Origin of the sequence: Buttiauxella sp. BIGb0552 (assembly GCF_004366275.1) — a bacterium.
GTDB lineage: Bacteria > Pseudomonadota > Gammaproteobacteria > Enterobacterales > Enterobacteriaceae > Buttiauxella > Buttiauxella gaviniae.
Map to the genome: position 1 here is coordinate 115,343 of NZ_SODY01000004.1, position 461,373 is coordinate 576,715.

Annotated in this window: 398 protein-coding genes, 14 tRNA genes, 3 other RNA genes, 7 pseudogenes and 1 riboswitch (2 of these 423 only partly in view); of the genes and pseudogenes, 278 read left to right on the forward strand and 144 right to left on the reverse strand. The window is 49.5% G+C overall.

Annotation, left to right across the window (positions count from 1 at the left end; all coding sequences use genetic code 11):
* The 3 genes from ppk1 to purM form a co-directional block, all read right to left on the reverse strand.
* Window positions 1-243: the 5' end (the start) of a polyphosphate kinase 1 gene (ppk1, locus tag EDF88_RS12640; protein ID WP_134184983.1), read on the reverse strand. It extends 1,818 nt beyond the left edge of the window; only the first 243 of its 2,061 coding nucleotides appear in the window; the start codon lies at window positions 241-243; its stop codon lies beyond the left edge, outside the window.
* Window positions 244-412: 169 nt separating this feature from the next.
* A complete protein-coding gene (purN, locus tag EDF88_RS12645) occupies window positions 413-1,054 on the reverse strand; it encodes a phosphoribosylglycinamide formyltransferase (protein ID WP_134184986.1) in 642 nt (213 codons plus the stop codon).
* Window positions 1,054-2,091, reverse strand: coding sequence for a phosphoribosylformylglycinamidine cyclo-ligase (purM, locus tag EDF88_RS12650; protein WP_134184988.1), 1,038 nt, complete (start codon window positions 2,089-2,091; stop codon window positions 1,054-1,056). The genes purN and purM overlap by 1 nt, the downstream gene beginning before the upstream one ends.
* 214 nt (window positions 2,092-2,305) lie before the next feature.
* Here purM and upp point away from each other — a divergent pair, with 214 nt between their 5' ends.
* The 3 genes from upp to EDF88_RS12665 all read left to right on the forward strand — a co-directional run bounded on the left by upp (window position 2,306) and on the right by EDF88_RS12665 (window position 5,103).
* Window positions 2,306-2,932 (forward strand): uracil phosphoribosyltransferase, encoded by a 627-nt coding sequence (gene upp / locus EDF88_RS12655; protein ID WP_034459132.1) that lies wholly within the window; start codon window positions 2,306-2,308, stop codon window positions 2,930-2,932.
* A gap of 83 nt (window positions 2,933-3,015) precedes the next feature.
* Complete coding sequence (gene uraA / locus EDF88_RS12660; protein ID WP_064512992.1) at window positions 3,016-4,302, forward strand: uracil permease; 1,287 nt, start codon at window positions 3,016-3,018, stop codon at window positions 4,300-4,302.
* Window positions 4,303-4,401: 99 nt separating this feature from the next.
* On the forward strand, window positions 4,402-5,103 hold the full coding sequence (locus tag EDF88_RS12665; protein ID WP_226812157.1) for a DnaA inactivator Hda: 702 nt from the start codon (window positions 4,402-4,404) through the stop codon (window positions 5,101-5,103).
* Between the two features lie 37 nt (window positions 5,104-5,140).
* Here EDF88_RS12665 and arsC read toward each other — a convergent pair whose 3' ends face one another.
* Window positions 5,141-5,500 carry an arsenate reductase (glutaredoxin) gene (arsC, locus tag EDF88_RS12670; RefSeq protein ID WP_134184992.1) on the reverse strand — a complete coding sequence of 120 codons (360 nt, stop codon included), beginning with the start codon at window positions 5,498-5,500 and terminating at the stop codon, window positions 5,141-5,143.
* An 11-nt stretch (window positions 5,501-5,511) separates the two neighbouring features.
* Window positions 5,512-6,975 (reverse strand): beta-barrel assembly-enhancing protease, encoded by a 1,464-nt coding sequence (gene bepA, locus EDF88_RS12675; protein ID WP_134184994.1) that lies wholly within the window; start codon window positions 6,973-6,975, stop codon window positions 5,512-5,514.
* Window positions 6,976-7,186: 211 nt separating this feature from the next.
* Between bepA and EDF88_RS12680 the strand changes: the two genes are divergently transcribed.
* On the forward strand, window positions 7,187-8,257 hold the full coding sequence (locus tag EDF88_RS12680) for an AI-2E family transporter (protein WP_064512984.1): 1,071 nt from the start codon (window positions 7,187-7,189) through the stop codon (window positions 8,255-8,257).
* Window positions 8,258-8,311: 54 nt separating this feature from the next.
* Here the strand turns inward: EDF88_RS12680 and bcp are convergent, their stop codons facing one another.
* Window positions 8,312-8,782 (reverse strand): thioredoxin-dependent thiol peroxidase, encoded by a 471-nt coding sequence (gene bcp / locus EDF88_RS12685; RefSeq protein WP_064512983.1) that lies wholly within the window; start codon window positions 8,780-8,782, stop codon window positions 8,312-8,314.
* Window positions 8,783-8,796: 14 nt separating this feature from the next.
* A complete protein-coding gene (locus EDF88_RS12690; RefSeq protein WP_064512981.1) occupies window positions 8,797-9,354 on the reverse strand; it encodes a glycine cleavage system transcriptional repressor in 558 nt (185 codons plus the stop codon).
* A 145-nt stretch (window positions 9,355-9,499) separates the two neighbouring features.
* On the opposite strand from EDF88_RS12690, the gene dapA reads away from it, so the two are divergent.
* The 7 genes from dapA to EDF88_RS12725 all read left to right on the forward strand — a co-directional run bounded on the left by dapA (window position 9,500) and on the right by EDF88_RS12725 (window position 17,057).
* Window positions 9,500-10,378, forward strand: coding sequence for a 4-hydroxy-tetrahydrodipicolinate synthase (dapA, locus tag EDF88_RS12695; protein ID WP_034459109.1), 879 nt, complete (start codon window positions 9,500-9,502; stop codon window positions 10,376-10,378).
* Between the two features lie 16 nt (window positions 10,379-10,394).
* The gene (gene bamC, locus EDF88_RS12700; protein ID WP_064512979.1) at window positions 10,395-11,429 is read left to right on the forward strand and encodes an outer membrane protein assembly factor BamC; all 1,035 of its coding nucleotides are present in this window, start codon (window positions 10,395-10,397) and stop codon (window positions 11,427-11,429) included.
* Between the two features lie 108 nt (window positions 11,430-11,537).
* Complete coding sequence (gene purC / locus EDF88_RS12705) at window positions 11,538-12,251, forward strand: phosphoribosylaminoimidazolesuccinocarboxamide synthase (protein WP_034459103.1); 714 nt, start codon at window positions 11,538-11,540, stop codon at window positions 12,249-12,251.
* 197 nt (window positions 12,252-12,448) lie between these two features.
* Entirely contained in the window at window positions 12,449-13,327 is an 879-nt protein-coding gene (locus tag EDF88_RS12710; RefSeq protein ID WP_134184996.1) for a neutral zinc metallopeptidase, read from the forward strand.
* A 24-nt stretch (window positions 13,328-13,351) separates the two neighbouring features.
* Entirely contained in the window at window positions 13,352-15,367 is a 2,016-nt protein-coding gene (locus tag EDF88_RS12715; protein ID WP_166671973.1) for a GNAT family N-acetyltransferase, read from the forward strand.
* 74 nt (window positions 15,368-15,441) lie between these two features.
* Window positions 15,442-16,140 carry an esterase gene (gene ypfH, locus EDF88_RS12720; RefSeq protein ID WP_134184998.1) on the forward strand — a complete coding sequence of 233 codons (699 nt, stop codon included), beginning with the start codon at window positions 15,442-15,444 and terminating at the stop codon, window positions 16,138-16,140.
* A gap of 152 nt (window positions 16,141-16,292) precedes the next feature.
* On the forward strand, window positions 16,293-17,057 hold the full coding sequence (locus EDF88_RS12725; RefSeq protein ID WP_064512971.1) for a DeoR/GlpR family DNA-binding transcription regulator: 765 nt from the start codon (window positions 16,293-16,295) through the stop codon (window positions 17,055-17,057).
* Between the two features lie 62 nt (window positions 17,058-17,119).
* Here EDF88_RS12725 and EDF88_RS12730 read toward each other — a convergent pair whose 3' ends face one another.
* A complete protein-coding gene (locus tag EDF88_RS12730) occupies window positions 17,120-17,920 on the reverse strand; it encodes an HAD family hydrolase (protein ID WP_134185000.1) in 801 nt (266 codons plus the stop codon).
* Between the two features lie 319 nt (window positions 17,921-18,239).
* Here EDF88_RS12730 and EDF88_RS12735 point away from each other — a divergent pair, with 319 nt between their 5' ends.
* A complete protein-coding gene (locus EDF88_RS12735; protein ID WP_208326142.1) occupies window positions 18,240-18,758 on the forward strand; it encodes a phosphoribosyltransferase family protein in 519 nt (172 codons plus the stop codon).
* A gap of 95 nt (window positions 18,759-18,853) precedes the next feature.
* Here the strand turns inward: EDF88_RS12735 and EDF88_RS12740 are convergent, their stop codons facing one another.
* The 3 genes from EDF88_RS12740 to EDF88_RS12750 form a co-directional block, all read right to left on the reverse strand.
* Window positions 18,854-19,045 carry a YpfN family protein gene (locus EDF88_RS12740; protein WP_034459091.1) on the reverse strand — a complete coding sequence of 64 codons (192 nt, stop codon included), beginning with the start codon at window positions 19,043-19,045 and terminating at the stop codon, window positions 18,854-18,856.
* A gap of 160 nt (window positions 19,046-19,205) precedes the next feature.
* Window positions 19,206-20,333, reverse strand: coding sequence for a succinyl-diaminopimelate desuccinylase (dapE, locus tag EDF88_RS12745; protein ID WP_134185002.1), 1,128 nt, complete (start codon window positions 20,331-20,333; stop codon window positions 19,206-19,208).
* 4 nt (window positions 20,334-20,337) lie between these two features.
* Entirely contained in the window at window positions 20,338-20,694 is a 357-nt protein-coding gene (locus tag EDF88_RS12750) for an ArsC family reductase (protein WP_064512967.1), read from the reverse strand.
* Between the two features lie 411 nt (window positions 20,695-21,105).
* Between EDF88_RS12750 and ypfM the strand changes: the two genes are divergently transcribed.
* The gene (ypfM, locus tag EDF88_RS12755) at window positions 21,106-21,165 is read left to right on the forward strand and encodes a protein YpfM (RefSeq protein WP_087867655.1); all 60 of its coding nucleotides are present in this window, start codon (window positions 21,106-21,108) and stop codon (window positions 21,163-21,165) included.
* A 99-nt stretch (window positions 21,166-21,264) separates the two neighbouring features.
* Here ypfM and acrD read toward each other — a convergent pair whose 3' ends face one another.
* From acrD to narQ, 3 genes are all read right to left on the reverse strand, one after another.
* Entirely contained in the window at window positions 21,265-24,381 is a 3,117-nt protein-coding gene (gene acrD / locus EDF88_RS12760) for a multidrug efflux RND transporter permease AcrD (RefSeq protein ID WP_134185004.1), read from the reverse strand.
* Between the two features lie 149 nt (window positions 24,382-24,530).
* Window positions 24,531-25,175 (reverse strand): nitrate/nitrite response regulator protein NarP, encoded by a 645-nt coding sequence (gene narP, locus EDF88_RS12765; RefSeq protein WP_134185006.1) that lies wholly within the window; start codon window positions 25,173-25,175, stop codon window positions 24,531-24,533.
* A 32-nt stretch (window positions 25,176-25,207) separates the two neighbouring features.
* Window positions 25,208-26,923 carry a nitrate/nitrite two-component system sensor histidine kinase NarQ gene (narQ, locus tag EDF88_RS12770; protein ID WP_134185008.1) on the reverse strand — a complete coding sequence of 572 codons (1,716 nt, stop codon included), beginning with the start codon at window positions 26,921-26,923 and terminating at the stop codon, window positions 25,208-25,210.
* A gap of 324 nt (window positions 26,924-27,247) precedes the next feature.
* Here narQ and aegA point away from each other — a divergent pair, with 324 nt between their 5' ends.
* The 8 genes from aegA (at window position 27,248) to EDF88_RS12810 (ending at window position 35,871) form a co-directional block, all read left to right on the forward strand.
* A complete protein-coding gene (gene aegA, locus EDF88_RS12775; RefSeq protein ID WP_134185010.1) occupies window positions 27,248-29,245 on the forward strand; it encodes a formate-dependent uric acid utilization protein AegA in 1,998 nt (665 codons plus the stop codon).
* A gap of 229 nt (window positions 29,246-29,474) precedes the next feature.
* Complete coding sequence (gene napF, locus EDF88_RS12780; RefSeq protein ID WP_134185012.1) at window positions 29,475-29,966, forward strand: ferredoxin-type protein NapF; 492 nt, start codon at window positions 29,475-29,477, stop codon at window positions 29,964-29,966.
* On the forward strand, window positions 29,956-30,219 hold the full coding sequence (gene napD, locus EDF88_RS12785) for a chaperone NapD (RefSeq protein WP_134185014.1): 264 nt from the start codon (window positions 29,956-29,958) through the stop codon (window positions 30,217-30,219). The genes napF and napD overlap by 11 nt, the downstream gene beginning before the upstream one ends.
* Entirely contained in the window at window positions 30,216-32,702 is a 2,487-nt protein-coding gene (napA, locus tag EDF88_RS12790; protein WP_134185016.1) for a nitrate reductase catalytic subunit NapA, read from the forward strand. The genes napD and napA overlap by 4 nt, the downstream gene beginning before the upstream one ends.
* 13 nt (window positions 32,703-32,715) lie before the next feature.
* Window positions 32,716-33,165 (forward strand): nitrate reductase cytochrome c-type subunit, encoded by a 450-nt coding sequence (napB, locus tag EDF88_RS12795; protein ID WP_064512946.1) that lies wholly within the window; start codon window positions 32,716-32,718, stop codon window positions 33,163-33,165.
* A gap of 8 nt (window positions 33,166-33,173) precedes the next feature.
* The gene (gene napC / locus EDF88_RS12800; protein WP_134185018.1) at window positions 33,174-33,776 is read left to right on the forward strand and encodes a cytochrome c-type protein NapC; all 603 of its coding nucleotides are present in this window, start codon (window positions 33,174-33,176) and stop codon (window positions 33,774-33,776) included.
* Window positions 33,777-33,979: 203 nt separating this feature from the next.
* On the forward strand, window positions 33,980-34,555 hold the full coding sequence (gene nudK / locus EDF88_RS12805; protein ID WP_134185020.1) for a GDP-mannose pyrophosphatase NudK: 576 nt from the start codon (window positions 33,980-33,982) through the stop codon (window positions 34,553-34,555).
* A gap of 272 nt (window positions 34,556-34,827) precedes the next feature.
* Window positions 34,828-35,871 (forward strand): DUF1176 domain-containing protein, encoded by a 1,044-nt coding sequence (locus EDF88_RS12810; RefSeq protein WP_134185022.1) that lies wholly within the window; start codon window positions 34,828-34,830, stop codon window positions 35,869-35,871.
* 99 nt (window positions 35,872-35,970) lie between these two features.
* On the opposite strand, the gene tkt is transcribed toward EDF88_RS12810, so the two are convergent.
* Entirely contained in the window at window positions 35,971-37,968 is a 1,998-nt protein-coding gene (gene tkt / locus EDF88_RS12815; RefSeq protein WP_134185024.1) for a transketolase, read from the reverse strand.
* A 21-nt stretch (window positions 37,969-37,989) separates the two neighbouring features.
* Window positions 37,990-38,940 (reverse strand): transaldolase, encoded by a 951-nt coding sequence (gene tal, locus EDF88_RS12820; protein ID WP_134185026.1) that lies wholly within the window; start codon window positions 38,938-38,940, stop codon window positions 37,990-37,992.
* A 280-nt stretch (window positions 38,941-39,220) separates the two neighbouring features.
* Between tal and maeB the strand changes: the two genes are divergently transcribed.
* The gene (gene maeB / locus EDF88_RS12825) at window positions 39,221-41,500 is read left to right on the forward strand and encodes an NADP-dependent oxaloacetate-decarboxylating malate dehydrogenase (RefSeq protein WP_034459057.1); all 2,280 of its coding nucleotides are present in this window, start codon (window positions 39,221-39,223) and stop codon (window positions 41,498-41,500) included.
* A 1-nt stretch (window position 41,501) separates the two neighbouring features.
* On the opposite strand, the gene hemF is transcribed toward maeB, so the two are convergent.
* Together hemF and amiA are read right to left on the reverse strand one after the other, a co-directional pair.
* A complete protein-coding gene (gene hemF, locus EDF88_RS12830; protein ID WP_064512932.1) occupies window positions 41,502-42,407 on the reverse strand; it encodes an oxygen-dependent coproporphyrinogen oxidase in 906 nt (301 codons plus the stop codon).
* A 5-nt stretch (window positions 42,408-42,412) separates the two neighbouring features.
* Window positions 42,413-43,285: an N-acetylmuramoyl-L-alanine amidase AmiA gene (gene amiA / locus EDF88_RS12835; protein ID WP_064513158.1), complete on the reverse strand. Its 873-nt coding sequence runs from the start codon at window positions 43,283-43,285 to the stop codon at window positions 42,413-42,415.
* 206 nt (window positions 43,286-43,491) lie between these two features.
* Between amiA and EDF88_RS12840 the strand changes: the two genes are divergently transcribed.
* The 12 genes from EDF88_RS12840 to EDF88_RS12895 all read left to right on the forward strand — a co-directional run bounded on the left by EDF88_RS12840 (window position 43,492) and on the right by EDF88_RS12895 (window position 56,264).
* Window positions 43,492-43,917: a GNAT family acetyltransferase gene (locus tag EDF88_RS12840; RefSeq protein WP_064512930.1), complete on the forward strand. Its 426-nt coding sequence runs from the start codon at window positions 43,492-43,494 to the stop codon at window positions 43,915-43,917.
* Complete coding sequence (locus tag EDF88_RS12845; RefSeq protein ID WP_134185030.1) at window positions 43,917-44,363, forward strand: DUF2919 domain-containing protein; 447 nt, start codon at window positions 43,917-43,919, stop codon at window positions 44,361-44,363. The genes EDF88_RS12840 and EDF88_RS12845 overlap by 1 nt, the downstream gene beginning before the upstream one ends.
* A gap of 63 nt (window positions 44,364-44,426) precedes the next feature.
* Window positions 44,427-45,002 (forward strand): RpoE-regulated lipoprotein, encoded by a 576-nt coding sequence (locus EDF88_RS12850; RefSeq protein ID WP_134185033.1) that lies wholly within the window; start codon window positions 44,427-44,429, stop codon window positions 45,000-45,002.
* A 103-nt stretch (window positions 45,003-45,105) separates the two neighbouring features.
* Window positions 45,106-46,005: a Dyp-type peroxidase gene (locus tag EDF88_RS12855; RefSeq protein ID WP_134185035.1), complete on the forward strand. Its 900-nt coding sequence runs from the start codon at window positions 45,106-45,108 to the stop codon at window positions 46,003-46,005.
* A gap of 297 nt (window positions 46,006-46,302) precedes the next feature.
* Window positions 46,303-47,319 carry a sulfate ABC transporter substrate-binding protein gene (locus EDF88_RS12860; protein ID WP_134185037.1) on the forward strand — a complete coding sequence of 339 codons (1,017 nt, stop codon included), beginning with the start codon at window positions 46,303-46,305 and terminating at the stop codon, window positions 47,317-47,319.
* A complete protein-coding gene (gene cysT / locus EDF88_RS12865) occupies window positions 47,319-48,152 on the forward strand; it encodes a sulfate/thiosulfate ABC transporter permease CysT (RefSeq protein ID WP_064512920.1) in 834 nt (277 codons plus the stop codon). The genes EDF88_RS12860 and cysT overlap by 1 nt, the downstream gene beginning before the upstream one ends.
* Window positions 48,152-49,027, forward strand: a complete 876-nt coding sequence (gene cysW / locus EDF88_RS12870; RefSeq protein WP_064512918.1) for a sulfate/thiosulfate ABC transporter permease CysW — start codon at window positions 48,152-48,154, stop codon at window positions 49,025-49,027. Before cysT ends, cysW begins: the two co-directional genes overlap by 1 nt.
* A complete protein-coding gene (gene cysA, locus EDF88_RS12875; protein ID WP_064512916.1) occupies window positions 49,017-50,117 on the forward strand; it encodes a sulfate/thiosulfate ABC transporter ATP-binding protein CysA in 1,101 nt (366 codons plus the stop codon). The genes cysW and cysA overlap by 11 nt, the downstream gene beginning before the upstream one ends.
* A 71-nt stretch (window positions 50,118-50,188) precedes the next feature.
* Window positions 50,189-51,100, forward strand: coding sequence for a cysteine synthase CysM (gene cysM, locus EDF88_RS12880; RefSeq protein ID WP_134185039.1), 912 nt, complete (start codon window positions 50,189-50,191; stop codon window positions 51,098-51,100).
* 211 nt (window positions 51,101-51,311) lie between these two features.
* Complete coding sequence (locus tag EDF88_RS12885) at window positions 51,312-52,169, forward strand: helix-turn-helix domain-containing protein (protein ID WP_134185041.1); 858 nt, start codon at window positions 51,312-51,314, stop codon at window positions 52,167-52,169.
* A 78-nt stretch (window positions 52,170-52,247) separates the two neighbouring features.
* The gene (locus EDF88_RS12890) at window positions 52,248-53,552 is read left to right on the forward strand and encodes an MFS transporter (protein ID WP_134185043.1); all 1,305 of its coding nucleotides are present in this window, start codon (window positions 52,248-52,250) and stop codon (window positions 53,550-53,552) included.
* A 45-nt stretch (window positions 53,553-53,597) separates the two neighbouring features.
* A complete protein-coding gene (locus EDF88_RS12895; RefSeq protein WP_134185045.1) occupies window positions 53,598-56,264 on the forward strand; it encodes a glycoside hydrolase family 78 protein in 2,667 nt (888 codons plus the stop codon).
* 91 nt (window positions 56,265-56,355) lie between these two features.
* Here the strand turns inward: EDF88_RS12895 and crr are convergent, their stop codons facing one another.
* From crr to cysZ, 5 genes are all read right to left on the reverse strand, one after another.
* Window positions 56,356-56,865, reverse strand: a complete 510-nt coding sequence (gene crr / locus EDF88_RS12900; protein ID WP_034459029.1) for a PTS glucose transporter subunit IIA — start codon at window positions 56,863-56,865, stop codon at window positions 56,356-56,358.
* 40 nt (window positions 56,866-56,905) lie between these two features.
* Entirely contained in the window at window positions 56,906-58,633 is a 1,728-nt protein-coding gene (gene ptsI / locus EDF88_RS12905; RefSeq protein WP_064512905.1) for a phosphoenolpyruvate-protein phosphotransferase PtsI, read from the reverse strand.
* 44 nt (window positions 58,634-58,677) lie between these two features.
* Window positions 58,678-58,935 carry a phosphocarrier protein Hpr gene (ptsH, locus tag EDF88_RS12910; RefSeq protein WP_034459025.1) on the reverse strand — a complete coding sequence of 86 codons (258 nt, stop codon included), beginning with the start codon at window positions 58,933-58,935 and terminating at the stop codon, window positions 58,678-58,680.
* Between the two features lie 395 nt (window positions 58,936-59,330).
* The gene (gene cysK / locus EDF88_RS12915) at window positions 59,331-60,302 is read right to left on the reverse strand and encodes a cysteine synthase A (protein WP_064560169.1); all 972 of its coding nucleotides are present in this window, start codon (window positions 60,300-60,302) and stop codon (window positions 59,331-59,333) included.
* Window positions 60,303-60,454: 152 nt separating this feature from the next.
* Window positions 60,455-61,216 (reverse strand): sulfate transporter CysZ, encoded by a 762-nt coding sequence (gene cysZ, locus EDF88_RS12925; protein ID WP_064512901.1) that lies wholly within the window; start codon window positions 61,214-61,216, stop codon window positions 60,455-60,457.
* Window positions 61,217-61,446: 230 nt separating this feature from the next.
* Here cysZ and zipA point away from each other — a divergent pair, with 230 nt between their 5' ends.
* From zipA to EDF88_RS12940, 3 genes are all read left to right on the forward strand, one after another.
* Complete coding sequence (gene zipA, locus EDF88_RS12930) at window positions 61,447-62,433, forward strand: cell division protein ZipA (protein ID WP_208326143.1); 987 nt, start codon at window positions 61,447-61,449, stop codon at window positions 62,431-62,433.
* 68 nt (window positions 62,434-62,501) lie between these two features.
* A complete protein-coding gene (gene ligA / locus EDF88_RS12935; protein WP_134185049.1) occupies window positions 62,502-64,520 on the forward strand; it encodes an NAD-dependent DNA ligase LigA in 2,019 nt (672 codons plus the stop codon).
* A gap of 1 nt (window position 64,521) precedes the next feature.
* A complete protein-coding gene (locus EDF88_RS12940) occupies window positions 64,522-64,737 on the forward strand; it encodes a DUF3820 family protein (protein ID WP_034459012.1) in 216 nt (71 codons plus the stop codon).
* Here the strand turns inward: EDF88_RS12940 and EDF88_RS12945 are convergent, their stop codons facing one another.
* The gene (locus EDF88_RS12945; RefSeq protein WP_064512895.1) at window positions 64,738-65,727 is read right to left on the reverse strand and encodes a bile acid:sodium symporter family protein; all 990 of its coding nucleotides are present in this window, start codon (window positions 65,725-65,727) and stop codon (window positions 64,738-64,740) included.
* A gap of 90 nt (window positions 65,728-65,817) precedes the next feature.
* Here EDF88_RS12945 and EDF88_RS12950 point away from each other — a divergent pair, with 90 nt between their 5' ends.
* Window positions 65,818-66,747 carry a LysR family transcriptional regulator gene (locus EDF88_RS12950; protein WP_134185051.1) on the forward strand — a complete coding sequence of 310 codons (930 nt, stop codon included), beginning with the start codon at window positions 65,818-65,820 and terminating at the stop codon, window positions 66,745-66,747.
* On the opposite strand, the gene EDF88_RS12955 is transcribed toward EDF88_RS12950, so the two are convergent.
* From EDF88_RS12955 to EDF88_RS12975, 5 genes are all read right to left on the reverse strand, one after another.
* A complete protein-coding gene (locus EDF88_RS12955) occupies window positions 66,744-67,088 on the reverse strand; it encodes a FlxA-like family protein (protein WP_064512890.1) in 345 nt (114 codons plus the stop codon). The two genes, EDF88_RS12950 and EDF88_RS12955, sit on opposite strands and share 4 nt — an antisense overlap.
* A 324-nt stretch (window positions 67,089-67,412) precedes the next feature.
* A tRNA-Lys gene (locus EDF88_RS12960) sits at window positions 67,413-67,488 on the reverse strand.
* A gap of 3 nt (window positions 67,489-67,491) precedes the next feature.
* Window positions 67,492-67,567: transfer RNA gene (locus tag EDF88_RS12965), tRNA-Val, on the reverse strand.
* Between the two features lie 33 nt (window positions 67,568-67,600).
* Window positions 67,601-67,676: transfer RNA gene (locus EDF88_RS12970), tRNA-Val, on the reverse strand.
* 43 nt (window positions 67,677-67,719) lie between these two features.
* Window positions 67,720-67,795: transfer RNA gene (locus tag EDF88_RS12975), tRNA-Val, on the reverse strand.
* A 260-nt stretch (window positions 67,796-68,055) separates the two neighbouring features.
* Here EDF88_RS12975 and gltX point away from each other — a divergent pair.
* A complete protein-coding gene (gene gltX / locus EDF88_RS12980; protein WP_064512888.1) occupies window positions 68,056-69,471 on the forward strand; it encodes a glutamate--tRNA ligase in 1,416 nt (471 codons plus the stop codon).
* A 63-nt stretch (window positions 69,472-69,534) separates the two neighbouring features.
* Here the strand turns inward: gltX and EDF88_RS12985 are convergent, their stop codons facing one another.
* Entirely contained in the window at window positions 69,535-69,888 is a 354-nt protein-coding gene (locus tag EDF88_RS12985) for a YfeC-like transcriptional regulator (protein WP_064512886.1), read from the reverse strand.
* A gap of 221 nt (window positions 69,889-70,109) precedes the next feature.
* Between EDF88_RS12985 and EDF88_RS12990 the strand changes: the two genes are divergently transcribed.
* From EDF88_RS12990 to EDF88_RS13005, 4 genes are all read left to right on the forward strand, one after another.
* Window positions 70,110-70,185 (forward strand) — tRNA-Ala (locus tag EDF88_RS12990).
* A 46-nt stretch (window positions 70,186-70,231) separates the two neighbouring features.
* Window positions 70,232-70,307: transfer RNA gene (locus tag EDF88_RS12995), tRNA-Ala, on the forward strand.
* Between the two features lie 286 nt (window positions 70,308-70,593).
* The gene (locus EDF88_RS13000; protein ID WP_134185053.1) at window positions 70,594-72,789 is read left to right on the forward strand and encodes an EAL domain-containing protein; all 2,196 of its coding nucleotides are present in this window, start codon (window positions 70,594-70,596) and stop codon (window positions 72,787-72,789) included.
* Window positions 72,790-72,825: 36 nt separating this feature from the next.
* The gene (locus EDF88_RS13005) at window positions 72,826-74,466 is read left to right on the forward strand and encodes a diguanylate cyclase (protein ID WP_243839616.1); all 1,641 of its coding nucleotides are present in this window, start codon (window positions 72,826-72,828) and stop codon (window positions 74,464-74,466) included.
* A 54-nt stretch (window positions 74,467-74,520) separates the two neighbouring features.
* Here the strand turns inward: EDF88_RS13005 and EDF88_RS13010 are convergent, their stop codons facing one another.
* Window positions 74,521-75,708, reverse strand: a complete 1,188-nt coding sequence (locus tag EDF88_RS13010; protein WP_034458999.1) for a NupC/NupG family nucleoside CNT transporter — start codon at window positions 75,706-75,708, stop codon at window positions 74,521-74,523.
* Between the two features lie 359 nt (window positions 75,709-76,067).
* Here EDF88_RS13010 and EDF88_RS13015 point away from each other — a divergent pair, with 359 nt between their 5' ends.
* The 4 genes from EDF88_RS13015 (at window position 76,068) to EDF88_RS13030 (ending at window position 80,073) form a co-directional block, all read left to right on the forward strand.
* A complete protein-coding gene (locus tag EDF88_RS13015; RefSeq protein WP_134185055.1) occupies window positions 76,068-77,306 on the forward strand; it encodes an Nramp family divalent metal transporter in 1,239 nt (412 codons plus the stop codon).
* Window positions 77,307-77,784: 478 nt separating this feature from the next.
* Window positions 77,785-78,690 (forward strand): LysR family transcriptional regulator, encoded by a 906-nt coding sequence (locus tag EDF88_RS13020; protein ID WP_134185058.1) that lies wholly within the window; start codon window positions 77,785-77,787, stop codon window positions 78,688-78,690.
* A gap of 67 nt (window positions 78,691-78,757) precedes the next feature.
* Window positions 78,758-79,177 (forward strand): hypothetical protein, encoded by a 420-nt coding sequence (locus EDF88_RS13025; protein ID WP_134185060.1) that lies wholly within the window; start codon window positions 78,758-78,760, stop codon window positions 79,175-79,177.
* A gap of 56 nt (window positions 79,178-79,233) precedes the next feature.
* Complete coding sequence (locus EDF88_RS13030) at window positions 79,234-80,073, forward strand: bestrophin family ion channel (RefSeq protein WP_243839617.1); 840 nt, start codon at window positions 79,234-79,236, stop codon at window positions 80,071-80,073.
* A 41-nt stretch (window positions 80,074-80,114) separates the two neighbouring features.
* Here EDF88_RS13030 and EDF88_RS13035 read toward each other — a convergent pair whose 3' ends face one another.
* Entirely contained in the window at window positions 80,115-80,471 is a 357-nt protein-coding gene (locus EDF88_RS13035) for a DUF2502 domain-containing protein (protein WP_064512870.1), read from the reverse strand.
* 152 nt (window positions 80,472-80,623) lie between these two features.
* The gene (gene mgrA / locus EDF88_RS13040; protein ID WP_064512868.1) at window positions 80,624-81,613 is read right to left on the reverse strand and encodes an L-glyceraldehyde 3-phosphate reductase; all 990 of its coding nucleotides are present in this window, start codon (window positions 81,611-81,613) and stop codon (window positions 80,624-80,626) included.
* A gap of 181 nt (window positions 81,614-81,794) precedes the next feature.
* On the opposite strand from mgrA, the gene EDF88_RS13045 reads away from it, so the two are divergent.
* Window positions 81,795-83,453, forward strand: coding sequence for a thiamine pyrophosphate-binding protein (locus EDF88_RS13045; protein ID WP_134185064.1), 1,659 nt, complete (start codon window positions 81,795-81,797; stop codon window positions 83,451-83,453).
* Here the strand turns inward: EDF88_RS13045 and EDF88_RS13050 are convergent.
* A complete protein-coding gene (locus tag EDF88_RS13050; RefSeq protein WP_064512865.1) occupies window positions 83,450-84,685 on the reverse strand; it encodes an ion channel protein in 1,236 nt (411 codons plus the stop codon). The two genes, EDF88_RS13045 and EDF88_RS13050, sit on opposite strands and share 4 nt — an antisense overlap.
* Window positions 84,686-84,907: 222 nt before the next feature.
* Between EDF88_RS13050 and glk the strand changes: the two genes are divergently transcribed.
* The gene (gene glk, locus EDF88_RS13055) at window positions 84,908-85,873 is read left to right on the forward strand and encodes a glucokinase (protein ID WP_134185066.1); all 966 of its coding nucleotides are present in this window, start codon (window positions 84,908-84,910) and stop codon (window positions 85,871-85,873) included.
* A gap of 47 nt (window positions 85,874-85,920) precedes the next feature.
* Here glk and EDF88_RS13060 read toward each other — a convergent pair whose 3' ends face one another.
* From EDF88_RS13060 to EDF88_RS13070, 3 genes are all read right to left on the reverse strand, one after another.
* Window positions 85,921-86,652 (reverse strand): LytTR family DNA-binding domain-containing protein, encoded by a 732-nt coding sequence (locus tag EDF88_RS13060; RefSeq protein ID WP_134185068.1) that lies wholly within the window; start codon window positions 86,650-86,652, stop codon window positions 85,921-85,923.
* A complete protein-coding gene (locus EDF88_RS13065) occupies window positions 86,649-88,355 on the reverse strand; it encodes a sensor histidine kinase (RefSeq protein WP_134185070.1) in 1,707 nt (568 codons plus the stop codon). Before EDF88_RS13065 ends, EDF88_RS13060 begins: the two co-directional genes overlap by 4 nt.
* Window positions 88,356-88,534: 179 nt before the next feature.
* Window positions 88,535-89,776: a DUF1479 domain-containing protein gene (locus EDF88_RS13070; RefSeq protein ID WP_134185072.1), complete on the reverse strand. Its 1,242-nt coding sequence runs from the start codon at window positions 89,774-89,776 to the stop codon at window positions 88,535-88,537.
* Window positions 89,777-90,019: 243 nt separating this feature from the next.
* Between EDF88_RS13070 and alaC the strand changes: the two genes are divergently transcribed.
* The gene (gene alaC, locus EDF88_RS13075; protein WP_134185074.1) at window positions 90,020-91,258 is read left to right on the forward strand and encodes an alanine transaminase; all 1,239 of its coding nucleotides are present in this window, start codon (window positions 90,020-90,022) and stop codon (window positions 91,256-91,258) included.
* A 479-nt stretch (window positions 91,259-91,737) separates the two neighbouring features.
* Here the strand turns inward: alaC and EDF88_RS13085 are convergent, their stop codons facing one another.
* Both EDF88_RS13085 and EDF88_RS13090 read right to left on the reverse strand, forming a co-directional pair.
* The gene (locus EDF88_RS13085) at window positions 91,738-91,935 is read right to left on the reverse strand and encodes a hypothetical protein (protein WP_134185076.1); all 198 of its coding nucleotides are present in this window, start codon (window positions 91,933-91,935) and stop codon (window positions 91,738-91,740) included.
* Window positions 91,936-92,083: 148 nt separating this feature from the next.
* Window positions 92,084-92,779, reverse strand: a complete 696-nt coding sequence (locus EDF88_RS13090; protein WP_064512851.1) for a TetR/AcrR family transcriptional regulator — start codon at window positions 92,777-92,779, stop codon at window positions 92,084-92,086.
* 81 nt (window positions 92,780-92,860) lie between these two features.
* On the opposite strand from EDF88_RS13090, the gene EDF88_RS13095 reads away from it, so the two are divergent.
* From EDF88_RS13095 to EDF88_RS13110, 4 genes are all read left to right on the forward strand, one after another.
* A complete protein-coding gene (locus tag EDF88_RS13095) occupies window positions 92,861-94,360 on the forward strand; it encodes an MDR family MFS transporter (RefSeq protein WP_064512849.1) in 1,500 nt (499 codons plus the stop codon).
* Between the two features lie 47 nt (window positions 94,361-94,407).
* On the forward strand, window positions 94,408-95,175 hold the full coding sequence (locus EDF88_RS13100; RefSeq protein ID WP_134185078.1) for a 5-oxoprolinase subunit PxpA: 768 nt from the start codon (window positions 94,408-94,410) through the stop codon (window positions 95,173-95,175).
* A gap of 101 nt (window positions 95,176-95,276) precedes the next feature.
* Window positions 95,277-95,783, forward strand: coding sequence for a hypothetical protein (locus EDF88_RS13105; RefSeq protein WP_134185080.1), 507 nt, complete (start codon window positions 95,277-95,279; stop codon window positions 95,781-95,783).
* A gap of 12 nt (window positions 95,784-95,795) precedes the next feature.
* A complete protein-coding gene (locus EDF88_RS13110; protein ID WP_064512841.1) occupies window positions 95,796-96,242 on the forward strand; it encodes a YetF domain-containing protein in 447 nt (148 codons plus the stop codon).
* A 43-nt stretch (window positions 96,243-96,285) separates the two neighbouring features.
* Here EDF88_RS13110 and EDF88_RS13115 read toward each other — a convergent pair whose 3' ends face one another.
* Complete coding sequence (locus tag EDF88_RS13115) at window positions 96,286-97,194, reverse strand: SDR family oxidoreductase (protein WP_134185082.1); 909 nt, start codon at window positions 97,192-97,194, stop codon at window positions 96,286-96,288.
* A gap of 196 nt (window positions 97,195-97,390) precedes the next feature.
* Here EDF88_RS13115 and EDF88_RS13120 point away from each other — a divergent pair, with 196 nt between their 5' ends.
* Window positions 97,391-98,593, forward strand: a complete 1,203-nt coding sequence (locus EDF88_RS13120; RefSeq protein WP_134185084.1) for a multidrug effflux MFS transporter — start codon at window positions 97,391-97,393, stop codon at window positions 98,591-98,593.
* 199 nt (window positions 98,594-98,792) lie between these two features.
* On the opposite strand, the gene EDF88_RS13125 is transcribed toward EDF88_RS13120, so the two are convergent.
* The gene (locus EDF88_RS13125) at window positions 98,793-99,590 is read right to left on the reverse strand and encodes a MipA/OmpV family protein (RefSeq protein WP_166671974.1); all 798 of its coding nucleotides are present in this window, start codon (window positions 99,588-99,590) and stop codon (window positions 98,793-98,795) included.
* Window positions 99,591-100,537: 947 nt separating this feature from the next.
* On the opposite strand from EDF88_RS13125, the gene EDF88_RS24815 reads away from it, so the two are divergent.
* The 5 genes from EDF88_RS24815 to EDF88_RS13150 all read left to right on the forward strand — a co-directional run bounded on the left by EDF88_RS24815 (window position 100,538) and on the right by EDF88_RS13150 (window position 109,558).
* Complete coding sequence (locus EDF88_RS24815; RefSeq protein ID WP_134185086.1) at window positions 100,538-104,131, forward strand: retention module-containing protein; 3,594 nt, start codon at window positions 100,538-100,540, stop codon at window positions 104,129-104,131.
* A 184-nt stretch (window positions 104,132-104,315) separates the two neighbouring features.
* A complete protein-coding gene (gene alr / locus EDF88_RS13135; protein WP_134185088.1) occupies window positions 104,316-105,551 on the forward strand; it encodes an alanine racemase in 1,236 nt (411 codons plus the stop codon).
* Between the two features lie 210 nt (window positions 105,552-105,761).
* Entirely contained in the window at window positions 105,762-106,796 is a 1,035-nt protein-coding gene (locus EDF88_RS13140; RefSeq protein ID WP_134185090.1) for a LacI family DNA-binding transcriptional regulator, read from the forward strand.
* Between the two features lie 117 nt (window positions 106,797-106,913).
* Complete coding sequence (gene nhaC, locus EDF88_RS13145) at window positions 106,914-108,380, forward strand: Na+/H+ antiporter NhaC (RefSeq protein ID WP_064512814.1); 1,467 nt, start codon at window positions 106,914-106,916, stop codon at window positions 108,378-108,380.
* Complete coding sequence (locus EDF88_RS13150; protein WP_134185092.1) at window positions 108,377-109,558, forward strand: MalY/PatB family protein; 1,182 nt, start codon at window positions 108,377-108,379, stop codon at window positions 109,556-109,558. Before nhaC (EDF88_RS13145) ends, EDF88_RS13150 begins: the two co-directional genes overlap by 4 nt.
* Window positions 109,559-109,633: 75 nt before the next feature.
* Here EDF88_RS13150 and EDF88_RS13155 read toward each other — a convergent pair whose 3' ends face one another.
* Window positions 109,634-110,173, reverse strand: a complete 540-nt coding sequence (locus EDF88_RS13155; protein ID WP_064512831.1) for a DUF2058 domain-containing protein — start codon at window positions 110,171-110,173, stop codon at window positions 109,634-109,636.
* Between the two features lie 419 nt (window positions 110,174-110,592).
* Here EDF88_RS13155 and melR point away from each other — a divergent pair, with 419 nt between their 5' ends.
* The 3 genes from melR (at window position 110,593) to EDF88_RS13170 (ending at window position 114,502) form a co-directional block, all read left to right on the forward strand.
* Window positions 110,593-111,531 carry a transcriptional regulator MelR gene (melR, locus tag EDF88_RS13160; protein WP_064512810.1) on the forward strand — a complete coding sequence of 313 codons (939 nt, stop codon included), beginning with the start codon at window positions 110,593-110,595 and terminating at the stop codon, window positions 111,529-111,531.
* 172 nt (window positions 111,532-111,703) lie between these two features.
* Entirely contained in the window at window positions 111,704-113,164 is a 1,461-nt protein-coding gene (nhaC, locus tag EDF88_RS13165) for a Na+/H+ antiporter NhaC (protein WP_134185096.1), read from the forward strand.
* A gap of 165 nt (window positions 113,165-113,329) precedes the next feature.
* Window positions 113,330-114,502, forward strand: a complete 1,173-nt coding sequence (locus EDF88_RS13170; RefSeq protein ID WP_134185098.1) for a PatB family C-S lyase — start codon at window positions 113,330-113,332, stop codon at window positions 114,500-114,502.
* Between the two features lie 275 nt (window positions 114,503-114,777).
* Here the strand turns inward: EDF88_RS13170 and EDF88_RS13175 are convergent.
* Both EDF88_RS13175 and EDF88_RS13180 read right to left on the reverse strand, forming a co-directional pair.
* Window positions 114,778-114,852: transfer RNA gene (locus EDF88_RS13175), tRNA-Arg, on the reverse strand.
* A gap of 203 nt (window positions 114,853-115,055) precedes the next feature.
* Window positions 115,056-116,021 carry a formate/nitrite transporter family protein gene (locus tag EDF88_RS13180; RefSeq protein WP_134185100.1) on the reverse strand — a complete coding sequence of 322 codons (966 nt, stop codon included), beginning with the start codon at window positions 116,019-116,021 and terminating at the stop codon, window positions 115,056-115,058.
* Between the two features lie 204 nt (window positions 116,022-116,225).
* Here EDF88_RS13180 and ccmA point away from each other — a divergent pair, with 204 nt between their 5' ends.
* The 9 genes from ccmA to mlaA all read left to right on the forward strand — a co-directional run bounded on the left by ccmA (window position 116,226) and on the right by mlaA (window position 123,374).
* On the forward strand, window positions 116,226-116,834 hold the full coding sequence (gene ccmA, locus EDF88_RS13185; RefSeq protein ID WP_134185102.1) for a cytochrome c biogenesis heme-transporting ATPase CcmA: 609 nt from the start codon (window positions 116,226-116,228) through the stop codon (window positions 116,832-116,834).
* A complete protein-coding gene (ccmB, locus tag EDF88_RS13190; protein ID WP_064512799.1) occupies window positions 116,831-117,490 on the forward strand; it encodes a heme exporter protein CcmB in 660 nt (219 codons plus the stop codon). Before ccmA ends, ccmB begins: the two co-directional genes overlap by 4 nt.
* Before the next feature lie 107 nt (window positions 117,491-117,597).
* Window positions 117,598-118,335 (forward strand): heme ABC transporter permease, encoded by a 738-nt coding sequence (locus tag EDF88_RS13195; protein ID WP_064512797.1) that lies wholly within the window; start codon window positions 117,598-117,600, stop codon window positions 118,333-118,335.
* Window positions 118,332-118,544, forward strand: coding sequence for a heme exporter protein CcmD (gene ccmD, locus EDF88_RS13200; RefSeq protein ID WP_134185104.1), 213 nt, complete (start codon window positions 118,332-118,334; stop codon window positions 118,542-118,544). Before EDF88_RS13195 ends, ccmD begins: the two co-directional genes overlap by 4 nt.
* Window positions 118,541-119,020 (forward strand): cytochrome c maturation protein CcmE, encoded by a 480-nt coding sequence (gene ccmE, locus EDF88_RS13205; RefSeq protein WP_064512792.1) that lies wholly within the window; start codon window positions 118,541-118,543, stop codon window positions 119,018-119,020. Before ccmD ends, ccmE begins: the two co-directional genes overlap by 4 nt.
* The gene (locus EDF88_RS13210) at window positions 119,017-120,969 is read left to right on the forward strand and encodes a heme lyase CcmF/NrfE family subunit (protein ID WP_134185106.1); all 1,953 of its coding nucleotides are present in this window, start codon (window positions 119,017-119,019) and stop codon (window positions 120,967-120,969) included. Before ccmE ends, EDF88_RS13210 begins: the two co-directional genes overlap by 4 nt.
* Complete coding sequence (gene dsbE, locus EDF88_RS13215) at window positions 120,966-121,523, forward strand: thiol:disulfide interchange protein DsbE (RefSeq protein WP_064512788.1); 558 nt, start codon at window positions 120,966-120,968, stop codon at window positions 121,521-121,523. Before EDF88_RS13210 ends, dsbE begins: the two co-directional genes overlap by 4 nt.
* Complete coding sequence (locus tag EDF88_RS13220; RefSeq protein ID WP_134185108.1) at window positions 121,520-122,599, forward strand: cytochrome c-type biogenesis protein CcmH; 1,080 nt, start codon at window positions 121,520-121,522, stop codon at window positions 122,597-122,599. The genes dsbE and EDF88_RS13220 overlap by 4 nt, the downstream gene beginning before the upstream one ends.
* Window positions 122,600-122,615: 16 nt before the next feature.
* A complete protein-coding gene (gene mlaA, locus EDF88_RS13225) occupies window positions 122,616-123,374 on the forward strand; it encodes a phospholipid-binding lipoprotein MlaA (protein WP_134185110.1) in 759 nt (252 codons plus the stop codon).
* A 68-nt stretch (window positions 123,375-123,442) separates the two neighbouring features.
* On the opposite strand, the gene fadL is transcribed toward mlaA, so the two are convergent.
* On the reverse strand, window positions 123,443-124,729 hold the full coding sequence (gene fadL, locus EDF88_RS13230) for a long-chain fatty acid transporter FadL (RefSeq protein ID WP_134185112.1): 1,287 nt from the start codon (window positions 124,727-124,729) through the stop codon (window positions 123,443-123,445).
* Window positions 124,730-125,105: 376 nt separating this feature from the next.
* On the opposite strand from fadL, the gene EDF88_RS13240 reads away from it, so the two are divergent.
* The 4 genes from EDF88_RS13240 to sixA all read left to right on the forward strand — a co-directional run bounded on the left by EDF88_RS13240 (window position 125,106) and on the right by sixA (window position 129,757).
* Entirely contained in the window at window positions 125,106-125,390 is a 285-nt protein-coding gene (locus tag EDF88_RS13240; protein ID WP_064512780.1) for a YfcZ/YiiS family protein, read from the forward strand.
* Between the two features lie 221 nt (window positions 125,391-125,611).
* On the forward strand, window positions 125,612-126,922 hold the full coding sequence (fadI, locus tag EDF88_RS13245; RefSeq protein WP_064512777.1) for an acetyl-CoA C-acyltransferase FadI: 1,311 nt from the start codon (window positions 125,612-125,614) through the stop codon (window positions 126,920-126,922).
* The gene (gene fadJ / locus EDF88_RS13250; protein WP_134185116.1) at window positions 126,922-129,081 is read left to right on the forward strand and encodes a fatty acid oxidation complex subunit alpha FadJ; all 2,160 of its coding nucleotides are present in this window, start codon (window positions 126,922-126,924) and stop codon (window positions 129,079-129,081) included. Before fadI ends, fadJ begins: the two co-directional genes overlap by 1 nt.
* A 187-nt stretch (window positions 129,082-129,268) precedes the next feature.
* Window positions 129,269-129,757, forward strand: a complete 489-nt coding sequence (gene sixA / locus EDF88_RS13255; protein WP_064512773.1) for a phosphohistidine phosphatase SixA — start codon at window positions 129,269-129,271, stop codon at window positions 129,755-129,757.
* Between the two features lie 77 nt (window positions 129,758-129,834).
* On the opposite strand, the gene smrB is transcribed toward sixA, so the two are convergent.
* Entirely contained in the window at window positions 129,835-130,386 is a 552-nt protein-coding gene (gene smrB, locus EDF88_RS13260; protein WP_064559976.1) for an endonuclease SmrB, read from the reverse strand.
* A gap of 185 nt (window positions 130,387-130,571) precedes the next feature.
* Here smrB and prmB point away from each other — a divergent pair, with 185 nt between their 5' ends.
* The 6 genes from prmB (at window position 130,572) to EDF88_RS13290 (ending at window position 135,305) form a co-directional block, all read left to right on the forward strand.
* Entirely contained in the window at window positions 130,572-131,504 is a 933-nt protein-coding gene (prmB, locus tag EDF88_RS13265) for a 50S ribosomal protein L3 N(5)-glutamine methyltransferase (RefSeq protein ID WP_064512769.1), read from the forward strand.
* Between the two features lie 79 nt (window positions 131,505-131,583).
* Window positions 131,584-132,669 carry a chorismate synthase gene (gene aroC, locus EDF88_RS13270; RefSeq protein ID WP_064512767.1) on the forward strand — a complete coding sequence of 362 codons (1,086 nt, stop codon included), beginning with the start codon at window positions 131,584-131,586 and terminating at the stop codon, window positions 132,667-132,669.
* 4 nt (window positions 132,670-132,673) lie between these two features.
* Complete coding sequence (gene mepA / locus EDF88_RS13275) at window positions 132,674-133,498, forward strand: penicillin-insensitive murein endopeptidase (RefSeq protein ID WP_134185118.1); 825 nt, start codon at window positions 132,674-132,676, stop codon at window positions 133,496-133,498.
* Window positions 133,499-133,509: 11 nt separating this feature from the next.
* The gene (locus EDF88_RS13280; RefSeq protein WP_134185121.1) at window positions 133,510-134,307 is read left to right on the forward strand and encodes a sulfite exporter TauE/SafE family protein; all 798 of its coding nucleotides are present in this window, start codon (window positions 133,510-133,512) and stop codon (window positions 134,305-134,307) included.
* Window positions 134,308-134,329: 22 nt separating this feature from the next.
* The gene (locus EDF88_RS13285; protein ID WP_134185595.1) at window positions 134,330-134,875 is read left to right on the forward strand and encodes an elongation factor P hydroxylase; all 546 of its coding nucleotides are present in this window, start codon (window positions 134,330-134,332) and stop codon (window positions 134,873-134,875) included.
* A gap of 154 nt (window positions 134,876-135,029) precedes the next feature.
* The gene (locus EDF88_RS13290; protein ID WP_064512761.1) at window positions 135,030-135,305 is read left to right on the forward strand and encodes a YfcL family protein; all 276 of its coding nucleotides are present in this window, start codon (window positions 135,030-135,032) and stop codon (window positions 135,303-135,305) included.
* A gap of 44 nt (window positions 135,306-135,349) precedes the next feature.
* Here the strand turns inward: EDF88_RS13290 and mnmC are convergent, their stop codons facing one another.
* Window positions 135,350-137,350 carry a bifunctional tRNA (5-methylaminomethyl-2-thiouridine)(34)-methyltransferase MnmD/FAD-dependent 5-carboxymethylaminomethyl-2-thiouridine(34) oxidoreductase MnmC gene (gene mnmC, locus EDF88_RS13295; protein ID WP_208326144.1) on the reverse strand — a complete coding sequence of 667 codons (2,001 nt, stop codon included), beginning with the start codon at window positions 137,348-137,350 and terminating at the stop codon, window positions 135,350-135,352.
* Window positions 137,351-137,506: 156 nt separating this feature from the next.
* Here mnmC and fabB point away from each other — a divergent pair, with 156 nt between their 5' ends.
* The gene (gene fabB / locus EDF88_RS13300; RefSeq protein WP_034458876.1) at window positions 137,507-138,724 is read left to right on the forward strand and encodes a beta-ketoacyl-ACP synthase I; all 1,218 of its coding nucleotides are present in this window, start codon (window positions 137,507-137,509) and stop codon (window positions 138,722-138,724) included.
* A 234-nt stretch (window positions 138,725-138,958) separates the two neighbouring features.
* Window positions 138,959-140,140, forward strand: a complete 1,182-nt coding sequence (locus EDF88_RS13305) for an MFS transporter (RefSeq protein WP_134185125.1) — start codon at window positions 138,959-138,961, stop codon at window positions 140,138-140,140.
* A gap of 31 nt (window positions 140,141-140,171) precedes the next feature.
* On the opposite strand, the gene flk is transcribed toward EDF88_RS13305, so the two are convergent.
* Window positions 140,172-141,176, reverse strand: a complete 1,005-nt coding sequence (gene flk, locus EDF88_RS13310) for a flagella biosynthesis regulator Flk (RefSeq protein WP_064512755.1) — start codon at window positions 141,174-141,176, stop codon at window positions 140,172-140,174.
* Window positions 141,177-141,279: 103 nt separating this feature from the next.
* Between flk and pdxB the strand changes: the two genes are divergently transcribed.
* The 15 genes from pdxB (at window position 141,280) to hisP (ending at window position 155,482) form a co-directional block, all read left to right on the forward strand.
* The gene (pdxB, locus tag EDF88_RS13315) at window positions 141,280-142,416 is read left to right on the forward strand and encodes a 4-phosphoerythronate dehydrogenase PdxB (RefSeq protein WP_064512753.1); all 1,137 of its coding nucleotides are present in this window, start codon (window positions 141,280-141,282) and stop codon (window positions 142,414-142,416) included.
* A gap of 68 nt (window positions 142,417-142,484) precedes the next feature.
* Window positions 142,485-143,498 carry an aspartate-semialdehyde dehydrogenase gene (locus EDF88_RS13320; RefSeq protein ID WP_134185127.1) on the forward strand — a complete coding sequence of 338 codons (1,014 nt, stop codon included), beginning with the start codon at window positions 142,485-142,487 and terminating at the stop codon, window positions 143,496-143,498.
* Window positions 143,498-144,313, forward strand: a complete 816-nt coding sequence (gene truA, locus EDF88_RS13325; RefSeq protein WP_064512749.1) for a tRNA pseudouridine(38-40) synthase TruA — start codon at window positions 143,498-143,500, stop codon at window positions 144,311-144,313. Before EDF88_RS13320 ends, truA begins: the two co-directional genes overlap by 1 nt.
* Window positions 144,314-144,338: 25 nt before the next feature.
* The gene (locus tag EDF88_RS13330) at window positions 144,339-144,998 is read left to right on the forward strand and encodes a DedA family protein (RefSeq protein WP_034458864.1); all 660 of its coding nucleotides are present in this window, start codon (window positions 144,339-144,341) and stop codon (window positions 144,996-144,998) included.
* 138 nt (window positions 144,999-145,136) lie between these two features.
* Window positions 145,137-146,057, forward strand: a complete 921-nt coding sequence (accD, locus tag EDF88_RS13335) for an acetyl-CoA carboxylase, carboxyltransferase subunit beta (protein WP_064512747.1) — start codon at window positions 145,137-145,139, stop codon at window positions 146,055-146,057.
* A gap of 77 nt (window positions 146,058-146,134) precedes the next feature.
* Window positions 146,135-147,403, forward strand: coding sequence for a bifunctional tetrahydrofolate synthase/dihydrofolate synthase (folC, locus tag EDF88_RS13340; protein WP_134185129.1), 1,269 nt, complete (start codon window positions 146,135-146,137; stop codon window positions 147,401-147,403).
* Entirely contained in the window at window positions 147,393-148,121 is a 729-nt protein-coding gene (gene dedD, locus EDF88_RS13345; RefSeq protein ID WP_064512743.1) for a cell division protein DedD, read from the forward strand. The genes folC and dedD overlap by 11 nt, the downstream gene beginning before the upstream one ends.
* Window positions 148,122-148,288: 167 nt before the next feature.
* A complete protein-coding gene (cvpA, locus tag EDF88_RS13350; protein ID WP_034458856.1) occupies window positions 148,289-148,777 on the forward strand; it encodes a colicin V production protein in 489 nt (162 codons plus the stop codon).
* A gap of 91 nt (window positions 148,778-148,868) precedes the next feature.
* A complete protein-coding gene (purF, locus tag EDF88_RS13355; RefSeq protein WP_064512741.1) occupies window positions 148,869-150,386 on the forward strand; it encodes an amidophosphoribosyltransferase in 1,518 nt (505 codons plus the stop codon).
* Window positions 150,387-150,496: 110 nt separating this feature from the next.
* Complete coding sequence (locus EDF88_RS13360) at window positions 150,497-151,066, forward strand: UbiX family flavin prenyltransferase (protein WP_134185131.1); 570 nt, start codon at window positions 150,497-150,499, stop codon at window positions 151,064-151,066.
* Window positions 151,067-151,361: 295 nt separating this feature from the next.
* A complete protein-coding gene (gene argT / locus EDF88_RS13365; protein WP_064512740.1) occupies window positions 151,362-152,144 on the forward strand; it encodes a lysine/arginine/ornithine ABC transporter substrate-binding protein ArgT in 783 nt (260 codons plus the stop codon).
* A 297-nt stretch (window positions 152,145-152,441) separates the two neighbouring features.
* The gene (gene hisJ / locus EDF88_RS13370; protein WP_034458847.1) at window positions 152,442-153,224 is read left to right on the forward strand and encodes a histidine ABC transporter substrate-binding protein HisJ; all 783 of its coding nucleotides are present in this window, start codon (window positions 152,442-152,444) and stop codon (window positions 153,222-153,224) included.
* A gap of 74 nt (window positions 153,225-153,298) precedes the next feature.
* Window positions 153,299-153,985, forward strand: a complete 687-nt coding sequence (locus tag EDF88_RS13375; protein ID WP_134185133.1) for a histidine ABC transporter permease HisQ — start codon at window positions 153,299-153,301, stop codon at window positions 153,983-153,985.
* Window positions 153,982-154,698 carry an ABC transporter permease gene (locus EDF88_RS13380; RefSeq protein WP_064512733.1) on the forward strand — a complete coding sequence of 239 codons (717 nt, stop codon included), beginning with the start codon at window positions 153,982-153,984 and terminating at the stop codon, window positions 154,696-154,698. The genes EDF88_RS13375 and EDF88_RS13380 overlap by 4 nt, the downstream gene beginning before the upstream one ends.
* A 10-nt stretch (window positions 154,699-154,708) precedes the next feature.
* Complete coding sequence (gene hisP / locus EDF88_RS13385) at window positions 154,709-155,482, forward strand: histidine ABC transporter ATP-binding protein HisP (RefSeq protein WP_034458841.1); 774 nt, start codon at window positions 154,709-154,711, stop codon at window positions 155,480-155,482.
* A 36-nt stretch (window positions 155,483-155,518) separates the two neighbouring features.
* Here hisP and EDF88_RS13390 read toward each other — a convergent pair whose 3' ends face one another.
* The 3 genes from EDF88_RS13390 to yfcG all read right to left on the reverse strand — a co-directional run bounded on the left by EDF88_RS13390 (window position 155,519) and on the right by yfcG (window position 157,522).
* Window positions 155,519-156,412, reverse strand: a complete 894-nt coding sequence (locus tag EDF88_RS13390; protein ID WP_134185135.1) for a TIGR01777 family oxidoreductase — start codon at window positions 156,410-156,412, stop codon at window positions 155,519-155,521.
* A gap of 22 nt (window positions 156,413-156,434) precedes the next feature.
* Window positions 156,435-156,800 (reverse strand): dihydroneopterin triphosphate 2'-epimerase, encoded by a 366-nt coding sequence (gene folX, locus EDF88_RS13395; RefSeq protein ID WP_064512730.1) that lies wholly within the window; start codon window positions 156,798-156,800, stop codon window positions 156,435-156,437.
* 92 nt (window positions 156,801-156,892) lie between these two features.
* Window positions 156,893-157,522, reverse strand: coding sequence for a GSH-dependent disulfide bond oxidoreductase (gene yfcG, locus EDF88_RS13400; RefSeq protein WP_134185137.1), 630 nt, complete (start codon window positions 157,520-157,522; stop codon window positions 156,893-156,895).
* Window positions 157,523-157,673: 151 nt separating this feature from the next.
* On the opposite strand from yfcG, the gene yfcF reads away from it, so the two are divergent.
* From yfcF to yfcD, 3 genes are read left to right on the forward strand one after another with little or no spacing between them, the layout of a single operon-like run.
* Window positions 157,674-158,318: a glutathione transferase gene (yfcF, locus tag EDF88_RS13405; protein WP_134185139.1), complete on the forward strand. Its 645-nt coding sequence runs from the start codon at window positions 157,674-157,676 to the stop codon at window positions 158,316-158,318.
* Window positions 158,319-158,374: 56 nt separating this feature from the next.
* Window positions 158,375-158,926, forward strand: a complete 552-nt coding sequence (gene yfcE / locus EDF88_RS13410) for a phosphodiesterase (RefSeq protein WP_134185141.1) — start codon at window positions 158,375-158,377, stop codon at window positions 158,924-158,926.
* A 57-nt stretch (window positions 158,927-158,983) separates the two neighbouring features.
* Window positions 158,984-159,529 carry an NUDIX hydrolase YfcD gene (gene yfcD / locus EDF88_RS13415; protein ID WP_064512722.1) on the forward strand — a complete coding sequence of 182 codons (546 nt, stop codon included), beginning with the start codon at window positions 158,984-158,986 and terminating at the stop codon, window positions 159,527-159,529.
* A 70-nt stretch (window positions 159,530-159,599) separates the two neighbouring features.
* On the opposite strand, the gene EDF88_RS13420 is transcribed toward yfcD, so the two are convergent.
* Window positions 159,600-161,219, reverse strand: coding sequence for an FGGY-family carbohydrate kinase (locus tag EDF88_RS13420; RefSeq protein ID WP_064512720.1), 1,620 nt, complete (start codon window positions 161,217-161,219; stop codon window positions 159,600-159,602).
* Window positions 161,220-161,242: 23 nt separating this feature from the next.
* Window positions 161,243-161,992 carry an SDR family oxidoreductase gene (locus EDF88_RS13425; RefSeq protein WP_166671975.1) on the reverse strand — a complete coding sequence of 250 codons (750 nt, stop codon included), beginning with the start codon at window positions 161,990-161,992 and terminating at the stop codon, window positions 161,243-161,245.
* 122 nt (window positions 161,993-162,114) lie between these two features.
* Here EDF88_RS13425 and EDF88_RS13430 point away from each other — a divergent pair, with 122 nt between their 5' ends.
* Window positions 162,115-163,137 carry a LacI family DNA-binding transcriptional regulator gene (locus EDF88_RS13430; protein ID WP_064512717.1) on the forward strand — a complete coding sequence of 341 codons (1,023 nt, stop codon included), beginning with the start codon at window positions 162,115-162,117 and terminating at the stop codon, window positions 163,135-163,137.
* A gap of 8 nt (window positions 163,138-163,145) precedes the next feature.
* On the opposite strand, the gene EDF88_RS13435 is transcribed toward EDF88_RS13430, so the two are convergent.
* On the reverse strand, window positions 163,146-164,087 hold the full coding sequence (locus EDF88_RS13435) for a sugar-binding transcriptional regulator (RefSeq protein WP_134185143.1): 942 nt from the start codon (window positions 164,085-164,087) through the stop codon (window positions 163,146-163,148).
* Between the two features lie 214 nt (window positions 164,088-164,301).
* On the opposite strand from EDF88_RS13435, the gene dalD reads away from it, so the two are divergent.
* The 4 genes from dalD (at window position 164,302) to EDF88_RS13455 (ending at window position 169,213) form a co-directional block, all read left to right on the forward strand.
* Window positions 164,302-165,669, forward strand: a complete 1,368-nt coding sequence (gene dalD, locus EDF88_RS13440; protein WP_064512715.1) for a D-arabinitol 4-dehydrogenase — start codon at window positions 164,302-164,304, stop codon at window positions 165,667-165,669.
* Window positions 165,670-165,679: 10 nt separating this feature from the next.
* Window positions 165,680-167,143, forward strand: a complete 1,464-nt coding sequence (gene xylB / locus EDF88_RS13445; RefSeq protein WP_064559923.1) for a xylulokinase — start codon at window positions 165,680-165,682, stop codon at window positions 167,141-167,143.
* Window positions 167,144-167,209: 66 nt separating this feature from the next.
* Window positions 167,210-168,490, forward strand: coding sequence for an RbtT/DalT/CsbX family MFS transporter (locus EDF88_RS13450; protein WP_064512710.1), 1,281 nt, complete (start codon window positions 167,210-167,212; stop codon window positions 168,488-168,490).
* Window positions 168,491-168,538: 48 nt separating this feature from the next.
* Window positions 168,539-169,213, forward strand: coding sequence for an HAD-IA family hydrolase (locus tag EDF88_RS13455; RefSeq protein WP_134185145.1), 675 nt, complete (start codon window positions 168,539-168,541; stop codon window positions 169,211-169,213).
* 91 nt (window positions 169,214-169,304) lie between these two features.
* Here the strand turns inward: EDF88_RS13455 and EDF88_RS13460 are convergent, their stop codons facing one another.
* The 5 genes from EDF88_RS13460 to ackA form a co-directional block, all read right to left on the reverse strand.
* Window positions 169,305-170,558, reverse strand: a complete 1,254-nt coding sequence (locus tag EDF88_RS13460) for an ABC transporter permease (RefSeq protein WP_064512706.1) — start codon at window positions 170,556-170,558, stop codon at window positions 169,305-169,307.
* Between the two features lie 3 nt (window positions 170,559-170,561).
* Window positions 170,562-171,374: an ATP-binding cassette domain-containing protein gene (locus tag EDF88_RS13465; RefSeq protein ID WP_064512704.1), complete on the reverse strand. Its 813-nt coding sequence runs from the start codon at window positions 171,372-171,374 to the stop codon at window positions 170,562-170,564.
* A 62-nt stretch (window positions 171,375-171,436) separates the two neighbouring features.
* On the reverse strand, window positions 171,437-172,483 hold the full coding sequence (locus EDF88_RS13470) for a sugar ABC transporter substrate-binding protein (RefSeq protein ID WP_134185148.1): 1,047 nt from the start codon (window positions 172,481-172,483) through the stop codon (window positions 171,437-171,439).
* A gap of 387 nt (window positions 172,484-172,870) precedes the next feature.
* On the reverse strand, window positions 172,871-175,012 hold the full coding sequence (gene pta / locus EDF88_RS13475; protein WP_064512699.1) for a phosphate acetyltransferase: 2,142 nt from the start codon (window positions 175,010-175,012) through the stop codon (window positions 172,871-172,873).
* A 132-nt stretch (window positions 175,013-175,144) separates the two neighbouring features.
* A complete protein-coding gene (ackA, locus tag EDF88_RS13480) occupies window positions 175,145-176,347 on the reverse strand; it encodes an acetate kinase (protein WP_064512697.1) in 1,203 nt (400 codons plus the stop codon).
* Window positions 176,348-176,683: 336 nt separating this feature from the next.
* Between ackA and yfbV the strand changes: the two genes are divergently transcribed.
* The 4 genes from yfbV (at window position 176,684) to EDF88_RS13500 (ending at window position 180,291) form a co-directional block, all read left to right on the forward strand.
* Window positions 176,684-177,139, forward strand: coding sequence for a terminus macrodomain insulation protein YfbV (yfbV, locus tag EDF88_RS13485; RefSeq protein WP_134185150.1), 456 nt, complete (start codon window positions 176,684-176,686; stop codon window positions 177,137-177,139).
* 72 nt (window positions 177,140-177,211) lie between these two features.
* Window positions 177,212-177,706: a YfbU family protein gene (locus EDF88_RS13490; protein ID WP_034458818.1), complete on the forward strand. Its 495-nt coding sequence runs from the start codon at window positions 177,212-177,214 to the stop codon at window positions 177,704-177,706.
* The gene (locus tag EDF88_RS13495) at window positions 177,699-178,379 is read left to right on the forward strand and encodes a sugar phosphatase (RefSeq protein ID WP_134185153.1); all 681 of its coding nucleotides are present in this window, start codon (window positions 177,699-177,701) and stop codon (window positions 178,377-178,379) included. The genes EDF88_RS13490 and EDF88_RS13495 overlap by 8 nt, the downstream gene beginning before the upstream one ends.
* Before the next feature lie 79 nt (window positions 178,380-178,458).
* Window positions 178,459-180,291, forward strand: coding sequence for an SLC13 family permease (locus EDF88_RS13500; protein ID WP_134185155.1), 1,833 nt, complete (start codon window positions 178,459-178,461; stop codon window positions 180,289-180,291).
* 127 nt (window positions 180,292-180,418) lie between these two features.
* Here EDF88_RS13500 and yfbR read toward each other — a convergent pair whose 3' ends face one another.
* Together yfbR and alaA are read right to left on the reverse strand one after the other, a co-directional pair.
* Window positions 180,419-181,018, reverse strand: a complete 600-nt coding sequence (yfbR, locus tag EDF88_RS13505) for a 5'-deoxynucleotidase (RefSeq protein ID WP_064512688.1) — start codon at window positions 181,016-181,018, stop codon at window positions 180,419-180,421.
* A gap of 78 nt (window positions 181,019-181,096) precedes the next feature.
* Complete coding sequence (gene alaA / locus EDF88_RS13510; protein WP_134185157.1) at window positions 181,097-182,311, reverse strand: alanine transaminase AlaA; 1,215 nt, start codon at window positions 182,309-182,311, stop codon at window positions 181,097-181,099.
* Window positions 182,312-183,324: 1,013 nt separating this feature from the next.
* On the opposite strand from alaA, the gene lrhA reads away from it, so the two are divergent.
* The 20 genes from lrhA to EDF88_RS13610 all read left to right on the forward strand — a co-directional run bounded on the left by lrhA (window position 183,325) and on the right by EDF88_RS13610 (window position 205,659).
* Window positions 183,325-184,260 carry a transcriptional regulator LrhA gene (lrhA, locus tag EDF88_RS13515; RefSeq protein WP_064512684.1) on the forward strand — a complete coding sequence of 312 codons (936 nt, stop codon included), beginning with the start codon at window positions 183,325-183,327 and terminating at the stop codon, window positions 184,258-184,260.
* Between the two features lie 628 nt (window positions 184,261-184,888).
* Window positions 184,889-185,377, forward strand: a complete 489-nt coding sequence (nuoA, locus tag EDF88_RS13520) for an NADH-quinone oxidoreductase subunit NuoA (protein WP_064512682.1) — start codon at window positions 184,889-184,891, stop codon at window positions 185,375-185,377.
* A gap of 96 nt (window positions 185,378-185,473) precedes the next feature.
* A complete protein-coding gene (locus EDF88_RS13525) occupies window positions 185,474-186,148 on the forward strand; it encodes an NADH-quinone oxidoreductase subunit B (RefSeq protein ID WP_064512680.1) in 675 nt (224 codons plus the stop codon).
* 89 nt (window positions 186,149-186,237) lie between these two features.
* Window positions 186,238-188,049 (forward strand): NADH-quinone oxidoreductase subunit C/D, encoded by a 1,812-nt coding sequence (gene nuoC, locus EDF88_RS13530; protein ID WP_134185159.1) that lies wholly within the window; start codon window positions 186,238-186,240, stop codon window positions 188,047-188,049.
* 2 nt (window positions 188,050-188,051) lie between these two features.
* A complete protein-coding gene (nuoE, locus tag EDF88_RS13535) occupies window positions 188,052-188,552 on the forward strand; it encodes an NADH-quinone oxidoreductase subunit NuoE (protein ID WP_064512676.1) in 501 nt (166 codons plus the stop codon).
* Entirely contained in the window at window positions 188,549-189,889 is a 1,341-nt protein-coding gene (nuoF, locus tag EDF88_RS13540; protein ID WP_134185161.1) for an NADH-quinone oxidoreductase subunit NuoF, read from the forward strand. Before nuoE ends, nuoF begins: the two co-directional genes overlap by 4 nt.
* Window positions 189,890-189,948: 59 nt before the next feature.
* Complete coding sequence (gene nuoG, locus EDF88_RS13545) at window positions 189,949-192,672, forward strand: NADH-quinone oxidoreductase subunit NuoG (RefSeq protein ID WP_134185163.1); 2,724 nt, start codon at window positions 189,949-189,951, stop codon at window positions 192,670-192,672.
* Window positions 192,669-193,646: an NADH-quinone oxidoreductase subunit NuoH gene (nuoH, locus tag EDF88_RS13550; protein ID WP_064512669.1), complete on the forward strand. Its 978-nt coding sequence runs from the start codon at window positions 192,669-192,671 to the stop codon at window positions 193,644-193,646. The genes nuoG and nuoH overlap by 4 nt, the downstream gene beginning before the upstream one ends.
* A gap of 14 nt (window positions 193,647-193,660) precedes the next feature.
* On the forward strand, window positions 193,661-194,203 hold the full coding sequence (gene nuoI, locus EDF88_RS13555; protein ID WP_064512666.1) for an NADH-quinone oxidoreductase subunit NuoI: 543 nt from the start codon (window positions 193,661-193,663) through the stop codon (window positions 194,201-194,203).
* Between the two features lie 12 nt (window positions 194,204-194,215).
* A complete protein-coding gene (gene nuoJ, locus EDF88_RS13560; RefSeq protein ID WP_064512664.1) occupies window positions 194,216-194,773 on the forward strand; it encodes an NADH-quinone oxidoreductase subunit J in 558 nt (185 codons plus the stop codon).
* Window positions 194,770-195,072, forward strand: coding sequence for an NADH-quinone oxidoreductase subunit NuoK (nuoK, locus tag EDF88_RS13565; protein WP_034458791.1), 303 nt, complete (start codon window positions 194,770-194,772; stop codon window positions 195,070-195,072). The genes nuoJ and nuoK overlap by 4 nt, the downstream gene beginning before the upstream one ends.
* Complete coding sequence (nuoL, locus tag EDF88_RS13570; RefSeq protein WP_134185165.1) at window positions 195,069-196,910, forward strand: NADH-quinone oxidoreductase subunit L; 1,842 nt, start codon at window positions 195,069-195,071, stop codon at window positions 196,908-196,910. The genes nuoK and nuoL overlap by 4 nt, the downstream gene beginning before the upstream one ends.
* A 206-nt stretch (window positions 196,911-197,116) precedes the next feature.
* A complete protein-coding gene (nuoM, locus tag EDF88_RS13575) occupies window positions 197,117-198,646 on the forward strand; it encodes an NADH-quinone oxidoreductase subunit M (protein WP_064512657.1) in 1,530 nt (509 codons plus the stop codon).
* Window positions 198,647-198,652: 6 nt separating this feature from the next.
* Entirely contained in the window at window positions 198,653-200,110 is a 1,458-nt protein-coding gene (gene nuoN, locus EDF88_RS13580) for an NADH-quinone oxidoreductase subunit NuoN (RefSeq protein ID WP_064512655.1), read from the forward strand.
* A gap of 145 nt (window positions 200,111-200,255) precedes the next feature.
* Window positions 200,256-201,695 (forward strand): deoxyribodipyrimidine photo-lyase, encoded by a 1,440-nt coding sequence (phrB, locus tag EDF88_RS13585; RefSeq protein WP_134185167.1) that lies wholly within the window; start codon window positions 200,256-200,258, stop codon window positions 201,693-201,695.
* Window positions 201,685-202,428: a type 2 GTP cyclohydrolase I gene (locus EDF88_RS13590; protein ID WP_134185169.1), complete on the forward strand. Its 744-nt coding sequence runs from the start codon at window positions 201,685-201,687 to the stop codon at window positions 202,426-202,428. The genes phrB and EDF88_RS13590 overlap by 11 nt, the downstream gene beginning before the upstream one ends.
* Before the next feature lie 20 nt (window positions 202,429-202,448).
* The gene (pxpB, locus tag EDF88_RS13595) at window positions 202,449-203,105 is read left to right on the forward strand and encodes a 5-oxoprolinase subunit PxpB (protein WP_134185171.1); all 657 of its coding nucleotides are present in this window, start codon (window positions 202,449-202,451) and stop codon (window positions 203,103-203,105) included.
* On the forward strand, window positions 203,099-204,031 hold the full coding sequence (gene pxpC / locus EDF88_RS13600) for a 5-oxoprolinase subunit PxpC (protein WP_134185173.1): 933 nt from the start codon (window positions 203,099-203,101) through the stop codon (window positions 204,029-204,031). The genes pxpB and pxpC overlap by 7 nt, the downstream gene beginning before the upstream one ends.
* 17 nt (window positions 204,032-204,048) lie before the next feature.
* Window positions 204,049-204,840 carry an endonuclease VIII gene (nei, locus tag EDF88_RS13605; RefSeq protein ID WP_134185175.1) on the forward strand — a complete coding sequence of 264 codons (792 nt, stop codon included), beginning with the start codon at window positions 204,049-204,051 and terminating at the stop codon, window positions 204,838-204,840.
* Between the two features lie 90 nt (window positions 204,841-204,930).
* Entirely contained in the window at window positions 204,931-205,659 is a 729-nt protein-coding gene (locus tag EDF88_RS13610) for a hypothetical protein (protein WP_243839618.1), read from the forward strand.
* 56 nt (window positions 205,660-205,715) lie between these two features.
* On the opposite strand, the gene EDF88_RS13615 is transcribed toward EDF88_RS13610, so the two are convergent.
* Complete coding sequence (locus tag EDF88_RS13615) at window positions 205,716-207,002, reverse strand: citrate synthase (protein WP_064512639.1); 1,287 nt, start codon at window positions 207,000-207,002, stop codon at window positions 205,716-205,718.
* A 776-nt stretch (window positions 207,003-207,778) separates the two neighbouring features.
* Between EDF88_RS13615 and sdhC the strand changes: the two genes are divergently transcribed.
* From sdhC to pnuC, 30 genes are all read left to right on the forward strand, one after another.
* The gene (gene sdhC / locus EDF88_RS13620) at window positions 207,779-208,183 is read left to right on the forward strand and encodes a succinate dehydrogenase cytochrome b556 subunit (protein ID WP_064512637.1); all 405 of its coding nucleotides are present in this window, start codon (window positions 207,779-207,781) and stop codon (window positions 208,181-208,183) included.
* Window positions 208,177-208,524 carry a succinate dehydrogenase membrane anchor subunit gene (gene sdhD, locus EDF88_RS13625; RefSeq protein ID WP_034458774.1) on the forward strand — a complete coding sequence of 116 codons (348 nt, stop codon included), beginning with the start codon at window positions 208,177-208,179 and terminating at the stop codon, window positions 208,522-208,524. Before sdhC ends, sdhD begins: the two co-directional genes overlap by 7 nt.
* Entirely contained in the window at window positions 208,524-210,290 is a 1,767-nt protein-coding gene (sdhA, locus tag EDF88_RS13630) for a succinate dehydrogenase flavoprotein subunit (RefSeq protein WP_064512634.1), read from the forward strand. Before sdhD ends, sdhA begins: the two co-directional genes overlap by 1 nt.
* A 15-nt stretch (window positions 210,291-210,305) precedes the next feature.
* The gene (locus tag EDF88_RS13635; protein WP_064512632.1) at window positions 210,306-211,022 is read left to right on the forward strand and encodes a succinate dehydrogenase iron-sulfur subunit; all 717 of its coding nucleotides are present in this window, start codon (window positions 210,306-210,308) and stop codon (window positions 211,020-211,022) included.
* Between the two features lie 205 nt (window positions 211,023-211,227).
* The gene (sucA, locus tag EDF88_RS13640; protein WP_064512627.1) at window positions 211,228-214,035 is read left to right on the forward strand and encodes a 2-oxoglutarate dehydrogenase E1 component; all 2,808 of its coding nucleotides are present in this window, start codon (window positions 211,228-211,230) and stop codon (window positions 214,033-214,035) included.
* A gap of 14 nt (window positions 214,036-214,049) precedes the next feature.
* Window positions 214,050-215,276, forward strand: coding sequence for a 2-oxoglutarate dehydrogenase complex dihydrolipoyllysine-residue succinyltransferase (odhB, locus tag EDF88_RS13645; RefSeq protein ID WP_064512625.1), 1,227 nt, complete (start codon window positions 214,050-214,052; stop codon window positions 215,274-215,276).
* 108 nt (window positions 215,277-215,384) lie between these two features.
* Window positions 215,385-216,551 (forward strand): ADP-forming succinate--CoA ligase subunit beta, encoded by a 1,167-nt coding sequence (sucC, locus tag EDF88_RS13650; protein WP_064512623.1) that lies wholly within the window; start codon window positions 215,385-215,387, stop codon window positions 216,549-216,551.
* Entirely contained in the window at window positions 216,551-217,423 is an 873-nt protein-coding gene (sucD, locus tag EDF88_RS13655; RefSeq protein WP_034458762.1) for a succinate--CoA ligase subunit alpha, read from the forward strand. Before sucC ends, sucD begins: the two co-directional genes overlap by 1 nt.
* Window positions 217,424-218,461: 1,038 nt before the next feature.
* A complete protein-coding gene (gene cydA, locus EDF88_RS13660) occupies window positions 218,462-220,030 on the forward strand; it encodes a cytochrome ubiquinol oxidase subunit I (protein ID WP_064512621.1) in 1,569 nt (522 codons plus the stop codon).
* Window positions 220,031-220,045: 15 nt separating this feature from the next.
* The gene (gene cydB / locus EDF88_RS13665; RefSeq protein ID WP_064512618.1) at window positions 220,046-221,185 is read left to right on the forward strand and encodes a cytochrome d ubiquinol oxidase subunit II; all 1,140 of its coding nucleotides are present in this window, start codon (window positions 220,046-220,048) and stop codon (window positions 221,183-221,185) included.
* A gap of 14 nt (window positions 221,186-221,199) precedes the next feature.
* The gene (gene cydX, locus EDF88_RS13670) at window positions 221,200-221,313 is read left to right on the forward strand and encodes a cytochrome bd-I oxidase subunit CydX (RefSeq protein ID WP_064512614.1); all 114 of its coding nucleotides are present in this window, start codon (window positions 221,200-221,202) and stop codon (window positions 221,311-221,313) included.
* Complete coding sequence (ybgE, locus tag EDF88_RS13675) at window positions 221,313-221,606, forward strand: cyd operon protein YbgE (RefSeq protein ID WP_034458756.1); 294 nt, start codon at window positions 221,313-221,315, stop codon at window positions 221,604-221,606. Before cydX ends, ybgE begins: the two co-directional genes overlap by 1 nt.
* Before the next feature lie 147 nt (window positions 221,607-221,753).
* Window positions 221,754-222,158: a tol-pal system-associated acyl-CoA thioesterase gene (gene ybgC / locus EDF88_RS13680; protein ID WP_034458754.1), complete on the forward strand. Its 405-nt coding sequence runs from the start codon at window positions 221,754-221,756 to the stop codon at window positions 222,156-222,158.
* Window positions 222,155-222,841, forward strand: a complete 687-nt coding sequence (tolQ, locus tag EDF88_RS13685) for a Tol-Pal system protein TolQ (RefSeq protein ID WP_074391983.1) — start codon at window positions 222,155-222,157, stop codon at window positions 222,839-222,841. Before ybgC ends, tolQ begins: the two co-directional genes overlap by 4 nt.
* Window positions 222,842-222,851: 10 nt before the next feature.
* Window positions 222,852-223,283, forward strand: a complete 432-nt coding sequence (gene tolR, locus EDF88_RS13690) for a colicin uptake protein TolR (protein WP_034497142.1) — start codon at window positions 222,852-222,854, stop codon at window positions 223,281-223,283.
* 28 nt (window positions 223,284-223,311) lie between these two features.
* Window positions 223,312-224,613 carry a cell envelope integrity protein TolA gene (gene tolA, locus EDF88_RS13695; protein WP_134185179.1) on the forward strand — a complete coding sequence of 434 codons (1,302 nt, stop codon included), beginning with the start codon at window positions 223,312-223,314 and terminating at the stop codon, window positions 224,611-224,613.
* A gap of 127 nt (window positions 224,614-224,740) precedes the next feature.
* Window positions 224,741-226,033 carry a Tol-Pal system beta propeller repeat protein TolB gene (gene tolB / locus EDF88_RS13700; protein WP_034458746.1) on the forward strand — a complete coding sequence of 431 codons (1,293 nt, stop codon included), beginning with the start codon at window positions 224,741-224,743 and terminating at the stop codon, window positions 226,031-226,033.
* Between the two features lie 26 nt (window positions 226,034-226,059).
* Complete coding sequence (gene pal, locus EDF88_RS13705) at window positions 226,060-226,581, forward strand: peptidoglycan-associated lipoprotein Pal (RefSeq protein ID WP_064512605.1); 522 nt, start codon at window positions 226,060-226,062, stop codon at window positions 226,579-226,581.
* A gap of 9 nt (window positions 226,582-226,590) precedes the next feature.
* Window positions 226,591-227,385 (forward strand): cell division protein CpoB, encoded by a 795-nt coding sequence (gene cpoB / locus EDF88_RS13710; protein WP_134185181.1) that lies wholly within the window; start codon window positions 226,591-226,593, stop codon window positions 227,383-227,385.
* Window positions 227,386-227,549: 164 nt separating this feature from the next.
* Window positions 227,550-227,625 (forward strand) — tRNA-Lys (locus EDF88_RS13715).
* Between the two features lie 15 nt (window positions 227,626-227,640).
* Window positions 227,641-227,766, forward strand: a non-coding RNA gene (locus EDF88_RS13720) — RtT sRNA.
* 44 nt (window positions 227,767-227,810) lie between these two features.
* Window positions 227,811-227,886, forward strand: a tRNA-Lys gene (locus EDF88_RS13725).
* 42 nt (window positions 227,887-227,928) lie between these two features.
* Window positions 227,929-228,004 (forward strand) — tRNA-Lys (locus EDF88_RS13730).
* A gap of 195 nt (window positions 228,005-228,199) precedes the next feature.
* A tRNA-Lys gene (locus EDF88_RS13735) sits at window positions 228,200-228,275 on the forward strand.
* Between the two features lie 15 nt (window positions 228,276-228,290).
* Window positions 228,291-228,416, forward strand: a non-coding RNA gene (locus EDF88_RS13740) — RtT sRNA.
* A 33-nt stretch (window positions 228,417-228,449) separates the two neighbouring features.
* Window positions 228,450-228,525 (forward strand) — tRNA-Val (locus EDF88_RS13745).
* A 3-nt stretch (window positions 228,526-228,528) separates the two neighbouring features.
* Window positions 228,529-228,604 (forward strand) — tRNA-Lys (locus tag EDF88_RS13750).
* Window positions 228,605-228,619: 15 nt separating this feature from the next.
* Window positions 228,620-228,745: non-coding RNA, RtT sRNA (locus EDF88_RS13755), on the forward strand.
* Between the two features lie 225 nt (window positions 228,746-228,970).
* Complete coding sequence (gene nadA / locus EDF88_RS13760; RefSeq protein ID WP_134185183.1) at window positions 228,971-230,032, forward strand: quinolinate synthase NadA; 1,062 nt, start codon at window positions 228,971-228,973, stop codon at window positions 230,030-230,032.
* Window positions 230,033-230,136: 104 nt separating this feature from the next.
* Window positions 230,137-230,853, forward strand: coding sequence for a nicotinamide riboside transporter PnuC (pnuC, locus tag EDF88_RS13765; protein WP_064512594.1), 717 nt, complete (start codon window positions 230,137-230,139; stop codon window positions 230,851-230,853).
* On the opposite strand, the gene zitB is transcribed toward pnuC, so the two are convergent.
* Entirely contained in the window at window positions 230,854-231,786 is a 933-nt protein-coding gene (gene zitB / locus EDF88_RS13770) for a CDF family zinc transporter ZitB (protein WP_134185185.1), read from the reverse strand.
* Between the two features lie 119 nt (window positions 231,787-231,905).
* Window positions 231,906-232,277 carry a YbgS-like family protein gene (locus EDF88_RS13775; protein WP_134185187.1) on the reverse strand — a complete coding sequence of 124 codons (372 nt, stop codon included), beginning with the start codon at window positions 232,275-232,277 and terminating at the stop codon, window positions 231,906-231,908.
* A 325-nt stretch (window positions 232,278-232,602) separates the two neighbouring features.
* Here EDF88_RS13775 and aroG point away from each other — a divergent pair, with 325 nt between their 5' ends.
* A complete protein-coding gene (gene aroG / locus EDF88_RS13780) occupies window positions 232,603-233,655 on the forward strand; it encodes a 3-deoxy-7-phosphoheptulonate synthase AroG (RefSeq protein ID WP_134185189.1) in 1,053 nt (350 codons plus the stop codon).
* 63 nt (window positions 233,656-233,718) lie between these two features.
* On the opposite strand, the gene gpmA is transcribed toward aroG, so the two are convergent.
* From gpmA to modE, 7 genes are all read right to left on the reverse strand, one after another.
* Window positions 233,719-234,471, reverse strand: coding sequence for a 2,3-diphosphoglycerate-dependent phosphoglycerate mutase (gene gpmA, locus EDF88_RS13785; protein WP_064512586.1), 753 nt, complete (start codon window positions 234,469-234,471; stop codon window positions 233,719-233,721).
* A 209-nt stretch (window positions 234,472-234,680) separates the two neighbouring features.
* Window positions 234,681-235,721, reverse strand: a complete 1,041-nt coding sequence (gene galM, locus EDF88_RS13790; protein ID WP_134185191.1) for a galactose-1-epimerase — start codon at window positions 235,719-235,721, stop codon at window positions 234,681-234,683.
* The gene (gene galK, locus EDF88_RS13795) at window positions 235,715-236,863 is read right to left on the reverse strand and encodes a galactokinase (RefSeq protein ID WP_134185192.1); all 1,149 of its coding nucleotides are present in this window, start codon (window positions 236,861-236,863) and stop codon (window positions 235,715-235,717) included. Before galK ends, galM begins: the two co-directional genes overlap by 7 nt.
* A gap of 3 nt (window positions 236,864-236,866) precedes the next feature.
* Window positions 236,867-237,913: a galactose-1-phosphate uridylyltransferase gene (galT, locus tag EDF88_RS13800; RefSeq protein WP_134185194.1), complete on the reverse strand. Its 1,047-nt coding sequence runs from the start codon at window positions 237,911-237,913 to the stop codon at window positions 236,867-236,869.
* 9 nt (window positions 237,914-237,922) lie between these two features.
* A complete protein-coding gene (gene galE / locus EDF88_RS13805) occupies window positions 237,923-238,939 on the reverse strand; it encodes a UDP-glucose 4-epimerase GalE (protein ID WP_134185196.1) in 1,017 nt (338 codons plus the stop codon).
* 235 nt (window positions 238,940-239,174) lie between these two features.
* A complete protein-coding gene (modF, locus tag EDF88_RS13810; protein ID WP_134185198.1) occupies window positions 239,175-240,644 on the reverse strand; it encodes a molybdate ABC transporter ATP-binding protein ModF in 1,470 nt (489 codons plus the stop codon).
* A gap of 76 nt (window positions 240,645-240,720) precedes the next feature.
* Window positions 240,721-241,512, reverse strand: coding sequence for a molybdenum-dependent transcriptional regulator (gene modE, locus EDF88_RS13815; RefSeq protein ID WP_134185200.1), 792 nt, complete (start codon window positions 241,510-241,512; stop codon window positions 240,721-240,723).
* Between the two features lie 128 nt (window positions 241,513-241,640).
* Here modE and EDF88_RS13820 point away from each other — a divergent pair, with 128 nt between their 5' ends.
* The gene (locus tag EDF88_RS13820) at window positions 241,641-241,790 is read left to right on the forward strand and encodes an AcrZ family multidrug efflux pump-associated protein (protein WP_064512573.1); all 150 of its coding nucleotides are present in this window, start codon (window positions 241,641-241,643) and stop codon (window positions 241,788-241,790) included.
* A gap of 32 nt (window positions 241,791-241,822) precedes the next feature.
* On the opposite strand, the gene EDF88_RS13825 is transcribed toward EDF88_RS13820, so the two are convergent.
* Window positions 241,823-243,103, reverse strand: a complete 1,281-nt coding sequence (locus tag EDF88_RS13825; RefSeq protein ID WP_134185202.1) for a DUF445 domain-containing protein — start codon at window positions 243,101-243,103, stop codon at window positions 241,823-241,825.
* A gap of 256 nt (window positions 243,104-243,359) precedes the next feature.
* Here EDF88_RS13825 and umuD point away from each other — a divergent pair.
* Together umuD and EDF88_RS13835 are read left to right on the forward strand one after the other, a co-directional pair.
* Window positions 243,360-243,704: pseudogene (gene umuD, locus EDF88_RS13830) on the forward strand (translesion error-prone DNA polymerase V autoproteolytic subunit); the annotation flags it as partial.
* Window positions 243,705-243,706: 2 nt separating this feature from the next.
* On the forward strand, window positions 243,707-245,011 hold the full coding sequence (locus EDF88_RS13835; protein WP_064512568.1) for a Y-family DNA polymerase: 1,305 nt from the start codon (window positions 243,707-243,709) through the stop codon (window positions 245,009-245,011).
* Window positions 245,012-245,049: 38 nt separating this feature from the next.
* On the opposite strand, the gene EDF88_RS13840 is transcribed toward EDF88_RS13835, so the two are convergent.
* The 3 genes from EDF88_RS13840 to EDF88_RS13850 form a co-directional block, all read right to left on the reverse strand.
* Window positions 245,050-245,126, reverse strand: a tRNA-Pro gene (locus tag EDF88_RS13840).
* A gap of 77 nt (window positions 245,127-245,203) precedes the next feature.
* Window positions 245,204-246,970: an LPS biosynthesis-modulating metalloenzyme YejM gene (gene yejM / locus EDF88_RS13845; RefSeq protein ID WP_064512566.1), complete on the reverse strand. Its 1,767-nt coding sequence runs from the start codon at window positions 246,968-246,970 to the stop codon at window positions 245,204-245,206.
* 19 nt (window positions 246,971-246,989) lie between these two features.
* Window positions 246,990-247,217, reverse strand: coding sequence for a YejL family protein (locus EDF88_RS13850; RefSeq protein WP_034458713.1), 228 nt, complete (start codon window positions 247,215-247,217; stop codon window positions 246,990-246,992).
* A gap of 200 nt (window positions 247,218-247,417) precedes the next feature.
* Here EDF88_RS13850 and yejK point away from each other — a divergent pair, with 200 nt between their 5' ends.
* Entirely contained in the window at window positions 247,418-248,425 is a 1,008-nt protein-coding gene (gene yejK / locus EDF88_RS13855) for a nucleoid-associated protein YejK (protein ID WP_064512564.1), read from the forward strand.
* Window positions 248,426-248,474: 49 nt separating this feature from the next.
* Here yejK and rplY read toward each other — a convergent pair whose 3' ends face one another.
* Entirely contained in the window at window positions 248,475-248,759 is a 285-nt protein-coding gene (gene rplY / locus EDF88_RS13860; RefSeq protein WP_034497069.1) for a 50S ribosomal protein L25, read from the reverse strand.
* A gap of 125 nt (window positions 248,760-248,884) precedes the next feature.
* Window positions 248,885-250,645 carry a DEAD/DEAH box helicase gene (locus EDF88_RS13865; protein ID WP_134185204.1) on the reverse strand — a complete coding sequence of 587 codons (1,761 nt, stop codon included), beginning with the start codon at window positions 250,643-250,645 and terminating at the stop codon, window positions 248,885-248,887.
* Between the two features lie 185 nt (window positions 250,646-250,830).
* On the opposite strand from EDF88_RS13865, the gene rsuA reads away from it, so the two are divergent.
* The 3 genes from rsuA to EDF88_RS13880 all read left to right on the forward strand — a co-directional run bounded on the left by rsuA (window position 250,831) and on the right by EDF88_RS13880 (window position 253,442).
* On the forward strand, window positions 250,831-251,538 hold the full coding sequence (gene rsuA, locus EDF88_RS13870; RefSeq protein ID WP_064512560.1) for a 16S rRNA pseudouridine(516) synthase RsuA: 708 nt from the start codon (window positions 250,831-250,833) through the stop codon (window positions 251,536-251,538).
* Window positions 251,539-251,552: 14 nt separating this feature from the next.
* Window positions 251,553-252,749: a Bcr/CflA family multidrug efflux MFS transporter gene (locus EDF88_RS13875; RefSeq protein WP_134185206.1), complete on the forward strand. Its 1,197-nt coding sequence runs from the start codon at window positions 251,553-251,555 to the stop codon at window positions 252,747-252,749.
* Between the two features lie 345 nt (window positions 252,750-253,094).
* Complete coding sequence (locus EDF88_RS13880) at window positions 253,095-253,442, forward strand: YejG family protein (protein WP_134185208.1); 348 nt, start codon at window positions 253,095-253,097, stop codon at window positions 253,440-253,442.
* A 16-nt stretch (window positions 253,443-253,458) separates the two neighbouring features.
* On the opposite strand, the gene yejF is transcribed toward EDF88_RS13880, so the two are convergent.
* The 9 genes from yejF to EDF88_RS13925 form a co-directional block, all read right to left on the reverse strand.
* Window positions 253,459-255,048 carry a microcin C ABC transporter ATP-binding protein YejF gene (yejF, locus tag EDF88_RS13885; RefSeq protein WP_134185210.1) on the reverse strand — a complete coding sequence of 530 codons (1,590 nt, stop codon included), beginning with the start codon at window positions 255,046-255,048 and terminating at the stop codon, window positions 253,459-253,461.
* A 1-nt stretch (window position 255,049) separates the two neighbouring features.
* Window positions 255,050-256,075, reverse strand: a complete 1,026-nt coding sequence (locus EDF88_RS13890) for a microcin C ABC transporter permease (protein ID WP_134185212.1) — start codon at window positions 256,073-256,075, stop codon at window positions 255,050-255,052.
* Complete coding sequence (locus tag EDF88_RS13895) at window positions 256,072-257,169, reverse strand: microcin C ABC transporter permease YejB (RefSeq protein WP_064512552.1); 1,098 nt, start codon at window positions 257,167-257,169, stop codon at window positions 256,072-256,074. The genes EDF88_RS13890 and EDF88_RS13895 overlap by 4 nt, the downstream gene beginning before the upstream one ends.
* A gap of 8 nt (window positions 257,170-257,177) precedes the next feature.
* Window positions 257,178-258,986, reverse strand: a complete 1,809-nt coding sequence (locus EDF88_RS13900; RefSeq protein WP_134185214.1) for an extracellular solute-binding protein — start codon at window positions 258,984-258,986, stop codon at window positions 257,178-257,180.
* A 155-nt stretch (window positions 258,987-259,141) separates the two neighbouring features.
* Entirely contained in the window at window positions 259,142-260,719 is a 1,578-nt protein-coding gene (locus EDF88_RS13905) for a cyclic di-GMP phosphodiesterase (RefSeq protein ID WP_083962903.1), read from the reverse strand.
* A gap of 236 nt (window positions 260,720-260,955) precedes the next feature.
* A complete protein-coding gene (mepS, locus tag EDF88_RS13910) occupies window positions 260,956-261,522 on the reverse strand; it encodes a bifunctional murein DD-endopeptidase/murein LD-carboxypeptidase (protein ID WP_034458689.1) in 567 nt (188 codons plus the stop codon).
* A gap of 422 nt (window positions 261,523-261,944) precedes the next feature.
* The gene (locus tag EDF88_RS13915) at window positions 261,945-262,652 is read right to left on the reverse strand and encodes a phosphatase PAP2 family protein (RefSeq protein WP_134185216.1); all 708 of its coding nucleotides are present in this window, start codon (window positions 262,650-262,652) and stop codon (window positions 261,945-261,947) included.
* Window positions 262,653-262,693: 41 nt separating this feature from the next.
* Entirely contained in the window at window positions 262,694-263,674 is a 981-nt protein-coding gene (locus EDF88_RS13920; protein ID WP_134185218.1) for a GTP-binding protein, read from the reverse strand.
* A gap of 133 nt (window positions 263,675-263,807) precedes the next feature.
* Window positions 263,808-265,271 (reverse strand): mannitol dehydrogenase family protein, encoded by a 1,464-nt coding sequence (locus EDF88_RS13925; RefSeq protein ID WP_134185220.1) that lies wholly within the window; start codon window positions 265,269-265,271, stop codon window positions 263,808-263,810.
* Window positions 265,272-265,482: 211 nt separating this feature from the next.
* On the opposite strand from EDF88_RS13925, the gene uxuA reads away from it, so the two are divergent.
* A complete protein-coding gene (gene uxuA / locus EDF88_RS13930) occupies window positions 265,483-266,676 on the forward strand; it encodes a mannonate dehydratase (protein ID WP_064512545.1) in 1,194 nt (397 codons plus the stop codon).
* 77 nt (window positions 266,677-266,753) lie between these two features.
* Here uxuA and EDF88_RS13935 read toward each other — a convergent pair whose 3' ends face one another.
* Entirely contained in the window at window positions 266,754-267,176 is a 423-nt protein-coding gene (locus tag EDF88_RS13935) for a DUF2000 domain-containing protein (RefSeq protein WP_134185222.1), read from the reverse strand.
* A gap of 164 nt (window positions 267,177-267,340) precedes the next feature.
* On the opposite strand from EDF88_RS13935, the gene EDF88_RS13940 reads away from it, so the two are divergent.
* Window positions 267,341-267,805 (forward strand): Lrp/AsnC family transcriptional regulator, encoded by a 465-nt coding sequence (locus EDF88_RS13940; protein WP_064512542.1) that lies wholly within the window; start codon window positions 267,341-267,343, stop codon window positions 267,803-267,805.
* A gap of 75 nt (window positions 267,806-267,880) precedes the next feature.
* Here the strand turns inward: EDF88_RS13940 and yeiP are convergent, their stop codons facing one another.
* On the reverse strand, window positions 267,881-268,453 hold the full coding sequence (yeiP, locus tag EDF88_RS13945) for an elongation factor P-like protein YeiP (RefSeq protein ID WP_064512540.1): 573 nt from the start codon (window positions 268,451-268,453) through the stop codon (window positions 267,881-267,883).
* Window positions 268,454-268,620: 167 nt separating this feature from the next.
* On the opposite strand from yeiP, the gene EDF88_RS13950 reads away from it, so the two are divergent.
* Complete coding sequence (locus EDF88_RS13950; protein WP_074391982.1) at window positions 268,621-268,875, forward strand: YkgJ family cysteine cluster protein; 255 nt, start codon at window positions 268,621-268,623, stop codon at window positions 268,873-268,875.
* Here the strand turns inward: EDF88_RS13950 and setB are convergent.
* Window positions 268,872-270,053: a sugar efflux transporter SetB gene (setB, locus tag EDF88_RS13955; protein WP_064512539.1), complete on the reverse strand. Its 1,182-nt coding sequence runs from the start codon at window positions 270,051-270,053 to the stop codon at window positions 268,872-268,874. The genes EDF88_RS13950 and setB overlap by 4 nt on opposite strands.
* A 371-nt stretch (window positions 270,054-270,424) precedes the next feature.
* Between setB and fruB the strand changes: the two genes are divergently transcribed.
* From fruB to fruA, 3 genes are read left to right on the forward strand one after another with little or no spacing between them, the layout of a single operon-like run.
* The gene (fruB, locus tag EDF88_RS13960; RefSeq protein WP_134185224.1) at window positions 270,425-271,558 is read left to right on the forward strand and encodes a fused PTS fructose transporter subunit IIA/HPr protein; all 1,134 of its coding nucleotides are present in this window, start codon (window positions 270,425-270,427) and stop codon (window positions 271,556-271,558) included.
* Window positions 271,555-272,493 carry a 1-phosphofructokinase gene (fruK, locus tag EDF88_RS13965; protein ID WP_064554903.1) on the forward strand — a complete coding sequence of 313 codons (939 nt, stop codon included), beginning with the start codon at window positions 271,555-271,557 and terminating at the stop codon, window positions 272,491-272,493. The genes fruB and fruK overlap by 4 nt, the downstream gene beginning before the upstream one ends.
* Before the next feature lie 16 nt (window positions 272,494-272,509).
* Window positions 272,510-274,204: a PTS fructose transporter subunit IIBC gene (gene fruA / locus EDF88_RS13970; RefSeq protein ID WP_134185226.1), complete on the forward strand. Its 1,695-nt coding sequence runs from the start codon at window positions 272,510-272,512 to the stop codon at window positions 274,202-274,204.
* An 89-nt stretch (window positions 274,205-274,293) separates the two neighbouring features.
* Here fruA and nfo read toward each other — a convergent pair whose 3' ends face one another.
* Both nfo and EDF88_RS13980 read right to left on the reverse strand, forming a co-directional pair.
* On the reverse strand, window positions 274,294-275,151 hold the full coding sequence (nfo, locus tag EDF88_RS13975; protein WP_134185599.1) for a deoxyribonuclease IV: 858 nt from the start codon (window positions 275,149-275,151) through the stop codon (window positions 274,294-274,296).
* Between the two features lie 77 nt (window positions 275,152-275,228).
* On the reverse strand, window positions 275,229-276,278 hold the full coding sequence (locus tag EDF88_RS13980; protein ID WP_134185228.1) for a YeiH family protein: 1,050 nt from the start codon (window positions 276,276-276,278) through the stop codon (window positions 275,229-275,231).
* A 157-nt stretch (window positions 276,279-276,435) separates the two neighbouring features.
* Between EDF88_RS13980 and yieE the strand changes: the two genes are divergently transcribed.
* The 5 genes from yieE to cirA all read left to right on the forward strand — a co-directional run bounded on the left by yieE (window position 276,436) and on the right by cirA (window position 283,179).
* On the forward strand, window positions 276,436-277,302 hold the full coding sequence (gene yieE, locus EDF88_RS13985) for a DNA-binding transcriptional regulator YeiE (protein ID WP_134185229.1): 867 nt from the start codon (window positions 276,436-276,438) through the stop codon (window positions 277,300-277,302).
* 70 nt (window positions 277,303-277,372) lie between these two features.
* Window positions 277,373-277,924, forward strand: coding sequence for a hypothetical protein (locus EDF88_RS13990; RefSeq protein ID WP_134185231.1), 552 nt, complete (start codon window positions 277,373-277,375; stop codon window positions 277,922-277,924).
* Between the two features lie 239 nt (window positions 277,925-278,163).
* Window positions 278,164-279,273 (forward strand): SDR family oxidoreductase, encoded by a 1,110-nt coding sequence (locus EDF88_RS13995; protein ID WP_134185233.1) that lies wholly within the window; start codon window positions 278,164-278,166, stop codon window positions 279,271-279,273.
* A 207-nt stretch (window positions 279,274-279,480) separates the two neighbouring features.
* Entirely contained in the window at window positions 279,481-280,950 is a 1,470-nt protein-coding gene (locus tag EDF88_RS14000; protein WP_134185235.1) for an amino acid permease, read from the forward strand.
* Window positions 280,951-281,208: 258 nt separating this feature from the next.
* Complete coding sequence (cirA, locus tag EDF88_RS14005; protein ID WP_134185237.1) at window positions 281,209-283,179, forward strand: catecholate siderophore receptor CirA; 1,971 nt, start codon at window positions 281,209-281,211, stop codon at window positions 283,177-283,179.
* Window positions 283,180-283,854: 675 nt separating this feature from the next.
* Here the strand turns inward: cirA and fghA are convergent.
* The gene (gene fghA, locus EDF88_RS14010) at window positions 283,855-284,685 is read right to left on the reverse strand and encodes an S-formylglutathione hydrolase (RefSeq protein ID WP_134185239.1); all 831 of its coding nucleotides are present in this window, start codon (window positions 284,683-284,685) and stop codon (window positions 283,855-283,857) included.
* Between the two features lie 230 nt (window positions 284,686-284,915).
* Here fghA and EDF88_RS14015 point away from each other — a divergent pair, with 230 nt between their 5' ends.
* The 7 genes from EDF88_RS14015 (at window position 284,916) to mglC (ending at window position 293,229) form a co-directional block, all read left to right on the forward strand.
* The gene (locus tag EDF88_RS14015) at window positions 284,916-286,040 is read left to right on the forward strand and encodes a YbfB/YjiJ family MFS transporter (RefSeq protein WP_064512488.1); all 1,125 of its coding nucleotides are present in this window, start codon (window positions 284,916-284,918) and stop codon (window positions 286,038-286,040) included.
* Window positions 286,041-286,165: 125 nt separating this feature from the next.
* Entirely contained in the window at window positions 286,166-286,831 is a 666-nt protein-coding gene (folE, locus tag EDF88_RS14020; RefSeq protein WP_064512467.1) for a GTP cyclohydrolase I FolE, read from the forward strand.
* Between the two features lie 19 nt (window positions 286,832-286,850).
* The gene (gene yeiB / locus EDF88_RS14025) at window positions 286,851-288,008 is read left to right on the forward strand and encodes a DUF418 domain-containing protein YeiB (RefSeq protein WP_134185241.1); all 1,158 of its coding nucleotides are present in this window, start codon (window positions 286,851-286,853) and stop codon (window positions 288,006-288,008) included.
* Window positions 288,009-288,163: 155 nt separating this feature from the next.
* The gene (gene galS, locus EDF88_RS14030) at window positions 288,164-289,186 is read left to right on the forward strand and encodes an HTH-type transcriptional regulator GalS (RefSeq protein ID WP_134185243.1); all 1,023 of its coding nucleotides are present in this window, start codon (window positions 288,164-288,166) and stop codon (window positions 289,184-289,186) included.
* Between the two features lie 292 nt (window positions 289,187-289,478).
* Window positions 289,479-290,477 carry a galactose/glucose ABC transporter substrate-binding protein MglB gene (gene mglB, locus EDF88_RS14035; RefSeq protein ID WP_064512459.1) on the forward strand — a complete coding sequence of 333 codons (999 nt, stop codon included), beginning with the start codon at window positions 289,479-289,481 and terminating at the stop codon, window positions 290,475-290,477.
* A gap of 200 nt (window positions 290,478-290,677) precedes the next feature.
* Window positions 290,678-292,198, forward strand: a complete 1,521-nt coding sequence (gene mglA, locus EDF88_RS14040) for a galactose/methyl galactoside ABC transporter ATP-binding protein MglA (RefSeq protein WP_134185245.1) — start codon at window positions 290,678-290,680, stop codon at window positions 292,196-292,198.
* A 20-nt stretch (window positions 292,199-292,218) separates the two neighbouring features.
* The gene (mglC, locus tag EDF88_RS14045) at window positions 292,219-293,229 is read left to right on the forward strand and encodes a galactose/methyl galactoside ABC transporter permease MglC (RefSeq protein WP_134185247.1); all 1,011 of its coding nucleotides are present in this window, start codon (window positions 292,219-292,221) and stop codon (window positions 293,227-293,229) included.
* Between the two features lie 68 nt (window positions 293,230-293,297).
* Here the strand turns inward: mglC and sanA are convergent, their stop codons facing one another.
* The 5 genes from sanA to ldtB all read right to left on the reverse strand — a co-directional run bounded on the left by sanA (window position 293,298) and on the right by ldtB (window position 297,373).
* On the reverse strand, window positions 293,298-294,017 hold the full coding sequence (sanA, locus tag EDF88_RS14050) for an outer membrane permeability protein SanA (protein ID WP_134185249.1): 720 nt from the start codon (window positions 294,015-294,017) through the stop codon (window positions 293,298-293,300).
* A 131-nt stretch (window positions 294,018-294,148) separates the two neighbouring features.
* Window positions 294,149-295,033, reverse strand: a complete 885-nt coding sequence (cdd, locus tag EDF88_RS14055) for a cytidine deaminase (RefSeq protein ID WP_034458639.1) — start codon at window positions 295,031-295,033, stop codon at window positions 294,149-294,151.
* A gap of 130 nt (window positions 295,034-295,163) precedes the next feature.
* Complete coding sequence (locus EDF88_RS14060; RefSeq protein ID WP_064512453.1) at window positions 295,164-295,859, reverse strand: CidB/LrgB family autolysis modulator; 696 nt, start codon at window positions 295,857-295,859, stop codon at window positions 295,164-295,166.
* A complete protein-coding gene (locus tag EDF88_RS14065; RefSeq protein WP_064512448.1) occupies window positions 295,856-296,257 on the reverse strand; it encodes a CidA/LrgA family protein in 402 nt (133 codons plus the stop codon). Before EDF88_RS14065 ends, EDF88_RS14060 begins: the two co-directional genes overlap by 4 nt.
* 195 nt (window positions 296,258-296,452) lie before the next feature.
* Window positions 296,453-297,373 carry a L,D-transpeptidase gene (ldtB, locus tag EDF88_RS14070; protein WP_134185251.1) on the reverse strand — a complete coding sequence of 307 codons (921 nt, stop codon included), beginning with the start codon at window positions 297,371-297,373 and terminating at the stop codon, window positions 296,453-296,455.
* 234 nt (window positions 297,374-297,607) lie between these two features.
* Here ldtB and EDF88_RS14075 point away from each other — a divergent pair, with 234 nt between their 5' ends.
* Complete coding sequence (locus EDF88_RS14075) at window positions 297,608-299,203, forward strand: ABC-F family ATPase (protein WP_064512445.1); 1,596 nt, start codon at window positions 297,608-297,610, stop codon at window positions 299,201-299,203.
* Window positions 299,204-299,252: 49 nt separating this feature from the next.
* Here EDF88_RS14075 and EDF88_RS14080 read toward each other — a convergent pair whose 3' ends face one another.
* Together EDF88_RS14080 and EDF88_RS14085 are read right to left on the reverse strand one after the other, a co-directional pair.
* Window positions 299,253-301,616 carry a glycoside hydrolase family 31 protein gene (locus tag EDF88_RS14080; protein ID WP_134185253.1) on the reverse strand — a complete coding sequence of 788 codons (2,364 nt, stop codon included), beginning with the start codon at window positions 301,614-301,616 and terminating at the stop codon, window positions 299,253-299,255.
* A gap of 15 nt (window positions 301,617-301,631) precedes the next feature.
* On the reverse strand, window positions 301,632-302,933 hold the full coding sequence (locus EDF88_RS14085; protein ID WP_064512442.1) for an MFS transporter: 1,302 nt from the start codon (window positions 302,931-302,933) through the stop codon (window positions 301,632-301,634).
* Window positions 302,934-303,228: 295 nt separating this feature from the next.
* On the opposite strand from EDF88_RS14085, the gene EDF88_RS14090 reads away from it, so the two are divergent.
* The gene (locus EDF88_RS14090; RefSeq protein WP_134185255.1) at window positions 303,229-304,302 is read left to right on the forward strand and encodes a LacI family DNA-binding transcriptional regulator; all 1,074 of its coding nucleotides are present in this window, start codon (window positions 303,229-303,231) and stop codon (window positions 304,300-304,302) included.
* Here EDF88_RS14090 and EDF88_RS14095 read toward each other — a convergent pair whose 3' ends face one another.
* The 5 genes from EDF88_RS14095 to EDF88_RS14115 are packed head-to-tail and all read right to left on the reverse strand — an operon-like array spanning window position 304,303 to window position 308,084.
* The gene (locus tag EDF88_RS14095; RefSeq protein WP_134185257.1) at window positions 304,303-304,737 is read right to left on the reverse strand and encodes a PTS sugar transporter subunit IIA; all 435 of its coding nucleotides are present in this window, start codon (window positions 304,735-304,737) and stop codon (window positions 304,303-304,305) included.
* 48 nt (window positions 304,738-304,785) lie between these two features.
* Window positions 304,786-305,709 (reverse strand): transketolase C-terminal domain-containing protein, encoded by a 924-nt coding sequence (locus tag EDF88_RS14100; RefSeq protein WP_134185259.1) that lies wholly within the window; start codon window positions 305,707-305,709, stop codon window positions 304,786-304,788.
* The gene (locus EDF88_RS14105) at window positions 305,706-306,506 is read right to left on the reverse strand and encodes a transketolase (RefSeq protein ID WP_134185261.1); all 801 of its coding nucleotides are present in this window, start codon (window positions 306,504-306,506) and stop codon (window positions 305,706-305,708) included. The genes EDF88_RS14100 and EDF88_RS14105 overlap by 4 nt, the downstream gene beginning before the upstream one ends.
* Before the next feature lie 12 nt (window positions 306,507-306,518).
* Entirely contained in the window at window positions 306,519-307,784 is a 1,266-nt protein-coding gene (locus EDF88_RS14110; RefSeq protein WP_134185263.1) for a PTS ascorbate transporter subunit IIC, read from the reverse strand.
* 12 nt (window positions 307,785-307,796) lie between these two features.
* Window positions 307,797-308,084: a PTS sugar transporter subunit IIB gene (locus EDF88_RS14115; RefSeq protein ID WP_134185265.1), complete on the reverse strand. Its 288-nt coding sequence runs from the start codon at window positions 308,082-308,084 to the stop codon at window positions 307,797-307,799.
* 114 nt (window positions 308,085-308,198) lie between these two features.
* Between EDF88_RS14115 and EDF88_RS14120 the strand changes: the two genes are divergently transcribed.
* Entirely contained in the window at window positions 308,199-309,029 is an 831-nt protein-coding gene (locus EDF88_RS14120) for a MurR/RpiR family transcriptional regulator (RefSeq protein WP_134185267.1), read from the forward strand.
* Here EDF88_RS14120 and moeB read toward each other — a convergent pair.
* Entirely contained in the window at window positions 309,019-309,780 is a 762-nt protein-coding gene (moeB, locus tag EDF88_RS14125; RefSeq protein WP_134185269.1) for a molybdopterin-synthase adenylyltransferase MoeB, read from the reverse strand. The genes EDF88_RS14120 and moeB overlap by 11 nt on opposite strands.
* Before the next feature lie 2 nt (window positions 309,781-309,782).
* The gene (gene moeA, locus EDF88_RS14130) at window positions 309,783-311,015 is read right to left on the reverse strand and encodes a molybdopterin molybdotransferase MoeA (protein WP_134185271.1); all 1,233 of its coding nucleotides are present in this window, start codon (window positions 311,013-311,015) and stop codon (window positions 309,783-309,785) included.
* 265 nt (window positions 311,016-311,280) lie between these two features.
* On the opposite strand from moeA, the gene EDF88_RS14135 reads away from it, so the two are divergent.
* The 5 genes from EDF88_RS14135 (at window position 311,281) to gsiD (ending at window position 317,569) form a co-directional block, all read left to right on the forward strand.
* Window positions 311,281-312,234, forward strand: a complete 954-nt coding sequence (locus tag EDF88_RS14135; RefSeq protein WP_064512435.1) for an isoaspartyl peptidase/L-asparaginase — start codon at window positions 311,281-311,283, stop codon at window positions 312,232-312,234.
* Window positions 312,234-314,084: a glutathione ABC transporter ATP-binding protein GsiA gene (gene gsiA, locus EDF88_RS14140; protein ID WP_134185273.1), complete on the forward strand. Its 1,851-nt coding sequence runs from the start codon at window positions 312,234-312,236 to the stop codon at window positions 314,082-314,084. Before EDF88_RS14135 ends, gsiA begins: the two co-directional genes overlap by 1 nt.
* A gap of 37 nt (window positions 314,085-314,121) precedes the next feature.
* A complete protein-coding gene (gsiB, locus tag EDF88_RS14145) occupies window positions 314,122-315,660 on the forward strand; it encodes a glutathione ABC transporter substrate-binding protein GsiB (protein WP_064512432.1) in 1,539 nt (512 codons plus the stop codon).
* 74 nt (window positions 315,661-315,734) lie between these two features.
* Window positions 315,735-316,655 carry a glutathione ABC transporter permease GsiC gene (gene gsiC, locus EDF88_RS14150; RefSeq protein ID WP_134185275.1) on the forward strand — a complete coding sequence of 307 codons (921 nt, stop codon included), beginning with the start codon at window positions 315,735-315,737 and terminating at the stop codon, window positions 316,653-316,655.
* Window positions 316,656-316,657: 2 nt separating this feature from the next.
* The gene (gsiD, locus tag EDF88_RS14155) at window positions 316,658-317,569 is read left to right on the forward strand and encodes a glutathione ABC transporter permease GsiD (protein ID WP_134185277.1); all 912 of its coding nucleotides are present in this window, start codon (window positions 316,658-316,660) and stop codon (window positions 317,567-317,569) included.
* On the opposite strand, the gene EDF88_RS14160 is transcribed toward gsiD, so the two are convergent.
* Window positions 317,566-318,570 carry a LacI family DNA-binding transcriptional regulator gene (locus EDF88_RS14160; RefSeq protein ID WP_134185279.1) on the reverse strand — a complete coding sequence of 335 codons (1,005 nt, stop codon included), beginning with the start codon at window positions 318,568-318,570 and terminating at the stop codon, window positions 317,566-317,568. The genes gsiD and EDF88_RS14160 overlap by 4 nt on opposite strands.
* Before the next feature lie 258 nt (window positions 318,571-318,828).
* Between EDF88_RS14160 and EDF88_RS14165 the strand changes: the two genes are divergently transcribed.
* Window positions 318,829-320,877, forward strand: coding sequence for a glycoside hydrolase family 31 protein (locus tag EDF88_RS14165; protein WP_134185281.1), 2,049 nt, complete (start codon window positions 318,829-318,831; stop codon window positions 320,875-320,877).
* A 23-nt stretch (window positions 320,878-320,900) separates the two neighbouring features.
* Window positions 320,901-322,280, forward strand: a complete 1,380-nt coding sequence (locus EDF88_RS14170; RefSeq protein ID WP_243839620.1) for an MFS transporter — start codon at window positions 320,901-320,903, stop codon at window positions 322,278-322,280.
* A gap of 77 nt (window positions 322,281-322,357) precedes the next feature.
* Here EDF88_RS14170 and rimO read toward each other — a convergent pair whose 3' ends face one another.
* Window positions 322,358-323,671: a 30S ribosomal protein S12 methylthiotransferase RimO gene (gene rimO / locus EDF88_RS14175; RefSeq protein WP_134185283.1), complete on the reverse strand. Its 1,314-nt coding sequence runs from the start codon at window positions 323,669-323,671 to the stop codon at window positions 322,358-322,360.
* Between the two features lie 209 nt (window positions 323,672-323,880).
* Here rimO and EDF88_RS14180 point away from each other — a divergent pair, with 209 nt between their 5' ends.
* The 4 genes from EDF88_RS14180 (at window position 323,881) to EDF88_RS14195 (ending at window position 327,145) form a co-directional block, all read left to right on the forward strand.
* Window positions 323,881-324,186: a hypothetical protein gene (locus tag EDF88_RS14180; RefSeq protein ID WP_064559627.1), complete on the forward strand. Its 306-nt coding sequence runs from the start codon at window positions 323,881-323,883 to the stop codon at window positions 324,184-324,186.
* A gap of 3 nt (window positions 324,187-324,189) precedes the next feature.
* Window positions 324,190-325,398 carry a serine hydrolase domain-containing protein gene (locus EDF88_RS14185; RefSeq protein ID WP_134185285.1) on the forward strand — a complete coding sequence of 403 codons (1,209 nt, stop codon included), beginning with the start codon at window positions 324,190-324,192 and terminating at the stop codon, window positions 325,396-325,398.
* Between the two features lie 142 nt (window positions 325,399-325,540).
* Window positions 325,541-325,924 (forward strand): biofilm formation regulator BssR, encoded by a 384-nt coding sequence (locus tag EDF88_RS14190; protein ID WP_134185287.1) that lies wholly within the window; start codon window positions 325,541-325,543, stop codon window positions 325,922-325,924.
* Between the two features lie 102 nt (window positions 325,925-326,026).
* Entirely contained in the window at window positions 326,027-327,145 is a 1,119-nt protein-coding gene (locus tag EDF88_RS14195; RefSeq protein ID WP_134185289.1) for a PQQ-dependent sugar dehydrogenase, read from the forward strand.
* Between the two features lie 4 nt (window positions 327,146-327,149).
* Here EDF88_RS14195 and EDF88_RS14200 read toward each other — a convergent pair whose 3' ends face one another.
* Window positions 327,150-327,776, reverse strand: coding sequence for a glutathione S-transferase family protein (locus EDF88_RS14200; RefSeq protein ID WP_134185291.1), 627 nt, complete (start codon window positions 327,774-327,776; stop codon window positions 327,150-327,152).
* Between the two features lie 249 nt (window positions 327,777-328,025).
* Between EDF88_RS14200 and dacC the strand changes: the two genes are divergently transcribed.
* Window positions 328,026-329,228 (forward strand): serine-type D-Ala-D-Ala carboxypeptidase, encoded by a 1,203-nt coding sequence (gene dacC / locus EDF88_RS14205; RefSeq protein ID WP_134185293.1) that lies wholly within the window; start codon window positions 328,026-328,028, stop codon window positions 329,226-329,228.
* Between the two features lie 135 nt (window positions 329,229-329,363).
* On the opposite strand, the gene deoR is transcribed toward dacC, so the two are convergent.
* A complete protein-coding gene (gene deoR / locus EDF88_RS14210) occupies window positions 329,364-330,128 on the reverse strand; it encodes a DNA-binding transcriptional repressor DeoR (protein WP_134185295.1) in 765 nt (254 codons plus the stop codon).
* 71 nt (window positions 330,129-330,199) lie between these two features.
* Window positions 330,200-330,808, reverse strand: a complete 609-nt coding sequence (gene ybjG / locus EDF88_RS14215) for an undecaprenyl-diphosphate phosphatase (RefSeq protein WP_134185297.1) — start codon at window positions 330,806-330,808, stop codon at window positions 330,200-330,202.
* A 199-nt stretch (window positions 330,809-331,007) separates the two neighbouring features.
* Between ybjG and EDF88_RS14220 the strand changes: the two genes are divergently transcribed.
* Window positions 331,008-332,228, forward strand: a complete 1,221-nt coding sequence (locus EDF88_RS14220; RefSeq protein ID WP_064512406.1) for an MFS transporter — start codon at window positions 331,008-331,010, stop codon at window positions 332,226-332,228.
* 83 nt (window positions 332,229-332,311) lie between these two features.
* Here EDF88_RS14220 and ugpC read toward each other — a convergent pair whose 3' ends face one another.
* The 6 genes from ugpC to metG form a co-directional block, all read right to left on the reverse strand.
* Window positions 332,312-333,370: a sn-glycerol-3-phosphate ABC transporter ATP-binding protein UgpC gene (gene ugpC / locus EDF88_RS14225; RefSeq protein WP_134185299.1), complete on the reverse strand. Its 1,059-nt coding sequence runs from the start codon at window positions 333,368-333,370 to the stop codon at window positions 332,312-332,314.
* Window positions 333,371-333,373: 3 nt separating this feature from the next.
* Window positions 333,374-334,234 (reverse strand): carbohydrate ABC transporter permease, encoded by an 861-nt coding sequence (locus EDF88_RS14230; protein ID WP_134185301.1) that lies wholly within the window; start codon window positions 334,232-334,234, stop codon window positions 333,374-333,376.
* Window positions 334,212-335,117, reverse strand: coding sequence for a sugar ABC transporter permease (locus EDF88_RS14235; protein WP_134185303.1), 906 nt, complete (start codon window positions 335,115-335,117; stop codon window positions 334,212-334,214). The genes EDF88_RS14230 and EDF88_RS14235 overlap by 23 nt, the downstream gene beginning before the upstream one ends.
* Window positions 335,118-335,126: 9 nt before the next feature.
* Window positions 335,127-336,458, reverse strand: a complete 1,332-nt coding sequence (locus EDF88_RS14240; RefSeq protein ID WP_134185305.1) for an extracellular solute-binding protein — start codon at window positions 336,456-336,458, stop codon at window positions 335,127-335,129.
* A 23-nt stretch (window positions 336,459-336,481) separates the two neighbouring features.
* Window positions 336,482-337,417: a TauD/TfdA family dioxygenase gene (locus tag EDF88_RS14245; RefSeq protein ID WP_134185307.1), complete on the reverse strand. Its 936-nt coding sequence runs from the start codon at window positions 337,415-337,417 to the stop codon at window positions 336,482-336,484.
* Between the two features lie 329 nt (window positions 337,418-337,746).
* Window positions 337,747-339,780, reverse strand: a complete 2,034-nt coding sequence (metG, locus tag EDF88_RS14250; protein WP_134185309.1) for a methionine--tRNA ligase — start codon at window positions 339,778-339,780, stop codon at window positions 337,747-337,749.
* 163 nt (window positions 339,781-339,943) lie between these two features.
* Here metG and apbC point away from each other — a divergent pair, with 163 nt between their 5' ends.
* The 5 genes and pseudogenes from apbC to EDF88_RS14270 all read left to right on the forward strand — a co-directional run bounded on the left by apbC (window position 339,944) and on the right by EDF88_RS14270 (window position 342,307).
* Window positions 339,944-341,056 carry an iron-sulfur cluster carrier protein ApbC gene (gene apbC, locus EDF88_RS14255; protein WP_134185311.1) on the forward strand — a complete coding sequence of 371 codons (1,113 nt, stop codon included), beginning with the start codon at window positions 339,944-339,946 and terminating at the stop codon, window positions 341,054-341,056.
* 173 nt (window positions 341,057-341,229) lie between these two features.
* Window positions 341,230-341,331, forward strand: a pseudogene (locus EDF88_RS24945) (hypothetical protein); the annotation flags it as partial.
* Window positions 341,330-341,485, forward strand: a pseudogene (locus EDF88_RS14260) (LytTR family transcriptional regulator DNA-binding domain-containing protein); the annotation flags it as partial. The pseudogenes EDF88_RS24945 and EDF88_RS14260, both read left to right, overlap by 2 nt.
* A 95-nt stretch (window positions 341,486-341,580) precedes the next feature.
* Window positions 341,581-341,688: pseudogene (locus EDF88_RS14265) on the forward strand (type II toxin-antitoxin system YoeB family toxin); the annotation flags it as partial.
* 148 nt (window positions 341,689-341,836) lie between these two features.
* Window positions 341,837-342,307 carry a DUF1456 family protein gene (locus EDF88_RS14270; RefSeq protein WP_064512387.1) on the forward strand — a complete coding sequence of 157 codons (471 nt, stop codon included), beginning with the start codon at window positions 341,837-341,839 and terminating at the stop codon, window positions 342,305-342,307.
* Between the two features lie 89 nt (window positions 342,308-342,396).
* Here the strand turns inward: EDF88_RS14270 and EDF88_RS14275 are convergent, their stop codons facing one another.
* Both EDF88_RS14275 and EDF88_RS14280 read right to left on the reverse strand, forming a co-directional pair.
* Window positions 342,397-343,365 (reverse strand): XdhC family protein, encoded by a 969-nt coding sequence (locus EDF88_RS14275; protein ID WP_134185315.1) that lies wholly within the window; start codon window positions 343,363-343,365, stop codon window positions 342,397-342,399.
* 2 nt (window positions 343,366-343,367) lie between these two features.
* On the reverse strand, window positions 343,368-343,940 hold the full coding sequence (locus tag EDF88_RS14280; protein ID WP_134185603.1) for a nucleotidyltransferase family protein: 573 nt from the start codon (window positions 343,938-343,940) through the stop codon (window positions 343,368-343,370).
* A gap of 202 nt (window positions 343,941-344,142) precedes the next feature.
* Here EDF88_RS14280 and EDF88_RS14285 point away from each other — a divergent pair, with 202 nt between their 5' ends.
* From EDF88_RS14285 to EDF88_RS14300, 5 genes and pseudogenes are all read left to right on the forward strand, one after another.
* Window positions 344,143-346,932 (forward strand): molybdopterin cofactor-binding domain-containing protein, encoded by a 2,790-nt coding sequence (locus EDF88_RS14285; RefSeq protein WP_134185317.1) that lies wholly within the window; start codon window positions 344,143-344,145, stop codon window positions 346,930-346,932.
* Window positions 346,929-347,483 (forward strand): (2Fe-2S)-binding protein, encoded by a 555-nt coding sequence (locus EDF88_RS14290; protein ID WP_064512379.1) that lies wholly within the window; start codon window positions 346,929-346,931, stop codon window positions 347,481-347,483. The genes EDF88_RS14285 and EDF88_RS14290 overlap by 4 nt, the downstream gene beginning before the upstream one ends.
* On the forward strand, window positions 347,480-348,721 hold the full coding sequence (locus EDF88_RS14295) for a cytochrome c (protein ID WP_134185319.1): 1,242 nt from the start codon (window positions 347,480-347,482) through the stop codon (window positions 348,719-348,721). Before EDF88_RS14290 ends, EDF88_RS14295 begins: the two co-directional genes overlap by 4 nt.
* 520 nt (window positions 348,722-349,241) lie before the next feature.
* Window positions 349,242-349,454, forward strand: a pseudogene (locus tag EDF88_RS25055) (carbon starvation CstA family protein).
* Between the two features lie 14 nt (window positions 349,455-349,468).
* Window positions 349,469-349,969 carry a carbon starvation CstA family protein gene (locus EDF88_RS14300; protein ID WP_279586342.1) on the forward strand — a complete coding sequence of 167 codons (501 nt, stop codon included), beginning with the start codon at window positions 349,469-349,471 and terminating at the stop codon, window positions 349,967-349,969.
* Between the two features lie 96 nt (window positions 349,970-350,065).
* Here the strand turns inward: EDF88_RS14300 and EDF88_RS14305 are convergent, their stop codons facing one another.
* Both EDF88_RS14305 and EDF88_RS14310 read right to left on the reverse strand, forming a co-directional pair.
* On the reverse strand, window positions 350,066-350,554 hold the full coding sequence (locus EDF88_RS14305; RefSeq protein ID WP_208326145.1) for a hypothetical protein: 489 nt from the start codon (window positions 350,552-350,554) through the stop codon (window positions 350,066-350,068).
* A 239-nt stretch (window positions 350,555-350,793) separates the two neighbouring features.
* Complete coding sequence (locus EDF88_RS14310) at window positions 350,794-353,214, reverse strand: DUF3772 domain-containing protein (RefSeq protein WP_134185605.1); 2,421 nt, start codon at window positions 353,212-353,214, stop codon at window positions 350,794-350,796.
* A gap of 429 nt (window positions 353,215-353,643) precedes the next feature.
* Here EDF88_RS14310 and fimA point away from each other — a divergent pair, with 429 nt between their 5' ends.
* The 5 genes from fimA (at window position 353,644) to sfmF (ending at window position 359,143) form a co-directional block, all read left to right on the forward strand.
* Window positions 353,644-354,195 (forward strand): type 1 fimbrial major subunit FimA, encoded by a 552-nt coding sequence (gene fimA, locus EDF88_RS14315; RefSeq protein ID WP_134185323.1) that lies wholly within the window; start codon window positions 353,644-353,646, stop codon window positions 354,193-354,195.
* A gap of 150 nt (window positions 354,196-354,345) precedes the next feature.
* The gene (gene fimC / locus EDF88_RS14320) at window positions 354,346-355,008 is read left to right on the forward strand and encodes a type 1 fimbria chaperone FimC (RefSeq protein ID WP_243839623.1); all 663 of its coding nucleotides are present in this window, start codon (window positions 354,346-354,348) and stop codon (window positions 355,006-355,008) included.
* Between the two features lie 34 nt (window positions 355,009-355,042).
* Entirely contained in the window at window positions 355,043-357,610 is a 2,568-nt protein-coding gene (locus EDF88_RS14325; RefSeq protein WP_134185327.1) for a fimbrial biogenesis usher protein, read from the forward strand.
* Window positions 357,611-357,627: 17 nt separating this feature from the next.
* Window positions 357,628-358,632 (forward strand): type 1 fimbria D-mannose specific adhesin FimH, encoded by a 1,005-nt coding sequence (fimH, locus tag EDF88_RS14330; protein WP_134185329.1) that lies wholly within the window; start codon window positions 357,628-357,630, stop codon window positions 358,630-358,632.
* A complete protein-coding gene (sfmF, locus tag EDF88_RS14335; protein ID WP_064512363.1) occupies window positions 358,625-359,143 on the forward strand; it encodes a fimbria assembly protein in 519 nt (172 codons plus the stop codon). Before fimH ends, sfmF begins: the two co-directional genes overlap by 8 nt.
* An 83-nt stretch (window positions 359,144-359,226) precedes the next feature.
* Here sfmF and fimZ read toward each other — a convergent pair whose 3' ends face one another.
* The 5 genes from fimZ to EDF88_RS14360 all read right to left on the reverse strand — a co-directional run bounded on the left by fimZ (window position 359,227) and on the right by EDF88_RS14360 (window position 366,661).
* Window positions 359,227-359,859, reverse strand: a complete 633-nt coding sequence (gene fimZ / locus EDF88_RS14340; protein ID WP_134185331.1) for a fimbria biosynthesis transcriptional regulator FimZ — start codon at window positions 359,857-359,859, stop codon at window positions 359,227-359,229.
* A gap of 593 nt (window positions 359,860-360,452) precedes the next feature.
* On the reverse strand, window positions 360,453-361,199 hold the full coding sequence (locus tag EDF88_RS14345; RefSeq protein WP_134185333.1) for a LuxR C-terminal-related transcriptional regulator: 747 nt from the start codon (window positions 361,197-361,199) through the stop codon (window positions 360,453-360,455).
* Between the two features lie 322 nt (window positions 361,200-361,521).
* Entirely contained in the window at window positions 361,522-362,961 is a 1,440-nt protein-coding gene (locus EDF88_RS14350; protein ID WP_134185335.1) for a GGDEF domain-containing protein, read from the reverse strand.
* 66 nt (window positions 362,962-363,027) lie between these two features.
* Entirely contained in the window at window positions 363,028-365,334 is a 2,307-nt protein-coding gene (locus EDF88_RS14355) for an EAL domain-containing protein (protein WP_134185337.1), read from the reverse strand.
* A 376-nt stretch (window positions 365,335-365,710) separates the two neighbouring features.
* Window positions 365,711-366,661 (reverse strand): transporter substrate-binding domain-containing protein, encoded by a 951-nt coding sequence (locus EDF88_RS14360; protein ID WP_134185338.1) that lies wholly within the window; start codon window positions 366,659-366,661, stop codon window positions 365,711-365,713.
* 470 nt (window positions 366,662-367,131) lie between these two features.
* Window positions 367,132-367,228: riboswitch (TPP riboswitch) on the forward strand.
* A 36-nt stretch (window positions 367,229-367,264) separates the two neighbouring features.
* Here EDF88_RS14360 and thiM point away from each other — a divergent pair.
* From thiM to EDF88_RS14440, 16 genes are all read left to right on the forward strand, one after another.
* Window positions 367,265-368,053: a hydroxyethylthiazole kinase gene (thiM, locus tag EDF88_RS14365; protein ID WP_134185340.1), complete on the forward strand. Its 789-nt coding sequence runs from the start codon at window positions 367,265-367,267 to the stop codon at window positions 368,051-368,053.
* Window positions 368,050-368,859 carry a bifunctional hydroxymethylpyrimidine kinase/phosphomethylpyrimidine kinase gene (thiD, locus tag EDF88_RS14370; RefSeq protein ID WP_134185342.1) on the forward strand — a complete coding sequence of 270 codons (810 nt, stop codon included), beginning with the start codon at window positions 368,050-368,052 and terminating at the stop codon, window positions 368,857-368,859. Before thiM ends, thiD begins: the two co-directional genes overlap by 4 nt.
* Window positions 368,860-369,037: 178 nt before the next feature.
* Window positions 369,038-370,090 carry a class I fructose-bisphosphate aldolase gene (fbaB, locus tag EDF88_RS14375; RefSeq protein WP_134185344.1) on the forward strand — a complete coding sequence of 351 codons (1,053 nt, stop codon included), beginning with the start codon at window positions 369,038-369,040 and terminating at the stop codon, window positions 370,088-370,090.
* Window positions 370,091-370,326: 236 nt separating this feature from the next.
* On the forward strand, window positions 370,327-371,481 hold the full coding sequence (locus tag EDF88_RS14380; RefSeq protein WP_064512349.1) for a mandelate racemase family protein: 1,155 nt from the start codon (window positions 370,327-370,329) through the stop codon (window positions 371,479-371,481).
* Between the two features lie 70 nt (window positions 371,482-371,551).
* Window positions 371,552-373,186, forward strand: a complete 1,635-nt coding sequence (locus EDF88_RS14385) for an ABC transporter substrate-binding protein (protein WP_134185346.1) — start codon at window positions 371,552-371,554, stop codon at window positions 373,184-373,186.
* Window positions 373,183-374,220, forward strand: coding sequence for an ABC transporter permease (locus tag EDF88_RS14390; protein WP_064512345.1), 1,038 nt, complete (start codon window positions 373,183-373,185; stop codon window positions 374,218-374,220). The genes EDF88_RS14385 and EDF88_RS14390 overlap by 4 nt, the downstream gene beginning before the upstream one ends.
* Complete coding sequence (locus tag EDF88_RS14395) at window positions 374,217-375,122, forward strand: ABC transporter permease (RefSeq protein WP_064512343.1); 906 nt, start codon at window positions 374,217-374,219, stop codon at window positions 375,120-375,122. The genes EDF88_RS14390 and EDF88_RS14395 overlap by 4 nt, the downstream gene beginning before the upstream one ends.
* Window positions 375,094-375,960: an ABC transporter ATP-binding protein gene (locus EDF88_RS14400; protein WP_134185348.1), complete on the forward strand. Its 867-nt coding sequence runs from the start codon at window positions 375,094-375,096 to the stop codon at window positions 375,958-375,960. The genes EDF88_RS14395 and EDF88_RS14400 overlap by 29 nt, the downstream gene beginning before the upstream one ends.
* A 19-nt stretch (window positions 375,961-375,979) precedes the next feature.
* Window positions 375,980-376,753 carry an ABC transporter ATP-binding protein gene (locus EDF88_RS14405; RefSeq protein ID WP_134185607.1) on the forward strand — a complete coding sequence of 258 codons (774 nt, stop codon included), beginning with the start codon at window positions 375,980-375,982 and terminating at the stop codon, window positions 376,751-376,753.
* 388 nt (window positions 376,754-377,141) lie between these two features.
* Window positions 377,142-377,678 carry a fimbrial protein gene (locus tag EDF88_RS14410; RefSeq protein WP_134185350.1) on the forward strand — a complete coding sequence of 179 codons (537 nt, stop codon included), beginning with the start codon at window positions 377,142-377,144 and terminating at the stop codon, window positions 377,676-377,678.
* A 25-nt stretch (window positions 377,679-377,703) separates the two neighbouring features.
* Window positions 377,704-378,408: a molecular chaperone gene (locus tag EDF88_RS14415; RefSeq protein ID WP_134185352.1), complete on the forward strand. Its 705-nt coding sequence runs from the start codon at window positions 377,704-377,706 to the stop codon at window positions 378,406-378,408.
* 25 nt (window positions 378,409-378,433) lie between these two features.
* Window positions 378,434-380,953, forward strand: coding sequence for a fimbria/pilus outer membrane usher protein (locus tag EDF88_RS14420; protein WP_134185354.1), 2,520 nt, complete (start codon window positions 378,434-378,436; stop codon window positions 380,951-380,953).
* Window positions 380,954-380,965: 12 nt separating this feature from the next.
* Complete coding sequence (locus EDF88_RS14425; protein ID WP_243839621.1) at window positions 380,966-382,312, forward strand: fimbrial protein; 1,347 nt, start codon at window positions 380,966-380,968, stop codon at window positions 382,310-382,312.
* Window positions 382,284-382,985 (forward strand): molecular chaperone, encoded by a 702-nt coding sequence (locus EDF88_RS14430; protein WP_134185356.1) that lies wholly within the window; start codon window positions 382,284-382,286, stop codon window positions 382,983-382,985. Before EDF88_RS14425 ends, EDF88_RS14430 begins: the two co-directional genes overlap by 29 nt.
* 53 nt (window positions 382,986-383,038) lie before the next feature.
* Entirely contained in the window at window positions 383,039-383,827 is a 789-nt protein-coding gene (locus EDF88_RS14435) for a winged helix-turn-helix domain-containing protein (RefSeq protein ID WP_166671978.1), read from the forward strand.
* Window positions 383,817-384,284, forward strand: coding sequence for a hypothetical protein (locus tag EDF88_RS14440; protein ID WP_134185360.1), 468 nt, complete (start codon window positions 383,817-383,819; stop codon window positions 384,282-384,284). The genes EDF88_RS14435 and EDF88_RS14440 overlap by 11 nt, the downstream gene beginning before the upstream one ends.
* 4 nt (window positions 384,285-384,288) lie before the next feature.
* Here the strand turns inward: EDF88_RS14440 and yegS are convergent, their stop codons facing one another.
* Complete coding sequence (gene yegS, locus EDF88_RS14445) at window positions 384,289-385,188, reverse strand: lipid kinase YegS (RefSeq protein WP_134185362.1); 900 nt, start codon at window positions 385,186-385,188, stop codon at window positions 384,289-384,291.
* 233 nt (window positions 385,189-385,421) lie between these two features.
* On the opposite strand from yegS, the gene EDF88_RS14450 reads away from it, so the two are divergent.
* A complete protein-coding gene (locus EDF88_RS14450; protein WP_208326147.1) occupies window positions 385,422-386,528 on the forward strand; it encodes a beta-eliminating lyase-related protein in 1,107 nt (368 codons plus the stop codon).
* Between the two features lie 231 nt (window positions 386,529-386,759).
* Here the strand turns inward: EDF88_RS14450 and yegQ are convergent, their stop codons facing one another.
* The 7 genes from yegQ to EDF88_RS14485 form a co-directional block, all read right to left on the reverse strand.
* Complete coding sequence (yegQ, locus tag EDF88_RS14455; RefSeq protein ID WP_064512274.1) at window positions 386,760-388,106, reverse strand: tRNA 5-hydroxyuridine modification protein YegQ; 1,347 nt, start codon at window positions 388,104-388,106, stop codon at window positions 386,760-386,762.
* 121 nt (window positions 388,107-388,227) lie between these two features.
* On the reverse strand, window positions 388,228-388,950 hold the full coding sequence (gene baeR / locus EDF88_RS14460; RefSeq protein WP_064512272.1) for a two-component system response regulator BaeR: 723 nt from the start codon (window positions 388,948-388,950) through the stop codon (window positions 388,228-388,230).
* The gene (baeS, locus tag EDF88_RS14465; protein ID WP_134185366.1) at window positions 388,947-390,341 is read right to left on the reverse strand and encodes a two-component system sensor histidine kinase BaeS; all 1,395 of its coding nucleotides are present in this window, start codon (window positions 390,339-390,341) and stop codon (window positions 388,947-388,949) included. Before baeS ends, baeR begins: the two co-directional genes overlap by 4 nt.
* Entirely contained in the window at window positions 390,338-391,753 is a 1,416-nt protein-coding gene (locus EDF88_RS14470) for an MFS transporter (protein ID WP_134185368.1), read from the reverse strand. Before EDF88_RS14470 ends, baeS begins: the two co-directional genes overlap by 4 nt.
* Before the next feature lie 146 nt (window positions 391,754-391,899).
* Complete coding sequence (gene mdtC / locus EDF88_RS14475) at window positions 391,900-394,980, reverse strand: multidrug efflux RND transporter permease subunit MdtC (protein WP_134185370.1); 3,081 nt, start codon at window positions 394,978-394,980, stop codon at window positions 391,900-391,902.
* Window positions 394,977-398,102: an MdtB/MuxB family multidrug efflux RND transporter permease subunit gene (locus EDF88_RS14480; protein WP_134185372.1), complete on the reverse strand. Its 3,126-nt coding sequence runs from the start codon at window positions 398,100-398,102 to the stop codon at window positions 394,977-394,979. The genes mdtC and EDF88_RS14480 overlap by 4 nt, the downstream gene beginning before the upstream one ends.
* Window positions 398,102-399,352, reverse strand: a complete 1,251-nt coding sequence (locus tag EDF88_RS14485; RefSeq protein ID WP_134185374.1) for an MdtA/MuxA family multidrug efflux RND transporter periplasmic adaptor subunit — start codon at window positions 399,350-399,352, stop codon at window positions 398,102-398,104. Before EDF88_RS14485 ends, EDF88_RS14480 begins: the two co-directional genes overlap by 1 nt.
* 172 nt (window positions 399,353-399,524) lie before the next feature.
* Here EDF88_RS14485 and EDF88_RS24950 point away from each other — a divergent pair.
* A pseudogene (locus EDF88_RS24950) lies at window positions 399,525-399,671 on the forward strand (transcriptional regulator); the annotation flags it as partial.
* Window positions 399,672-399,701: 30 nt separating this feature from the next.
* On the opposite strand, the gene yegD reads toward EDF88_RS24950, so the two are convergent.
* Window positions 399,702-401,060, reverse strand: a complete 1,359-nt coding sequence (gene yegD / locus EDF88_RS14490; RefSeq protein ID WP_134185376.1) for a molecular chaperone — start codon at window positions 401,058-401,060, stop codon at window positions 399,702-399,704.
* Between the two features lie 133 nt (window positions 401,061-401,193).
* On the opposite strand from yegD, the gene alkA reads away from it, so the two are divergent.
* Window positions 401,194-402,039, forward strand: coding sequence for a DNA-3-methyladenine glycosylase 2 (alkA, locus tag EDF88_RS14495; protein ID WP_134185378.1), 846 nt, complete (start codon window positions 401,194-401,196; stop codon window positions 402,037-402,039).
* A 7-nt stretch (window positions 402,040-402,046) separates the two neighbouring features.
* Here alkA and EDF88_RS14500 read toward each other — a convergent pair whose 3' ends face one another.
* On the reverse strand, window positions 402,047-405,379 hold the full coding sequence (locus EDF88_RS14500; RefSeq protein WP_134185380.1) for a diguanylate cyclase: 3,333 nt from the start codon (window positions 405,377-405,379) through the stop codon (window positions 402,047-402,049).
* 356 nt (window positions 405,380-405,735) lie between these two features.
* Here EDF88_RS14500 and udk point away from each other — a divergent pair, with 356 nt between their 5' ends.
* From udk to asmA, 3 genes are all read left to right on the forward strand, one after another.
* Window positions 405,736-406,377, forward strand: a complete 642-nt coding sequence (gene udk, locus EDF88_RS14505) for a uridine kinase (RefSeq protein WP_064512250.1) — start codon at window positions 405,736-405,738, stop codon at window positions 406,375-406,377.
* Window positions 406,378-406,529: 152 nt separating this feature from the next.
* Entirely contained in the window at window positions 406,530-407,111 is a 582-nt protein-coding gene (gene dcd / locus EDF88_RS14510) for a dCTP deaminase (RefSeq protein ID WP_064512248.1), read from the forward strand.
* 22 nt (window positions 407,112-407,133) lie between these two features.
* Entirely contained in the window at window positions 407,134-408,978 is a 1,845-nt protein-coding gene (gene asmA / locus EDF88_RS14515; protein WP_064512246.1) for an outer membrane assembly protein AsmA, read from the forward strand.
* Between the two features lie 98 nt (window positions 408,979-409,076).
* Here asmA and EDF88_RS14520 read toward each other — a convergent pair whose 3' ends face one another.
* On the reverse strand, window positions 409,077-410,657 hold the full coding sequence (locus tag EDF88_RS14520; RefSeq protein ID WP_134185382.1) for a TerC family protein: 1,581 nt from the start codon (window positions 410,655-410,657) through the stop codon (window positions 409,077-409,079).
* A 735-nt stretch (window positions 410,658-411,392) separates the two neighbouring features.
* On the opposite strand from EDF88_RS14520, the gene EDF88_RS14525 reads away from it, so the two are divergent.
* The 38 genes and pseudogenes from EDF88_RS14525 (at window position 411,393) to wzzB (ending at window position 455,434) form a co-directional block, all read left to right on the forward strand.
* Window positions 411,393-412,526: a polysaccharide export protein gene (locus EDF88_RS14525; protein WP_134185384.1), complete on the forward strand. Its 1,134-nt coding sequence runs from the start codon at window positions 411,393-411,395 to the stop codon at window positions 412,524-412,526.
* A 6-nt stretch (window positions 412,527-412,532) separates the two neighbouring features.
* The gene (gene wzb, locus EDF88_RS14530; RefSeq protein ID WP_064512241.1) at window positions 412,533-412,976 is read left to right on the forward strand and encodes a low molecular weight protein-tyrosine-phosphatase Wzb; all 444 of its coding nucleotides are present in this window, start codon (window positions 412,533-412,535) and stop codon (window positions 412,974-412,976) included.
* Between the two features lie 2 nt (window positions 412,977-412,978).
* Window positions 412,979-415,147 (forward strand): tyrosine-protein kinase Wzc, encoded by a 2,169-nt coding sequence (gene wzc / locus EDF88_RS14535; RefSeq protein WP_134185386.1) that lies wholly within the window; start codon window positions 412,979-412,981, stop codon window positions 415,145-415,147.
* Between the two features lie 115 nt (window positions 415,148-415,262).
* Window positions 415,263-416,099 carry a colanic acid biosynthesis glycosyltransferase WcaA gene (gene wcaA / locus EDF88_RS14540; RefSeq protein WP_064512236.1) on the forward strand — a complete coding sequence of 279 codons (837 nt, stop codon included), beginning with the start codon at window positions 415,263-415,265 and terminating at the stop codon, window positions 416,097-416,099.
* Window positions 416,100-416,101: 2 nt separating this feature from the next.
* Window positions 416,102-416,587, forward strand: coding sequence for a colanic acid biosynthesis acetyltransferase WcaB (wcaB, locus tag EDF88_RS14545; RefSeq protein ID WP_134185388.1), 486 nt, complete (start codon window positions 416,102-416,104; stop codon window positions 416,585-416,587).
* Window positions 416,584-417,801, forward strand: coding sequence for a glycosyltransferase (locus EDF88_RS14550; protein WP_134185390.1), 1,218 nt, complete (start codon window positions 416,584-416,586; stop codon window positions 417,799-417,801). The genes wcaB and EDF88_RS14550 overlap by 4 nt, the downstream gene beginning before the upstream one ends.
* Window positions 417,776-418,996 (forward strand): colanic acid polymerase WcaD, encoded by a 1,221-nt coding sequence (gene wcaD / locus EDF88_RS14555; RefSeq protein ID WP_134185392.1) that lies wholly within the window; start codon window positions 417,776-417,778, stop codon window positions 418,994-418,996. The genes EDF88_RS14550 and wcaD overlap by 26 nt, the downstream gene beginning before the upstream one ends.
* An 11-nt stretch (window positions 418,997-419,007) precedes the next feature.
* Complete coding sequence (gene wcaE, locus EDF88_RS14560; protein WP_134185394.1) at window positions 419,008-419,760, forward strand: colanic acid biosynthesis glycosyltransferase WcaE; 753 nt, start codon at window positions 419,008-419,010, stop codon at window positions 419,758-419,760.
* Window positions 419,761-419,813: 53 nt separating this feature from the next.
* The gene (gene wcaF, locus EDF88_RS14565) at window positions 419,814-420,353 is read left to right on the forward strand and encodes a colanic acid biosynthesis acetyltransferase WcaF (protein ID WP_134185396.1); all 540 of its coding nucleotides are present in this window, start codon (window positions 419,814-419,816) and stop codon (window positions 420,351-420,353) included.
* Window positions 420,354-420,406: 53 nt separating this feature from the next.
* The gene (gmd, locus tag EDF88_RS14570; protein ID WP_134185398.1) at window positions 420,407-421,528 is read left to right on the forward strand and encodes a GDP-mannose 4,6-dehydratase; all 1,122 of its coding nucleotides are present in this window, start codon (window positions 420,407-420,409) and stop codon (window positions 421,526-421,528) included.
* A gap of 2 nt (window positions 421,529-421,530) precedes the next feature.
* Window positions 421,531-422,496, forward strand: a complete 966-nt coding sequence (locus EDF88_RS14575; RefSeq protein WP_134185400.1) for a GDP-L-fucose synthase — start codon at window positions 421,531-421,533, stop codon at window positions 422,494-422,496.
* A 2-nt stretch (window positions 422,497-422,498) separates the two neighbouring features.
* Window positions 422,499-422,978: a GDP-mannose mannosyl hydrolase gene (locus EDF88_RS14580; RefSeq protein ID WP_134185402.1), complete on the forward strand. Its 480-nt coding sequence runs from the start codon at window positions 422,499-422,501 to the stop codon at window positions 422,976-422,978.
* A complete protein-coding gene (wcaI, locus tag EDF88_RS14585; protein WP_134185404.1) occupies window positions 422,975-424,195 on the forward strand; it encodes a colanic acid biosynthesis fucosyltransferase WcaI in 1,221 nt (406 codons plus the stop codon). Before EDF88_RS14580 ends, wcaI begins: the two co-directional genes overlap by 4 nt.
* Window positions 424,196-424,197: 2 nt before the next feature.
* Window positions 424,198-425,643 carry a mannose-1-phosphate guanyltransferase gene (gene cpsB, locus EDF88_RS14590; protein ID WP_134185406.1) on the forward strand — a complete coding sequence of 482 codons (1,446 nt, stop codon included), beginning with the start codon at window positions 424,198-424,200 and terminating at the stop codon, window positions 425,641-425,643.
* A gap of 185 nt (window positions 425,644-425,828) precedes the next feature.
* On the forward strand, window positions 425,829-427,199 hold the full coding sequence (cpsG, locus tag EDF88_RS14595) for a colanic acid biosynthesis phosphomannomutase CpsG (RefSeq protein WP_134185408.1): 1,371 nt from the start codon (window positions 425,829-425,831) through the stop codon (window positions 427,197-427,199).
* 67 nt (window positions 427,200-427,266) lie between these two features.
* A complete protein-coding gene (gene wcaJ, locus EDF88_RS14600; protein WP_064512211.1) occupies window positions 427,267-428,661 on the forward strand; it encodes an undecaprenyl-phosphate glucose phosphotransferase in 1,395 nt (464 codons plus the stop codon).
* Window positions 428,662-428,672: 11 nt separating this feature from the next.
* The gene (locus EDF88_RS14605; protein ID WP_134185410.1) at window positions 428,673-430,151 is read left to right on the forward strand and encodes an MOP flippase family protein; all 1,479 of its coding nucleotides are present in this window, start codon (window positions 428,673-428,675) and stop codon (window positions 430,149-430,151) included.
* 27 nt (window positions 430,152-430,178) lie between these two features.
* Window positions 430,179-431,459, forward strand: coding sequence for a colanic acid biosynthesis pyruvyl transferase WcaK (gene wcaK, locus EDF88_RS14610; protein ID WP_134185412.1), 1,281 nt, complete (start codon window positions 430,179-430,181; stop codon window positions 431,457-431,459).
* On the forward strand, window positions 431,456-432,676 hold the full coding sequence (gene wcaL, locus EDF88_RS14615) for a colanic acid biosynthesis glycosyltransferase WcaL (RefSeq protein WP_134185415.1): 1,221 nt from the start codon (window positions 431,456-431,458) through the stop codon (window positions 432,674-432,676). The genes wcaK and wcaL overlap by 4 nt, the downstream gene beginning before the upstream one ends.
* 29 nt (window positions 432,677-432,705) lie before the next feature.
* Window positions 432,706-434,133, forward strand: coding sequence for a colanic acid biosynthesis protein WcaM (wcaM, locus tag EDF88_RS14620; RefSeq protein ID WP_134185417.1), 1,428 nt, complete (start codon window positions 432,706-432,708; stop codon window positions 434,131-434,133).
* A gap of 230 nt (window positions 434,134-434,363) precedes the next feature.
* Window positions 434,364-435,359: an NAD-dependent epimerase/dehydratase family protein gene (locus tag EDF88_RS14625; protein ID WP_134185419.1), complete on the forward strand. Its 996-nt coding sequence runs from the start codon at window positions 434,364-434,366 to the stop codon at window positions 435,357-435,359.
* Between the two features lie 210 nt (window positions 435,360-435,569).
* Entirely contained in the window at window positions 435,570-436,466 is an 897-nt protein-coding gene (gene galF, locus EDF88_RS14630; protein WP_134185421.1) for a UTP--glucose-1-phosphate uridylyltransferase GalF, read from the forward strand.
* Window positions 436,467-436,807: 341 nt separating this feature from the next.
* Window positions 436,808-438,037: a flippase gene (locus EDF88_RS14635; protein WP_134185423.1), complete on the forward strand. Its 1,230-nt coding sequence runs from the start codon at window positions 436,808-436,810 to the stop codon at window positions 438,035-438,037.
* 12 nt (window positions 438,038-438,049) lie between these two features.
* Window positions 438,050-439,192: a UDP-galactopyranose mutase gene (gene glf / locus EDF88_RS14640; protein ID WP_134185425.1), complete on the forward strand. Its 1,143-nt coding sequence runs from the start codon at window positions 438,050-438,052 to the stop codon at window positions 439,190-439,192.
* On the forward strand, window positions 439,182-440,345 hold the full coding sequence (locus tag EDF88_RS14645) for a glycosyltransferase family 4 protein (RefSeq protein ID WP_166671979.1): 1,164 nt from the start codon (window positions 439,182-439,184) through the stop codon (window positions 440,343-440,345). The genes glf and EDF88_RS14645 overlap by 11 nt, the downstream gene beginning before the upstream one ends.
* Complete coding sequence (locus tag EDF88_RS14650; protein WP_134185429.1) at window positions 440,342-441,439, forward strand: glycosyltransferase; 1,098 nt, start codon at window positions 440,342-440,344, stop codon at window positions 441,437-441,439. Before EDF88_RS14645 ends, EDF88_RS14650 begins: the two co-directional genes overlap by 4 nt.
* Window positions 441,436-442,281 (forward strand): glycosyltransferase family 2 protein, encoded by an 846-nt coding sequence (locus tag EDF88_RS14655; protein WP_166671980.1) that lies wholly within the window; start codon window positions 441,436-441,438, stop codon window positions 442,279-442,281. Before EDF88_RS14650 ends, EDF88_RS14655 begins: the two co-directional genes overlap by 4 nt.
* On the forward strand, window positions 442,278-443,519 hold the full coding sequence (locus EDF88_RS14660; protein WP_134185433.1) for a hypothetical protein: 1,242 nt from the start codon (window positions 442,278-442,280) through the stop codon (window positions 443,517-443,519). The genes EDF88_RS14655 and EDF88_RS14660 overlap by 4 nt, the downstream gene beginning before the upstream one ends.
* A 102-nt stretch (window positions 443,520-443,621) precedes the next feature.
* Window positions 443,622-444,698, forward strand: coding sequence for a glycosyltransferase family 1 protein (locus EDF88_RS14665; RefSeq protein WP_134185435.1), 1,077 nt, complete (start codon window positions 443,622-443,624; stop codon window positions 444,696-444,698).
* Between the two features lie 22 nt (window positions 444,699-444,720).
* On the forward strand, window positions 444,721-445,830 hold the full coding sequence (locus tag EDF88_RS14670) for a glycosyltransferase (RefSeq protein ID WP_134185437.1): 1,110 nt from the start codon (window positions 444,721-444,723) through the stop codon (window positions 445,828-445,830).
* Window positions 445,831-445,856: 26 nt separating this feature from the next.
* Window positions 445,857-447,290: a mannose-1-phosphate guanyltransferase gene (cpsB, locus tag EDF88_RS14675; protein ID WP_134185439.1), complete on the forward strand. Its 1,434-nt coding sequence runs from the start codon at window positions 445,857-445,859 to the stop codon at window positions 447,288-447,290.
* Between the two features lie 7 nt (window positions 447,291-447,297).
* Window positions 447,298-448,668 carry a phosphomannomutase CpsG gene (gene cpsG / locus EDF88_RS14680; protein WP_134185441.1) on the forward strand — a complete coding sequence of 457 codons (1,371 nt, stop codon included), beginning with the start codon at window positions 447,298-447,300 and terminating at the stop codon, window positions 448,666-448,668.
* Window positions 448,669-448,814: 146 nt separating this feature from the next.
* Window positions 448,815-450,227, forward strand: coding sequence for an NADP-dependent phosphogluconate dehydrogenase (gene gndA, locus EDF88_RS14685; protein WP_134185443.1), 1,413 nt, complete (start codon window positions 448,815-448,817; stop codon window positions 450,225-450,227).
* Between the two features lie 224 nt (window positions 450,228-450,451).
* Window positions 450,452-451,468 (forward strand): UDP-glucose 4-epimerase GalE, encoded by a 1,017-nt coding sequence (galE, locus tag EDF88_RS14690; protein WP_134185445.1) that lies wholly within the window; start codon window positions 450,452-450,454, stop codon window positions 451,466-451,468.
* A gap of 188 nt (window positions 451,469-451,656) precedes the next feature.
* A pseudogene (locus tag EDF88_RS24955) lies at window positions 451,657-452,115 on the forward strand (integrase core domain-containing protein); the annotation flags it as partial.
* 84 nt (window positions 452,116-452,199) lie between these two features.
* Entirely contained in the window at window positions 452,200-453,264 is a 1,065-nt protein-coding gene (gene rfbB, locus EDF88_RS14695; protein ID WP_134185447.1) for a dTDP-glucose 4,6-dehydratase, read from the forward strand.
* A 22-nt stretch (window positions 453,265-453,286) separates the two neighbouring features.
* On the forward strand, window positions 453,287-454,153 hold the full coding sequence (gene rfbA / locus EDF88_RS14700; RefSeq protein ID WP_134185449.1) for a glucose-1-phosphate thymidylyltransferase RfbA: 867 nt from the start codon (window positions 453,287-453,289) through the stop codon (window positions 454,151-454,153).
* 285 nt (window positions 454,154-454,438) lie between these two features.
* On the forward strand, window positions 454,439-455,434 hold the full coding sequence (wzzB, locus tag EDF88_RS14705) for an LPS O-antigen chain length determinant protein WzzB (protein ID WP_134185451.1): 996 nt from the start codon (window positions 454,439-454,441) through the stop codon (window positions 455,432-455,434).
* Between the two features lie 56 nt (window positions 455,435-455,490).
* Here the strand turns inward: wzzB and hisIE are convergent, their stop codons facing one another.
* The 7 genes in view from hisIE to hisD are tightly spaced (at most 5 nt apart) and all read right to left on the reverse strand, a layout consistent with a single transcriptional unit that may run on beyond the window.
* A complete protein-coding gene (gene hisIE, locus EDF88_RS14710) occupies window positions 455,491-456,102 on the reverse strand; it encodes a bifunctional phosphoribosyl-AMP cyclohydrolase/phosphoribosyl-ATP diphosphatase HisIE (protein ID WP_134185453.1) in 612 nt (203 codons plus the stop codon).
* Window positions 456,096-456,872 (reverse strand): imidazole glycerol phosphate synthase subunit HisF, encoded by a 777-nt coding sequence (gene hisF / locus EDF88_RS14715; protein ID WP_134185455.1) that lies wholly within the window; start codon window positions 456,870-456,872, stop codon window positions 456,096-456,098. The genes hisIE and hisF overlap by 7 nt, the downstream gene beginning before the upstream one ends.
* Window positions 456,854-457,591, reverse strand: coding sequence for a 1-(5-phosphoribosyl)-5-[(5-phosphoribosylamino)methylideneamino]imidazole-4-carboxamide isomerase (gene hisA / locus EDF88_RS14720; RefSeq protein WP_134185457.1), 738 nt, complete (start codon window positions 457,589-457,591; stop codon window positions 456,854-456,856). Before hisA ends, hisF begins: the two co-directional genes overlap by 19 nt.
* A gap of 5 nt (window positions 457,592-457,596) precedes the next feature.
* A complete protein-coding gene (gene hisH, locus EDF88_RS14725; RefSeq protein ID WP_134185459.1) occupies window positions 457,597-458,187 on the reverse strand; it encodes an imidazole glycerol phosphate synthase subunit HisH in 591 nt (196 codons plus the stop codon).
* Entirely contained in the window at window positions 458,187-459,254 is a 1,068-nt protein-coding gene (gene hisB / locus EDF88_RS14730) for a bifunctional histidinol-phosphatase/imidazoleglycerol-phosphate dehydratase HisB (protein ID WP_134185461.1), read from the reverse strand. The genes hisH and hisB overlap by 1 nt, the downstream gene beginning before the upstream one ends.
* Window positions 459,251-460,333: a histidinol-phosphate transaminase gene (gene hisC, locus EDF88_RS14735; RefSeq protein WP_134185463.1), complete on the reverse strand. Its 1,083-nt coding sequence runs from the start codon at window positions 460,331-460,333 to the stop codon at window positions 459,251-459,253. The genes hisB and hisC overlap by 4 nt, the downstream gene beginning before the upstream one ends.
* Window positions 460,330-461,373: the 3' portion of a histidinol dehydrogenase gene (hisD, locus tag EDF88_RS14740; protein ID WP_134185465.1), read on the reverse strand. The gene runs 264 nt beyond the window's last position; only the last 1,044 of its 1,308 coding nucleotides appear in the window; its start codon lies off the right edge, out of view — the gene reads right to left on this strand; it ends in the stop codon at window positions 460,330-460,332. The genes hisC and hisD overlap by 4 nt, the downstream gene beginning before the upstream one ends.

Sequence of the window (461,373 nt, forward strand, 5' to 3'; positions counted from 1 at the left end):
CTGAATTTTGTTGAGTAAATGGCGCGAGTTAGGAGCCGTACCTTGTTCTTCGCTGATCAGAATGCGCCGTTTTAGCTCGGCGAAACGAACTTTGTAAAATTCATCAAGGTTATTCGAATAGATGCCGAGAAAACGCATTCTCTCAATCAGCGGGTTAATTTTATCCGCTGCTTCCTGGAGCACACGTTCGTTAAAAGATAACCAGCTCAGTTCTTTTTCGATATACAGCTTATCCTGACCCATTAGCCCTCACACTCCGTTTTCGTGGACGTTAAAATGCCGTCACGTTTGTCATTATGGCGAGCTTTGCCGTGGAATGTCCAACGATGGTCGTAAAGTATGACAAATCATGATGAAGTTTAGTAAGCGTTGTAGGGTGGAGGCGTGAAAAAGGGGCCGTAGCCCCTAAGTTTTATTCGTCTGCAGCATGACCCTGCGGTGGCAATTTGTTGCCATCCAGCCAGGCGCTATTTTCACGCATTTCCAGGCGTCCTTCGACAAACCAGGAGACAACTAGCGGATAAATAGCGTGTTCCTGATTCTGTACGCGGGCGGTGATGTCTTCTTCATCATCACCTTCAAAAACCGGTACTTTGGCCTGCAGAATAACCGGCCCACCGTCGAGTTCTTCAGTGACAAAATGCACGGATGTTCCATGCACCTCGTCGCCGTTTTCCAACACCTGACTATGAGTATTGAGACCGGGATATTTTGGCAGCAGAGAAGGGTGGATGTTTATCAGTCTCCCTGCGTAATGACCGACAAACTCCGGGCTAAGAATGCGCATATAACCGGCTAGCACCACCAGATCCGGCGCGTAGGCGTCAATCTCAAGTATTAACTCACGATCGAACGCAGCGCGATCAGCGAATTGGCTAGCCGTTAACGCGTGAGCAGGAATTTCTGCTTCACGCGCACGTTCCAGGCCAAAGGCATCGGTTTTATTACTGAATACAGCCGCCACGGTGGCATTAATCTTTTTCAGCTTACAGGCATCGATAATTGCCTGAAGATTGCTTCCGTTTCCGGAAATTAGCACCACTATACGTCTCATTACTCAATAACCACGCGCTCGGAGGAATCAGAAGCTTTGATACTACCGATTTTCCAGGCGTTTTCACCTTTTGCGTTCAAAAATTCTATCGCTTTTTCAGCTTCTGACGCAGGCAGGGCAATCAGCATGCCGACACCGCAGTTAAAGGTGCGGTACATTTCGTGACGGCTGATATTGCCGGCTTTTTGCAACCAGTTGAATACCGCAGGCCACTGCCATGAAGATTCAGCAATAATCGCCTGTGTGTTGTCTGGCAGAACGCGAGGGATATTTTCCCAGAAACCACCACCGGTCAGGTGTGCAATCGCATGAACGTCAACATTTTCAATCAATTCCAGAATGGACTTCACATAAATGCGAGTCGGTTCCAGTAAATGATCTGCCAGCGGTTTACCTTCAAGCTCTGTAGTTAGCGGGTCAGTACCGCTCACTTCCAGCACTTTACGAACCAAAGAATAACCGTTGGAATGCGGGCCACTTGATGCCAGGGCAATCAGCACATCACCGTCGGTGACTTTAGAACCATCGATGATTTCAGATTTCTCGACCACGCCAACACAGAAGCCAGCAACGTCGTAATCTTCGCCATGGTACATGCCAGGCATTTCAGCCGTTTCACCGCCAACTAATGCACAGCCAGATTGCAGACAACCTTCGGCAATACCAGAAATAACGCTCGCAGCCGTTTCGACTTCAAGTTTGCCAGTTGCATAATAATCAAGGAAAAACAGCGGCTCAGCACCTTGAACAATCAGGTCATTCACACACATCGCGACCAGATCGATGCCGATACTGTCGTGGCGCTTTAAATCCATCGCCAGACGTAATTTAGTACCCACACCGTCGGTGCCAGAAACCAGCACAGGCTCACGATACTTTTGAGGTAACGCGCACAACGCACCGAAACCGCCCAGCCCACCCATGACTTCCGGGCGGCGAGTCTTTTTCACTACACCTTTGATTTTATCGACCAGAGCGTTACCAGCATCAATATCAACACCGGCATCTTTATAGCTAAGAGAGGTTTTGTCGGTCACTGCTTAGTCCCCGCGGATGGGTTAGAAATAAAAAACGCCGCAATTCTAACAGTGCAGGCAAACGTTTGCGAGCCTCTTATTTAGCGGGATGCAATTATTGTTGATATATACTCATTTCACCCTGGTTGATCTCGAAGCGGTGGCGCGGTGTTAAAAAAGCGGTATAATCCGGCGATTTTTTTTGTGCTGGCCAACTATCTCTGGGAGAAAGAGTATGAAGATCGTGGAAGTCAAACACCCACTCGTCAAACACAAGCTAGGTCTGATGCGTGAGAACGACATCAGCACCAAACGCTTTCGTGAACTCGCCTCAGAAGTTGGCAGCTTGCTGACTTACGAAGCCACGGCGGATCTGGAAACTGAAAAAGTCACTATCGAAGGCTGGAACGGCCCGGTAGAGATTGATCAAATCAAAGGTAAGAAGATTACCGTTGTGCCAATTCTGCGTGCCGGTCTGGGCATGATGGAAGGCGTGCTGGAAAACGTTCCAAGTGCGCGTATCAGTGTTGTTGGTATCTACCGTAATGAAGAAACTCTGGAGCCAGTTCCTTACTTCCAGAAACTTGTTTCTAACATTGAAGAACGTATGGCGCTGGTGGTTGACCCTATGCTGGCAACCGGCGGTTCTATGATTGCGACCATCGACCTGCTGAAAAATGCCGGTTGCACCAGCATCAAAGTGTTGGTTCTGGTCGCAGCACCTGAAGGTATCGCCGCGCTGGAAAAAGCGCACCCGGACGTAGAGCTGTTCACCGCTTCTATCGATCAGGGTCTGAACGAGCACGGATACATTATTCCGGGCCTCGGCGATGCCGGGGACAAAATATTTGGTACTAAGTAAAAATTGAGCCGACTTCGAAAGTCGGCTTTTTTTTGATTTGTTCGAGCCGTTATTTCTAAAAACAATACTCAGAGGAAAACACAATGACACGCCGCGCCATTGGAGTGAGCGAAAGACCACCCCTGCTGCAAACGATACCGTTAAGTTTGCAACATCTGTTCGCGATGTTTGGTGCCACCGTTCTGGTACCAATCCTGTTCCACATTAACCCGGCGACGGTGCTGCTGTTTAACGGGATTGGGACACTGCTGTATCTCTTTATCTGTAAAGGTAAAATCCCGGCTTATCTCGGTTCGAGCTTTGCGTTTATTTCACCTGTGCTGCTGCTTCTGCCGCTGGGTTATGAAGTGGCGTTGGGCGGGTTTATCATGTGTGGCGTGTTGTTCTGTATCGTGGCGTTGATTGTCAAAAAGGCCGGTACTGGCTGGCTGGATGTGATGTTCCCTCCAGCGGCGATGGGCGCGATTGTGGCAGTTATCGGTCTTGAACTGGCGGGTGTGGCTGCGAATATGGCCGGTCTTCTACCTGCTGATGGCACTTCTCCTGACTCAACCACAATCATTATTTCGCTGGTTACGCTTGGGGTAACCATCTTTGGTTCAGTTCTGTTCCGTGGCTTCCTGGCGATTATCCCGATTCTTATCGGTGTGCTGGTGGGTTATGCACTCTCCTTCGCCATGGGTGTGGTTGATGTCACACCAATTATTAACGCGCACTGGTTTGCACTGCCAACCTTCTATACCCCGCGTTTTGAGTGGTTTGCCATCTTAACTATTCTGCCTGCGGCGTTGGTCGTTATTGCGGAACACGTTGGTCACCTGGTGGTAACGGCAAACATTGTTAAGAAAGATTTGCTTCGTGACCCAGGCCTGCATCGTTCCATGTTTGCCAACGGCATTTCGACGATTTTCTCCGGTTTCTTTGGTTCGACGCCAAACACCACTTATGGTGAGAACATCGGCGTTATGGCGATAACTCGTGTTTATTCCACCTGGGTTATTGGTGGCGCGGCGATTCTGGCGATTCTGCTTTCCTGCGTAGGCAAACTTGCCGCAGCGATCCAGATTATCCCGGTTCCAGTGATTGGTGGTGTTTCTCTGCTGCTGTACGGCGTGATCGGCGCATCCGGTATTCGAGTGCTGATCGAATCAAAAGTCGATTACAACAAAACTCAAAACCTGATCCTGACCTCCGTTATCTTGATCATCGGGGTGAGTGGCGCAAAAGTGCACATTGGTGCTGCTGAGATAAAAGGGATGGCGCTAGCGACTATCGTAGGCGTAGGTCTGAGCCTGATCTTTAAACTTATCAGTGTGCTGCGTCCGGAAGAAGTGGTGCTGGATGCTAAAGAAAACGACGTAAATTCGTAGTTTTTCCTCAAGCCGGGCGGCGCGTTCGCCCGGTTCTATTGATCCTCATTTCTGTGTTAGACTCTCTGCGTTTTTCTGCCTGTTATGGTTGAGGTAATTCTGAATACGCCGGCACAGCTATCACTGCCACTCTATTTGCCTGATGACGAAACTTTTGCGAGTTTCTGGCCGGGTGATAACCCTTCTTTACTCGCCGCACTCCAGTCCGTGCTCCGTCAGGATCACAGCGGATATATCTATTTCTGGTCGCGAGAGGGAGGAGGGCGCAGCCATTTGCTGCATGCCGCCTGTGCGGAACTGTCACAACGTGGCGAAGCTGTTGGCTACGTGCCGCTTGATAAGCGCACCTGGTTTGTCCCGGAAGTATTGGACGGTATGGAACAGCTTTCGCTTGTGTGTATCGACAATATCGAGTGTGTAGCGGGCGACGAACTGTGGGAAATGGCGATTTTTAATCTCTATAACCGCATCCTTGAATCAGGAAAAACCCGTCTGCTGATTACCGGCGATCGTCCTCCGCGCCAGCTCAATTTGCAACTTCCCGACCTCGCATCGCGCCTTGACTGGGGCCAAATATATAAGCTGCAACCGCTTTCCGACGAAGACAAACTTCAGGCCCTGCAACTGCGTTCACGACTGCGCGGTTTTGAACTGCCAGAAGATGTGGGCCGCTTCCTGTTAAAACGTTTGGATCGCGAAATGCGTACGCTGTTTATGACGCTCGATCAGCTGGATCATGCTTCTATCACGGCGCAACGTAAACTGACGATCCCGTTTGTGAAAGAGATTCTGAGTCTTTAATTCGTTTGGCGGATACACAGCGCGGCATCCGCCATTATCAATACAAAATTTCTAGCACCGACTCAGGCGGGCGGCCAATACGGGCTTGGCCATTAGCCAGCACTATCGGACGCTCAATTAGCTTTGGATTTTCGACCATCGCCTGAATCAATTGCTCTTCGCTTAATGCACTATCTGCCAGATTCAACTCCTTGTACAAATCCTCTTTCTGACGCATTAACTCGCGTGCACTGGCAAAACCCAATTGGCTGAGCAACATTTTGATGGTTGCCGCATCCGGAGGAGTTTCCAGGTACAGCACCACTTCGGGTTCTACGCCATTTGCTTTTAGCAGGCTTAACGTTTCACGGCTCTTAGAGCAGCGCGGATTGTGATAAATAGAAACGGCTGTAGACATCGTAACTCCTGTTACATCTTAGAATACGGAAGGAAGCGTTTTTGCAGTTCGCGGAACTGATCGATTCGCGCATCATAACGGGCTTGCTGCAAGCTACCCAATTTCACTTGAGCGCTGGCACTACTGAGCAGCGAAATAGCCTGGTCAAGACGCCCAACGAGTGCCATCACCTCTGCGCGTGCAGCGAGCTCTTGATCACGATTGCCTAAGTCAGCCTCGGTTTGCGCTAACAAATCCCAGGCATTGCTATCATCAGGGTGAGTGAAGGTATAACGATTGAGAATTGCTGCCGCCTGCTCTGGCTGTTTTGCCTGAACATAGGCGTTGGCAAGGTTAAGCTGTAACACCGGGTTCTGTTTCAAATCAGGCGCGTTTTTCAGTCGATTGATAGCGTCCGCGAATTTATTTTGCCCAAGGTCAATATCGGTAGATAAATCGAGATACCACACATTTGTAGGTTGTGCGGTAAGCAGTGGTTGTAAAAGCTTACGGGCTTCATCCCATTTATTACCACCCATCGCCTGAAGCGCACGACCATATGCCGCTGCGTGCTGTTCGCGAATATTTCCCTTAGACCAGCTATCCAATAAATCACTGGTTAGTTGGTTACGTCCGGAGTTGTACATACCCAACGTACGGGCTTTTGCCATGTAAAAATCTTCTGAAGATTGTGTCACCACCGGCCGCATTTGGTTGGCTCGGTTGCGTGCATCTGCTAAACGGCTTTCAGGTAATGGGTGGGTGAGCAAAATTTCTGGTGGGCGAGATGAATAACGCGACTGGTCGAGCAGTTTCTCAAGGAAGGTTGGCATCGCTTGTGGATCGAAACCGGAGCGCTGCAACACCTGAATACCGATACGGTCTGCTTCCTGCTCGTTTTGTTGCGTGAAGCTGATCATGCCCTGTTGTGTACCGGCGAGTGTTCCGCTTAACGCTGCCATACCCGCTTGAGGGCTGGCCATCGCCAGTAAAATAGAACCTAATGCACCCACCCAGGTTAGTGGAGCATTTTTTTTCTGATCTTCCATGGCTCGCGCCAGGTGACGTTGTGTGACGTGAGAGATTTCGTGCGCCATAACCGAGGCGAGTTGGCTTTCATTATCGGCATAACGAAATAGCGCCGAGTGCAGCACCACATTGCCGCCGAAGAAAGCAAAGGCGTTGATTTCGTCGTTATTGATCAGAAAGAAATGGAAAGGGGTCTTAACGGAGTTGGCATGGCTAACCAGACGCATACCCAGTTTGTTGATGTACTGCACGAGCAAAGGGTCATTGATTAATGGGGCGCTGCCTCGCAGTTGACGAACATAAAAGTCGCCCATCTGCATTTCCTGGCCAATTGACAGAGTATTACCTGCTGAAGTTCCCATATCTGGCAGTTGGTCGCTAACGTCCGCAAAGGCTGGAGTTACTGGACCCGCAAGCAAAGCTGCCATCAGTGTTGCAACCAGCGATTTTTTCAACTGCTTGAACATACGTCCTGTCCTGTTTAATCAAAGTTAATCTTCGACATGTATTACGTGAATTTGTTCGCATACAAAGATGAACTGTAGCCCACCGCATGACTGAGACCTATCTTATCTGCGACAATTTTAAACCGCCATTGAACAGACATAAAAAGCAAAGTCTTTACAGTGACATTTAGATACAATCTCTCCTCGCACAATACTGTCAGGGAAGGGATGTATGCTTGAAATGTTGTTGCAATGGTATCGACGACGGTTTAGCGATCCGGAGGCTATCGCACTGCTAGTCATTCTGGTTGCAGGATTTGTCATTCTATTCTTCTTCCACGGACTGTTAGCGCCGCTATTGGTGGCGATTGTGCTGGCTTATTTACTGGAGTGGCCAACCGCACGGCTTCAGCGTATCGGATGTTCACGAACCTGGGCTGCAACGATTGTATTGGTGCTGTTTGTCGGCATTTTGCTGCTGATGGTCCTGGTAGTTGCGCCAGTTGCCTGGCAACAAGGTATCTATCTGATACGTGACATGCCGGGAATGCTGAATAAACTTTCTGATTATGCCGCCACACTGCCAAGACGTTATCCGGCACTGGTTGATGCAGGCATCATTGATGCCATCGCCGAGAACATGCGTGGGCGCATGATGGGGATGGGCGATCAAGTGGTGAAATATTCACTGGCTTCATTAGTTGGGCTGTTAACGCTGGCAATTTATCTGGTGCTAGTGCCGCTGATGGTGTTCTTCCTCGTCAAAGACAAAGAACAGATGCTTAATGCTGTTCGCCGGGTTTTACCTCGAAACCGTGGGCTTGCGGGGCAGGTATGGCTGGAGATGAATCAGCAAATTACGAACTACATTCGCGGCAAAGTGCTGGAAATGCTGGTTGTGGGTGTGGTGACCTATATTGGTTTTGTGATTTTTGGCTTGAACTACTCTCTGCTACTGGCAGTGCTGGTCGGATTCTCTGTGCTGATTCCATATATTGGCGCGTTTGTCGTGACAATCCCGGTAGTATGCGTGGCGTTATTCCAGTTTGGCATTGGCCCTGAATTCTGGACGCTTTTCGCGGTGTATCTCATCATTCAGGCGCTGGACGGTAACTTGCTCGTACCGGTGTTATTCTCTGAAGCGGTGAATTTGCATCCGTTGGTGATTATTCTGTCAGTTGTGATTTTTGGCGGGTTGTGGGGATTCTGGGGCGTCTTCTTCGCGATTCCACTTGCTACGCTGATTAAAGCGGTGGTGCATGCCTGGCCGGATAGTGTGTTGATAGACGATAAGCTAAATTAGAGAAAGTAAAAAGCCGACGTGAAGTCGGCTTTTTTAATATTTTTAGCGTAGCTATTAAGCGTTTTCTTTCAGCCAGTTCACCACAATGTCGTGATGGTTGCTGGTTTTGAAATCATCAAACACTTTTTCAACTTTCCCTTCACCATCTAGCAGGAAGCTAATACGGTGGATGCCATCGTAGGTTTTGCCCATAAAAGATTTCTCGCCCCACACCCCAAATTGCTCGCAGACCTGATGGTCTTCATCAGAAAGCAGGGTGAAGTTCAGTAACTCTTTTTCAGCAAAACGTGAAAGTTTCTCTGGTTTGTCGGTGCTAATACCCAGCACTTCCACACCGCTTTTTTTCAACGCATCCATGTTGTCGCGCAAGCCACATGCTTGCACGGTGCAGCCTGGCGTCATCGCTTTAGGATAGAAATAAACCAGAACGCGCTGTCCCTGGAAGTCGGTTAAATTTATTTGCTCGCCGTCTTGATCAGGCAAGCTAAATTTCGGTGCGCTATCACCGGCTTTCAGTGGGCTCATTACAACTCTCCGTCTTAATCATCTTGCTGTGGATAATTCACAACGTTAATACTGCCTTGTGCTTTAAGTTCTGTACAGAGGACCTTGAATTCATCTTCGATAACATTCGCATCCTGACCTGCCGGACTATGAGCTGTTATCTGAATATACAGCTGGGGTGGATTGCCATCCTGAGCCGGCTGGGTACGAGAACTCAATTCCGCAATATTCATGTGATGGGCATCAAACAGATGGGTGAAACGCTCGATTAAATGAGGCGAGTCGGTGACTTCTACCTGTACCCAGACTGTTGCTGGCATTGCCGGGCGCTCTTGCGCGGCTGTACGTTTCATAACGATTAATAAATCGAGCTCAGCACCTTTCAGCGGTAGCGTTGATTCAATCAGGGTTATGGCATTCCAACTGCCAGAAAGCAGCATGATAAACGTGAACTCTTCACCGAGCATAGCGAGGCGACTGTCTTCAATATTACAGCCGCAACTGCTCACATGGCGGGTGATGGTATTAACAATACCAGGTCTGTCCGCCCCAAGGGCCGTAATGACCAAATAATGGTGTGGTGAGAGTGTCAAACGTGTTCTTCCTGTGAATCGGTGAGATATCATAAGGAAAGCATAAAAAAAAGTTGCGTACAACCGTGTAGCGTCACCTGGTGACTTGCTTTTGATCCTGCACCAAACGTACCATTGAGACACTTGTTAGCACAGAGGATGGCCAATGTTCACTGGAAGTATTGTCGCGCTTGTGACGCCGATGGATGAGAAAGGTAATGTCTGCCGGTCAAGCCTGAAAAAACTGATTGATTACCATGTCGCCAGCGGGACCTCGGCGATTGTCTCGGTAGGTACTACCGGAGAGTCTGCTACGTTGAGCCATGACGAGCACGGTGATGTGGTACTGATGACGCTGGAACTGGCCGATGGCCGTATTCCGGTTATCGCAGGGACTGGCGCGAATGCCACCTCTGAAGCTATCTCGCTGACAAAGCGTTTTGAAAACAGCGGAATTGTGGGCTGCCTGACGGTAACGCCATACTACAACCGCCCAACCCAGGAAGGGCTATATCAGCACTTCAAAGCTATCGCCGGAAGCACCGACCTGCCGCAGATGCTGTACAATGTGCCATCTCGTACCGGTTGCGACATGCTGCCTGAAACAGTAGGCCGTTTGGCGAAGATTAAAAATATTATTGGTATCAAAGAAGCTACCGGGAACTTAACACGAGTAAACCAGATCAAAGAGCTGGTTGAAGATGACTTCATCCTGGTTAGCGGCGATGACGCGAGTGCGCTGGACTTTATGCAATTGGGTGGCCACGGTGTGATTTCTGTGACGGCAAACGTAGCCGCGCGAGAAATGGCAGAAGTGTGTAAACTGGCCGCCAATGGGCAATATGCGCAAGCGCGCGTTATCAACGAACGTTTGATGCCGCTGCACAATAAATTATTTGTTGAACCCAATCCTATCCCGGTCAAATGGGCTTGTAGAGAGTTGGGACTTGTGGCGACCGATACCTTACGCCTGCCAATGACACCGCTGACTGAAGCCAGTCGTCCGGTGATTGTTAGCGCGCTCAAGCATGCCGGTTTGCTGTAAAGTTTAGGGAGATTTGATGGCTTACTCAGTACAGAAGTCGACGGTGGCGAAAGTTGCAGTGGTTTCGTTAGCCATGCTGTTAGCAGCATGTAGCACCGACCAGCGTTATAAGCGCCAGGTTAGTGGTGATGAATCCTATCTGGATGCAGCACCCCTCGCGGAAATCCACTCCCCGGCGGGGATGATCCTCCCGGTGCAGAATGGTGAATACAATATTCCGGTCACCAACGGCAGCGGCGCAGTAGGCAAACAGCTGGATATCCGTCCGCCGGCTCAACCTCTGGCATTGGTCAGTGGCGCACGTACTCAGTTTACTGGGGACACCGCAACTCTGATGGTTGAAAGTGCGCGTAGTGCAACGCTGTGGCCACAGGTCGTAAGCGCTGTACAGGCGAAAAATTACGGTATTGATAAACGTGATGACGCAAGCCAAACGCTGACCACTGACTGGGTCCAATGGAACCGTGCTGATGAAGATCAGCAGTACCGTGGGCGCTATCAAATCAGTGTGAAACCTCAGGGCTATCAACAAGCTGTGGTGGTTAAGCTGCTGAATCTGGAACAGGCTGGCAAGCCAATTTCTGATGCGGCATCTATGCAACGTTATAGTGCAGAAATGCTTAACAGCATCAGTGCGGCACTGGATAAAACCCAGACCGATCTGCAAAACGCGAAAGAAAGTCGTGCAGCAACGCAGCTTGATGTTCAAAGTGCCGCTGACGACACTGGCCTGCCAATGCTGGTGGTGCGTGGTCCATTCAACGTCGTATGGAACCGTTTACCGGCAACGCTTGAGAAAGTGGGCATGAAAGTCACCGACTCTACGCGTTCAACAGGCAGCATGGCTGTAACTTACAAACCATTGTCTGACAGCGCATGGCAAGATTTAGGGGCGAAAGACCCGGGTCTGTCCAGTGGCGATTATAAACTGCAAGTGGGCGACCTCGATAACCGCAGTAGTCTGCAGTTCATCGATCCGAAAGGTCACACGCTGACGCAGTCTCAGAACGATGCTCTGGTAGCTGCATTCCAGGCAGCATTCAGCAAGTAACATTTTAAAGGCCAGAGCTCTCTGGCCTTTTTTCTGTTAGGCTACGCAAACGTGTGCGTAGACACAGATAGCGGAATTTTTAGTTAAATCACACCTGGAGTAAGAAAGATGCAAAAGCAAGCTGAGTTGTATCGTGGCAAAGCGAAAACCGTATACAGCACGGAAAATCCGGATCTGTTGGTGCTCGAATTCCGCAATGATACTTCAGCAGGAGACGGTGCTCGTATTGAACAGTTTGACCGTAAAGGCATGGTGAACAATAAGTTCAACCATTTCATTATGACTAAACTGGAAGAGGCGGGCATTCCTACGCAAATGGAAGCTCTGCTCTCCGACAACGAAGTGCTGGTGAAAAAGCTGGATATGGTGCCGGTTGAGTGTGTAATTCGTAACCGCGCGGCGGGCTCACTGGTTAAACGCCTCGGTATTGAAGAAGGCATTGAGCTAAATCCACCGCTGTTTGACCTGTTCCTGAAAAACGATGCGATGCATGACCCGATGGTCAACGAATCTTACTGTGAAACCTTTGGATGGGTGAACAAAGAGAATTTGGCTCGTATGCGTGAGTTAAGCTACAAAGCTAACGATGTTCTGAGCAAACTGTTTGATGACGCGGGTCTGATCCTGGTCGATTTCAAGCTGGAATTTGGTTTGTTCAACGGCGAGGTTGTACTGGGTGATGAGTTTTCCCCAGACGGTAGCCGTCTTTGGGACAAAGAAACCCTCGACAAGATGGACAAAGACCGTTTCCGCCAGAGCCTTGGTGGCCTGATTGAAGCTTATGAAGAAGTCGCTCGTCGTCTTGGCGTTCAATTAGACTAAGTTTACCCGTCATACTTCGAGCTGCAGTGGCGTAGCCGCATTACTGCAACTCGAATTATTTTAGGTATTACAGCAAGATTTCCTTTAAAGCCGGATGTGTTTTACATCCGGCTTTTTCACATCTTGTTTCCTATGGTAATCCTGGAATTAACCACCTACGATCTACTTATTACAAGTTATGAATAATGAGGTCGACTATGCGCTGGCAAGGTCGTCGCGAAAGCGACAATGTTGAAGACAGACGAAACAACTCTTCTGGCCCAAGCTTCGGGGGCGGCGGCGGTGGTGGATTCCGCTTACCTGGCGGTAAAGGCGGTATCATCTTATTAATAGTGGTCGTTGTGGCGAGCTATTATGGTGTCGATCTCACTTCAATGCTCGGTGGGCAGCCCGTTCCGCAACAGCAATCTACGCAACGATCCATTAGCCCTAACGATGATGAGGCCGCTAAATTTACCCGGGTTATTCTGGCAACGACCGAGGACTCCTGGGGAGAAGTTTTCCAGAAGATGGGGCGCACTTATCAACCACCAAAACTGGTGATGTACCGTGGCAGTACACGTACTGGCTGTGGCACAGGTCAGTCAATCATGGGGCCTTTCTACTGCCCGGCTGACAGCACGGTGTATATCGATCTCTCTTTCTACGATGAAATGAAAAGCAAACTGGGCGCTGATGGTGATTTCGCTCAAGGCTACGTCATTGCTCATGAAGTCGGCCACCACGTGCAGAAATTGTTAGGGATTGAACCTAAAGTCCGCCAGCTCCAGCAGGGTGTAAGCCAGGCGGAGGGCAATCGTCTTTCTGTAAAAATGGAATTGCAGGCCGATTGCTTCGCGGGTGTCTGGGGCAACAGCATGCAAAAACAAGAAGTGTTGGATGCCGGAGATTTGCAGGAAGCGTTGAATGCAGCTGAAGCGATTGGCGATGATAAACTGCAACAACAGAGTCAGGGACGCGTTGTTCCCGACAGCTTCACCCATGGTACTTCAGAACAGCGCTATACCTGGTTCAAACGCGGTTTCGATAGCGGTGACCCGGCGCAGTGCAATACCTTCGGTAATACCGCCAAATAACGAGATGTGACAAGGACGCAAGCCATGGAGCAGCTAAGGCAAGCAACCGCCAGTATGGCTGATGCTGGTATTCGCCGTATGATTATCATGGCGGGTGAGAAAACCTGGAGTAGTCAGCAAGTACAATCTCTTACCCGGCAATTACCCGGTGACTGGCTATGGGTTGGTGCAGCCCCGGAATTGCCGCTTCATTGTGCAACGTCGGCAATGCGCACTCTATTGGGCCGTGAGTTTCTCCATGCGGTCTTTGATGCAAGAGAAGGGCTTGATGCTGAAGCGCTGGCAGCCCTCGCGGGAACGCTTAAAGCGGGCAGTTGGTTGGTTCTGCTGGTTCCCGACTGGGACAATTGGCCGATGCAGCCCGATTGCGATTCAAGCCGCTGGAGTGAGCAGCCGGAAGCGATTCCTACTCCGCATTTTATCGCTCATCTACAGCACTGTATCAGTGCAGATAGCGAATGCGTGCTTTGGCAGCAGTATCAGCCGCTGCAAATCCCTGCTTTCTCGCCACGTCCACAATGGCATGCAGCCAATGGTGCACCTTTTGCAGAGCAGGCCGCTATTCTGGATAAGCTTTTGAATATGCCTGCGGGCGTTGCGGTGGTGACTGCTCCCCGCGGGCGTGGTAAATCTGCGCTGGCGGGGATGTTATTGCAAAGGATTCCAGTCAAAGGGCTGGTAACCGCTCCGGGAAAAGCGGCGACGGATGTGCTCGCTGAGCATGCAGGCGAGCGTTTCAATTTTGTCGCACCTGACGCACTGCTTGCCAACCCCGATGCATTTCAGGCCGACTGGCTCATCATTGATGAAGCCGCAGCGCTTCCGGCACCCCAGCTACGCCAACTAATATCCCATTTCCCGCGGGCTTTACTCACCACCACGGTTCAGGGTTATGAAGGGACAGGGCGCGGGTTTGTACTCAAGTTCTGCGCCAGTCTCGACGCACTGACGCGCTACACTCTTTCAACACCCATCCGTTGGGCTGCAAATGATCCGCTGGAAAAGTTAATCGACGCGGTTTTGCTATTTGATGAAATCGACATAACGACAGCCCCGCAAGGTACGATTTCTTTGCAGGTCATTGAACGCGACAGCGAGTTACAACCATCGCAACAACTACAACAGATGTACCGCTTACTTTCTGGCGCGCATTACCGCACTTCACCACTGGACTGGCGTCGAATGCTGGATGCTCCGGGGCAGCATTTTATTGCTGCAATCAGTCGTGGAGAAACGATTGGAGCAACCTGGCTTGTGGAGGAGGGTGGGCTTCATGAGGATCTCAGTCGAGCGGTGTGGGCCGGATTTCGGCGTCCACGTGGTAATTTAGTGGCGCAATCGTTGGCAGCACATGGCGGTAGTCCATTAGCTGCGACACTTAAAGGATTGCGCGTCAGCCGTATTGCTGTGCATCCTCTGCGCCAGCGTCAGCAAAGCGGCCAACAGATGATTGCCAAAGTGAAAGATCATGCAATGTTTGTTGCTGATTATCTTTCGGTGAGTTTTGGTTTTACTAACGAGTTATGGCGCTTTTGGGAAAGCTGTGGCTTCCGGTTGGTGCGCGTAGGTAGTCACCGGGAGGCCAGCAGTGGCTGCTATACGGCGATGGCGTTATTGCCGTTAACCGAGCAAGGTGAAGCTTTGACTGGCCATGAGCAGCAGAGGCTACAGCGCGATATTAAGTGGCTGCAACCGTGGATTGACCAATCCTTACCTGTTATTCCTGATGAAAAGGCTGCGCTAAACAGTGATGACTGGCTGGAGTTGGCAGGATTTGCCTTTGGACATCGCCCTGTGGAGGCCTGTCTGGGCTCTCTGAACCGTTTGTTGCTCACCAGCGATTTACCCCTTAACGCACTACGTGGCCGGGTACAACAGCGTTTAAGTGTTGAGTTTCTTTGCCAGCAATTACGCATGTCCGGACGCAAAGCATTGTTAATTGCGATGCGGCAGGAAGTGCAAAAGGCGCTGGAAAAACTTGATGAGCAACAGTGCATTGAGCTGAAAAATACGCTTTTGCAATTGCAATTTTTCCACTAACTCGTTCAGTCAAACGGTATGGTCATCATGGAATCCCGGCGTATAGTCATCTCCAGAAACTAAAGGAGAACACCATGAAACACGACCATTTTGTAGTTCAAAGCCCTGCCACCCCGGCTAAGCAACTGATTCTGTTATTTCATGGTGTTGGCGATAATCCGGTAGCAATGGGGGAAATTGGTAGCTGGTTTGCGCCACATTTCCCCGACGCGCTGGTGGTCAGCGTAGGTGGCCCGGCACCCAACGGCCCGTATCAAGGCCGTGAGTGGTTTTCCGTTGCGGGAGTCACGGAAGAAAACCGCCAGGCACGAGTTGATGCCATCATGCCAACATTTGTCCAGGTGGTGCGTGACTTGCAAAAAGACAGTGGCGTTCCTGCGAATGCCACAGCTCTGATTGGTTTCTCGCAAGGGGCGATCATGGCGCTTGAGGGAGTGAAAGCACAGTCAGAACTGGCTTCACGCGTGGTAGCTTTTAATGGCCGTTATGCACAACTTCCGCAAAGTGCCTCAACTTCAACCACTATTCATTTGATTCATGGTGACGTTGATAAAGTGATTGATGTGAAGCATGCCTTTGATGCTCAAGAACAGTTAATGCAACTGGGCGGTGATGTGACGCTGGATGTGATTGACGATTTGGGCCATGCAATTGATGAGCGCAGCATTCAGATTGCGCTCGATCACCTGCGTTATACCGTGCCGAAGCACTATTTCGATGAGGCTCTCAGCGGCGGTAAGCCAAACGACGATGATATTGTCGAGTTTCTTTGACCCCCCGGTCTGAGTGAAGCTCCCAACTCATAGACTCCTTCTGTATTTTGAACACAGCAGGATTCTATGGGCACACCAGAACAGCACGTTCCTGCTGAGATAATTCATCCATGTTATGCTTCATGCAATATTGTGTTTGATTGAGGTTTTTTGTGATCGATTATGATGCTTTCCCTGAGCAGCGGCAGGATCTTATCCATCAAATGCTTACTGAAACTGGCAGGGTGATTGGCGCCGACATTGCCCGCCAACTCGGTGTTTCAGAACATACTATTCGCCGTGATCTTCAGGTTCTGGCTCGCAAAGGTTTATGTAAAAAAGTCTACGGAGGGGCTGTCAGTCAGCTTCAGAAATCAGCGAGCTTTGAAACCCGTGTGGCGCAAAGTGTTTCTGAAAAGTCAGATGTAGCCAGACGATGCGCTGAGTTGATAAAGCCGGATACCTGTATTTTCATCGACGCTGGTTCAACGTATCTGGCGATGGTGGATTTTATCCCTGAGTCGTTTGAACTTACCATCGTGACAAATTCGCCACAAATTGCCTCTGCATTAAGCAGTAGACAGTCAGGGGAGTTGATTCTGTTGGGAGGAAAAGTGAGTCCCAAAACAGGGAGCACTCTGGGTTTAGATACCGTAAACCAGGTCCGTAATATGATTTTTGACCAGACGTTTATCGGTGTTTGTGGCCTCGACCCACAGGCTGGGCTCACAGCCGTATACTATGAAGATGCCTGTTTTAAAAAAGAAGTCATCGCTCAGAGTAACGAAGTTATTGCCGCTGTCATTGCAGATAAGATGTGTCAGGTGGCGAGATATAAAGTTGCTACCTGTGATGCTATTGATATTGTCGTGGTGAGCCGTGAAACCCGAATGCAGGATTTCAGTAGCGAAAATCTTCGCATCGAGATTGTTGATTAGCCACATATCTACCTCAGTGAAGGCTGGAATGAACCTTCACTGATGGTTTGCGCAAGCAGACGTTAGGACTGAAGAGCCAACATCCGTTTGATCGTTTCCTGGACTGCATTTGCGTCATTGTATCCAGTGATAAAATTTGCAACCGCCTTGGTTTCCTCGAAGGCATTGCGCATTGCAAAACTGTATTCGGCCATTGCGAGCAACTCAATATCGTTGTAGCCATCGCCGAAAGCCATGGTTTCGTGCTTACTGACACCAAGCAGTTCCTGGAGCTTTTGTATGGTGGTTCCTTTGTGAACACCATAGTCCGCAATATCAATCCATGCCGCTTCTGACACCACAATGTAAACTTCATTTTCGAAAGTGGACAGGTGAGGCCGGGTCTGTGGGCAGTTACCTTCCTCGTCATACACTGTAATTTTAACAAAATCAGATGTCAGCGCGCCCAGGTCGTCTACTTCAACCATACTGGAATACGAATTTCGTATCTTATCCTTCAGCCTTTGCGCAAGGTCGGCGCGGATCACTGCCCCCTCCGAAGTACAGGCGATGATGACATGTTGAGAATTAACTTCCTGAAGGGTATTAATGATGCGTAAGCCCAACTCATTTTTGATCAGTGACTGATAAACAAATTTCCCGTCGTATTTGATTCGGGTTGCACTGTCTCCCACAATCCACAGGTTCCTGCTGTAGTCTCCAAACAACTCCTCAACCCTGTCGCACTGTTTTCCGGTACAGGCTGCGAAGTGAACACCCTTTTCGGCCATTATTGCGCTGACTTCCATGAATAACGCCCTGTCATAATCTCCGTTACTATTTAGAAATGTGCCATCCAGGTCAGTAATAATAAGTTTAATCATCAGGTCAGAGCCTCTATGTGGTGGAGTGTTTGACGACGTCAGGTGATATTCGAATCGCACAAAGCATGTTGATTTGTGCGACATTACGCACACTTAATGGTGGTTTAATGTTGCTCGATGATGCTCGTTAGTGTGTTTTTGTGCAATATTTAGAGCTAAAAAATTGCTACGGTGATAGTTTGTGATAGATTTGTTTTCAGAATATACGCTGTTTGAGGTATGAGGGGCAGGATCTTGCCGGCGGTAACGAGTCTGGCCAGTAAGGGTTTTAACGAATTCTGAATCTGTTGATTACTCTGATAACTAAAGAGAAATTTCTATGAAACATGAACATGTTGGCGAAATTATAATTAGTGAATCGGCTATTGCCGAGGGTGTGACAAAAGTTGCTGCACAACTCAATCAGCATTTTAATGACGCTGTCATTATTACGGTTGTACCGGGCGGGATCCTCTTCACTGCTGACCTGACCCGGCAGTTAAATTTTGATATTAATATGGATTATATTGCCTGCCCGCATACGCCAGGCGACAGGAATAATAACTCAGCGATAGTTTTCCATCAGAATATCGATATCAGCGGTCGGGATGTCATCATCATTGATGATGCCATTGAGTCAGGCGGAACGATGAAGCGCCTTGTTCAATTTATCTTAGAAAACCACACGCCTAAATCGATCAGCGTTGCTGTTCTTTTTGTCAAACCGTGTCGAGTAGATATCCCCGTCAGACAATATTATGCATATGAGATGGAAAATGATGACTTATTAATTGGATATGGCATGCCATGGGAAAATAAGTACAGAAATCTGCCTTATGTAGCCAAATTAAAACGTTAAATTTTGACTGCTTGCCTTTAGACACTGGCCTGAATGCCAGAAAAGCGAAGGGTTCGGTAGTCTGAAAAGCGGGGATTTCCCCGCTCATTTGTTAGTTAAGGCTTTTTCTTTGGGAAATCGTCTTCGTCATCCCACTTATCGTTAAAGTCACGATGAGGAGGAAGCTCAGGTTTATTCGCCATATATTTCTTCGGATCAATACGCTTCAGATCCTTAATTACATTAAGGAAAATGCCCAGAAGCAGCACCAGTACGATGATCCACCAATAATGCGATAGCCATTCCATGCGTATAACCTCTTTCGCCTTGTTAATTGACGTTGTGGCGGCGTTTGCTGCACTCACTTACCCGAATCAATTACTCAAGTAAGCTCATCGGGATAAGCTCCATGGCTGCCGTGCCACAACACCAATTAATCTGGCTATGATTAATGTTAATTGCGACCTGTCAGGCGACAAGCTGCTCCATAATGCGTTGATACATACGGGCCAACATTTGCAGGTCAGCGGCGTTAACACACTCATTTATCTTATGAATAGTCGCGTTCACTGGCCCAAGTTCCACCACCTGCGCCCCCATGCGTGCGATAAAGCGCCCATCGGATGTGCCGCCGGTGGTCAACAGTTGCGGTCTAATCTCATTATAGTGCTCAACTGCATTCACTACCGCATCCACCAGCTTCCCGCGTGATGTAAGGAACGGTTGGCCCGAGAGCCACCAGTCGAGGGTGTAACGCAACTCATACTTATCGAGCAGGGCAATCACGCGTTGTTTAATATCTTCGTCAGTCAGCTCCGTGCTGAAGCGGAAGTTGAACTGCACGTAGAGATCGCCTGGGATAACATTGTTACTGCCGGTGCCGGCCTGAACGTTGGCAATCTGCATGCTGGTCGCCGGGAAGAACTCATTGCCTTTGTCCCATTCGATAGTGACCAGCTCATTGAGCATTGGCGCTGCGCGATGAACTGGGTTATCAGCCAGATGCGGGTAAGCAACGTGCCCCTGTACACCGTGAACGGTGAGGTTACAGGTCAGTGAGCCACGGCGGCCGTTTTTTACTACATCGCCTACAACTTCAGTGCTGGAAGGTTCACCAACCAGGCAGTAATCGAGTCTTTCATGGCGCGCCATTAATGTTTCGACGACTTTAACAGTGCCATTTTTGGCACTGGCTTCTTCATCAGACGTGATAAGAAATGCAAGGCGGCCTTTATGGCGCGGGTTCTGTGCCACAAAACGTTCTGCTGCAACCACCATCGCGGCTAGCGACCCTTTCATATCTGCAGCACCACGACCAAAGAGCATGCCATCACGGATAGTCGGTTCAAACGGTGGGTTAATCCAGCGGTCGGCATCACCTGAAGGCACGACGTCGGTATGGCCAGCAAACGCCAGCGTTTCGCCTTTTCCTCGCCATGCCCAGAAGTTTTGCGTGTCGCCAAAATCCATGTGCTCGATAGTAAAACCAATGGCACGTAGTCGCTCAATCATCAGCGCCTGGCAGCCAGCGTCGTCAGGGCTCAGAGAAGGGCGGCGGATAAGCTGTTGCGTCAGCTCAATAACCGGGCAAGACATAGCTCTATACCTCGTTGATAAACTGCTGATAGTTCGATTCATTGAAACCCAGCAGCATAGGCTGACCGGGCGCGTAGAGCAATGGGCGTTTGATGATTGCTGGCATTTCAAGCATTAGCGCTGCTGCAGTTTCGGCGTCAGTAATACTTGCGCGATGAGCTTCATCGAGCTTTCTCCAGGTCGTCCCGCGCGTATTCAACAAGGCTTCCCAGCCTAACTCGGCAATAAAACTATTCAATAATTCGGCATCTAACCCATCTACACGATAGTCATGGAATTGATATTCCACACCTTGAGTATCCAACCAGCGGCGTGCTTTCTTGATGGTGTCGCAGTTTTTAATACCGTAGAGAATTATCACGGGTTAAATCCTTATTTTTGGCAGTGATTATTTATGCAGCAATTTAGAATAAATAAAATGATAAAAAAGTTGCAAGGAAAAATATAACTCAATTGCTAATCTAAAAGTTAGGTAATAGAGATTCTTTTTCTGCTTTGATTAATTTATCGCCGTTTGGCATTGAGAGTGCTCAGAGTCTTTGAGTGCTACGAAAAGTCCGATTTTCGTGGCTTGCAGAGCTGCGGAGTAACTGAAACATTTTATTTCAAGTGTTTCGTCACATTATTAAATACCTATTGAGCTAATAATTAAGTCCATACGCAGTCGACTCTCAATATTTGATGATAGATAGCCAGTGAAGCTGCAAAGTAATGCCGCTTCACTCCATGGAAGGGATTACGTATAATTAAAGCAATTATAAGAGAGGCGGTTATGATTGAGCACGAACTAGGGAACTGGAAAGATTTCATTGAAGATATGCTTCGTAAATGATCTAACCGGGTAAAAAATACAATGGGAACATGATGTTCTTATTCTCAATATCCTTTGAGCCATACAAAAAGCGACCACTTAAGGTCGCTTTTTTGTTGGTTAGCTATCTGGATGTTCTTTGAGCGGGAATCTTCTGCGCACCAGCACAAAGAACAATGGCACGAAGAATATCGCCAGCACGGTCGCTGAAATCATCCCGCCCATCACCCCGGTACCAACCGCATGCTGGCTACCGGAACCTGCACCACTGCTGGTTGCCATTGGCAACACGCCGAAGATAAATGCCAGGGATGTCATCAGTATCGGGCGTAAACGTTGGCGGCAGGCGTCGAGTGTTGCGGCAACCAGTTCGCGGCCCTGGGCATTCATATCGTTGGCGAACTCAACAATCAGAATGGCGTTCTTGGCCGCCAATCCTATAACCGTTAACAGCCCCACCTGGAAATACACGTCGTTTTCCAGCCCGCGCATCCAGGTTGCCAGCAACGCACCAACTACCCCTAACGGAACAACCAGCATCACCGAGAATGGCACTGACCAGCTTTCATAAAGTGCCGCCAGGCACAGGAACACCACTAATAGAGAGATGGCGTAGAGCGCCGGAGCCTGCGCCCCTGATAAGCGTTCCTGATAAGACATGCCAGTCCATTGAAGACCAAAGCCAGCCGGTAATTTCTGCACCAGTTGTTCCATAATATCCATTGCCGTCCCAGTGCTCACACCTGGTGCGGCTTCCCCAACGATTTCTAACGACGAATAGCCATTATAGCGTTCAAGGCGCGGCGAACCAGACTCCCAGTGAGAAGATGCAAAGGCTGAGAATGGCACCATTCCGCCATCTTTATTGCGCACATACCACTGGTTAATATCGTCCGGCAGCATGCGGTATTTGGCATCAGCTTGTACATACACCTTCTTCACGCGGCCCCTGTCCATAAAATCGTTAACATAGCTGGAGCCCCAGGCGGTTTGTAGCGTGTTATTGATATCGCTAATCGAGACGCCCAATGCCTGTGCTTTACGCTGATCTATATCGATCTGCATTTGCGGACTGTCATCAAGGCCGTTGTGGCGCACGCGGGTTAGTGAGCTATCACTTCCCGCCATATCAAGCAGTTGGTTGCGGGCTTGCATCAGTGCCTGGTGCCCGGCACCGGCGTGATCCTGGAGTTCCATATCAAAGCCTGCGGCATTACCCAGGCCGTTAATCGCTGGTGGGCTGCTGGCAATAACCTGAGCCTCTTTGATTTTACGAAACGCTTTAGTAGCCCTTTCAATGATGGCAAAGGAACTTCCGGTATCAGAATCCCTGTCATCCCAGTTCTTCAGGCGGATAAACATACGCGCTACGTTCTGCCCGTTGCCACCAGGCCCTGCACCAATGGTGGAGAACACTGAAAGGACGTTGGCCTTCTCTTGGGTAAGGTAATATTGTTCAATTTTCTCAACGACTTTCGTCGTTTGCTGCTGTGTGGAACCACTCGGTAAAACCACCGAGGTGGTGAAAACGCCGGTGTCCTCAAGCGGTAGGAATGAGGTCGGCAGGCGCATAAACATGAACACCATGCCGGCCAGTAGCAGGACATAAATCAGCATCCAGCGCACGCTGCGGGCGAGTATTCTCCCGACCCCATGTTCATAGCGCTCGGCGTTGCGGTTAAACATGCGGTTAAACCAGCCAAAGAAACCTTTCTGGCCGTGTTGTTCACCTTTATGCAGCGGTTTGAGAAGCGTTGCGCATAGGGCTGGTGTCAGTATGAGCGCCACTAAAACAGACAGCACCATGGCGGAAACGATGGTTATCGAGAACTGGCGGTAAATTGCTCCAGTTGTGCCGCCAAAGAAGGCCATTGGCACAAACACAGCGGAAAGCACCATCGCAATCCCGACCAGTGCGCCTTGAATCTGACCCATCGATTTGCGGGTCGCTTCTTTGGGCGATAACCCTTCCTCGCTCATGATGCGTTCGACGTTTTCCACCACCACGATGGCATCATCTACCAGCAAACCGATCGCCAGAACCATGGCGAACATGGTTAGCGTGTTAATACTGTAGCCAAAGGCGTAGAGCACCGAAAACGTACCCATCAACACCACTGGTACGGCGATAGTCGGAATCAATGTCGCCCTGAAATTCTGTAAGAACAGATACATCACGAGGAATACCAGCAAGATGGCTTCCAGTAATGTTTTCACGACGTCTTTAATCGAGGCTTTGACGAATGGCGTGGTTTCATAGGCGATTTTTGCTTTCAGCCCATGGGGGAAATATTGCGCAAGTTCATCAATTTTTGCCCGCGCCAGCGCATCGGTTTCCATTTCGTTGGCACCGGATGCCAGTTTAATCCCAAGCCCTGACGCAGCCTGCCCGTTATAGCGGCTCAGGAAATCATACTTTTCTGCGCCTAACTCAACGTCTGCAACATCGCCCAGCGAGACAACTGAACCATCCTGATTCACGCGCAGCGTAATATCTTTAAACTGTTGCGGTGTTTGCAGCAGCGACTGAGCATTGATGGTGGCATTGAGCGCCTGCATGTCAACAGATGGCGTTCCACCAAGTTGCCCCACGGCAATCTGGGCGTTTTGTGAACTGATGGCATCAACCACATCCTGCGTGGTCATCTGATAGCTGGTGAGTTTGTTCGGGTTGAGCCAGATACGCATCGAATATTGCGAGCCATAAGCATCAACGCTGCCCACGCCATCGATACGGCTAAGCGGGTCTTGAATATTACTGGCAACGTAATCGGCAATATCTTGCTTATCCATGCTGCCGTCTTCAGAAACAAACGCTACCATCAAAATATTGGTATCGCCCGTTTTATTGACCGTAACACCTTGCGTTTGTACCGCCTGTGGCAATTTGCGCAGCGCGGATTGCAGCTGGTTTTGCACCTGCTGCACGGCTTCATCTGGGTCGGTTCCGGCTTTAAAGCTCAGCGTGATCGTCGCCTGGCCTGCGCTGCTACTTTGGGACGACATATACATCATGTTGTCCAGTCCGGTCATATTTTGCTCGATAACCTGAGTGACTGTGTTTTCCAACGTTTGTGCTGACGCACCAGGGTAGTTCGCAGTGATTCGCACATTTGGCGGCGCGAGGTCGGGGTATTGCTCTACGGGCAATGAAAAAATAGCCAGTGCGCCGGTGAGGCACAAAATAATAGCCAGCACCCAGGCAAAAATGGGGCGATTAATAAAGAAATTCGCCATTCAGTCAGGACCTCGTCAGTACTTCAGATTGTGATTATTGATATCAGTTGTCACTGTAGCCTTAACAGCAAGTCCAAACGTGGAGGAAATAAGGAGATAATGTAAATTATTTTCGTGCTATGTAGATGTTTTACCAGTTGAAACAGGGCTTAGAAGCCCCGGTTTTCAAGGAAAAGTACTGTTGCCGCGACGCGTGAACGCACCTGAAGTTTACGCAGCAAATTGCGTATATGCACTTTCACTGTCTCTTCTGAGATATGCAGGCCAGAGGCAATCTGCTTGTTTGACAAACCTTTAGCGACTTCTTGCAAGACATCTAGTTCACGTTCGGTTAAGACGGCAAAAGGGTCGTCACTGCGTTTGTCGGTGCTGCGGGTGCGTAAGTATTCAGCAACTTGCTCACTGTAAGCTTCGCCTTCAGTTGCACCACGATGTATATCTTCCAGCAATACATCCGGGTCGCTGTCTTTAAGCAGATAGCCATCAGCACCGGCATCTATCAGGGTGAATATATCACTGCGTGAATCAGAAACGGTCAGTACTACGATACGGGCACTGACGCCGTCACGGCGCAGGGCATTTAGCGTATCTAACCCGCTCAGGCCTTTCATATTCAGATCGAGCAAAATCAGATCAGGGGTCAGGCGATTCGCAAGGCTAATGGCTTCTGCGCCGCTGCTTGCTTCACCCACCACACTAAAGCTGTCATCCATTTCCAGCAATTGGCGGATGCCACGACGCATTAACGGATGATCATCGACGATTAATACCTGGCAGACATTTTTCTCACTCATCACAACTCCCAATATTGTTCACATTATTATCGTTATAGATTCACCGGCGTTTCGCGCGTTGCCTGGTCTGATGGCGGCGAACGAAAAGTCATCGTAATCAACGTCCCACCCTCTGCGGGGCGGGAAATAGCCAGATTGCCACCTAAACGAGCAGCGCGCTCGTGCATAATATTCAATCCGTAATGCCCTTCAGGTTCCGTCAGGCTGGCAATTCCAGAGCCATCATCAAGAATACTCACAGTATGAATCCCCTCAGGGGATGTATTACAGCTTACGGTTATTTTTTGTGCTTGCGCATGTTTAATAGCATTTAACACACCCTCACGAATAATCTGCAGCAAATGCACCTGTTGCGAGGCATCCAGCGCCTGAGTGGGTATGTCGCAATCCATGGTAATAACGGCTTCAGTCTGGTTGCGCAGGGGAGCAATCATCTCCTGCAATGCGGAAGGTAAATCGGCTTGCTGAAGTGTCAGGCGGAAGGTCGTCAATAGCTCACGTAATTGGCGGTAGGCATCGTTCAGCGCCTGGGAAAAATCACCAATAATACGTTGTGCAGGCTGGTTTTCTACCGGTACCGCACGTTTGAGTAACGTGAGTTGGATACGTAAATAAGAAAGCACTTGCGCCAGCGAGTCGTGTAATTCACGGGCAATCGTCGCGCGCTCTTCCATCAGCAATAATTGTTGATAGTGCTTTTGCGCCTGGTTGAAGTAGAGACCACGGCCCAACATATTTGCCAGACTTTGCATTAATGGTAGTGGCGGAACACCTTCCGGAGCCTGCCAGCGGAGCAAACCTAACTCTTTATTCTCAAGCACAATCGACAATGTTTGCCATGATTCCTTATCGTCTTGAACACCTTCCTGTATTTTCCAGTTTTCACCCGTCTTCATCTCCAGATAATTGACTGGTGTTTTCTGGCGCACCTGCTGCAATACTCGTGCAAAACAGTGCTGGTCTATGGTGCTGACGGTCAGTGCCTGTGAGCAGGCATATAGCACTTCCAGCGTCTGATTGGCTTCCTGCAGGTCCAGCGTTTTTTCCTGCACGCTCTCTTCAAGTGAACGATAAAGTTTATGTAACTCGCCCGACATGCGCGTGAAGGTATGTGACAACAAGCCCAGTTCATTGGGTAGCTGTGTATTTAGTGGTGGGTAATCAAACTCACCGCGTTCAATAGTCCGACTTGCTTCCATTAGTTTGTTCAGAGGTGCCACAACCTGGTGGCGAAAGCGGCGTAAGGTGAAAAAGACCAGCGTGAAAATGGCAATAAAGCCCACCACTGAAGCTATCACCACCTGCAGCATTTTGCGTTCGGCATAATGCTGAAGGGCCAGGACAAACAGGTCTATTTGTGCCACATAGCCGGTAATGTTGGCCTTGTACCACTGCAGATCGCCCTGGCGAATATGGTTTTCCATATCGGACCAGGCATGGTTAATCACTGCGAAACGGTTACGGACTTCAGCAGGAACCCAGAATTTTTCAATTTTAAGCAGGGCTGGAGAACGCAGCGACTGGTTGTACTGCTCAAGATGTTTGTCCAGATTGATGCGGTCGCCTTGCAAATCATATCCCAGGCGATAGCTCTGCATACGTAACGAACCTGCGACGTTAATCGCTTCGGCATCTCGCAAGCTGCTGGCAAGGGTTAACATCGCGATGCCTGTGGAAAGCAGCGATAGCAGAATAATGTAAAAGAAAGCTCGGGCAAGGCTCGTGGAGAGCGAGCGTTTTACTATCACTTATAATAACCCATCGAAATAGTTGAGAGCGAAACGTATCAGAAACGTAAGATTTCAGAAATTATTGTTGGCTATATTTCGGCATACCTTCCAAAACAAACTTATAGAATTAACCAGCACCTACCAGAAACACAACCGTTGCATAACAAACCGGTGCAAAACGATGTTTCATTAAACACGAAAATAAATTGATCCTTACCAGGTTATTAGCAGATTTCGCATCAAACTGGGCAAATGACCATTGCCAGTGAAGACTTTGCCAGGTCATAACATACCCCCATAAAAAATAGCCTCCTGTTTGTGATAACGGGCAAAGGGGTAAAAATGAATCGTTTTGTTCTTGCCAATGCACAGCAATGTATCGGTTGTCATGCATGCGAAATCGCCTGCGTAATGGCTCACAATGATGAAAAGCATGTTCTGACCACCCAACAATTTCAGCCACGGATCTCTGTTATTAAACATCAGGGAAGGCGCAATGCGGTAACTTGCCGTCATTGCGAAGATGCTCCGTGTGCAAGCAGTTGCCCCAACGAAGCTATTTCGCGAGTAAATGATAGTGTTCAGGTTAATCAACACAAGTGTATTGGCTGTAAATCCTGCGTGGTTGCGTGCCCATTTGGCGCGATGCAGGTCCTCACCACTCCGATGAATGACGGGCGCTCCGTTAAAGCGAATGCCCATAAATGTGATTTATGCCATGAGCGTAAAAACGGCCCGGCGTGTGTGGAAAATTGCCCCAGCAAGGCACTGAAATTAATTAATAGCGAGACGCTTGCCGCCCTGGCAAAAAACCGGCGTTTACGCTCGGCGGCTCAGGAATCTCAGCCGTGGCATACCACCGCGCAGCAAACAGCACAGCAACTCTCTCTGAGTGCTGATTTAAGTAAAGTAGAAAAAATGCGTGCCACTCCTGCGCGGCAGGACCCGGACAAAATTGACCTGGCCTTGCGTAAAACCGGCTTCGACGAAATCTATCTCACTTTTGATAAAAATCAGGCTGAAAGCCAGGCCGATCGCTGTATGAAATGTGGCGAGCACAGCATTTGCGAGTGGACATGCCCGCTGCACAACCATATTCCGCACTGGATTGAACTGGTCAAAGAAGGGCGCATTCTGGAAGCGGTTGAGCTTTCGCATCAGACAAACTGCCTGCCGGAAGTGACCGGGCGAGTGTGTCCACAAGACCGTTTATGTGAAAGTGCCTGTACCCTCAAAGATGAATATGGCGCTGTCACCATCGGCAATATCGAACGTTATATTTCCGATAAAGCCTTTGCCAGTGGCTGGACGCCGGATCTTTCTTACGTTAAATCGACAGACCGCCGCGTTGCCGTAATTGGTGCTGGGCCTGCCGGCCTTGCCTGCGCGGATATTCTGGCACGCAATGGCATTAAAGCCACTGTGTTCGACCGCCATCCCGAAATCGGTGGGCTGCTGACGTTTGGTATTCCCGCATTCAAGCTGGATAAATCGCTGTTAAGCCGCCGCCGTGAAATCTTCAGCGCAATGGGAATTGAATTCAAACTTAATACCGAGATTGGCCGCGATATTTCCCTGCAACAGGTGCTGGCTGATTTTGACGCGGTGTTTGTTGGGGTGGGGACTTATCGTTCAATGAAAGCAGGATTGGCGAACGAAGATGCGCCGGGTGTTTACGATGCGCTGCCGTTCCTGATTGCTAATACTAAACAGGTAATGGGATTACCGGAGTTGCCTGACGAGCCGTATATCAATATGGCTGGTAAGCAGGTGGTGATACTCGGTGGCGGTGATACGGCGATGGATTGTGTTCGAACTTCGCTACGCCATGGTGCACAGCAAGTCACCTGCGCCTATCGCCGTGATGAAGCCAACATGCCGGGTTCCAAAAAAGAGGTCAAAAACGCACGGGAAGAAGGGGCGTTGTTTGAGTTCAATGTGCAGCCGCTGAATATTGAGCTTGATGACAGTGGGCAAGTGATGGGCATCCGTATGCTGCGCACCCAAATGGGCGAGCCAGACGAGCAGGGCCGCCGCCGTCCGGAACCGATTGAAGGCTCTGAATTTATAATGCCAGCCGATGCGGTAATTATGGCGTTTGGTTTCCACCCTCACGGCATGCCATGGCTGGAAGAGCACGGGGTGAAGCTTGATAGCTGGGGGAGGATCCTTGCCAGCGTTGAAGATAAATTACGCTATCAGACCAGCAACCCAAAAATCTTTGCGGGTGGTGATGCGGTCCGTGGTGCTGATCTGGTGGTCACGGCGATGGCGGAAGGCCGACATGCGGCGGCAGGGATTATGGAATATCTGCAAGTTCTGCCCCAACGTCTTAATTAGTTGCTAATTTCACCCCGTCTTATCGGCGGGGTGAGTGTTTGTTTTACAAACCGAATTTCTTTTTGATCCCACACCGGCATTTACCCCTAAAGGGTGATGCCTCTACTCCCCCTTTATCACATAACGTATCACTCTATAAAAACCCGTAGAAAACTACGGAGATAACACAGATGTGTTTGCCGGTTTCAGTACTGCGAAGGCTGGCATTTGTGATGCAAGGATGTGCCTTATGGCTGATTTTTCCCGACGTGGATTATTGACCGGGAGCTTTCGACGCTCCGCAACTGCTTTCCGCCCACCCTGGAGCGGAGATGAAAACCATTTCCTTTTGGATTGCACTCGCTGCGATACCTGCTTGTCGGCCTGCGAAACTCGCGTTCTGAAACGCGGTCAAGGCGGCTACCCCGAAGTTAACTTCGACCATGGTGAATGCACTTTTTGCTACGCCTGCGCGCAAGCCTGCCCGGAACAACTCTTCCTGGCACGTGAGGTTTCCCCGTGGGAACACACGCTATCGATTGGCGATAACTGTCTGGCCAAAAATAGTATCGAATGCCGTAGCTGCCAGGATACCTGCGACACGCAGGCAATTTCATTTCGCCCCTCTTTGCAGGGGATCGCACAACCTCTGCTCAATCACACCGATTGCACCGCTTGCGGGGCATGTATATCCGGTTGTCCGGTTTCCGCCATCAAGATGAGGCACGCAAATGCAAGCTAACTGGCACGTTGCAGGCCTGGTGGTTCAGGCGCAACCACACAATATTCTCGCGGTAAGTGCCGCATTGAACGAACTTCCGGGTAGCGAAGTCGCGGCAAGTGATGTCGAGCACGGGAAATTGGTTGTGGTTATGGAAGCAGAACGTAGTGACGTGCTGCTGAATCAAATTGAGTCGGCACGCAATATTGCGGGCGTGTTGGCGGTGTCGCTGGTTTATCACCAGCAGGATGAGCAAGGTGAGGAAACACCATGAAACTCAGTCGTCGTAGTTTTATGAAAGCGAACGCTATTGCAGCCGCGGCGGCCGCCGCTGGCCTTAGCGTACCGAGCGTTGCCCGTGCGGTTGTCGGGAAACAAGATGCCATTAAATGGGATAAAGCCCCATGCCGTTTTTGTGGCACTGGCTGTGGCGTATTAGTCGGCACCCAGGACGGGCGTGTTGTGGCAAGCCAGGGCGACCCGGATGCACCGGTTAACCGTGGTCTGAACTGCATTAAAGGCTACTTCCTGCCAAAAATTATGTACGGAAAAGACCGTCTCACGCAGCCGCTGTTGCGCATGAAAGACGGGCAGTTTGATAAAGAAGGTGAGTTCACTCCCATCACCTGGGATCAGGCCTTCGACATCATGGAACAAAAATTCAAGACCAGCCTGAAAGAGAAAGGGCCGGAAGCGGTCGGCATGTTTGGCTCTGGCCAGTGGACGGTATGGGAAGGTTACGCCGCCTCTAAATTATTCAAAGCCGGTTTCCGCTCCAACAACCTCGACCCGAACGCACGCCACTGCATGGCTTCAGCTGTTGTGGGCTTCATGCGCACTTTCGGCATGGATGAGCCGATGGGCTGCTACGACGATATAGAGCAGGCCGATGCGTTCGTACTGTGGGGCTCGAACATGGCCGAGATGCACCCGGTTTTATGGTCGCGCATCACTAACCGCCGCCTGTCGAATGAAAAGGTTGAGGTCGCCGTTCTTTCTACCTTCCAGCATCGTAGTTTCGAGCTGGCAGATAACGGTATGGTGTTTACGCCGCAAACCGACCTGGCGATTCTGAACTACATCGCCAATTACATTATTCAGAACAACGCGATAAATGAATCCTTCTTTAAGCAGCATGTGAATCTGCGTAAAGGTGTGACGGATATCGGCTACGGTTTACGCCCGACACATCCTCTGGAAAAAGCGGCGAAAAACCCAGGTTCAGATGCCTCTGAGCCAATGAGTTTTGACGATTACAAAGCCTTTGTTGCCGAGTACACGCTGGAAAAAACCGCTGAAATGAGTGGTGTGCCGCAAGACCAGCTTGAAGCGCTGGCGAAGTTGTATGCTGACCCGAATAAGAAAGTGATCTCTTACTGGACGATGGGCTTTAACCAGCACTCGCGTGGCGTCTGGGCGAATAACCTCGTTTACAACATCCATTTGCTCACCGGCAAAATCTCCCAGCCGGGCTGCGGTCCGTTCTCTTTAACCGGCCAGCCTTCGGCTTGCGGTACGGCGCGTGAAGTCGGCACCTTCTCCCATCGCCTGCCAGCAGACATGGTGGTGACGAACGAGAAGCACCGCCAAATCACCGAAAACATGTGGCAGCTACCAGCAGGCACCATCCCGGCCAAAGTGGGTTTACATGCCGTGGCCCAGGACCGTGCACTGAAAGATGGCAAGCTCAACGTCTATTGGGTGATGTGTAACAACAACATGCAGGCCGGACCGAACATTACCGAAGAGCGTATGCCGGGCTGGCGCGATCCGCGCAACTTCGTGATTGTTTCCGATCCTTATCCAACGATCAGCGCATTAAGCGCGGATCTGATCCTGCCAACCGCAATGTGGGTGGAAAAAGAGGGCGCTTACGGCAATGCCGAACGCCGCACCCAGTTCTGGCGACAACAGGTTAAAGCGCCGGGCGAGGCTAAATCCGATCTCTGGCAGCTCGTTCAGTTTGCGAAGCGCTTCAAAGTTGAAGAAGTGTGGCCAGCTGAACTTGTCGATCAGAAACCAGAATACCGTGGCAAAACGCTGTTCGACGTATTGTTTGCTAACTCGAACGTCAGCAAATTCCCGGTCACTGAACTGGCTGAAGGGCAGCTCAATGACGAATCCCACGAGTTAGGTTTCTACCTGCAAAAAGGGTTGTTCGAGGAGTACGCCGCATTTGGCCGTGGCCACGGGCACGATCTTGCGCCGTTTGATGATTACCACAAAGCGCGCGGCCTGCGCTGGCCGGTAGTCGACGGTAAAGAGACGCTCTGGCGCTATAGCGAAGGGCATGACCCATACGTGAAAGCGGGTGAGGGCTTCAAGTTCTATGGCAAGCCAGACGGTAAAGCGGTGATTTTCGCGCTGCCATTTGAGCCTGCGGCTGAATCTCCGGACCAGGAATATGACCTGTGGTTGTCCACCGGACGCGTGCTGGAACACTGGCATACCGGCAGCATGACGCGCCGCGTGCCGGAACTGCATCGCGCCTTCCCGGAAGCCGTTTTGTTTATCCACCCGCTTGATGCTAAGGCGCGTGATTTGCGCCGTGGCGACAAAGTGAAAGTTATCTCGCGTCGTGGCGAAGTGATTTCGATTGTCGAAACACGCGGTCGCAACAAACCGCCGCAGGGGCTGGTGTACATGCCGTTCTTCGATGCAGCGCAACTGGTGAATAACCTGACGCTCGACGCGACCGATCCACTTTCGAAAGAGACGGATTATAAGAAATGCGCTGTAAAACTGGCGAAGGTGTAAGGGGGATTAAATCATGAAAAAAACCATCCTGACTAAGACGTTCTTTCAATGGGTTGCGGCATTTACGCTGCTGGTAAGTGGTGCTTTGTGGGCGGCAAACGGCGTTGACCTGACGCAATCGCCCGAAGTTTCTGGTACGCCAGAAGGGTCAATCCATATGCCAAAACAGCAGGGGCGTATGGCGCTCAACTACGTGAATCAGCCGCCAATGATTCCCCATAGTGTTGATGGCTACCAGGTGAGTAAAAACACCAACCGTTGCCTGCAATGCCACGGCGTTGAACATTACCGTACTACAGGTGCGCCGCGCGTCAGCCCGACACACTTTATGGATAGCGACGGCAACGTGCTTTCTAATGTGGCACCGCGCCGTTACTTCTGCCTGCAATGCCATGTCCCTCAAACCGATGCGGCACCGATTGTCGAAAACACATTCACGCCGTCTAAAGGTTTTGGGAACTAGAGGTCATTATGGATAAATCAACCCGTAAGCCCGGCATCATCAAGCGTATGTGGCAGTGGTGGCGTCGCCCGAGCCGCCTGGCGCTGGGCACGTTATTGCTGATTGGTTTCGCTGGTGGGATTATTTTCTGGGGCGGTTTTAACACCGGCATGGAGATGACCAACCGCGAAGAGTTTTGTATCGGTTGCCATGAAATGCGTGCCAACGTCTACGAAGAATATATGCAGACAGTGCACTACAATAACCGCAGCGGCGTGCGGGCTACCTGCCCGGACTGCCACGTCCCCCACGAATGGGGGCCTAAAATTTTGCGTAAAATTCAGGCCAGCAAAGAGTTGTATGCCAAAGCGTTTGGCTTAATCGATACGCCGCAAAAGTTTGATGACCACCGCCTGGCGATGGCGCAAAACGAGTGGCGGCGAATGAAGAACAACAACTCGCAAGAGTGCCGAAACTGCCATAACTTTGACTATATGGATTTCACCGCCCAGAAAACGGTCGCGGCAAAGATGCATGATAAAGCGGTCAAAGATGGGCAAACCTGCGTGGATTGCCATAAAGGGATTGCGCATAAGTTGCCCGACATGAGCGGAGTGAAAAACGGTTTCTGATTACCCGTCATACTTCGAGTTGCAGGTGTGTTGGCTGCACCCGTGCGTCCCAGTCACATAGTTATCTATGCTGCTGGGGACTTACGGCCTGGCCGCCTACCTGCAACTCGGATTATTTAGGGTAATCTCGTTTCATAACCAGAAGACAAAAAGTATTTAGCGGAATATTATGATCGGCTCCCCTAACTCACTGTGGAGACGGTATGTCGATTAAAATCGAAGTCATCAAAGATAAAGTCCTCTCAGATAATTACTTCATTCTGCGTAATATCACCTACGATCTATACCGTAACGAAGCTGAAGCTATTCGCCACAAACGTGAAGTCTATGACCGGGGAAACGGCGCAACCATGCTGCTGTACAACCGCGATAAAAAAACGGTCGTTTTGACACGTCAGTTCCGCGTGGCAACGTGGGTAAACGGCAACCCTGATGGCATGTTAATTGAAGCCTGTGCGGGTCTGCTGGATGCCGATGAACCGGAAGTGTGTGCCCGCAAAGAAGCTATCGAAGAAACCGGGTACGAAGTTGGGGAAGTCGAAAAAGTCTTTGAGCTTTATATGTCGCCAGGCGGCGTGACCGAACTGATTCATTTCTACATGGCGGAATACAGCGACGCTCAGCGCGACAACGCCGGTGGCGGTATTGATGATGAAGATATCGACGTGCTGGAAATCCCCTTCCTAAAAGCGCTGGAAATGGTCGCAAGTGGTGAAATTCGTGACGGAAAAACGGTAATCCTGTTACAACAGCTGCAATTACGCGGAATCATGAATTAAAAACATTGTTATTCAATGGATTACGGATAGGTGATTTTAAGTAAATCTATCCGATAAATCCGATTGAGTACAAACGTTAACCAGACGAAGATATCGCCACTTTTTGTATATCCGTCATACTTCAAGTTGCCTCTTTGTTGGCTGCGCTCACTTACCCAGATCACTTACTTATGTAAGCTCCATGGGACTTGGTCCCTTGCCGCCGTGATGCAACTCGAATTATTTTGGGTATACGTGAAATTCTCTTCGTCTTTTCAGGATGTGTGTCGCCAATGTGCCTTCGGTTCAAATCGCTGTTTCTTTTTATATTATTTATAGCGAGCTCCGTTTTCGCGGCACCTGCACAAAAGTCTTTCTCCGACTGGCAAGTTACCTGCAACAACCAAAATTTTTGTGCGGCCCGTAACACTGGGCTGCATCAAGGATTAGTAATGACGCTGACCCGTAGTGCGGGCGCGCGTACTGATGCAACGCTGAGAATTGATCTCGGTAATATGACCATCGCAGAGCCTAAAGCGCCGCCAATTGCGCCACGCCTGTTGGTTGATGGTGAACCGTTGACGCTGGACTTAGCGAAATGGCAGGAAACACCGCACCATCTCAAAACCAGTGATGCTGATGCGATTAATGGCTTCCTCGATAAAGTGGCGAACGCCGATGCGATTACGCTGGCGAAAGGACGGGGAAGTATTTCACTTGCGGGTCTGAAAGCGTCACTGTTGTTTATTGACAGCCAACAGCAGCGAGTCGGTAGCGAAACAGCATGGATTAAGAAAGGTGACGATCCGCCGCTGAGCGTGCCGCCTGCACCCGCGCTCAAAGAAGTCACACTGACAAACCCAACTCCAACGCCTTTAACGCAGGTGGAACTGAGTGATCTGCTGGATTACGGGACCTGGCGCATGAACAACAGCCAGTGTTCGCTCGATCCTGCCCGTCGTGAAGTTCGCGTTTTCGCCCTTAGCGATGACAAAGCATTGTTGATTACCGGGTGCGAAGCAGGCGCTTACAACGTGGTCGATCTCGCCTGGGTGGTGTCACGGCAGAAACCTTTTGCTGCCCGACAAATTCGCTTAAAACTGCCGTTTACGCCGGGGAGTGGAAACACTGAACTAGAGCTGATGAACGCCGGGTATGATGAAACGAACAAAGAGCTGACGACGCTGGCAAAAGGGCGTGGCGTTGGTGATTGCGGTGTGGCGACACGCTGGCGTTTTGATGGCCAGCGTTTTCGCCTGGTGCGTTATGCCGAAGAGCCGACGTGCGATGAGTGGAATGCGAGTTCGTCGTGGCCCACGCTCTGGGTCACCAAATAATCCCCGTCATACTTCAAGCTGCAGATGCGTTAGCTGCTTTCGTTCACCCCAGTCACTTACTTGTGTAAGCTCCTGGGGATTCACAATACTTATTTTCGACTAAACACCCATAACCTTCTTCGCCTTAGCCACTACATTCTCGGTAGTAAAGCCAAAGAACGGGAATAGCTTGTCAGCAGGTGCTGATTCCCCGTAAGTCGTCATGCCGACAATCGCCCCTTTCAGACCGACATATTTGTACCAGTAATCCGCAATACCCGCTTCAACTGCCACTCGTGCAGCAATATCTGAAGGTAATACCGACTCGCGATACGCTTCGTCCTGAGCGTCAAAAATGTCGGTCGAAGGCAGTGAAACCACGCGTACTTTGTGGCCATCGGCGGCGAGCTTATCTGCTGCAAGTACCGTAATTTCCATCTCCGAACCTGTGGCAATCAGAATCACATCTGGCGTACCGCCGCTGTCCTTCAGAATATAGCCGCCGCGACTGATGGCGCTGACCTGCTCGGCAGTACGATCCATTTGTGCCAGGTTCTGACGCGAAAGAATCAGCGCTGTTGGGCCGTTATGCCGCTCGATGGCAGCTTTCCAGGCTACAGCAGCTTCAACCTGATCGCACGGGCGCCAGGTGCTGAAGTTCGGTGTCATACGCAGGCTGGCAAGTTGTTCTACCGCCTGATGTGTAGGGCCGTCTTCGCCAAGGCCGATGGAGTCATGGGTATAGACCATGATTTGTCGCGCTTTCATCAACGCCGCCATACGCGCCGCGTTTCGGGCATATTCCACAAACATCAGGAAGGTCGCGGTATAGGGCACAAATCCACCGTGATGGGCAATCCCATTCGCAATGGCGGTCATACCGAATTCGCGCACGCCGTAGTTAATGTAATTCCCGGCGAGATCCTCTTTGATGGATTTAGACTCTTTCCAGATGGTCAGGTTACTTGGCGCTAAATCAGCCGAGCCGCCGAGCAATTCAGGCAGGCTTGGGCCATAGGCATTCAACGTGTTTTGTGAGGCCTTACGGGTGGCAATTTTCTCTGGATTGGCCTGCAACTTTTCAATGTATTGCTGCGTGAGGTCTTGCCAATCCTCCGGCATTTCACCGTGCATACGGCGGTTAAATTCAGCGGCGAGATCCGGGTGAGCTTTGGAGTAAGCGGCAAACTTATCGTTCCACGCCGTTTCTGCCTGCTCGCCTTTTTCTCTGGCATCCCAGGCCTGGTAAATCTCTCTTGGGATCTCAAATGCAGGGTATTTCCAGCCCAATTGTTTACGGGCGAGTGCCACTTCCTGCTCGCCGAGTGCCGCGCCATGTGCCTCTTCTTTGCCCGCTTTGTTTGGCGAGCCAAAGCCAATGATAGTGCGGCAGATAATCAGCGACGGTTTATCTTTCACGCTTTGCGCTTCCTCAATCGCCTTCTTCACGGCTTGCGGGTCGTGGCCATCAATTTCATGCACCACATGCCAGTGATAAGCCTCAAAACGTTTGGCGGTGTCGTCGGTAAACCAGCCTTTGGTTTCGCCATCAATCGAAATGCCGTTGTGGTCATAGAAACCGATGAGTTTGCCAAGGCCGAGGGTACCTGCCAGTGAACAAACTTCGTGGGAGATGCCTTCCATCAGGCAGCCATCCCCCATAAATACGTAGGTAAAGTGATCGACAATTTCATGGTCGGGGCGGTTAAATTGCGCCCCTAACGTGCGTTCAGCAATGGCCATGCCGACCGCATTTGCCAGCCCCTGGCCAAGCGGCCCGGTGGTGGTTTCAACACCGGGTGTATAACCAATTTCCGGGTGGCCGGGGGTTTTGGAGTGAAGTTGACGGAAGTTTTTTAGCTCTTCCATCGGCAAGTCATACCCGCTCAGATGCAACAGGCTGTATAGCAGCATCGAGGCGTGGCCGTTAGAGAGAATAAAGCGGTCACGGTCAGCCCATGTGGGGTTCGTCGGGTTATGGTGCAGGAATTCGTTCCATAACACTTCGGCAATATCAGCCATCCCCATCGGTGCGCCAGGGTGGCCCGAATTCGCTTTTTGTACCGCGTCCATACTCAGGGCACGAATGGCATTAGCAAGCTCTTTACGAGATGACATGTTTCACTCCGTGGTTGTCGTTCAAAGTTTGGCGGCGAGCAAATCTTCCAGTTTTCGTTGATCGATGGCGAACAGGCGGATGCCCTCTGCCAATTTTTCTACCGCCATTGGATCCTGATTATGCTCCCAACGGAAATCTGCTTCGCTGATAGGTTCCGGGCGACGGAAGCCCTGTGACAGCGGCACCAGTTTGCGTACCACCGGCTCTTCGCTCTCCTGCAACTGTTGCAGCAAGTTAGGGGCGATAGTCAGGCGATCGCAGCCAACTAATGCAAGAATCTGTTCGGTGCGGCGGAAGCTCGCGCCCATCACGATGGTGCTGTAGTTGTGCTGCTTAAAGTAATCATAGATATTGCGTACCGATTTGACGCCTGGATCTTCTTCAACCACATACGGGTCCATCGGTTTGCGGGCCTGATACCAGTCGTAGATACGCCCGACGAACGGTGATATCAGGAACACGCCAGCTTCCGCACAGGCTCGTGCCTGAGCAAAAGAAAACAGCAGCGTCAGGTTACAATCGATACCCTCTTTTTGCAGTTCTTCGGCGGCACGAATACCTTCCCAGGTTGAAGCAAGCTTGATTAAAACTCGCGACTTATCAATGCCCAGCTCTTCATAAAGAGCAATCAAATGGCGGGCTTTCGCGATGCTTTTTTCTTTATCAAATGAGAGACGGGCGTCCACTTCTGTTGAGACGCGTCCAGGAATGCTTTTCAGAATTTCCGCACCGAAACTGACCGCAAGTTTGTCACAGGCTTGAGCGACCTGGGCCTCTCGCGTGTCGCCGCGCTGTTTACCGTAAGCAATGGCATCTTCAATGAGCGTTTGATAGTGCGCCAAACCTGCTGCCTTCAGTAATAGCGAGGGGTTGGTCGTCGCATCGATAGGCTGGTAATTGCGGATAGATTCAATGTCACCGCTGTCGGCAACAACGGTGGTGAATTTCTTGATACTATCTAACTGATTCATGAATATCTCCTTGAAATGCAAAGTCTAATTTGAGTGCTCCATGTCACTCACGATGGAAATTCATCGTTGGCATAACTAAAAAGCATAGCAGATAGGCATGGCATTGTTGTTAATGCCAGGTAACATAATGGCTCTGATTTTCTAACATTTTTGCAAGACGTTGCTGATAGTATGGCGATGTTCAAAGTTTAGAACGCGCGCAAGCGTGATACTACGTGGCCCTAAAGCGATCTTAACGTGACCTTACGACCCTTGAGAGTGATAAAAAAGGAACGAAGAAATGGACGAACAACTAAGACAAAGTGCCCTCGATTTTCATGAATTCCCAGTCCCCGGTAAAATTCAGGTTTCGCCAACCAAACCGCTGGCGACCCAGCGTGACTTAGCATTGGCCTACTCTCCGGGCGTTGCGGCACCTTGTCTCGAAATCGAAAAAGACCCACTGGCGGCTTACAAATACACCGCGCGTGGCAACCTGGTCGGCGTTATTTCCAACGGCACTGCGGTGTTAGGGCTAGGTAATATCGGCGCACTGGCGGGCAAGCCGGTGATGGAAGGTAAGGGCGTTCTGTTTAAGAAATTCGCCGGTATCGACGTGTTTGATATTGAAGTCGATGAAATGGACCCGGATAAACTGATTGAGGTGATTGCTGCACTAGAACCAACGTTTGGCGGCATTAACCTGGAGGATATCAAAGCGCCAGAGTGCTTCTACATCGAGAAAAAGCTGCGCGAGCGCATGAACATTCCTGTGTTCCATGACGATCAGCATGGTACGGCCATCATCTGTACTGCGGCGGTACTAAACGGTCTGCGTGTAGTTGAGAAGAATATCTCTGATGTGCGTTTAGTGGTTTCTGGCGCGGGCGCATCGGCTATCGCCTGTATGAACCTGCTGGTGCAATTGGGCATCCAGAAACACAACATCGTTGTGTGCGATTCGAAAGGCGTTATCTATAAGGGCCGTGAAGAAAACATGGCTGAAACCAAAGCGGCTTACGCGGTGGAAGATAACGGTAAGCGCACGCTCGACGAAGTGATTGAAGGTGCGGATATTTTCCTCGGCTGTTCTGGCCCGAAAGCCATGAGCCAGGAGATGGTCAAGAAGATGGCGCGCGCGCCATTGATTCTGGCGCTGGCAAACCCTGAGCCGGAAATTCTGCCACCGCTGGCAAAAGAAGTGCGCCCTGATGCGATTATCTGCACCGGGCGTTCTGACTTCCCGAACCAGGTTAACAACGTGTTGTGCTTCCCGTTCATCTTCCGTGGCGCGCTCGATGTTGGCGCAACGGCAATTAATGAAGAGATGAAACTGGCGGCGGTTCACGCGATTGCCGAACTGGCTCACGCAGAGCAGAGCGATGTAGTGGCTTCTGCTTACGGTGAAGAAGAGCTGACTTTCGGCCCTGATTACCTGATTCCAAAACCATTCGACCCGCGTCTTATCGTGCAAATCGCACCCGCAGTGGCGAAAGCGGCAATGGAAACCGGTGTGGCAACACGTCCGATTCAGGATTTCGACGCTTATCGCGAAAAACTGACCGAGTTCGTCTACAAAACTAACCTGTTTATGAAGCCAATCTTCTCTCAGGCCCGAAAAGATCCAAAACGAGTGGTGCTGACAGAAGGTGAAGAGGCGCGCGTGCTACATGCGACTCAGGAGCTGATTACACTTGGTTTGGCGAAACCGATTCTGATTGGTCGCCCGGCGGTTATCGAAATGCGCCTGAAGAAACTCGGCCTGCAAATGCAAGCCGGGCGCGATTTTGAGATTGTGAATAACGAATCCGATCCGCGTTTCAAAGAGTACTGGAATGAGTACTACAACATCATGAAACGCCGCGGTATTACGCAAGAGCAGGCGCAGCGAGCCGTGATCAGCAATACCACGGTTATCGGCGCAATTATGGTGCACCGTGGTGAAGCGGATGCCATGATTTGCGGTACCATCGGTGAGTATCACGAGCACTTCTCTGTGGTGGAAAAGTTGTTCGGGTATCGTGAAGGCGTGAAAGCGGCTGGGGCAATGAACGCACTGTTGCTGCCAAGCGGCAACACCTTTATTGCTGATACCTATGTGAATGACGATCCGTCGCCGGAAGAGCTGACAGAAATTACCTTGTTAGCCGCAGAAACTGTGCGTCGCTTTGGTATCGAGCCAAAAGTCGCGTTGTTGTCGCATTCCAACTATGGTTCCTCCGATTCGAAAGCGGCATGCAAGATGCGTAAAACGCTGGAGATGGTGCGTGAGCGTGCGCCAGAACTGGAAATTGACGGTGAAATGCATGGTGATGCGGCGCTGGTGGAAAGCATTCGTAACGAGCGTATGCCTGACAGCCCACTGAAAGGTTCGGCAAATATCCTGATCATGCCAAACGTCGAAGCGGCACGTATTAGCTACAACTTGTTGCGTGTTTCCAGCTCCGAAGGGGTGACAGTCGGACCAGTATTGATGGGCGTGGCAAAACCGGTGCATGTGTTAACGCCGATTGCGTCTGTTCGTCGTATTGTGAATATGGTGGCGCTGGCAGTTGTTGAGGCGCAGACCGTTCCGCTGTGATTTAAACCCAATCCTTAACCGGCAAGAAATCACGATACAAGGCAGCCTCCGGGCTGCCTTCTTCTGGCTGATAGTTATATTCAAAGCGAACCAGTGGCGGCATCGACATTAAAATCGACTCGGTACGCCCACCCGTCTGCAAACCAAACAGCGTTCCGCGATCCCACACAAGGTTAAACTCCACATAACGGCCACGGCGATAAAGCTGGAAATCGCGCTCGCGCTCGCCCCACGGCAACGCTTTACGGCGTTCTACAATCGGCAGATACGCATCCAGATAACCGTTGCCCACCGCCTGCATAAAACTAAAGCAATGGTCGAAATCCGGCGTGTTCAAATCGTCAAAGAACAGGCCGCCAATACCGCGTTGTTCATTACGATGCTTAATAAAGAAGTAATCGTCACACCACTTTTTGTAACGCGGGAACACGTCATCGCCAAACGGCTGGCACAAATCATGCGCGGTTTGGTGCCAGTGAATGGCGTCTTCTTCAAAACCGTAAAACGGTGTTAAATCAAAGCCGCCGCCAAACCACCACACCGGGTCACAGCCCGGCTTTTCGGCAATGAAAAAGCGCACGTTGGCATGGCTGGTGGGAATGTACGGGCTGAGCGGATGTACCACGAGGGAGACGCCCATTGCTTCAAAGCTGCGCCCGGCAAGTTCCGGGCGATGAGCCGTTGCTGATGCAGGCATCGCGTCGCCATGAACGTGGGAGAAGTTAACGCCCGCTTGCTCAAAGATATTCCCACCGCGTAACACCCGGCTGCGCCCGCCGCCACCGCCTTCGCGTTGCCAGCTGTCTTCTTCAAATGCAGCGCCATCAATATTGCTCAGTTGCTGGCAAATGGTGTCCTGCAATTGCAGCAGGAATTTTTTTACGGCCTGGATATCTGGCAAGTTCATAGGGTTCAACGTTTCTTACTGTGGGCTTTTTGGTTATCAAACCAATTAAAGTAGCTAATGATGCCGGAGGCAATCGCATTAGCAATTTTCTGGCGAAACGCGGGAGTGCCTAATAATTTCTCTTCACCAGGGTTGGTGATGAATGACGTTTCAACCAGTACGGAAGGAATCGACGGCGACTTCAACACCACAAATGCCGCTTGTTCCGTGTTCCGGCTGTGCAATTTATGCACTGGCTTAATCTGTTTGAGGATATGCGAGCCGAGCGTCAGGCTGTTTTTGATGGTGTCGGTTTGCACCAGGTCGAACAGTACCTGTTGTAGATACTGGTCTTTATGTTTGACCTTGCTACCTGCGACATCATCGGCGGCGTTTTCTTTATCCGAGAGGTATTTCGCCATCGCACTACTTGCGCCGCGATTGGAAAGGGCAAACACCGACGCACCGGCAGCAGACGGGTTCGTAAAACCATCAGCATGAATCGACATAAAGAGATCGGCCCCGTGTTTGTGGGCGATTTCTACACGATCGTACAGCGGGATGAATTCATCGCTGGTGCGTGTGAGTTTGGCCTCTATCCCATTGCTTTTAAGGATGTTTCGTACATTTTTAGCAATGGCCAGTACGACATGTTTCTCTTTAGAACCATTATGGCCAATCGCGCCGGTATCAATACCGCCGTGGCCTGGGTCAAGCATCACTACCCGACGTCCACCCGATTTTTTGCTCGGTTTGCTGTGGTTAGTGGTGGTTTTAAGAGGTTTAGTCTCGGAGCTGGCTAAAGCCTTATTTACGCCCGTTAACGTTAAAGCAGCCAACCCAGTAAGCAGTAACTGGCGGCGGGTAGTCAGATGCGTCAGTGATTTAATTTTGCTCATGCGGCTAATATTTTTATCTTTAAAATTGCAGATAGGCATTTATAGCGTATCGGCAAAGGGTAAACGACAAGCATTTGTGGGATTTTCATTACCAAAAATGAATGAGTGGCTAGTATGTCATTTTTTGCCTCGTTTTGCGGCAGATATTGGCTAAACAGAAACTTAACGCCATAATCACTGTTTTAGACTTTCAGGTGGCTAATACCATGGAAATACGTGTTTTTCGCCAGGATGATTTCGAAGAAGTCATTACGCTTTGGGAACGTTGCGACTTACTGCGTCCATGGAACGATCCTGAGATGGACATTGAACGCAAACTCAATCATGACGCGGATCTGTTCTTAGTGGCAGAAGTGGGCGGCGAAGTTGTTGGCTCGCTGATGGGCGGATATGACGGCCACCGAGGATCAGCTTATTACCTTGGCGTGCACCCGGAATATCGTGGTCGCGGCATCGCCAATGCGTTGCTGAGCCGACTTGAAAAGAAGTTAATCGCACGCGGTTGCCCAAAAATTCAAATCATGGTGCGTGAAGAAAACGAGCTGGTGATTGGCATGTATGAGCGGCTCGAGTATGAGCAGCAAGATGTAATGCTACTCGGCAAGCGATTGATTGAAGACCAGGAATATTAATGCCTGCGCTGTATCCACCTTCGGATTACGATACCCACGGTAATCTTAAAACACCTTTTTTGTTCTGGTGTACCCTTCTTTTGCAGGCGCGAACCTGGTTTGTTCTGGTGCTGGCGGCAGCGTCCCGTCAACAGGGCGATGCCATCCTTGGTGTCTTCTATCCTGACCGCGACAATTTCTGGTTCGGGCTATTGCCTGGCGTTCCTGCTGCATTGGCCTTTATGATCAGTGGTCGCCGCCATTTGTACCCCCGAGTTTGGGCAGCGTTGCGCTGGGTGTTAATTGCAGCACAACTGGTGCTACTGACCTGGCAGTTGCTGCTGCTGTGGCAAGGTGAGGAGTTGACAGAAGTAACCTTGTTCCTGCTGCTTGCCGATTTATTTGCCTTGTGGTGGTTAGTCACCAGCCGTCGTTTACGGGATTACTTCACTATCAATCGTGAATAACCGGGCACTTTTGGGAAAGTTTGCACTCCAAAGCGCGTATCCATGCTTAATAAGGAATTTCTGATGAAAAAACTGCGCCTGATGTTATTAGGGCTGCCGCTGGTGTTAGCAGGCTGTTCGACGCTGTCATCCGTCAACTGGTCTGCGGCAAATCCGTGGAACTGGTTTGGTTCGTCAATTGAAGTCAGCGAGAAGGGGGTCGGGGAGCTAAATGCCAGCACACCGATGGATGAAAAAGCAGTCAGCAGCGCATTGAATGATAACTACCGTTTACGCAGCGGCATGAAAACCGATAACGGTGAGATTGTTCGCTTCTATGAAGCGATGGATGACAAAACCGTGATGGTTGTCGTCAACGGCGAAAAAGGCACTGTAAGCCGCGTTGATGTTATGGATAGCGACATCGAAACCGATAGCGGCGTGAAGATTGGTACCACCTTTAGCGACCTGTACGACAAAGCATTTGGCGCGTGTGTCAAAGGGACTGGAGATGATAGTGACGGTGTCGAGTGTAAGGCCAAAGACAGCCAGCACATCAGCTACATTTTCAGCGGCGAATGGCATGGCGGGCAGGAGTTGATGCCGTCTGACGATACGCTCAAAACCTGGAAGATCAGTAAAATTATCTGGCGTCGATAAAAATAACCGCTGGCTTGCGCCTTCTCAATAAGGTGTTGCTGGAATTGGGTATCATAAGGGAATAAACGCCACGTAGAGTGGCGTGTGTTTTTTAGGAGGATTCATGTCTCGTGTTCAATCTGGCATTCTGCCAGAACATTGTCGCGCCGCCGTTTGGCTGGAAGCGAGTATTCAGGGCGATTTCGATGCTATTCGCCAGGGTTGTAAAACCTTTAATCAATCACTGACTGCGTTTCAGGATAAATTCCCTGATGCGAATTTAGGTGCTGTGGTGGCGTTTGGTCACGATCTATGGCGCGATCTCAGCGGCGGTGTGGGTGCGGCCGAGTTGAAAAACTTTGCTCCATTGGGCAAAGGTCTTGCGCCAGCAACGCAACATGACGTGATGATCCATATTCTTTCTCTGCGCCATGACGTGAATTTCTCTGTGGCACAGGCAGCGCTTGCAGCATTTGGCGACGCGCTGAAAATTGAAGAAGAAATCCATGGTTTCCGCTGGGTTGAAGAGCGCGATTTAAGTGGTTTTGTTGATGGCACCGAAAATCCGCAGGGCGAAGAAACGCGCCGTGAAGTCGCGGTGATTAACGACGGTGTGGATGCAGGCGGCAGCTATGTGTTTGTCCAGCGTTGGGAGCATAATCTCAAGCAGCTTAACCGCATGAGCACCCAAGATCAGGAAATGATCATTGGCCGTACTAAAGAGGCCAACGAAGAGATTGACGGTGATGAGCGCCCGGAAACATCTCACCTGACGCGTGTCGATTTGAAAGAAAATGGTAAAGGCCTGAAAATTGTGCGCCAGAGCCTGCCATACGGCACGGCGAGCGGTACCCACGGCCTGTACTTCATCGCTTATTGCGCCCGTTTGCATAACATTGAGCAGCAACTGCTGAGCATGTTTGGCGAAACCGACGGTAAGCGCGATGGCATGCTGCGTTTCACCAAACCGGTAACCGGCGGGTATTATTTCGCGCCGTCTTTAGACAAGCTTCTAAACCTGTAAGGGCTACCTTACTCGCCATTCTGGCACCGGGCAGTGCTCAAAATCCTCACGTACTTCATGTACGCTCCGGTTTTTGCGCGCTGGCCGTCGTCAGACTGCCTTCGCCGCTAACGCCCTACCTTTGATACCTGAAATAATTAGACCCAACACCACCGCAACTTAAAGTATGACGGGTATATATCCCTTTCTTATTGCAAATCACCAAACGATATATAAAACCGTTACAGCTTTGACACTCGTTATAAATACACTGGTAACCATAAAGCTCGATCGTTATCACATTTATAAGGGTGCCCAATGGCAATGACATCGGTTAAAAAAGTCTGGAGTGCTTTGGTTGTTTCTGCGTTGCTGGCAGGTTCAGCTCATGCCACGGAACTGCTGAACAGCTCTTATGATGTGTCTCGCGAGCTTTTTGCCGCGCTCAATCCTGCCTTCCAGAAACAGTGGGCTGAGGAAAATAACGGCGACAAGCTGGTGATTAAACAATCTCATGCCGGGTCATCAAAACAAGCGCTGGCGATTTTGCAGGGCTTAAAAGCAGACGTTGTAACTTATAACCAGGTTTCGGATGTGCAGATCCTGCATGACAAAGGCAACCTGATTCCAGCCGACTGGCAGGCGCGTTTGCCAAACAACAGTTCGCCGTTCTATTCCACCATGGCGTTCCTGGTGCGCAAGGGCAACCCTAAAAATATTCACGACTGGAGCGACCTGGTTCGCCCGGACGTAAAGCTGATTTTCCCTAACCCAAAAACTTCAGGTAATGCCCGTTACACCTACTTAGGTGCATGGGGTGCAGCCAACAAAGCTGACGGCGGCGATAAAGCCAAAACAGAACAGTTCATGACCCAGTTCCTGAAAAACGTTGAAGTGTTTGACACCGGCGGCCGTGGTGCAACCACCACGTTTGTTGAGCGTAACCTGGGTGATGTGTTGATTAGCTTTGAGTCCGAAGTTAACAACATTAGCAAACAGTACGAGAAAGATGGCTACGAAGTGGTTGTGCCAAAGGTCAACATTCTGGCGGAGTTCCCGGTGGCCTGGGTCGATAAAAACGTCAAAGCCAACGGCACTGAAAAAGCAGCAAAAGAGTATCTGAACTTCCTGTATAGCCCGGCGGCACAAACCATCATCACTGACTATTACTACCGTGTGAATAACCCGGAAGTGATGGCAAAACTGAAAGATAAATTCCCTCAGACCGAATTGTTCCGTGTGGAAGATGAGTTCGGTGGCTGGCCAGAAGCGATGAAAACCCACTTTGCCAGCGGCGGTGAGTTTGACCAGTTGCTCGGCAAGGGGCGTGAGTAATGTTTTCTGTTGCCTCCAAGCGGGTGCTGCCGGGCTTTACCTTAAGCCTCGGCACCAGTTTGCTGTTTGTTTGCCTGATTTTACTGCTGCCGTTAAGTGCGCTGGTGATGCAACTCTCTGAGATGACGCTGGCGCAGTATTGGGAAGTGATCACCAACCCGCAGGTGGTGGCGGCATATAAAGTCACGCTGCTGTCTGCGGGTGTGGCGTCTATCTTCAACGGTTTCTTTGGCATGTTGATGGCGTGGATCCTGACGCGCTACCAATTTCCGGGCCGTAGCCTGCTTGATGCATTAATGGATTTACCCTTTGCTCTGCCCACTGCCGTAGCGGGTTTAACGCTTGCCGGGCTGTTTTCAGTTAACGGCTGGTACGGCGAATGGCTGGCGCAGTTTGGCATTAAAGTGACGTACACCTGGCTGGGTATTGCCGTGGCAATGGCATTTACCAGTATCCCGTTTGTAGTGCGAACCATTCAACCCGTGCTGGAAGAGTTAGGCCCGGAATATGAAGAAGCTGCGGAAACGCTGGGTGCGACGCGTTGGCAGAGTTTTCGCCGCGTGATTTTACCGGAGCTTTCTCCGGCGCTGATGGCGGGTGTAGCACTTTCATTCACCCGTAGCCTGGGTGAATTCGGCGCAGTAATTTTCATTGCCGGCAACATCGCCTGGAAGACCGAAGTCACCTCACTGATGATTTTCGTGCGTTTGCAGGAGTTTGATTACCCGGCAGCAAGTGCGATTGCCTCGGTGATCCTTGCCGCTTCACTGCTGCTGCTGTTTACCATTAACACGTTGCAAAGTCGCTTTGGTCGGCGCGTGGTAGGTCACTGATGACGGACGTAACTGAATTGAAAAGCTATCGCCGTACTGGATTTAACTGGGGCAAATGGACGCTGATAGGCCTCGGCGTACTGATTTCTTTTTTGCTGCTGGTGGTGCCAGTGGCATCGATTTTCGCTCAGGCCTTCTCGAAAGGGCTGATGCCTGCGCTGCGCAATATTGTTGACCCGGATATGCTGCACGCCATCTGGCTCACCGTAATGATTGCGCTGATTACCGTGCCGGTGAACCTGGTGTTCGGTATTTTGCTGGCATGGCTGGTGACACGCTTTGATTTCCCTGGCCGCCAGTTGTTACTGACGCTGCTGGATATTCCATTCGCGGTTTCACCCGTAGTCGCAGGACTGGTTTATCTGCTGTTCTACGGTTCGAATGGCCCGCTGGCAGGCTTCATGGATGCGCATAACATCCAGATTATGTTCGCCTGGCCGGGCATGGTGTTGGTGACTATCTTCGTGACTTGTCCGTTTGTGGTGCGCGAACTGGTGCCAGTGATGTTGAGCCAGGGCAGCCAGGAAGACGAAGCAGCGATTTTGCTCGGCGCTTCGGGCTGGCAGATGTTCAGACGCGTTACATTACCCAATATCCGCTGGGCGCTGCTGTACGGCGTGGTGTTAACCAATGCTCGCGCCATTGGTGAGTTTGGTGCCGTGTCGGTGGTTTCCGGTTCTATCCGCGGTGAGACATTCTCACTGCCGTTACAGATTGAATTGCTACAGCAGGACTACAACACCGTTGGCTCGTTTACCGCTGCGGCGTTATTAACCCTGATGGCAATCGTTACGTTGTTCTTAAAGAGTGCGGTGCAGTGGCGTTTGAATAGCCAGGAAAAACGCCTGCAACAGGAGGGGAATCATGAGCATTGATATTACCAATATTAAGAAATCTTTTGGTCGCACCCAGGTGTTGAATGATATCTCGCTGGATATCCCTTCTGGCCAAATGGTGGCATTGCTTGGGCCGTCAGGTTCCGGTAAAACCACGCTGCTGCGTATTATCGCGGGCCTTGAGCACCAGAACAGCGGGCGCATTAGTTTCCACGGCACCGATGTGAGCCGCATTCACGCGCGTGACCGCAAAGTGGGCTTTGTGTTCCAGCATTACGCACTGTTTCGCCATATGACGGTGTTCGACAACATCGCTTTTGGCCTGACGGTTCTGCCGCGCCGCGAACGTCCTTCTTCCGCCGCGATTAAACAGAAAGTCACTCGTTTGCTGGAGATGGTGCAGTTATCCCATCTGGCAGATCGTTTCCCGGCACAGCTTTCCGGTGGGCAGAAGCAACGTGTGGCGTTGGCACGTGCGCTGGCGGTTGAACCGCAAATCTTGCTGCTTGATGAGCCATTCGGTGCGCTGGATGCACAGGTACGTAAAGAGTTGCGCCGCTGGTTGCGCCAGTTGCATGAAGAGCTGAAATTCACCAGCGTATTCGTGACCCACGACCAGGAAGAAGCGATGGAAGTCGCGGACCGCGTGGTGGTCATGAGCCAGGGGAATATTGAACAAGTTGATACGCCGGAAGCGGTATGGCGCGAACCCGCGACTCGTTTCGTGTTGGAGTTCCTTGGTGAAGTGAACCGTATGAAAGGCGTTGTGCGCGGCAGCCAGTTCCATGTTGGCGCACACCGTTGGCCGCTTGGCTTTACACCTGCGCACCAGGGGCCTGTCGATTTGTTCTTACGCCCGTGGGAAGTGGACGTCAGCCGCCGTACTAATCTGGATTCGCCACTGCCAGTTCAGGTGCTGGAAATCAGCCCACGTGGGCATTACATGCAGCTGGTTGTGCAGCCGTTGGGCTGGTATGACGAACCGTTAACGGTTGTGCTGCGCGAAGACTATGTTCCTGTGCGTGGTGAACGTCTGTTTGTCGGCCTGCAACATGCGCGCTTGTATGATGGGAAGAACAGAATTCACAGTACTTATAATGGCCAGGTAGACCTCGCGCAATCCGCCTGATAAGTTTACTGAACAACACGACACGCAAAGGCGGCCCACGTGGCCGCTTTTCTTATTTTCTGGACAGGCAAGTGAACACCTTAGAAAGCACGATTGGCAATACACCTCTGGTTAAATTGCAGCGCACCGGCCTTGATAACGGCAGTGAAATTTGGGTAAAGCTTGAGGGGAACAACCCCGCAGGCTCGGTTAAAGACAGAGCTGCACTTTCGATGATTGTACGCGCAGAAGCTCGCGGTGAAATCTCCCCAGGAGATACGCTCATTGAAGCGACCAGCGGCAATACCGGGATTGCACTGGCGATGATTGCAGCGCTTAAAGGCTACCGAATGAAGCTTTTAATGCCTGACAACATGAGTATGGAACGCAAAGCGGCGATGCAGGCTTATGGCGCAGAATTGATTCTTGTGACCAAAGAGCAGGGCATGGAAGGCGCACGCGAAATGGCACGTTTGATGGATGAACGCGGTGAGGGGAAAGTCCTCGACCAGTTCAACAACCCGGATAACCCCTATGCGCATTACAGCACAACCGGGCCGGAGATCTGGCAGCAGACACAGGGAAGAATCACGCACTTTGTCTCGAGCATGGGTACTACCGGTACCGTAACTGGCGTTAGTCAGTTTATGCGCGAGCAGGAAAAAACCGTCACCATTGTTGGTTTACAACCCGAAGATGGCAGCAGCATTCCGGGAATTCGCCGCTGGCCAGAAGAGTGGCTACCAAAAATTTTCAACCCTGCTTTGGTTGATGAAGTGATTGATATGTCGCAGGTCGAAGCCGAGAGAATGATGCGCAAACTTGCCCGTGAAGAGGGGATTTTCTGCGGCGTGAGTTCCGGTGGTGCAGTCGCAGGCGCATTACGTGTTGCACAGGCAAATCCGGGGGCGGTGGTAGTGGCGATTATCTGCGACCGCGGCGATCGATATTTATCGACGGGAGTGTTTGGCGAAGAGAGTTATTCGCAAGGCTCAGGAATATAATTTCAGAATATTAATCGTGTAGGGTGATAAGCCACGCCCTACAAAATCGTTACCTCGCCATCCCCCCTCTAATCTGACTTATTAAGAAAAAATGATAGTAACGTCACGGTGACTTACGCCGCAGTGCCATCTTGCCATAATGACTTGTCATTAATATTAAGTTCTAATATCTCTATCACCACGATGTAATAAATAACTGGCAGGTGAATAGATGGAAATTAAACAACCACAAGATTTTTTTCTTTCAGAGGCACACGCCTTCTGTTTATTTATGTTGGATAACCAGGAAATGGCAGATGCCCACGGCCATGATTTTGATGAGCTGGTTATTGTGCGTAGCGGCAGCGGTTTTCATATTATTAACGATCAGGTGGAGTTGGTTTATACAGGTGACTTCTTTTTTGTTTCGGCGAATGACACTCATTATTACGAGTCGACTAATAATCTTTCCCTTATTAATCTCTTATTTCATAAAGACCGGCATTTTGGTTTCATACATAATATTGATACATTGTTGGATGTTGTCCGAGAGACGACTCAACCTTCAGTGAGAGAACTGCTCACTTTAAACGAAAGTGAACTGCAGAAAATCGTCGGGTTAACGGAAGAAGTCACAGCCAGGCGAGATGATAATTTTGATGCAGTTTACTTTTCTGCTACAGAAGCAGCCATTCTGGAAATTGTCTCTTTGCTGTGTCGCTGCATTGCTCGCCGGGGAGAAAGAAATCGTAACAGTGAAAGTAGCGGGCAAAAAATACTGAATTATGTTCGCCAAAACTATTGCCGACATATTAATTGGGACGCTTTGTGCGAAGAGTGTGGGATGGCGAAACGCACGATGTTTCGTTTCTTTAAAGAGATGACCGGTACCACACCCGAGAAATTTCAGCAAATTTGTTGCTTGTTAAAGGCACAGGAACTTTTACGGACTACCGATCGGCCGATTAAAGATGTGGCGTTATTTTGCGGCTTTATTAACGCCTCACGTTTAACCGATGTGTATAAAAAGAGATTTTCTCGTACACCCTCGCAGGAAAGACATCTAAGTTATTCAATCACAGAATTATAGCCATATTTTTCATATTCATCAGTTTTTATGGGAATAAGTAATACATGACGTAAACAATAGTTTAATGGAGTCAATGTTATGGATAAAACAAAAATCATTAACCCTTGGTATGTGGGGGTTGTTTCGGGAATGGCATCTTATATCGACTCGGCCGCCATTGTTTCCAATGGCACAGCGTTAGTTATTTATCAGAAAGCGATTGGCATTACTTCGGCTGATATTGGTGTACTTTCCGGCGTATTAACTCTGTGCATTGCAATTGGCGCATTTTTAGGTGGCAGGTTGGGCGACCGCCTCGGCAGGAGAAAAGTGTTTATTGCCACTATGGCAATGATTGTTTTGGGATCGCTGATGCTGGCGTTTGGCAAGGTCTTTGTCGTTTTGCTGGCCGGTACGATGTTTGTTGGCCTGGCGACAGGAGCTGATTTGCCGGTTTCTTTGGCAACGATTGCTGAAGCGGCCTGTGATAAAAACCGTGGCAAGATTATCGGATTATCTAACCTGTTGTGGCTGGTAGGTATCAGCACCACCATGGGAATTTCAGCCGTCGTCGGGGGTTGGGGGCAATTGGGTGCACAAATTATGTACCTTCATGTGGGCATTGTCGCCGCCGTGTTGCTGCTATTACGTTGGACGATTCCTGAATCGCCAATGTGGTTACTTGCTCGTGACGAGAATCGCCGCGGGGCGACAACGGTTCGCGCACAGAAATCGTCGTTTAAAGATTTACTGCATGGGAAATATTTATGGCCGTTTGTAGCGTTATGCTTTTTTTATACGCTGGTGAATCTGGCGGCAAATACCGGCGGCCAATTCGGGACTTATGTTGCCGTGAATGTAGTCGGCATTACGGTTGAGGAAAATTCTCTGTGGAATTTATTGTTGATGCCCGTAGGAGTATTATCTGGTTTGCTCTTTATGAAGATGGTAGACACCTCAAAAAGAATGCTGGTTTTTATTATTGGCGCATTCTTCTTTGCTGGCGGTTTCTTTATGCCCGTATTACTTAATTTCTCGCCATTATCGTGGTTCTGCTTCCTTTTATTTACTGCTACCGGCAGTGGTATGGCTTTTGAAGGTATTATGAAAGTGTGGTCGCAGGAATCATTTCCGACCATGCTTCGTTCAACTGCTCAGGGGGCGATTGTGGGTGTGGCACGTTTATCATGTGCATTATTAGCCTTTGTCACTCCCGTTTTACTCGATGCTGGACCGGTAGCACTTTACTCCATCCTTTCTGCAATTGTTGCTCTAGGTATGTTTATTGGCTGGCTGTGTTTTCATCGCCAACAAAGAAATGAATTTTCAAGTGAAGGCGAAATGGTAGTGGAAATATATCCCAGAGTCCCTTTATTACCTACCGAAGCGATGCGGACAAAATAAATATCGGATCTACAAAATATTGAGTTATCAAAGGAGTCTGTCATTATGTTGTCAGTTAAAAAGGTCACGCTTGACTATGAGTTATCTTTATCGGGTATCGATGCTTTTCCAGTCATCGGTTGGGAGATTGAAAGTAACCAAAGGAATGTGAAGCAAGTTTGTTATCAGTTACAGGTGAGTGATGATAAATACTTCGATGTTGTTTTATTTGATAGCGGAGTAATCAGTAGTGACGCTTCGGTGAATGTGAATATTAATAAAATTTTACTGCATCCCTCAACACGTTATTTTGTCCGTGTAAAAATTAAAGATAACCAGGGTGAGGAAAGCCTGTGGAGTACCGCCGCAGAATTTATTACTGGGCTGCTGGATACCCCCTGGTCAGGGGATTTTATATCTGCTGAAACTCTTGCAGATAAAGATAATTCAAAAGTCACACTATTAAGAAAAACCTTTTCACTCAACAATGACAGCACGGTGGCTTCCGCTTATTTGCATGTATCAGCTTTAGGGGTTTATCAGTTTTATCTTAATGGAGGCAAAGCCGGTAATGATGAGCTAACGCCCGGCTGGACGAGCTACCACAACCATTTGCTTTATCAAACTTACGATTTGAGCGAGCAACTCAAGCCGGGTGAGAACGCTATTGGCGCTGAGCTGGGGGCTGGCTGGTATAAAGGTGATATGGGCTTTACCCGCGACAGGAATTATTACGGCGAACAGACCGCACTTATCTGCCAACTGGTGATTCATTATGAGGATGGAACCCGGCAGATTGTGGTCAGCGATAATTCCTGGCGTGGCGAAGATTCACCGATTATGTTCTCTGAGATTTACGACGGTGAAATTTGCGATGCAAGCTTTGAGCAAGAAGGCTGGAATAAAACGGGTTTTGATGACGCTCACTGGCGGCCTGTCAGCCTGGTTTCTTATGATAAAAAAGTGCTCACCGCGCAGGGCGCCTGCAAAGTAAAAAAAATAGCCACGCTGGAACCCACTTCGATTATCACGACGCCGCAGGGCGATACGGTTATCGACTTCGGGCAAAACCTGAGTGGCTGGGTTGAATTCAAAGTAAATGGCAATCGGGGTGACAAAGTTATTCTGCGCCATTTCGAGACGCTGAATGCTCAGGGAAATGTTTATCTGGATAATTTGCGTTCAGCGAAACAACGCGTGGAGTATGTTTTAAAAGGCGGGGCGACGGAGGTTTATCACCCTCGCTTTACCTGGCAGGGTTTTCGCTACGTAAAAGTCGAAAGCTACCCTGGAAATGTCAGCCCTGAGAATTTCAAAGCTGTGGTGCTGCATTCTGATATGGCTCAAACCGGTCATTTCAATTGTTCAAATGAAGATTTAAACCAGCTTCATCACAACATTCTGTGGGGGTTAAAAGGGAATTTCATTGATGTCCCGACCGACTGCCCCCAGCGCGATGAAAGACTGGGCTGGACAGGGGACGCACAGATATTTTGCCGCACGGCCAGTTACCTGATGCATACGCGTAATTTCTTTGCGAAATGGCTCCGGGATCTGCAACACGACCAGACGCCAGAAGGCGGTGTGCCGCACGTCATTCCTGATATTCTCACCGGGCATTGCGCGAATGATATCAACCTGGCCGAGGGAGGAACGCACTCAGCAGCGGCGTGGGCAGATGCCGCGGTTATCAATCCGTGGACGATGTACCTGATGTATGGCGACACTCGCGTTCTGGAAAACCAGTATCAGAGCATGAAAGGTTGGGTGGATTTTATGCTCACGCATTCCGAGAACCTGATCTGGCGTTATAAATTGCAGTTTGGCGATTGGGTTGCGTTGGATGCGAAAGAGGGGAGTTATTTTGGTGCGACACCAACGGATCTTGTCTGCACGGCTTATTTTGCTTACTCCACACAACTATTCAGCCAGGCCGCCAAAGCACTCAATCGAACAGAAGATTTTGAGCGCTACAGCACTTTGCATCAGCAAATCGTTCAGCGTTTTCAGGATGAGTTCTTCACTCCCTCAGGCAGGCTTGCGGCCAGAACGCAGACTGCACATATTCTGGCGCTCTATTTTAACCTGGTGCCAGAATCGTTCCGGGAACGTACCGTGAATACGCTTGTAGAACTCCTGCGCGAGCATGATGGCCATTTGGTGACCGGTTTTGTGGGTACCCCTTATTTTTGCCATGCACTGAGCCAGAATGGGCGGGAACAAGAGGCGTGGGAACTGCTGCTTAAGGATGATTTTCCCTCCTGGTTGTATCAAGTAAAAGCAGGTGCAACGACCATCTGGGAGCACTGGGATGGTATGAAGCCTGATGGCTCGATGTGGAGCGCCGATATGAACTCGTTTAACCATTATGCATATGGCGCGGTGGGGGAGTGGCTGTATCGCTCCGTTGCGGGTATTGAGGCAGACGCTGATGAACCAGGCTTTAAGCATGTGATTATCGCACCGACGATTGGCGGCAACGTTTCCTGGGTCGATGCGGCTTATGACTCCGTTTACGGTGAAATTAAGGTTCGCTGGCAAGTGAGACAAAGCAGAGTGGGGGATATTGTGACGTTGGACGTTAAGGTTCCACATAACACACATGCGACCCTAAAACTTTCGGGCATCGGAGAGCTGCTGTCAGCTCCGGATATGGTCTTTAAGCTGCAAGAGAATAGCGGATTTGCAGAGGTAGGATCGGGAGATTATAAGGTCGAATATCTGCGCGCATAAAATTCAGTGCCAGACATTGACGAAAAAAAACCGGAAATAGACATTTCCGGTTTTTTTATTCATTGCAGGGAGATGACCTGCCGCGTGAATCTTACTTCTTGATGCGGATTACCGGGGTCTCGCCCACAGTCACGCTACCAGTCAGTTTGATCAGCTCTTTGATTTCGTCCATGTTGGAGATAACAACCGGAGTCAGGGTAGACTTCGCTTTCTCTTCCAGCAGGGCCAAATCGAACTCGATAACTACGTCGCCTTTCTTAACGCGCTGGCCTTCTTCTGCGATGCGTTTGAAGCCTTCGCCTTTCAGTTCAACAGTGTCGATACCGAAGTGGACGAACAACTCAATGCCGCTATCGGATTCGATAGAGAAAGCATGGTTAGTTTCGAAGATTTTACCGATGGTGCCGTCAACCGGAGCAACCATTTTGTTGCCAGTCGGTTTAATTGCAATACCATCACCAACAATCTTCTCGGCGAAAACCACATCTGGAACATCTTCAATGTTAACGATTTCGCCAGAAAGTGGGGCAACAATCTCAATGGTTCCGGTGTCTTTTTTATCATCAGAAACCAGAGATTTCAGTTTATCAAACAAACCCATGATCTTCTCCTAAGCAGTAAATTGGGCCGCATCCGGTGGATTAGCAGATTGTTTTTTCTTCAATGAACTTGTTAACCAGCATCATTAACTCGTCCGTTGTCGGTTGAGCAAGTGCTTGCTCTGCTAACACCTTCGCATCTTCGAAGTTCGTGTTACGAATAATCTTCTTAATGCGCGGGATAGAAATGGAACTCATACTAAATTCGTCCAGACCCATTCCCAGCAACAGAAGTGTAGCACGTTCGTCGCCTGCAAGCTCACCACACATACCGGTCCATTTACCTTCTGCATGAGAAGCATCAATAACTTGCTTAATCAGAGTCAGTACAGACGGTGACATTGGCTGGTAAAGATGTGAAATCATATCATTACCACGGTCAACTGCCAGGGTGTACTGCGTCAGGTCATTGGTACCGATACTGAAGAAGTCGACTTCTTTAGCCAAATGGCGAGCAATCGTGGCCGCAGCCGGAGTCTCAACCATCACGCCAACTTCAATAGTTTCGTCAAACGCTTTGCCTTCTTCACGCAACTGCGCCTTCATGATTTCGATCTCAGCTTTCAGTGCACGCACTTCTTCAACAGAGATGATCATTGGGAACATAATACGTAATTTACCGAATACAGAAGCACGCAGGATAGCGCGAACCTGAGCGTACAGGATCTCTTTACGATCCATGGCGATACGTACTGCACGCCAGCCCAGGAACGGGTTCTCTTCTTTCGGGAAGTTCATGTACGGCAGCTCTTTGTCGCCACCGATATCCATGGTACGCACGATAACTGCTTGTGAGCCACAGGCTTCAGCAACAGCTTTGTACGCCGCGAACTGCTCATCTTCAGTTGGCAGTGAATCACGGTCCATGAACAGGAATTCTGTACGATACAGACCTACACCTTCTGCACCATTACGCTCAGCACCGTCGACATCACGAACAGTACCAATGTTTGCGCATACTTCTACCTGATGACCATCGAGAGTGATTGCTGGCAGGTCTTTCAGTTTTGCCAGTTCAGCTTTCTCAGAAGCTTCTTGCTGCTGTACAGCACGCAGAGCTTCGATCTCTTCGTTGGTTGGGTTAACGTAAACTTTATTGTTAACAGCATCGAGGATCAGGTAATCGCCGTTCTTCACCTGGCTGGTCACGCTACCGGTACCAACAATCGCAGGCAGTTCAAGAGAACGTGCCATGATGGAGGTATGGGAGGTACGGCCACCGATATCGGTGATGAAACCCAGAACCTTTTGCAGGTTAAGCTGTGCGGTTTCTGACGGAGTCAAATCTTTAGCGACCAGGATAACTTCATCTTGGATGGAGCTAAGGTCAATAATTGCCAGACCAAGGATATTGCGCAGCAGACGTTTACCGATATCACGTACGTCAGCCGCACGTTCTTTCAGGTATTCATCGTCTAATTCTTCCAGCGCGATCGCCTGGCCTTCGATAATTTCGTGAGCAGCTGCATCAGCAGTCACTAACTTATCGGTGATAAGGGCTATGATTTCCTGCTCAAGCTCTTCGTCTTCCAGCAACATAATGTGGCCTTCGAAGATAGCTTCCTTTTCTTCACCGAAGGTCTCGCCAGCTTTAATTTTGATCGCTTCTAACTGTGCCGACGCTTTAGCGCGCCCGCTTAAGAAACGTTCAACTTCCTGCGCAACTTTGTCGGCAGAAATTTTCTTCCGGTCGATGACAATTTCATCTTCCTTCAGCAAAAGTGCCTTGCCGAAAGCGATACCCGGGGATGCTAAAATGCCTGAAATCATAACCCTACCTTACTTGTGACTGATATTTACGAAGAACCCAGAACTTACTCGAGTTCAGCCATCAGTTTTACCAGATGCTCAACTGCTTTCTGATCATCTTCGCCTTCAGCGGAGATGGTCACAACAGTACCTTGGGTCAGACCCAGAGTTTGCAGTTTGAACAGGCTTTTCGCGCTTGCGCTTTTGCCGTTGGAGGTCACAGTGATCTCAGAAGTGAAGCCTTTAGCTTCTTTAACAAACTGAGCAGCAGGGCGGGTATGCAGACCGTTTGGAGCGGTAATGGTAACTTCTTGCTGGAACATTGTATTTCCCCAACTTATAGGTTTAGTGTTGTGGAACTAAAGTCTAGCCTGGTGGCAAAACTTTAGCCTGTATAGTTAGCGCCGTGTTAATTGTAACTCTACGCGACACAGGATGCTTTCTGGAACCACGAAATGTGCTTTGGTATCGACCATGCGCTTCGCGGCTCGCTCGTCATTAATCATTATGCCGTGAAATGTGATTTTGCACCAAATCGTTAAATCGATTCAGCAGATATACATCACATTTTTCGATTAATTTCGCGCATCAAAATAATTTGCTGGATAGATACCAGACCTGGCGGAGTGACGCAATGGCAGGGTGCCTAAAAGTTTGACGTATGCCACAAAAAAGCACCCATTCGGGTGCTTTTTTACACTGATTTACCTGATTGGCTTCACTGTTGGAGTTCTTTTTCAGTGAAAAGATCGGCAAACAGGGCGGTACTCAGGTAACGCTCCCCGGAAGAAGGCAGTATAACCACAATATTTTTATTGGTAAATGCTTCATCTTCCTGAAGTTTTAACGCTGCAGCTACTGCTGCACCCGATGAAATCCCCGCAAGAATACCTTCTTCTTCCATCAAACGACGTGCAGTAGAAATTGCTTCGTCGTTAGTGATAGCGATAACTCTGTCGATAAGCTTCAGATCGAGGTTTCCAGGGATAAAACCAGCACCGATACCTTGAATTTTATGTGGGCCAGGTTTGAGTTCTTCGCCCGCTAAAGCCTGAGCAATAACCGGGGAGTCAGTCGGCTCAACGGCCACACTGATAAGGTCTGTTTTGCCCTTGGTGTTTTTAATATAGCGACTAACACCAGTCAACGTACCACCGGTGCCAACACCAGCGATGAATACGTCCACTTCACCATCGGTATCTTCCCAAATTTCTGGGCCAGTAGTTTTTTCATGGATTTCAGGGTTTGCTGGATTGCTAAACTGTTGCAGTAACAGGAATTTCTCAGGATTACTGGCAACAATTTCTTCTGCTTTCTGAATCGCGCCTTTCATGCCTTTCGCGCCTTCAGTCAATACCAGGTTAGCACCCAGGGCTTTGAGCAGCTTACGGCGTTCAATACTCATGGTTTCAGGCATGGTTAGCGTCAGCTTATAACCACGTGCTGCGGCGACATATGCCAGTGCAATGCCGGTGTTACCACTGGTTGGCTCAACTAACTCTATACCAGGCTTCAGCACACCGCGTTTTTCGGCATCCCAAATCATATTGGCCCCGATACGGCATTTTACGCTAAAGCTCGGGTTACGGGACTCTACCTTGGCCAGGATGCGTCCATTACCGATGCGGTTAAGTCGAACCAGCGGCGTATGACCGATAGTCAGAGAGTTGTCTTCATAGATCTTGCTCATAACCCGTCCTTAACTGTATGAAATTTGGGAAACCTCTCCAGCATACCTGCTTAGAAGTTATGCGGAAGTAAAGAAATCGCATATCTATATGTAGAAGGGAAATAAGCAGAAGCCAGAAGGAATAAGGAGCGGCATAAGCCGCTCCTGCAAATTTACTTCCACATGGCGTGTTTAGGGCGATAGCAGTCGACCCACATGGCGGTAGCACCACATACAGCGACTGGCATGATAACCAGATTCAGGAATGGGATAAGCGTAAACAGACTGACTAGTGAGCCAAACTGCATGTTAATGATTTTCTTCTCACGCAGTGAGATGCGCATTTCTTTAAATGGCACTTTATGGTTATCAAATGGGTAGTCGCAATACTGGATAGCCAGCATCCAGGCGCTAAATAAGAACCATAAAACTGGCGCGACGGTTTGGCCGATGCCAGGGATAAAGTAGAGAACCAGCAATACAAGCGCTCGCGGTAGGTACCAGGAGAGCTTTTGCCATTCGCGTTTCATAATACGTGGAACATCTTTCATGATATCTAACACGCCGGTATCCGGCGGTGTTGCGCCAGTCAGACGAGCTTCGAGTTGTTCTGCCAGTAATCCGTTGAAGGGGGCAGCAATCCAGTTGGCTATGGTTGAGAAGAAGTAGCCAAACACCAGCAAGATAGACACGACTGCCAGTGGCCAAATGAGATAGCTCAACCACTGTAACCAATCTGGAACGTAAGAAAGAAGTGTGGGAACCCAAACATCCAGGCGAGTAAACAACCACCAAAATGCTCCACCCATTAATAAAATATTGACCAACAATGGCAAGAGCACGAAGCGCCTGATCCCTGGCTGATGTACCAGCTTCCAGCCTTGCGAAAAGTAATAAACGCCACTACGTGGCCCGGCTCCTGAAGTTGAAACCATATCTGAACGAACTCCTTTTTGGTCATTACAATGACGTGCAGAGTTATCATAACTGAGTGCCAGGAGAAAAACTTATTAAGAAATGGTCGAAAAAACAGCGAAAAATCGATTTTGGTACATCTTTATGCTGAGAAAACAGTGTGCGGACTTGCACTTGAGCAGATGGGCAAATACTCTTAGTGAGTAAATGTTTGCCGCGGTGGCAAGGTGTTAGAACAACAGAGAATATAATGATGCAGGATTTGCGTCTGATATTAATCATTGTTGGCGCGATCGCCATAATAGCCTTACTGGTTCACGGCCTGTGGACAAGTCGTAAGGAGCGTTCTTCCATTTTTCGTGATCGTCCAATGAAGCGCCTGAAGTCTAAGCGTGACGAATACGAATCGGATGACGACGAGGCTGACGATGAACAAGATGATGGAGTAGGTGAGGTGCGTGTGCGTCGGGTTAATCCTGCGCCAGAAACAACGACTCGCGAGCCAGAAATGCCTCGTCAGCCGCAAGCTCCTCAACATCAGTATGAGCCACCTTACGCCTCTGCGGAGCCGCGTCAGAGTGCGCCAGTGCGTCAGCCTGAACCGGTTATTCCACGTCAGGAAGTTCCTGTTGCGCCGGCACATCAGCCAGCGCCACAGCAACCTGCTGTCCATCAACCGGTACAACAGCCTGTTCAACCGCCTCAGCCAGTGGCACCGCAAGCGCCGGTCCAACCGGTGCAGCATTCTGAACCTGCGCCTGAGCCAGTTGCGGTACAACCTGCTCCGACACCGGAACCTCCGGCACGTCGTAAAGAGACGGTGATTGTGCTGAACGTTTCTGCTCATGCTGGCAGCATGATTAACGGTGATGTGCTGTTAAACAGTATTCAGCAAGCGGGCTTTATCTTTGGCGAAATGAACATTTTCCATCGTCATCTCAGTCCTGATGGCAGTGGTCCGGTTCTCTTTAGTCTTGCTAATATGGTTAAGCCAGGTTCTTTTGACCCAGAAAGCATGACGAATTTTGCAACGCCTGGCGTGACAATTTTCATGCAAGTACCGTCATACGGCGACCCAACGCAAAACTTTAAATTGATGCTGCAGTCCGCTCAGCACATTGCCGATGAAGTCGGTGGTGTTGTGCTTGATGACCAACGTCGTATGATGACGCCGCAAAAAATGCGTGAGTACCAGGACCGTATCCGCGAAGTGGTTGAAGCTAACATCAGCCATTGATACGCGCTCTGAACATGTTTTTCTTTGAACCCTCGGATTCCGGGGGTTTTTTATATTGATGGTGCGATATGGACACAATCGAACAAAAAATTACTCAACTGCGAACCACGCTTCGCCATCATGAATACCTTTACCATGTGCTTGATACTCCAGAAATCCCGGATGCGGAGTATGACCGCCTGATGGCTGAATTGCGTTCTCTGGAAGACACGCATCCTGAACTCATCACCCCTGATTCACCGACACAGCGCGTAGGTGCTGCACCTTTAAGCGAATTTACCCAGGTTCGCCATGAAGTACCGATGCTGTCGCTTGATAACGCCTTTGATGAAGCTAGCTACCTGGCCTTTAACAAGCGAGTTCAGGACCGCTTAAAAAGCCCAGAAGCCATTACTTTTTGCTGCGAGCTGAAACTCGATGGCCTCGCGGTGAGCCTGCTGTACGAAGATGGAGTACTGATTCGCGCCGCAACTCGTGGCGATGGTACGACGGGCGAAAATATCACTGCTAACGTGCGCACCATCCGCTCTATCCCTCTAAAACTGCGTGGTGAGAACATCCCCCGCCGCCTGGAAGTTCGTGGCGAGGTATTCCTGCCTCAGGCGGGCTTTGAAAAGATTAACGAAGAAGCGCGCCGCACAGGCGGGAAAATCTTTGCTAACCCGCGTAACGCTGCAGCCGGATCTCTGCGTCAGCTCGATCCTCGCATTACGGCAAAGCGCCCATTAACCTTTTTCTGCTACGGCGTGGGTTTGCTTGAAGGCGGCGAATTGCCTGCCAGCCATCATGGGCGTTTGCAGCAGTTTAAAGAGTGGGGGTTGCCGGTGAGCGACCGCATTCGTCTGTGTAATACACCTGAAGAAGTGCTGGCGTTTTATCACCAGGTTGAAGCCGATCGCCCGAAATTAGGTTTTGATATCGACGGTGTTGTTATCAAAGTTGACTCGCTCGCGCTGCAAGAAACTCTGGGCTTTGTTGCCCGTGCACCGCGTTGGGCGGTGGCGTTCAAGTTCCCGGCTCAGGAACAAATGACCTTTGTTCGTGACGTTGAGTTCCAGGTTGGTCGCACGGGTGCAATTACCCCTGTTGCTCGTCTGGAGCCGGTTCAGGTTGCAGGTGTGCTGGTTAGTAATGCCACATTGCATAATGCTGATGAAATTGAGCGCCTGGGTTTAAGAATTGGCGATCGCGTGGTTATCCGCCGCGCGGGCGATGTTATCCCGCAGGTTGTTGGTGTTGTGGAGTCTGAACGCCCGGAAAATACCACCGAGATTGTCTTCCCGACGCATTGCCCGGTTTGTGGTTCTGACGTTGAACGTGTTGAAGGCGAAGCGGTTGCACGTTGTACCGGCGGCCTGATTTGTGGCGCACAACGTAAAGAAGCGCTTAAGCATTTTGTCTCTCGTCGCGCGCTAGATGTTGATGGCATGGGCGATAAGATAATCGACCAATTGGTTGAGAAAGAATACGTTCATACGCCTGCGGATCTTTTCCGTCTGACTGCCGGTAAACTTACCGGGCTTGACCGTATGGGGCCAAAGTCGGCACAAAACGTGGTCGATGCACTGGAAAAAGCAAAAGAAACCACGTTTGCACGCTTCCTCTATGCACTTGGCATTCGCGAAGTCGGCGAAGCGACAGCCGCCGGTTTAGCGGCGCACTTTGTTACGCTGGATGCGCTGATTGCGGCAAGCATCGAAGATCTGCAAAAAGTACCTGACGTGGGAATTGTGGTCGCTACTCATACGTTCAACTTCTTCGCTGAAGAGAGCAACCGTGAAGTGATTCGCCAGTTGACTGAAGAAGCGGGCGTTCACTGGCCTGCTCCGGTGATTATCAAAGCGGAAGAGATCGACAGCCCATTTGCCGGCAAAACGGTGGTACTCACAGGTTCACTGACCATTATGTCTCGTGACGATGCCAAAGCACGCCTGGTCGCATTAGGCGCGAAAGTTGCGGGCAGCGTATCGAAGAAAACTGACCTGGTGATTGCGGGTGAGGCGGCTGGTTCTAAGCTCGTCAAAGCACAGGAATTGGGTATCGACGTGATTGATGAAGCTGAAATGATTCGCTTGTTAGGTGAATGAGATGGATAAAGAGCAGCTTATTGAGATAGCTAATACAGTAATGCCGTTCGGCAAATATAAAGGTCGCGTATTGATTGATGTACCGGAAGAGTACTTGCTGTGGTTTGCGCGTAAAGATGAATTTCCTCAAGGGCATCTGGGTGAGCTAATGAGGCTTACTTTGCTGATTAAGACCGAAGGGTTGGAGGGGCTGGTGAAGCCCCTCAAAAGGCATTAACTAAGTGTTATCGGTGGCGGCTTTGGCTGCCACCTGCGTCTCTTTCTGATAACGGCGGGCTAGCACCGCGCATATCATCAACTGCAGCTGGTGGAAGATCATAAGCGGCAGCACCATCATCCCGACTGTTGCGACCGGGAATAAGATATTTGCCATTGGAATACCATTCGCCAAACTCTTCTTCGAACCGCAAAACACAATGGTAATTTCATCAGCTTTACTAAAGCCCAGACGCCTTGCCACAAACATGTTGATGGTGATGACAATAGCCAGCAATACCAGACTTACCACCACGATAAACAGCAGTGAACCCAGGCCGACTTTGTGCCAAATTCCGTGCCTTACCGCTTCGCTAAATGCCGTGTAAATGACGAGCAGAATGGAAGTCTGATCCGTTTTACCAATCCATTTTTTATGTTTTGCGACCCAATTACCAATCCACGGGCGAGAAAGATGACCCGCCACAAACGGCACCAGTAGCTGCATCATAATGCTGCCGACCTGCTGCAAGCTGCCACTCGCGCCATGAACATGCATCACCATGCCCACTAAAAGTGGCGACAGGAATATACCAAGCAGACTTGAGGCCGATGCGGCGCACACGGCTGCTGCAACGTTGCCACCTGCAAGCGAAGTGAACGCAATAGCGGACTGCACCGTGGCAGGCAAAATACACAGGTACAAGAATCCTGTATAAATCTCAGGGCTGACATTGACTGGAGCCCACCAGGCGAACAACACGCCTAACACCGGGAATAGCACGAACGTGCTGCACATTACCCACAGGTGTAAACGCCAGTGGCTGCTGCCAGCAATAATCGCTTCGCGCGAAAGCTTTGCGCCGTGCATAAAGAATAACAGTGCAATTGCGGCGGTCGTTAGCCCTTCAAAAAAGCCAACAAAGCTGCCTTGAGCGGGGAAGAAAGACGCCAGTAATACGGTCACAATTAGCGTCAACGTGAAGGGGTCGAGTACGCGAAAGAGTTTCATCATCATTCCTCAAACTGTTGTAGGGCTATTGTGCTTTCATTAGTTTTAGAAATAAAATTGATTTATTGAATGCATTAATGAATTTAATAGATGAATTATTCACTGCGTCAGTTAAAAGTGTTTGTCGCCATAGCTCATGCCAGGAGTTTTAGCCGGGCAGGGGAGCAAATTGGTTTGAGCCAATCGGCGGTTAGCCATAGCGTAAAAGAGTTAGAGAGTGAGCTAGGCGTAAAGCTGCTGGACCGCACAACACGAGAAGTCGTGCTGACGGATGCGGGCCAACAACTGGCGTCCAGGCTTGAGCGGCTGCTCGAAGAGTTGACCAGCACACTTTTGGATACACGTAGCGTTGGCCATCAGCTAAGCGGAATTGTGCGGGTCGCCGCGAGCCAGACTATCTCCGCCCACTTAATGCCGCAATCTATCGCTGCGGCGGCGCTTGAGTTTCCCGCGATCCGCTTTGTGCTCCACGACCGCCCGCAACAGTGGGTGCTGCAAAGCATTCGTCAGGGGGAAGTCGATTTTGGCATGGTTATCGACCCTATTCAGGCAAATGATCTGGATTGTGAAGTCGTGCTTTCCGAGCCGTTTTTATTGCTTTGCCGTAATGACCATCAGTTTGCCGCTCAGTCGTGTGTTTCGTGGCAGGCATTACAAGGTCAAAACCTGGTGCTACAGGATTACGCATCAGGCAGCCGCCCGTTGATCGATGATGCGTTAATGCGTCAGGGTATTGAGGCCAATATTGTTCAGCAGATTGGCCACCCGGCAACACTGTTTCCAATGGTTGAGGCCGGAATTGGCATTAGCGTTCTTCCAGCACTTGCATTGCCGTTACCTAAAGAGCGCCCTCTGGTTGTCAGGCCGCTAGTTCCGGTTGTCGATCGGCAATTAATGTTGGTGCGGCGGAAAAATCGCTCACTTTCTCGTGCTGCTGAAGCTATCTGGCAGGTTGTTCGTCAACAGGCGCAGCAGTTAACTACTGCTCGCCTGAGCGACCCACTGTTTAATAAAGATTAGACGTAGATATCGATCTGATGATCTTCGGATGGTTTATTCACACCTTCCACTCGGGATTGTTGCTGTTCCTGTTTTTTCTCTGCAGCTTCTACTTGCTGGCGCTGTAGTTGTGCAAGTTGCGCCTGCAGCATTTTAATCTGCGCCTGAATCAGTTCCTGCTGTTTTTGCTTTTCTTCTGTTGTGCCGCTGCCATTGGCAATATCTTTCGCTTGCTGAGTTAGTTTAGTGATTTGCTGGGTGATACGGCTGATTTGTGAAGCCAGGTTGTTACCAGAACTTGCTGAAGAACTGCCTGTGCTGGCTTGCGGTGAAGGTGTAGAGGTGTTGATAGTGTTGCTCATAATAGTTCCTCGAGGGATTAGATGAAGCAGTTATCGGCTAAACGCGGGATAATCTTGAGAGAAGAAGGTGGTATTCATTAATTTTGGCAGGGCGCCAGGTGCTGTATTAGAAACGCGCATAGCAAAAAGGCGCCTTTATACATTGGTGGGGCGTGCAGGATATCACTCGTCTCATCCTGAGACTCGCCCTGAGGGTCACCGCAAGCGGTGATGTAAAATCGTTCCCGACGATTTTGTCAAACCTGCAGCAGGTTCGAACCCAGCATGAAAAAGATCGAGCCTTAGAAACAACAAAAGCGCCCCGAAGGCGCTTTTGTCTAAATTTGGTGGGGCGTGCAGGATTCGAACCTGCGACCAATTGATTAAAAGTCAACTGCTCTACCAACTGAGCTAACGCCCCGAATGGTGGGTGATGACGGGCTCGAACCGCCGACCCCCTCCGTGTAAAGGAGGTGCTCTACCAACTGAGCTAATCACCCAAACTTCGGTACTTCTATTGCAAGAGTAGATAATGGTGGGTGATGACGGGCTCGAACCGCCGACCCCCTCCGTGTAAAGGAGGTGCTCTACCAACTGAGCTAATCACCCAAATCTTATCTCTTGCTACACTGCGGAATCACTCACTAATGAATGGTGGGTGATGACGGGCTCGAACCGCCGACCCCCTCCGTGTAAAGGAGGTGCTCTACCAACTGAGCTAATCACCCCCGCTGTGTGGAGTCGCATTATAGGGAGAGTTGAAAATGAGTCAACGCCTTTTCTAAAGATTTTGTTCGTTCGTCGTAAAAATAAACAATGCGATCGCGAATTACGCATTGGTGATTGATTTGTCATCAAAATATGTGGATTGAAGACAAGAAAGGGTATCGACATTGAGGAATCAGTACACAGTGGTAGAATGTTGCCCACTCTATATTCCCTGGCATTTGCCGGTTCCCCGGTACTTTTGCGTAATTAAGGCCGTTTAATGAAAATCAAAACTCGCTTCGCGCCAAGCCCAACAGGCTATTTGCACGTTGGTGGTGCTCGTACTGCTCTCTATTCATGGCTTTTTGCTCGTAACCACGACGGTGAGTTCGTGCTTCGTATAGAAGACACAGACCTTGAGCGTTCAACACCAGAAGCTATCGAAGCTATTATGGATGGCATGAACTGGCTGAGCCTTGAGTGGGATGAAGGCCCGTACTATCAGACCAAGCGTTTTGATCGCTATAACGCGGTTATCGACGAGATGCTGGAAGCTGGTACAGCGTACAAATGCTACTGCTCTAAAGAACGCCTTGAAGCTTTGCGTGAAGAACAAATGGCGAACGGCGACAAGCCGCGTTATGACGGGCGCTGCCGTCATGGCCATGAGCATCATACTGCTGATGAACCATGTGTTGTGCGTTTTGCCAACCCGCAAGAAGGTTCTGTTATTTTCGATGACCAGATCCGTGGCCCAATCGAATTTAGCAACCAGGAGTTGGATGATCTGATCATTCGCCGTACCGATGGATCCCCAACCTACAACTTCTGTGTTGTAGTGGATGACTGGGATATGGAAATCACCCACGTTGTTCGTGGCGAAGACCATATCAACAACACTCCGCGTCAGATCAACATCCTGAAAGCATTGAATGCGCCAGTTCCGGTTTATGCGCATGTTTCCATGATTAATGGTGACGACGGTAAAAAACTGTCCAAACGTCATGGTGCAGTTAGTGTCATGCAGTATCGTGACGATGGCTATCTACCAGAAGCTCTGTTGAACTACCTGGTGCGTTTGGGCTGGTCTCATGGCGATCAGGAAATCTTCACTCGTGAAGAGATGATCAAATTGTTCACACTGGACTCCGTTAGCAAATCGGCCAGTGCATTCAACACTGAAAAATTGCAGTGGCTTAACCACCACTACATTAACCACCTTGCTCCTGAATATGTTGCGACCCATCTGCAATGGCATATCGAGCAGCAAAATATTGATACCCGCAACGGCCCACAACTGGCTGAGTTGGTTAAATTGTTGGGCGACCGCTGTAAAACGCTGAAAGAGATGGCTGAAACTTGCCGCTACTTCTATGAAGATTTCAGTGAGTTTGACGCGGATGCTGCGAAGAAACACCTTCGTCCGGTTGCTCGTCAGCCGCTGGAAGTTGTGCGCGATAAACTGGCAGCATTGACCGACTGGACTGCAGAGAATGTGCATAATGCAATTCAGGCAACCGCTGATGAGTTGGAAGTAGGTATGGGTAAAGTTGGTATGCCGTTGCGTGTCGCTGTTACAGGGGCAGGGCAGTCACCTGGTCTTGATGTCACTGTTCACGCGATTGGTAAGCAACGTTCGATTGCTCGTATTAATCAGGCTCTGGAATTCATTGCTGCGCGCGAAGCACAACAATAACGCCCCGCGTTATAAAGTGTTGTGACTAAAAAGCCGGCTTATGCCGGCTTTTTGATACTCGTTTTACTCATCACGAATACCTAAACGCTTTAACACCCCAGCAATGCCTTCTCGCAGAATCAATGCAGACATCTTTTCTTGTTCCGAGATAGACATCTGTTTCATCGAATTGAGCAAAAGCCCTTCCAGTGAAGTGTCATTAACGTGGTAGCTGCTGAGTTTCTCCGAAACGCGTTTTGCACTATTAATAAAATCGCGAACACGTTCATCCACATGAATCAGGCGAGCTTTACCTCCCTGAACACCGGGTTTTTGAGTTGTGAGCCAGCTTTCTTTGCGTACCCATTTGTTGATTGTTTGGCGACTATAACCAGTAATCATCGCCAGCTCTTCCGGGGTCATACGTTCCTTGAGCACAGTTTTTTCCTTAAATCCAAAGGGGTTATTAGTGGTTCATTTTAGAGGATCATTTTACTGGAAACTGTGACAGGATTAACTACAGGAAGACGAGATGCATCTGCTTTTACTTGTATTGTTTGCTTTTTCGGCGATTAATCGCAGAAGCTGAATTTGACGTTGACACTATTGAATGGGTTTCATATGATGCCGCCCGTCGATACGACACGGTTTCACGGTACGGGGCTATAGCTCAGCTGGGAGAGCGCTTGCATGGCATGCAAGAGGTCAGCGGTTCGATCCCGCTTAGCTCCACCAAATCTTTACCAGCAAGATTTGAATCGTTTAAACCAAACCCATTCGTGGGGCTATAGCTCAGCTGGGAGAGCGCTTGCATGGCATGCAAGAGGTCAGCGGTTCGATCCCGCTTAGCTCCACCAAAATATGAAACCCTCGCCTAATGGCGGGGGTTTTTTCGTTTCTGCGCCAGAATAACTTCACAAAATAGTGATCTGAGCACGATTTTCATCAATTTAGTGAATATATAAATACGATGTATTCTCAATATGAATATATCAAACTATTTCTCTTTGTTGGGTTGTATAAAAAACCAATAAATTTAACTACATGCAATAATTCGCAAACTTGATTTGCGCAACAAATAAACGTATTATTTATCACCGAATAATGCTGCAAAGCCATTACAGAATACTCAGACCAGGGCTTATGATTTTTCAAAAATCTATCAAGAAATTCGTCACAGCACTGGTTTTATCTCTCTTGCTTGTCCCTTTTTCTCGCTACATTTCACCGTTAACGACAATTGATGGTGTTCAGGTTTATCTCGCTTATCTCCCAATGGGTTTGTTGATAGCCATGGTGTTTATCTATGGCCGGACTGCGATTATTCCTCTAATAATTTCATCAGCAGTGACATTCTCATGCGTACTACATCTGTCATTTGTGGCGTTAGTATCATTTGTTTTTTGCCTGATATTTCCAATAATAGTTTGTAGCATAATTGCCCGTCATTATCTTGGGGCGAGGTGGCGCTATGCTCTGACCGATAAAGGAATGGGGACTCGGATATTCTGGCTAGGGTTTGTCGCGCCTTTTAGCACTAAATTATTGATGTATCTGGCGGGACGATATATTCAATTTCCAGAAGCAGTGGCTGCGTACTTTGGTGACAATTCACTCATGTTTATGGTAGTGGATTTTCAAAATTTAATTGCCGCCTCGCTGATATTTACTTTCCTGTTTTACTATCCACTCAGAATGATCCTGAATCCAAATTACGTCCGAGCCTTTTGGCGTCGTTGCGTGATGCGCGATTTCATTGGTCCACGCCGTTTTTATTCTTTGACCTGGATGTTATGCCTGATAACTCTGCTGGTTGTGCTGTGCTCGTCGTGGGGCATGTTGCAGGTTTCAGGTTACCTCGTCCCCGCTATTTTTGTGCTATTTACGCTGGGTATCCGCCATTTTGGCCCGCGTTTAATGGGGCTGTTATGGGCTATATCCGTATGGCTACTATTGACATATAACGATGGTTTCCTTTACGGGGTTAATACAGAATTTGCCCTGTCATTCATTCTTTCTGTTTTCATCTCTTTTTCCGTCTGTATGTTGTACATGACGATGATGTTTAAGAAAAACGAATGGATGAAACGCATTTATCATTCGCAGTCACTAACCGATCCGTTAACACAATTACCAAATTTACGTGCGCTGGAACATCATGTGCAATGTTATCCGGAAGGGACGCTTTGCTGCCTACGGATGTCGAACCTGGAATTTTTAAGCCGCCATTACGGCATGATGATGCGAATTCATTGTAAGCGCATGGTTACCAGCCAGATAACGCCTTTCCTGCATGAAGGCGAACAAGTATTTCAGTTACCCGGCAGTGAATTATTAATTTTCCTCCGCGGACAACATACCGATGCGCGACTCGAGCATATTGTTGATTTACTCAATAGCAAAAAAACAACATGGCATAACACCATGCTGGAAATTGAGTACGGCGCATCCTATAGCGTTATCGACAATAGCCTTGAAGAATTACACCACACTTTAGGGCAATTAAGTTTTCTTTCCGAACAGGCGAGTGAATCGTTACGAGTACTCAGCTTGAATACCAGGGTTGAATATGTCTCTGACAAAACGACAGAGCGTGTTTTGTTACTGCAAAAAATCAAACGTGCCTTAAATGAAGAAGAACCTGTCACTCTCTATGCACAACCTATTGTGAATAAGATGGGACATGGATATCACGAAATACTGAGCCGCATCACTTTTGATGATGAATTAATTACCCCGGATAAGTTTATTCCTGTTATTGCCGAGTTTAACCTCAGCACGCGCTTCGATATGTTAGTGGTGAAGAAGCTGGTGAATTATTTGTATCTTCACCCAGAGAAGGGCGAGCAGTCACGTTTCTCGGTAAACCTTATGCCGTTGACGTTGATGCAAAAGGATATTGCGCAGAATATTATTTCATTGTTTACGCAATTCCAGGTGCCAGCCAGCAGCGTGATTATTGAAGTCACCGAGGAACAGGCTTTTTCAGACTCAGAAACTTCAATGCAGAACATTACATTACTGCGTGATTATGGGTTTAAAATTGCCATCGACGACTTTGGTACCGGTTATGCGAACTACGAGCGGTTGAAAAGGTTGCATGCGGACATTATTAAGATTGATGGTTGCTTCATTAAAGACATCACCACCGACTCGCTTGACCCACTGATTGTTAAATCTATATGTGATATGGCTCGAGCGAAGCAATTGATTGTTGTGGCTGAGTTTGTTGAAACGGAAGAGCAGCGCAGGCTGTTATGCGAACTCGGCGTACATTTTTTACAAGGGTATCTGATAGGCAAGCCAGAGCCTCTGGCCTTAGTCCATACATTAAGGTAGCAGTATGTTGCGAGCATATAATCAAGGGGCTGATTTGTGAGCACTTCTTTAGCGAATAGATTTCGCCTGCCAATGGCAAAAACACTCCGGGTTATCCATCTGGTTTTCATTTTTGTTTTTGCGCTAACCACTTTTTTATTCTGGCAGCAAGGACAGCTATTTAGCCATGGCTACCGTACAAGCCAGCTTAGTCACCTTGAAAGTGTGATTGCCAGAATCGAAAGTAAAGCACAGTACAAAGTTGATAACCTTCGCTACCTAAAACGAATTTTTATTGAAGCGATGGACGATCCTTTGTTCCCTGGTGTGGCAACTGTTCCTTCGGAAATTACAGGTGATGTTGGTGATTCACCATTGTGGATCCGCGAGTTACCTTTGCCCGATACGCTTACCGAAGACAGCGCATTTCACGGCGAGGACGCGCTACAAGTCCGCCAGCAGCTCTATGCATTGCGGAAGATTCAGGGTCTTTTCCCGTTAGCGACAGGGGCCAATGAACTGACTGCAGATTTGTACTACATCTCACGCGATGGCGAATTTATTGTCTCGCTATCCCAGGAGATGAACTCGCTATTAGTGAGCAGTTACAACCCGCAAGTAGAGCAGGGTAGTTTCGTGCTGGCTTCGCCATTGCTCAATCCACAGCGAGAACCTTTCTGGACACGGCAGAATATCGCTAAAACGGATGACACTCTGGTTAATGTCGCCATTCCTGTCGATTTTCGTGGTGAATGGATAGGTCTTCTGGGGATTGCGTTTGAAAATGATGCGGTGCAAAAATTCCTTGCGGCGTCATTACCGGAAGATACGCAGAGTGCTTACCAACTGTTTGATGAACGGCTAATCCCACTCACCGGTACCGTTGGGTCGAGCAATCAATTTCAACTCACTGCTAAGCATCTACAAACTATTCGCCAGATGCTTGAAGTCTCATCGCGCGGCACGATGCGCGATGGGTCGGTATTTATCACTTTTGGCAGAGTTGTTGGCACGCGCTCGGTACTGATCAGTACCCAAACCCTCAGCCAGGGTTTACATGAAGATTTTGGCCGTTTCAGTATCCTGTTGATCGCGATGTGGGGGATATTCGTGCTTTTCCTTTGTGGATCGCACCGAGTTATTTGCCGCCTGGTGCGCAATATGGGGAACTTGCAGCGTGAAATGCAGCACCATGCGCTTCACGATGACTTGACCGGCGCACTTAACCGCCGTGGCTTCTTTGAGAAGACATCACAAATTAGCCCTGATTATGTAGATTACACACTTGTGCAATTAGATCTCGACCACTTCAAGAAAGTGAACGATGTTTATGGGCATCAGGTCGGTGACAATGTGCTGGTGCATGCGACTCAGCGCATTCAGCGTGCGATTCGCAGCCAGGATATTCTGGGGCGTATTGGTGGTGAAGAGTTCTGCATTTTCCTGCCAAATTCCGACCTCAAAGCGGGGATTATGGTCGCGACAAGAATTAAGTGGGAGCTTGAATCATCGCCTCTGCTCCTCGACGACGGTACGCAGCTACAAATCACTGCCTCGTTAGGGGTTGCGGCCTACAGTGAGCTGCCAGAGTGCTCGCTTGAGCAAATCCAGTCGCTTGCAGATATGCGGATGTATACCGCTAAACAACGAGGCAGAAACCAGGTCTGCTGGCAGGATGATGGTGTTAGCCAGGCATAGAAATTTGGGCATAAAAAAGCCGGGGCAAATTGCCCCGGCTTTTTATTGTGAGAATTACAAGAACAGACCAGCGATAGATGCTGACAGAATACTCACCAGAGTTGCGCCGTAAACCAGTTTCAGGCCGAAGCGAGAAACCACGTTACCTTGCTCTTCGTTCAGGCCTTTAATCGCACCAGCGATGATCCCGATAGAAGAGAAGTTGGCAAACGACACCAGGAACACTGACAGGATACCTTCCGCACGTGGGGAAAGCGTACCGGCCAGTTTTTGCAGATCCAACATCGCAACGAATTCGTTGGAAACCAGTTTGGTGGCCATGATGCTACCAACCTGCAACGCTTCATGAGATGGAACACCCATCACCCAGGCTACCGGGTAGAAGATGTAACCCAGGATGCCCTGGAAGGAGATGCCGAAGATTGCTGCAAACAGTGCGTTCAGTGCGGCAATCAAGGCAATGAAGCCAATCAGCATCGCTGCAACAATAATCGCAACTTTAAAACCTGCCAGAATGTATTCACCGAGCATTTCGAAGAAGCTTTGGCCTTCGTGCAGGTTAGACATCTGGATATTTTCTTCGCTCTCATCAACGCGGTAAGGGTTAATCAGCGACAGTACGATAAAGGTACTGAACATGTTCAACACCAGCGCGGCGACCACATATTTTGGCTCGAGCATCGTCATGTAAGCACCGACAATCGACATGGACACGGTAGACATGGCCGTAGCGGACATGGTGTACATGCGGTTGCGCGACATCTTGCCGAGAATATCCTTATAGGCGATAAAGTTTTCTGATTGTCCCAGAATCAGCGAGCTTACGGCGTTAAAGGATTCCAGTTTACCCATACCATTCACTTTAGACAGAACGGTACCGATAAAGCGGATAACAATCGGCAGAACCCGGATGTGCTGCAATATCCCGATCAGCGCGGATATAAAGACGATTGGGCAGAGTACTTTCAGGAAGAAGAAGGCGAGTCCTTCGTCATTCATCTTACCGAATACAAAGTTTGTCCCTTCGTTAGCGAACGACAGCAGTTTCTCAAACATTTCTGAGAAACCTCTCACAAAGCCCAGACCGATTTCTGAGTTCAGGAAGAACCAGGCGAGAATGAGTTCAATCACTAACAGTTGAACGATAAAGCGAATACGAATTTGCTTACGGTTGCTACTTAGCAATAAAGCAAGTAGCGCTACCACGGCAAGCGCTAAGACAAAGTGAAGAACGCGGGACATATTTGCTCCAAACATGAGGCAGGTTTAATTTCGTTGCACATTCTATGAAACAAGCAATAAGAAAACGAGACTAATCGCACACTATAGTGATGTCCTGTGACCAAACTCAAAATTAGTGATCAACCATACATTTCTGCTATGTTAAGTAAAGAAGGTAAAAGTTGCGTCAACGCACATATCTCTAACATAGTGCTTGCCGCAGTTCATGAAAGTTAACTGGCATATAAAATTGTCACTGCAAATTCCTCATTGTTTCCGTCTATCAAAATAATCGGTTTAAGCATTTTAAATGAATTTGATAATCATTCTCATTTTTGATAGCTTGAAACATAGCAAAGGCTATATCTCAGAGGCAGATGATGACAAACAGTCGCGTTGACAACAGTGGTACCCGCACAGCGCGCAGATTACGGCTGGCGTTGATGGGGCCGGCTTTTATCGCTGCTATCGGGTATATCGATCCCGGCAACTTTGCGACCAACATCCAGGCCGGGGCAAGTTTTGGCTACAAATTGCTATGGGTAGTGGTGTGGGCAAACCTGATGGCGATGCTTATCCAAATTCTCTCGGCAAAACTGGGGATTGCCACCGGCAAGAACCTCGCGGAGCAGATCCGTGACCACTATCCGCGCCCGGTGGTGTGGTTGTACTGGATACAAGCCGAAATCATTGCCATGGCGACCGATCTGGCGGAGTTTATTGGTGCTGCGATTGGTTTTAAATTGATCCTGGGCGTTTCGTTACTCCAGGGCGCAGTGCTGACCGGGATTGCAACGTTCCTTATACTGATGCTGCAACGGCGCGGCCAGAAACCGCTGGAAAAAGTCATCGGTGGTTTGCTGCTGTTTGTGGCTGCGGCTTACATTGTTGAACTGATTTTCTCGCAGCCCAAACTGGCTGAACTTGGTAAAGGCATGCTGATCCCAAGCTTGCCGACCAGCGAAGCGGTGTTCCTGGCCGCCGGGGTTCTGGGGGCGACAATTATGCCGCATGTGATCTATCTTCATTCATCGCTGACCCAACATATGCACGAAGGCAACCGCGCCGAACGTTACAGCGCGACCAAATGGGATGTGGGTATCGCAATGACGATTGCCGGGTTTGTAAATCTGGCGATGATGGCAACCGCCGCCGCGGCGTTTCACTTCACAGGTCATACCGGCGTTGCCGATCTCGATGAGGCGTACCTCACGCTGGAACCTCTTTTGAGTCATTCAGCGGCGACTATCTTCGGTTTGAGTCTGGTCGCGGCGGGTCTGTCGTCAACCGTTGTCGGTACTCTGGCAGGGCAGGTTGTGATGCAGGGGTTTGTTCGCTTCTACATCCCGCTGTGGGTGCGCCGCTCAGTCACTATGGCACCGTCATTTATTGTCATCCTGATGGGGCTTGACCCAACCCGCGTCCTTGTAATGAGCCAGGTACTACTCAGTTTTGGTATCGCACTGGCGTTGGTGCCGCTACTGATTTTCACCAGCAATGAAAAATTGATGGGCGATCTCGTCAATACCCGGCTGGTAAAACATGTGGGGTGGGTGATTGTGGCTATAGTGGTGGCGCTTAACCTGTGGCTGCTAGTTGGTACGGCTTTGGGACTGTAGATTTATAGTGCTCTGCGGCCACACACTTGTGGTCGCGGGTTACATCTTTATAAGTTCATTCATGTAGTTGCGTTTATTTATATCGCTTCCCCTGATGAGTTAAAAGAATATGTTCCTGTTAACTCGAAACATAAACATTCCCTGAATCGCAAATGCGATTGCCAATACACCGACAATCATAAAGTTGTGATGCCCTAGTGCAATAGCACCTAAGAAAATGTCAATAATCGTATTGAGCACTAATATTCCAAAAAGCGGAATGCTCAGTAGTTTTCTATTCGCTATCGTGGTCCACATTATTTATAACCCCCCCTGTATATTGATCCCCGAGCACAGGTAATCATACCTATTAAGACTCTGTTGATTAGTTACTACTTTCAGAACAAATAGGTGTGATTTGTTGAACAATCAGCACTGTCCATCCCGCATTATGTTATGTATGATTTATGCTGACGTTTAGAAACATCAGGGTTTTGTCATGTTCAAGCACTTTAATCATATGGCTCTTTTTGCCGCGCTGGTAAAAAACGGCAATTTTACAAGAACCGCTGAAGAATTGAATATGACGAAATCTCGCGTCAGCCAGCAAATAAGTGAACTCGAAGAATATCTTGGTTTACGTTTGCTCAATCGAACAACGCGAAAGATCTCGTTGACATATGCAGGTGAAAGTTATTTGCGATACTGTCAGGAAGTGATAGATGTTGCATTTAGAGCTGATGAACTCATTCAGCTATTACGTGAAAGCCCAAATGGCAAATTAAGAATAATAGCGCCTCCGGGGTTCATGTACAGTGCCTTACCTGCTCCTCACCATGAGTTTTTGAAAGCAAATCCGCAGGTTGAACTTGAACTGGTCACTGCGGACTCATTCTTTGGTTCGGTTAACGATACTTTTGATGTCGCTTACAGAATAGGTAAGCCCTCAGATGACTCTTTCATTGGACGCTTCCTGGGAACCTTCAACCGATTTATTGTTGCGACGCCGGAGTATGCAGAAAAGCATAATGTCAGTTCACCTGATGAATTGCTTACATGTGATTTAATTACTCATAAAACATGGAAAAGCGTCACTCTTTCTCAAGAAACTAGCAGTTATAAATTGGTAATGACCTCTCGGCATACCAGCGATAATCTGACTTATATATTGCAACAAGCTTTACAAGGTACAGGGATGGCAATTTTGCCTGAGTACATTGTGGAGCCTTATCTAAAAAATGGTCAGCTTAAAATTGCTCTTCCCGACTGGAGTGTGCAGAAAATTGAATTGTGGATGATTTATCCCAGTAATAAAAATAACACTTTAACGCTGCGTAATTACATTGACTTTATTCTTCATAATGATGTCATCAAAGCACTAAGCAAAACAGGAAATACTGACTAGTTAATTCATTATTCATTACCTTTATTAGCCATATTTAATCTCAATTTTAAGTGGGAGAGCTTTTTGTATGCCGCAATATCTATCTTTAAAAGAGTACGCTTCTGATATTCATAGTAAAAAAACAAGTATGGATAGTTTATGGAATAACTATACATTGGTTTTGCTAAAGAATATTACATTAACTGAGCGTTTATACCATCACCAGGTGGCAATTTGCCAAAGTAATAATTTGTCTATAAAGCTTTTTGGTACAATGCAACTAAATATTATCCGCACCGGTTTTTTAGGTCCTGTTATGATTAGCTATCATCCTCTTATACAAGGGGAGAGCATTATAGATATACCCTCTTCATATATTAATCAACAAGGCCTCCTTGACGGAGTGATACCACTTTCTGATAAAAAACAGGTTTTTGAGCATTATTTACAAAAATTGCTTCCCGTTTATGAACATATGGCAAATTTGTGTGTAAAGGATAAAGAATGATAGTCAGGCCTGAGCAACACTGGTTTAGAAGATTGTTCTCATGGAGAGGGTCTATTATGAGGAAGATTTCTCGCCAGTTGCTCTTTTTCGCTATGTTGAATATGGCTTATCTATTTCTACTCCCGCTCTTGCATATGCATGGTATTGAAGCAAAAGAAAATCCAATTGGTTTTATTGGGATATCTATTTCGATTTTTCTTGGCTTCCGTAACAATGCAGCATGGCTCCGCTATTCTGAAGCCAGAAAGCTTTGGGGAGACTTGTTGATTACCACTCGATCTTTAATGCGAGAAATAAAAAGCACAACAGAAGCTAGCCAGGATGAGATGAGAATCGTGCTCAATTTTATCGTATGTTATTGCAACATATTAAAATCGATGCTGCGGCATGAAAAAATGCCTGTGGAGGTTACATCGCAAGCCCCATTTATGCTTGAGAGGCTAAATGTTGCCACTCCATGTAATGCTTTGCTTCAGGAGATTGGCAAATGGCTTTTTCGCTATAAGCGAAACTCCCTGGATTACCAGAACTTTAATCATTACCTCAATAATATCAGCACTATTCAGGGGGGGTGTGAACGTATCAGTAATACGCCAATTCCATTTGCATACTCTTTAATTTTACATCGCACTATTTATATCTATTGTGCGATTTATCCATTGCTGATCATCGACAGCTTTGGGTTTCTTTCACTGCTTTTTTCATTATTTACCACTTATGCACTCCTTGCGCTCGATGCGATTGCAACTGAGCTTGAGGACCCCTTTGGCCGGGAAGATAATGATTTACCCTTGAATGCTATCTGCAACACCATTGAAATTGATTTACGGGAAATGATCCATGATGGGAGGCTTCCTGGAAAAATAACCCCGGATAAAAACTATCGATTGCTGTAATAAAAATGGGAGCCTTAGCTCCCATTTTTAAATCATTAGCCTCAATGGCGATGGCCACCACCGTGCCCACGTCCATGATCGCCACGGCCTCGGCCACGATGATCGTCACGATCATTCCAGCCCGCGCGATAGCCTTTCTCAAAGCTGTTACGGCCGCGGTCTTTATACCAGCCACGATGGTAGCCGTTATCATGGCGATGCCAGCCACGGTCACGCCATTCATAATTACGATGCCAGTAATCACGGTCGCGCCAGCCGCCGCCATCCCAGTAATTACCGCGATAATCCTGATCGCCAATTTGAAGCTTAACTGACGGCAGCAGGGTGATTTCGCCCGCATTCGCCATCATTGGTGCAGATGCCAGTAATGCTATCGCAAGAATCAGTGACCTGAACATACTCTCTCCCCTTACACGGTAACCGCCAGAGCGGCTTGTTAGCGGTATAGTAAGTTGTGGTAACTAAGTGTTTCATCACCACAACTCCTAATTCGCTGAGGAGAGCACTTTTTGCTAATTTAGTTCGTAATTAAATCAGATAGTGATAACGGTTACACTAAGATGGCTTCAATTTCAGCCAGTTCTTCTGCCGTAAAGTGACGATTGGCTAACATGCCGACTGCGTCATCAATCTGGCTGGTTTTACTGGCGCCAATCAGCACTGATGTAACTTTGTCACCACGCAGCACCCATGCGAGCGCCATTTGGGAAAGTTTCTGCCCGCGACGTTGCGCGATATCATTCAATTTACGAACTTTCTCCAGTTTTTCATCTGTGAGCTGGTCAGCATTAAGGAACTTGCTGCCGCTTGCGGCACGGGAATCAGCAGGAATACCATCAAGATAGCGATCGGTCAGTTGGCCGCCAGCTAGGGGAGAAAAGGCAATGCTACCCACGCCTTTTTCTTGCAGAACGTCCAGTAAACCGCCTTCAACCCAACGCTCAAACATCGAGTAACGTGGCTGGTGGATAAGACATGGAGTACCGAGGTCGTTCAAAATATCAATGGCTTGAGCGGCGAGTTCGGCTGGGTAATTTGAGACGCCAACGTAGAGTGCTTTACCTTGACGCACCACGGTATCCAGTGCGCGCATGGTTTCTTCAAGTGGTGTTTCTGGATCCGGGCGATGGTGGTAGAAGATGTCAACATACTCCAGCCCCATACGCTTCAGGCTTTGATCAAGGCTTGAAATTAGATACTTACGCGAGCCCCAATCTCCATACGGCCCATCCCACATGGTGTAGCCCGCTTTGGAGGAAATAATCAGTTCATCACGATATGGAAGGAAATCTTCACGCAGGATACGGCCAAAGTTTTCTTCAGCAGAACCCGGAGGCGGCCCATAGTTATTGGCCAGATCCAGATGGGTAATCCCGGAATCAAATGCGCGGTGCAACAACTGGCGGCTGTTGTCCAGTAGCGTGCTGTCGCCAAAATTGTGCCATAAACCTAGAGAAATGGCGGGTAGTTTGAGTCCGCTGCGCCCACAACGACGATATTCCATTGATTCATAACGCGCAGGATTTGCCTGATAGACCATATTAGTTTCCCGGTAAGTGAATAATGCCAACTTAGTGTATACGTTTTCACAACATTACGGGCTTCAGACTACACCGCAGTTACGTGTAAATCCCTCTTTCCACACTCTTATTCTCATTGATCCTCGACAGCGATCACATATGCCCAATACTCACAGTAAGCCCTCTGAGAAGGAATGAGTTATGTCTTACACTGTCGCAGACTATCTTCTGGACCGATTCACCGAAGCTGGAATTACCCATCTGTTTGGTGTTCCCGGTGACTACAACTTACAGTTTCTGGACAATGTGATTAATAACCCGACCCTTGCCTGGGTGGGGTGTGCTAATGAACTAAATGCTGCATATGCTGCTGATGGTTATGCTCGCTGTAATGGCGCGGCTGCTGTGCTCACTACCTTTGGGGTAGGAGAGCTAAGTGCTATTAATGGCATCGCTGGAAGTTACGCTGAATATTTACCGGTTATCCATGTCGTCGGCGCGCCATGCCTTGGGGCGCAACAGCGCGGTGAGTTAATGCACCACACATTAGGCGACGGTGATTTCCGGCACTTTGCGCGTATGTCGCAGGAAGTGACAGTGGCCCAGGCTTCCCTCACTGTAGAAAATGCTTGCTATGAAATCGACCGCGTTTTGCAGCAAGCTTTGACCCAACGCCGTCCAGGTTATTTGTTATTACCTGGCGATGTCTCTCAGGCCCCCGCTACTCGCCCAACAAAACCGTTACTTGCCTCACAACACTCTACCGATCCCGCATTACTGACGGAATTCCGTGTCTGTGTACAAGAACGCCTGGCTGAAAGCCGCAGTGTGGCCTTATTAGCGGATTTTCTGGCGCTACGTTTTGGACAGCAAAAAGCGTTGCAACAGTGGATGGATGACACTCCGATGCCTCATGCAACGTTGCTAATGGGCAAAGGGTTATTTGATGAAGGTCAGCAGGGGTTTGTAGGCACTTACAGCGCCGCTGCCAGCGATACAACGGTGATTCAGGCGATTGAAACGGCCGAGCTGGTTATCTGTGTGGGCGTTAAGTTTACCGATACGCTTACCGCTGGGTTCACTCAGCATCTTACCCTTCAGCAGACTATCGACATTCAACCAAATGCCGCCCGAATTGGTGAACGCTGGTTCAGCGGCATTGCGATGGCGCAAGCCGTGTCGGTCTTGCATCAGTTGTGCAAACACCAGGTTTCCGGTTGGCCCGGGTCAGAGCAAAAGCCGCCAGCACTGCCCGAAGCGACTAGCGGAAAACTAGACCAGCATGCGTTCTGGCAATCAATTCAAAAATTCCTGCGGGCGGGAGATATCATTCTTGCAGACCAGGGAACCGCCGCTTTTGGCGCGGCGACGCTGACCTTACCCGCCGGGGTGACTTTTATCAGCCAGCCGTTGTGGGGTTCGATAGGCTTTACCCTCCCGGCTGCGTTTGGGGCGCAAACCGCCTGCCCCAATCGTCGCGTAGTATTGCTGGTGGGGGATGGATCGGCGCAGCTTACGATTCAGGAAATTGGCTCGATGATGCGCGATGGGCAACGCCCGGTGATCTTCTTGCTCAATAACGACGGATATACCGTTGAGCGGGCCATTCATGGTGCCGAGCAGCGCTATAACGACATCGCGTCCTGGAACTGGACGCAAATTCCGCAGGCGATGAATATTCACAACCCTGCGCAATGCTGGCGAGTGACTGAGCAAGTGCAGCTTGAAGAAGTAATGCAGAAAGCGGGACTGGCAGAACGACTTACGCTTGTGGAAGTCGTTCTGCCGAAACAAGATATTCCCGAACTATTGCAGGCCGTTACGGCAGCGCTTGCTAAGCGCAATGCCGCTAAGGATTAAACCTTAGGCTTCTCCGCCATCATTACCGGTTTACCTGCAAGCATCAGCCAGGCTGGCAACATCACGATGCACAGCAGCGGGAGTAGTTTGATGTCGGGCACCACGGCCATTGCCATAAACAGGCTGAGCCAACCATCGCGCGTAACGACTAACACCAGGCCAAGGATGGCGCAAGATAGCGTAATGGCAGCCGGAACCGCTTCAACATGCTGGTGGAGCATCATCCCAAGTGCGACCGCAACGAATACCACTGGGAATATGCGTCCGCCACGGAATCCACATGCAGAAGCAATCACCAATGCAGCCAGTTTTACCACCGCAAACATCAGCAATGTTGCTACAGAGTAATGCTGCCCAGCGGCGAGCTGGCGCATTTCATCCAACCCCTTGAATAGCGTGACTTCACCACCAATTAGCCCTAATACGCCTAACAGGAAGCCACCTACACCAAGGATTAACACCGGGTGTTTGAGCTGGTGCATTAAACGATGCATACGTGGCAGGCACCAGACGGCAACCATACCCAATGCAATAGCGATAGCTGCCACCACGGCGCCACTGAAAATATCCACCAGGCGCAGTTCCGTGTATTGCAAAGAAGGCAAAGAGAAATCAGGGTGGAAGAACAAGTCTGTGGTCATTGCTCCGGCTGCTGCTGCCATAAGTGGTGCAAAAAGTCGGTCCCACAAAGGAACATCATTGCTGCCGTTGAGCGTTTGGGAAAATACCAACGCCGCTGCCACCGGCGTGCCGAACAATGCGCCAATGGTTCCGGCTGCGGCAAGAATCGTCCAGTCGAGCGCCCCGACTTTTGGCAACAAGCGTGCGCCAATAGCCGCCGCCAGCGCGATATTTACCGCCATAATAGGATGTTCAGGCCCGAGGCTTACACCACCCGCAAGCCCTAGCAATAGCGCAATAATCAAACCCGGCAACGCGATTACGCTAACTGGCGCACCAATCAACGGTTCAGTGGCAGGGTCAGGGCCTGCATGTCCAGGCATATAGCGAATCACCAACCCAACTGCAATCCCGGTGAAGGTCAGCATCAATAAAATCCACATCGGTGAATTCATATCGAGATCGAAACGGGCGGGCAGTGACACCCATAAATATTTTTGTAAGACAGCGGCAACTTTCATCACCACAATTAATACCAGGCTGGAACAGATCCCAATGACCAGTGCCGGAATGGAAAGCACCAGCATGGTTCTGGCTCGCGGATGGAGCATGATTTTTCCTTAACTAAAATTTTTTTAACGCAAAATCGCCACGACATACAGTCTGCCAGATAACACATCTTGCCTTTCAGCAATACGGGCTGAAACGCTCAAGCTAATCTGTGACGAAGATCTATAATCCCAAGGCACTTCTCATCTGGTCGTTGTTGTTTAGGCTAGCTAATTTTACAGTGTTGTCAGGACTTATTTTGACTTTAGCGGAGCAGTGGAAGAATGACAAAATATGCTTTGGTAGGAGATGTAGGCGGTACCAATGCACGTCTGGCACTGTGCAACGTAGAAAATGGCGACATCACTCAGGCAAAAACCTATTCGGGCCTCGATTTTCCAAGCCTGGAAGCGGTCGTGGTGCATTATCTCAAAGAGCACAATGTCAGTGTAACCGATGGTTGTATCGCCATTGCTTGCCCGATTACCGGTGACTGGGTGGCGATGACCAACCATAGCTGGGCATTCTCCACGGCGGAGATGAAAAAGAATCTCGGCTTTGAACATCTGGAAATTATCAACGACTTTACCGCCGTTTCCATGGCTATTCCGGCGCTCAAAAAAGAGCACCTGATCAAGTTTGGCGGTGATGAACCGGTCGAAGGCAAACCTATCGCGGTTTACGGTGCAGGCACCGGTCTTGGGGTCGCACATCTGGTTCACGTCGATAAACGCTGGGTGAGCTTGCCTGGCGAAGGCGGACACGTTGACTTCGCGCCAAACAGTGAAGAAGAGGGGATTATTCTCGAAGAACTGCGCACCGAAATCGGCCACGTTTCTGCGGAGCGTGTGCTTTCAGGCCCAGGGCTTGTGAATCTGTACCGCGCTATTGTCAAGTCTGACCAACGCGAGCCGGAAAATTACAAGCCGAAAGACATCACTGAAAAAGCGCTGGAAGATAGCTGCACCGATTGTCGCCGTGCGCTGTCGCTGTTCTGCGTGATCATGGGGCGCTTTGGGGGCAACCTCGCTCTGACGCTGGGAACCTTCGGCGGCGTATATATCGCCGGCGGCATCGTGCCGCGTTTCCTGGAATTCTTTAAAGCATCCGGTTTCCGTGGTGGTTTTGAGGACAAAGGACGTTTTAAAGAGTACGTGCAAAAAATCCCGGTGTACCTGATTGTTCACGATCAACCGGGGCTGCTCGGCGCTGGCGCTCATTTGCGTCAGACGTTGGGACAGGTTCTGTAGCAGTTTTCGTAGGTCGGATTAGCGCAAGCGACATCCGACATTATGGTCTACAAGCGCATCAACGCACGAAATTCTTTTACCTTGCTGCGACTCACCGGCACCTGAAAATCCAAATCCCGCAGGCGCAAAATGTAAGTATTGTTAAACCACGGCTCTATCTCGCGGATTTTGCTTAAGTTAACGCAATATGAACGGTGGCAGCGGAAGAAGTGGCTTTCGGGCAACCTGTGGCAAAACTCGCTGATATTCATCGACATCACATAGGCTTCACGTCGCGTATAAACAAACGTCATTTTCTCGTGCGCTTCGGCGTAATAAATATCGTTGATGTCGGTGACGATAATTCGCTCATCTTTCACCAGGTTAATGGTTAGCGCTTCACGGCTTGGGCTGTTGGCAGAGGCAGGGGCATTCTGTTGCTGGTAAGCAGCTTCCAGTTTTTGCAACATGCCGATAATGCGCGATTCCTGGTATGGCTTCAGAATGTAGTCGAACGCTTCGAGTTCAAAGGCCTCCACTGCGTGCTCTTTCCACGCGGTGATAAACACGATAAACGGCTTATGGGCAAATTTACTGATGTTTTGCGCCAATAACACGCCATCTAAAGAAGGGATGTTTATATCTAAAAAAATAGCGTCAACTTCGTGATGTTGCAGGTATTTCAGTACATCCATACCATCGTCAAAGATACCAGCCACTTCCATCTGGCTATGTTCTTTTATCAACCAGTTAAGCTCCTGCTGCGCCAGCACTTCATCTTCTACGATGAGAACTTTCATGCATTTCCTCCTTGCTGCGACAATAACGGCGGAACGACAGTAGCGGCGTGAGGAATGTAAAACGCAATTTCCGTCCCCGGATCAAGGCGGCGGATAACCAACCCCTCTCCATAGAGTAATTTTACGCGATGATGCACATTTAACAGACCAATTTTATTGCCTGGCATCTCGTTGGCCTCTACGCGTTCAATAACTTGCGGATCGATACCATGCCCGGTGTCGCGCACCGCAATACGCACACGATTCCCGCTCTCTTCCACGCTGATGGTGACGACACCTTTGCCTTTGCATTGCTGCACGCCATGCACGATCGCGTTCTCAACCAGCGGCTGAATCAGCAGGCTTGGAATCAGGCAGTTAACCTCTTCGTCTATGTTATAAATCACCGTCAACTTGTCGCCAAAACGCGCCTGCTCAATAGCGATATAGTCTTTAATTTGATACAGCTCTTTTTTAATGTCGATCTGCTCATCGTCTTTTAATTCAATGTTGTAACGCAGGTAGCGCGACAAGTTATAGATAAGCTGGCGCGCTGTATCTGGATTCATACGAATAGAGGATGAAATCGCATTTAGCGCGTTGAACAGGAAATGAGGGTTAATTTTGCTTTGTAGAGCGCGTAACTCAGCTTTATTTGCCATTTCGCGTAACTGCTCGGCGCGAGAAACTTCCAGTTGAGTGGAGATAATCTGCGAAAGCCCGACCGCCATTTCTTGTAATGTGGAAGTGATCTGGTGCGCGTGGCGGTAATAGATTTTAAGCGTGCCGGTGACGACACCTTTTTCCCATAACGGAATAATTATCAGCGAGTGAATTTCCGGGGTGCGATAAGCCTCATCATCATTGCGGATAATGATTTTGCCTTCTCGAATCGCGAGTTGCGTTCTTGGGCTGATACCATCGTCGTTCTGTTTATAGTTATTCTCTCCAAACCCGACGTAGGCCAGTACTTTGTCGATATCGGTAATCGCCACCGCGTCGGCATTAATATCTTCGCGAATGATATTGCAGACCTGGCGCAATGACTCGCTGTTAACGTTGCGGAACAGTGGCAGTGTTTTGTTGGCAATATCTAGTGCAAGTTTGGCCTGGCGTGCGGCACTGGCCTCTTTTTCACCCTCAACACTTTGCACCAGCACCACTATCAGGCCAATAGAGACCGTTCCGAGGATCATCGGAATACCAATTTTCGAAACGATATCTATTCCAAGCCCGACAGATGGCGCCCATAGCACCACCAGAATCATGGTCATAGTTTCACACAGCATCCCGGCGATTATGCCGACACTCCAGTGTTTCTCTTTGGGTATTTTACGGTTTATCCACCCAGAAATAATGCCCGCAACGATGCTGGTAATCAGGCAGGGAACAGCAGTTATGCCACCAATATCAATTAGATAACGGTGTGTCCCGGCAATAATACCGGTGATGATACCTACCCAAGGGCCAAATAAGATCCCGCCGGCCATGACGGCAATAATACGCACGTTCACCAGCGAGCCTTCAACGTGTACACCAGACCAGGTGCTGAACAAAGCAAACATGGAGAAAATAGCGGTGACTGCTAATAACTCTTTGGGCGTGTGGGCATTTTTATGCAGAAGCTCGCGGAAAAGGCGGATGCGAATTAGAAAGAACAGGCAAATAAGCATCAACGCCGCCCGGTCAAATACCGCCAGCAGCATGTTAAAAATTTCGTGCACGGGTGACTCGCGTGACAAAGAATGGAAAGGCAATGATAAGGAAATTACCCAGCGGTTACCAGAAAGGTATCTTTTGGTGAAAAGAGAGGGGATGTCGCTTGCGCTAATCCACCCCCCACAACGGTCTTACAGCTTTTTGTCGGTCAGATTAAGCTAGTGACATCCGACAACTGAATCGATTACTTCCCGCCCAATTGCTCCCGCCCTGCGTCAGTTAAATCCGCAGGCGTGGCTCGCCCCGTGAAATCCACTTCGAAATCATCGGCCGCGAAGTCTGGTGGTGATTTTCCTTCAACAAATGCTGGCCACTGGCGCTCGAGATAGGCGGCATTTTTCTCACACCACGGAGCTGCAGCGATATACATCACGTTACTGTCGAATTCTCCAAGGTGTTCATTTTCAACGGCATGGATCACATCGCAGTGCCAGAACACGGTATCACCTGCTTCCATATCTGGAATTGAGGAAATCCCTGTTAATAAAAGGGGATGCCATTGCTCGTTAATGGATAGTGCTCGCCCTGGCTTTGCTTCACATAAGGATTCTTCCGGCACATCGTCTTGAAGTGCGCGCAGTAAGATATAGGCCATTGCGTTTGCGATCGGCAGTAATGTTAGCGTGCCGCCATGTTTGCGTTGTGGGCTAAGTGCCGTCCAACCCTGGAAAGTACGGAACATGGAACACACTGCTGGGGATGGGAACTCACGTACTTCGGTACGGCCTTCCGCAGCAAATGGGTTGTAATTTTGCCAGTCACCGGTAAACACATGGCGGTAAACATGGCGGAAATTCTCATCCAGCCAGCGCTCAACTGAACCGCCATCGACATGTGGCGACAGGCCCAAAGAGTTAGAGCGCGGCGGGCGGCGGCGAGTACGGTCAGCGTAACTCACAACACGATTCGGATCGAAATGTTGCTTACCGTTGCTTTCGGTTTCCCATAAATTATTCAGGAAAACCTGTACCGCTTTCATACGGGCATGCTGGCGAGCTTCAACTTGTGGTTTAGACCAGTAAATACCGTAAATTTGCGGCTTACTGGCAGCAAGATTGCCGAAGTAGTTATCTTCTGCAGCGTTCTTTAGTTTTTCGACAAAGTTATTCCGCTCCAGATAATTTCCCACTTCTTCATTCCAGGCTTGAGCCTGGGATTGTGGGAATACACCTTTTACAGTGCAGCAACCGCGCTGGCGAATCAGGGCTTTTTGTTGCTCACTTACACGATTGTTGACGATATCGTCGGCGTTGATTTGTGGTACCGGGTTTTCACCATGGGCCATCTCATCACGGATTGCGTCGATCTGGTGCTGCATATCGCCTTCGAGTTGTTCAAACACAGCTTTGTAGTCCGGCAATTCGTGGCGAAGCTTTTGTTTTATCTCACGGATTGCACGCGGTAAGTCATCAATGTGTAGGGTCATGGCGAAACTCCACGTCTATTAGAAAGAGGTTATATGAATGTTGCGACATGGTTAATGTAGTCGATGACTATCAAATAAAACAGGGATTGGCTTCAAATGAAGCATCCTCTTTTTGTGCATCATAAAAATATTTCGTTTTTCCTCTCGACAGATGTTTTTTATTCAGGCTATTTTCTAAGCAGGCCACATCGCGTGGCAGCGTCGCTCGGACGGTCCGGGCGCTAACGTTAATCTGAGGAATTTATGGCTGACTCCAGTCCAAAGCGTCGTTTTTCGCGTATCGATCGTCTCCCTCCGTATGTATTCAACATCACCGCTGAGCTGAAAATGGCGGCGCGTCGTCGCGGCGAAGATATTATCGATTTCAGTATGGGCAACCCTGACGGCCCAACCCCACCGCACATCGTTGAGAAACTCTGCACTGTCGCACAGCGTGAAGACACCCACGGTTACTCGACTTCCCGAGGCATACCGCGCTTGCGCCGCGCGATTTCGCGCTGGTACAAAGACCGCTATGACGTCGAAATCGACCCTGAAAGCGAAGCTATTGTCACTATCGGCTCGAAAGAAGGACTGGCACACCTGATGCTGGCAACGCTCGATCATGGCGACATGGTACTGGTGCCAAACCCAAGTTACCCCATTCATATTTACGGTGCGGTCATCGCCGGTGCGCAAGTTCGTTCGGTGCCGCTGGTGGAAGGCGTCGACTTCTTTGCCGAGCTTGAACGAGCTATTCGCGAAAGCTATCCAAAACCGAAAATGATGATCCTCGGCTTCCCGTCGAACCCAACAGCACAGTGTGTTGAACTGGAGTTTTTCGAAAAGGTTGTCGCTTTAGCAAAACGCTACGACGTGCTAGTGGTGCATGACCTGGCCTATGCCGATATCGTCTATGACGGCTGGAAAGCCCCGTCAATAATGGAAGTCCCAGGTGCACGGGATGTGGCCGTTGAATTCTTCACGCTGTCGAAAAGCTACAATATGGCGGGATGGCGCATTGGTTTTATGGTGGGCAATAAAGAGTTAGTCAACGCGCTTGCAAGGATCAAAAGCTACCATGACTACGGCACATTCACCCCGCTACAGGTCGCGGCAATTGCTGCGCTCGAAGGTGATCAGCAATGTGTACGTGATATCGCCGAGCAGTACAAACGCCGCCGTGATGTCTTAGTTAAGGGCTTGCATGAAGCTGGCTGGATGGTTGAGTGCCCAAAAGCGTCAATGTATGTGTGGGCGAAAATCCCTGAGCAGTACGCGCAGATGGGGTCACTGGAGTTCGCTAAAAAGCTGCTTCAGGATGCGAAAGTGTGCGTTTCGCCAGGTGTTGGGTTTGGTGATTACGGCGACACGCATGTTCGCTTTGCTCTGATTGAAAACCGCGACCGCATTCGCCAGGCAGTACGAGGCATTAAAGCCATGTTCCGTGCGGACGGTTTATTACCAACCACGCAGAAATCTTCTTCAGATTTAGCCGAATAAAAACGAAAACAGGAGCCTTATGGCTCCTGTCTCTCATTGTTTGATAGTTTGATATTCAGGTTATTCAACCATCATCACAAACGTACCCACCCACACTAACAAAATGAACGATAAGCCCATCATGAAATATTTCACGTTACATTGCTCCGCGCGTGTTTCCGCGCAATCGTGCTAAAAATTCAGTATAGAAAGATGAAACCGCAGTTCGGGTGTTTTGGGATTTACTTCACTCGATAAAGCCGTTTCATATTGCATTTTGATAACGATTCATCGATTCGCCGGCGCTAATGTACTCCCCATATCAGGCTAAATACAAGCGTCAACAAACGGCTAAGACATTCATTTTTTAAACTTTACATTTCACATAAATAAGTGGTTATAAAGTCAACTAAATTCAATTGGTTATGTGGGGTGCTGTCTGGCGGGGATGAGATGAAGAACAGGCTCTTTTGAGCCTGTATTAACGATGGTTATCAGACTTATTTTACTGCGTCGTGGGCATTTTCCATTGCCTGTTTCATCGCTGCGTTATTAACTGAGTTTTGTCGGTTCTGCTCAGAAAGATAACAGGTATCTTTACTGATTCCCTGTGCCTGGCAATCTGCCATGCGCTGAGCAGGAGAACTACAACCAGCCAGTGCTGCGGCCATAACCAACATCAACATTACTTTTTTCATTGCTGTTTAACCCAAAATTGAGAAGAAGCCGCCGAAGCGAAACGCCATAATCTGGCGCGAGCATAATCCATCATTTTTAATACGGGTAAACTAAGAAAAAGCCTAATCATTGATATGAGTTATGAATGGTGCCGGAAATATTTGATTTTTAATCCAGGTGCTGATTACCCACCCCAGATTTCAGCAGTGCAGCAATATGGCGTGAAAGCCTTTCAGCACTCAGGCGGGAATCGCCATTACGAATTTCCTGTTGCAAGCGGGCAACAGGCATTAGCGTTAAACCGAACAGCGAAATAAAGAGAAACTCCGGGTCGAGATCTGGGTTTAAGCGGCCTTCATCCTGCCATTTGTGAATCCAGTTCACCGCCGACTGTTTCTCTTTTGTGCCGAAACGGGCATCAATTCGTTGCTTCAATAACCCGGTTTCACTCAATACTTCTCTTATCCAAAGCGGAGCAAACCACGGGTAAAGCAACGAGACATCAATGAATTTCTGCGTCAACGCGGTCAGCGCACCCACCGGGTCGTTTGGGTGTAGCTCAAAAGCGCCACCCATTGATGCCCGCGCCGGCATATAACGCTCATCAATTAATACATCCAGCAATTGTTCGCGGGTCTTGAAATAGTAATGCAGCATGGCTGGTGTCACGCCTGCAGCCGCGGCAATGGCGCTCAGAGGGGTTTGTGCAATCCCCTGATTTGAAAATAGCTTCAGCGCGATATCAATCAAGTGCTCACGCTTATCGGTGTTGTTACTGGTGCCTGCTGGGCGGCCAGGGCGGCGACGTTTTTGGCCATTATCAATATTATTTTCGGATTTATCAGGGCCGTTTACAGGTGACATTTTGTGCGCACTCCATTGACCGTATGAAACTATTCCATCTATATTAATTACCCAGTTAATTAATTACAACCGGCAGATAAAATGACAGTCACCGAAACGCCCCAGACAGAAACGCAACAGCAAACGACATCGATTCGTTTGCTGTTTTCCGCGCTGATGCTGGTCATGCTGCTTGCGGCACTCGACCAGACCATCGTGTCTACCGCCTTGCCGACGATCGTCAGCGAGTTGGGTGGGCTGGAAAAACTCTCCTGGGTGGTGACGGCTTATTTGCTCTCTTCAACAATTGTGGTGCCGCTATACGGTAAATTTGGCGACTTGCTTGGGCGGAAAATCGTCCTGCAAGTCGCTATTGTGCTGTTCTTACTTGGCTCGGCATTGTGCGGCCTGGCGCAGAATATGACGCAACTGATTCTAATGCGTGCGTTGCAGGGGCTGGGCGGCGGTGGCCTGATGGTCGTGACAATGGCGGCAGTGGGTGATGTCATCCCTCCGGCTGAACGAGGGAAATATCAGGGCTTGTTTGGCGGGGTGTTTGGACTCGCTACGGTCATTGGTCCGCTGATTGGCGGTTTTCTGGTGGAGCATTTTTCCTGGCGGTGGATTTTTTACATCAACTTGCCGTTGGGTATTTTCGCGCTTCTGGTTATCGGTGCAGTGCTGAAGCCGCAAACTGCACGTATTCGCCACCAAATTGACTTCCTCGGTGCGGGTTATCTTGCGGCGTCGCTGACCTGTTTGATTCTGTTTACCAGCCAGGGCGGCACGGTAATGGCATGGTCCGATCCCCAATTGTGGTGCATATTTGCTTTCTTCGTGGTGACGCTTGGTGGCTTTATCTATGAAGAACAGCGGGCTTTTGAGCCAATCATTCCGCTCGGCCTGTTTCGCGACCGTACCTTCCTATTAAGTTGCCTGATTGGTTTTATCATCGGCATGTCGCTGTTTGGTTCGATGACTTTCCTGCCGCTCTATTTGCAGGTGGTGAAGTCTTCCACGCCGACGGAAGCGGGGATTCAGTTGTTACCGCTGATGGGCGGACTCATGCTGACTTCGATTATTAGCGGGCGCATCATCAGCAAAATTGGGCGTTATCGTATCTTCCCCATTCTTGGCACGTTGGTGACGTTCATTGCCATGGCATTGCTCGGTACGCTTAAAATAGATACGTCGATTCATATTCTTTATATGTATATCGCACTGCTGGGATTTGGCCTCGGGATGGTGATGCAGGTGCTGATACTGGCGGTACAAAATAGCGTTGAGCAGAAACTGATTGGGGTTGCGACCTCCAGTACTACGCTGTTCCGCCAGATTGGTGGCTCGATAGGTGTCGCGGCTTTCGGTGCGATTTTTACTAACGTGCTGCAAAACAAACTTATTGAGCTGATCCCACCGGATGTCCAACTGCCACACCAACTGGGTGCGAAAGCGGTACATGAACTTCCGGCAGCGCTGCAGAATGATTATTTGCAGGCATTTGGTTCGGCCTTGCACTCGGTGTACATGATTTCGGCGTGTGTAGTAGTGCTCGCATTTGTGCTCTCATTGCTGATGAAAGATGTCCCGCTACGCAAATAATGTATGCTAATTATCAATAGATAAGTGATTGGGCGAAGAGGGCAGCGATGGTCACAGCGATAGATTTAAATAGCGATTTAGGAGAGAGTTTTGGCGCGTGGACGATGGGTGATGACGCCGCGATTCTGAAACTTGTTAGCAGTGCCAACGTTGCCTGCGGCTTCCATGCTGGTTCACCGGCTGCGCTGTTATTAACACTGCGAGAGGCAGCCCAACAAGGCGTGGCAATTGGTGCGCACGTCTCCTATCCTGATTTGGTGGGGTTTGGTCGTCGTAATATGGACGTTGCCCGAGATGAATTAATCGCTGATGTGATTTACCAGATTGGCGCACTGCAAGGCCTGGCGAAAGCGGCGGGCACCGAAGTGCGTTATGTAAAACCACATGGTGCGCTCTATAACACTATTGCCCAGGACGAGCGGCAGGCTTTAGCGGTCATCGACGCTATCCTTGCCATTGACCCTCGTTTACCGCTGGTGGGCCTTGCGGGTTCCCGTGTGCTGGATTTGGCACAGGAAAAAGGGCTACGAACTATTGCTGAAGCCTTTGCCGATCGGGCCTATCACGCTAATGGTACGCTGGTTTCTCGCCGTGAGGCCGCCTCCGTACTGCATGATGCGAAGCTCATAGCACAACGTATGCTGCAACTAATTACCCAGGGTGGCGTGACATCCATCGAAGGCCAGTTTACCCCTATCAAAGCCGACTCCATCTGTGTACATGGCGACAGCCCAGGCGCTATCGAGATGGCTCGTCAGATTCGTAACCTGCTGGAAGAGAAGGGCATTGCTATTCGAGCTTTCGCTGCCAGTTAATCAAAGCGCGACGGTGGCGCGCCTTCAATGCGTTGACTAGACTTCAAAAAGTCGCAGTGAGCTTATTCTCGCGGCAGCCCCTTTCCTGCCGGATGAAAATAATGAAAATAACACCCGCCGATAAATCTTCACCCGTTGTCGAAAAACCGTTCTGGCTGAACTTTGACTTTCAGGTGCGGCGCTATGGTTTTGTCCTGCTGTTGCTGATTGTTGTTGCCGCCTTGTGCGGGATATTTTCAAAGGGTTATCTGAGTGATTCTCACCTTTCCAATACCAATGGGACGCTTTCTCTTCATTATGAAAAATTCAATCGGCTGATGAGTGATGCTGACATGAAAATTGTTTCAGTCTCATCCCCTGGTGATGGCAACCGTATTATTTTTGGCGGTGATTTTATGGAGAGTTTTCGCGTTGATTCTCTGCAACCGCAGCCGGATAAAATGTACAGCCTTAATGGAGAAATGATCATTGAATATGACAAACCTACAGCAGGTGCGCAGCAAACACTGTGGCTAAGTCTTACCCCGATGAAAGCAGGCCTGATTAAAAGCACGATAGCGGTTGATGGCGGACCGGATATTACGTTCCGGCAAATTATCTATCCCTGAGGTGGCCAGACAATGGATATGGTATTAAGGGCTCTTGCCATTTACTTGATATTGATGGTGGTTTTTAAGATTGCGGGCCGGCGTGCCCTGCTGCAAATGACCTCTTTTGACCTGATATTACTGCTGATTATTAGTGAGGCCACCCAACAGGCACTGCTGGGAAATGATTTTTCAGTGACCGGCGCGATGATTACGATCGTCACTTTAATTGTGGTGGATATTCTGTTTGGCATGATTAAAAAATATCTGCCGGGAGCGGATGATCTACTTGATGGAACGCCGGTTATTCTGGTGGAAAATGGCTACCTTTTTCAGGACAAAATGAAAAAAGCCGATATTTCCTGCGACGATATTTTGTTAATGGCGAGAGTTGACCACGGCATTACCCGGCTTGATGAAATTAAGTTTGCGATCCTGGAAACCAACGGTCATATCTCCATCGTCCCAGAATCCAAATAAAGCGCCAGAACGGAGAAAGGCATCCCCGTTCTGTGGCCGCACTTTACAGCGTCCCGGTACCACCATCTGAACACCACACCTGGCCTGACGTAAAGCTCGACTCAGGCGAGGCAAGCGTCACATACATCCCGGCAATTTCTGCAGGCTGCCCTGGTCTGCCAAGCGGCGCGGACTCACCGAATTTTTCAATTTTCTCTTGTGGCTGACCGCCGGAACACTGCAAAACAGTCCAGTATGGGCCGGGCGCTACAGCATTTACCCTGATACCTTCTGGCCCAAGCTGTTTTGCCAGCGACTTAGTGAATGCCACGATGGCCGCTTTGGTCTGGGCATAATCGAGCAGAATTTCGCTGGGGAGATATGCCTGAACCGACGAGGTATTAATAATAGATGCACCGCGCGGCAGATAATCTAACGCGGCTTTAGTTATCCAGAACATGGCGTAAACATTGGTCTTGAACGTCGCATCAAAGGCTTCTGTAGTGAGATCTTTAATCGACTCGCAATACTGCTGACGACCCGCATTGTTCACCAGCAGATCCAATCCCTCAAGCTCTTGCGCAGCCTGTTTCACCAGCTGTTGGCAGAATGACTCTTCGCGAATATCTCCGGGAATGGCAACCGCTTTACGCCCAGCCTCGCGAATCAATTCGATAACCTCTTTAGCATCTTCCTCTTCTTCAGGCAGATAGTTGATTGCAACATCCGCACCTTCGCGCGCAAAGGCGATAGCTACCGCCCGGCCAATCCCGGAATCACCACCGGTTATCAGTGCCTTTTTCCCCGCCAGACGGCCACTGCCTTTATAGGATGTTTCGCCGTGATCGGGGCGCGGCGTCATTTTCCCGGCAAGCCCAGGGAAAGGCTGTTTTTGATGGGGAAAGGGTGGGGTAGGGAATTGATCGGCGTGTGTTTCGTTACGGGTTGCGGGTATGTTTTTGTTATCACTCATACTTTTCTCCTGTTGGCATTTCAAACGCAGACAGTAAGCTTAGGACAAACTCGGCAGGCTGGAGAGCAACCAGGATTTCCCCTGGCGTTAAATACATTCATGAGCACGATTCATAATGGCTATCCGATTATCCTGGATTATCTTTTTGCGCGCAGTCGTTACTATAAGCGCCTGACTTATTTGGGTACGAAATTCTATGATTGACTCTCAGGCGCGCGTGCAGGCCGCAGCCAGTAAAACGGCCGGCCTCTCTTTCGTGATTATTCTTAGCGCGTTAATGGCGTTCACTTCTTTATCGACTGATATTTATTTGCCAGCCATGCCGTTAATGGCCCAGGACCTGCACGGCAATGCAGAACTGACGATAACCGGGTTCTTAATGGGCTTTTGTGTCGCCCAGTTGATTTGGGGGCCGTTAAGCGATCACTTTGGCCGCCGCCTGCCCTTATTTATTGGTATGGCGCTGTTTATGATTGGCTCAGTAGGCTGCGCACTTTCCACCGACATTTCGCAGATTGTTTTCTGGCGCGTGTTCCAGGCTCTGGGTGCCTGCACCGGGCCGATGCTGGCGCGAGCGATGATCCGCGATTTGTTTAGCCGGACGCGTGCCGCGCAAATGCTATCAACATTAATGATCATTATGGCGATTGCACCCATTGCCGGGCCACTGCTCGGTGGGCAGATGATTAAAATCACCTCCTGGCACGCAATTTTTTGGTTGCTGGCAGTGATTGGCGGGATGATGTTTATTTCACTGTTCTGGTTGCCTGAAACATTGCCGCAAGAAAAGCGGGTAAAAGCCTCGTTACCCAGCGCATTTCGTAACTACTACGCGCTACTAACGAACACTACTTTCATGCGTTTTACCCTGTGCCTGACCTTCTATTACGTCGCGGCCTACGCGTTTATTACCGGCTCGCCGTTTGTCTACATCACTTATTTTGGCGTGGAGCCGCAGCACTACGGTTGGCTATTTGCGTTGAACATTGTTGGGCTGATGGGCATGAGCGTGATAAACCGCCGTCTGGTGCAGCGTTATCCGTTGGAAGTGTTGCTTAAATTCGCCGTCGTTACTGCCGCCGTTGCCGCTCTGGTTCTGGCCGCTGCTGCGAAGCTAGAAATTGGTGGGCTGATTTTGATTGTGGCGGCCGTTTTTGTCTTCTTCTCGATGAACGGCATTATTGCCGCAACCTCTACCGCCGCCGCGCTGGATTCAGTACCAAACGTTGCTGGTTCCGCATCCGCCTTTATGGGGTCATTGCAGTACGGCAGCGGGATTATCTCTTCGTTGCTGTTGGCACTGCTCAGTGATGGAACGCCGTGGACAATGGCCTGGATTATTGGCTTATTCACCGTAGCCAGTGCGGTAATGGCATTGAGCACACGAAGCACCCAGTAAATATCAATACCTTGTGCTGGCCTCTGCGTTGAATAAATCACGCCGCAAACTCAATGGGTAATGCCATTTATTTGAGAGGCTAAAGTTTATAAAATATTATCATCAACCGGAGATAATAAATTGCACGGTTGCTGAGATATAAGCAAATACTATTGCTGAGTCAGTTTATTTATTAGAACCTGACTCAGCATATTTATCTCTACCAGATATAGCCGACGGCAAGGAGCCCATACAGCTCTCCGTTATGCTGAACGATCGGACTGTCTGCGATATCTTTGTCATAAAATTCATAGTTGGCAGCAAACATTCCTAGCCATTTGGAATTGAAGCGATAGCTGGTAATGACTGCAGCCATTGGGGAGAAGGTGGTGCCGGTATCCCATTCCGAGCGTTCAGGTGTTGCTTCGCTTTTCGAGACACCGCCGAAGTAATAGTTCGCCATCTTATCGCTGCGAATCATCATCCCCATGCCGGGCATAACCAACAAATTTCCCTTAATGATTGGAAAATCAGCCCACAGCAATAATTCCTGACCATTACTACGGCCTGTTACATCTGAACTAATTCGCGCACTAAGCAGGGCGTAAGGGGTAATGAGAGTTCCACCGACACCAGCTTCTAACTCTGATTTTCGCTTGTTCATCCCGTCGAATGCATCTTCATCATCGGGATCAAGGTTACCAAACCGGAACCTGCCATATGCATAAGCAGCTACTTTATCGTCCAGGTGAAAGTAGTAGCGCGCACGGTCGCCCAGATACATAAATTGTTCGCCAAAATAGACAGCGCCGGGGATGATATAAGTATCATTTTTCTGCGCCTCGTAACGTGGCGTGCCACTAATGACAGCCCCGCCCAGGACCAGGCCTTTAGGGATGGGGCTGGTGACATTGTCCTTGGCGAATAAGTCTAAGGAGCCAAGATCAACTTCGGCTTTCGCGTATGTACTTAGTAACAGCAGGGAGCAGAGTGCAGCAAACTGTCGGTCTGGTCTCATCTAGTTTCCCAAAAGTGGTGAGCGCGTGGGTATTCTCATTCTTGCCAAAATGTCTGTCCCGTTCAAATCTTTACAGATAATTTCATTATGTAAATGATGGGGCTGCTGTTGTACGGGCTTCTTGCAAAGTTTAGTTCACCGGCAAGAGAGAGAATGAAATTATTTATACTGTAATCAAGGTTATGCGACAGGTGTTGAAATAACCATCAATATTGGCAGTGAACGAAGCACTTTTAAATTAGATAATTACAGAGTGAATATCTTATTAGTTATATCTTTGTAGGTTTTAAAACTGCTGTTTAATTTATTGCCTACGATAAGTCTGAGTGAGTTTGATTTGGAATGTAGAATAATGGACATTATTTGTTTAGTGATAACATCTTAACACCATGGATACAAATATATAATATCACTGTGTGTTATTTATGCACTTAGAGCGATTTTGCATAATAAACGCTATGATTATTCAAAAGTGGATGTTTTGTTTTTTATTTTAATAGAGCTGCATATGAATCAGCCTGATTTCTTTCTGGGAAATGAATTTTTTATTATTTGAGATGTTCCTCACTATATTTTTTAGTGTAAGTTATTATGTAGCTGGTAGCAGCACGTATTTTATACAGAATTCATTGTAAATAAAAAGTTAATACTAATGTTTTAATTAAAGAAAGATGTTCATTTTTAGACAAAGTGACACGTCGAAATTCTTATTTTGTTGCATCTATACCCAAAATAATTCGAGTTGTAGGAAGGCGGCGACGCAGTGACAAATTCGTCGGGAACGAATTTGACCAGCCAAAGGCTGGCCTCCGGTGAGAGACAGGAGTCTCTCATTAATCCCCGGGAGCTTAATCAAGTAAGTGACTGGGGGGAGCGAGTATTGCCAACGCACATGCAACTTGAAGTATGACGGGTATATGTAATATCAATATTCAGGGGCAAGTGGTTTGCACAACATTCTCGGTATCGTCAAAGTAGTCATTGGACAGGTTTTTGCTATTGCTGTTGATGGAACTCAGCGTGAACTGCATGAAGGGGATCGAATCTTCGCTGGAGAAGAAATCGTAACCAGTGCTAACGGCGCATTAACGGTGAACTTATCCGATGGTCATACAATGGATATGGGGCGTAATAGCCACTGGAGTGATCAAAGCGGCGTAACTGCTGCAGCTAATACTGAGCACGCGACTGATGATGTCGCAGCACTACAGCAGGCAATTACAGATGGTGTTGACCCGACTAAAGCCCTGGATGCAACTGCTGCGGGTAATGAAGCGCCAATCGAAGCTGGAACTGGTGGCGGCGGGCATTTTATTGAACGAGTGGAGCTGACTGGCGAAGTAGTTGATGCTACTTCAGGTTTTCCTACCAGCGGATTAAATTCTCCGGTACTGGTTCACAACGAATTTGATACGTACTCTGCGCCAACTCATTCCTCCCTGGGTGGAAATACTGACTTCATCAAAGCTGATGCGGTTGTTTCGATAGTTACCACACCAGAAGGGCCGCACACCGACACGCCACCCGTTGACGTAACTCCACCGATAGACATGACCCCGCCGGTAGACGTAGTCCCACCGGTCGAAGTGACCCCACCAGTAGATGTGACTCCGCCAGTAGATGTGACCCCAGCAGTAGAAGTGACGCCACCAGTAGATGTAATCCCGCCGGTAGATGTGACGCCACCAGTAGATGTAATCCCACCGGTAGATGTGACCCCGCCGGTAGATGTGACCCCGCCGGTAGATGTGACCCCGCCGGTAGATGTGACCCCGCCGGTAGATGTGACCCCACCGGTAGATGTGACCCCACCGGTTGATGTGATCCCACCGGTAGAAGTGACGCCACCGGTAGATGTAATCCCACTGGTAGAAGTGACGCCACCGGTAGATGTAATCCCGCCGGTAGAAGTGACTCCACCGGTAGATGTGACGCCACCGGTAGATGTAATCCCGCCGGTAGAAGTGACTCCACCGGTAGATGTGACGCCACCGGTAGAAGTGACGCCACCGGTAGATGTGATCCCACCGGTAGATGTGACGCCACCAGTCGATGTGACCCCACCGGTTGATGTGATCCCACCGGTAGATGTAATCCCACCGGTAGAAGTGACGCCACCAGTCGATGTGACTCCGCCGGTTGATGTGACCCCGCCGGTCGATGTGACGCCACCGGTAGATGTGATCCCACCGGTCGATGTGACTCCGCCGGTAGATGTGACGCCACCGGTAGATGTAATCCCGCCGGTAGATGTGACGCCACCGGTAGATGTAATCCCGCCGGTAGACGTGACCCCACCGGTTGATGTGACCCCGCCGGTAGACGTGACTCCGCCGGTAGACGTGACCCCACCGGTTGATGTAATCCCACCGGTAGAAGTGACTCCACCAGTCGATGTGACCCCGCCGGTAGACGTGACTCCGCCGGTAGACGTGACTCCGCCGGTTGATGTGACCCCACCGGTTGATGTGACCCCACCGGTTGATGTGACGCCACCGGTAGATGTAATCCCACCGGTTGATGTGACGCCACCGAACCAGAAAGGTGAAGTTAAGATCACCATCGATTCTGTTGAGACTGAATCTGTGCCGCCAACGGGTGTACCGCACGACACGATCACCCGTATTAATGGTGGCAGTGGATCACCAGATGGTTTTGATGTTCAGGATGGGAAAATTGTCAGCATTGGTTCAAATGTGCGTATCTATTTGAGCGAGGGGGATGTCGAACCGAAGTGTGCCGATCCTGTACACCAGATCCAGCATTACAACGACGGTAACCAGAACGGAGATGGGCATTATTCCGATATCTTTGTCGTGCATCCAGGCAGCCAATATAAGCAGGGAGATGGCACATTCCACGCACTGAACGCCATAAACGGTAATACGCAGGCTGAGCAGGGCGGGCATAAAGATTACGTCTTCGTGCAGGATGGCAAAGATACTGATTACCACGTCGAAAACGGTACCAATAACAATTCGCAAACCAATGTAAATACACAGGAAAGTGTTTCGATTATCGGCTCGGACGGTCAGGGTCACACTCTGGATCTTCATGGGATAAACCATATCGAAGGGGTGATTCTCGGCGATGGTACTATCCACACGCAAAATGTGGGGAGTACCACTGTTGAGACCGATACACCAACACAACAACCTGGTGAGCAGCATTCCGTAATCACCGGTACCGTAACGGGTGACGTCGTACTGGGCGATATCGTGAAACTGACCGTTAACGGCCACCACTATAAAGGTGAAGTGGTTGATCTGGGTAACGGGAAGCTTGGCTACCATATTGGAGTTGAGAGTGGTGATCTGAAAGAGGGGCTGCCTGTACATGTCAGCATTACTGTCAAAGGTGATGATGGGCATGCAACGCATGCAACAGCCGATCAAACAGTCAGCCATGATCAGGTCCCACCCGCACCTTCAACTGATCATGTTAGCTCTGCACATCTGGCGAGCTCTGAGCAAGATGCAAGCGCTACCATCACTGACTACATCGCTCACAACGACAGCACGGATTCGACTCCTGAAGCCCACCCGAGCCCGATTACCCAGGTAAATGGCGGCAGTGGCGCAGCTGAAGGCTTTGATATTCAGGATGGGAAGATAATCGCCATTGGTTCGAATGTGCGTGTCTGGTTGAGTGACGGCGATACAGCACCGCACAGTGCAGACAGTGCTAACCAGATCACCCATTACCATGACGGCAACGTAAATAGTGACGGGAAATATGCCGATATTTATGTGGTGCATGATGGCAGTGGCTACACGAATGGTAATGCTCACCAGGGCCTGAATGCCATTAACGGCATGACGCAGTCAGTCGACAGCGGGCACAAAGGCTACATTTTCTTGCAGGATGGTTCAGAGGCTGATTATAAATGCTCACCAGGTCCTAATAACAATGCCAATTCTAACGTAAATACGCTGGAAAATGTTTCGATCACGGGGACACATAGTGATGCGGACCAGGGGCTGCATTTACAGGGTGTGAACCACATTGAAGGCGTCATCTTTGGTGATGGAACGCTGGCTTTTACGGCGAATGATAGCCGTACAACAGTGGTTCACCACGATGCTCCGGTACCCGCAGATATCCCTTCCGCAGCGCCACCTGTGCCTGTCGATGACGTTTCGGTCCACGCTCATGTTGACGCCGCAACGGTTGTTGAGCACCACACTCAACAGGCACATCCGCTCAATAACTTGCTGGAAAGCAGCGATGATCTGTTCCTTCCGGCAGCAACTGCGCCAGCGGATAGCGCCACACATCTGTCCGATAATTCTGGTCTGGTGACCGGTAAAGGTGAGCATGCGCAAGAGCGCATAAACCTGAGTGATTTAGCTCATGAACTTGAGCATGGCACTGATATCACAAGCCTGATTAAAGGTGGTGAGCAACCGCATACCGATGCGACGGTTATCGATCCTAAAGCGCATGCGGCTCCAGTAATGGTGTCTGAGTCTGCGGGAATGGATAGTTTGCAGCATTCATCATTTGATCATTTATTGCATAAACCAGAACACCATTACTAACGCTTAACACCGGTAATGAATAAGAGCCTGCCCGCGGAAGTGAGCAGGCTCTTTTTTTGCAGCCCGCTATGTCATGTTTAAGAAAATGCCATTAAATTAGAATAAAAATCAGCAGGATAACTTAGTTTTTCTTATGAATTTTGGGTTCGCTACGACCCCCCTTTAACCTTGCTAAGGAGTCAGCATGCCACTGCATTTACGCCGTTTAGCTTTAATCCCTCTGTTTGTTCTTACCGCCTGTAATAGCCACAACACCACCGTTCCCCCAACCAGCACGCTTTCTGCCGCCGGATACCACCATCAGCAACGGGTGGTTGATAACACGACGCTTGAAATCTCGCGCAGTGCGCTGGAATACAACGTACAAAAAGTACAAAAACTGCTCGGTAATAAATCCACCATGTGCGCCATTCTGAAAGGGGATGCCTACGGGCACGACCTGTCGCTGGTCACGCCGGTGATGCTGGCAAACAACGTGCAATGCATCGGCGTTGCCAGCAATGAAGAACTGAAAACCGTGCGCGATCTGGGCTTTAAAGGCCGTTTGATGCGCGTGAGAAATGCGACCGAAGAAGAGATGCGCCAGGCGACGGACTATGACACTGAAGAGTTAATCGGCAACCTGGATATGGCAAAACGCCTCGATGCGATTGCTCAACAACAGGGGAAAACGCTGCGTATTCATCTGGCGCTGAACTCCGGTGGCATGTCGCGTAACGGGCTGGAAGTCAGCAATCAGGAAGGGCTGAACGATGCGAAAGCCATCTCCGAACTGAGCCACTTGAAAATCGTCGGCATCATGTCGCATTACCCGGAAGAAGATGCGGCGGCGGTGCGCAAAGATCTGGCGCGCTTTAAAGTGCAGTCACAACAGGTTCTGGAGATTACCGGTCTGAAGCGAGAAGACGTGACCCTGCATGTTGCCAATAGCTTTGCGACGCTGACGGTGCCTGAATCCTGGCTCGATATGGTGCGTGTTGGCGGTGTGTTTTACGGCGATACCATTGCCAGTAACGACTACAAACGCGTGATGACATTGAAATCCTCTATTGCCTCGGTGAACCGCTACCCGAAAGGCAATACCGTCGGGTATGACCGCACATACACGCTCAAGCGTAACTCCGTGCTGGCTAATATTCCGGTGGGTTATGCCGATGGCTATCGCCGCGTGTTCAGCAATGCGGGGCACGTATTGATTCGTGGCCAGCGTGTGCCTGTTCTGGGCAAAACCTCGATGAATACCGTGGTAGTTGATGTGACTGATTTGAAAGGTGTTGCACCAGGGGATGAAGTTGTTCTGTTTGGTAAGCAGGGGAATGCGGAGGTAACCGCGACTGAAGTAGAAGATATCAGTGGTGCATTGTTTACCGAAATGTCGATTCTCTGGGGTGCTACGAACAAGCGCGTACTGGTTGATTGATATTCTTAGCCCAGCTTTTAGCTGGGTTTTTTCTATTAGCATCTCTTACTTTTATGGCCGTGAACTTAGAGGGTTGCAGTAAATCATTGGATGATCTCATCAAGAGGTATCATTCAGTCGGCATTTTGCTGGATCTAATGCCATATGCTTTGGTGGTATGCTCGTCATGGTTTTTCTAAGAACTCACGTTCTCCATATCAAAGTGAATCTATGGCGACAATGAAAGAGGTTGCCCTGTTGGCCGGAGTGTCGACAGCAACTGTATCTCGGGTAATAAATCAAACTTCATATGTTGAACCTGTTACGCAGGAACGTGTGGAGAAAGCTATGCGTGAGCTGAACTATCGGCGTAATGCAGCAGCTCTGGCACTCGCAAAACGCAGTGGCAATATGCTGGGGTTGTTAACCGGCAATCTGGCCGATCCGTTTTTTGCCCGATTAGCCCGAGGTGTAGAAGAAGTTGCACGCCAGCAGGGGTTTCGTCTGATGGTCTGTAGTGGTGGTCATCAGGCTGAGTTGGAAAAATCAGGCTTAGATTTTTTGATTAACCAGGGCTGCGAAGCTATTGTCGTGCATGCGACACGCCTGCCCGACCAGGATTTAATTCGCTATAGCACCCATACCCCCGCCATGGTCCTTGTGAACCGTTACATTCCATCAATATCACCTCGCTGTGTATGGCTGGATAACCAAAGTGCAGCACGCCAGGCTACACGGCATCTATTAGAGAATGGTCATCGCTGTATTGCCTGTATCACATCAGACTTGCCCATTGATGACAGACAGCAGCGGCTGGAAGGCTACCGATTAGCGATGGCTGAATTTGGGATTACCCCGGAGAAAAGCTGGATAATTAGCGTGCCGTTTAATGAAGAAGGTGGGGAAACGGCTGCCAAAAAACTTCTCGATAGCCACATTCCTTTTACTGCGGCATTTACCTTTAACGATGTTATGGCCGCCGGTATGATGCGCGCCCTTCATCAACAAGGCGTTGCGCTACCTGAACAGTTATCGCTGGTGGGTTTTGATGATGTAGTACTCGCGCGTTATCTGTTCCCAGCCTTAACGACCATGCATTACCCGATAGAGCGCATGGCCCGGCATGCAGCTCTGCTCGCCATTGGGTTGCATCAACATGAAACGCCACTGCCGCGCTCATTGTGCTTTGCCGCTGAACTGATCGAACGAGATTCGGTGATGCGAAATAATAAATTGAAGGCATGTCGTCAACAGCGCTTTTTGTGACAAATGTCGCAACTGTACTCTTCATGTATGCGGTTACATGGCAGCATCCTTTCCATCACATTTGCATTGTTCTGTTCCCTTTACTCTGCACCCATCAAAATAAATCGGAACACAATTATGAAAGCGAATGAATCACACAACGACAAAAAAACGCTCTCTTTTGGGCTGGCTTTACTCCCCATAATCGCGATGCTGGCATTTCTCATCGTCGGATATGGTGTGATGGGATTGCGTATTGAGCCGTTGCTTTTGTGCTCTGCGGCTATTGCCGCAGGTCTGGCATATTGGCAGGGATATAACTGGGACGATGTGATGAACTCCATCGTTGCTAAACTCGCTAAAGCGATGCCGGTTATTATGATTTTGATTTGCGTCGGCGGGCTTATCGGCACCTGGATGTTTAGTGGCACCATTCCTTATATGGTGTACTGGGGATTGAAACTGATTAGCCCTCAATACATTCTTATCGCCGCATTTTTCCTGACCAGTGTAGTGTCAGTTTGTACCGGAACGTCATGGGGTTCGGCGGGCACGGTGGGCGTGGCGTTGATGGGTGTTGCTGCCGGGTTGGATGTTCCACTAGCGGCTGCAGCAGGGGCGGTGGTTTCTGGTGCCTACTTTGGCGACAAAATCTCTCCGCTGTCGGATTCAACCAACTTTGCCGCTATTGTTGCTGATACCACGTTGTTTGAGCATATCCAGCATTTGATGTACACCACCATTCCGAGCTTCATTCTGGCAGCCATTGTTTATCTGGTTGCAGGCCACAGCAGCATGATGGGCGAAGTTGCCACCCCGCAGCGTGTGACAGACATTATTAACGCGCTCGATAGTCTCTATCACTTCCATATCGTACTGATATTGCCGCCGATTATTGTGCTGTGGGGAGCCATCAGCAAAAAACCGGTCATTCCGTTGATGCTGATTGCCTGCTTGCTGGCCATTATTCTTGGCGTCTGGCTTCAGGGATTGAGTGTTAAGCAGGGGCTGGATGCATTCATGGATGGTTTTAACATCAACATGTTCCCGCAGGGTTCTGATGGGATGATTGCCGATGTGCCTCGCCTGCTTAATCGCGGCGGCCTGTTCTCCATGATGAGTACAATCTTGCTGGTGTTCTGTGCTTTCTCTTTTGCTGGCGCACTGACACTAACAGGTGCACTGACTATCATTATCAACCGTTTGCTCACCGTTATTCATAGCGTAGGTCAACTGATTGCAGCCACTATTGGCACGACTATTCTGGTTACGGCTGCTACCAGCGACGGCAAACTGGCGCTGCTGGTTCCGGCCGAGCTTTATCAGGATGCGTATCGCCGCATGGGTTTAGATACTAAAAATCTTTCCCGCACCATTGAAGATGCGGGAACTGTGATTGAGCCTCTTATTCCGTGGACCGCTGCGGGCGTCTATATGGCGACAACGCTTGGCGTAAGCACTCTGGATTTCTTACCCTGGGCCGTACAGTGTTACTCCGCTATTTTCTTTGCTTTGATTTATGGTTTTACCGGGTTTGGTATCGCTAAAGCACCGATTAAAGTCACTACGCCAATGGAGAATTCAAAGCAGGAGGCTACATCATGAAAAACAATTTTGACCAGGTGATTAATCGCCATGCTACGGGTTCAGTGAAATGGGATTTCATCGATCGTTATCAGAATATGCAAACTGACAATTTACTCCCAATGTGGGTTTCTGATTATGATTTTGCCTGCCCGCCAAATGTATTGGAGGCGCTTCATCGGCGTGTTGAACATGGTGTATTTGGCTATAGCGAGCGTGATGAAAATTACTACACGGCGCTGACTAACTGGTTTGAGCGTCGCCATCAACTCCTGATTCACCCTGAATGGGTTTGCAGTATTGAAGGGGTAGTGCCGGGTCTTTCACTGCTGGTACAAATGCTAAGCCAGGTGGGTGATAGCGTTGTGGTTCAGGGGCCGTACTACGGATCATTTGCCAAGATTATTACGCTTAACCAGCGCAACCTTGTTGAGAATCCGCTGCAAGAAGATCCCGATGTGGGATATGTGATGGATCTTGAGCAGTTAGAGGAATTATTTAGCAAATATCGCCCGCCACTGTTCATTCTGTGTAACCCGCATAACCCTACCGGGCGTTGCTGGAGCAAAGATGAGTTAACCAAACTTTTGACGCTATGTGAAAAATACGATGTGACGGTGCTTTCAGACGAAATCTGGGCTGATCTACTGCTGCCAGGATCAACGTTTACCTCTGTTTTGCATCTTGAGTCTCGCTGGCATTCAAGGGTAATTGCTGCCACATCAGCAAGTAAAACCTTTGGACTTTCATCCCTGCGGATCTCTAACTTCCTTATTCCTGATGCTGGGTTAAAGGCGCGATTTATCGAGCGTTTAAATGCGCACGGTCTGGACGTATTCAATGCGCTTTCGATGGAAGCTGCTACTGCGGCATATAATGGTTCCGAAAAGTGGCTGGACGAATTGCTTGATTATCTCGCGGCAAATCGTGATTGGTTTGTGTCGCAGATAGAGAACTATTTGCCGTGGTTACGTGTTGTTCCGGCACAAGGTACCTATTTGATATGGATAGATTGCCGAGCATTGGGCTTGAACGATAATGAGTTAAAGAGCGTGATGACTGAGATAGCCGGTATTGCTCCTTCTATGGGAAGTGGTTTTGGCCCAGCAGGCTCTGGCTTTATACGACTGAACCTCGGTTGCCCGCGCAGTTATCTTGAGCAAGCCATCAAAGGGCTACAGCGTATTGGCGCGCAGTAACTTCAAACACAATAATACGCCCCTCAGCCAGCCTTGGCTGAGGGGCGTATTTCAAAGGGGCTCTGGAAACTTTCCCTACCACATCAAATCATCAGGCACGACAAAGTCAGCATACGGGTCTTCTTCGTCTTGAGCTTCCTGGCTCAGCGTACTGTTTAATACGATATAGCTCGCATCACGCTGCGCAATTTTATCGGCAACACTTGCTGGGATAATCGCGTATTCACCTTCAGGATTTTTATCTGTCATCAAACGAGCAATAGCGAGACGGCCATTGGTTAATTGAGTCTGAGTAACCTTATCAACATAGATTTTTTTAATTAAATTGTTATCTGTGAAGTTATAGCCAATATCGCCTTTTGAAATAACAATTCTATTCATTTCAATAAGCTGTTTAATTTGGGCCTTATATTCTTTTGATAAAGCAGCCTGCTTTTGTTGTTCAACCAGCTCTTTATCACGCTCAATTTGCGCCTTTTTATTCTCTTCCACTGCCTCGCGCGCCTCACGAGCCTGAACTCGTGATTTTTTGGCCGTTCTCTGAACTTTGGCCATTTTTTTGCTGCTAACTAAGCCAGCTTTAAGCATCTGCTCTTGTAATGTGAGTTTTGTCATGTTCATGGTCTAAAAAAATCAAATCGTGGGCAAGATTATACCTTTCATACCAGAGGTAGTGTTGTTGTTTTTTTGCAGGCAACGCTCTATGGCTTAGCAGATTCAAAGATAAGTACAAAACCGGGATGGGTTATAGGGAGACAAGAACTGGAATTATCTCAATGGACTATGGCGTCCACCTCAGCGAACTTGGAATGACGTTTGTTCTTAGCGATAAAAAATGATCGAGTGACATCACTTACTGCATAAGATTCCATATTCCCGATAACTCAGATCTGCAATTGATAAACATAAAATCTGAGTTTCTGGGAATGATTTCGCGAAAATGGAGATAAAACGGAGGTTTTTTTCGGTTAAGCTGTAACCATGTTTTGATATGACATCTCGGTCAGATTCATGGTCCAGGAACTCAACCTATAATGGAAAACAGTACTCCGCGACTGCCGCATGATCCCCATATGTGCCGCAGTTATGAAAAAAAGACTCGTAGCCCACTTGCACTCTATTCAGAGTATCAGCGTATGGATGTCGAGCTGCGGGCGCCATTGGCAATGAGCTACAGCCACTGGCATGGTCAGGTTGAAGTTAATGTGCCATTTGACGGGGATGTGGAATATCTGATTAATGATGAATTGGTGCGAGTCAAGCAAGGTTATATCACCCTGTTTTGGGCTTGTACCCCACATCAGCTTACAAATCCAGGCCATTGCAAACAAATGGCAATATTCAACTTACCAATGCATTTATTTTTATCCTGGCCGCTGGATCGCGAATTGATTAATCACGTGACTCATGGAATGGTGATTAAATCCTTATCAGCACAGCAACTCAGCATTTTTGAAGTTCAGCGTTGGCAACATGAACTGAATAGTACTAATGAGCAGGTTCGCCAGTTAGCAATCGATGAAATTGCCTTAATGCTAAAGCGCTTTAGTCTATCTGGCTGGCAGCCTGTGCTGGTTAATAAAACGTCACGCACTCAGAAAAATAGTCTTTCGCGGCACTCACAGTTTTATGTTAGCCAAATGCTTGAGTTTATTGCCACACACTGTGACAAAATTTTGACAGTTAACGCTATCGCGGAATATGTGAAACTGAACCCAAACTATGCCATGGGTATTTTCCAGAGAGTTATGCAACTGACTATGAAGCAATATATTACTGCAATGCGTATTAACCATGTGAGAGCACTACTAAGCGACACCGATAAGACTATTCTAGATATAGCTATTATTGCAGGGTTTCGTTCTAGTAGCCGTTTTTATAGTACATTTAATAAATACGTCGGTATGCCACCGCAGCAGTATCGTAAATTGAGTCAACAACGAATAAATCACCAACTCTACGTGGAGGGATAATTATTAAGAAAGCCCGTAGTAGTATTGTGTTGAAATAAATTTCATTATATTGGTATTGAAAGCATGTGATTTCCATGAAAATAATTGGGTTGGCCATTTTAATGTAAGGTTAAATATCATAGGCGTTTTTCTTATCTGTTCAAATACAAACCACTAACTATTGGATGGGATTATGCAATTGAATAGCTATACTTCAAAAAGTAGAAGGGAATTATCTTTTTTTTGGTCTGTTTTGCCTATGGTCGTAATGCTAGGCGGAATTAGTATTGGGTATTTTGTTTTTAACATCCGTGCGGAGCCCATGATTTTGATGGGCACAGCTACTGCTTCATTTATAGCTATAGCTCATGGTTTTACGTGGGATGACATTCTAAAATCCATTTGCGAAAAAATATCTGAGGCTTTACCCGTAATACTGATTGTAGCGAGTATTGGTTTCTTAATTGGAGCATGGATGGTCTCAGGTACAATACCGATGATGATTTACTATGGTTTAAAGTTAATTAATCCTCAGTATTTCTATATTTCCGCATTTCTTCTTGGAGCATTAATTTCTGTTTGTACCGGTACCTCTTGGGGCTCTATCGGTACAGTTGGTATTGCGATGATTGGTGTTGCCATTGGATTGAATGTATCACTTCCAATTGCTGCCGGGGCTATTGTTTCAGGTTGTTGGTTCGGTGATAAACTTTCTCCAGTCTCTGATTCAACAAACATGGCCGCGCTGGCTGCTGGTGTAAATCTATACTCGCATATAGGCCATCTTTTGTGGACAACTGGCCCCGGGTTTATTTTATGTAGCATTGTATATAGTTATATGGGTATGGGTATTGAGGCCTCTATTAGTACACCAGAGAATATTATAAAATTGATGGCGTCAATTGGTAGTGTTTATCATTTTAATATTTTCCTATTATTACCACCGATTATTGTATTGTATGGTTCTCTTTCAAAGAAACCGCCAATTCCTATGTTATTCCTGTCTACATTAATATCCATGATTCTCGCATTAGTTTTTCAGGGTTTCTCTGCGTCATCGGTAGGAGAATCGGTTGTGAGTGGCTTTAAGCTCTCTATGATCGAGGGTAGTAATGTATCTGCGCTTTCTTCTGATGTATCTCGCTTGCTGGAGCGGGGTGGTGCAATATCTATGTTTAGTAGCTTTGTTACTGTTTTCAGTGCATTCAGCTTTGCTGGCGCGATGAGCGCAACGGGCTCGCTGCATACGGTTATTCATGCTCTCACGAAAGGTGTCAAATCAACATTTCGTTTGGTCCTCACAACGATTATTACAACTTTTACCATCTGTGCATGTACAGCAAACGGTACTTTGCCATTATTGCTATGCGGTGATGCTTTTAAAGATGAATACAAAAGAAGAGGTCTTGCGGCAAAAAATCTTTCCAGGACAACTGAGGACGCAGGGACGGTAGTCGAACCTATTATTCCCTGGTCTGCGTCAGGTGTTTATTGCGCCACTATGCTGGGCGTATCAACACTAGACTATTTACCGTGGGCAATTTTGTGCTACAGCGGAGTTATATTTGCATTACTTTGGGCTGCAACGGGTATCGGTATCGCTAAATGTGAACCGAGTGACGCCACTGAGAATATCGTTGAGCATCAACTATAATGTTAGAGTGAATTGAGTTTCATATTTACTCGAAAAATACGAATTAATTTATCTACGTTACGCATGCTGTAGCAGAAATATTCTACGGATGAAATTTTTATGCGTGTTATTCAGTTTGTATTTTAAATCACCTTAGCTTTTCAGGTGATGATCCAGGAGTGTGTAATGTCTCTGTTTGATTGTGTAGTAGCAAGAGATGCTAGTTGTCGTAAATATGGGCAGTTACAAGAAATGTTTGGTACTGAAGATGTATTGCCTCTTTGGATTGCTGATATGGATTTCAGAACACCAGAGCCTATTATCAATACGCTACGTTCTGTCGTAACTCAACCGGTGCAAGGATATAATCTAGAACACCCACAGTGGAAGAAGTCGGTTACCGAATGGTATAAGAAACGGTATGGTTTCGATGTCCAGGAAGGTTGGTTGCATTTTGTCCCTGGTGTAATAAGAACAATAGTATTGTCTTTAATGTCCTTAACAAAACCTGGCGATAATATATTAACATGCACCCCAATATATGATCCTTATCCAAATTTTATAAAGACAAGTGGCAGGCAGTTGATACAAACAGGATTAATCGAGAAAAGTGGATGTTATTATTTTGATTGGAGTGACTTCAAAGAAAAGCTAAAAACTTGCAAGATGTTCCTTTTTTCCTCACCTCATAATCCTGGCGGGATGGTATGGGACCGTGAAACAATTGAGAAGGTAAATAGATACTGCCATCGTGCAGGGGTCATTGTTGTATCAGATGAGGTTCATTGCGATTTAACATTGCCGGGCAAGCAACATATACCATTTTTTACGGTAAATGAGATGCTGGATAGCCAATCGATAGTGCTTACCTCTATCAGCAAGACATTTAATACCCCGGCTATACAAGGTGGGATGGTTATTATTAAAAATAACGACTTGCGCAACAAGTTCTATGGTTTTTTGGATAACTGTTACCTGGCTGAAACAAACTCGCTACAACAGGCAGCAATTTATTCTGCATATACCAACTGTGATGAATGGCATCAAAGGTTGCTGACTTATTTATCTGATAATGTAGAGTATGTAAAAAAAGAGATAGAAACAAACTGCCCGTTAATATCAGTTGTTTATGGCGGCGCATCCTATTTGCTTTTCCTTAATGCAGAAAAAATGAAACTCAGTGATGAGAATCTAAATTCATTTTTTGTACATGAAGCTAAGCTCGGTCTTTCGCCTGGTATTCAATATGGTCCTGGCGGAGAGGGACATATGAGATTAAACGTTGGATGCCCGCGCTCAGTACTCGTGGAATCAATGAGGAGATTAAAAGAGGCGTATAAGAACAGAAATAATGTCTAATGCGACAAAAAAAACGATTCATGTATTTAGTGTGATTACCCATGCAGTAAACTCTGCCCTACTTGATGGATACGCTGCCCGATGTGTCGGGTAGCGCCATTCTGCTTGCCCGTCGACAGCGTTTCCCCTACAGCGTAAGAATCGCAGTATCTGCAAACTCTCGATTAGTTTTGACGCTGTAAGTGTTTTTGATAGGGTGATACGAAGATGAAACTAGGGATTTAGTCTTACATGCTGCTGATTTCATTGGGGGAATGAATAGAAATGGGTGTTAATGGTGTCCCCTGCAGGAATCGAACCTGCAACTAGCCCTTAGGAGGGGCTTGTTATATCCATTTAACTAAGAGGACTTAATGCCCTTCATACTTCAAATTGTGGGGGTGTTGGCTGCATTCACAAATTCCAGTCACTTACTCAAGTAAGCTCCTGGAGATTTGTTCTTTTGCCGCCTACCCACAATTCGAACTATTTAGGGCATTGCGCGGCACAGTATACCCGCTTTTAGGTCTGAGTTAAGGGGCACGCCTGCTGATTGCCTGAATCGTAACCAGTTTCACGTTCTTCGCATCTGCTTTTCGCCCTTGCCGGCGTCTTCGCCGTTCTCAACTTCCTGTTCGCGCTTTGCTTTAGCCTTCGCCTCTGCTTTTTTCTTGTTGCTCATATCGTTACGGATTTGTGCGTGGCTAATCAGTGCGAAGATAAATGTGCCGCCGCAGATGTTGCCTGCGAGTGTTGGCAAGGCAAACGGCCAGAAGAATTCACTCCAGTGGATGGTACCGTTAAATACCAGGTAGAGAATTTCCACGGAGCCGACCACGATGTGGGTTAAATCCCCTAGCGCGACCAGCCAGGTCATGATGATGATAACAAATATTTTTGCCGAACCCGCAGAAGGGAACATCCACACCATGGTGGCGATTATCCAGCCGGAAATAATGGCGTTGGCAAACATTTCCCCCGGCGTGTTGTGCATCACGTCCATACCTATCGAGACAAAAGCATCTCGCGTTTGTTCGTCAAATATTGGCATATATTCAAACGCGTAAGCGGCAAGTCCGGTGCCAATCATATTACCCAGCAGCACCATGCCCCATAGCCGTAGTAATAGAAGAAAATTTGAGCCGGTAGGTTTTTGCATCACCGGCAGCACGGCGGTGACGGTGTTCTCAGTAAACAACTGTTGGCGCGCCATAATGACGATGATAAAGCCGAAGGTATAGCCAAGGTTTTCCAGCAAAAAACTGCCGGGGACTCCCTCAAGATTGACGTGAAATACCCCTTTGGCCAGTAGCGATGCGCCCATTGATAAGCCCGCCGCAATCGCTGACCACAGCAATGCCATCGCGTCACGTTCCAGCTCTTTCTCCCCGTCCTGACGGATATGTTCGTGAATAGCCATTGCCCGTGACGGCAGCTGTTCTTCGTCGACTTCTATCTTTTCACCATGGTCTTTTTCGTCACTTTCGACTTCGATCTCATCGGTGGATTTGTCGATTTTGTCTTCTTTTAATTCATCCATTTTTCAGGCCACTCACGCGTTAACTGTTCTTTTAAGCGTAGCGGCTTTTGGCTTTATTCCCTGTAACAGCGGTGAATTTGACTTAATTTTGATCTTAGGTGTGATGATTACCTCTTTTGGAGTACCGCTGATGGGGCCGCCCATCTGGAGCAAAGCCTATGATGTGTTATGATTTTGTTTCCCGAGACAAGGAGTGTTCCTCAAATGCTTGATGCCATTAACCTGACCTGCGTACGTGACGACCGCGTGTTATTTAGCGAGTTGTCTTTCACCGTACAACCAGGTGAAATGGTGCAAATCGCCGGGAAAAATGGCGCAGGGAAAACGTCGCTTTTACGGATTCTGGCGGGCCTTGCACAGCCTGAGAATGGCGAAGTGAGGTGGCAAGGGGAAGGGCTGTCTCGTGCGCGCTATCAATATCATCAGGATTTGTTGTGGCTCGGGCATCAGCCGGGAATCAAAACAGTTCTTACCGCCTTTGAAAATCTCAGCTTCTACCACGCAAACAGTGCGGAAAGCCTACGTTGGCAAGCACTTACTGAGGTTGGTTTACTTGGATTTGAAGATGTTCCTGTTAATCAACTTTCTGCAGGGCAACAACGCCGGGTGGCGCTGGCCCGATTATGGCTGAGCTCGCAAAAGCTCTGGATTCTTGATGAGCCTTTTACCGCCATTGATGTTACGGGTGTGGAAAAACTTACCAGGCAGTTGAAGCTGCATACCGAACAAGGCGGCATCGTTATTCTCACCACGCATCAGCCACTGGCAGTCAGCAATGTGCGCCAGATCCATTTGCAGGAGAAAAGGGCATGATGCGCCGAATTTTTCTGCATGAGCTGCGTGTGGTGTTCCGCAAAGGTGCGGAAATAGCCAACCCGCTGTGGTTCTTTCTGATTGTTATTACCTTGTTTCCGCTTGGAATTGGCCCTGAGCCACAACTCCTGGCGCGCATTGCGCCGGGCGTGATTTGGGTTGCAGCGCTGTTGGCATCGTTGCTGGCGATGGACCGGCTGTTTCGCGATGACTTTCAGGATGGTTCGCTTGAGCAACTGATGCTGTTGCCAATCCCTTTGCCGATGGTGGTGTTAGCGAAAGTGACCGCTCACTGGGTGGTGACGGGTTTGCCCCTGCTAATTCTTTCGCCGCTCGCTGCTTTGCTGTTAGGGTTAGATTTTTACGCCTGGAAAGTCATGGCTTTGACGTTGCTGCTTGGAACTCCGACGCTGAGTTTTCTTGGTGCGCCAGGCGTGGGTTTAACTGTAGGTTTGCGACGTAGTGGCGTGTTGTTGAGTCTGCTGGTGTTACCACTGACTATCCCATTGTTAATTTTCGCCACCGCCGCAATGGACGCAGCTTCCATGCATCTTCCGGTTGACGGTTACATGGCCATCCTTGGTGCGCTTCTGGCATCAAGCGCTACGCTAAGCCCGTTTGCCACGGCAGCGGCACTGCGCATTAGCGTGCAATAACAGTTTTGTTGGATGAAATATAAAAGCAAAAGATGATGTATCAATATTTTGTAGGGTGGATAAGCGAAGCGTCATCCACCAAAGCAACTTTTTTGTGAGCAACGATTATGTGGAAATGGTTACATCAACTCGCTAAACCCGAGCGGCTTTTTCAGCTTTGCGGGCGCATGGTGCCGTGGTTTGCGCTTATCAGCACGGTGTTGTTAGTGGTCGGTTGTGTCTGGGGTTTTGGTTTCGCTCCTGCGGATTATCAACAAGGCCAGAGCTATCGCATTATGTATCTTCACGTGCCTGCGGCAATTTGGTCGATGGGTATCTATGGCTCGATGGCAGTGGCTGCGTTTATCGGCCTGGTGTGGCAGATGAAAATGTCTGACCTCGCTGTGGCGGCGATGGCACCAGTGGGCGCGGTATTTACTTTTATTGCGCTGGTTACCGGTTCCGCTTGGGGCAAACCAATGTGGGGAACCTGGTGGGTGTGGGATGCACGTCTGACTTCCGAATTGGTGTTGCTGTTTCTCTATATCGGCGTGATTGCGCTGTATAACGCCTTTGACGACCGCCGTCTGGCCGGGCGTGCGGCTGGTATTTTGGTGTTGGTCGGTGTGGTGAATTTACCGATTATCCATTTTTCGGTGGAGTGGTGGAACACGCTGCACCAGGGCTCGACCAATATGCAGCAAAGTATTGACCCATCAATGCGCACTCCGTTACGCCTGACTATCTTCGGTTTTCTGATGCTGTTTGCCACGCTGACATTAATGCGCCTGCGCAACCTAATTTTGCTTCAGGAACAGCGTCGCCCGTGGGTAATGGAACTGGCGAATAAAAGGAGAAGCGTATGACCAGCGCATTTTTAAACTGGACAGATTTTTTTGCCATGGGGGGCTATGCGTTTTATGTCTGGCTTGCTGTCGCGCTAACCTTCATCCCATTGCTGGTATTGTTGGTGCATACCCGTTTGCAGCACCGCACCATTTTAAATTCAGTCACGCGCCAACAGGCACGAGAAAGACGGATCCAGGCCGCACGTCACGCAGAGGGAATTGAATGAATACGCGTCGCAAAAATCGATTATATCTGGCGCTTTCTGTGCTGGTGGGGTTGGGGTTAACGATCACGCTGGTGTTGTACGCATTACGCAGCAATATCGATCTCTTCTATACGCCGAGCGAAATCCTGTATGGCAAAGGTGAAAGCCACCAGTTGCCAGAAGTGGGGCAGCGTTTGCGCGTTGGCGGTATGGTTCAACCTGGCAGCGTGAAGCGTGATAACCAAACGCTGAAAGTGACATTCAAACTCTACGATGCCAGCGGGGTGGTGGATGTCAGCTATGTTGGCATTTTGCCGGACCTGTTCCGCGAAGGGCAAGGCGTGGTCGCACAAGGTGTGTTTGAAGCCGGTAACAGGGTTGAAGCGAAAGAAGTGCTGGCGAAGCATGACGAAAATTACACCCCGCCGGAAGTAAAAGAAGCGATGGAAAAAAATCACCAACGCGCTCCACAGGCCTACAAGGATAACGCCTCATGATGCCAGAAATTGGCAGTTTTTTGCTTTGCCTGGCACTCGGCTGGTCATTGTTACTCAGTGTTTACCCGCTGTGGGGCGTGACGCGAAATGATTCACGGTTGATGGCTTCTGCACGCCCTTTAGCGTGGGCGCTGTTTATCACACTGTGTGCTTGCTTCCTGGTGTTGGTGAATGCGTTTGTGGTGAACGATTTTACCGTGCTGTATGTGGCGAATAACTCCAACAGCGAGCTACCGGTCTGGTATCGCGTTGCTGCCACCTGGGGCGCGCATGAAGGCTCATTGCTGCTTTGGGTATTGTTGCTAAGTGCATGGACATTTGCCGTCGCGCTGTTTAGCCGTAGCATGCCGCAAGATGCCGTTGCCCGCGTGCTGGCGGTAATGGGGATGATTAATTTCGGCTTCTTACTGTTTATCATTTTCACCTCAAACCCGTTTACCCGCACGCTGCCTGACTTCCCTGTCGAAGGGCGCGACCTGAACCCGCTGTTGCAGGATATCGGGCTGATCTTCCACCCTCCGTTGTTGTACATGGGGTATGTCGGTTTCTCCGTGGCTTTTGCGTTTTCTATTGCTGCATTGATGGCCGGGAAACTCGATTCTGCCTGGGCGCGTTGGACTCGCCCATGGACGCTGGCTGCCTGGTCATTTTTAACCATCGGCATTGTTTTAGGTTCGGCCTGGGCTTACTACGAGCTGGGCTGGGGAGGCTGGTGGTTCTGGGACCCGGTAGAAAATGCTTCGTTTATGCCGTGGCTCGCAGGTACGGCGTTAATCCATTCGCTTTCGGTAACCGAAAAGCGCGGCAGTTTTAAAGCGTGGACGGTGCTGCTCGCGATTACCGCATTCTCGCTGTGTTTGCTCGGCACCTTCCTGGTGCGTTCGGGCGTGCTGGTTTCGGTGCACTCATTTGCCTCTGACCCGGCGCGCGGCATGTTTATCCTCGCGTTCCTGGTGATTGTGATTGGCGGTTCGCTGCTGTTGTATGCGGTAAAAGGCAGCAAAGTCCGTTCGCGCGTCGGCAACAGTTTGTGGTCGCGGGAGTCATTTTTGCTCGGCAATAACGTGTTGCTGATTGCCGCGATGCTGGTGGTGTTGCTGGGAACGCTGTTGCCTTTAGTGCACAAGCAACTGGGGCTGGGCAGCATTTCTATTGGCGAGCCATTCTTCAACACCATGTTTACCGCGCTAATGGCGCCGTTCGCGCTGATGCTCGGGATTGGCCCACTGGTACGCTGGCGTCGTGATGAACCGCAAAAGCTGGTTAAACGCCTGGTGGTTGCCGTGGTGGTGACCGTCGCGCTGGCTTTGATTTTGCCATGGCTGATGCAAGACCGCGTTGAAGCCATGACGGTGGTTGGTTTACTGATGGCGGTGTGGGTGTTTGTGCTGGCCTTAACCGAAGTTTATGACCGTGCCACACACCGTTACGGCTTGCTGAAAGGGCTATGGAAATTACCACGCAGCCACTGGGGCATGGTGTTCGGGCATCTGGGGCTGGCGGTCACGGTGGTCGGTATCGCCTTTAGCCAGAATTACAGTATTGAGCGTGATGTGCGCATGAAAGCAGGCGACAGCATCGACATTCACCAGTACCACTTTGTGTTCCGCGATGTGCATGAGCTCACTGGCCCGAACTATCGGGGTGGCGTGGGGATTATCGACGTGACGCGCAATGGCAAACCTGAAGCCACGCTGCATGCCGAGAAGCGTTTCTACAACAGCAACCGTGCCATGATGACCGAAGCGGCCATTGACGGCGGCGTGACGCGCGACCTGTACGCTGCTCTCGGTGAACAGTTAGACGACGGCAGTTGGGCGGTGCGCCTCTATTACAAACCTTTTGTGCGCTGGATTTGGATGGGCGGAATATTAATGACGATCGGTGGGCTGTTCTGTTTATTTGACCCGCGTTACCGCCAGCGTAAAAACATGCCGGAGGCCGCATGAACCGCAAAATATTATTTATCCCGCTCGTTTTGTTTTTGTTATTGGCGGCAATGCTACTGTGGCAACTGGCACGCAATGCGCAGGGCGATGATCCGACGAATCTTGAATCGGCGCTGGTAGGGAAATCTGTTCCGGTATTTCGCCTGGAGTCGCTGGAAAACCCCGGCAAAACTTATGACCAGGCAGTGCTGACAGACGGCAAACCCTTGTTGCTAAATGTCTGGGCGACCTGGTGCCCAACTTGCCGTGCAGAGCATCAATATCTCAACGGCCTGAAAGCGCAGGGCGTTCGTGTGGTGGGTATGAATTATAAAGATGACCGCCGCAAAGCGATTACCTGGCTGAATGAATTAGGCAACCCGTACGCGCTAAGCCTGTTTGATGGCAACGGCATGCTGGGGTTAGATCTGGGCGTTTATGGTGCACCAGAAACGTTTTTGATCGACGGAAAAGGGATCATTCGTTATCGCCATGCGGGCGATCTTAACGATCGCGTCTGGCTGCAGGAATTAAAACCGCTGTGGGATAAATACAACAAGGAGGCAGGCGCATGAAGCGTGGATGGCTAATTATCATCGCATTCCTGTTCTCGTTTAATGTGTTTGCGGCAATAGACACTTTCCAGTTCAAAGACGAAGCGCAAGAACAGCAGTTCCGCCAGCTTACCGAGCAATTGCGTTGCCCGAAATGCCAGAACAACAGCATTGCGGATTCCAATGCCATGATTGCCTCTGACATGCGTCTGAAAGTTTATGAGTTGATGCAGCAGGGCAAAACGAAGCAGCAGATTATTGATTACATGGTTGAGCGCTACGGCAATTTCGTGACATACGAACCGCCGTTGACGCCTGCCACTATCGTCTTATGGGTGCTGCCATTGCTGTTTATTCTTGGTGGCGCGGGTGTGATTGTGATGCGCAGCCGCAAACGGCGGGTCCATTTTAGTGATGAACCTGAAAGTGCGCAGCTGCAAACCGCAGCCAGGAAAGCCCACTTCTGGTTTTTCGCACCCGGTGCTGTGGTGTTAATTGTAGTGAGTGTTGGCGTTTATCTGAAAACGTCTGACTGGAAGCAGGTGCGAGCCTGGCAGAATGTCACAAATCAGACACCGCAATTGTTACAGCGCGCATTAGACCCAGAAGCCGAGCCGCTGAACATGGCTGAAATGGCCGATCTCGGTCTTGGGTTACGCACCCGGTTGCAGCACGAACCTGACAATATTGAGGGGTGGATGATGCTGGGGCGAATTGGTATGGTTCTGAATAACGCAAGTACCGCTACACAAGCTTTTGCACATGCGTATAAACTGTCGCCCACTAACAGTAATGTAAAGCTGGGCTATGCTGAAGTATTGACCCGTAGTGGCTCGCTGCAAGATAACCAACTGGGTGGGAATCTGCTGCGAGAGCTCATTAAAACGGACCATACAAATGTTCGCGTGCTCAGCCTGCTGGCATTTAGCGCTTTCGAACAACAAAATTACCGCGAGGCAATTGGTGCATGGCAAGTCATGCTTAATGTATTACCGGCAAATGACCAGCGTCGGGCTGTGGTGCAAAGAAGCATCGAGCAGGCGCAGGTTGCACAAGCTGGTATGGACAGCACCAAACCTGAGAGCGCAGATAAATAATAACAGGGAGACACATATGAATTTCCGCCTGACCGGACTGGCGCTGGCCACGACACTTTTAGTCGGGTGCGCCAGCTCTGCCGATCAAGAGCCACAGGGGCGCTCGGACCCATTTGAAGGGTTCAACCGTTCAATGTACAACTTCAACTTTAATGTGTTGGATCCGTATGTTGTCCGCCCGGTGGCTGTGGTGTGGCGTGATTATGTGCCGCAACCCGCGCGTAATGGGATTAGCAATTTCACCAGCAACCTGGAAGAGCCCGCCGTAATGGTGAACTACTTCATTCAGGGTAATCCGTATCAGGGGATGGTGCACTTCACGCGCTTCTTCCTGAACTCATTGCTGGGTATGGGTGGTTTCATTGACGTTGCTGGCATGGCGAACCCGAAACTGCAGCGTGAAGAGCCGCACCGCTTTGGTTCTACGCTAGGTCATTATGGCGTCGGTTACGGCCCGTACGTGCAGTTGCCGTTCTATGGCAGTTTCACGCTACGTGAAGATGGCGGCGATTATGTCGATACACTCTATCCGCTGCTGTCCTGGCTGACCTGGCCGATGTCTATCGGCAAATGGACGATTGAAGGCATCGAAACACGTGCTCAATTGCTGGATTCTGACGGTTTGCTCAAGCAGTCATCCGATCCGTACATTTTGGTTCGTGAAGCTTACTTCCAGAGCCACGACTTTATTGCTAACGGTGGCAAGCTTTCACCAGCAGCAAATCCGAATGCTGCTGCGATTGAAGATGACTTGAAAGATATCGACTCGCAGTAAGCATTGAGTGGGTAATAAATATAAAAAAGGCGAAACCGAGGTTTCGCCTTTTTTATCACTGTTAACTATTAGAATGCGTAGTTAAAGTTCATACCGTACAGCCAGGCTTTGCCTTCAGACTGGAAGGTATATGGGCCTTCTTTGATCTCAACGTGCTGACCGTGCATGTAGGAAACGCCCAGGTCTACAGAAGCATCGTCGTTAAATGCGTAGGTAGTACCAGCACTGAGCCAGAAGCGATCCTGGTCCGGAATAGAGATTGAACGTTTGTCTGCCGGAACTGGGCTGTCATCGAACGCGATACCGGTACGGAAGGTCCAGTTTTTATCCATAAAGTAGGTGGTACCTAAAGCGATACGGTACGCATCTTTGAAGCTTTCATCTTTATAGAACAGAGTCTGTCCGTTGGTGCCAGTGGCTTTCAGTTCCTGGAACTGGCTCCAACTGGTGTAAGCCACGCTATAGTGGATAGCCCACTGCGGCGCTACTTTGTTATAACCGGACAACTCCCACATTTCAGGTAAGTTCAGGGTCAGAGAACCTGGAACAGTTTGGCCGCTGGTACCCCATGGGAAAGCTGTACCTGCGCCAGGGAAAGCATTCGCTTGGGCTGGAATATTACTTTTGTAATCACCATCGAAGTCAACTTTGACTTCGGAACGGTAGGTGAAGCCGTAGCGGTTATCTTTATCGATTTCATAAAGAATACCTGCGTTCCAGCCATAACCCCACTCGTCACCTTTCATGTGTGAGATTTGGGTTCCGGGAGTGGCAAGGCCAGCACCCGCGGTTTGTTCACCTGCGTAACGCTCAATTTTTGCTTTAGCGTAAACAGCATCAAAGCCAAGACCAAAGCTCCAGTTGTCATTTAAACGATAAGCACCGCTAAGATTCAGGTTTAGGGTGGTCAGATCGGTTTTGCCACCATATTCACCAGCGATATAATTATTGTTAAATTCTGTAGCAAGACCGTAGTTTGAGGTAACTGAAGCCCCCCAACCAAACTGCTCATTGATTGGCGCAACAAAGTGCAGGTTCGGTACCCACGCAGTTGGCGCGATGTTATCGGCACCGGTGCTACGTCCGGTATACGGCGAGCTACCAGAAATATTCACGTCAGGATCAATAAACACTGCACCGCCGGAGAAGGAAGGGCGGTCAAACATCATGATAGTTGCAGGGTTACGGCTTGCAGAACCCGCATTATCCGCAACTGCACCTTCCCCTGAATAAGCTCGGCCTAGGCCTGAGGAAGAGAACTCGTTTAATTGAAAGCCGGCTGAGTAGGCCTGCGATGAGACAATTGCCACTGCAACCGCTAGGGCTGACTTTGTAAACAGGTTTTTCTGGCTCATGACCAAAACCTCATAATGGATTTATTTTTATACAAACAATGTTACATACCGTAACAGGAGCGCGAATAGTAGGGTCTGTTCTGTTACATAGAAAGCAGACCAGTGGCGAGAGTATAGGTCTGACCAGATAGGATGTTGCAAGTTTGTATCTAAGAATTTTCAAATTTGATCGTCGAAACGAGATCTGCCTGGCAAAATCGGGTTCTTCGTCACTTAGCAAAATGGGTGAATCTTGTTTTAGATCATTTTTAAGTGTGATTTGGGTCACTTACGGATTTTGACAAGATTAACGACTGGAGTCGCTTCAACAGGGAGCGTAAAATAGACAAGATTCGTTGAAAACATTTTGCCTTTTAAATACAGAGGAAATCATAAAATGAGTAAGAACACTGCTGATGAAACCCCGGTTTGCTGCTGTATTGATGTCGGCTCTATCATCGACAACACCGACTGCACAGCAACATACAGCCGCGTGTTCGCGACCCGCGCTGAAGCTGACGAAACTCTGGCTGCGCTGACCGAGAAAGCACGTGCCGCAGAATCAGAACCTTGCCAGATTGTTCCGCGTTACACCGAAGAAGCTGACGGCGTTCGTCTGGATATCGATTTCACTTTCAGCTGCCAGGCTGAAACCATGATCTTCCAGCTCGGCCTGCGTTAATATTTCCTGGCGCTCTCGTTCCCGAGAGCGTCATTTTCCTCTCTTAAAGCGTGTTCCCCCTCCCAATTTTTTAGTCCCCCGGTTGGCTGATTGTAACTTTTTAGTTAAAACTGTGATCAGGTCAGACCACTATTGGTCGTTTACAATTTTATTCCCAGAAATATGCAGTTACAGCAACATCGCTGTAGATTCATAGACGCCGGGAAGAACAGGGGAGTTTTATGAGTCAGGCACTTCCGCTGGTAACCCGTCAGGGCGACCGTATTGCTATTATCAGTGGGTTACGCACCCCATTTGCCCGCCAGGCTACCGCGTTTCACGGCATACCTGCTGTCGATCTCGGCAATATGGTGGTCAGCGAACTGCTGGCACGCAGCGAAATTCCCCCGGAAATGATTGAACAGCTGGTTTTCGGCCAGGTTGTCCAGATGCCAGAAGCGCCAAACATCGCCCGCGAGATTGTCCTCGGCACCGGAATGAGTGTGCATACCGATGCCTACAGCGTTAGCCGTGCCTGTGCGACCAGCTTCCAGGCAGTGGCAAATGTCGCTGAGAGTTTAATGGCGGGCACTATTCGTGCAGGTATTGCCGGCGGTGCTGATTCTTCGTCGGTGCTGCCGATTGGCGTCAGCAAAAAGTTAGGCCGCACATTGGTGGATGTGAACAAGGCGCGTACTTTGGGCCAGCGCCTGAAATTATTCTCTCGTTTACGCCCGCGTGATTTGTTGCCGGTGCCGCCTGCGGTTGCAGAATATTCAACGGGCTTACGCATGGGTGACACCGCCGAGCAAATGGCGAAAACTCACGGGATTACGCGTGAGCAACAAGATGCGCTGGCGCATCGCTCCCACACTAAAGCCGCTATTGCCTGGAAGGAAGGGAAACTGGCGGATGAAGTGATGACCGCCTTCATTCCGCCATATCGCCAGCCTTTCAACGAAGATAACAACGTTCGCCAAAACTCCTCAATTGCTGATTACGCGAAGCTACGTCCGGCTTTTGACCGTAAACACGGCACAGTTACCGCGGCAAACAGCACGCCATTAACCGATGGTGCGGCTGCTATTATCTTGATGACGGAATCGCGCGCCAAAGAGTTGGGCCTGAAGCCATTGGGCTATTTACGCAGCTATGCGTTCACCGCCGTGGATGTCTGGAAAGATATGCTGCTTGGGCCGGCGTGGGCCACTCCGCTGGCGCTTGAGCGCGCGGGCATCACGCTCAATGACCTGACGCTTTTCGATATGCACGAAGCCTTTGCCGCGCAAACGCTGGCAAACTTACAAATGCTCGCCAGCGAACGTTTTGCTCGCGATGTATTAGGCCGCGCTCACGCTACTGGCGAAGTCGACGACTCTAAATTTAACGTACTCGGTGGCTCGATTGCTTACGGCCATCCGTTTGCTGCAACGGGCGCGCGTATGATCACTCAAACCTTGCATGAATTGCGCCGCCGTGGTGGTGGATTTGGCCTGGTCACCGCCTGCGCGGCAGGTGGTTTGGGTGCGGCAATGGTTCTGGAGGCCGAATAATGGAACAGGTTTCTGCTTTCAACTTACATATCCGCCTCGACAATATCGCGGTGGTGACAATTGACGTGCTGGACGAAAAGATGAACACGCTAAAAGCGTCGTTCGGCCCGCAAGTGCACAACATCATCAAACAGGTTCGCGATAACACTGCATTGCAGGGGCTGATATTTATCTCTGGCAAGCCGGATAACTTTATTGCGGGTGCTGACATAAACATGATTGCAAGCTGCAAGAGTGCACAAGAAGCGCAGGCACTGGCACACCAGGGACAGCAAATCATGGCGGAAATTGCCGCGTTGCCGATCCCGGTCATCGCTGCGATTCACGGTGCGTGTCTCGGCGGTGGGCTGGAGCTGGCGCTGGCATGTCATTCGCGAATTTGTACCGATGATGAGAAAACAAAACTGGGGCTTCCGGAAGTGCAGCTCGGTCTACTGCCGGGTTCTGGCGGTACGCAGCGCCTGCCGCGTTTGATTGGCGTCAGTCACGCCCTCGATATGATTCTGACCGGCAAACAATTACGCCCGCGTCAGGCACTGAAACTGGGGCTGGTGGATGAAGTTGTGCCGCAGTCAATTCTGCTCACGGCAGCAGTTGAGCTGGTGGGCAAAGGCCGTCAGGCATCGCGCACATTGCCGGTTCGTGAACGTATTTTAGCCGGTCCGCTTGGGCGTTCTTTATTGTTCAGCATGGTGAGTAAGAAAACTGAGCAAAAAACTCGCGGTAATTACCCTGCTACGCAGCGCATTATTGATGTCATTAAAATCGGTCTGGGGCAGGGGAGTTTCAGCGGTTACGAATCAGAGGCGAAAGCGTTTGGCGAGCTGGCGATGAGTCCGCAATCTGCGGCATTACGCGGGTTATTTTTTGCTAGCACGGAGCTTAAAAAAGAGCACGGCGCTGATGCACCACCGCGTCCGATTAAAGCTGTGGGTGTGCTCGGTGGTGGTTTGATGGGCGGTGGGATTGCTTTTGTCACCGCGACTAAAGGCAAATTGCCCGTACGTATCAAAGACATTAATAACGATGGTATTAACCATGCGTTGAAATATAGCTGGGACTTGCTGGATAAAAAGGTACGCCGTCGACATATGAAAGCGGCTGAGCGCCAGCGTGAAATGGCGCGTATCTCCGGTGGTACCGATTATCACGGTTTCCACAATCGAGACATCGTTGTGGAAGCGGTTTTTGAAGATCTCGCTCTCAAGCAAAAGATGGTCGCGGAAATTGAACAGAACGCTGCGCCGCATACCATTTTCGCGTCCAACACTTCTTCGCTGCCGATTGCTGATATTGCGGCCAATGCCGCACGTCCGGAGCAAGTGATTGGTCTGCACTATTTCAGCCCGGTCGATAAAATGCCGCTGGTCGAAGTGATCCCGCATGCCCGAACCAGTGCGGAAACCATTTCCACAACTGTTCAGCTTGCCAAAAAACAGGGCAAAACACCGATTGTCGTTGGCGACAGCGCCGGGTTTTACGTCAACCGTATTCTGGCACCGTATGTTAACGAAGCGATGCGTTGCCTCGTGGAAGGGGAGCCTGTCGATAAGATTGATAATGCGCTGGTGGCGTTTGGTTTTCCTGTTGGCCCAATCCAACTTTTGGATGAGGTGGGAATTGATGTGGGGACTAAAATTAGTCCTATACTTCAGCAAGCTTACGGAGATCGTTTTGCCGCACCGGCAGAAATTGCAGCAATATTGAATGACGATCGCAAAGGTAGAAAAAACGGGCGTGGTTTCTATCTTTATTCAGGGAAAGGGAGTAGAAGCAAAAAGCAGGTTGACCCTGCAATCTATACCCTGCTTGGTGTTTCACCTAAAGGGCAACTGGCAGAAAAAGAAATCGCACAACGCTGCGTGATGATGATGCTTAATGAGGCGGCTCGTTGCGTAGATGAAGGTGTTGTTCGCAGTGCCCGCGATGGTGACATCGGTGGCGTGTTTGGTATTGGTTTTCCACCGTTCCTCGGTGGCCCGTTCCGCTATATGGACACCCTGGGAGCGGGTGAAGTCGTCGCACAACTGCAACGCCTGGCCAGTCAGTACGGGGAGCGTTTTACTCCCTGTGAAAGACTTTTACAAATGGTGGAAGAGCAACGAAATTTCTGGGGAAAAGTGAACCCTGGTGAAGGAAATGTAGTCAAAGAATCATGATTATATGGTTCGGTGAATGGATGCTGGTCGCTCACTTAACGAACAGTGATTGACTATACTTGCACCATTGAGGTAAAAAACAGCGTTTCATTCGATGTACGGATAAGGCACAATGCCCGGCTGCTGAATTTCACCTTCGAAGTTTTAGGGGAATTCAAGCATTCCTGGTTAACAAAAGCGGTGCAATATGCAAGTTTTTATCATGCGTCACGGCGACGCAGCTCTCGATGCCGCCAGTGACTCGGTACGTCCACTCACCCAGTGTGGTTGTGATGAATCCCGAGTAATGGCGACCTGGTTGAAAGGTCAGGTTGTGGATATCGAACGTGTTCTGGTGAGCCCTTATCTGCGAGCCGAACAAACCCTGGATGTTGTGCGGGAAGCACTGACTCTTCCAGGTAAAGAAGACATTCTGCCGGAATTGACGCCGTGCGGCGATGTAGGTCTGGTGAGCTGCTATTTGCAAGCCCTGGCCAATGAAGGGGTTGAGTCGGCGCTGGTGATTTCTCACCTACCGCTAGTCGGTTATTTGGTGTCTGAGCTGTGCCCAGAGGAAACACCACCGATGTTCAGTACTTCGGCTATTGCCAATGTCACACTTGATCCTGAAACCGGGAAAGGCGTGTTCAACTGGCAGATGAGTCCGTGTAATTTGAAGGTAGCTAAAGCTATCTGATTGCCGTAAGCATGAAAAAAGAGCCGCTATATATAGCGGCTCTTTGTATTTCTGAGGCCCGGGATGCGGACTCAGGATTATGGCAACTCCGGCGGCAGCCACTCTTCGATTTCAATCAACACCAACAACGCTGCGTCACCACCGTACTCTTTCGGTGCCTGGTGGAATGCCATAATGTGCGGGTGCTGTGCCAGCCACAGCGGCGTTTGCTGCTTCAACACGTGCTTACCATGCCCGTGCATAACGCAGGCGCAAAATACGTGCTCACGCCGACATGCCGCAATCAACGCGCCTAATTCCTGTTTTGCCTGCATCTGTGTCAGGCCATGCAAATCGAGGAATAATTCTGGCGAATAATCACCCCGGCGAATTTTTTTCAGCTCGAAATGACTGACATCTTCGCGCACGTAACGCGTGGGACCTTCTGTTGCCAGGCGCGGCTGGAATTCATCAGAAAAATAATGGCTGGCATCAGCCTGTTCCTGCAATAGCCGTTTCACCGGCACTTCCTGCACTTTCTTACGCATCGGACGGTGAACAATCGTGTCCTGAGCCAATTTTTTTGTGCCGCTCATCAAATCACGGAAAAGGTTCTGATCATCAACGCTGAGCGGAGTTTTCTTTTTCATCTATTTCTCGTCTCGACTTTATCGTCTCGCACCTGTTTTGCGGTCAGTTTACCTGGTTTGCCGTCCATCACTAAATAAAACGCAATTTTAGCCGCTGTGACAGCTATTGAAATGCTGATTTGTCGTGGTCTTCATGGCAAACTAGCCGATTATTGAACTAGCGCGAACGGCCTGCGGAGGGCAACGTGGATAAAATTTTCGTCGATGAGGCAGTTAATGAGCTGCACACCATTCAGGATATGCTGCGCTGGGCAGTCAGTCGTTTTAGCGCCGCCAACGTCTGGTATGGCCACGGCACGGATAACCCGTGGGACGAAGCCGTTCAGTTAGTGCTGCCAAGTCTCTATCTGCCGCTGGATATTCCTGAAGATATGCGTACCGCACGCCTGACACCAAGCGAGCGTCATCGCATCGTTGAGCGTGTGATTCGCCGCGTTAACGAGCGTATCCCGGTGGCTTACCTGACCAATAAAGCCTGGTTCTGTGGCCATGAGTTTTATGTTGATGAGCGTGTGCTGGTGCCACGTTCCCCAATTGGTGAACTGATCACCAATCGTTTCGCGGGTCTTTTCAACGACGAACCTCTCCACATTCTGGATATGTGTACCGGCAGCGGCTGTATCGCTATCGCCTGTGCTTACGAATTCCACAATGCGGAAGTGGATGCGGTCGATATTTCTCTTGATGCGCTGGCAGTGGCTGAGCAAAACATCGCCGAGCACGGCCTGGAAAACCAGGTTACGCCAATTCGCTCCGACCTGTTCCGTGACCTGCCAAAAGTGCAGTACGACATTATCGTGACTAATCCACCGTATGTGGATGCAGAAGATATGTCTGACCTGCCGGGTGAGTTCCACTTCGAACCTGAATTAGGTTTAGCTGCCGGTACAGATGGCCTGAAACTGGCACGTCGTATTCTGGCTTGTGCACCGGACTACCTCGCCGATGGCGGTATCCTGATTTGTGAAGTCGGGAACAGCATGGTACATCTGATGGACCAGTACCCTGATGTGCCGTTCACCTGGCTTGAGTTCGATAACGGCGGTGACGGTGTGTTTATGCTGACCAAATCGCAGCTTATTGATGCGCGTGAACACTTCAGCATTTACAAAGATTAATCTGCGCAGACGGGCCTTATGGCCCGTCTTCTTTTGCTGACAACACAACGAAAATAACAACGGTAAGGAGCCGTGAAAAATGGCAGGAAATTCTATCGGACAAGTATTTCGCGTAACGACATTTGGTGAATCCCACGGTGTCGCACTGGGTTGTATCGTTGATGGTGTGCCGCCAGGCATCCCGCTGACCGAAGCCGATTTACAACACGATCTCGACCGCCGCCGCCCGGGGACTTCACGCTACACCACGCAACGCCGCGAACCCGATCAGGTTAAGATCCTTTCCGGTGTATTTGAAGGTGTCACTACCGGCACCAGCATCGGTCTGTTGATTGAAAATACCGATCAGCGCTCGCAAGATTACAGCGCTATCAAAGACGTGTTCCGTCCGGGGCATGCAGATTACACCTACGAACAAAAATATGGCCTGCGCGATTATCGTGGCGGTGGCCGTTCTTCAGCTCGTGAAACCGCGATGCGTGTTGCGGCTGGGGCGATTGCTAAAAAATACCTGGCGCATAAATACGGCATTATTATTCGTGGTTGCCTGACGCAAATGGGCGACGTGCCGTTAGAAATCAAAGATTGGGATCAAGTCGAGCAGAACCCGTTCTTCTGCCCTGATCCAGACAAGATTGAAACGCTTGATGAGCTGATGCGTGCGCTGAAAAAAGAAGGCGACTCCATTGGTGCGAAAGTTACCGTGGTCGCGGATAACGTGCCGCCAGGCCTTGGCGAACCTGTATTTGACCGCTTAGATGCTGATATCGCCCATGCGCTGATGAGCATTAACGCTGTGAAAGGTGTGGAAATTGGCGAAGGCTTTGGCGTGGTAAATCTGCGAGGTAGCCAGAACCGCGACGAAATCACCAAAGAAGGTTTCCAGAGCAACCATGCTGGCGGCATTCTGGGTGGCATCAGCAGCGGCCAGCAGATTGTGGCTAACATGGCGCTGAAACCGACTTCCAGCATTATGGTCCCAGGCCGCACCATCAACCGCGAAGGCGAAGAAGTTGAGATGGTCACGCGTGGTCGCCATGATCCTTGTGTGGGTATTCGTGCGGTTCCGATTGCCGAAGCCATGGTAGCGATTGTATTGATGGATCATATGCTGCGTCAGCGTGCTCAAAACGGTGACGTGACTTTCCCTTTGCCGCGCTGGTAATGCGATGAAAAAAACACTCGTGGGGCTGCTGGCATTACTTGCCAGTACCGCTACTTTCGCCGCGACGCCGTGGCAGAAAATTAGTCATCCCATTGCGGGAAGCCCGCAATCTATTGGTGCATTCTCTAACGGCTGCATTGTGGGTGCCCACGAGTTGCCGCTCAACGATCCTCGCTATCAGGTGATGAGACAGGACCAACGTCGCTATTTCGGCCATCCTGATTTAGTGATGTTTATTCAGCGCCTCAGCAACCAGTCAACACAACTGGGCCTTGGCACGTTGCTGATAGGTGATATGGGAATGGCAGCGGGTGGGCGTTTTAGCTCGGGCCATGCCAGCCACCAAAGCGGCCTGGATGTTGATATTTTTTTGCAACTCCCCAAAGCTCGCTGGACCTCGGCTCAGCTTCTTAAACCGCAAGCGCTGGACTTAGTCGCCAGTGATAATCAGCATGTGGTGCCGCGTTTGTGGCAGCCAGAAATCAGCAGCCTGATTAAACTTGCAGCTAAAGATAACGACGTCACGCGGATCTTTGTCAATCCGGCTATCAAGCAACAATTGTGTCTGGATGCGGGTGCCGATCGCGACTGGCTGCGTAAAGTGCGCCCGTGGTTTGCGCATCGTGCGCATATGCATGTTCGCCTGCGTTGCCCGGCAGATAGCCTCGAGTGTGAAGATCAGCCATTACCGCCGCCAGGCGACGGCTGTGGTGCTGAGCTGCAAAGCTGGTTTGTGCCACCACCTCCAGGCAGCAGTGTGCCGAAAAAGAAAACTCCGCCCCCTTTACCGGCCTCTTGTCAGGCTTTGCTGGATGAGCACGTTCTCTAACGGATAAGTTCATGGAATGGTTTATGGTTTCCCCCCTGACGCTGGTGGTGCTGTTTTTTGTCGCCATGCTTGCAGGGTTTATTGATTCACTGGCGGGCGGCGGCGGTTTGATTACTGTCCCTGCATTATTGGCGACGGGAATGTCACCCGCACATGTACTGGCAACGAATAAGCTTCAGGCGTGCGGTGGTTCAGTTTCATCCTCAATTTATTTTATTCGCCGCAAAGTGGTGAGCCTGAAAGATCAGAAACTTAATATTCTGATGACCTTTATCGGCTCAACAACCGGGGCATTGCTGGTTCAATACGTCAAATCAGACGTGCTGCGCCAAATCTTGCCGCTGCTGGTGATCTGCATTGGTCTGTACTTTTTACTGATGCCAAAACTCGGTGAAGAAGACAGGCAGCGCCGTTTATACGGCCTGCCATTTGCGCTGGTTGCAGGGGGATGCGTCGGTTTCTACGATGGTTTCTTTGGCCCTGGTGCGGGCTCTTTTTATGCGTTGGCGTTCGTCACGCTGTGCGGCTTTAACCTCGCAAAATCTACGGCTCACGCCAAAGTATTAAACGCTACATCAAACCTCGGCGGCCTGCTTTTGTTTATCATTGGCGGGAAAGTGATTTGGGGAACCGGTTTTGTAATGATGGCCGGGCAGTTCTTAGGGGCGCGAATGGGATCACGCCTCGTGTTGAGTAAAGGGCAAAAACTGATCCGTCCGATGATAGTTATCGTGTCGGCGGTGATGAGCGCCAAACTCTTATTTGATAGCCACGGACCGGAGATCCTCCATTGGTTGGGGGTAGCTTAAGATGACGACAGCAAATATGACAATAACGACAGAACACCATTATCAGGAACTTATCGATATTTTCGATAACTGTTTTAAAGACGAATTTAATACACGTCTGATTAAAGGCGACGACGAACCGATCTATCTTCCAGCAGATGAAGAAATTCCTTATCACCGCGTGGTGTTTGCTCACGGCTATTACGCCAGCGGAATGCATGAGATTTCTCACTGGCTTATTGCGGGCAAAGCGCGCCGTGAACTGGTGGATTTCGGTTATTGGTATTGCCCGGATGGGCGTGATGCCGAAACACAAAGTAAATTCGAAGACGTGGAAGTGAAGCCGCAAGCCCAAGAATGGTTACTGTGCGTGGCAGCAAATTTCCCGTTCAATGTGAGCTGCGATAACCTGAGCGGCGATGTTGACCCGGACAGAATCGCGTTCCAGCGCCGTGTGCATGCGCAGGTGATGATTTACCTGCAAGAAGGTATCCCGGCTCGTACGGCAAAACTGATTGAAGCGCTGCGGGAATATTACAAAACTCCAGCGCTGGCCGCTGAGCATTTTCCGTGGCCGGAAGACCTTTAGACATCCCCTAAATAATTCTAGTTGCAGGAAGGCGACAAATCCATTCTTCACAGGAGCATAGCTAACTATGTGACTGGGGAGAATGGATGCAGTCAACGCGTCTGCGGCTTGAAGTATGACGGGGATAAAAACCTGAAAATGATGAGGAAGTACGATGATCGCTGAATTTGAGACACGCATTCTGGCGCTAATTGATGAAATGGTTGAGACGGCCAGTGATGACGAGCTGTTTGCCAGCGGTTATCTGCGTGGCCATCTGACTCTGGCGGTAGCTGATCTGGAGCATGGTGAAGACCATAGCCCTGAAGCACTTAATACTGCGGTATCAGGTAGTCTGGAAAAAGCGATTCAGGCAGGTGAGCTTTCACCGCGTGATCAGTCTTTAGTATTGAGCATGTGGGACAATTTGTATCAGAAGGCTAAGTTCTAAGTCTTTTGCCCTCTCCTTTATTGGGAGAGGGCAAAATCTCAAATCTATTTAACTTCTCTTCCTTTCAGTAACCTGCGCACCCAGAATCGATTTGGATTGAGCGCAGCAAGCGTTTCAGCATCCATCGGAACCGGTTCATCGCTCATTTGAGCTGCCAGAATTTCTGCCGCCAATGGCGCGCTGCATAATCCCCTTGAACCCAGAGCCGCCAACATAAAAAGATTGTCATAAACCGGAGCGGTTTCGGCGTTGTCATGGTTTTCAACAAGTGTTGCGTAGGTTTCGAGCGTGTCATCGTAGCGAGGGACACTTCCTACAAGCGGCATATGGTCGCGCGTGGCACAACGCACGCCACAGCGTGCTTCAGTGGCGCTAACATCCACTTCCTGTGGCCACTCCATATCCGGCAGGCAGTTAAGCAAACGCTGACGGTTATGCAGCTGATCTTCCTCGTTATAATGCATCTCTTCCACGCCACGATGGTAACTTGCGCCGATGCAATGCTGCTGATTATTCGGGTTTTGCGGCGTCAGATAGCCGTCGTAGCACAACACCTGGCGTAATTTTGAAAGTGACGGGCTGGTGGGAATATGGCTGACCTGACCACCCACGGCCGAGAATGGCAATTTTTCGGTTTGTGAGAATTTGCTCACTTTAAAACCGTTGGCTAATACCACTGCCGCATGCCGTTTTGTTTCCTGCTCGGCAATTGATAAATCCCATCCGTCAGGCGTTTGGGTGAGTCCTTCAACGCGATGCTGGTAATGCGTTTTTAGACCCAAATTTTCGGCCATCGCCAGTGCACCGGATGTAAGTTGTGCCGGGCACAGCCAACCACCAAGAGGGTAGGTTGCTCCACCATGGCCGGTTTCTAAACCGCAAAGTTTTGTCGCCGTTTCTGCGTCGACGGCATGAACGAGAGCATCGGGAAATTCCAGGCTCAGCATCTGGTCGATTTTATGCTGACTCTTTTCGTCCCAGCCAAGTTGCGTAACGCCACACCAGTCATGATCAAAATCGACGGGCAATGAGTCATACATGCGGCGGGCAAAGGTAAATGCGGCACTGAAAAAGTTTGTCAGAGTTGCGCTGTGTGTATTGAGCAATGGGTAAAGCGCACCCTGGCGGTTGCCGGAGGCACCGAGCGCCGGAGCAGCATCTTCGCAGTAGAGCGTGACCTGCCAGCCGCGACGCAGCAAAGCGAGAGACAGCAGGGCGCTGGCAACGCCACCGCCAATAATGGCAACCTCTTGTGCTTGTGACGAAGGGCGCGCGTACCAGGGCGTGCGTGCTGGCGTTTCGATCGCACCTTCCATTACCCCAACCAGCATTTCGCGTTTGCGGCCAAAACCCTTGGTTTTGGTCATCGCGAAACCGGCATCAATTAAGCCACGGCGTACAAACCCGGCGCAGGTAAATGTCGCCAGCGTGCTGCCCGTGCGCGCCAATTTCGCCATCGCGTTGAACAACTGTGGCGTCCACATATCCGGATTTTTTGACGGAGCGAAACCATCAAGGAACCAGGCGTCTACCTGATTATTTAAAGTGTCATCTAATTGCGGTATCAGTTCATCGATATCACCGAACCAAAGGTCGAGAGTAACGCGGCCTTCCGCCAGCAAAATGCGGTGGCAGCCTGCGATTGGCAGTGGCCACTGTTGCTGTAATTGCTGCGCAAAATCGGCAAGTTCAGGCCAATGGGCATGAGCTGCACGTAAATCTTTTACGGTCAGAGGGAATTTTTCAAAGCTAATAAAGTGCAGGCGTTTGAGGGTGGCTTGAGGCTGATTTTTGCAAAAATCTTCAAAAGCTTGCCATAAAGTCAAAAAGTTAAGACCGGTGCCGAAACCACTTTCACCGACTACAAACAGCGAACGCTCATGGGTAGCAAAACGCTCATTTAGACGGTTTCCTCCCAGAAATACATAACGAGTTTCCTCCAGTCCATTATCATTAGAGAAGTACACGTCGTCGAACTCTCGGGATACAGGTGTACCCTCTTCATTAAAGTCCAGGTTTGCAGATTGTATTGGGGACTGTTTCACGTAAGTTACTCGTCTGGCAGGCAGTGTAACGATCATAACGATGTGTGCGAAGCGGTGCAAATTTCAGACTGATTTGGCTGATCGGACTTGTTCGGCGTACAAGTGTACGCTATTGTGCCTGTCGAAATCCTAATAGTGCAGTAGAAGAGGTATTGAATGAAACGTGCAGTGATTACTGGTCTGGGCATTGTTTCCAGCATCGGTAACAACCAGCAGGAAGTCCTGGCATCTCTGCGTGAAGGTCGCCCGGGGATCACTTTCTCTCAAGAATTCAAAGATTCTGGAATGCGCAGCCACGTGTGGGGTAACGTTAAACTGGACACCACCGGCCTGATTGACCGTAAAGTCGTCCGTTTCATGAACGATGCCTCTGTCTATGCTTACCTTTCAATGCAGCAAGCTATTGAAGATGCTGGTTTGAAAGAAGAAGTTTATCAAAGCAACCCTCGTGTGGGCCTGATTGCAGGTTCCGGTGGTTCTTCTAAATCTCAGGTGTTCGGCGCAGACGCAATGCGTAGCCCGCGCGGCCTGAAAGCGGTTGGTCCTTATGTTGTGACCAAAGCGATGGGTTCTGCGGTTTCCGCATGTCTCGCTACTCCGTTCAAAATTCACGGTGTGAACTACTCAATCAGCTCCGCATGTGCGACTTCTGCGCACTGTATCGGTAATGCTGTTGAGCAAATTCAGCTGGGCAAACAGGACATCGTATTTGCTGGCGGCGGCGAAGAGCTGTGCTGGGAAATGGCCTGTGAGTTCGATGCAATGGGCGCACTGTCTACCAAATATAACGAAACGCCGGACAAAGCGTCCCGAACCTATGATGCGAGCCGTGACGGTTTCGTTATCGCAGGCGGCGGCGGTATGGTTGTGGTTGAAGAACTGGAGCACGCTCTGGCTCGTGGCGCACACATCTACGCTGAAATCGTTGGTTACGGCGCAACGTCTGATGGCGCAGATATGGTTGCTCCATCTGGTGAAGGTGCTGTGCGTTGCATGAAGATGGCAATGCACGGTGTTGATACCCCGATTGACTACCTGAACACCCACGGGACTTCTACGCCGGTTGGCGATGTGAAAGAACTGGGCGCAATCAAAGAAGTCTTCGGTAACAACTCACCAGCAATGTCTGCGACCAAAGCGATGACCGGTCACTCTCTGGGTGCCGCAGGCGTTCAGGAAGCTATCTACTCTCTGCTGATGCTGGAGCACGGTTTCATCGCGCCAAGCATTAACATTGAACAGCTGGATGAGCAGGCTGCTGGCCTGAACATCGTGACTGAAACTACCGAGCGTCAACTGAATACTGTTATGTCTAACAGCTTCGGTTTCGGTGGGACTAACGCAACACTTGTGATGCGTAAAGTTAAAGCTTAATTCATCACTAACAGTGAGAATGACGAACGGGGTGCCTATGGCGCCCCGTTTTTTTTTGCTGTTCACAATTATTGACAGCATCAATGGCTGAAGGCACTATTCGCGCAATAACATTATCGTTCTGATAATGCGTAAGCGTTCAACGTCAACCAACGCACCCTTAATCTGAACGTTCAGAGGGAAAGGGCGTGGGTGGTTACCTCGCCTTACTCTGCGATAAATGGAGTAAGCAGCATGTCTGCATTGATTGATTCTCAGCTTAAAAATAGCAAATCCGAAAATAAGTCCTTATTCAGCATTACCTTCGCGGTGTTTCTCACCTATATGACGGTTGGCTTGCCGTTGCCTGTTATTCCGCTTTTTGTTCACCATGAGCTTGGGTTTGGTAACACCATGGTAGGGATTGCCGTAGGCATTCAGTTCCTGGCAACAGTGTTAACCCGCGGTTATGCCGGGCGTCTGGCCGACCAGCAAGGAGCGAAGCGTTCGACGTTACAGGGGATGTGCGCATGCGCATTTGCTGGCGTCGCTTATCTGCTGGCGGCGCTATTGCCCGTTGAGCCGATGGCGAAATTCGGCCTGTTGATTGTTGGCCGTTTGATTCTCGGTTTCGGTGAAAGCCAGTTGCTTACCGGCAACCTTACCTGGGGACTGGGCCTGGTTGGCCCGGCACGTTCCGGCAAAGTAATGTCCTGGAATGGGATGGCGATTTATGGCGCACTGGCAGCGGGTGCACCGCTTGGGTTGCTGCTCAATAGCCACTGGGGGTTTGTCGCGTTGGGTGTATCGACGATAGCACTGCCGCTGGTTGCCTGGGCGTTTAATGGCCGCGTTCGTGCGGTGCCTGCGCATAAAGGCGAGCGCCCATCGCTGTTTACTGTGATTGGCCTTATCTGGAAACCGGGGATGGGTCTTGCACTACAAGGCGTGGGTTTTGCCGTGATCGGCACTTTTGTCTCACTTTACTTTGCATCGAACGGCTGGGCTTGGGCAGGCTTTACGCTGACCGCTTTTGGTGGCGCTTTTGTGCTGATGCGTGTGCTGTTTGGTTGGATGCCCGACAGATTTGGTGGTGTAAGAGTGGCACTGGTCTCGTTGGCGATTGAAACTGCCGGTTTGGTTTTACTCTGGCAGGCACCGGGAGCAGGCGTTGCGCTAATCGGTGCTGCGTTGACGGGTTGTGGCTGCTCGTTAATCTTCCCTGCACTGGGTGTTGAAGTAGTGAAACGTGTACCAGCTCAGGTACGCGGTACGGCGCTTGGTGGCTATGCGGCGTTTCAGGATATCTCGTACGGTGTCGCAGGGCCGTTGACCGGATTGTTGGCAACCTCGATGGGTTATCCGTCGGTATTTTTGGCTGGAGCAATTTCCGCGGCGGTCGGGATTGTGGTTACACTCATCGCCTTTCGCAAGTAACCATAGCCACCCGAGGCTGGGTGGCTAATGATTAAATCACTATCCAGAACAAAACCATCACCACAATCAGTGCGATAAGTGCCAGGCCTGGGCGGGCACTTATTACCTTCATCGGTTCAATAAATGGCGCCCAAATTGGGCTGGCGATGGGCTGAATATTTTGCACTTCAGGCGAGGCCGGTTGCCGTTCTGCTCGCTTCAAAAAGATCTGGTTCAAAATATCCTGCACTTGCGCAGTAGTCAGTAACGACTGCGGTGAGGCCTGAAAACGTTGCTGAGAATAATCGGTAATCTCTTTCCATTCTGCTGGTTCCAGAGGCTGCTTTAGCGCGGCCTGGATGGTATGCAGCGTAGGCGTTTGCTGTTGGCTCAGGGTTTGCCTTGCCTGTAACCAGGTGCTCAGCAGCGTGAAATGTTTTGCAGGAATCAACTCACCTGTTTTCACCCCCGAAAGCTCAAGCATTGATTGCCAGATAAGTTTTCCTGACTCACCCGTTGCAGCTGTGAGTTTGGCGACTTGTTTATTTAAAGTGTTATGTTCTGCAGGCAACAACGGTCGATCTGTCGCCTGGCGCTGCTGTGGCTGCGGGATAGCCAACTGGTTATTTTGCAATAACGTCAGTACGCTTTTTAATTGTTCTGGCGTGAGCTGGCTAAGGGCCGTTTGCCCAAACTGTTGGCGAATGTAATCACTCACAGCCTGTCGATTATTGCCCTGTGATAGCAACTCGCTGAGCTGTTGCACAACCTGACGCGTGGCATGGGTTGTTTGAGCATTATTGAGACGCTGATTCAGATTTTGTTCAGCCGCGGGGAAGTGACGCGATAACAATGGCGTTTCACCTTTTAGCCCGAGGTCATGTTTTAATCCCGCCCACACTTCGGCACTTTGTTGCTGGTTAAGCGCAACAAGACGTGTAATCAAACGTTCCAGAACGGTACGTTGCTGTGTAGAAAGCGGAAACTCACCTGCCGCTGAAGTTGGGGAGGGTGGTTCCCCCGGAGGACGTGCTGTCGCCCCCTGAATGGGTTGCATAGGCTTAAATCCTTTGTCGATCCCTGGCTCAAGTATGCCAGGACGCCAGATTATGGCACACTATCGGGCTTATTCTCGACGATTAACCGAACAGGTAGCTAACGTGAAAATCCTCGTTGACGAAAACATGCCCTATGCACGTGAATTGTTCAGTCGCCTTGGCGACGTAACCGCTGTTCCTGGCCGCCCAATTCCCGTATCCGAACTGGCTGATGCCGATGCGTTAATGGTGCGTTCAGTCACCAAAGTGAATGCTGATTTACTCGATGACAAAGGGATAAAGTTTGTCGGTACGGCAACGGCTGGCACTGACCACGTTGACGAAAACTACCTTGAGCGCGCGGGTATCGCATTTTCGGCCGCTCCCGGTTGTAACGCCATTGCCGTAGTTGAGTATGTCTTCTCCTCACTGTTAATGCTTGCTGAACGCGACGGTTTCAAGCTTACCGACCGCACCGTAGGTATTGTTGGTGTCGGTAATGTAGGCTCGCGTTTGCAGGCGCGTCTCGAAGCTTTTGGCGTTCGTACGCTGCTTTGTGACCCACCTCGTGCCGACCGCGGTGATAAAGGTGATTTTGTTTCACTGGAACAATTGGTGCGCGAAGCGGATGTTCTGACGTTCCATACGCCATTGTTTAAAGACGGTGCGTACAAATCGCTGCATCTTGCTGACGAGAAACTGATTTCAAGCCTCAAACCTGGCTCCATTTTGATCAACGCCTGCCGTGGCCCAGTTGTGGATAACGTGGCGTTGCTTAAATGTCTGGAGAATGGTCAGCATCTGAGTGTGGTACTTGATGTCTGGGAGCCGGAGCCTGCACTAAATGTAGCCCTGCTCGAGAAAGTTGATATCGGTACCGCTCATATCGCGGGCTATACGCTGGAAGGTAAAGCGCGTGGCACCACGCAAGTGTTTGAAGCATTTAGCGAGTTTATTGGTCAGAAACAACAGGTGGCTTTAGACACTCTGCTTCCTGCCCCAGAATTTGGCCGTATTACCCTTCATGGCCCGCTTGATCAGGCAACACTCAAAAGACTGGTTCATCTGGTGTATGATGTGCGCCGCGATGATGCCCCGCTGCGTAAAGTGGCAGGAATTCCTGGTGAGTTTGACAAGTTGCGCAAAAATTATCAGGAACGCCGTGAATGGTCATCGCTGTATATCCAGTGTGATGATGAAGCGGCAGCGACAATGCTGCAAAAGCTAGGCTTTAGCGCCACCTATCACACTGCGCGTTAAAAAATCCTTCTCATCTCCCCGGCGTTACACCGGGGAGATACTGCTATTTAAGTCTGGAGTAAACCAACATGTCTGAAGGCTGGAATATTGCCGTTTTAGGTGCCACGGGTGCCGTAGGCGCAGCTGTGATTGAACTGCTTGCCGAACGCCAGTTCCCGGTTGGTGAATTGTATGCCCTGGCGCGCAATGAAAGCGCCGGTGAAAATATTCGTTATGAAGGCAAAAACGTGATGGTTCAGGATTCTGAATCATTTGACTGGACTCAGGTTCAGTTGGCGTTCTTCGTTGCGGGTGTTGAAGCTTCTGCGCGTTATGTTGAAGAAGCCACGAATGCCGGTTGCCTGGTTATCGACTCCAGTGGCCTGTTCGCCATGGAACACGATGTCCCGCTGGTAGTACCTGACGTGAATCCTTTTGTGTTGGGTGAATACCGTAATCGCAACCTGGTTGCTGTTGCTGATAGCCTGACCAGCCAACTCCTGACAGCCCTGAAGCCGCTTATCGAACAAGGTGGTTTATCACGCATTCAGGTCACCAATTTACTGGCAGCCTCTGGCCGTGGCAAAAGTGCGGTAGACGCGCTGGCCGGTCAAAGTGCACGTTTGCTTAATGGTTTGCCAATTGAAGACGCGGATCTGTTTGGTCGCCAATTAGCATTCAACATGCTGCCACTGGTGCCTGATGCTGAAGGTAGCGTTATTGCAGAGCGTCGCCTGGTGAACGAAGTGCGTAAAGTGTTGCAGGATGAAGGTGTGATGATCTCTGCCAGCATGGTTCAGGCTCCGGTGTTTTACGGGCATGCGCAAATGGTCAATTTTGAAGCAATGCGACCGCTGGCTGCTGAAGAAGCGCGTGATGCGTTTGGCCAATTTGAAGATATCGCGCTTTCCGAAGAAGGGGATTTCCCAACTCAGGTTGCTGACGCCTCTGGCAGTGCGCATCTTTCCATCGGTTGTATCCATAACGATTACGGTATGCCTGAGCAGATTCAATTCTGGTCAGTTGCCGATAACGTTCGTTTCGGTGGTGCATTGATGGCGGTGAAAACGGCTGAGAAATTAGTGCAGGAGTATATGTACTAATGTCCGACGAGTTGCACCAAACACCACTCAACAAGATTGCACTCGGCATTGAATACGACGGCAGCAAATATTACGGCTGGCAGCGCCAGAATGAAGTACGCAGCGTGCAAGAGAAGCTTGAAAAAGCGCTCTCTAAAGTGGCTGATGAGCCAATAAATGTATTCTGCGCCGGGCGTACCGATGCAGGCGTACACGCCACCGGCCAGGTTGTGCACTTTGAAACGCGCGCGCAGCGTAAAGATGCAGCATGGACGCTTGGTGCAAATGCGAATTTACCTGGTGACATTGCGGTGCGTTGGGTTAAAGCTGTGCCCGATGATTTTCACGCACGCTTCAGTGCCACGGCGCGTCGTTATCGTTATGTCATCTATAACGAGCGGCTGCGTCCTGCGGTGATGGGGCAGGGGGTGACGCATTTTTATCACCCGCTTGATGCTGAACGCATGCACCGTGCAGCGCAATGTTTGCTGGGTGAGAACGATTTTACGTCGTTCCGTGCTGTGCAATGCCAGTCGCGCACCCCGTGGCGCAATCTGATGCACATCAACGTCACGCGTTATGGCTCTTACGTGGTGGTGGATATCAAAGCCAATGCGTTTGTGCATCACATGGTGCGAAACATTGTCGGCAGCCTGATGGAAATCGGTTGTGGCAATCAAGAAGAGAACTGGATGGCCCAATTGCTGGCTGCGAAAGATCGCAAGCTTGCAGCGGCGACCGGAAAAGCAGAAGGCTTGTACTTAGTTTCTGTTGATTACCCTGAACATTTTGCGTTGCCTAAACCCCCGATGGGGCCTCTTTTTTTGGCAGACTGACACCAGTCGAGAAAGGTAGATAACTATGGAATTTATCCGCTTTATTATTGATTTTATTTTGCACATTGATGTGCACTTAGCGGAGTTGGTCGCGCAGTATGGTGTTTGGGTTTATGCCATTCTGTTTTTGATTCTGTTTTGCGAGACAGGGTTGGTGGTGACGCCGTTCCTGCCGGGTGATTCACTGCTGTTTGTTGCCGGTGCGCTGGCGGCATTGCCGACTAACGATCTGAACGTTCATACCATGGTGATTTTAATGATCATCGCGGCTATTGTTGGGGATGCGGTGAACTACACTATTGGGCGGCTGTTTGGTGAAAAGCTGTTCAGTAACCCGAATTCAAAAATCTTCCGCCGTAGTTATCTTGATAAAACACACGCTTTTTACGAGCGTCATGGTGGAAAAACGATTATCCTCGCGCGCTTCGTACCGATTGTGCGAACTTTCGCACCGTTTGTCGCCGGGATGGGGCATATGTCCTATCGCCATTTTGCGATGTATAACGTTGCCGGTGCGTTGCTGTGGGTATTGTTATTTACCTACGCAGGCTACCTGTTCGGCGATTTGCCAATTGTGCAGGAAAACCTGAAATTACTGATTGTGGCGATAATCGTGTTGTCGGTCTTGCCTGGTGTGGTTGAAATTATTCGCCACAAACGCGCGGCCAAACGCCTGCAAAAGTAACCCCATCGCGCGGTTCGACCACTTTTTTATCCAAAGTCGCGGGCCGTTATGTTTTAATGAGCACCATTTATGGTCTGGGGCAGCTAGTTCTGCCACAGAAAAACTGGCATCGACCAGGTTCAAGCAGAAAGGTCATCAATGAGCTGGATTGAACGAATTCTCAATAAGAGCAATATCACCCCTACCCGTAAGGCGAGTATCCCTGAAGGGGTGTGGACGAAGTGCGATAGCTGTGGCCAGGTTCTGTACCGTGCCGAACTGGAACGCAACCTCGAAGTCTGCCCAAAATGCGATCACCACATGCGTATGTCCGCGCGCGATCGCTTGCACAGCCTGTTAGATGAAGGCTCGATGTTTGAATTGGGTAGTGAGCTTGAGCCAAAAGATATCCTCAAGTTTAAAGACTCTAAAAAATACAAAGACCGTCTGGCATCTGCCCAGAAAGAAACCGGCGAGAAAGACGCGCTGGTGGTCATGAAAGGTACGCTCTATAACATGCCAGTTGTCGCTGTGGCGTTTGAGTTTGCCTTTATGGGCGGTTCTATGGGCTCTGTTGTCGGTGCACGTTTTGTTCGTGCCGTAGAACAAGCTCTGGAAGATAACTGCCCGATGATCTGTTTCTCCGCTTCCGGTGGCGCACGTATGCAAGAAGCGCTGATGTCGCTGATGCAGATGGCGAAAACCAGTGCGGCGCTGGCAAAAATGCAGGAACGCGGTCTGCCGTATATCTCGGTTCTGACTGACCCGACTATGGGCGGCGTGTCTGCAAGCTTCGCAATGTTAGGTGATCTCAACATCGCTGAGCCAAAAGCATTGATCGGCTTTGCGGGCCCTCGTGTTATCGAGCAAACCGTTCGCGAAAAACTGCCGCCGGGCTTCCAGCGTAGTGAGTTCCTGATCGAAAAAGGGGCGATCGACATGATCGTCCGTCGTCCAGAAATGCGCCTCAAACTGGCAAGCGTTCTGGCAAAGCTGACAAATCAGCCCGCGCCGAATCCTGAAGCGCCGCGTGAACCGATTGTGGTTCCGGCAGCACCGGAAGAAGGTCACGAGGCCTGATAGTCAATAAAGGCAGGGCCGCTCGCGGAACTGCCTTTTTTCTTGAACCGATCCTCTCGGTAAGTAGAACGGGCATCATGGAAAAAATTCAAACTCCTCAAGCCACGTCGCCTCTGGCCACGTGGCTTTGTTATCTGGAAAATCTCCACTCAAAAACTATCGAGCTTGGTCTTGACCGCGTAAAAAAAGTTGCAGCGACGCTTGATGTCTTAAAACCTGCACCGACGGTGTTTACCGTGGCTGGAACCAATGGCAAAGGCACTACTTGTCGCACCCTGGAAAAGGTGTTGATGGCGGCGGGATATAGCGTTGGTGTCTACAGTTCACCGCATCTGGTGCGTTACACCGAGCGCGTGCGCGTACAAAGTGAAGAGCTGGACGAGGCATACCACACGGCGGCATTTGCACAAATTGAAGCCGCGCGTGGCGAAACATCGTTGACCTATTTTGAATACAGCACCTTGTCAGCGCTATTGTTGTTTAAGCAACTGGCTGTGGACGTGGTGATTCTTGAAGTCGGCCTGGGTGGTCGCCTGGATGCGACCAATATTGTCGATGCCGATGTAGCCGTTGTCACCAGTATCGCCCTTGATCACACAGACTGGCTGGGGCCAGACCGTGAAAGTATCGGACGTGAAAAAGCTGGGGTCTTCCGTGGTGGTAAACCTGCTGTGGTGGGCGAGCCAGATATGCCACACACTATTGCTGATGTAGCGGCTGAAAAGGGTGCTCATCTGCTGCGCCGTGATGTCGACTGGTCTTATCAAGTGGGTGAGAACAGCTGGAGTTTTAAAGACGCACAGGGTGAACTCAACGAGCTGCCTATGCCGTTAGTCCCACAGCCAAATGCGGCGACCGCATTGGCCGCGTTGCGTGCAAGCCAGCTAAATGTCAGTGTTGAAGCTATTATTCAAGGGATTAAAGAGGCGGCACTACCGGGCCGTTTCCAGATTATTTCGCAGGCCCCTTTGGTTATTCTCGATGTGGCGCATAATCCCCATGCGGCGGCCTATCTTGCCGGGCGCCTTGCGCAGCTACCCAAGCGTGGGCGAGTGTTGGCGGTAATTGGCATGCTCCATGACAAAGACATCGCCGGTACGCTGGCAAATTTGTCTCATCAAGTTGATAGCTGGTATTGTGCTCCTCTGGAAGGGCCACGCGGTGCGACGGCCGAGCAACTGATTGAGCATCTGGGCCAGGGTGAAGTCTACGGCACAGTGGCGCAAGCCTGGAATGCTGCGATGAGTGCAGCAACAGAGGATGATACCGTGCTGGTGTGTGGTTCATTTCATACAGTAGCCCACGTAATGGAAGCGCTGGACGCGGAGAAAACAGGTGGCGAGTAAGTTTCAAAATCGATTAGTAGGGACCATCATTTTGGTCGCACTGGGGGTCATTATCCTGCCAGGGCTGCTCGATGGTCAGAAAAAGCATTATCAGGATGAATTCGCAGCCATTCCTCTGGTTCCAAAACCAGGGGATACCGCTGAGCCGGATATGTTGCCTGTCGCAACTCAGGCACTCCCTTCTCAGCCACCTGAAGGTGCCGCAGAAGAGGTGAGAGCGGGTACGGCAGCAGCACCAGGATTAGATATCGCCTCACTGCCAAGTGATGGTGGTGCGGGTATTGATGAAGTTCCGGTCGCCCGTGCTCAACCAAAACCGCAACCTGTCGTTGAAAAGCCGAAACCTAAGCAGGTCGAAAAACCGCAGAGTAAGGCTGAGATTGATCAAACGGCAGAACGTCTGGCGATGATGAACGAAGAACCGCCAGCACCTGAGAAACCTGCGAAGCAAGAAACGACCGAACAAGCGCCAACCGGCAAAGCTTACGTCGTGCAACTAGGTGCATTAAAGAATGCCGACAAAGTGAATGAAATTGTTGGTAAACTACGCGGCGCTGGGTTCCGTGCTTACACGTCACCGTCGACACCAGTGCAGGGGAAAGTTACCCGTATTTTGGTGGGACCGGACGCTTCGAAAGACAAACTTAAGTCGTCTTTGGGCGAGCTGAATTCGCTTTCCGGGCTGAACGGTGTGGTCATGACTTACACGGCCAGATAAACCCGCAGAGCGGCGGGATTTAGGGCAAGTTTTTAATGGCGTTGAGCATTTTTTCAACGCCATTATTTATTTACGCGAGGGAAGGAAATCCCTACGCAAACGTTTTCTTTTTCTGTTAGAATGCGCCCCGAACTGGACGTCAGGGCGATTTGTCGTGAGATTTGTTCATGGTCTGGATAGATTACGCCATTATTGCAGTCATCGGTTTTTCGGCTCTGATTAGTGTTATTCGTGGGTTTGTGCGTGAAGCGTTATCGCTGGTGACCTGGGGTTGTGCTTTCTTTGTCGCCAGTCATTACTACACTTACCTGTCAGTCTGGTTCACAGGCTTTGAAGACGAACTGGTACGTAATGGAATAGCTATCGCGATACTCTTTATCGCGACACTCATTGTCGGTGCGATAGTCAATTATGTGATTAGCGCATTGGTTGAGAAAACCGGCCTGTCGGGTACAGACAGGGTGTTGGGGATCTGTTTCGGTGCTTTACGTGGAGCATTGATCGTCGCCGCCATTCTGTTCTTTCTTGATACGTTTACTGGTTTTTCGAAGAGTGACGACTGGCAAAAGTCGCAGCTTATCCCGCAATTCAGTTTCATCATCAGATGGTTCTTTGACTATCTGCAAAGCTCGTCAAGTTTCTTGCCTCGGCCTTAGGGCGGGGGTTATGGCTTAGAGTCTGATTTTTCTGGCTATTTTATTTTCAATTAACGCCAGAAAAACAGACTCACGATGAGGAAAAGACAACATGTGCGGTATTGTCGGTATCGCCGGTTTCATGCCGGTAAACCAGTCTATCTATGATGCGTTAACGGTGCTTCAGCATCGTGGACAAGATGCCGCAGGCATCGTCACCATTGATGCTTTAAACTGTTTTCGTCTACGCAAAGCTAATGGACTGGTGAGTGATGTATTTGGTGCCATTCACATGCAACGCTTACAAGGAAACATGGGCATTGGTCATGTGCGATACCCTACAGCGGGTAGTTCCAGCGCTTCTGAAGCCCAGCCTTTCTATGTTAACTCTCCGTACGGCATTACCCTTGCACACAACGGTAACCTGACTAACGCCCACGAACTGCGCCAGAAGCTGTTCGAAGAAAAGCGTCGTCACATTAACACCACTTCCGATTCTGAAATCCTGCTGAATATTTTCGCCAGTGAGCTGGATAACTTCCGCAACTATCCTCTGGAAGCAGACAACATTTTTGCCGCCATTGCCGCGACTAACCGCCAGATTCGTGGTGCTTATGCCTGTGTTGCGATGATTATCGGCCACGGTATGGTTGCCTTCCGCGATCCAAACGGCATCCGCCCACTCGTAATGGGCAAGCGTGATTTGAACGACGGTCGCACTGAATATATGGTGGCTTCCGAAAGCGTTGCGCTTGATACCCTGGGCTTCGAATTCCTGCGTGATATCGCACCGGGTGAAGCGGTATACATCACTGAGAAAGGGCAGTTGTTCACCCGCCAGTGTGCTGATAACCCAACCAGCAACCCTTGCCTATTCGAATACGTCTACTTCGCGCGTCCGGACTCCTTTATCGACAAGATTTCCGTTTACAGCGCACGCGTTGAGATGGGCAAAAAACTCGGTGAGAAAATTGCCCGCGAGTGGGAAGATCTGGATATCGATGTGGTTATCCCGATTCCAGAAACATCCTGCGATATCGCGCTCGAAATCGCGCGTATTCTCGACAAGCCATATCGCCAAGGCTTCGTGAAGAACCGCTACGTTGGCCGTACTTTTATCATGCCGGGCCAGCAGCTGCGTCGTAAATCTGTACGTCGTAAACTCAACGCTAACCGTGCTGAGTTCCGCGATAAGAACGTTCTGCTGGTGGATGACTCCATCGTGCGTGGTACCACTTCTGAGCAAATTATCGAAATGGCACGTGAAGCCGGTGCGAAGAAAGTTTACCTCGCGTCAGCGGCACCGGAAATTCGTTTCCCGAACGTATACGGCATCGACATGCCAAGTGCTAACGAACTGATTGCTCACGGCCGTGAAGTTGACGAGATCCGTCAGTTGATTGGCGCCGATGGTCTTATTTTCCAGGATCTGAACGATCTGATTGAGGCTGTACGCGTTGAGAATCCGGATATCACGCAGTTTGAATGCTCGGTGTTCAACGGTATCTATGTGACCAAAGATGTGGATCACGAATACCTTGAATATCTTGAGTCACTGCGTAATGACGATTCACAAGCGATTGCCCGTCAGAATGAAGTGGAAAACTTAGAGATGCACAACGAGGGTTAAAGCCATCCTCACCTTAACCCTCTCCCGGAAGGAGAGGGTTACCATTTCTTGCATCCCTGCCCATCTTGCGGCAAAGTCAGCCCAGATAAACTCCTCGGGCGAACTAAAATATGAAACGGTTAATTGTTGGAATTTCAGGTGCCAGTGGTGCAATCTACGGTGTGCGACTACTTCAGGTACTGCAACAATTACCCGATATCGAAACTCATCTCATTCTGAGTAACGCTGCTCGCCAGACCCTTGCCTTAGAAACCAATATTTCCCTGCGTGAAGTTCAGGCTCTGGCTGATGTGGTTCATGACGCCCGTGATATCGCCGCCAGCCTCTCTTCAGGCTCTTTTAAGACGCACGGCATGGTGATATTACCTTGTTCGATTAAAACCCTTTCTGGCATTGTCCATAGCTATACCGATGGCCTACTGACGCGTGCGGCAGATGTGGTGCTGAAAGAGCGCCGCCCGCTGGTGCTTTGCGTGCGCGAAACGCCGCTGCATCTTGGTCATTTGCGTTTAATGACTCAGGCCGCCGAATTAGGTGCTGTGATTATGCCGCCAATGCCGGCGTTTTATCATCGCCCGCAAAGCGTGCAGGACATCATCGACCAGACGGTCAATCGGGTACTCGACCAGTTTGATATTGAGCTACCACAGGACTTGTTCACCCGCTGGAACGGCGCATAAATATTGCGCCAGTGTGGTGCATCACAAAACCCTTCGCCTCAAAATGGGGCGATTTTGTAACCCCGATCACTTCCAGAACATTTATCCGCTATTTTCCACCGTTAATGCTTTTCCCTCATACCAGACCTGCTATCTTTCATTCTCGTGACAGAGTTGTAACTTTTATTTAACACAAAGCCGCGCACTTTCTTCCACGCAAGAAAAAGTGGCATGGGAACTGCAACTCTGGTCTGCAACACAAAGCAAACACAACACGACGTTACACATAATAAGATCAGCCACCTGAGGGTTATGTATGAAAAAGCAAGTTCTCGCTCTGTCATTACTGCTTGGCCTGAGTGCCACCGCAAGTGTCTTCGCAGCCATTCCGCAGAGCATTCGTCTTGGTACGGACACCACATATGCACCGTTCTCATCTAAAGACGCGAAAGGGGATTTTGTTGGTTTCGATATCGATCTCGGCAATGAGTTGTGTAAACGCATCAATACTAAATGTACGTGGGTAGGAAGCGATTTTGATGCACTGATCCCATCGCTTAAAGCGAAGAAAATCGACGGTATCATCTCCTCGCTTTCCATTACTGAAAAGCGCCAGAAAGAGATTGCCTTCTCAGACAAACTTTACGCTGCTGATTCACGCCTGATTGCCGTTAAAGGCTCTCCGGTTCAGCCAACTCTTGAGTCACTCAAAGGCAAGCACATTGGTGTGTTGCAAGGCTCTACCCAAGAAGCATATGCCAACGCTGAATGGCGTAGCAAAGGTATTGATGTGGTGCCTTACGCTAACCAGGATCTGATCTATTCCGACCTGGCTGCTGGCCGCCTTGATGCGGCATTCCAGGATGAAACTGCTGCGAGCGAAGGCTTCCTGAAACTGCCTGCGGGTAAAGGCTATCAGTTTGCTGGCCCATCTGTGAAAAACAAACAGTACTTTGGTGACGGTACTGGTATTGGTTTGCGTAAAGATGACGTAGAGCTGAAAGCGGCCTTCGATAAAGCGCTGGCAGAAATGCGTAAAGACGGTACTTACGACAAATTTGCTAAGAAGTACTTCGATTTTAATGTTTACGGTGAATAACCTTATCCCGTAGTCTGTAGCCCGGTTATGGCTTTCATAGTCGGGCTGAATAGAATTGCAATCTAACCTGAAGCTGCTTGCACTCCGTTAGTGCAAATTATTGCTGATGCACCAAAATGGTGTTTTACTTGCATCCTATTGGTGCGGCATGCTTTTCAAGTGAAAGTGCTCCTGAAACAGGGCGCGCCATCCGCTTGAAAAAACACTATATTGGTATGCATAAATTGGCATGAAACATGCAATTTTATCCGGTTAAAAAGCAATCGCGCAAAATATACGGTCTACTCGAGGATAATTATGAACAAGCAGATCATCGCTCTTTCTTTGGTACTGGCATTTTCCAGTGTTTCCACAGCTTTCGCCGCAATTCCTAAAAATGTACGTATTGGTACTGACCCAACTTACGCACCGTTTGAGTCGAAAAACGCTCAAGGGGAATTAGTCGGTTTTGATATCGATTTGGCAAAAGAGCTCTGCAAACGCATCGAAACTAATTGTACCTTTGTGGAAAACCCACTGGATGCGTTGATCCCCTCGTTGAAAGCGAAAAAAATCGACGCGATTATGTCGTCGCTTTCTATTACTGAAAAACGCCAGCAAGAAATTGCCTTCACCGACAAACTGTACGCTGCAGACTCGCGTTTAGTGGTCGCGAAAGGTTCGCCGATTCAACCCACTCTTCAGTCTCTGAAAGGTAAGCGTGTCGGTGTGCTGCAAGGCACTACGCAAGAAACCTACGGTAATGAGCACTGGGCACCGAAAGGCATCGAAATTGTCTCTTACCAAGGCCAGGACTCTATTTACGCTGACCTGACGGCAGGCCGAATTGACGCTGCATTCCAGGATGAAGTGGCTGCGAGCGAAGGCTTCCTGAAACAACCGGTAGGCGCTAATTACCAGTTCGGTGGTCCATCAGTTAAAGACGACAAACTGTTTGGTGTTGGCACCGGTATGGGTTTGCGTAAAGACGATACCGAGCTGCGTGAAGCACTGAACAAAGCATTTGCTGAAATGCGCAAAGACGGAACTTACGAGAAGTTAGCGAAGAAATACTTCGACTTCGATGTTTACGGTGGTTAACAGTCACCAGTGGTTAAACCTGCCCGACACGGGCAGGTTAAGTTTGTGCAGACACTGACGACAGGATACGCACCATGCTGTACGGTTTTTCAGAAGTCATTTTTAAAGGGGCTGTCGTCACGCTGGAACTGGCGCTAAGCTCCGTTATCCTCGCCGTTATTATTGGCCTGGCGGGAGCTGGTGCCAAGTTGTCCAAAAATCGCCCGTTAGCCATGCTGTTTGAAGGCTACACCACGCTGATTCGCGGTGTGCCCGATCTGGTGTTGATGCTGCTGATTTTCTATGGCCTGCAAATGGCACTCAATGTGTTAACCGACTCGCTTGGCGTTGCTCAGTTTGATATTGACCCCATGGTCGCCGGTATCATTACCCTTGGTTTTATCTACGGTGCCTATTTTACCGAAACGTTCCGTGGCGCTTTTATGGCTGTTCCGAGAGGGCACATTGAAGCGGCAACTGCCTTTGGTTTTACCGGTTCGCAAACTTTCCGCCGCATTCTCTTCCCGGCCATGATGCGCTACGCGCTACCGGGCATTGGTAACAACTGGCAGGTTATTTTAAAAGCTACCGCGCTGGTCTCTTTGTTAGGGCTGGAAGATGTGGTGAAAGCCACGCAGCTTGCCGGGAAAAGCACCTGGCAGCCGTTCTACTTTGCGATTGTTGCCGGGATCATTTACCTGTTCTTTACCACGGTATCGAATGGTGTGTTGCTCTGGCTTGAACGCCGTTACTCGGTTGGCGTGAAGAGGGCTGAGCTATGATGGATATTTTCCACGAATATTGGAAGGCGCTGCTGTGGACTGATGGCTATCGGTTTACAGGGGTTGCCATTACGCTGTGGTTGTTGATTTCCTCGGTGGTGATGGGCGGGATTATGGCGCTGTTTCTGGCCATTGGCCGCGTCTCAAGCAACAAATTTATCGCCTTCCCAATCTGGCTGTTCACCTACATTTTCCGTGGCACACCGCTGTATGTGCAGTTGCTGGTGTTCTACTCCGGCATGTACACACTGGAAGTGGTGAAAGGCACTGTGCTGCTCAATGAGTTTTTCCGCAGCGGCCTGAACTGTACGGTGCTGGCGCTGACGCTGAATACTTGTGCGTACACCACCGAAATCTTTGCCGGGGCTATCCGTGCTGTACCGCATGGTGAAATTGAAGCCGGGCGCGCATATGGCTTCTCGCCATTCAAAATGTACCGCTGCATTATTTTGCCTTCTGCGCTGCGTATCGCGCTGCCTGCATACAGCAACGAAGTGATTTTGATGCTGCACTCCACAGCACTGGCGTTTACCGCCACGGTGCCGGATTTGCTGAAAATCGCCCGCGATATCAACTCCGCAACCTACCAGCCGTTTACCGCTTTTGGGATTGCAGCAGTGCTGTATCTGTGTATTTCTTATGTGCTGATTAGATTGTTCCGTAAGGCTGAGCAACGCTGGTTGCAGCATATTAAACCAAGCTCAACACATTGAGTGTTCAACGATGACTGATAAAAAATTAAGCGTTACCGATCTGCACAAGCGCTATGGCCAACATGAAGTGCTCAAAGGCGTTTCTTTACAGGCTAATGCTGGTGATGTGATAAGCATCATTGGTTCATCGGGCTCAGGCAAAAGTACCTTTTTGCGTTGCATTAACTTCCTCGAAAAACCGAGCGAAGGGACGATTGTTGTCAATAACCAGAATATTAACCTGGTGCGCGATACCGATGGGCAGCTGAAAGTTGCCGATAAAAATCAACTCCGTTTGCTACGTACACGCCTGACGATGGTGTTCCAACATTTCAACTTGTGGAGCCACATGACGGTGCTGGAAAACGTCATGGAAGCGCCGATTCAGGTGCTGGGTCTGAGCAAGCAAGAAGCGAAAGAGCGTGCGATTAAATATCTGGCGAAAGTGGGTATCGACGAGCGCCAGCAGATTAAATACCCGGTGCATCTTTCCGGCGGCCAGCAGCAGCGTGTTTCTATCGCCCGCGCACTGGCGATGGAACCTGAAGTGTTGTTGTTCGATGAACCGACTTCTGCGCTTGATCCTGAACTGGTAGGCGAAGTGCTGCGTATTATGCAGAAACTGGCCGAAGAGGGGAAAACGATGGTAGTGGTCACGCACGAGATGGATTTTGCGCGCCACGTTTCCAACCATGTAATTTTCTTGCATCAGGGCTTAATCGAGGAAGAGGGGACGCCGGAGGAGTTATTCGGGAACCCGAAAAGCGCCCGTTTGCAGCAGTTTTTGTCGGGCTCGTTGAAATAATACTGAAAGTCCCGCCGTTGCGGCGGGACTTGAATATTAACGCACTACATCCCCCAGTGCCTCTTCCAGATCATACCAACGGAAGCCAAACCCGGATTCTTCGAGCCGCTTTGGCAACGCGCGTTGCCCGCCTAATACCAACACCGACGATTCACCCATCATCATTCTGACGGCTGTTGCAGGTGCGCGTATAAATGCCGGGCGATTCAGTACATGGCCGAGAGCATGAGAGAACTGTTCGTTACGAACCGGATAGGGCGAAACCAAGTTAAACGGCCCGCGCAGGTCGTTATCCAACAGCCACAAAATGCCGTTCACCATATCGTCGATATGAATCCACGCCAGATATTGCCGCCCATCACCCATTGGCCCACCCAAACCTAAACGAAATATCGGCAGCAGTTTTGCCAGAATCCCGCCTTTGGGGGCTAACACTACGCCGGTACGCAGCAGGCAGACTCGCGTGTGCTCGCTCTGCGCACCACAGGCAATTTGCTCCCAACGGGCACACAGCTTATGGGTAAATTCGTTGTGTGGCGGTTCATCTTCGTTAACCACCACTTCACCGAGATCGCCGTAATACCCTGCGGCAGAACCGGAAATAAACACCGATGGCGGCGTCTGACTTGCTTTAAACATCTCAACCAGGCGTTCGGTGATTTGCCAGCGGCTTTGGCACAAGCGCTGTTTTTGCGACTCGGTCCAGCGTTTATCGGCAATCGGTTCGCCTGCAAGATTGATCACCGCATCGAATCCATCAAGATTCTGATGGTCGTTCAACCCTTTCCAGAATGTGACTTTGGGGTCAAAAAGCGTTCGCGCTTTGTCGGGATTTCTGGTGACGACCGTGACATCATGCCCTACTTCCAGCAAGCGTGGTACCAGATGGCTGCCAATCAAACCGGTTCCGCCGGTAATCAGTATCTGCATGCTCGTCTCCAGTTGATTGCGCTTACTTGCACCAACTCATGGTCATTGATACCGAGTCGGCATACCGCAGCGCGTGAAGTTTATCGATTTCTACTTCAGCATAAGATACCCACGGATGGTCGCATGCGATGTCGAGCACATCCTGAGTTAATTTTTCCAATAATGAGAAGCGATGGTTCTCGACTAACTGGATGATTTGTTTAGTGATAGTGCGGTAATTCAGCGCGTCGTTGATATCTTCACTGGCGCGGGCTTTGTCCGCTGGGTAATGAATGGCGACGTTAATGACAATATCCTGGCGATTGGCAATTTCTTCTTCTTTGATCCCAATGAAAGTGCGCAGGCGTAAATTTTTGATTCGAATAATCGCGTCTGGTTGTGGGGACATTGCAGGTGTGCTCCATGTAGTTATTTTCCATCGCAGACTATACCCAAATTAGATGAGGAAAAAAATTGCGCGCCATATCGGGCGCGCAGGGTTTAGTTTTGCTGCGCTTTCTCATAGGCGCGTTCGGTTGCCGGGCGCGAGCGGATACGCTCAAACCAATTTTGAACGGCAGGGAAGTGCGCCAGATTGATGCGTTGGCGTTCATGGGAAACCGTCCATGGATAAGTCGCAATATCAGCAATGCTGTATTCGTTACCGCCCAGCCATGGAGTTTTCTCAAGCTGCTTATTCAGAACGCCGTACAAGCGTTGGGTTTCAACCTGGTAACGCTCAATGGCGTAGGGTACGGGCTGTGGGGCGAAGTGATTAAAGTGATGATTCTGACCAAGCATTGGGCCAAAGCCACCCACTTGCCAGAATAGCCATTGCAGGGTGTGGACACGTTCGCGCAGGTCTTTGCTTAATAGCTCGTTGGTCTTTTCCGCTAAATACAGCAGGATTTCACCGGATTCAAACAAGCTTAGTGGGCCGCCGCCATCCAAAGGGTGGTTGTCGATAATCGCCGGAATTTTATTGTTCGGAGAAATTGCTAAAAAGGCAGACTGAAACTGATCTCCTTTGCCAATATCAATACGATGAATGGCGTAGTCCAGGCCCGTCTCTTCCAGAAATAGCGTGATTTTATGGCCGTTTGGTGTCGGTGCGTAGTAGAGGTCAATCATGTCATTCCCATCCTGATATCAGTATTTTTCTTAAACCTATGGAGTATAGACTTTTTGGAAAAAGTGCTTCGTAGATGAGGTTTGCTCAGGTGACAGTTGCCATTTTCCGCTATATGTTCAATAGCCTGGGAAACGAAATTATGGGGATATTATGAGCCAGCCGACAATAACACTTTGGTCCGATGCGAATTTTTTTAGCCCGTACGTAATGTCTGTCTACGTTGCACTCAAAGAGAAAGGCCTGAACTTTAACCTGCAAACGATTGATCTGAATAGCGGGCAAAACCTGCAACCTGGCTGGAAAGGCTATGATTTGACGCGCCGCGTTCCCACTTTAGAAGTCGATGATTTTCTAATAAGTGAATCCTCGGCCATTACTGAATATCTTGAAGAGCGTTTTGCTCCGCCAACCTGGGAACGGATTTATCCGCATGACCTGGAAAAACGTGCCCGTGCCCGGCAAATCCAGGCCTGGATCCGCAGCGATTTAATGCCAATTCGTGAAGAGCGTTCAACCGACGTGGTTTTCGCAGGCGTGAAGAAACCACCGCTGACGGAGAAAGGACAGATTGCGACTCAAAAGCTTATAACGACGGTTGAAAATTTGTTGCCTGTCGGCCAACAAAATATTTTTGGCGAGTGGTCGATTGCAGATACCGACCTGGCACTGATGCTTAATCGTTTGATTCTCAATGGCGATGAAGTCCCTGAGCGGCTGGAAGAGTATGCAGCCTTCCAGTGGCAACGGGCTTCTGTGCAGCGTTTCTTGGCACTTTCCGCAAAGCATTCTGGCTGATTAGCCCCATAATTCGCTATGATAATTCCGCTTACCATTAATAGGAATAGGGCTTTATGAAGCTGATGTTTGCCTCGGATATTCACGGATCGTTACCCGCAACAGAGCAGGTGCTGACGCATTTCGAACGCAGTGGTGCTAAATGGTTAATATTGCTGGGTGATGTACTGAATCATGGGCCGCGAAATGCGCTACCGGTGGGCTACAATCCGGGCGCTGTTGCTGAGCGCTTCAACAGCATTGCAGACAGAATTATCGCGGTTCGTGGTAACTGTGACAGTGAAGTTGACCAGATGCTGCTTCATTTTCCGATTACTGCACCCTGGCAACAAATATTGATGGAGGACCAGCGTTTATTTGTGACGCACGGTCACCTGTATAACCCGGATAAATTGCCACCACTGGCAGAAAACGATGTTTTGGTTTTTGGTCATACTCATCTTCCACTGGCTGAGAAGCAAGACACTGTCTATCTCTTTAATCCGGGCTCGGTGAGTATCCCTAAAGGCGGCTTTGAAGCGAGTTATGGCATGCTAAACGATGGTGTTCTGAGCGTTCACGCACTGAATAACGCTGGGGTTATTGCACAGGTCGAGATTACCCCGTAACTTACCGTGAGTTGAACATCTAACGCGCCAAAGAGCGCCCTGAATAAGGTTTCCCCAATGGCGGAACAGAGTCATTTTGTTGGCATGGAATGGGTAGATATTGTCAATGAAGACAATGAAGTAATCGCGCAAGCAAGCCGCGAGCAAATGCGCGCGCAGCGTTTGCGCCATCGCGCGACTTATATCGTTGTGCATGACGGCATGGGTAAGATTTTGGTGCAACGTCGTACCGAGACTAAAGATTTTATGCCGGGCATGCTGGATGCTACCGCTGGTGGCGTAGTCCAGGCTGATGAGCAACTGCTGGACTCAGCACGTCGTGAAGCTGAAGAGGAGTTGGGTATTGCCGGTGTGCCATTTGCCGAGCATGGTCAGTTCTACTTTGAGGACACCAACTGCCGTGTATGGGGAAGCCTGTTTAGCTGTGTTTCTCATGGCCCGTTTGCGTTGCAGGAAGAAGAAGTCAGCGAAGTATGCTGGATGTCGCCGGAAGAGATTACAGCCCGCTGTGACGACTTTACGCCGGACTCTCTTAAAGCACTGGCGTTGTGGATGACCCGCAATGCGAAGAATGAATCTCAGCACGCTGCTGCGACTGAGTAATTCATCTCGCGTCAGCCCGCCCCGGAGAATGTTTATCCGGGGCGGGTATCTGTACTAAATCAGCACTCAATCAGTTATCCCGAATCGCCTTAGCGGTCTGCTGCAAAAGTTTATAACTTTCATAGCGGGCGTGGTGTGTCTGGCGATACGCCTCTTGCGGTTCAAATTGCCTGTCTAATTGCGTCATGGAGGCCATGGCCTCTTGTACGGTTGACGCCACTTTTCCGGCAACGGCTCCCAGAATGGCTGACCCCAGCAGTACCGGCTCGCTGCATTTTGTGGTGATGATCGGCAAATCGCAGGCATCTGCCAGCAACTGACGCACCAGCGGGTGCTGGCCTGCGCCACCGCTAATCACAATTTTATCGGTCTTTACGCCTTGCTGACGCTGCGCATCAACAATTTGGCGCAGGCCATAGCCAATCCCGCACAGCCCGGCGACATACAGGGCAATCAGGTTATCCAGGTCACGCTCCATACCTAACCCGGCAATAACAGCTTTAGCTTGCGGATCGGCAAACGGCGCGCGGTTGCCTAAAAACTCTGGCACCACATGCAGGCCGCGAGCCATTTCTATCGCGCGGGAAGGATCGGTGATTTTAGCCAGCGCCAAATCCGCAAGGTAAACCGGGAGCGGCACATCAAGCGCTTGCGCCTGTTTTTTGGCTTCCGCCGCCGCAGGATGGAAAGTGACAAGCTGATCGATTGCCGCACCCGCAGCACTTTGGCCGCCTTCGCTTAGCCACATTCCCGGAACCATTGCACTGTAGTACGGCCCCCAGACGCCTGGAATGTAAACGGGATCTTGCGTGGAAGTCATCGTGCAGGCGGAAGTACCAAACACCCACGCCAGATTATGCAAAGCGCCTTTGTCGACACCCGCAGTTCCGATGCCCCCGGCGTGGGCGTCAATCATGCCGATAGCAACAGGTGTCCCAACCAGTAAACCCATCTCGTCCGCTGCTGCGGCACTTAGGCCTTGGCCGCATGGCGTGCCCGGTTCTTTGATCTCCTGGCCGATTCGTAAAAAATCTTCCTGTGCCAGTTCATCAAGCCCAATGGTGCGGAAATAATCTGGATCCCAACGTTTTTCATGGGACAGATAGGTCCATTTGCAGGTCACGGTGCAGGTCGATCGTGCCAGATCGCCCGTGGAACGCCAGGTAAGAAAATCCGCCAGATCAAAGAATTGCCAGGCGTTGTCGTAAATCTCCCGACGATTCTCTTTCAGCCAGAGGATTTTTGGCGTTTCCATTTCCGGTGAAATTTTGCCGCCGACGTACTGTAAAACTGGATGCTGCGTCTGGTTAATGCGTTCGGCCTGTTCGGTGGCGCGGTGATCCATCCAGACAATAATATTGCGTTCGGCTTCGTTCGCATCATTTACGGGCAGCGGCGCGCCATCTTTCCCCAACACCACTAACGAACAGGTCGCATCAAAGCCAATGCCGCTGACGCTCGTAGGCAATACACCCGCAGCGCTTACTACTTCACGAATGGTCTGACACACGGCCCGCCAGATTTCATTGCTCGACTGCTCAACTTTTTTACCGGAGCTTCGAAACGTGGTGATCGGTTGCGTCGCATGGGCAAGTAAATGGCCTGAAAGATCGAAAATCCCGGCGCGCACGCTTCCGGATCCGACATCCACGCCGATAATGGTATTTTTCTCTACAGTTTCATTTCTCATCTTTGTCACCCGTTCCCCTGGGATTACAAATCCACGCTGTTTGGCAGAATGACCAAATCACGGACGGTCACATTTTTATTGCGGGTGACCATAAACAGCACGGACTCAGCGACTTCAATCGGCTGCATCAGGCTACCGTTTGCCAGCGCTTCTTCCATTTTTTCTTTCGGCCAGTCATCGAGCAGAGCGGTAACCACCGGGCCTGGCAACACTGCGCCCACACGCACACCATATTGCGCAACCTGGCGACGCGTTGAGTGAACAAATGCCTGCACGGCAAATTTTGAGGCGGTATAAATCGGCTCCCAAATCACAGGCACCACGCCTGCAATCGAACTGGTGAAGATGATATCACCCGATTTCTGTGCGATAAGATGAGGCAGAACTGCGCGAACACTGCGGAATGCGGCATTAATATTGAGATTGAGGACGCGATCCCAGACATCCGGATCGCCCTCAGCTATTGGGCCGCCAATATATGCCCCGGCGTTGGCATGGAAGATATCCAGGCGCCCGGCGAGTTTCAAAATGCCGTCGAGAATATTGTCGACCTGCTGTGGTTGCATTAAATCGACCACCAGCGGAAAGGCATTTTCACCCATTTCAGCGGTCAGTTTTTGCAGCTTTTCGCCGTCGCGGTCAATCAGCACAACTTTCGCGCCAGCAGCCAGTAAAGTTCTGGCACACTCAAGACCAATACCAGAAGCGGCACCGGTAATCGCAGCAACTTTTCCGTCAAGAGAGCTATTCATAGAGGGTACGGCGTTTTTCATTTTATAATCCTTTTCAGTGGGTCAGAATTTTGGGATGTAATCATTTTTGCTCAATCGATAGAGCAGATTTAGCACCAGATGAAATTTGCAGCAAGCATGATTAAAAACGGAGAGAAAAATTTGTGATACGCGCCAGGAAAACGAAGAAAATTACCATTTACGATTTGGCGGAACTGACAGGCGTTTCAGCGAGTGCGGTAAGCGCAATTCTGAACGGCAACTGGAAGAAGCGCCGGATCAGCGCAAAACTGGCGGAAAAGGTCACTCAAGTCGCGCAGGAGCAGGGCTACGCCGTGAACCGGCAGGCCAGTTTGCTGCGCAAAGAAAAATCGCGGGTTATTGGCATGATTGTGCCGAAATACGACAACCGTTATTTCGGTTCAATCGTTGAAAAATTTGAAGAGATGGCCCGTGAACGCGGTCTTTTCCCGATCATTACCTGCACCCGTCGTAACCCAGAACTGGAAATTGACGCCGTGCGCACCATGCTTTCGTGGCAGGTGGAATGGGTGATTGCCACCGGGGCGACCCGGCCTGATGAAATCTCCGAGCTATGCTCTCAGGCAGGCGTCCATACCTTAAACCTCGACTTACCTGGCACGCTGGCTCCGTCGGTTATTTCTGATAACTATGGCGGCGCAAAGCTACTTACCGAGCGTATTTTGCTCAATGCGGAAAAACGCCTTGGGCAAAAAATTTCGCTGACGTTTGTTGGTGGGCGGCGCAACGATCACAACACACGTGAACGCCTGCGTGGGTTTAGAGATGCCCATCAGGAAGCGGGGCTGGTGGTGTCAGCGAAGAACATTTATATCGATGGTTATTCGCCAAAACATGTTCAGGAGACGCTTGCGGAATTTACGCCGCCAGAAGATGGCCTCTACGGTTTGTTCGTTAACTCCACCATTTCACTGGAAGGTGTCGTCCAGTGGCTGTCTGCGCGAGGACAAACAGGCGAGAGACAGCCGCCGATGGGATGTTTTGACTGGGACCCGTTTGTGCCGCTGCTTGGGCATGATATTGATATGATCAGGCAGGATGTTCCGGCCATGCTGGAAGCGGCTTTTTCAATCATTGATTCGGGCGACACGAAGATTCAATGTATCGAAATTCCGCCCACGCTTAGTTGCGGAACACCATTGTAACCGCCTAATTAGCGGGTCAGCAGCCAGCGGGCAGTGTGTTCATCGGTGACCAGGCCGTTAATCCATTTGCCCTTGAGCGCTGAAAAAATCGCCGGGCGCTTATCTTCACCACAGGCCGCTGCAATGCGCGGGCAATCGCTGCGACGAATATCATAGCTGGTGATGAGATTGTTTATATCGCTCTCGACAACATCGCCGTTCTCATCAATAAAACGCCCCAAAACTTCGCCGATAGCACCTTGCCGCGTCAGCATTTCGAGCTGCTCAAAAGTAATAAACCCATCTTTGAAAATCGGGCTTTCCTGGTTGAGCGCGCCGATGCCGACAAAAATAACGTCCGCTTGCAGGGCGACATTTGAAACATTATTAAATAGGCGATTCGAACACCACATCTGGTGCTCAAGGGACGTTTGTGCGTAGCGTGGCGCGGGCCATTGGTAATAATTGGCCTGGATTTTACTTGCCAATAGCAAAGGCACATCGTCGTAATAGTTACATTTCCCGTCTGCATCCATGGCGCTGATTAACGCCACGCAGCGCGTGTTCGGGCTGTCGAAATCAATCCGCTTGATGGTCTTTTTCAACGTAAGCCCTGAGCCGATGCCGATAACTTTTTCGTTATCGCTGCGCAGGTATTTCTCCATCAGCTGATAACAGCCGAAGGAAACGCTGTCGAGCGTCATATCGCTGGTAAAGGCGGGTACCACATTGCATTCAATCAGGCCGTATTTTTCTTTCAGCATCTGGGCGTAATTCAGGCAACTGGCGACAGGGTGATTCAACCCAATAGAAACGATGCCTTCTTCTTTTGCAGCCGCTAGCAGGCGCTGAACGACCGGGCGTGAAGTACCAAGTTGGGTGGCTATCTCGCTCTGGTTTTGCCCGGCAATGTAGTACATCCACGCGGCGCGAACTTTCTGATCCAACCGTATATCTTCTTCAGTTATCAATTTATTCAGCACCTTAAGTTTTTACGGAGATGTTTAATACCCCCAGCGAATCCCTGCATTTTGGCGTGTGCAGGCGATGCAGGCAACTCTATTTTATTTGTTTGTGGTCATTTGTAATTTTTACGGTCATTTGCTCTTTTGTGACGTAAAGCTCTTAATTTGGTTAATTGTTCCATTACATTCTTCACCACAAACTGAAATGGAGAGCAACGTTATGGCTACGCAAAATACATGGTTACACATTGGTCTGGGATCTTTTCACCGCGCTCATCAGGCCTGGTACTTACACCGCTTGATTGCGCAGGGTGATGCTCGCTGGCATATCGCCGCAGGTAACATCCGTAATGATGCAGAACATGTGGTTGCCGCACTCACCGCGCAAAAGGGCCGCTACGTGTTAGAAACCGTCAGCCCAGAAGGTGAGCGTGTATACGAAGAAATAACATCTATTCAGAAGTTGTTGCCATGGCAGGCTGATTTACAACCGCTGATTACAGAGGGCGCGAAGCCTGAAACGAAAGTGATCGCCTTTACCGTCACGGAAGGGGGTTACTACCTGAATACCACTCATCAATTAGAAGTGAATAACGCAGATTTAGCCTGTGATTTGCAGGGTGGTAATAAAACGATTTACGGCGTGATTACCCGCATTCTTGAGCAACGCATGGCCAACAATGCCGGACCGTTAACGCTGCTCAACTGCGATAACGTGCGTCACAACGGCGAACGCTTCCATGATGGTCTTGTTGAGTTCCTGACTCTGACCGGAAAGCAGGCGGTAATTGAATGGCTGAAGGCCAATGCTACTTGCCCGAATACCATGGTGGACCGTATCACTCCACGCCCGGCGGCAGATTTGCCGGCGCGTATTAAAGAGAAAACCGGTACTGACGACAAAGCTCCGGTGATGGGTGAAACCTTTATTCAGTGGGTCGTCGAAGACAATTTCCGCGATGTGCGCCCCGATCTGGAAGCGGTCGGCGTGGAGATGGTCGAATCGGTTATTCCTTACGAAGAGGCAAAAATCCGCATTCTTAACGCCTCCCACAGCTGCATTGCCTGGGCCGGAACACTGATGGGTAAACAGTTTATCCATGAAAGCACCCTGACCGACGCTATCTACGCTATTGCTGACCGCTATGTCACCGAAGATGTGATCCCAAGCCTTGGGAATAACGGCATCGATTTACCGACATACCGTGACGTGGTGCTCAAGCGCTTCACCAACCCGTATATCGAAGATACCAACCAGCGCGTCGCCGCCGATGGTTTCTCCAAAATCCCGGCGATGATTACCCCAACGATGCTTGAATGCTACCAGCGCGGTGCCGTCCCGCATGCCACGGCAATGTTGCCTGCGCTGTTCTTTGTCTATATGGAACAGTGGCACAAAGGCCAACTGCCTTATGAATACCAGGACGGCATTCTGGATGCCGACGCGGTTCATGCCATGTTTAACGCCGAAGACCCGATTGCGCTTTTTGCCAGCGACAAAGCCCTGTTTGGGGAATTAGCGACTCGTGATGATTTCGCCGCGCTGCTGCGTGAAAAAATTCAGGCTGTTTACACACTGATTCGCTAAGAGGTGAACCATGTATTTAGGCATCGATCTTGGAACTTCTGAAGTTAAGGCGCTGGTTATCAATGAAGATGGCGAGATAGTCACTAGCCACAGCGTGCCGCTGACCATTCAGCGGCCTCATCCACACTGGTCAGAACAAAGCCCTCAGGCATGGTGGGATGCCACCGATTATTTGATGACCACGCTTAAAGACAAATGTGAAAAGCATTGGTCTGCGATCAAAGCGGTCGGTCTTTCTGGGCAAATGCACGGCGCAGTGTTGCTCGACGCTGCGGGCGTGGTCATCCGTCCGGCGATTTTATGGAACGACACCCGCAGCGCACTTGAATGTGCTGAGCTGGAAGAGATCGCTCCAGAACTACATTCGATCGCCGGGAACCTCGCCATGCCTGGTTTCACCGCACCGAAACTGTTGTGGGTTCGCCGCCATGAACCTGAGAATTTCAAACGTATCGACACGGTTCTACTGCCGAAAGATTACCTGCGCTTTCGCATGACAGATAAAAAAATCTCTGACATGTCTGACTCCGCAGGCACGCTCTGGCTTGATGTGGCGAAACGCGACTGGTCCGACGCCCTGCTGGAAAAATGCGGGCTTTCAAGACGCAACATGCCTGCGCTGGTTGAAGGCTGCGAAGTATCCGCAACGCTTGCTCCAGAAATAGCGAAACGCTGGGGATTAAACCCGTCGGTAGTCGTAGCCGGTGGTGGGGGTGATAACGCAGTCAGTGCTATTGGCGTAGGGGCTGTAAGCCCAGGTGATGCGTTTATTTCTCTCGGTACTTCCGGGGTTTTATTTGTGGTGAATGAGGCTTATCGCCCGGCACCAGCTTCTGCCGTACACGCATTTTGCCACGTTTTGCCTGAACGCTGGCACCAGATGAGCGTGATGCTCAGTGCTGCAAGTTGCCTGCAATGGTTCTGCCGACTGGTGGGCGTAACTGAATTGGCATTACTGGAAGAAGTGGCGCAATTAAGCGACAGCGAAAAAGCTAACGCGCCGATGTTTTTACCTTATCTGTCTGGCGAACGAACGCCCCATAACGACCCGAATGCAAGAGGAATGTTCCACGGTCTGACCCATGCCAGCAATCGCGCCACTATGGGCTATGCCGTGCTGGAAGGTGTCAGTTTTGGTCTCGCCGATGGTCTGCGTGTGTTGCAGGAAAGTGGCACCCATATCGACCAATGTTCTTTAGTAGGTGGCGGTGCGCGTAGCCCGCTTTGGGCACAGTTACTGGCGGATGTCCTCAATATGCCCGTCGTGACACATAAGGGAGGGGAAACGGGTGGTGCACTCGGTGCTGCCCGGCTGGCATGCCTGGCTACAGGTAAAGATTTGGAAACGGTTTGCAAGAAACCAGAAATCTACCAGACATGGATTGCTCGCCCTGAGCAACACACGAGTTTGATGAAAAGATACACACAATTTAAGTCTCTATATCTGAACGATCTGCATTTTAGAACTCACTGATTTTTATAATAAAAAAACACCCCGGCGAAGGCCGGGGGATACCCTGTACACAAAAATGAGGTCACTATGTCTATTACTAATAAACAGTGGTTTGGGTTACCGCTACACCTGCTGTGGGGTTACATCGCTATTGCTGTGTTTATGACCGGAGACGGTTTTGAGCTGGCATTCTTATCCCACTACATCAAAGAGTTGGGATTCTCTCCCGCTCAAGCCTCTTTTGCCTTTACGCTTTATGGCCTTGCCGCAGCACTGTCTGCGTGGGTATCTGGCGTAGTTGCTGAAATTATTACACCGCAGAAAACCATGTTTATCGGTTTTGTGCTGTGGTGCGTATTCCATGTCCTTTTCCTGGTTTTTGGTCTGGGGCACGCAAACTATCCGCTGATCCTGCTGTTTTACGGAATCCGTGGGTTTGCTTACCCACTGTTCCTTTACTCTTTCATTGTGGTGATTATTCATAACGTTAAGAGTGAAAATGCCAGTTCAGCACTTGGCTGGTACTGGGCAGTATATTCCATCGGCATCGGTGTAGCGGGTAGCTATATTCCAAGTTTTACTATTCCACTTGTTGGGGAGTTAGGGACGTTATGGATGGCGCTGTTCTTCTGCCTGGCTGGCGGGTTGATAGCGATGATTTCGCTGCGTAAGGTACAGACCCCAACGCACATGCATAACCTGACCACCAAAGAGAAGTTCAATGAGCTAGGTCGTGCAATCACTTTGCTCTATACCAACCGCAGCATTATGTATTCGAGCATGGTTCGTATCATCAACACTCTTTCTTTATTCGGTTTTGCCGTGATTATGCCGCTGATGTTTGTGGACGAGCTGGGCTTTACGACATCTGAATGGTTACAGATATGGGCGGCGTTTTTCTTTACCACCATTTTCTCCAATATTTTCTGGGGTATCGTCGCGGAAAAGCTAGGTTGGATGCGCGTGGTGCGTTGGTTTGGATGTCTGGGTATGGCGGCATCAAGCCTGGCGTTTTACTACGTACCGCAATACTTTGGCCATAACTTCGGTATGGCGCTGATCCCGGCAATTGCTTTAGGTATTTTTGTGGCCGCATTTGTGCCAATGGCTGCGGTATTCCCGGCGCTGGAGCCTCGCCACAAAGGGGCAGCGATTTCGGTCTACAACCTCTCTGCTGGCTTGTCTAACTTCCTGGCTCCGGCCATCGCGGTGGTGCTTCTGCCTTACTTCAGCACTATCGGTGTCGTTATTGCCTATACCACGCTTTATATTATCGCCTTCTTCCTTTGCCACTTTATCCGTGTCGAACAGCCAGGCTTTGAAAGCGCTGTTCGCGTCGCTGATGACGTAACGGTAAGGGCATCTTAATACATTACGGCTGGCGTGCTGCGCCAGCCTAATCCAAATGGAACGGCAATGAGCTTGCAAGCGATTATTTTTGATATGGATGGCGTCATTATTGATTCCGAAGGTTTTTGGCAGGATGCGCAAATCGAAATGCTGGCAGCCCAGGGCGTTGCTATAACCGCCGCAGAATGCGAAGAACTCACCAAAGGAAAGCGCATTGATGAAATTGCGCGCATCTGGTGTGAAAAGCATTTTCTGACGGTTGAACCACAATGGCTTGAGAAACAAATCATTGCGCGAGTCTGTAATGCTATTCGGGAAAAAGGGATGGCAATGAATGGGTTATATCAGGCGTTAGAATGTTTCCATCACAAGGGTTATCGCCTTGCGCTGGCAACGTCATCCAGCCCGGAAGTTATCGAGGCTGTATTTGATAAATTAGATCTCTGGCAATGGTTTGGCGTGATTTGTAGCGCGGATGAAGAGAGCTTTGGTAAACCGCATCCCGACGTTTACCTGACCGTAATGCGAAAACTGGGCTTGCAAGCCGCTCAATGTCGGGTCATTGAAGACAGCCTTAATGGCTTTACCGCCGCCCGGCGGGCTGAGATTAAAACCTTTGTTGTTGCCCCTGATTGCCATGAACCAAAATTTGCTTCGGCAGCCGGGCATTACTCAACGCTAACTGAACTTAGTCATGCTCTAAATCTTCACAGCGAACCGGCGCTAAGAGCCAGTTGCTGACTAATACGGAAGCGCAGAAATCATCCAGGGGAGTGAACGGTCTGACATCCTGGTTTCTGCGCTTCCTTTCACTTTCTTAATCTAACGTCTGTCAGGCGCGCCCATGGGTTACGCGTGAACGTCTGGCCACGGAGTCGACGATGACGGCAATCGCAAGTACGCCGCCTGTAATCATATATCGCAGCGACGAAGGCAAATTAAGTAGCGTCAGCCCGTTAGAAATACACTGAATAACAATAATACCCAGCAGGGCGGAATAGGCGCTTCCTCGGCCGCCAAACAGACTCGTACCGCCAATAACCGCCGCCGCAATGGCGTTTAAATTGACATCTCCGGTACCGGCTTGTTGGCTGGCGGACGCCAGGCGTGATGCGGCAAGAATGCCGCCGGTGGTTGCCAGCACAGAGCAAATCATAAATGCACTAATATAAATACCGCGCACGTTAATACCTGAACGGCGAGCGGCTTCACGGTTGCCACCCACGGCAAACATCGACCGGCCCCATTTTGTTCTTTTGAGCGCGTAGTTAAGCACGACGACCACGAGGATAAACAAGCCGAAAACCCATGGCACACCGCGACCGATGTTGAGATAAAACACCATAAATTCAAAAACAGCGGTCATAAACAGACTGCGAGCCCACAAAGAGCTGAGCGGTTCGCAAGACAAATTTGCTGCGGCACGGCGTGTGCGGGTGCGAAAACCCTGGGCGAGCATCACGATACCGGGTAACAGCGCAAAAATATGCGCCATCCAGCCGGGCATAACTAAGACCTGGCCGAAACGCACCAGCGGCGAAACATAGGGGAGGTTGATACTGCCTGATGGCCCGAGAATATAAAGTTGCATCCCGAGCAGCGCCAGAAGCCCGGCCAACGTCGCCACAAAACTCGGCATCCCTAAACGGCTGTAAAGCTCGGCATAAATCAGGCCAACCACTGCGCCAACCGCGAGTGCAACGGCGATAGCGCCAACTACGGACCAACCCTGATTCACCCACAGCACGCCAATAATTGCCGACGCCAGGCCGCTCATCGAACCGACCGAGAGATCGATCTCACCTAACAGCAATACACAAACAATCCCCAGCGAAATAAACCCGACGGTCGCACAGTCAAATAACATATTAACGAGATTATTCGGGGCCATATAAATCGGGTTGAGAAGGGTGAAAACAATCGAAATTATAATCAGCCCTAGCACCACGGGAATCATCCCTAAATCGCCCGTTTTAATCCGGGTAATATAAGCGCGCAGCAAGCCAAAGATATTATCCTGATGGTCGACGCGCTCATCGCTGCGATCTAACCGGGTTTCGGGAAGCAGTGGTTTATTGGTCGTCATCGCTTAATTCGCCCCCAACGTATGTTCGGTTGTTTTTCTTTCCACCCGACGTGAGACGGAATTTTCTGTCGCTCCGGTAATGGCCGCCACTAATTCCTGATTGGTAGATTCGGGTGTGAAAATGCCTTTATTGCGGCCCAGACGTAATACGACAATTCTGTCTGCGACGGCCCGCACATCTTCCATATTATGACTGATGATAATGACCCCCAGACCGCGCTCGCGAACGCGTTCAATCAGGTTAAGTACTTCGGCTGTTTGCGCCACGCCAAGTGCCGCAGTTGGTTCATCCAGCATGATGATTTTCGGGTTAAGCAGAAGCGAACGGGCAATCGCCACAGTTTGGCGCTGGCCGCCGGACAACGAAGCGACCGGCTCGCGTACCGAAGGAATGCGCGCAGCCAGCTCTTTTAAAAGCGTCCAGGCGCGGACTTCCATCGTCACTTCATCAAGCTGCCAGGCCGATAATTCGTGCCCGAGAAACAAATTCGCCACCACATCTAAATTTTCACATAACGCCAAATCCTGAAAGACGGTTGAAATACCATATTCCAGCGCCTTTCCTGGCGTATCGAGAGAGATTAATTCCCCCTCGAATTCAACCGTGCCGGAAGTGGGTTGATGAACCCCCGCTAATATTTTTACTAGCGTTGATTTTCCCGCGCCGTTATCACCCACCAGGGCGACGACTTCCCCGGCGTAAACATCAAGATCAATATCGGTTAGCGCAGAAACTGCACCAAAGTTTTTAGAGATTTTACTTAATTTAAGCAGCGGCTTATCAGTGCGAGGCGCGAGGTCATTTTCAATTAACATAGCCAGAACCTTAATATCGTCAGTGCGTCCGTAAGAAGATTTACGGACGCATGAGTCGTGACTTAGTGAGTAATACCTAATTTCTTACAGGCCTCTTGATATTCACCCGTACAAACCTGTTCCGGGGTCTGGATTTTCTTATCAAAAATTTCTGCTTTGATATTTTTGGACGTAATAACTGCCGGGACAAATAGCTGCGAAGGCGTGTTATAGAGAGTCGAAGTCGCTTTCGGTGTCTGCCCGTTAATTAATTGCACGGCAACATTGGCGGCAGCCGCGGCGACAATTTCCGATGGTTTAGAAATAGTGTTGTATTGATCGCCTGCGATAATTAACTGTAGTGCGGCAATGGTCGCATCATTACCGGTAACCGGTGGAATCGGCTGCACGCCACCCGCTTTGAATGCGGCAATGGCACCGCCGCCAGTGCCGTCGTTTGCCGCCACAACGCCTTTAATCTGGTCACTAAAACGCGTGATTTGGCCTGCGGTCCACTCCTGCGCTTTTGGCGGAGCCCACTCTGGCGTGTCAAATTCTGCCAGTGTTTTATAGCCCGAGTCTTTAAGCCCACGATGAATACCATCGCGAATCAGACCCGCCGCGGCATCCGTCGGCGAACCGTTGATTTCAAGCACGCCTGCGCCTGCGGGAACGCCGGATGTTTTCATGTGCTCAACCAGCGATTTGGAAATGGCATATCCGATTCCTTCGTTATCAAACGAAATATAAAAATCGGCAGGTTTTGCGGGGATAGGGCGATCGTAGGCAATCACTTTGACGCCTTGGGAGTGCGCAATTTCTACCAGGCCCGCGGCGGCGGATGAATCAACAGGATCAAGCACAATGACTTTCGCGCCCTGGGCAATCGCTGAGTTGAATTGCTGTTGTTGCAACGAGGCATTGGCGTTGGCGTTTTGGTAGATAACTTTGCACTGCTGGCAAATCTTATTTAGCTCGGTTTTAAAGCCGGGGAAATCATGTTGTTCGTAACGGGTCGAGGCCTGGTCAGGCATTAAAAAGGCGACGGTTGCCGCTTGCTGAGCGTGAACTGCACCAGTAAAACCTAATATGGCCATAAGTGTTGCTTTGAACATTGTACGATATTGCATCTTTCTGCTCCTCGCTGATCCGAACACGATAATCGCCTCTGTACGGCATCGCTGAGGCGAAGGGTATGTTTTAACTTATTGCAATATAAGGTAAATTTCCTTTATCACTGTTTCACTCAAGAATTATGCTGAACATCCCCATCTTGCTACCGTGAAACCAGAAATTAAACTTTTATTTATCATCTGATTTACATTTGCTCAATCGGTGAAGCAGAATTGCCACTACTCATTTAGGTTGTCAAGATAACTCAGAAAAGCGATGTGATTTTTGTGATTAACAGCAGAATAGAAGAGTGGGGAGGGTACGACGATAAGCTGGATCGGGAGGGGTGAAAGATAATAAAAAAGGCCGCATATAAATGCGGCCTTGTTGCTTCTCAGAAGAACTTAGTCTTGTTGAGAAGACTGAATCGCAGTCAGAGCGATGGTGTAAACGATATCGTCTACCAGTGCGCCACGAGACAGGTCGTTGACTGGTTTACGCATACCTTGCAGCATTGGCCCGATGGAGATCAGGTCTGCTGAGCGCTGTACCGCTTTATAGGTGGTGTTACCGGTGTTCAGGTCTGGGAAGATGAACACGGTAGCGCGACCCGCAACCGGTGAGTTTGGCGCTTTGGATTTAGCAACGTCAGCCATAACTGCGGCGTCGTACTGCAACGGACCATCGATGACCAGGTCAGGACGTTTTTCTTGAGCAATACGTGTAGCTTCACGTACTTTCTCAACGTCGCTACCTGCACCAGAAGTGCCGGTGGAGTAGGACAGCATTGCAACGCGTGGATCGATACCGAATGCAGCAGCGGAATCCGCAGACTGAATAGCGATTTCTGCCAGTTGCTCAGCAGTTGGGTCCGGGTTGATCGCGCAGTCGCCGTAAACGTAAACCTGTTCTGGCAGCAGCATGAAGAACACAGAAGAAACCAAAGAGCTGCCTGGTGCAGTTTTGATCAGCTGCAACGGTGGACGAATGGTGTTCGCTGTAGTGTGAACAGCACCGGAAACCAGACCGTCAACTTCGTCTTGCTCGAGCATCAAAGTACCCAGCACAACGTTGTCTTCCAGTTGCTCACGCGCAACGGCTTCGGTCATGCCTTTGCTCTTACGCAGCTCAACCAGACGTGCAACGTAGCTCTCGCGAACCACTTCCGGATCCACGATTTCGATACCAGCACTCAGTTCAACACCTTGTGCAGCAGCAACACGGGTGATTTCATCCGGGTTACCCAACAGTACGCAAGTTGCGATACCACGTTCAGCACAGATAGATGCCGCTTTCACGGTACGTGGCTCTTCGCCTTCTGGCAGAACAACACGTTTGCCGGCTTTACGCGCCAGCTCAGTCAGCTGGTAACGGAACGCTGGAGGAGACAGACGACGGCTACGCTCAGAAGTTGCCGTCAGGGATTCGATCCAGTTTGCATCAATGTGGCTTGCCACATATTCCTGCACTTTCTCGATACGCTGATGGTCGTCAGTTGGGACTTCCAGGTTGAAGCTTTGCAGGCTCAGGGAAGTCTGCCAGGTGTTAGTGTCAACCATGAACAGCGGCAGGCCAGTTGCGAATGCACGCTCACACAGTTTGGTCACTCGTGGGTCCATTTCGTAACCGCCGGTCAGCAGAACTGCACCGATGTCCACACCGTTCATTGCAGCCAGGCACGCTGCAACCAGCACGTCTGGACGGTCTGCTGAAGTCACCAGCAAAGAACCTGGACGGAAGTGTTCCAGCATGTGCGGAATGCTACGCGCACAGAAGGTCACAGACTTCACGCGACGAGTTTTGATGTCGCCTTCGTTGATGATGGTTGCGTTCAGGTGACGCGCCATATCAATTGCACGAGTAGCAATCAGATCAAAGCTCCATGGCACACAGCCCAGAACTGGCAGCGGGCTGTCGGCAAACAGAGCTTTAGGATCGATATTCGCGATGCTCGCTTTAGTGGAGTCATCAAAAATTTCGGACAGATCAGGACGGGTACGACCCTGTTCATCAACTGGGGCATTCAATTTGTTAATGATAACGCCAGTGATGTTGGTATTTTTGCTGCCGCCGAAGCTGCTACGTGCCAGCTCGATACGCTCTTTCATCTGCTCTGGGGAGTTGTTGCCCAGCGACATAACGAAGACGATTTCAGCGTTCAGCGTTTTTGCGATTTCGTAGTTCAGAGACTGCGCAAACTGATGTTTACGAGTAGGAACCAGACCTTCAACCAGAACCACTTCAGCGTCTTTGCTGCTGGCGTGGAAGTTGGCAATGATCTCTTCCATCAGCACGTCTTGTTGGTTGCTCGACAGCAGCGACTCAACGTGATTCATGTGCAGCGGCTCAGCCGTTGGGATGTTGGAGTTAGCACGCACAATGCTGGTGGTTTGATCTGGAGTATCGTCACCGGTACGCGGTTGGGCGATAGGTTTGAAAACGCTAAGGCGAACGCCTTTTTGTTCCATAGCACGGATAACACCAAGGCTGACGCTGGTCAGGCCGACGCTAGTTCCGGTAGGGATCAACATAATAGTACGGGACACGGTATAACCTCTTTGTATATACCCGGCATAGTTCGGGTCGCAGAGGATTGCAGCAACTCGAATTATTTTGGGTATAGCCCTTTTCAGGGCTCAGAAAACAACACCGCCAGCGAAGGCTGGCGGTAAGGAGAATCAAGCGGTCAGGCGAGATGCATCCTGAGCGATAACCAGTTCTTCGTTGGTCGGAATGACCATCGCAGGAACGGTACCCTCTTTGTTGATGTAGCCTGATTTGCCGAAACGAGCAGCCAGGTTGCGTTCGTGGTCAACTTCAAAGCCCAGAACACCCAGTTTGCCCAGAGACAGTTCACGTACCATGGCAGCGTTTTCACCGATACCACCAGTGAACACAACGCCGTCCAGACGACCTTCCATCAGTGCAGTGTAAGAACCGATGTATTTCGCCAGACGATGGCAGAACACGTCCATTGCACGTTTAGCATCTTCTTTAGTGGTGTAGTTGTCTTCAACATAACGGCAGTCGCTGGTGACTTCAGTCAGACCCAACAGGCCAGACTCTTTAGTCAGCATTTTGTTGATATCATCAACGCTCATGCCCAGGGAGTCGTGCAGGTGGAAGATGATAGCTGGATCGATGTCACCAGAACGGGTGCCCATTACCAGACCTTCCAGTGGGGTCAGACCCATAGAGGTGTCAACACACTTGCCGTTACGGATAGCAGAAACAGAACCGCCGTTGCCCAGGTGGCAAGTGATCAGGTTCACTTCTTCCACTGGCTTGTTCAGCATTTTAGCGGCTTCTTGAGTCACATAGAAGTGGCTAGTGCCGTGTGCGCCGTAACGACGAACGCCATGCTCTCTGTACAGGTTGTACGGCAGAGCATAGAGGTAAGATTCTTCTGGCATGGTCTGATGGAACGCGGTGTCAAACACAGCAACGTTTTTATCAGCCAGTTTAGGGAAAGATTTCAGTGCTTCAGCAATACCGATCAGGTGTGCCGGGTTATGCAGTGGTGCAAAAGAAGCAGTATCTTTGATACCCTGAATCACGGTCTCGTCGATAACGACGGAGCTGGTGTACTTCTCGCCGCCGTGAACAACACGGTGGCCGATAGCAGTCAGCTGCTCGGACAATTCAGGTTTTTGTGCCAGAATGGTATTAACCATAAAGTTAAGAGCTTCGCTGTGAGCGGCGCCTGCACCCAAAGCCGCTTCTTGTTTACCGCCATCCATTTTCCACTTGATACGTGCTTCAGGAAGATGGAAACATTCGGCTAAACCAGAAAGGTACTCGTCACCGTTTACTGCATCAATGATTGCAAATTTCAGTGAAGAGCTACCGCAGTTCAGAACCAGTACTAACTTACTCGACATGGAAGTACCTACTATTAATATGTGGCTAAAAAAACGTCAGTTAGTCTCTCAGCGTAGCGCATGATGAGCCTGACATTTATGATTAACGTCATGCCAGAAGCGTTTTTTTGGCATGACGAATAAATACTCTAGAGTTTACGCCATGTTGCGCGATTTTTCGGCAACGGCTGACTGAGCAAAAAATTGACAACCTGCGGTTTCCCTTCTACGGCCATCAAGGCCGGCACAGGATACCCGATTGCAGCAGCTAAAGACAAAAGATTTTGAACCATGTAATTTAGAGTTGTTGTTTTGCACAAAAATTTTATTTTTTATATGTGAAGTTGAGGTAAAGCCATGTCGACACCCCTAAAAAGCCACGCCAGCTGGTTTAGCATGTTCAGCCGTGGGCAACACTATTCTAAGACCTGGCCTGTCGATAAACGGCTCGCGCCAGTCTTTGTAGAAAATCGTGTTATCCGCGCCACACGTTTTGCCATCCGCTTTATGCCCCCACTTGCTGTGTTTACGCTTACCTGGCAGATTGCCCTTGGCGGCCAACTTGGCCCCGCAGTCGCAACCGCGTTATTCGCCTGTAGCTTACCAATGCAGGGTTTATGGTGGCTAGGTAAGCGCTCAGTTACGCCACTGCCGCCGACCATTTTGAGCTGGTTCTACGAAGTGCGCGGCAAATTACAGGAAGCAGGGCAGGCGCTAACACCGATTGAAGGCAAGCCAGATTACCAGGCGCTCGCTGAAGTACTGAAACGTGCGTTTAAGCAGTTGGATAAAACTTTTCTTGATGATTTGTAAAATCCCTGCCGTTACGCATATATAGAAGGATATTTTTTCGCAGGAGTGATTCTGCGCAACAGGAGCTAAGAAATGGAAATGACTAACGCCCAGCGTCTGATTTTATCTAATCAGTACAAAATGATGACCATGCTCGACCCAGACAACGCCGAGCGTTATCGTCGCCTGCAAACGATCATTGAGCGCGGTTACGGCCTGCAAATGCGCGAGCTGGATCGTGAGTTTGGTGAGTTGACGGAAGAAACTTGCCGCACTGTCATCGACATTATGGAGATGTACCACGCGCTGCACGTCTCCTGGACGAACCTGAAGGATAACCAGGAAATTGACGAACGCCGTGTCACATTCCTCGGCTTCGATGCGGCAACTGAAGCTCGGTTCCTGGGATATGTTCGATTTATGGTCAATATTGAAGGCCGTTACGCGCATTTTGACGCGGGTACTCATGGCTTTAACGCGCAGACTCCAATGTGGGAAAAATATCAGCGTATGTTGAAAGTGTGGCAGTCCTGCCCACGTCAGTATCATTTAAGTGTGAATGAGATCGCGCAGATTATTAATGCCTGAGGGGAGACGCGTCGTGAAGTGCAAAGGTTTCTTGTTTGATTTGGATGGGACTCTGGTTGACTCCCTGCCAGCGGTTGAGCGTGCATGGATTAACTGGGCTAAGCGTTTCGATATTTCGCCGCAAGAAGTATTAGGCTTCATTCATGGTAAGCAGGCGATAACTTCGCTGCGTCATTTTATGGCGGGAGCATCTGAAGAAGAGATCCAGCAGGAGTTTTTCCGTCTTGAGAAAATCGAGTCTGAAGATACCGACGGTATTGTGGCATTGCCAGGGGCTGTTGAGCTGTTGACTCATCTGAACGAAGCGGGCATTCCATGGGCTATCGTGACCTCTGGTTCATTACCTGTGGCTTCAGCTCGTCGTGCTGCAGGCGGATTGCCAGAGCCTGAAGTGCTTGTTACGGCTGAACGTGTCGCCCGAGGCAAACCTGAACCGGATGCCTACTTACTCGGTGCGCAATTATTAGGTTTAGAGCCTGAAGAATGCGCTGTCGTAGAAGATGCGCCAGCTGGTGTACTTTCTGGTCTGGCTGCAGGTTGCCATGTTATCGCAGTCAATGCACCGGCCGATACACCACGGCTTGAGCATGTCGACTATGCTCTGCATTCGTTGACTGAGCTTCTGGTTCAGAAGCTGCCAGATGGCACAGTCGAAGTGCTTAGAAAACACTAAACACATGATTTAGCCCCGCGATTGCGGGGCTTTTTTATGGCAAAATTTTTCCCCCTGAGACAACCACAAAGGATTTGTTTTGAACTCAGAATTGATTTGGGTCTTATCACTATTAGCAATTGCGGTGGTGTTATTCGCCATTGGAAAAGTGCGTATGGATGCGATCGCTTTACTTGTCATTATTGCGTTTGTCCTCAGTGGCACACTTACTCTCAACGAAGCCTTCTCAGGTTTTAGCGATCCCAACGTTATTCTTATTGCCGCACTCTTTATTATTGGCGATGGCCTTGTACGCACGGGTGTAGCCACAAAAATGGGTTCGTGGCTGGTGGATGTTGCGGGTAGCAGCGAAACAAAAATGCTGGTTTTGCTGATGCTCACCGTTGCGGGGCTTGGCGCATTTATGAGTTCAACGGGTGTGGTCGCAATATTTATCCCCGTGGTACTTAGTGTTTCAATGCGCATGAAAACCTCGCCATCGCGTTTAATGATGCCTCTCAGTTTTGCCGGGTTAATTAGCGGCATGATGACGCTAGTCGCAACACCACCCAATCTGGTCGTAAATAGCGAATTGCTGCGTGAAGGGTTGCAGGGCTTCCATTTCTTTAGCGTTACGCCTATTGGCCTGGTCATCTTATTGCTGGGTATCGGCTATATGCTGATTGCGCGTTTTGCACTAAAAGGGCAGAACAAAGACGATGGCAAGCAAGACTGGCGCCGCCGTACGTTTCGCGATCTAATTAAAGATTACCGGCTGACTGGCCGTGCGCGTCGTCTCGCAATTCGCCCAGGTTCACCGATGGTTGGGCGCCGTCTTGATGATTTAAAACTGCGAGAGCGTTATGGCGCAAACGTCATTGGACTTGAGCGCTGGCGCAAATTCCGCCGGGTTATCGTCAATGTCACTGGCGTCACTGAATTTCGCGCTCGTGACGTGCTGTTGATTGATATGTCAGCTTCTGAAGTTGATTTACGCGAGTTTTGTAGCGAGCAGATGCTTGAGCCGATGGTTTTGCGCGGTGAGTATTTTTCAGACCAGGCGCTGGATGTGGGGATGGCCGAAGTCTCGCTGATCCCTGAGTCTGAGCTAATCGGACAAACGCTGCGCGAAATCGGCTTCCGTACGCGCTACGGCCTGAATGTCGTCGGGTTACGCCGTAATGGCGAAGCGATGGAAGGCTTGCTGGTGGATGAAGCCTTGCAACTTGGCGATATCTTGCTGGTGGTGGGGGACTGGAAACTGATCAGCCAGTTGCAACTCAAAGGCCGCGATTTCCTGGTGCTTAACTTACCCGTGGAAGAGGGCGAAGCCTCGCCTGCGCATAGCCAGGCTCCGCACGCTATTTTCTGCCTGGCGTTGATGGTTGCACTGATGCTGACCGATGAAATTCCTAACACCATCGCGGCTATTATTGCCTGTTTGCTGATGGGCAAGTTCCGCTGTATTGATATGGAAAGTGCGTATAAAGCAGTGCACTGGCCGAGTATTATTTTGATTGTCGGCATGATGCCTTTCGCCCTTGCACTGCAAAAAACGGGCGGGGTGGATTTGATTGTTAATGGGTTAATGAGCCTGGGTGGCGGCTACGGTCCGCACATGATGCTGATTTGCCTGTTTGTGATGTGCGCCGCGATTGGCTTGTTTATTTCAAATACGGCGACTGCGGTGTTAATGGCGCCTATTGCGTTAGCCGCGGCAAAATCGATGGGTGTTTCCCCTTATCCATTTGCGATGATCGTTGCACTAGCCGCATCCGCTGCATTCATGACACCAGTATCATCGCCGGTTAATACGCTTGTTCTGGGGCCGGGAAATTATAAGTTCAGCGATTTTGTGAAGATGGGCGTGCCATTTACCGTGATTGTGATGGTGGTGAGTGTGGTGATGGTGCCGATGTTATTCCCGTTTTAATACCCTTCATACTTGAAGCCGCATCTTTGTTGGCAGCGTTTACAAACCCCAGTCACTTACTTTGATAAGTGACTGGGGTTTTGCTCTCTTGCCGCCTCAAAGCAGCTCCAATTATTTTGTGTATAGGTTAAAGCGGTGAATCCTGGCTAATCTCATCGAGTGAAAGCTGGAAGCTTGGCACAAAGACATTCATAAAATAGTCCATCTCTTCGCTGTGACGGTCAGCCAGCGTTTTCTCGAGCCTGCTTTTAGCCAGTAAAAATTCATTGTTACCGGCAGAGAGCTCTTCCAGACATTTTAGATAGGCGCATAACGCATCGGCTTGCTTGACGATGGCGCGCTCCTCGTCGCTGCTCTGATGCTCATCAATCAGTGGTGCCCAGATGTCACGTAACTCTTCAGGCACCATATCGATCAATTTCTGTTGGGCTATTTTCTCGATAGCTTTGTATTCATGAGCAATTTGCGTGTTGAAGTACTTCACCGGCGTTGGTAAATCCCCCGTAAGAACCTCACTGACATCGTGATACATCGCAAGCAGGGCGACATGTTCGGCGTTAATTTGGCCGTTGAATTTACGATTCTTAATCACGGCTAATGCATGAGCGACCATTGCAACTTGCAGGCTATGCTCCGAAACATTTTCGGTACGCACATTACGCATCAGCGGCCAACGATTGATTAATTTCAGGCGTGAAAGGTGGGCAAAGAAATGGCTTTGGCTCATAGATACACTCGGTACGTAAGCAAAGAAAACCATTGTGCGGGGAGTCGGGGGAAGATGCAAACATCTCCCCCGTGAGAATTATTGGTGGTAATGGCCGAGGAAACGACCAAATTTATTGATGGCCATTTCCAGCTCATCAACACGCGGTAAAGTCACGATACGTACGTGATCAGGCCACGGCCAGTTAAATGCTGTTCCTTGAACCAAAAGCACTTTTTCTTGCAATAAGAAATCCAGCACCATTTTTTGGTCATCGTGGATGTTAAAACGTTTAGCATCAATTTTCGGGAACATATAGAGCGCGCCCTGAGGTTTCACACATGAAACACCGGGAATATCGTTAATCAGCTCCCACGCACGGTTACGCTGTTCGTACAGACGCCCGCCGGGTGCGATAAATTCGCTGATACTCTGATAACCGCCTAAAGCAGTCTGAATTGCATGCTGAGCAGGCACGTTCGCGCACAGACGCATCGACGCGAGCATCTCCAGCCCTTCGATATAACCCTTGGCGTGCTTCTTCGGCCCATTCAGAACCATCCAGCCCTGGCGGAACCCGGCAACACGATAAGTTTTGGACAGCCCATTAAAGGTCACTGTTAGCAGGTCTGGAGCCAGTGCTGCAATTGAATGGTGTTGTGCCGCGTCGTACAGAATCTTGTCGTAGATTTCATCAGCAAAAATAATCAAATTATGCTGACGCGCAATTTCTACAACTTCCAGCAACAACTCTTTAGAGTAAACGGCACCGGTTGGGTTGTTCGGGTTAATAATCACGATGCCGCGAGTGCGTGGTGTGATTTTAGCGCGAATATCGTCAAGGTCTGGGAACCAGCCTGCCGACTCATCACATAAATAGTGAACGGCTTTACCACTAGAAAGCGAAACTGCCGCGGTCCACAAAGGGTAATCAGGTGCTGGTACCAGCATCTCATCACCGCTGTTCAGCAATGCTTGCATCGATTGAACAATCAGCTCAGAAACACCGTTGCCGATGTAAATATCTTCAACTGTCACGTCCCGCATTTCACGAGCTTGATAATGCTGCATGATGGCTTTACGTGCGGTATAGAGTCCTTTCGAGTCGCAGTAACCCTGAGCAGTAGGCAGATTACGAATCACATCGACAAGAATTTCATCCGGGGCATCAAAGCCAAATGGCGCGGGGTTGCCAATATTCAGCTTGAGGACTTTATTCCCTTCTTCTTCAAGACGCTTAGCCTCCTTGAGTACTGGGCCACGGATGTCATAACAGACGTTATCAAGTTTGCTGGATTTTTCGATAGGGGACATGAACCTGACCTTTAATGTTAACGCCACTTCCTGCCGTGGAAGCGACCAGGCAACAAATGTACTCCTGCCACGCCCAGATTTGAAGGCAGTCCGAGCGCCAGACTGCAATTTATCTTTCAATTTAGGCACAAGCAGAAAAACCAATTGAATAGCTAATGATTGGAGTAAAGTATTGATAATTTGATTTATGTTAGATGAAAATATAAATAAATAACAATTTTGCAATCCAATTAACTGGTGTAGTGCTGGTGTTGTAGTGGGTAATGCTGAGTGAATTGAGAATTAAATTGAGTGATAGTTAAGGAAAATTGAATGTTTATGCTTGAGGTTAAAAGAAGTTCACTAATGTGAGTTAATAATATGTATATAAAAATAACTCTGAGTGTCATTAATATAACCTAAGAATAGAGTTAAGTTACTTCTCTTTTGCCTCGTATAGCTTCAGGGATTTTTATGAATAACCTATTGAAGAGTGAAATGAAAAAGGAGAATGAGATCAGATAATTCGCAACAAAACTTATGGAATGGCATGATTTGCGGTAAGATATGGTACTGAAAATGACGAGTGTCTATTTTTGGACATAATGAAACTCTATGTTTTACTGTGGGTTAGTATATAAGCATTGTACTTTGGTAATTGTCCGTGCAGCAAAAATGACATAGAGAAAACTTTCATCCTCCTTACCCTCGTAGCCGCAAAAAGTTGAATAAATAAAACTCAGTACTGAAGTAGGCTTACAATAAATACTCAGTTTTAATTTAAGTGACTAGAACAATAAGACGAATGTTTGTATGTTGGTTATGGCGGTATAATATTTCCTGGAATATGTGAGCTACATTATTGGCCTGCATGCACCGGGATGCATGAAAAATAAAAAGTCAGAACGACTGTCAGGATGACGGTATGGCCCCTCGGGAGACGTTCTGTAAAAGGGAATTGCTTTATCTTTTTGATAAATCACAGCAATAAAACTAAGGCAGACTCGTAAGAGCAACCTACTAGTGAAAAAATTATGATTAACGCAAATCGTCCGATACTAAATCTCGACCTCGATCTGCTAAGGACTTTTGTTGCCGTAGCGGATTTGAATACTTTTGCTGCGGCGGCAGTTGCGGTTTGCCGTACGCAATCGGCTGTAAGCCAGCAGATGCAGCGTCTTGAACAGTTAGTAGGAAAAGAGCTCTTTGCCCGTCATGGTCGTAATAAGCTGCTGACCGAGCATGGAATTCAGCTTCTGGGTTATGCGCGAAAAATTCTACGCTTTAATGATGAAGCATGTACGTCACTGATGTTTAGTAATTTGCAAGGTGTGCTCACGATTGGTGCATCTGATGAAACCGCGGATACCATTCTGCCTTTCTTGCTTAACCGAATAAGCTCGGTTTACCCAAAGCTGGCGTTGGATGTCCGAGTTAAACGTAATCCATTTATGGTTGAAATGCTTAATCAGCAGGAAGTTGATTTGGTTGTCACCACATCAAAACCCGCGCATTTTGAATCCATCGTGTTACGTACCTCGCCAACTTTATGGTATTGCGCATCGGACTACGTCTTCCAGAAAGGTGAAACCGTACCTTTAGTCATGCTCGACGATCCGAGTCCTTACCGGGATATGATGCTTGAGCATTTGAATGCAGAGCGTATTCCCTGGCGTATTGCGTATGTTGCTTCCACTCTTTCGGCAGTGCGTGCTGCTGTGAAAGCCGGACTGGGTGTGACTGCTCGGCCTGTTGAAATGATGAGCCCTGAATTGCGTGTGCTGGGTAATGCTGATGGCTTACCGGTTATGCCAGATACTCAATACTTGTTGTGCCGTAATGTGCAGACCAGTAATGATTTGGCTCAGGCTATCTTTAGTGCTCTGGAATCAAACCCTAATCCATACCGTTACATGACTTCGTCAGATGAAGATGGTGATACCGTGCTAATGGAGCGTGATTTCGAGTAATGCCTTCGGTTTGTTAGTAACAAAATATGAAATTCGAAAACAGGTCGTTGAGGTCAATTTTTGACTCAATGGCCTGTTTTTTAATCACTGCAAGTTGTGTTTATTACTAAATTGTAAAAACATGTTTTAAAACAATCTGCTTCATAGCGCCCTAGATACCTACCTTCTACGTACATCCTTCGAGTCATTACTCGTTTAAATGTTAAAAAATACGCCGCAATGTTGTTAGTTTCCGAGATGGATTAACAGAAGCGTGTCTCAGATCAAGAAAATACTCCCTCTTAGGGGGATGAATAGTTGAGATTTCCTGCCAAAATAGAACGGTAGATATTTTTTTCCTCGTTAACGGACACGATTCACCTTCATTAAAGTAGGGTTAATAATTCGGCATTACTGATTTTTAACGCACTAAATGTTAATGAAGTTGGGCTCATGTAAATTAATGTGTGGATACTTTTGTTAAAGTTGACAAAAGGTTATAGAAAGGAGTAAAAAACCCCATCAATTTGCTGGTAAAGTTTTGATTCCAGCAGTTATTGTAAGGTTTATTGTTCCTCCCCATGAATCGATGTGGTGATCATCTGCCAACAAGAGCAGAGATTTTGGCGCCACTTTTGATGAGTAAGCAATGAGTATGTCAACATCCACTGAAGTTATCGCTCACCATTGGGCGTTCGCAGTCTTTCTTATTGTTGCCATAGGCCTGTGTTGCGTAATGCTTCTCGGGGCCTGGTTCCTTGGCGGGAGAGCTAAGGGTCGGCACAAAAACACTCCCTTCGAGTCAGGTATCGACTCAGTTGGTACAGCGCGCTTACGTCTTTCCGCCAAGTTTTACCTGGTTGCCATGTTCTTTGTTATTTTTGACGTGGAAGCCTTGTATCTCTATGCGTGGTCAGTTTCTATCCGTGAAAGCGGATGGGTAGGCTTCGTCGAGGCCGCAATTTTCATTTTAGTGCTACTGGCAGGCCTGGTGTATCTGGTGCGCATTGGCGCGCTTGATTGGACTCCTGCGCGTTCGCGCCGCGCCCAAATCAACCCGGAAACCGACAGTCTCACTAACCGTCATACGCAAGATGCTCTAAAGAATTCGGATTACAGCAAGGCGGCAAGCGAGTAAATCCCATGAGCTTACTTAGGTAAGTGATTGGGGTTTATGAACGCAGCCAACACCGCTGAAAATTGAATTATAACGAGCATAAAATGAGGCAATAAGATGGACTATACGCTCACCCGCATAGACCCCGACGGTGAGAACGACCGTTACCCCCTGCAAAAACAGGAGATCGTAACCGATCCTCTTGACCAAGAAATCAACCGTAGTGTGTACATGGGCAAGCTCGAACATGCTATGCACGATATGGTGAACTGGGGTCGTAAAAACTCAATTTGGCCTTATAACTTTGGTCTTTCGTGCTGCTACGTTGAGATGGTGACCTCGTTTACCGCCGTACATGACGTGGCACGTTTTGGTGCCGAAGTTCTGCGTGCTTCCCCGCGTCAGGCTGACCTGATGGTTATTGCAGGAACCTGCTTTACCAAAATGGCTCCCGTTATTCAGCGTCTTTATGACCAAATGCTTGAGCCAAAATGGGTTATCTCAATGGGTGCCTGCGCCAACTCCGGCGGCATGTACGACATCTATTCTGTAGTGCAAGGCGTGGATAAATTCCTGCCGGTCGATGTTTACATCCCAGGTTGTCCACCGCGCCCGGAAGCCTATATGCAGGCTCTGATGTTGCTGCAAGAATCTATTGGTAAAGAGCGTCGTCCACTGTCTTGGGTGGTTGGTGATCAGGGCGTGTATCGCGCCAACATGCAATCAGAGCGCGAGCGTAAACGCGGCGAGCGTATTGCAGTCACTAATCTTAGGTCGCCAGACGAGATTTAATTTGCGCCTGTGGTCCGCGTGAGTTTACTTCGCATATCAATAATATTAGCGCGAAGCCGCTGACCAACAGTCACCACGTACCATTTGCAATGGTGAGAATTATGACCGATTTAACTGCGCATGATGCCAACCAGGAAGCCTGGCAAACCCGTGACCATTTAGATGATCCGGTTATTGGCGAACTGCGTAACCGTTTTGGGCCGGATGCTTTTACTGTTCAGCCAACCCGCACTGGAGTTCCGGTGACTTGGGTTAAGCGTGAACAATTACTGGAAGTGGTCGATTTCTTAAAGAAATTACCGAAGCCCTACGTGATGTTGTTCGACTTACACGGCATGGATGAACGTCTCCGTACTCACCGCAACGGTTTACCGGCTGCGGATTTTTCCGTTTTCTACCACCTGATTTCCATCGATCGCAACCGCGATATCATGCTCAAGGTGGCGCTGTCTGAAAACGACCTGAACGTGCCAACAATTACCAAACTGTTCCCGAACGCTAACTGGTATGAGCGTGAAACCTGGGAAATGTTTGGCATCACCTTTAATGGTCACCCGCACCTGACGCGCATCATGATGCCGCCAACGTGGGAAGGCCATCCGCTGCGTAAAGATTATCCGGCGCGTGCCACCGAGTTCGATCCGTTTGAATTGACCAAACAGAAAGAAGACCTCGAGATGGAAGCGCTGACCTTCAAGCCTGAAGAGTGGGGCATGAAGCGCAGCAGCGAGCATGAAGATTTCATGTTCCTGAACCTCGGTCCAAATCACCCATCCGCGCACGGTGCATTCCGTATCGTTCTGCAACTCGACGGTGAAGAGATTGTCGATTGCGTACCGGATATCGGCTACCACCACCGTGGTGCTGAGAAAATGGGTGAGCGTCAGTCCTGGCACAGCTACATTCCGTATACCGACCGTATCGAGTACCTCGGCGGCTGCGTAAACGAAATGCCATACGTGCTGGCGGTTGAAAAACTGGCGGGTATCAAGGTTCCTGAACGTGTTGACGTTATCCGCGTCATGCTGTCCGAACTGTTCCGTATCAACAGTCACCTGCTTTACATCTCTACGTTTATTCAGGACGTGGGCGCGATGACTCCGGTGTTCTTCGCCTTTACCGACCGTCAGAAAATCTATGACCTTGTTGAAGCGATTACCGGTTTCCGTATGCACCCGGCCTGGTTCCGTATCGGTGGAGTTGCACATGACTTGCCAAACGGTTGGGAACGCCTGCTTAAAGAGTTCCTCGACTGGATGCCAAAACGTCTGGATTCCTACGAGAAAGCTGCGCTGCGTAACACCATTCTGAAAGGTCGTTCACAGGGCGTTGCTGCTTACGGCAAGAAAGAAGCACTGGAGTGGGGCACAACGGGTGCTGGCCTGCGCGCAACTGGCGTTGACTTCGATATCCGTAAAGTTCGTCCTTACTCTGGTTACGAAAACTTCGACTTCGAAATCCCGGTCGGCGGTGGCATCAGCGACTGCTACACCCGTGTGATGCTGAAAGTTGAAGAGCTTCGCCAGAGCTTGCGCATTCTTGACCAGTGCCTGAAAAACATGCCTGCTGGCCCGTTCAAAGCTGACCACCCGCTGACAACGCCGCCACCGAAAGAACGCACGCTGCAACATATCGAGACCCTGATCACTCACTTCCTGCAAGTTTCGTGGGGCCCGGTTATGCCGGCTAACGAATCCTTCCAGATGATTGAGGCGACGAAAGGGATTAACAGTTACTACCTGACCAGCGACGGCAGCACCATGAGCTACCGTACCCGTATTCGTACCCCGAGCTTTGCGCACTTGCAGCAAATCCCGTCGGCGATTCGCGGCAGTCTGGTTTCTGACCTGATTGTCTATCTGGGTAGTATCGATTTTGTAATGTCTGATGTGGATCGCTAACTATGCACGATAAACAACAACCCCAGGCAGAAGCCTTTGAGCTGAGTCAATTCGAGCGTGATGCGATTGAGCACGAAAAACATCATTACGAAGATGCTCGCGCAGCCTCTATCGAAGCGCTGAAGATTGTTCAGAAGCAGCGTGGCTGGGTGCCAGACGGCGCTATTTATGCCATCGCTGAAGTTCTGGGTATTCCAGCCAGCGACGTAGAAGGTGTTGCCACATTCTATAGCCAGATTTTCCGCCAGCCGGTAGGCCGCCATGTCATTCGTTATTGCGATAGCGTGGTTTGCCACATTACGGGCTATCAGGGCATTCAGTCTGCCATTGAAGCAAAACTGGACATCAAACCGGGTCAAACCACGTTTGATGGTCGCTTTACCCTGCTGCCAACCTGCTGTCTGGGTAACTGCGACAAAGGGCCGACCATGATGATTGATGAGGACACTCACAGCTATCTGACGCCGGAAGCAATCCCTGATTTGCTGGAGCAGTATAAATGAAGACGATTATTCGTACTGCCGAAACCCATCCGCTGACCTGGCGGTTGCGTGATGACAAACAGCCTGTCTGGCTGGATGAATATCGCAGCAAAAACGGCTACGAAGGTGCGCGTCTTGCTTTGACAGGCCTGGCACCAGACGAAGTCGTTACCCGCGTTAAAGACTCAGGTCTGAAAGGGCGTGGCGGCGCAGGTTTCTCCACCGGTCTGAAGTGGAGCCTGATGCCGAAAGACGAGTCTATGAACATCCGTTACCTGCTGTGTAACGCCGATGAAATGGAACCCGGCACCTATAAAGACCGTTTGCTTATGGAGCAACTGCCGCACCTTTTGGTGGAAGGCATGCTGATTTCTGCATTCGCGCTGAAAGCCTACCGCGGTTACATCTTCCTGCGCGGTGAGTACATCGAAGCGGCTGTGCATTTGCGCCGCGCGATTGCTGAAGCAACCGAAGCAGGTTTGCTGGGCAAAAACATTCTCGGTTCTGGTTTTGATTTTGAGCTTATCGTGCACACCGGTGCCGGGCGTTATATCTGTGGTGAAGAAACCGCATTGATTAACTCCCTGGAAGGCCGCCGCGCGAACCCACGTTCAAAACCACCATTCCCTGCCTCAAGCGGCGTGTGGGGTAAACCAACGTGTGTTAATAACGTTGAAACTCTGTGCAACGTGCCAGCGATTCTGGCCAACGGCGTGGAATGGTATCAGGGCATTTCGACCAGCAAAGATGCTGGCACCAAGCTGATGGGCTTCTCCGGGCGTGTGAAAAACCCAGGCGTCTGGGAATTACCGTTCGGTACCACCGCACGTGAGATTCTTGAAGAATACGCCGGTGGTATGCGTGATGGCCTGAAATTCAAAGCCTGGCAGCCGGGCGGGGCAGGGACAGACTTCCTGACCGAATCGCATCTTGACCTGCCGATGGAATTCGAAAGCATCGGTAAAGCAGGCAGTCGTTTAGGTACGGCGCTGGCGATGGCGGTTGACCATGAAATTGGTATGGTTCCGTTGGTGCGCAATTTGGAAGAGTTCTTTTCCCGTGAATCTTGCGGCTGGTGTACACCTTGCCGTGATGGCCTACCGTGGAGTGTGAAAATTCTGCGTGCGCTGGAGCGTGGCGAAGGCCAGCCTGAGGATATCGAGACACTTGAGCAACTGTGTCGTTTCCTCGGTCCGGGTAAAACCTTCTGTGCGCATGCGCCAGGTGCGGTTGAGCCATTACAGAGTGCGATTAAATATTTCCGCGACGAATTCGAAGCAGGCATTGCCAAACAAGATTTCGGTAACACGCGTGCCATTGCTGGCATCCAACCGAACTTATTAAAAGCGCGCTGGTGATACCTGACAACAAGTTTGCAGGTTATAAAATTTTATAATTAATTGGAAGCATGCTGACTATGGCTACGATACATGTAGACGGCAAAGAATATGAGGTAAATGGGTCAGACAACCTGCTGCAAGCATGTCTGTCGCTCGGCCTTGATATTCCTTATTTTTGCTGGCACCCGGCGCTTGGTAGCGTCGGTGCTTGCCGCCAGTGCGCGGTGAAGCAATATCAGAACGCAGAAGATCTTCGTGGTCGCCTGGTGATGTCTTGTATGACACCAGCTTCTGATGGCACGTTTATCTCTATTGATGACGGCGAAGCTAAAGAATTCCGCGAAAGCGTAGTGGAATGGTTGATGACCAACCACCCACACGACTGCCCGGTTTGTGAAGAAGGCGGCAACTGCCACTTGCAAGATATGACGGTAATGACCGGTCATAGCTTCCGTCGCTATCGTTTCACCAAGCGTACTCACCGTAATCAGGACCTCGGCCCGTTCATCTCTCACGAAATGAACCGCTGTATCGCTTGTTACCGCTGTGTGCGTTACTACAAAGATTATGCTGACGGCACCGATTTGGGTGTTTACGGCGCTCATGACAACGTCTACTTCGGCCGCCCTGAAGACGGTACGCTTGAGAGCGAATTCTCCGGTAACCTGGTAGAAATCTGCCCGACCGGTGTATTCACTGATAAAACTCACTCCGAGCGTTATAACCGTAAGTGGGATATGCAGTTCGCCCCTAGCATTTGCCAGCAGTGCAGCATCGGCTGTAACACTAGCCCTGGTGAGCGTTATGGTGAATTGCGTCGTATCGAAAACCGTTACAACGGTACCGTGAACCACTACTTCCTGTGTGATCGTGGCCGCTTCGGTTATGGCTACGTCAACCTGAAGGATCGTCCACGTCAGCCGATCCAACGCCGTGGCGACGATCTGATCACCCTGAACGCTGAACAAGCGATGCAGGGCGCGGCAGATATTCTGCGCCAGTCGAAGAAAGTGATCGGTATCGGATCCCCACGTGCCAGCGTTGAAAGCAACTTCGCGCTGCGTGAACTGGTGGGTGCAGATAACTTCTACACCGGTATTGCAACAGGTGAACAAGCACGTCTGCAACTGATGCTCAAAGTACTGCAAGAAAGTGGCATTCACACTCCGGCACTGCGTGAAATCGAAACCTACGATGCGGTTCTGGTGCTGGGCGAAGACATTACTCAGACCGGCGCACGTGTTGCACTGGCTGTGCGTCAGGCAGTGAAAGGGAAATCACGTGAAATGGCAGCAGCACAGAAAGTTGCTGACTGGCAAATCGCGGCGATCATGAACATTGGCCAGCACGCGAAACACCCGCTGTTTGTCACCAATATCGACAGCACTCGTCTTGATGACATCGCCGCATGGACTTATCGTGCTCCGGTTGAAGATCAGGCGCGTCTGGGCTTCGCGATTGCTAACGCGCTGGACAGCAACTCACCAGCCGTTGAACTCGACCGTGACCTGAAAAACAAAGTCGACGTGATTGTTCAAGCGCTGGCGGGTGCGAAAAAACCATTGATCGTATCCGGTACTAACGCCGGAAGCGAAGCGGTGATTCAGGCGGCAGCAAACGTTGCTAAAGCACTGAAAGGCCGTGGTGCCGATGTTGGTATCACTATGGTTGCTCGTGCAGTCAACAGTGTTGGGCTAGGCCTTATCGGCGGTGGTTCTCTTGAAGAAGCACTGAGCGAACTGGAAAGCGGTTCTGCCGATGCGGTAGTCGTGCTGGAAAACGATCTGCATCGCCATGCCTCTGCGGCACGTGTTGACGCAGCACTCAGTAAAGCTCCGCTGGTGATGGTTATCGACCATCAACGCACTGCGATTATGGATAAAGCCCATCTGGTGCTCTCCACCGCAAGCTTCGCTGAAAGCGACGGTACGGTTATCAACAACGAAGGCCGCGCACAGCGTTTCTTCCAGGTTTATGACCCGTCTTATTACGACCACTCCATTGTGATGCTGGAAAGCTGGCGCTGGTTGCATTCACTGCACAGTACAGTTGAAAGCCGTGAAGTGGACTGGACGCAGTTAGATGATGTTATTGATGCTTGCGTGAAGGCGTTGCCACAACTGGCCGGAATTAAAGAGGCGGCACCTGATGCCAGCTTCCGTATTCGTGGTCAGAAACTGTCGCGTTCCCCAATCCGCTCCAGTGGTCGTACGGCAATGCGTGCGAACATCAGTGTGCATGAACCGCGCCAGCCGCAGGATAAAGACACTATGTTCGCCTTCTCTATGGAAGGGAACAACAGCCCGTCTGCAAATCGTCAGCAAATCCCATTCGCATGGGCACCAGGCTGGAACTCACCTCAGGCATGGAACAAATTCCAGGCTGAAGTGGGTGGCAAACTGCGTCACGGCGATCCGGGTGTGCGTCTGATTGAAGCGTCCGAAACGGGTATCGATTACTTCACCGATGTGCCGGAAATCTTCCAGGCAGAAGAAGGGAAATGGCGTATTGCGCCTTACTACCATCTGTTTGGCAGTGATGAAATGTCTCAACGTTCTCCTGTTTTCCAGAGCCGTATGGCCGAGCCGTATATCAAGCTCAATCCAGCTGATGCTGCAAAACTGGGCGTGAACGCGGGAAGCCTGATTTCGTTTAGCTATGAAGGCCAGACGTTAAGTCTGCCGCTGCAACTTTCCGAAGGGCTGGCAGCAGGGCAGGTTGGTTTACCGATGGGTATGCCTGGCATTGCTCCGGTACTGGCGGGTGCTCGTCTTGAAAATCTTCAGGAGGCTGGCCAATGAGTTGGTTAACACCGGATGTTATCGACATTCTGCTGAGCATTCTCAAAGCGGTCGTTATCCTGCTGGTCGTGGTGACCTGCGGTGCGTTCATGAGTTTTGGTGAGCGTCGTTTGCTGGGCCTGTTCCAGAACCGTTACGGACCGAACCGTGTTGGCTGGGGCGGCTCGCTCCAGTTAGTCGCGGACATGATCAAGATGTTCTTTAAAGAAGACTGGACTCCACGCTTTGCGGACCGCGTCATCTTTACCCTGGCTCCGATGATTGCTTTTACCTCGCTGCTGTTGGCCTTTGCGATTGTGCCGGTCAGCCCAAGCTGGGTAGTCGCCGATCTGAACATTGGTATTTTGTTCTTCCTGATGCTGGCAGGTCTCGCGGTTTACGCGGTGCTGTTCGCTGGCTGGTCGAGTAACAACAAATACTCATTGCTGGGTGCGATGCGTGCGTCTGCGCAGACACTCAGCTACGAAGTGTTCCTTGGTCTGTCGCTAATGGGCGTTGTTGCGCAGGCGGGTTCATTCAATATGGGCGATATCGTTGATAACCAAGCCAACCTGTGGAACGTGATTCCGCAGTTCTTCGGCTTTGTTACCTTCGCAATTGCTGGTGTTGCAGTTTGTCACCGTCACCCGTTTGACCAACCAGAAGCTGAGCAAGAACTGGCAGATGGTTATCACATCGAATATTCAGGCATGAAGTTTGGCCTGTTCTTCGTTGGTGAATACATCGGCATCGTTACGGTTTCAGCCCTGATTGTCACCCTGTTCTTTGGTGGCTGGCATGGTCCGTGGTTACCACCTTTCATCTGGTTTGCGCTGAAAACTGCATTCTTCATGATGATGTTCATTTTGATCCGTGCAGCATTGCCTCGTCCGCGTTATGACCAGGTGATGTCCTTCGGCTGGAAAATTTGCCTGCCGTTGACACTGGTTAATCTGCTGGTGACCGCCGCGGTCATTCTCTATCAGGCACCATAAGGGGTGAAAAAACCATGACATTGAAAGAGTTAGCGGTTGGTTTCGGCACCCAGGTACGCAGTATCTGGATGATCGGTCTGCACGCGTTTGCCAAACGTGAAACGCAGATGTATCCGGAAGAACCAGTATATTTACCGCCGCGCTACCGTGGTCGCATCGTGTTAACTCGCGATCCGGACGGTGCCGAGCGCTGTGTTGCCTGTAACTTGTGTGCAGTAGCTTGCCCGGTAGCCTGTATCTCTTTGCAAAAAGCAGAAACGAAAGACGGCCGCTGGTATCCAGAGTTCTTCCGTATCAACTTCTCGCGCTGCATCTTCTGTGGTCTGTGCGAAGAAGCGTGCCCAACAACGGCTATTCAGCTCACACCTGATTTCGAACTGGGTGAGTTTAAGCGCCAGGATTTGGTGTACGAAAAAGAGGATCTGTTGATCTCCGGTCCGGGCAAATACCCGGAATATAACTTCTACCGGATGGCAGGTATGGCAATCGACGGCAAAGATAAGGGCGAAGCGGAAAACGAAGCCAAGCCTATCGACGTCAAAGGCCTATTACCTTAAAGGAGCAAGGCAATGGAATTCGCTTTTTATATATGCGCAATCATCGCGGTCGGGACCACCCTAAGGGTGATCACGCATACCAACCCGGTGCATGCCTTGCTGTATTTGATTATCTCGCTGTTGGCTATTTCCGGGGTGTTCTTCTCCCTGGGAGCTTACTTTGCCGCAGCGCTTGAGATTATCGTCTACGCCGGCGCCATCATGGTGTTGTTCGTCTTTGTGGTAATGATGCTCAACCTCGGCGGTGCGGTCGTTGAACAAGAGCGTAACTGGCTGAAACCGCAGTTGTGGATTGGCCCTGGCATTTTGTCAGCCGTTCTGCTTTCAGTGCTGGTTTACGCAATCCTGGGTCTGAATGACCAGGGGATTGACGGTACGCCAGTGAGTGCAAAAGCGGTAGGTATTGCGCTGTTCGGACCGTATGTTCTGGCAGTGGAATTAGCCTCAATGCTGCTGCTGGCGGGTCTGGTTGTTGCATTCCACTTGGGTCGTGAAGACCGTCAGGGTGAAGTGCTGAGCAATCGCCAGGCTGACGCAGCCGCGAAAAGAAAAACGGAGGAGCACGTATGATTCCGCTGCAACATGGACTAATCCTCGCTGCCATTTTGTTCGTATTGGGGCTGACGGGGCTTGTGATTCGTCGCAACCTGCTTTTCATGCTGATTAGCCTGGAAGTGATGATCAACGCTGCTGCCCTGGCGTTTGTGGTCGCTGGCAGTTACTGGGGCCAGGCTGATGGCCAGGTGATGTATATTCTTGCGATTAGCTTAGCTGCCGCCGAAGCCAGTATTGGCCTCGCACTGTTACTGCAGCTCCATCGTCGTCGCCAGAGCCTGAATATCGATTCAGTAAGTGAGATGCGTGGATGAACCTTCTCTGGTTAACCATTCTTTTGCCTTTTATTGGCTTTTTATTGTTGGCGTTCTCTCGCGGTCGTTGGTCAGAAAACCTTTCTGCAACGGTTGGGGTCGGCTCAATCGGTCTTGCGGCGTTAGTCACCGCGATTGTTGGGGTTGATTTCTTTAACAACGGAAGAGAAGCGTTCACCCAGCCGTTATGGACCTGGATGTCAGTTGGCGATTTTAATATCGGCTTCAACCTGATCCTCGACGGTTTGTCATTGACCATGCTGTCGGTGGTGACCGGCGTTGGTTTCCTGATCCACATGTACGCATCCTGGTATATGCGTGGGGAAGAGGGCTACTCTCGCTTCTTCGCTTACACCAACCTGTTTATTGCAAGCATGGTCGTGCTGGTGCTTGGCGATAACTTGTTGCTGATGTATCTCGGTTGGGAAGGCGTAGGTCTATGCTCGTATCTGCTGATTGGTTTCTACTATACCGATCCGAAGAACGGCGCTGCGGCTATGAAAGCCTTCGTTGTGACTCGCGTGGGTGATGTGTTCCTCGCTTTCGCATTGTTCATTCTTTACAACGAACTGGGCACGCTGAACTTCCGCGAAATGGTTGAACTGGCACCGCAGCACTTTGCGGCGGGCAACCAAATGCTGATGTGGGCAACCCTGATGCTGTTAGGCGGCGCGGTGGGTAAATCTGCTCAGTTGCCTTTGCAGACCTGGCTTGCGGATGCAATGGCAGGCCCAACGCCTGTTTCAGCGCTGATCCACGCAGCGACCATGGTTACCGCGGGTGTCTACCTGATTGCCCGTACTCACGGCCTGTTCCTGCTAACGCCTGAAGTGCTGCATTTAGTGGGTATCGTGGGTGCGGTCACGCTGGTGATGGCGGGTTTCGCAGCACTTGTGCAAACCGATATCAAACGTGTGCTGGCGTACTCGACCATGAGCCAGATTGGCTACATGTTCCTGGCGCTGGGCGTACAAGCGTGGGATGCGGCGATTTTCCACCTGATGACGCACGCCTTCTTCAAAGCGTTGCTGTTCCTGTCGTCTGGTTCGGTGATTCTTGCCTGCCACCACGAACAAAACATCTTCAAAATGGGTGGCCTGCGTAAGTCCATTCCGCTGGTGTATATCTGCTTCCTGGTCGGCGGCGCCGCGTTGTCTGCGTTGCCACTCATTACTGCGGGCTTCTTCAGTAAAGATGAGATTCTGGCCGGTGCGATGGCGAATGGTCATGTGAACCTGATGGTTGCGGGTCTGGTCGGAGCGTTTATGACCTCACTGTACACCTTCCGTATGATCTTCATCGTCTTCCACGGTAAAGAGCAGATTCACGCGCATCCACTTAAAGGCATCACTCATAACTTGCCGCTGATTGTGCTGCTGGTGTTGTCCACCTTCGTTGGCGCAATGATTGTTCCGCCGCTTGCTGGTGTTCTGCCAGCGACTACTGAACTTGCGCACGGTAGCGTGCTGGCACTTGAGATTACCTCCGGTGTTGTCGCCATCGCCGGTATCCTGATTGCAGCATGGCTGTGGCTGGGCAAACGTACTCTGGTAACAGCGATTGCCAACAGCGCACCGGGTCGCTTCTTTGGTACCTGGTGGTTCCATGCCTGGGGCTTCGATTGGCTTTATGACAAAGTCTTCGTTAAGCCATTCCTGGGTATCGCCTGGCTTATCAAGAGCGATCCGTTGAATTCACTGATGAACATTCCGGCAATTCTTTCACGCTTTGCAGGTCGCGGCCTGTTGGTGAGCGAGAACGGTTACCTGCGCTGGTATGTGGCATCAATGAGTATCGGTGCGGTCGTGGTTGTAGGCTTGCTGCTGGTATTGCGCTAAGCATTTAAGAGCTAAGTGAATTTTCTCTGAGAATTCGTTGAAAATTAGGTCCTGAAAAACAGGCGTCATCGGCGAAGTCAGACTGAACACCGCCAGCGCGGAGCAACCGGAGCGTACTTGAGTACGTGAGGATTGCGAGCACTGCCGGGGTTCGGTATGACGAGCAAGATAGCCTGAACTGGACTTTAACAAGGATATTTATTGCCATGCTATTACCCTGGCTGATACTAATCCCCTTTATTGGCGGCTTCTTCTGCTGGCAAACAGAGCGCTTCGGCGTAAAAGTGCCACGTTGGATTGCGCTGGTAACGATGGGACTGACACTGGCTCTCTCGCTGCAACTGTGGTTAGCCGGTGGCTATTCACTGACGCAATCCGCTGGTTTGCCGCAGTGGCAGTCTGAATTTATCCTGCCGTGGATCCCACGCTTTGGGATAACCATCCACCTTGCGCTGGACGGCTTATCTTTACTGATGGTGGTGCTCACCGGTCTGCTCGGCGTGCTGGCGGTACTCTGTTCGTGGAATGAAATCGAAAAATATCAGGGCTTCTTCCACCTCAACCTGATGTGGATCCTCGGTGGCGTTATCGGCGTGTTCCTTGCCATCGACATGTTCCTGTTCTTCTTCTTCTGGGAAATGATGCTGGTGCCGATGTACTTCCTGATCGCACTGTGGGGCCATAAAGCCTCCGACGGGAAGACACGCATCACCGCTGCAACCAAGTTCTTCATCTATACCCAGGCAAGCGGCCTGGTGATGCTGATTGCGATTCTTGGTCTGGTGTTCGTGCACTACAATTCAACCGGTGTGTGGACGTTTAACTATGAGCAATTGCTGCACACTGAAATGTCCAGCAGCGTTCAATGGTTGCTGATGCTGGGCTTCTTCATTGCGTTTGCGGTGAAAATGCCAGTGGTTCCATTGCATGGTTGGTTGCCGGATGCGCACTCCCAGGCACCAACGGCAGGTTCTGTTGACCTCGCAGGTATCTTGCTGAAAACCGCAGCCTACGGTCTGTTGCGTTTTGCACTGCCGCTGTTCCCAGAAGCGTCTGCTGAATTTGCACCGATTGCCATGTGGCTGGGTGTTATCGGCATCTTCTATGGCGCGTGGATGGCCTTCGCACAAACTGATATTAAACGCCTGATTGCTTACACATCCGTTTCCCACATGGGCTTTGTGTTGATTGCCATTTATACCGGCAGCCAACTGGCTTATCAGGGTGCGGTGATTCAGATGATTGCTCACGGTCTTTCTGCGGCCGGTATGTTCATCATCTGTGGTCAGATTTACGAGCGTTTGCACACTCGTGATATGCGTCTGATGGGCGGCCTGTGGAACAAAATTAAATGGCTGCCAGGCCTGTCGTTATTCTTTGCAGTGGCAACGCTGGGTATGCCGGGCACCGGTAACTTTGTTGGCGAATTCATGATTCTGTTCGGCAGTTACCATGTCGTGCCAATGATTACTATTATCTCGACTTTCGGTCTGGTCTTTGCCTCAGTTTATTCTCTGGCGATGATTCATCGTGCTTACTTCGGTAAAGCTAAAAGCGAAATCAGTGATAAACAACTGGCAGGCATGTCGCTGCGCGAGTTCTTTATCATCCTGTTGCTGGTGGTGTTGTTAGTCCTGTTGGGCTTCTACCCGCAGCCAATTCTGGATACTTCGCATGCCGCGATGAGCAATATTCAGCAGTGGTTTACCAGTTCAATTCCAACTACAAGGCCGTAATTCGCCATGACTATAACTCCTCAACAATTGATCGCGCTGCTACCGCTGCTCGTCGTCGGATTGACGGTGGTGGTTGTGATGCTCTCCATAGCGTGGCGACGCGACCATTTTGTCAATGCAACACTGGCAGTAATTGGCCTTAACGCCGCACTCGTTTCACTGTGGTTTGTGGGTCAGGCTGGGGCGATGGATGTCACGCCGCTGATGCGCGTTGATGGCTATGCGATGCTCTATACTGGACTGGTTCTGTTGGCGAGCCTTGCGACCTGTACGTTTGCTTACCCGTGGCTTCAGGGTTACACCGACAACCGCGAAGAGTTTTACCTGCTGGTGTTGATTGCAGCACTGGGCGGTATTCTGCTGGCAAACGCAAATCACCTGGCAGCATTGTTCCTGGGTATTGAGCTGATCTCGCTGCCGTTATTCGGTTTGATTGGCTACGCCTTCCGCCAGAAAAGGTCGCTTGAGGCGAGTATCAAATACACCATTCTGTCTGCTGCAGCCTCTTCATTCCTGCTGTTCGGTATGGCGCTGGTGTACGCAGAATCAGGTGACCTGTCGTTTGTGAGCCTCGGTAAGAGCCTGGCAGACAACATGCTGCATGAACCTCTGCTGCTTGCGGGGCTGGGTCTGATGATTGTTGGACTTGGCTTTAAACTGTCACTGGTTCCATTCCACTTGTGGACACCAGATGTTTACCAGGGTGCACCGGCTCCAGTTTCCACTTTCCTGGCAACCGCCAGCAAAATCGCCATCTTTGGTGTGGTAATGCGTCTGTTCCTCTACGCGCCAGTTGGCGATAGCGAAGCAGTTCGTGTGGTACTGGGTATTATCGCCTTTATCTCTATCATCTTCGGTAACCTGATGGCATTGAGCCAGACCAATATCAAGCGTCTGCTTGGTTACTCGTCTATCTCACACCTCGGTTATTTGATGGTGGCATTGATTGCGCTGCAAAGCGGCAACATGTCGATGGAAGCGGTCGGTGTTTATCTGGCAGGTTATCTGTTCAGCAGCCTCGGCGCGTTCGGCGTGGTCAGCCTTATGTCCAGCCCATACCGTGGTCCGGATGCAGACTCTCTGTACTCTTACCGTGGTCTGTTCTGGCACAAGCCAATTTTGTCTGCGGTCATGACCGTGATGATGCTGTCACTGGCAGGTATTCCAATGACGCTCGGCTTCATCGGTAAGTTCTACATTATTGCGGTAGGTGTGCAGTCTCACCTGTGGTGGCTGACCGGTGCTGTGGTACTGGGTAGTGCGATTGGTTTGTACTACTACCTGCGTGTGACGGTGAGTTTGTACCTGAACGCACCGCAACAACCAGGCCGTGATGCGCCAACTAACTGGGCGTTTACTGCAGGCGGTGTAGTGGTTCTGATCTCCGCCGTGCTGGTGCTGTTACTGGGTGTATACCCGCAACCACTCATCACGCTGGTGCGTATGGCAACACCAATGATGTAGTAGCCAGATTTGTCGGGTTGCTTCCCGACTAACACGACTAACGTAAAGGCTACCCAATCGGGTAGCCTTTTTGATTTACAGCTTTGCTACACTTAGTTAAATGCCGTCTCAACAATCGTATTCTGCTAATTAAACATGGAGTTGTATGGCCACGCATCTGGTCTGGTTTCGCAATGATTTACGGGTGAATGACAATCTGGCGCTGGCTGCGGCGTGCCGTGACCCACACGCGCATGTGATAGCCATTTTTATCGCGACTCCGCGTCAATGGCGACAGCATGAAATGTCGCCACGCCAGGCTGAATTCATATGGCAGCACTTGCAGTGCTTGCATACCTCTCTTGCTGAGCGTGGCATCGAACTTTTTATTCACCAGGTTGATGGTTTTGATGACTCAGTCGAATACCTGAAAAACTTTTGTGAAGCGCAGAAAGTCAACGCGTTGTTTTACAACTATCAGTACGAATTCAATGAGCGGCAGCGTGATGCGGCTGTAGAAAAGATGCTGGGCCGTGAAGTGGTTTGCCAGGGTTTTGATGACAGCGTTTTATTGGCACCGGGAAGCGTTACCACCGGCAATAACGAGATGTACAAAGTCTTTACGCCATTTAGTAAAGCGTTCATCAAGCGGCTGCATGAAGGGTTGCCGGAATGTGTATCGGCCCCGAAAAACCGTGGGATTACCTTGCCGGAAACGAACACACTCGCGGAAATTGATTATCCCCGCCAGCCTGTCGATGAACGCCTGTTCCCCATCGGCGAACAGCAGGCTATTCACCAACTACGCCAGTTTTGCTGCCAGCCGGTGGTTGATTACGCAGAGCAACGTGATTTCCCCGCAATCGACGGGACCAGTCGCCTATCGGCTTATCTGGCGATTGGCGTACTTTCGCCACGCCAATGTTTGCACCGTTTACTGAGAAATCACCCCCAGGCACTGGATGGAGGCGCAGGTTCGGTTTGGTTAAATGAGTTAATCTGGCGTGAGTTCTATCGCCATTTGCTGGTGGCTTACCCGAAACTGTGCCGTTATCAGCCGTTTATCTCATGGACAGATAACGTTATCTGGCGGCAAGATAAATCACAGCTTATAGCCTGGGAGCAGGGCAATACGGGGTTTCCTGTTGTGGATGCTGCGATGCGCCAGCTAAACACAATTGGCTGGATGCACAACCGTTTACGTATGGTGGTGGCGAGCTTTTTGGTCAAAGACTTATTGATCGACTGGCGATGCGGCGAACGCTACTTTATGTCGCAACTGATTGATGGTGACCTGGCTGCTAACAATGGCGGCTGGCAATGGGCGGCCTCGACCGGCACTGATGCCGCACCTTATTTTAGAATCTTTAACCCAACCACCCAAGGCGAGCGCTTTGATGGAAAAGGTGAATTTATACGTCAGTGGTTGCCTGAATTGAGTGATATACCGGATAAATATATCCACACCCCTTGGGTCTGGGCGGACAAACAACAACTGAAACTGGACTATCCGCGCCCAATTGTTGACCATAAACAAGCACGTATAGTGACACTCGCCGCTTATGAAGCGGCCCGTAAATCTGAAGAGAAAGATAATGAAAAATAGCGAACTGGAACGCCTGATTAACGAAAAACTCAACAGCGCTGCTATCAGCGATTACGCGCCGAATGGTTTACAGGTCGAAGGGCGTGAAGAAGTCCGCAAAATCGTTACCGGTGTGACCGCAAGTCAGGCACTCATTGATGAGGCGATACGTCTGGAAGCAGATGCGGTGATTGTTCACCATGGCTACTTCTGGAAAGGTGAGTCTCCGGTGATTCGTGGTATGAAACGCAATCGCCTGAAAGCGCTGCTCAGCAATGACATCAATTTATACGGCTGGCATTTGCCGCTCGATGCGCATCCGCAGCTTGGCAATAACGCGCAATTAGGCGCATTGCTGGGGATTGAAACCAAAGGGGAAGTCGAGCCGCTGGTGCCTTGGGGAGAGTTTCCAACACCGCTTTCTGGCGTAGAACTGGCTTCATGGATTGAGATGCGACTTGGTCGTACACCGCTTTGGAGCGGTGATACGGGTCCTGAACAAATTCGCCGTGTCGCCTGGTGTACTGGCGGTGGGCAAAGTTTTATTGATAGCGCGGCACGTTTTGGCGTTGATGCGTTTATTACCGGTGAGGTTTCAGAGCAGACTATTCATTCCGCACGTGAACAAGGTCTACATTTCTATGCGGCCGGGCATCACGCCACCGAGCGCGGCGGTATTCAGGCATTAAGCGACTGGCTGAATAGTGAGACAGATTTGGAAGTGACCTTTATCGATATTCCGAACCCGGCATAACGTCAGACCGAGGAGTAAAAGTGCAAAGAGCGCGGTGTTATCTGTTAGGCGAAAGTGCGGTAGTTCTTGAATTGGAACCACCTTTATCGCTGGAAAGTCAGCAACGGATCTGGGGATTAACCCAGCGTCTACTGGAATCTCCCGCTGTTTCAGAAGTCATTCCGGGGATGAACAATATCACTGTGGTGCTATGTGAACCGCAAAGCCTGGCGCTGGATGGTATTGAGCGGCTCCAGCGCTGGTGGGAAGAGAGCGAGGCCATGGTGGTTGAATCTCGCCGCATTGATATTCCAGTAATTTATGGTGGCAGTGTTGGCCCTGATTTAGCCGAAGTCGCAGGGCATTGCGGCTTATCGGCAAGCCAGGTTGTGGAGCTGCACTCATCCGTTGATTACATTGTCTATTTTCTCGGTTTTCAACCAGGCTTTGCCTATCTTGCAGGCCTTGCTCCCACTCTTTCTATGCCGCGTCGGGCTGAGCCACGCTTGATGGTTCCTGCAGGCTCGGTAGGTATTGGCGGCAGCCAGACGGGTATTTATCCGCTGGCAACGCCTGGTGGCTGGCAGCTTATCGGCCAGACGCCCGTGAGGCTCTTTAATCCGGCTGATAACGTGCCAACACTACTGGCGCCGGGAGATACCGTCCGCTTTGTGCCTCAAAAGGAGGGGGTGTGCTGAAAATAATCCGTGCTGGAATGCATATGTCGATACAAGACGCAGGGCGTTTTGGTTACCGGCAGTTGGGTGTTAGTCGTTGCGGTGCCCTTGATACCCCAGCGTTGAAAATTGCTAATTTGCTGGTGGGTAATGCACCAGATAGTGCCGCGCTGGAAATCACGCTTGGCCATTGCGTTGTTGAGTTCACCAGCGATGGCTGGTTTGCGTTAACTGGTGCTGGAAGCCACGCTGAACTGGATGGGCGCACAGTCTGGACTGGCTGGCGACTACCGGTGAAAGCGGGCCAGCAATTAAGGCTAAAAGTGCCTGAACGCGGGATGCGTAGCTATCTTGCTGTCGCCGGTGGGTTGGATGTACCTGAAATCCTGGGTTCTTATAGTACCGATCTCAAAGCGCAAATTGGCGGCATCGAAGGGCGTTTGCTCAAAGATGGCGATGAAATACCGCTATTACCGGCAACTCGACGGTTCCGGGAGTCGCGCGGTGTAAAGCAGCTCTTGTGGGGGAACCGCATTCGTGCGCTGGCGGGCCCGGAATATCAGGAGTTTACGCACACTTCGCAAGATGCATTCTGGCGTTTACCGTGGCAGTTAAGCCCGCAAAGTAACCGCATGGGTTATCGCATGCAGGGGCAGCGGCTTGAGCGCACTACCGATCGCGAGTTGTTGTCGCATGGGCTACTGCCGGGAGTGGTACAGGTGCCGCATAATGGGCAGCCTATTGTACTGATGAACGATGCGCAGACAACCGGCGGATATCCAAGGATTGCCTGCGTGATCGAAGCTGACATGTTTAACCTTGCGCAATTACGCTTAGGGGAGCCGGTTCATTTCGTGCAATGCACGTTGGAAGAAGCCCTTAAAGCGCGTCGTGAGCAGCAAATCTATCTTGAGCAACTGGCCTGGCGGCTGAATAACGAAGACTAATTTTCAAGGGCAAAGAGATGCCAGAAGGTCCGGAAATAAGGCGAGCGGCAGATAAACTTGAAGCCGCCGTTTTAAATAAAGCGCTAACCGAAGTCTGGTTTGCATTTCCTCAGTTGAAGCCGTTTGAGCAAACATTAGTTGGTCAAAGCGTCGAGCGTATCGAAACGCGTGGAAAAGCATTGCTGTTGCATTTTTCTAATGGGTTAACCATGTACAGCCACAACCAACTTTATGGCGTGTGGCGTGTGGTTAATGCAGGTGAAACGACAGACACGACACGTGTTTTACGCGTCAGATTGCAGACTGCTGATAAAGCCATTTTGCTCTACAGCGCTTCAGATATTGAAATACTCAATGGCGATCAACTGTTAAAGCATCCGTTTTTATTACGTGTCGGGCCGGATGTCCTTGATATGACGCTAACGGCAGAACAGGTGAAAGCACGCTTGTTGTCGGCAAGGTTTCGTAGGCGCCAGTTCAGTAGTTTGTTGCTGGATCAGGCTTTCCTGGCAGGGCTGGGAAATTATCTGCGCGTTGAGATTCTCTGGGCAGTTGGGCTATTAGCGCACCATAAAGCACAGAGTTTAACTCCTGAACAACTCGATAAACTGTCTCATGCACTGCTGGATATCCCACGTTTTTCATACAATACGCGTGGCACTGTGGATGAGAATAAACACCATGGGGCTATTTTCAGCTTTAAGGTGTTTCATCGTGCAGGGGAGAAATGCGAACGCTGCGGCGCCATTATTGAGAAAACAATGCTTTCATCCAGGCCATTTTATTGGTGCCCTGGCTGTCAGCATTAAATAATCCTGAAGATAGCGTTTATCGCATGGCGCGAAGATCGGGTATATTGGGATGTAGATCACAAAAAATTTAAAGGAAGACGTTGCACTATGAGTTCTCGTTTCGCCCTGGCTGCCATAGCAGCCGTTTTAGCCCTGACAGGATGCGCAAAATCGAAAACCGCAGACACGACATCGGCTTTCGATTTTGGCTCCTCGCGCGTGACCGTGACGCATATCCCAACGAAAACCGACGATGGCACCACAATATACGTGACCATTGATAGCAAGGATGCTGGTGCGCTGGGGACGGGTAAAAGTATTGAACTACAACTGCCAGAGGGCAAACATACAGTCGGCGGCTATGCCCGTACGCTGATTGGTCGCGTAACCATATCGCCTGTTGAAGTGTCGACATCGAGCGATGTTGTCAGCCACGTGACATATTCCATTGCGAATAGTAAACCGACATTTACCGTCCGCGCATCAACCCCGGTTCCGAAACCGAAGTCAGAAACGATTCCGGTAGAATCTGTTCCTGTTATACAACAGCAAATTGAAGAGCCTGCCGCGGTCGAACAAACGCAGGTTACACCATCTGCCACGGTCGAACAGACGCAGGTTACACCATCTGCCTCGGCCGAACAGACGCAGGTTACACCATCTGCCACGACCGAACAGACGCAAGTTACACCACCTGCTGCGCCAGCAGCGACGCAGGAAACTCAATCGCCGAAAGTCACCGAACTGACGCCAACAACCCAGTCGCAGACCGAAACGCAAACATCGACACCGCAGGGCGTGGGCATCACCAATCTGACAGATAACCCGCAGGCATAACGCTGACTCAAAAAAAACGCGCCTTTCGGCGCGTTCTTTACTTTCCAGAAACGAACTTATTTTTTCAAATCAGATTTGAAATCACGCTGTTCGTAGCCAGTATACAACTGACGTGGACGGGCAATTTTAATGCCGTCGTCGTGCATTTCGTTCCAGTGAGCAATCCAGCCAACAGTACGCGCCATCGCGAAGATAACGGTAAACATGGAAGATGGAATACCCATTGCTTTCAGGATGATGCCTGAGTAGAAGTCCACGTTCGGGTAGAGTTTCTTCTCGATAAAGTACGGGTCGTTAAGCGCGATATGCTCAAGTTCCATCGCCACTTCTAGCAGATTGTTATCTTTCAGATTCAGCTCTTTAAGAACTTCATGGCAGGTTTCACGCATCACTGTGGCACGCGGGTCGTAGTTTTTGTACACGCGGTGGCCAAAGCCCATCAGGCGGAAAGAGTCATTCTTATCTTTCGCACGACGAACGAATTCAGGAATGTGTTCAACACTGCTGATCTCTTCAAGCATCTTCAGTGCTGCTTCGTTAGCACCACCGTGCGCAGGTCCCCACAGGGATGCGATACCGGCTGCGATACAAGCAAATGGGTTAGCGCCACTTGAGCCAGCAGTACGAACGGTTGATGTGGAAGCGTTTTGCTCGTGGTCTGCGTGCAGGATCAGAATTCGGTCCATGGCGCGTTCCAGAATAGGGTTAACTTCGTATTTCTCGCACGGCGTGGAGAACATCATGTTCAGGAAGTTACCGGCATAAGACAGGTCGTTGCGTGGATAAACGAACGGTTGCCCTATTGAATATTTGTAACACATGGCTGCCATGGTCGGCATTTTGGACAACAGGCGGAACGCGGCAATCTCACGGTGGCGTGGGTTATTCACGTCCATGGAGTCATGATAAAACGCCGCCAGTGCACCGGTCACACCACACATCACAGCCATCGGGTGGGAGTCACGACGGAAACCGTGGAACAAACGTGTAATTTGTTCGTGGATCATGGTGTGACGGGTGACGGTGGTTTTAAATTCTTCGTATTGTTCCTGGGTCGGTTTTTCGCCGTTCAGCAGGATATAGCAGACTTCAAGATAATTGGAGTGTGTTGCCAGTTGATCTATCGGGAAACCACGGTGCAGCAAGATGCCTTCATCACCGTCGATAAAGGTGATTTTTGATTCGCATGATGCGGTAGAGGTAAAACCCGGGTCAAAAGTAAATACACCTTTAGAACCAAGACTACGGATATCAATTACATCCTGACCGAGAGTGCCTTTTAGCACATTCAGTTCCAGAGCATCATCACCATTATAGGTGAGAGTTGCTTTTTTATCAGACATTTACGGTCTCCTTAGCGCCTTATTCATCAGACTGCGGGATGCCCGACTTGCCTATTTCCGTCATACTTCAAGTTGCATCTTTGTTGGCTTTCCTCGCTAACCCCAGTCACTTACTTATGTAAGCTCCTGGGGATTCGCCGCGTTGCCGCCTCGATGCCACTCGAATTATTTAGGAAATACATTCAAACCAATCGCGACTCTCTACCAGTTTTTTATTTGGCTCTCAGCTCTGTTTTGATATCAGTGTAACGCAGGGTACAGAGCAATGGGCGCTTGCAGGTAACACGAGTCACGCAGGCGAAAAAACAGCAAATCAGGGTGTTAGCAGTCCATATCATTCAAATCTGTGTACCACTAATAACGGTCCTGATTGATTGGGTCAATACCGATACACTGTTACATAACTTATTCTCAGGTGAAAGGCTGACCCTATAACTTTTGCGAATTATACGGCTTTTCTGGCATTGTTTGTAACAAAAATGTTTAACTTTTGTCAAATCAGATGATTAAAATTTAAAATAATGTTGTTATCGTGATCCTGCTCACTGTTCAGACCAAAAGCCCTTCAAACTATATGTAGGTTAATTGTAATGAATTTGTGAAGCGCCTATACTGCCGCCAGGTCTCCGGAATACCCTGCCACCGGGCGCCACCCAGCGTTGTAGCCAGTTTTTTGGCATCTGGATGTAGCTGTTTTTGCATGACGCACAGTTATAGAAAGTTCACGCTGTCTGACCCCGCCTGCAGATCCGGAGGAAGGAAACTATAAGAACAGCATGTGGGCGCTATTCATGATAAAAAATGCGAAAAAACAAAGACCTGTAAACCTCGATCTCACAACGATGAGGTTCCCCGTCACTGCAATCGCTTCCATCCTCCATCGTGTATCCGGCGTGATCACCTTTGTGGCTGTAGGCATCCTACTGTGGTTGTTAGGCCAGTCACTCTCGTCTCCAGAAGGCTTCCTTGTTGCGTCAGCAATAATGAGTAGCTTCTTTGTTAAATTCATTATGTGGGGCATCCTCACAGCACTGGCTTATCACGTTGTTGTGGGCATCCGCCACATCATGATGGACACCGGTTTGCTGGAAGAAACCCTGATAGCGGGCAAACGATCCGCGATGATTTCATTTGTTATTACTGTCGTGCTTTCACTTCTCGCAGGAGTCCTCGTATGGTAAGCAACGCCTCCGCATTAGGTCGCAATGGTGTGCATGACTATATATTGGTCCGTGCCTCCGCCATCGTAATCACCCTGTACATCATTTATATGATCGGGTTCTTCGCTGTTACCGGCGATTTAACCTACGAGGTCTGGAGTGGTTTCTTCGGCTCCGCCTTCACCAAAGTGTTCACTCTGCTGACATTGTTCTCAATTTTGATCCATGCCTGGATTGGCATGTGGCAGGTGTTGACCGACTACGTTAAACCAGTGGCGATTCGTCTTGGGCTGCAACTTGTTATTGTTGTTGCACTGCTGGTTTACGTCATTTATGGATTCGTTGTGGTGTGGGGTGTGTAATGAGTTTACCAGTCAGAGAGTTTGATGCAGTTGTGATCGGTGCTGGTGGTGCAGGTATGCGCGCCGCACTGCAAATTTCACAAGGCGGCCAGACTTGTGCCTTGTTATCTAAAGTTTTCCCAACCCGTTCCCATACCGTGTCTGCGCAGGGTGGTATTACCGTAGCTCTCGGTAATACCCATGAAGACAACTGGGAATGGCATATGTATGACACGGTAAAAGGTTCCGACTATATCGGTGACCAGGATGCCATTGAATATATGTGTAAAACCGGCCCGGAAGCGATTCTGGAACTGGAGCACATGGGGCTGCCGTTCTCCCGTCTTGATGATGGCACTATTTATCAGCGTCCGTTTGGCGGCCAGTCGAAAAACTTTGGCGGCGAGCAAGCGGCACGTACTGCGGCAGCGGCTGACCGTACCGGTCACGCATTACTGCACACGCTTTATCAGCAAAACCTGAAGAACAAAACCACCATCTTCTCTGAATGGTATGCGCTTGATCTGGTGAAAAACGCTGATGGCGCAGTGGTCGGTACGACCGCGCTGTGTATCGAAACCGGCGAAGTGGTTTACTTCAAAGCGAAAGCGACCATCCTGGCAACGGGTGGTGCAGGCCGTATTTATCAGTCCACGACTAATGCCCACATCAATACTGGTGACGGTGTTGGTATGGCGCTGCGTGCCGGTGTTCCGGTGCAGGATATGGAAATGTGGCAGTTCCACCCAACCGGTATCGCCGGGGCAGGGGTTCTGGTCACAGAAGGTTGCCGTGGTGAAGGCGGGTATCTGCTGAACAAACACGGCGAGCGTTTCATGGAGCGTTACGCGCCAAATGCTAAAGACCTTGCTGGACGCGATGTTGTTGCTCGCTCCATCATGATTGAAATCCGTGAAGGTCGCGGTTGTGACGGCCCATGGGGTCCACACGCTAAACTGAAACTCGACCACCTTGGTAAAGAGGTTCTCGAATCTCGTCTGCCGGGCATCCTCGAGTTGTCTCGTACCTTTGCACACGTCGACCCAATTAAAGAGCCTATTCCGGTTATCCCAACCTGCCACTATATGATGGGCGGCATTCCAACCAAAGTAACGGGCCAGGCGCTGACTGTGAATGAGCAGGGCGAAGACGTTCTGATTCCAGGTCTGTTTGCGGTAGGTGAAATCGCTTGTGTATCCGTTCACGGTGCAAACCGTCTGGGCGGTAACTCTCTGCTCGACCTGGTGGTATTTGGCCGCGCTGCGGGCATGCATTTGCTGGAGTCTATCGCCGAGCAAGGCGAACTGCGTGATGCCACCGAAGACGAAATTAATGCCGCGCTGGAACGCCTGAACCGCTGGAATGGCAACCGTAACGGCGAAGATCCGGTACTAATCCGTAAAGCGCTTCAGGAATGTATGCAGCACAACTTCTCGGTATTCCGTGAAGGTGACGCGATGGCTAAAGGCCTTGAGCAACTGAAACAAATCCGCGAACGCCTGAAAAATGCCCGTCTGGATGATACTTCAAGCGAGTTCAACACCCAGCGTGTTGAGTGCCTTGAGCTTGATAACCTGATGGAAACCGCTTTTGCTACCGCTGTTTCCGCTAACTTCCGCACCGAAAGCCGTGGCGCGCATAGCCGCTTCGACTACCCGGACCGTGACGATGCAAACTGGTTGTGCCACAGCCTGTATCTGCCTGAGTCGGAAAGCATGACGCGCCGTGAGGTGAACATGCAGCCGAAACTGCGTCCGGCATTCCCGCCGAAAGTGCGTACTTATTAATAGCGGAGCAAAGTGATGAAACTCGAATTCTCTATTTATCGCTACAACCCGGATGTTGACGATGCTCCGCGTATGCAGGAGTACACCCTGGAAGGGGAAGAAGGGCGCGACATGATGTTGCTTGACGCGCTGATGCAACTTAAAGAAAAAGACCCGACGTTGTCTTTCCGTCGTTCATGCCGTGAAGGGGTTTGTGGCTCCGATGGTGTGAACATGAACGGCAAGAATGGCCTGGCTTGTATCACGCCAATCTCCGCATTGGGTAACGGAAAGCAGAAGATTGTCATCCGTCCACTGCCTGGATTACCGGTTGTGCGCGATCTGGTTGTGGACATGGGGCAATTCTATGCCCAATATGAGAAGATTAAGCCTTACCTGTTGAATAATGGGCAAAATCCACCGGCTCGTGAGCATTTGCAGTCACCTGAACAGCGTGAGAAGTTGGATGGTTTGTACGAGTGTATTCTGTGTGCGTGCTGCTCGACATCCTGCCCATCATTCTGGTGGAACCCGGACAAATTCATTGGTCCGGCAGGTTTACTGGCGGCATACCGCTTCTTGATTGACAGCCGTGATACTGAAACCGCAAGTCGTCTTGACGGAATCAGTGATGCTTTCAGCGTATTCCGCTGCCATAGCATTATGAATTGCGTCAGTGTTTGTCCTAAGGGATTGAACCCGACGAAGGCTATCGGCCACATTAAGTCGATGTTGCTGCAAAAGAGTGCCTAGCTTTTCGTCCCCTCTCCCGTGGGAGAGGGGAATAAATCGCAGGAAATCTTTAAAAACTGCCCTGTTGTGACAGTTTTTAAAGGTTCCTTCTTGAGCCGCCTGGAAAGGAAAAGGCTCGTAGTTGTGGACCCCGGTAATGCGTACATATTCTGTACGCAATAGTTATTCACGGCGAAATAAGCATAAAAATGCTTAAGGGATCACGATGCAGAACGGCGAAATGAAAGCCTGGCTGGATTCCTCTTACCTGGCAGGTGCAAACCAGTCCTGGATAGAGCAGCTCTATGAAGACTTCTTAACCGATCCTGACTCTGTTGATGCGCACTGGCGCTCAATGTTCCAGCAATTACCTGGAACCGGGGCCAGACCGGATCAATTCCATTCCAAAACACGTGATTATTTCCGTCGTCTGGCGAAGGATGCCTCACGTTATTCCACCGCAATCACCGACCCTGACACCGACGTTAAGCAAGTCAAAGTGTTGCAGCTTATCAACGCATGGCGTTTCCGTGGCCATCAGGCAGCAAACCTTGACCCGCTTGGCTTGTGGAAACAGGACGCGGTTCCCGATCTTGACCCAGCATTCCACAACCTGACTGAAGCCGATCTCCAGGAAACCTTCAATGTGGGTTCTTTTGCCAGCGGCAAAGAGACCATGAAGCTTGCTGACTTGATTGATGCACTCAAGCAGACGTATGGCGGTTCGATCGGTGCGGAATATATGCACATCACCAACACTGAAGAGAAACGCTGGATTCAACAGCGAATTGAATCAGTGGTGGGGCACTCAACGTTTACCGTTGAAGAAAAGAAACGCTTCCTGAGCGAGCTGACCGCAGCAGAAGGCCTTGAGCGTTACCTGGGTGCGAAATTCCCGGGCGCGAAACGCTTCTCGCTTGAAGGCGGTGACGCACTGGTGCCAATGCTCAAAGAGATGATCCGCCACGCGGGTAAGAGCGGCACACGTGAAGTGGTTTTGGGCATGGCACACCGTGGCCGCCTGAACGTACTGATCAACGTACTGGGTAAAAAGCCGCAGGAGTTGTTCGACGAATTTGCTGGTAAACATAAAGAGCACCTCGGCACTGGCGATGTGAAGTACCACATGGGCTTCTCATCTGACGTTGAAACCGAAGGCGGCTTGGTTCACCTGGCGCTGGCGTTTAACCCGTCGCACCTTGAAATCGTAAGCCCAGTGGTTATCGGTTCTGTGCGTGCGCGTCTGGACCGTCTGGAAAAACCAGGCATTAACCAGGTCCTGCCAATCACCATTCACGGTGACGCAGCGGTTGCCGGGCAGGGCGTGGTTCAGGAAACCCTGAACATGTCCAAAGCGCGTGGTTACGAAGTGGGCGGTACCGTTCGCATCGTTATCAATAACCAGATTGGTTTCACCACGTCTAACCCACTGGATGCGCGTTCCACGCCGTACTGTACCGATATCGGTAAGATGGTGATGGCACCGATTTTCCACGTGAATGCGGATGACCCGGAAGCGGTCGCGTTTGTGACCCGTCTGGCACTGGATTTCCGTAACACCTTTAAGCGCGACGTGTTTATCGACCTGGTTTGCTACCGTCGCCATGGTCACAACGAAGCTGATGAGCCAAGTGCAACTCAGCCAGTGATGTACCAGAAAATCAAGAAACACCCGACTCCGCGTAAGATTTACGCAGACCGTCTGGAGCAGCAAAAGCTGGCGACGCTTGAAGATGCCACCGAAATGGTGAATCTGTACCGTGACGCACTGGATGCTGGCGAGTGTGTGGTTGAAGAATATCGCCCAATGAACATGCACTCATTTACCTGGTCGCCATACCTCAACCACGAGTGGGATGAGAGCTATCCGAACAAGGTAGAGATGAAGCGTTTGCAGGAGCTGGCTAAGCGTATTAGCAGCGCACCTGAAACCGTTGAGATGCAGTCACGTGTGGCGAAAATCTACAGTGACCGTATGGAAATGGCGAACGGCGCGAAGAAATTCGACTGGGGTGCTGCTGAAAATCTGGCGTACGCAACTCTGGTTGATGAAGGCGTTTCAGTGCGTCTGTCTGGTGAAGACGTGGGTCGTGGCACCTTCTTCCACCGTCACGCTGTGATTCACAACCAGACTAACGGTTCCACTTACACGCCGCTTCAACACGTTCACAACAGCCAGGGCGAGTTCAAAGTATGGGACTCCGTGCTGTCTGAAGAAGCTGTACTGGCATTCGAATACGGTTATGCGACGGCTGAACCGCGCACATTGACCATCTGGGAAGCTCAGTTTGGTGACTTCGCCAACGGGGCTCAGGTTGTGATTGACCAGTTCATCAGTTCCGGTGAGCAGAAGTGGGGCCGTATGTGTGGCTTGGTTATGCTGCTGCCACACGGCTACGAAGGCCAGGGACCGGAGCACTCCTCTGCGCGTTTGGAACGTTATCTCCAGCTGTGCGCGGAACAGAACATGCAGGTTTGCGTCCCTTCGACTCCAGCACAGGTTTACCACATGCTGCGTCGTCAGGCGCTGCGTGGTATGCGCCGTCCGTTGGTGGTGATGTCACCGAAATCTTTACTGCGTCACCCACTGGCGGTTTCCACCATGGATGAACTGGCTAACGGAACCTTCTTGCCTGCAATTGGCGAAGTTGACGAGCTGGATCCTGCTGGCGTGAAACGCGTGGTAATGTGTTCTGGTAAGGTTTATTACGATTTGCTGGAACAGCGTCGTAAGAACGGCCAGAAAGATGTGGCAATTGTGCGCATCGAACAGTTATATCCATTCCCGCATCAGGCTATGCAGGAAGTGTTGAAACCATTTGCTCACGTACATGATTTTGTCTGGTGCCAGGAAGAGCCGCTTAACCAGGGCGCCTGGTACTGCAGCCAACACCATTTCCGTGAAGTAGTTCCATTTGGATCAGGTCTGCGTTATGCAGGTCGCCCAGCCTCCGCTTCACCTGCGGTAGGGTACTTGTCCGTTCACCAGAAGCAGCAGCAAGATCTGGTTAATGACGCGCTGAACGTCGATTAATTAAAGGATAAAAAATGAGTAGCGTAGATATTCTAGTTCCTGACCTGCCTGAGTCCGTTGCCGATGCAACCGTTGCTACCTGGCATAAAAAACCGGGTGACACCGTTACCCGTGACGAAGTGCTGGTGGAAATCGAAACTGACAAAGTGGTACTGGAAGTACCGGCGTCTGCAGATGGTATTCTGGATGCTGTACTGGAAGATGAAGGTACAACCGTAACTTCTCGTCAAATTTTGGGCCGCCTGCGTGAAGGTAACAGCGCCGGTAAAGAGACTTCTGCGAAAACAGAAAGCAAAGAGTCTACCCCGGCACAGCGCCAGCAGGCTTCTTTGGAAGAGCAGAGCAATGACGCACTCAGCCCAGCTATTCGCCGCCTGATTGCAGAGCATTCTCTGGATGCTAATGCCATTAAAGGCAGCGGCGTCGGTGGCCGTATCACCCGTGAGGATGTTGATAAGCATCTGACTCAGGCGAAAGCGGCTCAACCTGCGGCAGCGAAACCGGCTGCTGAAACTAAAGCTCCGGTTGCACCAATTGCTGGCCGTAGCGAAAAACGCGTTCCAATGACTCGCCTGCGCAAACGCGTTGCTGAGCGTCTGTTAGAAGCGAAAAACTCCACCGCCATGCTCACTACGTTTAACGAAGTGAACATGAAGCCAATCATGGATCTGCGTAAGCAGTACGGTGATTCTTTCGAAAAACGCCACGGTGTACGTCTGGGCTTCATGTCCTTCTACATCAAAGCGGTGGTTGAAGCGCTGAAACGCTATCCAGAAGTGAACGCTTCTATCGATGGCGAAGACGTGGTTTACCACAACTACTTCGACGTGAGCATCGCGGTTTCTACTCCACGTGGCCTGGTAACACCAGTACTGCGTGATGTTGACACCCTGGGTATGGCTGACATCGAAAAACGCATCAAAGAGCTGGCAGTGAAAGGCCGTGACGGCAAACTGACCGTTGAAGATTTGACTGGCGGTAACTTCACCATCACCAACGGTGGTGTGTTTGGTTCCCTGATGTCAACGCCGATCATCAACCCGCCGCAGAGCGCAATCCTAGGTATGCACGCTATCAAAGACCGTCCGATGGCGGTTGAGGGTAAAGTTGAGATCTTGCCGATGATGTATCTGGCACTGTCTTACGATCACCGCCTGATCGATGGCCGTGAATCAGTGGGTTATCTGGTAGCAATCAAAGAATTGCTCGAAGACCCGACTCGTCTGTTGCTGGACGTTTAGTTTTAAAGCATCACCTGCACTGTAGGCCGAAAGCTGCGCGCCATCTGGCATTAATAGCGCACCGGCCTACAGGTTTATAACGATTACCCTGAAGGATGGATAGAACTCATGAACTTACACGAGTATCAGGCGAAACAGTTGTTTGCTCGATATGGCCTGCCGGCTCCAGTCGGTTACGCCTGTAATACACCGCGTGAAGCGGAAGAAGCGGCATCAAAAATTGGTGCAGGTCCGTGGGTGGTAAAATGTCAGGTTCATGCTGGTGGCCGCGGTAAAGCGGGCGGCGTGAAAGTGGTCAACAGCAAAGAAGACATCCGTGCTTTTGCTGAGCACTGGCTGGGCAAACGCCTGGTTACCTACCAGACAGACGCAAATGGCCAGCCAGTTCACCAGATTCTGGTTGAAGCTGCGACTGACATTGATAAAGAACTGTATCTTGGCGCGGTGGTTGATCGTAGCTCCCGTCGCGTTGTGTTTATGGCGTCTACCGAAGGTGGCGTTGAAATTGAGAAAGTTGCGGAAGAAACCCCGCACCTGATCCACAAAGTTGCACTGGATCCGCTGGCAGGCCCAATGCCTTACCAGGGCCGTGAACTGGCATTCAAACTGGGTCTGGAAGGTAAGCAGGTTCAGCAGTTCACTAAGATCTTTATGGGTCTGGCGAACATCTTCCTTGAGCGTGACCTGGCACTTATCGAAATCAACCCGCTGGTCATCACTAAGCAGGGCGACCTGATTTGTCTCGATGGCAAACTGGGCGCTGACGGCAACGCACTTTTCCGTCAACCAGAGTTGCGCGAAATGCGTGACCCAAGCCAGGAAGATGCACGTGAATCGCAGGCGGCACAGTGGGAACTGAACTACGTTGCGCTTGATGGCAATATTGGTTGCATGGTTAACGGTGCGGGCCTGGCAATGGGCACCATGGACATCGTTAAACTGCACGGCGGCGAACCAGCGAACTTCCTGGACGTTGGCGGCGGCGCAACCAAAGAACGCGTTACCGAAGCATTCAAAATCATTCTGTCTGACGACAAAGTGAAAGCGGTTCTGGTGAACATCTTCGGTGGTATCGTACGTTGTGACCTGATCGCAGACGGTATCATCGGTGCGGTTGCCGAAGTGGGTGTTAACGTTCCAGTGGTAGTACGTCTGGAAGGTAACAACGCTGAATTGGGCGCGAAGAAACTGGCAGATAGTGGCCTGAATATTATTGCAGCGAAAAGTCTGACGGACGCAGCGCAGCAGGTTGTTGCTGCAGTGGAGGGGAAATAATGTCCATTTTGATCGATAAAAATACCAAGGTTATTTGCCAGGGTTTCACCGGCAGCCAGGGGACTTTCCACTCCGAGCAGGCGATTGCATACGGTACGCAAATGGTTGGCGGTGTTACGCCAGGCAAAGGCGGCACTGAGCACCTCGGCCTGCCAGTATTTAACACTGTGCGTGAAGCCGTAGAAGCAACTGGTGCGACCGCATCTGTAATCTACGTTCCAGCACCGTTCTGCAAAGACTCCATTCTGGAAGCAATCGACGCAGGCATTAAGCTGATTATCACTATCACTGAAGGCATCCCGACGCTGGATATGCTGACTGTGAAAGTGAAACTGGACGAAGCTGGCGTGCGCATGATTGGGCCAAACTGCCCAGGCGTTATCACCCCGGGCGAGTGCAAAATCGGCATCATGCCAGGCCACATTCACCTGCCAGGCAAAGTGGGTATCGTTTCCCGCTCAGGCACACTGACCTATGAAGCCGTTAAACAGACGACGGATATCGGTCTGGGCCAGTCTACTTGCGTAGGCATCGGCGGTGACCCGATCCCTGGCTCTAACTTCATCGATATTCTGAAGATGTTCCAGGAAGATCCGAAGACTGAAGCTATCGTGATGATCGGTGAGATCGGCGGTAGCGCTGAAGAAGAAGCAGCGGCCTACATCAAAGAGCATGTCACCAAGCCAGTTGTTGGTTATATCGCGGGTGTCACTGCGCCGAAAGGCAAGCGTATGGGCCACGCAGGCGCCATCATCGCGGGTGGTAAAGGTACTGCGGATGAGAAATTCGCAGCGCTGGAAGCCGCAGGCGTGAAAACCGTTCGCAGCCTGGCTGACATCGGTGACGCACTGAAAGCTATTTTGCCTCAGTAAGCAGAACTAATAAAAATTGTTCGACATGGTTGGCCGCTCAATGAGCGGCCTTTTTTATGGCCAAAATTTGCGGTCATTGATTACTGTATTCACATAACAGACACTTATGGCACCTTGAGTGATTTGGCTGCCTGAGTAGCTTAAAAAGCCGAAAGCCTCTCACTTCAACTGCTGGCATCGCTGTTTGAGCCTTATTACCAGCGTGTTGAATATCAAAAAGTGCAAATGGATGAAAATTCACTGTAACAACAATCAGCAAGGGGAGGGAAGCACTAACCTTTCCACTCTCACCTACCGTAAGAATCTCATCTGGTAATGGCACGCCGAGCGTAATCCTGCTTTTTTTTAAGGTCGGATTTTTTAAGTGGTTTATGTTTTAAAAGACTACACTACTGACTACTAACCTTATCAAAAACAGCGCCTTGTTAAATAATGTGGCATTAAAAGTAAATCAATTGTTAATTTCGGATGGGGGAAGAGACGGCCTGATGAAAATAGCGCGTGAAGATAAAAAACCATCGCTGTTAACGTTCGGAATTTATTTTTTAACTTATCTGCAATAAATAGTTTTTGTTTATGGATATCACTTTTCCATTAACCTTAGTGATATCTCCAAAACATATCATTAACATCAAATTTACTATTAATTTAAGCGGGAAACTAAATTAACAATCAGGGAATAAATTGCGCTAGATCAATATCTAAAACTGGATAGTGGTATGCAAAACAGCGTAAATTGTTGCAGATCAAACTGGCTGTTAAGGGACATTTTCGCTATAAATTGATCACTGTCGAGAAACGTAAATAACACTAAGCAATTACCTATTTATTGTAGGGAAATTGCAGGGTAATATATTTGCGGATTATTTTTGGTTTTTATTAACGTGTTTGTAACCTTTCATCTTTCTTCGTTACATGCAAATAAAATGACGAAGAGATGAAGTCTGGAAGCTAATGTTTTTGTATTAGGGCATGCGTTGTGGTTTTCCTTACGGTGAGCCACGGTCGAAGTCTTCATGCGAAGAGCAAGGAGTCAAGATGTTGGATATTGTCGAACTGTCGCGCTTACAGTTTGCCTTGACCGCGATGTACCACTTTCTGTTTGTGCCACTAACGCTCGGTATGGCGTTTTTGTTGGCCATCATGGAAACAGTGTACGTTCTGTCAGGTAAGCAAATTTATAAAGATATGACCAAGTTCTGGGGCAAGTTGTTTGGTATCAACTTTGCTTTGGGCGTGGCTACCGGTTTAACCATGGAGTTCCAGTTCGGTACAAACTGGTCTTACTATTCACACTACGTGGGTGACATTTTTGGTGCCCCACTGGCCATCGAAGGCTTGATGGCATTCTTCCTTGAATCCACCTTTGTAGGTCTGTTCTTCTTCGGTTGGGATCGTCTGGGCAAAGTTCAGCACATGGCGGTAACCTGGCTGGTGGCACTTGGCTCCAACCTTTCCGCACTGTGGATTCTGGTCGCTAACGGCTGGATGCAGAACCCGATTGCTTCCGACTTCAACTTCGAAACCATGCGTATGGAGATGGTCAGTTTCTCCGAACTGGTCCTTAACCCAGTTGCGCAGGTGAAATTCGTTCACACCGTAGCGTCTGGTTACGTATGTGGCGCGATGTTCATCCTCGGTGTGAGTTCTTACTACTTGCTTAAAGGCCGTGACGTTGCATTTGCGAAGCGTTCTTTTGCAATCGCTGCAAGCTTCGGTATGGCGGCAATCCTGTCTGTCATCGTGCTGGGTGATGAATCCGGTTACGAAATGGGTGACGTGCAGAAAACCAAATTGGCCGCTATTGAAGCTGAGTGGGAAACTCAACCAGCTCCAGCTGCGTTTACGCTGTTTGGTATCCCGGACCAGGACAAGCAAGAAAATAGCTATGCGATTCAGATCCCATACGCGCTTGGCATCATCGCCACCCGTTCTGTGGATAAGCAAGTTATTGGTTTGAAAGACCTGATGGTGCAGCACGAAGAACGTATTCGTAACGGCATGAAGGCTTATAGCCTGCTGGAACAGTTACGTGCAGGTTCTAAAGACCAGGCCGTTCGCGATAACTTTGAGTCTGTTAAGAAAGACCTGGGTTATGGCCTGCTGCTCAAACGCTATACCCCGAACGTTGCTGATGCGACGGAAGAGCAAATTCAGAAAGCAACGAAAGACTCAATTCCTCGTGTAGCTCCGCTGTACTTTGCATTCCGTATCATGGTTGGCTGTGGCTTCCTGATGCTGTTCATCATCGCGGCTTCGTTCTGGACTGTGACGCGTAATGCAATCGGCTCGAAAAAATGGCTGTTGCGTGCGGCGCTCTATGGTATCCCGTTGCCGTGGATTGCGATTGAATCTGGTTGGTTTGTTGCCGAATACGGTCGTCAGCCATGGGCTGTTGGTGAGGTATTGCCAACTGCGGTTGCTAACTCCTCTCTGACTGTGGGCGATCTGATCTTCTCCATGGTACTGATTTGCGGCCTTTACACGCTGTTTATGGTGGCGGAACTGTTCCTGATGTTCAAATTTGCTCGCCTTGGGCCGAGCAGTCTGAAAACAGGTCGCTATCACTTTGAGCAGTCCAATGTGACCTCTCAGCCGGCACGCTAAGACAGGAGTCGTCAAATGATCGATTATGAAGTATTGCGTTTTATCTGGTGGCTGCTGGTTGGCATTCTGCTGATTGGTTTTGCAGTCACCGATGGCTTTGATATGGGCGTAGGTATGTTGTCCCGTGTCATTGGCAAAACAGATGTTGAACGCCGCATCATGGTGAACTCCATCGCCCCTCACTGGGATGGTAACCAGGTATGGCTCATCACCGCTGGTGGCGCATTGTTCGCTGCCTGGCCGATGGTTTATGCAGCAGCGTTCTCTGGTTTCTATGTGGCAATGATTCTGGTGCTGGCTTCATTATTCTTCCGTCCGGTAGGTTTTGACTACCGTTCGAAGATTGAAGACATGCGTTGGCGTGGCATGTGGGACTGGGGCATTTTCATCGGTAGTTTTGTGCCGCCGTTGGTTATCGGTGTGGCGTTCGGCAACTTGCTGCAAGGCGTGCCGTTCCACGTTGATGAGTATCTGCGTCTGTACTACACAGGTAACTTCTTCCAGTTGCTGAACCCGTTTGGTCTGTTGGCTGGTGTCGTGAGCGTTTCCATGATCCTTGCTCAGGGTGCAACTTACCTGCAAATGCGTACTGTGGGTGAACTGCATCTGCGTGCTAAAGCCGCTGCGCAAATTTCAGCGCTGGTGATGATGGTGTGCTTCGCACTTGCAGGTGTTTGGGTGATTTACGGCATCGATGGTTACGTTGTGACTTCAGAGCTGAACCACCATGCAGCATCGAATCCGCTGACTAAAGAAGTCGCTCGTCAGGCTGGTGCCTGGATGGTGAACTTCAATAATATGCCGATTCTGTGGCTCATCCCGGTTCTGGGTGTGGTTCTGCCACTGTTGACTGTGCTGATGTCTCGTCTTGAGAAAGGCGCGATGGCATTCGTGTTCTCCTCATTGACTCTGGCTTGTGTCATTCTGACTGCCGGTGTGGCGATGTTCCCGTTCGTGATGCCTTCGAGCACCATGTTGAACGCTAGTCTCACTATGTGGGATGCAACATCCAGCCAGTTAACTCTGAATGTGATGACCTATGTTGCTGCGGTATTTGTACCGATCATTCTTATCTACACCACCTGGTGTTACTGGAAGATGTTCGGTCGAATCACCAAAGAGCATATCGAAAGCAACACCCACTCTCTGTACTAAGTAAGGAGCTGATTATGTGGTACTTTGCATGGATTCTGGGGACGCTTCTTGCCTGTGCTTTTGGCATCATTACCGCCCTGGCACTTGAGCACGTTGAAGCTGCTAAAGCTGGTAAAGAAGAAATTTGATGGAAGCAATTATCGCGAAGCTTTATGCGGTAATGGATAAGAGCCCTTTAAGGGCTCTTTCCTTGATAATGGCATTAGTTCTTGCCGTGTGTATATTTTGGGACCCGTCCCGCTTTGCGGCGAAAACCAGCAGTCTTGAAATCTGGCATGGTTTTTTGCTGATGTGGGCTGTATGCACTGGCGTAATTCATGGCGTGGGTTTTCGCCCTCGCAAAGTGCTGTGGCAGGGGGTTTTTAGCCCCTTACCTGCACAATTAGTCTTGCTGGCAGGACTGGCTATTTTCTTCTTCTGATGTTTCTTTAACCTCAAAGATTTTCACACAATATTTATGGGCTTTAACAAGCCCATAAATATTTACCTAACGTTTAATGCAACCCATTCCCAACCCCCATCCTCTTGCGTATAGTAGCAACGTTAAATTGCATTACCGGGATGTATTGTGAGTACAACGCTGTTTCGATGGCCGGTTCGTGTCTATTACGAAGACACTGACGCCGGTGGTGTGGTATACCACGCCAGTTATGTTGCTTTCTATGAAAGAGCACGCACTGAAATGTTGCGCCATCACCATTTTAGCCAGCAAGATTTGTTGGCAGAGCGCGTCGCCTTTGTTGTCCGCAGAATGACGGTGGATTATTTGGCGCCTGCCCGACTCGACGATTTACTCGAAATCCAAAGTGAAATTACATCGATGCGTGGTACCTCTATGGTATTTACACAGCGAATCGTCAATGCCGATAATCAGGTACTCAACGAAGCTGAGGTCCTGATCGTCTGTGTTGATCCACACCTAATGAAGCCTCGTGCGCTTCCCAAGTCTATTGTCGCGGAGTTCAAGCAGTGACTGACATGAATATCCTTGATTTGTTCCTGAAGGCAAGCCTTCTGGTCAAATTTATCATGTTGATTTTGATTGGTTTTTCCATTGCATCATGGGCAATCATTATTCAGCGAACGCGAATCCTCAATGCTGCTACTCGTGAAGCAGAAGCATTTGAAGATAAGTTCTGGTCGGGCATTGAATTGTCCCGTCTCTATCAAGAAAGCCAGGGCCGCCGTGACAGTCTTGCTGGCTCTGAACAAATTTTCTATTCAGGCTTTAAAGAGTTTGCCCGACTGCATCGTGCTAACACACACGCACCTGAAGCGGTCGTTGAAGGGGCATCTCGCGCCATGCGTATTTCCATGAGCCGTGAGTTGGAAACGCTAGAAACGCACATTCCTTTCCTCGGAACCGTGGGTTCCATCAGCCCGTATATCGGTCTGTTTGGTACGGTTTGGGGGATCATGCACGCCTTTATCGCACTCGGTGCGGTGAAACAAGCGACATTGCAGATGGTTGCTCCAGGTATTGCAGAAGCACTGATTGCAACTGCAATCGGCCTGTTCGCTGCAATCCCAGCGGTTATGGCGTATAACCGCCTGAACCAACGTGTGAACAAACTGGAATTGAATTACGACAACTTCATGGAAGAGTTCACGGCTATCCTGCACCGTCAGGCTTTTACCAGCAGCGATAAGCAGTAAGGGGTAAGTCATGGCCAGACGTGGACGTGGGCGTGGTCGTCGGGAATTAAAGTCCGAAATTAACATCGTTCCTCTGCTGGATGTACTGTTGGTGTTGTTGCTTATTTTTATGGCAACGGCTCCCATCATTACACAGAGCGTTGAGGTAGATTTGCCGGATGCGACAGATTCGCAGACGGTGAGCAGTAACGATGAACCGCCGGTCATTATTGAAGTGTCCGGGGTAGGGCAGTACAGCGTGGTGGTTGAGAAAGACCGTATGGACCAGTTGCCATCTGAACAGGTTATTGCGGAAGCACAGCGTCGTTTGCAGGCAAATCCGAAAACGGTCTTTTTGATCGGGGGTGCTAAAGATGTTCCTTATGAGGAAATCATCAAGGCACTTAACATGCTGCATAGCGCAGGTGTGAAATCCGTCGGTCTGATGACGCAGCCAATCTGATCCATCTCGCGATATTTGGGAACCGATAGTGTCAAAGGCAACCATAGAAAACGATAAGCTCAAGCGCGCGATAATCGTCTCAGTGATCCTGCATATCATTTTGATTGCAGTCCTGATTTGGAGTTCGTTTGACGAGCACATCGACGCCAGTGCTGGCGGCGGTGGGGGTTCGGCTATTGACGCGGTCATGGTCGACCCAGGTGCAGTTGTTCAACAGTACAATCGCCAGCAGCAACAGCAGTCGAGCAGCAAACGTGCAGCGGAGCAACGCGAGAAACAAGCGCAACAACAGGCTGAAGAACTTCAGGAAAAACAGGCTGCCGAACAACAGCGTCTGAAGCAACTGGAGAAAGAACGCCTCGAAGCGCAGGAACAAGCGAAGCAACAAGCAGATCAGCAGAAGCAAGCGCAAGAAGCAGCGAAAGAAGCGCAGGAGCAACAGAAGCAAGCCGAAGCAGCGGCGGCGAAAGCCAAAGCAGACGCCAAAGCTCAAGCTGATGCTCAGGCAAAATCTCAGGCTGACGCCCAGGCGAAGGCTGCGGAAGAAGCGGCGAAGAAAGCTGCTGCAGATGCACAAAAGAAAGCCACTGAGGAAGCAGCTAAAAAAGCCGCTGACGCAGAGAAAAAGGCAGCTGCTGAAGCCGCAGCTGCGGCGAAAAAATCTCAGCAAGAAGCCGAGAAGAAAGCCGCAGATGCTGCAGCGAAGAAAGCTCAGCAGGATGCTGAGAAGAAAGCTGCCGCTGAAGCCGCTAAAAAGGCTGCTGATGCTGAGAAAAAAGCAGCAGCAGAAGCTGCCGCAGCCGAGAAAGCTGCGTCTGAAAAAGCCGCGGCTGATAAGGCTGCTGCTGCAAAAGGTGCTGCTGATAAGAAAGCTGCAGCAGATGCTAAGAAAAAGGCTGCTGCTGAGAAAGCTGCTGCCGATAAAGCTGCCGCTGCTGGTGTTGACGATCTATTTGGCGACTTGAGCTCAGGTAAGAATGCACCGAAAACTGGCGCAGGAGCGAAAGGTAACGGTCAGCCTGCGAAAGACAGTGGTACAAATGGTGCTAACGGTGGGGCAACAGGTTCTGATATTAGTGCCTATGCAGCTCAAATCCGAAGTGCTATTCAGAGTCGTTTGTATGATGCGAGCCTCTATCAAGGTAAAACTTGCGTCCTGCATATCAAGCTAGGTCCAGATGGGCTTTTGCTTTCTGCGACACCTGAAAGTGGTGATCCTGCTTTATGTCAGGCCGCATTGACAGCAGCAAAAACTGCCAAAATTCCTAAGCCGCCTAGTCAGGCAGTTTATGAAAAAGTAAAGGATGCCAAACTAGACTTTAAACTGTGATTACCTCTATGTAATTTGGGTAAGCCTATACTTCGGTATTCACAGGGTTTTGGTAGTTTTGTGTATTTGAGTTTGTTAACATTCTGCTAAATTATCGTGGGCTTTGGGTCCAGATAAGGGAGATATGATGAAGCAGGCATTTCGAGTAGCTTTAAGTTTTTTAATGCTGTGGGCAGCAGTACTGCACGCAGAAGTCCGTATTGAGATCACCCAAGGGGTGGACTCAGCACGTCCAATTGGTGTTGCGCCATTTAAATGGGGAGGCCCTGGTGCTGCGCCAGAAGATATTGGTGGCATCGTTGCAGCAGACTTACGTAACAGCGGCAAATTCAATCCACTGGATCGTTCACGCTTACCGCAGCAGCCTGGCTCCGCTCAGGAAGTGCAACCGGCCGCGTGGACTGCTCTGGGTATTGATGCCGTTGTTGTAGGCCAGGTTACACCAAATGGTGATGGCAGCTATACCGTTGCTTACCAGTTGGTTGATACTTCTGGTGCACCTGGTACTGTGCTTGCGCAGAACTCCTACAAGGTGAACAAACAGTGGATTCGCTATGCTGGTCATACCGCAAGTGATGAAGTGTTTGAGAAGCTGACAGGCATTAAAGGTGCGTTCCGTACTCGTATCGCTTATGTGGTGCAGACTAACGGCGGCCAGTTCCCGTATGAACTGCGCGTATCTGATTACGATGGCTACAACACCAATGTTGTCAAACGTTCTCCTGAACCGCTGATGTCACCAGCATGGTCTCCTGACGGCAGCAAACTGGCTTATGTAACATTTGAAAGTGGCCGTTCTGCTCTGGTTATCCAGACTCTGGCAAATGGTGCAATTCGTCAGGTAGCTTCGTTCCCTCGTCATAACGGTGCGCCAGCGTTTTCTCCAGACGGCAGCAAACTGGCCTTCACGCTATCTAAAACCGGTAGTATGAACCTGTATGTTATGGACATAGCTTCTGGTCAGATTCGTCAGGTAACTGATGGACGCAGCAACAATACAGAACCAACGTGGTTCCCGGATAGCCAGAATGTAGCTTATACCTCTGACCAGGCTGGGCGTCCGCAGATTTATAAAGTGAATATCAACGGTGGTGCTCCACAGCGTCTGTCCTGGGAAGGTCCTCAGAACCAGAATGCTGATGTGAGTTCCGACGGTAAGTTTATGGTGATGGTGAGCTCCAATAGTGGGCAGCAACACATCGCCAAACAGGATCTGGTAGCGGGTGGCGTACAAACTTTATCGTCAACGTTCCTGGATGAAACGCCAAGTCTGGCACCTAACGGCACGATGGTAATCTACAGCTCTTCTCAGGGGATGGGATCTGTGCTGAATCTGGTCTCAACAGATGGGCGTTTCAAAGCGCGTCTTCCGGCAACCGATGGTCAGGTTAAATCTCCTGCCTGGTCGCCGTATCTGTGATAATAAAATATTAAAGGATCAAAGAAATGCAACTGAACAAAGTGCTGAAAGGGCTGATGCTGGCACTGCCTGTTATGGCAATCGCTGCGTGTAGTTCTAACAAGAGCGCCAACAACGAGAGCGGCGAAGGTATGCTGGGCGCCGGCACTGGTATGGACGCTAACGGTAGCAATGGCAACATGTCATCTGAAGAACAGGCTCGCCTGCAGATGCAACAGCTGCAACAGAACAACATCGTATACTTCGGTCTGGATAAGTATGATGTTTCTTCTGACTTCGCTGCAATGCTGGATGCACACGCTAACTTCCTGCGTAGCAACCCATCTTACAAAGTGACCGTAGAAGGTCATGCGGACGAACGTGGTACCCCGGAATATAACATTGCCTTGGGTGAGCGTCGTGCTAGCGCTGTTAAGATGTACCTGCAAGGTAAAGGCGTTTCTGCAGACCAGATCTCCATCGTTTCTTACGGTAAAGAAAAACCAGCAGTACTGGGTCATGACGAAGCGGCTTACGCTAAAAACCGTCGTGCCGTACTGGTTTACTAAGAGAACTGCATGAACAGTAACCTCAGACATCACTTGTTGAGTCTGTCGTTACTGGTTGGCATAGCGGCCCCCTGGGCCGCTACTGCTCAGGCGCCAATCAGTAGTGTCGGCTCAGGCTCGGTCGAAGACCGTGTCACTCAACTCGAGCGTATTTCTAACGCTCATAGTCAACTTTTAACCCAACTCCAACAACAACTCTCTGATAATCAAAATGATATTGATTCCCTGCGTGGTCAAATTCAGGAAAGCCAATACCAATTGAATCAGGTTGTTGAGCGTCAGAAGCAAATTTTATTGCAGATAGACAGCCTTGGTAGTGGTGGTGCAGCAGGACAAGCGGCTGGTAGTACCGATCAGGGGGCTGCAGCGGCAGCTACACCTGATACTGGTGCGGCAGCTCAGACACCTGCAGCAGCCCCTGCGCAAGGTGGTGATGCTAACAGCGACTACAATGCGGCTATTGCCATGGTGCAGGATAAGTCCCGTCAGGATGAAGCCCTTGCTGCATTTCAGAGTTTTGTTAAAAAGTACCCGGATTCAACTTACCAGCCAAATGCAAATTATTGGTTAGGTCAGTTGAATTACAACAAGGGGAAAAAGGATGATGCGGCGTTTTATTTTGCCTCTGTGGTGAAAAATTACCCGAAATCACCTAAGGCTCCAGATGCAATGTATAAAGTCGGTGTGATCATGCAAGACAAAGGCGATACCGCAAAAGCGAAAGCTGTGTATCAACAAGTGATCAAACAGTTCCCAAATACCGATGGCGCAAAGCAGGCTCAAAAACGTCTGAATGCGATGTAGTGTGTGCGGCCTGACCAGATATTGTTGCTTTTCTGGTCAAGCCGGACAAAACACAAGCCATTAGGTGATCTTGATCGAAATTCTTGTTGCGTCAAAATCTTAAATCAGTAATATATGCCGCCGTTGCCAAGGGATATCAAACAAACCGAAAGTGACACGAAATTGGGGCGTTAGCTCAGTTGGTAGAGCAGTTGACTTTTAATCAATTGGTCGCAGGTTCGAATCCTGCACGCCCCACCAATTTCGATGTAGTACGAAGTCAGTGAATCGTGAAGGGTTTGAACCTGCAGCAGGTTCGAGTTGAGCGAAAGCGAAACAGCGTTGCGTAGCAACGACCCGGAGGGTGAGGCCAAAGGCCGAATCATCCTGCACGCCCCACCAATTTCGATGTAGTAAGTGTTTGAAGAAGCAGTAAACCGCATTGCGGGGCGTTAGCTCAGTTGGTAGAGCAGTTGACTTTTAATCAATTGGTCGCAGGTTCGAATCCTGCACGCCCCACCAATCGATGTAGTAAGTGTTTGAAGAAGCAGTAAACCGCATTGCGGGGCGTTAGCTCAGTTGGTAGAGCAGTTGACTTTTAATCAATTGGTCGCAGGTTCGAATCCTGCACGCCCCACCAATTTCGAAGCAGTACGAAGTAAGTGAATCGTGTAGGGTTTGAACCTGCAGCAGGTCGACAAAATCGTCGGGAACGATTTTGAACGCCGCTCGCGGCGGCCCGGAGGGCGAGTCTCAGGAAGAGACGAGTAATCATCCTGCACGCCCCACCAATCTCGATGTAGTAAGTGTTTGAAGAAGCAGTAAACCGCATTGCGGGGCGTTAGCTCAGTTGGTAGAGCAGTTGACTTTTAATCAATTGGTCGCAGGTTCGAATCCTGCACGCCCCACCAATATTTAAGTAGTGCGAAGTCAGTGAGTCGTGAAGGGTTTGAACCTGCAGCAGGTTCGAGTTGAGCGAAAGCGAAACAGCGTTGCATAGCAACGACCCGGAGGGTGAGGCCAAAGGCCGAATCATCCTGCACGCCCCACCAATATTTAAGTAGTGCGAAGTAGTACCGAAGTTTGGGTGATTAGCTCAGTTGGTAGAGCACCTCCTTTACACGGAGGGGGTCGGCGGTTCGAGCCCGTCATCACCCACCATTCGGGGCGTTAGCTCAGTTGGTAGAGCAGTTGACTTTTAATCAATTGGTCGCAGGTTCGAATCCTGCACGCCCCACCAATTTCGATGTAGTACGAAGTCAGTGAATCGTGAAGGGTTTGAACCTGCAGCAGGTTCGAGTTGAGCGAAAGCGAAACAGCGTTGCGTAGCAACGACCCGGAGGGTGAGGCCAAAGGCCGAATCATCCTGCACGCCCCACCAAATTCAGAAAAAAGCGCCTTTTGGCGCTTTTTTCGTTTCTACAGCCTGAACGAGTTCCTCCTGCTGCAGAGGGAAGGCATTGGGCTGAGGTAACTGTAAATTCCCCACGACAATTCCGCCGTAATTCGCTATCTTGTTTAGCATACAAAACAACCGTGGCCATTTCTGGTGGGTCTTCGCCAGAATAGTGCTAATTTGGTTAAGTCAGTCAAACGAGAAAGCACTATGAGCGTAATGTTCGATCCAGAAGCAGCGATTTATCCCTTCCCACCTAAACCACAGCCTTTGAGCGCGGATGAAAAGCAATTTTACCGTGAGAAAATCAAGCGTCTGCTGAAAGAGCGGAATGCTGTGATGGTGGCTCATTACTACACTGATCCTGAAATTCAGGCTCTGGCTGAAGAGACGGGGGGCTGTATCTCTGATTCGCTGGAGATGGCGCGTTTCGGAGCCAATCATCCAGCAACCACGCTGTTGGTTGCCGGGGTACGCTTTATGGGGGAAACCTCGAAAATCCTTAGCCCAGAAAAAACCGTTCTGATGCCAACTCTGAATGCAGAGTGCTCTTTGGATCTCGGCTGCCCAATCGAAGAGTTCAACGCCTTCTGCGATCAACATCCTGATCGCACAGTGGTGGTCTATGCTAATACTTCCGCAGCGGTAAAAGCGCGTGCGGATTGGGTTGTGACTTCCAGCATTGCAGTTGAATTAATTGAACATCTGGACAGTCTGGGCGAGAAAATTATTTGGGCTCCGGATCGTCATCTGGGAAATTACGTTCAAAAGCAGACTGGCGCTGACGTGTTGTGCTGGCAGGGCGCGTGTATCGTACATGACGAGTTCAAAACTCAGGCGCTAACGCGCATGAAGGCACTTTATCCTGATGCAGCTGTATTGGTTCACCCGGAATCACCGCAAGCAATCGTTGATTTGGCCGATGCTGTCGGTTCTACCAGCCAGCTGATTGCTGCAGCGAAAACGTTGCCCCACAAGAAACTGATAGTGGCCACGGATCGTGGCATTTTCTACAAAATGCAGCAGGCATGCCCGGATAAAGAATTGTTTGAAGCGCCAACCGCAGGAGAAGGTGCAACGTGCCGTACCTGTGCACATTGCCCATGGATGGCGATGAACGGCCTTAAAGCCATCGCTGAGGGGCTAGAACAAGGCGGATCGGCACACGAGATCCATGTTGATGCTGCGCTGCGTGAGGGCGCGCTGGTGCCTTTAAATCGAATGTTAGATTTTGCCGCTGAGTTGCGACGCAATGTTAAGGGTAATGCGTAAGGGTTTTTATCCTGTCATATTTGAAGCTGCATCTGCGTTGGCTACGTTCACGTATCCTTGATGCAGCTTCAATTATTTTGGGAATACCTTAAAAAGGAGCGAATATGGACTTTTTTAGCACGCAGAACATTTTGGTTCACATACCCATCGGGGCTGGCGGGTATGATTTATCGTGGATTGAGGCAGTCGGGACACTAGCGGGTTTACTCTGTATCTGGCTGGCAAGCCTTGAGAAAATCAGCAACTACGCATTTGGTTTAATTAACGTCACTCTATTTGCGATTATTTTCTTCCAGATTCAACTCTACGCGAGCCTTCTGCTACAATTGTTCTTCTTTGCGGCTAATATTTATGGCTGGTATGCCTGGTCGAGACAGACCAGTGACAATCAGGCTGCACTCCATATCCGTTGGTTACCATTACCTAAGGCGCTGGCCTGGATTGTATTCTGCGTCGGTGCTATTGGACTGATGACAATCTTCATCGACCCAGTATTTGCTTTCCTGACTCATACGGCGGTTTCCGTTATGCAGGCTTTAGGCATGAATGTAACGATGCCTGATCTTCAACCTGACGCTTTCCCATTCTGGGACTCTTGCATGATGGTACTGTCCATCGTTGCGATGATTCTGATGACTCGTAAGTACGTCGAAAACTGGCTACTTTGGGTGATCATTAACATGATTAGCGTGGTTGTTTTTGCCTTGCAGGGCGTCTATGCAATGTCGCTGGAGTATTTGATCCTGACGTTTATTGCGCTCAACGGTAGCCGTATGTGGATCAAAAGTGCGCATGAACGTGGCTCACGCGCCTTTTCCTAATCAGTGGTGATGATGAGCATGGCCAGGATGGTCATGCTCGTTTAAATCGCAATCCTGCCCATGGCAAAGCTGATACTCCATCTGCACCGTGGCATGCTCAATCTGATATTCCTCTTTTAAAAAATGATGGATGCGTTCTAGCAGAGCATCATGATCGTGTGGAGGTACCACCTGAACATGCAGAGTCATCAACGGCTTCTCACCAACTAACCAGATATGGACATGATGAACATTCCTTACTTCCGGAATAGTTCTGGCCAGTTTGCGCTTTAGTACCGGAATATCAAAAGCATGAGGTGCGCCTTCGAGAAGCTCATTGACGCTCTCTTTAAGCAAACTCCATGCGCTACGTAGCACCAGGCACGAAACCAGGATGGAAAGGATAGGGTCAATAGGTGTCCAGCCTGTCCAAAGAATGATCAGTGCCGCAGCAATGGCTCCTACCGAACCTAACAAATCTCCTAAAACGTGCAGGGCTGCGGCGCGAACGTTAATATTTTTTTCTTCGTTTCCGCGATGCAATATCCAGAACGAAAATAGATTCGCCAGTAACCCGGCAAACGCAATAATCAGCATCGTCCAGCCGGCTATGGGTTGCGGATGATAAAAACGGACTACTGCCTCCCAGACAATCAGAATCGTAATTACCACCAGAGCAATGGCATTCACAAAGGCAGCAAGTGTCGTCAACCTTAACCAACCGAAGGTATGGCGAGTATTTGGTGGACGGCGCGCAAACTGTACTGCCAGCAAAGCCACCAGTAATGCCGCTGCATCTGTCAGCATATGACCCGCGTCAGCGAGTAGGGCAAGCGAGCCAGAAAGCACACCACCGATGACTTCGGCCACCATAAATAGCGCTGTGACGGCAAAAGCCCACAGAAGGCGCCTGGAGTTGGAATCACTCGGGGTATGTTGATGTGTATGCGCCATGGTTCCTCTGTATCCGTAAAGCAACAATGCGCTAATTATAAACACTAACATTGTTAACTTGTTGAATAACGCTCATAAAAAAGGAGAGCCTAAGCTCCCCTTAATTTTCCGGGCTTAATTTACTGCGAGGTGCCGTCCACTTTCGTGTTCACGTCATCTCCGCTACCGGTTTCTACCTTTTTGTTCATATCCGGGCATTTCCCGTCCTTACACATCGAATTTTTATGGATTTCCTCTTTGCTCATTCCATCGTTGCTCATCCCGCTGCTGCTGGTTGAGCCATTAGGATGAAGCATAGTGCCGCCATTATTGATATTGCTATTATCGACGTTTTTGGGTGCGAGATTCTGATTCGCATCGGGTGCAACCTGGCCTGCTTCGGCACTTGCGTTTGCCTGGCCGTTATTGCTCCCGCTGGTTTCAGCGGCCATTGCAAGACTGCTTGCTACAGAAAGGGTTGCTGTCAGGAAAAGTGCAGTTAATTTATTCATTTAATGCTCCTGTTATGGTCGTTATTGCTGGATAACTTCTTCCAACAGTGCACTGGCTTTATTCTGTGCCTGGTACTTTTGTCGGCTTAATATGTCAGCCATGAAAGCCGCATCAGAATACAATTTTGCTAATTGAGTGTTTTTCAGTGTTAACAATTAAAAATTGTAGCGGGAAACCGGGTTTTTACCATTTTTTGACGCTTTTTAGGTCATTTCCAGGAATATTCTGCCTGAAGTGTAAAAGCCCGTTTACACTTCAGGTCTGAAGCGATAGATTGAAGGGATTGCAACTAAGCTAAATCTCAAGGCCATTCCCGGAAATATCATGAATTATCAGAATGACGACTTACGCATTAAAGAAATCAACGAACTTTTACCGCCAGTAGCGCTGCTCGAAAAATTCCCCGCCACTGAAAAAGCCGCCGCAACTGTATCTGGTGCGCGCAATGCGATTCATAAGATTCTGAAAGGAAATGATGATCGTCTGCTGGTTGTCATTGGCCCTTGCTCAATTCACGATATCAAAGCGGCGAAAGAGTATGGCGCGCGCTTGTTGACACTGCGTGAAGAATTGCAAGGTGAGCTGGAAATCGTTATGCGTGTCTACTTCGAAAAACCACGTACAACGGTGGGCTGGAAAGGTTTGATCAACGATCCACATATGGACAGCAGCTACCAGATCAACGATGGCTTGCGTATTGCCCGTAAGTTATTGCTGGATATCAACGACTCTGGTCTGCCAGCGGCAGGTGAGTTCCTGGATATGATCACCCCGCAGTATCTGGCGGACTTGATGAGCTGGGGTGCCATTGGTGCACGTACTACAGAATCTCAGGTTCACCGTGAACTGGCGTCTGGCCTTTCATGCCCGGTTGGCTTCAAAAATGGCACAGACGGGACCATGAAAGTTGCGATCGATGCGATCAATGCAGCTGGTGCGCCGCACTGCTTCCTGTCTGTGACCAAATGGGGCCACTCTGCTATCGTGACTACCAGCGGAAACGGCGACTGCCACATCATCTTGCGCGGCGGCAAAGAGCCAAACTACAGCGCAGCGCATGTGGCTCAGGTGAAAACCGATCTGCAAAAAGCTGGCCTGCCTGCCCAAGTGATGATCGACTTCAGCCACGCGAACAGCAGCAAGCAATTTAAGAAGCAAATGGAAGTGTGCGCAGATGTTTGCCAGCAAATTTCTGGTGGTGATGCCGCGATTACTGGTGTGATGATTGAAAGTCACCTTGTAGAAGGCAACCAGAACCTGGAAGGTAGTGAGCCGCTGGTTTATGGCAAGAGCGTGACCGATGCATGTATTGGTTGGGAAGATACCGAAACTGTACTGCGCCAGTTAGCTGATGCAGTAAAAGCACGCCGCGGCTAAGTTTTAACGCGATAACAATAAAAAAGGCGTGGTGAGAACCACGCCTTTTCCACATCTAACGAATTACTTCGCTTTACCCTGGTTTGCTACCGCTGCGGCTTTTGCTGCGATTTCATCAGCATTGCCCAGATAGTAACGCTTCAGCGGTTTGAAGTTCTCATCGAACTCATATACCAACGGCACGCCAGTTGGGATATTCAGCTCAAGAATTTCGTCTTCGCTCAGGTTATCGAGGAATTTAACCAATGCACGCAGTGAGTTACCGTGAGCGGCCACAATCACACGCTCACCGCTTTTCATGCGTGGCAGAATGGTTTCGTTCCAGTAAGGGATAACGCGATCGATAGTTAGCGCCAGGCTTTCAGTTACCGGCAACTCTTTATCGCTCAGGCTTGCATAACGTGGGTCATGGCCTGGGAAACGTTCGTCATCACGCGTCAGTTCTGGAGGTGTGATCGCAAAGCCACGACGCCATTGCTTAACTTGCTCATCACCGTATTTCTCAGCAGTTTCTGCTTTGTTCAGACCCTGAAGTGCACCGTAGTGGCGCTCGTTCAACTTCCAGGACTTCTCAACTGGCAGCCATGCCTGATCAAGTTCATCGAGGATATTCCACAGTGTATGGATGGCACGTTTCAGCACTGAGGTATAAGCAAAATCGAAAGAGTAACCTTCATCTTTCAGCAGTTTACCTGCAGCTTTCGCTTCAGTTTTACCTTTCTCAGATAGATCAACGTCATACCAACCTGTGAAGCGGTTTTCGTTGTTCCACTGGCTTTCACCGTGACGAACCAGAACCAGCTTAGTAACAGCCATAGTTTACTCCTTAATAAGCCTGCGATTAATGATAACGATTATCATTATATTGCCGCGAAGGGGCAAGCGGCAATGCTAAACGTTTAACATAGCGAAAAAGAGTGTGGAGTGTAAGTTGGATGTGAATGGTTGTTATATTTTTGTCGCTAAATGGTGGGAAATCCAGCGATCAGAATAAGAATCGCCCTCCATTGCGGAGGGCGAGAAATTTAAAGTGCAATAAACTCGTATTCCGTAACGCTTAAATACTCTTCATTTGGCTGTAACCAGCAATCGGGTTGTGGCCATTCAGGGTGATTTGGGCTGTCCGGCAGGAACTCGCTTTCGAGCGCCAGGCCCTGATAAGCACTATAGGTACCTTGCTCTCTTGCTGGCGTTCCTTCCAGGTAATTGCCACTATAAAACTGTAGGGCAGGGGCTGTGGTATAGACCGTCATTTGCAGTTTATTATCGCTCGACCAGACGTGTGCAGCTGGTTGGCTGACATCGCCTTGCGCCTGCAACAAGAAAGCGTGGTCGTAGCCTTTCACCAACAGCTGGTCGTTGTCATGCAGGAAATCGTCGGCGATAGTTTTTGCCGTGCGGAAATCAAATCCTGTATTCGTAACATCGGCAAGTCCAGCTTGTGGGATACCGTTGCTATCGACTGGTAAATAGCTATCCGCCAGCAATTGAAGACGATGTTGGCGAATATCGTTTTGCTTACCATCGAGATTGAAATAAGCGTGATTAGTCAGATTTACCGGGCATGGTTTACTGGTTTTGGCACGGAATTCGACGGTGATGCAGTTATCTTCGGTAAGCGCATAACGCGCAGTTGCGCGCAACTCGCCGGGGAATCCCTGGTCGCCATCTTGAGAATCAAGTGTATATAGCACTTCATGCTCATTCTGGCGCACAATCCGCCAGCGGCGTTTGTCAAAACCATCAGGTCCACCATGCAACTGATGTGCACCCTGATTTGCTGTCACGTTAATAGTGACGCCATCGCGCTCAAACTGGCTGTTCGCAATGCGGTTGGCATAACGGCCGACAGTGGCGCCCAGATAAGCGGCCTGATTCAGATAATCTTCTGGCGTTTCACAGCCAAGCAGCGTTTCACGCACCGTTCCATCTTTCATCGGCACGCGGCATGACAGCAAGGTTGCGCCCCAGTCCATTACTGTGACCACCAGCCCCGCACTATTGCGCAGGGTGGAGATGCGGAAGGGCTGCCCGTCAGGTGCGAGCTGTGGTGTTTCTTTTAGCATTGGCCTGCACCCTCCGAAGGTTTGCATACATAGAAGGTTTCTTTGATACCGGTTTTCGCTTCGTACTGTTTTTCGACAGCCTGTTTAACCGTTGGAACCAAATCTTCCGGAATCAGCGCCACGATACAACCACCGAAGCCGCCGCCGGTCATACGCACGCCGCCTTTGTCACCGATAGTGGCTTTGACGATTTCAACTAAGGTGTCGATTTGCGGCACGGTGATTTCGAAATCATCGCGCATAGAAGCGTGAGATTCAGCCATCAGCACGCCCATACGTTTTAAATCACCTTTTGCCAACGCATCAGCAGCTTCTACGGTGCGGATATTTTCAGTCAGGACATGGCGTACGCGTTTCGCAACAATCGGGTCAAGCTCATGAGCGACTTCATTAAACTTGGAGAGCTCAACATCGCGCAGTGCTTTCTGAGTGAAGAAACGCGCACCGGTTTCGCATTGCTCGCGACGAGTATTGTATTCACTGCCAACCAGAGTGCGTTTGAAGTTACTGTTGATGATGACCACAGCCACGCCTTTTGGCATTGAAACGGCTTTGGTGCCGAGCGTGCGGCAGTCGATCAGCAATGCATGATCTTTTTTGCCTAATGCTGAAATCAGCTGATCCATAATGCCGCAGTTACAGCCCACAAACTGGTTCTCTGCTTCCTGGCCATTCAGGGCAATTTGCGAGCCATCAAGTGCCAGGTGATATAACTTCTGGAACACCGTGCCCACTGCCACTTCCAGCGATGCCGATGAACTCAGGCCTGCACCTTGTGGCACGTTACCGCTAATCACTAAATCTGCACCGCCGAAGTTTTTATCGCGTTTTTGCAGATGTTTAACCACACCGCGAACATAGTTGGACCACTGCTGGGTGTCGTGGCTCATGATGGGTTTATCGAGCGAAAACTCATCTGTCTGGTTATCGTAATCGGCTGCGATAACACGCACCATGCGGTCATCACGCTTCGCGCAGCTGATAACCGTCTGGTAATCGATAGCGCACGGCAGAACAAAGCCATCATTGTAATCAGTGTGCTCGCCAATCAGGTTAACCCGGCCCGGAGCCTGAATTGTGTGGGTCGCCGGATAACCAAATTGTTCGGCAAAGATGTGTTGGGTTTTATCTTTCAGACTCATTTTTTATTCTCCGGATTGGCGAAAGTGAATATCGGATACGGCACGCAAGCGTTCTGCGGCTTGCTCTGCGGTTAAATCACGTTGCGTTTCAGCCAGCATTTCATAGCCGACCATAAATTTACGCACTGTTGCGCTACGCAGCAGTGGCGGATAGAAATGGGCGTGTAACTGCCAGTGACCATTTTCCTCACCGTTAAACGGTGCACTGTGCCAACCCATGGAATACGGGAATGAGCACTGGAAAAGGTTGTCGTAACGGCTGGTCAGTTTTTTCAATGCCAGCGCCAAATCACTGCTCTGTTCGGCGCTAAGATCGGTAATACGCAGAATATGTGTTTTTGGCAGCAGCAGCGTTTCGAACGGCCACGCGGCCCAGTAAGGCACTACGGCAATCCAGTGTTCGGTTTCTACCACCGTACGGCTGCCGTCTTTAAGCTCACGCTGTGCGTAATCGACCAACATCGGCGAGCCTGTTTCGGCAAAGTATTCACGTTGCAGCACATCTTCACGCGCCACTTCGTTTGGCAGGAAGCTGTTTGCCCAAACCTGGCCGTGCGGATGGGGGTTGGAGCAGCCCATAGCAGCGCCTTTGTTTTCAAAAACCTGCACCCACGGAAAGGTTTTACCCAGATCCGCAGTCTGTTCCTGCCAGGTTTTGACCACTTCTTCAAGTGCTGTTACGGAAAGTTGCGGTAGCGTTTTGCTGTGATCTGGGGAGAAGCAGATAACCCGGCTGGTACCGCGAGCGCTTTCACAACGTAAAAGTGGATCGCTGTTTTCAGGTGCGTCTGGGGTGTCCGTCATCAACGCGGCAAAGTCGTTAGTAAAAACAAAAGTGCCGGTATATTGCGGATTTTTATCGCCAGTGACGCGCGTATTTCCGGGACACAAGAAACAATCCGGATCGTGCGTCGGTAATGTTTCCTGTGATGGTGTTTCCTGGGCCCCTTGCCATGGGCGCTTAGCCCGATGCGGAGAGACCAGAATCCATTGTCCAGTTAGTGGGTTAAAACGGCGATGTGGATGATCCACCGGGTTAAACTGCTCCATCACATTTCCTTAGTCTGGATAACCTTGAGGATGGCGAGACTGCCAGCGCCAGGTATCATCTGCCATTTCTTGCAGAGTCCGGCTGACACGCCAGTTAAGTTCTTGGTCGGCTTTGGAGGCATCTGCCCAATAAGCGGGGAGATCGCCTTCACGGCGCGGGGCGAAGTGATAATTCACCGGCTTTCCGCAAGCGGTACTGAAAGCGTTGATAACGTCCAGCACGCTGCTACCGATACCTGCACCGAGGTTATAGATATGCACGCCAGGCTTGCCTTGTAGTGTTTGCATTGCTGCAACATGGCCATCGGCAAGATCCATCACGTGAATGTAGTCGCGCACGCCAGTACCGTCTTCGGTTGGGTAATCGTTACCAAAGACTGCCAGTGAATCACGACGTCCTACTGCAACCTGCGCGATATAAGGCATCAGGTTGTTTGGAATACCTTGCGGGTCTTCACCCATATCGCCTGACGGATGCGCACCTACCGGGTTGAAGTAACGCAGCAGCGCCACGCTCCAGTTCGGCTGGGCTTTTTGCAAATCAGCCAGAATCTGTTCAACCATTAACTTGCTGCGGCCATATGGGCTTGCAGGTGTGCCGGTTGGGAAGCTTTCAACGTAAGGGATTTGCGGCTGGTCGCCATAAACTGTGGCAGATGAGCTGAAGATGAAGTTGGTGACATTAGCCGCGCGCATGGCAGAAATCAGGCGCAAGGTGCCAGTAACATTGTTGTCGTAATATTCCAGCGGCTTGTTAACCGATTCGCCAACGGCTTTGAGCCCGGCAAAATGGATAACCGCATCAACCTGGTGATCGTGGAAAATTTCAGCCAGCAATGCTTCATCACGGATATCGCCGTCAATGAACAAAGGGTGTTTGCCACCAAGGCGCTCAATGACTGGCAATACACTACGCTTACTGTTGCATAGATTATCCAGGATGACGACGTCATGGCCATTCTGTAGTAATTGCACACAGGTATGACTGCCTATGTAACCGCTACCACCTGTTACCAATACTCTCATTTTGCTCTCCATTACGCGTATGGTATGTATTAAACATAGCATAACAGAGATGGCAAAAGTGTGACATGGGATAAATTAGTGGAATCGTTTACACTGATATATCAACAGCAACCTTTAACAGTAAAAATGATTATAAAACAAATGGTAGCTACGAGGATGTTGCGGGTTGTCTGAAAGTAGGGTGGCTAAACGAAAACATAGCCACCCCGACGGAAAGAGCTTTGTCGTTCAGGCGCTATAAATCTTCAAACTCGTAGCGATACGCATCGTCACTGGCAACGAAAGTCAGCCGCTTAGTGATGCATTCAGGCGCGTCTTCGGCATGGTGAGAGACAAACAGCAACTGGGTTTCTCCTTCGCCAATCAAAATATCAATGAAACGGCGCACTAACTGGCGGTTTAGCGGATCCAGGCCCTGCAACGGTTCATCCAGAATTAACAATGTCGGGTGTTTAACTAACGCACGGGCAATAAGTGCAAGGCGTTGTTGGCCCCAGGATAAGCTGTGGAACGGTGCATCAGCGATGGCATTGTCCATGCCGAGCATGTTCAGCCATTCACTGGCGAGTTTTTGCTGGCGGTCAGAAACGGCCTGATAAATACCAATCGAATCAAAATATCCCGAAAGAACCACGTTTCTTACTGTGGTGCTCACGCGATAATCCAGATGTAAGTTACTGCTGACGTAACCGATATGCTTTTTGATATCCCAGATGGTTTCACCGCTGCCACGCCGACGGCCAAACAGCGTTAGATCGTTGCTGTATCCCTGGGGATGATCACCAGTTACCAGGCTTAATAATGTCGATTTACCCGCCCCGTTGGGGCCAACAATTTGCCAGTGTTCACCAGGGTTTACCGTCCAGGAAAGCTGGTGCAGGATAGGTCGGTCATTATATTCCACCACGCCATCACGCAGAACAATGCGCGGCTGATCGGCAGGCAGAGTGTAACGAGCGCTTGGGTCATCAGCTTCCGGCAGCGCAACGCCTGCTAGTTTTTCGCTGTGGGCAAGTTGCGCGATTAACGCCTGTTCCAGTAGTTTTTGTTTTTCGCCCACTTCAATCAACGCGCAATCTGCCAGCACGCCAGCATGCTGTACAAAATCAGGGATTTCATCGAAGCGGTTAAGCACCAGCACCACGGTGTAACCCTGCGTGCTTAGTTCACCCAATAGCCCTGCCAGTTGTACACGGGAATGCACATCCAGACCGTCAAACGGTTCGTCGAGAATCAGCAAATCAGGTTGTGACATCAGCGCCTGGCAGAGCAGCGTTTTGCGCGTCTCTCCGGTTGAAAGGTATTTAAAACGGCGAGTCAGTAACGGGGTAATGCCAAAAAGCTGGGCAAGTTTCTGGCAGCGGTTTTCATCTTTGACTTCATCCTGAATAATTTCTGCCGTCGTGCGGCCAGTGTCGTCTTCGTCCGGGCTCAACAGGTCAGTGTTATTGCGCTGCCATTCATCGCTGACTAATTTTTGCAGTTGTTCAAAAGAAAGATGAGCAATGCGAGAAAACGAGCACTGGCGCTCGCCTTTCTGTATAGGTAGGGAACCCGCAAGTGCGCGGGCGAGGGCTGATTTCCCACTACCGTTAGCACCCACAAACGCCCAGCTTTCACCGGCGTTAACGGTTAAATCATTAAGGGCCAGAGTTCGGGTATCGCTAAGGTGAAAGACCCCTTGCGAAATTTGCAACGTCGACATAGAACATCCCATTTTTTGCAGTCATTAAATTCAGATTTACGGATTGCCTGTCTTGTTGTCAATTCGCCAGGTTTTTTTAGCACAGAGTTGCGATAATCACGCGATCGGCATTAAAAAATGCTATGACTTCAGCACCTTCTACCAGCTTCTGGATTTCCACCACGTTATTTGGAACGGTAGCGCACAGCGTTTGCCCGTCAGGTAATTGCACCAGAACTTCGCTTTGCTCCGCACCTTGCTGAATATTGCTGACAATGCCGGTGAGCTGGTTGTCTGCGCCGCTGGCACGTTTTGCATCGGTGGTGATTTCCACCCACGGCGCTTTAATCAGTACAAGGACTTCTTTGCCTTCGCTCAAACCCAGGCGTTCTGCGCTTTGACGCGTAATTGCTGCTTGCAAACGTGTTGTGCCATCAGCCAGTAAGATATCCACGTGCTGTTGTACTTGTTCGCCATCCCGATGCAATACCGTGCCGAAAAGCTGATTACGGGCGCTGGTTTGCAATGAGAATCGTGAAATGGCTGCGAGCAGACTATCGAGCGGCAATGCGTCATCACGCAGCACATCAAAGGCTTTTTGTTGGATTTGCGCGAGCAGTTCATACAGTTGGATAAGACGCTCACCATAGCGTGTAAGTATCGCGCCGCCACCGCCTTTACCGCCTGTCGCTCGTTCAACTAATGTCTCATCGCTTAACTGATTCATCTCATTGATGGCATCCCAGGCACTTTTGTAGCTGATGCCTGCAAGCTTCGCACCCTGGCTAATTGAGCCGGTATGTTGTATTTGTTTAAGTAGCGCGATACGACGTGGATCGGCGAACAGCCGCTGCTGGAGTTTCAGCGTCAGTAAAATTTCAGCTTGCATAACCTCTCCGCAATAATGAAAACGCCATTTTCCTCTATTGCGCGGGGTTGGGCAAATCGCACAAAAGGAGAGTGCGTTTTTCTGTCAGGTCGTTAGAATAGCCGTTCTCACTTTTGTTGGAGGCATCCATGTTAGAGTTATTGAAAAGCTTGGTGTTTGCCGTGGTCATGGTGCCAATCGTTATGGCGGTGATTCTCGGTCTTATCTATGGATTGGGTGAAGTCTTTAACGTCTTCTCAAAAGTCGGTCACAACGACCAACCGAAACAAAACCATTGATTCTCTAACGCCCGCTGATGCGGGCGTTTTCTTTATAAGTTCAGTAACGGTAGCACCGCTGGTATCTGCGATAGCAGGTACAACACCAGCCCGATTGATCCCCCAACCAGCGTGCCGTTAATACGGATAAACTGTAAGTCTTTACCGATATTCAGCTCGATTTGCCGCGACATATCCTGCGCATCCCAACTTTTGACCGTGTCGCTAATATGACGCGTCAGGAACGTAGCAAACTCAGGTGCGATCTTTTGTACTGCCTGCTCCAGATGCTCGTTTAATGAAGCGCGTAACGCGCTGTCGGCAACTAGCGTTTCCCCAAGCCACTGTCCAGCCTCAGCAATTCGCTGTTTCACGCGCGAGTCCTCAGCATTAACATCAACCTTCAGCCATTGCCGCAAATCGCCCCAAAGTTCGCCCAGATAGCGGTTAAATGCCTCATCCTCTTTCAAATAACTCTTGATGCTGTCTGCTTTTTCCGCCATTTGCGGCGAGTGCTTAAGTTTCTCGATAAGCTTTAATGTGGCTCGATCGAATGCCTGGCGGATCTGGTGGCCTTGATCGTGGCTGACATCATCAAGGAACGAGTTGACCGCATTGGAAACCAGCTGGGCGCTATGTTCCCCCAGCCATTCTGTCGGCAGAATGCTGGCTTTACGTGGGTGCTCCGTTTCCAGCCAGCGGACAATTTGGTGGGCAATAAACGCCCGCGTACTCTCACGTTTAATCAGTGTGAGCATTTGAGCAATCACTGCGTCGAGCAATTCCTGATGGCGGTTATTTTTGGTCAGGCTTTCCAGCAATAGAGCGCTTGAATGTGTTAAATCGACTTTATCAATCGCTTTGTGTACCGCCTGGCGGATCAACCGCTGAATACGCGCATCGTCTGTCAGATCCAAAAATGCGCTCATCACTTGCAACAGATGCTGGCCAACGCGCTGGGCGTTATCGGGCTTGCTGAACCACTGGCCAATCATATGTGCCGGTTCGTGGCGGCGAATCAGTGCTATGAGTGATTGAGTATCAAGAAACTTTTCCTGCACAAAGATGCCCAGATTGTCACCAATGCGGTCTTTGTTACGCGGAATAATCGCCGTATGGCGGGAAATAAAAGGAATCGGCACGCGATGAAACAACGCGGTAACGGCAAACCAGTCAGCGAGTGCACCGACCATAGCAGCTTCAGCAATCGCTTTTAAGCCGCTAACCCAGAATCCCGGTGGCAAAAAGAGGGTTATCACAAAAGTCACTGCCGCAATCAGCAGCAAGGAAAGCGCAAGGCGCTTGGTGCGTTTCAGTTCAGTCATTTTCTCCATCAACTAAGCATAGAACGGTGAGGACTGAAGCGGTAGGGCAAATTTGGGGTGCGATTCATCTTGCTCTTTTTCTGCTAATTAAATTCTCCACGTCTTCAAATCGTTATAAGAATCTGCCTGCAAGTGACTTGATCGACCCATGCATTTAACGATACTGTATATATATACAGTATTTGTTCGTGAGGGAATTTATGGCACCGCTAACTCGTTTTATTTTTTGCCAATCAACGACGTATGGAGCATGACTGTGGGGGCATTTCCATCACCCGCGCAGGATTATGCAGAACAGAGCATTGATGTTCGCCAACTGCTGTTCATTCACCCAACCGCCACGTACTACATGCGTGCATCTGACGATTCGATGATTGAGGGTGGTATCAGCAATGGCGATTTACTGGTGATCAATAGCGCAATAACGGCGGTACATGGCGATATTGTGATTGCAGCAATGAATGGCGAGTTTATCGTCAGGCAGCTACAACTCGGGGCCATTATCCATTTAATACCGCTCAATCGCGCTTACAAACCTATTCGCATTGGCAGCGATGAGGCGCTTGAGATATTTGGTGTCGTCACTTACATCGTGAAATCATTGAGGTAACCATGTTTGCTCTGGTTGATGTAAACAGCTTTTACGCAAGCTGTGAAACCATATTCAGGCCAGACCTGAAAGGTAAGCCAGTTGTGGTTCTCAGTAACAATGATGGCTGTGTTATTGCGCGTAACGCCGAGGCTAAAAACTGCGGTGTACAAATGGGCGGCCCTTACTTTAAGCAGAAAGAGCTCTTCCGACAAAAGGGCGTTATCGCTTTTAGTAGCAATTACGAGTTGTACGCTGATATGTCGCGTAGGGTTATGATGACGCTGGAAGAAATCTGCCCGCGAGTGGAGATTTACTCCATCGACGAAGCATTCTGTGATTTATCTGGCGTGAATAATTGTCGCAATCTGGCGGATTTTGGCCGGGAAATACGTACTACTCTTTTACAGCGTACGCATTTAACCGTGGGAGTGGGGATCGCCCAAACTAAAACACTGGCGAAGCTTGCTAATCACGCGGCGAAGAAGTGGCCGCTGAAAACGGGTGGCGTGGTTGACCTATCCAATGTTGATCACCAGCGCAAACTCATGCATGCATTACCGGTTAATGAAGTGTGGGGAATCGGTCGTCGTATCAGCAAAAAACTTGATGCCATGGGCATTCAAACCACACTGCAACTTGCAGATACTGATACCCGTTTTATACGTAAGCACTTTAGCGTGGTGCTCGAACGTACGGTCCGTGAACTGCGTGGTGAATCTTGCCTGGGGTTTGAAGAATTTGCTCCCACGAAACAGGAGATCATTTGTTCACGTTCGTTTGGGGAGCGTCTTACTGAGTATGAACACATGCGCCAGGCTCTATGTAGTTATGCTGCACGTGCCGCAGAAAAGTTAAGAGCCGAGCATCAGTATTGCCGCCATATTTCGGCTTTTGTCAAAACATCGCCATTCTCAGCAAGTGAACCTTACTATGGCAATCAGGCGATGGTGAAACTGCTGACACCCACCCAGGACACCCGCGATATTATCGCTGCAGCCACGCGTTGCCTGAACGTTATCTGGAGAAACGGTCACCACTATCAAAAAGCTGGAATTATGCTTTGCGACTTTTTTAGCCAGGGCGTTGCCCAGCTAAATCTCTTTGATGAAAACCCACCTCGAGCCAACAGTGACGCTCTGATGCAGACCATTGATGGTATTAATCAGAAGAAAGGCAAAGGAACGTTGTACTTTGCCGGGCAAGGGATAGAGCAACCTTGGCAGATGAAAAGAGACATGCTTTCACCACGTTATACGACACGTTGGTCAGATGTGCTGGTGATGAAAAGGAGTGGGCGTTTACCCCCATTCAAAATACAAACATAAAAAAAGCAGCCATAGTAGGCTGCTTTCTAAGATATTTCTGGTCGGCACGGAGAGATTCGAACTCTCGACCCTCGCCACCCCATGACGATGCGCTACCAGGCTGCGCTACGTGCCGAAGCATAAAAAATAATACTACTTATCTGGCGATCGTTTGCAAGACGGTTTATTGCTAACTGTTTCATAAATATACAATCAATTGGCAATAAAGCGCTTCTCATCAGTCAACACTTGCAGCAATAACCCAAGTTGAGGCTTGGTTTCTTTGATGATTTCGCCTTTCAAATCGTACATCCGGTAGTTGCCATTGTTATCAAGCACTAGCGTCATGGTCGGCAAAGTAATCGCAAGACTGTTGTTATCAGCACCTACTACCCAGTTATTACGGCGTGTTGCGGCAAACAAGTCTTCACCTTGTGAATACTCATTCGCTGGGTTTTTGACATGAAGCAGGCGCTGCATCAGCGTTGTCATGACATCCTGGTGATCGGTGAGTTTCGTAATGGTCTGTGCAGGTGTGCCCGGCCAATGGATAACCAGTGGCACCTGAATTCGTGAACGTGACCATGCGAAGGAGTCTTGCTGCTCTTTGCCAAGAGGCACACCGTGGCCTGCGGTAATAATCACAACTGTATTCTGGAGCTTGCCTGAGGCTTCCAGCGCATCAAGCACACGTTTGATTTGCTCATCAACGTTACCAGCTGCACGCGCATAGCGGCGAGCAAAGGCTTGCTGATTAGTATCTGCCGTGATGCTGGTGCCGTTAAAGGCAACCCACGAGAACCAACGGTTGTCATCAGATGCGTACTGCGTCAGCCAGTTAATCCATTGCGAGGCTGTTTGTCCGTCAGATTGGCTCTGCGCTGAAGGCAAAGAGAAGTCAGACAACAGAGCCTGGCGGTACATCGATGAGTCAAAACCATCGGAAGCGAACAGCCCCAATTGATAACCTTGCTGGTTCAATGCAGTAATTAATGCTGCTGGGATTCGGGCGGATAAAACACCGTCCATATACGCAGGCGAAATCCCATAGAACAGGCCAAAAATACCGCTGTCGGTACCGTTACCTGCACTCATATGTTGCTTGAAGCTAATGTTGCTGGCAGCAAACTCGTTGAGATTCGGCAAGTTTTTCGGCGCGTATTCAGCGTTCAGACCATCGACGGTAATCAGCAATACATTGTGGCCCGCGCCCATATCACGGAATTGCAGATCGCTAAGCGGGTACTGTACTGATACAGCTTCAGGATTACCCTGTTCCACCAGTCGACGTTGATACTCCTTCGCATCCAGCAAGCCATGTTTTTCGAGGAAACGACGGGCTGTCATTGGATAGGAGAGCGGCAAGTTGGCACGCTGCATGGTTACCGGGCGATAGAAATTGGCATCAGCCCAGATATACATAATATGGCTGCTGAAAAATGCGACAAAAAACAGCACAACAACAGGTTTTGCATAGTGTTTACGACGCCCAAGACTGCGCAGTTTCTGCCAGCTCCAGGTCGCAAACAGCATTTCAATCAATAAAATTACCGGTACGCTGATAAACATCAGCTGCCAGTCTCGCGCCATTTCACTCTGGTCTGGGTTAATCACCAGTTCCCAGACAATCGGATTAAGATGGAGATGGAAGCGAGTAAAGACTTCGCTGTCGATAAGCAGAAGTGTCATGCCTGCGGTAGCAAGCGCTGCCGAGATAAAGCGCATCAGGCGCTGTGACATGACAACGAAGGTCAGCGGGAAGAGAATCAGCAGATAAGTGGCGAAAACCACAAAACTAAAATGACCGATAACACTCAGCCAGGAATAGATACGACCCGTGAGTGTTGCCGGCCAGTCAGCGACAAATAGATAGCGGCTACCCAGCAGCGTTGCCAGCAGGATATTGAACAGGGCGAACCAATGTCCCCAACTGACCATCTGGGAAACTTTTTCGCGGTAGCGCTGACGATTAGTCACCATAACGTGTAACTACAATCCCTTAATGAGCTTTGTCTTCGCTCACGGAGGCTTGCAGTGCCTCTGCGAAAGAGCGAGCCAGCGAGCGGCGTTGAGCAGAAGCTACGCTGGTATTAATCAGGTTGGTGACCATATTTCCCAGTACCATCAGGGAAAGATCGGTTGGCGTTTGGTGCTTTTCCAGCACGCTCGCCAGTTCACTCAACAGTTCTTCGACGCGTTCGTCACTATAACGGGATATTTGTGGCATAAATTAACAATCAATTAGATTCAGGAAAGGGCGTTATCTTACCGTAGAAGGACCTGTTTTTCTGCTTTTTTATCTTTCCCCTTCATACTTCAAGCTGCACGTGCGTTAGCTGCCTTCTTGCCGCCCGAATTATTTAGGGGAGGTTGCACAAGGCTTCTGGCAATGGTTGAATACCGCCGAGTTTAAAAGGAGAGTTTATCATGAGTCTGGATATCAACCAGATTGCCTTACACCAGTTGATCAAACGCGGCGAACAGACACTTGAAGTCGTGCTGCGTGATTCTCTGTTGGCAACGAACGGCGCCGTAGAAGAAATGATGGCCGAATTGCACCGCGTATATAGTGCAAAAAATAAAGCATATGGTCTGTTCAGCGAAGAGAGTGAATTAGCGCAAGCCCTGCGTTCACAGCGAAAAGGTGATGAGGATTTCCTCGCCTTCAGCCGTGCTGCGACCGGTCGTTTACGTGATGAGCTGGCAAAATATCCATTTGCTGATGGCGGCATTGTGCTGTTTTGCGAATATCGCTACCTGGCGGTGGAATATTTACTGGTAGCGGTGCTGAATAATTTAAGCAGTATGCGCGTCAACGAAGAGCTGGATATTAGTTCCACGCATCATCTGGACATCAACCACGCCGATATTGTGGCGCGTATCGATCTGACCGAATGGGAAACCAACCCGGAATCCACGCGTTACCTGACTTTCCTGAAAGGGCGAGTGGGGCGCAAAGTGTCCGATTTCTTTATGGATTTCCTTGGTGCCAGCGAAGGTTTAAACGCCAAAGCGCAAAACAAAGGTTTGTTGCAAGCTCTGGATGATTTCACCAACGAAGCGCAGCTGGATAAAAATGAGCGTCAGGCCGCGCGTCAGCAGGTTTATGCATACTGCAACGAGCAACTCCAGTCCGGGGAAGAGATTGAGCTTTCTTCGCTGGCTGATGAGCTACCGTGGGCGGTTGATGATAAAAACTTCCAGCAGTTCACGGCGGATAAAGGCTATGAACTTGAAGAAAGCTTCCCGGCCGATCGCAGCACGCTGCGCCAGTTAACCAAATTCGCCGGTAGCGGTGGCGGGTTAACGATTAGTTTTGATGCGATGCTACTTGGCGAGCGTATTTACTGGGATCCAGCGACTGACACGCTGACCATTAAGGGCACGCCACCGAATCTGCGTGACCAGTTACAACGTCGCAGTTCTGGAAAATAGCCATAAAAAAACCCGCCGAAGCGGGTTTTTTTTCGAACTAAATTCGCGATTAAGCGCGAACGAAGTCGATGTGGCTCAGTTTTGGCTTGAACGGGTGACGCTGAACAGCCTGAACTTTAACCTTAACTTCTTTACCGTCTACAACCAGAGTCAGAACTTCTTCGTAGAAACCTGGTTTAGCTTGCAGGTTCATTACGTTGTCGTGATCCAGTTCGATAGAGATCGCAGCTTCGGAACCACCATAGATGATTGCCGGGAATTTGTTAGCTGCACGCAGGCGGCGGCTCGCACCCTTGCCCTGCTCTTTGCGTTCTACTGCATTGATAGTAAACATTAACTGTTTCTCTCTTAAATAATCCTGTTACAGGCGACCCAGCAACAGGTAAGTGATCTGCTTTGCGGATGCAAAAGCGGGCGCATTATAGCCATTCCACGCGACATCAGCAATTAAAAGAACCTTTAGCCACGTAATTCATTTGCCCGGCGGAAGCGTCCTTCATAATCAAATACCTTTTCCCGCACGTTCCAGAAGTTGCCGTTCTTACGTGCGACGACAAAATCCGGGTGGCGGAGCGCAGATTGCTGAGCCACAACATCAGCGGCGTTTATCCAACGTAGCGGCACGCCGGGTGCACGGCTATGTGGCCGAATAAATAGCTGCTCGAAAGCCATACGTTGGGCGGGTGTTTGCAGGCGGAAGCGCTCGCTAACATCTGCACCGTCTTCATCAAAATAGGTAATCTTCAGCCAGTCACCTTTTTCGTCGCCACCGTGTTGCAGCGTCATTCCGCCACAGCGCAGCACCAGGGCATCTTTCAATTTCAGCGCGGCTTTTAACATATCGTCGGGATCGACCAGAACATGGTCACACTGATGGCAACGACGGGCGGCAATATCGTTCTCTGCATTACATTGCGGGCAATTTTTAAAGCGGAAGCGGTAATCGCACTGCTCGCGGGTTCCGTCATCATCTTCAAACCAGCCCTGGCAGCGGCGGCCAAAGTGTTCAATTAACTTGCCGTCGCTGGTGGTCTTGCCCCAGAACGTGTTGGCAAAACCGCATGAAGGGCAGAAAACCTGCACGGGCACGTTATCGCTTTTACCTTTCGCAGCACCGACTTCTGGAGTGAACAGATCGTGGGGATTTCCGGCGTAATCCAGTATCAAGCAATCTTTTTTACCGGGAGCCAGGCGCAGGCCACGACCTACAATTTGCTGATACAGGCTGACGGATTCTGTCGGGCGCAAAATGGCGATTAAATCAACATGGGGCGCGTCAAAGCCTGTGGTAAGTACCGACACGTTCACCAGAAAACGGAATTGCTGGTTTTTAAACGCTTCGATTAATGTATCGCGGGCAGGGCCTGGGGTATCTGCGGTAATCAGAGCCGCATCGTTTTTAGGCAGCAGCGCGGTGACTTCTTTGGCGTGCTCAACGGTTGAGGCAAAAACCATCACGCCGCACCTGTCGGCGGCAAACTCAACAATCTGGCTGACGATATGTGGGGTAATACGCTTTTGCTGTTTCAGTTCACGGTTAAGGTCGGCTTCGCTGAGTAAACCGTTCGATTGTGCCTGCAAGCGGCTAAAATCGTACTGCACCACGGGCATATCGAGGCGCTCGGGTGGCGTTAAATAGCCGTGCTTAATCATGTAACGCAGCGGTAATTCGAAAATGCAGTCACGGAAAAGGGCATTTTCATTGCCACGAACCATGCCGTGATAGTGAAAATGGTAGATCCAGCCTTTCCCCAGCCGATAAGGTGTTGCGGTCAGGCCAAGCAGACGCAGTTTAGGATTCGCGGTGCGTAAATGGGCGAGAATTTGCTGATATTGGCTGTCGTCAGAATCACCGATACGGTGGCATTCATCGACAATCAACAACGAAAACTCGCCGTGGAATTGCTCAAGATTGCGGGCTACGGACTGGACGCTACCGAAAACGACTTTGCCGTTGCTCTCTTTGCGTTGCAGACCGGCGGCGAAAATATCGGCTTCCAGGCCAAGCGCGCAATATTTAGCGTGGTTTTGCGCGACCAGCTCTTTAACGTGTGCAAGTACTAACACTCGCCCTCGCGCCACACGGGCAAGTTCGGCAATCACCAGACTTTTTCCCGCGCCCGTAGGCAGCACAATCACCGCTGGGGTGATGTTTTTACGGAAGTAGTGCAGCGTGGCGTCTACTGCTTCTTGTTGGTAGGGGCGTAAGGTAAAGGACATTATTGATCAGGTCTGTGAAACATCAGCGGCGATTATGGCATGAAACAGGGTTTTAGCTTGAGAGACTTTTCTATCCGGCTATACTGGCAAACTAATTAACAGGCAAACGAATTTTACCCATATAAACGGGCTGATGCCCGGCCAGCGGTTTTGTCCTGGTACCTCTTAGAAACAGGCAATATTTAATGCGACTCGATAAATTTATCTCTCAGCAGCTTGGCGTGAGCCGTGCTATCTCTGGCCGTGAAATCCGCGCAAGCCGTGTCACGATTGACGGTGAAGTGGTGCGTGACGCTTCTTTTAAACTGAACCCTGAGCACCAGGTGGAGTTTGATGGTCGTTCACTGACTCAGCAAGTTGGCCCGCGTTACTTTATGCTTAATAAGCCACAAGGTTACGTCTGCTCAACGGAAGACCCGGATCACCCAACCGTGCTCTATTTCCTCGACGAACCAATGGCGCACAAACTGCATGCTGCTGGGCGTCTGGATATCGACACCACCGGTCTGGTATTGATGACTGATGATGGTCAATGGTCACACCGTATTACTTCTCCGCGTCACCATTGTGAAAAAACTTATCTGGTGACACTTGAGAATCCGATCTCCGACGACACAGCAGAACAATTCACCGCTGGCGTTCAATTGCATAATGAAAAAGATCTGACGCTGCCTGCAACACTTGAAGTGATTACTCCGCTTGAAGTGCGTTTGACCATCAGCGAAGGCCGTTACCACCAGGTAAAACGTATGTTTGCGGCGGTAGGCAACCATGTGGTTGGCTTGCATCGTGAACGCATTGGCGCAATTGCTATGGATGCAGATCTCGCACCCGGCGAATACCGCACATTAACCGAAGAAGAAGTTGCCAGCGTTGGCATGCCGCCACGTTAATTCCAGGAGGAAGCTTGAGCAGTAAGCAAAACTCGTCAATTGGTATTGTGGTGATACTTGGCCTGCTGGCCATGTTAATGCCGTTATCAATAGATATGTATTTACCGGCCCTGCCGGTTATTGCCTCGGAATTTGGCGTGCCAGCGGGCAGCGCACAAATGACGTTAAGTACCTATATTCTTGGCTTTGCTATTGGGCAGCTATTTTATGGCCCGATGGCAGACAGCATTGGCCGTAAGCCGGTGGTACTTGGCGGTACGCTTGTCTTTGCGGCGGCAGCAATTGCTTGCGCGCTCTCACAAACGATTGATCACCTGATTGCTATGCGTTTCCTGCATGGCCTTTCTGCTGCAGCGGCAAGCGTGGTGATCAACGCCCTGATGCGCGATATTTATCCAAAAGAAGAGTTCTCGCGCATGATGTCGTTTGTCATGCTGATCACCACCATTGCACCGCTTGTTGCACCCATGGTCGGCGGGGCAGTGCTCGTATGGTTTAGCTGGCATGCAATCTTCTGGATCCTGGCACTGGCAGCACTGCTTGCATCAGCGATGATTTTCTTCCTGATCCACGAAACGCTACCTGTTGAACGCCGTCAGAAGTTTCACTTACGAACCACGATAGGCAACTTTGCGACGCTGTTCCGCCATAAACGCGTGCTCAGTTACATGCTGGCGAGTGGTTTTAGCTTCGCGGCAATGTTCTCATTTTTGAGTGCCGGGCCGTTTGTTTACATTGAACTCAATCACGTTGCACCACAGCATTTTGGTTACTACTTCGCGCTTAACATCTTGTTCTTGATTGTGATGACGCTAATTAATAGCCGCTTCGTACGCCGTTTCGGCCCGCTGGCGATGTTCCGCTTTGGCTTGTTTGTCCAGTTTGCTATGGCTATCTGGCTGGTACTTAGTACGATGCTGGGGTTCGGTTTTTGGTCGATGGTATTGGGTGTGGCGGCATTTGTTGGTTGCGTTTCAATGGTGTCGTCAAACGCGATGGCGGTCATTCTTGATGAGTTTCCACATATGGCGGGAACAGCTTCTTCGCTGGCTGGCACGTTTCGTTTCGGTATCGGCGCATTAACCGGCGCGCTGCTATCCTTTGCGACTTTTAATTCTGCGTGGCCGATGATTTGGTCGATTGCCGTGTGCGCGACTTGCTCCATTGTGTTCTATCTCTACGCCAGCCGCCCGCGCTTAAACACTAAATAATCCTAAAGTAGGAAAACGGGTATCGCCAGGTACCCGTTCTTTAATCCAAATCAACGAAATCCTCTCACAAACGCCTACAATTTGTTTCTCAAATGTAAACGTATCAACAACAAAAAGTCATATTCTTGTAGTTAAAAAGGTTGAGTTACATCGCAGAAAGCGTTACATATAGCGCCGAAATGTGTGCGGCACCACAAAAATAAAACACTAAATATGAAATGGTAGACAAATAATTACAACGGATGTAAGCGGTTTCCAGGTTGTTTACACACAAAGCATCAACATTGTGTTAACCTTTATGTAAACTGTTTGTGAAATAATTTTGGATTTTTTGGGGACACCACAGTGAATACGTTACAGCTTTCCATTGTTCATCGCTTACCACATAGATATCGCTGGTTGGCGGGTTTTGCAGGTTCCAGAGTTGAACCGATTCCGCAAAATGGTCAGAACGCTGAAAATTGTCTGATTGGCCTGAAATTACTTAGCGACAACAATAGTGATTCAGCCTGGCCGACCATGCACAAATTGAGCATGGCGCTGAGAGATATCGAAGTGGATTCTGCCGTCGTGGAATGCGAAGGTCAGCCATGCCTGTTTGTTAACCGTCAGGATGAGCAAACTGCAACGTGCAGGCTTAAGAACTTCGGCGTGGCTATTGCTGAATCTTTCTCCAGCACTAATCCCTTTTGATTCTTAAGCTTGCAAATCAAGCAAGCGCGAGTAACTGGCGTGTATATTCCGTCTGAGGTGCTGCAAAAATTTGCCGGCATGCTCCTTGCTCAACGACTTCTCCCTGCCTCAGTACCACTACCTGGTGGCATAACGACTTCACTACTCGCAAGTCATGGCTGATAAAAATGTAGGCCAACTGATGCTTTTCTTGTAACGACTTCAGCAACGCAAGTATTTGTGCTTGTACGGAGCGGTCGAGCGAAGAAGTCGGCTCATCAAGAATGATTAACTCAGGTTGCAAAATCAACGCTCTGGCAATGGCGATACGCTGTCTTTGTCCGCCAGAAAATTCTGCCGTATAACGATGCATTGTTTGCGGATCTAATCCCACCTCCTGCATTGCCACGATGACTTTTTGCTCACGTTCTGCCGCAGTTAACGCAGGCTGATGCACGCGTAAACCTTCTTCAATTATCTGCAAAACATCCAGACGTGGATTCAACGATGAGTTCGGATCCTGGAAAACGACCTGTATGCGGTGACGCAGTGGCAGCAGCTTTTTGCGATTAAGCTCATGGAGCGGTTTGCCATCAAACCATATCTCACCACTGGAATTAATTAGGCGTAGCAACGCAAGCCCGGTCGTACTTTTACCTGATCCTGACTCTCCAACCAAACCGATGCTTTCACCGGCACGCAGCGTAAAACTTAGGTCTTTTATTCCGTAGTTATAACCGATGGTTTTCTTAAGCAACCCGCGACGAATAGGGAAGGCGACCTGCAATCCTTGAACGGTCAATAGCGGCTTGCTGCTCTCATCTACGGGACGTGGGCTACCTGTGGGCTCTGCGTTCAGCAGTTGTTGCGTGTAAGGATGCTGCGGTGCTGATAACAGTTTATCTGCGGAGTTTTGTTCAACACATTTACCGTTGCGCATGACGGCAACGTTATCCGCCAGCTTTTTGACGATATTCAGATTATGGGTAATGAACAGCAATCCCATATTCAGCTCTTGTTTGAGTTCTTTGAGCAGTTGCAGAATTTGTGCCTGCACCGTGACATCCAGAGCAGTTGTTGGCTCGTCGGCAATAAGTAATTCTGGGCGAGTCAGCAGCGCCATGGCAATCATCACGCGTTGGCGCTCACCACCAGAAAGCTGGTGGGGGAAATCAGTTAAGCGATTTGCCGCATTACGAATACCAACCCGGTCCAGGCACGTTAACATTTCGGCACGAGCGGCTTCACGGCGCATTCCACGATGTAGCGATAACACTTCATAAAGCTGCTTTTCAATATTGTGCAGCGGGTTTAGTGAAACCATCGGCTCTTGAAAAATCATGGCGATTTTGTTGCCACGTACACTTCGAAGCGTGCGTTCAGGAGCATGTAATAACTCCTGCCCTTTAAAGAGAATCTCACCCGCCGGATAAACAACTGGCGGTGCCGGTAACAGACGTAGCACCGATAACGCCGTGACGCTTTTCCCTGATCCTGATTCACCGACTAATGCGAGTGTTTCACCGGCATTCACCTCAAGGGATAAATCGTCCACCACTTGCACAATGGTGTCGCCGTTTCGGAAAGCCACGGATAAATTCTTTATGGACAGCAGTGGAGTCGTCATATCAGTGCGCCTTGCTCGGATCGAAGGCGTCGCGCACTGCTTCGCCGATAAAAATAAGTAACGTCAGCAATACTGCCAGCGAGAGAAATGCAGTGATGCCAAGCCACGGAGCCTGAAGGTTATTTTTGCCTTGCAGCAACAGCTCACCGAGGGATGGGGAACCAAGTGGCAAACCGAAGCCCAGGAAATCCAGTGAGGTGAGGGTGGTAATCGAACCGCAAAGAATAAACGGTAAGAAAGTGAGGGTGGCGACCATGGCGTTGGGCAGCATATGGCGTGTGATTATCGACCTGTCGCTGACACCCATTGCCTGTGCCGCGCGAATGTAATCGAAGTTCCGGGTGCGCAGAAACTCTGCACGTACCACTCCCACCAGACTCATCCAGCCAAACAGCACCGTAATCCCCAACAGCCACCAGAAATTAGGCTGGATGACGCTTGAAAGCAGGATTATCAAGAACAGTGTCGGCATTCCAGACCACACTTCGATAAATCGCTGCCCCCATAAATCAACCCGCCCGCCATAATAGCCCTGAACCGCACCGGCAAGTATCCCAATCACGCTGGAAAAGAGTGTCAGCATCAGGCCGAAAAGAATAGAAATGCGTGTGCCGTAGAGAATGCGTGCCAGTACATCGCCACCGTTGGCGTCAGTTCCTAGCCAGTTTTGGGAACTTGGCGGTGAAGGGAAGGGGACCGTGGTGGCAAAGTTAATGGCGCTAGAGCCAAAGCGAATCGGTGCCCAGATTACCCAACCTTTTTGGCTCAGACGTTCTGCAAGCCACGGGTCCTGATAATCAGCAGGGGTTGCTAGAGGCCCGCCGAAATCACTTTCACTATAATTGGCAATAAAGGGGAAATAGAGGCGTTCCTGGTAGTGAACGATCAATGGACGATCGTTAGCAATAAGCTCGGATCCGAGACTAAGTACAAACAGAATGGCGAAAATCCATAATGACCAATAGCCGCGTTTGTTTTGACAAAATCGAGCCCAACGGGCCTGAGTCACAGGACTTAAACGGCTCATCCACGCCCCTCAAAATCAATACGCGGATCGACCAGCGTGTAAGTAATGTCGCTCAAAATGTTCAACAGCAAACCAATGAGCGTAAATATGTATAGCGTGCCAAACATCACCGGGTAATCGCGTGAAATGGTTGAGTCATAGCCCAATAAACCCAGGCCATTTAGCGAGAACATCACTTCGATTAGCAGCGAACCGGTAAAAAACATACTGATGAACGTGGCAGGAAAACCGGCAATAACTAATAGCATGGCGTTGCGGAACACATGGCGATAGAGGATTTTCTTTTCACTCAGCCCTTTGGCGCGGGCTGTAACCACATATTGTTTACGAATTTCATCAAGAAACGAGTTCTTCGTCAGCATGGTTAAGGTCGCAAAGCCACCTACCACGGTTGCCACCACCGGCAAGGTGATGTGCCAGAGGTAGTCAAAAATTTTGCCGTACCACGGTAAGGTATCGAAATTGGTCGACACCAACCCGCGTAGCGGGAACCAGTCCAGATAACTGCCGCCGGCAAACAATACAATCAGCAAAATTGCGAATAAGAATGCGGGAATGGCGTAGCCAATGATAATAAAAGTGCTGCTCCAGATATCAAAACTGCTGCCATTGCTGACGGCTTTTCGTATGCCGAGTGGGATCGACACAATATAGATAATCAGCGTGCTCCATAGGCCAATCGAGATAGAAACCGGCAGGCTCTCTTTAATCAGATGGATAACGGATGCGCTGCGAAACAGGCTGTCACCGAAGTCAAAACGCAAATAATCGCCAAGCATTTTGAAGTAACGTTCATGGATCGGTTTATCAAAACCATAGCGATGAGTGATTTCAGCAATCACTTCCGGGTCGAGACCGCGCGCACCTCGGTACTGGCTGTCACCAACGTTACCCACGCCAACACGCGCGTGGCCGCTGCCCATAGTGTCAGCGGTCATACCGGGCACACCTGAACCATGGCCAAACTGAATTGCTGCAATAGCCTGATCTACAGGGCCGCCTGGTGCTATCTGTACGATGAAAAAGTTGATGGTGATAATTGCCCACAACGTGGGGATTATCAGCAACAAGCGACGTAACAGATAACTTCCCATATATTCCCTTAACGCCTGTTAGCTGGTAATTGTGCGGCTTTATTGACGTCGTACCACCAGGTATCAAACCCGGTTGCGTATAACGGATGAATAGCCGGCTTTGAAAACTTGTTCCACCATGCGAAACGATCTGCGGCCATGTACCACATCGGGATCATGTAGTAATTCCATGTCAGTACACGATCCAGAGCCCGGCCTAAGGGAAGCAGTTTTTGTTTATCGCCTTGATTAGCCACAATCTGAGAAATCAGTTCGTCAACCACCGGGCTTTTCACTCCGGGGGAGTTATATGTGGAATCAACATATTCTGAAGCCCATGCGATTTGCACGTCAGCGCTGGGATATGGCATGGCGCTGTAAAGCGTTGGTATCATATCGTAGTCCCGCTTGCGCATGCGGTTGGTGAGTTGCGAGTTGTCGACCTGGCGAATCTCCATCGTGATCCCCAGCCGTTGTAAATTATGCTGGAATGGCAAAACCCATTGTGTGTTACCGGTAGCCCCTATTAGCAATTCGAAGGTGAAGGGTTTACCTGTTTTAACATTGACGAGCTTCTGGTCTTTCAGCTCCCATCCAGCCTCTTTTAACAACGTCATGGCTTTGAGCAGGTTTTCTCGGTCAAAACCATTGCCGTTCGATTTTGGCGGGTTATAGATGCTGGTGAACACTTCTGGCGGTAAATCCTTTTTCATGGGCGCCAGCAGGATGAGTTCATCTGCATGTGGGTAATCACGAGCGGCATATTCCGTATTCTGGAAATAACTGTTTGCCCGGCTGTAAGCACCATAGAAAAGCGCTTTGTTCATCCATTCAAAATCAAAGGCCAGGCCAATCGCTTCGCGCACTTTCCGGTCTTCAAAAATTGGGCGCTGAATGTTAAATGCCAGCCAGCGTGCATCCTGCGCTGCATCGTTGGGTTGTTCTTCTTTTACGATGAAATGGTTAGCAAAATTCTTTCCTGTGTAGCGCGTGGCCCAGTTTTTGGCTGAAACTTCATTACGAAAATCGAACGCACCGGCTTTGAAAGCTTCGAAAGCGACGTTGTCGTCGAGGTAATAGTCGTACCGAATAGAGTCAAAATTCCAGCGCCCCCGGTTAACTGGCAAATTTGCAGCCCAGTAATCCCTGACACGTGAGTAGGTGATGTATTGCCCCATGCGCCAGGCCGTTATTTTGTAAGGGCCACTTGCCAGAGGGGGAGCAGACAGAGGATCGCTGAGTTTATGATTCTTCCAGAATTTTTCAGGGAACACGGGTAGTGAGAACAAACCTAACATTCGTTCTTTACTGGGTGTTGCCAGTTCAATGCGTACCGTTAAAGGGGCAATAGCTCTCACTTTTGCGCCCTTATAAACCAGACGAAATTGCGGTACGCCTTCGGTCATAAATTTATTGAAGGTAAAGGCCACATCGCTGGCTTTTATGGGCGTCCCATCATGAAAACGCGCCTGCGGATTAATTTCGATTTCAGCCCACGCAAAGTTATCGGGGTAGCGCGCCATCTCAGCGACCAGCGGGTAGTAGCTTCCCGGCTCATCATCCGAGTTGGTAAAAAGCGTGTCATATAGGGTTTCGGTGCTTACACCAGGATTGCCGCGCAGAGCATAGCGGTTGAAGTTATCAAAGGTGCCAATGGCTGATAGCGTGATATCCCCGCCTTTCGGAGCCGCAGGGTTAACATAATCAAAATGAGTGAAGTTGATGGCGTATTTAGGTTCCCCTAAAACGGCAAAGGAGTAGCTTTCCTTGATGTTTTCAGCAAGGCCTGGGGCTGCAATCAGGCAAAGGCTCAGCAGGGTGAGAATGCGGGCAAACATCGTATAGATCAATCCTTGTTGGGGGGAGCTTACCTAATTGTTTCATCCCGAAACAATATCAGTGTCCAGGCAACGCCCCGCCGCGTTATAACGCCATGATGATAAATCATAAGTTATAGCTGCCATACTTCAAGCAGCATTGGTGTTCGCTGGGATCAAGCAAGCTCATCGTAGGTTTTTTGCTGACCGCCCCATGACTGCAATTGCTCAAGAGTGAGTGGGCGGGCGAAATAGTAACCTTGTAAATAATTTACCCCTCGGTCAATTAACCATTTGGCTTGCTCAGGTGTTTCCACACCTTCTGCAACCGTCGTCATGCTTAGCTTGCGGGCAAGGGTTAATACGGCGTCAAGTACTGGGGATGTTACAGTTTCTAAACCTATAGAATTAACAAAGCCACGATCGATCTTCAGATAATCCAGCTTAAAGCGTTCCAGATAGATAAGTGCGCTGTGCCCGGTGCCAAAATCATCGACTGCAGTTTGAAATCCTTGCTCATTCATCCAGGTAAACAGGCAGCTGGCTTCATTTTCTTTCACCATATCTCGTTCAGTGATTTCGAAAATTAACTGGAAATGATGAGGGGGCAATGAGGCGGCAAAGGCTTGAATATCTTCTTTAAAGGTTGGTGAATGTAAATGGCTAGGAGCCAGATTAACGCCGAGGCGCGCACCAGCCGGTAAGATATGCTGGAGCTTTTTGGCATCGCGTGCAATCAAGTCAAACAAATGGCGGGTTAGGGGAACGATCAATTGCTGTGCTTCGGCGAACGCGATAAACGCATCGGGAGGAATAGGCCCTGCAATTGGGTGGTTCCAGCGCATCAATACTTCTACGCCTGACATTTTTAATTCTTTGGCATCAACTACCGGTTGATACACAACATAAAATTGCCCGCGTTTAATCCCCATCAAAATCTCTTTACCGGAACGAAGGCGCACCGTCAGGAAGTAGGCACATAACGCACCACCGAGTATGCCGAATATGAGCCCGGTCAGAATCGAGATTTGAATGTCTTCTACAGGCCAGGTTTTGCCATACAACGCTATCTTGATGGGAAAATCTTCCATGGATATTACGCGCGTAGGATGCTTCGGGAGGTTCGCAGCATTCATCACATTGCTGGATATTGTGGTTAGCGCTTTATCGCCAGCGATGATCGCCATCGACACCATATCGCTCTGGCGAGTAGTGAATAATAGATACGGTGTAAGATTTACGTTCAGGGTGGCGAAAACCCCACGCCCCTCAATTACCGGATTTTTAAACCATGCGGCAATAGTCGGCTTACCGGGCATCATTGGGGTACCGAGCATGATAACCAAATCGATATTTTTATTGATATCGATATCCGGGGAGAGCTGGCTCATCTCCATCAACATGCTGCCCGTAGCCGAAGAACAGTAGGCGTTGCCGTTACGAACTAAAACAAAGGCGCGAACGTTAGCGTTAAAGGCTGCGCGCGAAGTCAATTCGCCGGAGACTTGATGGCAGTCTGAAAGAGTTAACGGTTGAATGCCGCTGATGGTCGACTGGAGGTCCTGGAAAAAGATGCTGAGATATTCACGCATATCTTCAGTAAGTGTGTCGTAGCTGGCTTCACGCTTGCTGTGCAATGTCAGGCTAGTTATTCCACCAATCAATAGCGCGGCAAGCACGCCGGCCAAAATACTGAAGGCGGCTATTTGCCGGACAGAGGTAAAGTAACGTGAGAAAATATTTTTAGAAAACATGTATGAATGGTTCCTGCAGGCGCAAGAGACTGATTGTTTATTTGCGTTTTTTTGGACTATAACGCAAAAACGATCGATACGTCATAAAGTTTCGAACGAAAACTATCATCATTTTAGAATTATTTAACTGGATGAATTTTAGGCAATAAAAAACGCTGCATAAGCAGCGTTCTTTTGTCTCGTCATATTGTTGTCTTGCAGAACAGCCAAGGGAGTAACCGTCTGCAAGGTGCGCATTAACTGCGGCTCAATACACGTCGCGCTTCGTTGTAACGCTTTTTCCAGTAAGGCTCATCCATGCTCGAAATCGTCACACCACTGCTGGTGGAAGCATGTACAAACTGGTTGTTACCGATATAGATTCCAACATGTCGTCCCGTTGAACCCGCACGGAACAGAACTAAATCGCCAGTACGTAATTTGCTACGCGAAATCGATTTACCTGAATCCTGCTGTTCAGAAGTTGAACGAGGCAACTCTAAACCAAATTGTTCACGGAATGTGCGCTGCACGAATGCAGAACAATCAATGCCGCTTCTATTACTACCACCGAGGCGATAACGAACGCCTTTCCAACTTGCATATTGATCCATAAGACGTGATTTCACATCTACATTACGGACCATCTCTTCGAATTCATCCTGAGAAGCTTGCAGTAAAAAACCATCTTTATTGCCGACTGCATGCGTCTCAGAATGCATATTTGCGGTGTTTGTCGAACTACATGCTGACAGCATTACTGCTACAGCAACGGCGGGAATTACCCGCAAGATATATCTCAAAATAGGCTGAGACTTGACCATTATGTTTGTTATCCCTTGATGTCCTTTACGATAAATATCGTTATACAAAATACCAACGTGACGAGACTAATTTACCTGCGCGCCTTGAGACAAACGTTAATGAACAAAACTGTGGCTTGTCGCACAAAATTATCCACATAACAAATGAATTGGGCATCAGCGCAAAACGTATTCGAGGTTACCTCATCAAATCAGGCATGGCGAGCGGTTTTCTCTGAAATTTTATAAGAAATTGTGATGTTAAAAGGTAAAAAGTAATATTGCATAGTTGTTAACCAGAACTGTTGCTTATCTGTGCAGGTACTTCATTTGTCTAATGAAGATGACAGGTTAAATATTACACGCTCCATGCAAGTGTCTAAAAAATAGACAGCAATCATTTCTGGTTTCTGATGATTGCTGAAAATAATGTTTATTTGGTGTTATTGAATTGTTCTTTTTTTGCAAGGTAAATAACGATCCAGAAGATTAATTAACCCATCGCTTAATGGGGTTAATAGAACCCAGGGCAACCCAACGAGAGCAATAGATAACGAGCCGACGAAGATATCAGTGAACCAATGTGCGCCAATCATCATGCGTGGCATGATGAAAATCAGGAAAATAATTACAGCAATAGCAAACGCTTTTTTGCCGAAATATCGCAGCATGAAACCGGTGAAAATCAGCAGCATTAATCCATGATCACCAGGGAAACTGTCCTTAGACGCATCTTTAGTCGGGAAATGCAGCAATTCGCTGACACGGTAAATATCCGTAAAATAGAGCGTTGGGCTGACGTGAGATTCGGGAATCAAATGGCCAAGTTGATTGATAATGATTGCGCAAAATAACATCACAATACCCATGATGAACATGCGTCGGCGGCCTGTTGCTGACTCTTTGCGCCAGTAACAGAAAAACAGTGAACCCATCGCTAATAGCGAAATGCCATCGAACACCCGATTATTGGTCACGGCAACAAATACCAGGAAGGCGTGACTCTTAACCAACTCGCGGTTAAAAAAATGGAAGATCCCGGAGTCGAGGTTAAACCAAAAACCATGCCCCTCGGGCAGGTACCAACTAAAAAATAGTGCTAATCCAAGTGCATTGAGCACAAGGATGAGAGGTAATCGAATATTATTCATACGAAATCATTAGATATTTTAACAAAGACGAAAGGGTAGGCTCACAAACTTAAACGTAGCTTCAACAATGAAGTTTGTAGCGCATTCCAGTCAACGTCACCGCTATGTATTAACTCTATGCGGCTGTCAGGTGGTGCGGCATTTTGCGTTTCAATATGGAAATCAAGGCCCTGACGGTTGATTCGAACCAAACCTTCCGCAATACGCAGTACACCTTTGACGCGGTCGACAGGAGCAAGTCTAGCCCATTCAAGAATCCCTACTGTGTCAAATAGTGTGTCGGCATCAAAAATCCATCCGCAACCCACGTAGCCTTGGCCACTGTTGATGCTGCGCCGCCAGCGTTGATGTTCAGGCAAACTTAATGCCGCTAGCCCACGTTTTGCTGCATGGCTGTGGTTATGATCCGGACTGGATGGCACCTCGCGCAGGTTTTGGCGTGGTTTATCAAGAAGGCTAATATCGATATGACCATTTTGTGCGGTAATCATTTCCCGCCCAGCCCCCTCACGCAGCCACCACTCGTTAAGAGCCGCGCGGCTTTCATCGCTGGCACGGTCTTCTTTATTTGCAATGACGATATCAGCGGCAGCGAGTTGATCGCGGAAATTGTCATTATTGACTGCCCGCTCATCAAGCAACTGACGTGGGTCAAGCAGACACAGAGTAGCGTTGAGTTCGATCCAGGGTTGGTAAACTTCGGCGGTCAACATATCGAGGATTTGTTTTGGGTGACCAAGCCCGGTCGGTTCAATGAGCAGACGGTCAGGTTTGCCCTGGCGAAGCAAAGTATTGAGCCCTACCTGCATCGGTAGTCCATTTACACAACACATACAGCCGCCGGGGATTTCTTTCAGCAAAGCACCGCTGTCGGCTAATAACGCGCCGTCGATTCCGACTTCACCGAATTCGTTGACCAGCACAGCCCATTTTTCATGCTCGGGCTTATTGGCAAGTAAATGCAGAATGGTGGTGGTTTTACCGCTACCGAGGAAACCGGTAATCAGGTTGGTTTTAGTCACAAGTGCTCCGGACAGGTTGAGTGAACCTTACGTGATGTTCAATTATCACTATCCTGAACAACAATTACCAAAAAATGAAGCCCGGACGGCTCCACATCCTTGTGAAGCGGGCTTAAAGGCATTGATTGTTAAATTAATCGATAAGGTTTGCGACCGTTGCTCGCGCACCTTTGCTGCATAACTCATTCCATGCAGCGGTAATACGCGCGACGAATTGTTCATCAGCAGGCAGGTCACTGCCAAAGATTTCATGCAGGCTGAGTAGGGCATGAACGCGTTCATTAACAGAGCTGTTTGCGACCAGCGTTTTAATTTTTTCAGCTAACGGATCGCGAATATCAATTTCGTTGCCCGCGTCGTCAATACCGCTGACATAGCGCATCCAGGCGGCAACTCCTAATGCCAGGCATGGCCACTCATCGGCTTGTTGCAGATGCCAGCGAATACTCTCAAGCATCCGTTGTGGCAGTTTCTGGCTACCGTCCATCGCAATTTGCCATGTGCGGTGCTTCAGCGCCGGGTTGTCAAAACGCTCGAGCAGGTTATGGGCATACTGCTGTAGGTTTACGCCCGTAACGCGCAGTGTTGGCGCTTGTTCCTGCATCATTAAACGATGCGCCGCCTTGCGGAAATTCTCATCTGCCATGCAATCATTAATATGCTGATAGCCGGCGAGGTAGCCGAGATAAGCAAGGAAGGAGTGGCTGCCGTTCAACATGCGTAACTTCATTTGTTCCCATGGCATCACGTCGTCCACCATTTCGACGCCAACTTCTTCCCATGCCGGGCGGCCTGCAACAAAGTTATCTTCAATGACCCACTGGATAAACGGCTCGCCAGCAATGGCGCAGGGATCTTCTACGCCCAGCGTGTCAGTAATTTCCTGCAATGACTCAGGTGTCGCCGCAGGAACAATTCGGTCAACCATAGTGCTAGGGAAGGTGACATGCTCGCGAATCCAGTCCGCTAATTCCTGGCTGCGAGTTTCCGCCATCCCAATAACCGCATTGCGTACGACATGGCCGTTGTCGGGAATGTTGTCGCAAGAAAGTACGGTGAATGGTCGCAGTCCACGTTCGCGGCGACGATTAAGTGCCTCCACCAAAATGCCCGGAGCCGAATGCGGTTCTTCAGGGTTTTGCAGGTCGTGAATAATACGCTCGTTACTGCTATCCAGTTTCCCGGTCGCCGGGTCGATGCAATAGCCCTTTTCAGTCACAGTAAGGGAGACAATCGCAACTTGTGGCTCGCAGAACTTTTCAATAATGGTATCCAGTCCATCGAGTTTTGCATTCAGGCATTCGTTAACCGCGCCGACAATAATCGCCTGATTACCTTCACGACCTTTTTCCAATACGGTATACAAATGGTCCTGTGCACGCAGCGCACTCATTAGTTTATCGCCGCTAAACAGACTAATTTCACAAATGCCCCAGTCTCCCCCCAATTTATTGAGTACCCGGTCGGTCAGCAGCGCCTGGTGTGCGCGGTGAAACGCACCAAAACCAAAGTGGACGATGCGAGTTTTTAACGCCCGGCGGTCATAATTAGGCTGTTGAATATCGGCAGGTAACGTGACTGAAGCAATTGTGTTCATAAAATGCAAATCCTGGTTAACTAATTGGTAACATGGCTCAGTCTAAAGTTATATGACAGCAAATTAAATTGGTCTGCTGTCTTTATCCCTTTAATGTGAGCTGGATCAACCAATATCATTGCAAAATTTGACCGTAAGCGAGAATCCGGTATGGTAGTAGTCAATACAGCATTCTAGAATTGGTATGACAACTTAAACTGAGGAACTGTCGATGGAACAAACATGGCGTTGGTACGGCCCAAAAGACCCGGTATCTCTGGATGATGTGCGTCAGGCGGGCGCGACCGGTGTCGTTACTGCTTTGCATCACATCCCAAATGGTGAAGTTTGGCCGGTTGCTGACATCAAAGAGCGCCTGGCTGTATTGGCGGAAAAAGGTCTGACCTGGTCTGTAGTAGAAAGTATTCCGGTGCACGAAGAAATTAAAACTCACTCCGGCGACTTCGATAAGCATATCGCAAACTACCAGCAAAGCATTCGTAACCTGGCAGAATGTGGCATCGACACCGTGTGCTACAACTTCATGCCGATTCTGGACTGGACACGTACCGATCTGGAATATGAATTGCCAGATGGTTCACGCGCTCTGCGTTTTGACCAGATTGCTTTTGCAGCATTTGAGCTGCACATCCTCAAGCGCGAAGGCGCTGAAGCTGACTACAGCGAAGAAGAGCAGCGCCAGGCGCTGGGCTACTTCAACAATATGTCTGATGCCGAAAAAGAAAAACTGACCCGCAATATCATTGCTGGTTTACCAGGTGCGGAAGAGGGTTACACCCTTGACCAGTTCCGTGCACGTCTTGCTGAATATGACGGCATCAGTAAAGAACAGCTGCGCGAAAACATGGCGTACTTCCTGCGTGCCATTGTTGCGGTAGCGGAAGAAGTAGGTGTTCGCCTTGCAGTTCACCCGGATGATCCACCGCGTCCAATCCTGGGCCTGCCGCGTATCGTTTCTACTATTGAAGATATGCAATGGCTGAAAGAAACTGTCGACAGCATCTATAACGGCTTCACCATGTGTACCGGTTCTTACGGCGTTCGTGCCGACAACGACCTTGTTCGCATGATTGAAACCTTCGGCGATCGCATTCACTTTACCCATCTGCGCGCAACTTGCCGCGAAGATAACCCGAAAACCTTCCATGAAGGCGCGCACCTGCAAGGTGATGTGAACATGGTTGCGGTAGTAAAAGCGATTCTGACTGAAGAACAACGTCGTAAAAACGCCGGCGATCTGCGCCCGATCCCGATGCGTCCGGATCATGGACACCAGATGCTTGACGATCTGCACAAGAAAACTAACCCAGGTTATTCAGCGATTGGTCGTTTGAAAGGTCTGGCTGAAGTTCGCGGTGTGGAACTGGCTCTGAAACAAGTTATGTTCCCAGATTTGCTGAAGTAAGCTGAACAATATTGATGTAAAAAATTGATGTAAAAAACGCGCCTCCTGGCGCGTTTTTTTATGGCTGCAACATAAGCCTATTTATACAGGCCCAAGTTCCCTGTGAGCCTGGTGATTTTTTTCTTCGGCCCAATTAACCCTATTGCTACCAGTTCAATATGATTGCTGGATACAGCAGAAATACGTTCCCCATATTCATCGTATGTCTTACATGACTGCGCCAAAGCGCTGAAGGGCATCGTGTAAATCTCTTCGTCTGTTTCAGCAATGTTGAGCAGCTCCTGTATATAAGTGCCTGGTGCCAGGAGAATCGGCAAAGGGGCATAAATAACGCCAGGATAATTGACGGCATCTGCACTTTGCATGTCAGGACCCACCAGATTTTCTACCGTATGGCCGAAACTCATACTAATAACGCTGGCTGCGTTGATGGCAAGCCCAGGGCTCAGGTCTTTATCAATAATAATCGTGCTTCGATGTTGGCTGGCGTCAAACTTCATATTTTGTCCTCGCAGGGGAATCTGAAATGGCTCATGGAGTCGCTCTTTGTGAACAATATAATGCAGGAAGCTCACGGGAAATTGCTGCCTAAATAGCTTGAAAAATGGACAAAATAGGGCAGGATTGACCCGTTTATAATCTAAAATTAAAAGGAACTGACCAGATGACCTTAAGCACAACAGACGTAAAGATTCTGGCTCTCTTACAAAATGATGCGCGCATGACGAACCAGTCTGTAGCCGATTCAATTGGGTTATCAGCCTCACCTTGCTGGCGAAAAATACGCAAGCTTGAAGAAGACGAAGTGATTCAGGGTTACCGCGCAGTACTTAACCGTCGCAAGATCGGCCTGGCAGTGATGGTGTTCGTTCGTGTCACCATAGACAGCCACAGTGAATCAGAAGCGAAGAAGTTTGAAGAGGAGGTCGCGGCTCTTGAGGATGTGGTTGCATGCTACAGCATCGGTGGCGATGCCGATTTCTTATTGCAGGTCGTCGCGCGCGATCTGGATTCTTATGCGGACTTTGCTATGTCAGTGGTGCGTCGTTTGCCGGGGATTAAAGAAATGCAGAGTATGTTTGTGCTAAAGGAGATCAAACCCTTGGTAAGTTATCCCATTAAGAAATAGCACAAATATTTTTCCCAAAATAAAAACCCGCCGAAGCGGGTTTGGATGTCTGTCGGTTAAACCGCAAAACAGGTATTAGTCTGCACGACCCATAGAACGCTTTTCAGCGATATGGATGCGGATCTTCTCACCAGTCACCATATATTCTGGAACCTGAATAACCAGGCCAGTCGACATTGTTGCAGGCTTGGTACGGGAGCTTGCTGACGCGCCTTTAATGCCAGGGGCAGTTTCAACAATTTCCAAGTCCACAGTTTGTGGCAGTTCAAGCGCCAGCAACTGGCCATCCCAGGTCAGAACTTGCATGTCTGGCATGCCGCCTTCCGGAATGAATTGCAACTCTTCTTCAATCTGGTCTTTGGTGAAGATATACGGGGTGTAATCTTCTTTATCCATGAACACGTACTCGTTGCCATCAATGTATGAGAAGTCAACGTAACGGCGGGTCAGAGTGATGGTGTCGACAATATCATCACCTTTGAAGCGCTCTTCAACTTTCTGGCCAGAACGGACATCAGAAAAACGCATTTTATAAAGCGTTGCTGCGCCACGGGCGCTAGGTGCCTGGATATCGATATCTTTAACAATCAGCAGCTTGCCGTTGTAATTAAGTACCATACCCTTTTTGATTTCATTAGCTCTTGGCATAGGTGTTTCCTGTAAAAAATTGAGGAGCGAAAATATTGCGTCAAATTACTCGGGAGGCGTCTTTCAGGCAAGCGGATTTCATTGCAGATAGTGCATAAATCTACGTAGTAAAGCCGCACTGCTACTGCTAGAGTCCTGATCCTTGTCAGCCCACTGGAGTATTGTTGATGGACTGTCGTCCCGATTGCGGCGCGTGTTGTACCGCGCCTTCTGTATCAAGTCCTATTCCTGGCATGCCAGATGGCAAGCCCGCTGATACTCCATGTGTTCAGCTTGGCGCAGATATGCGCTGTAAAATCTTTCTTTCGCCGCTAAGACCAAAGGTTTGCGCAAACTTGCAACCGTCGCGGGAAATGTGCGGTACAACGCGCAAGCAGGCCATGGATTACCTGATCTATCTGGAAGCTGCGACTGCGCCCTAGATATCTTTAATTTTCATCATGCAATAAGCGGTGATGGCTATCATTCCCAGCGCGATATAAAACACCGTGTGGTAGTTCCAGATTTCGGCGACTACACCGGCCATCGAGCCGGCAATAATCCAACCGACACGCGTCGTATTGGTATATAGCGTGGTAGCCGCTCCCGCCTGTCCCGGCATTAAATCCTGAAAATACAACATCCCAATACCTGCCAGAATGCCGATGAAAATAGCGTTCAGCAGTTGCAGGCCCAGCAGCATGAATTCGTTATGTAACGTCAACATACCAATGTAGAACAGCAGACCTGCGACTCCCGCAATACGCATTAGAAAACGCTTACCAAAACGTTTGGCGTAATAGCCCGCGATAAGCATGGTTGGGATCTCAAGCCCGGCGGCTGTCCCCATCATCACTCCCGCCAGCTTCTCCGGCAGATGTAATTCATTAATGATGTAAAGCGGCATATTAATAATGTAGAGACTGTTACAACCCCACATCATTGTGCAGGCGACGAATAGCAGTAGGGCATCACGGCGGTTACGGCGCGGAGCTTCAAGCGTGGTGGATTTAGTTACCACCTCTTTACGCATTGATGGCAGGAGCAGCCGTACCATCACGCTGCAAACCACAAATGCGAAGGCCGCGCTCAGATACATAGTGGTAAAACCAAAACCTAAAGCCAGCGCGTAGGCGATAGGCGGGCCAATCACCCATGCAAGGGAGACCTGCGCACGCAAAATAGAGCTGAACATCACCGCTTCACGGCCCGTACTGTCAGCGTGTTCGCGCGCCAGGGCAAACATCTGTGGGTTAGCAGTGGAACCAAAGCTGCTGAGGAAAACGCCAACAAACAGCAACACAAAATAGTTACGGTTCCACGCAAACAGCACGCAGGCTAATGCACCCAATAAGCAGCAGACAAAAATAAGCGATTTGCGATCGCCTTTTCTGTCAGAACGCCCCGCAAGAAACTGGCTGACCAAAATACCGATGATGGCGCTGCCAGTGAAAAAGAAACCCACCATCGCAGGACGAACATGGACTTCTTCCGTCAAAAACAGGCTCAGAGTTGGGGTTTGTAATGCCCCCGCAATTCCGGTTAAAAAAGCTACAATCAAAAAGGCGGAAGAAGTTAAGTCAAGGGGCTTGCGTGTTGCTGCTATGGGGGAGTTTTGCATGCTCTCAGTGTCGGCTGGTCAATGAACGCGCGGATTTTACGCGCCTTGCCTGGAAATAAACAGTTGTTCAAATCAAAAGCGACACGAAAAGTTAAAACGCTGTTCCTGGCTATGTTCAGCAAAAGCTGATGCTTATAAATTGTCTGCTGAACGTACCGTGATGCTGCTCACTTTTTCGGCTCCAATGGGAGTGAAAATGTGCGTAACCTCTAAATTCTGGTAACGAAAATACAACATATCTTGCCTGAATCGCGGAGGATCTCCACACTACTTGAAACGTTTCAGCGTCGTCTTATTTAGTTTCAGGAGTGGGATGGCGCATTTTTTCTCATTGCAGCTGAATCGTTTCAATTCAGCAGGAGAGGAGAACCATGTTCCAGTTATCTGTGCAAGATATTCATCCGGGCGAAAGTGCCGGAAATAAAGAAGAAGCCATACGTCTGGTTGCCACTGCGCTCGCGCAGGCAGGGAACGTCAGTATTGGCTATGTAGAAGGTATGCTGGCTCGCGAGCTGCAAACCTCCACTTACTTAGGCAACGGTATTGCTATCCCACATGGCACTACTGATACCCGTGATCTGGTATTGAAAACCGGCGTTAAGGTGTTCCAGTTTCCACAAGGAATCGAATGGGGCGAGGGCCAGAAAGCTTACATTGTAATTGGCATTGCAGCTCGTTCTGACGAACACCTTGGTTTACTGCGTCAGCTGACACATGTGCTCAGTGATGACGAAGTTGCTGAACAACTCAAAACCGCGACTTCAGCAGAAGAGCTTCGCGCATTGCTGATGGGCGAAAAACAATCTGCATCTTTGCTGTTTGATAACTCATTATTAGCGCTGGATGTTACCGCCACCGACCTGATGACGCTTCAGGCATTAAATGCCGGGCGCATTAAACAGGCGGGTGCTGCCAACTCTGCTTTTGTAAGCCACGTAGTTTCCAGCAAACCACTCTATCTCGGGCAGGGTATCTGGCTTAACGACAGCACCGAAGGCAACCTTGCGAGTGCTGTGGCAATCAGCCGCCCAGCATCAGTTTTTGAAGCAGACGGCCAACCGGTATCGCTGTTGATGACGGTTGCAGTGGCCGACGACCAACCCTTACAAGTTCTCAATCGCCTGAGCGACATGTTGATAAACAACAATGCTGACCGTTTGCTGAACGCAGATGCACCTGGGTTGCTGACGCTGCTGACCACTGATGTCCCAGCTGAACAAAATAGCCTGAGTGCTGATTTCCAGATTCGCAATGAACATGGTCTACACGCCCGTCCTGGTACGGTGCTGGTGAATACCATTAAACAATTTAATAGCGAGATTACCGTGACAAACCTTGATGGAACCGGGAAGCCAGCCAATGGTCGCAGCCTGATGAAAGTCGTCGCACTGGGCGTGAAAAAAGGCCACCGCCTGCGCTTTACGGCCGTAGGTGAGGATGCTGAACTTGCGCTGCAAGCCATTGGTGAAGCGGTTGCTGCCGGTCTTGGTGAGGGGGCAGCATGAGTCGTCGTGTCGCAACAATTACGTTAAACCCGGCTTACGATCTGGTCGGTTACACCCCGGAAGTTGAACGTGGTGAAGTAAACCTCGTGCGTACAACGGGTCTGCATGCCGCCGGTAAAGGGATTAACGTTGCTAAAGTTCTTAAAGATCTTGGCATCGATGTCACGGTAGGTGGATTCCTGGGTAAAGATAACCAGGATGGTTTTCAGCAACTGTTCAGCGAGTTGGGTATTGCCAACCGTTTTCAGGTGGTGCAAGGCCGTACCCGCATCAACGTAAAACTGACTGAGAAAGATGGCGAAGTGACCGACTTTAATTTCTCAGGCTTTGATGTAACTCCTGCAGATTGGGAGCGTTTTGTTGCTGATTCCCTGAGCTGGCTTGGTCAGTTTGACATGGTGTGTGTCAGTGGCAGTTTACCTGCCGGCGTTTCACCTGACGCTTTCACTGACTGGATGAAGCGTCTGCGTAGCCAGTGCCCTTGCATTATTTTCGACAGCAGCCGCGAAGCATTAGTCGCAGGTCTGAAAGCCGCACCGTGGTTGGTTAAACCAAACCGCCGCGAGCTGGAAATCTGGGCTGGTCGCAAATTGCCAGAGATGAAAGATGTGATTGAAGCTGCCCATGCACTGCGTGAGCAAGGAATTGCGCATGTGGTGATTTCTCTGGGTGCCGAAGGTGCACTTTGGGTTAACGCATCGGGTGAGTGGATAGCGAAACCGCCAGTATGCGAAGTCGTCAGTACCGTTGGTGCGGGGGATTCTATGGTCGGCGGGCTTATCTACGGCCTGTTAATGCGTGAATCTAGCGAACATACCCTGCGTTTAGCGACGGCAGTGGCTGCGCTGGCTGTAAGTCAGAGCAATGTCGGAATTACAGATCGTACTCAACTGGCGGCTATGATGGCCCGTGTTGATCTGAAACCATTTAACTGACAGCAGGAGAGGAACTATGAAAACGCTGCTGATTATCGAACCAGGTCTTGGGCAAGCTCGTGCGTACCTCGCGAAAACATTGCTGGGTTCAGCCGCGCAAAAAGCGCGCTTGCAGATTATCGACAATCCGAACGATGCCGAAATGGCAATCGTTGTGGGAACCGCTATTCCTGCCGATAGCTCGCTGAATGGCAAAAAGGTATATCTGGGTGATATTGACCGTGCAGTTCAGCACCCGGAACTGTTTTTAGGTGAAGCGAAAGATAAAGCGAAGCCTTATACCGCTCCAGCTAGTGCTGCACCGGTCGAGCTGGCTAAAGGGCCAAAACGCATTGTTGCAGTAACTGCTTGCCCAACGGGCGTCGCGCATACCTTTATGGCTGCTGAAGCCATTGAAACCGAAGCGAAAAAACGTGGCTGGTGGGTAAAGGTTGAAACACGCGGTTCGGTTGGCGCAGGTAATGCAATTACCCCTGAAGAAGTGGCTGAGGCCGATTTAGTCATTGTTGCGGCCGATATCGAAGTTGACCTGGCAAAATTTGCTGGCAAACCGATGTATCGCACCTCAACAGGTCTGGCACTGAAGAAAACGGCACAAGAGCTTGATAAAGCAGTTGTTGAGGCAAAGCCTTTTGCAGCGACAGGGCAGAGTGCAGCCAGCGCGAATGAAGGAAAAAAAGAGTCGGTAGGTGCTTATCGCCATCTGTTAACCGGTGTTTCCTTCATGCTACCAATGGTGGTCGCGGGCGGTCTATGTATCGCGCTGTCATTCGCTTTTGGTATCGAAGCATTTAAAGAGCCTGGTACATTGGCTGCGGCACTGATGCAAATCGGTGGTGGTTCAGCCTTTGCGCTGATGGTGCCGGTTCTGGCGGGTTACATTGCGTTTTCTATCGCTGACCGACCAGGCCTGACGCCGGGTCTTATCGGCGGTATGTTGGCCGTTAGCACCGGTTCTGGTTTTATCGGCGGGATTATTGCGGGCTTCCTCGCAGGCTACGTTGCTAAGATGATTAGCACTAAGCTGAAACTGCCACCAAGCATGGAAGCATTGAAACCAATCCTAATCATTCCACTGTTCTCAAGCCTGATTGTGGGTCTGGCGATGATTTATCTGATCGGTACGCCGGTTTCGAAAATCCTCGAAGGTCTGACTCACTGGCTGCAAACCATGGGCACCGCGAATGCGGTACTGTTGGGCGCAATCCTTGGCGGTATGATGTGTACTGATATGGGTGGGCCGGTGAACAAAGCGGCTTACGCATTTGGTGTCGGGTTACTCAGTACCCAAACTTACGCACCGATGGCCGCCATTATGGCTGCAGGTATGGTGCCACCGTTGGCGATGGGGCTGGCAACATTTATTGCGCGTCGTAAATTCGACAAAGCTCAGCAGGAAGGCGGCAAAGCAGCGATGGTTCTGGGGCTGTGCTTTATCACCGAAGGGGCTATCCCGTTTGCAGCACGTGATCCAATGCGTGTTCTTCCATGCTGTATCGTTGGTGGTGCGGTGACTGGTGCAATCTCCATGGCCGTAGGCGCTAAACTGATGGCTCCACATGGCGGCTTGTTTGTTCTGTTAATCCCAGGTGCGATTACCCCAGTTGTGGGTTACCTGATTGCGATAATTGCTGGAACATTACTGGCGGGTCTGTCTTATGCCTTCCTGAAACGTCCGGAAGCAGAAGTTGCGGTCGCGAAAGTAGCGTAATACTGTTCAAGTCTTCAAGGTCGGATTAGCGGAGCGACATCCGACATTCATTCAGGCTCCCTGCAGGCATCTGCAGGGAGCTTTTTCATTTATACAGTCGCTTCTTCGTGCTGTTGAGCTTTCAACCAGGCTATCTCTTCAGCCCAGATATCCGGGTTCGTCGTCTCCAGAATTAGCGGAATCCCATCGAAACGGTTATCACGCATGATCCAGGCAAACGGCGTGTGGCCAATATTGCCTTCACCCAGACTGTTATGGCGGTCGACACGGCTCCCAAAAGCACTTTTCGCGTCATTAAGGTGCATGCCACATAAATATTCGAACCCAACAATTCTCTCGAATTCTGCGAAGGTATTTTCGCAGTCTTCTTCGGTGCGCAGGTCATAACCTGCTGCAAAGGCGTGGCAGGTATCAATACACACACCGACTCGGGATTTGTCTTCTACGCCATCAATAATTGCGGCCAGATGCTCGAAACGAAAACCGAGGTTGCTGCCCTGGCCCGCTGTGTTTTCAATCACCGCAGTCACGCCTTCGGTTTTATCCAGCGCGATGTTTATCGACTGAGCAATGCGGGCAAGGCACTCTTCTTCAGGGATTTGCATCAGGTGACTGCCGGGGTGGAAGTTCAGCAGCGTTAAGCCCAGCTGCATGCAACGTTCCATCTCATCAATAAAGGCTTCGCGGGATTTTTCCAGCGCTTCCTCAACCGGATGGCCAAGGTTAATGAGATAGCTGTCGTGAGGGAGGATTTGTCCCGGCCCGTAATGATACTTTTCACAGGCTCGTTTGAAATTGCTGATAACTTCGTCAGTAAGCGGAGCTGCACGCCACTGGCGTTGGTTTTTGGTGAACAGGGCAAAAGCAGTGGCTTCGAGTTCGTGCGCGCGAATTGCGGCATTTTCCAGACCACCTGCAGCACTGACATGTGCGCCAATAAACTTCATCATTCTTACTCCTGTCAAAACCCGCTATCGGGAAACGGACAATGATAGCGGGTTAGACAGGAATTTTCCGTACCTCTTTATGCCATCAGGTGATGGATACCAAGGTTAATTGCGCCACCGCCAACGATCAGCCAGAGAAATAGCACTAGAGCCATCAGCAGCGGGCGTACACCAGCTTTTTTCAGCGCGCTGAAGTGAGTGGTTAAACCCAGAGCCGCCATCGCCATTGCTAGCAAGAAAGTATCCAGTGTTATCAAAGCATTGACCGCCCAAGCTGGCAGTAAGTGCAGTGAGTTAAACATCGCAACCACAATAAACAGCACCGCAAACCATGGAATGGTGATTTTGCTTTTCTGCGCCTGGCCTGCCGGAGCCAGTTGTTTGACGCGAGCTGCCAGGAAAATCAGGAATGGAGCCAGCATCATTACGCGCAGCATTTTCGCAATGACTGCAGCGTTTTCAGTTTCAGGGCTGATTGCATGCCCCGCAGCCACTACTTGTGCAACTTCATGCATGGTTGAACCGGTGTAGATACCAAAGGCTTCCGGTGTGAACCATTGTGTGACGTACGGATAAATCATTGGATAAATGAAGATCGCAAGCGTGCCAAAAATCACCACCGTTGCGACCGCTACGGTTACTTTGCTGGCTTCGGCTTTCACAACCGGCTCGGTTGCCAGAATCGCCGCAGCACCGCAAATACTGCTACCGGCGCCAATTAACCAGCTGGTTTGTTTATCCAGACCAAACACTTTCTGACCCAGCCAGCAGGCGAGGGCGAAGGTGCTGGTTAATGTCAGAACATCAATAATGACACCGCTGGCGCCGACATCCGCAATCTGAGAAAACGTCAGTCGAAAGCCATATAAAATGATCCCAAGACGCAACAGATGTTGCTTGGCAAACAGTACACCGCCATCACAGTGTTGCCAGATTTTCGGGTAAAGCGTGTTGCCAATCACCATGCCGCACAGAATCGCGAGTGTTAATGCACCCAGGCCGAGGCCCGCAACGGAAGGAATGTTACCCAACCAAAGCGCCAGAGCCGTAATACTGGCAGCAAGAGCAAGACCTGGCAGAAAATGCCACAATGTATGTCGATGATCGGGAATTGATAGCGTAGCCATAACCTTCTCCTTTATGTACCCGTCATAGTTCAAGCTGCAGCTTTCCTGTAACTCGAACTGTCCTGGCTGTTGGCAAAAGAGTAAGGCCTGCTGGCTTAAAAATAAAATTGATTATATATTTATAATCAATCTGAATAAGTGTTAAGGCGTGTCCACTATGCATATCACACTGCGGCAACTTGAAGTCTTCGCTGAAGTCCTCAAAAGCGGCTCTACTACACAGGCATCGCAAATGCTGGCGTTGTCTCAGTCTGCGGTAAGTGCGGCGCTGTCCGATCTTGAAGGGCAGTTAGGCGTGCAATTGTTCGATAGGGTAGGCAAACGCCTGGTTGTCAATGAACATGGCCGTTTGCTGTATCCGCGCGTGGTGGGTTTGCTTGAGCAGGCAATAGAAGTCGAACAACTGTTTAAAGAGGATAACGGTGCCATTCGCGTTTATGCCAGCAGCACTATAGGCAATTATATTCTGCCGGAAATGATTGCTCATTATCGCCGCGATTTTCCAAATCTCCCGCTGGAAATGAGCGTTGGCAACAGTCAGGATGTGATTAACGCTGTTGCCGACTTCCGAGTTGATATTGGTCTGATTGAAGGGCCGAGCCATATGACTGAATTGGTGACCGAGCCCTGGCTGGAAGATGAGCTCGTCGTATTTGCGCCACCAAGCGCACCTTTATTGCAGCAGCCGGTCACTCTGGAAAGTCTTGCACAGCAGCAGTGGATCCTGCGCGAAAAAGGTTCTGGTACACGTGAAATTGTCGATTACTTGCTACTTTCTCATCTGCCGCAATTTCATCTCGGTATGGAATTGGGAAATTCGGAAGCCATTAAACATGCGGTGCGCCATGGTCTTGGCATCAGTTGCCTGTCGCGAAGGGTGATTGCGGAACAACTGGAAACTGGCTCGCTGGTGGAAGTGCCAGTACCGTTGCCGCGCCTGGTGCGTACTTTGTATCGGATTCACCATCGTCAGAAACATATTTCTAATGCCTTACAGCGTTTTTTAAAATATTGCGATGAGTAGCAGGCTAGCTGGATTCACAGGTGTTGTTTACAAGGCGTCCTTGTTTAAAATCAATTAAGACTTTGCTGTTTTGGGTATCCTGCTGCTCAGCAAACAGGCTGTTACCACCCTTATAGACGTCAGAGATTATGAATCAATGGATGTTAAAGAAACTGCATCAGCTCGCTACACCGACAACCTGAATCTTTATCGACTCTGTGCAAACTGTGCCGCAATTTTAACCATTGTTGTTGGCACGGGATTTTTACTGCTTGATATCGTTACAGTACACGGCATTGCAATGCAGTGGGTGATGTTGGGGGCCGCAGTAGGCACCACAATTTTATTGATTGGGAGGCGTTACTTTCCTCGATTTTGTTCAGCCTGTTTGCTGGCAAAGTTTCACTTTTCTAATGCCTATTTTGCCTGGAAAGGGCTTGATATCAGCCCTTGGTTTACGCTAATCAGCTCCACCTTTTTCTGCATGGGTTTTGTTGAATCGGTGCAGTCTATGCGGATTAAAAAGGGGCTGAATTCATTTTGGTTTGCGCAGCCACGTGTACTACCAACCATGCTAATTATTTTGACTGGCACTCTTTTGGCTATGATTTCTAGCGGTTACATATATAAACTCATTTTTTAATAAAATAAATTATACAATTGTTGTTAATTTAAAGTTGCCTGCTTGGTCTCGCAAGACATTAATAAATTATAAAATCAATATACCGTATTTAAACGGAGTTAATTTGTGATTTTATAAATTAATCATGAATACAGTAAGTTACAAATAAAATTCAACCCTGCTTTTTGTTATTGTTTTTATTGATGCGCTGTTTATAAATCGCCACTTAGTATGGCGTTTTTAAATCCAGAGTTTCTAAAATGAGCAATTTATTGATTACCGGAGCCACAGGTTTTCTGGGTGGTGCTGTATTAGCTCGAGCGCTTTCTGATTCTTCAATTAACTCATACTTGTTATTAGTAAGGGCTAACTCGCCTAAAGAAGGTGTCGTTAGGGTCAGGAATAACCTTGCTAAGTTTGGTTGCAGTGAAGCCTTACTTAATAAAATTAATGAAGAAAACATATTACTCGGTGATTTAGCTGCTTCAGAAGATTTTTTGGATGATGCCAGGCTCTCTTTTGTAACCCACGTGATCAACTCCGCCGCTGTCGCTTCATTTGGTGATAATGCGCTGATCTGGAAAGTGAACGTTGAAGGTACACTTAAATTCGTCAAACGGATGGCGGATGTGTCGGGTTTGGTCCGTTTTGTACATGTGGGAACCGCAATGTCATGTGTACCGGATGCAGGGACGCTGGTAACAGAAAGCATGGCGCGCAAGCCTGAAGAAGAGCATTTGGTTCAATATACGTGGTCTAAATCCACCATTGAGCAATTGATGGTAGAACATTGCCCGCAACTGCCTTTAGTTATTGCTCGCCCTTCAATTGTGGTAGGGCACAGTGAAGAAGGTTGCCGTCCATCCAGCAGCATTTTCTGGGTATTCCGCATGGTGCTGATGCTTGGGAAGTTCATGTGTTCAATGGAAGATAAAATCGATGTTATTCCTGTGGATTACTGTGCAGAGGCACTTTTGTTATTAACAAAACGCTCAAAGCTAAGCGAAAAGGTTTATCACATATCAGCGGGTGACACAGGTAGTACGCAGTTTGTCGAAATAGATAAAGCGATGGCCGCGGCACTCAATCAAAAACCTATCTATTCTACTTATCAGCAAGTGGATTACAGCGAGTTGGTAAAAGAACGCAGAGATTTCAAAACAATTTACGGTCCGTGTAATGAAAGGCTGATGCTAAGAGCAATGCGTTTATATGGTGAATTTTCGATGCTCAATGTGCGTTTCTCGAATAAGAAACTGCTGGATTTAGGTATGTCACCGCCACCGCGTTTTGTCGATTACATCAACCGCTGCGTTGAAACGACACGTGATGTCACTATCCCCGAATTAATGAAGGTCGATTTTAAATAGCAGTAACTTCTATTACCTGCAGGGGAAGGGACTCCCGCATCTCATTCAAATGTCGAAAAAAACCTCTCACAGACTCCCTGGTATAAGTGCGTTACTTATAATCCACCGCCGATTATGAAGCTCTCTTATAACAGCGTATTTCTACTATAAGTCTCACTCTGGTTTGCTACAATCTCGCCTCATTTTTTGGACGGACCGCAATTTTCTATGGTTTCTCAAGATAAAACAACACAAGCGCCTGGCTTACGCCGTGAGTTAAAAGCGCGCCACTTAACGATGATCGCCATCGGCGGTTCCATCGGTACTGGGCTATTTGTTGCCTCTGGTGCAACCATTTCTCAAGCGGGCCCTGGCGGCGCGTTGCTCTCCTACATGCTGATTGGTCTGATGGTGTACTTCCTGATGACAAGCCTGGGTGAGCTTGCGGCTTATATGCCGGTTTCGGGCTCTTTTGCTACTTACGGGCAACAATACGTTGAAGAAGGCTTCGGTTTCGCACTGGGCTGGAACTACTGGTACAACTGGGCGGTAACTATCGCGGTTGACCTGGTCGCATCACAACTGGTGATGAACTACTGGTTCCCTGATACCCCGGGCTGGATCTGGAGTGCACTGTTCCTCGGCATCATGTTCTTGCTGAACTACATCTCCGTTAAAGGTTTTGGTGAAGCAGAATATTGGTTCTCACTGATTAAAGTTGTCACCGTTGTCATCTTTATCATTGTCGGTGTGATGATGATCCTCGGCATCTTTAAAGGTGCACAACCTGCTGGCTGGAGCAACTGGGCAATTGGTGATGCACCGTTTGCTGGTGGATTCTCCGCGATGATTGGTGTCGCGATGATAGTCGGATTCTCATTCCAGGGGACTGAGCTTATCGGTGTGGCTGCGGGCGAATCTGAAGATCCAGGCAAAAACATCCCACGTGCTGTGCGTCAGGTGTTCTGGCGTATCCTGCTGTTCTATGTGTTCGCGATTCTGATTATCAGCCTGATCATTCCTTATACCGATCCGAGCCTGCTGCGTAACGATGTAAAAGACATCGGCGTCAGCCCGTTCACCCTGGTATTTGAACATGCAGGTCTGTTGTCTGCGGCGGCAGTAATGAACGCCGTTATTCTGACGGCGGTACTGTCTGCGGGTAACTCCGGGATGTACGCCTCCACTCGTATGCTCTACACCCTGGCATGCGACGGCAAAGCACCACGCATTTTCTCTAAGCTGTCCAAAGGTGGTGTGCCGCGTAATGCGCTGTATGCGACAACCGTTGTAGCGGGTTTGTGCTTCCTGACATCCATGTATGGCAACCAGACAGTTTACCTGTGGCTGTTGAATACCTCAGGGATGACTGGTTTCATCGCCTGGTTGGGTATTGCGATTAGCCACTACCGTTTCCGTCGCGGGTATATCAAGCAAGGTCTTGATCTTAAAGACCTGCCGTACGTATCCGGTTTCTTCCCAGTGGGGCCAATTTTCGCCTTCGTCCTGTGCCTGATCATTACACTTGGCCAGAACTATGAAGCGTTCCTGGCTGATAAAATCGACTGGGCAGGCGTAACGGCTACCTATATTGGTATCCCACTGTTCCTGGCAATCTGGATGGGCTACAAGATCGCCAAAGGCACTCGTTTCGTTAAGTATGAAGAAATGACGTTCCCAAAAACGTTTAAAAACTAAGTGAGAAGGGCGCGATTATCGCGCCCTTTTTTACCCCCTCTGGCATCAACCTTCCGCATTATCCCCTTTCGATACATTACAAACTTTAACAATTTGATTGATAACCATTCTCGTTTAATTTATGGTGTCGCCACGCTTTATCTCGGCTGGATGTCGGTGAGTAAAGTGAGCAGTTGTTTGCCAAAGTAGCCAGCAACGCATTAAGGAATGTGAGCGCAATCCATCGTTTAGTTTGCCATTCACCTCATGGAGAAAGGAATGTTAAGGTTGAATCCCATCGTCCGGGGAGGACTTTGCGCGTCGATAATCAGTGCTGCGTTTCCGGTTATTGCCGAAGAACGTGAAGACACCATGGTGGTTACTGCTTCGGCTACCGAGCAAAACCTCAAAGATGCCCCTGCCAGTATTAGCGTTATCACCCAGGATGACCTGAAAAGGAAACCGATCCAGAACCTGAAAGATGTCTTGCAGGAAGTCCCGGGCGTGCAGCTCACGAATGAAGGGGATAACCGCCAGGGAGTCAGTATCCGTGGCTTGAGTAGTAGCTACACGCTGATTCTGGTGGATGGCAAGCGGGTTAACTCGCGCAATGCGGTGTTCCGTCACAATGATTTCGACCTTAACTGGATCCCGGTCGATGCCATTGAGCGTATCGAAGTGGTGCGCGGGCCTATGTCTTCGCTCTACGGTTCGGATGCGTTGGGCGGTGTGGTGAACATTATTACGCGCAAAGTTGGCAAAGCCTGGCATGGCACCGTGACGGCGGATACCACCGTTCAGGAAGATCGCGATCGCGGTGATTCTTATAACAGTAACTTCTTTGCCAGTGGGCCGATCATTGACGATCTGCTTGGGGTGAAAGTTTACGGCAACCTTGGTAAGCGCGAGAAAGATAAACAGGAAGCGTCAAGCACCAGCGCAACGGGCGAAACGCCACGCATTGAAGGCTTTACTACGCGCAGCGGCAGCGCTGAGTTTGCCCTGACACCAGCCGAAAATCAGGACATGACTTTCGGTTACGGGTTTGACCGCCAGGACCGTGATTCAGATTCGCTGAATCAAAACCGCATGGAGCGCCAGGATTACTCGATTTCCCACAATGGACGTTGGGATTACGGTAATACCGAACTGCGTTTCTATGGCGATAAGATTGATAACCTCAATCCAGGCAACAGCTCGCCTATCACCTCACGCAATAACAGCCTCGATGGCAAACTGGTTCTGCCATTAGGCGAAATCAACCAGTTGCTGACTTTCGGTGGTGAATGGCGGCACGATAAGCTGTCAGACCCGGTAAACCTCACCGGCGGCAACAGATCTGAAACGTCAGCCAGCCAGTACGCACTGTTCTTAGAAGATGAGTGGCGGATTTTTGAACCGCTAGCGCTGACTACCGGCGTGCGTATGGACGACCACGAAACCTACGGCGACCACTGGAGCCCACGCGCATACCTCGTATACAGCGCGACAGATACCATCACCATGAAAGGTGGCTGGGCAACGGCATTCAAAGCCCCTTCATTACTGCAACTTAGCCCGGACTGGGCCAGTAACTCCTGCCGTGGCTCTTGTAAGATTGTCGGTAGCCCGGATCTGAAACCGGAAACCAGTGAAAGCTTCGAGTTAGGTTTGTACTATGCGGGTGATGAAGGTTTGCTGGACGGGGTTTCAGGCAGCATCACTACCTTCCAGAACAACCTCGACGATATGATTGATATTAATCGTACTTCGAGCATCAGCCAGGCACCGTCCTATCCAAACTTTGTTGGTTTTGACAGCGCGGGTCGCCCAATCTTCAAATACTACAACGTCAACAAAGCGCGTGTTCGCGGTGTTGAAACCGAGTTGAAAGTGCCGTTCAGCGAGCAGTGGAAACTCACACTGAATTACACCTATAACGATGGCCGTGATTTGAGCGGTGGCGGCAACAAACCATTAGCTTCGCTGCCATTCCATACTGCGAACGGTACGGTGGATTGGGCACCATTAGATGACTGGTCATTCTATGTGTCTGCAAACTATACCGGTGAGCAACGTGCCACAACCGACGGCTCGCCAACACCTGGCGGCTACGTGGTGTGGAATACGGGCGCTGCGTGGAAGGCAACGAAGAGCGTTAAGTTACGTGCCGGGGTAATGAACCTGGGTGATAAAGATCTGAGTCGTGACGATTACAGTTACAACGAGGATGGCCGTCGTTACTTTATGGCGGTGGATTACACGTTCTGATTTGAGCTTTTGCCCTCACCCTAACCCCCTTGTCAGGGTGAGATCTATAAGATGAGATGTTTTTCCGTTCACCCGAACGTCTGGTTATCTCTGCAACCGTTGTTAACGGTGAACGAGCCAAGGAGAGAACGCCCTCTCCTTGGCAATCCTGGCGCCCGGCCATTAAATTGCCGCTACGCGGTAAACCCCAGCTTATCCCCAACGTTCAGGGTCGTTCGCGACTCGCTCCCGGCGATCGCTCTCTTTCGCTGCTCCCGGCAGCTCAACCCTGACTTATGGGGAACACTGGGGCAATTTATACCGGGAATAAGGTCAAAACCGGTTTGGTTTTTGACCCTAGGTTTTGCCGTTGACCTTTGGTCCGGCATAAATCGCCTCCGTTTTGACTGTAAGGCCGGGTCGAGCCGTCGGGAACGGCGAGAGGTTGTGATCGCCGGGAGCGAGTCACAACCGACCCTGGGACTGAAAGGGAAAATGGAGGTTTACTGCGAAGCAGCGATTTAAACGCCGGGAGCCGGGATTATCAAGGGTGCTGCGGTAGCACCCTTGATACGTTCACCGGTTCGGTGAGGACAGATATCACTGAACCTTTAGTGAACGGAATCTACTCCGTATAGGCAGGAACCTCCCCTCAAAGTTGTGTATAAGAAACATCCCCGGGGTGAGGGCAATGAATTACGCCAAATGCTCCGCATGAAAACGCAGGTGGTCTTCTATAAACGAGGCAATAAAGTAATAGCTATGGTCGTAACCCGGCTGCACGCGCAGGGTTAGCGGCCAGTTTTTCTGACGTGCTACTTCAGCAAATTGCGCCGGTTGCAGTTGATCTGCAAGGAACTGATCCGCATCACCTTGATCGATAAGCACAGGAATGGCGTTGGAACTATCAGCCTGCATCAACAAGCAGCAGCTATCCCATTCGCGCCATTTCTCTTGGTCTGTACCTAAATAAGCATTAAAGGCTTTTTGGCCCCACGGCACGCGAGTTGGGTTCACGATCGGTGCAAAGGCCGAAACAGAGCAATAACGATCAGGATTTTTCAATGCGATGCTTAGCGCACCGTGGCCACCCATCGAATGCCCAAAGATAGAGGCTTTCTCACTGATGCTGAAGTTATCAGCAATCAACGCTGGCAACTCATCATTAATGTAGTCGTACATGCGGAAATGGTCGGCCCACGGCTGTTCGGTGGCATTCAGGTAAAAACTTGCACCCTGACCAAGATCGTAGCTTTCATTATTCGGTACATTTTCACCACGTGGGCTGGTATCAGGCATTACCAACACAATCCCTAATTCAGAAGCGACACGCTGTGCTCCGGCTTTGGTGGTGAAATTCTCATCATTGCAGGTCAAACCGGACAGCCAGTACAGAACCGGTGGAGGTGTGGTGCGTGGAGTTGGCAGAAAAATACTGAACGTCATTGGGCATTTCAGTACCGCTGAATCATGGCGCCAGCGCTGTTGCCAGCCTTCAAAACATCGGTGTTCTTCTAGTAGTTCCATCCAGAGGTCCTTAATTTTACCCTTCATACTTCAAGCCGCATTTTTGTTGGCTTTCCTCGCTCACCCCAGTCACTGACTTATGTCAGCTCAGGGGATTCACTGCGTCGCCGCCTCAATGCAACTCGAATTATTTTGGGTATATATTCAATGTGATTGAGGAATATTCACTTCTCCCCAGTCTAGCCATGCGGCATCATACTGGCAACGAAATCGCAACATTTGGGGTGATAGTGGCGGCACGTATCGCGTTGACAGGGTTTCTGGTGTTGGTGGTTGCAATGGGCATTGGCCGATTTGCATTCACACCACAAGTCCCATTAATGATAACTGAAGGGCAACTTACCTTAACCAGTGCGGGTTTGGTAGCAGCGATTAACTACCTCGGTTATCTGGCTGGCGCATGGGATGCCATGCGTGCACATCGGCGGGTAGAGTTGCGTTTGCATGCTGGTGTCTGGGGAGCAGTCATACTGACGCTACTTTCTGCTACCGTGGATTCAGCCTTGTGGCATGCGTTGATTCGTTTTCTGATTGGTTGTGCCAGCGGCTGGGCGATGGTGTTAATCGCCGCATGGAGCAATGAGCAGCTGGCACATTTAGGCAAGCCGGGGTTAAGTGCGGCGGTGTTCGCAGGACCGGGGGCGGGAATATTTGTCAGCGGGTTGTTGGCGGTGGCAATCCACAGTTACGGGTTGTCAGCAAGCAGTGCCTGGCTGGTTTATGGCGCTCTGGCGCTGCTGTTTATCCTGTTAATCGCCCGAAATTTGCCACGCAAAGGGGAGTTGCACCGCCCGGAAACGGCACCCGAGCCGCTGGTGTTAACGCCACAACTCAAACGCCTGGTGTGGAGCTATAGCCTGGCCGGATTTGGTTATATTCTCCCCGCCACATTTTTATCGCAGATGGCGAGCGCACGCTTTCCTGGAAGCGCGTTTGCGCAGTTTGTCTGGCCGATATTTGGCGGTGCGGCGGTTTGCGGTATTTTGCTCGGCATTGCCGCGCGTCAAAAGCTGCAAAGCCATCAGCGCCTGGCGCTGGTTTTGTGGTTGCAAGCGCTTGGGGTATTCGCCTCAGATATGATTCCCGGCATGGTCGGGCTGGTTTTAGGTTCGTTGCTGGTGGGAGGTGGCTTCTTATGTGCGGTGCAATTATCGTTGCAATATGGACGCGAACTGGCGCCAAAGCATACCCGTTACATGGCAGGATTACTCACTACCGGTTATGCCATGGGGCAACTGGTGGGGCCGATGCTGTCAGCATTATCGACTTCGCTTACCGGGCAACTTGAGCCTGCGTTATACGTAGCCGGCGTAGCATTATTGATTGGCGGCGGCCTCGTCTGGCGTAAAGAGTAAAGGTATTGACGATTTCAATAATTATCGTTCGCACTACTGGATTATGCGACCGTGCTCACGCACAATGAGCGCACACTTTGCCCCATGTAGGGCCGAGGTCAGTCACACCTGCAGGAGAAAACAACATGTCATCACTAAGTCCAGAAGCCGCATTGGTTCATGAAGCATTGGTTGCACGCGGCCTGGAAACGCCACTGCGCCCACAATTGCGTGAGCTTGATAACGAAACCCGCAAACGCGAGATTGCCGGGCATATGACGGAAATCATGCAGTTGCTGAATCTTGATCTCAGCGACGATAGCTTGATGGAAACCCCACATCGCATCGCTAAAATGTATGTCGATGAGATTTTCTCCGGCCTTGATTATGCCAACTTCCCAAAAATCACCGTCATTGAGAATAAGATGAAGGTTGATGAGATGGTCACCGTGCGCAACATTACGCTCACCAGCACTTGTGAACACCATTTCGTGACTATCGACGGTAAAGCGACAGTGTCTTATCTGCCGAAAGATACCGTGATTGGCTTGTCGAAAATTAACCGCATTGTGCAGTTCTTTGCGCAGCGCCCGCAGGTTCAGGAACGCTTAACCCAGCAAATCCTGATTGCACTGCAAACCTTGCTTGGCACCAACAATGTGGCGGTATCTATTGATGCAGTCCATTATTGTGTGAAAGCGCGTGGCGTGCAGGATGCGACTAGTGCGACGACAACCACATCTTTGGGTGGATTGTTTAAATCCAGCCAAAATACACGCCAGGAATTCCTGCGCGCAGTGCGTCATAACTAACATTAATTAGGTAGGGTGTATGAGTAGAAACGTTACGCTGGATTTTGTCCGTGGCGTCGCTATTCTCGGCATCCTGCTGCTTAATATCGTGGCCTTCGGTTTGCCGAAGGCTGCGTATCTCAATCCAGCCTGGTCCGGTTCCGCTACTGGTCACGATGCCTGGACGTGGGCGATTTTAGATCTCTTCGCTCAGGTAAAATTCCTCACCTTATTTGCTCTGTTATTTGGCGCGGGCTTGCAGATGTTGTTACATCGCGGCAAACGCTGGATTCAGTCACGTCTGACGTTATTAGTTCTGCTCGGTTTTATGCACGCTATCTTCTTTTGGGATGGCGATATTTTGCTGGCCTACGGTTTAGTGGGGTTGGTGTGCTGGCGTCTGATTCGTGATGCACCGGGTAATCGTTCATTGTTTAATACTGGCGTTATCTTGTATCTCACCGGTATTGGCGTGCTGCTATTGCTAGGTTTTATTTCCGGCGATGCACCGAACCGCTCGTGGATCCCCGATGCTGCAAATTTGCAGTACGAGCAGTGGTGGAAGCTTAACGGCGGGACGGAGGCCATTAGCAATCGCATCGATTTGCTCTCATCAAACCTTGTAGCTCTGGGCGCGCAATACGGTTGGCAACTGGCGGGGATGATGCTGATTGGCGCGTCATTAATGCGCAGTGGCTGGCTGCGAGGCGAGTTTAGTCTGCATCATTATCGCCGCATTGGCGTGTGGCTGATTGTGGTTGGGTTGCTAATTAACATTCCTGCGATTTATGCCCAGTGGCATCTTGGCTGGATGTATCGCTGGTGTGCTTTCTTGCTGCAAGCGCCGCGTGAACTAAGTGCACCGTTTCAAACTATTGGCTATGCAGCACTCGCATTTGGCTACTGGCCGCAGTTGTCGCGCTTGCGCCTGGTGAATGCAATAGCGCATGTCGGGCGAATGGCATTGTCGAACTATCTACTGCAAACAGTGATTTGCACTACCTTCTTCTTCCGCATGGGCTGGTTCATGAAGTTTGACCGCCTGAGCCTGTTGGGAATTGTGCCTTTTGTCTGGGTAATCAATATCTTATTCTCTATGCTCTGGCTGCGTTACTTCCGTCAAGGGCCTGTTGAGTGGCTCTGGAGACAACTAACCGCACGTGCTGCAGGGGTATCACTGAAGCATCCAGCAAGATAATGATATACATCACAAACGTTAACAATATGTATGTAACCGTTTTCATTGGTGTGATCATCCTCACGTAGTCATTCCCAAGTCGCTGCCAGAATAGCCACCTTGCCATATACAGGGTGTATTCATGAGACTAATTCCTCCTTCGCTTGGTGATAAATATGATCACCATTCGTGACGTTGCCCGAATCGCCGGCGTCTCCGTGGCGACCGTATCCCGTGTACTCAATAACAGCGCGCTAGTCAGCGCTGATACCCGTGAAAGTGTGATGCAGGCGGTGGCGCAATTGGGCTATCGCCCGAATGCTAACGCCCAGGCTCTGGCAACGCAGGTCAGCGATACAATTGGTGTAGTGGTGATGGATGTGTCCGATCCATTTTTTGGCGCATTGGTCAAAGCGGTGGATGTTGTGGCGCAAGAGCACAACAAATATGTGCTCATTGGCAACAGCTACCATCAGGAAGAAAAAGAGCGTCATGCCATTGAGGTATTGATTCGCCAGCGCTGTAACGCATTGATTGTTCATGCTAAAGCACTCTGTGATAAAGAGCTGGCCGAGTTCCTCGATCACATTCCTGGCATGGTGCTGGTTAACCGTATTGTGCCCGGGTACGAGCATCGATGTGTCGGACTTGATAATGTCAGTGGCGCTTTGATGGCGACTAGAATGCTGTTTAATCAAGGTCATCAGCGCATCGGATATTTGGCATCGAGCCATGCAATTGAAGACAACGCGCAGCGTCGGGAAGGATGGCTGCGTGGCATGAGTGAACAGGGGATTGTACCGCCCGAAAGCTGGGTGGGCGTGGGTTCACCCGATATGCAGGGTGGTGAAGCGGCAATGGTTGAGTTGTTAGGCCGCAATCTGCAACTCAGTGCGGTATTTGCCTATAACGACAGCATGGCAGCAGGTGCGTTAACTGCTTTGAAAGATAATGGCATTGTCGTGCCGCATCATGTCTCAGTGATTGGTTTTGATGACATTCCGATAGCACGTTACACCGATCCACAACTTACCACGGTGCGTTACCCCATTGTTTCAATGGCACGCCTGGCGACCGAACTGGCGTTACAAGGGGCGGCAGGAACGCTCGATAATGGTGCAACACACTGTTTTATGCCGACTTTAGTTCGTCGCCATTCTGTTGCTCCACGGCAAATTGCGGCACCGGTCACTCTCTGAAAAAAGTCTTTTATGTAACCGGTTTCAATTTGTGAGTAAATTCACAGTTAATTAACAATGTGATGACTATGATGTCAGCGTCTTATCAGCTGAAACTATATGTAACGGTGACTAATCAGTTTACTTATAGGTATTCGGCAGAAAACTACCAATAAAAGCTGTTATGGAACGTTATTGAACACGGAAGAGTTTTTTAGAACAGAAAAATTTTCGGCATTCAGTAACGTTTTTGTAACAACGCTGCCTGCCTGAATACCCCTAAGAACTACCCTGCAAAAAAACCGGAGATACCATGAATAAGAAGGTTTTGACCCTGTCCGCCGTTATGTCTTGCATGTTGTTTGGTGCAGCCGCTCATGCAGCTGATACCCGTATTGGCGTGACCATTTACAAATACGACGATAACTTTATGTCAGTGGTTCGCAAAGCGATTGAGAAAGACGCAAAAGCTTCGCCAGACGTAGAACTGCTGATGAACGACTCACAGAATGACCAGTCCAAGCAGAACGATCAGATTGACGTACTGTTGGCAAAAGGCGTGAAAGCACTGGCAATCAACCTGGTTGACCCGGCTGCTGCTGGCACCGTTATCGAAAAAGCGCGCGGCCAGAACATTCCAATCGTGTTCTACAACAAAGAACCTTCTCGCAAAGCGCTGGATAGCTACGACAAAGCTTACTACGTCGGTACTGACTCTAAAGAATCAGGCATCATTCAGGGCGACCTGATTGCAAAACACTGGGCGGCTAACCCTGCGTGGGATCTTAACAAAGATGGTCAGGTTCAGTTCGTACTGCTGAAAGGCGAGCCTGGTCACCCGGATGCTGAAGCGCGTACGACCTACGTTATCAAAGAGTTGAATACTAAAGGCCTGAAAACCCAACAGCTGCAGTTAGATACTGCAATGTGGGACACCGCTCAGGCGAAAGATAAGATGGACGCATGGTTGTCTGGCCCGAACGCTAACAAAATCGAAGTGGTTATTGCCAACAACGATGCGATGGCAATGGGTGCAGTTGAAGCGCTGAAAGCGCACAACAAATCTTCTATTCCAGTATTTGGTGTGGATGCCCTGCCAGAAGCGCTGGCACTGGTTAAATCTGGCGCAATGGCCGGTACCGTTCTGAACGATGCTAACAACCAGGCAAAAGCAACCTTCGACCTGGCTAAAAACCTGGCCGCTGGTAAGCCTGCCGCTGATGGCACTAAGTGGAAAATCGAAGACAAAATCGTTCGTATCCCATATGTCGGCGTTGATCAAAGCAACCTGGCTGAATTTACGGGTAAATAAGTATTCTTCATACTTCGAGCTGCAAATGCGTTAATTGCACTTGCTCACCCCGGTCACTTACTTGAGTAAGCTTCCGGGGATACACGAGCATGTCGCCTTTGCGCAACTCGAATTATTTTGGATATTGTTTTAAAGGTGTCGAGTCGGAGGTAATTTACGTCCGGCTCAATCCACTCAGTGACACTATTGGAACCGTAATTATGGTCGACAATATTACAAATCAGTCGTCGGAATATTTGTTGGAAATGACCAACATTAATAAATCATTCCCCGGCGTTAAGGCACTGGATAATGTTAATTTAAAAGTCCGTCCTCATTCTATTCACGCATTAATGGGTGAAAACGGGGCTGGTAAATCAACGTTATTAAAATGTCTTTTTGGAATCTATGCCAAAGATTCCGGCAGCATCCTTTTTCAGGGAAATGAAGTTAATTTTTCCAGCACTAAAGAAGCGCTGGAAAATGGTATTTCCATGGTGCACCAGGAACTTAATCTGGTTTTACAACGTACCGTGATGGACAATATGTGGCTGGGGCGTTACCCAACCAAAGGTATGTTTGTCGATCAAGACAAAATGTACCGTGATACCAAACATATCTTCGATGAGCTGGATATTGATATTGACCCGCGCGCCCGCGTTGGTACGTTGTCAGTATCACAAATGCAGATGATCGAAATCGCTAAAGCGTTCTCTTACAATGCCAAAATTGTCATTATGGATGAGCCAACATCCTCACTGACAGAAAAGGAAGTTAACCACCTTTTCAAAATCATTCGTAAATTAAAAGAGCGTGGCTGCGGCATTGTTTATATTTCTCACAAAATGGAAGAGATCTTCCAACTGTGTGATGAGATAACCATCTTGCGTGACGGACAATGGATTGCCACCCAGCCATTAGAAGGGCTGGATATGGACAAAATCATCTCCATGATGGTAGGACGCTCTCTGAACCAACGCTTCCCGACAAAAGAGAACGTGCCGGGTGACGTGATTTTGGAAGTGCGTAATTTGACTTCGTTGCGTCAGCCTTCAATTCGTGATGTCTCCTTTGATTTGCATAAAGGGGAAATCCTTGGTATTGCCGGCCTGGTCGGTGCGAAGCGTACTGATATCGTTGAAACGTTATTTGGTATCCGCGAAAAATCTGCCGGAACCATTAACCTGCACGGTAAAAAAATTAATAACCATTCGGCCAATGAAGCGATTAACCATGGCTTTGCGTTAGTAACTGAAGAGCGTCGCTCGACAGGGATTTACGCCTACCTGGATATCGGCTTTAACTCGCTGATTTCTAATATTCGCAATTATAAAAACAAAGTTGGCTTATTAGATAATTCACGCATGAAAAGTGATACCCAATGGGTAATTGACTCAATGCGTGTAAAAACACCTGGTCACCGTACTTCTATTGGTTCGTTATCTGGTGGTAACCAACAGAAAGTTATTATCGGGCGTTGGTTATTAACACAGCCAGAGATATTAATGCTGGATGAGCCAACTCGCGGGATCGATGTTGGTGCTAAGTTCGAAATTTATCAGCTGATTGCTGAACTTGCTAAGAAAGGGAAAGGAATTATTATTATTTCGTCCGAAATGCCGGAGTTGTTAGGGATTACAGATCGTATTTTGGTGATGAGCAATGGTCTTGTCGCCGGAATTGTAGACACTAAAACAACCACGCAGAACGAAATCTTACGTCTTGCGTCAGTGCATCTTTGATAATTTAGGGGCTATTGAAAATGAGTGCGTTAAATAAGAAAAGTTTTCTAACTTATCTGAAAGAAGGCGGCATTTATGTCGTTTTACTGGTGCTACTGGCAATTATTATTTTCCAGGATCCGACGTTTTTAAGTTTACTCAACTTAAGTAACATCCTGACCCAATCCTCGGTGCGTATTATTATTGCACTAGGTGTGGCGGGGCTGATTGTGACCCAGGGTACTGACCTTTCTGCTGGTCGTCAGGTGGGTCTTGCGGCGGTAATCGCGGCTACACTTCTGCAATCAATGGATAACGTCAATAAAGTTTTCCCTGAGATGCACAGCCTTCCTATCCCGGTGGTACTGCTGATCGTGTGCTCTATCGGTGCGGTCATTGGTCTGGTGAACGGAATTATCATCGCCTACCTGAACGTGACGCCGTTTATCACCACCTTGGGTACCATGATTATCGTCTACGGCATTAACTCCCTGTATTACGACTTTGTCGGAGCATCGCCGGTTTCTGGTTTTGAGTCGCATTTCTCTACCTTTACCCAGGGCTTTATTGCGTTAGGTACTTTCCGGCTATCCTACATTACGTTCTATGCGCTATTTGCTGTGATGTTCGTATGGGTGCTGTGGAACAAAACTCGCTTTGGTAAGAACATCTTCGCCATCGGTGGTAACCCGGAAGCGGCTAAGGTTTCAGGCGTTAACGTTGCACTGAACCTGATCATGATTTATGCGCTGTCAGGTGTGTTCTACGCTTTCGGCGGAATGTTAGAAGCAGGTCGTATCGGTTCTGCAACCAACAACCTCGGCTTTATGTACGAACTCGATGCGATTGCGGCGTGCGTGGTAGGCGGCGTGTCATTCAGCGGTGGCGTAGGTACGGTTGTCGGCGTAGTGACCGGTGTAATCATCTTTACGGTCATCAACTACGGTCTGACATATATCGGCGTGAACCCTTACTGGCAGTACATTATCAAAGGCGCGATTATTATCTTCGCAGTAGCCCTGGACTCCCTGAAATACGCTCGTAAGAAGTAATCTCCACGGTTTTACCAAGACCCGCACAGCAAGATATGTGCGGGTTTTTTTATGGACTTTGCCCGCCTCTATTTCTTATCTTTCTTCTGCAATTCCAGCAACTGCTCTGGCGTCACAGCCGGATAAGCTTGTGCATCTTCGGGGACTTCATGCATGGCGGGAATAGGGACTAGCGGCCCAAGGAAACGCGGCTCACGCTTGAAGATATACAAATCTGCCAGCGCACCCAGACGCGCACCAAACTCTCTGATACGTACAGTCATCATATTTTTTGGTGAAGGAACGGCGTAACACTGCGCCTGAATCCCCATATGCAGGGCGATAAACAGTGCGCGTTCGCAATGGAAACGCTGAGTGATAATAATAAAATCATTGGTATCAAACACTTTGCGAGTACGTACTATCGAGTCCAGAGTACGAAAACCTGCGTAGTCCAGTACGATATCGGCAGGGTCAACGCCACCGGCAATCAGATCTTTGCGCATGGTCATCGGTTCGTTGTAACTCTGGAGGGCGTTATCTCCGCTTAAAAGCAGATAGTTCACTTTGCCGCTGTTATAAGCATTTAAAGCGCCCTGAATACGGAATTGATAGTACTGATTAATCACGCCAGTGCGGTAATACTTGGCGGTTCCCAGCACCACACCGACCTGACGGTACGGTAAATCCTGAAGTTCGTCGTAGACGTAAGGCGCTGTTTTCCAGCTTATCCAGCGGTCAAGACACAGCGCAGCTACCACAGCCAAGCCGATGATGACCAACAGGCTATAAAACAAGCGCTTCAACATGGACTTGCAGCTCAATAAAGGGATGAAATTTTATTCAAGGCTACTTTACCTGGTGGTTAAGAGCAAGATTCGTGGAGTTGGTTGAATTAAAATTCGCCAGAACGGGCGCATTTACGCCCGTTCTGTGAGTTTTAGCTCAGAAGTGCGCGGTCGATATTCAGGCAACCCAAAGCTTTCAGGGTCGCGGCCGTGGCATCCCATTGCGTCAATGGCGCATCAGCTTTCTCTGCAAGGATCGCTCGTTGAATTTCATTGTAGTCATAGCCTGAGAGGCTAAGCAGATTCAATGCAGCTTGTAGCGGAGGCAGGGAAGGGTTGAATGCTGCGTTCTCAGCATAACTTCCTTTGAAAATCGTTCCATCGCGCATTTCCAGTGCCACACCAGAAGGCGCGTTACTGTATGGCGCATGGCTGCGGTTTGCCGCTGCAATAGCCGCCTGACTTAGTTCATCACCGTGCAGCGCAAAGCCGTGGTCCATTGCATCAAGCAGTAATGTTTTGATTTCTAAATCGCGAGGGCCAAAGGCATCAGGCAAATAGTCGCCGAGGGTTGCAGGCTTACGACCTGGAAGGTTAATGCGCAGTGCCACGCCGCTGTTCAGTTCATTCATAAACTGGCGGCAGTGCCCACAAGGCGTGTAGTTGACGGTAATTGCAGCAAGGGCTTTCTCCCCGCGCATCCACGCATGGGTAATCGCGCTTTGCTCGGCATGAACGGTCTGCTGCATGGTGGAGCCAAGAAACTCCATATTGCCGCCAAAATAGAGATTACCGCTTACGCCACGAGCCACTGCACCAACATAGAATTGAGATAAATCAGCACGAGCACAGGCGGCTGCAAGCGGCAGCAAAGCGAATGCCAGTGCATCGTCATCAAGGCCGGTCTGGGCTTTCAGTGAATCTACTTCCGTTGCACTAAACATTGCCGGGAAGTGAGAGTCAGCAATCAAGGGTTGCAAAGCGGCTTGCAAAGAAGCCGGGAGCTGTGCGAGAGCAGCCTGAAAACGTGAGCGCATAAGTAGTAGCCTCATAACAAGTAATTGAACCGCAGTTTACGGGTCTGTATGGGCTTTATATGTGATCTTTATCTAATTACAAATGCAACATATGAAATAAAGAACAAAATTGCGCGATCTCTCGCAAGTTTTAACCAAACACAGCCAAAATCACCGGGAATAAGAACGGAGCAACCAGGGAAGTGATGATGCCGCAAATTACCAACGCCAGTGAGCTAAATGCACCTTCCTGGAAATCCATCTCAGCGCAACGTGCGGTACCCAGCGCGTGGGAGGCCGCACCCATCGATAAACCGCGAGATGCTTTGGTTTTAATACCCATTAGATTCAAAATACTATGACCGAATACCGCGCCCAAAATCCCCACGAAAATCACGCATACGGCGCTAATTGCTGGGATGCCGCCGATACTGCCGCCAACAGCCATGGCAATAGGTGTTGTGACAGACTTAGGTAAGATTGACGCTGCGATTTGCGGTGTGGCACCCATTAATAATGCAACGGATGTACCGGTAATCATCGCCACCATGCTGCCAATAAAACAGATGGTGATAATGGATTTCCAGCGCGCACGAATCTGGTGAAGCTGTTCATACAGTGGGAACGCGAGGGCAACTACAGCCGGTTGCAGCAAATCGTTGAGCACTTTACTGCCGGCAAAATAGTGATCATAAGGCGTGCCGGTAAATACCAGAATAGGGATGATAACAATCATCGAAACCAGTAACGGGTTCAGCAGCGGCGACTTATAACGCATTCCGATTTGGCGGGCGAGAAAGAAAGTCACCACCGTTAAAGGTAAAGACCACCAGATATGATGCATCATTTTGTTTCGCCCTCACTTTCACCCACAACTTTACGTTCGCCGTGCACTAAATGAGAACTCCAGCTCACGATGACTAATACCACTAAGGTACTGATAAAACAGGAAACCACCACTGGGCCGAATTGCTGTTTAATCACATCGACATACTGCATAACGCCTACGCCAATCGGTACAAAGAGAAGCGCCATATAACGAATCAGCAGATGGCAGCTTGGCTTAACCCACTTGGCTGGCAGGATTTGCAGAGACAGCAAAACAAACAGAATTAACATGCCAATAATACTGCCGGGAATGGTGATTGGTAGCAGCGAAGAGATAGCAATGCCTGCATATAAACATATGTAAATTAATATAAAAGACCGCAGGTACTGCCAAATTACGGTGAGCAAGTTACGCATGGTGATTACCCTTTAATAAACGCATTCATCATACAATTAAAGCTTAAAATGTGCTACCGATCACATCATGAATTATGAGCATACCAAATATTCCTCGAAGGAACTTTCCAGAATGTTTTGGGCAATCTCACAGCACCATGTTTTGCAGGCATAAAAAAAGCGACCCGCAGGTCGCTTTTTAACTCAAACGCTTGATTAGTTCAGGCGAACCGGCATACCGGAACGGCCCAGAACTGCTTGATCGACAACAGCGCTGTCAACATCAGGCTGAGCGGTAATCGCAGTCACATTGCTTTTCAGCGTGATTGGCACGATCTCAGTTGAGTTGAACTGTTCTTCAGTTGTAGACAGTGGGTTGTGTACTTCAATGTAGCGCGAACCATCAGGCTCAACAGTTGCTTTCACTGGTTCATTGATGAACTGAACACGGGTCCCGACTGGCACTTTTTCGAACAGGAACTTGATGTCTTCATTACGCAGACGCACACAACCGTGGCTTACACGCAGGCCGATACCAAAGTTCGCGTTAGTACCGTGAATTGCATACAGGCGGCCAATGTACAATGCATACAGACCCATAGGGTTGTCTGGGCCAGCTGGAACAACGGCTGGTAATGGAATACCGGCCGCGATGTATTCCGCATGCATTTTTGCAGTCGGCGTCCATGTTGGGCCTGCTTTCTTACGTTCTACTTTGGTCGTCCAGTTCAGTGGGGTGTCTTTACCCAACTGGCCGATACCGATTGGCAACACGATTACAGTGTTAGTACCCGCCGGGTAATAGTAGAGGCGCATTTCAGCACTGTTGATAACAATGCCTTCATGAACGGTATCCGGCAGGATGAGCTGCTGAGGAATGTTCAGGATGGTGCCTGGTTTTGGCAAATACGGGTCAACGCCTGGGTTTGCTTCCAACATGTTGGAAAGACCCATTTGGTAACGCGCTGCATATTCTTCCAGCGGTGCGGTACTACCTTCAGGAATTGTGACAACCTGGTTTTGACCAATCAGACGGCTGCCATCGGTTGGCAGAGGATAGGTCACGGCAGAAGCTGTTTTGCTAAAAGCCACAACAGCCACAAATGCCAGTAAAATTGTGCGTAGTTTCATATTCATGTTATGCAATGTATTTATGGCCATGCAGGCTAGTTAGTGAAGAAACGGAGCGATTTGAGCGCGCATTATATGTGCATTCCCTCAGCCTGGGAAATCAGATGTGGATTAAATCACACTTTTTTGCACATTGATTATTTTATCACCAGCGCACAAGCAGAGCGATCTGCACGTTGAGTTATGGCATAATGTGCCCGATCTCACATATTACAAACCTTCTTTTACCAGGACATCTCTGTGCTAGTTTCCAGTAACGTCACAATGCAGTTCGGCAGTAAGCCGTTGTTTGAAAATATTTCTGTCAAATTTGGCGGCGGCAACCGTTACGGCTTGATCGGCGCTAACGGTAGCGGCAAGTCTACCTTTATGAAGATCCTCGGTGGCGATTTAGAGCCAACGCTGGGTAACGTTTCACTTGATCCGAACGAACGCCTCGGTAAGTTGCGTCAGGATCAATTTGCCTTTGAAAAATTCACCGTTCTCGACACGGTAATCATGGGCCACGCTGAACTCTGGGAAGTAAAAGAAGAGCGCGACCGTATTTACGCGTTACCAGAGATGAGCGAAGAAGACGGCTACAAAGTTGCCGATCTGGAAGTCCTGTACGGCGAAATGGACGGTTACACCGCTGAAGCTCGCGCGGGTGAACTGCTGTTAGGCGTAGGCATTCCTGTAGAACAACATTACGGCCCGATGAGTGAAGTAGCTCCAGGCTGGAAACTGCGCGTGTTGCTGGCTCAGGCACTGTTCTCAAACCCAGAAATCCTGCTGCTTGATGAACCGACGAACAACCTGGACATCGACACCATTCGTTGGCTGGAAACCGTGCTCAACGAACGTAACAGCACCATGATCATCATTTCGCACGACCGTCACTTCCTGAACATGGTGTGTACTCACATGGCGGATCTGGACTACGGCGAACTGCGTGTTTATCCAGGCAACTACGACGAATACATGACAGCGGCAACACAAGTGCGTGAACGTCTGTTGTCTGATAACGCGAAGAAAAAAGCGCAGATTGCTGACCTGCAATCCTTCGTTAGCCGCTTTAGCGCCAACGCCTCTAAATCTCGTCAGGCGACTTCTCGTGCTCGCCAGATTGATAAAATCAAACTGGACGAAGTTAAAGCATCCAGCCGTCAGAACCCGTTCATTCGCTTTGAGCAGGACAAGAAACTGTTCCGTAATGCGCTTGAAGTTGAAGGTTTGGCTAAAGGCTTTGATAACGGCCCGCTGTTCAAAGACGTTAACATGCTGCTGGAAGTGGGTGAGAAACTCGCCATTCTGGGTACCAACGGCGTGGGTAAAACTACTCTGCTTAAAACGCTGGTCTCTGAACTGACTCCAGATGCAGGTACTGTGAAGTGGTCTGAGAACGTGCAAATCGGCTATTACGCACAGGATCACGAATACGAATTCGAAAATGACCTGACGGTGTTCGACTGGATGAGCCAGTGGATGCAAGTAGGTGACGATGAGCAAGCGGTGCGCAGCATCCTTGGTCGTCTATTGTTCAGCCAGGACGATATTAAAAAGCCTGCGAAGGTGCTGTCCGGTGGTGAAAAAGGTCGCATGTTGTTTGGTAAATTAATGATGGAACGTCCTAACGTTCTGGTCATGGATGAACCAACAAACCACCTGGATATGGAATCCATTGAATCGCTGAACATGGCGCTGGAAATGTACCCAGGCACGCTGATCTTCGTTTCTCATGACCGTGAATTTGTTAGCTCGCTGGCAACCCGCGTGATTGAGATTACGCCAGAGCGCTTGATTGACTTTACCGGTGGCTACGAAGATTACCTGCGTAGTAAAGGTATCGATAACTAAGGTTATTGATAGTCAATGAAAAACCGCCTTCCGGCGGTTTTTTTATATCTTAAATCCTCCAGAAATCCTGCTCTTTCCTGTCAACGATCAAGCGGCGCTTCTCACCCGCCGGTAGCGTTAACGCCATCTCTTTCCATGCTGGGATGTAATCACCTTTGCAGGTGAACTCCACACGGATCTCGTCTGCCGTACAGCGAATTTCCCAGTTCAGCCACAGCGCATTACCTTGCTGATAACCCCATGACTCGCCATCATCTTCAAACAGGCTACCGTGAGAAACGCCAGTGCCTTGTAACGGATACACTTTTAGCTCGCGTACATTGTCAGCACTCGCTTTCACGTGAGTAATACGCGCGGAATGTGGCAGTGCGGCTCCGGCGCGAACCAGCAGTGGCAGGCGTTCCAGCGGTGCGTCGACAACAATCGCCTGGCCACCGCTATACCATTGGCCGGTGTAATAGTCGTACCAACCCACGCCATTTTCAGGCAGCCAGACTTCGCGCTCACGCAGGCCTTCTTCCACCACACTTGCCACCAGCAAATCGCGACCCAGCATAAAGTCGTCACACTCTTCGAAGGTTTTCGCGTCGTGTTCGTGGTCGAGAAACGTCGGGCGCAGCATCGGCTCGTCGTCGGCATGGGCCTGCCACAGCAACGTGTAGAAGTACGGCAACAGGCGATAGCGTGTTTCGATAGCACTACGAATTGCCGGGGTTACCGATGCATACATCCACGGTTCGTTGACGGTGCTATCGTCATTCCACGAGTGAATAGTGAAACGCGGATGCATCACGCCGTTTTGAACCCAGCGTACAAACAGTTCGGCCTCTGGTTTGTCACCGGAGAAACCGCCGACATCGTGCCCCACGTTGTACAACCCAGAAAGGCTCATACCCACGCCCATGCGGGTGTTATAGCGCAGAGTATTCCAGTTGGTGCGGTTATCGCCGCTCCAGGTCTGCACGTAACGTTGCATCCCGGCGCAACCGGAACGGGAGATCAAGTATGGGCGTTTTTCTGGAGCAAACTTCTGCTGTGCTTCCAAAGAGGCGCGCATCATCAGCAGTGGCATCACGGGGCGGATATTTTTGATCGCAATCTCTTCGCCAAAACCGTGGCAGCGCGCTTCGCCATCCCACACTTCGTATTCGTTATTATCATTCCAGGTAGAATCGATACCCATTTCCAGCAACTGCGTGGTCACACCGTTCTGCCACCATTTAACCGTTGCCGGATTGGTGAAATCAAGATGTGAACCTTCGTCATCCCAGAAGATCGAACGTTCCGGGCTATCCAGCTCCGAATCCTTAATAAACAGACCTTGCTCAACCACTTCCTGGTAACGCGGGTGATCTTGCAACAGGCAAGGCTTAATGTTCGCTGCAAGTTTAATGCCTGCGTCGTGGAACGACTGGCTCATCACTTTCGGCTGCGGGACCTTGTCGTAGTTCCAGTTGAACACGTAACGTTTGTTATTGATTGAGGTATAACCCGATGACAACTGGAATGAATCGCATGGAATCGCATGTTCGTCACACAGTTTGATAAAGCTCATCAGCTGGTTTTGCGCATCGGGCGCATCGGTGTAGTGCATCGTTGAACCGCTGTACCCGAGACTCCATTTCGGGCCAAACAGCGTTTTACCCGTCAGGCGAACAAACGCTTTGGTGACATCCAGCACTTGCGGGCCGAGGAAGATGTAGTAATCCACATCACCAGATTCAGCCTGCCAGCGGCGATAGGGCAGATGATAGTTGTCGATTTCATTGCCCAAATCCAGCCAGCAACTGCTCAGGTTGTCGTAAAACATCCCGAAGCTCACATCCGGGCGGCGTGTGATGGTAAACGGAATGTGTTTGTAGAGCGGGTCAGTGGATTCTGCGTTATAGCCCATTGCGTCCAGGTTGCGCATTTCATAACGCTTACCGGTACGTTGAAGTGGACCCGCTTTTTCACCTAAACCGTAATACTGCTCTTCTTTATAGCGTCGCTGATAGTGCGCCACGCCATCGCCATGTGCGTTGAGCAAATAAGCGCTGGTTGGGCGGTCGCTTGCCAGGAATTGCCACTCGGCTGCTTCGTTCAGATATTCCCATTGAAGCCATAGCGGCTGGTGAACAGTCACACGCAGTTTATCGCTGCTGATGCGAAGCGTATCGCCGAGTTCTTCCATGGTGAAACCCGGCAACGCAAAACCTTCCAGACTTTCGCGGTTACGCCCTTCCCATGGCACATCATTTTCTGGCGCGATACTCCACGTACGGTTCAGCGCCAGCTTGTTTTCGCGTTTAATCAGCACGCGGAACATGCCTTGTTCCAGCACAAAAAGGTTCAGGCGGTGCTTCCCATCCACGCTCAATTCCACGTGGTTGGCATCAGACTTCAATAGTGTCCAGGTCTTCAAAATTTTCATTATTCACAATCCGTTTCAGGCACGCTTGGAGCGGCGTTCAGCAATAAAAGAAATCAGGAATACAGCGCCAATCAGGTCAAAGAAGCCCATGGCGATAAAGAGAGGGTTGTAGCCAATCTTGTCAGCGGTGACACCAATCAGCAGTGAGAATAAGAAGCTGGCAATCCAGGCGGCAGAGCCACGCATGCCATTGACCGTGGCCATTTGGCCTTTATCAAAGGAGTCCACCACCAGTGCACTCAACATGCAGGAAATTATCTGGTGCCCGAAGCCGCCGACGGAAATCAAGGCGATGGTGACGTACGGGTCTTTGGTGATGGCAACCAGCGCCAAAGAAATCATCAGAAACGCACCGGTCACCGAACTTGCCACGATGGAGTTGGTGCGGGAGCAACCAAACCAGCGGGTATAAAGCTTGGTCAGGTAACCACTTGCCACACTACCGAGGTCAGCGGCGAGGAATGGCAGCCAGGCAAACATGGCGATTTGTTTGAGGTCCATACCGCGTTCATTTGCCAGATACAGTGGCACCCAGAAACTCAGTACCGCCCAGGCTGGTTCAGCCATAAATGCGGGAATCGCGATACCGTAGAAACGTTTATTTTTGCCAACCGTTTTCAGTGCAGTCAGGAAAGGTAATTTCACCGCAGCGGGTTCGTTATCTTGCTTGATGAATTCCAGTTCATCTTTGCTCAGATTCGGGTGTTGTTCAGGGTTGTGGTAGAACAACCACCACAAAATCACCCATAACATTGCCAGCACGCCGGTAAACATAAAAGCGCCCTGCCAGCCGAAAGAGGCATGAGCAAAATAGACAATTGGCGGTGCAAGCATGGCACCAATAGAGAACCCAACTCCAGCCCAACCCGCGGCGATAGGGCGCTCTTTTTTCGGGAACCATTCACCTATGGTTTTGGCATTTGCCGGTGTTGCTGCGGCTTCCGCACCCCCCATAAAGAAGCGCAAAATTGCCAGATGCATCCAGCTTCCGGCACCAGCGTGCATTACGCACACCACAGCCCAGATCCCGGCACAAATCAGGAAGCCGAGTTTCAGGCCGATGACATCAATCAACCAGCCGCAAATTGGTTGGAATAGGGTATAGGCAAGCTGGAATGAGGCGACTATCCATGAATATTGCTCGGTGGTAATACCGAGGCTGGTTTTCAACTCAGGGGCCAAAATACCCAGTGAGTTACGGGTGATGTAGTTAACGGTAACGCCCAACAAAAACAGGACCAGAACCCACCAGCGCAGGTTGCGTACGGTACGCTTGGCCTTAACGGCGGTGACTCCCGGATTTATGCCATGACTCATGTCGTTCTCCACTAGAAGAGCTATCTATCGAAATATTTACCACAACCTTGAGATTGTGAAAGTTGTATCTAATTGATTAATAATTATTTTATTTGCTTCTTGCCACGAAAAGGCAGGCTCAACTGCGGCAATGGAGAGAGCGTAAAACAGTTATAAAATGGTCAATAGCGACTTTCATGCAAAAATTTTCACATGAAAGAAAAATTCGTGCGTTCGATAACGAAAATACCAGCGATTAAGCCCTACACTTCATCGTGAAAATTTTTTCATGGGTGAAATGGGCGCAGATCACAAAATGAGTAAAAAGCTAAAAATTGCCGAAATCGCTGCCGAAACTGGGCTTTCAATTAGCACGGTCTCTCGCGTGTTGGCTGGGAAATCGAACACCAGCGAACAAGCTCGCCTGCAAGTGCTGAACTGCGCTGGTCAAAAAGGTGTGCTTGCCGGAATGGCGGCGGGGCGCATGCTACTTAATAGTTTGGTCGTTTTTGCCCCGCAGCGTGCGTTCGATGAGCGATCTGATGTCTTTTATTATCGTGTTACACAGGGCGTGAGTAAGGCTCTGGCACCGCATGAAGTCCGGCTGCGCTACTGTGCTCTCGAAGAAAACGACAGTGATGCCAATATGTTCCTGAGCAAAATGAATGAAGTGGAGACGGAAGCGGCGATCTTACTGGGCATTGATGATCCACATATCCACGATCTGGCGTTCGATCTCGGTAAGCCCTGCGTGTTGATCAACTGCCGCGATCGCAAAATGCGCCTTCCCGGCGTTGCACCCGATCACCAACTGATCGGCGACTATGCGGCAAGCTACTTATTTGAGCAGGGGCACAAAGCCGTAGTCAATTTGCTCTGCCTGCGCCGCTATACGATGGAGTTACGTCTAGCGGGGATTCGTGATGCCTGGGATGCTAACAATCTGCGATTTGATGATGCGCAGCATTTGATTACCGCGCAGAATTTCAGTGCTAAAGAGAGCGAAAGATTAATCAGTGAGTTTCTGGAAAAGACCCCTCGCCATCAGCTACCCACCGCCTTGTTAGTCGGTGGTGATTTTATGGCAGCAGGGGCTGTAAGCGCACTTCAAAATGCGGGACTACGCGTACCACACGATATTTCAGTGATGAGTATCGACGGTTTTAATCTGGCGGCTATTCATGATGTGCCGCTGACCTCGGTTCATGTACCGCGTGACCAGCTTGGCGAAGAGGCTGTGCATATACTCCAGCAACTTTTAATCCGCCCCGATGCCCCAGTGGGGAATTTACTGCTAAACGGTACGCTGGTAGTGCGTGATTCGGTGCGCCGCATTCGCTCGAATAAGCGCCATGCGGCGGTCAATAGCGTGGGGCTTTATGACGAGTGATTATTCAGGCACCAGCAGCAAATCAAGTTCTGCCTGGTTGCTGGCATGCAGGATATTCTCCAGGCGTCCATCATCCAGCCAGGTAAATAATTGAGTAATGGCTTTGATGTGTTGTTGCCCGCTACCCGCAGCCAGAATAATAATCAGCGACGCAGGGTCGCCGTTATCAAATACCACCGGGTGGGCCAGCCGAAGCAAAGAAAAGCTTGTACGAGTTGTTAAAACGCCTTGTTCCGGGCGAGCATGGGGCAACGCGAAACCAGGGCTAATGATATACCAGGGGCCATTTTCCAGCGTTTCGCTGATGATGGCGTCCACATAGTCAGATGCTATCAGCCCGGTTTTGAGTAACGGTTCGCTGCATTTATGGATAGCCTGTTGCCAGTCAGCGTTTGAGTGAGTGAATCGATAGCCAATAAATTCAGGCACTTGCATATAGCCTCCGTAAAAAGGCAGGCCAGAAGCATCTGGCCTGCTGTTCAACTAATCAATTAATGAACTGATTTGTGCCTGAAGCTGTTCACCGCTGATGCCATATTTGGCTTTCAACTGACGGCTGTTACCCGATTCAGTGAATGTATCCTGTGTGCCTAAACGAACGGTGCGTGGGTTGATCCCATGTTTTATGAGCATTTCAGCGATTAACCCTGCCAACCCTCCATTGACGGTATGGTTTTCTATGGTGGCGAGCACGCCAACATTTTTAACTAACTGGCAGAAGCGTTGCTCGTTAAAAGGTTTAAGGCAGGCAACATGAATCAACTTGCCTTTTTTCCCTTCTGCCAGCAGCCCCTGATAACCAGACATTGCCTGTTCCAGGCAGGTGCCTTCGTACAGAATCGCAAAATCGTTGCCCGTATCCTCAATGGCGGCGATATCCATCACACGCGGTACTTTAGTTTTATCACGTACTGGCATTGGTTCACGGGCGACGCGGATATACACCGGGCCTTTAATGTTAATCGCCTGTTCAAATGCTTCGACAACCTCCTCTGCATCAGCAGGCAAAAGCACGGTAATCCCCGGCAGCACACGGGTCAGGGCCAAATCTTCCAGCGCGTGGTGTGATGCGCCGTCCGGGCCATCGTCCATGCCTGGGTGGCTACCCACTAGTTTGATATTGGCTCCTGCATAACAGGCCTGGCGCAACTGTGTCCAGGCGGTGCCGGTGACAAACATCGCGAAGTTGACGTAAAACGGAATGTGACCTTCTAATGCCTGGCCGATGGCAAAGCTCATGGCTGAGCCTTCGGCAATACCCATCTCAAAAAAGTGTTCGGGAAACTGTGCCTGAAACTGGTCGGTGCGGGTAGAGCTGGCCAGATCGCTATCGATAACAACCAGCGGATAACCTTGGTTTTTTAAGGCAATCAGTGCATTGCCGATTTCATCTCTTGGGGCTTTCATACGCTAAGCTCCTCCATTGCCTGTTGATATTGGGAAGCGGTGGGGGTTTTAGAATGCCAGTCGCCATTATTTTCCATGTAACTCACACCACTGCCTTTCACCGTATGCGCAATGATGGCAATCGGCTTATGTCGCAAATGGCGGGTTAACAGGAAGGTATCGGCGACCTGGCGCATATCGTTGCCATCGTGCAATTCAATAACGTGCCAGCCAAAGCAGCGCAGTTTATCGGCCAACGGCTCAAGGTTAATCACTTCATTGACCGGGTCATGGGATGAAAAACCATTGTAATCAATGATGGCCGTCAGGTTGTCCATCTTCATATGGCTGGCTTGTTGCAGCGTTTCCCAAATTTGGCCTTCGTGCATTTCGCCATCGCCCACAATCGCAAATACGCGATGTGGTTCCTTTTTCAGACGTTTCGCCGCTGCCATGCCGAGCGCAATAGACAGCCCCTGTCCCAGCAGCCCTGTGGTGGCATCTACCTGTGGTAGCGCTTTGATGCTCGGATGCCCTTGCAGGCGCGAGTTTATCTGGCGGAATGTGTGGAATTCATCACGCTGAATAAAACCGAATTGGTACAGCAGGGCATATTGCGCAGCGACAGCATGTCCTTTGCTCATCACCACCCGGCTACGTGAATCGGAGGACAAATCCACTTCCTGGTAATAAATCCACGTCAGGATATCGGCAATAGACAGCGCTCCGCCGGGATGTCCAATACCTGATTCATAAATCATGGTGACAATATCGCGCCGGGCCTGACGGGCATGGTCGATGAGTGGTTGAATTTCCATGGTGACTCCTTATCAGGGCAACATTTTGCCGATGTAGTAAACAATTAAACCGAGGGCAACAAAGTCGGTTTCAGGGAAGCTGGTACCCGATAACCCAACGGATTCCATGATGGGATAAATCAGGGCCGGCCCGATGCCGATTAAAATACCCGTCACAAAACTGCCTGCGATGGCACCTTTCCAGCCCCCGGAGGCGTTGCCAAACACCGCCGCCGTTGCTCCGATAAAGAAGTAGGGAATCGCTACTGGAATAATGACGGTTTGCCCAAACAGTGCGAGCAGTACCATGACCAGCAGCCCACCAATAAACGATGAGATGAAGCCCAACACTGTAGCCGTCGGGGCATAAGGGAAGACCACCGGGCAGTCGAGTGCGGGTTTAGCATTGGGGATGAATTTTTCCGAAATCCCAAGGAAAGCCGGAACAATTTCTGACAGCAGCAGGCGTACGCCAGTAATGATGATATAGAGCGAAGCGGTAAAGGTGAGTGACTGGAACAGCGGATAAACCAGCCAGTGCATCCCACCTGCGGCGGCAGTGACGGCTGCTTTGCCCGCACTCAGTGCTGCAATGTAATAAAAGATGCTTACCGAGATGGAAACGGAAACGATGTAGTCTTTAAATATTCCCAGCCAGCCGGGCAGATTCAGCTTTTCGGTTGACTGTTTTGGGTCGCCCACTTTAGAACCGATCCAGCCAGACAAGGCATAAGCAAGCGTAACGTAGTGACCCATCGCAATTTCATCGTTACCGGTGATTTTCCTCATCCAGGGTTGAGCAATCGCAGGGTAAATACAGGCGGCCAGGCCAAGAATGACTGAACCTACGCTGATGGTGACTAAGTCGCTATAGCCCAGTGCCTTGAGCGTGACGGTTAGCAAGGCAGACAGATACAAATTATGCTGACCTGTCAGGAAGATATACTTAAAGGGTGTCAAACGGGCAAACACCAGATTCCAGGCGAAACCCAGCACCATGATAAGAGAAACGCAAAGTGAGAATTTCGTTTGTGCCAGCCCGGTAAGAGCTTCTGCCAAAGGCATAACGCCTTTCAGACCGAAACCATCGCTGAACAGTGTCTGGAAGTTACCCAGCGAAGTGACGGCCAGGCCCGCGCCGCCTGCAAATACCAGAAAACCGACAATAGTTTTAAACGTCCCTGAGAGCACTTTTTCAATAGGCTTACGCTGGACAAGTAACCCTATAAGCGCGATAAAACCAACCAGCAATGGCGTGACGCCAAGAATGTCGAATACAATAAATTTAAGGAGATCCATGTTGCCCCCTGATTAGCGCGAAGTGTTGTTCTCGCTGATAAGTTGGGAAAGCGCAGCTTCCATTTCTTCGCTGTTCATCAGGTCGGTAATACCAATGGCGCGAAAACCCGAAGCCTCAACCTCAGCGGTAAGATCCTTCATTGTCAGAACGAAATCGATGCCGGGGTAAGTATTCAATCCTGAAAGAACATCATGTTCGAGATCGATATCCCAGCCATGTTTGTCGATGATTTTTTGTGCTTTTATTTTGAGCATCATAGAGCTGCCCATGCCGGTACGGCAGACGATAAGGCCTTTCATTTATACCTCCAATAATAATTATTTTTATATTCCCTGGTGCTATAATAATTATTATTTTAAGTTGAAAGACAAAGCTGTGATCGGCATTGCAAATTCATATAAAAAGGTCAGTTAATGAACAAAGAAAATATTAATCTGTTGATAAATATAAGAAATATGATTAGTGGGATGAGCCCTGTTCTCGGGCAGGTGGGACGTTTTGTGACGGAGAACCCTGAATATGTAATGCGACATACCATCACTGAACTGGCTGATTCAATCGAAACCAGTGAGGGGAGTATTACCCGTTTTTGTCGGGCTGCGGGGTTTAAAGGTTTTGCGGATTTCCGTACAGCCCTTGCGTTAGAACAAGGGGCAAATCAGCCAGCCCAGATGGTTGAACCTGAGCTAAAACCGATTATTGACAGCATCTGTGACAGTAATAAAATTCTTAATTCAGGTGAACTTAACACTGTTGCCACAAAACTCCATGAAGCGAGTCACGTTGCTATCTACGCAGTAGGGACGGCGGTGCCGGTTGCCATGTTGCTGCAAATGAATTTGATGCGCATGGGCAAGTCTGCCAGTCTGGTTGAACGCTTATATCAACCCATCACGCCAGACGGTATTGTTATCGCCATTCACATTACTGAAGTCTCGGCCGATATGCTGCAAATGTTGGCGCATGCCAAACAACGGGGCTACAAAATTATTTCGTTAAGCCGCGGATCATTTCATCCATTCACTCAGCTTGCAGACTGGAATCTACAGGCCGCAGTGTCCTGTGTCAGCGGCGGTGAGGGCGGTTTTGCGGAAATTGCCGGCACTATGATGGTGGTCGATCGTTTGTTGAATGCTCTGGAGAAAAAAGATGAGCGCTACAGCGAACATCGCGAAGCAAACCAGAAGAGCATTTTCTCCATCGACAGCATTACGAACAAATTAAGCGAATATTTTATGTCTTAGCGCTACCGCACACTTCACAGTGCGAATTTCGCGGCAGTTTCATTTCGCGGAACTGGCAGCTCATCGCATCGTACATCACGATTTTTCCGCTTGCTGGTGTGCCGTAATTAGCCAGTAGCTTGATGGCTTCCATCGCTTGCAACGAACCAATAACCCCTACTAACGGGGCCATTACTCCGGCTTCTACACAGGTCAGCGCATTCTCGCCAAACAGGCGGCTCAGGCAGCGATAACAAGGTTCGCCATCCTGATAAGTGAACACGCTGATTTGCCCTTCCATACGAATCGCCGCACCGGAAACCAGCGGTTTTTGGCTGGTGAAACAGCACTGATTAAGTTGGTTGCGAATCGCCACATTATCAGTACAGTCGAGCACCAAATCGTGTTGCGCCACCCGTTCCAACAGTTGCGCCTCGTCTAACAGCGCGTTCACCGTTTCAATCTGAATATGGGGATTGATTGCCGCCAGCATATCCCGTGCGGAATCTACTTTCGGTTGCCCAATCGTGGCATCACGATGCAGAGTCTGGCGCTGCAAATTGGACAGCGCCACGGTGTCAAAATCCAGCAATGTCAGGTGCCCGACACCTGCCGCGGCAAGATACGGGGCGGCAGCACAACCCAGTCCGCCAAGCCCAACAACCAATACACGCGCGGCTTTCAACGCTTCTTGCCCGTCGAAATCAAAACCGCGCAGAATAATCTGGCGGTTATAGCGCAGCATTTCCTGGTCGCTTAATTCAGCGCTCATCTTTAGCCCCCGAACAGCTGGTTGAATGGCTCAACCTCAACCCAATCGCCTGCGTCAACATTGCCGCGCTCGCGTTCCAGCACGATAAAACAGTTGGCCTGGCTAAATGAGCTAAAAATATGTGATCCCTGGTGGCCGGTGCTCAGCACTTCTAATTGACCATCTTCACCTGTGCGCATGATGCCGCGTTGGAAATCGAGGCGGCCCGGTGATTTTTTCAAACGCCCAACGGTACGAGCGCGTTGACGTGGCGGTAGGGCATTTCCTTGCTGACCACTTAATTTGGCTAATAACGGCTGCACGAGTTGATAGAAAGTGAGTGCCGCAGAAACCGGGTTACCCGGCAGGCCGCAGAACCAACTGTTTTTCAGGCGACCAAAGGCAAACGGCTTGCCCGGTTTAATCGCCAGTTTCCAGAAGCCCACTTCACCTAACTCTTCAAGCAGTTGCTTAGTGTAATCCGCTTCACCAACTGAAACACCGCCGCTGCTGATAACCACATCGGCCTGGCTGTCTGCTTCGATAAATGCGGCGCGTAGGGCTTCGGGGTCATCACGAATAATCCCTAAATCGGTAACCTCACAGCCCAACTGTTCGAGCATGATATGCACCGCAAGACGGTTGGTGTCGTAGATTTGGCCTTCACCAAGTGGAGTGCCAGGCAGTTGTAGTTCGTCGCCAGTGGAGAACACGGCTGCGCGAACTTTGCGCAGTACTGCAACATTAGCAATACCCAGAGAGGCAATAAGCGGTAACTCAGCAGCAGTCAGTTTCTTGCCAGCCGGTAACACGCTGGCACCCTGGCGAATATCTTCACCGCGCAGACGCACGTTTTGTCCGTTTCTCACTTCTTCATTAAAACGCACGCCAGTTTCGGTGACAGTTGTTTCCTCTTGCATCACCACCGCATCCGTTTCTGGCGGCACTGGTGCGCCAGTCATAATGCGGATGCAGGTTCCTTCCGGCCAGACGCCTGCAAAGGGCTGCCCGGCAAAGGCTTTCCCCGCGACAGGCAACGCCGTGCCCAGCGCGATATCTTTCAGGCGCACCGCGTAACCGTCCATTGCTGAGTTATCAAACCCCGGTACATCGATTGGCGACGTGACAGGGTGGGAGGTAATGCGTCCACAAGCCGTCAGCAAAGGGATGGACTCAGATTCAGTGACAGGAACAATACGCGACAACATCTGTTCCATTGCGGTTTCAAGGGGGATAAGCCCGGCGGTAAATTCCATGAAAGCTCCTGCGGCGCGGGAAAAATATGTCGGACATTATGGCAGAGAAACGCCTGGTGCTGCATGTCCCATTCGGAGTAATCGACTTAGGCATTTTCCTTTACATCACATTTACATCTTTCTATATTCAAAAATCGTATTAGTTAACAGTCACTATTCTGATATTTATAGCTTTCGTAGTTTCCGTAGCTCGGATAAGCGCAGCGCCATCCGACAGCACAACGGACTCCGACAATACAACGAACTCTGACAAGGCAATGTCGAAATGAGCAAAGCAGTAATCGCGATTCACGGTGGCGCGGGAGCCATCACTCGTGCGCAACTTAGCCCCGAAAAAGAGCTGCTTTATATCAAAGCATTATCGGACATTGTTGAGGCGGGCCAGGCATTGCTGGCCGCCGGAGGCAGTGCGCTGGATGCCGTCACCGAAGCCGTGCGGTTACTCGAAGAATGCCCGCTATTTAACGCCGGGACCGGCGCAGTTTTTACCCACGACGGCACCCATGAGCTCGACGCCTGTATTATGGATGGCAACACCCTTGAAGCGGGTGCTGTGGCGGGTGTGAGCCATATCCGCAACCCGATTCTGGCGGCACGCCAGGTTTTGGAGCACAGCCCGCATGTGCTGTTAATTGGGCGCGGGGCAGAAAGTTTTGCCGAACAGCAGGGACTTGAGCCGGTATCGCCAGACATCTTTTTCACTCAGGAACGTTGGGAGCAGCTACAACGTGCCAGAGCTAACCACCAAACCGTTCTCGACCACGATGGCGGCGAGCCAATTAATCCGGACACCAAATTTGGCACCGTCGGTGCCGTCGCGCTCGATCAATATGGCAATTTGGCGGCGGCTACCTCAACAGGCGGCATGACCAACAAAATGCCGGGCCGCGTCGGGGATTCACCCATTATTGGCGCAGGCTGTTACGCCAATAACGCAAACGTTGCGGTCTCATGTACCGGAACCGGCGAAGTGTTTATGAAGACGCTGGCAGCCTACGATATAGCGGCTCTGATGGAATATGCCGGTCTCAGCCTACATCAGGCGACAGAACGTGTGGTGATGGAAAAACTCCCGGCACTCCAGGGCAGCGGCGGAGTGATTGCCATCGACAACGAGGGCAATGTAGCACTGCCTTTTAACAGCGAAGGAATGTATCGCGGCTACGGTTATGTGGGCGATGCTCCAAGCGTTGGAATCTATAGTAGCCAGGAGCATTGATGCCCCATAGTCACGAACTGCCCGAAGATGAAGTGCTATCTGTCAGTGCACTCAACGTTAGCTTTCGCCAGGAAAAAGTCGATACCCAGGCGGTGTCAGACCTGTCATTTACACTAAAGCGCGGTGAAACACTGGCGATTGTCGGGGAGTCTGGCTCAGGGAAATCAGTCACTGCGTTGGCGTTAATGCGCCTGCTGGACAAGTCAGCGAGCATTGTCGAAAGCGAAAAAATCCTGCTGCGTCGCCGCAATGGCCAGGTGATTGAACCAGCAGAGTTAAGCTCATCGCAAATGCGCCATGTGCGCGGCGCTGATATCGCGATGATTTTTCAGGAGCCGATGACATCGTTAAACCCGGTGTTTCCGGTTGGCGAGCAAATCGCCGAGTCTATTCGTTTGCATCAAGGGCTTGATAAACACGCGGCGATGGAGGAAGCACGCCGCATGCTCGAACGAGTACGTATCCCAGAGGCGAAAGCTATTTTAGGGCGCTACCCGCATCAGCTTTCAGGAGGCATGCGCCAGCGTGTGATGATTGCCATGGCGCTCTCATGTCGCCCGGCGGTGCTGATTGCCGATGAACCGACGACGGCACTGGACGTCACCATCCAGGCGCAAATTCTCCAACTTATTCGCGTCCTGCAAGATGAAATGCAAATGGGGGTGATTTTTATCACTCACGATATGGGCGTGGTGGCGGATATTGCTGAGCGCGTGTTGGTGATGTATCGCGGTAAGGTGGTTGAAACGGGGACTGTGGAGCAGATTTTTAATGCAGCGCAGCATCCTTACACCAAAACATTACTGGCTGCGGTGCCACGTCTTGGCGCGATGAATGGGCGCGATTTGCCCTGCAAATTCCCGCTGATTGATCCAGATAATCCAGAGCAACAAGAACCGGAAACTGAGCAAGACACCGTTGCCCCCGGTTCCGTTCCCATTCTGCAAGTCAGCGATTTAGTGACACGTTTCGATATTCGCAGCGGCATTTTTAACCGCGTCACCAGCCGTGTTCATGCGGTGGAAAAAGTGAGTTTTGATTTATGGCCTGGCGAAACGTTAGGGCTGGTGGGGGAGTCGGGGAGTGGCAAATCCACCACCGGGCGGGCGTTATTGCGGCTGGTAGAAACCCAGGGCGGCAGCATTCGCTTTAACGGGCAGCGCATCGACACACTGTCAAATGCAGACATGCAGCATGTACGCAAAGACATCCAGTTTATCTTCCAGGATCCTTACGCCTCACTCGACCCACGCCTGACGGTGGGTTATTCGATTATGGAACCGTTACTGGTACATAACGTGATGCCCAAAGAGCAGGCTCAGCAACGTGTCGCTTGGTTGTTGGAACGTGTTGGTTTGCTGCCTGAGCACGCCTGGCGTTATCCGCACGAATTTTCTGGCGGGCAACGCCAGCGTATTTGCATTGCACGAGCGCTGGCACTTAATCCCAAAGTGGTGATTGCCGATGAGTCTGTCTCGGCGCTGGATGTTTCGATTCGCGCGCAAATCATCAACTTATTACTCGACCTACAGCGTGAATTTGGCATTGCCTTTTTGTTTATTTCTCATGATATGGCGGTGGTGGAGCGTATTTGCCATCGCGTTGCGGTGATGTATCTCGGGCAAATTGTTGAAATAGGCCCACGACGCGCGGTGTTTGAAAACCCGCAACACCCGTATACCCGAAAATTAATGGCGGCGGTTCCGGTCGCAGATCCCGCGCATCGTCGTCCAAAACCGGTTTTGCTTTCTGATGACATCCCCAGTAGCACGCACAAACTGGGGAGTGAACCGAAGGTTGCAACGCTTGTAAATGTGGGGCCGGGGCATTTTGTCGCCCGGCCCCAGTAAAAATAATATTCCGGCCAAGGATAAACAGGGGAACACAATGACCATATTTGAGAATAAAAAATGGCTGCTGGCAGCGGGTCTTGCGACCAGCGTCATCGCCTCACCGGCATTTGCTGCAAAAGATGTCGTCGTCGCTGTAGCATCCAACTTCACTACGCTTGACCCTTATGATGCCAATGACACGCTTTCGCAGGCAGTGGCGAAGTCGTTTTATCAGGGGCTGTTCGGTCTTGATAAAGAGATGAAACTGCAAAATGTGCTGGCGGAAAGCTACACCGTTTCTGACGATGGGCTGGTTTACACCATCAAACTGCATCCGGGTGTAAAATTCCAGGATGGCACCGACTTCAATGCCGACGCGGTGAAAGTGAACCTTGATCGCGCCAGCAATCCGGAAAACCATCTCAAGCGCTATAACCTGTATAAAGCGATTGCAAGCACCGAAGCGGTTGATGCAAACACGGTAAAAATCACCCTCAAACAGCCGTTCTCGGCGTTTATTAATATTCTGGCCCACCCGGCAACGGCGATGATTTCACCGGCTGCATTGAAAAAATACGGCAAAGAGATTGGCTTCCACCCGGTGGGCACCGGCCCGTATCAGCTGGATACCTGGAACCAGACCGATTTTGTGAAGGTGAAGAAATTCGACGGTTACTGGAAACCGGGCCTGCCTAAACTCGACACCATCACCTGGCGCCCGGTGGTGGATAACAACACCCGCGCGGCCATGCTGCAAACCGGTGAAGCGCAGTTTGCCTTCCCAATCCCTTACGAGCAGGCAGGGGTACTTGAGAAAAACGACAAGCTGGAACTGGTGGCATCGCCTTCCATCATGCAGCGTTATCTCAGCATGAACGTGACGCAAAAGCCGTTTGATAACCCGAAAGTACGTGAAGCCATCAACTATGCCATTAACCGTCAGGCACTGGTGAAAGTGGCGTTTGCCGGATATGCGACCCCAGCCGAAGGCGTTGTGCCGCCATCAATCGATTTCGCGCAAAAATACAAACCGTGGCCGTATGATCCGGCAAAAGCGCGCGAACTGCTGAAAGAAGCGGGTTATCCAAACGGTTTCGAAACCACCTTGTGGTCATCGCACAACCACAGCACCGCCCAGAAAGTATTGCAGTTCACTCAGCAGCAACTGGCGCAGGTCGGCATTAAAGTGAAAGTCACTGCAATGGATGCCGGGCAGCGTGCCGCTGAAGTAGAAGGCAAAGGGCAGAAAGAGAGCGGTGTGAGAATGTTCTACACCGGCTGGTCGGCCTCGACCGGTGAAGCAGACTGGGCTCTATCGCCATTGTTTGCCTCATCAAACTGGCCGCCAACGCTGTTTAATACGGCTTTCTACAGCAACCCGCAGGTTGATAAAGATTTGACTGAAGCGCTGAAAACCACCAATCGTGATGACAAAGCGAAACTGTACAAAGATGCGCAGGACACCATCTGGAAAGAGTCTCCGTGGGTGCCTCTGGTGGTGGAAAAACTGGTTTCTGCACACAGCAAAAACCTTAGCGGTTTTTATGTGATGCCAGATACCGGATTTAGTTTTGATGATGCGGATTTGAAATAACAACGGACTGTGCTGTTGTAAGGTGGATTAGCGTAAGCGACATCCACCGCAATACCTAACTCGATGGAGCGCCATTGTTTAACTACTTCCTCAAACGTCTGCTGGGCCTTATCCCTACACTGTTGATTGTCGCGGTGCTGGTGTTTCTGTTCGTCCATATGTTGCCTGGTGACCCGGCTCGCTTGATTGCCGGGCCGGAAGCAGACGCCACCGTTATTGAGATGGTGCGTAAACAGTTAGGACTGGATTTGCCGCTATGGCAGCAGTTTTTGCATTACATCGGCAATATTCTGCAAGGCGATTTCGGCACATCAATGGTCTCGCGCCGCCCGGTTTCTGAAGAGATCGCCAGCCGCTTTATGCCGACATTCTGGCTGACCATCACCAGTATGGTTTGGGCAGTGATTTTCGGCCTGTTCACCGGCATTATTGCTGCCGTCTGGCGCAACCGCTGGCCAGACCGTTTAAGCATGACTATCGCCGTTTCCGGGATCTCTTTCCCGGCATTCGCCCTTGGCATGTTGCTGATGCAGGTTTTCTCCGTCGAACTGGGCTGGTTGCCGACGGTGGGAGCCGACAGCTGGCAGCACTACATTTTGCCCTCGGTGACGCTTGGCGCGGCGGTAGCGGCGGTGATGGCGCGCTTTACGCGAGCCTCGTTCGTGGATGTACTGCAAGAAGATTACATGCGTACCGCACGCGCGAAAGGCGTGAGCGAAACGCTGGTGGTTATCAAACACGGACTGCGCAACGCAATGATCCCGGTTGTCACCATGATGGGCCTACAGTTCGGCTTCCTGCTTGGCGGCTCAATTGTGGTCGAAAAGGTGTTTAACTGGCCGGGTCTTGGGCGCCTGCTGGTGGATTCGGTTGAGATGCGTGATTACCCGGTGATTCAGGCGGAAGTGTTGCTGTTCTCGCTGGAATTTATTGTTATCAACTTAGTGGTGGATTTGCTGTACGCCGCCATTAACCCAGCTATCAGGTACAAGTAAGGATGCGACTCTTTAACTGGCGCCGCCAGGCGGTACTGAACGCGATGCCGATAGTTCGGCCAAACCAAGTGCGCACGCCCTGGCACGAATTTCTGCGCCGCTTGCGTAAGCAACCTGTGGCGATGTTTGCTGGGATGTTCGTACTGTTTTTGATTGTTATTGCTCTGATTGCGCCATGGATTTCCCCATTCGATGCGGAAAACTATTTTGATTACGACCGGCTCAACGATGGCCCGTCGATGCTGCACTGGTTTGGTGTCGATTCACTCGGGCGCGATATTTTCAGCCGCGTGCTGGTAGGCGCGCAAATATCGCTGGCCGCAGGAGTGTTCTCGGTATTAATCGGCGCGTTGATTGGCACGTTCTTCGGGCTGCTGGCTGGTTATTACGAAGGCTGGTGGGACAGGGTGATTATGCGCATCTGCGATGTGCTGTTTGCTTTTCCGGGGATTTTGCTGGCGATTGCCGTGGTGGCGGTGATGGGCAGCGGCATGTCGAATGTGATTATCGCGGTCGCCATTTTTAGTATTCCTGCGTTCGCTCGCCTGGTACGTGGCAATACGCTGGTACTAAAACATCAAACCTTTATCGAATCGGCGCGCAGTATCGGTGCCTCGGACGCAACCATCATCTTTCGCCATATTCTGCCGGGGACGGTTTCGTCGATTGTGGTCTATTTCACCATGCGTATCGGCACGTCAATTATCTCCGCCGCGAGCTTGTCGTTTTTGGGTTTAGGTGCACAGCCGCCAACCCCGGAGTGGGGGGCAATGTTGAACGAAGCACGAGCCGATATGGTGATTGCACCACATGTGGCTCTTTTCCCGAGTCTGGCGATTTTCCTGACGGTGCTGGCGTTTAATTTGCTGGGGGATGGGCTGCGCGATGCGCTGGATCCGAAGATAAAGGGTTAACCCATTTTATGTTCCCGTCGGGTGACAAGGCATAACTCTGGTAAGGAATGCACCGGTCCTTGTTCGCCCTGCATGGCATTGAGAATAGCGGTTGCCAAATCTTCACCTATCACCTTGAAGGGGACGTCAAAACCCGTAGGTTTTATCGGCAGAAATGATGAGATATCGCTGCTAAAAATTCCGGCAAAGAACGGGTAGTGACAGCGTTGTTGCCGGGTATAAAAGCTTGCTCCTAGCATCTGTAAATCGCTAAGAAATATGATGTAATCAGGAGGCGCGGGCAACTGGTGGAAATAACACAGCGCCTCGAAACCAGACGCCTCACTGATTTCACCCTGGAAGAGATATTCTTCATTCACTTTCAGGTTTTGCTGGCGTAAGGCTTCGCGCCAGGCCTCCGTGAAGATAGCTCCCTGCGCACTCGATTTTTCCAACGTGACCAGCGCAATATTTTTATATCCCGCCATTTTTCCCTGTTGCACCGCTTCTTTTGCCACCGTGGCAAAATCCAGATCTACCCAGTTGAATTCGCCATTCAGGGTAGAGCTGCGCCCAAGCGTGGCAAACGGGAAATTATTTTTATACAAATACTCAATACGAGGATCGTTGATTTGAGTGTTGGTCAGTATGACTGCGTCGGCTTTCTGTTGCTCAACAATTTTTTGTAGCCACAGTTTTTCATCTGCATCGTCCAGTGCCAGGTGCAGGATGGTATCGATATCCTGCTGGCGCAGGCGGGTTTGCAGACCCGCAGCAACGCGCATGAAAAAGGAGGCGGTGTAAAAATTGTCCCGTTCACCGGATGGCAGCAGAAGTGCCACCGTATTAACCTTACCCTTGCGAAGATTCCTACCAGCAGCATTGGGCCGATAACCATACAAATTTGCCGCCTCAAGTACCCGCTTTTGCGTTGCGATGCTCACTTCTGGGTGGCTATTGAGTGCTCTTGATACAGTGGCAATTGAGAGATCCAGTATTTTTGCCAACTCTTTGATATTCATCTATCCCTTTTCCCCAACATGGACGATTGCGCCATATTTATATCGTACACTGCTCAGTTCATCCATTTGGGATGACTGCCACATAAATATATCATGGCAGGCCTGAAAAACTCTAAATAATAAACCTGAGATCACAGTTGCTAGATTTCATAACTTCCTTTGCTCATACCGTTATTGACATGCTGACTAATGTTAACCAGGATCGGAAACGTTTACGGAATCACGGTTGTAATTTCCTTTAAATAATCCGAGGTCATAATGAACACCTTACAAATTAAAAATAATTCGCTGTATTGGTCATGGAATGGTTATTACCTTTCCATTTTTCCTTGGGGTAAAGATAGTTTAAGAATTATTTCAGGTATTCAACCTGACAGTAGTGAAATTCCGGGTTGGGCTTTGCTGGAACAGCCCGATATTGCTGTCAGGTTTGAGCGAGATGATACAAGCCTGACGCTGATTAATGGGGGTGTCAGCGCATGTGTTGACCAGCAAGGACGGATTGCTTTTTATAATCAGAAAAAAGAGTGTTTACTGGAAGAATTATGGCGGCAAAGAGATAACGGTGAGCATTTTTGGGGGCAAGGGAATCAGGCAAAAAATAAAATAAGTGCATTAAAAATATCTGGCCGGGAGATGAAGCCATTAGCAGGGGATGCGTTTGAAATAAATGTCAGGTTTGAAGCTAATCCGCAAGAAAAAATCTCTGGCATGGGGCAGTATCAGCAGCCTTTTATTAATTTGAAAGGTTGTGCCATTGAATTAGCGCAGCGTAATTCCCAAGCCAGTGTGCCGTTTATGGTGTCGAGCCTCGGTTATGGTTTTTTATGGAATAATCCCGCGGTGGGGGAAGCCATTTTTGCGAATAACGAAACACGCTGGCATGCTCAAGCCGCCTCGCATATTGATTACTGGATAACGGCAGGTGATACGCCTGCGCAAATCATCAGAAACTATGCCAACGCCACCGGTAAACCCCCGTTGATGCCCGAATTTGCACTGGGCTTATGGCAATCCAAATTACGTTATCGCACCCAGCATGAGTTGCTGAGTGTTGCTCGTGAATATCGTGATCGTGGAATTCCTCTGGCGGTGATTGTTGCCGATTTCTTCCACTGGCCGGTGCAGGGCGACTGGAAGTTTGATTGCCGGGAATGGCCCGACCCCGCAGCGATGACCGCAGAACTCAAGGAAATGGGGACTGAATTGATGGTTTCAGTCTGGCCGACGGTAGATGTCAAAAGTGAAAATTATCCTGCCATGAACCAGCAGGGCTTGCTGGTGAATACCCGCAAAGGGCTAAACATTAATTTCGATTTTTTAGGCAACAGTCGGTTTATCGACCCGACGAATCCGGAGACACGCAAGTTCGTCTGGGATGTCTGTAAGAAGAACTATTTTGACAACGGCGTGAACCTATTCTGGCTCGATGAAGCAGAGCCAGAATATGGCGTCTATGACTATGATAACTATCGCTATCACATCGGTAACACCCTTGAAACCGGCAATATCTATCCCCTGCATTATAGCGAGGCATTTTACGATGGCCTGCGCGAAGCGGGGCAAAGTAACCCGGTAAACCTGGTGCGCTGTGCATGGGCCGGGAGCCAGCGCTATGGCGCTTTGGTTTGGTCTGGCGATATCCACTCATCATTTGAATCAATGCGTAACCAACTCTGCGCCGGGTTAAGTATGGGCATGGCGGGTATCCCGTGGTGGACCACGGATATTGGCGGGTTCCATGGCGGTGATGTGAGTGACCCGGCTTTTCATGAGCTGCTGGTTCGTTGGTTCCAGTGGGCGGTATTCAGCCCGGTGCTACGCATGCACGGACACCGTGACCCCATTACTGAACCTGAAATTCCTTACCGCGACGGTATCGCACAATGCAACACCGGAGCCGGCAATGAGTTATGGAGTTTTGGTGAATCCACCTTTGCCATTCTCAGCCGTTACGCAGCACTACGAGAAAGGCTGCGGCCCTATCTGCGCAAACTCATGCAGCAAGCCCATGAGACCGGCGAGCCGTTAATGCGTCCGCTGTTCTATCACTATCCGCAGGATGAGCAAGCCTGGCAGCTAACTGACCAATACCTGTTTGGTGAAGACATTCTGGTTGCGCCAGTGGTTAACGCAGGGGAGCGGCAGCGTCGTGTCTGGTTGCCCGCTAACAGCGTGTGGGTTGATGTTGCTTCGGGTGAACGCTATCAGGGCGGCAAGTTCATAAGCGTTGCCGCGCCCCTCGAAACGTTGCCTTTATTTGTGCGTGATGGCGCAGAGGTTCTGGCGCTGGTGGGTCCATTCTGACCCTGGAAAATGCGGAGAGCATAATGAGTGGGATATCTGAAGATTTGGGTATGACCAGCAACTCTGTTGGGCTGGCAAAACTCTCGGTAAGTGAAAAAATAGGCTACGGCCTTGGCGATGCGGGTGGCACGATTGTTACCGGCCTTATTTCGAATTTTTTAACGTTCTTCTATACCGATATTTTTGGGTTAACACCGGCGGTGGTGGGAACACTATTCCTGATATTACGTGTGATTGACGCAATTTCTGATCCGATGATCGGTGTTATTGCCGATCGTACTTCGACCAAAATGGGCCAGTTCCGACCATTTATACTCTGGACTGCCGTTCCATTAGGACTGATTGCATTTCTGACCTTTAGCGTTCCGGATTTAGCTTATCACTGGAAGGTGCTTTATGCGGTGGTGACCTACTTTGCGCTCTCGGTACTTTATTCCCTTAACAACGTGCCTTATTGCGCCCTGATTACCAAAATCACCACTAATCCGCTGGAGCTTGTTTCATGCCAGTCCTGGCGTTTTGCGCTGTGCGGCGTGGCGGGTTTTGCTGTCTCGGTTGGTTTACCGATTATGGTGGATTATTTTGGCAAGGGAAACGCGGTTCGGGGATATCAGTATGGTGTCGGTGTTCTGGCATGTCTGGCCATCGCGATGTTTCTACTGTGTTTTTATGGTGTGAAAGAGCGCGTTGTCGCCCGTAATAATCACACTTTTAATCTGCGTGAGAGCCTGAAAAGTATTCGTCGTAATGATCAGCTTTTACTGACCTTTGTGATGTCGTTATTGATCATTAGCATCTTTAACACCAAAGGCGGTGCTGCCATGTACTTCATTACGTATGTGCTGCATGGCGACGCGACTTATACGTCACTGTTCTTTGGTATGGCGACGCTGGGAGGAATTGCAGGCTCAATTCTGGTGCAATATTTAACCCGTAGTATTGAGATTAAAACCCTCTATTTCTGGGTGAATATCCTTCTGGCCCTTGCTCATTTTGCAGTATGGTTTGTTCCCAGTACCGCGACCACGGCGTGGCTGGTTTTAGTGTTCGTCTGTTGTGTGGTGATGGGCTTTATTTTACCGATGCACTTCACCCTGGTGACCTTTGCCGATACCTATGGCGAATGGAAATCAGGCCGCCGTTCATCGGGCATGAACTTTGCGTTTAACCTGTTTTTTGTCAAGCTGGCCTGGGCTGTCGCCGGGGTTATCGTCAGTGTTTCATTGACCCTTGTGGCTTACCGTTCCGGTATGGAAAACCAGACACCATTGTCTTTGGCGGGGATCACAATGCTTTCCACTGTCATTCCCGGAGTATTGCATTTGTTGCTGGCAGCAACGGTATGGTTTTTCAGGATTGATAACAAAACAGTCGCGCAAATGGAGCAAGAGTTAGGTCGCTAAAGCAAAGAGATATTTGCTGTGGCGTAGTAAAGGGCGGACTATCCCCTCTCCCGTGGGAGAGGGTTAGGGTGAAGGCGTTAAACCACCGTTCCCCACAGGTCATATTCGTCCGCGTTTTCAACCTTCACGCGCACCACATCACCTGGTTTCAGTTTGGTTTCGCCATTGAGATAAACCGCGCCGTCGATTTCTGGAGCATCAGCCATACTGCGGCCAATCGCGCCTTCTTCGTCAACTTCATCAACGATAACCAGAATTTCGCGACCCACTTTTTCTTGCAGACGTTCAGCAGAGATCTGCTGTTGGAGCTGCATGAAACGGTTCCAGCGCTCTTCTTTAACTTCTTCTGGCACAGGATCGGCCAGTTCGTTGGCGGTAGCACCTTCAACCGGGCTGAACTTGAAGCAACCGACGCGATCCAGACGAGCTTCTTTCAGGAAGTCGAGCAGCATCTGGAAATCTTCTTCGGTTTCGCCTGGGAAGCCAACGATGAAGGTAGAACGCAGAGTCAGATCCGGGCAGATCTCGCGCCATTGCTTAATGCGCTGCAACTGGCGATCAACGCTGCCTGGGCGCTTCATCAACTTCAGAATACGTGGGCTGGCGTGCTGCAGAGGGATATCCAGATACGGCAGGATTTTACCTTCCGCCATTAATGGAATCACATCGTCAACGTGTGGATATGGGTAAACGTAGTGCAGACGCGTCCAGACGCCGAGTTTTGCCAGTTGTTCACACAGGCTAACCATGCTGGTTTTCACCGGCTCACCGTTGTAGAAACCGGTGCGGTGCTTAACATCTACGCCGTAGGCCGAGGTATCTTGCGAAATCACCAGCAGCTCTTTCACGCCCGCATCAACCAGACGTTTCGCTTCAGACAACACATCGCCAATCGGACGGCTGTCCAGATCGCCACGCATTGAAGGGATGATGCAGAAGGTGCAACGGTGGTTACAGCCTTCGGAAATTTTCAGGTAAGCGTAGTGACGCGGGGTCAGCTTCACGCCTTGTTCCGGCACCAGGCTCAAGAACGGGTTATGTTTTGGTTTTGGCACATAGTGGTGAACGTGCTGCAAAACTTGCTCATAGCTATGTGGGCCGGTGATTTCCAGAACTTTAGGGTGTACTTGGCGGATTTGATCTTCTTTGGCCCCTAAACAGCCGGTCACAATCACTTTGCCATTTTCGTTCAGCGCTTCACCGATCGCTTCGAGCGACTCTTGTACGGCACTGTCGATAAAGCCACAGGTGTTAACGATAACCATATCGGCATCATCATAGCTAGGCACTACATCGTAACCTTCGGTGCGCAGCTCAGTCAGAATTCGTTCAGAATCGACGAGGTTTTTTGGGCAGCCGAGGGAGACAAAGCCAATACGGGGTTGTTGCATACAGGTCACGCTCACAAAGTAATCAATAAAAGAAAAACCGGGCGATTCTACACGGGTTTTGGGTGTGGCTCTACTGGTTGTTTTTTCCAGCGCACAAGATGAAATTTCAGAATCATTGAAGTGCCTTAGTTTTTGCTTACCTGGGGCGCTGGTTCTATTATCTTCCCGCTCGCCTTAAACATCATCCCCACTAATAGAGATAATACTTAATGCGCAAGATTTTAGCCCTTACCGGTATGCTGACTGCGGTTGCATTGCTTTCGGCCTGTAATGTGATCCCAACCCCTCTCAACACACCGCCTGCGACGGCGCAAAAATTTGTTTGTGGCGGTGAAAAACTCGCTATCGATGGCGACTACGCCTGGTATAACGGCGATCGTTACTCCTATCAAAGTATGAGCGGCGGACAGGCATTTTATCGCTACCACAGCAGTAACTTCGGCCTGAAAAAAGTCGGTGAAAACCGTACCATGCTTGTCGGCCTTGATGCTAAACCTTGTGTGGCGGCAAACTAATTGATGAATTCGCCCCGTCGCCTGAGTACGCTGCTGCTCGGTTTTATGCTGGCGGGATGTGGAACGCTGTCGAATGTTGCTCCTGAGGCTGAAGTGCCGCAAAAAGCCCAGCGAGCGTGCGGGGAGCCCGCAACTCGTGATATCAACCAGTGGTTGCCTGCCATGGTTGAGGAGCAATCACCCGGCATGGTGGTGGGGGTGATTGACGCCCGCAACCAGCGCCGTTATTGGCATTTTGGTGTCACCGATGCCGAGCACAATAAGCCGGTCAATGAACATACCTTGTTTGCCGTGGGGTCGTTGAGTAAAGGCATGACTGCTGAGGCGACCGGGGTTTTAGTGGCGCAGGGGCGCTTGCACTGGTCAGATACGCTCGAAAATTTGCTGCCGCCATCGCTGTCATTAAGCCGTGATGCGAAAAAAATCACGCTGCTGCAACTGGTGACGCATACCTCTGGTTTGCCACGGCAAAACATGGATTTGCCAATGTTGACAGCCTTTATTCGTTATCTTGGCAACGGTGAGAATTTCTATTCTCATCTTGATAGTGACGATGTTGTCGCAGACCTGGCTGACTTCAGCAAACCGGGCAATGCCGAACCGCGTTACTCAAACCTGGGTTATGCGGTGCTCGATTACGTTCTGCGCTACCAGACCGGCCAGCGGGCTGATCAACTGGTGCAATCGCTGATCTTTGATCCTCTCGGGATGCATAACAGCAGTTTTACCCCGCAAAAACTGAAAAGCTATCCGCTACGAGCTATTGGCCATGCGGGAAGCCAGCCGAAATTTATCCCTCGCGGGCAAGTGGTGCCTGACTGGCAATTCACCGGCAATATGCTTGGCGCGGGTGGTTTGTATACCGACACTGCCGATTTACTGACTTTTGCCGCAGCACACCTTGCCAGCACTGGCGATGGAACGTTGGATAAAGCGATTCACGATACGATGCAGGTCTATTATCCACGGGATAAAGAAGCCGCCAATATTGCCTGGGTGACGGATACCTATGGCGAGCAATCCATCACTTATCAGGTGGGATATATTGGCGGTTACTCAAGCTATATAGGTATTGATCGCGTGAATCATTTTGCCGTTGTGGTGCTGCAAAACAGCTTCACCTGGCAAAATAACCTTGGGCACAGTGTGTTACGACAAATGCTTGAGGAGCAGCGTCAGGCTTCGACTTGTAGCGTCAATGCCGCTGCGTAATCCCTTGTTTAACTGCAATTGTTAGCCATTGTAAAGGTTGTTGCCAGGGATCAAAAAACACGGCAAAAAAGACAGGTTAGCTTAAAATTTATCCATACTATAAGTGTGTGTTATCAATTCAAACCACATGGAGGGTAAATGCATGAATGGGGAGCCACTCAAACGAGATCTCTTGAAAAAGATGATTATCGCCAAAATAGACATCGCTGCTTATCTCTCTTTGAGAAAAGCTAAAGGCTATATGTCTGTGATGGAAACTGAGCATCTGCGCGATAACCTGTTTGATTTGTCTACTGAGTATCGTGAGAAGGCTTTACGCCTCAAATTCCACCTTGCAGCGCAAGAAATGGAAAGTATTAACCAGGGAATGAGTGCGGTGTGTTCTGCCGGAGTTTGCCTGATGACCGGGCGCCACGATTGCCCACAATATATCGCCGTTGATGCCGAAAAACTGGAAAGCTGCCTGTCCGAACTTTCCGACAGCCTGAAAGATATTATGGGCCACCAACTGGCCGTAGAGTCGTGATATATGGGGGAGGAGACTCCCCCAATTTAAGTTTTTGTAAAATTGCCATCCTACCAATCCTGGAAGACTAACCTTATCGGGTATACCGATAAGGAGAAGGTTATGCCACGGTCGCCATTACGTTCATTCATCGCCGCAACATTATTATTTTCAGCAAGCTTCAGCTGGGCTGCGGATATCAAAGTTGAGGTGTTACAAAGCAAGCTCGACCACCCATGGTCTTTAGCTTTTTTGCCTGACAACAAAGGGATGCTTATCACGCTGCGTGATGGGCAATTGCGCCGTTGGCAGCCGGGTGAAGGGATGAGTGACCCGATTGTTGGTGTGCCGAAAGTCTGGGCGCATGGACAGGGCGGGTTACTGGATGTGGTTCTGGCACCGGACTTTGAAAAAAGTCGCCGCATCTGGCTGAGTTTTGCCGAAGGCAACAGTGAAGACAAAGCGGGTACTGCCGTGGGTTATGGCACGTTGAGCAGCAATATGCAGCGGCTGGAGAATTTCAAAGTGGTCTTCCGCCAGGCGCCAAAACTCTCAACCGGCAACCATTTTGGCGGGCGCATGGCATTTGATGGCAAAGGCTATCTGTTTATCGCGCTCGGTGAAAATAACCAGCGCTCTACCGCACAGGATCTGGATAAGCTGCAAGGTAAAGTGGTGCGCCTGACGCAAGACGGAGAGGTGCCGCAGGACAATCCATTTGCAGGTAAGCAGGGTGCTCGTAGCGAAATTTGGTCTTACGGGCACCGTAACCCACAAGGGCTGGCGTTTAACCCCGCCAATGGCGAGCTGTGGCTTAATGAGCATGGCCCACGTGGGGGCGATGAAATCAATGTATCTCAACCCGGTAAAAACTACGGTTGGCCGCTGGCAACCTGGGGCATTAATTACAGTGGTTTGCCGATCCCTGAAGCGAAAGGCGAAATTGTGGCAGGCACTGAACAGCCTGTTTATTACTGGAAGGTTTCCCCGGCGGTGAGCGGCATGGCGTTTTACAACGGCGACAAATTCCCGCAGTGGAAAGGGAAGCTATTTATTGGGGCGCTAAAAGAGAAAAACTTGATTGAGCTGACGCTTGCGGGCGATAAGGTCACGGATCAGAAGCGGTTGCTGGACGACCACGGGGCGCGTATTCGTGATGTACGCGTCGGCCCGGACGGCTATCTTTATGTCCTGACCGACGAATCTGACGGGCAATTACTAAAAATTAGCCCATCAGCCTAAGGTATTAACTTAGCGGAATCATCACGACTTTCTTGAATGCCGGGCGCTGGGTCAATTGCTGATACCAACGTTGCAGATTGGGAAAGTCATTCCATTGGATGTCGAGATTAAGAAGGTTGTAAATGCTCGGGCCAAGCGCAATATCGCCGGTACCGAACTCATCACCACCTAACCACGGCTGCTTCGCCAGTTCGGCATCAACCATGGCAAACAGCGTGTTGCACTGCGCGATGCTATCGGCTATCAATTTTTCATCGCGTAATTCAGGCGCTGTTCGTACCAGGCTGAAAAACACGCCGCGATGTGGGCCTGCGAGGGCGGTTCCTGCCCAGTCCATCCACTTTTCACCGTGTGCTCGGGCGGCGGGTTCAGCAACCCACAACGACTCTTTACCATATTGCGCAGCCAAATAACGCACGATGGTATTGGATTCCCACAACGTCAGATTGGTTGCATCATCATGAATGCAGGGCACCAACGCATTAGGATTCATCGCCAGATATTCAGCATCATGCGTTTTACCAAATTTCCCGCCAGCAGGAATTGAGTGATACTCCACGCCTAACTCTTCCAGGCACCACAGCACTTTCTTCACATTAGTCGAATTGTCTCGGCCCCAAACAGTGATCATTTTGTTTCCTCATTCGTTGGTTTCCTCCTCAGTATGCCGTGCGCTGGTGAAGAAAACAGCACGTGAGTTAAACGTCAGGTAAAAAACTCATCAACGTGGCGGCAAGTCGCGCAGTTATCGAATAAACTTAAAAAACTTTACCAACGTTATGTTTCATTAAGATGTTTCCCGCGATAGCTTACTGGCAACTTGAAACATTAAGTCACGGCGCGCGTCGTCACTTTTATAGAATGGATACTGGGTGGTGTTATGAAAACTTTGCAAATCCCTGCTTCGCTTCGAGCATTACTGGCAGGTACAACCCTGCTGTTGATAGCCGCGCCTGCGGTTAGTGCAGAACAGACTGCTGATGCACCGCAAGTTGATGCTAAAGCCTGGATCTTAATGGATTATGCCAGCGGCAAAGTTCTGGCCGAAGGCAATGCCGATCTACAACTGGATCCGGCGAGTCTGACTAAACTGATGACCAGTTATGTGGTTGGGCAGGCTATCAAGGCTGATAAGATCAAGCTTACCGATATGGTCACCATTGGCAAAGATGCCTGGGCCACCGGCAACCCGGCTCTGCGTGGTTCCTCGCTAATGTTCCTGAAACCAGGCGACAAAGTCTCGGTTGAAGACCTGAACAAAGGCGTAATCATCCAGTCAGGCAACGATGCCAGCATTGCAATTGCCGATTATGTGGCAGGTAGTCAGGATTCTTTCGTCAGTTTGATGAACAACTATGCGCAAAAACTGAATCTGACCAACACTACCTTTAAGACCGTTCACGGCCTCGACGCACCTGGGCAATTCAGTACCGCACGTGATATGGCGCTGCTGGGCAGGGCTTTGATTCATGACGTGCCGGAAGAGTACGCCATCCATAAAGAGAAAGAGTTCACCTTTAACAACATCAAGCAGCCGAACCGTAACCGCTTGCTGTGGAGCTCCAATCTTAACGTTGACGGGATGAAAACCGGCACCACAGAAGGCGCAGGCTATAACCTGGTCGCATCGGCAACGTCTGGCGATATGCGTTTGATTTCCGTGGTGTTAGGCACCAAAACCGATCGAGTTCGTTTCAATGAAAGTGAAAAGTTGCTGACGTGGGGTTTCCGCTTCTTTGAAACCGTTACACCGATTAAACCGGATGCCACTTTTGTGACTCAACGCGTGTGGTTTGGGGATAAAAGCGAAGTGAATTTGGGGGCCGGGGAAGGTGGCTCTGTCACTATTCCACGTGGCCAGTTGAAGAATCTGAAAGCGAGTTTCTCGCTGACCCAACCGCAGCTTACCGCGCCGCTTAAGAAAGGCCAGGTGGTTGGCACCATCGATTTCCAGCTTAATGGTAAATCAATTGAGCAGCGCCCTCTGATGGTGATGGAAGCAGTCGAAGAGGGTGGTTTCTTTAGTCGGATGTGGGATTTTGTGTTGATGAAGTTTCATTCTTGGTTCGGCAGCTGGTTCTAATACCCTTCATATTTTGAGTTGCAGGGGTGTTGGCTACGGCCATTCACCCCAGTCACTTACTTATGTAAGCTCCTGGGGATTCACGTCCTTGCCGCCTACCTGCAATCTCAAACTATTTTGGGTATAGCTTATTTATTACCACTCGAGATGAATATTCTCCGACGCGGCAAATTCAACAAACGCCGCATCAGGCTCTTCGTTACTGATAATCAAATCAAAAGCAGCAAGTGGTCCCATACAGGCTGAGCGCACTTTGCCAAATTTACTGCTGTCCACGACCAGCACACGCTGTTGCGCCATCGCTAATGCCCAATTTTTTACTGGCAGTTCATCGAGATTAAAACAGGTTGCCCCGTGACGGGTGTGAATGCCTGCCGCCGAGAAGAAGGCGATATCCGGGCAAAAATTGTTCAGGCACTCCTGGAAGTTAATCGGCTTGAAAATCGCATTGCTGGAATGAAACTCACCTCCGCTCAAAATCACCCGGCAGCCTGGTTTATCTTGTAGCGCCAGGAAGGTGTTTAACGAGTAACACACCCCGGTAAATTGCAGCTCATCGTCCAGCGCTTCAATGATGTATGGGGTGGTGGTACCGCAGTCAAAAAATACCGTCTGATGTGGGCGAACCATTGCTGCTGCAAGGCGCGCAGCATGGCGCTTTTCGTCAATGCGGCGGGTTTTCTGATCGCTTAACAAATAATGGTTGGCGGTGACGCTACGTGGTTCGAGAACCACATAGCCGCCCAATAACACCACGGGACCGGATTCACTGTTGAGGTCGCGGCGAATGGTCATTTCAGAGACACCGAGTAGCGCCGAAGCCTCTTTAAGATGAATTTTGTCGCTGCGTTTAAGCGCCTGAATGAGGCGGTTGATGCGTTCGTCGCGCCGGGTTTCCATGATGCCCTCTGAATATGAAAAACCCGGCATCGCCGGGTTTCGATTAACGCATCTTACCTTTGCAAAAACAGTTAGTCACGCACCCAGCCTTTGCGGATAGGCAGGGCAAAACAGAATCGATAAGCCTGATGCAGGCGGGCGTGAAGTTGCACCCCGAACCAGTTCCATGCCATTTGAGCCAGTAAACAAGAACACAGGCCCACCAGCAAACCACCGAGCATATCCAACGGCCAGTGCACGCCGAGATAAACACGCGACCAGGCAATCGCACAACCAATCACAAATAACACCACGCCCGACCACACACGGTGCCAGAACAAAAACGCCAGCGCGAAGGTGAAAATCACCGTGCCATGGTCACTTGGGTATGAGTCATCCGGCGCATGGTGCAGGAAGTTAAAGCCAAATCCTGTCACGAACGGGCGGTCATGCGGGAAGCTATGGCCAATAATCCACGACAGCGAAACGCTGATGAGAATCGCCAGTGCAGTCTTAATCACCACCGCACGTTGGGCGCTCATATGGCGGCGTTGCCCCCATAGCCAGAGAATGGCAATCAACAACGGCACAATATTAATTAAATCTTTCGCGATAAAAATGGCGAGCTTAATCAGCCACTCAGGTGAGTCAGGTGTGGCATTAATCAGCAAAAAAAGTGTCTGATTGAGTTGTTCGATCATATCTATTTTGGTTCCTTTATCAGCCGGTTGAAGATGATGCCGTACACCATGCATCGTGACCATAGGACGACAGCCTACTTTGAGCTTCTTAAGAAAACCTTAAACAACTGAACGATTGCTCTGCTTAAATAACAATTCACTATCTACCGCGATGCCAATTTATTACAATTCGCGCGTTTTCTTCTCTCTTGAGTTTCTCATGCAAAATAATAAGCGACTGGGTCGCCAGGCACTGCTATTCCCGCTGTGTCTGGTGCTCTATGAATTTTCTACGTATATCGGCAACGACATGATCCAGCCAGGCATGCTGGCGGTTGTCGAACAATACAACGCGGGAATCGAATGGGTACCGACCTCCATGACCGCGTATCTGGCTGGAGGCATGTTCCTGCAGTGGCTGTTAGGGCCGCTGTCTGACCGTATTGGTCGCCGTCCGGTGATGTTGACTGGCGTGGTGTGGTTTATCGTCACTTGCCTCGCAACACTTCTGGCACAAAACATTGAGCAGTTCACCATCCTTCGTTTCTTGCAGGGCGTTAGCCTGTGCTTTATTGGCGCGGTGGGTTACGCGGCAATTCAGGAATCTTTCGAAGAGGCGGTGTGTATCAAAATCACCGCGTTGATGGCGAACGTTGCGCTGATTGCGCCGCTGCTCGGCCCGTTGGTTGGGGCTGCATGGATTCACTACGCGCCATGGGAAACGATGTTTGTGTTGTTCGCGGCACTGGCGGCATTCTCATTCTTCGGTCTGCATCGCGCAATGCCGGAAACCGCGACGCGTTTGGGCGAAAAGCTCTCACTGCGAGATTTGGGCCACGACTACAAGCTGGTGCTCAAGAATGGGCGCTTTGTGGCGGGAGCGCTGGCCATCGGTTTTGTTAGCCTGCCGCTTCTGGCGTGGATTGCGCAATCGCCGATCATCATTATTAGCGGTGAAAAGCTTTCGACCTATGAGTACGGCTTGTTGCAGGTGCCAATTTTTGGCGCATTGATTATCGGCAACCTGGTGCTGGCGCGGTTAACTTCTCGTCGTAGCGTACGTTCGCTGATAATCATGGGCGGCTGGTGGATTGTACCAGGGCTGGTCGTCGCCGCAGTGGCGACCGTGGCGTCAACACATGCTTATTTGTGGATGACGGCTGGATTGAGTATCTACGCATTTGGTATTGGCCTTGCCAACGCAGGACTGGTGCGTCTGACATTGTTTGCCAGTGATATGAGCAAAGGCACCGTTTCGGCGGCGATGGGGATGTTACAGATGTTTATCTTCACCGTGGGTATCGAAGTAAGCAAACATGCCTATCTGTTCGGCGGTAACGGTTTGTTCAGCCTGTTGAATTTGCTGGGCGGCGTGATTTGGTTAGGTTTGATGTTTGTGTTCTTAAAAGATAAGACGGTCGGCAACAGAACGGATGTGTAATTTTCCGGGCTTGAGGTTAAGGGCCATTGAGGATTCGTCACGTTCAGGGGAATGGTTCTGTACTGTTCCCCTGAACGTCAGCACTAATTAATCCGTGTGCCGCTGTGCTCATCAAACAGATGCGTTAGCTGAACGTTTGGCAGTAAGCGCATTTCACTCCCCGGTTTTGTTTGTATCCTGTCTCTGAAGACGGCAATCGCCTTTTGATTGCCGATATTAAGGGCAATCTGTGTTTCCGCACCTGTGGGTTCTACGACATTCACTTCTGCCACCACGCCTCCTTGTGAAACCTGAGAGAAATGCTCTGGCCGCACGCCATACAAGACTCGTTGTCCCTGTACGCCAGCAGGCACGTTGGCTAACGGCAGACGCAAACCATCATCGGTGACCACCGATTCACGGTCGACTATGCCGCTTAGTAAATTCATGGAAGGGGAGCCAATAAACCCGGCGACAAATGCATTGCGTGGGCGATCGTACAGCTCAAGTGGCGTCCCGACTTGCTCGATGACCCCGTCTTTGAGTACCACAATCCTGTCGGCCATCGTCATCGCTTCGACTTGATCATGAGTCACATAAACCATGGTGGCGTTCAGGCGCTGGTGCAGCGCTTTAATTTCCGTTCGCATCTCGACCCGCAGCTTGGCGTCAAGGTTTGACAACGGTTCGTCAAAAAGGAACACGCGTGGGTTGCGCAAAATAGCCCGGCCCATGGCCACACGCTGACGCTGACCGCCAGAAAGCTGGCCAGGTTTTCGCTTGAGCAACGAGGATAAACCCAGAGTTTGTGCCAACTGAGCGACGCGTTCATCAATCAGCAGTTTTGCTACGCCCTGCATCTTGAGCGAAAACCCCATGTTCTCTGCCACGGTCATATGCGGATATAACGCATAGTTCTGGAACACCATCGCGATATTTCGCTCTTGCGGAGAAATATCGTTAACGATTTCACCATCGAGCGCTATCTCACCGTCGGTAGTGCTTTCAAGCCCAGCAATCATGCGCAGCAGAGTGGATTTCCCGCATCCAGAAGGGCCAACCAGTGCGACAAACTCGCCTTCGCGAATAGTTAATTCCAGCCCGTTGATTATCACGTTATCTTCATAACGTTTATGAATATTGCTTAACGTAATCGTTGCCATGATTTAATCCTTGAGACCGCCAGCAGTCAGGCCGTGAACAAGATAGCGGCGCACCAGCAGTGTAAATGCCACAACCGGAAGCATGACCAGCGTGCCGCTGGCCGCTATTTTGCTCCACTCCCATCCTTCGTACTGGAGAAAATTGACGATAGCCACCGGTGCCGTGACGGCCTGAGTGCGAGTCAGGATCAAGGCATAGAAGAAATCGTTCCACGAAAAAATAAAACACAGAATGGCGGTCGCCGCTAAGCCTGGAGCCACAAGTGGTAGCGTTATGGTCCAGAATGTTCGCCATATAGAACAGCCATCAAGCCAGGCCGCCTCTTCTAAAGCTGGAGGGACGGCTGCAAAAAAGGTCTGCATCAGCCAGATAACAATCGCCAGGTTGAAGGTGAGATAGACAATCGCCAGCCCGATGACCGTGTCCTGCAAACCTAACCAGCGCCAGGCGAGATAAAAGGGGATGGTGAACGCTATGGGCGGTGCCATACGGGTCACCAGAATCCAGAGTGCAACGTATCTGCGCCCGGGGAATTGCCAGCGTGTTAATACCCATGCTGCGGGAACGCCGATGACCAGCGAAAGTCCTGTTGATAGCGTACTTACCAGTAGACTGTTACCAAACGAATGGAGAAAATTCCCCTGCCAGAGTGCGCGAAAGGCATCAAGCGTCGGGGTAAACCACAGCGAGAGATCAAACACCTCAATAGCCGGTCGAAAGGCCATCACCACCATCCACAGGAAGGGGGAAAGCACCGCCAACAGTAATAGCCAGGTCGCGACTTCCCGACTGCCGCGCAGACGAAATGACTTTCTGCGCCGGGTGCTGCCAGAAACTTGTTCAAGCGCTAGTTTTTCGCTCATCGCTCCACCCCGCTTTGCCAATGATATAGCTCAGGACAAATACCCCGACAAGAATCACCACGGCGATCGCGCTGCCATAGCCCCAGTACGAGAAATTAAATGCCTGAATGAAGCCGTAATAGTTGGTGACTTCAGTGACTGTGCCTGGCCCGCCATCGGTCAAAATGTAAATCAGCGGGAAGGCTTTAAAGCTGTCGATAAGCCGGAAGAGGGCGCAGACCACCAACACCGGTTTGATGTATGGCAGCACGATATAGCGGAAGATAATATGTGCACGAGCGCCGTCCAGACTTGCGGCTTCTAGCGGGTCGCGGGGGATCATCTGCAAAGCCGCGAGCACCATTAACATGGTAAACGGGAACCACTGCCAGATATCCGCCACCGCAATCGCCCATAATGCCGTTGCAGGATTGGCAATCAGCGAATTGAGGGTGATTCCCCATAGCTCTAAGACTTGATGCAGCGGGCTAATATCCGGCGTGTAAATGATTTTCCAGATAAGCGCCACGATAATCGGTGGGAGCACCATGGGAATCAAAAATAATGTCCTGGCAGTATGCAACCACGTTGATGCACCATTTAATAGCAACGCTAAACCCAGCCCAATAATCACCTGGAATAACACGCTGACTACCGATAATTTTATTTGCGTAATAATAGAATTAAGAAAACGTGGATCCTCGAGAAGTTGCCGGTAATTAATTAACGGGTCGCTAAAATTAAATGTTTCCTGGGGATTTGTCAGGCTTAACGGTGTCAGGCTGGTAATAACTAATGCCATCGCCGGTAATAACGTAATCACCACCAGCAAAATAATTGACGGCATTAACCCGGCAAACCAGGCGTTACGCTGTTGGCTACGCCAGTTGATTTTACCCTTCATCAAGGCTCCTTAGATTTTCGCACCCGAGCGTTTGAGATCGGCAATCGACGCAGTTTGAGCTTGCTGCATTGCTTGTTTCGCTGAAAGCTGACCCGAAATAATCAACGCGATAGCCTTATTAAGCTGCTGGTCAACCTGAGGATAAACATCCACTGTGCGGTATTTCATGTAGCCACCCTGGGCTGCACGTTCAATGGCGCTGAGCGAAAGCTGAGCCAAATCGACACCGTTGATAATTTGCTTGCTGCGATAGGCCTGGGAATCAATATCGCTCCGGCGTGTTGGCGAACCATACCCCGCCTGAACCGCACGTTGCGTGGTTTGCTTAGAAAGCGCCCACTGAATAAATGCCCACGCGGCTTCTTTATTTTTCGAACCGGCAGGGATGCCCAGAGCGTGTACCGCCATTCCCGGGAAGCGCCCCGCAGGCCCTTGTACCAATTGGCCGAAATTCACGGTTTTTAATGTCCGTGAAGACGCCGGGTCGCCAAGCTGTGCAAGGTAGGCCTGGCTTGAGTCGGAGAAATTAACGCGTCCTAATTTTAATGCCTGAGTCGATTGATCAGCGGTGTAAGTCAGGCCACCGTTCGGGCCAAACTCGCGGATAAGTCGTGCAAAATAGTCCGCTGCGGCGATAGCCTCTGGGGTATCAAGTGTCGGGAATAGGTCGTCAGGCGGATTGCGGAATACGTTGCCGCCAAACGCTTGCAGATAAGGAATGAACGTCCAGCCGTAATGGCTATCGGTCACATAAGCCGACACACGTTCCTTTTTATTGACGGCCTGGAAAACCTTAACCAGATCGTCGGTGGTATCAGGGTATTTGAGCCCGGCTTGTGTCACCAAATCAAAGCGCGAGGCGCCTGATAGCATCCCTTCGAGTACCCACGGAATGCCGTAAAGTTTGCCATCCCGCCCGGTTTCCGGCCCCAGGCCGCCGGCCAGGAAGTCGTGCACATCCCACTCGGCACTGGTCAGGTTTGGGTTGGCGATAAATTCATCCAGCGGCGTTAACCAGCCGGAGTTTATCCAGCGGCTGGTGTAGATAAAGGTCACGTTGACCACGTCGTAGGCGGAACTTTTGGTGGACAACTCGAGATCTGCTCGCTGGTTATAAACCGGAAATGCAGGCGTATCGAAGTTCACTTTCGCCCCGGTCAACGCTTCAAATTCCGGTAGCCACTGGCGCAGTAAAGTGGGGTAGGCGGTGCTAAACGTCGAGACATTCAGCGTCACGCCATCATACTTTTTGGCACCATTAGCGCCGCGTGCAAAAGACGGTACCATCGCATAAACCCCGAAGGCCGCCATCGCTTTCAATAAATCCCGACGTTGCATCATTCTCTTCCTTTTTATTTCGCGGCTTAGGCCACTTCGCTGACGGGAGATTGCGCGTCCGGGCGGCTCAAGGTGCGGCTACGGCTGCCATCAACGGCAACAGCGGCATCGCCCTCAATGGTGACGCGGCGTACGAGACGCGGTTGCGTACCGTAATCATTGACCGCGTAATGCTGGGTGGCCCGGTTATCCCAAATCACTACGTCATCTTGCTGCCACTGCCAGCGCACGGTGTTTTCCAGTTGGATGACACGGTTTTGCAGCAGCTCAAACAGGCGTGCCGATTCACGGCTGCTAAAGCCGGATAAGCGTTTGAAGAAATGCCCGAGCAGTAGTGCCTTTTCGCCGCTGACAGGGTGCACATGGACAACCGGATGCTCAGCCTCATAAACCGCAGAAACAAAGACCTTACGGTGATGATCCAGGCGCTGCTGTTCGGCCACAATACGGTCTGCGCCATAGTCATAATCATTGCTGTGCACCGCTCGCAGGCTTTCAGCAAAGCGCTTTAACTCTTCAGGCAGGTTTTCATAAGCCGTCGCGGTATTTGCCCACACGGTATCGCCACCGTATTCAGGGATTTTGACGCCACGTAAAATAGAAATTTTTGGGAAGGCCTCAACGAAGGTGACATCGGTATGCCAGGAATCCGCTCTGCCGCCGCCTTTTGAGGCATCCAGTTCGAAGAGTTTGGTGCCGGTAGGCGCCGGAACGGTAGGGTGTGCCACCACTTTGCCAAACCGTGCACCAAATGCCTGGTGAGATTCGTCATTTAATTGTGTCTGCTTACGGAAAAAGAGAACTTTATATTTCACCAGAGCAGCTTCTATTTGTGAAAATATATTTTCATCGATGTCAGGTATTATTTTGAAGTCAACAATCTCAGCGCCAATATTTCCGGCAACGCGGCGAATAGTCAGATTTTTAAATTCAACGTCAGGATGTGAAGAATGAATTGTCATAGTGGTGGACCATTAATGGTGAAGTGAGTCCGCAGTATAAAAATTACAAATTGATAACTTAAATAACGATTATGCATAACTTAAAGATTTGCTGGTGGGAAAGCTTAGTTAATTTTTAGATATATACCCGTCATACTTCAAGTTGTTTGTGCGTTGGCTACGTTTGCTCGCCCAAATCACTTACTACAGTAAGCTCATCGGGACTCGCTCCCTTGCCGCCTTCCTACAACTCGAATTATTTTGGGTATAGACAGAAGGGGGGCATTATTGGCGGGAAATAAAAATGGCCCCCGGTTAGGGGAGCCATTAAAGATTTTACTGATATGCGATTACTTAACTGCCATACCCGCTTGCGCACCGTTATCCGGGCTTAACAGGAAGATATCTTTCCCGCCAGGACCTGCCGCCATCACCATCCCTTCCGAGATGCCGAAGCGCATTTTACGCGGTGCCAGGTTTGCCACCATAATGGTCAAACGGCCTTCCAGTGCGGCTGGATCTGGATAAGCAGAACGAATGCCGGAGAACACATTACGTTTCTCGCCGCCAAGGTCCAGCGTCAGTCGCAGCAGCTTGTCAGAACCTTCAACAAATTCTGCTTTTTCAATCAGCGCAACACGCAGGTCCACTTTAGCGAAATCATCAAACGCGATGGTTTCTGCAATCGGGTCATCAGCCAGTGGGCCAGTCACCGGAGCGGCAGCCGCTTTCACTTCTTCTTTTGACGCTTCGACCAGTGATTCAACCTGCTTCATCTCAATGCGGTTATACAGCGCTTTGAAAGTATTCACTTTGTGGTTCAGCAACGGTGTATTGATGCTATCCCAGCTCAGTTCGCAGTTCAGGAATGCTTCAGCACGTTCAGCAAGCGTTGGAATAACTGGTTTCAGCCAGGTCATCAGTACGCGGAACAGGTTAATACCCATGGTGCAGATAGCTTGCAGGTCAGCATCGCGGCCTTCCTGTTTTGCCACAACCCACGGCGCTTGTTCGTCGACATAACGGTTTGCCACGTCTGCCAGCGCCATAATTTCACGCACGGCTTTACCGAATTCACGGCTTTCCCACGCTTCACCAATTGACTGCGCCGCATCGGTAAAGGTTTTGTACAGCGCCGGGTCAGCGATTTCAGCAGACAGTTGGCCGTCAAAGCGCTTGGCGATAAAGCCGGCGTTACGCGATGCCAGGTTAACCACTTTGTTGACGATGTCGCTGTTCACGCGCTGCACGAAATCTTCCAGGTTAAGGTCGATATCGTCGATACGTGAAGAGAGCTTCGCGGTGTAGTAGTAACGCAGGCTATCGGCGTCAAAGTGGTTCAACCAGGTGCTCGCCTTAATGAACGTGCCGCGAGATTTGGACATCTTCGCGCCGTTTACCGTCACGTAGCCGTGAACAAACAGGTTGGTTGGCTTACGGAAACCGCTACCTTCCAGCATGGCTGGCCAGAACAGGCTGTGGAAATAAACGATGTCTTTACCGATGAAGTGATACAGCTCGGTAGTGGAATCTTGCTTCCAGTATTCGTCAAAGCTTGTGGTGTCGCCGCGTTTGTCGCACAGGTTCTTAAATGAACCCATATAACCAATTGGCGCGTCCAGCCAGACATAGAAATATTTGCCCGGTGCATCAGGAATTTCGAAGCCGAAGTAAGGCGCATCGCGGGAGATATCCCACTGTTGCAGACCAGACTCGAACCACTCCTGCATTTTGTTCGCCACTTGCTCTTGCAGGGCGCCAGAACGGGTCCAGGCTTGCAGCATTTCGCTAAACGATGGCAAATCAAAGAAGAAGTGCTCGGAATCACGCATGACAGGCGTTGCGCCAGAAACAACAGATTGCGGGTTAATCAGCTCGGTTGGGCTGTAAGTTGCGCCACAAACTTCGCAGTTATCGCCGTACTGGTCCGGTGCTTTACATTTCGGGCAGGTGCCTTTTACGAAACGGTCAGGCAGGAACATGCCTTTTTCCGGGTCGAAAAGCTGAGAAATAGTACGGTTTTTAATGAAACCGTTCTCTTTCAGGCGGCCATAAATCAGCGTTGCCAGCTCGCGGTTTTCGTCGCTATGCGTGGAGTGATAGTTATCATAGCTGATGTTAAAGCCAGCAAAATCAGTCTGATGCTCCTGACTCATTTCGGCAATCATCTGCTCTGGTGTAATACCTAACTGCTGTGCTTTCAGCATGATAGGTGTACCGTGTGCATCGTCCGCGCAGATGAAGTTGACCGTGTTTCCGCGCATTCGTTGGTAACGGACCCAGACGTCAGCCTGGATGTGCTCCAGCATGTGACCAAGGTGGATTGAGCCGTTAGCGTACGGAAGTGCGCACGTTACCAATAATTTTTTCGCGGTATGAGCCATAGTAGAAATTGCATCTTCTAAATAGAAAAGGGCCTTAGATGTTAACTGAGAGCCGCCTTGTGGTAAACCACACAAGCTGAACAAGGAAATTTTATCGCGCCTGGCGGGTTCTGGTATGCTTAACAAACTGCAATGTCCGACAATAAAAACATAAGGAGCCGGGATGAATTCGCAATCCCCGTCAAGTCGTTCCCCCGAGCAGCTACGCGCTATGGTCGCCGGGACACTGGCCAATTTTCAGCACCCAACCCTCAAACATAATCTGACCGCGCTTAAAGCACTGCATCATGTCGCGATGTTAGACGACACGCTGCATGTTGAGCTGTTGATGCCATTCGTTTGGCGCAGCGGTTTTGAAGCCTTGCAAGAGCAGTGCAGTTCGGATTTGTTACGCATTACTGGGGCGAAAGCGGTGGACTGGAAACTCAGCCACAACATTGCCACCTTAAAGCGTGTGAAAAATCACCCCGGCATTAATGGCGTGAAGAACATTATTGCGGTGACTTCAGGTAAAGGCGGGGTTGGCAAGTCGAGTACTGCGGTGAACCTGGCGCTGGCGCTCATCGCCGAAGGGGCGAAAGTCGGGATTCTGGATGCGGATATTTATGGCCCGTCTATCCCAACGATGCTGGGTGCGGAACACGAACGCCCAACGTCTCCCGACGGCACGCATATGACGCCAATTCTTGCGCACGGACTGGCAACCAACTCCATTGGTTATCTGGTGACCGACGAAAACGCCATGGTGTGGCGTGGGCCGATGGCCAGCAAGGCACTGTTGCAGATGCTGCAAGAAACCATGTGGCCAGATTTAGATTATCTGGTGCTGGATATGCCGCCAGGCACCGGTGATATTCAACTGACGCTTGCGCAGAATATTCCAGTAACGGGTGCTGTTGTTGTGACCACGCCGCAAGATATTGCGTTGATCGACGCCCGTAAAGGCATTGTGATGTTTGAGAAAGTCGATGTGCCAGTGCTGGGTATCGTCGAAAACATGAGCATGCATATTTGCAGTAACTGCGGTCACAATGAGCCGATTTTTGGCACCGGCGGAGCGCAGAAACTGGCGGATCAATACCACACTAGATTACTGGGCCAGTTGCCGCTGCACATTACTCTGCGTGAAGATCTTGATGCCGGTAAGCCAACGGTTATCAATCGTCCTGAAAGCGAGTTCACAGCTATCTACCGTCAACTGGCGGGTAGCGTTGCAGCGCAGCTTTATTGGGAAGGTGAAGTGATCCCAGCGGATATTGCGTTCAGAGCGGTGTAATTTAAACCCCCCCTCATCCCGACCTTCTCCCTCAGGGAGAAGGAGCAAACTTTGTAGCCCTCTCTTGGGAGCTGTCTCTGAGTTACAACTTTGAAGAGGGGCCTGCCAATCCGGAGAAGGTTCCGTTCACCGTTTTCGGGAATTAAAGAGATAACTGAACGCACGGGTGAAAAAACAGTATGAAAGTGGCACAGGTGCTCCATCTGGAGTTGGATATCGGAGCCGACCATCATTTACCAGGCAGCCCGATCTCGTCTGAATATACCTGGCAAGCATCGTCAATACCTGGTCAATATGGTGCATCTCAAAGAGATCCGCTTTGAGGATGGCGGGCAAGCCGAATTGATGCTGCGTGACGGGCAGTCAGTCCCGGTGAGTCGGCGTTATTTAAAGAGCCTGAAAGAAGCGCTGGGGCTTAAGACAGTGTAGTTTTTTCCATCCCCCTAGCATAAATTGCACAAGTAGAGCAGTCATGCAGGTTATTACATTCTCCGAAGCACGTAATCGGCTCAAAACGGTTCTTGATGAAGACGACGAATAGGCTGCTCGCATGGTCCGATCACGCCAGGGATGATTATCTCTGGTGGCAGATGCAGGATAAAAAGACCTTAAAGCGCATTAACGACGCCGATTGACTGGTCTATTGCGTGAGCGACGAATACCTGACTATTTTTCAGTGCCGACTTCATTACTAAATCTGCGCGCGGCGGCAGAACGCTATATACTGCCCGCTTTCGAAATACCCCCGCTTTCAAGATTTAGAACGAGAGAATCACCACTATGATGAATAACGACGTATTACGCAGCGTGCGCTACATGCTGAATTTGGGCAACGACGACATGGTGAAAATCTTCGCCCTGACCGACACTGCCGTTACTGCCGAGCAGATTGTTACCTGGACCAAAAAAGAAGACGAAGAGAACTTTAAACTTTGCCCGGATATCCTGATGGCAAACTTCTTGAACGGCCTGATTTACTTCAAGCGCGGCAAAGACGAAAGCAAGCCTGCGCCAAAAATCGAACGCAAGATGACCAATAACATCATCCTGAAAAAACTGCGTATTGCGTTTGATTTGAAAACCGACGACGTGCTGGAAATTCTGACCTCACAAGAATTCCGTATCTCTATGCCAGAAATCACCGCGATGATGCGCGCACCAGAGAACAAAAACTTCCGCGAATGTGGCGACCAGTTCCTGCGCTATTTCCTGCGTGGTTTAACTGCACGCGTACACGTAGCGAAGAAGTAAGATTTATTGCGCTTATCCACTATACGAATGCATTTCGTAGGTCGGATAAGCGCCAGCGTCATCCGAAACAAAACCTCGAATATCTGACGCTATCCCCGCGCTTCATTCTTCCGCTTCACAATATCTGCCATCACCGCCAGTGCAATTTCCGCCGGAGTTTTGCTCCCCAATGGCAAGCCTATAGGGGCGTGAATGCGTTGTAACTGAGTCGGGTTTAATTCCGCTATTTTCTGCAATCGTTCCAACCGTCGCGCACTGTTCTTCTGCGACCCCATCGCCCCAATGTAAAACGCAGGCGTGTTCACCGCTTCCATCATCGTCAGGTCATCCATACGTGGATCATGCGTTAGCGCGACAATCGCTGTGTTGGCGTGGCAACTTTGTTGCTCGAGATAATTCGCCGGGAACTGCCTGAGCAGAGTAATACCCGGTTTTAGCTGGGCGGCGAAATTCTCTAAGGCGTCTGGTCGATTCTCACAAACCAACACTTCAAAACCCAGTGAGCTGGCAAAATCGGCACAGTACAACGCAACGCTCGAGAGCCCTGCAATCAGTAAGCGCGGTGCTGCGGCAACATGCACGGTAATCTGCTGCCCGTTGCGCTCAACCTGGGTGATATCGGCAAATTCGGTAACTTCAAGGTGGCGACAAGGCTCAGGAAGCGTCAGACGTTTCTGCAAGGCAAAATGGCCACCTAGCGCCGCGGCCATCTTTTCCAAATACGTAATATTGCCAGGGGTAGAAGGGAGATATTCGACCAAAATATCCAGCACGCCACCGCAGGGCAGGGCAATTCCTGGCTCTAATCCACCTTCGCCGTAACGCACAATCTGGCTGGCTTGCTGGTATTCACCCTGAGCAATACGCTGCAAAAAATCCTCTTCTACACAGCCACCGGAAAGTGAACCACAAAAACGATTGTCGGCTGTTGCCACCATTAACGCCCCTGGTGAGCGGGGTGAGGAACCGTAGGTATTTAAAACCGTACATAACCAGACGGGTTGTTGTTCCAGCCATTCACGAGCCTGGTGAATCACACTAATATCAAGGTGTTGCATGATTACTCACTCCTTTGAACCAGTTGTGATGGGAGATCAATATCGCGCTGGGAATCGGCATCTTTAATTTCGATGAGGTGCATGGACTCGCCACGTAACAACTCACGCGCGCCGTTGTCACCGGTTAACTGACTGAGTTTGCTGTACCAGTTATGGTCGAAGGCCACGGGATGACCCGGTTGCGTGCTAACGCATGGCCGCACCAGCGTGTGAGATTTCAGTGCATCAGCCACTTCCACAAACACAGCCGGTGGAACAAAAGGCATATCCGCAAGATGAATCAGCCAGCCTTGCCAGCTCGCATTTGCGCGAACACCGGCAGCGATCGACTCACCCAACCCAGAACTCTCAATCAGTGTAACGGGAACTTGCTGTGCGAGGCACAACGCTTGAACCTGGCTGTTTTCCGGCCGCGTCACTACATGCACTTGCAGGCCAGAAGCCAGTGCATTACGTAGCGTTTGCGCAAACACGCTGCTGCTGTTGAGCAACGCGTTAAGTTTATTGCCTTCGCCGCCCGCTTTTTTGAAGCGTTCGGCACATCCTGCCGCAGCAATAATAATGCCCGCTTTCATATTCAAGGGTGATTCCTCACTGCCTTCCTGATTACGCAATGCCATGAGTAATTTGCGCAACAATGTTTTTTTTATGAAAATGAGATGTTAATTCTCACATGATTTAGCTTAAATATATATACTTATATTCACTACGGAAATGTATAAGATCTACGCATAATTGTTTGAAAAAAGACAATAATAATTTTAAACGGGACGTTTTATGAGCAATTTTAATCCATCACGGCGCAGTTTTATTAAACGTGCGGTGGTTGCCGGAGTCGCGGTGTATCTTGCCCCTCTCTATAGCCGTGCTTATGCCGCGCTATTTGAACAAAAAATCCTTCACTCGCCGAACTGGGATGCCAAAAATAAGCGCATCCGTTTCCGAATCGACGGGAAATCAAAAGTGATGGGGCAGAAAGTCTTTGCCCGCGATATTCGCGCGGTAGACATGCCTCATTGGCCGCAGAAACAGGCTCACGCCTTTATTCTGCGCACCACCAAAGCCGACAGGTTGTTTAGCGGTATCGATCTCTCCTTATTGGACGATGATCTGAAACCCGATCGCCTGGTGACTGCCGAAGATCTGGTGCGTGATGGCCTGGCATTCCCGGCGTTCTACGGTGAAGACATGCTGCTGCCGACCGGCAAAACGCCGGCCTATCTTGGGCAAGCTGTTGCCATCCTGATTTACCACGATTTTGCCCGTTTCCGCTTTGCCAAAGACAAACTGAAATTTAAAGACGAAGTGATTCAGTACGGTGCCGAAACCGGCCCGCTGGAACGCGACCCGTGGGGCACATTCCGCTTTGTGCGCGTCGGCGGTGCCACCTCGCAAGACGACGATCATTTCTCCAGCCTGAAAGACATGCCGATTTTCCCGGTATCGATGAAAAAGCATTTGCCGGTCTGGCCTGAAGGGCGAGAAGGCGGCAAGCTGGATCAGGAAGGCATGTATTACGCGGGCATGATTGCAGATGAACTTAAGAACCCGCCTGAAGACTGGCTGGTGCTACAACGCCGCTACACCACGCAATCCATCGACACCGCCGCCCTTGAGCCGGATAACGCCAACGGCTGGTTTGATGAAGCGACGCAAACGCTGCATATGGTGGTGCCAACGCAATCCCCGCAGGAAGTAGCTGACGAGATGCCGCGCATGCTGGCAAAAGGCACCACGCCGGTAAAACAGCTGATTCTGCACCCGTGTTACACCGTGGGTTATGGCTCCAAAGATCACTACAACTTCCCGTATTACGGTGCGGTTGCCGCAATGTATGGCGACGGTCACCCGGTACGTCTGGCGAACGACCGTTACGAGCAGTTCCAGAGCGCACTCAAACGCCACGCGTTCGATATGAATTACACCATCGCGGTAAATAAAAAGACCGGTATTCTGCAATCGTTTTTGGGCGATATGACCGCCAACGGCGGCGGACGCAGCAACTTTACCCCGTCAGTCTCAATGGTGGGCGCGACGGCGGCGCAGTCTATTTACTACTTCCCGAAAAGTGATTTGTCGGCGGTGGGCGTGGCTTCACGCGCTATCGACGCCGGTTCCGCGCGCGGTTACGGCACGCTGCAAAGTATGGCCGCTACCGAAATGATGGTGGATGAAATTGCTGACGAGCTGGGAATCGATCCGATTGAATTCCGTATGCGTAACGCGCTGAAATCTGGCATGAAAAACACCCAGGGTGCGATTCCTGCTGGTGCGATTCGTGTTGATGAAGTGCTGGCTAAAGCGGCGAAAAATGAAATCTGGATCAAACGTGCCGAACGGAAAGCCGAATTTGAGATGAAAAACCCTGGTAAACGCTACGGCGTGGGCTTTGGTTGCGTACAAAAAGACTTTGGTACCGGGGCTGAAACCTCCTTTGCGCGCGTAGAAGTCGGTGCCGATGGGCGTATTGTGCTGCATCACAGCGGTGCGGAAATGGGCACCGGTATGTCAACATCACAGTCCGTATTGTGCGCACAATGGCTGGGCAAACCGGCAGACGAAGCGCATTTCTCGGTCACCGACTGGAGTTCGCTGCCGATTGTCACCAGTGGTGACCCATACATTATGTCCCAGGAAGATCAGGACAAACTGGCTGCTAATCCATCCTGGTCACCGTCGTACTGTTCGCCATCGAGTGCCAGTAACTCAGCTTATTACTTCTCGCACAGCACGCGTGAAGCGGCGCGTTTAGTGTTCGAACACGGCTTGTGGCCGGCGGCAATGGCAATCTGGACCACCGGAATTGGCGGCGGCCAGGCAGCACCTTTAGTGGTGCGTATCGAAGACGCCCGCTGGGTAGAAGGCGGTCTAACCGCTGCCGGTATGGAAATTTTAAGCCTTGAGCGGGTGGCGAAAAAAGCCCATGAAATGGGGTTAATGACCGGCGCCGCGGTGCATGTCTTTAACCGCTGGCAATGGGCAGAAGCCGATTTCAAAATTGGCGAACAAAGCAAACGCCTGCCGATTGACGGCTTGTCGGTGCGTAACGGCAATGGCGAATTCGTAACGCTTGCTCGTGAACATGTCTACTATCCGCCAACTCAGCGTAACAACGCATCGGTGACCTACTATAGCGCCGTCGGCACACTCGCCGAAGTTGCGGTAAGTCTCGCAACCGGCGATGTCGAACTGCTGAACCATCACTCGATTATGGAGTGCGGCAATTTAATTGTGCCGGAATTGGTATCCGGGCAGTTGCAGGGCGGCCTGGCGATGGGTATCGGCCATGCGCTACACGAATATTTACCTCTCTATGAAGACGGACCGGGCAACGGGACATGGAACTTCAACCGTTATCACCTGCCGCGAGCCAGCGATGTGGCGGTCTGGAAACAGACTGGCGATATCCTCCCCGCACTTTCGGAAACTGACCCACCAAAAGGCATGGCTGAAGTCGTGATGATCCCGGTTGTTGCCGCGATTGTGAATGCGATTGCCGATGCCACCGGCCACCGTTTCCGTGATTTGCCCGTTCGTGCAGAAAATATTCGTGAGGTATTACCATGAGCATCAAAACTAAACCAATGACCCTGACCATCAACAACAAACCGTATGGCCCAATTGATGTGCCAGAAGGGTTGATGATGATCGATTTCCTGCACGAATATGTCTATCTGACCGGCTCTCGCCTGGGCTGCGGACAGGGCATTTGCCACGCGTGTGTGGCGATTGTTGATAACCCAAGCGGCACCAGCGAAGAAGTGCGCACCTGTATTACCGGTGCCCATTTCTTTAACGGCAAAAAAGTCCGCACCGTTGAAGGGCATGCAAAAGTTGATGAGCAGGGCGACGTCGTAGAACTGTCGCCAATTCAGCAGTCATTCCTCGACCACTACAGCTTCCAGTGCGGCTACTGCACGCCGGGCTTTGTTAACGCAGCAACGATTTTTGTCGAGAAACTCAAACGTCAACCGATTGCACGTGAAGAGCTGGAAGGTGCGATTTCACATGCGCTGGAAAACCACATCTGCCGCTGTACAGGCTACGTTCGTTATTACGAAGCGGTGCGTGACGTGGTGCTAAAAACGCCGGGGCTTCTGAAGGAGACGGTGAAATGAAAAAACGTCTCGCACTGATTGTGCTGACAATTGTAGTCATTATTGTCGCCATTTTGTATTGGCGGGAATATCGCACTTATGACGGCCCGGTACAAAAAGTCACCGCCAGTAAAGATCAAATCGAACGCGGTAGTTATCTGGCCAAAGCAGCTGACTGTGCGGCTTGCCACACCGCTTCTGGTGGTGCTCCATTAGCTGGCGGCTACCCGCTGGAATCCCCATATGGCACGATTTACGGCAGCAATCTGACGCCTTCTGCCGATTACGGTATTGGCCGCTGGACGAAAGATGATTTCTACAAAGCACTGACCGAAGGCGTTACCCCAACCGGGCGTCATCTGTTCCCGGCTATGCCTTACACCTCGTACAAAAATATTTCGCGCAAGGATTCAGACGATATTTATGCTTATCTGATGACGCGCCCGGCGGTGGATGTTAAGACGCCGGATAACGAAATGGCCTTCCCGTTCAACCAGCGTATTGCGTTGATTGGCTGGAATATTATGTTCCATGACAAAGATCCGCTTCCTGCAATTTCAACGGGTGATTCACCGGACTGGCATCGTGGGCGTTATCTGGCTGATGTGCTTGGGCACTGTGGCGAATGCCATACCGAGCGCGGTTTACTCGGTCAGATGAAACTCGACAAAGCGATGCAGGGCGGAGAACTAGGGCGCTTTATGGCACCTGACATCACACCAAAAGCGTTAGCGCAGCGAGGCTGGACGCCGCAGGATGTACAGCAATTCCTCACCACTGGGATTGCCCCGCAAGGCAGCGCGTTTAGCGAAATGCATATGGTGGTTGACCTCAGTACTCAGCATTTGACGGCTGCCGATCAAAAAGCGATGGCAACGTATTTGATGGGCGAAGCGCCACCAGCGGCAGTGCCTGCAGCACTCGGTAACGGTAACGAAGCCGGACGGATGACATATCTCGACCAGTGCGCTGGATGCCATGCCCGTGAAGGCGAAGGCAAACCGCACGTGGCGGTGTCGATGCTGAACAACGCGACGCTGCGCCAGCCTGATGCCAAAAACCTGATTGTTTCGGTGCTCGATGGCCTGCCTGCGCAGAACTTCCCGAACGGGGAAAGTATGCAAAGCATGCCGGGCTTTGGTGAGCGACTGAACGATGAGCAAGTTGCGGAACTGGTGAATTACCTGCGAGTGACATGGGGTGGTTTACCGGGGGATGTGACTGCCGAGCAGGTGAAGGCGCTGAGGGTGGAGAAATAAACTGGACGTTTATGCCTGAAGGGTGAATATTCCGTTCACTGAGCGTTCAGTGTTCCCTGTACTTATCGGAACGGTGAACGTGCAAAGGGTGCTACCGCAGCACCCTTTGCAATCCCGGCTCCCGGCGTTTAAATCGCTGCTTCGCAGTAAACCTCCGTTTTTCCTTTCAGTCCCTGGGTCGGTTGTGACTCGCTCCCGGCGATCACAACCTCTCGCCGTTCCCGACGGCTCGACCCGGCCTTACAGTCAAACCGGAGGCGATTTATGCCGGACTCAAAGGTCAACGTCAAAACCTAAAGTCAAAAACCGAATCGGTTTTGGCCTTGAGTCCCGGTATAAATTGCCCCAGCGTTACCCATAAGTCAGGGTTGAGCTGCCGGGAGCGAGTCGCGAACGACCCTGAACGTTGGGGATAAGCTGGGGTTTACCGCGCAGCGGCAATTTAATCACCGGGCGCCAGGATTGCCAAGGAGAGGGCGTTCTCTCCTATCGCCTTTACGGGGTGTTTTTCGTCCGTAAAGTGTTGAATGCAGATGACTCAGAAATCACACCGTCACATATTCTTGAGGACGGCAAAGACTACGTCCCGACAAAAAAAATGGGTTAACTTCGGCAGTCACTTTGCCGCAATCGCGGCAGCAGGACCGTTAGGACGGCTCAATACGGTTATCTGCCAAGCTTCTTATGGCTGCTTATCGGATGTGTGGTAGGCGGCGCGGTGCACACACCGTAGTGCTTTTCGCCTCGATGAAACACCGCGGAAAGTCACTCTCAGAAGTGGCAACAGCGGAACTTGGCCCGGTGGCTGGCTGGTGTACCGGTCTTGCTATGCTATTTATCATCACCATCACCATTACCATGGCTGGTTTGTCGATGGTGGTGGTGCATGCACTCGAACGTAACCGATGGGGCACGTTCGCTGTGTTTATGACTATCCCTGTAGCGATTTGCGTCGGGCTCTGGGAGCGTTGGGCATTGTTTGGTGTTTCTAACCAGCTAATGGCTTCAATTGGTCTGATGATTGGCACAACCATTATTCTGCGTATGTCAGAAAAACGCTGGTACGTGCTGACCTGCCTGGTGCCACTGTCTTATCTGTATGTGACGGTAAACTACGCGGCTTACTGGATGGTGAAAAACGTCTACTTCAATAGTGCAGCCAAAGGCTTCAACATTTTCAATGGGACGATTTCAATTGTGATGGTGCTGTTGGGGTCGGTGATTATGGTGGCATCGATTCAACGCTAGGTCGTGCTGTGGCGCGCTCGCGGGAATTCAGAACCTATTGAGTTGCTTTCCTGATAGTTAAACTTGAGGCTGGTCATCCCTGACCGGCCTTTTTACTTACTGAAAAATGACTGAATTAGCGTGATCGGCGCGGTATTGAATCTTCACGCGCTGGCCGTTCAGGGTGTATTCGGTATACGGGTACACTTCTTTCCAGCCTGCAGCTTTAAGTTTTGCTTCGACCTGGCTGGTAGTTAAGTCCATCAGATCTTTTTTCTCGAGTTTCTTCGCACTTGAGGTACTGGTGCTGCTGACTTGTTGCAGTGCGCCATGTTTATGCGGTGCAGACCATTCGCCACTCATTTCATCACCGCTACGGGTGAAGCTCAGGGTGTAGCCAGCGCCTTTCCATTCTGCGAAATCAGGATTGTTAATGGTTCGGGTCGCTTTTTTACCGTTAATTGTCACGGCTTTGTTGTTAACCACGACTTTTACTGAATCACCTGCGCCTTTCCAGCTACCGTTGGCCAAATCGAGTGCCATCGCTGCAGGAGACAACAACATTCCGCCCACCAGGGCTGCTACTGCTACGTTGAATTTGCTCATCATTAACTCTCTTATATATTAGATCTTCTTAATTATTACCCATTGGGAAAGTTTAAGAAGTGGAATGTATTTTCGTGGCGAGATAATGCTGCCGAGTGCGTTAGCAGTTGTTGATATAAATCAATTTCATGAATGTGTTTTCGGTAAGTATTCTTAAAAATAATGATTGGCCAATGAGAGCTGTTTTGACTCTTACATTCGAAAGCCACTGGCGCATGGACGGCCAGTGGCTTTGTTGATTATTCCTCTATTACAGCCTTAGTTGTCGGCTGTTCAAGGATCATCGTTTGTGTCTGGCTAAGGCTAATGCCTGCCGCGCGCAGCATTTTGAGGATCTCATAAAGCAGGTCACTGCGCGTTGAGCTGACCATTCGCGGGCTATTCACATAACCGGTAACACTCAGCACAATCCCGGTTGGCCCCAGTTCTTTAAAGCTGACTGAGGGCTGAGGGTTTTCCAGAATTGATTCATGCAGGTTATACGCCTCAAGCAGTAAATTACGGACTTGCTCAGGGTCGATATCCAATGGGAAAGTCAGAGATATAGTTGCCACACCTTGTGCATTTCCCATCGTGGCATTACGCACGTTTTGCGAAATTAGCTGCGAGTTCGGAACAATTACCGTTGATTTGTCACCTAATTGAATCTCTGTGGCACGTACGTTGATACGCCGAATATCACCCTCAACCCCGCTGATACTAACCAGATCGCCCACTTTTACCGGACGCTCGGTCAACAGAATCAAGCCGGAAATAAAGTTCTTCACAATTTCCTGCAAGCCAAAACCGATACCAACCGACAGGGCGCTGACTATCCAGGCCAGTTTGTTCCATTCAATACCGAGCATCGACAACGTGAGCATGATAATCAGCACGTAACCGACGTTGGTGAACAGCGTTACCAGCGAAGCACGCAGGCCGCGGTCCATATTGGTTTTTGGCAGGAAATCGTTATCCAGCCAGCGACGAGTAGAGCGCAGAACATACCAACCCACCACCAGACACAACACCGCATTAAGTGCATGTGCCGGGATGATGTTCATCCCTTCGAGACCTTTACCACCCCACATATCAGCGATTTTAGTCAGTAACTCCATTGGCGTCGTAGTGCCGAAGGTACCGTTAAGCAAAGCGACTGCTGCCATTACCAGCAGTGATGTCTTCCCAACCGCTGAGAACAGAGTCGCGGCAAGCGACAGATGGCGGTCGTTGAGACTTAGCGTGCTTTTAAGGATTTTCCCGCTGTGGGTTGACGGGGAGAATACTGCTTCACACAAATCCACCACGAAGTGAATCAGCAGATACAGGCTGCAAACAACCAGGCCAATCCACAACAATTCAAAGGTGACGAAACGGGCCAGTGGAATGTAGCCAATCAACAGTGCCAGCAAGATAACCAAAGCGGTGAGGCTGATGACGAGGTGAATAAGGCCCGCAACGGTTGAACGCGCTTCTGTTTGCTCGCCTTCAGCACGCATTTGCCTGCGTATCCGGTTGACGCGAACAGGTGCGATCAGGCAATTGAGCGCAACTAGCAAAGCGGCCAGACCATTACCAAATAACGTGGCATCAATACTCGCTCCAACCAGCGAGTTCAACTGCTCGATGATACCGAAGATAAATATGAAGGCTGCCAGTAAAATCGGGAATGACGCCAGCGTTTTTGCCAGCGGGTCGGCAATACCCGGCAGACGCCAGGAAGGGTGACTATTAGAGAGCAATGCGATGCCAAGACCGGCAATCACCGCGGAAAAATAGGTCAGCTCGACCAGTTGTCCGGCAAACTCATTAACCCATGGTGAGGTATCAGGCAGGCGCGTGAAGGTATAGCACAGCAACTGCATGCTGATACCCAGCGTCAGTGTAGTACTTAAAGTTGTGAAACAGGCGAGGAAACTGCGGCGAAAACGGCCTTGCGGCAGCCAGCGAGGCAGAATCCAGTTCATTGGTTTATCCAGCCCGAAACGACCAAATACCCCAATCCCCAGCGCCAGTAACAGATAGATACCCGAACCTATTCGCCATTCATCGCTCCAGGCCTCGGCCCAGGCATCACTAATCTGAGCGCCAAATTCACCGAAGCGTACAGCGTCTTTGTCGTTGGGTTCGAATACGGGGGACCAGAATTTTTCGCCAAGAATACTGCCGGTATTCAGGGCAATTTGTGTTTTCAGCGCATCGCGGCGCAATCCAGAGATTTGCGAAGAGAGGTTTTGCGCGGCAACTGCAATGGCTTTGGTTTGCTCGATTTGTGTGGTGAGCAAAGTTTTACTGTTGTTCAGTTGTTTGCGTTGGCTTACAACTTGCGGTGTTTCGGCCAGTGCACCTGGTGCCGGTGCCGGTCCAAGAACATCCAACTGTGCCTGAACCTGAGTTAATTGCGGTGCCAGTGCAACGGCGAGCTTATCGGCTTCACTCACCAATTTTTGCGAATCGTCATTTAGGCTGGTGAATTGTTTATCGGTTTTTGCCGTGGACACTCGCTGCTTAAGTGAATCCAGGCGCTTTTGCAACGCGGGAATTACCGTGCTGGCATTGATCTTAACCGGCTCTTCACTGGCTGTTTGCCCAGTAGGGTCATCCGCATGAGACGGGAAAGACATCATCATTAAACAAGACAACAATGCCAGCAGCAGCGGCATTTTTAACATTTTGGGTATCATCAGGACAGATCCAGTGAATCAATAAATTAGCGGCTTAAAAAGAATTTGCTAAGAATATCTTGAATTGGCGCTGAGTATACCAGGTTTTATCTGTTTCATTCACCCAGCGTCACCCTTCGTGGTGCTTCTTCGTCAGCATCACTCATCCATCCGGAAGTCGTTGGTCGATATCTTAGAAGTTAATAGGACATTACTGAGGCAAGATAAAGGTTTGTTACATGTTATTAAATGTTTATTTGACTTAAATTACTCATCGTCGAAGAGATGGTGTTTTAAATATTAATTTAGACTTCATTGATGACGATAAATAAATATCTCCTTAAGGATTGAGGGGAGGGGATGGACTATCTATGGCCCCGGTTATTCACTGGAATAATGAAGGATGCATTATTCAATAAGGGTAATTAAATAATTAAAGGAATCTCGATGAAATTCAGAAAAATTGCGTCCTCATTGGTTGCAGGTATTGCATTAGTGAGCGGTGCAGCACAGGCCGACGTAGTGACTGTAAATGGCGGTACGGTTCACTTTAAAGGTGAACTGGTGAATGCGGCCTGTGCGGTGAGCACGCAGTCTTCCGATCAAACGGTGAAACTGGGCCAATACCGTACGGCGGCGTTTACTAAAGTGGGTGACACCTCCGCGCAGATCCCATTCACCATCGTACTTAACGATTGCGATACCACAGTCTCCACCCTGGCTTCTGTCTCATTCTCAGGCCAGACTGACGGCACCGACCCTACGCTTCTGGCGATTAACTCGGGTGACAACAGCACCACGGCAGGCGGCGTCGGTATCGAAATCCTCGATAGCAAATCGAAAGTGTTGACCCCGGATGGTACTGTCTTCTCCACCGCACAGACACTGATTGACGGGACGAACACCCTGCCGTTCACCGCGCGCTATAAATCTACCGCAGCCATCGCAACAGCAGGCCAGGCCAACGCTGATGCGACATTTGTAATGAAATACGAATAATCAAATTTTGTAGGGATAACGCAAGCCTCAGAAATGAGGCTTCTTTTATTGACGAACAGAAATTCATTATTTCTGAATTAAATATTTTAATAATAGTAATAATGATGGTGCCGTGTAATGACGACTTTATTTAAACAATGCTCGGCCATAATGCTGTGCCTGTTAATGCTGTGCTTTAATGCGCAAGCTGCCGGAGGCGTTGCATTGGGTGCGACACGGGTTATTTATCCTGCCGAGGCAAAACAAACTTCGCTCTCAATTAATAATAGCGATAGCAAAGAACGCTTTCTGGTGAACTCGTGGATTGAAAATAGTGCAGGTGCCAGAGATAAAAGTTTTATTGTCACGCCACCACTTTTTGTTAGTGAGCCCTCGAGCGAAAACACACTGCGTATTATTTACGCCGGGCCAGCGTTGCCAACAGACCGCGAAACTATTTTCTGGATGAACGTGAAAGCGATTCCTTCGGTCGATAAAAATAATCTCGAAGGCAGCAACGTACTGCAACTGGCGATTTTGTCGCGCATCAAGCTGTTTGTGCGCCCTAAAAACCTGCAAATGCAGCCAGAAGAGGCGCTGAAACAACTGCGCTTTAGCCGCAACGGCGAGCAACTGAGTATTCACAATCCTTCACCGTATTACGTCAGCACGGTCAATCTTAAAATTGGCAACGAGAAACTGGCTAATACCATGGTCGCGCCAAAAAGCGTGTCGCATGTGGTGGTTTCGACCGCGCTAAAAGGTGCTATCTCCTTCCAGACCGTCAATGACTATGGTGCGGTGACGCCTGTGCAAGCGGGCGTAATGCTGTAATGCAGGTAATCTGTGCAACAAGGATATCTGGCAGATGATCAACAAGTCAGTCACCCCGCTTGCGGCGATGATAATGGCCGCGCTATGGCCGGTAATCAGCTCCGGGGAAAGCTACTTTAACCCAGGGTTTTTGTCGGCAGAAGATGCCGCAATGGCGGATTTATCGCGTTTTGAAAAAGGCAGCCATCAGGCACCTGGTGTCTATCGCGTGGACATCTGGCGTAACGATGAATTTATCTCGACCCAGGATCTCCGTTTTATTGCCAGCGACGTCAGTGGCGGAAAAGCAAAATCGAGCGGCCTGGTACCGTGCCTTGACACTGACTGGTTGAAGCGGCTGGGACTGAACATGCTCGCTTATCCGGCGCTTGCGAAGTTTAAGTCCGGGGAATGTGTACCGCTCGCGGTGTTGATCCCTGATTCCGAGACAAATTTTGATTTTGCCAAACTACGCCTGGATATCAGCTTGCCGCAGGCATCGCTGCTTAACAGCGCCCGGGGCTATATACCGCCGCAGGAGTGGGACGAAGGGGTTCCGGCAGCGCTCCTCAACTACAGCTTTACCGGCAACCATGGCAGCGACGACGATAACTATTATTTAAGCCTGCAAAGTGGCCTGAACTACGGAGCATGGCGGCTGCGTAACAGCGGTGCCTGGAACTACACTCGCGCAGATGGCTACCACACTAACAGCTGGAACAACATCAGCACCTATGCGCAACGGACGATTATTCCACTCAAAAGCGAGCTGGTATTAGGTGACAGCAACACAGGTAGCGATGTGTTCGACAGTCTGGGATTTCGCGGGGCGCGGCTCTATTCGGCTGACAGTATGTACCCCGACAGCCTGCAAGGTTACGCGCCAACGGTACGCGGTATCGCGCGTACCCACGCCAAAATCACCATTCGCCAGAACAGTTTTGTGATTTACCAAAGCTACGTTTCACCGGGTGCATTTACCATCAGTGACCTCAATCCCACCTCTTCCAGCGGCGACCTAGAGGTCACTCTCGAAGAAAAAGATGGTACTCAGCAAAAATACACCGTGCCTTATTCCACCGTCCCGTTATTGCAACGGGAAGGACGGCTGAAATTCGATCTGGTGACCGGGGATTTCCGTAGCGGAAGCGACCAGCAGGATACGCCATTCTTCACGCAGGTCACGCTGATTGCGGGTTTACCCTACGGTTTTACCGCCTATGGCGGTACTCAGCTTGCCGAAGACTACACCGCTGTGGCGCTGGGGGCCGGGAAAAACCTCGGGGAGTGGGGCGCGCTTTCAATGGATGTTACCCACGCTCGCAGCCGACTTGCAGATGACAGCGACCATCAAGGTCAGTCGCTACGATTCCTGTACGCCAAATCCCTCAGCGGTTACGGCACTAACTTCCAGTTGTTGGGCTATCGCTATTCCACGCGTGGTTTTTATACGCTCGATGAGGTGGCATACAAAAATATCGAAGGCTACGAATACGCCGACGAAGCGGATGGTGGACGCAAAGATGAGCCGGTTGTGCAGAGCTACCACAACTTGCGTTACAGCAAACGCGGGCGATTTCAAATCAACGTTTCTCAATCACTGGGTGATTACGGGTCACTCTATGTTTCAGGCAGCCAGCAAACTTACTGGGAAACCAACCAGAACAACACATGGTATCAGGCCGGATATGCCAGCGGCTGGCGCGGGATGAGTTACTCACTTTCGATGTCGTGGAGCAAATCCGTCGGGATCGCCGATAGCGATCGCATTATGGCCTTTAACCTTTCGGTGCCATTTAGCACCTTGCTGGGGCATGGCTATTCGCGCACCAGCACCATCGATCACGTTTACGCCACTTTTGCTGCCAGTAACAACTCAGATGGCGATGCTACCGTGCAAACAGGTATCGGCGGAACATTACTTGAAGACCGAAACCTCAATTACAGCGTCACTCAAGGCCAAAGCGACACTAACGGATACAGCGGAAGTGCCACGGCTAACTGGCAGGTTACCTACGGCACATTGGGGCTTGGCTACAACTACGACCGCGACCAACATGACTACAACTGGCAGGCTTCTGGCGGCGTGGTGGGTCACGCAGATGGCATCACGTTTAGCCAGCCGCTTGGTGACACCAACGTGTTAATAAAAGCGCCGGGAGCCAGCGGGGTTGGCGTCGAAAACCAGACCGGGGTGAAAACTGACTGGCGCGGTTACGCGGTGATGCCTTACGCCACGGTATATCGCCACAACCGTATCGCTCTCGATACCAACACCATGGACAACCACACCGACATTGAAAACAACGTCAGCAGCGTGGTGCCAACGGAAGGCGCATTGGTGCGTGCGGAATTTAAGGCGCGTGTGGGCGTGCGGACAATCATCACCGTAACCCGTGGTGGGCGAGCGGTACCGTTCGGCTCTGTGGTGCGCGAAGAAACCACGGGCATCACCAGTATGGTTGGTGATGACGGGCAAATTTACCTCAGCGGCTTGCCACTCCAGGGAAAACTGCTGATTCAGTGGGGCGAGGGTAAAGGATCACAGTGTTTCGCACCATTTACATTACCGCCAGAAAGCCTGACTCAGGCGATCGTCGTGGCGAGTGCGACCTGTTCATAGGATTCAGGGATCTGTTTATGAAATTGATGACATCTTTAGCAGGGGTGGCGCTGTGGATATGTGCGCTCCCGGCGTTTGCCACAGTCTGCCAAAACACCAATGGTGTGCCAGCGGATATTTTTTACGATCTGTCTGACGTATTCACCAGCGCAAACAATAACGTCGGGCAAATCATCACCCTTGCAGAAAAGTCGGGTTGGATCGGTGTCAATGCCACTTGCCCGCAAGGAACCACCGGCAACACCACGATGCGCAGTTACGTGAGTACCTTGCCGGTGCAAGAAGTGATCGGCGGTTACCAGTACATCAAGCTCAATGATTATCTCGAAGGGGCGATGAGCATCACAGACAGCTACGCCGGTCAATTTTATCCGCCACGCAACTATATTCAGATGGGAACCCACAACAATGTGTCCAAACAGCAGCCGTTTCCGGTTCAGGATTCGAAGCTGGTTTTTAAACTCAAAGTGACACGGCGCTTTATCAATATGGTGCCGATTCCACGGCAGACCATGTTTACGGTATATGTCACGACGCGGAACACCGACCCACTCACCACTCCGGTTTATACCATTAGCTACAGCGGCAAAATTGAAGTGCCGCAAAGCTGTGAAATCAACGCCGGGCAAATCGTTGAATTTGATTTTGGCGACATTGGTGCCGCGCTATTTAGCCAGGCCGGAGCCGGGAATCGACCGCAAGGTGTGACGCCGCAAACTAAAACCATCGCTATTAAATGCACCAATGTGGCGGCGCAGGCCTATCTTTCTCTGCGGGTGGAGGCAGAGAAGGCGTCCGGTAATATGATGGTTTCAAATAATAACGATCTCGGGTTTATCGTCGCCGATAGCAGCGGAACGCCATTTATTCCTAACAATTTGGGTAGCAAAATCAATTTCCGTCTTGACGATGCAGCTGCGGCGCAAGTGGGGATTCGGGCCTGGCCGGTAAGCGTGACAGGGAACAAACCGGCGGAAGGGCCGTTTAGTGCGCGGGGCTATTTGCGGGTGGATTATGACTAAAATTGCGATGCTGCTGTGGTTGGCGGCAAGCCTTGTGAGTCATGCTCAGGCCGACACTTCGCTCGGCGCCATCAATATAGAACTGCGTGGCAACGTGGTGGATTTCAGCTGTTACGTCGAAATTGGGGATGACAATAAAACAGTGCAGCTTGGGCGTTGGCCGACCAAACAACTGCGCACCGCAGGCAGCACTACGCAAAGCATGCCGTTCACGTTGAAGCTTAACGGTTGCCCACCGGGTGCTGCGTCCATCACCTTTTCTGGAAAGCAAGCCACGGGCAACGCCGGCTTACTGGGGCTTAATAATACGAGTGGGGCGACAAATGTGGCCGTCGAGTTGCGCGATAAAGATAAAACCCGCCTGCCTCTTGAGGAGGCAAGCCAGGATGTGCCAGTTGATGCTAACGGAAATGCGGAATTAACCTTTTTTGCGAATTACATCGCGCTTGCCGATAACCCACAAGCCGGGCAAGCCGACGCAGATGCTACGTTTATGATTAGTTATTATTAGAAAACCTCTCAGGTATCATTAAATTAAATAAAAACCGGACGTCAACCCGGTTTTTTTATTTAAAACAGTGGTTGGGTGTGCAGTTATAATAGCTCTTTTACTCGGGCGTAATCGATAAGTTCGACAATCGATGATACATGCAGCTTGGAAAATATATTAGATTTATGTGCGCTGATGGTTTTGTTACTCAGCAGAAGTTGTTCGGCAATTTCTTTATTGGATAGACCATTGGCCAGGTAACGTAATACGGTTATCTCTCTATTAGATAATGGCGTATCGTCAGTAACTCCGCTGCGTGAACCCGGATTACTGATTAACTCCAGCGTTTCGGAGGGGAAAAATGAATACCCTGCAAGCAACATTTCCACCGCATGATAGATATCCTCCTGCTCCTTCCTTTTACTGACAAACCCATTTGCACCGGCCTGAATAGCACGGCCCGCATAAAACCTTTCAGACTTGGAAGATAAGAATAATATCCGAGTGTCAGCCTGTATACTCTTGATTCTTTTTAATAAAGTGAAGCCGTCAATAGACGGCAGTTCAATGTCGAGAATCACCAAATCGACAGGGTTAGACCGCATATAGTTAACTACCTCCCGGCTATCGTCAGTTTTCATCACCACATCAATATTTTTATTTTTCTGTAGCAGTACCTCTATCGACATTCTGACAATAGGGTGTTCGTCCATAATAATTACGGATGCAGGTTTCATATTCTTGCCTCGAATTTTTTGAGGAACATATCGCATTGACGCAAAGTCACTGGCGGCGAAAGTGAAAAAGTGTTTCACTATTTCGTGTTTTATAATGTATGCAAGATGCTCCCTTGAACTTAAACACTTCCTTCATAAGTACTATTTTCTAATTGCTACGAGTGAAACAAAGAGAGTTATTTCAGTAAGAAAAACAATCTATTCATATTAGATAAATGAATAGATTGATTATACAGCCATATTATTTAAGAAAAAGGCCACTGTTACGCTCGGGGAATAATACTGTGATTAAATTCTAATTAAATTGGTTAATTAATTGTTATTTGGGGAATGCATCTGTGTTAAGTGAAATATTTGGGAAAAAAGATTGTTTTGAACATGAAGAATAGTGCGAAGTCTCGAATGTTTACTATTTGTTATCCGTAGCACAGAGTGATTACGTGGTTAATCGTCGGGAAGCGGCATAGTTTGCGGGAAACTGATTTTCCAGGAATAGTTGTAATTGTTAATAAATAGATCTCATTTAACAAAATTGAAACATTGAAAATAAGTCGTTTCCTGGCTTTCACTCGGAAGGCGGTTAGTTAGCGCGGCTACACTTTAGCGGATGACCTGCAGGACAATTTATTCAGCAAATGTATCAGTGATTTGTTGTTCCCTACTCCAATACGTGCGGCAACCCGCCTAAGGGTGTAAACCACAGAGTGGTAGGGTTTGTGAAATGACGCGGCAATGGTTTTCAGCGACTCTCCTTTTGCCACGGCCAGCAGAATATTCCATTCACGCTTTGAAAGTGGGACTGAGTGTGACCCATTCTGAGCAATGGACCAATCTTGCCGGGCTCGCTTTTGAGTCAGCAGAATAAGAAGATCGGTAATTCTTAGTCGCCGTTCCACCACAGGGAAGATTGATGACGCATCAATCAGTCGGGCGACTTCCATACAACGGCAGGCTGTCAGTTGCATCATATTCAGGCGTGGCCAGGTTTGTTGCCATTGTCTGATCATATTTAGCACATCAATTGCTGGCTCGCTTACGCCATCCAGATCGATGAACACTCGCGGTTGTGGGGTTTGTTGAAGCATCACTTCAGCCTCCTCCAGGTTTACACAGACGTGAGTTCGCTGGAACTTAAAAAAGTGCTCAGTCAGTGCCAGCGACAAGTAGTAGTCACTGGTCACAAGTATGATATCGAGTGGTTCCGGCAACTGCTTTGCATACATTTGCTGTTGTAGAGACTCAATGCGGTCAAAGACAATTGGGGTCAACCGGCTATGAAAATGTGTCAGATCGCCATTTTTGATGCGTCGAAATCTACGTTTGCGCGCGGCTATGTACAAATCTTCAGTAACCCGCAGCACAAAGAAAAGGTTTGTGGATAGTGATTCGGGCGTGAGTCAGTGGTGCATCAATCATCATTTCCATCTTTTTTCATCAACAGCACCTGTCAGTGCTGAAATATACTCTTTGTCAATACCGCTGATAATCGTAAGTTAATTTTATATAGCTTACGATTATATCGTTGCGATAAATCCTGACATGAAATAATGATGTTAGATATTAGAATTGACTTAAGTAAATATAAGGGGTTTCTTAAAACAATAACCAAGGGAAGGGAGGTGGGTATTTATATCCAGACGGTTACCGCCTGGATATAAATGTCTATAATAATGACGGTATGAAATTTTGGTTAGGGAGCATTTTTTCGCAAGGTAGGTACTCCTGCCATTGATTGCGCCCATTATTTTTTGCTTGATACAAAGCCAGGTCAGCATATTTAAACAACGTCTCATATTTTTGACCTTCAGACCAGGCGGCCATACCAGCGCTAATTGTTAGTGGGAACGGCTCATTATCAATAGAAAGAGGGTTTCTGGACAGTTCATTAACAATGGTATTAGTTAATTCCTGGTGATTTATCTCAGGAGTATTAGTGAGCAACAGGGCAAACTCTTCGCCGCCTACGCGTCCAAATAATTGACTGTCGGGGATACACTGTTTTAACCGTTGGCAAAAGGCAACGAGAACCTTATCTCCCTTTTGATGCCCCCATACGTCATTTATTTTCTTGAAAAAATCAATATCAATTAAAACCATTGAACAAATATCGCCCTTGTTCAATGACGACGTAATAGCCTCAGCTGCTTTAGTAAATGCCCGGCGATTGAGAATACCGGTCAAATCATCGTGATTAGCAAGTTGGGATAGCTTAGAAAAAAGTTTATCTCGTTCAGAAATGGCAACCGCAATTGTAAGCGCGCAAAGCGCCAATACTGCGACAATCGTCCTGACTGCAGAGATGTAGATATTCTCGGAAAAATGTAGATAACCATGTGTAGAGTGAATGATCCACATAAAGAAGAATGCACCATTCATACTGATACCAAAGGTTGTTAAAAATAGATTACCTGAAAGTGCCAACCATATTATGGTTGGAATAATTAGTATTGACGCCATCAGGAAATATATTTTGTCTTTTATAAAAACAAAAGCAAACAATAATAAAATAGACGGGATAATATGTAAGAATGCATTAAAAAAATCATTTGCGAAAGATTTAAGTATTCTTGGGGCTGCCAAAATGACTGGTAAAAACACTATGAAATCAAGCGACTCGTTTAAATACCAATAAAATGCTGTCTGTAAAAAAGCATTATCATACAGAGCAAATAATGCCCCTGATCCTACTAACGAACCTATGATAAGAGAGGGTTGGCAGAGCAATAACCATTGCGGAACGCTATGCAAGCTACCCAGCCATTCGCCTTCTTCAGTACGCGTAGCAAAGCGTTGCAGGGTAATATAACCTATTGAAATTGTCATAACATTTGCAATGGTCATCAATAAAACCTGGTTAAGGCTTGTGCCGATTAATAAATCTGGCAACACCATGCCGGCGCAACAAATTAAATAATGTTGCCAGTTAACATGTTTGTAGAAGCGTAATAACACACCAATGGTTATAGCATTGGTCAACCAAACTAAAGAAAATGGGCCATTAACTCTTTCAATAATACCTATGAAGGTTGTCAGCGTAGTGACTATAAATAATGTTATTATTGGATAACATTTATAGAAAAATTTCTTCAGCGTAAGTATCATTTCAGGTTACTTCCCAATCTAACTATCAACACATTAGAGAAACATATGAATTCAAGTGTCTATTAATTACGACCATAGAGACTCAATTGGGACAGGTTTCCCGGTATGATATCCCTGCAACCACTCTATTCCCATCGATATTAGCATTTGTTTTATTTCTTCATTTTCAACAAATTCCGCGACAACTTCCAGACTTTTAAATTTAGCCGCTTCACAGAATGACATGACGATTAGTCGGTCAAACTTATCTTCAACAACATTGCGAATAAAGGAGCCATCTATTTTCAGTATGTCGACATCTAATGTTTTTAGACGAGAGTAACTGGATGCTCCTGTACCAAAATCATCAATCGCAATTTGGCATCCCAGTTTGCGTAGCTCCTGCAGAACACGGGATGCATTAATACTATCGATAATATCTGACTCTATGATTTCAAATATTATGCGATCAGGACGTATTAAATAGTTCTTTAAAAGAACATTCAGTCTATCCAGAAAATCTTTTCTACATAGCGACTGAGGTGTCAAATTGATGGAGAAACGAGTCTCAGATTCAGTTTTATTTATGGATTGCATAAATTGAAATGTTTGTTCAATAACGGTCAGATCTACTTCCGCAAGCAATCCTGCTTCTTCAGCCACTGGTAGAAAAGTATCCGGGAAGAATATCTTGTTATTGATTGTCTTCATTCGAATAAGAATTTCATAATACTGGCTGCTGTTTTTAGTTGAAACTATTGGCTGAGCAACGAGCATAAATGATTTACGGTCTATCGACTTTTGCAGAAGATGGCGTATAGCTCCCGAACTGATGGTTTGATCACCGGGGGATATGACATTAAGTGCTTCAGCTTTACCTTGCTTTAGCGATTCATAAGTACGGGCATTAAGCTGGCCCACGACATAAGAAAGGTTATTGATGCATTTTCCGTATGCCATGTACGCGATGCCAAAATTGAGGCCCAGCTCCATTTCTTCCCATGAAAAACGGAAAGATGACATCGCTTTATAGTAAGGATGAATAATATTGTCATCAACTTTGTTAAGGCGCAGAAGAAGCCCATATCCAGGGCTGTAATACATTTTTTCATTATTCAGAAGCAATGGGCTTAAATAAGAAGAAACAGCCTTAACGAATTCGAAGCGAAACATTATTCCATGAGTTTGTGTTAGCGTGTTTAATTCTGGACATTGAATAATACATAACCCAGCATGTGGGTAACGAACTATATCATTTTTTAAAGCAAGAAGATTAGGTAAACCAGTGTGGGGCTCTGATAAGGAAATTCTCTTGAGGCTTCTTATATATTTTAAAATGCGTGTAACCAATACACCAACAATAACAATTGTTAGTGAAAATGTAAAAATCATAGAGCAGGTTAAAGCCAAATGGCTAACATAATGACTAAAAGTAAACTCATTGTTTATTGATATGTAATTATCAATGTAGTCACTCAATAAAATGAGCATGACGACCCAAAGAGGGGACATTAGTGCATGGCCGAGACAAATTGCCCCCCAGAGCATTACCGGTAAAAGCCATACAATAGTGTAATCTGTATATATTAAAGTATCGCCTTGTAAATAAATCAGACAATACATGATTCCGACTACCAACAATGCCCAGAGTAATTGATAAATTGCCCGCGGCCCAGAAGTGATTAATTTTTTTAATTGTTTTAAGTAATTGAAAAACCATAGCGGCTGGTAACAAGCCCTAAGAATGAGATAACAAAATGGGGTGCCTGTAATACAGGATGTCAACATCCATTGCACATTAATCAGTGTGGGGATACTAAGAATATTGACTTCTGATATGAAATGAAATTTTAGTAATAACCACTGTTGAATGACTGTAAAAATAAGGGTGTTAAAACATATCAACCAAAGTATGCGCTGGGCACTAAGGCTACTGCGTCCGAAACTTACGGCCCCACGCTTACCAGCAGCATAAAAATAGACTTTAGTACTGATTAAAGCCGCTATGAGTTGAGATATTGTGCCAAGGAGGTGGGGTAAAGGCTGTGTATGAACACTATACAGGGCAAACAAAATGAGAACAGGAATTGCTTTTTTGTTATACAAAATGAGCAGCGCGGAAATTACTGGCAACGTGAGATCGTAGAGCCTGATAGTTGTACCAGAAATCTCAATGCTATTACTCAGTTTATCCGCAAATGAATACAGAAGAGCAAATGAAAGGCAGAGCACGATGTATTTTTTTAAGTTTTCAGGGCGTGCCAAATGCATCAATGGAAAATTTTTCCATTGATTGAATACTGTACTTTTGCTGATCTTTGAGTTTCTTTTAGTTAACTCAGTTTCCATGACCACAGGTGTGTACATTTTTACAAGAAAACTTCTAAGCCCCATGGTACTTACTCTCAATGATTTACTTTTCGATTATAAACAGTCTAATGATAGCCATGAGGTTTTAATCTTATCCGTGATTCATTCAACAAACACTAAACCAATAAGTTGCTATTAATTTTCATATAAATTTTAGTAACTAGTCAAACGGAATATATGATTAACCAAAAACAAATGTTATTAACATGCTGCGAATGTTGTTTTATGATGCTTATATGTTTTATTAAAGTTTAAAAATGAGTTGATATATTTTCATTGAGTAATAGTGTGAAGCATAAGTAAGTGAATTGAAAATATATCCAGAAATAGACATTTCTTTAGCAAGGTTAGGATTCTAATACATTCCTCAAGTCACCTGATGTCTTGAGCAACTAATTATTTATCGCCCTGTTCTTAAACAATCGTCAAATTGCGTTAATACTTTATCCATTTCTTTTGAGTAAGGAGTTTGTAAGTTTAGCTTTAAATAAGGAATCGGTTTATTAAACCAGACATCATGGATCTTACCAAAATCTGGTGATTTTCTAATTTTACAAAGACTCTGATTTACCAGTGACTTAAATTCTTTGTCATCGTGCGGCAGTAGTATGACAAAGAACTGTGGTTTCCCAACACCTTTATCGCTAATTGAAAATAAATTTTTATCGCTCTGAGCCTCAATGATTTCTTTTAATGAAATATCGTTGATAAAAGCAGCCGATGTTTTGCCACTGCGCATCAGTTCAAAAGCTTTTTCCATGGTTGGAGTCGTAATAACGAATAAATTGAGATTCAACTCACGATTGGCCTGGTTAAGCGCAAGAGCATCAACTGATCCCGAAGTTACACTAACAGTATGACCCGCTAATTGATCAATGGATGATATCTTTTTGTTCTTTAAAGTTGCGAATCGTGTATATGAATAAGTATAGGGGCTTGAATAGTCTGCAATCGTTTTCCATTCAATAACGTTAGCATTAACTGAACAGATCATATCTACCTTTTTCTCACGCAATAATTCATCTCTTTCTGGCAGATATTTGTTCTCAATATAATTAACTTTTAAATCCGGTATGTTCAGATGTTTGCTAATATCACTAACGATAACATTACATAAATCGATAACATAACCAACAACTTTGCCATCCGATGCTACATAAGAAAAAGGTGGGGCATCACGATAGGCGATGTTTATTTGATGAGTTTTTGTGATGCTCTCTATTGTCTTTGAAAGCTGAGCTTGAGCAACAGAGACAAACAGCCCAGAAACAAGAAAAACACACATATTTAACCAATTGAATATTTTAGCACTGCTGTTTTTATTAAGTAAAACTTTGTTATCGATATTCATATAGGATGTTAATTTTATGTTTTTTATAAGAAAAGATCATAGGTAATTATATGTTTCTAGTTATACACATAAAGCATGCTGTTGCCAATTTCATTATAACGAATCAGATAGTTCCGAGGAGTGATTTAGTATGTTTTAAATACATTGCGATCATTTAATGGTCAAGTTATTTCAATGTGTTAACAGTGTTTTGTGAGATTAAATAATCCATGGAAATAATTTTACTGGTTGGTAAAAAATAATAAATGATGAACTCGTTAACTATGCTCAATTAATTTTTTAGATTTATGTTAATAGGTGTGGGGCAGTGTTTTCATTAATAGTCAAATCCTGATAAAGATGATGCTTGAGAGAGTTGGTCACTATTTCACTGTGCGCACTTAGATTAAGAACTTGTTTGTCTGACTTCCTGCTGGCATTATCCTGAGCAGGGATTAACGGAGCGTTAATCGCAAGTATTTGATTTTGAATTAAATGACTCGGGGTGCCCTTCTTTGTGAAGGCTGAGAAATACCCGTACCACCTGATCTGGATAATGCCAGCGTAGGGAAGTCAGATGCCTGTCAGGTCATCCCTTCTTCACGCCGGGCAGGAGCTTTTAATATGCAGCCTGACCTGCTACCCGGCCACCTTGCCGCGTCGGTTTTACACAATTTACATCAAGCTTCTCCTTTGGTTCACTGCATGACTAACGATGTGGTGCAGAATTTTACCGCCAACGTGTTGCTCGCTATTGGCGCGGCTCCGGCAATGGTCATTGAGCCAGAAGAAGCCGCACAATTTAGCCCTATAGCCTGCGCTCTACTCATCAATATCGGCACACTCACCTCTGAGCGCAGTACCGCAATGCTTGCTGCCATTCATGCTGCGAACCAATCTTCTATCCCCTGGGTGCTCGACCCCGTGGCCGTCGGTGGCCTGGAGTTTCGTACACAATTTGCACGCGCGATCCTTGAATTAAAACCGGCCGCAATTCGTGGTAATGCGTCGGAAATCATGGCGCTTGCGGGCGAGCACTGTGGTGGGCGAGGTGTGGACAGTACTGAAGAGGCGCTTTCAGCTCTACCCGCGGCACTTAAGCTTGCCCAGATTACTGGTGCGATTGTTGCGGTAACAGGTGAGGAGGATTACGTCACCGATGGGGAAAATGCCTGGAGCATTGCCGGTGGCGGCGTGTTGATGACGCGTGTTGTCGGCACAGGATGTGCACTTTCCGCAGTTGTTGCTGCCTGTTGTTCATTGCCTGGCTCCCGGTTAGACAATGTCGCTTCCGCCTGCCAGTTTATGAAATGTGCTGGCGAACAGGCAATTGCTGCAAGCCGCGGGCCTGGTAGTTTCACTCCAGCCTTTCTGGATGCGCTTTACGCACTAAATGCGGAGGCTCTGGTATGAAAGGAGTTAAACGCATTAACGCGCTAACTATTGCAGGAACCGACCCAAGTGGTGGCGCGGGTATCCAGGCTGACCTTAAAACGTTCTCGGCTTTGGGCGCGTATGGCACCAGCGTTATTACCGCGCTGGTTGCACAAAACACACGTGGAGTGCAGTCGGTTTATCGTATCGAACCGGCGTTTGTCGCAGCCCAACTTGACTCTGTGCTGAGTGATGTTCGAATCGACACTGTCAAAATCGGCATGCTGTCAGAAACAGATATTGTTGAAGCCGTGGCCGAGAGGTTGGCATTTTACCAAGTCAAAAACGTGGTGCTTGATACGGTCATGCTGGCGAAAAGTGGCGACCCGTTGCTTGCTCCTTCTGCTGTAGAAAGTTTACGTCGCAGGTTATTACCGCAGGTGGCATTGATTACCCCGAACTTACCCGAGGCAGCAGCTCTGCTGAATACGGTACACGCTCGCAACGAACGTGAAATGAAAGAGCAGGGCGATGCGCTGCTGGGGATGGGTTGCAAAGCGGTGTTGATGAAAGGCGGGCATCTTGATGACCCCGAAAGCCCGGACTGGTTGTTTACTCGAAGTGGAGCGCAGCGTTTTACTGCACCACGTGTGCAAACGCGTCATACGCATGGTACGGGCTGCACACTGTCCGCCGCACTTGCGGCACTTTATCCACGCTATAACGACTGGCCTCAAACTATCACAGCGGCGAAAAAGTGGCTGTCTCAGGCATTAGAACAAGCGGATTCGCTTGAAGTTGGGCAAGGAATTGGGCCTGTTCATCATTTTCACGAGTGGTGGTAATGGTGTAAATCTCCGCCGGGCATAAAACGTTACACCATAAAACAAACCGATAGTGCTCCCGTAGGTGGCGAATACCGTGAGTCACGGCCAGGATTATGTCTGCCTGTTTTAACAAAAGCAGGCCAGGAGAATCCATCCTCAGCGGGCAGGGTGCTCGCTGAATTTACGGGAGCGTATTATGACTGATATTGCGCAGCTGCTTGGCAAAGACGCCGACAGCTTGTTACAGCATCGTTGTATGACTATTCCGGCAGACCAGTTGTATCTGCCTGGTTCGGATTATGTAGACCGCGTGATGGTGGATAACAACCGCCCGCCAGCGGTGCTACGGAATATGCAAACGCTGTACAACACCGGGCGGCTGGCTGGCACCGGCTACCTTTCAATTTTACCTGTCGATCAGGGTGTGGAACATTCCGCTGGCGCTTCGTTCGCCGCAAACCCTCTCTATTTTGACCCGAAGAATATTGTCGAGTTGGCGATTGAAGCGGGCTGTAACTGTGTCGCTTCAACCTATGGCGTGCTGGCATCGGTATCGCGACGTTACGCGCATCGCATTCCTTTCCTCGTCAAACTTAACCATAACGAAACGCTCAGTTACCCAAATACTTTCGACCAGACGTTATATGCAAGTGTTGAGCAGGCGTTCAATATGGGCGCGGTGGCAGTGGGGGCGACCATTTACTTTGGTTCGCCAGAGTCACGCCGCCAGATTGAGGAGATCTCGGTTGCATTTGAACGCGCACATGAGCTGGGGCTGGTCACTGTTCTTTGGGCATATCTGCGTAACCCGGACTTTAAAAAAGACGGTGTGGATTACCACGTAAGTGCCGATCTCACTGGCCAGGCAAACCATCTGGCCGCCACTATTGGTGCGGATATTGTGAAGCAGAAAATGGCCGAAAATAACGGGGGTTACAAGGCGGTAAACTTTGGATACACCGACGACCGCGTGTACACCAAACTGACCAGTGATAACCCCATAGATCTGGTGCGTTACCAACTGGCCAACTGCTATATGGGTCGCGCAGGGTTGATTAACTCGGGTGGTGCCGCTGGAGGTGAAACCGACCTGACAGATGCAGTGCGTACCGCTGTCATTAACAAGCGTGCGGGTGGCATGGGGCTGATTCTGGGCCGCAAAGCCTTTAAGAAATCTATGCCTGAGGGTGTTAAGTTGATTAATGCTGTGCAGGATGTGTATCTGAACAGCAAAGTGACTATCGCCTGATTTTCTGCGTATTGCTGGCGGGTTAGCGCAGCGACGCCCGCCGAAAACTTCCCCAAATCCATCAGTTACCTTCATCACAGTTCCATAACATTTTGTGAAAAGCATCACGCCCCCCTGGACATATGTCCAAAAAATCACGCGCATTTAAGCACCTTTGAACGAGGCGGAGGTGAATTTTTACGCATAGAGTAAGTGATGAAACGCTGTTTTAAATTAACAAAGGGACAATAACAGCCGTGAAAATAGAATCCGTAAACGTAACCGTTTTTACTTACCCAACCCGCCGAGTTTCTGACAGTGCAGGCCATTCTCACCCGGGTCCGGAAAGCCTTGCGAAAATGGCGATGCTGACGATCACCACCGATGAAGGTGACTGTGGTTACTCTTTCGCGCCACCGGAAGTGGTGCGCCCTTATGTCGTCAATGCCTTCTTCCGTAAAGTTCTGGTCGGGCAAGACCCGTTTAACCGCGAGCGGATCTGGCAAGACCTGGTGCACTGGCAGCGTGGCAGCGCACACCAACTTACCGAACGTGCGCTCTCGTTTGTTGAGCAAGCACTGTGGGATTTAATTGGCCGCAAACTGAAAGTGCCGGTCTACAAATTGCTTGGTGGATTCCGCGACAAAGTGCCGGCTTACGGCAGCACCATGTGCGGCGACGAACTGGAAGGCGGTTTATCTACGCCAGACGAATTCGGCCAGTTCGCTGAAAAGCTGGTCGCTCGCGGCTATAAAGCCATCAAACTTCACACCTGGATGCCACCGGTTGCCTTCGCTCCAGACCCAAAAATGGATGTTAAAGCCTGTGCCGCCGTGCGTGAAGCCGTTGGCCCGGATATCGATTTAATGCTTGATGGCTACCACTGGTACAGCCGCAGTCAGGCGCTCTACATTGGCAAGGCGCTGGAAAAACTCAACTTTGCCTGGTTCGAAGAGCCGATGGAAGAAGAGAGCATGGCGTCTTACGTCTGGCTTTCTGAGAACTTATCTATCGACGTTGTCGGGCCAGAAAGCCTCGGCGGCAAACACCATAGTCGTGCAGACTGGGTAAAAGCGGGCGCGTGCGACATCCTGCGTGCGGGGGCGAACGGCGTTGGTGGCATTTCACCAACCATGAAAGTTGCTGCTCTTGCTGAGTCCTTCGGCATGGACTGCGAAGTTCATGGCAATGGTGCGGCAAGCCTCGCAGTAGTGGGCGCAATTCGTAATTGCCGCTGGTACGAGCGTGGTTTACTGCACCCGTTCCTTGAATACGATGAGCCAGCAGCGTACCTGAACAGCATCGTTGACCCGATGGATGCCGATGGTTTTGTGCATTTGCCACAGCGTCCGGGCCTTGGTGAAGACATTAATTTCTCGTATATCGAAACGCATACCGTAAGCAAAGACTAACAGCCGTAAAAATAATAAGCCCGGCGCGAAAGACGCCGGGGAATACTGACCCTACAAAACGGTATCTATCATGAATCGAAGCTCCCGACTGGGGGCGTGGCTGCTCACGCTCCTGTTCATGTTCGGTAGTAGCTCGGTGATGGCGAAAACGCCACCTGACCAGCTGATCATCGGCATGAATATGAATAACCTGCTCACCCTCGACCCGGCCGCCATGACCGGTAACGAAGTGGTGGGACTGGTGGTAAACCTCTATGACTCGCTGGTGGAGTTAGACCCGGCGAAACTCACCAACGTGCGCCCGGCACTGGCAACCTCCTGGGATATCTCGGAAGATGGCAACCGCCTGACGTTCCACCTGCGTGATGGCGTGAAATTCCACTCTGGTAACGAACTCACCGCAGAAGACGTGGTGTGGTCAATGCGCCGCGTTTTACACCTCAATTTGGCGCAGGCATCAGTATGGAAATCCTACGGTTTTAGCAAAAAGAACGTTGATGAGCATGTCAAAGCACTGGACGCTTCAACGGTTGAAATCACGCTGCCTAAAGCCAACGACCCACAGCTGGTTATCTATTCGCTGGCCGCACTCGGAAGTATCGTGGTGCTGGACAGTAAAACGGTAGAACAGCATGTACAAAACGATGACTGGGGCAATCGTTGGCTGACGACCAACGAAGCGGGTTCTGGGCCATTTAGCCTTGATGTGTGGCAAGCAAAAGATGTATTGCGTATGAAGCGTAACCCGGATTACTGGCGCGGCGCGCCTAAACTCTCCCGCGTGGTATTCCGCCACTTCCAGGAGTCGCAAACTTTACGGCTGATGATCTCCAAAGGCGATCTGGATATTGCCAGCAACATGGCGGTATCTGACGTAAACGCCTTGCGAAAAGATCCCGATTTGACCGTCGATGCCGTAAAAAAAGGCACCATTTATTACGTTGCCATGAGCATGAAGGAAGCGCATTTCGCCAACCCGAAAGTGCGTGAAGCTGTGCGTTATCTGATTGATTATCAGGGTATCAATAAAGCATTGATGCCGGGATACGGCGTGCTGCATCAGCGTCCAATTCAATCAGGTATGCCTGCAACGCTTCCGAACCCAGGCTATGCGCTGGATATTCCACGGGCCAAAAAACTGTTGGCTGAAGCTGGTTATCCTGACGGGTTTGATACCACGCTGCGCGTGTTGGCGGACCAACCCTTCCTGAATATCGCGATTGCGGTGCAATCCACGCTGATGCAGGCGGGAATCAACGCGAAAATCGTAACCGGCACGGGCAACCAGATTTACGGCGCAATGCGCGAGCGTAAGTTCGACATGTTGGTTGGGCGCGGCGGCAGTGGCGTAGAACCGCATCCACATTCCAGCCTGCGCTCTCTGGTCTACAACCCGGATAACAGTGACGCGGCTCGTCTGACTAACTTCCAGGGTTGGCGTACCAGCTTCTATGACAAAACGCTGAACCAGCAAATCGATAAAGCTCTGGTGGAGCGTGACCCAACTAAGCAGCGTGAAGAGTATCAGGCGATTCAGACCCGTTATGACGAGTTGATCCCTGCATTATTGCCGCTTTCACAAATGGTGGATTCGGTGGTGGTACGCAACGAAGTGCAGAACTACCAGCCGCACCCATCAGCCACCACTTTCCTGCGTGATGTTTATAAAACGCCTGCTGCTGAAAATGGGGAGAACAAAGGATGAGCATGATCTTGCTGGCTCCGGGCGGCCGTGTCCGGCGTTTTTCAAAGCGCTTAAGCCAGGTGCTGGTCACCTTGTTTGGGTTACTGCTGCTTACCTTCTTTATTGGCCGCGTCATGCCAATCGACCCGGTGCTGGCGATTGTCGGCCCGGATGCAGACCAAAGCACTTATCAGCAGGTTTATCACCAGTTAGGGTTTGATCAATCGCTGGCTACTCAGTTTTGGATTTACCTTGGTGGTTTGCTGCATGGTGATTTGGGCAATGCGCTGCTGACTGGGAAACCGGTGGTTGACGATATTCTGCGTGTCTTCCCGGCAACGCTTGAACTGGCGACGGTGGCGATTATCGTCGGTGCGGGCCTTGGTATTCCGCTTGGCGTCTGGGCAGCGGCTCGCCGTAACAGCGTGGTCGATTACGCCGTGCGTATCATCAGTCTTGCGGGTTATTCCACGCCGATTTTCTGGGTTGGGATGATGGGACTGCTGCTGTTCTACGCCTGGCTGGGTTGGGTGGGCGGCGCAGGGCGTATTGATTTAGGCCTCGATGGCATTGTGCCGCGCCGTACAGGTTTGCTGTTAGTGGATGCGTTGCTGGCGGGAAACAGCGCGGTGTTCTTTAACGCGCTAAACCATCTGATTCTTCCGGCTTCTCTGCTGGGCTTCCATTCGCTGGCCTATATCAGCCGCATGACGCGCAGCTTTATGCTGGCTCAACTGTCGCAGGAATTCATTATCACCGCACGCGTCAAAGGGCTGACCGAGCGCCAGGTTATCTGGAACCACGCGTTCCGCAATATTCTGGTGCAGTTGCTGACGGTGGTGGCGCTGGCCTACGGCTCTTTATTGGAAGGGGCGGTGTTAATTGAAACTGTGTTCTCGTGGCCGGGTTTTGGTTCTTATCTCACCGGTAGTCTGCTGCTTGGCGATATGAACGCGGTGATGGGTTGCGTGCTGGTGGTGGGAGTGATCTTTGTGTTGCTGAACCTGCTGTCCGACATGCTCTACCAACTCTTTGATCCGAGGACAAAATCATGACTGTCTCCTTTGGAACACCACAACTCACCGCCGCCGACGAGCGTTCATTACGCTTCAAACGAGCCGGTCTGCGGGCTGTTGGGTTTATTGGCAAAATGGCGCGCAATCCACTGACGGCGATTGGGGGAGGGATTGTTTTCCTGTTGTTGCTGGTGGCAATTTTCGCCCCATGGATAGCGCCTTTTAACCCGCTGGTGCAGGATTTGAATAACGCGCTAACCGCACCCAACGCCACGCACTGGTTTGGCACCGATGAGTTTGGTCGCGATATTTTTAGCCGCCTGGTTTACGGCTCACGCATCACGCTTTACATCGTATTACTGGTGTCGATAACCGTAGGTCCGCTTGGCTTGCTGCTCGGAGTGACCGCCGGTTACTTCGGCGGAAAAGTCGATATGGTATTGATGCGTGTAACCGACATCTTTATTTCGTTCCCAAGTCTTGTACTGGCACTGGCATTTGTTGCGGCACTCGGCCCCGGCCTTGAGCATGTTGTGATTGCAATTACGCTCACAGCCTGGCCGCCGATTGCTCGCCTTGCGCGTGCGGAAACCCTTTCATTACGACAAGCTGACTTTATCTCTGCCGTCCGCCTGCAAGGGGCTTCACCGGTTCGTGTGCTATGGCGTCACATCGTGCCGCTGTGCATGCCGTCGGTGATTATCCGCATTACGATGAATATGGCGGGCATCATCCTGACTGCCGCAGGTCTGGGCTTCCTGGGCCTTGGCGCGCAGCCTCCAGAGCCGGAGTGGGGCGCGATGATCTCCAGCGGGCGCACTTACATGATGGAGTGCTGGTGGGTAGTAACGATTCCGGGGCTGGCGATTTTAATCAACAGTCTGGCATTCAACTTCTTGGGAGATGGCTTACGTGACATCCTCGATCCTCGCAGCGAATAACTCGCCGCAACTGCTTGATGTACGCGACTTGAATGTGACATTCGTTAATGGTCGCCAGCAAACCCACGCGGTGCGTGGTGTTTCATTCCAGCTCGGGCGCGAGAAACTAGCCATCGTTGGCGAGTCCGGCTCCGGGAAATCCACAGTGGGCCGCGCGCTTTTGCAACTTCACCCTAAAAAAGCGCAGATCACCGCCGATCGTATGCAATTTGGCGATGTTGATCTGCTCAATGCTACTGACGCACAAATGCGCAATGTGCGTGGCAAACGAATTTCCATGATTATGCAGGACCCGAAATACTCACTGAACCCGGTGATGTGCGTGGGGGATCAAATCGCTGAAGCCTGGCTGACGCACCACCGCGTCGGCCATAAAGAAGCGAAGCAGAAAGTGCTGGAGATGCTGGAGGTGGTGCGCATTCGCCAGCCGGAGCGCGTCTATAACCTCTATCCGCATGAAGTTTCCGGCGGCCAGGGGCAGCGCATCATGATTGCCATGATGCTTATCACTGACCCTGAAATGGTCATTGCTGATGAACCGACTTCAGCACTCGATGTTTCAGTGCGCCTGCAAGTGTTGGCGCTGCTCGATGATTTGGTACAGTCGCGCGGGCTGGGGCTGATTTTCATCAGCCACGACATCAACCTGGTGCGCAGTTTCTGCGATCGTGTGCTGGTTATGTATGCAGGGCGCGTTGTGGAATCTATCGCCGCAAATGATCTCGATAATGCGCAGCATCCCTATACTCAAGGGCTTATCAGTGCCTTGCCGGATATGGATATGCGCCGGTCACATCTACCGGTTCTACAGCGCCAGGCTAGTTGGCTAACGGAATAAGGAGCAACGTATGTCATCCATGATTGAAGTCAGCCAGCTTAATTTAACCTTTGGTGAAGGGGCGAAAACTAATCAGGTGCTATTCGACGTGAATTTTAACGTCGGACATGGTGAGATTTTTGGCCTGGTGGGGGAGTCGGGCTCCGGGAAAACCACGGTGCTGAAATGCCTGGCGGGTTTATTTACCCACTGGCAGGGCAAGTTGGTGATTGACGGAACTGAACTCGAGCACAAAATCAGCCGCGAGCGGTGCCGCATGGTGCAGATGGTATTTCAGGATCCCTATGGGTCGCTCCATCCGCGCCATACCATCGGCGATATTCTGGAAGAACCGCTGCAAATTCAGGGTTTCACCGACCGTGACCGTCGCATTAATATGATGCTCGATAAGGTCGGGCTGAACCGTGCGTTTCGCAGCCGATATCCGCATCAGCTTTCCGGCGGGCAGCGCCAGCGTGTGGCGATTGCGCGTGCGCTGATACTTGAACCGGAAGTGCTGCTGCTTGATGAGCCTACTTCAGCATTGGATGTTTCGGTGCAGGCGGAAATTCTTAATTTACTTTCGGATTTACAGCAAGAATCGAAACTCACCTATTTAATGGTGACACACGATTTAGGCGTCATTGCACATTTATGTCATCGCGTGGGTGTAATGCAACACGGGAAGATTCTTGAGTCACTCAGTACCGATAATTTAATAAGCGGTGCGGCACAAAATCCTTATACCCAAATGCTGGTGAATGCCAGTCGCCAATATAGTCGGGAGATGGCAAGTCAGGTGGCTCAATTTTAATTAATACTGGCTTCCATAATACCGCGCGTCAGGTTACCCCCCCCTGGCGCGTTTTTTATTGTTAAGATTAATAATTCTGCACCATTCACCTTTCGAATTCCTTTCTTGATAATCATCATAACCGCATGAATTTTATGAATTCACATACTCTTATATAAGATGTTTTTCTTATATAAGAAAGGTGGAAAAGATTATTCAGAAAACAAATCTAGGAATTTTCCTAAGAAGCAATAATATGCCCATACCTTATGCAGTGTTTCTGTGTAAGGTGATATATCTCACTCTCAACTGCTTAACCTTATCTGTTTATTTATCAGTAACAGGCTTATTTACTCTGGGATTCCGCACTGCACGATAAGGACAAAAGCAACACAACAAGGATAACAAGATGAAAGCTTTATTACCTGTAGTATTCGGCACGGCAGCCTTATTAAGTGGAGCGACTTTCGCGGAATCAACAAATACTATTACCTTCAAAGGTGAGATCACAGAACAAACCTGTTCGGTGACCGTTAACGGTTCAGATGCTCACCCTGTCGTACTGTTGCCTACCATCTCTAAAAGTGAGCTTAAGGACGCTGCCTCTTCGGCAGGGCTGACCACGTTCACCATGGGCGTCAGTGGATGCAGCGTAGACAGCTCCACATTAGAGATTAAAACCTTATTTATCGGCACTAACGTCACCAGTAGCGGAAACCTTGCAACCAGCGGTTCGGCTAATAACGTTGAACTGCAATTGCTAACGGATGCATCGGGCAGCACGGTTATCGACCTAAGTAACCCAATGGCTGTTGCAGGGATATCTATCCCGGCAGGAGAACAGTCTGGTGAACACGACTACGCCGTGCGTTACTTCTCGCCAACCGGCAATGCTACTGCGGGTGATGTTGTCGCCGCAGTGCAGTACGCGATTTCTTATCTTTAATAGTGCACGGCGTAGGGAATGAAATATGAGTTTAGGGAGAAGTTTGCTGACATTTGCCCTGCTGGGTGCCTGTTTAAGCAGCCAGGCAAGTGTGGTGATGACGGGCAATCGTGTGGTGTATCCAGCAGATGCAAAGCAAGTTAGCGTGCAGTTAACCAATCAGGATGACTTTCCGAATGTCATGCAAGCTTGGCTGGATAGCGGCGATGAGCAGTCAACACCGAAAACCGCGCGAGCACCTTTTATGCTGACTCCTCCTATGTTTCGCATGGCCGCGCACAGTGGCCAAACCCTGCGCTTGCAGTTTACCGGCGCGGATTTGCCACAAGATAAAGAGTCAGTGTTTTGGCTCAATACCTTGCAAATCCCGCCGGTGGCTAAAGGGAGTGAAGCATCCAATCAGATGATCGTGATGCTGCGTAGTCGTATGAAAGTGTTCTGGCGTCCCGCTGGTTTACAGGGCTCGCCGGACACGATGAACAAAACGACAACTGCTTCGGTTTCAGGCCGCCAACTTAGCCTCACCAACAATAGCGGCTATTACGCATCGATTGCCCATGTGCTGGTGACGGTTGCCAATAAACCCGTGAAGCTGGGTGGCGAGATGATTGCCCCCGGTGCGACAAAAGCATGGCCCTTAGTCGGTACACCTTCGGGTGACAGCGTGCAGATGACATGGATTAACGATCAGGGCGCTTATCTGAGCGGAACACTTCCACTGAAGCATTAGCGGCTTTGCAGGGAAGCAAAATATTATGGAAAAACATCACTGGCTGAGTCTTTGCGCGCTGGGTGGATGGGTGTTGCCGTTCGTCTCGCAGGCAGAAAACTACACCTTCGACGAAGCCTTATTGTTGGGGAGCGAATATGGGCAAGGGCTTGGCCGCTTCAATAGCGAGGCTTCGGTGGCTCCGGGTCAATATCTGGTTGATATCTGGCTAAACGGGCGGTTTATCGCCCGTGAAGGAGTGATGTTTCGTAGTGAAGGTGAGGATGTTACGCCTTGTTTGCCGTTGGTTTTTTATGAACAAAATGGTGTGCTGGCATTAAGCACACCCGGCAGCGAAAGCTGTGTAAGCCCCGCGAAACGCGTCGTAGGGGCAAGTTATGTGTTTGATAACACGCTATTACGGCTGGATATTGCCATCCCCCAGGCTGAAATGGTGCAGGTGCCGCACGATTACGTCGCCCCCGAGCAATGGCAGGCGGGGGAAAGTCTGTTGTTTACCAACTACAACAGTAACTTTTATTACAGTGATGCCGGTGGAAGCCAGAGCGAATATGGTTGGTTGGGGCTGACGTCGGGTATTAACTTTGGTTTATGGCAACTGCGCCAGCAATCCTCAGCAAGCTATAGCCGTTATGGGGATAAAAAACGCTACCAGTGGGATAACTTACAAGCCTGGCTACAACGCCCGGTAGCGGCGCTGCAAAGCACGTTGAGTGCTGGTCAAAGTTATAGTGGTGGCAACCTGTTTAGCAGCATGGCGTTTACTGGCGTCAAACTGGAAACCGACCAACGGATGTGGCCTCAATCCCGCCAGGGATATGCGCCAGAAATTCGCGGTACCGCGGCCAGTGCGGCTCGTGTGGTAGTCAGCCAGAACGGGCGCACATTGTACCAAACCAATGTGGCACAGGGGCCGTTTGTGATTAACGACCTTGCCAGCACCGCCTGGCAGGGGGATTTGCAGGTTGATGTGATTGAAGTCGATGGCAGCCGCAGCCAGTTTACGGTTCCGTTTTCAGCTCTACCGCTCTCTTTACGTCCTGGGGTCTGGCGCTATAACGCGGTTATCGGGCGTGCGCGTGATTACGATACGGATGACAACTGGTTCGGTGATTTCACCCTTGAACGCGGTATCGCCAATAGCCTGACGGCTAACGGTGGTGTTCGTCTGGGGAAAGAGTACGCCTCCACGGTACTGGGTGGCGTCTGGGCTTCAGAGCTTGGGTCGATTGGTGCGGATGTGACGGCATCATCTGCGCAGCTCCCGGAAGGCAAACAAACGGGCTGGCGTTCACAGCTTTCCTGGAGCCGGTCATTCAACTCAACCGGTACCAACGTGGCACTGGCTGGCTACCGCTATTCCACTGCTGGGTACCGTGATTTCAGTGATGTGTTGGGTGAACGAAATGCTGCTAAAAGCAGTGATATCTGGCGTTCTGATACACTTTCACAGCGCAACCAGTTTACAGCCACCGTTAACCAGCAATTGGGTGACTATGGCTCGATATGGCTTTCCGGTTCGGTGATGGATTACTACGGCGAGCGCGGGCGCAATACACAGCTTCAGTTTGGTTATGCCAATCAGTGGCGACAAATTAGCTACAACCTGGCCGCGAGCCGCCAGCAAACATTCTGGCGTGATACCACGCGACGTGCAGATGGGCAGCCAGGGCAGAATGTCAGGCATGGGCAGGCGGAAAATATTGTCACACTGACATTCTCTGTGCCGCTGAAGTTTGGTACGGGTGAAGATTATCTCTCGCTTTCAACTAGCCATAGTAAAACCAGTGGCGCGAGTTATCAGGCTTCGCTTGCGGGCTCAATCAGTGAGGACGATAGCGCAAGCTATGCCGTTTCTGCGGGATACCAGAACGCATCGGGCGAGGCTGCACAAAAGAACTGGAGCGCCTCGCTGCAAAAAATGACTTCGTTTGGCACCTTGAACGGCAGCTATTCACAAGCCGAAAACTATAAGCAATGGGCGGGAGGAATGCGTGGTGCAGCAGTTGTGCACCGTGGCGGCGTGACGCTTGGACCATGGCTTGGCGACACCTTTGCGCTGGTGGAGGCTAAGGGAGCCGAAGGGGCTCGCGTGAGTAATGGCCAGGGCGCAGCCATCAACGCTCAAGGCTTCGCGCTAGTGCCGTCGCTAACACCTTATCGTTTTAATAATGTTCAGTTAGACACCCGTAATATGGCGGCCGACATTGAGCTTGAGGATAACCAGCAGCGCGTTGCACCGTATGCCGGAGCCGCAGTGAAGTTATCGTTCTCAACGATAAAAGGAACCGCGGCGTTGATAGATGTCACTACTCGCCGTGGCTCGCTCCCCCAAGGTGCGGAAGTCTTTGATGAACACAATCAGGTTGTCGGGATGGTGGGGCAGGCAAACCAGGTGTATGCCCGTTTACCGGCAATGAAAGGACAGTTAACCGTGCGCTGGGGCGATGGCCCTGATGAAAGGTGCGCATTTAAATATCAGTTAACAGATGACGACCCCCAGCAGGCGATGATCGCGCTAACTGCCCAGTGTTTGGACGCGTAAGGAAACCATTAAGTGAAAATCAGGACAAAACTCGCGATCGTCATACTGATGATGTTAAGCGCTACGGCGCAGGCGGCATGTGAATACATTATTTACCCGTATACCGGTGCGAACAGTCAATTCGGTTCACATCGCCTGAGTTCGGCCAGCGATGGCAAAGCTGAAGCCTGGTGGGGTCTTAGTGGGGCCGATGCTAAGAACGGGCAACTGACCGGCGTGAGTAAATCGATTGATGTCAGCAGCAATAATATTTTCCAACCGCCTGGTACGGTGCTGGCGGCAGCTGGGGGGATTCCTTTTACCCAATATGCACACAAAGGCGGGTGGGACCCTGAACTGGTGTTTTACCGCTGTACGCCGGATACCGCAGGCCAGCTTTACCAGGCGTTTTCCACCAACGGGGATGACGCTTATGCCGGGTGGTATGAAGCGCAAGATGTGCCGGGGGCTTATCTGACGCTTGCCAGAAATGTGGCGATGCGAATTACGCTGGAAGCGACCGGACAGGTATTCACGGATATCTGGCAGCAGATCGCAATGACTAACCTTGATACGGATAAAGACGGCAACTTTTTAATTAAAGCCAAAAACTTTTCGCCGATTCGTGTGGAGCTGATCAAAACAGCGGATACGCGATATTTTATTAGCTCGGCTGCGACTTACACTTTTGCCGGGGTAAACCCGAATGCTTATGTTGTGTTTCGCGGGCCAGGGCTCGACTCGAATGGCATCAAAGTGGGCCAGGCGCATCGTGGCGGTAACTGGGCTGGCTGGTATCACGAATGGCCGTCGGTGATTAGCCTCTACAATAATGGGATTACCGTGCGGCGAGGGGCGATTTGTCAGGTGATCCATTTCACACCTTTTGTGCAATTACCGCGAGTTAGTGCCACGGATATCAGAGCAGGGCGTAGCGTCAGTGCACCTTTCTCACTGGAGTTTACTTGCGAATCCAACGTGGTTTCAGGAGTTGTCACCAACAAGCAGAACGTCGCACTCGGGTTTCTGGCTCCTGAGGCGAATGTCCTGGCAGCACAAAAATATGGCCTGACTAGCGGGAGTGCGGTGACTCACTTACTTGATGATGCTTACGGCGCACCGGGTCATGCGCGGGGTGTTGGCGTCAGAATATTACGCAATGGTTTGCCGATGAACTTCTTGACCACCGACGTTGCTGGAACAGGCGCAAGCGCCGGTTGGGTGCCTGTTTTGGGTGGCTCGCAGGTAAAAACCGGAACCCAGAGTGGTGTTGATAGTTACCAGGAAACATTTGAAGCGCGTCTTGAACGCTTCTCAAGTGATCAACTGGAAACAGGGAGGTATCAGGCTCATGCCCAAATCCTTATGCGTCTTCAGTAGACTGCTGTTTTTGTGGCTATGTTTAGCCTTACCCGTACAGGCGGTGGTTAACCTGAGTGCCACGCGGGTGGTTTTTGACAAGGGAGCGGTGAACCAATCCATTACGCTTGCCAACAGTGCCGATTATCCGGTGATGGTGCAGGCGTGGATTGACGATGGTGACCCTCAAGGTCTCCCGCAAACTGCCGAATCGCCGTTTGTAGTACTGCCGCCCATTTTTCGCCTTGCGCCGCTTGAGCAGCGTTCTATCAGGCTGCTAACCAGCGCTAAAGGTTTGCCAGATGACCGTGAATCTCTGTTTTGGCTAAATATTTATGAGATCCCGCCTAATCAGTCAGAGGTACAAAATGAAAAAATCCTGCTGGCATTTCGTACGCAGCTGAAAGTGTTTTGGCGTCCAGTTGGAGTGGGGCGGTTGACCGAGGATGCGGGGAATCAATTACGTTTTACGCGCTCGGGTGAGGGAGTGACGGTATCCAACCCAACACCCTGGAATATCTCTTTGGCCGAGGTAGAAATAGCCGGGTATTCTGCTTCGGGAATAACCTTAAGTCCTTTTTCGCAGCAACCGCTCTTTACGTTTAATAAGGTAGATTTACAGGATGGTGTAGTTAAATTTGTCATAATAAACGATGAGGGAAATCAGTGGGGTTATGCTTTGTCGATTAAATAAACAGATCTAATAAGCCTTTTACACCCCCCAGATCTGAATGCGTAAGGAATAGCGTGAATAAACAAATTATCTTGAATGGCGTGGCGGCCTTTCTACCTGAAAAGCACAGGATTATCGCTATTAATAGCGACAAGCCACCCCTGTCACTGAGTATACCTGCGAGCAGATGCCTGGCATTGTTGGTTAATTGTCAAGGGGAAGTGGTTCTTCGGGAACGCTTTTTCCATGAAGTCTGGGTGAGTAATGGAGCCCAGGTAACCAATAATACCTTCTATCAAAATATTTCCCTTTTGCGGCGGGCATTTAAAGAGTTTGGCCTTAATGAGGACTATATCGTCACCGTCCCAAAGGTCGGGGTCAAACTTGAAAATACGTTGAAGATAACCCGCAGCGAAGAAGGCGAAAACATTGTTACGGAGCTACCGCAACCTTCTACACCTGTGCAAACACAGCCGCGTAAGGTCGTGCAACGTTTGTCTTCTTCGCTCACCAGGGGGTGGTTTGGCGTAAGTGCAATGGTGCTAGTGCTCTGTTTAGGTGGGGCGCTTTTAACCTGGCAAGCCAGCATGGATAACCGCTTCACAGAATTTAAACCGCTAATTACTCAGAGTAACTGCAGCTATTTTGTGAATTCCGATACCACTGACTATAAAAAACATCGTTTATTTGTGCGTGATTTTAAATTGAGTTGTGAAGATTTTCATTATGTCTATTTAACGGCTTATAACAATTTTGCCCGTTTTTCTGCTGTGGCCTGCGAAGGTCCATTTAGTGCCTGGCGAAAGAACCACTGTGTCACACATTATGTTATAGCGGATAATGGAAATGCGTTTGAAAAATAATACTTCATGGTTATTAGTAGGCTTACTGATCATCACATCCTGTATCGCGTCGGTTAAGATATATCTGTATTGGAAAAATACGCATTTTAGCTGCACTGGCGAATTAATACTTCATCGTAAAGACAATGTTGCAAATGTTACGATGCAATATGTTTTTAATGGTGATACCGGGGCGGTGCTGCTACGGGGTGAGGTTATATTGAACAACAATCTGGTTGAACAAGTGAGTCAGAATGTATTTTTTGATTTTCAGCGTAAGGGAAATGATTATTTTCTCATTTCAAAGTCAGTGACGGATTCAACTGGAAGCCCAACGGATATCCCATTATTAAAGAGAACATTTCCGCTCTTCTATTTAGAACCCGATGCGAAGTTTTTTCTTAATATCAAACAATTGACTGGCTCCAGCTGGCTTTTCACAACCAGCCGTTCACCTTCATTACTGTGCAGTAAATAACCCGCTAACCTAACAGCAGGCAGTTTGGTGGCAGGCGGCAGCTTATCGCATTGGGATGTATATCAATGCGGAACTTCTGGCTGGTCAGCGGCTCGCCATCAAGGTTAAAAGTAATGTCGTGCGGGGCGGTTATCTCGAACCAGGATGAACGCCCATCAATAATATTTGGATTGTCGTCAGGTTGCGTCAGCGTTTTAAAAATTGCTGGCAGCAACTCTTCGCCAGTAAAAATACGCAACTCTAATAAACCATCATTAATCAATGCCTGCGGGCAAAGTTCCTGCCCACCGCCCGCCTGGCGGCCATTGCCAATACCGATCACCAGCGCATCGCCTTGCCACTCAAAATCTTGTCCACGAATTTCGCAGCGGTCTGGTTTGAGCGTGTCCAGGCGAATCAATCCGTGAACAAAATAAGCGATACCACCGAGCGCAGCTTTCAACTTTTCAGGTGTTTCAGTAGTGATGCGTGTACCAAAACCGCCGGTTGCCATATTAATAAACCAGGCCGATTCGTTCACTTGTACCAGATCGATAGGCACGCCTTTGCCGACTATTGCCAGCTGCAATGCTTTATCCAGCTCCTGCGGAATGCCTATGCTGGTGGCAAAATCGTTGGCAGTACCGAGTGGTAAAATACCTAATACCGGGCGATGTTCCGGAGCGAGTTGCGCCAGCGCGGTTGCCACTTCGTTTATCGTGCCATCGCCGCCGCCAGCAATGACGGTATCGACACCCATACGAGATGCTTCTTCAACGTAACGAATCGCGTCACCTTGTTCCCAGGTAACGCGGATGTGTAACGTGTAACCCTCGTCACGCATGACTTTTACGGCGCTACGCAAGATGTCGTTGTTGGCACCTTTGCCGTTCAGAATGACGAGTGATACGGGAAACTGCTCCATGGCGGACCTCTGGAAATGTAGTTGAATTCAAAGTGTATCTTATGTGAAGGATTTGCGGGTAAGAACAGACTGAGTCTGCGGGGTTCAGCGATGAATAGTTCGGGACAAAGCATATTATTGATAAATGACATACATAGAGTTTTATGCGTAAGTATTATATCTGACGGCTTTCAACGCATTGAATAACTAAAAATACACAACAACATTCACTCAATAAAAAAAGAAATATGATGATGAACAACATTGAAGAAGAACGTGGGCGTCTCAGAGCGTCCTGCACTGTCGAATTAAAGGGATTTTCTCAATCGACGCCAGCGCAGATGTTTCAGGAAATGGCTGAATGGGCGCAGTCTAATGATGTAACCCATGACGTTTATGGTGAAGGTGCATTCATTCAACACTTTGAAGCGAAAGTGGCAAAACTGCTGGGCAAGCAATCGGCCGTATTCATGCCCAGCGGTGTTATGGCGCAGTTGATAGCAGTAAATATCTGGTGCGAGAGAAAGCGACTGCAGCGCTTTGGGGTACATGCATCTTCACATCTCCTGCTTCACGAAAAGCAATCCTATCAGGCTTTAATGCAGTTGCATGGCGTGACGGTAGGACATCGACTTCGGCCTATTGTGGAGGAAGACTTGTCAGCTGTTGCTGAGCCTCTGGGTTGTCTGGTCGTAGAGTTACCAGCACGTGAGATTGGCGGGCAACTACCGGAGTGGGAAGAACTGGAGGCGCTGAAAAAGAGTGCCGCGCAGTCAGGTACAACTCTGCATATGGATGGGGCGCGCCTGTGGGAAACCAAAGCCTATTACCAACGGTCATATGCCGAAATTGCTGATGGTTTCTCGTCAGTCTATGTCTCAGCCTATAAAGGTCTCGGCGGTCTTGCTGGCGCACTGCTGGCAGGCGATACCGACTTCATACAACAGGCACGTCTCTGGCAAAGACGATTAGGCGGCAACCTGGTGACGCAAAGTCCAATGGTGATATCTACCGCGATGCGTTTTGATAAGCAATTAGCCATACTTGAGTCTTGTTATCAGCGGACATTGAGCCTGGCCGCTTGCCTTCAAGCAATACCGGGCATTCGTATTTTGCCGCGCACTCCTCAGGTAAATATGTTTCATGCGTATTTTGACGCAGAAAAAACAGCATTACTAAATGCACGGGATGACATTGCCCGTCGGCATGGGTATTGGTTGTTCAGCAATATGGACGAGGCGGAAGTGCCTGGTTGGTGTAAAACTGAGTTCTATATAGGTGACAGCTTGTTGCAGATGAGTGACGTTCAAATCCTGGATTTATTCAGCGAATTAATGGGGCAGGTTAATAAAGGCAATTAATGTTTCTGGATTGAAACTGGCGCAACGGTGTTTGCAAATGTTGAATCGGTAACGATAAAAAGGTGGCCTGCGGAAGGGAGATTCCACAGGCCAATGAGGTGGTTCTTGGTACAACTAGCATTTATGGGTTATGTTTTTCAGCCCGGCGATAATAACCGTATACAGCGAAGCGGTATGTGATCGGTTTCTAAGAAATGTTCTGGCGCGGAAAAAATACCCACAATGAGTGACTTAGCGCGCGTTCTGAGCAACTAAATTGCGCATCAGCAACGCATAATCCAGCGACACATCCTCTGGCACCGGCATCCATACAATATGGCCATCGCCAGGTGCGACTTCAATCGGCTGCGATTTGGTATTTTCCAGCACTTCAAGGGTGAAGGTGACGTTACCTTGCGGCGTCATTAATTCCAGACTGTCGCCGAGCAGGAATTTGTTCTTCACTTTCACTTCTGCCAGACCGCCACGGCGTTCACCGGTAAATTCACCGACAAATTGCTGACTTTCAGAAACCGAGTGGCTGTACTCGTAATTCTGATAAGAATCATGATTATGACGACGTAAGAAACCTTCGGTGTAGCCACGGTGTGCCAGACCTTCCAGCGTGGTCAGAAGCGTTGGGTCGAACGGTTTGCCTGCTGCGGCATCGTCGATTGCACGGCGATAAACCTGAGCAGTACGCGCACAGTAGTAATAGGATTTGGTGCGGCCTTCGATTTTCAGCGAGTGCACGCCCATTTTGGTCAGGCGCTCAACGTGTTCGATGGCGCGCAGATCTTTCGAGTTCATGATGTAGGTGCCGTGTTCGTCTTCGAACGCCGTCATGTATTCGCCAGGGCGTTTGCCTTCTTCCATCAAAAACACTTTATCGGTTGGTGCGCCCGCGCCCAAAGTCGGCTCAATGTTTTGTACCGGAATCGGCTCATGAAGATGCACGATATTGCCGACATCATCTTCTTTGCCTTCTTCAACTTTGTATTCCCAACGGCAGGCGTTGGTGCAGGTGCCCTGGTTCGGGTCACGCTTGTTGATGTAACCCGACAGCAGGCAGCGGCCAGAATAGGCCATGCACAATGCGCCATGAACGAAGATTTCCAGTTCCATATCTGGCACTTGTTCACGCACTTCAGCAATTTCTTCCAGCGACAGTTCGCGTGACAAAATCACGCGGGTCAGACCCATCTGTTTCCAGAACTTCACGGTTGCCCAGTTTACGGCATTGGCCTGCACTGACAGGTGAACGTCCATTTCCGGGAATGCTTCACGCACCATCATGATAAGACCAGGGTCAGACATGATCAGCGCATCCGGGCCCATATCGATAACCGGTTTCAGGTCACGGATAAAGGTTTTCAGCTTAGCGTTGTGTGGGGCAATGTTGACAACCACGTAGAATTTTTTGCCGAGCTCATGGGCTTCGTTGATGCCGAGCTGGAGGTTTTCGTGGTTGAATTCGTTATTGCGCACGCGCAGGCTGTAACGCGGCTGGCCAGCGTAGACAGCATCTGCGCCATAGGCGAAAGCGTAACGCATATTTTTCAGCGTTCCGGCCGGGGATAGAAGTTCTGGTTTAAACATGGGGTTCTCGTCTGATTTCAGGTCAGAAACCACCGCATATGGTGCGGTGGTTTGAAAGCGTGTGCATAAGGCACAATTTTAGGGCGGGAATTGTAGCGCTTATTAGTTCCAGAAACTACCTTTACGCAATCCGGCAGGCGTCCGCCTCCCAGCGGTAACCCACGCCGTAGACCGCACGGATAAACGACTGTTCTTCGTCTAACGCTTCGAGCTTGCGGCGCAGGTTTTTAATATGACTGTCGATAGTGCGGTCAGTCACTACGCGGTAATCATCATAAAGCTGGTTGAGTAACTGCTCGCGTGAAAAGACTTTGCCCGGCTCGTGAGACAGCGTTTTCAGCAGGCGGAATTCAGCTGGTGTTAAATCCAAAAGTTTGTCGCGCCAGCTCGCCTGAAAACGACCTTCGTCGATGATTAACGGGCTGATTTCATCGGCTGCAACCGGATCGCGCTGGCGTTTGCAGCGGCGCAAAATGGTTTTGACGCGCGCTACCACTTCCCGCGGGCTATAAGGCTTGCAGATATAATCATCGGCACCAATTTCCAGGCCAAGCAGGCGGTCGATTTCCTCGATTTTAGCGGTCACCATGACAATCGGAATTTCTGAGAAACGACGAATTTCACGGCACAGCGTCAGGCCATCGGTGCCTGGCAGCATTAAATCGAGCAGGATCAAATCCGGCGGCGTCTGGCGCACGAAAGGCAGCACTTTGTCGCCATGGGTAATCAACTCTGGCGCATATCCCGCAGCACGTAAGTAATCAATTAACAGTTGGCCGAGCTTTGGCTCGTCTTCAACAATTAAAATACGCGGTGTGTTTTCGTCAATTGGCAATTCGGTCATACAGGTCTCAACGATTCTGGCTCCAGCGGTAACTCTACTGTAATGCTTACCCCGCCGAAAGGCGAATGCGAGGCGTAAAGCTTGCCGTTATGGGCGGCAACAATATTCTGGCAGATAGACAGACCAAGTCCTGAGCCGCCACTGGCGCGGTTGCGGGAACCTTCAGTACGGTAAAAACGCTCAAACAGCATAGTTAACTGCTCGTCGCTGACACCCGGCGCGCTGTCGGCAAAATGCATGACAAAACGTTGATTCACCACTTCGCCGGAGATTACCAGCTGGCCGCCCGCATCGGTGTAGCGCAGGCTGTTTTCCAACAGGTTATTGAATAACTGCATTAAACGGTCGCTGTCGCCAAAAATGGTGGCGCTATCTGGCAGCGCCAGGCTAATGCTTAAACCACGTGAGTTGAAGCGTTCGCGGAATGCGCCCGCCACAATCTCCAGCAGGTTAATGATATCCAGAGATTGCTTTTGGTAGGCCAGTGCGCCTTCGTCTGACATCGACAATTGGTGCAGGTCATCAACCAGTTTGGTCAGTGTAGCGACTTCCATTTGCAGTGACGCCACGGATTCCGGCGTGAATTTGCGCACGCCATCCTGAATGGCCTCCAGCTCGCCGCGTAAAATCGCCAGCGGGGTGCGCAATTCATGGGAAATATCGGCCATGTAAGCGCGGCGCATATTGTGGTTTTTCTCAAGCGTGCTGGCGAGTTGGTTAAAGTCTTGCGCCAGCTTGCCGAGTTCGTCCTGGCTGGTGGAGTCCACGCGGGTAGTGAAGTCCCCGGCGGCCAGTTTGTGTGTCCCTTCAACCAGGCGTTTCACCGGGGCTAATAACCCACGTGCCAGCAAGAATGTTGCTGCTGCAGCAAGGAGTGTTGCCAGGCCGACGATTATCCAGCTGGTGCGCCGTTGTTGGCGATCGAAATTAATATCGGTGTTGCGCGTCAGGCGTTCGACCGGCGAGGCGACAACCCAGCCTGCATCGCGACCGTTAACGTTAATCGCCCGGCGCATACCGTCGGTCGGAACCGGGCCGCGTGGGCCAACTAGCACTTTGTAATCCTGGTCGACGACCCAGAATTGGGTGCGCCAACCATGTGGCGGCAGGTTATGGTTTTCTTCATCGCCATGTTCGAACGAGCGCAGCAGCTTGAACATAAAGCGATCGTTATTGCGCAGAAACTGCCAGTTGCCGTGCTGCTCATACTGTTCGCCCAGCGCGTCACTTAGCATCTCCAGGCGTTGTTCATTGCCACGCTTGATGTAGTCAATAAACCCATGTTCGAAACTGAGCCGCACACCCCAATGCATGATTGCCAGCACCAGCAGGCAGGTCGAGAAAATCGCGAGGAACAGTTTGCCGGTAATACCAGGCCGCCAGAGCTTCATGAGCTCCTCCTTTTGCGTCGCGCAATCACGACATTTTTGGTGGTGTCTTTCGGGACGCGAGCAAAAATCAGCGCGGGCAGGGCGATAACCACCGCCATACTGAACCAGGTGTACATAAAGACGCTGTGGACTACGGCGCTATCCGCCGTCAATTGATGATGACCGTACATTCCCAGTAACAATCCGGCGATGGTGACACCGATACTCATTGAAAGCTGCATCACCATTGAGAGCATGCTGTTGCCGCCGCTTGCCAGATCGTCCGGTAAATCTTTCAGTGTCAGCGTGTTCATTGACGAGAAGCGCGTGGAGTTGACCATGCCAAGCAGGAACAAGACTACCGGCAGCAAGTAGTACCAACCCAGTAGTGCCGTCGCCATAAACAGCAGAATAACCAGTGATAAACCGAGCGTGGTGGCGACCAAAACATGGCGATAGCCAAAGCGGTTAACCACCTGCACCACAATGCGTTTCATGCCCATGCTTCCCAATACCATTGGGATCATCATCAGGCCCGCGTGGAATGGCGAAAAGCCAAGTCCGATCTGCAGGAATACCGGCGTCATAAACGGGATCATGCCGCTGCCGATACGGCCACAAAAACTGCCTAACAGGCCGAGCGAGAAAGTCTGCGTCTTAAAAAGATTGAGATTGAATAGAGCGTTATCATTGGCTTTGGCGTGCCATAGGTAGAGCGCCATTGCTGCAGTACCGCCACCGACCAACAACCACACCGTGGATGGGCTCACGCCTAAACCTTTTGCGCCATCAAGTGCAATAGTCAGTGCCGCCATACCAAACGCCAAATAGACAAAGCCCATCATGTCGAATTTGCGCGTCTGCATGGTGTAGTTCGGCATCAGCCATAGCGTGGCGATGGCGCCGATAATGCCAACCGGCAGGTTAATCAGGAAGATCCAGTGCCATGAGGCATACTCCACCAGCACGCCGCCGAGTGCCGGGCCAAGCAGCGGGCCAATTTGCCCGGGCAAAGTGACGAAGGTCATCGCCGCCATATATTGTTCGCGCGGGACGATTTTCATCACTGTTAAGCGCCCGACGGGCACCATCATGGCCCCGCCAATCCCTTGCACCACTCGCGCCATCACTAGTTCGTTAAGCGTGGAGGCGTGCGCGCAGAGTAGTGAGCCAATGGTGAACAGCACAATGGCAGTGAAGAATATATTGCGCACGCCAACACGGTCTGCCAGCCAGCCGCTTGCGGGCAACATCACCGCGACCGTCAACACATACGACACGATAACCGAGTGCATGTGTAACGGGCTTTCACCCAGGCTCGCCGCCATCGAAGGCAGGGCAGTGTTGACGATAGTAGTGTCGAGCGATTGCATGAAGAAGCCAAAGGCGACAATCCACAGTTGCCAGCGCACGGCGGCAGGCAGTTCAGTCATTTAAATATCCTTCATACTTGAAGCTGCAGCAGCGTTGCTGCGCTCTTTCGCCCAAATCACTTACTCAAGTAAGCTCATCGGGACTCATTCACTTGCGGCCTTGCTGCAACTCCAATTATTTTGGATATTCCAGTGCCATGGGATGATTAATCCGTTGTCGCAAGACGATCATTTTTACGCGCAAACCGCATCCGCAGGCGGTCAAAGAACAAATACACCACCGGCGTGGTGTACAACGTCAGCAACTGGCTGACTACCAGACCGCCTACGATGGTGATCCCAAGCGGCTGGCGCAGTTCCGCACCGTCGCCGCTGGTGAGCACTAATGGCAATGCACCGAAAAGTGCGGCCAGCGTGGTCATCATAATCGGGCGAAAACGTAGCAAGCAGGCCTGGAAAATCGCCTCTTCCGGTTGCAGATTGCCGTTACGCTGCGCGTCGATGGCGAAGTCGACCATCATGATGGCGTTTTTCTTCACGATACCAATCAGTAGCATGATGCCAATGAGCGCGATTAAGCTAAACGGCGCGCCAAATATTTCCAGGGCTAACAAAGCACCAACGCCTGCAGAAGGCAGGGTGGAGAGGATTGTTAGCGGGTGAACGTAGCTCTCATACAAAATCCCCAACACGATATACACCGTGGCGATGGCGGCGATAATCAGCAACACCTGGGATTTCATGGTGTCCTGGAATACCTGCGCGGTTCCCGCGTACATCCCGCGCACGGTTGAAGGCACGCCTAATGCCGTCATAGTGCGGTCGATGGCGTCACTGGCTTCCGATAACGACACGCCAGTAGGCAAGTTAAATGACACGGTGGAGGCGGCTGATAACCCCTGATGGTTAACGGCAAGAGGCGCGTTTGCCGGTTGCCATTTGGCAAAATACGAAAGCGGGATGGCTTTGCCTTCTTTATTGATAACGAACATTTGGTCCAACGCGCTGATGTCCTGGGTGTAACGCGGGTCGACTTGCATCACCACTTTGTACTGGTTAAGCGGCTGGTAAATTGTCGAAATCTGCCGCTGGCCAAAGGCGTTATTTAACAGATTATTGGCATCTTGAACGCTTATGCCCAACCGTGACATGGTTTCACGGTCATAAATCAGATCCATTTCTGCGCCGTTATCCTGGCTATCGGAGTTCACATCAGCGAGCTGTGGCAGTTTGGCCAGCGCCTGGCGTATTTTGGGCTCCCAGGTGCGCAGATCGGCCAAATTATCCGACAGCAGCGTGTACTGATAACTGGCATTGGCCTGGCGTCCGCCGACACGAGTATCCTGCACGGCCATTAAGAACAGGCTCGCACCGGGTTCTTTTGCCAGTGATTTACGTAAACGATCGATAACCTGTTGTGCCGTCTCTTTACGCTCAGAAAGCGGCTTTAATGAGATAAACATCATGCCGCTGTTTACCCGTGAACCACCGGTGAAGCCCGTTACATTATCCACCGCCGGATCATCCCGGACGATTTTCATAAAGTCCTGTAACTTCCCACGCATCGCCTGAAATGAAATGCTTTGGTCGGCCTGAATGTTCCCCATCAAGCGCCCGGTGTCTTGCTCGGGGAAAAAGGTTTTTGGAATCGCGATATACAGCCAGATATTCAGTGCGATGGTTGCCAGCAGCACAACACCCACCAATTTCGTATGGTTTAGCACCCATTTCAGCGAACGCCCATAACCTTGTTGCATCGCGACAAGTACGCGTCCAAATCCACGGTTACGGGTTGGGGTATGCTGCGGTTTATTCTTTAATAACCAGCCACACATCATCGGTGTAAGCGTAATCGACACCACCAGTGAGATACCGATGGCGACTGAAAGCGTGACTGCAAATTCTTTAAACAGCCGGCCTGGCAAGCCACCCATTAATAGCAAAGGCAAGAAAACGGCGACTAACGACAGGCTCATCGACAACACGGTAAAACCAACTTCGCGTACGCCCTGAAGTGCTGCCTGCAATGGTTTCACGCCCGCTTCTAGATGGCGGGAGATATTCTCCAACACCACTATAGCGTCATCCACCACAAAACCGGTGGCGATGGTTAGCGCCATTAGCGACAGGTTATTGAGGCTAAAGCCGCACAGGTACATAGCGATGAAGGTGCCGATGAGCGACACCGGAACCGCGACTGCGGGTATCAGTGTTGCGCGCCCGGAGCGCAGGAACAGGAACACCACCAGAATCACAAGTGCGACCGAGATAACCAACGACTGCTCGACTTCAGCAAGAGAGGCACGAATGGTTGGCGAGCGATCCTGGGCGATTTGCAAATCGATCGACGCAGGAATCGTTTCACGCAACTCAGGGATTTTCGCCCGGATCCTGTCAACCGTCTCGATGATGTTCGCTTCCTGGGATTTACGAATCATCAGCAAAATTGCGGGTTTCGCGTTGGTCATCCCGGCGTTACGCACGTCCTGTACTGAATCGGTGACGTTAGCGACATCACTCAGTTGTACCGCACCACCATTGTTGTAATGAATGATTAACGGCTTATATTCCGCTGCGGTTTTTAGCTCATCGTTTGTCTGCAATTGCCAGCGTTTAGAACTATCTTCCACCGCACCTTGCGGACGGCGCACGTTAGCATTGTCGATAGCGGTGCGGACGGCATCGAGCGAAACGCCCTGGTTGAATAGTGCTTGTGGGTTGAGATCCACACGCACCGCAGGCAATGAACTGCCGCCGACATCCACATCGCCCACACCATCAATCTGCGAGACGGTCTGCGCCAGTTGTGTGGAGGCGAAATCGTAGAGCTGGCCTTGCGAAAACGTATCGGAAGTTAGCGTCAGGATCATAATGGGTGCATCTGACGGGTTAGCTTTGCGATAGGTCGGGCGGCTTGGCATTCCGCTTGGCAGCAGGCTTTGCGCGGCGTTTATCGCGGCTTGCACATCACGCGCTGCTCCGTTGATATCGCGGTCAAAAGTAAATTCCAGAATGATACGCGTGCTGCCAAGCGAACTCGATGAGGTCATCTCATTCACGCCAGCAATACGCCCGAGTGCCCGTTCAAGTGGTGTTGCCACTGACGATGCCATGGTTTCAGGTGAGGCACCCGGCAGTGAAGCGCTGACCATAATAACCGGGAAATCCACCTGTGGCAGCGGAGCCACAGGCAGCAGGCGAAAGCCCAACACGCCGCACAATGTGATGGCGGCGGTCAGCAGAATGGTGGCGACGGGCCGGTAGATGAACAGTGCAAAGAATTTCACAGCACTTCCTCATCACGACGACCAAAGCGGCGGCGCACCGCATGCGACAGGTTATCAAACAGCAAATAGATAACCGGCGTGGTAAACAGCGTTAATACCTGGCTCACCAGCAGACCACCGACCATGCCAATCCCCAGCGGGCGGCGCAGCTCCGCACCCACACCGGTTGAGAGCATCAACGGCAATGCACCTAGCAGGGCGGCGAGAGTCGTCATTAGAATCGGACGGAAACGCAGTAAACAGGCCTGGTAAATCGCATCGTACGGTTTCATGCCTTGTTCACGCTCCGCCGCGAGGGCGAAGTCGATCATCATGATGGCGTTTTTCTTCACGATGCCGATAAGCAAAATGATGCCGATAATGGCAATCACATCCAGTTCGGCTCCTGCTAGCATCAACGCGAGTAATGCGCCTACGCCCGCAGTTGGCAGTGTCGACAGGATAGTTATCGGGTGAATGAAGCTTTCGTATAACACGCCAAGCACGATGTACATCGCCACCACTGAGGCCACGATCAGCCAGATGGTGCTGCCTAATGCCGCCTGGAAGGCGAGGGTGCTGCCCTGGAACTGAGTGGTGATATCAGCAGGCATGGCGAGATCTTTTTCCGCCGCTGTAATCGCTTTAACCGCATCTTCCAGTGAATGACCTTGAGTGACGTTAAACGAGAAGGTACTCGACGGGAACTGATCGAGATGGTTTATCGTCAACGGGGCAAAACGCTGCTCGATTTTAGCAATGCTACTTAACGGCACGCTGCCGCCGTCAGTGCTGGCAAGGCGAATATTATCCAACCCGCTCAGGCCAGGAGTGGTGCTGGTATCGTGCTCAAGCACCACGCGATACTGGTTGGCCTGCGTATAAATAGTGGAAATCAGGCGCTGACCAAATGCGTTATAGAGCGCGTTATCGACATCTGACATGGAGATACCAAGGCGGCTGGCACTGGCCCGGTCAACATTCACATAGGCCACAAGCCCTTGATCCTGCCAGTCGCTGCTGACATCAGCCAGTTGCGGCAATGCTCGCAATTTTTCAGTTAATTGCGGCACCCAAGTGCTCAGCTCGTCGAGTGAGGTTGCCTGCAAGGTGAACTGATACTGCGTACGGCTAACCGTGGTATCGATGGTCAAGTCTTGCACCGGTTGCAGATAAAGCTCGACCCCCGGTACTTTTGCCACGTTAGTTTGTAAACGCTCAATCACCACCGGAATACGGTCGTCACGGTCGCTCAATGGTTTGAGGTTAATTTGCAAACGCGCACTGTTCAGAGACGGATTGGTACCATCCACTCCTATAAATGAGGTGAGGCTTTCTACCGCAGGATCTTTCATTATCACATCTGCAACCTGCTGTTGGCGGGAAGCCATGCTGGAGAAAGAGACAGACTGCGGTGCCTGCAACGTGCCCTGAATAATGCCGTTATCCTGAATCGGGAAGAAGCCTTTCGGGATGAAAATCCACAGTACAACGGTGAGTGCCAGGGTGCCAAAAGCGACTCCCAGCGTTAGCCACGGGTGGTTTAATACGCGGGTTAACATGCGCCCATAACCCGCAATTACGCGATCGAAGAAGCGCTCACTGGCGCGGGAGAAACGGTTCTGTTTACGCAGTGATTCGTGGCTTAACATCCGTGCGCACATCATTGGCGTCAGCGTCAGCGATACCACCGCAGAGATAAGAATCGCGATAGCCAGCGTCACCGCAAATTCCCGGAACAGGCGGCCCACGATATCGCCCATAAACAGCAGCGGGATCAGCACGGCAATCAGCGAAAAGGTCAGTGAGATAATGGTGAAGCCAATTTCACCGGCGCCTTTGAGCGATGCGGCCAGCGGCTTTTCACCTTTTTCGATATAACGTGAAATGTTTTCGATAACGACAATCGCGTCATCGACTACAAAGCCGGTGGCGATGGTTAACGCCATCAGCGTCAGGTTGTTTATCGAGAAGTCGAGAAACACCATCACCGCAAAAGTCCCGATCAGCGACAGCGGAACCGCAACTGCCGGAATAATCGTCGCCGGAACGTTACGCAGGAACAGGTAGATAATCATCACCACCAGCGCGATGGCGAGCATCAGCTCATGCTGGGTGTCGGTAACGGAGGCGCGGATGTTGGTTGTGCGGTCGCTGAGCAGTTTGACTTCAACCGATTTCGGCAGGCTTTTGGTTAGCGCGGGCAACATCGCACGAATGCTGTCGGCGGTGTCGATAATATTCGCCCCCGGCTGGCGCTGCACGTTCATCACTATCGCCGGTTGCTTGTTCGCCCACGCGCCAAGCCAGGTGTTTTCTGCCCCTTGCTCAACGGTTGCCACATCGCCAAGACGAATTGGCGCACCGTTCTGATAAGCAATAATCAGGTTGCGATACTCTTCAGCCGACTGCATTTGGTCGTTTGCTGAAAGCGTAACGGCGCGTTCGGGGCCATCCAGGCTGCCTTTCGCTGAGTTAACGTTGGCGCTGGTGATTGCCGTGCGCACGGTTTCGCTGGTCAAGCCAAGTGCGGCAATCGCCGGGGCGTTAAGTTTCACGCGCACCGCAGGGCGTTGGCCGCCGGAAAGAGTCACCAGACCAACACCGGAAACCTGGGAGATTTTCTGTGCCACGCGCGTTTCTACCATGTCTTCGACTTGCGTCATCGGCATGGCAGTTGAGGTGACAGCGAGAGTCATAATTGGTGGATCCGCCGGGTTTACTTTGCTGTAAACCGGTGGATTCGGCAGGTCGGTTGGCAACAGGTTAGTGGCGGCGTTAATCGCGGCCTGTACTTCCTGTTCGGCAACATCCAGCGGCAACGTGAGTTGGAATTGCAATGTTACAACCGATGCACCACCGGCACTTTGTGACGACATCTGTTTGAGGCCAGACATCTGGCCAAACTGGCGCTCAAGAGGTGCGGTAATTGCTGATGTCACTACATCCGGGCTGGCTCCAGGATAAAGCGTTACCACCTGAATTGTTGGGTAATCCACTTCGGGTAATGCAGACACAGGCAAGAAGCGATAGCCAATAATCCCGGCCAGCAAAATGGCCACCATCAAAAGTGTGGTGGCAACTGGCCGTAGGATAAACAGGCGCGATGGGCCGCCTGTGGAGCTCGGTGGTAACACCTGCATCAGGAGGTCGCTCCGTTACGTTTGTGTTTTGGTGCGGCTTCGCTGTTGCTCTGCGGAGAGCTTGATTTCGCTGATTGTGCCTCGACCACTTCCACTTTCGCCCCTTCGGTCAGGCGATCAATTCCGTCCGTTATCACTCGTTCACCTGCAGAAAGGCCCGCAGTGATAACGACTTTCTGGCTATCCTGAATGCCGGTAGTCACCAGGTGTTTGCTGACTTTATCTTCGCTATTGAGTACCCAGACAAAGCTGCCTTCATTGCCCATTTGTACCGCAGCAGTGGGAACAACCACGGCATCTTGCTGGGTATCCACCAGCATGCGTGCATTAACAAACTGGTTTGGGAACAGTGCATCGTCTTCATTATTAAAGCGGGCTTTGAGTTTGATGGTGCCAGTGGTGACATCAATCTGGTTATCCAGACTCAGCAGTGAGCCGCTGCTGAGTTTTTGCTTATTAGTACGATCCCAGGCTTCAACACTCAGCGTTGCTCCTGCCTTTTGCGCTTTAACCACGGTGGCAATATCACCTTCAGGCAGGGTAAAAATCAGGTCGATAGGATGTGTTTGGGTCAGCACTACAATCCCGGCGGTATCACTGCTGGAAATCTGATTGCCAACATCGACCTGTTTTAACCCCACGCGGCCATTGATTGGTGCGGTGATTCGGCTCCAGTCGAGCTGCAACTGAGCGCTGGCAACGGCGGCTTCATCAGCTTTAATCGTGCCGACAGATTCATTGACTAATGCTTGTTGCGCGTCTAATTCCTGACGTGACACGAGATTGGTTTTAACCAGTTGTTGATAACGCGCCAGGTCACGGCGTGCATTGGCAAGTGTTGCCTGATCTTTTGCTAACTGGCCCTGTGCCTGGGCAAGGGTGATTTTGAACTGGCTTGGATCGATTTCAGCCAGTAAATCACCTGCTTTTACCTGCTGCCCTTCCTGGAAGTGGATCGCCAGTAATTGCCCATCCACGCGGCTGCGCACAGTAACGGTGTTCGCGGCAGTAATGGTGCCAAGACCTGTGAGATAACGCGGTACAGATTCACTGGTCGCCGTTGCGGCCTGAACCGGCGCTAATGCACCGCCGCGCATCCCTTGGCGATTGCCGGCATGGCGCTGCTGAGTTGATTGCGAACCTGCGGTGTCGTTACCCGTGCTCGAATGGCGCCAGTAAAAAATGGCGGCGATAACGACAATGACTGCTGCTGCAATCCATAACCCACGTGTGGTGAATGTGCCTTTCATAGATTTACGTCTTCTCTTCCTGAAACGATTATCCCCGTCGTACTCAGGGGTTAGGCCTAATGATACTAGTGTAGTGAGTTAAGGCGGCGGAAAAATGGAGGAAATATGGAGTACTGTATGGATAAGTCTGAGATGGCGGTTTTTTACGAGGCGGCTCGTAAGGTTATGGTCGTTAAGTAGCCAGCCAGCCGCCACGGCAATTGAAAAACGCGGCAATGAAGTCAAACTGGGGACACTAAAGCGTTATATCGAAGCGTTGGGTGGCAAACTTTCACTGCAAATTGAGTTTCCGGATGGCGTTAAACAGCTAAAAATTTAAAACGCCGCAGGTTTCCCCACGGCGGTTTGATTAATCGCGGAACACCACATCAGCCCAACGGGCCAGGCCTGCGGTAACGGAGCCGAAATCATCGCCTCCCGCCAGCGGAATACCCGGTAATTGCTGAGCCAATGCATGTTTCAGCAGTGGTGAGCGAGCACTACCACCAGTGAGATAAATCACATCCGGTTTCACGGCACTGTTTTCCAGCGCAAGTGTGACTTGCTCGAGAATACGTTGCAGTGGCTGACTGATAGCACTTTCCAGATCCGGTTGAGTAATCTCGCAGCCCAATTCTTTACAGATAAACGGCAGCATGGTGGCGACTTGCTGACTATCGGAGAGCGCGATTTTACTCTCCTCTGCAGCACGCACGAGGCGATAGCTAAGGCGCTGGCGCCAGACCTTTTGCAGGAATGCCACTTTTTCAGGTTCACGTGAATCGCGCACCAGTTCGTTAAGCATGCGGCCATTGGCACTGCTGTAAAAATCGTTTTGTGCCGGGACGTCGTTTATTGCGACCGCGTTCCACCACGGCAATACCGGCAAGGCGATACCTTTTTCGGTTTGTCCGCCCATACCCAGTAATGGGGAAAGCTGTTTAAAGGCCAGCATAATATCCAGATCGTTACCGCCAACTCGGCAACCACTGTGGCCTAATAGGCTTTGTTCGCGATCTCGACGAGCACGCCATTGCGGCCCCATCAGCAATACTGAGCAGTCAGTGGTACCACCGCCGATATCGACGACTAAAACCTGTTTTTCTTCGTTTAATGTGGCTTCAAAATCAAGTCCGGCCGCAACCGGCTCAAACTGAAACACCACATCTTTAAAACCAGCCCGATGAGCTGCGCGGTCAAGGATCCCTTGAGCCTGCCGGTTTGCTTCATCACCACCTAAACCCTGGAAGTTAATCGGGCGGCCGATCACAGCTTGAGTAATCGGTTCGGCAACCTGGCTTTGCGCCTGATTACGGATATGTAGCATCATCGCGCAGACTAAATCTTCGAACAAAGCGACTTGCTGAGGTTTTAGGCCTGTAGCGCCGAGGAAGGATTTGGGTGATTTAACGAAGTAAACTTCTTCCGGGTCTTCCATGTACTGGCGCAGGGAACTCAAGCCAAATTGCACACTGTTAGGCAAGACATCGATATCTTCTTCGCGATTAAAGGATACCGCGCGACGCAGCAATGCCTGGGTTTCGGTGCCAGTGGCAGGAACCTCGTGATGGCGATATAGCCATTCACTTACTGATTCACGTGTCGGAGCGCACAACATTGACGGAAGCAGTTTTGAGCCGTTCTCCATCTCCAGCGCCTGTGGAACGCCGTCACGCATTACTGCTACCGAGCAGTTTGCAGTACCATAATCGAAGCCAATAAATTGCATATAATCCCCATGCCGGTGAAGAAGGGGGGCGACTTTAGCGGAATGTGGCGCATCGGGCAACTGAATATCAAAGCAAGGCATTATTAGTGACGTGCACCTATGCTATTGCGATAGTTAACGACAGGAAAAGACAATGTATCAACTGGAGTACAACCCACCTTATGACTGGAAGTGGATGTTTGGTTTCCTGGCCGGGCGAGCGGTTAGTGGCGTCGAGATTGTCACAGATGAGTATTACTGCCGCAGTTTTGCTTTAGGGAAGTATCAAGGGTTAGTTACGCTTGAGCCCGATGAGAAAGCCTGCCAGCTAAAAGTGACACTGAGTGCGGGTCTGGAGCCGGTTGCCGATGAGGTCTTGCAAAAAGTGAAACAACTGCTCGACCTTGACTGTCAGCCACATACCATTCTTGAATGTCTTGGGGATTTAGCGACTGCACGTCCTGGCCTTCGTTTGCCTGGTTGCATGGACACCTTCGAGCAGTCTGTTCGCGCCATCCTGGGGCAACTGGTGAGCGTAGCAATGGCGGCAAAACTTGCCAGTAAACTGGCGCAGGTTTTTGGTGAACCGCTGGTGGATTTTCCTGATTGGCGACTTTTCCCCACCCCTGAACGACTGGCATCGTTGAGCCCTGAACAGCTAAAGCCGCTTGGTATGCCCTTAAAACGTGGTGCTGCGATCATTCATCTGGCGCAACAAATGGTAAAAGGCGAGTTTCCACTCCATACCCCTGTGGATGTTGAGCAAGGTGTGAAAATGCTCATCTCTTATCCAGGGATTGGTCGCTGGACGGCAAACTACATTGCTTTGCGTGGTTGGCAGGCAAATGATGTTTTCTTACCAGACGACTATCTGATTAAGCAGCGATTTCCAGGTATGACGCCAACTCAAATTCGCCGTTACGCCGAACGCTGGAAGCCCTGGCGCTCCTACGCGTTATTGCATATTTGGTATAGTGAAGGCTGGGTGCCAGGTACTTAATAGCGAATTAATTAATCGCGAAATAACTCGTGTTCAGCAGTATTTCCAGCGGGGTTGGTTGGGTCACGGCCTCACCGAAAATAAGGTCGATGCCAATGCCTGAGAGCGTATCCATCACCATTGGCATATCGGCAGGTCCTGCGATCGTTTGCAATGATTGACGCTGGGCGTGGCCATGAATGATGGTCACCATCATTTCATCCATCAGATTGCAGTGAACATTACTAATCAGTTCTTCATCCACAATGATGTAGCTGAAACGCTGGCGTGAGACGTGTTTAAAGATATCCAGGTCTCGGCCAACATGGCTTAGGATCAACTGGCATCCACTATCGCGCAGCCTTTTCAGGTTACTGTCTATCTTCTCATCATCACTTTGCAACACTTCGCAATTGACCATCAGGTGTAACAGACGAGCAGGTAGTGGGCTACGGGATAAGCCTCTTAACAGCTCGTCGACAACTTTATCACTCGCAAGGCCCGGGGAAGAAATAGGAAGCGCGATGCCAAAGCCTTTACTTGCTACTTGTTGAGAAAACTTGCTGAAGAATTCGTTAAAAACCCTTAGGTCGAGAGCGCATTGCAACTCTTTGTCGGTAACGGCTGTGCGGAAAGGGGACTCATCAATCACGACATTATCACTCCCCCAGAAGCGTAACGACACCACATAAAAACTGGTTGATTCCGGAACGCGTGGCGGGGCAACGCCTCTGGCTACCATCAGGATCGGGTTCTCGTTGATGATGTGCTTTTGCTCATCGACGGTCATATGCTGATCTTCTTTGCGAATTTCATGCCGAGAAGATTCAAAGACGGTCACGCGGCCGCGGCCACCATTTTTCGAGGCATAACAAGCGATATCGGCCTGAGAAAGCACTTCAGAAGCAATTCTGTTATCGGCATCAATTTGGGTTATACCTGCGCTGGCGCCAATGCGATGCAAACGCCCGTTCCACGTAAAGTGATAGTCATTAATGCTTTGGATAATACGCTCAGAAATATGGCGCGCATTGTCAGAAGAGCAATCCGGGAGCAACAAACCAAACTCATCACCGCCCAGACGAGCCAGGAAATCACCTGTTCGCAACATGCTTAGCATCAAAGAGGAGAGCTCGCGCAGCAGCGCATCGCCCGCGGCGTGCCCTGCGGTATCATTCACTGCTTTGAAACGATCGAGGTCAATAAACACGAGCGCATGGCGCTGGCGATTTTCTCCAGCACTCTGCAGCAAACGTTTGAGATGGTTTTCGAAACTGACACGGTTTGCCAGGTGTGTCAGCCCATCATGTGAGGCACTGTAGCTCAACTGTTTAAGCATTTTACGCGATTCGGTGACATCCTGAATGACCAGCACCGAACCGATGCTTTGCCCGTCCAACGTTGTTAGCGGGGTGATGCTGTAGTGAATATCGTAGCTGCCGCCGTTGCGGCAATGCAGAACGACATCGTGCTCGATGGTCGTTCGCGCATAATCACCACTATGAATATTCTCCATCACGGGCCCGGTGTCGCCAAACGTGATGTGCAGAATGGCCAGAATATGCTGACCGATTGCCTGCTGTTGTGGCCAGCCGCTGAGTTTCTCGGCAATAGGATTCATAAAGGTGATATTCATATCTACATCGGTACAAATGACCGCTTCACCTATCGAATCCAGCGTGATGTGTAGACGTTCTTTCTCCTGATACAACGCTTCATTCAGCTGTTTAACTTCCGTCATATCCATGTTGATGCCGAGCAGGCGCTCAACATCACCATTTTTATTCAATACCCGGTTTGCGAGTGAGCGAATATGGCGGATGCCTTCTTTGACATGAATACGATATTCCATCTTGAAAGGCACTCGAGCCTGCAAAGCATCGCGAACTGTTTTCTCAGCCATTGGCGCGTCATCGGCGACGATACATTCAAGCCACAGAGCGTAGGTGGGTTTTACATGCGCCGGGACTTCATAGAGATCAAACATACGTTTGTCCCAACTGATTACATCGCTGCCAAGATCCCATTCCCAGATACCGATGCCACCCGCTTCATTGGCAAGTGTAATGCGCTCCATCAAGCGTTTATTCACCCACTCGGTATGCTTGAGATCATTAATATCTTCAATCTGCGCGATTAAATAGAGCGGGGTGCCGTCAATGTCACGCACAATAGACACCGCCAGCAATGCCCATACGACATCGCCTTTGCTGGTGTAATAGCGTTTTTCCATCGAATAGCTGTTGATACTGCCACTCACCAGCATATTGAGTTGCTGTAAATCAGCGTGTAAATCTTCCGGATGGGTTATCTGCTGGAATGTCAGTGAGCGTAGTTGTTCGGCGCTATACCCGAGGAATTTGCAAAGCGATTTATTGACCTGCAACCACTGGCCATCGGTTGATACCAACGCCATACCGATGGCGGAATATTCCATCGCGTTACGGAAACGCGCTTCGCTTTCGGTGATGTGTTTACGCTCCTCTCGAAACGAATACATCACCATTGTCATCACATTTGCTGGCAATAAAATCATCAGGAACGGTAGCCAGGGGGCGTTATTCATGATGTCCGTGTGCGGTTGCATGTCTACCGCGCTATTGGTTGCCATCATTAAAGAGACAACCATTAATGTGGCCAGGAAAATAACAAAAGCTTCCAGACGTGGCAGGCGAATAGCACTCCACATCAGAAAAACAATAATAAAGGTAAATGGCCACGGCATATAACGCAGAGCAAGATAGCTAAGTGTCAGGGTGATAACAAAAGTGAATATTGTTTCTAATAATAGTTTCGGGTTTTTATGGCGTAATAAATAGCTTGGTTTAAACAATAATGCTGTTGGAACTAACGCCAAAGTACCGATAGTTTCGGATAAGACCCAAACGAAAAAAGTTTTAGCGATGTTTCCACCATCAGGACCCGCAAGCCAAACTGCCAGCACGCCGCCAATAAGAGGGGGAACTATTGCACTGCAGAAAACCAGGCGAACCCAATTATTGAGGTTTTGCAATGGGTTAATTTGCGTGAGGAAACGTCGCATTAACGATGCACCAAACAATGCCTCGATAATATTTATAGCGCTGTAGCCAAGATTAATTTCATGTATGGGCTGCAAAATAGCGGAAGCGCAAAGACTTCCGAGAGCACATACCACAATGATCGTTGGCCATTGACGGACTGGATTACGGAATAAGGCCACCATCATGATGGATGTTGGGAACCAAAGCGGTGCTAAAACAGTACCGACCAGAGATAATTCCAGGGAGTACAAAGTGAATATAAAGCTTAAAAACCCCAACCCCGCAGGCAGAATGAAGGAAGGCATTGCGATTAACTCTTTTGTGCTTTGTTTGATCATTACCGCAAATCCGTTAAGGCGTGCCGCCAGGTGCCATGCCCGGATGCAAATAAAAAGATAAGTTTCGGTTTTATGCTAGTACAAACAATTTACAATTCCTATGCAGGTCGGTCATAATTTAACATCAAGAAGTAATAAAAAGTGTTATTTGACATACTTATTTTTACCATTCGTTAATAACCATTCTTATGCAGTGGTTATTGATTGGCTTCCATCTACCTGCTACCAGCCAGTTAAAATCACCCTCGCGTGTGCATTACTCTGGTATCAGCGGGCGGATCTCCCTATAATTGCTGCGTTTGACGTCTTTTGCGTCGCCCTTCCTCAACATTTAAGTCAACAAGGCTCGTTACAACATGACTGACAAGTCCCATCAATGCGTCATCATCGGGATAGCCGGTGCGTCGGCTTCAGGAAAAAGTCTTATTGCCAGCACGCTGTATCGCGAACTGCGCGATCAAGTTGGTGATGAACACATTGGTGTCATTCCAGAAGACAGTTACTACAAAGACCAAAGCCATCTTTCGATGGAAGAACGAGTTAAGACCAACTACGACCATCCAAACGCGATGGATCACAACTTGCTGTTTCAGCATTTACAAATGCTCAAATCAGGTAACCCTATTGAGCTGCCTGTCTATAGCTATGTTGAACATACCCGTACCGGTAACTCTGTTCATTTAATGCCGAAGAAAGTCATCATTCTGGAAGGGATTTTGTTGCTGACGGATGCCCGTCTGCGCGAAGAGATGAACTTCTCCATTTTTGTTGATACGCCGCTGGATATTTGCCTGATGCGCCGTATGAAACGCGATGTTAATGAACGTGGCCGTTCAATGGACTCTGTGATGGCCCAGTATCAGAAAACCGTTCGCCCTATGTTTTTACAATTCATCGAACCTTCCAAGCAGTATGCCGATATTATCGTGCCGCGCGGGGGTAAAAACCGTATCGCCATTGATATCCTCAAGGCAAAAATCAGTCAGTTCTTTGAATAATCTTCAGGCATAACAGCCTTTCGCGGACGAGTTCTACTTATTCGCTCGCAAAAACGTAATGAAATCCCGGTATTTACCCTTCGTAGCGTGGCTATCTTAGCCCCGCTGTGGCAGGGTAAATAAAACTGAGCTTGAGATAAGGAGCATCACTGATGCGTTTGTGTGACCGCGATATAGAAGCCTGGCTCGATGACGGGCGCTTAACGATTACCCCTCGTCCGCCAGTTGAACGCATTAGCGGTGCTACTGTCGATGTGCGTTTGGGGAACAAATTCCGTACTTTCAGCGGCCATACGGCACCGTTTATAGATTTAAGCGGTCCAAAAGATGAAGTGACCGAAGCTCTGGAACGCGTTATGAGCGACGAAATCGTCCTCAATGAAGGCGAAGCATTCTATTTACACCCTGGAGAACTGGCTTTAGCGGTAACGCTTGAGTCCGTAACGATACCCGCTGATTTAGTCGGCTGGTTAGACGGTCGTTCATCTTTGGCGCGTTTGGGTCTGATGGTCCATGTAACCGCACACCGTATCGATCCAGGCTGGCATGGCTGCATTGTTCTGGAGTTCTATAATTCCGGTAAGCTGCCTTTAGCCCTGCGCCCTGGTATGATGATTGGCGCTTTGAGTTTTGAACCGCTTTCAGGCCCTGCCGCACGCCCTTACAACAGTCGCCAGGACGCGAAATATCGCGATCAGCAAGGGGCTGTGGCGAGTCGTATTGATAAGGACTGAGTTGCATCTGTATGGGGATTGTATGAGACGATTACTTACCACGCTGATGATTTTGCTGGTTGTGCTGGTTGCCGGCCTTTCTGCGTTGGTGTTATTGGTTAACCCCAATGATTTTCGTGCATATATGGTAGGCCAGGTTGAAGCTCGCAGTGGCTATCAACTGGATTTAGACGGGCCGCTGCGTTGGCACGTCTGGCCACAACTTAGTATTTTATCAGGACGTATGTCATTGACCGCACCAGGTGCTAGCCAGCCCTTAGTACGAGCCGACAATATGCGCCTGGATGTTGCCTTATTACCTCTGCTTTCTCATCAGCTTAAGGTTCACCAGGTGATGTTGAAAGGTGCAGTAATTCAACTCACTCCCCAGACAGAAGAGCGCCGTGCCAAAGATGCCCCTGTCGGGCCGTCATCCCCCACGCCTCCACCTGATGAAGACAGCGGTTGGTCTTTTGACATAGCTAAACTAAAAGTTGCCGACAGCGTGCTGGTTTTCCAGCATGCTGATGACGAACAAATTACGGTGCGCAATATCAATCTGCAAATGGAGCAGAATGAGCGGAAACAAGCGCACATTGAACTGAGCAGCCGTATTAATCGTGACCAACGTGATTTGACCTTGTCATTGGTGGCTGATCTTGATGCCAGCAATTATCCGCAGCAACTCAGTGCCAATATCTCCAAACTCGATTACCAACTTCAAGGTGCAGACCTTCCTGCTAAAGGGGTTACGGGCAGTGGAACCTTTGCTGGACGTTGGCTTGAACCACAGCGCCGTCTTGAACTTAATCAGCTGCAACTGACTGCCAATGATAGCGACTTGCAAGGTAATGCCAGTGCTGTGCTGGAAGACAAAACTCAATGGGTAATCGATTTACGCTCAAGTAAATTGAATCTGGATGGCCTGGTTGCTGGCAACTCAGTGACGAATGTAAACGTGCAGCAACAGGCACAGCAGCAAAGTGCGCTACCACGTCCGATCATTGCTTCCGGGGTCGAAGAGACCAACTATCAGAGTCTGCGCGATTTTACTGCCCAGGTTAATATTGCCGCGTCGAGTGTGGTGTGGCGAGGGCTGGATTTCACCGATGTTCAAGCGGCAATAACCAACAATTATGGCTTGCTAACGGTTTCTGAACTGATGGGGAAATTTGGCAAAGGGAGTATGTCATTCCCGGGCGAGCTTGATGCACGCCAGAGTCAGCCGCAACTATCATTTAGCCCAAAAGTTGAAGATATAGAAATTGGGCCGATTCTGACTGCGTTTAACTATCCAATCGCGTTGTCTGGATTGCTATCAATGGAAGGGGAGTTCAGCGGTGACAGACTCAATGCCGAATCTTTCCGTCGTAGCTGGCAAGGGGATGCGAGCATAACGATGCTACATACCACAATGCAGGGTATGAACTTCCAACAGCTAATACAGCAAGCAGTAACCCGCAGCAATGATGATGTTCAGGCCCAGGAAAATTATGACAATGTCACCATGTTGGATAATTTTTCAGCGCAGGCAAGTCTCGATAATGGCGAGTTATCCCTCAAGAAAATGGTTGGCGCATCCTCCATGTTGGCGCTTACAGGCGCGGGGACTCTTGATCTTGTTAAGCAGCAGTGCGATACCCGCTTTGATGTCACCGTAGTTGACGGTTGGAAAGGGGATAGCAAGTTGATTGAGGTGCTGAAAACCACCCCAATCCCGCTGCGAGTATATGGGCCATGGCAGAAGTTGAATTACTCTTTGCAAGTGGACCAGGTACTGCGTAAGCAGTTGCAGAGTGAAGCAAAACGTCGCCTGAATGACTGGCTGGGCAAGCATAAAGACAGCAGCAAAGCGAAAGACGTTAAAGATTTGCTAGATAAGCTTTAGTCATTTTAATCGTCGGATGTTGCTGCGCTAATCTCTCCTACAAATACTGTATTTCGTAGGTTGGATTAGCGCAGCGACATCCGACTTTTTTATTTAAATCACACCTCAAAATCCATCTCATCGTCGCGGGTCTTCGGCACAATTTGCACCTTCTGTACGCGATGGCTTTCCACCTGCAATGTCCGCAACAGAAAATCCCCTACCTGAACAGCTTCTCCAGTTACCGGAATATGTTGTAACGCCTCCATCAGCAGCCCAGCAATCGTGTGATAGTTACGTTTGTCATCCAGTGGTATTGGCACATACTGCACTAAGTCTTCGAGCGGCATATGACCGTTTGCGGTCCACGTCCCATCAGGATTTTTCTGAATATCATGGCGCGCGTCTATCTCTTCAGCTTCATTTGGCAAGTTACCGGCAATGGTTTCCATCACATCACTCAATGTCACCACACCTTCGACCGAGCCAAATTCATCTACCACAAAGGCAAAGTGGGTTCTGGCGTTGCGGAACTGCTCGAGTGCGGCCAATAAAGGCAGTGTCTCAGGGAAGACAAGTGGTTGGCGAATTAACACTTCGAGGTTGAGCGGTTCGCCTTTGAGTGACTGCTGGAGCAAATCAATGACGTGTACTACGCCCAGAATCTCATCGCTCTCACCAGTTATTACCACGCGTGTATGCTGGTTCTTATCAAGCAAGGCTCGTATTTGTTCTTCCGGGTCGGCCAGTTTAATGTGTTCGACATCGTGACGTGATGTCATGATGCTGCTCACCGTGCGCTGGTTGAGATTAAGCACTCGTTCAATCATCAGCCGCTCTTGTGGCTCAAATATCTCATCTTGCCGGGCGTGGTCAGCAATCAGCGATGCAGTTTGAGCATCCAGTTCAGCCTCTTCCTTCTTACCATTCAACAAACGCAGCACGGCTTCGGCGGTGCGTTGGCGCAACGATTGATCGGCAGATAGAAAGCGGCGGCGGTTGAATATTGCCAGCTGGTTTAAACTTTCAATCATCACCGAGAACCCGATAGCAGCGTATAAATAGCCTTTCGGGATATGGTAGCCAAAGCCATCTGCGACCAGGCTAAAACCTATCATCAGCAGGAAACTCAGGCACAGAATCACAATAGTAGGATGGTTATTCACGAAGCGCGTGAGTGCTTTACTGGCAAGCAACATCAGGCAAATTGCTATAATCACCGCCGCCATCATCACGGGCAGATGGTCGACCATACCCACGGCGGTAATCACCGAGTCGAGAGAAAACACCGCATCCAGAATGACGATTTGTGCGACCACGGGCCAGAACCGTGCACCGCGCCGCTGCGTGTGGTTTTCGCTATCTTTACCCTCAAGCCGCTCATTGAGCTCAACGGTCGCCTTAAATAAAAGGAATAACCCACCAAAGAGCATGATCAGATCACGGGCGCTGAACCCGAGTTCGCCCAAGCTGAATAGTGGCCGTGTTAACGTGACCAGCCATGAAATGGAGGCCAGCAACAGCAAGCGCATCAACATGGCAAGAATGAGCCCAGTAACGCGTGCTTTGTCGCGTTGAGAAGGGGGGAGTTTTTCGGCAAGGATAGCGATAAACACCAGGTTATCGATACCGAGGACCAGTTCAATAACGACTAACGTTATCAATCCGGCCCAGATTGAGGGGTCGGCAATCCATTCCATGCCTTAATGCACCTCTTGTTAGATGACAAACGTCACACTTAAAGGATGGTTAACCGCGCGGGAAATTGCAATGCCGCAGGGTGGGATAAATCATGTTGCCCTTTAAATGTTAAATATTGCCTGGTTAATTCCATTTAATCACTAAGGTAAATGATTAATTATTTTTTAATAATGGTTCAGTGGTTCTTATTATAATGAAATTCACATGAGATATATCTGCATATCACATTGTGACTTATCACTTATTAATATTCTGTCAATATAAAGAAATTCCTAAACGTGTGTAAATGTGCCGTTAATATTATTCTTAAAAGTCCCTGTCTGGTTCGGTGGAACCTTGCCTGATATAGGGTTAGCTGTAACAATCGATATCGGTGTCTGATATTAGATGTATTTTTTATATTCGCTGAAGCTGTGATATTTAACCTGGTGCCATAGGGCTTATCTCCAGAGAATTATTCTTTGGTTTTACTTCCTGGAATCGTTACTTCTTATAAATTGTCTTTTTTCAGTAGGTTGGTGACTGTAAGCCAGGGGCGGTAGCATGCCCGAAGGCCAGAGAATAAGCCTCGGTTATTCTGTCGCCATCATGATGTCTAAATAAGTGCTTTTTAGGAATTATGCCATTTAGTTAGATCTACATTTGGGGCCAATTTTATATCTCACTGATAAGCCTAACGAGCCACTTATTTTATTCGATCAGGATAATTACTCTGCCATAGTGATAAATACTCAATGATTAAATACAAACTTAAATTGATGCCTTTATTGGTGTCAGTAGCCCTTATGAGTGGTTGCACAGTACTCCCCGGTAGCAATATGTCTACGATGGGGAAAGACGTTATCAAGCAACAGGATTCAGATTTTGATCTGGACCGCATGGTCAACGTGTATCCGTTAACGCCGCGTCTGGTGGAGCAATTACGTGTACGTCCGGCGGTCGCACAGCCAAATATGTCTCTCGACCAGGAGATCTCCGCCTACCAATACCGTGTGGGGCCAGGAGATGTTCTGAATGTCACGGTCTGGGATCACCCAGAACTTACCACTCCAGCGGGCCAATACCGTAGCTCAAGCGATGCGGGTAACTGGGTACAGTCAGATGGCACCATGTTTTATCCGTATGTCGGCAAAGTAAAAGTCGCGGGTAAAACCTTGTCTGAAATCCGCAGTGATATTACCGGCCGCCTTGCGACGTACATCGCTGACCCGCAGGTGGACGTTAATATCGCTGGCTTCCGCTCGCAAAAAGCCTATGTCTCAGGTCAGGTGAATAAATCTGGCCAGCAGGCCATTACCAACGTACCGCTCACTATTCTCGATGCTATCAATGCCGCAGGCGGTCTGACTGATGCCGCTGACTGGCGCAATGTGGTGCTGACGCACAACGGCCAGGAAAAACGGATTTCCCTGCAAGCGCTGATGCAAAACGGCGACCTGAGCCAGAACCATCTGCTTTATCCCGGCGACATTTTATTCGTGCCGCGCAATGACGATCTGAAAGTGTTCGTGATGGGTGAAGTGAAGAAACAAACCACCCTGAAAATGGACTTCAGCGGCATGACGCTGACCGAAGCGCTGGGTCAGGCCGAAGGTCTGGATATGACGGCTTCCAATGCCAGCGGCATCTTCGTGATTCGCCCAATCAAAGAGAAGCAGGGCGGCAAAATCGCCAACATTTATCAGCTCGATATGTCGGATGCGACGTCGCTGGTGATGGGCACCGAATTCCAGTTGCAACCTTACGATGTGGTGTATGTGACCACAGCACCTGTCACGCGTTGGAATCGTCTGATCAACCAACTGCTGCCGACGATCAGTGGCGTTCGTTATATGACGGATACCGCCAAAGATATCCATACCTGGTAACGCGCTATGTTCAACAAAATTTTGGTTGTCTGTGTGGGGAATATTTGCCGTTCCCCAACCGCTGAGCGGTTACTCAAAAGCTATCACCCGGAGCTGACTGTGACTTCGGCGGGGCTGGGGGCTTTGGTCGGGAAGGGGGCTGATGCTGGTGCCATTCGCGTCGCCGAGCAGCATAACCTCTCCCTTGAGGGGCACTGTGCAAAACAGGTTTCCGGCAAAATGTGCCGCGAATACGACCTGATCCTCGCCATGGAAAAACGCCATATCTCCGCACTTTGCGAAATGGCTCCAGAGATGCGCGGCAAAGTGATGCTGTTTGGTCACTGGGATGCGGAACGGGAAATTCCCGATCCGTATCGCAAAAGCCACGACGCTTTTGAAGCGGTTTACGGTCTTCTGGACCAGAACGCCCAAAAATGGGCTAACGCACTCAACGCTCATCAGGGATAACAATGACAGAAAAAGCACGCCGTTCGAGCGCCCCGACTGAGGGCAATGACGAAATCGATATTGGCCGATTGTTCGGAACGGTCCTTGAAGCCCGTTGGTGGGTTCTGGGGATCACCGCCATCTTTGCGATACTTGCCACCATATATGCCATGTTCGCCACGCCAATCTATAAAGCCGATGCGCTGGTGCAAATCGAACAAAACGCCGGTAATTCGCTGGTCAACGACATCAGCTCCGCGCTATCTAACAAGCCGCCTGCTTCCGCTGCCGAGATGCAGCTGATTCAGTCGCGCCTGGTATTGGGTAAAACGGTCGACGATCTTAACCTGGATATTTCAGTCGAAAAAAACAGCTTCTGGTTATTAGGTGCGGGCTGGGACAGGCTGCAAGGCCGCCAGAACGATACCGTTGTTGTTGATACTTTTAACCTCCCGGCAGGGCAGGCCAAAAATGTATTTACTGTGGAAGTGGTTAGTCCAACACAGTATTTGCTGACTAACGACAACGGTTTTAGCGCCAAAGGGCAGGTGGGTCAGCCACTGAGTCAGGGCGGCATCACGATGTTAGTGAGCGCGATTAAAGCGCAAGTGGGCGACACGTTTACCGTCAACAAATACTCAACGCTTGGCATGATCAATCAGCTTCAGGGCAACCTAACGGTGGCTGAAAACGGCAAAGATACCGGCGTGTTAAGCCTCTCTTATACCGGCGAAGACAAAGACCAAATTCGCACTATCCTCGACAGCATTACGCGTAACTACCTGGCGCAGAACGTGCAGCGTAAATCGGAAGAAGCGGCCAAAAGCCTGCAATTCTTAGCGCAGCAGTTGCCGGAAGTCCGCAGCCGCCTCGATGCTGCCGAAAATAAACTGAATGCCTATCGCCAACAGCAAGACTCGGTTGACCTGTCACTGGAAGCCAAATCCGTGCTCGACACCATGGTGAACATTGATGCGCAGCTCAATGAATTGACCTTCAAAGAGGCGGAGATTTCCAAACTCTATACCAAGGTTCACCCGGCTTATCGCACGCTGCTGGAAAAACGTCAGACGTTGCTCGATGAAAAAGCGCGGCTGAACGGGCGTGTTACCGCGATGCCGAAAACGCAGCAAGAAATCGTGCGTTTAACGCGTGATGTCGAGTCTGGTCAACAGGTATACATGCAGCTGTTGAACAAGCAGCAAGAGTTGAAAATCACCGAAGCCAGTACCGTGGGTGATGTGCGTATCGTCGATGCGGCCATTGCTCAACCAGGCATGGTGAAACCGCAGCGTGCCCTGATTATTCTCGGCAGCATTATTCTTGGCCTGATGTTGTCTATCATGGGCGTGCTGTTACGCTCCTTGTTCAACCGTGGCATCGAAAGTCCTGCGGTACTCGAAGAGGCCGGGATTGGTGTGTACGCCAGCATCCCACTTTCTGAATGGCAGAAATCGCGCGACAACGCCACGGTGCGCAGTGTTAAAGCGGCGAAGCGCAATAAGCAAAGCCAACTACTGGCGGTGGGGAATCCGACGGATCTGGCCATTGAAGCGATTCGCAGCCTGCGTACCAGCCTTCATTTCGCCATGATGCAGGCATCCAATAACGTCCTGATGCTGACAGGTGTTAGCCCGTCGATTGGTAAAACGTTTGTTTGTGCCAACCTGGCTGCCGTGATTAGCCAGACCAATAAGCGTGTTCTGCTAATCGACTGCGATATGCGCAAAGGTTATACCCACGAACTACTAGGCACCACCAACAACAACGGTCTGGCAGAAGTGCTCTCAGGCCAGGCAGAAATTACCCGCTGTGCGCAAAAAACCTCCGTACCCAATTTTGACCTTGTGCCGCGCGGTGTCGTGCCATCGAACCCTTCCGAATTGCTGATGAGCGAGCGCTTTGCGGAGTTAATCGCATGGGCAAGCAAAAGCTATGACCTGGTGTTGATTGATACCCCGCCGATTCTCGCCGTTACCGACGCCGCTGTTGTGGGTCGCCATGCGGGCACCACGCTGATGGTGGCGCGCTACGCGGTAAATACGCTCAAAGAGGTCGAAACCAGTCTCAGCCGCTTTGAACAAAATGGCGTCACCGTACGTGGTGTGATCCTCAACTCCATCTTCCGCCGTGCGGCAGGGTACGAGGATTACGGTTACTACGAGTACGAATATAAATCTGATGCTAAGTAATCAGGCATCAACTGGCGGATGACGTTTTGCTTATTCGCCCTACAAATCTCGCCGTAGGGTGGATAAGCGATAGCGCCATCTACCAATAAATAAAAACGATTTCCGGGGGAGCGCCATGAAACGCCCACTTATCTCTATTTATATGCCGACATGGAACCGCCAGCAGTTGGCTATTCGCGCCATCAAATCGGTGCTGCGCCAGGATTATGAACACTGGGAAATGTTAATCGTTGATGACTGCTCTTCCTCTTTCGAGCAGCTTCAGCGCTTTGTTGATGAGCTGGGTGACCCACGCGTGCGTTATACCCGCAATGATTTCAATTCGGGTGCCTGCTCAGTGCGCAACCAGGCCATCTGTAATGCCACGGGTGAATTAATTACGGGTATTGATGACGATGATGAGTGGACGCCAAACCGCCTGTCGGTATTCCTGGAGCAAAAACACCAATTGGTGACTCATGCATTTCTCTACGCCAATGACTATGTCTGTGAAGGCCAGGTCTATTCGCAGCCCGCAAGCTTGCCGCTCTACCCTAAATCTCCATTCTCATTAAAGCTGTTTTACAAGCGCAATATCATAGGTAATCAGGTGTTTACTTATGCTGACCGCTTCAAAGCTTGCCTGTTCGATACCACTCTCGCGGCGGCTCAGGACTACGATATTTTCCTGCGTATGGTGGTGGAGTATGGTCAGCCGTGGAAAGTGGAAGAAGCTACGCAAATTTTGCATATCAATCACGGTGAAATGCAGATCACAAAATCACCGAAAAAGTTTGCCGGTTACTTCCATTTCTATCAAAAGCACAAAGATAAATTCGACCGTGCCAGCAAGAAGTATCAGCTATTTACCCTCTACCAGATCCGCAACAAGCGTATGTCGTTACGCACATTATTAGCGCTCTTGAGCGTGCGCAATACTAAGCGTCTGGCTGACGGATTGCGGGGGAAATAACGGTGCTTGAAGACCTGCGCGCAAACTCCTGGAGCCTTCGCCCTTGCTGCATGGTGATGGCTTACCGTATTGCCCATTTTTGCTCGGTATGGCGTAAAAAAAGCGTCATCAACAATCTTTGGGCAGCTCCGATAATCCTGCTTTATCGCTTTGTGACCGAATGCCTGTTTGGCTATGAAATCCAGGCGGGTGCCACCATCGGGCGTCGTTTTACCATTCACCACGGTTATGCCGTTGTGATTAATAAATTCGTGGTCGCCGGTGATGACTTCACCATTCGCCACGGCGTCACCATCGGTAATCGCGGCAAAAGCAACGCCTGCCCGGTGATCGGCAACGGTGTCGAACTGGGTGCCAACGTGGTGATTATTGGCGAAATCACGCTTGGGAATAACGTCATTGTTGGTGCTGGGAGCGTGGTACTCGATAGCGTGCCAGACAATGCGCTGGTGGTTGGCGAAAAAGCACAGGTAAAAATAATCAAATGAATATCATGCAATTTAACGTGCGCCTCGCTGAAGGCGGCGCAGCGGGCGTGGCGCTGGATCTTCATCAGCGTGCCAATGCTGCAGGTTTTAGCTCGCGATTTATTTACGGCTACGGTAAAGGCGGCAAGAAAAGTGCCAGCCATGACAAGTTCCAGGGGGTGGAAAAACACACCCCACGCCTGACGTCTATCGCCAACATTATTCTGTTTCGCTTTTTCAACCGCGACCCATTCGGCAACCTGAATAACCTGTATCGCAAAGTGACTCGTGCCCAAGGCCCGGTAGTGCTGCATTTTCATGTGGTACACAGTTATTGGTTGAATCTCGAAGAGATGGTGACGTTTTGCCAGCGTGTAAAAGCGCATAAACCGGATGTCACTTTTGTCTGGACGCTCCACGACCACTGGAGCATCACCGGACGCTGTGCGTTTCTGGATGGTTGCGATGGTTGGAAAACTGGCTGCCAGAAATGCCCGACGCTAAACAACTACCCGCCCGTGAAAAAGGATCGTGCACATCTTTTGGTGCACACCAAACGCCAGTTGTTCCGCGAAATGCTCGCGCTAGGCTGCAAGTTTATTTCGCCAAGTCAGCATGTGGCCGATGCCTTTAACCTGATTTACGGAGCAGGGCGCTGCAAAATCATCAATAACGGTATTGATGTGGCAACCGAAGCGATTCTGGCTGAATTACCGCTCACGCAAGCCGCGGGTGTTAAGCCAAAAGTAGCTGTGGTAGCCCATGATTTGCGTTACGACGGCAAAACTAATCAGCAACTGGTGCAGGCCATTATGGCGCTGGGCGACGAAATCGAGTTGCACACTTTCGGTAAGTTCTCGCCGTTTAATGGCCCGAACGTGGTGAACCACGGTTATATGACCGATAAAAAAGCACTGATGAGCGAGCTTAACGAAATGGACTCGCTGGTGTTCAGCTCGCAGGTAGATAACTACCCTCTGATTCTGTGTGAAGCGTTATCCATTGGCGTGCCGGTTATCGCCACGCAAAGTGATGCTGCTGACGAAGTATTGCGTAAAGTTGGCGGCAAAACCTTTAGTGATGCTCGGGTGCTCGAACTGGTGAAAATGCCAAAAGAGCAGTTAGCGCAGCAGGTGTTTGGCAAAGAGTTGCAGGTATTTAAAGCTGCAAGCCGCCAGGCGTTTAGTGGGCAACAGATGCTGGAGGAGTATGTCTCGTTCTATCAGAATCTGTAGTTATCTGCTGTTACCGTTTATCTATCTGGTGGTCAACGTCAAGTTGGCCTCATTGGGGGAAAGCTTCCCAATAACGATAGTCACCTTCTTACCTGCAATCCTCTTTTTGTACATTGAACGAATCAGCGTCAAAAAATTGATGATTGCGCTGGGTATCGGTGCCGCACTGACTGCATTTAACTACATCTTTGGCCAATCGCTTGATGCCAGCAAATACGTCACCTCGACATTATTGTTCGTCTATATTGTGCTGATTATGGCAATGACATGGAGTTGCCGTTTCAAAACTATTTCACAGCGTAATCACCATAAAATTCTGCGGTTATTTTATGTTGTGGTGGGCATTATTGTGATGCTTGCGGCGGCGGAAATGGCTCAGATTATTCTGACCGGTGGAAGTAGCCTGATTGAGAAAATTTCGAAGTTTCTTATATACAGTAATAGCTATGTTCTGAACTTTATTAGCTTCGGCGGCAAGCGTACTACCGCACTCTATTTTGAACCGGCGTTCTTCGCTCTGGCATTAATCTCAATTTGGCTCAGTATCAAACAGTTTGGTATCAAAACACCGAAAACAGATGGTATGATTCTTTTAGGGATAGTGCTCTCAGGTTCATTTTCAGGGGTAATGACTTTTATCCTGTTCTATCTTCTTGAATGGGCATTCCAGTACCTTAATAAAAATGCCATAAAGAAGAAGTTGCCATTAGCAATTATTTCTCTTTCCGTGTTTTTAGTAGGGTTAATATTCGCATTCCCTTATATCGCGACCCGCCTTGGCGATTTGGGAACCGAAGGTTCTTCATCTTATTATCGAATTATTGGCCCGTTAGCGATGGTTGGGTATTCATTAACCAATATCGACGGGGTAGTGCGTTTCGGATCTTTATATGAATATGTCGCATCATTCGGAATCTTTAACGGTGCGGATGTCGGTAAAACAGTAGACAATGGTTTGTATCTGTTAATTATTTATTTTTCATGGTTCGCGGTATTACTGACCATTTGGTATATGTGGAAAGTCATTAAAATGATGCGCACAGCTTTTGGTAATAATGAAAATTACCGCGTTCAATTATGGCTTTTTACACCCGTGTCATTATTTTTTACCGGTTCAATTTTTAGCCCTGAATATGCGTTCTTGATTGTGTGCCCATTTATTTTACGTAAGGCGCTCAAAATTACGAACACCTGAGGTCAATAACAATGCTGCTAAGTGTCATCACGGTTGCTTATAAAAATCTCGCCGGAATAGAAAAAACCTGGCATTCGCTGGCTCACTTAGCGAAGGCACCAGGCATCACATTTGAGTGGATTGTTGTGGATGGCGCCTCAAATGACGGCACCGCAGAGTTTCTGGAAAACCTCAATGGTCAGTACCAGTTACGTTATGTTAGCGAGAAAGATAACGGCATTTATGATGCAATGAACAAAGGTATTGAGATGGCCCAGGGCCGCTTTGCTTTGTTCCTCAATTCCGGTGACATTTTCCACCAGGATATTGCCACCGTCGCGCATCAACTGGCTGCTATGCCCTCGACTGATAATGCGATGGTGATTGGTGATGCGTTATTAGATTTTGGCGACGGTACAAAAATAGAACGCCGCGCAAAGCAGGGCTGGTATATCTACCATAGTTTACCTGCCAGCCATCAGGCGATATTTTTCCCAGTATCAGGGCTGCGTAAATACCCTTACGATCTGCAATATAAAGTCTCATCGGATTATGCGCTTGCCGCACGTATGTATAAAAAAGGTTATTCATTCAAACGCGTCAAGGGATTGGTGTCTGAATTTTCCATGGGCGGCGTGTCGACATCAAATAATATTGAATTGTGTCGGGATGCAAAAAATGTTCAGCGCAAAATATTAGGCGTGCCGGGATTTATTGCAGAATTATCTTATAAGCTTCGTCTGCGTACTACCGGAAAAGCAAAAGCACTTTATAACAAAGCCTGATTCTGTAGGTGGGATTAGCGTCAGCGACATCCGACAAAAACGTAGGAAATATTATGCAGGAATTAAATGGCTTCTCGGTACCGAAAGGTTTCCGGGGTGGGCACCCTATTAAGGTTCAACTGTGGTGGGCGGTACAAGCAACATTATTTGCATGGTCACCACAAATATTTTATCGCTGGCGTGCCTTTTTATTACGCCTGTTTGGTGCACGAATTGGTAAAGGTGTTGTGATTCGTCCGTCAGTAAAAATTACTTACCCATGGAAATTAACGCTAGGCGATTATGCCTGGGTAGGTGATGACGCAGTGTTGTATACGCTGGGTGATATCACGATAGGGGCGAATTCTGTGGTGTCACAAAAGTGTTATTTGTGCACCGGAAGCCACGATTATATGAGTAAGCATTTTGATATTACCGCCTCGCCAATTGTTATCGGTGAGAAGTGCTGGCTGGCAACCGATGTATTTGTTTCACCTGGCGTGAATATTGGAAATGGCACCGTCGTGGGTGCGCGTAGCAGCATTTATAAATCATTACCGGCGAATGCCGTTTGCCGGGGTAACCCAGCAGTAAAAATACGCGATCGAGCGTGAGCGCTTTATTTAAAGCAAAGCTCTTAATTTAATCTTCAATCATAGGAATTATTATGACTAAAGTAGCTCTCATCACGGGTGTAACCGGGCAAGACGGCTCCTATCTGGCGGAACTGCTGCTGGAAAAAGGTTATGAAGTTCATGGTATTAAGCGACGTGCTTCTTCTTTCAACACCGAACGTGTTGATCATATTTATCAGGATCCACATACCAGCAACCCGAAATTCCATCTGCACTACGGTGATCTGACGGACAGCTCTAACCTGACCCGTATTCTTTCCGAAGTGCAGCCGGATGAAGTGTATAACCTGGGCGCGATGAGCCATGTAGCGGTTTCTTTTGAATCCCCGGAATACACTGCAGACGTTGATGCCATGGGTACGCTGCGCCTTCTGGAAGCGATTCGTTTCTTAGGCCTTGAGAAGAAAACACGTTTCTACCAGGCATCCACTTCCGAGCTCTACGGCCTGGTACAAGAAACCCCGCAGAAAGAAACCACACCTTTCTATCCGCGCTCTCCGTATGCCGTTGCCAAACTTTACGCCTACTGGATCACCGTCAACTACCGCGAATCCTACGGCATGTACGCATGTAACGGGATTTTGTTTAACCACGAATCCCCACGCCGTGGCGAAACCTTCGTGACCCGTAAAATCACCCGCGCTATCGCCAACATTTCTCAGGGCCTGGAAAAATGCCTGTATCTGGGCAACATGGATTCTCTGCGTGACTGGGGCCATGCCAAAGACTACGTGAAAATGCAGTGGATGATGCTGCAACAAGAGGCGCCAGAGGATTTCGTGATTGCCACCGGTGTGCAGTATTCCGTGCGTCAGTTCGTGGAAATGTCAGCGGCACAGCTGGGTATCAAACTGCGCTTTGAAGGTACGGGTGTGGAAGAGAAGGGCATTGTTGTTTCTGTCACGGGCCACGATGCGCCGGGTGTGAAACCAGGTGATGTGATTGTCTCTGTGGACCCACGTTACTTCCGTCCTGCAGAAGTGGAAACCCTGCTGGGTGACCCAACTAAAGCACACGAAAAACTGGGCTGGAAACCAGAAATCACGCTTAAAGAGATGGTTGGCGAAATGGTCGCTAAAGATCTGGAAGCGGCGAAAAAACACTCGTTGCTTAAGTCCCATGGTTACGAGGTTGCCATCGCGCTGGAGTCCTGAGCATGAATAAACACCGTATCTTTGTTGCCGGCCATCGGGGGATGGTCGGTTCGGCCATCGTCCGTCAGCTTGAACAACGCGCTGATGTCGAACTGGTGCTGCGTAATCGCGATGAACTGAACCTGTTAGATGGTGCAGCGGTGAATGCCTTCTTTGCCGAGGAGCGCATTGACCAGGTTTACCTCGCAGCGGCAAAAGTGGGCGGAATTGTTGCCAACAACACTTATCCGGCCGACTTCATCTACGAAAATCTGATTATTGAGAGCAACATTATTCACAGCGCGCATACGCACAATGTGAATAAGCTGTTGTTCCTCGGTTCATCGTGCATTTACCCGAAAATGGCTCACCAGCCAATGGCGGAAAGCGAGCTGCTGCAAGGCACGCTTGAAGCGACTAACGAGCCGTATGCGATTGCCAAAATCGCCGGTATCAAACTGTGTGAGTCATATAACCGCCAGTACGGTCGTGATTATCGTTCGGTGATGCCAACTAATTTGTATGGGCCGAACGATAACTTCCACCCAAGTAACTCGCACGTGATTCCTGCGTTACTGCGCCGTTTCCACGAAGCGACGCAGCAAAACTCGCCGGATGTGGTGGTGTGGGGTAGCGGCACGCCAATGCGTGAATTCCTGCATGTCGATGATATGGCGGCAGCCAGCATTCATATTATGGAAATGGCCAGCGAAGTGTGGCAGGAAAATACCCAGCCGATGCTGTCGCACATTAACGTCGGCACCGGTGTGGATTGCACTATCCGCGAGCTGGCGCAAACCATCGCCAAAGTCACGGGTTACCGTGGGCGCGTAGTGTTTGATGCCACTAAGCCTGATGGCACGCCGCGCAAACTGCTGGACGTTACCCGCCTGCGCCGCCTGGGCTGGTATCCGGAAATCACTTTGGAGCCTGGCCTTGCCAGCACCTACCAGTGGTTCCTCGAAAACCAGCAACGGTTCCGGGGGTAAATATGTTTCTGAGTGCTGAAGACTTCTCAACCGTTGTCCGCTCCACACCGCTGATCTCAATCGATCTGATCGTTGAAAATCAGGCAGGAGAATTCCTGTTGGGGCAACGCACTCAGCGCCCGGCGCAGAACTTTTGGTTCGTGCCGGGAGGCCGGGTACAGAAAGACGAAACGCTGGACCGTGCTTTTGCGCGCTTAACCGAGGCTGAATTAGGTACGGCGTTCACCTTGCAGGATGGCGAGTTTTACGGCGTGTGGCAGCACTTCTATGACGACAACTTCTCCGGCACGGATTTCTCCACGCACTACATCGTGCTGGGATTCCGCCTGCGTGTTGATGCCGATGCGCTGCAACTGCCGGATGCGCAACACAGTGCTTATCGCTGGTTAACGCCTGAAGAATTGTTGGCACGTGATGATGTACACGACAACAGTCGCGCTTATTTTCTGACCGACAAGGCAGATAAGGTCATCGGATTATGAAAATCCTGGTCTACGGCATTAACTACTCCCCGGAATTAACTGGCATCGGCAAATATACCGGCGAAATGGTTGAATGGATGACGCGCCAGGGCCATGAGGTGCGTGTTATCACCGCACCGCCTTACTATCCAGTTTGGGAAGTCCATCCCGATTATTCCGCCTGGAAGTACAAGAAGGAAGTGGGGGCCGCCACTGTCTGGCGTTGCCCGCTGTATGTACCAAAGCAGCCTTCAACGATAAAGCGCCTGATTCATTTGGGCAGCTTTGCACTGAGTTCTTTATTCCCGCTGCTGGCGCAACGCCGCTGGAAGCCGGACCGCATTATCGGTGTGGTGCCGACGCTATTTTGTGTACCGGGCATGCGCCTGCTCGCAAAATTGAGCGGCGCGCGCACGTTGCTACATATTCAGGATTACGAAGTCGACGCCATGCTCGGCCTCGGAATGGCGGGCAAAAAACAGGGAAAAGTGGCCCGACTGGCCAGCCGTTTTGAGCAAAGTGGCCTGCATAACGTTGACAACGTTTCGACCATTTCGCGTTCGATGATGAACAAAGCGGCTGAAAAGGGTGTGGATCCGAAGAAAGTGATCTTCTTCCCTAACTGGTCCGAAGTAGAGCGTTTTCGCGATATTTCCCGTAAAGAAATTCTGGCGGTTCGTGACAGCCTGCAATTGCCAGACGATAAAAAAATCATCCTCTATTCCGGCAATATCGGCGAAAAACAGGGGCTGGAAACGGTCATTGAAGTGGCTGAACGTTTTGCTAACAAGCCGTATTTATTCGTGATTGTCGGGCAGGGCGGCGGCAAGGCTCGCCTGCAAAAACTGGCGCAGGATAAAGGGCTGCACAACGTGGTGTTCCATCCGTTGCAGCCTTACGACGCGCTGCCAGCGTTACTTAAGCTTGCCGATTGTCATTTGGTCATTCAGCGCCGAGGTGCGGCTGATGCCGTTTTGCCATCAAAACTGACCAACATTCTTGCGGTGGGCGGCAATGCGGTGATTACCGCAGAACCAGACACCGAACTCGGCCAACTTTGCGATGCGTTTTCCGGTATCGCGGTGTGTGTTGAGCCGGAATCGGTTGATGCCCTGGCCGATGGCATTCAGCGCTGCCTGCAACTGCCGGAACATAACATCGTGGCATGTGAATATGCCGAGCGCACGCTCGAGAAAAACAGCGTGTTGAATCAATTTATTGCGGACATTCAGGGTTAATTATGACTAATTCCAGACTCTATCCGGTCATCATGGCTGGAGGAAACGGTAGCCGCTTGTGGCCGTTGTCCCGCGTGCTTTACCCGAAACAGTTCCTGTGCCTGAAAGGCGAACTGACGATGTTGCAAACCACCGTTAGCCGTTTAAACGGCGTCGATTGCGAAAGCCCGGTGGTAATTTGCAATGAAGAACACCGTTTTATCGTCGCCGAACAGCTGCGCGAGCTGAACAAGCTGACGGAAAATATTGTGCTGGAGCCTGCCGGGCGCAACACCGCTCCAGCCATCGCGCTGGCAGCGCTGGCGGCAATACGCAATCAGCCAGAAAATGACCCGCTGATGCTGATACTGGCCGCTGACCACGTTATCCAGGACGAAGATGCATTCCGAAACGCAGTACGTAATGCGCTGCCGTATGCCGAAGCGGGCAAACTGGTGACTTTCGGCATCGTCCCGGATCTGCCAGAAACGGGCTATGGCTACATTCGCCGTGGCGAAGTGATAAACCCGAATGCACCTGATGCGGATGCGATTGCGTTTGGTGTGGCGCAGTTTGTCGAAAAACCGGATATCGCCACCGCGCAGGCATACGTCGCCAGTGGCGAATATTACTGGAACAGCGGTATGTTCCTGTTCCGCGCCGGGCGCTACCTCGAAGAGTTAAAAAAATTCCGCCCGGATATTCTCAGCGCCTGCGAAAAAGCGATGGCGAACATCGACCCGGATCTCGATTTTGTGCGTGTCGATGAAGCCGCATTCCTCGCATGTCCTGACGAGTCTATTGACTACGCGGTGATGGAAAAAACTGCTGATGCGGTAGTTGTGCCGATGGATGCCGGCTGGAGCGACGTCGGTTCATGGTCTTCGCTGTGGGAAATCAGCACCAAAAACCAGCAGGGTAATGTGCATCACGGCGATGTAATAAGCCACTCTACCGAAAACAGTTACATCTACGCCGAATCCGGCCTGGTCACCACCGTTGGCGTGAAAGACCTGATTGTTGTGCAGACCAAAGATGCGGTGCTGATTGCCGACCGCGACCACGTCCAGAGCGTGAAGAAAGTGGTTGAGCAGATTAAATTCGATGGCCGCCACGAACACCACAACCACCGCGAAGTGTACCGCCCGTGGGGCAAGTACGACTCTATCGATGAAGGTGAACGCTACCAGGTGAAACGCATCACCGTGAAACCAGGCGAAGGTCTGTCTTTGCAGATGCACCATCACCGCGCCGAGCACTGGATTGTGGTAGCCGGCACCGCGAAAGTGACCCTGGGTGAGGAAGTGAAACTGCTCGGTGAAAACGAGTCCATCTACATTCCGCTGGGTGTCACCCACTGCCTGGAAAACCCAGGGAAAATCCCGCTCGATCTGATTGAAGTGCGTTCCGGCACCTACCTCGAAGAAGACGACATTGTGCGCTTCGAGGATCGCTACGGACGCATCTAACCATCATATTTCACGCTGCAGATGCGTTGGCTTCCTTTGCGCACACCGGTCACTTAGTTAACTAAGCTCCCGGCGATGCACGCAGTTGCCGCCTTCCTGCAACGCGAAATCTAATGGTTATACATTTTAGAAAAAGTTATCTCCGTACTGGAGGGGGCTGACTGTTGCCTGAAAAGAGGTAAAACATGACTGAATTAACCTGTTTTAAAGCCTATGACATTCGCGGCAAGCTGGGCGAAGAGCTGAATGAAGAGATTGCCGAACGTATTGGCCGCGCCTATGGCGAGTACCTGAAACCGAAAACCATTGTGCTGGGCGGCGACGTGCGACTGACCAGTGAGGCACTTAAGCTGGCGCTGGCAAAAGGGTTGCAGGATGCGGGTGTGGACGTGCTGGATATCGGCCTGTCCGGCACCGAGGAAATCTATTTTGCTACCTGGCATCTGGATGTGGATGGCGGCATTGAAGTCACCGCCAGCCATAACCCGATGGACTACAACGGCATGAAGCTGGTGCGCGAAGGGGCTCGCCCGATTAGCGGCGACACCGGCCTGCGCGATGTGCAGCGCCTGGCGGAGGCCAACGACTTCCCGCCGGTGGACGCGGCAAAACGCGGCTGCTACCAGAAAGTTTCGGTGGTTGAGGCGTACATCGACCATCTGTTCTCGTACATCAACGTCAAAAACATCAAGCCGCTGAAACTGGTGATTAACTCCGGTAACGGTGCGGCGGGCCCGATTGTTGATGCCATCGAAGCACGCTTTAAGGCACTCAACGTGCCGCTGACGTTCATAAAAGTACACAACCAGCCTGACGGTAATTTCCCTAACGGTATCCCGAACCCGCTGCTACCTGAGTGCCGCGACGATACCCGCAACGCGGTGATTGAACATGGCGCGGATATGGGCATCGCCTTTGACGGCGATTTCGACCGCTGCTTCCTGTTCGATGAGAAAGGGCAGTTTATCGAAGGCTATTACATCATCGGTCTGCTGGCGGCGGCATTCCTTGAAAAACAGCCGGGGGCGAAGATTATTCATGACCCACGCCTGTCGTGGAACACGGTAGATATCGTTGAGCGCGCAGGCGGCACGCCGGTGATGTCGAAAACCGGTCATGCGTTTATCAAAGAGCGTATGCGCCAGGAAGACGCCATTTACGGCGGTGAAATGAGCGCCCACCACTATTTCCGTGATTTTGCATATTGCGACAGCGGGATGATCCCGTGGCTGCTGGTGACCGAGTTGCTGTGCCTGAAAGGGAAAACCCTTGGTGAACTGGTGCGTGACCGTATGGCTGCGTGGCCGGCGAGCGGGGAAATCAACAGCAAGCTGGCAGACCCGAAAGTCGCGATTGCGCGCGTGCAGCAGCACTTTGCGCCGCACGCGCAGGAAGTGGACCACACCGACGGCGTGAGCATGGCGTTTGCCGACTGGCGTTTTAACCTGCGCAGTTCAAATACCGAACCGGTGGTGCGCCTGAATGTGGAATCGCGCAGTAATGAACAACTGATGCAGGCGCGAACGCAGGAAATTATGGAACTGTTGAATCAGTGATCTGTGGGGACGGAAATCTCCTGAGGCAGGAAAGGGGATCCGTCACCCTTTTAATAAAGGTAAAACGATGACAAACCTAAAAAAGCGCGAGCTGCCAAAAACGAACGCATCGTTAATCTCTATGGTGCAACGTTTTTCTGACATAACCATCATGTTTGTTGGGTTATGGGTAGTGTGTCAGGTTAACGCGTTACCGTTTTTGTATATGCATTTGCTGATGGCGTTACTCGCCCTCGTGGTCTTCCAGATGATTGGTGGAATGACCGATTTTTATCGCTCCTGGCGCGGAGTGAGAATTTCCAGCGAACTGATGCTGCTGCTGCAAAACTGGACGCTAAGTCTGATTTTTAGTGCCGGATTACTGGCGTTTAACCCTGACTTTGATGGCTCATTCTGGGTGTATCTGGCCTGGTATGTGCTGACCAGTTTCGGCATGGTGATGTGCCGTTCGTTTATTCGCTTCGGTGCTGGTTGGTTGCGCAATATGGGCTACAACACGCGTCGTATTGCCATCGCGGGTTCACTGCCGGTGGGTTACACACTGGCCGAAAGTTTCCGTAACGAACCGTGGTTAGGCTTTGATGTCACCGGGGTTTATGACGACCAGCAGCCTGAATCCCCACACGGTGATTATGCCGGCTCTTTTGCCGACCTGGTTGAACAGGCGCGCGCAGGGCAAATCGACAATATCTACATCGCCATGGCGATGAGTGAAGAAGCGCAGATTAAAACTCTGGTCCGCGAACTCACGGATACCACCTGTTCGGTGATGCTAATCCCTGATGTGTTCACCTTCAATATTCTTAACTCTCGCACCGAAGAAGTTAACGGTGTGCCGGTAGTACCGCTGTTTGCAACCCCACTGAATGGTATTAACCGGATTCTGAAACGCCTCGAAGATATCGTGTTGTCGGCGATGATCTTGCTGTTTATTTCCCCAGTACTGCTGTGCATTAGTGCTGCGGTAAAACTGACCTCGCCAGGCCCGGTTATCTTCCGCCAGACGCGTTACGGCATGGATGGCAAGCCAATCAAAGTATGGAAATTCCGCTCCATGAAAGTGATGGAAAATGATGCTGTAGTGACTCAGGCCACCAAAGGCGACAAGCGTATTACGCCGGTGGGGAATTTCCTGCGCCGCACGTCGCTTGATGAGCTGCCGCAGTTTATTAATGTGCTGATGGGTGAAATGTCGATTGTCGGTCCTCGCCCCCATGCGGTTGCACATAACGAACAATATCGTTTGCTGATTGAAGGCTACATGCTGCGCCACAAAGTGAAGCCCGGCATTACCGGCTGGGCGCAAATCAACGGCTGGCGCGGTGAAACCGACACGCTTGAGAAAATGGAAAAGCGCGTTGAGTTTGACCTGGAATACATCCGCGAATGGAGCCTGTGGTTTGACATCAAAATTGTCTTTCTGACCATCTTCAAAGGCTTTGTTAATAAAGCTGCGTATTAAGTGAGTCTTTAATGAGCCTGAGAGAAAAAACCATCAGCGGCGCGAAATGGTCCGCCATCGCCACGGTGATTATTATTAGCCTGGGCCTGGTGCAGATGACGGTGCTGGCGCGCATTGTCGACAACCACGAGTTTGGCTTGCTGACTATTTCACTGGTGATTATCGCGCTGGCCGATACGCTGTCAGACTTTGGTATTGCCAACTCGATTATCCAGCGCAAAGAAATCAGCCATCTTGAGTTAACCACGCTCTACTGGCTGAACGTCGGCCTGGGGCTAGTGGTATTTGCGCTGGTGTTTTTGCTGAGCGATTTTATCGCCTCGGTACTGCACGCACCTAAGCTTGCACCGCTTATCAAAACCCTGTCGTTTGCTTTTATTGTCATTCCCCACGGCCAACAGTTCCGTGCGCTCATGCAAAAGGAGCTCGAGTTTTCAAAAATCGGCTCAATTGAAACTGTTTCGGTGATGGCGGGCTTTACTGTCACCGTGGGCGCGGCGATGTATTACCCGTTCGCCATGACCGCGATCGTCGGTTACCTGGTGAACACCGTGGTGCGCACCTCTCTGTTTGGCTTCTTTGGCCGTAAGATTTACCGCCCGGGCCTGCATTTTTCACTGAAGTCCGTCGGCTCGAACCTCAAGTTTGGCGCGTGGCTGACTGCGGACAGCATTATCAATTACGTGAATACCAACCTTTCAACGCTGGTGCTAGCGCGCATCCTTGGCGCGAGTATCGCTGGTGGCTATAACCTCGCTTATAACGTGGCGGTGGTGCCACCGATGAAACTCAACCCAATTATCACCCGCGTGCTGTTCCCGGCATTCGCCAAGATTCAGGACGATACCGACAAGTTACGCCTCAATTTCTACAAGTTGCTGTCGATTGTCGGGATTATCAACTTCCCGGCGCTGCTCGGCCTGCTGGTGGTATCGAACAACTTTGTGCCGCTGGTGTTTGGTGAAAAGTGGCAGTTTATTACGCCAATTCTGCAACTGCTGTGCGTGGTGGGGCTGCTGCGTTCTATCGGTAACCCGATTGGGTCATTACTGATGGCAAAAGCGCGAGTGGATATCAGCTTTAAATTCAACGTCTTCAAAACCTGCCTGTTTATCCCGGCGATTATTGTCGGCGGGCACCTTGCTGGCGCAATGGGCGTGACGCTCGGCTTCCTGTTCGTGCAGGTGGTGAACACCGTTCTTAGCTATTTCATCATGATTAAACCGGTGCTGGGGTCCAGTTACCGCCAGTACATTCAGAGCATCTGGCTACCGTTTTACCTTTCGATTCCAACCATTGTGGTGAGTAGTGCGCTGGGAATTGCCCTGAAAGGCCATCTCGCGCTCGGTTTGCTGGTGGGCGCACAAATCGCGGCTGGCGCATTGGCCTTTATCGTCATGCTGGTGCTCTCACGGAATGCGCTGGTGGTTGAGATGAAGCGACAGTTCTGCCGTAACGACCGTTTAAAAACACTGCTTCGCGCAAGCTAAAACCCCTTAATAAGAGGTCTGATTTATATGAAATTATTGATTCTTGGCAACCACACTTGCGGCAACCGTGGTGACAGCGCCATTCTGCGCGGACTGATCGATGCGATTACCACCATTGATGACACCGTGCAGGTTGATGTGATGAGCCGTTATCCGGTGAGTTCTGCATGGCTGCTGGGCCGCCCGGTAATGGGTGACGGCTTGTATAAGCAGATGAAACAGCACAACAATGCGGTTGGGCTGATGGGCCGGGTAAAAAAAGTGCTGCGCCGCAAGTATCAACACCAGGTTTTGCTGGCGAAAGCCACGGACAACGGGCGCCTGCGCAATATATCCATCCCGCAGGGCTTTATTGATTTTGTGAAATCGCTGCAAAAATATGACGCGATTATTCAGGTCGGCGGCTCTTTCTTTGTCGATTTATATGGCGTTTCTCAGTTTGAGCATGCGCTGTGTAGCTTTATGGCCAAAAAGCCGGTGTACATGATTGGCCACAGCGTTGGGCCGTTCCAGGACCCGCAGTTTAATCACCTGGCGAGTTATGTTTTCGGTAATGCCGAGTCGCTGATTTTGCGTGAGTCCGTCAGTCTCGACTTGATGAAGCAAAGCAATATTGATAGCAGCAAAGTGGAGCAGGGCGTCGACACCGCCTGGCTTGTCGATCATCACAATGACAGCTTTGTGCCGAGCTACGCGGTGCAGCATTGGCTGGAAACCATCAAGCGCAAGAAGACCGTCGCTATTACGCTGCGTGAACTGGCACCGTTCGACAAACGCCTTGGCACCACGCAGCAGGCCTATGAACAAGCATTCGCCTCGGTGGTGAATCGTGTCATTGGCCAGGGTTACCAGGTGCTGGCGTTGTCGACCTGTACGGGTATCGACAGCTACAACAAAGATGACCGCATGGTGGCGCTCAACCTGAAGCAGTATGTGAATGACTCGGATCAATACCATGTGGTGATGGATGAGCTTAACGATCTGGAGATGGGCAAGATTCTCGGCGAATGCGAACTGACGGTTGGCACGCGCCTGCATTCCGCCATCATCTCCATGAACTTCGGTACGCCTGCGATTGCTATCAATTACGAACACAAATCTGCGGGCATCATGAAGCAGCTTGGCATGCCGGAAATGGCGATTGAAATTCGCCAGTTGTTGAATGGCTCACTACAAAGCGTGGTGGCGGATGTGCTGGGGCAATTACCCGCAATTAACGAACGTCTGGCTCATGCGGTGCGCGCGGAACGTGAAGATGGTTTGCGTATGGTGGAATCTGTATTGACGCGTGTTAAGGGGGAAAAATGAAAGTTGGCTTCTTCCTACTCAAATTCCCAGTGGCATCCGAAACCTTTGTGCTCAACCAGATAACGGCATTTATCGATATGGGTTATGAGGTGGAAATTGTCGCCATCCAGAAAGGGGATTTGACCAATACCCACTCGGCATTCAAAGAGTACGATCTGGCTGCGAAAACCACCTGGCTGATGGACGAGCCTTCGGGGAAGGTAGCAAAACTGCAATCCCGAGCCTTGAACACTCTGCGTGGTGCCCTTCGCCCGCAGACCTGGCGCGCGCTAAATTCCAAACGCTATGGCGAGGAGGCGCGCAACCTGATCCTTTCCTCTATTTGTGGCCGTAACCCGCAAACCGTACAGGCTGATGTATTTATCGCCCACTTCGGCCCGGCAGGTGTCACGGCAGCAAAGCTGCGTGAATTAGGCCTGCTTAAAGGGAAAATTGCCACGGTGTTCCACGGCATTGATATTTCAGGGCGCGAGGCGCTTGCGCACTACACACCGGAATATCAAAAACTCTTTACCCGTGGCGATTTGATGCTGCCGATAAGCAATTTATGGGCGGGGCGTTTGCAAAAAATGGGTTGCCCGGCCAACAAGATTACCGTTTCGCGTATGGGCGTGGATATGGAGCGGTTCTCGCAGCGTAGCGTGAAAGCTCCGGCCAAAACGTTGGAGATTATTTCGGTAGCACGATTGACCGAGAAGAAAGGTTTGCATGTCGCAATTGAAGCCTGCCTGCTGCTCAAAGAACGCGGCGTGAAGTTCCGTTACAACATTCTCGGTATTGGCCCGTGGGAAACGCGCCTGCGTACGCTTATTGAACAAAATCAGCTAGATGACGTGGTATTTATGCCGGGGTTTAAGCCGAACCATGAAGTGAAAGCGATGCTCGATGAAGCCGATGTGTTCTTGCTGCCGTCGATAACCGGTGAAGATGGCGATATGGAAGGTATTCCGGTGGCGCTAATGGAGGCGATGGCGGTGGGTATTCCGGTTATCTCCACCGTACATAGCGGTATTCCTGAACTCATTGACGCGGGTCGCACCGGTTGGCTGGTGCCTGAAAAAGATGCAATGGCGCTTGCAGACACGTTGCAGGCCTTCGGCAGAATCGAAGCCAATGATCTTAAACCAATGCTCAGCTTGGCCCGTGCGAAAGTCGAAACTGAATTTAACCAGCAAGTTATCTACCGAGAATTAGCCCGTCAGCTACAAACGCTGTAAACCCACCGAGTGAAACCTCACGAGGATGTATGCGCAAAAGATTTGAATCGACTCACCCTTCGTTTTCCTCCTCCCGCCGCAAATTGCTTAAAGCCAGTTCAGTACTGGCTGCGGTGCCATTCATCTTACCTCGTAGCGTGTTTGCCACAGGCCTTAAAAGTGAGGCCAACGTGCAAAAGTTCTATAGCGGCGACTGGATTGCCGCTTTCAAACAGGCTTTCTCAGCGGCTGATATCGTATCCGTTCCAGCCGATTTGGTTTGCGACAACATCAATACCGCCATTTTTATGCCGGAAGGCAAAACCTTGCATGTCGCTGGTGGTTTAAAGGGCAATGGCAAAGGGCGTTTTGTACTGCAGGATGGCTGCCAGGTATTGGGGGAGAAGGGCGGGCGGTTTAACAATATCACCCTCGATGTGCGTGGCTCTGACTGCACTATCAAAGGCATTGATATGAGCGGTTTTGTGCCTGTCACGCAGATCTACATTGGCGGAAAAGAGCAGCGCACCATGCGTAACCTGGTGATCGACCAGATTACGGTGCACGATGCGAACTACGCGATATTGCGCCAGGGGTTCCATAATCGTATGGAGAACGTGAAGATCACCAACGGGCATTTTAGCCACTTGCAAGGTGATGCTATAGAATGGAATGTTGCTATCAACGACCACAACCTGCTTATCTCAGACCATGTGATTGAAAACATTGATTGCACCAATGGGAAGATCAACTGGGGCATTGGGATTGGGCTTGCGGGCAGTACTTACGACAACGACTACCCGGAAGACCAGGCGGTGAAGAATTTTGTGGTGGCGAATATTACTGGCAGCAATTGTAGGCAGTTAATACATGTTGAAAATGGTAAACACTTTGTTATTCGTAATATTAAGGCCCGCAACATTAATCATACTTTCAGCCAGAAAGCGGGAATTGATAACGCTACAATAGCAATTTATGGCTGTGATAATTTCGTGATTGATAATATCGACATGAAAGAGAGTGCGGGTTTTCTTATTGGTTATGGTGCGATCAAGGGTAAGTATTTATCTATTCCGCAAAATTTTAAACTAAACAATATATCGCTTGATAATACTCATATGCAGTACAAAAGCCGTGGAATACAGGTTTCATCAGGTAACGCGACGTCGTTCGTTGCCATCACCAATGTGGCGCTAAAGCGCGCAACGCTTGAGTTGCATAACAAACCGCAACACTTGTTTCTGCGCAACGTTGACGTCATGCAGTACGCTGAAACTGGACCGGCGTTGAAGCTTAACTTCGACCTGCGCAAAGACGTGCGTGGCCGCTTTATGGCTAAGGGGGATACGCTCCTTTCGCTGGCCAATGTACGAGCCGTGAATGAAAAAGGGCAGAGTTCGGTGGATATCGACCGGGTTGACCATCAGCATGTGAGCACGAGCGGGTTGAATTTTGTACTACCAGTGACGCGCAATTAACTTATCACGCATTTTTGCAACACATAGATTGATTTTAGGTTAGGTACTAAGGCAGTTAATGACCTATAAGAATTGGCAGTATTTTTATGCTGGCTATCAAGCTTCAAAAGTTTATAATTCTGCCACAAAATCAGATGCAATGAATGATAGCTATCTGAATATCACTATAGAAAATCAGAAGATTTTGCTCCGAAATTTCTTTTGATTAAAACTCAAACACTGGGCATAGCATGAAAGAGAAGGTTATTTTTGTTGGTGCATCTGGCTTTGTTGGAACACGGCTTATTGAGACTGCAAATTCTGAATTTGATATCAAAAATTTAGATAAGCAAGATAGCCACTTTTACCCGGATATAACTGTGAATGGGGATGTGCGCGAACAAAGCTCACTGGATAACCATTTTTCAGGGCAGCAGACAGTTGTGTTACTCGCGGCTGAGCATCGAGATGATGTTAGCCCGACCTCGCTTTACTATGATGTGAATGTCCAGGGCACCCGAAACGTGCTTGCCGCGATGGACAAAAATGGTGTGAAAAATATTATCTTCACCAGCTCCGTTGCGGTTTATGGGCTTAACAAAAAAAATCCCGACGAAAAACATCCAATTGACCCCTTTAACCACTACGGCAAAAGTAAATGGCAAGCGGAAGAAGTGTTGCGTGCCTGGCATAGTGAAGCGCCAGAAGAACGTTCTCTCACCATCATTCGCCCTACGGTAATTTTCGGTGAGCGAAATCGCGGTAATGTCTACAATCTCCTGAAACAGATTGCCAGTGGCAAATTTGCAATGGTTGGTGCAGGTAACAACTACAAGTCTATGGCTTATGTTGGCAATATTGTCGAGTTCATCAAATACAAACTGCACAATGTTGAAAAGGGATACCAGGTTTACAACTACGTCGATAAACCTGACCTCAATATGAATCAGCTGGTTTCCGAGGTTGAAAAAAGTCTCAGCAAAAAAATCCCGTCCGTGCATCTGCCTTATGCTGTAGGGATGCTTGGCGGTTTCTGTTTTGACATTCTGAGCAAGGTAACAGGCAAGAAGTACTCAATTAGCTCTGTCCGAGTGAAGAAGTTCTGTGCAACAACACAGTTTGATGCGAGTAAGGTTCATGCATGTGGTTTTGTTGCACCATATACCTTATCGCAAGGTCTTGATCGTACATTGCAGTATGAGTTTGTGTCCGCCAAAAAGGACAACATCACGTTTGTATCTGAATGATTGAAGGACGGGTTAGGGGATTCAGCGGGAGTAATCTGATTCAGCACTATCCCGACTATGTGTATGCTAAAGACACATGCATTTTTTCCAGGCGAGAAGTAGTCGGTTGAATAACCATCTGGCAATGGCAATGGCAATGATGCAAATTTTAGATGGATATGCGTTTGCCAAAGACTATAATCCCTCAACCATTCTATAGGTGGGCTGAATATGATTAATTTGAAAGCAGTTATTCCGGTAGCAGGCTTGGGCATGCATATGTTGCCTGCAACAAAAGCTATTCCAAAAGAGATGTTACCGATCGTCGATAAGCCGATGATTCAATATATTGTCGATGAAATCGTCGCTGCCGGCATCAAAGAAATCGTGCTGGTAACGCATTCTTCCAAGAATGCAGTTGAAAACCACTTCGACACCTCTTATGAACTAGAAGCTCTGCTTGAGCAGCGTGTTAAACGTCAGTTGCTTGCTGAGGTTCAGTCAATTTGTCCTCCTGGCGTGACGATTATGAACGTTCGCCAGGCTCAACCGTTGGGTCTGGGTCATTCCATTTTGTGCGCCCGGCCGATTGTTGGCGATAATCCATTTATTGTCGTGTTACCTGACGTTATCCTTGATGGAGCCAGTGCTGATCCATTACGCTATAATTTAGCTGCTATTGTTGAACGTTTCAGAGAGACGGGCCGCAGCCAGGTTTTGGCAAAGCGTATGCCTAATGTTGATTTGTCTGAATACTCAGTGATCACGACAGAAGAGCCATTGCAAAATGATGGGCAAATTGGCCGTATTGTTGATTTTGTTGAAAAACCGGATCAACCGCAGACTCTCGATTCTGACATAGCTGCTGTTGGCCGTTATGTTCTTTCCGCAGATATCTGGTCTGAACTTGAGAAAACCGAGCCGGGTGCCTGGGGCCGTATCCAGTTAACCGATGCCATCGCAGCGCTTAATAAAAAGCAAACGGTAGAAGCTGCATTGATGACCGGCGAAAGCTACGACTGTGGCAAGAAAATAGGTTATATGCAGGCGTTTGTGCAGTATGGCCTGCGTAACCATAAAGAAGGTCAGAAGTTTAGGGACAGCATTCAGAAGTTGCTAGCTCGCTGATAACTAAACAATCAATGAGATTAAGTATCAGATGATGAGAACAAGTATGGCGGTACTGTTGTATTTATGCGACATTTGTTGTGTAAGCTGTTTTTTTATGAAAAATCCGGTTAGTGAATCGTAGGGCTGAAAAAGTGTCATATTCTAACGAGCATTTAAAAGGCTTTAGCTCTATGAACATTAAATAAACTGACAAGATTCATTAGAATATGTCGTAGGTTTAGTTATGTACCAGCTCAACAATTAGTCATTTAAAAGTATCAGTTCACTGGTAGCTGTTGAGCCAAGGGCGGTAGCATTCTCAATTTAAAATTAGAGAGTGAATGTAATAAGGAGCTTGGTTGTTTAAAAACATAATATCATTATTTGCTCTTCAAGGAGCAAATTATATCATTCCATTGATAACACTTCCTTTTCTAGTGAAAACATTGGGGCCAGAATCATATGGATATTTAGGCATATCATTGGCAATAATTCAATATGTATGTTTAATAACGGATTATGGTTTTAATTTAACTGCTACAAATGAAGTGACAAAACTTGTCGGTTGTAAAATTAAATTGACTAGGTTGTTTTGGTCAGTACTATTTTGCAAACTCATTCTTTTTCTTCTCTGTTTCTTATGCATATTTGTGCTTCTGTACACAAACAATTCAGTATCTCAAGCATGGAATATCATTCTTTATGCGACTGGAATTGCATTAGGAAACATCATATTTCCTACTTGGTTGTTTCAAGGGAAGGAGAAAATGGGTGTCGTTGCCATCACAAATATAATATCAAGAATAATAACGTTACCATTTGTTTTTGTTTATATTTCAGGGCCCAGAGATACATATTTTGTGGCTGGTTTGATGTCAATTTCATCAATGATTAGCGCTATTATAGGTTTATATCTAATATATAAATGGGAGTGGGTTGGAGTAACTAAAATAAAGTTTAGTGATATAAAAAATCAGTTTATTGATGGTTGGCACGTCTTTATTTCTACTGCATCAGTGAGTTTATACACAACATGTATACCCCTGATATTAGGAATGCTATGTGGCCCTGCTGCTGTAGGCTACTATGTTGCTGCTGATAAAATAAAACAGGCAGTTCAAGGTCTAATTACCCCCATATCACAGGTTGTATATCCAAGAATATCTTATTTATTAGCAGAAGATAAAAATAATGGGATTAAATTTATAAGGAAATTGCTTTTAATACAAACGTGCGCCATGTTTATTATTTCACTGGTTATATTCCTATGTTCTAGTGACATAGTAATGCTCATTTATAATGAGGGATATGGTCAGACTATAATGGTTTTAAAAATTCTCTCGCCGTGCATATTTCTAATAGGGATTAGTAATGTGCTTGGGATACAAACCATGCTAACAATGGGAATGAAAAAAGAATTCAGCCTGATTTTATTATTGTGTGGTATATTAAATATAGTGTTGATATTCCCATTGAGCTATAAACTTCAAGAAAATGGCGCTGCACTTTCAATTCTTATTACAGAAATAGTTGTTGTTAGCATTATGTCCATTGCAATACTGATACGTAAAAAACTAGTTTTATCATAAAGTGGGAATTATATGGCTTCTAAAAGTTATGATTATTTAATAGTAGGTTCTGGGTTGTTTGGCAGTATTTGTGCAAGAGAATTAACAGATTATGGGTTGAAAGTAAAGGTAATTGAAAAGAGAGAACATGTCGGCGGGAATATATATACCGAAAAAGTTGATGGAATAGATGTTCATAAATATGGTGCACATATTTTTCACACTAACGATAAAGAGATTTGGAATTACATAAATCAGTTTTCCGAATTTAATTCATTTGTAAATTCCCCCTTGGCATTTAGCAATGGAAAAATATTTAATTTACCCTTTAATATGAATACTTTTTACCAGTTATGGGGCGTTAGAACTCCTACTGAGGCAATGGCTCGGATTGAGGAACAAAGAGGAGAATATGCAGAACGTGAACCATCAAATCTTGAGGAACAGGCGCTGGCATTGGTGGGCAATGATATTTACCATACGCTAATAAAAAATTACACTGAAAAACAATGGGGACGAAGTGCTAATGAACTACCAGCCTTTATTATTAAAAGACTGCCATTAAGATTTACATTTGATAACAATTATTTTAATGATCAATTTCAAGGAATCCCTGTTGAAGGATATACGGAAATAATTAATAAAATGTTAGCAGGAATTGAAGTTGAAACAAATTGTGATTTTTTTAAAAATAAAAAAAAGTATGAATCAATAGCTAATAACATTATATATACTGGTCCAATAGATCAATACTTCGATTATATTTATGGTGCATTAGATTATAGATCATTAAAGTTTGAAACATCAAAACTCGATGAGTCGAACCATCAAGGGAACGCAGTAATTAACTACGTGGATAAATCAGTACCTTATACAAGAATTATAGAACATAAGCACTTTAACAATAAGGTTGCATCAGAGACAACTATTGTAACTAAAGAGTATCCTTGCGAATATAATAATAACAATGAGCCATATTATCCTATTAACAATGAAGATAATATGAGGAAATATAAAAAATATCGAGATTTGGCATCCAAAAATAAAACTGTTATTTTTGGTGGTAGATTAGCCGAATATAAATATTATGACATGCATCAGGTTATAAAATCAGCATTATATACCGTAAGCAAAATTAAAGAAAACAAGCTTGGAAATGAAGATAATGAACAGTAAAATATTATTTGTTACAGATAAAATTCGGCCCGGTGGTGGGCCGTCTGGGTATCTTTATAATTTGAAGAATGGGTTTAAAAGAATACCTACTATTAATAACGAAGTGGATTTTTTAAGTTTTAATGATTCAAATGAAAGGCATTCTAGTGAAGCCAATAATAGCAAAACAAATATAATAAAAGAAATTATAAAAAAAATAACCTTTGATTTGCCTTCTGTAATTAATCATTATCTTTTTTTAAAAAAAAACATAGATCTAAAGACAATTAACAAAGCAATGGAATATGATCATGTAATTATACATGGACAAAATTGTTTTTTCCTTGCTAAAGCTCTGAAAAAACAAGGCGTCAATTATTCCGTAATGTTACATGGACCAACCCCTTTGTGTGATGAAGGGCTGATGAATCTAAAAGAAAAACAAAAAAAGAATAGCCTTTTTTATCATTGGCTGAAATTCATAGATCGATATTTATTAACTAATAGCCAATTCATATTTTCGCCATCAATAAATGCGATGGATGGATATGTTGATATTTTTAGAAAGCAGCTATTACCTGAAAAAATGAAGTACATATTTTCAGGTGTTTCTCAACCTTGTTGGTCAAAAGAAAAGGCTGAAGTCAGGAGGGAATTAAATGTTTCTGATAAAGATTGTTTTATTCTTTATGCTGGAAGATATGTAGACCATAAGGGTTTTGATATCTATTTAGAATGCGCTGATTTACTTAAATATAAGGAACATTTTAAATTTTTCTGTGCTGGGGATGGTTATTTAAAAGAAAGTATAAATAAACGAGTTTGTGATCTAGGGTGGCGTAAGGATGTGCATGATCTCATTAATGCATGCGATATTTTAGTTATTCCAAACAAGCAAACATATTTTGATCTCCTTCCAATTGAGGCTGCAGCCCTAGGGACATTAATTATTACTACAAATGTGGGTGGTAATAAGCAACTTAGTGAACTACTCCCCGACGTATATATTTCAGAACCATCCGCAAGTTGTATAGCTGAGAAAATTAAGACTATTGCAGAAAGTACAGAGGAGGGGGGTTTTTATTCGGCAGGCAACATGGAAGTGTATAATAATAAACTGACTGACTACCATATGGCGGAGAGGTGGTCTAATATAATAAAGGAATTAAAATGAGTCAAAAAATATTGTTTGTTATTACAAATCTAAATATGGGAGGGGCTGAGAAAGTCACAGTAAATATTATTAAGTCTCTTGCTCAGTTAGACTATAAAATCTCTATTTTTCTGTTAAAAAATGAAGGTGTTTTAATTTCTGATTTACCGAAGAATGTCGAAATATATTATGGAGGAGAAGGGGCGTTAAAACTCAATTTTTGGAATATAATTATAAAATTGATTAAAATCATTAAACAGCATGATGTTGTTATTGGTGCATTAGAGTTGTTACCAACTTATTTATCTTTTATATGTTCAAGAATTTGTGGAAAAAAAATAATTGGTTGGGTTCATACAGATCTTCAACTTTACTTAGAAAATAAAAAATGGTATGAAAAATATTTAGCCAAATTATTTTATACAAAAATAAAAAACATTATTTTTGTATCTGAAGGATCAAAAAAATCTCTTCAGAACATTTGCTCTGATAGGGTATATAACAATTGGGATGTCATACCTAATGCTATTGATAGCGAGTATTATTTAAATGTAGTAGAGAGAAAAGATAAACCTCGATATAATTTAATTTGGTACGGTAGGTATGAAAAAGTTAAAAGAATCGATTTTCTCTTAGATGTAGTTAAAATACTGGTCGAAAAAGAACCACGATACAGACTTTTATTAATCGGCTATGGGAGCTGTGAAGAGCAAATCAAAATGAAAATATCATCATTAGATTTGAGTGAAAACATTACTATGCTCAGCAGGCAAACTACATTAGTTCCATTTTTAGATTCCTCAGATATTTTTGTTTTAACCTCTGAATATGAAGGTTTTGGAAATGTAATTGTTGAAGCTATGGCAAGAGGATTACCGATTGTGTCTTCGGATTGCCCACATGGTCCAAAAGAAATTCTTGATAACGGAAAATATGGTGTTCTCATTGAAAAAGATGATATGAATGCATTTGCATCAGCGATAATGAATATATGTTCTGTTAATCATATTTATTTTGATTTGTCTAAAAAAAGCATAACTCGGGCAGAAAAATACCATCCTAATAACATTTGCTTACATTGGGTTGAATATTTAATAAAGGTAAATGAATTGTGAAAATTTCGTTGGTTGTTGCAACAATTAATAGAAGAAATGAACTAAAACGATTATTCGAATCACTAGTTTCACAAACATATGAAAATTTTGAAGTGATTATTGTAGATCAAAATCCAGTAGGGTATTTAGAATCTGTAATAAAATTGTATGATAACAAATTAAATCTAAAAACTATTACATCTGAACCGGGTTTATCACGAGCTAGAAACTTAGGAATAAAGTTTTCTTCAGGCGACTTGATATGTTTTCCTGATGATGATTGTTGGTATTCAGATAGGACCTTGGAAAGTGTTATTGACTGTTTCCAAAATAGTTCGCTTGGTTTTATTACTGGCCGATTGTTAGATGAAAATAATATGGACTGTTTAAAATCATGGCCAAGAAAAAAGGTGAAAATAAACAAATATAATGTTTGGAAATGCGCAATATCCGTAACCCTTTTTATCAAGGCCGATATTATTAAAGGTCAAATTAACTTTGATGAGACGTTAGGAGTCGGTGCTAAAACTTTATGGGGTTCGGGGGAAGAAACTGATTTTACTCTGCGATTGATTGAAAAATCATCGGGTGAATATCATCCTGGAATTACTGTACATCATCCTCAAAATAAAGTTGAATTATATGAAGCTAATTTAGATTTTTTATACAAAAAAGAATATTCCTACGGATGTGGGATGGGAAGGGTTGTATTTTTGAATAATTACAATATTGTATTTATATTGAAAGTTATAATTCGCCCATTAATTGGTTCCTTGATTTATAAATTGCTTAATAAAAAAATAAAAAGCAAAATGTATTATTATAACTTTTTGGGAAGAGTTCATGGGTTAACATATAGATGAAAATTTTATATTTTTTAATGATAGTTATGTTACCATTTTCTGCCATGATAAAAATCATGATGGGATGGCAAGGCATTTATATAGAGCCTTCGTTAATTCTAGGTTTCGTGTTATTTGTCTTAATGCGAGTGCCATTGCAAAAAAAAGAGTTTTTTATTTTTTCATTGTATATTACTGTTACAACGATAGGTTTTTTAAATTTAAGTAATTATTATTCGTTATCATTATATGATATTTATAATCACTCTTTGAGATTCTTGTTATTAGTATTCATGATGTCAGTTATTGTATATTTTAATAAAAATCATGACTACAAACTATTAACAGCCAAAGCTTTGCTGTTCTCATGTTGGTTTCAGATATTATTCTCCGTTTATACTTATTTGGCTTGGAAGGGGATGATATGGTTTCCTAATCCTAGCTTTTTCGATCATAATAGCTTTGATGATAGGTTCTCACTTCCTGTATTTGGTATGATTCTACCTAGATTTTTTGGAACAACACAGGAACCTGCTCCATTTGGTCTTTTTGGATTGTGCGTTTTAATGTTTTTCCTACTAAATAAAAAATCACTCCCATATAAACAGGGGGTATGTCTTTCATTAGGAATAATATTAGTGTCATTATCAGACCAAATATTTCTTGCATTGATTCCAATCGGGATTTGGAGTTTTATTAAAACCAAAAATATTCTTGCCAAGATCATTATCGCTCCTGCGGCTATAATCTTAACGTTCATTTATGCATACAATAATATTGTATCAAAAATTGGAATGATAAGTTCAGGTGTTGCATCATTTGGTGAAAGTGCCGGCGAACGACTTTTTTACTTGAAATACATAATTGAATCAATGTTATCTCATATACCAATACTCTTATTAGGATATGGTGGTGGGCTATTAGGATATCAATTGAATTATGAATTTGGTCTACCAGTTACGACATCGCCTATGTCGATAGTTGCAGATATTCTTGCAAGTGGAGGCATACTTTTCTTTATATTGTTCAGTTTTTATTATATTTCCTATTTAAGAATTCATTTTCTTTTTGCATTGAGTTTAATAATTGCTAACTCTTTACAACACGATTGGAAAAGTACTTCCTTCTTTTTTGCATTAGCAGTTATTAGGATTTATTTTTTATCTAAAAATCATATTGTTAATCCTATATATTTATATGGTTCCAAAGGTATTGAATTAAATAATCATAGTGCTATAAATAATAAAAAGAATGGTTAAAACATGTATCTAAATATCTTCTAAACTATGTTTAAGAGGGTGTGTATTTTGTTCGTTTTATTAAATCTTCTGATAGTTAGTTTATAACTAAAAGGTGAAATAGTGTGTATTAAAAAGAAATTACTTATCGATTGTCGCATGCTTCATAACTCCGGTATTGGCGTCTATACAGAACAAATTATACAGCAGATTATAAAATACCCATTTTTGACAGTTAAGTTATTAATTAATGAAGACCAAGAAAAAAATGTTCTCGAGAGTTATCCGGGAATAGAGTTAGTTATGACAAAGTATAATAGATATGATTTTAGGAACTTATATTTTAATAATTACAAACTAAAGGATTTTGATTTTTATTTTGTACCTTTTCTTTCTGTAATGCCATTGTATGTTCCACGAGTTAAAATCATATCAACAATTCATGACCTTTGCCCTATTCATCTTAGAAAAATCTTTGGATGGAAGAACGGATGCATATATTGGATTTTAATGTTGATTCAATTGCTTTCTTCAAAAAAGATTATAGCAATTTCAAATTTCACTAAGGACCAACTATCTTATTATTATATGGGGCTGTTTGACTCCAAAATAGCAGTGATTTATAACGGCGTAACAGAAAGATTATGTACTATAAATGAAGACTCTCCAATGAAAGAACTTCACTTGGAAAGTGAAAGATTTGGTATTGTTGTAGGGAATGTAAAACCACATAAGAATGTGATTCAACTCATCGAGTATTGCTGCCAAAACTCTCATCTATTTAATTTCAAACTTATCGTAATTGGCCAATTAGACGGTTTTAGAACTAAAGTTAATAATGAAAAAATAAGCTCAGGCAATATTATATTTACTGGTAAGGTTTCTGATGAACAACTTGTTAATTTCTATCAGAATGCTAGTTTTTTTGTATACCCATCATTATATGAAGGTTTTGGGTTACCTTTACTTGAGGCTATGTATTATAATTTAAAAATCTTTGCTTCTGATATCGAGATTTTCAAAGAAATTGCCGGTCCAAAAATTTCCTACTTTAATCCTCATTCTTTTGATGGATTAATTGATAGTATAAATTATTATTTGGACTCTGACTGCCCCAAAAATTATTCTTATTCTGATGTTTTATCTAAATATACTTGGTTTAATACCGGTAAAGAAACGGTTGAGTATATTGTCAATTAAATTATAAAATAATGGTATTTAAATGAAAAATGTATTAATCGTTAATAAATTCTTCTATCCTGACCTTGGTGGTGTAGAGACAGTCGTTCGCCAACATGTAAATTTTCTAAAAGGGCATTCTAATATTGTTGTCTTATGTGTTAACAAAAAAATAAAAATAAGTACTAGTTTCGAAAATATTGACGGTGTAAAAATCGTTAGGTGTTCTTCATTTGGTACCTATTTCTCCATGCCTGTTTCATTTTCTTTTTTTTATTATTATATGTACTTTGCTTTTAAAAGTGATGTATTAATTCATCACGCACCCTTCCCGCTTGCTGATATTGCCAACGTTTTTTTGCCAAAAAGATTAATTAAAAAAATGGTTATCTTCTGGCATAGTGATATTTTTAAACAAAAAAAACTAAAAAAAATATTAAATTTGTTTGTTAGGTTATGCGGTGAAAAGTCTGATATTATAATCACCACCTCAAAAGAATTATTGCTAAACTCTAAAGAGCTATTGCCATTTAAATATAAAACTGAGGTTGTTCCCTTGTCAGTTGATGCGGCTCTTATTAAGAGCTATGTTTCAAATGATAGCCTTGAGAAAAAATGGGATTTCATTTTTTTAGGACGCCTTTGTTATTATAAAGGTGTTGATGTTCTACTTGAGGCTGTAACTATTTTGAATAATCAAGGTGTTAACCCAAAAATACTAATTGTGGGCGATGGGGAATTGTCAGATTATATAGGTGAATTTATCATAGAAAATAACACCACCAATGTTACATTTATAAATAAACATGTGTCCGAAAATGAGAAGTATAATCTCATTGCATCATCAAATTGTTTCTTATTTCCGTCTGTAGCCCCTTCTGAAGCATTTGGTATCACTCAATTAGAAGCTCTTACATTGTCTGTTCCTGTTATTAATACAAACTTGAGGTCTGGAGTACCGACTGTTAGCCTCCATGGCAAAACAGGTTTAACTGTTGAAGCAGGAAATGCAACAGCATTAGCTTTGGCAATGAAACAATTATATCTAGATTGTGAGCTTAGAGAATTATACTCAAAAAATGCACCATTGCGCATTTCTCATTATTATGATGATAGTGTTGTTGCGAAATTAGTGAAACAAGTAATTTTATGAATCATTCTATGTAAATATGGTGATATATGATTTATCCAGTTATCATGGCTGGCGGTACGGGAAGCCGGTTGTGGCCCTTATCTAGGGCGCTCTACCCAAAACAGTTCCTCTGTCTTCCTGGGGACGCAACGATGTTGCAAGCTACTATCAACCGTTTAAACGACGTCGAGTGCGAAAGCCCGGTGGTGATTTGCAACGAAGAACATCGCTTTATTGTCGCCGAGCAACTGCGTGAGTTGAATAAACTTACCAAAAATATCATTTTGGAGCCTGCCGGGCGCAACACGGCGCCAGCTATCGCACTGGCGGCACTGGCGGCAATTCGCAACCAGCCGCAAACCGATCCGCTGATGCTGATCCTTGCAGCCGACCATGTTATCCAGGACGAAGAGGCATTCCGAAACGCGGTGCGTAATGCGCTGCCGTATGCCGAAGCCGGGAAACTGGTCACTTTTGGCATCGTTCCTGACCTGCCAGAAACTGGCTACGGCTACATTCGCCGAGGCGAAGTGGTAAACCCGAATACCCCGGATGTGGATGCTGTGGCGTTTGGTGTGGCGCAGTTTGTCGAAAAACCGGATATCGCTACCGCGCAGGCATACGTCGCCTGCGGTGAGTATTACTGGAACAGCGGCATGTTCCTGTTCCGCGCCGGGCGCTACCTCGAAGAGCTGAAAAAATTCCGCCCGGATATTCTCAGCGCCTGCGAAAAGGCGATGGCGAACGTCGACCCGGATCTCGATTTTGTGCGTGTGGATGAAGCCGCATTCCTCGCCTGCCCGGATGAGTCTATTGACTACGCAGTAATGGAAAAAACCGCCGATGCCGTGGTGGTGCCAATGGATGCCGGCTGGAGCGATGTGGGTTCATGGTCTTCTCTTTGGGAAATCAGCACCAAAAACCAGCAGGGCAATGTGCATCACGGCGATGTGATAAGCCACTCTACCGAGAACAGTTATATCTATGCCGAATCTGGCCTGGTCACCACCGTTGGCGTGAAAGATCTGATTGTTGTGCAGACCAAAGATGCTGTGCTGATTGCCGACCGAAATCATGTGCAGGACGTGAAAAAAATAGTAGAGCAGCTCAAATTCGATGGCCGCCACGAACACCACAACCACCGCGAAGTTTACCGCCCGTGGGGCAAATACGACTCCATCGACGAAGGCGAACGCTACCAGGTGAAACGTATCACCGTAAAACCGGGCGAGGGGTTGTCTTTGCAGATGCACCATCACCGCGCCGAACACTGGATTGTGGTGGCGGGCACCGCAAAAGTGACGCTGGGTGAAGAGGTGAAACTGCTGGGCGAAAACGAGTCCATCTACATTCCGCTGGGCGTCACCCACTGCCTGGAAAACCCCGGAATGATCCCGCTAGACCTGATTGAAGTGCGTTCCGGCACTTACCTTGAAGAAGACGACATTGTGCGTTTTCAGGACCGTTACGGGCGCATTTAGGATGAAGATGAACACATTTACCTGTTTTAAAGCTTACGACATTCGCGGCAAGCTGGGCGAAGAGTTGAACGAAGAGATTGCTGAACGTATTGGCCGCGCGTATGGCGAGTACCTGAGACCCAAAACCATTGTACTGGGCGGCGATGTTCGCCTGACCAGTGAAGCGTTGAAGTTATCGCTGGCAAAAGGGTTGCAGGATGCGGGTGTGGATGTACTGGATATCGGGCTGTCCGGCACCGAAGAGATCTACTTTGCCACTTGGCATCTGAACGTGGACGGCGGTATTGAAGTGACCGCCAGCCATAATCCGATGGACTACAACGGCATGAAACTGGTGCGCGAAGGGGCTCGTCCGATTAGCGGTGACACCGGTCTGCGTGATGTTCAGCGCCTGGCAGAAGCCAATGATTTCCCGCCTGTCGACGCGGCGAAACGCGGCAGCTACCAGAAGATTTCAGTGGTGGAGTCGTACATCGACCACCTGTTCTCGTATATCAACGTCGCCAACATCAAACCGCTGAAACTGGTGATTAACTCCGGTAACGGGGCGGCGGGCCCGATTGTTGATGCCATTGAAGCACGCTTCAAGCGACTGAACGTGCCGCTGACCTTTATCAAAGTACACAACCAGCCTGACGGCAATTTCCCGAACGGTATCCCGAACCCACTGCTGCCGGAGTGCCGCGACGATACCCGCAATGCGGTGATTGAACACGGCGCGGATATGGGGATCGCCTTTGACGGTGATTTCGACCGCTGCTTCCTGTTTGATGAACACGGGCAGTTTATCGAGGGCTATTACATCGTTGGCCTGCTGGCGGCGGCGTTCCTTGAAAAACAACCTGGCGCAAAAATTATCCATGATCCGCGTCTGTCATGGAACACGGTAGATATCGTGGAGCGGGCAGGCGGCACACCGGTGATGTCGAAAACCGGCCATGCGTTTATCAAAGAGCGTATGCGCGAGGAAGACGCGATTTACGGCGGCGAAATGAGCGCTCACCACTATTTCCGTGATTTTGCCTACTGCGACAGCGGGATGATCCCGTGGCTGCTGGTGACGGAGCTGTTGTGCCTGAAGGGTAAAACCCTGGGCGAACTGGTGCACGACCGAATGGCGGCATGGCCAGCGAGTGGGGAAATCAACAGCAAACTGGCTGACCCGAAAGTCGCGATTGCGCGTGTGCAACAGCACTTTGCACCACACGCGACGGATGTGGACCACACCGACGGCGTGAGCATGGCGTTTGCCGACTGGCGCTTTAACCTGCGCAGTTCAAATACCGAACCGGTGGTGCGCCTGAATGTCGAGTCTCGAAATAACACCCAACTGATGGAACAAAAAACAGAAGAAATCCTGAAACTATTGCGACAGTGAGCTTTGACTATTTTGAATGATAGTTCATCAGTAGTTAAGCATGGTTGAACAAACCCTACCCACACCCTACAAACCTGAGTTAACATCAAAACAACATTAGTACGGCGTTGTAGTCGTAGTAACCTTCCCAAAGACAGGAGTTTGTAATGTCCAAACAGCAGATCGGCGTCGTCGGCATGGCCGTCATGGGGCGCAACCTGGCGCTGAACATCGAAAGCCGTGGCTATTCCGTTTCCGTGTTCAACCGTTCAGGCGATAAAACTGAAGAAGTAATCGCTGAGAACCCGGGCAAGAAGCTGGTTCCTTATTACACAGTGCAAGAGTTTGTTGAATCTCTGGAAACTCCTCGTCGTATTTTATTAATGGTTAAGGCAGGCGAAGCCACGGACAAAACCATTGATTCCTTGAAGCCTTATCTTGATAAGGGTGACATTCTTATCGATGGTGGCAACACCTTCTATCACGATACTATCCGTCGTAATCGTGAACTGTCTGCGGAAGGGTTTAACTTCATAGGTACTGGTGTTTCTGGTGGCGAAGAAGGGGCTCTGAAAGGCCCATCTATCATGCCTGGTGGTCAGAAAGAAGCTTACGAACTGGTTGCACCAATTCTTAAGCAGATTGCTGCAGTAGCAGAAGACGGCGAACCTTGTGTTGCTTATATCGGTGCTGATGGTGCTGGTCATTATGTGAAAATGGTTCACAACGGTATTGAATATGGTGATATGCAGCTTATTGCTGAAGCCTATTCACTGCTTAAAAATGGCCTGAATCTGTCCAATGAAGAGTTGGCAACAACCTTTACCGACTGGAACAAAGGCGAACTAAGCAGCTACCTGATTGACATCACTAAAGACATCTTCACTAAAAAAGATGAAGAAGGTAACTATCTGGTTGATGTGATTCTTGATGAAGCTGCGAACAAAGGTACAGGCAAGTGGACAAGCCAAAGCTCGCTGGATCTCGGTGAACCACTGTCACTTATCACTGAATCTGTATTCGCGCGTTATATCTCTTCATTGAAAGAGCAACGTGTCGCAGCATCTAAGGTACTGAGTGGCCCACAGACTAAGCCATTTGCTGGTGATAAAGCAGAGTTCTCCGAGAAAGTGCGTCGTGCATTGTATCTAGGCAAGATCGTTTCTTACGCTCAGGGCTTCTCACAACTGCGTGCTGCATCTGAAGAGAATAATTGGGATCTCAACTACGGAGAGATTGCTAAGATTTTCCGTGCGGGTTGTATTATTCGCGCGCAATTCTTGCAGAAAATCACTGATGCATATGCTGAAAACCCAGCGATTGCAAACTTGCTGTTGGCGCCATACTTCAAGCAAATTGCTGACGAATATCAGCAAGCACTGCGTGATGTAGTTTCTTACGCGGTCCAGAATGGTATTCCGACGCCGACTTTCTCTGCCGCTATCTCTTACTACGATAGCTATCGTTCAGCGGTTCTGCCTGCCAACCTGATTCAGGCGCAGCGCGACTACTTTGGTGCGCACACTTATAAGCGTACTGACAAAGAAGGCGTGTATCATACCGAGTGGATGGAAAAGTAAATAACTGTCAGTAAGTTATAATCTAATTTAAACCAGGGGGAGAATGCTTTCCACTGGTTTTTTTCTGTCTGGATACATAGGCTAAGCGCATCCTAATTTCTACAATTAACCTCCATTAAAAATGGGGGATAACCCCAATGATTGATACTATGGGGCAATTTGGCACAGGATGACATCGATACAAAATCGATAAGCTCATTTCGCAATTTAAACTTGGAGAAACCATGGCAATTCTTGTAACTGGTGGTGCTGGCTATATTGGCTCACATACCGTACTGGCATTACTAGAGAGAGGTGATGAAGTCGTCGTTATCGACAATCTCTCTAACGCTTCTAAAGCGTCTTTAGAAAGGATTACAGAATTAACAGGGAAAGCTCCAACATTATATGTGGCCGATATTTTAGATAAGAATAGTCTAAAAGAGATTTTCTCAAACCATGCGATATCGGATGTTATCCACTTTGCCGGTTTAAAATCCGTCGGTGAATCGGTTAGAAAACCACTGGAATATTATGAGAATAACGTCGTTGGAACGCTTGTTTTACTTAACGAAATGTTGCTCGCAGGCATAGATAATCTGATCTTTAGTTCATCCGCGACGGTGTATGGTAATCCTGAGAAAGTGCCACTCAGTGAAGAGTGTCACACTGGTGGCACCACTAACCCATACGGGACGTCGAAATTAATGGTTGAGCAGATTTTGCGCGATTTTTCGCAAGCCCAGCCTAACTTTCGCATTACCTGTCTACGTTATTTCAACCCTGTCGGCGCGCATCCTTCAGGTCGTATAGGGGAAGATCCCAACGGCATTCCCAATAATCTAGTACCTTATATTTCTCAGGTAGCAATTGGAAAGCTCGAATGCCTGTCGGTTTACGGCAATGATTATCCAACACCAGATGGAACCGGTGTTCGTGACTATATTCATGTATTGGATTTGGCAAGCGGACATCTGGCGGCATTAGATCATAAAACTGAAGGTTCATCATTCAAAGCCATTAACCTAGGCACGGGCGTCGGCTATTCCGTTATTGATCTAATTAAGGCGTTTGAAAAAGCAGCACAAACGACAATTAACTATCAAATAGTTGAGAGAAGGCCAGGTGATGTTGCGGAATGCTGGTCAAATTCATCCTTAGCCAAACATGCTCTGGGATGGGAAGCGACTCGTTCTCTTGATGAGATGATGCGTGATACATGGAACTGGCAGAAAAATAACCCGAACGGTTTCGATTCTTAATCTCGTTTCTAACCTCAAGTTATTTCAAGATGCAGGTCAGTGCCAATTGAATAAATCCTGATAGGCATGCAAAAATGAGCGATTCGGATGAGCAGCTAAATCTTTGCAACTTGGAGGGTAACGTAGGTTGAAACCGGTACATCGGTACCTGAATTGTGCCTGACAGCAGTAATATGTGCTCGCCGAGCGACTTCATGCTCGACCAACCATTGGATGATCGTTCTGTTTGTCCACTGAATATCATTGATGACTTTAACAGCGAAGCACTGGCCATTGAGGTAGGCTTTTCTCTGGATGCCAGTCGGGTGGTAAGAACACTCGAACAAATCCTTGAGAGGGAAGGAAAATCGGTTGCAATAAGGTGTGATAACGGGGGCGGAATATACAAATAAGACATTAACGTCATGTGCTCATCAGTAGGATATAACGTTTTAGATTATTCAGCTCAGTAAACCTCAGCGAAATTCCTATATTGAGCGATATAATCGTACAGTGCGTTATGACTGATTGGGCTAGCACCTGTTTAGTATGCTTGATGAATTACAGCAAAATATACAACAGAGTGACAGTGGTTTTATAATCATGAAAGGCGCAATATGGCGATGAAAGATTATACACTAATGCAATATATCCAGCGTATGGCCTGATTCTACTTATCATCTCCGTTAAAATTGGAGGGATTACCGTAGTCGTAGCGGTTGTTCAACAGGATTCACACTCTTTGAGGCTTTATGAAAATCATTGTAACTGGCGGGGCTGGGTTTATCGGTTCTGCAGTAGTTCGTCACATTATTAACGCAACCAGTGATGAAGTTTTAGTCATTGATAAATTGACCTACGCCGGAAATATGGAGTCTCTTACCTCCGTATCCTGTAATGAGCGTTATTCATTTCGCCAGATTGATATTTGTGACCGGGTCGCTGTAGATAGTGCTTTTCATGAGTTTCAACCAGATGCGGTGATGCATTTGGCCGCAGAAAGCCATGTAGACCGTTCCATTGATGGCCCTGCTGCATTTATTGAAACGAATATTGTTGGAACCTATATTTTACTTGAGGCTGCTCGACATTACTGGAATCAACAGACAACTTTATCTAAAGATACCTTCCGTTTTCATCATATTTCTACTGATGAGGTTTTTGGTGACCTGGATGATACGGATTCACTATTTACTGAAACAACACCTTATGCCCCAAGCAGTCCATACTCGGCTTCTAAAGCATCCAGCGACCATTTAGTTCGCGCCTGGTTGCGGACCTACGGCCTACCCACAATTGTGACGAATTGTTCCAATAACTATGGCCCGTACCATTTCCCGGAGAAGTTGATTCCACTTGTTATTCTCAACGCATTAGAGGGTAAACCTCTGCCAGTGTATGGCAATGGTTGCCAGATACGAGATTGGCTTTATGTGGAGGATCATGCGAGGGCGCTTTACAAGGTAGTCACGGAAGGTAAACCAGGCGAGACCTATAATATTGGCGGGCATAATGAGCGTAAAAACATTGATGTTGTGAAGACTATTTGCCGCTTGCTTGATGAAATAGTCGTGACTAAACCGGAAAATATAGAGCGATTTGAAGAGTTAATTACTTATGTCGCAGACCGCCCAGGCCATGATCTGAGATATGCTATTGATGCTTCTAAAATTGAAAGGGAACTTGGTTGGAAACCTAGTGAAACCTTTGAAAGCGGTATCAAAAAAACCGTCGAATGGTATCTTGCTAATGAGTCATGGTGGCAACGTGTTAAAAATGGTTCATATTCAATGGAACGTTTAGGCTTAAAAAGTTAATTAAGAATATAAGGATTTCAAGATGAAGGGGATTGTACTGGCGGGTGGGTCGGGAACACGGTTGTATCCGATTACACGCGGGGTCTCAAAGCAACTGTTGCCCATTTACGATAAGCCCATGATTTACTATCCACTCTCGGTGCTTATGCTGGCAGGCATCCGTGATATTTTACTTATCACTACGCTTGAGGACCTTCCTTCATTTCAGCGTTTACTGGGCGATTGTTCTCATCTGGGGATCAAGCTCAGCTATGAAATCCAGGCTCGTCCAGAAGGCCTGGCCCAGGCATTCATTATTGGAGAAGAATTCATCAATGGTGAGAATTGCGCTCTGGTGCTTGGAGATAACATATTCTTTGGCCAGGGGTTCGGGAGTAAGCTTGAAATGGTTGCGCAACGGCAAAGTGGTGCTACTGTTTTCGGATACCAGGTGATGTCTCCGCAACGTTTTGGTGTTGTCGAATTCGATGAAAATTATCGAGCTCTGTCGATCGAAGAAAAACCGATGCAACCTAAATCTAATTGGGCTGTGACTGGGCTCTATTTTTATGATACCAAAGTCGTCGATTTGGCTAAGCAGGTTAAACCCTCAGAAAGGAATGAGCTAGAAATCACCAGTATCAATCAGATGTATCTTGAGATGGATGAACTGAATGTTGAACTGCTTGGACGTGGATTTGCCTGGCTGGATACAGGGACCCACGATAGCTTGATCGAAGCATCTCAATTCGTTCATACCATTGAAAAGAGGCAGGGCTTCAAAGTCGCTTGCCTTGAAGAGATTGCCTATCGCAAAGGTTGGTTAACTTCGGAGCAGATTATTGAGAGTGCAAAAGCTATGGATAAAACTTCGTACGGTCAATATTTGAAGCAGTTGGTTGCTAAGTAAGTTTAGCTGGATAATTCTTGAGCGTTAACATCCTAAACTTATCCAGAAAATAGGTAGGTTTATATTTTTTTAATTTCGCCTGCTGGATTGTTGGGGTAGTTGGGTGTTTGTGGGAATTTTAACCAAGTCACTAAGTTTAAGATAGACAGCCTATGAAAAATTAAATTGATATTCGGCTTTTTCCGACAACAATTTTTAGTTATTTTCAGACAATTTTCCTTTTTTCTTATTATACTTAGTCTGTACAAGTATAAGTAATCTATGGACTATTTCTCTAGGGTAAACATGAACCAAGATAACAATAATGCGGGCAAAAACCACATTGCTGAACCAATGGAATCTATTGATTTAATTGATATTTTAATGCAGTTATGGAAGGGTAAAGTTACCATAATCGCTTTTGCTGTCGCAGCTATAATTCTTGCAGTTATCTATCTGTTCGTTGCTAAAGAGAAATGGACCTCTGAGGCTATCATTACGTTGCCGGACTCCGGGCAAATCGCGAACTATAATAACTCAATGAATATTCTGTACAGCCAAAACCCGTCAAGTATTCCAGGTATTGGTGAGATACAGCAGCGTTTCTTTGGTCGTTTCAACTCAGCGTTAGCCGCACTGTCTGAACAGTTAGATAATCAGGAAAAACCTGAAAAATTGACCATTGAAGAATCGGTAAAAGGACAACCAGTTCCACTGAAAGTGAGCTATGTTGCAACCACCGCAGGTGAAGCACAAAAAACACTCACCAACTACATTCAGCAAATTAACAAACGCATTGTCACTGAGCTTGATGACGATTTACAGACCAGCATCAATTCTAAAGTTGAAGATCTGAAAGTTGATTTAGCAACCAAAGAAAAAATTGCTCAGGAGAAGAAAGACAAACGTCTGGAGATCCTGAATCAGGCGTTGATTGTTGCTCAGCAATCCAACATCAAAAACACCCTGGTTCAGCAGGCTGAAACGCTGTCTGAAGACACATTGTTTGTATTGGGTAGTGATGCGCTTTCATCCATCATTAAGAATGAAGCGACGCGTCCACTGCCACTGGATGAGTCTTACTTCAGCGCGCGCCAAACTTTATTAGCGATCAATGCGTTGAAGTCCAAACCCGATACGACTTACGCCTTCCGCTATGTAATGAAACCAAGTTTGCCAATTCGCCGTGATAGCCCGAAAAAGGGTCTGACACTGGTGCTGGGTGCCTTGGTTGGTATGATTCTGGGTTCTGGTGTTGTTCTTGGACGTAATGCACTACGTAACTACAAGCCAGTTGTGTAAGACCTGTCTAAATGTGAAAAGGCCGCATCAGCGGCCTTTTTTATATCAACGCAATCCTACTTATGCCTTTCCCGCAAATTCTCAATCACCGCGCTCAAATCCAAATCCTGATCCTGCAGTAACACCAGCAGGTGATACACCAAATCCGATGCCTCATTCTTCAGCTCAAAACGGTCATTAACCGTTGCCGCCAGCGCAGTTTCGACGCCTTCTTCACCGACTTTCTGCGCAATACGCTTGGTTCCACTCGCATACAACTTCGCGGTATACGAACTCTCAGGGTCGGCAGTTTTGCGTGACGCCAGCAGTTGCTCGAGCTGGTACAGGAAGTGCCAGTCGTGGTGGGTTTCACCAAAGCAGCTTGAGGAACCTAAATGGCAGGTTGGGCCAATCGGGTTCACCAGAATCAAAAGCGTGTCGTTATCACAGTCCTGGGCAATATTCACCACGTTGAGGAAGTTGCCGGAGGTTTCGCCTTTGGTCCACAAGCGCTGTTTCGTGCGAGAGAAGAAGGTGACTTTTCCGCTATCGATGGTTTGCGCCAGAGCTTCTGGGTTCATATATCCCAGCATCAATACTTCACCAGATTTCGCGTGCTGGACGATGACCGGCATCAGGCCATCGGTTTTTTCCCAGTCCAGTTGAGCTTGTTGTTCTGTTGTTAGCACACTCTTATCTCCACACCTTGCTGAGCCAGATAAAGTTTCAGCTCACCAATATTAATAATTTGCTTGTGGAACACTGAGGCTGCCAGCGCACCATCAACATCTGTATCACGGAAAGCTTCGAGGAAGTGTTCCATGGTTCCTGCGCCACCAGAGGCAATCAGTGGCACGTGGCAAACTTCACGTACTTTCTTCAATTGCTCCAGGTCGTAACCGTTACGCACGCCATCCTGGTTCATCATATTCAGAACGATTTCCCCGGCCCCACGTTTTTGTACTTCCTGCACCCAATCTGCCGTTTCCCACTTGGTGACACGCGTGCGGCTTTCATCGCCGGTATATTGATTGACGTGATATTTGCCGGTTTCGCAATCATTCCAGGTATCGATTCCGACCACAATGCACTGCACGCCAAAACGTTCAGCCAGGCGGGTAATCAGTTCAGGCTCAGCCAGAGCGGGGGAGTTGATTGAAATCTTATCCGCGCCAAAAGAGAGGATCTGCGCGGCGTCGTCAATCGACTTAATACCACCTGCCACACAGAATGGAATATCGATAACTTCTGCAACGCGCGACACCCAGCTCTTGTCCACCACGCGCCCATCACTTGAAGCGGTGATATCGTAGAACACCAGTTCGTCTGCACCTTCGGCGGCGTATCGTTGCGCGAGTGGGACGATGTCACCAATGATTTCATGGTTGCGGAATTGCACACCTTTGACGACTTGCCCGTCGCGTACATCCAGGCAAGGAATTATCCGTTTTGCCAGCATGAGATTGCCTCCGTTACGTTGAATTTCCCTTCCAGCAGTGCACGCCCAACAATTACGCCCTGAACGCCTGTTCCGCGTAAAGCAGCGATATCATCGATATCACCAATACCGCCGGAAGACTGGAACGCCACCTGTGGGAAACGTGCGCAAACTTCTTCATACAGCGACACGTTAGAACCTGCCAGGGTGCCATCGCGGGAGATATCGGTGCACAACACATGTTTGAGCCCGACGGGCAGGTATGTTTCCACCAGTTCTTCCAATGAAACACCAGAGTTCTCTTGCCAGCCGCTGACAGCGACGTGTTTATTGCCTTGTTCGTCGATGCGCACATCAAGTGCTAACACCAGTGCATCCGCACCGAAACGGGTAAACCAGCCTTTCACCACTTCAGGTGATTTCACCGCCGTAGACCCGACCACCACTCGTGCCACACCTGCTTCAAGTAATGCCGCAACATCTTCTTCAGTACGAACACCTCCACCCACTTGCACGGGAACTTTCACGCCTGCAACGAGCGTTTTAATCAGTGGGATCTGGCGTTTGGCAGGGTCTTTTGCGCCGGTTAAATCGACCAGATGCAGCATTTGCGCACCTTGAGCTTCGTAATCTTGCAGGCGCGGCAACGGGTCGTTGCCGTAATCGCGTTGCTGGCCATAGTCCCCCTGATGAAGGCGCACCACTGTGCCGTCAATTAAATCGAGAGCAGGAATAATCATGGTGCTTACATCTCCAGGAAGTTTTTCAGTAATTTTGCGCCCGCGGCACCCGAGCGCTCAGGGTGGAACTGCACGCCGAAGAAGTTATCTTTTTGCACGGCGGCGGTGAACGCCTCACCGTAATTGGCCTGCGCGATGGTATTCGCGCAAACGGGCATCGCGTAGCTGTGCACAAAGTAAAAATAATCACCATCGTCAATGCCACGGAACAGGCGGTCACCGGCTTTTGGATAGACGCGGTTCCAGCCCATATGCGGCAAAGGCAAACCATGGTCGACCATTTTTAGCACCGGCTGCTCGATGATGCCGAGCATCTCTATACCGTTGCTTTCATCGCTGCGCGAACCCAGCAACTGCATACCGAGGCAAATACCCAGCACGGGTTGCGTACAGGCTTTAATCAGATTGATAAGTTCACGCTCACGAATCTGATCCATAGCCGCTTGTGCTGTTCCTACGCCTGGTAAAAAGAGTTTATCGGCGCGTAGCACCACATCAGGATCGCGGCTCACCAGTGGCTCGTAGCCGTGACGCTGGATTGCTGACCTCACCGAGTGCAGGTTGGCGCATCCGGTGTCCAGAATCACCACGTTCATTACAACACTCCTTTTGAGGAGGGCAGCGTGTCGCCTTCAACTTTAATAGCCTGGCGCAACGTGCGGCCAAAGACTTTAAACAGGCTTTCGACACGGTGGTGGTCGTTTTTGCCTTTGGTTTTCAGGTGCAGCGTCGCGCCCATGGTGTAAGAAAGCGAACGGAAGAAGTGTTCAACCATCTCGGTGCTTAAATCGCCAACACGCTGGAAGTTATACTCGGCTTTATATTCAAGGTGCGGGCGGCCAGAAATATCCAGCGCACAACGGGCCAGGCATTCGTCCATCGGCAAAGTGAAGCCGAAACGGGTAATGCCACGTTTATCGCCCAGCGCGATTTTCAACGCTTCACCCAGCGCCAGACCCGTGTCTTCAACGGTGTGGTGGTCGTCGATGTAAAGGTCGCCTTTCACGCTGATATCCATACGGAAACCGCCGTGGGTGGCAATCTGGTCCAGCATATGGTCGAAGAAACCCACGCCAGTGTTAATTTTGCTGCCACCTTCACGGTCGAGCCAGACTTGCACGTCGATTTGCGTCTCTTTGGTGGCTCGTTCAACGTGGGCATAGCGGTCACGCTTAGTCAGCTTTTCGCTGATCATCGGCCAGTTCAGCGTTTCGCCGTGGTAGCGAAGCCCCTGAATACCCATATTTTCAGCCAGTTCGATATCGGTCGCACGGTCGCCAATCACATAACTGTTTGGCTTATCAAGCACGCCTTCTTCCAGATAACCGTTCACCATGGCAATTTTGGGCTTACGGCATTCACAGTTGTCAGCCGGCAAGTGCGGGCAAATCAGCACATCGTCAAAGTTGACGCCCTGCGAGGTAAACACCTGCATCATCAGGTTGTGCGGGCCGTCGAAATCCGCTTGCGGGAAGCTCTCGGTGCCTAAACCGTCCTGATTGGTGATCATGACCAGCTTGTAGCCTGCTTTTTGCAATTGCAGCAGGGCAGGGATAACCGCTGGCTCAAAGGCGAGTTTGTCCATGCGATCCACCTGGTAATCTGACGGTGGTTCAGAAATTAAAGTGCCGTCACGGTCGATAAAAAGAATTTTCTGGCTCACACGCCCTCCGTGGCCGTCAGGCCTGGTTGTTCACGCAGCGCTGCAATAGTGCGCTCGCATTCTAAACGGGTGCCAACGGTTATCCGCAGGCAGCCGCTCAATGATGGTTGTTTATTTTGGTCTCGTAGGATAATGCCTTGATCCCACAAAGATTTAAACACTGCACTTGAAGCGGTGATGCGAGCCAGAACATAGTTGGTTTCTGAGTCGAAAACCTGCTCTACGCAACCCACTTCCTGAAGTGCTGTGACCAGGTACTGGCGATTCAACAGAACTTGCGCCACGCGCTCGCGCATTGCGTTAATACCCTGCGGGCTTAACGCTTGGGCGGCAATATCCGCAACCGGGGTCGACAGCGGGTAAGGGGCGATGACTTTCATCAGCAAGTTAATCACTTCTTCATTGGCGAGCGTGAAACCACAACGCAGGCCCGCCAGCGCAAAGGCTTTGGAAAGTGTGCGCAGTACCACGAGGTGTGGATATTCATTTAACCAGCCAGCGAGTGTCGCCTGCGGGCAAAACTCGATATAGGCTTCATCTGCCACCACTAAGGCTTTACCGCGAGCCATTTCCAGCAATACGCGCAAATCTTGCGGATTGATTAACTGCCCCGTTGGGTTATTCGGGCTGCAAACGTAAATGACTTTTACGCCTTCAATGTTCTCCGCAATTGCCGGTAAATCGAGCTGCCAGTCTGCCAGTGTGGGTACGACGCGGCATTCCACGTTGAAGGCTTCGCAGCTTACGCTGTACATACCGTAAGTGGGCGGGCAGTAGAGAACGGCATCTTTGCCCGGCTCGCAGAATGCGCGGATCAACAGTTCAATACCTTCGTCTGCGCCACGGCTCACCAGCACTTGCTCAGGTTTCACGCCTGCGTATTCGGCGTAACGTTCAATGACCAGTTTAGGCTGGCATTCCGGGTAACGGTTCAGCGTCTGTTGAGTCAGTTCGTACTCAACCGCGGTTGGATATTCATTCGCGTTCAGCCATACATCACCATTGCCACCCAGGCGGCGAGCCGACTGGTAAGGGGTCAGGGCGCGGACATTTTCACGGGCTAACTCTTCAATGCTCATGCTTGCTCCTTCAGTGCTGCAACACGCAGGGTAACGGCGTTTTTGTGGGCATCCAGCAGCTCGGCGGCGGCCAGAGTTTCAATCGTTTTCGCAAGGCTTGCGAAACCTTGTGGTGAGAGTTCCTGAACCGTCATGCGTTTCTGGAAATCAGCCAGTCCAAGGCTTGAACACGTTGAGGTATAACCGTACGTCGGCAGCACGTGGTTAGTCCCGGAAGCGTAGTCTCCAGCTGATTCCGGTGACCAGTCACCGAGGAACACGGAACCTGCACTGGTGATGCTATCGACCAGCTCACGGGCGTTGCGGGTCTGAATAATCAGGTGTTCCGGACCGTACTGGTTGGAGATTTCAATGCATTGCTCGAGGTCGCGAGCAATAATCAGGCGGCTGCTTTCCAGCGCTTTGCGAGCGGTTTCAGCACGCGGCAGAGCGGCTAACTGGCGCTCAACGGCTTCGGCGACGGCTTGCGCCATATCGGCATCCGGCGTTAACAGAATCACTTGTGAGTCCGGGCCGTGTTCGGCCTGTGAAAGCAGGTCCGATGCCACAAAGTCAGGTGTTGCACCGCTATCGGCGATGACTAACACTTCGGAAGGGCCAGCTGGCATGTCGATGGCCGCACCATCAAGGCGTTGGCTGACCTGGCGTTTGGCTTCGGTAACAAACGCGTTACCTGGCCCGAAGATCTTATCCACTTTCGGGATGCTTTCGGTGCCCAGCGCCAGTGCAGCAATGGCCTGCGCACCGCCGACCTGAAACACTTCCTGCACGCCACACAGTTGCGCGGCATACAGAATTTCATCGGCAATCGGTGGCGGTGAGCACAGCACCACTTTTTTGCAGCCCGCAATACGGGCAGGCGTGGCAAGCATCAATACGGTTGAAAACAGCGGTGCGGAACCGCCAGGAATATAAAGGCCAACAGAGGCAACCGGGCGCGTAACTTGCTGGCAACGCACGCCAGGCATCGTTTCGATATCAACAGTTGGCAGTTGCTGAGCAACGTGGAATTTTTCGATATTCGCAACAGCAACGGCCAT

Excerpts from the sequence above, each read along its gene's own strand:
- purN (WP_134184986.1), bottom strand. The coding sequence starts at position 1,054 with ATGAGACGTATAGTGGTGCTAATTTCCGGAAACGGAAGCAATCTTCAG.
- upp (WP_034459132.1), top strand. The coding sequence starts at position 2,306 with ATGAAGATCGTGGAAGTCAAACACCCACTCGTCAAACACAAGCTAGGT.
- uraA (WP_064512992.1), top strand. The coding sequence starts at position 3,016 with ATGACACGCCGCGCCATTGGAGTGAGCGAAAGACCACCCCTGCTGCAA.
- arsC (WP_134184992.1), bottom strand. The coding sequence starts at position 5,500 with ATGTCTACAGCCGTTTCTATTTATCACAATCCGCGCTGCTCTAAGAGC.
- bepA (WP_134184994.1), bottom strand. The coding sequence starts at position 6,975 with ATGTTCAAGCAGTTGAAAAAATCGCTGGTTGCAACACTGATGGCAGCT.
- EDF88_RS12680 (WP_064512984.1), top strand. The coding sequence starts at position 7,187 with ATGCTTGAAATGTTGTTGCAATGGTATCGACGACGGTTTAGCGATCCG.
- bcp (WP_064512983.1), bottom strand. The coding sequence starts at position 8,782 with ATGAGCCCACTGAAAGCCGGTGATAGCGCACCGAAATTTAGCTTGCCT.
- dapA (WP_034459109.1), top strand. The coding sequence starts at position 9,500 with ATGTTCACTGGAAGTATTGTCGCGCTTGTGACGCCGATGGATGAGAAA.
- bamC (WP_064512979.1), top strand. The coding sequence starts at position 10,395 with ATGGCTTACTCAGTACAGAAGTCGACGGTGGCGAAAGTTGCAGTGGTT.
- purC (WP_034459103.1), top strand. The coding sequence starts at position 11,538 with ATGCAAAAGCAAGCTGAGTTGTATCGTGGCAAAGCGAAAACCGTATAC.
- EDF88_RS12710 (WP_134184996.1), top strand. The coding sequence starts at position 12,449 with ATGCGCTGGCAAGGTCGTCGCGAAAGCGACAATGTTGAAGACAGACGA.
- EDF88_RS12715 (WP_166671973.1), top strand. The coding sequence starts at position 13,352 with ATGGAGCAGCTAAGGCAAGCAACCGCCAGTATGGCTGATGCTGGTATT.
- ypfH (WP_134184998.1), top strand. The coding sequence starts at position 15,442 with ATGAAACACGACCATTTTGTAGTTCAAAGCCCTGCCACCCCGGCTAAG.
- EDF88_RS12730 (WP_134185000.1), bottom strand. The coding sequence starts at position 17,920 with ATGATTAAACTTATTATTACTGACCTGGATGGCACATTTCTAAATAGT.
- EDF88_RS12735 (WP_208326142.1), top strand. The coding sequence starts at position 18,240 with ATGAAACATGAACATGTTGGCGAAATTATAATTAGTGAATCGGCTATT.
- EDF88_RS12740 (WP_034459091.1), bottom strand. The coding sequence starts at position 19,045 with ATGGAATGGCTATCGCATTATTGGTGGATCATCGTACTGGTGCTGCTT.
- dapE (WP_134185002.1), bottom strand. The coding sequence starts at position 20,333 with ATGTCTTGCCCGGTTATTGAGCTGACGCAACAGCTTATCCGCCGCCCT.
- acrD (WP_134185004.1), bottom strand. The coding sequence starts at position 24,381 with ATGGCGAATTTCTTTATTAATCGCCCCATTTTTGCCTGGGTGCTGGCT.
- narP (WP_134185006.1), bottom strand. The coding sequence starts at position 25,175 with ATGAGTGAGAAAAATGTCTGCCAGGTATTAATCGTCGATGATCATCCG.
- aegA (WP_134185010.1), top strand. The coding sequence starts at position 27,248 with ATGAATCGTTTTGTTCTTGCCAATGCACAGCAATGTATCGGTTGTCAT.
- napF (WP_134185012.1), top strand. The coding sequence starts at position 29,475 with ATGGCTGATTTTTCCCGACGTGGATTATTGACCGGGAGCTTTCGACGC.
- napD (WP_134185014.1), top strand. The coding sequence starts at position 29,956 with ATGCAAGCTAACTGGCACGTTGCAGGCCTGGTGGTTCAGGCGCAACCA.
- napA (WP_134185016.1), top strand. The coding sequence starts at position 30,216 with ATGAAACTCAGTCGTCGTAGTTTTATGAAAGCGAACGCTATTGCAGCC.
- napB (WP_064512946.1), top strand. The coding sequence starts at position 32,716 with ATGAAAAAAACCATCCTGACTAAGACGTTCTTTCAATGGGTTGCGGCA.
- napC (WP_134185018.1), top strand. The coding sequence starts at position 33,174 with ATGGATAAATCAACCCGTAAGCCCGGCATCATCAAGCGTATGTGGCAG.
- nudK (WP_134185020.1), top strand. The coding sequence starts at position 33,980 with ATGTCGATTAAAATCGAAGTCATCAAAGATAAAGTCCTCTCAGATAAT.
- EDF88_RS12810 (WP_134185022.1), top strand. The coding sequence starts at position 34,828 with ATGTGCCTTCGGTTCAAATCGCTGTTTCTTTTTATATTATTTATAGCG.
- tkt (WP_134185024.1), bottom strand. The coding sequence starts at position 37,968 with ATGTCATCTCGTAAAGAGCTTGCTAATGCCATTCGTGCCCTGAGTATG.
- tal (WP_134185026.1), bottom strand. The coding sequence starts at position 38,940 with ATGAATCAGTTAGATAGTATCAAGAAATTCACCACCGTTGTTGCCGAC.
- maeB (WP_034459057.1), top strand. The coding sequence starts at position 39,221 with ATGGACGAACAACTAAGACAAAGTGCCCTCGATTTTCATGAATTCCCA.
- hemF (WP_064512932.1), bottom strand. The coding sequence starts at position 42,407 with ATGAACTTGCCAGATATCCAGGCCGTAAAAAAATTCCTGCTGCAATTG.
- amiA (WP_064513158.1), bottom strand. The coding sequence starts at position 43,285 with ATGAGCAAAATTAAATCACTGACGCATCTGACTACCCGCCGCCAGTTA.
- EDF88_RS12840 (WP_064512930.1), top strand. The coding sequence starts at position 43,492 with ATGGAAATACGTGTTTTTCGCCAGGATGATTTCGAAGAAGTCATTACG.
- EDF88_RS12845 (WP_134185030.1), top strand. The coding sequence starts at position 43,917 with ATGCCTGCGCTGTATCCACCTTCGGATTACGATACCCACGGTAATCTT.
- EDF88_RS12850 (WP_134185033.1), top strand. The coding sequence starts at position 44,427 with ATGAAAAAACTGCGCCTGATGTTATTAGGGCTGCCGCTGGTGTTAGCA.
- EDF88_RS12855 (WP_134185035.1), top strand. The coding sequence starts at position 45,106 with ATGTCTCGTGTTCAATCTGGCATTCTGCCAGAACATTGTCGCGCCGCC.
- EDF88_RS12860 (WP_134185037.1), top strand. The coding sequence starts at position 46,303 with ATGGCAATGACATCGGTTAAAAAAGTCTGGAGTGCTTTGGTTGTTTCT.
- cysT (WP_064512920.1), top strand. The coding sequence starts at position 47,319 with ATGTTTTCTGTTGCCTCCAAGCGGGTGCTGCCGGGCTTTACCTTAAGC.
- cysW (WP_064512918.1), top strand. The coding sequence starts at position 48,152 with ATGACGGACGTAACTGAATTGAAAAGCTATCGCCGTACTGGATTTAAC.
- cysA (WP_064512916.1), top strand. The coding sequence starts at position 49,017 with ATGAGCATTGATATTACCAATATTAAGAAATCTTTTGGTCGCACCCAG.
- EDF88_RS12885 (WP_134185041.1), top strand. The coding sequence starts at position 51,312 with ATGGAAATTAAACAACCACAAGATTTTTTTCTTTCAGAGGCACACGCC.
- EDF88_RS12890 (WP_134185043.1), top strand. The coding sequence starts at position 52,248 with ATGGATAAAACAAAAATCATTAACCCTTGGTATGTGGGGGTTGTTTCG.
- EDF88_RS12895 (WP_134185045.1), top strand. The coding sequence starts at position 53,598 with ATGTTGTCAGTTAAAAAGGTCACGCTTGACTATGAGTTATCTTTATCG.
- crr (WP_034459029.1), bottom strand. The coding sequence starts at position 56,865 with ATGGGTTTGTTTGATAAACTGAAATCTCTGGTTTCTGATGATAAAAAA.
- ptsI (WP_064512905.1), bottom strand. The coding sequence starts at position 58,633 with ATGATTTCAGGCATTTTAGCATCCCCGGGTATCGCTTTCGGCAAGGCA.
- ptsH (WP_034459025.1), bottom strand. The coding sequence starts at position 58,935 with ATGTTCCAGCAAGAAGTTACCATTACCGCTCCAAACGGTCTGCATACC.
- cysK (WP_064560169.1), bottom strand. The coding sequence starts at position 60,302 with ATGAGCAAGATCTATGAAGACAACTCTCTGACTATCGGTCATACGCCG.
- cysZ (WP_064512901.1), bottom strand. The coding sequence starts at position 61,216 with ATGGTTTCAACTTCAGGAGCCGGGCCACGTAGTGGCGTTTATTACTTT.
- zipA (WP_208326143.1), top strand. The coding sequence starts at position 61,447 with ATGATGCAGGATTTGCGTCTGATATTAATCATTGTTGGCGCGATCGCC.
- ligA (WP_134185049.1), top strand. The coding sequence starts at position 62,502 with ATGGACACAATCGAACAAAAAATTACTCAACTGCGAACCACGCTTCGC.
- EDF88_RS12940 (WP_034459012.1), top strand. The coding sequence starts at position 64,522 with ATGGATAAAGAGCAGCTTATTGAGATAGCTAATACAGTAATGCCGTTC.
- EDF88_RS12945 (WP_064512895.1), bottom strand. The coding sequence starts at position 65,727 with ATGAAACTCTTTCGCGTACTCGACCCCTTCACGTTGACGCTAATTGTG.
- EDF88_RS12950 (WP_134185051.1), top strand. The coding sequence starts at position 65,818 with ATGAATTATTCACTGCGTCAGTTAAAAGTGTTTGTCGCCATAGCTCAT.
- EDF88_RS12955 (WP_064512890.1), bottom strand. The coding sequence starts at position 67,088 with ATGAGCAACACTATCAACACCTCTACACCTTCACCGCAAGCCAGCACA.
- gltX (WP_064512888.1), top strand. The coding sequence starts at position 68,056 with ATGAAAATCAAAACTCGCTTCGCGCCAAGCCCAACAGGCTATTTGCAC.
- EDF88_RS13000 (WP_134185053.1), top strand. The coding sequence starts at position 70,594 with ATGATTTTTCAAAAATCTATCAAGAAATTCGTCACAGCACTGGTTTTA.
- EDF88_RS13010 (WP_034458999.1), bottom strand. The coding sequence starts at position 75,708 with ATGTCCCGCGTTCTTCACTTTGTCTTAGCGCTTGCCGTGGTAGCGCTA.
- EDF88_RS13015 (WP_134185055.1), top strand. The coding sequence starts at position 76,068 with ATGACAAACAGTCGCGTTGACAACAGTGGTACCCGCACAGCGCGCAGA.
- EDF88_RS13020 (WP_134185058.1), top strand. The coding sequence starts at position 77,785 with ATGTTCAAGCACTTTAATCATATGGCTCTTTTTGCCGCGCTGGTAAAA.
- EDF88_RS13025 (WP_134185060.1), top strand. The coding sequence starts at position 78,758 with ATGCCGCAATATCTATCTTTAAAAGAGTACGCTTCTGATATTCATAGT.
- EDF88_RS13030 (WP_243839617.1), top strand. The coding sequence starts at position 79,234 with ATGAGGAAGATTTCTCGCCAGTTGCTCTTTTTCGCTATGTTGAATATG.
- EDF88_RS13035 (WP_064512870.1), bottom strand. The coding sequence starts at position 80,471 with ATGTTCAGGTCACTGATTCTTGCGATAGCATTACTGGCATCTGCACCA.
- mgrA (WP_064512868.1), bottom strand. The coding sequence starts at position 81,613 with ATGGTCTATCAGGCAAATCCTGCGCGTTATGAATCAATGGAATATCGT.
- EDF88_RS13045 (WP_134185064.1), top strand. The coding sequence starts at position 81,795 with ATGTCTTACACTGTCGCAGACTATCTTCTGGACCGATTCACCGAAGCT.
- EDF88_RS13050 (WP_064512865.1), bottom strand. The coding sequence starts at position 84,685 with ATGCTCCATCCGCGAGCCAGAACCATGCTGGTGCTTTCCATTCCGGCA.
- glk (WP_134185066.1), top strand. The coding sequence starts at position 84,908 with ATGACAAAATATGCTTTGGTAGGAGATGTAGGCGGTACCAATGCACGT.
- EDF88_RS13060 (WP_134185068.1), bottom strand. The coding sequence starts at position 86,652 with ATGAAAGTTCTCATCGTAGAAGATGAAGTGCTGGCGCAGCAGGAGCTT.
- EDF88_RS13070 (WP_134185072.1), bottom strand. The coding sequence starts at position 89,776 with ATGACCCTACACATTGATGACTTACCGCGTGCAATCCGTGAGATAAAA.
- alaC (WP_134185074.1), top strand. The coding sequence starts at position 90,020 with ATGGCTGACTCCAGTCCAAAGCGTCGTTTTTCGCGTATCGATCGTCTC.
- EDF88_RS13085 (WP_134185076.1), bottom strand. The coding sequence starts at position 91,935 with ATGAAAAAAGTAATGTTGATGTTGGTTATGGCCGCAGCACTGGCTGGT.
- EDF88_RS13090 (WP_064512851.1), bottom strand. The coding sequence starts at position 92,779 with ATGTCACCTGTAAACGGCCCTGATAAATCCGAAAATAATATTGATAAT.
- EDF88_RS13095 (WP_064512849.1), top strand. The coding sequence starts at position 92,861 with ATGACAGTCACCGAAACGCCCCAGACAGAAACGCAACAGCAAACGACA.
- EDF88_RS13100 (WP_134185078.1), top strand. The coding sequence starts at position 94,408 with ATGGTCACAGCGATAGATTTAAATAGCGATTTAGGAGAGAGTTTTGGC.
- EDF88_RS13105 (WP_134185080.1), top strand. The coding sequence starts at position 95,277 with ATGAAAATAACACCCGCCGATAAATCTTCACCCGTTGTCGAAAAACCG.
- EDF88_RS13110 (WP_064512841.1), top strand. The coding sequence starts at position 95,796 with ATGGATATGGTATTAAGGGCTCTTGCCATTTACTTGATATTGATGGTG.
- EDF88_RS13115 (WP_134185082.1), bottom strand. The coding sequence starts at position 97,194 with ATGAGTGATAACAAAAACATACCCGCAACCCGTAACGAAACACACGCC.
- EDF88_RS13120 (WP_134185084.1), top strand. The coding sequence starts at position 97,391 with ATGATTGACTCTCAGGCGCGCGTGCAGGCCGCAGCCAGTAAAACGGCC.
- EDF88_RS13125 (WP_166671974.1), bottom strand. The coding sequence starts at position 99,590 with ATGAGACCAGACCGACAGTTTGCTGCACTCTGCTCCCTGCTGTTACTA.
- alr (WP_134185088.1), top strand. The coding sequence starts at position 104,316 with ATGCCACTGCATTTACGCCGTTTAGCTTTAATCCCTCTGTTTGTTCTT.
- EDF88_RS13140 (WP_134185090.1), top strand. The coding sequence starts at position 105,762 with ATGGCGACAATGAAAGAGGTTGCCCTGTTGGCCGGAGTGTCGACAGCA.
- nhaC (WP_064512814.1), top strand. The coding sequence starts at position 106,914 with ATGAAAGCGAATGAATCACACAACGACAAAAAAACGCTCTCTTTTGGG.
- EDF88_RS13150 (WP_134185092.1), top strand. The coding sequence starts at position 108,377 with ATGAAAAACAATTTTGACCAGGTGATTAATCGCCATGCTACGGGTTCA.
- EDF88_RS13155 (WP_064512831.1), bottom strand. The coding sequence starts at position 110,173 with ATGACAAAACTCACATTACAAGAGCAGATGCTTAAAGCTGGCTTAGTT.
- melR (WP_064512810.1), top strand. The coding sequence starts at position 110,593 with ATGGAAAACAGTACTCCGCGACTGCCGCATGATCCCCATATGTGCCGC.
- nhaC (WP_134185096.1), top strand. The coding sequence starts at position 111,704 with ATGCAATTGAATAGCTATACTTCAAAAAGTAGAAGGGAATTATCTTTT.
- EDF88_RS13170 (WP_134185098.1), top strand. The coding sequence starts at position 113,330 with ATGTCTCTGTTTGATTGTGTAGTAGCAAGAGATGCTAGTTGTCGTAAA.
- EDF88_RS13180 (WP_134185100.1), bottom strand. The coding sequence starts at position 116,021 with ATGGATGAATTAAAAGAAGACAAAATCGACAAATCCACCGATGAGATC.
- ccmA (WP_134185102.1), top strand. The coding sequence starts at position 116,226 with ATGCTTGATGCCATTAACCTGACCTGCGTACGTGACGACCGCGTGTTA.
- ccmB (WP_064512799.1), top strand. The coding sequence starts at position 116,831 with ATGATGCGCCGAATTTTTCTGCATGAGCTGCGTGTGGTGTTCCGCAAA.
- EDF88_RS13195 (WP_064512797.1), top strand. The coding sequence starts at position 117,598 with ATGTGGAAATGGTTACATCAACTCGCTAAACCCGAGCGGCTTTTTCAG.
- ccmD (WP_134185104.1), top strand. The coding sequence starts at position 118,332 with ATGACCAGCGCATTTTTAAACTGGACAGATTTTTTTGCCATGGGGGGC.
- ccmE (WP_064512792.1), top strand. The coding sequence starts at position 118,541 with ATGAATACGCGTCGCAAAAATCGATTATATCTGGCGCTTTCTGTGCTG.
- EDF88_RS13210 (WP_134185106.1), top strand. The coding sequence starts at position 119,017 with ATGATGCCAGAAATTGGCAGTTTTTTGCTTTGCCTGGCACTCGGCTGG.
- dsbE (WP_064512788.1), top strand. The coding sequence starts at position 120,966 with ATGAACCGCAAAATATTATTTATCCCGCTCGTTTTGTTTTTGTTATTG.
- EDF88_RS13220 (WP_134185108.1), top strand. The coding sequence starts at position 121,520 with ATGAAGCGTGGATGGCTAATTATCATCGCATTCCTGTTCTCGTTTAAT.
- mlaA (WP_134185110.1), top strand. The coding sequence starts at position 122,616 with ATGAATTTCCGCCTGACCGGACTGGCGCTGGCCACGACACTTTTAGTC.
- fadL (WP_134185112.1), bottom strand. The coding sequence starts at position 124,729 with ATGAGCCAGAAAAACCTGTTTACAAAGTCAGCCCTAGCGGTTGCAGTG.
- EDF88_RS13240 (WP_064512780.1), top strand. The coding sequence starts at position 125,106 with ATGAGTAAGAACACTGCTGATGAAACCCCGGTTTGCTGCTGTATTGAT.
- fadI (WP_064512777.1), top strand. The coding sequence starts at position 125,612 with ATGAGTCAGGCACTTCCGCTGGTAACCCGTCAGGGCGACCGTATTGCT.
- fadJ (WP_134185116.1), top strand. The coding sequence starts at position 126,922 with ATGGAACAGGTTTCTGCTTTCAACTTACATATCCGCCTCGACAATATC.
- sixA (WP_064512773.1), top strand. The coding sequence starts at position 129,269 with ATGCAAGTTTTTATCATGCGTCACGGCGACGCAGCTCTCGATGCCGCC.
- smrB (WP_064559976.1), bottom strand. The coding sequence starts at position 130,386 with ATGAAAAAGAAAACTCCGCTCAGCGTTGATGATCAGAACCTTTTCCGT.
- aroC (WP_064512767.1), top strand. The coding sequence starts at position 131,584 with ATGGCAGGAAATTCTATCGGACAAGTATTTCGCGTAACGACATTTGGT.
- mepA (WP_134185118.1), top strand. The coding sequence starts at position 132,674 with ATGAAAAAAACACTCGTGGGGCTGCTGGCATTACTTGCCAGTACCGCT.
- EDF88_RS13280 (WP_134185121.1), top strand. The coding sequence starts at position 133,510 with ATGGAATGGTTTATGGTTTCCCCCCTGACGCTGGTGGTGCTGTTTTTT.
- EDF88_RS13290 (WP_064512761.1), top strand. The coding sequence starts at position 135,030 with ATGATCGCTGAATTTGAGACACGCATTCTGGCGCTAATTGATGAAATG.
- fabB (WP_034458876.1), top strand. The coding sequence starts at position 137,507 with ATGAAACGTGCAGTGATTACTGGTCTGGGCATTGTTTCCAGCATCGGT.
- EDF88_RS13305 (WP_134185125.1), top strand. The coding sequence starts at position 138,959 with ATGTCTGCATTGATTGATTCTCAGCTTAAAAATAGCAAATCCGAAAAT.
- flk (WP_064512755.1), bottom strand. The coding sequence starts at position 141,176 with ATGCAACCCATTCAGGGGGCGACAGCACGTCCTCCGGGGGAACCACCC.
- EDF88_RS13320 (WP_134185127.1), top strand. The coding sequence starts at position 142,485 with ATGTCTGAAGGCTGGAATATTGCCGTTTTAGGTGCCACGGGTGCCGTA.
- truA (WP_064512749.1), top strand. The coding sequence starts at position 143,498 with ATGTCCGACGAGTTGCACCAAACACCACTCAACAAGATTGCACTCGGC.
- EDF88_RS13330 (WP_034458864.1), top strand. The coding sequence starts at position 144,339 with ATGGAATTTATCCGCTTTATTATTGATTTTATTTTGCACATTGATGTG.
- accD (WP_064512747.1), top strand. The coding sequence starts at position 145,137 with ATGAGCTGGATTGAACGAATTCTCAATAAGAGCAATATCACCCCTACC.
- folC (WP_134185129.1), top strand. The coding sequence starts at position 146,135 with ATGGAAAAAATTCAAACTCCTCAAGCCACGTCGCCTCTGGCCACGTGG.
- cvpA (WP_034458856.1), top strand. The coding sequence starts at position 148,289 with ATGGTCTGGATAGATTACGCCATTATTGCAGTCATCGGTTTTTCGGCT.
- purF (WP_064512741.1), top strand. The coding sequence starts at position 148,869 with ATGTGCGGTATTGTCGGTATCGCCGGTTTCATGCCGGTAAACCAGTCT.
- EDF88_RS13360 (WP_134185131.1), top strand. The coding sequence starts at position 150,497 with ATGAAACGGTTAATTGTTGGAATTTCAGGTGCCAGTGGTGCAATCTAC.
- argT (WP_064512740.1), top strand. The coding sequence starts at position 151,362 with ATGAAAAAGCAAGTTCTCGCTCTGTCATTACTGCTTGGCCTGAGTGCC.
- hisJ (WP_034458847.1), top strand. The coding sequence starts at position 152,442 with ATGAACAAGCAGATCATCGCTCTTTCTTTGGTACTGGCATTTTCCAGT.
- EDF88_RS13375 (WP_134185133.1), top strand. The coding sequence starts at position 153,299 with ATGCTGTACGGTTTTTCAGAAGTCATTTTTAAAGGGGCTGTCGTCACG.
- EDF88_RS13380 (WP_064512733.1), top strand. The coding sequence starts at position 153,982 with ATGATGGATATTTTCCACGAATATTGGAAGGCGCTGCTGTGGACTGAT.
- hisP (WP_034458841.1), top strand. The coding sequence starts at position 154,709 with ATGACTGATAAAAAATTAAGCGTTACCGATCTGCACAAGCGCTATGGC.
- EDF88_RS13390 (WP_134185135.1), bottom strand. The coding sequence starts at position 156,412 with ATGCAGATACTGATTACCGGCGGAACCGGTTTGATTGGCAGCCATCTG.
- folX (WP_064512730.1), bottom strand. The coding sequence starts at position 156,800 with ATGTCCCCACAACCAGACGCGATTATTCGAATCAAAAATTTACGCCTG.
- yfcG (WP_134185137.1), bottom strand. The coding sequence starts at position 157,522 with ATGATTGACCTCTACTACGCACCGACACCAAACGGCCATAAAATCACG.
- yfcF (WP_134185139.1), top strand. The coding sequence starts at position 157,674 with ATGAGCCAGCCGACAATAACACTTTGGTCCGATGCGAATTTTTTTAGC.
- yfcE (WP_134185141.1), top strand. The coding sequence starts at position 158,375 with ATGAAGCTGATGTTTGCCTCGGATATTCACGGATCGTTACCCGCAACA.
- yfcD (WP_064512722.1), top strand. The coding sequence starts at position 158,984 with ATGGCGGAACAGAGTCATTTTGTTGGCATGGAATGGGTAGATATTGTC.
- EDF88_RS13420 (WP_064512720.1), bottom strand. The coding sequence starts at position 161,219 with ATGAGAAATGAAACTGTAGAGAAAAATACCATTATCGGCGTGGATGTC.
- EDF88_RS13425 (WP_166671975.1), bottom strand. The coding sequence starts at position 161,992 with ATGAAAAACGCCGTACCCTCTATGAATAGCTCTCTTGACGGAAAAGTT.
- dalD (WP_064512715.1), top strand. The coding sequence starts at position 164,302 with ATGGCTACGCAAAATACATGGTTACACATTGGTCTGGGATCTTTTCAC.
- xylB (WP_064559923.1), top strand. The coding sequence starts at position 165,680 with ATGTATTTAGGCATCGATCTTGGAACTTCTGAAGTTAAGGCGCTGGTT.
- EDF88_RS13450 (WP_064512710.1), top strand. The coding sequence starts at position 167,210 with ATGTCTATTACTAATAAACAGTGGTTTGGGTTACCGCTACACCTGCTG.
- EDF88_RS13455 (WP_134185145.1), top strand. The coding sequence starts at position 168,539 with ATGAGCTTGCAAGCGATTATTTTTGATATGGATGGCGTCATTATTGAT.
- EDF88_RS13460 (WP_064512706.1), bottom strand. The coding sequence starts at position 170,558 with ATGACGACCAATAAACCACTGCTTCCCGAAACCCGGTTAGATCGCAGC.
- EDF88_RS13465 (WP_064512704.1), bottom strand. The coding sequence starts at position 171,374 with ATGTTAATTGAAAATGACCTCGCGCCTCGCACTGATAAGCCGCTGCTT.
- EDF88_RS13470 (WP_134185148.1), bottom strand. The coding sequence starts at position 172,483 with ATGCAATATCGTACAATGTTCAAAGCAACACTTATGGCCATATTAGGT.
- ackA (WP_064512697.1), bottom strand. The coding sequence starts at position 176,347 with ATGTCGAGTAAGTTAGTACTGGTTCTGAACTGCGGTAGCTCTTCACTG.
- yfbV (WP_134185150.1), top strand. The coding sequence starts at position 176,684 with ATGTCGACACCCCTAAAAAGCCACGCCAGCTGGTTTAGCATGTTCAGC.
- EDF88_RS13490 (WP_034458818.1), top strand. The coding sequence starts at position 177,212 with ATGGAAATGACTAACGCCCAGCGTCTGATTTTATCTAATCAGTACAAA.
- EDF88_RS13495 (WP_134185153.1), top strand. The coding sequence starts at position 177,699 with ATGCCTGAGGGGAGACGCGTCGTGAAGTGCAAAGGTTTCTTGTTTGAT.
- yfbR (WP_064512688.1), bottom strand. The coding sequence starts at position 181,018 with ATGAGCCAAAGCCATTTCTTTGCCCACCTTTCACGCCTGAAATTAATC.
- alaA (WP_134185157.1), bottom strand. The coding sequence starts at position 182,311 with ATGTCCCCTATCGAAAAATCCAGCAAACTTGATAACGTCTGTTATGAC.
- lrhA (WP_064512684.1), top strand. The coding sequence starts at position 183,325 with ATGATTAACGCAAATCGTCCGATACTAAATCTCGACCTCGATCTGCTA.
- nuoA (WP_064512682.1), top strand. The coding sequence starts at position 184,889 with ATGAGTATGTCAACATCCACTGAAGTTATCGCTCACCATTGGGCGTTC.
- EDF88_RS13525 (WP_064512680.1), top strand. The coding sequence starts at position 185,474 with ATGGACTATACGCTCACCCGCATAGACCCCGACGGTGAGAACGACCGT.
- nuoC (WP_134185159.1), top strand. The coding sequence starts at position 186,238 with ATGGTGAGAATTATGACCGATTTAACTGCGCATGATGCCAACCAGGAA.
- nuoE (WP_064512676.1), top strand. The coding sequence starts at position 188,052 with ATGCACGATAAACAACAACCCCAGGCAGAAGCCTTTGAGCTGAGTCAA.
- nuoF (WP_134185161.1), top strand. The coding sequence starts at position 188,549 with ATGAAGACGATTATTCGTACTGCCGAAACCCATCCGCTGACCTGGCGG.
- nuoG (WP_134185163.1), top strand. The coding sequence starts at position 189,949 with ATGGCTACGATACATGTAGACGGCAAAGAATATGAGGTAAATGGGTCA.
- nuoH (WP_064512669.1), top strand. The coding sequence starts at position 192,669 with ATGAGTTGGTTAACACCGGATGTTATCGACATTCTGCTGAGCATTCTC.
- nuoI (WP_064512666.1), top strand. The coding sequence starts at position 193,661 with ATGACATTGAAAGAGTTAGCGGTTGGTTTCGGCACCCAGGTACGCAGT.
- nuoJ (WP_064512664.1), top strand. The coding sequence starts at position 194,216 with ATGGAATTCGCTTTTTATATATGCGCAATCATCGCGGTCGGGACCACC.
- nuoK (WP_034458791.1), top strand. The coding sequence starts at position 194,770 with ATGATTCCGCTGCAACATGGACTAATCCTCGCTGCCATTTTGTTCGTA.
- nuoL (WP_134185165.1), top strand. The coding sequence starts at position 195,069 with ATGAACCTTCTCTGGTTAACCATTCTTTTGCCTTTTATTGGCTTTTTA.
- nuoM (WP_064512657.1), top strand. The coding sequence starts at position 197,117 with ATGCTATTACCCTGGCTGATACTAATCCCCTTTATTGGCGGCTTCTTC.
- nuoN (WP_064512655.1), top strand. The coding sequence starts at position 198,653 with ATGACTATAACTCCTCAACAATTGATCGCGCTGCTACCGCTGCTCGTC.
- phrB (WP_134185167.1), top strand. The coding sequence starts at position 200,256 with ATGGCCACGCATCTGGTCTGGTTTCGCAATGATTTACGGGTGAATGAC.
- EDF88_RS13590 (WP_134185169.1), top strand. The coding sequence starts at position 201,685 with ATGAAAAATAGCGAACTGGAACGCCTGATTAACGAAAAACTCAACAGC.
- nei (WP_134185175.1), top strand. The coding sequence starts at position 204,049 with ATGCCAGAAGGTCCGGAAATAAGGCGAGCGGCAGATAAACTTGAAGCC.
- EDF88_RS13610 (WP_243839618.1), top strand. The coding sequence starts at position 204,931 with ATGAGTTCTCGTTTCGCCCTGGCTGCCATAGCAGCCGTTTTAGCCCTG.
- EDF88_RS13615 (WP_064512639.1), bottom strand. The coding sequence starts at position 207,002 with ATGTCTGATAAAAAAGCAACTCTCACCTATAATGGTGATGATGCTCTG.
- sdhC (WP_064512637.1), top strand. The coding sequence starts at position 207,779 with ATGTGGGCGCTATTCATGATAAAAAATGCGAAAAAACAAAGACCTGTA.
- sdhD (WP_034458774.1), top strand. The coding sequence starts at position 208,177 with ATGGTAAGCAACGCCTCCGCATTAGGTCGCAATGGTGTGCATGACTAT.
- sdhA (WP_064512634.1), top strand. The coding sequence starts at position 208,524 with ATGAGTTTACCAGTCAGAGAGTTTGATGCAGTTGTGATCGGTGCTGGT.
- EDF88_RS13635 (WP_064512632.1), top strand. The coding sequence starts at position 210,306 with ATGAAACTCGAATTCTCTATTTATCGCTACAACCCGGATGTTGACGAT.
- sucA (WP_064512627.1), top strand. The coding sequence starts at position 211,228 with ATGCAGAACGGCGAAATGAAAGCCTGGCTGGATTCCTCTTACCTGGCA.
- odhB (WP_064512625.1), top strand. The coding sequence starts at position 214,050 with ATGAGTAGCGTAGATATTCTAGTTCCTGACCTGCCTGAGTCCGTTGCC.
- sucC (WP_064512623.1), top strand. The coding sequence starts at position 215,385 with ATGAACTTACACGAGTATCAGGCGAAACAGTTGTTTGCTCGATATGGC.
- sucD (WP_034458762.1), top strand. The coding sequence starts at position 216,551 with ATGTCCATTTTGATCGATAAAAATACCAAGGTTATTTGCCAGGGTTTC.
- cydA (WP_064512621.1), top strand. The coding sequence starts at position 218,462 with ATGTTGGATATTGTCGAACTGTCGCGCTTACAGTTTGCCTTGACCGCG.
- cydB (WP_064512618.1), top strand. The coding sequence starts at position 220,046 with ATGATCGATTATGAAGTATTGCGTTTTATCTGGTGGCTGCTGGTTGGC.
- cydX (WP_064512614.1), top strand. The coding sequence starts at position 221,200 with ATGTGGTACTTTGCATGGATTCTGGGGACGCTTCTTGCCTGTGCTTTT.
- ybgE (WP_034458756.1), top strand. The coding sequence starts at position 221,313 with ATGGAAGCAATTATCGCGAAGCTTTATGCGGTAATGGATAAGAGCCCT.
- tolR (WP_034497142.1), top strand. The coding sequence starts at position 222,852 with ATGGCCAGACGTGGACGTGGGCGTGGTCGTCGGGAATTAAAGTCCGAA.
- tolB (WP_034458746.1), top strand. The coding sequence starts at position 224,741 with ATGAAGCAGGCATTTCGAGTAGCTTTAAGTTTTTTAATGCTGTGGGCA.
- pal (WP_064512605.1), top strand. The coding sequence starts at position 226,060 with ATGCAACTGAACAAAGTGCTGAAAGGGCTGATGCTGGCACTGCCTGTT.
- cpoB (WP_134185181.1), top strand. The coding sequence starts at position 226,591 with ATGAACAGTAACCTCAGACATCACTTGTTGAGTCTGTCGTTACTGGTT.
- nadA (WP_134185183.1), top strand. The coding sequence starts at position 228,971 with ATGAGCGTAATGTTCGATCCAGAAGCAGCGATTTATCCCTTCCCACCT.
- pnuC (WP_064512594.1), top strand. The coding sequence starts at position 230,137 with ATGGACTTTTTTAGCACGCAGAACATTTTGGTTCACATACCCATCGGG.
- zitB (WP_134185185.1), bottom strand. The coding sequence starts at position 231,786 with ATGGCGCATACACATCAACATACCCCGAGTGATTCCAACTCCAGGCGC.
- EDF88_RS13775 (WP_134185187.1), bottom strand. The coding sequence starts at position 232,277 with ATGAATAAATTAACTGCACTTTTCCTGACAGCAACCCTTTCTGTAGCA.
- aroG (WP_134185189.1), top strand. The coding sequence starts at position 232,603 with ATGAATTATCAGAATGACGACTTACGCATTAAAGAAATCAACGAACTT.
- gpmA (WP_064512586.1), bottom strand. The coding sequence starts at position 234,471 with ATGGCTGTTACTAAGCTGGTTCTGGTTCGTCACGGTGAAAGCCAGTGG.
- galM (WP_134185191.1), bottom strand. The coding sequence starts at position 235,721 with ATGCTAAAAGAAACACCACAGCTCGCACCTGACGGGCAGCCCTTCCGC.
- galK (WP_134185192.1), bottom strand. The coding sequence starts at position 236,863 with ATGAGTCTGAAAGATAAAACCCAACACATCTTTGCCGAACAATTTGGT.
- galT (WP_134185194.1), bottom strand. The coding sequence starts at position 237,913 with ATGGAGCAGTTTAACCCGGTGGATCATCCACATCGCCGTTTTAACCCA.
- galE (WP_134185196.1), bottom strand. The coding sequence starts at position 238,939 with ATGAGAGTATTGGTAACAGGTGGTAGCGGTTACATAGGCAGTCATACC.
- modF (WP_134185198.1), bottom strand. The coding sequence starts at position 240,644 with ATGTCGACGTTGCAAATTTCGCAAGGGGTCTTTCACCTTAGCGATACC.
- modE (WP_134185200.1), bottom strand. The coding sequence starts at position 241,512 with ATGCAAGCTGAAATTTTACTGACGCTGAAACTCCAGCAGCGGCTGTTC.
- EDF88_RS13820 (WP_064512573.1), top strand. The coding sequence starts at position 241,641 with ATGTTAGAGTTATTGAAAAGCTTGGTGTTTGCCGTGGTCATGGTGCCA.
- EDF88_RS13825 (WP_134185202.1), bottom strand. The coding sequence starts at position 243,103 with ATGGAGAAAATGACTGAACTGAAACGCACCAAGCGCCTTGCGCTTTCC.
- EDF88_RS13835 (WP_064512568.1), top strand. The coding sequence starts at position 243,707 with ATGTTTGCTCTGGTTGATGTAAACAGCTTTTACGCAAGCTGTGAAACC.
- yejM (WP_064512566.1), bottom strand. The coding sequence starts at position 246,970 with ATGGTGACTAATCGTCAGCGCTACCGCGAAAAAGTTTCCCAGATGGTC.
- EDF88_RS13850 (WP_034458713.1), bottom strand. The coding sequence starts at position 247,217 with ATGCCACAAATATCCCGTTATAGTGACGAACGCGTCGAAGAACTGTTG.
- yejK (WP_064512564.1), top strand. The coding sequence starts at position 247,418 with ATGAGTCTGGATATCAACCAGATTGCCTTACACCAGTTGATCAAACGC.
- rplY (WP_034497069.1), bottom strand. The coding sequence starts at position 248,759 with ATGTTTACTATCAATGCAGTAGAACGCAAAGAGCAGGGCAAGGGTGCG.
- EDF88_RS13865 (WP_134185204.1), bottom strand. The coding sequence starts at position 250,645 with ATGTCCTTTACCTTACGCCCCTACCAACAAGAAGCAGTAGACGCCACG.
- rsuA (WP_064512560.1), top strand. The coding sequence starts at position 250,831 with ATGCGACTCGATAAATTTATCTCTCAGCAGCTTGGCGTGAGCCGTGCT.
- yejF (WP_134185210.1), bottom strand. The coding sequence starts at position 255,048 with ATGACGACTCCACTGCTGTCCATAAAGAATTTATCCGTGGCTTTCCGA.
- EDF88_RS13890 (WP_134185212.1), bottom strand. The coding sequence starts at position 256,075 with ATGAGCCGTTTAAGTCCTGTGACTCAGGCCCGTTGGGCTCGATTTTGT.
- EDF88_RS13895 (WP_064512552.1), bottom strand. The coding sequence starts at position 257,169 with ATGGGAAGTTATCTGTTACGTCGCTTGTTGCTGATAATCCCCACGTTG.
- EDF88_RS13900 (WP_134185214.1), bottom strand. The coding sequence starts at position 258,986 with ATGTTTGCCCGCATTCTCACCCTGCTGAGCCTTTGCCTGATTGCAGCC.
- EDF88_RS13905 (WP_083962903.1), bottom strand. The coding sequence starts at position 260,719 with ATGTTTTCTAAAAATATTTTCTCACGTTACTTTACCTCTGTCCGGCAA.
- mepS (WP_034458689.1), bottom strand. The coding sequence starts at position 261,522 with ATGGTCAAGTCTCAGCCTATTTTGAGATATATCTTGCGGGTAATTCCC.
- EDF88_RS13915 (WP_134185216.1), bottom strand. The coding sequence starts at position 262,652 with ATGAATAATATTCGATTACCTCTCATCCTTGTGCTCAATGCACTTGGA.
- EDF88_RS13925 (WP_134185220.1), bottom strand. The coding sequence starts at position 265,271 with ATGAACACAATTGCTTCAGTCACGTTACCTGCCGATATTCAACAGCCT.
- uxuA (WP_064512545.1), top strand. The coding sequence starts at position 265,483 with ATGGAACAAACATGGCGTTGGTACGGCCCAAAAGACCCGGTATCTCTG.
- EDF88_RS13935 (WP_134185222.1), bottom strand. The coding sequence starts at position 267,176 with ATGAAGTTTGACGCCAGCCAACATCGAAGCACGATTATTATTGATAAA.
- EDF88_RS13940 (WP_064512542.1), top strand. The coding sequence starts at position 267,341 with ATGACCTTAAGCACAACAGACGTAAAGATTCTGGCTCTCTTACAAAAT.
- yeiP (WP_064512540.1), bottom strand. The coding sequence starts at position 268,453 with ATGCCAAGAGCTAATGAAATCAAAAAGGGTATGGTACTTAATTACAAC.
- EDF88_RS13950 (WP_074391982.1), top strand. The coding sequence starts at position 268,621 with ATGGACTGTCGTCCCGATTGCGGCGCGTGTTGTACCGCGCCTTCTGTA.
- setB (WP_064512539.1), bottom strand. The coding sequence starts at position 270,053 with ATGCAAAACTCCCCCATAGCAGCAACACGCAAGCCCCTTGACTTAACT.
- fruB (WP_134185224.1), top strand. The coding sequence starts at position 270,425 with ATGTTCCAGTTATCTGTGCAAGATATTCATCCGGGCGAAAGTGCCGGA.
- fruK (WP_064554903.1), top strand. The coding sequence starts at position 271,555 with ATGAGTCGTCGTGTCGCAACAATTACGTTAAACCCGGCTTACGATCTG.
- fruA (WP_134185226.1), top strand. The coding sequence starts at position 272,510 with ATGAAAACGCTGCTGATTATCGAACCAGGTCTTGGGCAAGCTCGTGCG.
- nfo (WP_134185599.1), bottom strand. The coding sequence starts at position 275,151 with ATGAAGTTTATTGGCGCACATGTCAGTGCTGCAGGTGGTCTGGAAAAT.
- EDF88_RS13980 (WP_134185228.1), bottom strand. The coding sequence starts at position 276,278 with ATGGCTACGCTATCAATTCCCGATCATCGACATACATTGTGGCATTTT.
- yieE (WP_134185229.1), top strand. The coding sequence starts at position 276,436 with ATGCATATCACACTGCGGCAACTTGAAGTCTTCGCTGAAGTCCTCAAA.
- EDF88_RS13995 (WP_134185233.1), top strand. The coding sequence starts at position 278,164 with ATGAGCAATTTATTGATTACCGGAGCCACAGGTTTTCTGGGTGGTGCT.
- EDF88_RS14000 (WP_134185235.1), top strand. The coding sequence starts at position 279,481 with ATGGTTTCTCAAGATAAAACAACACAAGCGCCTGGCTTACGCCGTGAG.
- cirA (WP_134185237.1), top strand. The coding sequence starts at position 281,209 with ATGTTAAGGTTGAATCCCATCGTCCGGGGAGGACTTTGCGCGTCGATA.
- fghA (WP_134185239.1), bottom strand. The coding sequence starts at position 284,685 with ATGGAACTACTAGAAGAACACCGATGTTTTGAAGGCTGGCAACAGCGC.
- folE (WP_064512467.1), top strand. The coding sequence starts at position 286,166 with ATGTCATCACTAAGTCCAGAAGCCGCATTGGTTCATGAAGCATTGGTT.
- yeiB (WP_134185241.1), top strand. The coding sequence starts at position 286,851 with ATGAGTAGAAACGTTACGCTGGATTTTGTCCGTGGCGTCGCTATTCTC.
- galS (WP_134185243.1), top strand. The coding sequence starts at position 288,164 with ATGATCACCATTCGTGACGTTGCCCGAATCGCCGGCGTCTCCGTGGCG.
- mglB (WP_064512459.1), top strand. The coding sequence starts at position 289,479 with ATGAATAAGAAGGTTTTGACCCTGTCCGCCGTTATGTCTTGCATGTTG.
- mglA (WP_134185245.1), top strand. The coding sequence starts at position 290,678 with ATGGTCGACAATATTACAAATCAGTCGTCGGAATATTTGTTGGAAATG.
- mglC (WP_134185247.1), top strand. The coding sequence starts at position 292,219 with ATGAGTGCGTTAAATAAGAAAAGTTTTCTAACTTATCTGAAAGAAGGC.
- sanA (WP_134185249.1), bottom strand. The coding sequence starts at position 294,017 with ATGTTGAAGCGCTTGTTTTATAGCCTGTTGGTCATCATCGGCTTGGCT.
- cdd (WP_034458639.1), bottom strand. The coding sequence starts at position 295,033 with ATGCGCTCACGTTTTCAGGCTGCTCTCGCACAGCTCCCGGCTTCTTTG.
- EDF88_RS14060 (WP_064512453.1), bottom strand. The coding sequence starts at position 295,859 with ATGATGCATCATATCTGGTGGTCTTTACCTTTAACGGTGGTGACTTTC.
- EDF88_RS14065 (WP_064512448.1), bottom strand. The coding sequence starts at position 296,257 with ATGCGTAACTTGCTCACCGTAATTTGGCAGTACCTGCGGTCTTTTATA.
- ldtB (WP_134185251.1), bottom strand. The coding sequence starts at position 297,373 with ATGAATATGAAACTACGCACAATTTTACTGGCATTTGTGGCTGTTGTG.
- EDF88_RS14080 (WP_134185253.1), bottom strand. The coding sequence starts at position 301,616 with ATGAAAATTTTGAAGACCTGGACACTATTGAAGTCTGATGCCAACCAC.
- EDF88_RS14085 (WP_064512442.1), bottom strand. The coding sequence starts at position 302,933 with ATGAGTCATGGCATAAATCCGGGAGTCACCGCCGTTAAGGCCAAGCGT.
- EDF88_RS14090 (WP_134185255.1), top strand. The coding sequence starts at position 303,229 with ATGAGTAAAAAGCTAAAAATTGCCGAAATCGCTGCCGAAACTGGGCTT.
- EDF88_RS14095 (WP_134185257.1), bottom strand. The coding sequence starts at position 304,737 with ATGCAAGTGCCTGAATTTATTGGCTATCGATTCACTCACTCAAACGCT.
- EDF88_RS14100 (WP_134185259.1), bottom strand. The coding sequence starts at position 305,709 with ATGAAAGCCCCAAGAGATGAAATCGGCAATGCACTGATTGCCTTAAAA.
- EDF88_RS14105 (WP_134185261.1), bottom strand. The coding sequence starts at position 306,506 with ATGGAAATTCAACCACTCATCGACCATGCCCGTCAGGCCCGGCGCGAT.
- EDF88_RS14110 (WP_134185263.1), bottom strand. The coding sequence starts at position 307,784 with ATGGATCTCCTTAAATTTATTGTATTCGACATTCTTGGCGTCACGCCA.
- EDF88_RS14115 (WP_134185265.1), bottom strand. The coding sequence starts at position 308,084 with ATGAAAGGCCTTATCGTCTGCCGTACCGGCATGGGCAGCTCTATGATG.
- EDF88_RS14120 (WP_134185267.1), top strand. The coding sequence starts at position 308,199 with ATGAACAAAGAAAATATTAATCTGTTGATAAATATAAGAAATATGATT.
- moeB (WP_134185269.1), bottom strand. The coding sequence starts at position 309,780 with ATGAGCGCTGAATTAAGCGACCAGGAAATGCTGCGCTATAACCGCCAG.
- moeA (WP_134185271.1), bottom strand. The coding sequence starts at position 311,015 with ATGGAATTTACCGCCGGGCTTATCCCCCTTGAAACCGCAATGGAACAG.
- EDF88_RS14135 (WP_064512435.1), top strand. The coding sequence starts at position 311,281 with ATGAGCAAAGCAGTAATCGCGATTCACGGTGGCGCGGGAGCCATCACT.
- gsiA (WP_134185273.1), top strand. The coding sequence starts at position 312,234 with ATGCCCCATAGTCACGAACTGCCCGAAGATGAAGTGCTATCTGTCAGT.
- gsiB (WP_064512432.1), top strand. The coding sequence starts at position 314,122 with ATGACCATATTTGAGAATAAAAAATGGCTGCTGGCAGCGGGTCTTGCG.
- gsiD (WP_134185277.1), top strand. The coding sequence starts at position 316,658 with ATGCGACTCTTTAACTGGCGCCGCCAGGCGGTACTGAACGCGATGCCG.
- EDF88_RS14160 (WP_134185279.1), bottom strand. The coding sequence starts at position 318,570 with ATGAATATCAAAGAGTTGGCAAAAATACTGGATCTCTCAATTGCCACT.
- EDF88_RS14165 (WP_134185281.1), top strand. The coding sequence starts at position 318,829 with ATGAACACCTTACAAATTAAAAATAATTCGCTGTATTGGTCATGGAAT.
- EDF88_RS14170 (WP_243839620.1), top strand. The coding sequence starts at position 320,901 with ATGAGTGGGATATCTGAAGATTTGGGTATGACCAGCAACTCTGTTGGG.
- rimO (WP_134185283.1), bottom strand. The coding sequence starts at position 323,671 with ATGCAACAACCCCGTATTGGCTTTGTCTCCCTCGGCTGCCCAAAAAAC.
- EDF88_RS14180 (WP_064559627.1), top strand. The coding sequence starts at position 323,881 with ATGCGCAAGATTTTAGCCCTTACCGGTATGCTGACTGCGGTTGCATTG.
- EDF88_RS14185 (WP_134185285.1), top strand. The coding sequence starts at position 324,190 with ATGAATTCGCCCCGTCGCCTGAGTACGCTGCTGCTCGGTTTTATGCTG.
- EDF88_RS14190 (WP_134185287.1), top strand. The coding sequence starts at position 325,541 with ATGAATGGGGAGCCACTCAAACGAGATCTCTTGAAAAAGATGATTATC.
- EDF88_RS14195 (WP_134185289.1), top strand. The coding sequence starts at position 326,027 with ATGCCACGGTCGCCATTACGTTCATTCATCGCCGCAACATTATTATTT.
- EDF88_RS14200 (WP_134185291.1), bottom strand. The coding sequence starts at position 327,776 with ATGATCACTGTTTGGGGCCGAGACAATTCGACTAATGTGAAGAAAGTG.
- dacC (WP_134185293.1), top strand. The coding sequence starts at position 328,026 with ATGAAAACTTTGCAAATCCCTGCTTCGCTTCGAGCATTACTGGCAGGT.
- deoR (WP_134185295.1), bottom strand. The coding sequence starts at position 330,128 with ATGGAAACCCGGCGCGACGAACGCATCAACCGCCTCATTCAGGCGCTT.
- ybjG (WP_134185297.1), bottom strand. The coding sequence starts at position 330,808 with ATGATCGAACAACTCAATCAGACACTTTTTTTGCTGATTAATGCCACA.
- EDF88_RS14220 (WP_064512406.1), top strand. The coding sequence starts at position 331,008 with ATGCAAAATAATAAGCGACTGGGTCGCCAGGCACTGCTATTCCCGCTG.
- ugpC (WP_134185299.1), bottom strand. The coding sequence starts at position 333,370 with ATGGCAACGATTACGTTAAGCAATATTCATAAACGTTATGAAGATAAC.
- EDF88_RS14230 (WP_134185301.1), bottom strand. The coding sequence starts at position 334,234 with ATGAGCGAAAAACTAGCGCTTGAACAAGTTTCTGGCAGCACCCGGCGC.
- EDF88_RS14235 (WP_134185303.1), bottom strand. The coding sequence starts at position 335,117 with ATGAAGGGTAAAATCAACTGGCGTAGCCAACAGCGTAACGCCTGGTTT.
- EDF88_RS14240 (WP_134185305.1), bottom strand. The coding sequence starts at position 336,458 with ATGATGCAACGTCGGGATTTATTGAAAGCGATGGCGGCCTTCGGGGTT.
- EDF88_RS14245 (WP_134185307.1), bottom strand. The coding sequence starts at position 337,417 with ATGACAATTCATTCTTCACATCCTGACGTTGAATTTAAAAATCTGACT.
- metG (WP_134185309.1), bottom strand. The coding sequence starts at position 339,780 with ATGGCTCATACCGCGAAAAAATTATTGGTAACGTGCGCACTTCCGTAC.
- apbC (WP_134185311.1), top strand. The coding sequence starts at position 339,944 with ATGAATTCGCAATCCCCGTCAAGTCGTTCCCCCGAGCAGCTACGCGCT.
- EDF88_RS14270 (WP_064512387.1), top strand. The coding sequence starts at position 341,837 with ATGATGAATAACGACGTATTACGCAGCGTGCGCTACATGCTGAATTTG.
- EDF88_RS14275 (WP_134185315.1), bottom strand. The coding sequence starts at position 343,365 with ATGCAACACCTTGATATTAGTGTGATTCACCAGGCTCGTGAATGGCTG.
- EDF88_RS14280 (WP_134185603.1), bottom strand. The coding sequence starts at position 343,940 with ATGAAAGCGGGCATTATTATTGCTGCGGCAGGATGTGCCGAACGCTTC.
- EDF88_RS14285 (WP_134185317.1), top strand. The coding sequence starts at position 344,143 with ATGAGCAATTTTAATCCATCACGGCGCAGTTTTATTAAACGTGCGGTG.
- EDF88_RS14290 (WP_064512379.1), top strand. The coding sequence starts at position 346,929 with ATGAGCATCAAAACTAAACCAATGACCCTGACCATCAACAACAAACCG.
- EDF88_RS14295 (WP_134185319.1), top strand. The coding sequence starts at position 347,480 with ATGAAAAAACGTCTCGCACTGATTGTGCTGACAATTGTAGTCATTATT.
- EDF88_RS14300 (WP_279586342.1), top strand. The coding sequence starts at position 349,469 with ATGAAACACCGCGGAAAGTCACTCTCAGAAGTGGCAACAGCGGAACTT.
- EDF88_RS14305 (WP_208326145.1), bottom strand. The coding sequence starts at position 350,554 with ATGAGCAAATTCAACGTAGCAGTAGCAGCCCTGGTGGGCGGAATGTTG.
- fimA (WP_134185323.1), top strand. The coding sequence starts at position 353,644 with ATGAAATTCAGAAAAATTGCGTCCTCATTGGTTGCAGGTATTGCATTA.
- fimC (WP_243839623.1), top strand. The coding sequence starts at position 354,346 with ATGCTGTGCCTGTTAATGCTGTGCTTTAATGCGCAAGCTGCCGGAGGC.
- EDF88_RS14325 (WP_134185327.1), top strand. The coding sequence starts at position 355,043 with ATGATCAACAAGTCAGTCACCCCGCTTGCGGCGATGATAATGGCCGCG.
- fimH (WP_134185329.1), top strand. The coding sequence starts at position 357,628 with ATGAAATTGATGACATCTTTAGCAGGGGTGGCGCTGTGGATATGTGCG.
- sfmF (WP_064512363.1), top strand. The coding sequence starts at position 358,625 with ATGACTAAAATTGCGATGCTGCTGTGGTTGGCGGCAAGCCTTGTGAGT.
- fimZ (WP_134185331.1), bottom strand. The coding sequence starts at position 359,859 with ATGAAACCTGCATCCGTAATTATTATGGACGAACACCCTATTGTCAGA.
- EDF88_RS14350 (WP_134185335.1), bottom strand. The coding sequence starts at position 362,961 with ATGATACTTACGCTGAAGAAATTTTTCTATAAATGTTATCCAATAATA.
- EDF88_RS14355 (WP_134185337.1), bottom strand. The coding sequence starts at position 365,334 with ATGGGGCTTAGAAGTTTTCTTGTAAAAATGTACACACCTGTGGTCATG.
- EDF88_RS14360 (WP_134185338.1), bottom strand. The coding sequence starts at position 366,661 with ATGAATATCGATAACAAAGTTTTACTTAATAAAAACAGCAGTGCTAAA.
- thiM (WP_134185340.1), top strand. The coding sequence starts at position 367,265 with ATGCAGCCTGACCTGCTACCCGGCCACCTTGCCGCGTCGGTTTTACAC.
- thiD (WP_134185342.1), top strand. The coding sequence starts at position 368,050 with ATGAAAGGAGTTAAACGCATTAACGCGCTAACTATTGCAGGAACCGAC.
- fbaB (WP_134185344.1), top strand. The coding sequence starts at position 369,038 with ATGACTGATATTGCGCAGCTGCTTGGCAAAGACGCCGACAGCTTGTTA.
- EDF88_RS14385 (WP_134185346.1), top strand. The coding sequence starts at position 371,552 with ATGAATCGAAGCTCCCGACTGGGGGCGTGGCTGCTCACGCTCCTGTTC.
- EDF88_RS14390 (WP_064512345.1), top strand. The coding sequence starts at position 373,183 with ATGAGCATGATCTTGCTGGCTCCGGGCGGCCGTGTCCGGCGTTTTTCA.
- EDF88_RS14395 (WP_064512343.1), top strand. The coding sequence starts at position 374,217 with ATGACTGTCTCCTTTGGAACACCACAACTCACCGCCGCCGACGAGCGT.
- EDF88_RS14405 (WP_134185607.1), top strand. The coding sequence starts at position 375,980 with ATGATTGAAGTCAGCCAGCTTAATTTAACCTTTGGTGAAGGGGCGAAA.
- EDF88_RS14410 (WP_134185350.1), top strand. The coding sequence starts at position 377,142 with ATGAAAGCTTTATTACCTGTAGTATTCGGCACGGCAGCCTTATTAAGT.
- EDF88_RS14415 (WP_134185352.1), top strand. The coding sequence starts at position 377,704 with ATGAGTTTAGGGAGAAGTTTGCTGACATTTGCCCTGCTGGGTGCCTGT.
- EDF88_RS14420 (WP_134185354.1), top strand. The coding sequence starts at position 378,434 with ATGGAAAAACATCACTGGCTGAGTCTTTGCGCGCTGGGTGGATGGGTG.
- EDF88_RS14430 (WP_134185356.1), top strand. The coding sequence starts at position 382,284 with ATGCCCAAATCCTTATGCGTCTTCAGTAGACTGCTGTTTTTGTGGCTA.
- yegS (WP_134185362.1), bottom strand. The coding sequence starts at position 385,188 with ATGGAGCAGTTTCCCGTATCACTCGTCATTCTGAACGGCAAAGGTGCC.
- EDF88_RS14450 (WP_208326147.1), top strand. The coding sequence starts at position 385,422 with ATGAACAACATTGAAGAAGAACGTGGGCGTCTCAGAGCGTCCTGCACT.
- yegQ (WP_064512274.1), bottom strand. The coding sequence starts at position 388,106 with ATGTTTAAACCAGAACTTCTATCCCCGGCCGGAACGCTGAAAAATATG.
- baeR (WP_064512272.1), bottom strand. The coding sequence starts at position 388,950 with ATGACCGAATTGCCAATTGACGAAAACACACCGCGTATTTTAATTGTT.
- baeS (WP_134185366.1), bottom strand. The coding sequence starts at position 390,341 with ATGAAGCTCTGGCGGCCTGGTATTACCGGCAAACTGTTCCTCGCGATT.
- EDF88_RS14470 (WP_134185368.1), bottom strand. The coding sequence starts at position 391,753 with ATGACTGAACTGCCTGCCGCCGTGCGCTGGCAACTGTGGATTGTCGCC.
- EDF88_RS14480 (WP_134185372.1), bottom strand. The coding sequence starts at position 398,102 with ATGCAGGTGTTACCACCGAGCTCCACAGGCGGCCCATCGCGCCTGTTT.
- EDF88_RS14485 (WP_134185374.1), bottom strand. The coding sequence starts at position 399,352 with ATGAAAGGCACATTCACCACACGTGGGTTATGGATTGCAGCAGCAGTC.
- yegD (WP_134185376.1), bottom strand. The coding sequence starts at position 401,060 with ATGCAATTTATTGGCTTCGATTATGGTACTGCAAACTGCTCGGTAGCA.
- alkA (WP_134185378.1), top strand. The coding sequence starts at position 401,194 with ATGTATCAACTGGAGTACAACCCACCTTATGACTGGAAGTGGATGTTT.
- EDF88_RS14500 (WP_134185380.1), bottom strand. The coding sequence starts at position 405,379 with ATGATCAAACAAAGCACAAAAGAGTTAATCGCAATGCCTTCCTTCATT.
- udk (WP_064512250.1), top strand. The coding sequence starts at position 405,736 with ATGACTGACAAGTCCCATCAATGCGTCATCATCGGGATAGCCGGTGCG.
- dcd (WP_064512248.1), top strand. The coding sequence starts at position 406,530 with ATGCGTTTGTGTGACCGCGATATAGAAGCCTGGCTCGATGACGGGCGC.
- asmA (WP_064512246.1), top strand. The coding sequence starts at position 407,134 with ATGAGACGATTACTTACCACGCTGATGATTTTGCTGGTTGTGCTGGTT.
- EDF88_RS14520 (WP_134185382.1), bottom strand. The coding sequence starts at position 410,657 with ATGGAATGGATTGCCGACCCCTCAATCTGGGCCGGATTGATAACGTTA.
- EDF88_RS14525 (WP_134185384.1), top strand. The coding sequence starts at position 411,393 with ATGATTAAATACAAACTTAAATTGATGCCTTTATTGGTGTCAGTAGCC.
- wzb (WP_064512241.1), top strand. The coding sequence starts at position 412,533 with ATGTTCAACAAAATTTTGGTTGTCTGTGTGGGGAATATTTGCCGTTCC.
- wzc (WP_134185386.1), top strand. The coding sequence starts at position 412,979 with ATGACAGAAAAAGCACGCCGTTCGAGCGCCCCGACTGAGGGCAATGAC.
- wcaA (WP_064512236.1), top strand. The coding sequence starts at position 415,263 with ATGAAACGCCCACTTATCTCTATTTATATGCCGACATGGAACCGCCAG.
- EDF88_RS14550 (WP_134185390.1), top strand. The coding sequence starts at position 416,584 with ATGAATATCATGCAATTTAACGTGCGCCTCGCTGAAGGCGGCGCAGCG.
- wcaD (WP_134185392.1), top strand. The coding sequence starts at position 417,776 with ATGTCTCGTTCTATCAGAATCTGTAGTTATCTGCTGTTACCGTTTATC.
- wcaE (WP_134185394.1), top strand. The coding sequence starts at position 419,008 with ATGCTGCTAAGTGTCATCACGGTTGCTTATAAAAATCTCGCCGGAATA.
- wcaF (WP_134185396.1), top strand. The coding sequence starts at position 419,814 with ATGCAGGAATTAAATGGCTTCTCGGTACCGAAAGGTTTCCGGGGTGGG.
- gmd (WP_134185398.1), top strand. The coding sequence starts at position 420,407 with ATGACTAAAGTAGCTCTCATCACGGGTGTAACCGGGCAAGACGGCTCC.
- EDF88_RS14575 (WP_134185400.1), top strand. The coding sequence starts at position 421,531 with ATGAATAAACACCGTATCTTTGTTGCCGGCCATCGGGGGATGGTCGGT.
- EDF88_RS14580 (WP_134185402.1), top strand. The coding sequence starts at position 422,499 with ATGTTTCTGAGTGCTGAAGACTTCTCAACCGTTGTCCGCTCCACACCG.
- wcaI (WP_134185404.1), top strand. The coding sequence starts at position 422,975 with ATGAAAATCCTGGTCTACGGCATTAACTACTCCCCGGAATTAACTGGC.
- cpsB (WP_134185406.1), top strand. The coding sequence starts at position 424,198 with ATGACTAATTCCAGACTCTATCCGGTCATCATGGCTGGAGGAAACGGT.
- cpsG (WP_134185408.1), top strand. The coding sequence starts at position 425,829 with ATGACTGAATTAACCTGTTTTAAAGCCTATGACATTCGCGGCAAGCTG.
- wcaJ (WP_064512211.1), top strand. The coding sequence starts at position 427,267 with ATGACAAACCTAAAAAAGCGCGAGCTGCCAAAAACGAACGCATCGTTA.
- EDF88_RS14605 (WP_134185410.1), top strand. The coding sequence starts at position 428,673 with ATGAGCCTGAGAGAAAAAACCATCAGCGGCGCGAAATGGTCCGCCATC.
- wcaK (WP_134185412.1), top strand. The coding sequence starts at position 430,179 with ATGAAATTATTGATTCTTGGCAACCACACTTGCGGCAACCGTGGTGAC.
- wcaL (WP_134185415.1), top strand. The coding sequence starts at position 431,456 with ATGAAAGTTGGCTTCTTCCTACTCAAATTCCCAGTGGCATCCGAAACC.
- wcaM (WP_134185417.1), top strand. The coding sequence starts at position 432,706 with ATGCGCAAAAGATTTGAATCGACTCACCCTTCGTTTTCCTCCTCCCGC.
- EDF88_RS14625 (WP_134185419.1), top strand. The coding sequence starts at position 434,364 with ATGAAAGAGAAGGTTATTTTTGTTGGTGCATCTGGCTTTGTTGGAACA.
- galF (WP_134185421.1), top strand. The coding sequence starts at position 435,570 with ATGATTAATTTGAAAGCAGTTATTCCGGTAGCAGGCTTGGGCATGCAT.
- glf (WP_134185425.1), top strand. The coding sequence starts at position 438,050 with ATGGCTTCTAAAAGTTATGATTATTTAATAGTAGGTTCTGGGTTGTTT.
- EDF88_RS14645 (WP_166671979.1), top strand. The coding sequence starts at position 439,182 with ATGAACAGTAAAATATTATTTGTTACAGATAAAATTCGGCCCGGTGGT.
- EDF88_RS14650 (WP_134185429.1), top strand. The coding sequence starts at position 440,342 with ATGAGTCAAAAAATATTGTTTGTTATTACAAATCTAAATATGGGAGGG.
- EDF88_RS14660 (WP_134185433.1), top strand. The coding sequence starts at position 442,278 with ATGAAAATTTTATATTTTTTAATGATAGTTATGTTACCATTTTCTGCC.
- EDF88_RS14670 (WP_134185437.1), top strand. The coding sequence starts at position 444,721 with ATGAAAAATGTATTAATCGTTAATAAATTCTTCTATCCTGACCTTGGT.
- cpsB (WP_134185439.1), top strand. The coding sequence starts at position 445,857 with ATGATTTATCCAGTTATCATGGCTGGCGGTACGGGAAGCCGGTTGTGG.
- cpsG (WP_134185441.1), top strand. The coding sequence starts at position 447,298 with ATGAACACATTTACCTGTTTTAAAGCTTACGACATTCGCGGCAAGCTG.
- gndA (WP_134185443.1), top strand. The coding sequence starts at position 448,815 with ATGTCCAAACAGCAGATCGGCGTCGTCGGCATGGCCGTCATGGGGCGC.
- galE (WP_134185445.1), top strand. The coding sequence starts at position 450,452 with ATGGCAATTCTTGTAACTGGTGGTGCTGGCTATATTGGCTCACATACC.
- rfbB (WP_134185447.1), top strand. The coding sequence starts at position 452,200 with ATGAAAATCATTGTAACTGGCGGGGCTGGGTTTATCGGTTCTGCAGTA.
- rfbA (WP_134185449.1), top strand. The coding sequence starts at position 453,287 with ATGAAGGGGATTGTACTGGCGGGTGGGTCGGGAACACGGTTGTATCCG.
- wzzB (WP_134185451.1), top strand. The coding sequence starts at position 454,439 with ATGAACCAAGATAACAATAATGCGGGCAAAAACCACATTGCTGAACCA.
- hisF (WP_134185455.1), bottom strand. The coding sequence starts at position 456,872 with ATGCTGGCAAAACGGATAATTCCTTGCCTGGATGTACGCGACGGGCAA.
- hisA (WP_134185457.1), bottom strand. The coding sequence starts at position 457,591 with ATGATTATTCCTGCTCTCGATTTAATTGACGGCACAGTGGTGCGCCTT.
- hisH (WP_134185459.1), bottom strand. The coding sequence starts at position 458,187 with ATGAACGTGGTGATTCTGGACACCGGATGCGCCAACCTGCACTCGGTG.
- hisC (WP_134185463.1), bottom strand. The coding sequence starts at position 460,333 with ATGAGCATTGAAGAGTTAGCCCGTGAAAATGTCCGCGCCCTGACCCCT.